This window comes from Gordonia sp. (in: high G+C Gram-positive bacteria), from assembly GCF_047600565.1.
Classification (GTDB): Bacteria; Actinomycetota; Actinomycetes; order Mycobacteriales; family Mycobacteriaceae; genus Gordonia.
In genome coordinates this window covers 1,427,324-1,885,675 of the sequence record NZ_JASGKN010000001.1, presented here as the reverse complement: position 1 = coordinate 1,885,675, position 458,352 = coordinate 1,427,324, and the positions used below count along the sequence as shown (strand labels likewise).

General features: G+C 68.8%; 430 protein-coding genes, 10 tRNA genes, 3 rRNA genes, 9 pseudogenes and 2 riboswitches (2 of these 454 only partly in view). Of the genes and pseudogenes, 261 read left to right on the top strand and 191 right to left on the bottom strand.

Annotated features, from left to right (window positions below):
* On the top strand, positions 1-451 hold the final stretch of the coding sequence (locus QM774_RS09210) for an aldehyde dehydrogenase family protein (RefSeq protein WP_414975591.1). Its footprint begins 1,055 nt before the window's first position; only the last 451 of its 1,506 coding nucleotides appear in the window; the start codon falls outside the window, past its left edge; its stop codon occupies positions 449-451.
* Positions 452-508: 57 nt separating this feature from the next.
* Here QM774_RS09210 and QM774_RS09205 read toward each other — a convergent pair whose 3' ends face one another.
* From QM774_RS09205 to mrf, 4 genes are all read right to left on the bottom strand, one after another.
* On the bottom strand, positions 509-1,645 hold the full coding sequence (locus tag QM774_RS09205; RefSeq protein ID WP_414976630.1) for a class I SAM-dependent methyltransferase: 1,137 nt from the start codon (positions 1,643-1,645) through the stop codon (positions 509-511).
* A 51-nt stretch (positions 1,646-1,696) separates the two neighbouring features.
* A complete protein-coding gene (locus QM774_RS09200; RefSeq protein WP_414975590.1) occupies positions 1,697-2,353 on the bottom strand; it encodes a GNAT family N-acetyltransferase in 657 nt (218 codons plus the stop codon).
* Between the two features lie 160 nt (positions 2,354-2,513).
* On the bottom strand, positions 2,514-2,765 hold the full coding sequence (locus QM774_RS09195; RefSeq protein WP_414975589.1) for a type B 50S ribosomal protein L31: 252 nt from the start codon (positions 2,763-2,765) through the stop codon (positions 2,514-2,516).
* Positions 2,762-4,054 carry a ribosome hibernation factor-recruiting GTPase MRF gene (gene mrf / locus QM774_RS09190; RefSeq protein ID WP_414975588.1) on the bottom strand — a complete coding sequence of 431 codons (1,293 nt, stop codon included), beginning with the start codon at positions 4,052-4,054 and terminating at the stop codon, positions 2,762-2,764. Before mrf ends, QM774_RS09195 begins: the two co-directional genes overlap by 4 nt.
* Before the next feature lie 115 nt (positions 4,055-4,169).
* Here mrf and rpmB (QM774_RS09185) point away from each other — a divergent pair, with 115 nt between their 5' ends.
* From rpmB (QM774_RS09185) to QM774_RS09120, 14 genes are all read left to right on the top strand, one after another.
* A complete protein-coding gene (gene rpmB, locus QM774_RS09185; RefSeq protein WP_414975587.1) occupies positions 4,170-4,406 on the top strand; it encodes a 50S ribosomal protein L28 in 237 nt (78 codons plus the stop codon).
* A complete protein-coding gene (gene rpmG / locus QM774_RS09180; protein ID WP_414976629.1) occupies positions 4,403-4,573 on the top strand; it encodes a 50S ribosomal protein L33 in 171 nt (56 codons plus the stop codon). The genes rpmB (QM774_RS09185) and rpmG overlap by 4 nt, the downstream gene beginning before the upstream one ends.
* 10 nt (positions 4,574-4,583) lie before the next feature.
* Positions 4,584-4,889 (top strand): 30S ribosomal protein S14, encoded by a 306-nt coding sequence (rpsN, locus tag QM774_RS09175; RefSeq protein WP_414975586.1) that lies wholly within the window; start codon positions 4,584-4,586, stop codon positions 4,887-4,889.
* Positions 4,889-5,143 carry a 30S ribosomal protein S18 gene (rpsR, locus tag QM774_RS09170; RefSeq protein ID WP_414975585.1) on the top strand — a complete coding sequence of 85 codons (255 nt, stop codon included), beginning with the start codon at positions 4,889-4,891 and terminating at the stop codon, positions 5,141-5,143. The genes rpsN and rpsR overlap by 1 nt, the downstream gene beginning before the upstream one ends.
* A 159-nt stretch (positions 5,144-5,302) precedes the next feature.
* Positions 5,303-6,067 (top strand): MlaE family ABC transporter permease, encoded by a 765-nt coding sequence (locus QM774_RS09165; RefSeq protein ID WP_414975584.1) that lies wholly within the window; start codon positions 5,303-5,305, stop codon positions 6,065-6,067.
* A 1-nt stretch (position 6,068) separates the two neighbouring features.
* Positions 6,069-6,920, top strand: coding sequence for an ABC transporter permease (locus tag QM774_RS09160; RefSeq protein ID WP_414975583.1), 852 nt, complete (start codon positions 6,069-6,071; stop codon positions 6,918-6,920).
* Between the two features lie 3 nt (positions 6,921-6,923).
* The gene (locus QM774_RS09155; RefSeq protein WP_414975582.1) at positions 6,924-8,096 is read left to right on the top strand and encodes an MCE family protein; all 1,173 of its coding nucleotides are present in this window, start codon (positions 6,924-6,926) and stop codon (positions 8,094-8,096) included.
* Complete coding sequence (locus tag QM774_RS09150; RefSeq protein ID WP_414975581.1) at positions 8,089-9,180, top strand: MCE family protein; 1,092 nt, start codon at positions 8,089-8,091, stop codon at positions 9,178-9,180. The genes QM774_RS09155 and QM774_RS09150 overlap by 8 nt, the downstream gene beginning before the upstream one ends.
* Positions 9,177-10,358 carry an MCE family protein gene (locus tag QM774_RS09145; RefSeq protein ID WP_414975580.1) on the top strand — a complete coding sequence of 394 codons (1,182 nt, stop codon included), beginning with the start codon at positions 9,177-9,179 and terminating at the stop codon, positions 10,356-10,358. Before QM774_RS09150 ends, QM774_RS09145 begins: the two co-directional genes overlap by 4 nt.
* A complete protein-coding gene (locus QM774_RS09140; RefSeq protein WP_414975579.1) occupies positions 10,358-11,647 on the top strand; it encodes an MCE family protein in 1,290 nt (429 codons plus the stop codon). The genes QM774_RS09145 and QM774_RS09140 overlap by 1 nt, the downstream gene beginning before the upstream one ends.
* A complete protein-coding gene (locus QM774_RS09135; protein ID WP_414975578.1) occupies positions 11,647-12,864 on the top strand; it encodes an MlaD family protein in 1,218 nt (405 codons plus the stop codon). Before QM774_RS09140 ends, QM774_RS09135 begins: the two co-directional genes overlap by 1 nt.
* Positions 12,861-14,282: an MCE family protein gene (locus tag QM774_RS09130; RefSeq protein ID WP_414975577.1), complete on the top strand. Its 1,422-nt coding sequence runs from the start codon at positions 12,861-12,863 to the stop codon at positions 14,280-14,282. Before QM774_RS09135 ends, QM774_RS09130 begins: the two co-directional genes overlap by 4 nt.
* Complete coding sequence (locus QM774_RS09125; RefSeq protein WP_414975576.1) at positions 14,279-15,034, top strand: hypothetical protein; 756 nt, start codon at positions 14,279-14,281, stop codon at positions 15,032-15,034. The genes QM774_RS09130 and QM774_RS09125 overlap by 4 nt, the downstream gene beginning before the upstream one ends.
* Positions 15,035-15,111: 77 nt before the next feature.
* Positions 15,112-15,708: a hypothetical protein gene (locus QM774_RS09120; protein WP_414975575.1), complete on the top strand. Its 597-nt coding sequence runs from the start codon at positions 15,112-15,114 to the stop codon at positions 15,706-15,708.
* Between the two features lie 47 nt (positions 15,709-15,755).
* Here QM774_RS09120 and QM774_RS09115 read toward each other — a convergent pair whose 3' ends face one another.
* On the bottom strand, positions 15,756-16,067 hold the full coding sequence (locus QM774_RS09115; RefSeq protein WP_414975574.1) for an antibiotic biosynthesis monooxygenase family protein: 312 nt from the start codon (positions 16,065-16,067) through the stop codon (positions 15,756-15,758).
* A 37-nt stretch (positions 16,068-16,104) separates the two neighbouring features.
* On the opposite strand from QM774_RS09115, the gene QM774_RS09110 reads away from it, so the two are divergent.
* Positions 16,105-16,470, top strand: coding sequence for a thiol-disulfide oxidoreductase DCC family protein (locus QM774_RS09110; protein ID WP_414975573.1), 366 nt, complete (start codon positions 16,105-16,107; stop codon positions 16,468-16,470).
* Between the two features lie 4 nt (positions 16,471-16,474).
* On the opposite strand, the gene QM774_RS09105 is transcribed toward QM774_RS09110, so the two are convergent.
* From QM774_RS09105 to QM774_RS09085, 5 genes are all read right to left on the bottom strand, one after another.
* The gene (locus QM774_RS09105; RefSeq protein ID WP_414975572.1) at positions 16,475-16,930 is read right to left on the bottom strand and encodes a pyridoxamine 5'-phosphate oxidase family protein; all 456 of its coding nucleotides are present in this window, start codon (positions 16,928-16,930) and stop codon (positions 16,475-16,477) included.
* 11 nt (positions 16,931-16,941) lie between these two features.
* Positions 16,942-17,616 carry a class I SAM-dependent methyltransferase gene (locus QM774_RS09100; RefSeq protein ID WP_414975571.1) on the bottom strand — a complete coding sequence of 225 codons (675 nt, stop codon included), beginning with the start codon at positions 17,614-17,616 and terminating at the stop codon, positions 16,942-16,944.
* A 163-nt stretch (positions 17,617-17,779) separates the two neighbouring features.
* Positions 17,780-18,559 (bottom strand): alpha/beta fold hydrolase, encoded by a 780-nt coding sequence (locus QM774_RS09095; RefSeq protein ID WP_414975570.1) that lies wholly within the window; start codon positions 18,557-18,559, stop codon positions 17,780-17,782.
* Between the two features lie 54 nt (positions 18,560-18,613).
* A complete protein-coding gene (locus tag QM774_RS09090; RefSeq protein WP_414975569.1) occupies positions 18,614-20,167 on the bottom strand; it encodes a DHA2 family efflux MFS transporter permease subunit in 1,554 nt (517 codons plus the stop codon).
* Positions 20,168-20,177: 10 nt separating this feature from the next.
* Positions 20,178-20,663 (bottom strand): MarR family winged helix-turn-helix transcriptional regulator, encoded by a 486-nt coding sequence (locus tag QM774_RS09085; RefSeq protein ID WP_414975568.1) that lies wholly within the window; start codon positions 20,661-20,663, stop codon positions 20,178-20,180.
* A gap of 109 nt (positions 20,664-20,772) precedes the next feature.
* On the opposite strand from QM774_RS09085, the gene QM774_RS09080 reads away from it, so the two are divergent.
* Genes QM774_RS09080 through QM774_RS09065 form a run of 4 tightly spaced genes read left to right on the top strand, consistent with a single transcriptional unit; the run spans position 20,773 to position 23,562 of the window.
* Entirely contained in the window at positions 20,773-21,258 is a 486-nt protein-coding gene (locus tag QM774_RS09080; RefSeq protein ID WP_414976628.1) for a glutathione peroxidase, read from the top strand.
* A 35-nt stretch (positions 21,259-21,293) separates the two neighbouring features.
* Positions 21,294-21,545, top strand: a complete 252-nt coding sequence (purS, locus tag QM774_RS09075) for a phosphoribosylformylglycinamidine synthase subunit PurS (protein WP_414975567.1) — start codon at positions 21,294-21,296, stop codon at positions 21,543-21,545.
* A 4-nt stretch (positions 21,546-21,549) separates the two neighbouring features.
* A complete protein-coding gene (gene purQ, locus QM774_RS09070; RefSeq protein ID WP_414975566.1) occupies positions 21,550-22,230 on the top strand; it encodes a phosphoribosylformylglycinamidine synthase subunit PurQ in 681 nt (226 codons plus the stop codon).
* A gap of 57 nt (positions 22,231-22,287) precedes the next feature.
* A complete protein-coding gene (locus QM774_RS09065; RefSeq protein ID WP_414975565.1) occupies positions 22,288-23,562 on the top strand; it encodes a M18 family aminopeptidase in 1,275 nt (424 codons plus the stop codon).
* Between the two features lie 16 nt (positions 23,563-23,578).
* Here the strand turns inward: QM774_RS09065 and QM774_RS09060 are convergent, their stop codons facing one another.
* The gene (locus QM774_RS09060; protein ID WP_414975564.1) at positions 23,579-24,868 is read right to left on the bottom strand and encodes a hypothetical protein; all 1,290 of its coding nucleotides are present in this window, start codon (positions 24,866-24,868) and stop codon (positions 23,579-23,581) included.
* A 198-nt stretch (positions 24,869-25,066) separates the two neighbouring features.
* Here QM774_RS09060 and QM774_RS09055 point away from each other — a divergent pair, with 198 nt between their 5' ends.
* Positions 25,067-27,649: an ATP-dependent Clp protease ATP-binding subunit gene (locus tag QM774_RS09055; protein ID WP_414975563.1), complete on the top strand. Its 2,583-nt coding sequence runs from the start codon at positions 25,067-25,069 to the stop codon at positions 27,647-27,649.
* Positions 27,650-27,728: 79 nt separating this feature from the next.
* Here the strand turns inward: QM774_RS09055 and QM774_RS09050 are convergent, their stop codons facing one another.
* Positions 27,729-28,385 carry a maleylpyruvate isomerase family mycothiol-dependent enzyme gene (locus QM774_RS09050; protein WP_414975562.1) on the bottom strand — a complete coding sequence of 219 codons (657 nt, stop codon included), beginning with the start codon at positions 28,383-28,385 and terminating at the stop codon, positions 27,729-27,731.
* 90 nt (positions 28,386-28,475) lie between these two features.
* On the opposite strand from QM774_RS09050, the gene QM774_RS09045 reads away from it, so the two are divergent.
* The gene (locus QM774_RS09045; RefSeq protein ID WP_414975561.1) at positions 28,476-29,525 is read left to right on the top strand and encodes an alpha/beta hydrolase; all 1,050 of its coding nucleotides are present in this window, start codon (positions 28,476-28,478) and stop codon (positions 29,523-29,525) included.
* A 217-nt stretch (positions 29,526-29,742) separates the two neighbouring features.
* Here the strand turns inward: QM774_RS09045 and QM774_RS09040 are convergent, their stop codons facing one another.
* The 3 genes from QM774_RS09040 to QM774_RS09030 are packed head-to-tail and all read right to left on the bottom strand — an operon-like array spanning position 29,743 to position 32,594.
* Complete coding sequence (locus QM774_RS09040) at positions 29,743-30,366, bottom strand: hypothetical protein (RefSeq protein WP_414975560.1); 624 nt, start codon at positions 30,364-30,366, stop codon at positions 29,743-29,745.
* Between the two features lie 9 nt (positions 30,367-30,375).
* Positions 30,376-31,008: a DUF2461 domain-containing protein gene (locus QM774_RS09035; protein WP_414975559.1), complete on the bottom strand. Its 633-nt coding sequence runs from the start codon at positions 31,006-31,008 to the stop codon at positions 30,376-30,378.
* Positions 31,005-32,594: an MFS transporter gene (locus tag QM774_RS09030; RefSeq protein ID WP_414975558.1), complete on the bottom strand. Its 1,590-nt coding sequence runs from the start codon at positions 32,592-32,594 to the stop codon at positions 31,005-31,007. Before QM774_RS09030 ends, QM774_RS09035 begins: the two co-directional genes overlap by 4 nt.
* 74 nt (positions 32,595-32,668) lie before the next feature.
* On the opposite strand from QM774_RS09030, the gene QM774_RS09025 reads away from it, so the two are divergent.
* Entirely contained in the window at positions 32,669-32,812 is a 144-nt protein-coding gene (locus QM774_RS09025; RefSeq protein ID WP_414975557.1) for a hypothetical protein, read from the top strand.
* Here QM774_RS09025 and QM774_RS09020 read toward each other — a convergent pair.
* A complete protein-coding gene (locus QM774_RS09020; protein ID WP_414975556.1) occupies positions 32,809-33,243 on the bottom strand; it encodes a DUF6918 family protein in 435 nt (144 codons plus the stop codon). The genes QM774_RS09025 and QM774_RS09020 overlap by 4 nt on opposite strands.
* Positions 33,244-33,352: 109 nt before the next feature.
* Between QM774_RS09020 and QM774_RS09015 the strand changes: the two genes are divergently transcribed.
* The 3 genes from QM774_RS09015 to cysC are packed head-to-tail and all read left to right on the top strand — an operon-like array spanning position 33,353 to position 37,359.
* Positions 33,353-34,600, top strand: coding sequence for an Nramp family divalent metal transporter (locus QM774_RS09015; RefSeq protein ID WP_414975555.1), 1,248 nt, complete (start codon positions 33,353-33,355; stop codon positions 34,598-34,600).
* Positions 34,601-34,606: 6 nt separating this feature from the next.
* Positions 34,607-35,521: a sulfate adenylyltransferase subunit CysD gene (gene cysD, locus QM774_RS09010; protein WP_414975554.1), complete on the top strand. Its 915-nt coding sequence runs from the start codon at positions 34,607-34,609 to the stop codon at positions 35,519-35,521.
* Positions 35,521-37,359, top strand: a complete 1,839-nt coding sequence (gene cysC, locus QM774_RS09005; protein WP_414975553.1) for an adenylyl-sulfate kinase — start codon at positions 35,521-35,523, stop codon at positions 37,357-37,359. Before cysD ends, cysC begins: the two co-directional genes overlap by 1 nt.
* A gap of 26 nt (positions 37,360-37,385) precedes the next feature.
* Here the strand turns inward: cysC and QM774_RS09000 are convergent, their stop codons facing one another.
* The 3 genes and pseudogenes from QM774_RS09000 to QM774_RS08990 form a co-directional block, all read right to left on the bottom strand.
* Complete coding sequence (locus QM774_RS09000; RefSeq protein ID WP_414975552.1) at positions 37,386-37,799, bottom strand: hypothetical protein; 414 nt, start codon at positions 37,797-37,799, stop codon at positions 37,386-37,388.
* A gap of 36 nt (positions 37,800-37,835) precedes the next feature.
* A pseudogene (locus tag QM774_RS08995) lies at positions 37,836-39,531 on the bottom strand (AAA family ATPase).
* A gap of 85 nt (positions 39,532-39,616) precedes the next feature.
* Complete coding sequence (locus tag QM774_RS08990; protein WP_414975551.1) at positions 39,617-41,554, bottom strand: PGRS repeat-containing protein; 1,938 nt, start codon at positions 41,552-41,554, stop codon at positions 39,617-39,619.
* 164 nt (positions 41,555-41,718) lie between these two features.
* On the opposite strand from QM774_RS08990, the gene purL reads away from it, so the two are divergent.
* The 4 genes from purL (at position 41,719) to QM774_RS08970 (ending at position 45,907) form a co-directional block, all read left to right on the top strand.
* A complete protein-coding gene (gene purL / locus QM774_RS08985) occupies positions 41,719-44,007 on the top strand; it encodes a phosphoribosylformylglycinamidine synthase subunit PurL (protein WP_414975550.1) in 2,289 nt (762 codons plus the stop codon).
* A gap of 126 nt (positions 44,008-44,133) precedes the next feature.
* Positions 44,134-44,721: a CD225/dispanin family protein gene (locus QM774_RS08980; RefSeq protein WP_414975549.1), complete on the top strand. Its 588-nt coding sequence runs from the start codon at positions 44,134-44,136 to the stop codon at positions 44,719-44,721.
* Positions 44,722-44,727: 6 nt separating this feature from the next.
* Positions 44,728-45,189 (top strand): DUF2752 domain-containing protein, encoded by a 462-nt coding sequence (locus QM774_RS08975; protein WP_414975548.1) that lies wholly within the window; start codon positions 44,728-44,730, stop codon positions 45,187-45,189.
* Between the two features lies 1 nt (position 45,190).
* Complete coding sequence (locus tag QM774_RS08970) at positions 45,191-45,907, top strand: hypothetical protein (RefSeq protein WP_414975547.1); 717 nt, start codon at positions 45,191-45,193, stop codon at positions 45,905-45,907.
* Here QM774_RS08970 and QM774_RS08965 read toward each other — a convergent pair.
* The gene (locus QM774_RS08965) at positions 45,904-47,412 is read right to left on the bottom strand and encodes a glutamate--cysteine ligase (RefSeq protein WP_414975546.1); all 1,509 of its coding nucleotides are present in this window, start codon (positions 47,410-47,412) and stop codon (positions 45,904-45,906) included. The two genes, QM774_RS08970 and QM774_RS08965, sit on opposite strands and share 4 nt — an antisense overlap.
* A 119-nt stretch (positions 47,413-47,531) precedes the next feature.
* On the opposite strand from QM774_RS08965, the gene QM774_RS08960 reads away from it, so the two are divergent.
* A complete protein-coding gene (locus tag QM774_RS08960; protein ID WP_414975545.1) occupies positions 47,532-48,164 on the top strand; it encodes a hypothetical protein in 633 nt (210 codons plus the stop codon).
* Here QM774_RS08960 and QM774_RS08955 read toward each other — a convergent pair.
* Positions 48,161-49,021 carry a PHP domain-containing protein gene (locus tag QM774_RS08955; protein WP_414975544.1) on the bottom strand — a complete coding sequence of 287 codons (861 nt, stop codon included), beginning with the start codon at positions 49,019-49,021 and terminating at the stop codon, positions 48,161-48,163. The two genes, QM774_RS08960 and QM774_RS08955, sit on opposite strands and share 4 nt — an antisense overlap.
* 39 nt (positions 49,022-49,060) lie before the next feature.
* Between QM774_RS08955 and QM774_RS08950 the strand changes: the two genes are divergently transcribed.
* From QM774_RS08950 to purM, 3 genes are all read left to right on the top strand, one after another.
* Positions 49,061-49,447 carry a sterol carrier family protein gene (locus QM774_RS08950; RefSeq protein WP_414975543.1) on the top strand — a complete coding sequence of 129 codons (387 nt, stop codon included), beginning with the start codon at positions 49,061-49,063 and terminating at the stop codon, positions 49,445-49,447.
* Positions 49,448-49,532: 85 nt separating this feature from the next.
* Positions 49,533-51,089 carry an amidophosphoribosyltransferase gene (gene purF, locus QM774_RS08945; RefSeq protein WP_414976627.1) on the top strand — a complete coding sequence of 519 codons (1,557 nt, stop codon included), beginning with the start codon at positions 49,533-49,535 and terminating at the stop codon, positions 51,087-51,089.
* Positions 51,090-51,189: 100 nt separating this feature from the next.
* The gene (gene purM, locus QM774_RS08940; protein WP_414975542.1) at positions 51,190-52,257 is read left to right on the top strand and encodes a phosphoribosylformylglycinamidine cyclo-ligase; all 1,068 of its coding nucleotides are present in this window, start codon (positions 51,190-51,192) and stop codon (positions 52,255-52,257) included.
* Positions 52,258-52,280: 23 nt separating this feature from the next.
* On the opposite strand, the gene QM774_RS08935 is transcribed toward purM, so the two are convergent.
* The 3 genes from QM774_RS08935 to QM774_RS08925 form a co-directional block, all read right to left on the bottom strand.
* Complete coding sequence (locus QM774_RS08935) at positions 52,281-53,204, bottom strand: aldose 1-epimerase family protein (RefSeq protein ID WP_414975541.1); 924 nt, start codon at positions 53,202-53,204, stop codon at positions 52,281-52,283.
* Positions 53,205-53,460: 256 nt separating this feature from the next.
* Positions 53,461-53,643: a DUF3073 domain-containing protein gene (locus tag QM774_RS08930; RefSeq protein WP_414975540.1), complete on the bottom strand. Its 183-nt coding sequence runs from the start codon at positions 53,641-53,643 to the stop codon at positions 53,461-53,463.
* A 171-nt stretch (positions 53,644-53,814) separates the two neighbouring features.
* Positions 53,815-54,987: a YgfZ/GcvT domain-containing protein gene (locus QM774_RS08925; protein WP_414975539.1), complete on the bottom strand. Its 1,173-nt coding sequence runs from the start codon at positions 54,985-54,987 to the stop codon at positions 53,815-53,817.
* 19 nt (positions 54,988-55,006) lie between these two features.
* Between QM774_RS08925 and QM774_RS08920 the strand changes: the two genes are divergently transcribed.
* The 6 genes and pseudogenes from QM774_RS08920 to QM774_RS08895 all read left to right on the top strand — a co-directional run bounded on the left by QM774_RS08920 (position 55,007) and on the right by QM774_RS08895 (position 63,221).
* Entirely contained in the window at positions 55,007-55,861 is an 855-nt protein-coding gene (locus QM774_RS08920) for an aminodeoxychorismate lyase (protein WP_414975538.1), read from the top strand.
* Positions 55,862-56,043: 182 nt separating this feature from the next.
* Positions 56,044-57,606, top strand: coding sequence for a cytochrome ubiquinol oxidase subunit I (locus QM774_RS08915; protein WP_414975537.1), 1,563 nt, complete (start codon positions 56,044-56,046; stop codon positions 57,604-57,606).
* 11 nt (positions 57,607-57,617) lie between these two features.
* On the top strand, positions 57,618-58,712 hold the full coding sequence (gene cydB / locus QM774_RS08910; RefSeq protein WP_414975536.1) for a cytochrome d ubiquinol oxidase subunit II: 1,095 nt from the start codon (positions 57,618-57,620) through the stop codon (positions 58,710-58,712).
* Positions 58,709-60,451 carry a thiol reductant ABC exporter subunit CydD gene (cydD, locus tag QM774_RS08905; RefSeq protein WP_414975535.1) on the top strand — a complete coding sequence of 581 codons (1,743 nt, stop codon included), beginning with the start codon at positions 58,709-58,711 and terminating at the stop codon, positions 60,449-60,451. The genes cydB and cydD overlap by 4 nt, the downstream gene beginning before the upstream one ends.
* Positions 60,448-62,203, top strand: a pseudogene (gene cydC / locus QM774_RS08900) (thiol reductant ABC exporter subunit CydC). The gene cydD and the pseudogene cydC overlap by 4 nt, the downstream one beginning before the upstream one ends.
* Before the next feature lie 172 nt (positions 62,204-62,375).
* Positions 62,376-63,221, top strand: coding sequence for a hypothetical protein (locus QM774_RS08895; RefSeq protein ID WP_414975534.1), 846 nt, complete (start codon positions 62,376-62,378; stop codon positions 63,219-63,221).
* Between the two features lie 134 nt (positions 63,222-63,355).
* Here the strand turns inward: QM774_RS08895 and QM774_RS08890 are convergent, their stop codons facing one another.
* The 4 genes from QM774_RS08890 to QM774_RS08875 form a co-directional block, all read right to left on the bottom strand.
* Positions 63,356-64,072 (bottom strand): FABP family protein, encoded by a 717-nt coding sequence (locus tag QM774_RS08890; protein WP_414975533.1) that lies wholly within the window; start codon positions 64,070-64,072, stop codon positions 63,356-63,358.
* A gap of 234 nt (positions 64,073-64,306) precedes the next feature.
* The gene (locus QM774_RS08885) at positions 64,307-64,612 is read right to left on the bottom strand and encodes a DUF1416 domain-containing protein (protein WP_414975532.1); all 306 of its coding nucleotides are present in this window, start codon (positions 64,610-64,612) and stop codon (positions 64,307-64,309) included.
* 5 nt (positions 64,613-64,617) lie between these two features.
* Positions 64,618-65,457 (bottom strand): sulfurtransferase, encoded by an 840-nt coding sequence (locus tag QM774_RS08880; protein ID WP_414975531.1) that lies wholly within the window; start codon positions 65,455-65,457, stop codon positions 64,618-64,620.
* A 90-nt stretch (positions 65,458-65,547) separates the two neighbouring features.
* Positions 65,548-66,429: a DUF2993 domain-containing protein gene (locus QM774_RS08875; RefSeq protein ID WP_414975530.1), complete on the bottom strand. Its 882-nt coding sequence runs from the start codon at positions 66,427-66,429 to the stop codon at positions 65,548-65,550.
* Between the two features lie 90 nt (positions 66,430-66,519).
* On the opposite strand from QM774_RS08875, the gene QM774_RS08870 reads away from it, so the two are divergent.
* The 6 genes from QM774_RS08870 (at position 66,520) to pstB (ending at position 72,213) form a co-directional block, all read left to right on the top strand.
* Positions 66,520-67,254, top strand: coding sequence for a winged helix-turn-helix domain-containing protein (locus tag QM774_RS08870; RefSeq protein WP_414975529.1), 735 nt, complete (start codon positions 66,520-66,522; stop codon positions 67,252-67,254).
* Positions 67,255-67,312: 58 nt separating this feature from the next.
* Positions 67,313-68,239: a mycothiol synthase gene (gene mshD, locus QM774_RS08865; RefSeq protein WP_414975528.1), complete on the top strand. Its 927-nt coding sequence runs from the start codon at positions 67,313-67,315 to the stop codon at positions 68,237-68,239.
* A gap of 144 nt (positions 68,240-68,383) precedes the next feature.
* Positions 68,384-69,451: a phosphate ABC transporter substrate-binding protein PstS gene (pstS, locus tag QM774_RS08860; RefSeq protein ID WP_414975527.1), complete on the top strand. Its 1,068-nt coding sequence runs from the start codon at positions 68,384-68,386 to the stop codon at positions 69,449-69,451.
* Positions 69,452-69,468: 17 nt separating this feature from the next.
* Positions 69,469-70,524 carry a phosphate ABC transporter permease subunit PstC gene (gene pstC, locus QM774_RS08855; RefSeq protein ID WP_414976626.1) on the top strand — a complete coding sequence of 352 codons (1,056 nt, stop codon included), beginning with the start codon at positions 69,469-69,471 and terminating at the stop codon, positions 70,522-70,524.
* Position 70,525: 1 nt separating this feature from the next.
* The gene (pstA, locus tag QM774_RS08850) at positions 70,526-71,434 is read left to right on the top strand and encodes a phosphate ABC transporter permease PstA (protein ID WP_414975526.1); all 909 of its coding nucleotides are present in this window, start codon (positions 70,526-70,528) and stop codon (positions 71,432-71,434) included.
* A 2-nt stretch (positions 71,435-71,436) separates the two neighbouring features.
* Positions 71,437-72,213: a phosphate ABC transporter ATP-binding protein PstB gene (pstB, locus tag QM774_RS08845; RefSeq protein WP_414975525.1), complete on the top strand. Its 777-nt coding sequence runs from the start codon at positions 71,437-71,439 to the stop codon at positions 72,211-72,213.
* A gap of 253 nt (positions 72,214-72,466) precedes the next feature.
* Here pstB and phoU read toward each other — a convergent pair whose 3' ends face one another.
* The 4 genes from phoU to QM774_RS08825 form a co-directional block, all read right to left on the bottom strand.
* Entirely contained in the window at positions 72,467-73,132 is a 666-nt protein-coding gene (gene phoU / locus QM774_RS08840) for a phosphate signaling complex protein PhoU (RefSeq protein WP_414975524.1), read from the bottom strand.
* A gap of 115 nt (positions 73,133-73,247) precedes the next feature.
* On the bottom strand, positions 73,248-75,659 hold the full coding sequence (locus QM774_RS08835) for an LCP family protein (RefSeq protein ID WP_414975523.1): 2,412 nt from the start codon (positions 75,657-75,659) through the stop codon (positions 73,248-73,250).
* Positions 75,660-75,745: 86 nt separating this feature from the next.
* Positions 75,746-76,831, bottom strand: a complete 1,086-nt coding sequence (dusB, locus tag QM774_RS08830; protein WP_414976625.1) for a tRNA dihydrouridine synthase DusB — start codon at positions 76,829-76,831, stop codon at positions 75,746-75,748.
* 206 nt (positions 76,832-77,037) lie between these two features.
* Entirely contained in the window at positions 77,038-78,036 is a 999-nt protein-coding gene (locus QM774_RS08825) for an acyl-ACP desaturase (RefSeq protein ID WP_414975522.1), read from the bottom strand.
* Between the two features lie 235 nt (positions 78,037-78,271).
* Here QM774_RS08825 and QM774_RS08820 point away from each other — a divergent pair, with 235 nt between their 5' ends.
* Positions 78,272-79,375 carry a putative zinc-binding metallopeptidase gene (locus tag QM774_RS08820; RefSeq protein WP_414975521.1) on the top strand — a complete coding sequence of 368 codons (1,104 nt, stop codon included), beginning with the start codon at positions 78,272-78,274 and terminating at the stop codon, positions 79,373-79,375.
* A gap of 12 nt (positions 79,376-79,387) precedes the next feature.
* The gene (locus QM774_RS08815; protein ID WP_414975520.1) at positions 79,388-80,755 is read left to right on the top strand and encodes a wax ester/triacylglycerol synthase family O-acyltransferase; all 1,368 of its coding nucleotides are present in this window, start codon (positions 79,388-79,390) and stop codon (positions 80,753-80,755) included.
* Here the strand turns inward: QM774_RS08815 and QM774_RS08810 are convergent.
* Positions 80,752-82,770: an NAD(+) synthase gene (locus tag QM774_RS08810; protein ID WP_414975519.1), complete on the bottom strand. Its 2,019-nt coding sequence runs from the start codon at positions 82,768-82,770 to the stop codon at positions 80,752-80,754. The genes QM774_RS08815 and QM774_RS08810 overlap by 4 nt on opposite strands.
* A 64-nt stretch (positions 82,771-82,834) precedes the next feature.
* Between QM774_RS08810 and QM774_RS08805 the strand changes: the two genes are divergently transcribed.
* The 10 genes from QM774_RS08805 to QM774_RS08760 all read left to right on the top strand — a co-directional run bounded on the left by QM774_RS08805 (position 82,835) and on the right by QM774_RS08760 (position 91,231).
* A complete protein-coding gene (locus QM774_RS08805) occupies positions 82,835-83,371 on the top strand; it encodes a copper resistance CopC family protein (RefSeq protein WP_414975518.1) in 537 nt (178 codons plus the stop codon).
* A gap of 66 nt (positions 83,372-83,437) precedes the next feature.
* Positions 83,438-84,337: an alpha/beta fold hydrolase gene (locus QM774_RS08800; RefSeq protein WP_414975517.1), complete on the top strand. Its 900-nt coding sequence runs from the start codon at positions 83,438-83,440 to the stop codon at positions 84,335-84,337.
* A 47-nt stretch (positions 84,338-84,384) separates the two neighbouring features.
* A tRNA-Lys gene (locus tag QM774_RS08795) sits at positions 84,385-84,457 on the top strand.
* A gap of 94 nt (positions 84,458-84,551) precedes the next feature.
* A tRNA-Glu gene (locus QM774_RS08790) sits at positions 84,552-84,624 on the top strand.
* 36 nt (positions 84,625-84,660) lie between these two features.
* A tRNA-Asp gene (locus tag QM774_RS08785) sits at positions 84,661-84,734 on the top strand.
* 47 nt (positions 84,735-84,781) lie between these two features.
* Positions 84,782-84,858: transfer RNA gene (locus QM774_RS08780), tRNA-Phe, on the top strand.
* A gap of 213 nt (positions 84,859-85,071) precedes the next feature.
* The gene (locus tag QM774_RS08775) at positions 85,072-87,345 is read left to right on the top strand and encodes a hypothetical protein (RefSeq protein ID WP_414975516.1); all 2,274 of its coding nucleotides are present in this window, start codon (positions 85,072-85,074) and stop codon (positions 87,343-87,345) included.
* On the top strand, positions 87,345-88,619 hold the full coding sequence (locus QM774_RS08770) for an LGFP repeat-containing protein (protein WP_414975515.1): 1,275 nt from the start codon (positions 87,345-87,347) through the stop codon (positions 88,617-88,619). The genes QM774_RS08775 and QM774_RS08770 overlap by 1 nt, the downstream gene beginning before the upstream one ends.
* A 125-nt stretch (positions 88,620-88,744) precedes the next feature.
* Positions 88,745-89,302 carry a YceI family protein gene (locus QM774_RS08765; RefSeq protein WP_414975514.1) on the top strand — a complete coding sequence of 186 codons (558 nt, stop codon included), beginning with the start codon at positions 88,745-88,747 and terminating at the stop codon, positions 89,300-89,302.
* Positions 89,303-89,377: 75 nt separating this feature from the next.
* Complete coding sequence (locus tag QM774_RS08760) at positions 89,378-91,231, top strand: adenylate/guanylate cyclase domain-containing protein (RefSeq protein WP_414975513.1); 1,854 nt, start codon at positions 89,378-89,380, stop codon at positions 91,229-91,231.
* Position 91,232: 1 nt separating this feature from the next.
* On the opposite strand, the gene QM774_RS08755 is transcribed toward QM774_RS08760, so the two are convergent.
* The 4 genes from QM774_RS08755 to QM774_RS08740 form a co-directional block, all read right to left on the bottom strand.
* Positions 91,233-91,865, bottom strand: a complete 633-nt coding sequence (locus tag QM774_RS08755; RefSeq protein ID WP_414975512.1) for an alpha-ketoglutarate-dependent dioxygenase AlkB — start codon at positions 91,863-91,865, stop codon at positions 91,233-91,235.
* A gap of 54 nt (positions 91,866-91,919) precedes the next feature.
* Positions 91,920-93,104: a pyridoxal phosphate-dependent aminotransferase gene (locus QM774_RS08750; RefSeq protein ID WP_414975511.1), complete on the bottom strand. Its 1,185-nt coding sequence runs from the start codon at positions 93,102-93,104 to the stop codon at positions 91,920-91,922.
* A gap of 2 nt (positions 93,105-93,106) precedes the next feature.
* Positions 93,107-94,750: a DNA repair helicase XPB gene (locus QM774_RS08745; protein WP_414975510.1), complete on the bottom strand. Its 1,644-nt coding sequence runs from the start codon at positions 94,748-94,750 to the stop codon at positions 93,107-93,109.
* 103 nt (positions 94,751-94,853) lie between these two features.
* Positions 94,854-97,169 (bottom strand): helicase-associated domain-containing protein, encoded by a 2,316-nt coding sequence (locus QM774_RS08740; RefSeq protein ID WP_414975509.1) that lies wholly within the window; start codon positions 97,167-97,169, stop codon positions 94,854-94,856.
* Between the two features lie 68 nt (positions 97,170-97,237).
* Here QM774_RS08740 and QM774_RS08735 point away from each other — a divergent pair, with 68 nt between their 5' ends.
* Positions 97,238-97,423: a hypothetical protein gene (locus tag QM774_RS08735; RefSeq protein WP_414975508.1), complete on the top strand. Its 186-nt coding sequence runs from the start codon at positions 97,238-97,240 to the stop codon at positions 97,421-97,423.
* A 122-nt stretch (positions 97,424-97,545) separates the two neighbouring features.
* Here the strand turns inward: QM774_RS08735 and QM774_RS08730 are convergent, their stop codons facing one another.
* From QM774_RS08730 to QM774_RS08720, 3 genes are all read right to left on the bottom strand, one after another.
* A complete protein-coding gene (locus QM774_RS08730; protein WP_414975507.1) occupies positions 97,546-98,178 on the bottom strand; it encodes a transglycosylase family protein in 633 nt (210 codons plus the stop codon).
* Positions 98,179-98,184: 6 nt separating this feature from the next.
* Positions 98,185-98,388, bottom strand: a riboswitch (cyclic di-AMP (ydaO/yuaA leader).
* 243 nt (positions 98,389-98,631) lie between these two features.
* The gene (locus QM774_RS08725) at positions 98,632-99,165 is read right to left on the bottom strand and encodes a flavin reductase family protein (protein WP_414975506.1); all 534 of its coding nucleotides are present in this window, start codon (positions 99,163-99,165) and stop codon (positions 98,632-98,634) included.
* Entirely contained in the window at positions 99,162-99,371 is a 210-nt protein-coding gene (locus tag QM774_RS08720) for a hypothetical protein (RefSeq protein ID WP_414975505.1), read from the bottom strand. Before QM774_RS08720 ends, QM774_RS08725 begins: the two co-directional genes overlap by 4 nt.
* An 85-nt stretch (positions 99,372-99,456) precedes the next feature.
* On the opposite strand from QM774_RS08720, the gene QM774_RS08715 reads away from it, so the two are divergent.
* Complete coding sequence (locus tag QM774_RS08715; protein WP_414975504.1) at positions 99,457-99,870, top strand: cold-shock protein; 414 nt, start codon at positions 99,457-99,459, stop codon at positions 99,868-99,870.
* Here the strand turns inward: QM774_RS08715 and QM774_RS08710 are convergent.
* Together QM774_RS08710 and QM774_RS08705 are read right to left on the bottom strand one after the other, a co-directional pair.
* On the bottom strand, positions 99,867-100,481 hold the full coding sequence (locus QM774_RS08710) for a DUF2771 family protein (RefSeq protein WP_414975503.1): 615 nt from the start codon (positions 100,479-100,481) through the stop codon (positions 99,867-99,869). The genes QM774_RS08715 and QM774_RS08710 overlap by 4 nt on opposite strands.
* Positions 100,482-100,486: 5 nt before the next feature.
* Positions 100,487-102,331: an MFS transporter gene (locus QM774_RS08705; protein ID WP_414975502.1), complete on the bottom strand. Its 1,845-nt coding sequence runs from the start codon at positions 102,329-102,331 to the stop codon at positions 100,487-100,489.
* 94 nt (positions 102,332-102,425) lie between these two features.
* Here QM774_RS08705 and QM774_RS08700 point away from each other — a divergent pair.
* From QM774_RS08700 to QM774_RS08680, 5 genes and pseudogenes are all read left to right on the top strand, one after another.
* Positions 102,426-103,193, top strand: a pseudogene (locus QM774_RS08700) (DUF3027 domain-containing protein); the annotation flags it as partial.
* Between the two features lie 199 nt (positions 103,194-103,392).
* The gene (locus QM774_RS08695) at positions 103,393-106,194 is read left to right on the top strand and encodes a sacsin N-terminal ATP-binding-like domain-containing protein (RefSeq protein ID WP_414975501.1); all 2,802 of its coding nucleotides are present in this window, start codon (positions 103,393-103,395) and stop codon (positions 106,192-106,194) included.
* 34 nt (positions 106,195-106,228) lie between these two features.
* Positions 106,229-107,425, top strand: coding sequence for an acyl-CoA dehydrogenase family protein (locus QM774_RS08690; protein ID WP_414975500.1), 1,197 nt, complete (start codon positions 106,229-106,231; stop codon positions 107,423-107,425).
* Between the two features lie 10 nt (positions 107,426-107,435).
* Positions 107,436-108,020: a phosphatase PAP2 family protein gene (locus QM774_RS08685; RefSeq protein ID WP_414975499.1), complete on the top strand. Its 585-nt coding sequence runs from the start codon at positions 107,436-107,438 to the stop codon at positions 108,018-108,020.
* A 102-nt stretch (positions 108,021-108,122) separates the two neighbouring features.
* Positions 108,123-109,088, top strand: a complete 966-nt coding sequence (locus tag QM774_RS08680; protein ID WP_414974532.1) for an IS481 family transposase — start codon at positions 108,123-108,125, stop codon at positions 109,086-109,088.
* Here QM774_RS08680 and QM774_RS08675 read toward each other — a convergent pair.
* Positions 109,085-109,333, bottom strand: coding sequence for a DUF2530 domain-containing protein (locus QM774_RS08675; RefSeq protein WP_414975498.1), 249 nt, complete (start codon positions 109,331-109,333; stop codon positions 109,085-109,087). The genes QM774_RS08680 and QM774_RS08675 overlap by 4 nt on opposite strands.
* A 24-nt stretch (positions 109,334-109,357) precedes the next feature.
* On the opposite strand from QM774_RS08675, the gene QM774_RS08670 reads away from it, so the two are divergent.
* Positions 109,358-110,818, top strand: a complete 1,461-nt coding sequence (locus QM774_RS08670; RefSeq protein ID WP_414975497.1) for an NCS2 family permease — start codon at positions 109,358-109,360, stop codon at positions 110,816-110,818.
* A gap of 1 nt (position 110,819) precedes the next feature.
* A complete protein-coding gene (locus tag QM774_RS08665) occupies positions 110,820-111,680 on the top strand; it encodes a TrmH family RNA methyltransferase (RefSeq protein WP_414975496.1) in 861 nt (286 codons plus the stop codon).
* 204 nt (positions 111,681-111,884) lie between these two features.
* Here the strand turns inward: QM774_RS08665 and sepH are convergent, their stop codons facing one another.
* The gene (gene sepH, locus QM774_RS08660; protein ID WP_414975495.1) at positions 111,885-113,045 is read right to left on the bottom strand and encodes a septation protein SepH; all 1,161 of its coding nucleotides are present in this window, start codon (positions 113,043-113,045) and stop codon (positions 111,885-111,887) included.
* A 118-nt stretch (positions 113,046-113,163) separates the two neighbouring features.
* Positions 113,164-114,297: a phosphoserine transaminase gene (gene serC, locus QM774_RS08655; protein WP_414975494.1), complete on the bottom strand. Its 1,134-nt coding sequence runs from the start codon at positions 114,295-114,297 to the stop codon at positions 113,164-113,166.
* Between the two features lie 104 nt (positions 114,298-114,401).
* Between serC and QM774_RS08650 the strand changes: the two genes are divergently transcribed.
* The 5 genes from QM774_RS08650 to QM774_RS08630 all read left to right on the top strand — a co-directional run bounded on the left by QM774_RS08650 (position 114,402) and on the right by QM774_RS08630 (position 119,766).
* Positions 114,402-115,064, top strand: a complete 663-nt coding sequence (locus QM774_RS08650) for a TetR family transcriptional regulator (RefSeq protein WP_414975493.1) — start codon at positions 114,402-114,404, stop codon at positions 115,062-115,064.
* The gene (locus QM774_RS08645) at positions 115,061-115,984 is read left to right on the top strand and encodes an ATP-binding cassette domain-containing protein (protein WP_414975492.1); all 924 of its coding nucleotides are present in this window, start codon (positions 115,061-115,063) and stop codon (positions 115,982-115,984) included. The genes QM774_RS08650 and QM774_RS08645 overlap by 4 nt, the downstream gene beginning before the upstream one ends.
* Entirely contained in the window at positions 115,981-117,600 is a 1,620-nt protein-coding gene (locus QM774_RS08640; RefSeq protein WP_414975491.1) for an ABC transporter permease, read from the top strand. The genes QM774_RS08645 and QM774_RS08640 overlap by 4 nt, the downstream gene beginning before the upstream one ends.
* 82 nt (positions 117,601-117,682) lie before the next feature.
* Positions 117,683-118,477: a pyridoxamine 5'-phosphate oxidase gene (gene pdxH, locus QM774_RS08635; RefSeq protein WP_414976624.1), complete on the top strand. Its 795-nt coding sequence runs from the start codon at positions 117,683-117,685 to the stop codon at positions 118,475-118,477.
* Complete coding sequence (locus QM774_RS08630) at positions 118,477-119,766, top strand: MFS transporter (protein WP_414975490.1); 1,290 nt, start codon at positions 118,477-118,479, stop codon at positions 119,764-119,766. Before pdxH ends, QM774_RS08630 begins: the two co-directional genes overlap by 1 nt.
* Here QM774_RS08630 and QM774_RS08625 read toward each other — a convergent pair.
* The 3 genes from QM774_RS08625 to QM774_RS08615 are packed head-to-tail and all read right to left on the bottom strand — an operon-like array spanning position 119,763 to position 122,309.
* Positions 119,763-120,773, bottom strand: coding sequence for an oxygenase MpaB family protein (locus QM774_RS08625; protein ID WP_414975489.1), 1,011 nt, complete (start codon positions 120,771-120,773; stop codon positions 119,763-119,765). The two genes, QM774_RS08630 and QM774_RS08625, sit on opposite strands and share 4 nt — an antisense overlap.
* 22 nt (positions 120,774-120,795) lie before the next feature.
* On the bottom strand, positions 120,796-121,665 hold the full coding sequence (locus QM774_RS08620; RefSeq protein ID WP_414975488.1) for a biotin-dependent carboxyltransferase family protein: 870 nt from the start codon (positions 121,663-121,665) through the stop codon (positions 120,796-120,798).
* Complete coding sequence (locus QM774_RS08615; RefSeq protein WP_414975487.1) at positions 121,653-122,309, bottom strand: 5-oxoprolinase subunit B family protein; 657 nt, start codon at positions 122,307-122,309, stop codon at positions 121,653-121,655. The genes QM774_RS08620 and QM774_RS08615 overlap by 13 nt, the downstream gene beginning before the upstream one ends.
* A gap of 162 nt (positions 122,310-122,471) precedes the next feature.
* On the opposite strand from QM774_RS08615, the gene QM774_RS08610 reads away from it, so the two are divergent.
* From QM774_RS08610 to QM774_RS08600, 3 genes are read left to right on the top strand one after another with little or no spacing between them, the layout of a single operon-like run.
* Positions 122,472-123,785, top strand: coding sequence for a citrate synthase (locus QM774_RS08610; protein WP_414975486.1), 1,314 nt, complete (start codon positions 122,472-122,474; stop codon positions 123,783-123,785).
* Positions 123,785-124,144: an FKBP-type peptidyl-prolyl cis-trans isomerase gene (locus tag QM774_RS08605; RefSeq protein ID WP_414975485.1), complete on the top strand. Its 360-nt coding sequence runs from the start codon at positions 123,785-123,787 to the stop codon at positions 124,142-124,144. Before QM774_RS08610 ends, QM774_RS08605 begins: the two co-directional genes overlap by 1 nt.
* A gap of 44 nt (positions 124,145-124,188) precedes the next feature.
* Positions 124,189-124,920 (top strand): enoyl-CoA hydratase, encoded by a 732-nt coding sequence (locus tag QM774_RS08600; protein WP_414975484.1) that lies wholly within the window; start codon positions 124,189-124,191, stop codon positions 124,918-124,920.
* Between the two features lie 239 nt (positions 124,921-125,159).
* Here the strand turns inward: QM774_RS08600 and QM774_RS08595 are convergent, their stop codons facing one another.
* The gene (locus QM774_RS08595; protein WP_414975483.1) at positions 125,160-126,470 is read right to left on the bottom strand and encodes a D-arabinono-1,4-lactone oxidase; all 1,311 of its coding nucleotides are present in this window, start codon (positions 126,468-126,470) and stop codon (positions 125,160-125,162) included.
* 13 nt (positions 126,471-126,483) lie between these two features.
* A complete protein-coding gene (locus tag QM774_RS08590; protein WP_414975482.1) occupies positions 126,484-127,767 on the bottom strand; it encodes an alanine racemase in 1,284 nt (427 codons plus the stop codon).
* Positions 127,768-127,786: 19 nt separating this feature from the next.
* Here QM774_RS08590 and QM774_RS08585 point away from each other — a divergent pair, with 19 nt between their 5' ends.
* From QM774_RS08585 to QM774_RS08575, 3 genes are read left to right on the top strand one after another with little or no spacing between them, the layout of a single operon-like run.
* Positions 127,787-129,025, top strand: coding sequence for an MBL fold metallo-hydrolase (locus QM774_RS08585; protein WP_414975481.1), 1,239 nt, complete (start codon positions 127,787-127,789; stop codon positions 129,023-129,025).
* Positions 129,022-131,568, top strand: a complete 2,547-nt coding sequence (locus QM774_RS08580) for an HAD-IC family P-type ATPase (protein WP_414975480.1) — start codon at positions 129,022-129,024, stop codon at positions 131,566-131,568. The genes QM774_RS08585 and QM774_RS08580 overlap by 4 nt, the downstream gene beginning before the upstream one ends.
* 9 nt (positions 131,569-131,577) lie before the next feature.
* Complete coding sequence (locus QM774_RS08575; RefSeq protein ID WP_414975479.1) at positions 131,578-131,838, top strand: antitoxin; 261 nt, start codon at positions 131,578-131,580, stop codon at positions 131,836-131,838.
* 4 nt (positions 131,839-131,842) lie between these two features.
* Here the strand turns inward: QM774_RS08575 and QM774_RS08570 are convergent, their stop codons facing one another.
* Positions 131,843-132,412, bottom strand: a complete 570-nt coding sequence (locus QM774_RS08570; protein WP_414975478.1) for a DNA-3-methyladenine glycosylase — start codon at positions 132,410-132,412, stop codon at positions 131,843-131,845.
* A gap of 14 nt (positions 132,413-132,426) precedes the next feature.
* Between QM774_RS08570 and QM774_RS08565 the strand changes: the two genes are divergently transcribed.
* The 4 genes from QM774_RS08565 to QM774_RS08550 all read left to right on the top strand — a co-directional run bounded on the left by QM774_RS08565 (position 132,427) and on the right by QM774_RS08550 (position 135,960).
* A complete protein-coding gene (locus QM774_RS08565; protein ID WP_414975477.1) occupies positions 132,427-132,858 on the top strand; it encodes an SRPBCC family protein in 432 nt (143 codons plus the stop codon).
* A 216-nt stretch (positions 132,859-133,074) separates the two neighbouring features.
* Positions 133,075-133,147 (top strand) — tRNA-Arg (locus QM774_RS08560).
* A 368-nt stretch (positions 133,148-133,515) separates the two neighbouring features.
* The gene (locus tag QM774_RS08555; protein ID WP_414975476.1) at positions 133,516-135,045 is read left to right on the top strand and encodes an LGFP repeat-containing protein; all 1,530 of its coding nucleotides are present in this window, start codon (positions 133,516-133,518) and stop codon (positions 135,043-135,045) included.
* Between the two features lie 96 nt (positions 135,046-135,141).
* A complete protein-coding gene (locus QM774_RS08550; RefSeq protein ID WP_414975475.1) occupies positions 135,142-135,960 on the top strand; it encodes an SDR family oxidoreductase in 819 nt (272 codons plus the stop codon).
* 3 nt (positions 135,961-135,963) lie between these two features.
* On the opposite strand, the gene QM774_RS08545 is transcribed toward QM774_RS08550, so the two are convergent.
* Entirely contained in the window at positions 135,964-136,695 is a 732-nt protein-coding gene (locus tag QM774_RS08545) for a 3'(2'),5'-bisphosphate nucleotidase CysQ (protein ID WP_414975474.1), read from the bottom strand.
* Positions 136,696-136,746: 51 nt separating this feature from the next.
* Between QM774_RS08545 and QM774_RS08540 the strand changes: the two genes are divergently transcribed.
* The 3 genes from QM774_RS08540 (at position 136,747) to pgi (ending at position 140,260) form a co-directional block, all read left to right on the top strand.
* Positions 136,747-137,652 (top strand): DNA-formamidopyrimidine glycosylase family protein, encoded by a 906-nt coding sequence (locus QM774_RS08540; RefSeq protein ID WP_414975473.1) that lies wholly within the window; start codon positions 136,747-136,749, stop codon positions 137,650-137,652.
* Positions 137,653-137,758: 106 nt separating this feature from the next.
* Positions 137,759-138,511: an SDR family oxidoreductase gene (locus tag QM774_RS08535; protein WP_414975472.1), complete on the top strand. Its 753-nt coding sequence runs from the start codon at positions 137,759-137,761 to the stop codon at positions 138,509-138,511.
* Positions 138,512-138,562: 51 nt separating this feature from the next.
* Positions 138,563-140,260, top strand: a complete 1,698-nt coding sequence (gene pgi / locus QM774_RS08530; RefSeq protein WP_414975471.1) for a glucose-6-phosphate isomerase — start codon at positions 138,563-138,565, stop codon at positions 140,258-140,260.
* On the opposite strand, the gene QM774_RS08525 is transcribed toward pgi, so the two are convergent.
* Positions 140,257-140,559, bottom strand: a complete 303-nt coding sequence (locus QM774_RS08525; protein ID WP_414975470.1) for a chorismate mutase — start codon at positions 140,557-140,559, stop codon at positions 140,257-140,259. The two genes, pgi and QM774_RS08525, sit on opposite strands and share 4 nt — an antisense overlap.
* A gap of 38 nt (positions 140,560-140,597) precedes the next feature.
* Here QM774_RS08525 and QM774_RS08520 point away from each other — a divergent pair, with 38 nt between their 5' ends.
* From QM774_RS08520 to QM774_RS08510, 3 genes are all read left to right on the top strand, one after another.
* The gene (locus QM774_RS08520) at positions 140,598-142,397 is read left to right on the top strand and encodes a hypothetical protein (protein WP_414975469.1); all 1,800 of its coding nucleotides are present in this window, start codon (positions 140,598-140,600) and stop codon (positions 142,395-142,397) included.
* Positions 142,398-142,441: 44 nt separating this feature from the next.
* Entirely contained in the window at positions 142,442-144,880 is a 2,439-nt protein-coding gene (locus tag QM774_RS08515) for a UvrD-helicase domain-containing protein (protein ID WP_414975468.1), read from the top strand.
* 77 nt (positions 144,881-144,957) lie between these two features.
* Positions 144,958-146,673 carry a hypothetical protein gene (locus tag QM774_RS08510; RefSeq protein WP_414975467.1) on the top strand — a complete coding sequence of 572 codons (1,716 nt, stop codon included), beginning with the start codon at positions 144,958-144,960 and terminating at the stop codon, positions 146,671-146,673.
* Positions 146,674-146,743: 70 nt separating this feature from the next.
* On the opposite strand, the gene QM774_RS08505 is transcribed toward QM774_RS08510, so the two are convergent.
* Positions 146,744-147,829: a M23 family metallopeptidase gene (locus QM774_RS08505; RefSeq protein ID WP_414975466.1), complete on the bottom strand. Its 1,086-nt coding sequence runs from the start codon at positions 147,827-147,829 to the stop codon at positions 146,744-146,746.
* A 279-nt stretch (positions 147,830-148,108) separates the two neighbouring features.
* Here QM774_RS08505 and sucC point away from each other — a divergent pair, with 279 nt between their 5' ends.
* The 10 genes from sucC (at position 148,109) to purH (ending at position 157,663) form a co-directional block, all read left to right on the top strand.
* Positions 148,109-149,272 carry an ADP-forming succinate--CoA ligase subunit beta gene (gene sucC, locus QM774_RS08500; protein ID WP_414975465.1) on the top strand — a complete coding sequence of 388 codons (1,164 nt, stop codon included), beginning with the start codon at positions 148,109-148,111 and terminating at the stop codon, positions 149,270-149,272.
* Positions 149,273-149,283: 11 nt separating this feature from the next.
* Positions 149,284-150,186 carry a succinate--CoA ligase subunit alpha gene (sucD, locus tag QM774_RS08495; protein ID WP_414975464.1) on the top strand — a complete coding sequence of 301 codons (903 nt, stop codon included), beginning with the start codon at positions 149,284-149,286 and terminating at the stop codon, positions 150,184-150,186.
* Between the two features lie 118 nt (positions 150,187-150,304).
* Positions 150,305-150,967, top strand: coding sequence for a hypothetical protein (locus QM774_RS08490; protein WP_414975463.1), 663 nt, complete (start codon positions 150,305-150,307; stop codon positions 150,965-150,967).
* Complete coding sequence (locus QM774_RS08485; protein WP_414975462.1) at positions 150,964-151,416, top strand: RDD family protein; 453 nt, start codon at positions 150,964-150,966, stop codon at positions 151,414-151,416. Before QM774_RS08490 ends, QM774_RS08485 begins: the two co-directional genes overlap by 4 nt.
* Positions 151,417-151,461: 45 nt before the next feature.
* The gene (locus QM774_RS08480) at positions 151,462-152,079 is read left to right on the top strand and encodes a DUF5336 domain-containing protein (protein ID WP_414975461.1); all 618 of its coding nucleotides are present in this window, start codon (positions 151,462-151,464) and stop codon (positions 152,077-152,079) included.
* The gene (locus QM774_RS08475) at positions 152,076-152,912 is read left to right on the top strand and encodes an HpcH/HpaI aldolase/citrate lyase family protein (RefSeq protein ID WP_414975460.1); all 837 of its coding nucleotides are present in this window, start codon (positions 152,076-152,078) and stop codon (positions 152,910-152,912) included. The genes QM774_RS08480 and QM774_RS08475 overlap by 4 nt, the downstream gene beginning before the upstream one ends.
* 82 nt (positions 152,913-152,994) lie before the next feature.
* Positions 152,995-153,882, top strand: coding sequence for a DUF5336 domain-containing protein (locus tag QM774_RS08470; RefSeq protein ID WP_414975459.1), 888 nt, complete (start codon positions 152,995-152,997; stop codon positions 153,880-153,882).
* A gap of 107 nt (positions 153,883-153,989) precedes the next feature.
* On the top strand, positions 153,990-155,456 hold the full coding sequence (locus QM774_RS08465) for a DUF6350 family protein (RefSeq protein WP_414975458.1): 1,467 nt from the start codon (positions 153,990-153,992) through the stop codon (positions 155,454-155,456).
* A 39-nt stretch (positions 155,457-155,495) separates the two neighbouring features.
* Entirely contained in the window at positions 155,496-156,077 is a 582-nt protein-coding gene (purN, locus tag QM774_RS08460; RefSeq protein ID WP_414976623.1) for a phosphoribosylglycinamide formyltransferase, read from the top strand.
* Positions 156,074-157,663, top strand: coding sequence for a bifunctional phosphoribosylaminoimidazolecarboxamide formyltransferase/IMP cyclohydrolase (gene purH / locus QM774_RS08455; RefSeq protein ID WP_414975457.1), 1,590 nt, complete (start codon positions 156,074-156,076; stop codon positions 157,661-157,663). The genes purN and purH overlap by 4 nt, the downstream gene beginning before the upstream one ends.
* A 105-nt stretch (positions 157,664-157,768) precedes the next feature.
* Here the strand turns inward: purH and QM774_RS08450 are convergent, their stop codons facing one another.
* The 3 genes from QM774_RS08450 to QM774_RS08440 are packed head-to-tail and all read right to left on the bottom strand — an operon-like array spanning position 157,769 to position 159,757.
* On the bottom strand, positions 157,769-158,473 hold the full coding sequence (locus QM774_RS08450; RefSeq protein WP_414975456.1) for a hypothetical protein: 705 nt from the start codon (positions 158,471-158,473) through the stop codon (positions 157,769-157,771).
* Positions 158,470-159,396, bottom strand: a complete 927-nt coding sequence (locus QM774_RS08445) for an ATP-binding cassette domain-containing protein (RefSeq protein WP_414975455.1) — start codon at positions 159,394-159,396, stop codon at positions 158,470-158,472. The genes QM774_RS08450 and QM774_RS08445 overlap by 4 nt, the downstream gene beginning before the upstream one ends.
* 4 nt (positions 159,397-159,400) lie before the next feature.
* A complete protein-coding gene (locus QM774_RS08440; RefSeq protein ID WP_414975454.1) occupies positions 159,401-159,757 on the bottom strand; it encodes a GntR family transcriptional regulator in 357 nt (118 codons plus the stop codon).
* Between the two features lie 82 nt (positions 159,758-159,839).
* Between QM774_RS08440 and QM774_RS08435 the strand changes: the two genes are divergently transcribed.
* Complete coding sequence (locus QM774_RS08435) at positions 159,840-160,247, top strand: YchJ family protein (RefSeq protein ID WP_414975453.1); 408 nt, start codon at positions 159,840-159,842, stop codon at positions 160,245-160,247.
* Positions 160,248-160,291: 44 nt separating this feature from the next.
* Here QM774_RS08435 and QM774_RS08430 read toward each other — a convergent pair whose 3' ends face one another.
* Entirely contained in the window at positions 160,292-161,140 is an 849-nt protein-coding gene (locus tag QM774_RS08430) for a hypothetical protein (protein ID WP_414975452.1), read from the bottom strand.
* A gap of 151 nt (positions 161,141-161,291) precedes the next feature.
* Between QM774_RS08430 and QM774_RS08425 the strand changes: the two genes are divergently transcribed.
* Genes QM774_RS08425 through QM774_RS08415 form a run of 3 tightly spaced genes read left to right on the top strand, consistent with a single transcriptional unit; the run spans position 161,292 to position 165,385 of the window.
* Entirely contained in the window at positions 161,292-162,725 is a 1,434-nt protein-coding gene (locus QM774_RS08425; RefSeq protein ID WP_414975451.1) for a sigma 54-interacting transcriptional regulator, read from the top strand.
* Between the two features lie 3 nt (positions 162,726-162,728).
* Complete coding sequence (locus tag QM774_RS08420; protein ID WP_414975450.1) at positions 162,729-164,732, top strand: vWA domain-containing protein; 2,004 nt, start codon at positions 162,729-162,731, stop codon at positions 164,730-164,732.
* Between the two features lie 5 nt (positions 164,733-164,737).
* Positions 164,738-165,385: a DUF1707 SHOCT-like domain-containing protein gene (locus tag QM774_RS08415; protein ID WP_414975449.1), complete on the top strand. Its 648-nt coding sequence runs from the start codon at positions 164,738-164,740 to the stop codon at positions 165,383-165,385.
* A gap of 10 nt (positions 165,386-165,395) precedes the next feature.
* Here the strand turns inward: QM774_RS08415 and QM774_RS08410 are convergent, their stop codons facing one another.
* Entirely contained in the window at positions 165,396-166,331 is a 936-nt protein-coding gene (locus QM774_RS08410; protein WP_414975448.1) for an AEC family transporter, read from the bottom strand.
* 186 nt (positions 166,332-166,517) lie between these two features.
* Between QM774_RS08410 and rpmF the strand changes: the two genes are divergently transcribed.
* Together rpmF and QM774_RS08400 are read left to right on the top strand one after the other, a co-directional pair.
* Entirely contained in the window at positions 166,518-166,691 is a 174-nt protein-coding gene (gene rpmF, locus QM774_RS08405) for a 50S ribosomal protein L32 (protein WP_414975447.1), read from the top strand.
* A 227-nt stretch (positions 166,692-166,918) separates the two neighbouring features.
* Complete coding sequence (locus QM774_RS08400) at positions 166,919-169,195, top strand: CocE/NonD family hydrolase (protein WP_414975446.1); 2,277 nt, start codon at positions 166,919-166,921, stop codon at positions 169,193-169,195.
* A 135-nt stretch (positions 169,196-169,330) separates the two neighbouring features.
* Here QM774_RS08400 and QM774_RS08395 read toward each other — a convergent pair whose 3' ends face one another.
* Entirely contained in the window at positions 169,331-170,101 is a 771-nt protein-coding gene (locus QM774_RS08395) for an SDR family oxidoreductase (protein WP_414975445.1), read from the bottom strand.
* Positions 170,102-170,266: 165 nt separating this feature from the next.
* Here QM774_RS08395 and QM774_RS08390 point away from each other — a divergent pair, with 165 nt between their 5' ends.
* From QM774_RS08390 to QM774_RS08345, 10 genes and pseudogenes are all read left to right on the top strand, one after another.
* On the top strand, positions 170,267-171,196 hold the full coding sequence (locus QM774_RS08390) for an AurF N-oxygenase family protein (RefSeq protein ID WP_414975444.1): 930 nt from the start codon (positions 170,267-170,269) through the stop codon (positions 171,194-171,196).
* Positions 171,197-171,211: 15 nt separating this feature from the next.
* Positions 171,212-172,786, top strand: a complete 1,575-nt coding sequence (locus QM774_RS08385) for an FAD-dependent oxidoreductase (protein ID WP_414975443.1) — start codon at positions 171,212-171,214, stop codon at positions 172,784-172,786.
* Between the two features lie 1,240 nt (positions 172,787-174,026).
* Entirely contained in the window at positions 174,027-174,710 is a 684-nt protein-coding gene (locus QM774_RS08380; RefSeq protein WP_414975442.1) for a response regulator transcription factor, read from the top strand.
* A gap of 36 nt (positions 174,711-174,746) precedes the next feature.
* A complete protein-coding gene (locus QM774_RS08375; protein WP_414975441.1) occupies positions 174,747-176,165 on the top strand; it encodes an ATP-binding protein in 1,419 nt (472 codons plus the stop codon).
* Positions 176,166-176,243: 78 nt separating this feature from the next.
* Positions 176,244-177,596, top strand: a complete 1,353-nt coding sequence (locus tag QM774_RS08370) for a S1C family serine protease (protein WP_414975440.1) — start codon at positions 176,244-176,246, stop codon at positions 177,594-177,596.
* 19 nt (positions 177,597-177,615) lie between these two features.
* Positions 177,616-178,197: a MogA/MoaB family molybdenum cofactor biosynthesis protein gene (locus QM774_RS08365; protein WP_414975439.1), complete on the top strand. Its 582-nt coding sequence runs from the start codon at positions 177,616-177,618 to the stop codon at positions 178,195-178,197.
* Between the two features lie 364 nt (positions 178,198-178,561).
* Positions 178,562-179,179 carry an MspA family porin gene (locus tag QM774_RS08360; RefSeq protein ID WP_414975438.1) on the top strand — a complete coding sequence of 206 codons (618 nt, stop codon included), beginning with the start codon at positions 178,562-178,564 and terminating at the stop codon, positions 179,177-179,179.
* Between the two features lie 26 nt (positions 179,180-179,205).
* Positions 179,206-179,883, top strand: coding sequence for an MspA family porin (locus QM774_RS08355; RefSeq protein WP_414975437.1), 678 nt, complete (start codon positions 179,206-179,208; stop codon positions 179,881-179,883).
* 5 nt (positions 179,884-179,888) lie between these two features.
* Positions 179,889-180,572: an MspA family porin gene (locus QM774_RS08350; RefSeq protein WP_414975436.1), complete on the top strand. Its 684-nt coding sequence runs from the start codon at positions 179,889-179,891 to the stop codon at positions 180,570-180,572.
* Positions 180,573-180,669: 97 nt separating this feature from the next.
* Positions 180,670-181,783 (top strand): annotated as a pseudogene (locus QM774_RS08345) (PLP-dependent cysteine synthase family protein).
* A 9-nt stretch (positions 181,784-181,792) separates the two neighbouring features.
* Here QM774_RS08345 and QM774_RS08340 read toward each other — a convergent pair.
* The 3 genes from QM774_RS08340 to QM774_RS08330 form a co-directional block, all read right to left on the bottom strand.
* Positions 181,793-182,467 (bottom strand): heme oxygenase (biliverdin-producing), encoded by a 675-nt coding sequence (locus tag QM774_RS08340; RefSeq protein WP_414975435.1) that lies wholly within the window; start codon positions 182,465-182,467, stop codon positions 181,793-181,795.
* A 125-nt stretch (positions 182,468-182,592) separates the two neighbouring features.
* Positions 182,593-183,441 (bottom strand): MscL family protein, encoded by an 849-nt coding sequence (locus QM774_RS08335; protein WP_414975434.1) that lies wholly within the window; start codon positions 183,439-183,441, stop codon positions 182,593-182,595.
* Positions 183,442-183,487: 46 nt separating this feature from the next.
* Positions 183,488-184,123 (bottom strand): SAF domain-containing protein, encoded by a 636-nt coding sequence (locus QM774_RS08330; RefSeq protein ID WP_414975433.1) that lies wholly within the window; start codon positions 184,121-184,123, stop codon positions 183,488-183,490.
* 79 nt (positions 184,124-184,202) lie between these two features.
* Between QM774_RS08330 and nhaA the strand changes: the two genes are divergently transcribed.
* Together nhaA and QM774_RS08320 are read left to right on the top strand one after the other, a co-directional pair.
* Positions 184,203-185,417 (top strand): Na+/H+ antiporter NhaA, encoded by a 1,215-nt coding sequence (gene nhaA, locus QM774_RS08325; RefSeq protein WP_414975432.1) that lies wholly within the window; start codon positions 184,203-184,205, stop codon positions 185,415-185,417.
* 83 nt (positions 185,418-185,500) lie between these two features.
* Positions 185,501-185,758, top strand: coding sequence for an FmdB family zinc ribbon protein (locus QM774_RS08320; protein WP_414975431.1), 258 nt, complete (start codon positions 185,501-185,503; stop codon positions 185,756-185,758).
* A 6-nt stretch (positions 185,759-185,764) separates the two neighbouring features.
* Here the strand turns inward: QM774_RS08320 and QM774_RS08315 are convergent, their stop codons facing one another.
* A complete protein-coding gene (locus QM774_RS08315) occupies positions 185,765-186,355 on the bottom strand; it encodes a 5-formyltetrahydrofolate cyclo-ligase (protein WP_414975430.1) in 591 nt (196 codons plus the stop codon).
* 81 nt (positions 186,356-186,436) lie between these two features.
* On the opposite strand from QM774_RS08315, the gene QM774_RS08310 reads away from it, so the two are divergent.
* The 5 genes from QM774_RS08310 (at position 186,437) to QM774_RS08290 (ending at position 190,977) form a co-directional block, all read left to right on the top strand.
* Entirely contained in the window at positions 186,437-187,354 is a 918-nt protein-coding gene (locus tag QM774_RS08310) for a UTP--glucose-1-phosphate uridylyltransferase (protein ID WP_414975429.1), read from the top strand.
* Between the two features lie 66 nt (positions 187,355-187,420).
* Positions 187,421-188,734 carry a gephyrin-like molybdotransferase Glp gene (gene glp, locus QM774_RS08305; RefSeq protein ID WP_414975428.1) on the top strand — a complete coding sequence of 438 codons (1,314 nt, stop codon included), beginning with the start codon at positions 187,421-187,423 and terminating at the stop codon, positions 188,732-188,734.
* 1 nt (position 188,735) lies between these two features.
* Positions 188,736-189,395 carry a GNAT family N-acetyltransferase gene (locus tag QM774_RS08300; protein ID WP_414975427.1) on the top strand — a complete coding sequence of 220 codons (660 nt, stop codon included), beginning with the start codon at positions 188,736-188,738 and terminating at the stop codon, positions 189,393-189,395.
* 74 nt (positions 189,396-189,469) lie between these two features.
* On the top strand, positions 189,470-190,780 hold the full coding sequence (gene glpR / locus QM774_RS08295) for a gephyrin-like molybdotransferase receptor GlpR (protein ID WP_414975426.1): 1,311 nt from the start codon (positions 189,470-189,472) through the stop codon (positions 190,778-190,780).
* Between the two features lie 23 nt (positions 190,781-190,803).
* A complete protein-coding gene (locus QM774_RS08290) occupies positions 190,804-190,977 on the top strand; it encodes a hypothetical protein (RefSeq protein ID WP_414975425.1) in 174 nt (57 codons plus the stop codon).
* Here QM774_RS08290 and QM774_RS08285 read toward each other — a convergent pair.
* Positions 190,974-191,717 (bottom strand): hypothetical protein, encoded by a 744-nt coding sequence (locus QM774_RS08285; RefSeq protein WP_414975424.1) that lies wholly within the window; start codon positions 191,715-191,717, stop codon positions 190,974-190,976. The two genes, QM774_RS08290 and QM774_RS08285, sit on opposite strands and share 4 nt — an antisense overlap.
* Before the next feature lie 59 nt (positions 191,718-191,776).
* Positions 191,777-191,874: riboswitch (TPP riboswitch) on the top strand.
* A gap of 87 nt (positions 191,875-191,961) precedes the next feature.
* On the opposite strand from QM774_RS08285, the gene thiM reads away from it, so the two are divergent.
* The 4 genes from thiM to QM774_RS08265 all read left to right on the top strand — a co-directional run bounded on the left by thiM (position 191,962) and on the right by QM774_RS08265 (position 195,106).
* Positions 191,962-192,747: a hydroxyethylthiazole kinase gene (gene thiM, locus QM774_RS08280; protein ID WP_414976622.1), complete on the top strand. Its 786-nt coding sequence runs from the start codon at positions 191,962-191,964 to the stop codon at positions 192,745-192,747.
* Positions 192,744-193,394, top strand: coding sequence for a thiamine phosphate synthase (gene thiE / locus QM774_RS08275; protein WP_414975423.1), 651 nt, complete (start codon positions 192,744-192,746; stop codon positions 193,392-193,394). Before thiM ends, thiE begins: the two co-directional genes overlap by 4 nt.
* On the top strand, positions 193,391-194,245 hold the full coding sequence (thiD, locus tag QM774_RS08270; RefSeq protein WP_414975422.1) for a bifunctional hydroxymethylpyrimidine kinase/phosphomethylpyrimidine kinase: 855 nt from the start codon (positions 193,391-193,393) through the stop codon (positions 194,243-194,245). Before thiE ends, thiD begins: the two co-directional genes overlap by 4 nt.
* A 492-nt stretch (positions 194,246-194,737) precedes the next feature.
* Entirely contained in the window at positions 194,738-195,106 is a 369-nt protein-coding gene (locus tag QM774_RS08265; RefSeq protein WP_414975421.1) for a VOC family protein, read from the top strand.
* A 52-nt stretch (positions 195,107-195,158) separates the two neighbouring features.
* Here the strand turns inward: QM774_RS08265 and QM774_RS08260 are convergent, their stop codons facing one another.
* The 5 genes and pseudogenes from QM774_RS08260 to QM774_RS08240 all read right to left on the bottom strand — a co-directional run bounded on the left by QM774_RS08260 (position 195,159) and on the right by QM774_RS08240 (position 198,091).
* Positions 195,159-195,608: a MarR family winged helix-turn-helix transcriptional regulator gene (locus tag QM774_RS08260; protein WP_414975420.1), complete on the bottom strand. Its 450-nt coding sequence runs from the start codon at positions 195,606-195,608 to the stop codon at positions 195,159-195,161.
* The gene (locus tag QM774_RS08255; RefSeq protein WP_414975419.1) at positions 195,605-196,069 is read right to left on the bottom strand and encodes an SRPBCC family protein; all 465 of its coding nucleotides are present in this window, start codon (positions 196,067-196,069) and stop codon (positions 195,605-195,607) included. The genes QM774_RS08260 and QM774_RS08255 overlap by 4 nt, the downstream gene beginning before the upstream one ends.
* A gap of 93 nt (positions 196,070-196,162) precedes the next feature.
* Positions 196,163-196,957, bottom strand: coding sequence for a DUF222 domain-containing protein (locus tag QM774_RS08250; RefSeq protein ID WP_414975418.1), 795 nt, complete (start codon positions 196,955-196,957; stop codon positions 196,163-196,165).
* 97 nt (positions 196,958-197,054) lie between these two features.
* Positions 197,055-197,555: pseudogene (locus QM774_RS08245) on the bottom strand (DUF222 domain-containing protein); the annotation flags it as partial.
* Positions 197,556-197,917: 362 nt separating this feature from the next.
* The gene (locus QM774_RS08240) at positions 197,918-198,091 is read right to left on the bottom strand and encodes a hypothetical protein (protein ID WP_414975417.1); all 174 of its coding nucleotides are present in this window, start codon (positions 198,089-198,091) and stop codon (positions 197,918-197,920) included.
* A 362-nt stretch (positions 198,092-198,453) separates the two neighbouring features.
* Between QM774_RS08240 and QM774_RS08235 the strand changes: the two genes are divergently transcribed.
* On the top strand, positions 198,454-198,717 hold the full coding sequence (locus QM774_RS08235) for an SRPBCC family protein (RefSeq protein WP_414975416.1): 264 nt from the start codon (positions 198,454-198,456) through the stop codon (positions 198,715-198,717).
* 66 nt (positions 198,718-198,783) lie between these two features.
* Here the strand turns inward: QM774_RS08235 and QM774_RS08230 are convergent.
* The 5 genes from QM774_RS08230 to QM774_RS08210 form a co-directional block, all read right to left on the bottom strand.
* Positions 198,784-198,856 (bottom strand) — tRNA-Ala (locus QM774_RS08230).
* A gap of 75 nt (positions 198,857-198,931) precedes the next feature.
* Positions 198,932-199,936: a hypothetical protein gene (locus tag QM774_RS08225; protein WP_414975415.1), complete on the bottom strand. Its 1,005-nt coding sequence runs from the start codon at positions 199,934-199,936 to the stop codon at positions 198,932-198,934.
* Positions 199,937-200,050: 114 nt separating this feature from the next.
* Positions 200,051-201,217 (bottom strand): CobW family GTP-binding protein, encoded by a 1,167-nt coding sequence (locus QM774_RS08220; RefSeq protein WP_414975414.1) that lies wholly within the window; start codon positions 201,215-201,217, stop codon positions 200,051-200,053.
* A 52-nt stretch (positions 201,218-201,269) separates the two neighbouring features.
* Positions 201,270-202,079: an HNH endonuclease family protein gene (locus QM774_RS08215; protein WP_414975413.1), complete on the bottom strand. Its 810-nt coding sequence runs from the start codon at positions 202,077-202,079 to the stop codon at positions 201,270-201,272.
* A complete protein-coding gene (locus QM774_RS08210) occupies positions 202,073-202,909 on the bottom strand; it encodes an HNH endonuclease family protein (protein WP_414975412.1) in 837 nt (278 codons plus the stop codon). The genes QM774_RS08215 and QM774_RS08210 overlap by 7 nt, the downstream gene beginning before the upstream one ends.
* Before the next feature lie 91 nt (positions 202,910-203,000).
* Between QM774_RS08210 and QM774_RS08205 the strand changes: the two are divergent.
* A pseudogene (locus QM774_RS08205) lies at positions 203,001-204,420 on the top strand (carboxylesterase/lipase family protein).
* A gap of 221 nt (positions 204,421-204,641) precedes the next feature.
* On the opposite strand, the gene QM774_RS08200 reads toward QM774_RS08205, so the two are convergent.
* The 5 genes from QM774_RS08200 to QM774_RS08180 all read right to left on the bottom strand — a co-directional run bounded on the left by QM774_RS08200 (position 204,642) and on the right by QM774_RS08180 (position 209,813).
* Positions 204,642-204,959, bottom strand: a complete 318-nt coding sequence (locus tag QM774_RS08200; RefSeq protein ID WP_414975411.1) for a GIY-YIG nuclease family protein — start codon at positions 204,957-204,959, stop codon at positions 204,642-204,644.
* A gap of 274 nt (positions 204,960-205,233) precedes the next feature.
* Positions 205,234-206,817 (bottom strand): alpha/beta hydrolase, encoded by a 1,584-nt coding sequence (locus QM774_RS08195; RefSeq protein ID WP_414975410.1) that lies wholly within the window; start codon positions 206,815-206,817, stop codon positions 205,234-205,236.
* Positions 206,814-207,095 (bottom strand): hypothetical protein, encoded by a 282-nt coding sequence (locus QM774_RS08190; RefSeq protein WP_414975409.1) that lies wholly within the window; start codon positions 207,093-207,095, stop codon positions 206,814-206,816. The genes QM774_RS08195 and QM774_RS08190 overlap by 4 nt, the downstream gene beginning before the upstream one ends.
* 126 nt (positions 207,096-207,221) lie before the next feature.
* The gene (locus tag QM774_RS08185; protein WP_414975408.1) at positions 207,222-208,724 is read right to left on the bottom strand and encodes an FAD-dependent oxidoreductase; all 1,503 of its coding nucleotides are present in this window, start codon (positions 208,722-208,724) and stop codon (positions 207,222-207,224) included.
* 75 nt (positions 208,725-208,799) lie between these two features.
* On the bottom strand, positions 208,800-209,813 hold the full coding sequence (locus QM774_RS08180) for an AurF N-oxygenase family protein (protein WP_414975407.1): 1,014 nt from the start codon (positions 209,811-209,813) through the stop codon (positions 208,800-208,802).
* A gap of 45 nt (positions 209,814-209,858) precedes the next feature.
* Between QM774_RS08180 and QM774_RS08175 the strand changes: the two are divergent.
* Positions 209,859-211,232: pseudogene (locus QM774_RS08175) on the top strand (cation:proton antiporter); the annotation flags it as partial.
* 407 nt (positions 211,233-211,639) lie between these two features.
* On the opposite strand, the gene QM774_RS08170 reads toward QM774_RS08175, so the two are convergent.
* From QM774_RS08170 to QM774_RS08160, 3 genes are all read right to left on the bottom strand, one after another.
* Positions 211,640-212,839 (bottom strand): MFS transporter, encoded by a 1,200-nt coding sequence (locus QM774_RS08170; protein ID WP_414975406.1) that lies wholly within the window; start codon positions 212,837-212,839, stop codon positions 211,640-211,642.
* Between the two features lie 46 nt (positions 212,840-212,885).
* Positions 212,886-213,752 (bottom strand): universal stress protein, encoded by an 867-nt coding sequence (locus QM774_RS08165; RefSeq protein ID WP_414975405.1) that lies wholly within the window; start codon positions 213,750-213,752, stop codon positions 212,886-212,888.
* Positions 213,753-213,868: 116 nt separating this feature from the next.
* A complete protein-coding gene (locus tag QM774_RS08160) occupies positions 213,869-214,666 on the bottom strand; it encodes an ABC transporter ATP-binding protein (protein WP_414975404.1) in 798 nt (265 codons plus the stop codon).
* Positions 214,667-214,689: 23 nt separating this feature from the next.
* Between QM774_RS08160 and QM774_RS08155 the strand changes: the two genes are divergently transcribed.
* Positions 214,690-215,010, top strand: a complete 321-nt coding sequence (locus QM774_RS08155) for a hypothetical protein (RefSeq protein ID WP_414975403.1) — start codon at positions 214,690-214,692, stop codon at positions 215,008-215,010.
* A 19-nt stretch (positions 215,011-215,029) separates the two neighbouring features.
* Here QM774_RS08155 and QM774_RS08150 read toward each other — a convergent pair whose 3' ends face one another.
* On the bottom strand, positions 215,030-216,547 hold the full coding sequence (locus QM774_RS08150; RefSeq protein WP_414976621.1) for a dolichyl-phosphate-mannose--protein mannosyltransferase: 1,518 nt from the start codon (positions 216,545-216,547) through the stop codon (positions 215,030-215,032).
* Positions 216,548-216,644: 97 nt separating this feature from the next.
* Between QM774_RS08150 and rsmI the strand changes: the two genes are divergently transcribed.
* Positions 216,645-217,490, top strand: a complete 846-nt coding sequence (gene rsmI / locus QM774_RS08145; protein ID WP_414975402.1) for a 16S rRNA (cytidine(1402)-2'-O)-methyltransferase — start codon at positions 216,645-216,647, stop codon at positions 217,488-217,490.
* Positions 217,491-217,573: 83 nt separating this feature from the next.
* Here rsmI and QM774_RS08140 read toward each other — a convergent pair whose 3' ends face one another.
* The 6 genes from QM774_RS08140 to QM774_RS08115 form a co-directional block, all read right to left on the bottom strand.
* Complete coding sequence (locus QM774_RS08140) at positions 217,574-218,419, bottom strand: hypothetical protein (RefSeq protein ID WP_414975401.1); 846 nt, start codon at positions 218,417-218,419, stop codon at positions 217,574-217,576.
* Positions 218,420-218,627: 208 nt separating this feature from the next.
* Complete coding sequence (locus QM774_RS08135) at positions 218,628-220,280, bottom strand: amidohydrolase (protein WP_414975400.1); 1,653 nt, start codon at positions 220,278-220,280, stop codon at positions 218,628-218,630.
* A 164-nt stretch (positions 220,281-220,444) separates the two neighbouring features.
* Positions 220,445-221,626, bottom strand: coding sequence for an aminodeoxychorismate synthase component I (locus tag QM774_RS08130; protein ID WP_414975399.1), 1,182 nt, complete (start codon positions 221,624-221,626; stop codon positions 220,445-220,447).
* 12 nt (positions 221,627-221,638) lie between these two features.
* Entirely contained in the window at positions 221,639-223,168 is a 1,530-nt protein-coding gene (metG, locus tag QM774_RS08125; RefSeq protein ID WP_414975398.1) for a methionine--tRNA ligase, read from the bottom strand.
* A 32-nt stretch (positions 223,169-223,200) separates the two neighbouring features.
* Entirely contained in the window at positions 223,201-225,489 is a 2,289-nt protein-coding gene (locus QM774_RS08120; RefSeq protein WP_414976620.1) for a glycoside hydrolase family 65 protein, read from the bottom strand.
* Between the two features lie 143 nt (positions 225,490-225,632).
* Positions 225,633-226,364, bottom strand: coding sequence for an HAD family hydrolase (locus QM774_RS08115; RefSeq protein WP_414975397.1), 732 nt, complete (start codon positions 226,362-226,364; stop codon positions 225,633-225,635).
* Positions 226,365-226,577: 213 nt separating this feature from the next.
* On the opposite strand from QM774_RS08115, the gene QM774_RS08110 reads away from it, so the two are divergent.
* The 5 genes from QM774_RS08110 (at position 226,578) to QM774_RS08090 (ending at position 232,357) form a co-directional block, all read left to right on the top strand.
* Entirely contained in the window at positions 226,578-227,468 is an 891-nt protein-coding gene (locus QM774_RS08110) for a TatD family hydrolase (protein WP_414975396.1), read from the top strand.
* Positions 227,469-227,536: 68 nt separating this feature from the next.
* On the top strand, positions 227,537-228,652 hold the full coding sequence (locus tag QM774_RS08105; RefSeq protein ID WP_414975395.1) for a transglycosylase family protein: 1,116 nt from the start codon (positions 227,537-227,539) through the stop codon (positions 228,650-228,652).
* A 44-nt stretch (positions 228,653-228,696) separates the two neighbouring features.
* A complete protein-coding gene (gene rsmA / locus QM774_RS08100; protein WP_414975394.1) occupies positions 228,697-229,560 on the top strand; it encodes a 16S rRNA (adenine(1518)-N(6)/adenine(1519)-N(6))-dimethyltransferase RsmA in 864 nt (287 codons plus the stop codon).
* Positions 229,557-230,510 (top strand): 4-(cytidine 5'-diphospho)-2-C-methyl-D-erythritol kinase, encoded by a 954-nt coding sequence (locus tag QM774_RS08095; protein WP_414975393.1) that lies wholly within the window; start codon positions 229,557-229,559, stop codon positions 230,508-230,510. The genes rsmA and QM774_RS08095 overlap by 4 nt, the downstream gene beginning before the upstream one ends.
* Positions 230,507-232,357: an ABC-F family ATP-binding cassette domain-containing protein gene (locus tag QM774_RS08090; RefSeq protein ID WP_414975392.1), complete on the top strand. Its 1,851-nt coding sequence runs from the start codon at positions 230,507-230,509 to the stop codon at positions 232,355-232,357. The genes QM774_RS08095 and QM774_RS08090 overlap by 4 nt, the downstream gene beginning before the upstream one ends.
* A 22-nt stretch (positions 232,358-232,379) precedes the next feature.
* Here the strand turns inward: QM774_RS08090 and QM774_RS08085 are convergent, their stop codons facing one another.
* Positions 232,380-233,336 (bottom strand): zinc-binding alcohol dehydrogenase family protein, encoded by a 957-nt coding sequence (locus tag QM774_RS08085; RefSeq protein WP_414975391.1) that lies wholly within the window; start codon positions 233,334-233,336, stop codon positions 232,380-232,382.
* A gap of 76 nt (positions 233,337-233,412) precedes the next feature.
* Here QM774_RS08085 and QM774_RS08080 point away from each other — a divergent pair, with 76 nt between their 5' ends.
* From QM774_RS08080 to QM774_RS08070, 3 genes are all read left to right on the top strand, one after another.
* Positions 233,413-233,820 (top strand): MarR family winged helix-turn-helix transcriptional regulator, encoded by a 408-nt coding sequence (locus QM774_RS08080; protein ID WP_414975390.1) that lies wholly within the window; start codon positions 233,413-233,415, stop codon positions 233,818-233,820.
* 123 nt (positions 233,821-233,943) lie between these two features.
* The gene (locus QM774_RS08075; RefSeq protein ID WP_414975389.1) at positions 233,944-234,525 is read left to right on the top strand and encodes a DUF4282 domain-containing protein; all 582 of its coding nucleotides are present in this window, start codon (positions 233,944-233,946) and stop codon (positions 234,523-234,525) included.
* 123 nt (positions 234,526-234,648) lie between these two features.
* Positions 234,649-235,653 (top strand): enoyl-CoA hydratase/isomerase family protein, encoded by a 1,005-nt coding sequence (locus QM774_RS08070; RefSeq protein WP_414975388.1) that lies wholly within the window; start codon positions 234,649-234,651, stop codon positions 235,651-235,653.
* A 20-nt stretch (positions 235,654-235,673) separates the two neighbouring features.
* On the opposite strand, the gene QM774_RS08065 is transcribed toward QM774_RS08070, so the two are convergent.
* Together QM774_RS08065 and QM774_RS08060 are read right to left on the bottom strand one after the other, a co-directional pair.
* The gene (locus QM774_RS08065) at positions 235,674-236,348 is read right to left on the bottom strand and encodes a hypothetical protein (RefSeq protein ID WP_414975387.1); all 675 of its coding nucleotides are present in this window, start codon (positions 236,346-236,348) and stop codon (positions 235,674-235,676) included.
* A gap of 28 nt (positions 236,349-236,376) precedes the next feature.
* Positions 236,377-238,011: a peptide chain release factor 3 gene (locus tag QM774_RS08060; protein WP_414975386.1), complete on the bottom strand. Its 1,635-nt coding sequence runs from the start codon at positions 238,009-238,011 to the stop codon at positions 236,377-236,379.
* A 103-nt stretch (positions 238,012-238,114) separates the two neighbouring features.
* Between QM774_RS08060 and QM774_RS08055 the strand changes: the two genes are divergently transcribed.
* On the top strand, positions 238,115-238,363 hold the full coding sequence (locus QM774_RS08055; protein WP_414975385.1) for a hypothetical protein: 249 nt from the start codon (positions 238,115-238,117) through the stop codon (positions 238,361-238,363).
* A gap of 22 nt (positions 238,364-238,385) precedes the next feature.
* Here the strand turns inward: QM774_RS08055 and QM774_RS08050 are convergent, their stop codons facing one another.
* Complete coding sequence (locus QM774_RS08050) at positions 238,386-238,787, bottom strand: phosphoribosyltransferase (RefSeq protein ID WP_414976619.1); 402 nt, start codon at positions 238,785-238,787, stop codon at positions 238,386-238,388.
* A 128-nt stretch (positions 238,788-238,915) separates the two neighbouring features.
* On the opposite strand from QM774_RS08050, the gene QM774_RS08045 reads away from it, so the two are divergent.
* Entirely contained in the window at positions 238,916-239,230 is a 315-nt protein-coding gene (locus QM774_RS08045) for a thioredoxin family protein (protein ID WP_414975384.1), read from the top strand.
* A 42-nt stretch (positions 239,231-239,272) separates the two neighbouring features.
* Positions 239,273-239,743, top strand: coding sequence for an SRPBCC family protein (locus tag QM774_RS08040; protein ID WP_414975383.1), 471 nt, complete (start codon positions 239,273-239,275; stop codon positions 239,741-239,743).
* A 61-nt stretch (positions 239,744-239,804) separates the two neighbouring features.
* Here the strand turns inward: QM774_RS08040 and QM774_RS08035 are convergent, their stop codons facing one another.
* Positions 239,805-240,881 (bottom strand): beta-ketoacyl-ACP synthase III, encoded by a 1,077-nt coding sequence (locus QM774_RS08035; protein ID WP_414976618.1) that lies wholly within the window; start codon positions 240,879-240,881, stop codon positions 239,805-239,807.
* Positions 240,882-240,988: 107 nt separating this feature from the next.
* A complete protein-coding gene (locus QM774_RS08030; RefSeq protein WP_414975382.1) occupies positions 240,989-242,248 on the bottom strand; it encodes an MFS transporter in 1,260 nt (419 codons plus the stop codon).
* A gap of 109 nt (positions 242,249-242,357) precedes the next feature.
* Between QM774_RS08030 and QM774_RS08025 the strand changes: the two genes are divergently transcribed.
* Together QM774_RS08025 and QM774_RS08020 are read left to right on the top strand one after the other, a co-directional pair.
* Positions 242,358-243,203 (top strand): SGNH/GDSL hydrolase family protein, encoded by an 846-nt coding sequence (locus QM774_RS08025; RefSeq protein WP_414975381.1) that lies wholly within the window; start codon positions 242,358-242,360, stop codon positions 243,201-243,203.
* The gene (locus QM774_RS08020; RefSeq protein WP_414975380.1) at positions 243,200-244,048 is read left to right on the top strand and encodes an SGNH/GDSL hydrolase family protein; all 849 of its coding nucleotides are present in this window, start codon (positions 243,200-243,202) and stop codon (positions 244,046-244,048) included. The genes QM774_RS08025 and QM774_RS08020 overlap by 4 nt, the downstream gene beginning before the upstream one ends.
* Here QM774_RS08020 and QM774_RS08015 read toward each other — a convergent pair.
* The 4 genes from QM774_RS08015 to QM774_RS08000 all read right to left on the bottom strand — a co-directional run bounded on the left by QM774_RS08015 (position 244,038) and on the right by QM774_RS08000 (position 250,604).
* Positions 244,038-246,590 (bottom strand): helix-turn-helix transcriptional regulator, encoded by a 2,553-nt coding sequence (locus QM774_RS08015; RefSeq protein WP_414975379.1) that lies wholly within the window; start codon positions 246,588-246,590, stop codon positions 244,038-244,040. The genes QM774_RS08020 and QM774_RS08015 overlap by 11 nt on opposite strands.
* Positions 246,591-246,600: 10 nt before the next feature.
* Positions 246,601-249,243, bottom strand: a complete 2,643-nt coding sequence (locus QM774_RS08010; RefSeq protein ID WP_414975378.1) for an AAA family ATPase — start codon at positions 249,241-249,243, stop codon at positions 246,601-246,603.
* A 135-nt stretch (positions 249,244-249,378) separates the two neighbouring features.
* The gene (pth, locus tag QM774_RS08005) at positions 249,379-249,954 is read right to left on the bottom strand and encodes an aminoacyl-tRNA hydrolase (RefSeq protein ID WP_414976617.1); all 576 of its coding nucleotides are present in this window, start codon (positions 249,952-249,954) and stop codon (positions 249,379-249,381) included.
* A gap of 8 nt (positions 249,955-249,962) precedes the next feature.
* Positions 249,963-250,604 (bottom strand): 50S ribosomal protein L25/general stress protein Ctc, encoded by a 642-nt coding sequence (locus tag QM774_RS08000; RefSeq protein WP_414975377.1) that lies wholly within the window; start codon positions 250,602-250,604, stop codon positions 249,963-249,965.
* Between the two features lie 220 nt (positions 250,605-250,824).
* Here QM774_RS08000 and QM774_RS07995 point away from each other — a divergent pair, with 220 nt between their 5' ends.
* Positions 250,825-251,301 carry a limonene-1,2-epoxide hydrolase family protein gene (locus tag QM774_RS07995; protein ID WP_414975376.1) on the top strand — a complete coding sequence of 159 codons (477 nt, stop codon included), beginning with the start codon at positions 250,825-250,827 and terminating at the stop codon, positions 251,299-251,301.
* Positions 251,302-251,358: 57 nt separating this feature from the next.
* On the opposite strand, the gene arsC is transcribed toward QM774_RS07995, so the two are convergent.
* Positions 251,359-251,700 (bottom strand): arsenate reductase (glutaredoxin), encoded by a 342-nt coding sequence (arsC, locus tag QM774_RS07990; protein ID WP_414975375.1) that lies wholly within the window; start codon positions 251,698-251,700, stop codon positions 251,359-251,361.
* Positions 251,701-251,735: 35 nt separating this feature from the next.
* On the opposite strand from arsC, the gene QM774_RS07985 reads away from it, so the two are divergent.
* Entirely contained in the window at positions 251,736-252,287 is a 552-nt protein-coding gene (locus tag QM774_RS07985; protein ID WP_414975374.1) for a pyridoxal 5'-phosphate synthase, read from the top strand.
* Here the strand turns inward: QM774_RS07985 and QM774_RS07980 are convergent, their stop codons facing one another.
* Positions 252,288-253,265, bottom strand: coding sequence for a ribose-phosphate diphosphokinase (locus tag QM774_RS07980; RefSeq protein ID WP_414975373.1), 978 nt, complete (start codon positions 253,263-253,265; stop codon positions 252,288-252,290).
* Positions 253,262-254,731 carry a bifunctional UDP-N-acetylglucosamine diphosphorylase/glucosamine-1-phosphate N-acetyltransferase GlmU gene (gene glmU / locus QM774_RS07975; RefSeq protein WP_414975372.1) on the bottom strand — a complete coding sequence of 490 codons (1,470 nt, stop codon included), beginning with the start codon at positions 254,729-254,731 and terminating at the stop codon, positions 253,262-253,264. Before glmU ends, QM774_RS07980 begins: the two co-directional genes overlap by 4 nt.
* Before the next feature lie 126 nt (positions 254,732-254,857).
* On the opposite strand from glmU, the gene QM774_RS07970 reads away from it, so the two are divergent.
* The 6 genes from QM774_RS07970 (at position 254,858) to QM774_RS07945 (ending at position 259,244) form a co-directional block, all read left to right on the top strand.
* The gene (locus QM774_RS07970) at positions 254,858-255,613 is read left to right on the top strand and encodes an SDR family oxidoreductase (protein WP_414975371.1); all 756 of its coding nucleotides are present in this window, start codon (positions 254,858-254,860) and stop codon (positions 255,611-255,613) included.
* A 64-nt stretch (positions 255,614-255,677) separates the two neighbouring features.
* Positions 255,678-256,346, top strand: coding sequence for a TetR/AcrR family transcriptional regulator (locus QM774_RS07965; RefSeq protein ID WP_414975370.1), 669 nt, complete (start codon positions 255,678-255,680; stop codon positions 256,344-256,346).
* Positions 256,347-256,445: 99 nt separating this feature from the next.
* Positions 256,446-257,402, top strand: coding sequence for an oxygenase MpaB family protein (locus QM774_RS07960; protein ID WP_414975369.1), 957 nt, complete (start codon positions 256,446-256,448; stop codon positions 257,400-257,402).
* Positions 257,403-257,508: 106 nt separating this feature from the next.
* Positions 257,509-258,501, top strand: coding sequence for an IS481 family transposase (locus QM774_RS07955; protein WP_414975368.1), 993 nt, complete (start codon positions 257,509-257,511; stop codon positions 258,499-258,501).
* Positions 258,502-258,534: 33 nt separating this feature from the next.
* Positions 258,535-258,606: transfer RNA gene (locus tag QM774_RS07950), tRNA-Gln, on the top strand.
* A gap of 29 nt (positions 258,607-258,635) precedes the next feature.
* Complete coding sequence (locus tag QM774_RS07945; RefSeq protein WP_414975367.1) at positions 258,636-259,244, top strand: DNA-3-methyladenine glycosylase I; 609 nt, start codon at positions 258,636-258,638, stop codon at positions 259,242-259,244.
* Between the two features lie 106 nt (positions 259,245-259,350).
* On the opposite strand, the gene QM774_RS07940 is transcribed toward QM774_RS07945, so the two are convergent.
* Positions 259,351-259,893: a hypothetical protein gene (locus QM774_RS07940; RefSeq protein WP_414975366.1), complete on the bottom strand. Its 543-nt coding sequence runs from the start codon at positions 259,891-259,893 to the stop codon at positions 259,351-259,353.
* Between the two features lie 409 nt (positions 259,894-260,302).
* Here QM774_RS07940 and QM774_RS07935 point away from each other — a divergent pair.
* The 9 genes from QM774_RS07935 (at position 260,303) to QM774_RS07895 (ending at position 273,890) form a co-directional block, all read left to right on the top strand.
* Positions 260,303-261,823 (top strand): 16S ribosomal RNA (locus tag QM774_RS07935).
* A gap of 458 nt (positions 261,824-262,281) precedes the next feature.
* Positions 262,282-265,419: ribosomal RNA gene (locus tag QM774_RS07930) — 23S ribosomal RNA — on the top strand.
* Positions 265,420-265,510: 91 nt separating this feature from the next.
* Positions 265,511-265,627: ribosomal RNA gene (gene rrf / locus QM774_RS07925) — 5S ribosomal RNA — on the top strand.
* The 16S, 23S and 5S rRNA genes sit together here, the layout of an rRNA operon.
* Positions 265,628-265,718: 91 nt before the next feature.
* Positions 265,719-266,495 (top strand): TetR/AcrR family transcriptional regulator, encoded by a 777-nt coding sequence (locus QM774_RS07920; RefSeq protein ID WP_414975365.1) that lies wholly within the window; start codon positions 265,719-265,721, stop codon positions 266,493-266,495.
* A complete protein-coding gene (locus tag QM774_RS07915; protein ID WP_414975364.1) occupies positions 266,492-266,980 on the top strand; it encodes a GNAT family N-acetyltransferase in 489 nt (162 codons plus the stop codon). Before QM774_RS07920 ends, QM774_RS07915 begins: the two co-directional genes overlap by 4 nt.
* A 30-nt stretch (positions 266,981-267,010) precedes the next feature.
* The gene (locus QM774_RS07910; protein ID WP_414975363.1) at positions 267,011-267,568 is read left to right on the top strand and encodes a copper chaperone PCu(A)C; all 558 of its coding nucleotides are present in this window, start codon (positions 267,011-267,013) and stop codon (positions 267,566-267,568) included.
* Positions 267,561-268,856: a Dyp-type peroxidase gene (locus tag QM774_RS07905; protein ID WP_414976616.1), complete on the top strand. Its 1,296-nt coding sequence runs from the start codon at positions 267,561-267,563 to the stop codon at positions 268,854-268,856. Before QM774_RS07910 ends, QM774_RS07905 begins: the two co-directional genes overlap by 8 nt.
* Positions 268,857-268,866: 10 nt before the next feature.
* Positions 268,867-272,478: a transcription-repair coupling factor gene (gene mfd, locus QM774_RS07900; RefSeq protein ID WP_414975362.1), complete on the top strand. Its 3,612-nt coding sequence runs from the start codon at positions 268,867-268,869 to the stop codon at positions 272,476-272,478.
* Positions 272,479-272,627: 149 nt separating this feature from the next.
* Positions 272,628-273,890 carry a MazG family protein gene (locus QM774_RS07895; protein WP_414975361.1) on the top strand — a complete coding sequence of 421 codons (1,263 nt, stop codon included), beginning with the start codon at positions 272,628-272,630 and terminating at the stop codon, positions 273,888-273,890.
* 10 nt (positions 273,891-273,900) lie between these two features.
* Here the strand turns inward: QM774_RS07895 and QM774_RS07890 are convergent, their stop codons facing one another.
* Entirely contained in the window at positions 273,901-274,383 is a 483-nt protein-coding gene (locus QM774_RS07890; protein WP_414975360.1) for a hypothetical protein, read from the bottom strand.
* 267 nt (positions 274,384-274,650) lie between these two features.
* Here QM774_RS07890 and efeU point away from each other — a divergent pair, with 267 nt between their 5' ends.
* The 3 genes from efeU to efeB all read left to right on the top strand — a co-directional run bounded on the left by efeU (position 274,651) and on the right by efeB (position 278,787).
* Positions 274,651-276,252: an iron uptake transporter permease EfeU gene (efeU, locus tag QM774_RS07885; RefSeq protein ID WP_414975359.1), complete on the top strand. Its 1,602-nt coding sequence runs from the start codon at positions 274,651-274,653 to the stop codon at positions 276,250-276,252.
* Positions 276,233-277,444 (top strand): iron uptake system protein EfeO, encoded by a 1,212-nt coding sequence (gene efeO, locus QM774_RS07880; protein ID WP_414975358.1) that lies wholly within the window; start codon positions 276,233-276,235, stop codon positions 277,442-277,444. The genes efeU and efeO overlap by 20 nt, the downstream gene beginning before the upstream one ends.
* Positions 277,445-277,557: 113 nt before the next feature.
* Positions 277,558-278,787 (top strand): iron uptake transporter deferrochelatase/peroxidase subunit, encoded by a 1,230-nt coding sequence (gene efeB / locus QM774_RS07875; RefSeq protein WP_414976615.1) that lies wholly within the window; start codon positions 277,558-277,560, stop codon positions 278,785-278,787.
* Here efeB and QM774_RS07870 read toward each other — a convergent pair.
* Both QM774_RS07870 and QM774_RS07865 read right to left on the bottom strand, forming a co-directional pair.
* Positions 278,780-280,027, bottom strand: coding sequence for a DUF5995 family protein (locus QM774_RS07870; protein ID WP_414975357.1), 1,248 nt, complete (start codon positions 280,025-280,027; stop codon positions 278,780-278,782). The genes efeB and QM774_RS07870 overlap by 8 nt on opposite strands.
* Positions 280,028-280,030: 3 nt before the next feature.
* On the bottom strand, positions 280,031-281,254 hold the full coding sequence (locus QM774_RS07865; protein ID WP_414975356.1) for an oxygenase MpaB family protein: 1,224 nt from the start codon (positions 281,252-281,254) through the stop codon (positions 280,031-280,033).
* A 217-nt stretch (positions 281,255-281,471) separates the two neighbouring features.
* Between QM774_RS07865 and QM774_RS07860 the strand changes: the two genes are divergently transcribed.
* The 7 genes from QM774_RS07860 (at position 281,472) to QM774_RS07830 (ending at position 287,323) form a co-directional block, all read left to right on the top strand.
* Positions 281,472-282,206, top strand: a complete 735-nt coding sequence (locus QM774_RS07860) for a lytic transglycosylase domain-containing protein (protein ID WP_414975355.1) — start codon at positions 281,472-281,474, stop codon at positions 282,204-282,206.
* Positions 282,207-282,297: 91 nt separating this feature from the next.
* The gene (eno, locus tag QM774_RS07855; protein WP_414975354.1) at positions 282,298-283,575 is read left to right on the top strand and encodes a phosphopyruvate hydratase; all 1,278 of its coding nucleotides are present in this window, start codon (positions 282,298-282,300) and stop codon (positions 283,573-283,575) included.
* Between the two features lie 18 nt (positions 283,576-283,593).
* Positions 283,594-284,202: an FtsB family cell division protein gene (locus QM774_RS07850; RefSeq protein WP_414975353.1), complete on the top strand. Its 609-nt coding sequence runs from the start codon at positions 283,594-283,596 to the stop codon at positions 284,200-284,202.
* The gene (locus QM774_RS07845) at positions 284,199-284,762 is read left to right on the top strand and encodes a DUF501 domain-containing protein (protein WP_414975352.1); all 564 of its coding nucleotides are present in this window, start codon (positions 284,199-284,201) and stop codon (positions 284,760-284,762) included. Before QM774_RS07850 ends, QM774_RS07845 begins: the two co-directional genes overlap by 4 nt.
* Entirely contained in the window at positions 284,759-285,700 is a 942-nt protein-coding gene (locus tag QM774_RS07840) for an exopolyphosphatase (protein ID WP_414975351.1), read from the top strand. The genes QM774_RS07845 and QM774_RS07840 overlap by 4 nt, the downstream gene beginning before the upstream one ends.
* 199 nt (positions 285,701-285,899) lie before the next feature.
* The gene (locus tag QM774_RS07835; RefSeq protein ID WP_414975350.1) at positions 285,900-286,550 is read left to right on the top strand and encodes an ATP-binding cassette domain-containing protein; all 651 of its coding nucleotides are present in this window, start codon (positions 285,900-285,902) and stop codon (positions 286,548-286,550) included.
* Positions 286,547-287,323 carry an ABC transporter permease gene (locus tag QM774_RS07830; protein WP_414975349.1) on the top strand — a complete coding sequence of 259 codons (777 nt, stop codon included), beginning with the start codon at positions 286,547-286,549 and terminating at the stop codon, positions 287,321-287,323. Before QM774_RS07835 ends, QM774_RS07830 begins: the two co-directional genes overlap by 4 nt.
* A 7-nt stretch (positions 287,324-287,330) precedes the next feature.
* Here the strand turns inward: QM774_RS07830 and QM774_RS07825 are convergent, their stop codons facing one another.
* The 6 genes from QM774_RS07825 to QM774_RS07800 all read right to left on the bottom strand — a co-directional run bounded on the left by QM774_RS07825 (position 287,331) and on the right by QM774_RS07800 (position 293,585).
* Positions 287,331-288,005, bottom strand: a complete 675-nt coding sequence (locus tag QM774_RS07825) for a phosphatase PAP2 family protein (protein WP_414975348.1) — start codon at positions 288,003-288,005, stop codon at positions 287,331-287,333.
* A 320-nt stretch (positions 288,006-288,325) separates the two neighbouring features.
* On the bottom strand, positions 288,326-288,865 hold the full coding sequence (locus QM774_RS07820) for a DUF4395 domain-containing protein (protein WP_414975347.1): 540 nt from the start codon (positions 288,863-288,865) through the stop codon (positions 288,326-288,328).
* A gap of 85 nt (positions 288,866-288,950) precedes the next feature.
* On the bottom strand, positions 288,951-290,804 hold the full coding sequence (recQ, locus tag QM774_RS07815; RefSeq protein WP_414975346.1) for a DNA helicase RecQ: 1,854 nt from the start codon (positions 290,802-290,804) through the stop codon (positions 288,951-288,953).
* Between the two features lie 4 nt (positions 290,805-290,808).
* Positions 290,809-291,108, bottom strand: coding sequence for a hypothetical protein (locus tag QM774_RS07810; protein WP_414975345.1), 300 nt, complete (start codon positions 291,106-291,108; stop codon positions 290,809-290,811).
* Positions 291,109-291,276: 168 nt separating this feature from the next.
* Complete coding sequence (locus QM774_RS07805) at positions 291,277-292,467, bottom strand: fatty acid desaturase family protein (RefSeq protein ID WP_414975344.1); 1,191 nt, start codon at positions 292,465-292,467, stop codon at positions 291,277-291,279.
* Positions 292,468-292,499: 32 nt separating this feature from the next.
* On the bottom strand, positions 292,500-293,585 hold the full coding sequence (locus QM774_RS07800) for a ferredoxin reductase (RefSeq protein ID WP_414975343.1): 1,086 nt from the start codon (positions 293,583-293,585) through the stop codon (positions 292,500-292,502).
* A gap of 125 nt (positions 293,586-293,710) precedes the next feature.
* Between QM774_RS07800 and QM774_RS07795 the strand changes: the two genes are divergently transcribed.
* Both QM774_RS07795 and QM774_RS07790 read left to right on the top strand, forming a co-directional pair.
* Positions 293,711-294,406, top strand: coding sequence for a TetR family transcriptional regulator (locus QM774_RS07795; RefSeq protein WP_414975342.1), 696 nt, complete (start codon positions 293,711-293,713; stop codon positions 294,404-294,406).
* Between the two features lie 5 nt (positions 294,407-294,411).
* A complete protein-coding gene (locus QM774_RS07790) occupies positions 294,412-295,893 on the top strand; it encodes a protein kinase domain-containing protein (RefSeq protein ID WP_414975341.1) in 1,482 nt (493 codons plus the stop codon).
* Positions 295,894-295,903: 10 nt separating this feature from the next.
* On the opposite strand, the gene QM774_RS07785 is transcribed toward QM774_RS07790, so the two are convergent.
* Together QM774_RS07785 and QM774_RS07780 are read right to left on the bottom strand one after the other, a co-directional pair.
* Positions 295,904-296,734 carry an N-acetylmuramoyl-L-alanine amidase family protein gene (locus QM774_RS07785; protein ID WP_414975340.1) on the bottom strand — a complete coding sequence of 277 codons (831 nt, stop codon included), beginning with the start codon at positions 296,732-296,734 and terminating at the stop codon, positions 295,904-295,906.
* Positions 296,731-297,240: a hypothetical protein gene (locus QM774_RS07780; RefSeq protein ID WP_414975339.1), complete on the bottom strand. Its 510-nt coding sequence runs from the start codon at positions 297,238-297,240 to the stop codon at positions 296,731-296,733. The genes QM774_RS07785 and QM774_RS07780 overlap by 4 nt, the downstream gene beginning before the upstream one ends.
* A gap of 153 nt (positions 297,241-297,393) precedes the next feature.
* Here QM774_RS07780 and QM774_RS07775 point away from each other — a divergent pair, with 153 nt between their 5' ends.
* Positions 297,394-298,395 (top strand): hypothetical protein, encoded by a 1,002-nt coding sequence (locus tag QM774_RS07775; protein ID WP_414975338.1) that lies wholly within the window; start codon positions 297,394-297,396, stop codon positions 298,393-298,395.
* On the opposite strand, the gene QM774_RS07770 is transcribed toward QM774_RS07775, so the two are convergent.
* Complete coding sequence (locus tag QM774_RS07770; protein ID WP_414975337.1) at positions 298,389-299,723, bottom strand: dipeptidase; 1,335 nt, start codon at positions 299,721-299,723, stop codon at positions 298,389-298,391. The two genes, QM774_RS07775 and QM774_RS07770, sit on opposite strands and share 7 nt — an antisense overlap.
* A gap of 32 nt (positions 299,724-299,755) precedes the next feature.
* Here QM774_RS07770 and QM774_RS07765 point away from each other — a divergent pair, with 32 nt between their 5' ends.
* The 4 genes from QM774_RS07765 (at position 299,756) to QM774_RS07750 (ending at position 303,325) form a co-directional block, all read left to right on the top strand.
* Positions 299,756-301,138, top strand: coding sequence for a glycoside hydrolase family 125 protein (locus QM774_RS07765; protein ID WP_414975336.1), 1,383 nt, complete (start codon positions 299,756-299,758; stop codon positions 301,136-301,138).
* An 8-nt stretch (positions 301,139-301,146) separates the two neighbouring features.
* Complete coding sequence (locus QM774_RS07760; protein WP_414975335.1) at positions 301,147-301,560, top strand: hypothetical protein; 414 nt, start codon at positions 301,147-301,149, stop codon at positions 301,558-301,560.
* A gap of 113 nt (positions 301,561-301,673) precedes the next feature.
* On the top strand, positions 301,674-302,468 hold the full coding sequence (gene aqpZ, locus QM774_RS07755; protein WP_414975334.1) for an aquaporin Z: 795 nt from the start codon (positions 301,674-301,676) through the stop codon (positions 302,466-302,468).
* The gene (locus QM774_RS07750; protein ID WP_414975333.1) at positions 302,468-303,325 is read left to right on the top strand and encodes a lysophospholipase; all 858 of its coding nucleotides are present in this window, start codon (positions 302,468-302,470) and stop codon (positions 303,323-303,325) included. Before aqpZ ends, QM774_RS07750 begins: the two co-directional genes overlap by 1 nt.
* A 105-nt stretch (positions 303,326-303,430) precedes the next feature.
* On the opposite strand, the gene QM774_RS07745 is transcribed toward QM774_RS07750, so the two are convergent.
* The 12 genes from QM774_RS07745 to QM774_RS07690 form a co-directional block, all read right to left on the bottom strand.
* Entirely contained in the window at positions 303,431-305,248 is a 1,818-nt protein-coding gene (locus QM774_RS07745; RefSeq protein WP_414975332.1) for an acyl-CoA dehydrogenase, read from the bottom strand.
* 36 nt (positions 305,249-305,284) lie between these two features.
* Positions 305,285-306,136, bottom strand: coding sequence for an SDR family NAD(P)-dependent oxidoreductase (locus tag QM774_RS07740; protein ID WP_414975331.1), 852 nt, complete (start codon positions 306,134-306,136; stop codon positions 305,285-305,287).
* A complete protein-coding gene (locus tag QM774_RS07735; RefSeq protein WP_414975330.1) occupies positions 306,133-306,294 on the bottom strand; it encodes a hypothetical protein in 162 nt (53 codons plus the stop codon). The genes QM774_RS07740 and QM774_RS07735 overlap by 4 nt, the downstream gene beginning before the upstream one ends.
* A gap of 231 nt (positions 306,295-306,525) precedes the next feature.
* Positions 306,526-307,098, bottom strand: coding sequence for a TetR family transcriptional regulator (locus QM774_RS07730; RefSeq protein WP_414975329.1), 573 nt, complete (start codon positions 307,096-307,098; stop codon positions 306,526-306,528).
* On the bottom strand, positions 307,095-309,341 hold the full coding sequence (locus tag QM774_RS07725) for an MMPL family transporter (protein ID WP_414975328.1): 2,247 nt from the start codon (positions 309,339-309,341) through the stop codon (positions 307,095-307,097). Before QM774_RS07725 ends, QM774_RS07730 begins: the two co-directional genes overlap by 4 nt.
* Before the next feature lie 335 nt (positions 309,342-309,676).
* A complete protein-coding gene (locus QM774_RS07720) occupies positions 309,677-311,833 on the bottom strand; it encodes a glucose PTS transporter subunit IIA (RefSeq protein ID WP_414975327.1) in 2,157 nt (718 codons plus the stop codon).
* Between the two features lie 19 nt (positions 311,834-311,852).
* The gene (locus QM774_RS07715) at positions 311,853-312,506 is read right to left on the bottom strand and encodes a phosphoribosylanthranilate isomerase (RefSeq protein WP_414975326.1); all 654 of its coding nucleotides are present in this window, start codon (positions 312,504-312,506) and stop codon (positions 311,853-311,855) included.
* Positions 312,507-312,606: 100 nt separating this feature from the next.
* Positions 312,607-313,248 (bottom strand): hypothetical protein, encoded by a 642-nt coding sequence (locus tag QM774_RS07710; protein WP_414975325.1) that lies wholly within the window; start codon positions 313,246-313,248, stop codon positions 312,607-312,609.
* Positions 313,249-313,267: 19 nt separating this feature from the next.
* Positions 313,268-314,725: a YibE/F family protein gene (locus QM774_RS07705; protein ID WP_414975324.1), complete on the bottom strand. Its 1,458-nt coding sequence runs from the start codon at positions 314,723-314,725 to the stop codon at positions 313,268-313,270.
* Between the two features lie 63 nt (positions 314,726-314,788).
* A complete protein-coding gene (locus QM774_RS07700) occupies positions 314,789-315,235 on the bottom strand; it encodes a DUF2255 family protein (RefSeq protein WP_414975323.1) in 447 nt (148 codons plus the stop codon).
* A 54-nt stretch (positions 315,236-315,289) separates the two neighbouring features.
* Positions 315,290-315,363 (bottom strand) — tRNA-Leu (locus tag QM774_RS07695).
* Between the two features lie 38 nt (positions 315,364-315,401).
* Positions 315,402-316,262: a tyrosine-protein phosphatase gene (locus QM774_RS07690; protein WP_414975322.1), complete on the bottom strand. Its 861-nt coding sequence runs from the start codon at positions 316,260-316,262 to the stop codon at positions 315,402-315,404.
* 85 nt (positions 316,263-316,347) lie between these two features.
* Between QM774_RS07690 and QM774_RS07685 the strand changes: the two genes are divergently transcribed.
* The 4 genes from QM774_RS07685 to QM774_RS07670 all read left to right on the top strand — a co-directional run bounded on the left by QM774_RS07685 (position 316,348) and on the right by QM774_RS07670 (position 320,869).
* A complete protein-coding gene (locus tag QM774_RS07685; protein ID WP_414975321.1) occupies positions 316,348-316,998 on the top strand; it encodes a DsbA family oxidoreductase in 651 nt (216 codons plus the stop codon).
* 75 nt (positions 316,999-317,073) lie between these two features.
* A complete protein-coding gene (locus QM774_RS07680; RefSeq protein WP_414975320.1) occupies positions 317,074-319,287 on the top strand; it encodes an MMPL family transporter in 2,214 nt (737 codons plus the stop codon).
* A 3-nt stretch (positions 319,288-319,290) separates the two neighbouring features.
* Positions 319,291-319,953, top strand: a complete 663-nt coding sequence (locus tag QM774_RS07675; protein ID WP_414975319.1) for a TetR/AcrR family transcriptional regulator — start codon at positions 319,291-319,293, stop codon at positions 319,951-319,953.
* 46 nt (positions 319,954-319,999) lie between these two features.
* Complete coding sequence (locus QM774_RS07670; RefSeq protein WP_414975318.1) at positions 320,000-320,869, top strand: Bax inhibitor-1/YccA family membrane protein; 870 nt, start codon at positions 320,000-320,002, stop codon at positions 320,867-320,869.
* A gap of 109 nt (positions 320,870-320,978) precedes the next feature.
* Here QM774_RS07670 and QM774_RS07665 read toward each other — a convergent pair whose 3' ends face one another.
* Positions 320,979-322,202 (bottom strand): acetyl-CoA C-acetyltransferase, encoded by a 1,224-nt coding sequence (locus tag QM774_RS07665; protein ID WP_414975317.1) that lies wholly within the window; start codon positions 322,200-322,202, stop codon positions 320,979-320,981.
* A gap of 90 nt (positions 322,203-322,292) precedes the next feature.
* Here QM774_RS07665 and QM774_RS07660 point away from each other — a divergent pair, with 90 nt between their 5' ends.
* The 4 genes from QM774_RS07660 (at position 322,293) to QM774_RS07645 (ending at position 326,488) form a co-directional block, all read left to right on the top strand.
* Positions 322,293-323,705, top strand: a complete 1,413-nt coding sequence (locus tag QM774_RS07660) for a cystathionine beta-synthase (protein ID WP_414975316.1) — start codon at positions 322,293-322,295, stop codon at positions 323,703-323,705.
* Positions 323,702-324,844 carry a cystathionine gamma-synthase gene (locus tag QM774_RS07655; protein ID WP_414975315.1) on the top strand — a complete coding sequence of 381 codons (1,143 nt, stop codon included), beginning with the start codon at positions 323,702-323,704 and terminating at the stop codon, positions 324,842-324,844. The genes QM774_RS07660 and QM774_RS07655 overlap by 4 nt, the downstream gene beginning before the upstream one ends.
* Positions 324,845-325,225: 381 nt before the next feature.
* A complete protein-coding gene (locus QM774_RS07650; protein ID WP_414975314.1) occupies positions 325,226-326,044 on the top strand; it encodes a DUF3558 family protein in 819 nt (272 codons plus the stop codon).
* A gap of 66 nt (positions 326,045-326,110) precedes the next feature.
* On the top strand, positions 326,111-326,488 hold the full coding sequence (locus QM774_RS07645; RefSeq protein WP_414975313.1) for a helix-turn-helix domain-containing protein: 378 nt from the start codon (positions 326,111-326,113) through the stop codon (positions 326,486-326,488).
* A gap of 54 nt (positions 326,489-326,542) precedes the next feature.
* Here QM774_RS07645 and greA read toward each other — a convergent pair whose 3' ends face one another.
* The 3 genes from greA to QM774_RS07630 form a co-directional block, all read right to left on the bottom strand.
* Positions 326,543-327,034, bottom strand: coding sequence for a transcription elongation factor GreA (gene greA, locus QM774_RS07640; RefSeq protein WP_414975312.1), 492 nt, complete (start codon positions 327,032-327,034; stop codon positions 326,543-326,545).
* A gap of 158 nt (positions 327,035-327,192) precedes the next feature.
* The gene (locus QM774_RS07635) at positions 327,193-327,966 is read right to left on the bottom strand and encodes a queuosine precursor transporter (RefSeq protein ID WP_414975311.1); all 774 of its coding nucleotides are present in this window, start codon (positions 327,964-327,966) and stop codon (positions 327,193-327,195) included.
* Positions 327,967-328,002: 36 nt separating this feature from the next.
* Complete coding sequence (locus QM774_RS07630; RefSeq protein ID WP_414975310.1) at positions 328,003-328,461, bottom strand: DUF4307 domain-containing protein; 459 nt, start codon at positions 328,459-328,461, stop codon at positions 328,003-328,005.
* 78 nt (positions 328,462-328,539) lie between these two features.
* Here QM774_RS07630 and mca point away from each other — a divergent pair, with 78 nt between their 5' ends.
* Genes mca through QM774_RS07615 form a run of 3 tightly spaced genes read left to right on the top strand, consistent with a single transcriptional unit; the run spans position 328,540 to position 331,961 of the window.
* A complete protein-coding gene (mca, locus tag QM774_RS07625; protein WP_414976614.1) occupies positions 328,540-329,391 on the top strand; it encodes a mycothiol conjugate amidase Mca in 852 nt (283 codons plus the stop codon).
* Positions 329,388-329,702, top strand: a complete 315-nt coding sequence (locus QM774_RS07620) for a hypothetical protein (RefSeq protein ID WP_414975309.1) — start codon at positions 329,388-329,390, stop codon at positions 329,700-329,702. Before mca ends, QM774_RS07620 begins: the two co-directional genes overlap by 4 nt.
* 30 nt (positions 329,703-329,732) lie before the next feature.
* Positions 329,733-331,961, top strand: a complete 2,229-nt coding sequence (locus tag QM774_RS07615; RefSeq protein ID WP_414975308.1) for a thioredoxin domain-containing protein — start codon at positions 329,733-329,735, stop codon at positions 331,959-331,961.
* On the opposite strand, the gene QM774_RS07610 is transcribed toward QM774_RS07615, so the two are convergent.
* Together QM774_RS07610 and QM774_RS07605 are read right to left on the bottom strand one after the other, a co-directional pair.
* The gene (locus QM774_RS07610; protein WP_414975307.1) at positions 331,949-332,344 is read right to left on the bottom strand and encodes a Rid family hydrolase; all 396 of its coding nucleotides are present in this window, start codon (positions 332,342-332,344) and stop codon (positions 331,949-331,951) included. The two genes, QM774_RS07615 and QM774_RS07610, sit on opposite strands and share 13 nt — an antisense overlap.
* Before the next feature lie 27 nt (positions 332,345-332,371).
* Positions 332,372-332,929, bottom strand: a complete 558-nt coding sequence (locus tag QM774_RS07605) for an NADPH-dependent FMN reductase (RefSeq protein ID WP_414975306.1) — start codon at positions 332,927-332,929, stop codon at positions 332,372-332,374.
* Between the two features lie 283 nt (positions 332,930-333,212).
* Here QM774_RS07605 and QM774_RS07600 point away from each other — a divergent pair, with 283 nt between their 5' ends.
* From QM774_RS07600 to QM774_RS07590, 3 genes are all read left to right on the top strand, one after another.
* Positions 333,213-334,310: a 3-deoxy-7-phosphoheptulonate synthase gene (locus QM774_RS07600; protein WP_414975305.1), complete on the top strand. Its 1,098-nt coding sequence runs from the start codon at positions 333,213-333,215 to the stop codon at positions 334,308-334,310.
* A gap of 72 nt (positions 334,311-334,382) precedes the next feature.
* Positions 334,383-335,075 (top strand): zf-HC2 domain-containing protein, encoded by a 693-nt coding sequence (locus QM774_RS07595; RefSeq protein WP_414975304.1) that lies wholly within the window; start codon positions 334,383-334,385, stop codon positions 335,073-335,075.
* A gap of 23 nt (positions 335,076-335,098) precedes the next feature.
* Positions 335,099-335,662 carry a sigma-70 family RNA polymerase sigma factor gene (locus tag QM774_RS07590; protein WP_414975303.1) on the top strand — a complete coding sequence of 188 codons (564 nt, stop codon included), beginning with the start codon at positions 335,099-335,101 and terminating at the stop codon, positions 335,660-335,662.
* A gap of 4 nt (positions 335,663-335,666) precedes the next feature.
* On the opposite strand, the gene QM774_RS07585 is transcribed toward QM774_RS07590, so the two are convergent.
* Both QM774_RS07585 and trhA read right to left on the bottom strand, forming a co-directional pair.
* Positions 335,667-337,154 (bottom strand): PepSY-associated TM helix domain-containing protein, encoded by a 1,488-nt coding sequence (locus QM774_RS07585; protein ID WP_414975302.1) that lies wholly within the window; start codon positions 337,152-337,154, stop codon positions 335,667-335,669.
* 66 nt (positions 337,155-337,220) lie between these two features.
* Positions 337,221-337,874, bottom strand: coding sequence for a PAQR family membrane homeostasis protein TrhA (gene trhA, locus QM774_RS07580; protein ID WP_414975301.1), 654 nt, complete (start codon positions 337,872-337,874; stop codon positions 337,221-337,223).
* 59 nt (positions 337,875-337,933) lie between these two features.
* Between trhA and QM774_RS07575 the strand changes: the two genes are divergently transcribed.
* From QM774_RS07575 to QM774_RS07565, 3 genes are all read left to right on the top strand, one after another.
* Positions 337,934-338,716 (top strand): isoprenyl transferase, encoded by a 783-nt coding sequence (locus QM774_RS07575; protein WP_414975300.1) that lies wholly within the window; start codon positions 337,934-337,936, stop codon positions 338,714-338,716.
* Positions 338,713-339,240: a Cys-tRNA(Pro) deacylase gene (ybaK, locus tag QM774_RS07570; RefSeq protein WP_414975299.1), complete on the top strand. Its 528-nt coding sequence runs from the start codon at positions 338,713-338,715 to the stop codon at positions 339,238-339,240. The genes QM774_RS07575 and ybaK overlap by 4 nt, the downstream gene beginning before the upstream one ends.
* 122 nt (positions 339,241-339,362) lie before the next feature.
* Positions 339,363-339,491 carry a hypothetical protein gene (locus QM774_RS07565; protein ID WP_414975298.1) on the top strand — a complete coding sequence of 43 codons (129 nt, stop codon included), beginning with the start codon at positions 339,363-339,365 and terminating at the stop codon, positions 339,489-339,491.
* A gap of 124 nt (positions 339,492-339,615) precedes the next feature.
* Here QM774_RS07565 and QM774_RS07560 read toward each other — a convergent pair whose 3' ends face one another.
* On the bottom strand, positions 339,616-339,774 hold the full coding sequence (locus tag QM774_RS07560; RefSeq protein ID WP_414975297.1) for a hypothetical protein: 159 nt from the start codon (positions 339,772-339,774) through the stop codon (positions 339,616-339,618).
* A gap of 237 nt (positions 339,775-340,011) precedes the next feature.
* Entirely contained in the window at positions 340,012-340,953 is a 942-nt protein-coding gene (coaA, locus tag QM774_RS07555; RefSeq protein WP_414975296.1) for a type I pantothenate kinase, read from the bottom strand.
* Between the two features lie 104 nt (positions 340,954-341,057).
* On the opposite strand from coaA, the gene QM774_RS07550 reads away from it, so the two are divergent.
* The 8 genes from QM774_RS07550 (at position 341,058) to QM774_RS07515 (ending at position 349,050) form a co-directional block, all read left to right on the top strand.
* Positions 341,058-341,798 (top strand): SDR family oxidoreductase, encoded by a 741-nt coding sequence (locus QM774_RS07550; protein ID WP_414975295.1) that lies wholly within the window; start codon positions 341,058-341,060, stop codon positions 341,796-341,798.
* Positions 341,795-343,069 (top strand): DUF885 domain-containing protein, encoded by a 1,275-nt coding sequence (locus tag QM774_RS07545; protein ID WP_414975294.1) that lies wholly within the window; start codon positions 341,795-341,797, stop codon positions 343,067-343,069. Before QM774_RS07550 ends, QM774_RS07545 begins: the two co-directional genes overlap by 4 nt.
* Entirely contained in the window at positions 343,066-344,358 is a 1,293-nt protein-coding gene (gene glyA, locus QM774_RS07540; RefSeq protein WP_414975293.1) for a serine hydroxymethyltransferase, read from the top strand. The genes QM774_RS07545 and glyA overlap by 4 nt, the downstream gene beginning before the upstream one ends.
* Positions 344,359-344,418: 60 nt before the next feature.
* Positions 344,419-345,294 (top strand): acyl-ACP desaturase, encoded by an 876-nt coding sequence (locus QM774_RS07535; RefSeq protein ID WP_414975292.1) that lies wholly within the window; start codon positions 344,419-344,421, stop codon positions 345,292-345,294.
* A 41-nt stretch (positions 345,295-345,335) separates the two neighbouring features.
* On the top strand, positions 345,336-346,091 hold the full coding sequence (locus QM774_RS07530) for a DUF6199 family natural product biosynthesis protein (RefSeq protein WP_414975291.1): 756 nt from the start codon (positions 345,336-345,338) through the stop codon (positions 346,089-346,091).
* A 3-nt stretch (positions 346,092-346,094) separates the two neighbouring features.
* The gene (locus tag QM774_RS07525) at positions 346,095-346,736 is read left to right on the top strand and encodes a hypothetical protein (RefSeq protein ID WP_414975290.1); all 642 of its coding nucleotides are present in this window, start codon (positions 346,095-346,097) and stop codon (positions 346,734-346,736) included.
* Positions 346,737-346,785: 49 nt separating this feature from the next.
* Positions 346,786-347,508, top strand: a complete 723-nt coding sequence (locus tag QM774_RS07520; protein WP_414975289.1) for a DUF6199 family natural product biosynthesis protein — start codon at positions 346,786-346,788, stop codon at positions 347,506-347,508.
* Between the two features lie 240 nt (positions 347,509-347,748).
* A complete protein-coding gene (locus QM774_RS07515; protein ID WP_414975288.1) occupies positions 347,749-349,050 on the top strand; it encodes a PhoH family protein in 1,302 nt (433 codons plus the stop codon).
* 16 nt (positions 349,051-349,066) lie between these two features.
* Here QM774_RS07515 and QM774_RS07510 read toward each other — a convergent pair whose 3' ends face one another.
* A complete protein-coding gene (locus QM774_RS07510) occupies positions 349,067-349,678 on the bottom strand; it encodes a class I SAM-dependent methyltransferase (RefSeq protein ID WP_414975287.1) in 612 nt (203 codons plus the stop codon).
* 118 nt (positions 349,679-349,796) lie between these two features.
* Here QM774_RS07510 and QM774_RS07505 point away from each other — a divergent pair, with 118 nt between their 5' ends.
* Positions 349,797-350,717: a L,D-transpeptidase family protein gene (locus QM774_RS07505; RefSeq protein WP_414975286.1), complete on the top strand. Its 921-nt coding sequence runs from the start codon at positions 349,797-349,799 to the stop codon at positions 350,715-350,717.
* A gap of 101 nt (positions 350,718-350,818) precedes the next feature.
* Here the strand turns inward: QM774_RS07505 and QM774_RS07500 are convergent, their stop codons facing one another.
* The 9 genes and pseudogenes from QM774_RS07500 to glpX form a co-directional block, all read right to left on the bottom strand.
* Positions 350,819-351,493 (bottom strand): PIG-L deacetylase family protein, encoded by a 675-nt coding sequence (locus QM774_RS07500; protein ID WP_414975285.1) that lies wholly within the window; start codon positions 351,491-351,493, stop codon positions 350,819-350,821.
* Positions 351,494-351,521: 28 nt separating this feature from the next.
* Positions 351,522-352,918: pseudogene (locus QM774_RS07495) on the bottom strand (class II fumarate hydratase).
* A gap of 119 nt (positions 352,919-353,037) precedes the next feature.
* The gene (locus QM774_RS07490) at positions 353,038-354,738 is read right to left on the bottom strand and encodes a fumarate hydratase (protein WP_414975284.1); all 1,701 of its coding nucleotides are present in this window, start codon (positions 354,736-354,738) and stop codon (positions 353,038-353,040) included.
* A gap of 53 nt (positions 354,739-354,791) precedes the next feature.
* A complete protein-coding gene (locus QM774_RS07485; protein WP_414975283.1) occupies positions 354,792-356,339 on the bottom strand; it encodes a phospholipase C in 1,548 nt (515 codons plus the stop codon).
* 121 nt (positions 356,340-356,460) lie between these two features.
* On the bottom strand, positions 356,461-358,065 hold the full coding sequence (locus tag QM774_RS07480) for an FAD-dependent oxidoreductase (protein WP_414975282.1): 1,605 nt from the start codon (positions 358,063-358,065) through the stop codon (positions 356,461-356,463).
* Complete coding sequence (locus QM774_RS07475; RefSeq protein WP_414975281.1) at positions 358,062-358,937, bottom strand: FAD:protein FMN transferase; 876 nt, start codon at positions 358,935-358,937, stop codon at positions 358,062-358,064. The genes QM774_RS07480 and QM774_RS07475 overlap by 4 nt, the downstream gene beginning before the upstream one ends.
* Positions 358,934-359,395, bottom strand: a complete 462-nt coding sequence (locus tag QM774_RS07470) for an FMN-binding protein (protein WP_414975280.1) — start codon at positions 359,393-359,395, stop codon at positions 358,934-358,936. Before QM774_RS07470 ends, QM774_RS07475 begins: the two co-directional genes overlap by 4 nt.
* A gap of 81 nt (positions 359,396-359,476) precedes the next feature.
* Positions 359,477-360,067: a DUF2127 domain-containing protein gene (locus tag QM774_RS07465; RefSeq protein ID WP_414975279.1), complete on the bottom strand. Its 591-nt coding sequence runs from the start codon at positions 360,065-360,067 to the stop codon at positions 359,477-359,479.
* Between the two features lie 216 nt (positions 360,068-360,283).
* A complete protein-coding gene (glpX, locus tag QM774_RS07460; RefSeq protein WP_414975278.1) occupies positions 360,284-361,294 on the bottom strand; it encodes a class II fructose-bisphosphatase in 1,011 nt (336 codons plus the stop codon).
* Between the two features lie 105 nt (positions 361,295-361,399).
* Here glpX and QM774_RS07455 point away from each other — a divergent pair, with 105 nt between their 5' ends.
* Complete coding sequence (locus tag QM774_RS07455; protein WP_414975277.1) at positions 361,400-362,026, top strand: DUF4245 domain-containing protein; 627 nt, start codon at positions 361,400-361,402, stop codon at positions 362,024-362,026.
* Here the strand turns inward: QM774_RS07455 and QM774_RS07450 are convergent.
* Genes QM774_RS07450 through QM774_RS07440 form a run of 3 tightly spaced genes read right to left on the bottom strand, consistent with a single transcriptional unit; the run spans position 362,023 to position 364,101 of the window.
* Positions 362,023-362,259, bottom strand: a complete 237-nt coding sequence (locus QM774_RS07450) for an exodeoxyribonuclease VII small subunit (RefSeq protein ID WP_414975276.1) — start codon at positions 362,257-362,259, stop codon at positions 362,023-362,025. The genes QM774_RS07455 and QM774_RS07450 overlap by 4 nt on opposite strands.
* Complete coding sequence (gene xseA / locus QM774_RS07445) at positions 362,256-363,509, bottom strand: exodeoxyribonuclease VII large subunit (RefSeq protein WP_414975275.1); 1,254 nt, start codon at positions 363,507-363,509, stop codon at positions 362,256-362,258. The genes QM774_RS07450 and xseA overlap by 4 nt, the downstream gene beginning before the upstream one ends.
* A gap of 10 nt (positions 363,510-363,519) precedes the next feature.
* Positions 363,520-364,101 carry a lipid droplet-associated protein gene (locus QM774_RS07440; RefSeq protein ID WP_414975274.1) on the bottom strand — a complete coding sequence of 194 codons (582 nt, stop codon included), beginning with the start codon at positions 364,099-364,101 and terminating at the stop codon, positions 363,520-363,522.
* Positions 364,102-364,135: 34 nt separating this feature from the next.
* On the opposite strand from QM774_RS07440, the gene QM774_RS07435 reads away from it, so the two are divergent.
* Positions 364,136-365,086 carry a 4-hydroxy-3-methylbut-2-enyl diphosphate reductase gene (locus tag QM774_RS07435; protein ID WP_414975273.1) on the top strand — a complete coding sequence of 317 codons (951 nt, stop codon included), beginning with the start codon at positions 364,136-364,138 and terminating at the stop codon, positions 365,084-365,086.
* A 1-nt stretch (position 365,087) separates the two neighbouring features.
* On the opposite strand, the gene QM774_RS07430 is transcribed toward QM774_RS07435, so the two are convergent.
* The 5 genes and pseudogenes from QM774_RS07430 to QM774_RS07410 all read right to left on the bottom strand — a co-directional run bounded on the left by QM774_RS07430 (position 365,088) and on the right by QM774_RS07410 (position 371,661).
* Positions 365,088-365,783, bottom strand: a complete 696-nt coding sequence (locus QM774_RS07430) for a DUF4873 domain-containing protein (protein ID WP_414975272.1) — start codon at positions 365,781-365,783, stop codon at positions 365,088-365,090.
* Positions 365,780-366,665 (bottom strand): annotated as a pseudogene (locus QM774_RS07425) (AurF N-oxygenase family protein). The gene QM774_RS07430 and the pseudogene QM774_RS07425 overlap by 4 nt, the downstream one beginning before the upstream one ends.
* A gap of 130 nt (positions 366,666-366,795) precedes the next feature.
* Positions 366,796-367,665: a hypothetical protein gene (locus QM774_RS07420; protein ID WP_414975271.1), complete on the bottom strand. Its 870-nt coding sequence runs from the start codon at positions 367,663-367,665 to the stop codon at positions 366,796-366,798.
* Positions 367,662-370,577: a DEAD/DEAH box helicase gene (locus QM774_RS07415; RefSeq protein WP_414975270.1), complete on the bottom strand. Its 2,916-nt coding sequence runs from the start codon at positions 370,575-370,577 to the stop codon at positions 367,662-367,664. Before QM774_RS07415 ends, QM774_RS07420 begins: the two co-directional genes overlap by 4 nt.
* A 46-nt stretch (positions 370,578-370,623) precedes the next feature.
* The gene (locus QM774_RS07410) at positions 370,624-371,661 is read right to left on the bottom strand and encodes an ABC transporter substrate-binding protein (RefSeq protein ID WP_414975269.1); all 1,038 of its coding nucleotides are present in this window, start codon (positions 371,659-371,661) and stop codon (positions 370,624-370,626) included.
* A 246-nt stretch (positions 371,662-371,907) separates the two neighbouring features.
* Between QM774_RS07410 and ctaD the strand changes: the two genes are divergently transcribed.
* Positions 371,908-373,614 (top strand): cytochrome c oxidase subunit I, encoded by a 1,707-nt coding sequence (gene ctaD / locus QM774_RS07405; protein WP_414975268.1) that lies wholly within the window; start codon positions 371,908-371,910, stop codon positions 373,612-373,614.
* Between the two features lie 99 nt (positions 373,615-373,713).
* Complete coding sequence (gene serB, locus QM774_RS07400) at positions 373,714-374,946, top strand: phosphoserine phosphatase SerB (protein ID WP_414975267.1); 1,233 nt, start codon at positions 373,714-373,716, stop codon at positions 374,944-374,946.
* Positions 374,947-374,961: 15 nt separating this feature from the next.
* Here the strand turns inward: serB and QM774_RS07395 are convergent, their stop codons facing one another.
* Complete coding sequence (locus QM774_RS07395; protein WP_414975266.1) at positions 374,962-376,125, bottom strand: polysaccharide deacetylase; 1,164 nt, start codon at positions 376,123-376,125, stop codon at positions 374,962-374,964.
* A gap of 85 nt (positions 376,126-376,210) precedes the next feature.
* Between QM774_RS07395 and QM774_RS07390 the strand changes: the two genes are divergently transcribed.
* Positions 376,211-376,933, top strand: coding sequence for a peptidyl-tRNA hydrolase (locus tag QM774_RS07390; protein WP_414975265.1), 723 nt, complete (start codon positions 376,211-376,213; stop codon positions 376,931-376,933).
* Here QM774_RS07390 and QM774_RS07385 read toward each other — a convergent pair.
* The gene (locus QM774_RS07385) at positions 376,879-377,949 is read right to left on the bottom strand and encodes an LLM class flavin-dependent oxidoreductase (RefSeq protein WP_414975264.1); all 1,071 of its coding nucleotides are present in this window, start codon (positions 377,947-377,949) and stop codon (positions 376,879-376,881) included. The two genes, QM774_RS07390 and QM774_RS07385, sit on opposite strands and share 55 nt — an antisense overlap.
* A gap of 99 nt (positions 377,950-378,048) precedes the next feature.
* Here QM774_RS07385 and QM774_RS07380 point away from each other — a divergent pair, with 99 nt between their 5' ends.
* Genes QM774_RS07380 through QM774_RS07360 form a run of 5 tightly spaced genes read left to right on the top strand, consistent with a single transcriptional unit; the run spans position 378,049 to position 382,905 of the window.
* A complete protein-coding gene (locus QM774_RS07380; protein ID WP_414975263.1) occupies positions 378,049-378,879 on the top strand; it encodes an ABC transporter ATP-binding protein in 831 nt (276 codons plus the stop codon).
* A 23-nt stretch (positions 378,880-378,902) separates the two neighbouring features.
* Positions 378,903-379,706 (top strand): NUDIX hydrolase, encoded by an 804-nt coding sequence (locus tag QM774_RS07375; protein WP_414975262.1) that lies wholly within the window; start codon positions 378,903-378,905, stop codon positions 379,704-379,706.
* A gap of 44 nt (positions 379,707-379,750) precedes the next feature.
* Complete coding sequence (locus tag QM774_RS07370; protein WP_414975261.1) at positions 379,751-380,539, top strand: enoyl-CoA hydratase/isomerase family protein; 789 nt, start codon at positions 379,751-379,753, stop codon at positions 380,537-380,539.
* A gap of 10 nt (positions 380,540-380,549) precedes the next feature.
* Complete coding sequence (locus tag QM774_RS07365; protein ID WP_414975260.1) at positions 380,550-381,668, top strand: class I SAM-dependent methyltransferase; 1,119 nt, start codon at positions 380,550-380,552, stop codon at positions 381,666-381,668.
* 22 nt (positions 381,669-381,690) lie between these two features.
* Positions 381,691-382,905 carry a THUMP-like domain-containing protein gene (locus QM774_RS07360; RefSeq protein WP_414975259.1) on the top strand — a complete coding sequence of 405 codons (1,215 nt, stop codon included), beginning with the start codon at positions 381,691-381,693 and terminating at the stop codon, positions 382,903-382,905.
* On the opposite strand, the gene QM774_RS07355 is transcribed toward QM774_RS07360, so the two are convergent.
* Positions 382,906-384,225: a PQQ-binding-like beta-propeller repeat protein gene (locus tag QM774_RS07355; RefSeq protein ID WP_414975258.1), complete on the bottom strand. Its 1,320-nt coding sequence runs from the start codon at positions 384,223-384,225 to the stop codon at positions 382,906-382,908.
* A 78-nt stretch (positions 384,226-384,303) separates the two neighbouring features.
* Between QM774_RS07355 and QM774_RS07350 the strand changes: the two genes are divergently transcribed.
* A complete protein-coding gene (locus QM774_RS07350) occupies positions 384,304-385,065 on the top strand; it encodes an acyltransferase (protein ID WP_414975257.1) in 762 nt (253 codons plus the stop codon).
* 113 nt (positions 385,066-385,178) lie between these two features.
* Here the strand turns inward: QM774_RS07350 and QM774_RS07345 are convergent, their stop codons facing one another.
* The 5 genes from QM774_RS07345 to QM774_RS07325 all read right to left on the bottom strand — a co-directional run bounded on the left by QM774_RS07345 (position 385,179) and on the right by QM774_RS07325 (position 389,687).
* Positions 385,179-385,592, bottom strand: coding sequence for a VOC family protein (locus QM774_RS07345; protein ID WP_414975256.1), 414 nt, complete (start codon positions 385,590-385,592; stop codon positions 385,179-385,181).
* A gap of 63 nt (positions 385,593-385,655) precedes the next feature.
* Entirely contained in the window at positions 385,656-386,051 is a 396-nt protein-coding gene (locus QM774_RS07340; protein ID WP_414975255.1) for a helix-turn-helix transcriptional regulator, read from the bottom strand.
* A 17-nt stretch (positions 386,052-386,068) separates the two neighbouring features.
* Entirely contained in the window at positions 386,069-387,295 is a 1,227-nt protein-coding gene (locus QM774_RS07335) for a glycosyltransferase family 4 protein (protein ID WP_414975254.1), read from the bottom strand.
* Between the two features lie 56 nt (positions 387,296-387,351).
* Positions 387,352-388,872, bottom strand: a complete 1,521-nt coding sequence (locus tag QM774_RS07330) for a 1,4-alpha-glucan branching protein domain-containing protein (protein WP_414975253.1) — start codon at positions 388,870-388,872, stop codon at positions 387,352-387,354.
* The gene (locus tag QM774_RS07325) at positions 388,869-389,687 is read right to left on the bottom strand and encodes a class I SAM-dependent methyltransferase (RefSeq protein WP_414975252.1); all 819 of its coding nucleotides are present in this window, start codon (positions 389,685-389,687) and stop codon (positions 388,869-388,871) included. The genes QM774_RS07330 and QM774_RS07325 overlap by 4 nt, the downstream gene beginning before the upstream one ends.
* Before the next feature lie 163 nt (positions 389,688-389,850).
* Here QM774_RS07325 and QM774_RS07320 point away from each other — a divergent pair, with 163 nt between their 5' ends.
* The 9 genes from QM774_RS07320 to QM774_RS07280 all read left to right on the top strand — a co-directional run bounded on the left by QM774_RS07320 (position 389,851) and on the right by QM774_RS07280 (position 398,826).
* Positions 389,851-390,636, top strand: a complete 786-nt coding sequence (locus tag QM774_RS07320; protein ID WP_414975251.1) for an electron transfer flavoprotein subunit beta/FixA family protein — start codon at positions 389,851-389,853, stop codon at positions 390,634-390,636.
* 46 nt (positions 390,637-390,682) lie between these two features.
* Positions 390,683-391,639 carry an electron transfer flavoprotein subunit alpha/FixB family protein gene (locus QM774_RS07315; protein WP_414975250.1) on the top strand — a complete coding sequence of 319 codons (957 nt, stop codon included), beginning with the start codon at positions 390,683-390,685 and terminating at the stop codon, positions 391,637-391,639.
* 120 nt (positions 391,640-391,759) lie between these two features.
* Positions 391,760-392,956 carry an AAA family ATPase gene (locus tag QM774_RS07310; protein ID WP_414975249.1) on the top strand — a complete coding sequence of 399 codons (1,197 nt, stop codon included), beginning with the start codon at positions 391,760-391,762 and terminating at the stop codon, positions 392,954-392,956.
* Between the two features lie 23 nt (positions 392,957-392,979).
* Entirely contained in the window at positions 392,980-393,606 is a 627-nt protein-coding gene (locus QM774_RS07305; RefSeq protein WP_414975248.1) for a hypothetical protein, read from the top strand.
* Positions 393,607-393,739: 133 nt separating this feature from the next.
* Positions 393,740-394,645, top strand: a complete 906-nt coding sequence (locus QM774_RS07300; protein WP_414975247.1) for a GNAT family N-acetyltransferase — start codon at positions 393,740-393,742, stop codon at positions 394,643-394,645.
* A 40-nt stretch (positions 394,646-394,685) separates the two neighbouring features.
* Positions 394,686-395,522: a lysophospholipid acyltransferase family protein gene (locus QM774_RS07295; RefSeq protein ID WP_414975246.1), complete on the top strand. Its 837-nt coding sequence runs from the start codon at positions 394,686-394,688 to the stop codon at positions 395,520-395,522.
* Positions 395,523-395,573: 51 nt separating this feature from the next.
* On the top strand, positions 395,574-396,740 hold the full coding sequence (locus tag QM774_RS07290; protein ID WP_414975245.1) for a cysteine desulfurase family protein: 1,167 nt from the start codon (positions 395,574-395,576) through the stop codon (positions 396,738-396,740).
* Positions 396,740-397,843, top strand: coding sequence for a tRNA 2-thiouridine(34) synthase MnmA (gene mnmA, locus QM774_RS07285; protein ID WP_414975244.1), 1,104 nt, complete (start codon positions 396,740-396,742; stop codon positions 397,841-397,843). Before QM774_RS07290 ends, mnmA begins: the two co-directional genes overlap by 1 nt.
* Entirely contained in the window at positions 397,840-398,826 is a 987-nt protein-coding gene (locus tag QM774_RS07280; protein WP_414975243.1) for a vitamin-B12 independent methionine synthase, read from the top strand. Before mnmA ends, QM774_RS07280 begins: the two co-directional genes overlap by 4 nt.
* 16 nt (positions 398,827-398,842) lie before the next feature.
* Here the strand turns inward: QM774_RS07280 and QM774_RS07275 are convergent, their stop codons facing one another.
* Genes QM774_RS07275 through QM774_RS07265 form a run of 3 tightly spaced genes read right to left on the bottom strand, consistent with a single transcriptional unit; the run spans position 398,843 to position 401,768 of the window.
* Positions 398,843-399,637, bottom strand: a complete 795-nt coding sequence (locus QM774_RS07275; RefSeq protein ID WP_414975242.1) for an ABC transporter ATP-binding protein — start codon at positions 399,635-399,637, stop codon at positions 398,843-398,845.
* Positions 399,634-400,701 carry a FecCD family ABC transporter permease gene (locus QM774_RS07270; RefSeq protein WP_414975241.1) on the bottom strand — a complete coding sequence of 356 codons (1,068 nt, stop codon included), beginning with the start codon at positions 400,699-400,701 and terminating at the stop codon, positions 399,634-399,636. The genes QM774_RS07275 and QM774_RS07270 overlap by 4 nt, the downstream gene beginning before the upstream one ends.
* The gene (locus QM774_RS07265) at positions 400,698-401,768 is read right to left on the bottom strand and encodes an iron chelate uptake ABC transporter family permease subunit (RefSeq protein WP_414975240.1); all 1,071 of its coding nucleotides are present in this window, start codon (positions 401,766-401,768) and stop codon (positions 400,698-400,700) included. The genes QM774_RS07270 and QM774_RS07265 overlap by 4 nt, the downstream gene beginning before the upstream one ends.
* 105 nt (positions 401,769-401,873) lie before the next feature.
* Between QM774_RS07265 and QM774_RS07260 the strand changes: the two genes are divergently transcribed.
* Both QM774_RS07260 and QM774_RS07255 read left to right on the top strand, forming a co-directional pair.
* Complete coding sequence (locus QM774_RS07260) at positions 401,874-402,908, top strand: ABC transporter substrate-binding protein (RefSeq protein WP_414975239.1); 1,035 nt, start codon at positions 401,874-401,876, stop codon at positions 402,906-402,908.
* Entirely contained in the window at positions 402,905-403,699 is a 795-nt protein-coding gene (locus QM774_RS07255; RefSeq protein ID WP_414975238.1) for a siderophore-interacting protein, read from the top strand. Before QM774_RS07260 ends, QM774_RS07255 begins: the two co-directional genes overlap by 4 nt.
* A gap of 40 nt (positions 403,700-403,739) precedes the next feature.
* Here QM774_RS07255 and QM774_RS07250 read toward each other — a convergent pair whose 3' ends face one another.
* Together QM774_RS07250 and QM774_RS07245 are read right to left on the bottom strand one after the other, a co-directional pair.
* Positions 403,740-404,621 carry a DUF559 domain-containing protein gene (locus tag QM774_RS07250; protein WP_414975237.1) on the bottom strand — a complete coding sequence of 294 codons (882 nt, stop codon included), beginning with the start codon at positions 404,619-404,621 and terminating at the stop codon, positions 403,740-403,742.
* A gap of 92 nt (positions 404,622-404,713) precedes the next feature.
* Positions 404,714-405,103, bottom strand: a complete 390-nt coding sequence (locus QM774_RS07245; protein WP_414975236.1) for an MmcQ/YjbR family DNA-binding protein — start codon at positions 405,101-405,103, stop codon at positions 404,714-404,716.
* 68 nt (positions 405,104-405,171) lie between these two features.
* Between QM774_RS07245 and ligA the strand changes: the two genes are divergently transcribed.
* A complete protein-coding gene (gene ligA, locus QM774_RS07240) occupies positions 405,172-407,253 on the top strand; it encodes an NAD-dependent DNA ligase LigA (protein WP_414975235.1) in 2,082 nt (693 codons plus the stop codon).
* A gap of 181 nt (positions 407,254-407,434) precedes the next feature.
* Here ligA and QM774_RS07235 read toward each other — a convergent pair whose 3' ends face one another.
* The gene (locus QM774_RS07235) at positions 407,435-408,103 is read right to left on the bottom strand and encodes an amino acid-binding protein (protein WP_414975234.1); all 669 of its coding nucleotides are present in this window, start codon (positions 408,101-408,103) and stop codon (positions 407,435-407,437) included.
* A gap of 44 nt (positions 408,104-408,147) precedes the next feature.
* Positions 408,148-408,528 carry a YbjQ family protein gene (locus tag QM774_RS07230; RefSeq protein WP_414975233.1) on the bottom strand — a complete coding sequence of 127 codons (381 nt, stop codon included), beginning with the start codon at positions 408,526-408,528 and terminating at the stop codon, positions 408,148-408,150.
* A 105-nt stretch (positions 408,529-408,633) separates the two neighbouring features.
* Between QM774_RS07230 and gatC the strand changes: the two genes are divergently transcribed.
* Positions 408,634-408,954: an Asp-tRNA(Asn)/Glu-tRNA(Gln) amidotransferase subunit GatC gene (gatC, locus tag QM774_RS07225; RefSeq protein ID WP_414976613.1), complete on the top strand. Its 321-nt coding sequence runs from the start codon at positions 408,634-408,636 to the stop codon at positions 408,952-408,954.
* Positions 408,951-410,435, top strand: coding sequence for an Asp-tRNA(Asn)/Glu-tRNA(Gln) amidotransferase subunit GatA (gene gatA, locus QM774_RS07220; RefSeq protein ID WP_414975232.1), 1,485 nt, complete (start codon positions 408,951-408,953; stop codon positions 410,433-410,435). The genes gatC and gatA overlap by 4 nt, the downstream gene beginning before the upstream one ends.
* Here gatA and QM774_RS07215 read toward each other — a convergent pair.
* Together QM774_RS07215 and QM774_RS07210 are read right to left on the bottom strand one after the other, a co-directional pair.
* The gene (locus QM774_RS07215; protein WP_414975231.1) at positions 410,405-411,310 is read right to left on the bottom strand and encodes an alpha/beta-hydrolase family protein; all 906 of its coding nucleotides are present in this window, start codon (positions 411,308-411,310) and stop codon (positions 410,405-410,407) included. The genes gatA and QM774_RS07215 overlap by 31 nt on opposite strands.
* Positions 411,307-411,684 (bottom strand): hypothetical protein, encoded by a 378-nt coding sequence (locus tag QM774_RS07210; RefSeq protein ID WP_414976672.1) that lies wholly within the window; start codon positions 411,682-411,684, stop codon positions 411,307-411,309. Before QM774_RS07210 ends, QM774_RS07215 begins: the two co-directional genes overlap by 4 nt.
* On the opposite strand from QM774_RS07210, the gene QM774_RS07205 reads away from it, so the two are divergent.
* Both QM774_RS07205 and QM774_RS07200 read left to right on the top strand, forming a co-directional pair.
* Positions 411,643-412,248 carry a LuxR C-terminal-related transcriptional regulator gene (locus tag QM774_RS07205; RefSeq protein ID WP_414976612.1) on the top strand — a complete coding sequence of 202 codons (606 nt, stop codon included), beginning with the start codon at positions 411,643-411,645 and terminating at the stop codon, positions 412,246-412,248. The two genes, QM774_RS07210 and QM774_RS07205, sit on opposite strands and share 42 nt — an antisense overlap.
* Before the next feature lie 83 nt (positions 412,249-412,331).
* Positions 412,332-413,360: an ATP-dependent 6-phosphofructokinase gene (locus QM774_RS07200; RefSeq protein WP_414975230.1), complete on the top strand. Its 1,029-nt coding sequence runs from the start codon at positions 412,332-412,334 to the stop codon at positions 413,358-413,360.
* Between the two features lie 90 nt (positions 413,361-413,450).
* Here QM774_RS07200 and QM774_RS07195 read toward each other — a convergent pair whose 3' ends face one another.
* Positions 413,451-413,621 carry a PspC domain-containing protein gene (locus QM774_RS07195; RefSeq protein WP_414976611.1) on the bottom strand — a complete coding sequence of 57 codons (171 nt, stop codon included), beginning with the start codon at positions 413,619-413,621 and terminating at the stop codon, positions 413,451-413,453.
* A 221-nt stretch (positions 413,622-413,842) separates the two neighbouring features.
* Between QM774_RS07195 and gatB the strand changes: the two genes are divergently transcribed.
* A complete protein-coding gene (gene gatB, locus QM774_RS07190) occupies positions 413,843-415,348 on the top strand; it encodes an Asp-tRNA(Asn)/Glu-tRNA(Gln) amidotransferase subunit GatB (RefSeq protein WP_414975229.1) in 1,506 nt (501 codons plus the stop codon).
* A gap of 1 nt (position 415,349) precedes the next feature.
* On the opposite strand, the gene QM774_RS07185 is transcribed toward gatB, so the two are convergent.
* Entirely contained in the window at positions 415,350-416,477 is a 1,128-nt protein-coding gene (locus QM774_RS07185) for a glucose dehydrogenase (RefSeq protein ID WP_414975228.1), read from the bottom strand.
* 80 nt (positions 416,478-416,557) lie between these two features.
* Here QM774_RS07185 and QM774_RS07180 point away from each other — a divergent pair, with 80 nt between their 5' ends.
* Both QM774_RS07180 and QM774_RS07175 read left to right on the top strand, forming a co-directional pair.
* Complete coding sequence (locus QM774_RS07180; RefSeq protein ID WP_414975227.1) at positions 416,558-417,664, top strand: DoxX family protein; 1,107 nt, start codon at positions 416,558-416,560, stop codon at positions 417,662-417,664.
* Positions 417,665-417,693: 29 nt separating this feature from the next.
* Positions 417,694-418,491, top strand: coding sequence for an alpha/beta fold hydrolase (locus QM774_RS07175; protein WP_414975226.1), 798 nt, complete (start codon positions 417,694-417,696; stop codon positions 418,489-418,491).
* A gap of 21 nt (positions 418,492-418,512) precedes the next feature.
* On the opposite strand, the gene ilvD is transcribed toward QM774_RS07175, so the two are convergent.
* On the bottom strand, positions 418,513-420,357 hold the full coding sequence (gene ilvD / locus QM774_RS07170) for a dihydroxy-acid dehydratase (RefSeq protein ID WP_414975225.1): 1,845 nt from the start codon (positions 420,355-420,357) through the stop codon (positions 418,513-418,515).
* A 127-nt stretch (positions 420,358-420,484) separates the two neighbouring features.
* Here ilvD and QM774_RS07165 point away from each other — a divergent pair, with 127 nt between their 5' ends.
* Positions 420,485-420,850, top strand: coding sequence for a glyoxalase superfamily protein (locus QM774_RS07165; protein ID WP_414975224.1), 366 nt, complete (start codon positions 420,485-420,487; stop codon positions 420,848-420,850).
* A gap of 12 nt (positions 420,851-420,862) precedes the next feature.
* On the opposite strand, the gene QM774_RS07160 is transcribed toward QM774_RS07165, so the two are convergent.
* Positions 420,863-421,342 carry a PH domain-containing protein gene (locus QM774_RS07160; protein WP_414975223.1) on the bottom strand — a complete coding sequence of 160 codons (480 nt, stop codon included), beginning with the start codon at positions 421,340-421,342 and terminating at the stop codon, positions 420,863-420,865.
* Between the two features lie 232 nt (positions 421,343-421,574).
* Here QM774_RS07160 and QM774_RS07155 point away from each other — a divergent pair, with 232 nt between their 5' ends.
* The 6 genes from QM774_RS07155 (at position 421,575) to QM774_RS07130 (ending at position 427,412) form a co-directional block, all read left to right on the top strand.
* Entirely contained in the window at positions 421,575-423,503 is a 1,929-nt protein-coding gene (locus tag QM774_RS07155; RefSeq protein WP_414975222.1) for an acetolactate synthase large subunit, read from the top strand.
* A complete protein-coding gene (gene ilvN / locus QM774_RS07150) occupies positions 423,504-424,007 on the top strand; it encodes an acetolactate synthase small subunit (protein WP_414975221.1) in 504 nt (167 codons plus the stop codon). It abuts the gene before it with no gap.
* Between the two features lie 75 nt (positions 424,008-424,082).
* Positions 424,083-425,096: a ketol-acid reductoisomerase gene (ilvC, locus tag QM774_RS07145; RefSeq protein ID WP_414975220.1), complete on the top strand. Its 1,014-nt coding sequence runs from the start codon at positions 424,083-424,085 to the stop codon at positions 425,094-425,096.
* Positions 425,097-425,243: 147 nt separating this feature from the next.
* Positions 425,244-425,684, top strand: a complete 441-nt coding sequence (locus QM774_RS07140) for an SRPBCC family protein (RefSeq protein WP_414975219.1) — start codon at positions 425,244-425,246, stop codon at positions 425,682-425,684.
* A 16-nt stretch (positions 425,685-425,700) separates the two neighbouring features.
* Positions 425,701-426,804, top strand: a complete 1,104-nt coding sequence (locus QM774_RS07135) for an S-(hydroxymethyl)mycothiol dehydrogenase (RefSeq protein ID WP_414975218.1) — start codon at positions 425,701-425,703, stop codon at positions 426,802-426,804.
* A complete protein-coding gene (locus QM774_RS07130) occupies positions 426,804-427,412 on the top strand; it encodes an MBL fold metallo-hydrolase (RefSeq protein WP_414975217.1) in 609 nt (202 codons plus the stop codon). Before QM774_RS07135 ends, QM774_RS07130 begins: the two co-directional genes overlap by 1 nt.
* Before the next feature lie 123 nt (positions 427,413-427,535).
* Here QM774_RS07130 and QM774_RS07125 read toward each other — a convergent pair whose 3' ends face one another.
* Positions 427,536-428,198 carry a serine protease gene (locus QM774_RS07125; protein ID WP_414975216.1) on the bottom strand — a complete coding sequence of 221 codons (663 nt, stop codon included), beginning with the start codon at positions 428,196-428,198 and terminating at the stop codon, positions 427,536-427,538.
* Positions 428,199-428,482: 284 nt separating this feature from the next.
* Between QM774_RS07125 and serA the strand changes: the two genes are divergently transcribed.
* Together serA and QM774_RS07115 are read left to right on the top strand one after the other, a co-directional pair.
* Positions 428,483-430,078 carry a phosphoglycerate dehydrogenase gene (gene serA, locus QM774_RS07120; protein ID WP_414975215.1) on the top strand — a complete coding sequence of 532 codons (1,596 nt, stop codon included), beginning with the start codon at positions 428,483-428,485 and terminating at the stop codon, positions 430,076-430,078.
* A complete protein-coding gene (locus tag QM774_RS07115; protein ID WP_414975214.1) occupies positions 430,075-431,085 on the top strand; it encodes a 3-isopropylmalate dehydrogenase in 1,011 nt (336 codons plus the stop codon). The genes serA and QM774_RS07115 overlap by 4 nt, the downstream gene beginning before the upstream one ends.
* Positions 431,086-431,087: 2 nt before the next feature.
* Here QM774_RS07115 and QM774_RS07110 read toward each other — a convergent pair whose 3' ends face one another.
* Both QM774_RS07110 and QM774_RS07105 read right to left on the bottom strand, forming a co-directional pair.
* Positions 431,088-431,720 (bottom strand): hypothetical protein, encoded by a 633-nt coding sequence (locus QM774_RS07110; protein ID WP_414975213.1) that lies wholly within the window; start codon positions 431,718-431,720, stop codon positions 431,088-431,090.
* Between the two features lie 35 nt (positions 431,721-431,755).
* Positions 431,756-432,973, bottom strand: a complete 1,218-nt coding sequence (locus QM774_RS07105) for an MFS transporter (RefSeq protein ID WP_414975212.1) — start codon at positions 432,971-432,973, stop codon at positions 431,756-431,758.
* 95 nt (positions 432,974-433,068) lie between these two features.
* On the opposite strand from QM774_RS07105, the gene QM774_RS07100 reads away from it, so the two are divergent.
* Together QM774_RS07100 and QM774_RS07095 are read left to right on the top strand one after the other, a co-directional pair.
* On the top strand, positions 433,069-433,839 hold the full coding sequence (locus tag QM774_RS07100; RefSeq protein ID WP_414975211.1) for a fumarylacetoacetate hydrolase family protein: 771 nt from the start codon (positions 433,069-433,071) through the stop codon (positions 433,837-433,839).
* Positions 433,836-434,672 (top strand): alpha/beta fold hydrolase, encoded by an 837-nt coding sequence (locus tag QM774_RS07095; RefSeq protein WP_414975210.1) that lies wholly within the window; start codon positions 433,836-433,838, stop codon positions 434,670-434,672. Before QM774_RS07100 ends, QM774_RS07095 begins: the two co-directional genes overlap by 4 nt.
* Here the strand turns inward: QM774_RS07095 and QM774_RS07090 are convergent.
* The gene (locus QM774_RS07090) at positions 434,655-435,716 is read right to left on the bottom strand and encodes a DUF1648 domain-containing protein (RefSeq protein ID WP_414975209.1); all 1,062 of its coding nucleotides are present in this window, start codon (positions 435,714-435,716) and stop codon (positions 434,655-434,657) included. The genes QM774_RS07095 and QM774_RS07090 overlap by 18 nt on opposite strands.
* Positions 435,706-436,062: a GntR family transcriptional regulator gene (locus QM774_RS07085; protein WP_414975208.1), complete on the bottom strand. Its 357-nt coding sequence runs from the start codon at positions 436,060-436,062 to the stop codon at positions 435,706-435,708. The genes QM774_RS07090 and QM774_RS07085 overlap by 11 nt, the downstream gene beginning before the upstream one ends.
* 82 nt (positions 436,063-436,144) lie before the next feature.
* Between QM774_RS07085 and gltX the strand changes: the two genes are divergently transcribed.
* The 3 genes from gltX to QM774_RS07070 all read left to right on the top strand — a co-directional run bounded on the left by gltX (position 436,145) and on the right by QM774_RS07070 (position 437,928).
* A complete protein-coding gene (gltX, locus tag QM774_RS07080; RefSeq protein WP_414975207.1) occupies positions 436,145-437,629 on the top strand; it encodes a glutamate--tRNA ligase in 1,485 nt (494 codons plus the stop codon).
* Positions 437,630-437,729: 100 nt separating this feature from the next.
* Positions 437,730-437,801: transfer RNA gene (locus QM774_RS07075), tRNA-Gln, on the top strand.
* A gap of 54 nt (positions 437,802-437,855) precedes the next feature.
* Positions 437,856-437,928, top strand: a tRNA-Glu gene (locus QM774_RS07070).
* A 122-nt stretch (positions 437,929-438,050) separates the two neighbouring features.
* Here the strand turns inward: QM774_RS07070 and QM774_RS07065 are convergent.
* The gene (locus QM774_RS07065) at positions 438,051-439,169 is read right to left on the bottom strand and encodes an alcohol dehydrogenase catalytic domain-containing protein (RefSeq protein ID WP_414975206.1); all 1,119 of its coding nucleotides are present in this window, start codon (positions 439,167-439,169) and stop codon (positions 438,051-438,053) included.
* Between the two features lie 43 nt (positions 439,170-439,212).
* On the opposite strand from QM774_RS07065, the gene QM774_RS07060 reads away from it, so the two are divergent.
* The 4 genes from QM774_RS07060 (at position 439,213) to QM774_RS07045 (ending at position 441,268) form a co-directional block, all read left to right on the top strand.
* On the top strand, positions 439,213-439,671 hold the full coding sequence (locus QM774_RS07060) for an acyl-CoA thioesterase (protein ID WP_414975205.1): 459 nt from the start codon (positions 439,213-439,215) through the stop codon (positions 439,669-439,671).
* Positions 439,668-440,348, top strand: a complete 681-nt coding sequence (locus tag QM774_RS07055; RefSeq protein WP_414975204.1) for a GNAT family N-acetyltransferase — start codon at positions 439,668-439,670, stop codon at positions 440,346-440,348. Before QM774_RS07060 ends, QM774_RS07055 begins: the two co-directional genes overlap by 4 nt.
* A gap of 37 nt (positions 440,349-440,385) precedes the next feature.
* On the top strand, positions 440,386-440,604 hold the full coding sequence (locus QM774_RS07050) for a hypothetical protein (RefSeq protein WP_414975203.1): 219 nt from the start codon (positions 440,386-440,388) through the stop codon (positions 440,602-440,604).
* Positions 440,605-440,692: 88 nt separating this feature from the next.
* The gene (locus QM774_RS07045; protein ID WP_414975202.1) at positions 440,693-441,268 is read left to right on the top strand and encodes a TetR/AcrR family transcriptional regulator; all 576 of its coding nucleotides are present in this window, start codon (positions 440,693-440,695) and stop codon (positions 441,266-441,268) included.
* Here the strand turns inward: QM774_RS07045 and QM774_RS07040 are convergent.
* From QM774_RS07040 to QM774_RS07030, 3 genes are all read right to left on the bottom strand, one after another.
* The gene (locus tag QM774_RS07040; RefSeq protein ID WP_414975201.1) at positions 441,259-441,789 is read right to left on the bottom strand and encodes a pyridoxamine 5'-phosphate oxidase family protein; all 531 of its coding nucleotides are present in this window, start codon (positions 441,787-441,789) and stop codon (positions 441,259-441,261) included. The genes QM774_RS07045 and QM774_RS07040 overlap by 10 nt on opposite strands.
* Before the next feature lie 29 nt (positions 441,790-441,818).
* Positions 441,819-443,240 (bottom strand): DUF222 domain-containing protein, encoded by a 1,422-nt coding sequence (locus QM774_RS07035; RefSeq protein WP_414975200.1) that lies wholly within the window; start codon positions 443,238-443,240, stop codon positions 441,819-441,821.
* 108 nt (positions 443,241-443,348) lie between these two features.
* A complete protein-coding gene (locus QM774_RS07030) occupies positions 443,349-444,035 on the bottom strand; it encodes an IclR family transcriptional regulator (protein WP_414975199.1) in 687 nt (228 codons plus the stop codon).
* Positions 444,036-444,156: 121 nt separating this feature from the next.
* Between QM774_RS07030 and leuC the strand changes: the two genes are divergently transcribed.
* The 3 genes from leuC to QM774_RS07015 all read left to right on the top strand — a co-directional run bounded on the left by leuC (position 444,157) and on the right by QM774_RS07015 (position 446,660).
* On the top strand, positions 444,157-445,602 hold the full coding sequence (gene leuC, locus QM774_RS07025; protein WP_414975198.1) for a 3-isopropylmalate dehydratase large subunit: 1,446 nt from the start codon (positions 444,157-444,159) through the stop codon (positions 445,600-445,602).
* 25 nt (positions 445,603-445,627) lie between these two features.
* Complete coding sequence (gene leuD / locus QM774_RS07020) at positions 445,628-446,218, top strand: 3-isopropylmalate dehydratase small subunit (protein WP_414975197.1); 591 nt, start codon at positions 445,628-445,630, stop codon at positions 446,216-446,218.
* A gap of 109 nt (positions 446,219-446,327) precedes the next feature.
* A complete protein-coding gene (locus QM774_RS07015) occupies positions 446,328-446,660 on the top strand; it encodes an HU family DNA-binding protein (RefSeq protein WP_414975196.1) in 333 nt (110 codons plus the stop codon).
* On the opposite strand, the gene QM774_RS07010 is transcribed toward QM774_RS07015, so the two are convergent.
* Genes QM774_RS07010 through cofC form a run of 3 tightly spaced genes read right to left on the bottom strand, consistent with a single transcriptional unit; the run spans position 446,657 to position 450,458 of the window.
* Positions 446,657-447,583 carry an NUDIX hydrolase gene (locus QM774_RS07010; RefSeq protein WP_414975195.1) on the bottom strand — a complete coding sequence of 309 codons (927 nt, stop codon included), beginning with the start codon at positions 447,581-447,583 and terminating at the stop codon, positions 446,657-446,659. The two genes, QM774_RS07015 and QM774_RS07010, sit on opposite strands and share 4 nt — an antisense overlap.
* Positions 447,580-449,778 (bottom strand): RNA degradosome polyphosphate kinase, encoded by a 2,199-nt coding sequence (locus tag QM774_RS07005; RefSeq protein WP_414975194.1) that lies wholly within the window; start codon positions 449,776-449,778, stop codon positions 447,580-447,582. The genes QM774_RS07010 and QM774_RS07005 overlap by 4 nt, the downstream gene beginning before the upstream one ends.
* 14 nt (positions 449,779-449,792) lie before the next feature.
* The gene (gene cofC / locus QM774_RS07000; RefSeq protein WP_414975193.1) at positions 449,793-450,458 is read right to left on the bottom strand and encodes a 2-phospho-L-lactate guanylyltransferase; all 666 of its coding nucleotides are present in this window, start codon (positions 450,456-450,458) and stop codon (positions 449,793-449,795) included.
* Between the two features lie 71 nt (positions 450,459-450,529).
* Here cofC and QM774_RS06995 point away from each other — a divergent pair, with 71 nt between their 5' ends.
* The gene (locus QM774_RS06995) at positions 450,530-451,549 is read left to right on the top strand and encodes an NAD(P)H-dependent glycerol-3-phosphate dehydrogenase (protein WP_414975192.1); all 1,020 of its coding nucleotides are present in this window, start codon (positions 450,530-450,532) and stop codon (positions 451,547-451,549) included.
* A 13-nt stretch (positions 451,550-451,562) separates the two neighbouring features.
* Here QM774_RS06995 and QM774_RS06990 read toward each other — a convergent pair whose 3' ends face one another.
* Positions 451,563-452,111 (bottom strand): DUF3515 domain-containing protein, encoded by a 549-nt coding sequence (locus tag QM774_RS06990; protein ID WP_414975191.1) that lies wholly within the window; start codon positions 452,109-452,111, stop codon positions 451,563-451,565.
* A 43-nt stretch (positions 452,112-452,154) separates the two neighbouring features.
* Here QM774_RS06990 and thiL point away from each other — a divergent pair, with 43 nt between their 5' ends.
* The 4 genes from thiL (at position 452,155) to QM774_RS06970 (ending at position 454,870) form a co-directional block, all read left to right on the top strand.
* Positions 452,155-453,132, top strand: a complete 978-nt coding sequence (gene thiL / locus QM774_RS06985; protein ID WP_414975190.1) for a thiamine-phosphate kinase — start codon at positions 452,155-452,157, stop codon at positions 453,130-453,132.
* 13 nt (positions 453,133-453,145) lie between these two features.
* On the top strand, positions 453,146-453,667 hold the full coding sequence (locus QM774_RS06980) for a gamma carbonic anhydrase family protein (protein ID WP_414975189.1): 522 nt from the start codon (positions 453,146-453,148) through the stop codon (positions 453,665-453,667).
* On the top strand, positions 453,667-454,341 hold the full coding sequence (locus tag QM774_RS06975) for a uracil-DNA glycosylase (protein ID WP_414975188.1): 675 nt from the start codon (positions 453,667-453,669) through the stop codon (positions 454,339-454,341). The genes QM774_RS06980 and QM774_RS06975 overlap by 1 nt, the downstream gene beginning before the upstream one ends.
* Positions 454,342-454,405: 64 nt before the next feature.
* Positions 454,406-454,870 carry a LytR C-terminal domain-containing protein gene (locus QM774_RS06970; protein WP_414975187.1) on the top strand — a complete coding sequence of 155 codons (465 nt, stop codon included), beginning with the start codon at positions 454,406-454,408 and terminating at the stop codon, positions 454,868-454,870.
* Between the two features lie 88 nt (positions 454,871-454,958).
* On the opposite strand, the gene rpmB (QM774_RS06965) is transcribed toward QM774_RS06970, so the two are convergent.
* Positions 454,959-455,150 carry a 50S ribosomal protein L28 gene (gene rpmB, locus QM774_RS06965; RefSeq protein ID WP_414975186.1) on the bottom strand — a complete coding sequence of 64 codons (192 nt, stop codon included), beginning with the start codon at positions 455,148-455,150 and terminating at the stop codon, positions 454,959-454,961.
* Between the two features lie 214 nt (positions 455,151-455,364).
* On the opposite strand from rpmB (QM774_RS06965), the gene QM774_RS06960 reads away from it, so the two are divergent.
* Positions 455,365-457,011, top strand: coding sequence for a DAK2 domain-containing protein (locus QM774_RS06960; RefSeq protein WP_414975185.1), 1,647 nt, complete (start codon positions 455,365-455,367; stop codon positions 457,009-457,011).
* Positions 457,012-457,025: 14 nt separating this feature from the next.
* Positions 457,026-458,352: the 5' portion of an ATP-dependent DNA helicase RecG gene (locus tag QM774_RS06955; RefSeq protein ID WP_414976610.1), read on the top strand. 899 nt of this gene lie beyond the right edge of the window; only the first 1,327 of its 2,226 coding nucleotides appear in the window; the start codon lies at positions 457,026-457,028; the stop codon falls past the right edge of the window.

The window sequence follows — 458,352 nt, the reverse complement described above, 5'->3', positions numbered from 1 at the left end:
CAAGGCGGGCATGAAGATCGAAGAGGACGAGGTCTTCGGGCCGGTCCTCACCGTCTACCCGTACCGCGACCAGAAGGAGGCGATCGACAAGATCAACTCCGCAGGTCACCCGCTCACCCTGTACTGGGTCGGCGACGACAACGAGCGGCTCGCCTACGTCGCGGACCACACCCGCAGCGGCTCGATCAGCGGCAACGACTTCGCCCTCCACCTGCTGTCCGCCGGGCTGCCGTTCGGCGGTGTCGGTCGGTCCGGCATGGGCAACTACCACGGCGAGTTCGGTTTCGAGACCTTCAGTCATGCCCGCGCGGTGACCGTCTCGACCATGCCGATCAAGTTCTCCGAACTGATGTCGGCGCCCTTCACCAAGAGCGATACCCGCCTCACCGACGTGCAGATGAAGATGTGGAACGTCATTCAGGGACGCGCGTCCCGGAAGAGCCGCAAGTAGAGCTGCAGCCCTCGCAGAGACGCCCCGGCGACCACGGTCGCCGGGGCGTCGCCGCGTCTAGAGACGGGTCGACGCGGTGATCGTGAACTTGGCGTTCCGGGCCACCTGCCGGGTCGGACCGACGATCCGCTCCAATGCCGGCCGATAGCGCAGGTGCGAGTTCCACACGCACCACAGCTCGCCGCCCGGCGCCAGCGCGCGGGCGGCATCGGCGAACAGGTGGCCGGCGATGCCGGTGCTCACGGCGGCATCGCTGTGGAACGGCGGATTCAGCAGGATGAGCGGCTGTGAGCTTGCCGCGAGGGTCTCGGTGCCGTCGGCGCGCACCACATCGACGCGTCGGTCCACACCGCTGAGACGTGCGGTCGCGGCGGCCGACGCAGCGGCGGCCGCCGAACGGTCGGTGGCGGTCACGGTCAGGCCGGGCCGGGTGAGGGCGAGGACCGCGGCGACGATCCCGGTGCCGCAGGCCAGGTCGAGCGCCGAGGAGACCTCGGGCATCGCGCCGACCTGCTCCAGCAGGAACCGTGTGCCGATGTCGATGCCCGTCCCGGCGAACACCCCGCCGTGCGCGGCCACGACCAGGCCGCCGTCCGGCACGGTCGGCGAGCGGTGCGTCTCGGTCCGTGGCCACCGGGCAGCCGCATCGAGGGCGGCGTCGCGGCGAGGCCCGGTGGCCGTCAGCATTCGTGACTTCTGGCGGGCCCGGCTGACATCGACGCGGTCGAAGACGGTGAGCAGGACGTCGTTCATCGACGTCGACATGTGCTTGATCCGCCCGCCCGCGGCGACCGTCACCGTCGGATCGGCGTGGGCGGCGATCATCGCGGACACCTCGGCGAGCCGATCCAGCGATCGGGGGAGGCGGAGCAGGACCGCGGTGGCTCCGTCGAACGTCTCCGGGGCGAGCGGCAGCGACGTGAAGCCGCCGTCGGACAAGGTGTCCGAGAGTCGGCGGGCGTTGGCGGCGAGTGCGCGCTCACCGGTGATCAGGTCCTGGTGGACCCGGACCTCGCCGGCCCCCTGCGACACCGCGCCGAGCGTGAGAGCCCCGTACGAGTCGTCGACCACGACGAGCCGCCCCGGCGCGGTCGATGCGCGCAGCGGGGCGGTCTCGTCGAGCAGCAGCCGATCGGCCGCGTCGGAGGCCTGAAGGCCGGGCCCCTCGACGTCGGGGAAACGGCGCAGGTCCAGATCGGTGTCGATGGTCTAGAGACTAGGTCATCGCACGACCTGCTCCGGCCGTCAGGCGCTGGGAGCGTGGATGGTGAGCGGCACGCCCGGGAACAGTCGCGCGAACTCGGAACGGCTGCGACGCAGCGCCGCCGTGCCGTAGCCGCGCTTGCGATCCATCGGCCGGATCCAGACCCGGACGTTCACTTCGCCGTCGCGCAGTTCGCCGAACACCAGGCCCACCTTGTCGGAGCCTTCGAGGGCCACCAGCCAGGCGGCGTCCTCGGCATCCACCCGGTCGGCGCCGGCGGCCATCTCGTCATCGAGTGATCCGGCGGGGCTGCCCGAGCCGTCCGCCGACACCTGGAGTTCTGCGGTGCGCTCGGCGAGCAGGTCGGCGTCGTCGTCCGCGGAGAACGGCCGCAGATCCAGGGTGTCGCTGGCCGCGGCCGGGCGCTCGGCGGAGGTGAAGCTGATCGCCTGGTTCAGATCGTCCAGCTCGGCCTGGTTCTTGCGGCGCTCGTCCTTGGTCAGCTGGAAGAACGACATGTTGAGTACGGCGTCGGCGCCGAGCGGTGACTTTCCCAACAGCTGGGAGATGGTCGCGACGGCCGCTTCGCGGTCGTCGGCCTCGACGATCGCGTCGAGGACCTCGTGGCGCTTCTCGAGCGCGGTCAGCAGTGCATCGGTGATTTCTCGGCGTTCGGTGGCCTGGTCAACATCAGTCATGAAGGCGATGTTAGGGCCGAAATCACGGACGCGCCTGTTACCGGTGAGTGGACCCGCGAGTAACTTAGAAATGCCTGGTCAGAGCCCGTTAACACTGGGTAACGCGGGCGGGAAGGCGAGTGCTCGCAACGCGAAAAACGGGCTAACGAGGTCGAGCAGACTACTTCTGCCGTACGCCGTAACGCTTGTTGAACTTCTCGACGCGTCCGGCGGTGTCCATCACGCGCTGGTTGCCGGTCCAGAACGGATGCGACTCGTTGGTCACGTCGACGACGATCAGGGGGTAGCTGTTGCCGTCCTCCCAGTCGACGGTGCGATCGGACGTCGCCGTCGATCGGGTCAGGAACTGCGAACCGGTGTTCGCGTCCTGAAAGACGACGGGGTGGTAGTCGGGGTGGATGCCGGGCTTCATCGGTTGTTCTCCTCGTTGGTACTGATCTCGTAGGTGGTCGGTTCGGCGGGGTTGTCCTCGCAGGGCTCGTGGTGGACGTCGCCGAACGGTGACGGCAGCGTCGCCAGAAAGTGCGGTCCGCGAGCGAGTTCCTCGTCGGTGACGAGTGCGGCGTCGAGCGTGCGCCGGATCTCGTCCGGATCGGCGCGGTGGGTGACGGCCACGATCGACGAGTGCCGATCACCGTTCTGCTCGTTCCACCGCAGGGCGGCCATGGCGCGCACCGCCGGGGCGACGTCGAGCAGATCCTCCTCGGACCGGGCGGCGAGCCAGGTGGCCACACGGCTGATCCCGAGGGCGCCGCCCGCCGACTCGAGCCACAGGATGTCGTCGGAACTCGACGTGAGCCACATCCGGCCGCGCGCGCTGACCACGCCGTCGAGCAGGACGTCCAACGCGTCGTGCAGGCGTTCCGGATGGAACGGGCGGTCGGCCTCGTAGGTGACCAGTTCGACGCCGCAGTCGGCCTCGAGCGGCGGGCAGCCGTCCAGCAGCGGATCGAAGACCGTCGACAGGCGTCCGCGCCGGGACGCCGCCGGAAGGCTCGTCAAGACCTCGCCCATCTCGGCGATGGTCGGCTCGTGTCCATGGCCGATCGAACGGATCGACGCCGTGGGCGCCAGCCGCTCGAGCACCGCGAACAGACGTGCGGCACCGTACGGGTCCTCCGGCACCGGCGGACCCTCCACGATCAGGGCGTCGGCGAAGCGGGCCTGCGCCACCGCCACCTGGGCGACCGTGCGTTCGTCCTCCATGTCGGTGAGTTCGGCTTCGGTCAGGGTGACGTCGCCGGTCGCGTCGTCGAGCCAGCGTTCCTGGCTGACGGCGCACAGGGTGGTGATGACGTGGACGTCGTCTCCGGCCGGTGCGGTCGGCAGACCCTCGCCCTCGACGAGGGTGCCGATGATCTCATCGACCACCTCTTCGGGCTCGAGGATCGGATCGAGCAGGACGACGATCCGGTGCACCCGCTCGTCGCGGTGCAGGCGCCGCAGCAGCGGCAGCAGATCGTGGCGAAGGGTGCAGGTGGCGCAGCCGTGCTCCAGCTGCACGCCCTCGATGAGGAATCGGTCGTCGTCGTCGGTGACGATCCGCAACTGACGCACCACGTAGCCGAGCGAGACGGTCCGGAGGTCGTGCGAGACGAGGGCGGTGCCGGCGATGGCAAGAGCGTTCGCGATGCGTGCGGAGGCGTCGCGGTCCAGTCCGGTCGCCAGGGTGACGGGGGTGCGCGGGGCGGCAGGGTGCACCGGGTCTCCTTCAGGTGGTCGTCTCGCTAACGAGAACGATTTTCGAAATCTGGATTCGTACTGTAGCGTCCCTCAACGTCTTAATGCGAATCAGTACCAATAAGGAGTCAGGAATATGTCGGCACGATGCCAGGTCACCGGGAAGGTGCCGGGCTTCGGGAAGCAGGTCTCGCATTCGCACCGCCGGACCAGCCGCCAGTGGCGCCCGAACATCCAGAAGCGCACCTACTGGGTGCCCAGCCTCGGCCGCAAGGTCACCCTGCGGGTCAGCACCGACGGGATCAAGACCATCGACCGCGACGGCATCGACGCCGTCATGGCGCGCCTGGCCGCACGAGGAGAGAAGTTCTGATGGGTAAGAGCACCGACATCCGTCCGATCGTCAAGATGAGGTCGACCGCCGGCACCGGCTACACGTACGTGACGCGCAAGAACCGCCGCAACGACCCCGACCGCCTGGTCCTCAAGAAGTACGACCCCGTCGTCAAACGGCACGTCGAATTCCGCGAAGACCGCTGAGGAGAACCCCATGGCCAAGAAATCCAAGATCGCCAAGCAGGCGCAGCGCGAGGTGATCGTCGCCCGCTACGCCGAGCGCCGTGCCGAGCTGAAAGAGATCATCCGCAACCCGGCGACCTCGCCGGCCGACCGGCAGGCGGCCCAGTCCGAACTGAACCGTCAGCCGCGCGACGCCAGCCCCACACGGCTGCGCAACCGCGACTCCGTTGACGGCCGCCCCCGCGGCTACCTCCGCAAAGCGGGCCTGTCCCGTGTCCGTTTCCGGGAGATGGCCCACAAGGGCGAACTCCCCGGCATCCAGAAAGCGAGCTGGTGATGGCAACCGGCACCAAGAAGGGCGGCTCGGGCCGCAAGACCAAGCGCGACGGCCCCGCCCGCAAGAAGCCGAACCCGGTCCCCGCGGACTTCGTCTTCGACTACAAGGACACCGCGACGCTGCGCAGGTTCCTGTCCGACCGCGGCCGCATCCGGTCCCGCTCGGTCACCGGCCTGAACCCCCAGCAACAGCGACAGCTGGCCACCGCGGTCCGCAACGCCCGGGAGATGGCGCTGCTGCCGTTCAGCGGCTGACGTCGGCCGATCCGGCGGCCCGGATCCACGCGACTGGGACGAATAGCCGAACCCATCTCAATGGCCGGGCAAACGGGACGTAATCCGCCGCGCCGACCTGCCGGTTCATCCATCAGTGCACGTGGTGGTAGTTTTCCCTGCACAGACTCAGGAGGGGATGTGCTGGACCGGCTCGCCGCGCCGATGGGGGGAGTGGGGGACTTCGTCGCTCTCGCCGCCGAGTCGGCGAGGGAGCTTTTCCGCCGGCCTTTTCAGGGGCGCGAAACCATCGAACAGTCGTGGGCGATCGCCCGCGTCTCGCTGGTTCCTACCCTGCTGGTCGCCATCCCGTTCACCGTTCTGGTGAGCTTCACGCTCAACATCCTCCTGCGTGAGATCGGCGTCCAGAACCTGTCGGGAGCCGGCGCCGCCCTCGGCACCATCACCCAGATCGGCCCCATCGTCACCGTCCTGATCGTGGCCGGAGCCGGCGCCACCGCCATCTGCGCGGACCTGGGCGCCCGCACCATCCGTGAAGAGATCGACGCCATGCGGGTGCTCGGCATCAACCCGATCCACCGCCTCGTCGTGCCGCGTGTCCTCGCCTCGACCGGCGTCGCCCTGCTCCTCAACAGCCTGGTGTGCACTATCGGCATCGCCGGCGGCTTCGTCTTCTCGGTGTACCTGCAGGACGTGAACCCGGGTGCGTTCATCGCGAATCTGACCCTCCTCACCGGCACACCGGAACTCATCATCTCGATGGTCAAAGCCGGCCTGTTCGGACTGTTCGCCGGACTCGTCGCCTGCTACCGCGGACTGCACGTCCGCGGCGGCGCGAAAGGCGTCGGCGACGCCGTCAACGAGACCGTCGTCTACTCGTTCATGGCCCTGTTCGTGGTCAACGTCGTCGTGACGGCGGTCGGTGTGAAACTGACGGCGGGATGACATGAGCCGCCACCACGAAACCGAGCCCAACCCCGGACGCGTCGCCCTGCACGACGCGAGCGAGGACTGGAACCGCGTCGGCGATCAGGCGCTCTTCTACTGGGACTCGATCGCCAACATCCCGCGCGCCCTCGCCGGGTACAAGAAGGAGACGCTGCGGCTGATCGCCGAGATCTCCATGGGCACCGGCGCGCTCGCGATGATCGGCGGCACCGTCATGGTGGTCGGCTTCATGACCCTGTTCACCGGCGGCACCATCGCCGTCCAGGGCTACAGCTCCCTGTCGGACATCGGCGTCGAAGCACTCACCGGCTTCTTCTCCGCCTTCATCAACGTGCGCATCGCCGTTCCGGTGATCGCCGGCATCGCTCTCGCCGCCACCATCGGCGCCGGTGCCACCGCCCAGCTCGGGGCCATGCGCGTCAGCGAAGAGATCGACGCCCTCGAAGTGATGGCCATCAAATCGGTGCCCTATCTGGTGAGCACCCGCATCGTGGCGGGCATGGTCGCCATCATTCCCCTGTACTCGCTGGCCGCACTCGCCTCCTTCCTGGCCAGCCGGTTCGCGACCGTCGTGCTGTACGGCCAGTCCTCCGGCGTGTACGACCACTACTTCTCGACGTTCCTCATCCCGACCGACATCCTGTGGTCGTTCGTGCAGGCCATCGTCATGGCGATCGCCGTCATGCTGATCCACACCTATTACGGCTTCACCACCTCGGGCGGACCGGTCGGCGTCGGTGTGGCCGTCGGCAACGCCGTGCGCGCCTCACTGGTCGTGGTCGTCGTCGTCACCCTGATCACCTCCCTCGCCATCTACGGTGCGGACGGCAACTTCAACCTGGCGGGCTGAGGGATGCGTCAAACTCGACCGGACTGGGTCCGCAAGCTCGCCGCCGTCATCATGGTCGGCGGACTCGTGCTGATCGTCGGCGTCGCCGGCGGACGGTTCCTCGGCTGGTTCGACAACACCCGCACCGTCACCCTCGACGCCCCGCGCGCCGGCCTGGTGATGAACCCCGACGCGAAGGTGAAGCTGCGGGGCGTACAGGTCGGCAAGGTCGCCAGCATCGAGCAGAACGGCGACCACGCGAGACTGACCCTGCACATCGACACCGACGACCTGCCGCTGATTCCCGCCAACGTTCGCGCCGACATCAAATCGAACACCGTGTTCGGCGCCAAGGCCGTCAACCTCGTCGTCCCGTCCGACGGCGCGCAAGGCACGCTGCGCCCCGGCGCCACCATCACCGCCGACCACGTGGTGGTCGAACTCAACACCGTCTACCAGCAGCTCGTGAACGTCCTCGCGCAGACCGAGCCGGACAAGACGTCCACCATCCTCGGTGCGGTCGACGGTGCACTCTCCGGGCGGGGCGAGGCGATCGGACAGGCGCTCGAGCAGCTCACCGGAATCCTCGGAGTCACCAACAAGCATCTGCCCCAGCTCAACGACCTGCTCGAACAGGCGGCCGGCGCCACCGACGTCTACGCCGACGCCATGCCCGACCTCACCCGGATCCTCGACGGCGCCACCACCGTCGGCGACACCCTGGTCGCCCACAGTCCCGGACTGGACGCCCTGCTCATCAACGTCACCGGCATGGGCAACACCGCCGGCGGCGTGCTCGGCCGGTCCAAGGACGATCTGATGTCCACCCTGACCGACCTGCACCCGGTGACGTCGCTGCTCGGACGGCAGGCACCCGGCCTGCGGTGCTTCATCACCGCCGCCTCCGACGCCACCGATGTCGCCCGCCCGCTCCTCGGCGGACGCAACGGCATGCTCCTCCTGGACGCCGGCCTGATCCCCGGCCAGGACCCGTACCGCTACCCGCAGGATCTGCCCGCCGTCCGCGGCGACGGTCCGCCCACCTGCGAGGGCGGTCTCTCCGACATCGACGCCAAGACGCCGGTCAAGTTCCACGTCATCGACAACGCGGAACAGCCGTACCAGCCGCGCACCGAGCCGAAGGTGCAGCCGTTCAAGCTGTTCAATCTGCTGTTCGGAGGGCCGGCCCGTGGCTGACACCCGAGAACAGGCGATCGAGAACGCCGTCGCCAAACGTGAACGCGCCTACCGCGCCACCATCATCAAGCTCGCCACCTTCGTGGTGGTGATGCTGGTGGTGATGACCGGACTGTTCCTGGTCTTCAGCCGCTACCAGCCGGGTGCCACGGACAGGTACTCGGCGATCTTCAGCAGCGCCTCCCAGATGAAGAACGGCAGCCGCGTCCAGATCGCCGGCGTCAACGTCGGCACCGTCCACCACATCGGCCTCACCCGCGACAACAAGGCGAAGGTCGACTTCAGCGTCGACGACACCTTCCGCCTCCCCAAGACCGTCCACGCCCTGATCCGGTACGAGAACCTGACCGGCGACCGCTACCTCGCCCTGGAACCCGGTGACGGACCGATCCACGACTATCTGCCGCCCGGCGCGCAGATCCCCGAGTCCGCGACCGAACCCGCCCTCGACCTGGACCACCTGCTGGGCGGATTCAAACCCCTGTTCCGCACGCTGAAGGCGAACGAGGTCAACGACCTGTCCGCCGCGCTCATCGCGGTGTTCCAGGGGCAGTCGGGCGCACTCAACACGCTGCTGCAGCACACCGCCTCGTTCACCGGTCAGCTCGCCGACCGCGACGCCCTCATCGGATCGGTGATCGACAACCTCAACACCACCCTCGGCACCCTGCAGAACGATCACGCCGGGCTGGACCACAGCGTGGACCTCCTGCAGCAGCTGGTGTCCGGGCTCTCGGACGACCGGTCGATCATCGGCGAGTCGATCGGGCAGACCTCCAGCGCCACCACCCGGCTGGCCGACCTGCTCGGCACCACCCGTCCGGACATCAAACAGTCGCTCACCTCCCTCGGCCAGACCTCCGATCAGGCCCTGCAGTCCGAGGACTTCCTGCGCACGCTGCTCGGCAACCTGCCCGGCGACTTCAAGACCCTGTCCAACCTGGGCAGCTACGGCGCCTGGCTGCAGATCTACTTCTGCCGGATCCGGCTGATCCTGCCCGGCCCCGGCGACTCGCAGTACTACTTCACCGCCATCGACGCGATGGGCGACAAGACGAAAGCCGGCGGGAGGTGCTCGCCATGAACCGCTCCCGCGTCTCCATGGGCATCATCGGCACCGTCCTGACCGTCGCCCTCGTGCTGTCCGCGCTGCAGATCGACCGGCTGCCGATCGTCTCCCAGGTCAGCCGCTACGACGTCTACTTCGACGACGCGGGCGGCCTCGCCGTCGGCAACGACGTCAGCGTGGCCGGCGTCAACGTCGGCAAGGTGGAGAAGATCTCGCTCGACAAGACCCGCGACGGTCTCAAAGCCAAGGTGCGGTTCCGGATCAACGACACCATCGAGATGGGGGACCGGACGCGGGCGGCGATCAAGACGGAGACCGTCCTGGGCCGGCGCAACCTGTCGCTGACCCCGATCGGCGACGGCCGGCTCGCCCTCGGCGGCGTGATCCCGGTCGACCAGACCACTTCGCCGTACTCGCTGACCGACATGCTCGACGATTCGGTCTCGACGCTCGCCAAGACCGACACCGGTCAGCTCGACGACGCGCTCGACACGCTCTCCGACGCGTTCTCGAAGACCCCGCCGAACGTGAAGGCGGCCGTCGACGGCATCGGCGACCTGTCCAAGACCATCGCCGACCGCGACAACGCCCTGAACGACCTCCTCGACCGGGCGCGCGGCGTCACCGACATCATCGGTGGCCGCAGCAAACAGATCCAGCAGATGCTGGTCGACGCCAACGCGCTCATGGGGGAACTCCAGACCCGCCGCGCGGCGATCGCACAGCTGATCACCGGGACCCGTGATGTGAGCGCCGAACTGTCCGGTTTCGTCGACGACAACGACGCCCAGCTGACCCCGGTGCTCGACAAGTTCAACCGCGTCCTCGACATCCTCAACGACAACGAGAAGAACTTCTCCGACGCCATCGACAACCTCGGTCCCTACGCCAACATCCTCGGCGAGGCCGTCAGCAACGGTCCGTACTTCTCGTCGCTCGTCGGCCTGCCCACCTGGGGCGACTACATGGGCACCTTCCTGCGGATCCTGCAGCAGAAGTATCCGGAGGCGGCCCGCTACTTCCTCGACTACGGCGGCTTCCCGCTCGCCCCCAACGCCTGGTCGCAGGCGCCGAACGCCGACGCCCCCGACGTGGCGCGCCCGACGCCCAGCCACAGCCCGCCGACCCCGCAGACGTCCACCCCGAAGACGTCGACCGGGCCGGCCACCCGCGTGCCGGGAGGTGAAGGCTGATGGCCTCGCCGATGCACCGTTTCCGGGCCGCCAGTTTCCCCAAGCGCGCGATCGCCCTGATCGCCGCGCTGCTGGTGGCGGTGTCGGTGGCCGCCGTGGTGAACCTGGCGTTGCAGCGGGCCACGCACCGCACCCTCACCGCCTACTTCCCGCAGACCACCGGCCTCTACAAGGGGTCGCCGGTGAAGGTGATCGGGGTGAACGTCGGCAAGGTCGACGAGATCACTCCGCGGGACGGGGACGTGAAGGTCGTCATGCACGTCGACAAGAGCACCCCGATCCCCGCCGATGCCCGCGCCGTGATCGTCGCGCAGTCCCTGGTGTCCGGGCGCTTCGTGCAGCTGACCCCCGTCTACAGCACCGGCCCCGAGATGGCCGACGGCGCCGACATCCCGATGGAACGCACCGCGGTGCCCGTCGACTGGGACGACGTCAAGAAGCAGCTCACCCAGCTCAGCGATGCCCTCGGTCCGAAGAGCGGCACGCAGGGCGGCGCCGCCGACCTGATCGACACGGCCGCCGACAATCTCGACGGAAACGGCGCCGCGATCGCCCGGTCGATCTCCGAGATGTCCGACGTGATGGGCACCATCTCCGACAACCGGGACGACCTGTTCGCCACCGTCCGCAGCCTGCAGAAGCTCACCGGCCTGCTGTCCCAGAACCACGAGCAACTGGTCGAATTCAACGGCCGCATGGCGTCGGTCAGCGATGTGCTGGCCGGCAGCGACACCGAACTCGGCGATGCGATGACCAACCTCGACGAGGCGGTCGGCGACCTGCAGGGCTTCCTGAACAAGAACGACGCCGCCGTCTCCGGCACCATGTCGCGGCTCGCCCAGTTCACCGGCACCCTGAAGAAGAAGGACGAGGGGCTGCGCGGTCTGCTGCACTCGGCGCCCAATCAGCTCGCCAACTTCTACAACATCTACAACCCGCTGACCGCGTCACTGGACGGCGTCTTCGGTCTCGGCATGGGCAACAATCTGATCACCCTGCTGTGCGGTTCGCTGGCCTCGACCGATCGTCCGATGGACACCGACCACGAGGTGGAGAAGTGCGTCGACCTGATGGCACCGATCATCAAAGATCTGGCCGTCAACTTCCCGCCGTTCATGTCCAATCCGGTGATCGGCCGGACCGCCACGCAGGACATGATCACCTACCAGAACGACGACGTCCGCGACCGCGCCCAGGCGGGCGTGAAGGACCGTGACGTCGCCAGCACCAAGCCGATCGCCGAGGATCCGCTGACCAAGATGCTGCTGCCGTTCGGGGGTGGACACTGATGGCTGGACGCCGCGGCGTGGCCGCACTGCTCGCGATGGTCCTGACTCTGGTGCCGGCCCTGACGGGCTGCGGCGTCGACGTCGCCGCCGACCTGTCCGGCATCGGCGCCCAGGGCACCGGCAAGGGTTCGTTCCGGCTCACCGCCCGCATCCCTTCGGCCGCCGGACTGGTGCGGAACGCCCCGGTGATGATCGCCGACACCACCGTCGGCAGTGTCGCCGACATCAAAGTCGACGACTGGAACGCCCTCGTCACCGTGCAACTCGATCCGGGCACCAAAGTGCCTGAAGGATCGCACGCCATGATCGGCATGACCAGCGTCCTCGGGTCGTCGCACCTGGAGATCGTGCCGCCGGACAAGACGAACGGCCGCTATATCGGCGACGGCGGTGCGCTCGCACTGCCCAACTGCCCCGACCAGCAGAACATCGCCGCCCCGTCGGGGCCCGCCCAGCCGGACCTCAACGAAGCGCAGCACGTCGACCCCTGCCGCTACCCGACCACCGAGCAGGTGCTGAGTTCGCTGTCGGTGGTGCTCAACGGCGGCGGCCTGTCCCAGGTCGGCGACATCGTGCACGAACTGGACGGCGTTGTCGGCGGCCGCGCCGACGTCCTCGACGACCTGATTCCGCGCCTGAACACGCTGATGACCGATCTGGACAAGCAGACCGACGACATCATCGCCGCCACCGACGGACTCGACCGGCTGACCGCGGAGATCAACGACCAGACGCCGGTCGTACAGAAGGCACTCACCTCCGGACCGCAGATCCTGCAGCTGATGGTGAACGAACGCCAGAACCTGGTGTCCGCGCTCGACTCGGTCGGCAAGCTGTCGGACACCGCCAATCAGGTGATGAAGAAGAACGGCGACGACATCAAGGCGATCGTCCCGAACCTCCGGGAACTCCTCGGGCAGCTCGCCAGCACGGGGCCGGCCCTGACCAACTCGCTGCGCATCCTGCTGACCTTCCCGTTCATCGAGGACACCATCCACACCGTGGTCAAGGGCGACTACGTCAACTCCGATCTCGTCCTGAACCTCACCCCCGACCGGTTGAGCCGGTCGATGATGACGTCGCTGGCACTCACCGGCCCCGAAGGCCTGCTCGGCTCGTCCGGCGGCAACGCGCGCAAGTCGGTCGACCCGCTGCTCGCCCCGTTCGACCCCAACGGCGACAAGCCGGCCCCGAGCACGAAGCGAGGCGGCCGATGAAGATCACCTCGTTCGTCCGCGCCCAGCTGATCGTGTTCGCGATCGTCACCGTCATCTCGGTGACCGCGATGGCCGTCTTCTACATCCGCATCCCGCAGATGTTCGGGATCGGCAGCTACAAGGTCACCCTCGACATGCCGGCCTCCGGTGGCCTGTACAAGAACGCCAACGTCAGCCTGCGCGGCGTCGACGTCGGCAAGGTGACCGGTATGAAGCTCACCCCCGGCGGGGTCGCCGCGACGCTCACCATCTCTTCCGGCACCCACATTCCGGCCGGCTCGTCGGCGACGGTGCGCAGCGTGTCCGCGGTCGGCGAGCAGTACGTCGAGTTCACCCCGCCGGCGGGCGGCGGCTCGGGCCGCCTGCGGGGCGGATCGACGGTGAACGTCACCGAGATGCCGGTGGAGATCTCGTCCATGCTCGACCAGGCCGACAGTCTGCTCAGCGCCGTCAACGACACCCGGCTCCGCGAGGTGATGGACGAGTCGTTCCAGGCGTTCGACGGCACCGCGCCGCAACTGCAGCGGCTGCTCGACTCGATGACCCTGCTGGTCGGCGAGGCCGACAAGAACCTCGACCACGTGATCTCGCTGATCGATCAGACCGGTCCGATCCTCGAGACACAGAACCGCACCGCCGACCAGATCCGCTCGTGGACGCACGACGTCTCGGTCTTCACCGACCGGTTGCGTGCCCAGCAGCCCGACATCGTCGGCATCCTCGACAAGGGGCCGGGTACCGCGGCGGCCGCGCAGAAACTGTTCTCCGACATGAACGACTCGTTCCCGCTGGCCGTGTCGAATCTGCGCACCGACGCGCACACGATGGCCGTCTACCTGCCCAACCTGCGGCAGACGATCGTGCTCTATCCGCGCGTCCTGTCCACCCTCATCACGTCCATCAACAACGGCTCCAACCGGTACGGACCGGCCGTGAACTTCACCCTCGGCTTCCAGGATCCACCGACCTGCACCGTCGGCTTCCTGCCCACCGACAAGTGGCGGTTCCCGGATCAGCAGGACCCGCAGAACCTGCCGTCGGGCATGCTGTGCCGCCTGCCGCAGGACGCCCAGGAGGCGGTCCGCGGCGCCCGCAACTTCCCGTGCGTCGAATACCCGGGCCGTCGTGCGCCGACACCGGCCGAATGCAAGACCGGCTACAAGGCGTCGCCGCGCGACAACGTCGCCTTCCCGAACGGGCTGCCCGGCACCGACCTCCCGCGCCAGCCCGCCGGCTACGTGGTGCCCGGGACCCCGGAGGCCTACGACGCCGATCCCGCCCTCTATGCGACCACGTACGATCCGGAGTCAGGAGACTTCATCGGACCGGACGGCAAGACCTACAACGCCGGTCTCGGGAAGCAGAACCGGAAGACCGAATGGACCGACCTGATCACGAGCACGGTGAAGCCGTCGTGAGCGACGCCGACGACACCACCGAGGACGCCGCGGCGCCGGCGGCCGGCGGCCCGGTCGTGAAGAAGACCAGTCCCGTCCGCCGCGCGAAGAAGTCCCCCCGGTCCTCCCGCTCCGCGGCTTCGTCCGCCGGCTCCTCCACGCCGTCCTCCTCCCGCACCTCGACGCCGTCCTCCTCCCGCACCTCGACGCGGTCCTCCCGCTCCTTGAGCCTGTCGAAAGGAGACCGCGAGGAGGAGTCGAGCTCCGTCCCGAAGCGCTCGGGCGTCTCGGTCTCCACGCGCGGCCTCTGGTTCACCGCCGCTGCCGTGGTCGCGGTGCTGGCGATCGCCGCGTCCACGTTCTTCGTGATCGCGACCGCACGCCTGCATCACGAACGGGACCTGCGTGCCGAGTACTCGTCGTTCGCCAAGACGACGATCGTGAAACTGATGACGCTGAATCCGGACAACGCCGACTCGATGTACGACTTCGCGATGAAGGAGACGAGCGGCCGGGCGCAGCAGATGTTCCGCGACAACATGAAGCAGGTCGCCGACCTGGTGCGCAAGGGTGACGCGAAGACGGAGACGAAGGTGCTCGCGGAGGCGGTCAGTGAGGCCGGCGACGACGAGGGCACCGTGCTGATGGTGGTCGGCTGGGTCGACAAGTCGGCCAGCGACACCGATCCGGTGCTGCTCACGTACCGGTGGAAGGTCGACATGACGAGGATCAACGGCGCCTTGAAGCTGACCAACCTGGAGTTCGTGCAGTGAAGCCGTCACGCTCCTCGAACGCGTCGTCACGCTCCGCGAGCTCATCGTCACGCTCCGTGCGCTCGCCCTTACGCTCCTTGAGCCTGTCGAAAGGAGTCCCGGTCCTGCTGGCCGCGATCCTGCTGGCGACGGTCGTGCTCGGCGTGCGGTATTGGTCGGCGCAGTCGGTGGAGAGCGCACGGAACAGTGCGCTGGCGGCGGCTCGCGACTATGCGAAGCGGATGTACGAGTGGACGCCGGACACCATCGAGGGCAACACCAAGTACATGATGGGCGTGCTCACCGGGCAGGCGAAGAAGGACTACGAGGAGCGCGTGGTCGGTGAGCGCATCGTCGAGCAGGCGAAGGCGCAGAAGGTGGTCTCCACGATCACCGATCAAGGCTCCGCGGTCGAGGAGAACACTCGCAACACGGCGCGCGTGCTGCTGTTCGTCAATCAGTCGGCGAGCAGCGCGGCGCAGCAGGATGTGGAGGTTAATCCGAGCCGGATGACGTTCACCATGGAGCGTGACGGCGGTACCTGGAAGATCTCGCAGATCGAGATGCTCACCGATCAGACGCTGCAGGATGCCATCGACCCGAACGGCGACCGCGCCACCGCGACGCCCGTGCCCGGCCCGTCGTCGCCGGTCCCCAGTTCCGCGGCCCCGAGTTCGGCGCCGTCCGGCGGTTAGCCCGTGATTCCGTGTCACCTGGTGACACGGAATCACGACTTAAGCGTTCAGCGGGCCGGGGTGACGTCCAGGACGACGTCGAATTCGAGGAGGTCAGCGCCGGTCGCGACGGGCTTCTTGTCACCGTTACCGGCGTGAGCTGCGCGGGCGGCCCCGCCTGCCCACGCGTCGAAGCTGGCCTGGTCCTCCCATTGCGTCACCACGAAATACCGGTCGTCGCCTTTGACGGGGCGCAACAACTGGAAGCCGAGGAATCCCGGCTGGTTTTCGACGGTGCCCGCGCGGGCGGCGAACCGCTTCTCGAGTTCGGCGCCTTGACCTTCGGGGACCTGGATCGCATTGATCTTCACAACAGCCATACCCGCGACAGTACCCATGCGGCCTACTCTCGACACCATGAGTGATCGACTGCTGCTGGTCTACGACGGGGACTGTGCCTTCTGTTCGTCGTGCGAGCGATGGATCGCCCGGCGCGTCCCCGTGACGACCGTCCCGTATCAGCGTGCCGACCTTGCGGCCCTGGGCTTGTCGACGGCCGACGCCGAGCAGTCGATCTGGGTGTTCGACGGCGACGATGTGACCTCCGGCGCCGACGCGGCGGCCGCCCTGCTGCGGCACGCCGACACCGGAGGCTGGCGCGTGGCAGGCCGGGTGCTGGCGTTGCCGGGTATCCGTTCGGCGGCGCGTCCCGCCTATCGTCTCGTCGCCCGGAACCGGCACCGGATGCCGGGCGGAACCCCCGCCTGCCGCCTGCCGGAGTGAAAGATCAACGGCGGCGTGTGACGGTCACACCACGCTCCGGGGTCCAGACTGTGATCTCCAGTTCCTCGGCGCCGGGGGCCACCCGAGTCAACACCACCTGCATGATGTCCAACTGAAAACGATCCGGCTCCACCTCGACGGCGCGGGCAGCGATCTTGCCGTCACCGAGCCAGCCGGCCGGGTCGTCCGGTGGCGGATCCTGGGTCGGGCAGTGAACTGCGACGCGTGGGTCCCGCCGCAGATCGTCCGCGCGCCGCGCGCCGGGCATCATTCCGAGATACAACCGCCCGTCGTCGGCGAAATCGACTTCCGTTCCGCTGATCCGTGGACCACCGTCCCGCCTGACGGTGGCCATCGTGGCGTGCTTGCCCACTGCGAACGTCCGCCGGACGGTATCGGCCAGCTCGGGAAATCGGGAATGAAAATCCGCCCAGGACGTCATGCCGACATCGTGCACCACGCCTCCGACACTCAGGCGGGTCTGGTCCATTCGGCCGTGTAGCGGAAACCGAGGCGCCACCGGAGCCGTGACCCGGGCAGATACTCATCGAACAGAGCCCTCAGTTCGGCGAACGTCAGATCGGGATCCTTCACCGGGAACGGCGGGGGAGTGGGAGCCGCGGCACGGACCCGTCGCGGATGCCGGATGAACCCGATGATCGGGTTGGTGACCATCGACGCGTAGTCCCACAGATGGTCGGTGAGACTCTCCCGGCGGGCCAGCCCCACCACCAGGAATCGTCCACCGGGCGCGAGGAGGCGCTTCACCTGAACGAGAGTGTCCGGGGTGTCCAGATGATGAAGGACGGCCGTCATGGTGATCAGATCGAACGGGCCGTCGAAGTCGGCGAGGTTCGCCGCGCTGATCGTGACGTTCGGCAGGCCTGCCGTGCACCGAGTCGCGGCCTCGCGCATCGCGGCATCCGCATCCGTGCCGGTGACCGCGCCGAACTCCCGCGCGAGTTCGGTCAGCAGTCCCCCGCGACCGCATCCGACGTCGACCGCGGTGCGCCTCTCCGCCGGCAGATTCCGCAGAATCCACGGGATGAACGCATCGTTGTGACTCCACGGATGGCGTGCATTCAGCCGGGCGAGCGCCGTCGAACCGGCCGACACGACGGGATTCACCGATCTGCGGACATCCATGAGTCCCGACCTTACTGACCGGGGTTTCGAGACGGCCCTCCTTCGTCGGGCCTCCTCAACCACCGGGTCTAGCGGGTCTCCTCAACTACCGGGTTTGGCGGGGTCTCGTCAATCACCGGGTCTGGCGGGCGTCTCCTCAGCCACCGGGTTTAGCGGGGCCTCCTCAACCACCGGGTCTAGCGGCGAGGAACGCCTCGACGGCACCGCGGTAGGTGTCCGGGGCGTCGTCGTGCACCAGGTGACCGGCGCCCGGGACGCGGAGGTACCGCGCGTGCGGGTTGCGGTCGGCCATGTCCGCCATCTGCCCGGCCGGCGTCACCGTGTGCTCCGCCTCGATCAGCAGCGACGGCACCGCCACCGACTCCCACTGCGGCCAGAAGTCGCGGGTGCCCCACTCCTCGGCGATCGCACCCCACACGGCGATCGACCCGTGCAGCCGGCCGTCGTCGAACGCTTCGTAGAAGTAGCGGCCGGCCACCGGGCCGAACATCGCCTCCGCCTCGGCCCGGTCGGCGAACCGGTCCGGCCAAGTCGCGAACCACGGCTGCCACGGCCCGGTGGTCTGGCCCCGGAAGTCGGGGGCCATGTCCTCCACGACCAGTGCCGACACCAGCTCCGGGTATTCGGCGGCCGTGCACCAGGCGTGAAGGCCGCCCATCGAATGGCCGATCAGCACCACCGGCCCGCGATCCAGGGCGGTGATCGTCTCGGCGACATCGGCCACGAACCGTCCGGTCGCCAACTCGTCGGGCGACGGCCGGCCGACCGTGTCGGCGCCGCGATGGAACGCCGCGTCGACGGTCACGACGCGGCCGTAGTCGCGCAGCCAGGGGATCTGCCGGGACCAGGTGCGGCCCCGTCCCATCAGGCCGTGCAGCAGAAGGATGGTGCCGACACCGTTATCGGTGCCGCCGTGGTCGGTGACCGGAACATCGCTGTGCACAGCAGAGAACCCTAGGGCACGAGCCCCAGGGTTCTCTGCGATGTCGGCGAAGCGTCAGTGCATCATCGCCGGCGGCAGATCCACCGACTCCTCGTTCTCGGCTGCGGCGATCTTCGTGCGCGGCAGGAAGAACGCCGGAATGAAGGTGACGGCGATCAGGCCGACGGCCACCCAGAAGGTGTGCCCGTACGACTCGGCCATGTTGACCCTGGCGGTCTCGAACGCCTGCTGCATGGCGGCGGCCTTCTCCGGATCGACCGGTGCGGACGTATCCGGGGCGGCGGACGCGGACTGCAGAAGGTCACGCGTGGTCACGGTCAGCATGCCGGTGAAGATCACCGTGATGACGGCGGTACCGATCGACGACGCGGTCTGCTGGATCACGTTCACCAGCGTCGAGCCGTCCGGCACCTGCTTGGGGCGCAGGGTGGCCAGCGCCGACGACATGATCGGCATCATCGTCATACCCATGCCCAGGCCCTGAACGAACAGCGCCAGACACAGCACCCAGTAGGGGGTGGTGGTGCTCAACTGGGTGAACACGACGAAGCCGATGAGGATCAGCACCAGGCCCGACAGCACGAACTTGCCGGGACCCATCTTGTCGGTCATCCTGCCGGCGATCGGCATGGTCAGCATGGCGCCCAGACCCTGCGGTGCCAGCAACAGGCCGGCCACCAGCGTGGATTCGCCGCGCACCGAGATGAAGTACTGCGGGTACAGCAGCGAGGCGCCGAAGAACGCGATCATGAAGAACACCATCGAGATGACGGCGATCCTCAGGGTCGGATTCTTGAACAGTCGCAGATCCAGCAGCGGGTTCTTCGAACGCAGTGCGTGGTAGATGAAGCCCAGGATCAGTGCGCCGCCGATGATCATCGGGACGTACACCGCCGGAGTGGCGAAGGTGCGATGCTCGGCACTCGACGAGACGCCGTACAGGAACAGCGCCAGGCCCGGCGACAGCAGCAGCAGGCCGAGGAAGTCGATGCGGGCGGGCGACGGCTCCGCATCGTCCTTCAGAGCGAAGAAGGCGTAGATCAGGGCGATGATGCCGATCGGGATGTTGATCAGGAAGACCCAGTGCCAGCTGGCGATTTCGATCAGCCAGCCGCCGAGGATGGGGCCGGCGATGGGGCCGAGCAGCATCGGGATACCGAGGACGGCCATCACTGAACCGACGCGATCCGGGCCGGCGGCCCGGGTCATGATCATCATGCCGACGGGCATGAGCAGACCGCCGCCGAGACCCTGGATCATCCGGTAGATGATCAGCTCGGTCATGCTGCCGGCGGTGGCGCACAGGATGGAGCCCAGCACGAACAGCACCAGCGACGTCATGTAGACGCGTTTGGTGCCGAAGCGCGCGACCGTCCAGCTGGACAACGGGATCACCGCGGCCAGCGCCAGCGTGTAGCCGGTCATCGACCAGGCGGCGCCGGCGGTGGTGGTGTGGAACGTCTGGATGAACGTCGGCTGGGCCACCGAAACGACGGTGACGTCCAGGATCGACATGATGGCGCCGAGGACGACGACGCCGGCGACCACGAAGACGCCGCGGTCCAGAGGCCGGGCGACCGGTGCGGCCGGGGGTGGGGAGGTAGTCATGGGATTCCTTCTACTTGGTGACCCGGCAGCCGTGGCAGTCGGGCAGCGAGGGGAGGTATTCGAGTGCGGCGGTCATCGCTGAGACGAGCCGTTCGCGGACGCTCGGCGGTACGGCGCCCGCCATGGCGACCACGCTCTCAGTCTTCATGCGGAACTGGTCGTTCATCATGTCGATGCCGCCCGGGGTGAGCGAGAGACGCTTGACGCGCCGGTCGGACGCATCCTCCCGGCGTTCGACCAGTCCGGCCGCGACCAGACGGTCGACGGCCCGGACAACGGCGGCGAGCGACAGCCCGACCTCGGCGGCCAGATCGTGGGTGGCCATCCCTTCCTCCCGGAGGAGGGTGAACAGGATCCGGATCTGGGACACGGTGATGTCGGCGGCCGCCATGTGGTCGACGGCCTTCTGTCGTTCGGTGTGCACGATCCGCTCGGCGAACTCCGCCATGACGGCGGCGGTCGCTTCTGCGCTGGGTGCGTTCACGGTCGGGGACACCTGAAATAAGTTACGGACGCGCAACTATTGCTGCAACACAAATATCGGTGACCTTGCTCACCGGTGCCCGGGCGCCCGGATCACTACAGTGGAGAGCATGACTCCCCAGGTGACAGGCATCAAGGATATTCCGGTCAAAGCGCTCGACGGCTCCGACACGTCGCTGAGCGACTACCCCGGTCCGCTGCTGATCGTGAACGTCGCGTCCAAATGTGGACTCACCCCGCAGTACGCGACCCTTGAGGAACTGGCGAAGAACTACGGCGGGAAGGGACTCACCGTGGTCGGCGTCCCGTGCAATCAGTTCATGGGGCAGGAGCCCGGCAGTGCGGAGGAGATCGCCGAGTTCTGCTCCACCACCTACGGCGTCACCTTTCCCCTGCTGGAGAAGACCGACGTGAACGGCGACGACCGTCATCCGCTCTACGCGGCGCTCACCGAGTTCCCCGATGCGGACGGGCAGGCCGGCGACATCCAATGGAACTTCGAGAAGTTCCTGGTGAGCCCGGACGGGGAGGTGCTCGCACGCTTCCGTCCGCGCACCGAACCGGACGCGCCCGAGGTGATCGCCGCGATCGAGGGCGCGCTACAGTAAAGCCGACATCCGGACGTGTGAGGAGCGGTGCGCAGATGGCGCGTGTAGTGGTCGATGTGATGCCCAAGGCCGAGATCCTGGACCCGCAGGGGCAGGCCATCGTCGGTGCTCTCGGGCGCCTCGGTTTCAGCGGCGTCTCCGACGTCCGGCAGGGCAAGCGTTTCGAGCTCGAGGTCGACGACTCGGTGGACGACGCGACGCTCGAGCGGATCGCCGAGGAACTGCTGACCAACACGGTCATCGAGAACTTCGCGGTCACCCGCGTCCCCGGCGACGAGAACGCGTGATCCGATGACCGCGAAGATCGGTGTGATCACCTTCCCGGGCACTCTCGACGACGTCGATGCGGCCCGCGCGGTCCGGCTGGCCGGCGGCGAGCCCGTCTCGCTGTGGCACGGCGACGCCGACCTCAAGGGCGTCGACGCCGTCATCGTTCCCGGCGGGTTCTCGTACGGCGACTACCTGCGCTGCGGAGCCATCGCCAAGTTCGCCCCGGTGATGGGTGAAGTGGTGCAGGCCGCCGGCAAGGGCATGCCGGTGCTGGGCATCTGCAACGGCTTCCAGATCCTGTGCGAGGCCGGCCTGCTGCCGGGTGCGCTCACCCGCAACGAGGGCCTGCACTTCGTCTGCCGCGACCAGTGGCTGAAGGTCGAGTCCAACACCACCGCCTGGACCACGCGCTTCGAGGCCGGCGCCGAGATCCTCATTCCCCTCAAGTCCGGTGAGGGCCGCTACGTCGCCTCGGAGCGCAAGCTCGAGGAGCTGAAGGGCGAGGGCCGCATCGTGTTCACCTATGCCGGTGACAATCCGAACGGCAGTCAGCTCGACATCGCGGGCGTCTCCTCGGAGAACGGCCGGGTGGTCGGACTCATGCCTCATCCCGAGCATGCGGTCGAGGCGCTGACCGGTCCGAGCGACGACGGTCTGGGCCTGTTCTATTCGGTACTCGACTCGGTGCTCGCCACTGCGTGACCTCGCTCCCCGAGCCTGTGACTCCCGCTCCTTGAGCTCGTCGAAAGGACGTCAGCGTTGATCGGAAGCTCTGCCACCGCCGAAGGTCTCTGCACGTTCGTCGACGCCTCGCCGTCGCCGTTCCACGTCTGCGCGACGGTCGCCGCCGAACTCGAGAAGCACGGGTACCGGCGGCTCGAGGAGACCGATGCCTGGAACGGCGCCGCGGCAGGAAAGCACTACGTGATCCGCGGCGGTTCGATCATCGCCTGGAACGGGGAGGCGGCCGACGGCCCGCGCACCCCGATGCGGATCGTCGGCGGTCACACCGACAGCCCCAATCTGCGGGTCAAGCAGAATCCCGATCTGGTGGTCGCCGGACTGCAGGTGGTGTCCCTGGAACCGTACGGCGGCGCGTGGCTGGACTCCTGGCTCGACCGCGACCTCGGTGTCTCCGGGCGCCTGGCCTACGACGACGGCGGTCGCGTCGCCCACACGCTGGTGAACATCGACGAACCGGTGCTCCGGGTGCCGCGGCTGGCGATCCATCTCGCCGAGGACCGCAAGACGGTGACGGTCGATCCTCAGCGCCACCTGAACGGGGTGCGCGGCATCGGGGAGTCCGAGCCGTTCCTGGACTGGGTGGCCGGTCGCGCCGGACTCGATCCGGCCTCGGTGCTCGGCTGGGATCTGATGACTCACAGCCTCGAGCCGTCCCGGCTGATCGGTGCCGGCCGCGACCTCGTCAGCACGACCCGGCTGGACAACCAGGGCACCTGCTACTCGGGTCTGCGCGCACTGCTGGACGCGAAGCCGGATGGTCACGTCGCGGTACTCGCCCTGTTCGACCACGAGGAGGTCGGCTCCGGATCCGAGCGCGGGGCGTCGTCGGACTTCCTGGTGACGGTCTGCGAGCGCCTCGTCACCGCTGCCGGCGGCGACCGTGAAGACTTCCAGCGGGTGATGGCGGCCAGCTTCCACGCCTCCGGCGACATGGCGCACGCCACCCACCCGAACCGTCCGGAACGGCACGAGCCGACCCACCCCATCCTGATGGGCGGAGGACCGGTGCTGAAGGTGAACCAGAACCTGCGCTACGCCTCGGACGCCATCGGCGAAGCCGAGTTCGCGTTGTCGTGCCGGGACGCCGGGGTGCCGTTGCAGCGGTACATCCACCGCGCCGATCTGCCGTGCGGTTCCACCATCGGACCGCTCACCGCCGCCCGCACCGGCCTGCGGACCGTCGACGTCGGCGCGCCGCAGCTCGCCATGCACAGCTGCCGGGAGACGATGGCCGCCGCCGACATCCCGATGTACGCGGCCGCGCTGAGCGCGTTCCTCTCGCGCCGCTGACCCTCCTGCGGCGCGGTCAGTGGGGCCGCAGGACGCTCAGTGACGTGCCCTGCGTGAGCACCAGGTAGCCGTCGATCGCCTGCGCGGTGCCGTTGATCGGCAGCGTCCACGCGACCTTTCCGGCCTTGGTGTCGTAGGCGGTGAGCGCGTCGCGGTTGGCGAACACGGCCGTCTCTCCGGACGCGCCGACGCACTGCAGCAGATCGAGGTTGCTGTCCGGGTCCTCGATGTCCGGCGGCGGCATGCTGCCGAGGCGGGTGCCGTCGGCCAGCGCGAAGAAGACGCGCGACCGGTCCTTGCGCGCGAACGCGACCGTCTCGCCGCACGGCCGGGTGTTGGCCTTCGACAGTTGCGGGTCGCCGATCTGCCACAGCGCGGTGCCGCTGCCCGGATCGACGATCTCGTAGTGGCCGTCGTCGATCATCACCTGGCCTTCACCGGCACCGGTGAGCACGGGCAGGGTCGACGGTCCCGGGACGGGCGCGAGCGACTTCGCGGTCCGGGTGGCCGGGCCGACACGGGCGCCGTCGCGGGAATGGGTGATCACCGCCTCCTGGCCGAGACCCTCATGCACCTCCAGGACGCCGTGCGGATAGACCTGCATCCGGCACTGGGTGCAGGTGCGCTGGTCGGCACCGGTCGCCGGATCGACGATCGACGACGACCCGTCGGCCGTCGCGATCACCAGCATGCCGTCGTTCACGTGCGGCGTCGCCGCCGCGGCGAACGTGCGCGTCCACTTCGCCGAGCCGGCCGCGTCGTACAAGCCCACCTGATAACCGACCTGGTTGACGCGCAGGAAGTCGTGCCCGAAGCCGTAGACGTGAGCGGTGTCGTGCAGATCGCCGACCCGGGTGAGCGCGCCGGTGCCGTCGGCCAGATAGAAGCCGTCCGGCGCCGAGCCCAGCTTCACCGCGCAGCCGGCGCGGCCGTCGTCGTCGAGTCCACAGTCGCCCAGACCCGCCCGCACCGGCTCGGACCACTGCTGTGTGCCGTTCGCGGCGTCGATGAGAAGGAACGAGCGTCCGTACCCGCTCGGGTAGGAGACGAGCCAGTCGTCGCCGTGATGGTCTTCGACGGTGATCTGACCGGTGCCGGCGTAGCCGGGAAGCGTCGAATCCTCCACCGTCCAGGCCGTGGCCGGCTCGGACGAATAGTGCCGCAGCCCGCCGTCGCCGGCCGTGTACTGCTCGCTCGGCGAACCCCAGAGGACCAGCCCGCCGGTCAGGGCGAGCAGGGCGGCGCCGATCAGGGCGACGGTGCCCATGCCGAACGGGATCCGGCTGCGGAGATCGTGCAACGACATGGCGACCAGTCTGTCAGGTCGCGTTCGCTCACGGCGCAACCACCGGGGAACATCCCTCCAGCGTGCACAGTTGTATCCAGCAGAACCCGGTAGCCGCGGCAGCCGCCGCACGGTGCCCCGCAGACCACTACAGTGGTAGGCAATGGCACTCTTCGATCCCAGTGATCGGTTGCCGGGGCCAGCAACACGAGGAGAACAATGTTCGAACGGTTCACCGACCGCGCGCGCCGGGTCGTCGTCCTAGCGCAAGAAGAAGCGCGGATGCTCAACCACAACTACATCGGCACCGAGCACATCCTCCTGGGCCTGATCCACGAGGGCGAAGGTGTCGCGGCCAAGGCGCTGGAGTCCCTGGGCATCTCGCTCGAGGCCGTCCGCAGCCAGGTCGAGGAGATCATCGGCCAGGGCCAGCAGGCCCCGTCCGGCCACATCCCCTTCACCCCGCGCGCCAAGAAGGTGCTGGAGCTGAGCCTGCGCGAGGCGCTGCAGCTCGGCCACAACTACATCGGCACCGAGCACATCCTGCTCGGCCTGATCCGCGAGGGCGAGGGCGTCGCCGCCCAGGTCCTGGTGAAGCTGGGCGCCGACCTCAACAGCGTGCGCCAGCAGGTCATCCAGCTGCTGTCCGGCTACCAGGGCAAGGAGCCCGAGGCCGCCGGCACCGGTGGACGCTCGACCGACTCCGGCACCCCGTCGACATCGCTGGTCCTCGACCAGTTCGGCCGCAACCTCACCGCGGCCGCGTCGGAAGGAAAACTCGACCCCGTCATCGGGCGCGAGAAGGAGATCGAGCGGGTCATGCAGGTGCTGTCCCGCCGCACCAAGAACAACCCGGTCCTCATCGGTGAGCCGGGTGTCGGCAAGACCGCGGTCGTCGAGGGCCTGGCCCAGGCGATCGTCAACGGCGACGTTCCGGAGACCCTGAAGGACAAGCAGCTGTACACCCTGGACCTCGGGTCCCTGGTGGCCGGCAGCCGGTACCGCGGTGACTTCGAGGAGCGCCTGAAGAAGGTCCTCAAGGAGATCAACACCCGCGGCGACATCATCCTGTTCATCGACGAGCTGCACCAGCTGGTCGGTGCCGGTGCCGCCGAGGGCGCGATCGACGCCGCCAGCATCCTGAAGCCGAAGCTGGCCCGCGGCGAGCTGCAGACCATCGGCGCCACCACGCTCGACGAGTACCGCAAGTACATCGAGAAGGACGCCGCCCTGGAGCGCCGCTTCCAGCCGGTGCAGGTGGGCGAGCCGTCCGTCGAGCACACCATCGAGATCCTCAAGGGTCTGCGCGACCGGTACGAGCAGCACCACAAGGTGTCGATCTCGGATTCGGCGCTGGCGTCGGCCGCCACCCTGGCTGACCGGTACATCAACGACCGGTTCCTGCCGGACAAGGCGATCGACCTGATCGACGAGGCGGGCGCGCGCATGCGCATCCGCCGGATGACGGCTCCGCCGGATCTGCGCGAGTTCGACGACCGTATCGCCGAGGCCCGCAAGGACAAGGAGTCGGCGATCGACGAGCAGGACTTCGAGAAGGCCGCGGGTCTCCGCGACAAGGAGAAGCAGCTCATCGCCGAGCGCGCCGACCGTGAGAAGCAGTGGCGTGCCGGTGATCTGGACGTGGTGTCCGAGGTGACCGACGAGGAGATCGCCGAGGTTCTGGGCAACTGGACCGGCATCCCGGTGTTCAAGCTGACCGAGGAGGAGACCACCCGTCTGCTCCGCATGGAAGACGAGCTGCACAAGCGGATCATCGGCCAGGAGGACGCCGTCAAGGCGGTCTCGAAGGCGATCCGTCGTACGCGCGCGGGCCTGAAGGATCCGAAGCGTCCGTCCGGTTCGTTCATCTTCGCCGGCCCGTCCGGTGTCGGTAAGACCGAGCTGTCCAAGGCGCTGGCGAACTTCCTGTTCGGCGACGACGACGCGCTCATCCAGATCGACATGGGCGAGTTCCACGACCGGTTCACCGCGTCGCGGCTCTTCGGTGCCCCTCCCGGCTACGTCGGCTACGACGAGGGCGGCCAGCTCACCGAGAAGGTGCGCCGGAAGCCGTTCTCGGTGGTCCTGTTCGACGAGATCGAGAAGGCTCACCCGGAGATCTACAACACGCTGCTGCAGGTGCTCGAGGACGGTCGTCTCACCGACGGTCAGGGTCGTACGGTCGACTTCAAGAACACCGTGCTGATCTTCACCTCGAACCTCGGTACGTCGGACATCTCCAAGGCCGTGGGTCTCGGGTTCAGCAAGGACGACGGTAAGGGTTCGAACTACGAGCGCATGAAGCTCAAGGTGAACGACGAGCTCAAGAAGCACTTCCGCCCGGAGTTCCTGAACCGTATCGACGACGTCATCGTGTTCCACCAGCTGACGCAGGACGAGATCATTCAGATGGTCGATCTGATGATCGGCCGTGTGGAGAAGCAGCTGGCGAACAAGGACATCGATCTGGAGCTGACCGACAAGGCCAAGCAGCTGCTGGCCAAGCGTGGTTTCGATCCGGTGCTGGGTGCCCGGCCGCTGCGCCGCACCATTCAGCGTGAGATCGAGGATCCGCTCTCGGAGAAGATCCTCTTCGACGAGATCGGCGCCGGCCAGATCGTGCTGGTGGACGTCGACGGCTGGGACGGCGAAGGCGACGGCGAAGACGCCACCTTCACGTTCAAGGGCACGCCGCGTCCGCGGGTGGCCGCCGATTCGGCCGACGAGCTGATCGCTGCCGCCGCCGGCACCGGCAAGGAGAAGAGCGCCAAGGGTAAGAGCAAGGACGAGTCCGCCTCGTAACGGCTCGGCCGAACGCCACGAGACCGCGCCCTCCCGTTCAGGGAGGGCGCGGTCTCGTCGTCTCAGCTGCCGGCGCTGTCTACCGGTTCAGCCGCGACCGGAGGACGTCGACGCCGGGGCCCGAGAGGTCGTCGACGGCCACGCCGCGTCCAGCGACCGCCATGAGCAGTGCCTCGCCCGGGCCGGTCACCTCGGGACCCCGACCGGATGCCCACGTCATGTCCTCGGCGACCAGGCGCAGGCCGGTGATCCGGTGGTGGGCGTGAATCGGCGGCGCGAGGAGGGCGAAATCGATCGCCGGGATCAGGCGTTCGGCGGGGATCGTCCGAGGCAGCCCCAGTGGGCGGCGGATGTCCTGGTGATGCACCATGCAGTCGAGCAGGGCGATGCGGTCGAGCAGGGCGATGCGGCTCCCGAACGCTCGCGGCAGCCCGGACGGCGTCAGATGTCGGCTCAACAAGGCGACGAGGTGGTCGGGGGTGGCGTCCGCGAGGTCCCCGAGTCCCTGTTCGTTGGTCCTGTCGAATCGGAAGAGGTTACGGGTGAAGCGGGCGACCATCGTCGCCGCCGGTAGTTCGTCGTAGCTGAGATGGTGGGCGACGACGTCGCGGACGGTCCAGTTCTCGCAGAGCGAGGGTGCGGCCCACTGCTCGGGGGAGAGACCCTGGACCAGGTCGAGCAAGCTCGAGCGCTCCTGACGCGCCAAGGACTTCACGCTGAGCGGCCCCACCTGCATAGGTCGACTCTTGCAGACTTACAGGGGTACCGCAGGGAATCAATCCTGTTACTATTGAGACTGCTGTTGCCAATGTGACGGGAGTCTGCTGTGTCTACTCGGGCGCGTATCAGTGCGTTGTCGACGTCGGCGTTGATCGCCGCGTCGCTGCTGACCGTGCCCGCCGTAGCCGCCGCCGACCCCGCGACGTCCGTTCCCGCCGCGCCGTCGGCGCCGGCGCCGGCCGCCGTGGGCGTCTCGCAGATCGTCAGTGACCTGGAGGCGGGCCCGCAGGAGCGGCGGATCGTCGTGCATTCGGCGTCGATGAACCGGGACATCCCGCTCACCGTGCTGCGCCCCAAGGACACGAGTAAACCCGCGCCCGTCCTGTATCTGCTGAACGGTGCCGGCGGCGGCGAAGACGACGCGACCTGGCAGCAGAAGACCGATTACGTGAAGTTCTTCGCCGACAAGCAGGTCAACGTGGTGACCCCGATCGGCGGCGCGTTCTCGTATTACACGGACTGGCAGAAGGACGACCCGGTGCTCGGGCGCAACAAGTGGCAGACGTTCCTCACCCAGGAACTGCCTCCGCTGCTGAACGCGCACCTGCAGACCACCGGCAAGAACGCGATCGCCGGTATCTCGATGGCCGGAACCTCGGTACTGAACCTCGGCATCGCCGCCCCCAAGCTCTACAAGGCGGTCGCCGCCTTCAGCGGCTGCGCCCGCACCAGCGACCCGCTCGGACAGGCGTACATCCGCACGGTGGTGGAGGACCGCGGCCGCGGCGACGTCACCAACATGTGGGGGCCGCTCAACGGCCCGGGCTGGAAGGCCAACGACCCGTACCTGAACGCGGCGAAGCTGCGCGGCACCAAGGTGTATCTGACCACCGGCACCGGCATCCCCGGCGCCTACGACACCCCGAATGCGCGCCTCGTACAGGGTGATCCGGCGGTACTGATCGATCAGATCCTGATGGGCGGCGCGATCGAGATGAGCGTCAACAGCTGCACCGAGCAGATGCGTGAAGCGCTGGCCCGCAACCACGTCGACACCACCGTCACGGTGCGGCCGACCGGTACCCATTCATGGGAGTACTGGCAGGACGATCTGCACAAGACGTGGCCGGCCATCGAGCGCGACCTCAACAGCTGACCTCTACGGCGGTTGAGCCCGGGCGATGACCGCGCGAAGCGGGGACGACCGGGGTTTCGACACGGGTCACCGTCGTCGCTGCGCGCCGTCGGTGTCCCGGCTCAACCATCGAGTAAAGCCTGTGTCCCGGCTCAACTGTCGAGTGGAGGCCGGCGTCCCGGTTCAACCATCGAGTGAAGACCGGTGCCCCGGCTCAACCATCGAGTGAAGATCGGTGTCAACCGTTGAGATCGGACAGGAGTGCCTGGACCACTGCGGACCGCCGAGTTTCGGCGGCGCGCTGATGCACGGTGAGCGCATCCCAATGCCCGCCGAGCGTGCGGCTCGGTTCCTCGATCAGGACAGTCGTCATCCGGTCCAGCAGGGCGCGATAGCCGCGGCGATGCCACTGATCGACCACGGCCGCCGCCAGCGCGGGCAGATCGGTGTCCGACGGAACGGGCCACGGGCTGTCGGCATTGGGTGAGGCGATCTCCATCAGCAGGTTCCGGTACCGCGTCGACGTGTCCGGGTCGGCGGCGATCGCCCCGAGGGCGGCCGGCGTCAGCGGATCGTCGGCGTCGACGGAGGCGATCACCCGCCGGAACAGGTCGCTGTGGTCCGGGGAGTAGAACAACGGCGCCGACACGGCGATCACCTCGGGACCGTCGCGCCGGTCCCGGCCACCGACGAGCGCGTGCACCACGCCGACCGTCAGCGGGGCCGGTGCCCACACCAGCGCGGTGAGGAACTCGCGCTCCACGCCCAGGGTCTCGCCGATGTCGTCGATCTCCACCGGGATCCCGAGCAGCGCGACGTCGTCGTGCGAGGCGACCGTCTCCAGCTCCGGATTCTCGCTCATCGACCCGGCTCAGACCCGTCCGTGCGTCGCGACCCAGTCCACGAGGGGAGTGGTCTGGCGCCAGTCGGTGCGGATCCGGTCGGCGAGCGCCGGATTGCCGATCACGTCCTCGAAGTCGTACGACTTCATGACCGTCAGCGACCGATGCCGCAGCAGGTCGATCCTCGGATGGTCGAGCGACCAGCCGCGCGGAGCGGTCTTGACCCGGTCGCCGCCGATCGCCCAGCCCGCCCGGCGCAGCGTCGCCAGAATCTTCTCCAGTTCGGGGCCGAACCGGTCGTCGTCGATGGCCTGCCGGATCGCGGCCAGCCGATCCGGGGCGGCCTCGTAGAAGCCGCTGCCGACACGGAATCCCGGTGCCGCGATCTCCAGGTGGTAGCCGGTGGCCGGGGCGACACCGACGAAGGCGCCCTGATGGGTCTTGTAGGGCGTCTTGTCCTTGGAGAACCGCACGTCACGATAGGGGCGGAACACCTTGGCCTCGCCGAACTCGTCGGCCAGGCGATCGGTCAGCGCGACCATCGGATCCCGGACCGCAGCCCGGTAGACGTCCTTGTGGGCGTCCCAGAAGACCTTCGAGTTGTCGACCTCGAGGTCGTCGTAGAAGTCGAACGCCGACTCCGGAAACCCCTCGAACGTCATGCCGCCGGCTCCGCATCGTCGACGACGGCCGGGTTCTCGGGCGTCAGCACCTGTCGCGGCGCCAGCCACGTCAAGAAGACGGCACCCACCAGCAGGACGACGCCCAGGCCGATGCAGGCGTGCTGCATGGGCGGCACGAACGCGGCCTGCGCCCCCTCGGTGATGAACCGGGCGAGCGCTCCCGCCTGCGGCGGAAGCTTGTCGGCCACGGCGACCGCGCCGGCCATCGACCGACCGATCTCGGTGGCGGCACGATCGGCGGCGGCCGGGTCGACGGCGGCCAGCTGCGTTCGCGCCGACTCGGCGACCGGCCCGATCCGGTGGCCGTACCCCGCCGCCATCAGACTGCCGGCCAGCGCGATGCCCAAGGCGGCCCCCAACTCGCGGGCGGTGTCGTTGACCGCGGAGCCGATGCCCTGGTTGTCCTGGGGAGTGTTGGCCATGATCGCGGTGGTGGCCGGCGCGGTGGTCAGGCCGATGCCGACCGCGCACACGCCGAGCATGACCGCGACCTTCCAGTACGTCTGGACGTCGAAGAAGCCCAGCGCGAGGACTCCGGCGCCGAGGATCAGCATGCCGCCGCCCAAAACGAAGCGCAGCGAGTGGAAGCGCACGGCCACCCAGTTGCCCAGCAGCGCGAAGACGCCGACGCCGACGACGAGCGGGGTCAGTGAGACCGCCGACTTCAGCGGCGAGAACCCGTAGACGAGCTGGAGCAGCAGTAACAACAGGTAGAAGACGCCGAACGTCGCGAAGAACTGGAGCCCCACCGACAGGGCGCCCGAGCCGAACGCTCGATTGGCGAACAGGCGCACATCCAGCAAGGGGGACGGACTCCGCAACTCGATCCAGACGAACAACGCTCCCAACAGCACGCCGCCGATCAGGGTGCCCATAACGACGGGGTCGACCCAACCGCGGGACGGCGCCTCCAGCAGGCCGAAAACGATCCCGGTGATCGCCGCCACCGAGGCCAGCGACCCGGGCACGTCGATCTTCCCGGGATTCGAGTCCTTCGACGATCCGATGGTGAGGGCGAGCAGGAGCATGACGGCGGACGCCGCGGCGAACGTGATGAACACCGAATGCCAGCTGAAGAAGGCCATCAGCAGGCCGGTGACGAAGAACCCGCCGATCGCGCCGACGCCGGCCACCGCCGCCCAGATGCTGATGCCGATGGCGCGCTGATCGCGCGGCACGCCCGCGGTGATCAGCGACAGCGTCGCCGGCATGATCAGTGCCGCGCCGACGCCGGCGACCAGCCGGGTGGTGATCAGCTCCATCGACGTGGACACGAACACGGCGCCGAGGTTCGCGGCGCCGAAGATCAGCAGCCCCGTCATCAGGGCGCCGCGTCGTCCGAAGCGATCACCGATCGCGCCGGCGGGCAGCAGGAGAGCGGCCAGGACCAGGGTGTAGCCGTCGAGGATCCAGGTCATCTGCGCATTGGAGGCGCCGACGTCCTGGGCGATGTCGGGGAGCGCGGTGTTCAGGGCGGCCATGGCGGCGACCACGACGCTCACCCCGAGGCAGGCCATCAGGATCAACCAGACGGTTCGGACACTCCAGACACGCGAGGCGCTCATCACAGCGAACTCCCGCAACATGTGTCACAGTAGTCACACGAGTGAAACCCACTCACGATTGAAGGTGAACCGACATGGCCGCGAATCACGTTGCTCCGTCCCGACCCATCACCGACCTGAATCCCGTCCGGGTGCACGTCTGGCGAGTCATCGCTCTCCTGGCCGTGCTCGGCGGAGTGCTGGCCGCGATCCTGGTGATCATGATGGGTGCGGCCTAAGCGGCTGCGTTCTTCTCGATGGCGTCGCCCACCGGTCCGAGGGCCTCGGTGACGTAGCCCTTCGCCTTGCCGCGCAGCCCGTGGTAGGCCTTCGACAGTCCGGCCGGCGCCGAATCCGCCTGCTTGTCGGTCACCTCCAGCAGTGCCTCGCTCGCCTGATCCGAGTTCTGGGTCAGCCATGCGCCGAACCCGGTACCGGCCGGCTTGCTGTCCCACAGCGGCGACAGCGCGGTCAGGAAGTCCGGCAGCATCGCCGACGTCGCGGTCGCGACCACACCCGGCTTCACCTTGTTGACCGTCGCGTAGGCGGCCTTGACCGCGGCGCCGGACAGGCCCGACTGCGACTTCACCTGGTTGTCGATCACCTGCACCAGATCGTTGGTCAGGGCGGTGTCGTCGGAGACAGCGGCGGGCAGGGAGGCGTCAGCCATGAGGGGTCCTCTCGAAGAGATCGATGTATCGCCGTCATCCTGCCAGGGATCGGCGCCACGCGGAGAAGTTCGGTTGGCCGAAATCTTATCTACCGTCTACCCTGAACCCGTGACCGAGCAGACGACGCAGAACCACAGCGCCACCCCACGCACCGCACTGCTGCTCGGCCCCGCCTTCGTCGCCGCCATCGCCTACGTCGACCCCGGCAATGTCGCCGCCAACATCACCGCCGGCGCCAAGTACGGCTACCTGCTGGTGTGGGTGCTCGTCGCCGCCAACATCGTCGCCGTGATGATCCAGTACCAATCCGCCAAACTCGGCGTCGTCACCGGCCGCACCCTGCCGCAGACCCTCGGCAGCGCGCTGCCCGGACGGCGCACCCGACTGGCCTTCTGGGCACAGGCCGAACTCGTCGCCGCCGCCACCGACCTCGCCGAGATCATCGGCGGCGCCATCGCCCTGAAACTGCTCTTCGGACTGCCGCTCCCGCTCGGCGGACTCATCGTCGGCGTCGTCTCCATGATCCTGCTCGCCACCGCCGACGGCCGGCGCCAGCGACAGTTCGAAACCATCATCGTCGGGCTGCTCGCCGTCATCGTGATCGGCTTCCTCACCGGTCTCGTCGTCAACCCGCCCGACGTCGGCGGCCTGCTCAACGGCATGATTCCGCGCCTGCAAGGCAGCGAAACGGTGCTGCTCGCCGCCTCGATGCTCGGCGCCACCGTTATGCCGCACGCGGTCTACATGCACTCGTCGCTGGTCATCGACCGGCACGGGATCGACAACGACCCCGGCCGCATCCGCACTCTGCTGCGCGCCACCCGCTACGACGTGATCATCGCGCTCGCCATCGCCGGCACCGTCAACGTCGCACTCCTCGTCCTGGCCGCCACCAGCCTGTACGGCCGCGCCGGCACCGACTCGATCGAAGGCGCCCACGCCGCCGTCTCCGACGCGCTCGGCCCCGTCGTCGCCGCACTGTTCGCCATCGGGCTGCTCGCCTCCGGCATCGCCTCGACCTCCGTCGGGTCGTACGCCGGCGGCGCCATCATGTCCGGACTGCTGCGCCGCCGGATCCCGATGCTGGTGCGGCGGGCGATCACCATGATTCCCGCCCTGGTCGTCCTGCTCATCGGCGTCGAACCGACGATGGCGCTCGTCGTGTCGCAGGCCGTGCTGTCGCTGGGCATCCCGTTCGCGCTCATCCCGCTGCGCCGCTTCACCGCCGACCCGAAACGCATGGGCGAGTTCGCCGACTCGTGGCCGCTGCGCTGGGGATCCCTCGCCGCCGCCGTCGTGATCGTGGCACTCAACCTGGTGCTCATCGGCCTGACGATCTCCGGCGCACTATCCTGACAAACCATGGACGAACACGGCTACGAGCTGTCGGACCTGGCGGCGTTGGAAGCCGAGTCCGTGCACATCTTCCGCGAGGTGGCCGCCACCTTCGAACGCCCCGGCATGCTGTTCTCCGCCGGCAAGGACTCGGTGGTGATGTTCCACCTGGCCCGCAAGGCGTTCTGGCCGGCACCCATGCCGTTCCCGCTCATGCACGTCGACACCGGCCACAACTTCGACGAAGTCATCGACTACCGCGACCGCGTCGTCGAACAGACCGGCGTGACCCTGCTCGTCTCCAGCGTCCAAGACGACATCGATGCCGGCCGCGTCGTCGAACAGACCGGGCCCGGCGCCTCCCGTAACCGGCTGCAGACCGCCGCACTGCTGCGCGGCATCACCGAGAACGGCTTCGACGCGGTCTTCGGCGGTGCGCGACGCGACGAGGAGAAGGCCCGCGCCAAAGAGCGCGTCTTCAGCTTCCGGGACTCGTTCGGTGCCTGGGATCCCCGCAACCAGCGGCCCGAACTGTGGAACCTGTACAACGGCCGCCACCACAAGGGTGAACACATCCGGGTCTTCCCGCTGAGCAACTGGACCGAACTCGACATCTGGCGCTACATCGCCGCCGAGAACATCGAACTGCCGTCCATCTACTACGCCCACGATCGGGAAGTGGTCCCGCGCGACGGCATGCTGCTCGCCAAGACCCGCTTCCTGGAGACCTATCCGGGCGAGACGTCGTACACCGAGCGCGTCCGTTTCCGCACCGTCGGCGACGCCACCTGCACCGGCTGCGTCGAAAGCGACGCGGACACCCCGGAGAAGGTGATCGAGGAGGTGTCGGCCACCCGCGTCACCGAACGCGGCGCCACCCGCGCCGACGACCGGATCAGCGAATCCGGCATGGAAGACCGCAAGAAGGAGGGCTACTTCTGATGGCCGGAGAACTTCTGCGGATCGCCACCGCGGGCAGCGTCGACGACGGCAAATCCACGCTGATCGGACGACTGCTCTACGACTCGAAGTCCATCTTCGCCGACCAGATGGAGGCCATCGAGGCCACCAGCGCACGGCGCGGCGACGAGTTCGCCGACCTGTCACTGCTCACCGACGGGCTGCGCTCGGAACGCGAACAGGGCATCACCATCGATGTCGCGTACCGCTACTTCTCCACCCCGGACCGCAAGTTCATCATCGCCGACTCGCCCGGGCACGTGCAGTACACGCGCAACATGGTCACCGGCGCCTCCACCGCAGACCTGGCGATCATCCTCATCGACGCCCGCAAAGGCGTGCTGGAGCAGACCCGCCGGCACGCGTTCCTGTCGTCACTGCTGGGGATCCCGCATCTGACGATCTGCGTCAACAAGATGGACCTGGTCGACTACTCGCAGGAACGCTTCGAGGAGATCCGCGACGAGTTCGTCGCCTTCGCGGCCAAACTCAACGTCACCGATCTGACGTTCATCCCCATCTCCGCGCTCCGCGGCGACAACGTGGTCGACCGGTCCGAGGAGATGCCGTGGTACGACGGCCGGCCCCTGCTCGGACACCTCGAAAACGTCTACATCGCCTCCGACCGCAACCTGATCGACGCCCGCTTCGGTGTGCAGTACGTGATCCGGCCGCAGCGCAGCGACGGCTTCGACCACCGCGCCTACGCGGGCACCGTCGGCGGCGGCGTGTTCGCGGCCGGCGACAAGGTGGTCGTCCTGCCCGGAGGCTTCGGCACCACCATCACCAAGCTGTGGGGGCCGGGCGGCGAAGAACTCGACGAGGCGTTCGCGTCGATGGCCGTCTCGATGGAACTCTCCGACGAGATCGACATCGTCCGCGGCGACATGATCGTGCGGCCCAACAACCGGCCGCACGTCGACCGCGACCTGGACGCGATGGTCTGCTGGTTCTCCGACTCGACCACGTTGCAGCCGGGGTCGGCCTACCTGATCAACTGCGGCACCCGGCAGTCGAAGGTGACCGTCGCCGGCCTCAACTACCGCCTCGACGTCAACACGCTGCACCGTGATCAGGAGGCGTCGTCTCTCGAACTCAACGAGATCGGCCGCGTGCACCTGCACGCCCAGCAGCCGCTGCTGTTCGACCCCTACCGGCGCAACCGGCAGACCGGCAGCTTCATCCTGATCGACGAGAAGACCAACGCGACCGTCGCCGCCGGCATGATCACCGGACCCGTCGCCCACGACACCGATGTCGTCTGGCAGGGCACCAAGGTGAGCCGCGATCAACGATCGCATTCGGGTGCCACCATCTGGATGACGGGCCTCTCCGGGTCGGGCAAGTCGTCGCTGGCCGTGGAGCTGGAGCGTCGCCTGATCGCCGAAGGCCGCCCCGCCTATCTGCTCGACGGCGACAACCTGCGTCACGGACTGAACTCCGACCTCGGCTTCAGCGACGACGACCGCCGCGAGAACATCCGCCGCACCGCCGAGGTGGCCGCCCTGTTCGCCGACTCGGGCGCCGTGGTGCTGGTGTCGCTGATCAGTCCGTTCGCCGAAGAGCGGCGTCGTGCACGGGAGATCCATGAGGCGGCCGGGCTGCCCTTCCACGAGGTCTTCCTCGACACCCCCATCGACGAGTGCGAGGCCCGCGACCCCAAGGGGCTGTACAAGAAGGCGCGGGCCGGCGAGATCAGTCAGTTCACCGGTATCGACTCGCCGTACGAGCGTCCGGAGAACGCGGACATCGTGGTGAAGCCGGAGGACGGATCGCCCGCCGACAACGCCGCGGCGATCCTGCGCAACCTCGGCCTGTAGGTCGGCGGGCCCGTGCGCCGGGCCGGTCACGCCGGGTACACGCCGGTCAGGGCCAGGGTGCTGCACACGGTGATCAAGACGGTCTGCGCCACGCAGGTCCACGTGAGGACCGGCCGGGCGAGCTGCCGGTGACGGCGACGGTCGAGCCCGCCGATGATCGCGACGGCCGCCAGAACCACCACCGACACCGGCAGGACGACGACGGCGACGTGACTCCAGGTGACGTCGCACACCGGATGATCGAGCCGGCACGAGTGCCCGGCACCGGCTGACCCGAACGGCAGAATCGCGGACACCACCGTGCCCAGGACCACCTGGATCGCCAGCTGTACCGCGCACAGGACGGTGTCGAGCTTCCGCAGGTGCGGGACGTCGTACGGCGTCACCGGAGCCAGGGCGAATGCCGGGGCGGGGGCGTAGCCGTAGGGGTATTGGTTCATGCAGGTCTGACGGTCGTCGCCGTCACCGATGTTCCCTCAGCAGTGTTCTCTCCGTGGTTGTTCTCTTCGGGCCAGGGCGGCCTGCACGTCGTCGCCGGTGATGGTCATCAGGTCGGCTTCGGACAGGGCGGTCAGGTCGGCGGACGACGCCAGCCGGTGTTCGCGTTCCTCTTCGGCGGCTTCGATCAGGTTGCGGACGTAGCGGGCGTTGCCGGCGACGTCGACCGGTGCGCGCGATCCCACGGGAAAACGGTCATCCGGTGACCACAATCTCGTGAAATCCGCGTGCAGTGCGGCGGCCGCCGACGCCGACAGGCGCGCATCCCGGCCGGCGGCCATGGATTCGGCGATCAGGGAGAGTTCGGCGGCCGTGTACGAGTCGAACCGGATCCGTCGCCCGAACCGGGACTCGAGACCCTCATTGGCGGCGAGCAGCCGGTCGATCTCGTCGTCGTAGCCGGCCAGGATCACCACGAGCCGGTCGCGGTGGGTCTCCATCCGCTCCAGCAGGGTGTCGAGAGCCTCCCGACCGAACGCGTCGCCACCGGACAGGCCCTCCTGGATCAGGGTGTACGCCTCGTCGATGAACAGCACCCCGTCGAGTGCCCGGTCGATGAGTGCGGAGGTCTTGGGTGCCGTGCTGCCGAGGTGTTCGCCGACCAGGTCGCGGCGGGTGGCCTCGACCATCCGGTCCGTCGCCAGCAGCCCCAGCGCGTGATAGAGCCGCGCGACCAGGCGGGCGACGGTGGTCTTGCCGGTGCCGGGTGGACCGGTGAACACCAGATGCAGAGACCGGTCACCGGTCCGCAGGCCGCGCTGCTCGCGCACCGCCGCCAACTGTGCGGTCGCCCGCAGCCGGGCCACCTGCTGTTTGACCGCGTCCAGGCCGACGTGGCGGGACAGTTCCGCGTCGATCTCCTCGAGCGCGGCGGACCCGGACGGCGGGTCCGCCGCCGGCGCGCCGTCAGACGGCAGCAGAAGCCGGTAGGCCGGATCGGCCAACGCGGTGGCCGCCTCGGTCAGGCCGGGATCGAGTGCGACGGCCTCCTGCAGCAGGGCGCGGGCGGCCGGCTCGTCGCCACACGTCCGGCGGGTCAGTCCCATCGTGAACGCGGCCTGGGCGCGGCAGTTCGTCAACGGGCCGCCGCGCGCTCTCTCCAGCCGGCGCACACCCTCCTCGAACAACCCCGACTGGACGCAGGCCGTACCGGCCATCAGTTCGGCGGCGGTGACGAGGCATTCGTCGTCCCAGGTCTCCATCCGTGCCAACGAGGCCAGCACCGCGCTCCAGTCGTGATCCTTCAGGTGGGCGGCGGCCCGGCAGAACGCGAGGATCGGCGCCGCACCGGAGAGCTCGTCCAGGACGGCGTGCGCCCCGGCGGCATCGTCGCCGGACAGCAGTGACGCCGCGTAGGCGACGGCGGCGCCGGTCGCGTCGTGCACCGGATAGTCGACGAACATCCCGGTCGGCGCCCGGCCGCGCAGCCACCGGTCGGGCAGGCCGAGTCGCCGCTGTTCGGCGCCGATCGACGCCCGCGCCGAATACAGGCCGAACAACGTCTCCCCGGTGGTGTCGCCCGCCGCGAGCCGGCCCAGCCAGGGCATCGCCCATCCTCGGGTCTGCTTCGGCGGCACGGGTGAACGCCGCCCGGGCCTCGCCCGTCTGGCCGTCGCCCAGTGCGATCACACCCGCCTGGACGTTGTCGCGCGCGAAACGTCGACGATCGTTCACGGTCCCCCCGAACCTCCGAATGACTTCGACGGTAGACCGATCGACCGCGTGAACACATCGCGTCGACGCGGGTTGTGGACAACTCTCAACCGAGGGTCGCTGGAGCACCGGCAGTGCCCGGTGCGCCGGATCCGTCCCCACCTGGTCCGCCGTCCCCGCCGGTCGCCGAGCCGGTGGTGTAGGTGCCGGAGTGGCCTTGGACCGTGGCCGCTCCGCCCTTGCCGCCGGCACCGCCCACTGCTCCGGAGGAATCACCCCGTCCACCGTCGCCGCCGCGTCCGCCGGTCGCCGACGTTCCGTCGAGGAACGCGGCGGGCGGCGCTATCGAGATCGCGCCGCCGCCCCGACCACCCGCTCCACCCATTCCGGAGCCGCCGGCGCCGCCTGTCAGCGCGGAGTTCTGGATCTTTCCGTTGCCGGCGACCATGGCGGTCGTATCGCCGCCCTTGCCGCCGTCCGCGTCTGCGGCGTCGCCACCGCGACCGCCGGTCTGGTAGACGTCCGCGCTACCGCCGGGATCGTTCTGAGCGCCGATCTCCACACCCGTCGACAACCAAGCCCCTCCGCCGTCTCCGGCATTGCCGATTCCGGTCGAATCGCCGCCGGCGCCTCCCTGCAGGACTCCGGTCGCACCGCTCGGCGCGTCCGGGCTGATCGTCGAGTCGAGAGTGGCGTCGCCGCCCCGGCCGCCATGGCCTGTCGTCGGGGTCGTGAACGGCGTGCCGTCGGGGTGGCGGTTCACACCGCCGTGCCCGCCATCGCCGCCCAGCGCCCAGAGACGAGCGAAATCGCCGGCGTACGGGGATCCGCCGATGACGGCATCACCGCCGTGTCCGCCGATCCCTCCGGCCCCGGCCGCCGAGCCGTCCCCGCCGCGTCCGCCGGCACCGCCGACCGCCTTACCGTCGATCCGTGCACCGACCGCATAGGCGTTGCCGCCGCCTCCTCCGCCACCACCGCCGTGCCCGGTGGCGTCTCCGCGGCCGCCTGCTCCGCCGATCCCTCCGGTCACCGTGACGGTGCCGGCCGGTCCCACATCCAGTCCGGCGGAGCCGTTGCCACCGTGACCGCCGTTCCCGCCACCGCCGACCGCCCCTGAGCGGCCGGCCGCCCCGTTTGCTCCCAGCAGGCCGAACAGACCGCCTCCTGGCCCGCCGTCGCCGCCGTGTATTCCGCCGGCGCCCCCGTCCCCACCGGTCCCGCCGGCGCCGGACTCGAGTCCGGCGCCCATGCCGATCTGCCCGTCGGCACCATTGCCGCCATCACCGCCGCGGCCGCCGTTCCCGGCGTTCCCGCCGGCGCCTCCGGCGGACAGGAGGAAACCGGTGCCGGCTCCGCCGTCGCCGCCCGGGCCGCCGTCGCCTCCGCGAGCTCCGTTCCCGGCATCGCCCTCTGCGGCACCGAGCCCAGGCCGGACGCCGGCGATGCCGTCGTCGCCGCGCGTTCCGGCACCCCCGGCGCCGCCTGCGCCGCCGGCTCCGCCGACACCGAAGAACCAGCCCGGTGCAGACCCGCCGGTTCCTCCGGCGGCACCTATCCCGCCGGCCGTTCCGGCGCCTCCACGTCCACCGGCACCCCCGTCACCGAGAAGCATCCCGCCACGACCGCCGGTCCCGCCTGCGGTGCCGGCCTGACCGTCGCCGCCGCGCCCGCCGTCGCCGAGGAGGGCTGCGTCGCCGCCCCGGCCCGCGCCGCTGTAGCCGTTTCCGCCATCACCGAACAGGAGTCCGCCGCGACCGCCATCGGGGTGGATCGCCGTCCCGTCGGTCCCGTTGCCGATCAGCACGGTTCCGGCCGCACCGTTGATCGATCCGGCGAGCGTCTGCCCGGCGGGATTCTCCATCCACACCTGCTGACCGAGGTCGTGGAGCGGCTGATAGATCAGCTGATCGACGCCGTCGGTCGGGTTCGAGACGGTGTCGGCGTACGCGTCGGCCTGACCGAATCCGAACACGATGAGGCCCGTGCCGGCAGCGACGGCGATGAGCGTCGCGCGACGGCGATCGATGGGATGTGGCTTCATGATGATTCCTGTCTTTCTGACCGACCCTGACGGTTCGATCGAAGCGTGGCGACCGCGGGCCGGTTCGGGTAGTCGACTACTCGTTCTCCGCGCTCGGGCCCGGCGGACGGAACGGGTCCACGGCGGGCGCGAGGCGCCGTCGGCGCTGACATAGACTGTCCGGTGTGAGCGCCCAGGTAGATACCGTTTCCCACGCCGTCGAGACCCCCGACCAGCCGCAGCCCTTCACCGAGCTCGGACTGAAGGACGACGAGTACGCGCGGATCCGCGAGATCCTGGGCCGCCGTCCCACCGACGCCGAACTGGCCATGTACTCGGTGATGTGGTCCGAACACTGCAGCTACAAGTCGTCCAAGGTGCACCTGCGCTACTTCGGTGAGACCACCACCGACGAGATGAAGGCCGGCATGCTGGCCGGCATCGGCGAGAACGCGGGTGTCGTGGACGTGGGCGACGGCTGGGCCGTCACCTTCAAGGTCGAATCCCACAACCACCCGAGCTATGTGGAGCCGTACCAGGGTGCGGCGACCGGTGTGGGCGGCATCGTCCGCGACATCATGGCGATGGGCGCCCGCCCGATCGCGGTGATGGATCAGCTGCGGTTCGGTGCGGCCGACGCTCCTGACACCCGTCGCGTCGTCGACGGCGTGGTGCGCGGCGTGGGCGGCTACGGCAACTCGCTCGGTCTGCCGAACATCGGCGGCGAGACCGTCTTCGACGCCAGCTACCAGGGCAACCCGCTCGTCAACGCCCTGTGCGCGGGAGTACTGCGCACCGAAGACCTGCACCTGGCGTTCGCGTCCGGCGCCGGCAACAAGATCATCCTGTTCGGCGCCCGCACCGGCCTCGACGGCATCGGCGGCGTCTCCGTCCTCGCATCGGAGACCTTCGACGACGACGGTGAGAACTCCGGACCGAACCGCAAGAAGCTGCCCAGCGTGCAGGTCGGCGATCCGTTCACCGAGAAGGTGCTCATCGAGTGCTGCCTCGACCTGTACCGCGAACACCTCGTCGTCGGCATCCAGGACCTCGGCGGCGCCGGACTGTCGTGCGCGACCTCCGAACTGGCCGCAGCCGGTGACGGCGGCATGCACATCGACCTGGACAAGGTGCCGATGCGCGCCGAGGGCATGACCCCGGCCGAGGTGCTGTCCAGCGAGTCGCAGGAACGCATGTGCGCGGTGGTCAAGCCCGAGGACGTGGACGCGTTCATGGAGGTCTGCCGCAAGTGGGACGTGCTGGCCACCGTCATCGGCGAGGTCACCGACGGCGACCACCTCCAGATCGACTGGCACGGCGATCGCGTGGTCGACGTGCCGCCCCGCACCGTCGCCCACGACGGCCCCGTCTACCACCGTCCCGTCCAGCGGCCCGACACCCAGGACGACGTCATCGCCTCGACCACGGCCGGCCTGGCGCGCCCGTCCGGGGCCGACGAACTGCGGGAGACGTTCCTCGAACTGCTCGCCAGCCCGGCCCTGTGCAGCCGCAAGTTCATCACCGAGCAGTACGACCGGTACGTGCGCGGCAACACCGTGCTGGCCGAGCACGCCGACTCCGGCATGATCCGCATCGACGAGACCACCGGCCGCGGCATCGCGATCTCCACCGACGCCTCCGGCCGGTACACGTTCCTCGACCCGTACCGCGGTGCGCAGCTGGCGCTCGCCGAGGCCTACCGCAACGTGGCCGCCTCGGGTTCGACCCCGAAGGCCGTCACCAACTGTCTCAACTTCGGTTCCCCCGAGGATCCGGCCGTCATGTGGCAGTTCGAGCAGGCCGTGCACGGCCTGGCCGACGGTTGCGCGAAGCTCGGCATCCCGGTCACCGGCGGCAACGTCAGCTTCTACAACCAGACCGGCGCGACGGCGATCCTCCCGACCCCGGTGGTGGGTGTGCTCGGCGTGATCGACGACGTCGACCGCCGCATTCCGACCGGCTTCGGCACCGAGCCGGGGGAGACCCTGATCCTGTTGGGTGAGACCCGCGACGAGTTCGACGGCTCCATCTGGGCGCAGGTCGAGCACGACCATCTCGGCGGCGTTCCGCCCGAAGTCGATCTGGACCACGAGAAGCTGCTCGGCGAGATCCTGGTGGCCGCATCGCGCGACGGTCTCGTGTCGGCCGCGCACGACCTGTCCGAGGGCGGCCTGCTGCAGGCGGTCGCCGAGTCGGCGCTGGCCGGCGAGACCGGCTGCCGGATCCTCCTTCCGGAGGACGCGGACCCGTTCGTGTGGCTGTTCTCCGAGTCGGCCGGCCGCGTGCTGGTCGCGGTGCCGCGCACCGAGGAGTCGCGTTTCTGCGCCATGCTCGACGCCCGCCAGATGCCGTGGACCCGGATCGGCGTCGTCGATCAGGGCAGCGACGCGCTCGCCGTGCAGGACCAGTTCGAGGTCAAGCTCGACGAACTGCGCCAGGTGTACGAGGGCACGCTGCCGGCACTGTTCGGCTGACCCGCGTCCGGGCCCGGTGACGGGCGTCGGTCGTTCGTAGGGTGTGCTCCACCTGTCGGTGGGCGGACGGTGTGGTGTCGGTTACGCTTTGCGTACTTACTCGTCCTTGAGAGGAAATGGCCGTACATGACCACGCCCCCTCCCGGAACTCCGGGAACCCCTGACCCGTCGCAGAACCCGGGTGTGCCCGGCGATCAGCCCCCGGCCTACGGCGCTCCGCAGCCGGGGCAGGTTCCTCCGTACGGTGCGCAGCCTGGTGCTGGTCCCCAGTACGGCCAGGTCCCCCCGTACGGTGCACCGCAGTACGGCGCCGCGCCCCAGTACGGTGCACCGCAGTACGGCGCCGCGCCCCAGTACGGCGCAGCACCTCAGTATCCGGCTACGGGGGCCGGCGCTCCCGATCCGGGCATGGCGTCGGCGATCGTGGTCACCGTTCTCGGTTTTCTCCTCGCCTGCGCGAACTGCTTCAGCGTGATCGCCGGAATCCTGGGTGTGGTCGCGATCGTGAAGGCCAATTCCGTGAGTGGTCTCTGGTCGATGGGCAACGCCCCCGGTGCGCAGGCCGCTGCAGACGACGCCAAGAAGTTCTCGAAGATCGCCTGGATCGTCCTCGGCGTGACCGTCGTGCTGTGGATCATCTTCATCATCGTGGCGGTCGCGGCCAACTGGCACGTGGGCTACTATGACTTCAACAGCACCTCGACCTCGTACTGATCCTCGATGACGATCACGGCGACGACGATCGGAAGCCGCGTGGCCGCCGGTGTGTCGGCGGCGTGGCGGCATCCGGTGATCGCGCCGGCGACCGTGCTGACCGGCGCGGCCGCTGTGGGTGCCGTCGTGTGGTTCGCCGACCCGGTGAGGCCCGGCGGGATTCTCCCGAGCTGCCCGATTCACTCGGTCCTCCATCTCGACTGCCCGGGCTGTGGAGGAACCCGCGCCGTGTATTCACTCCTCGACGGCGATCTCGGTGCGGCGCTCCACTACAACGCCTTCGCAGTCGGCATACTGCTCCTGCTGGCGGTGTCGTTCACGATGTACACGATCGGGCTCTGGCGCGGGCGACCGATCCGGAACGTGTTGGCATATCGCTTCGTACCGATGACGATCCTTGTCGTGACACTCGTCTGGACCGTCATCAGAAATCTGCCGTTTCCACCATTCGAAAGCTTGAAGGTTTGACATGACTGATCCCCAGTCGCCCGATCAGGGCGGTAACGGCCAGGAATGGTCGCCGTACCCGGCCCCGGATGCCGCGGTGCCTGACGCCTCGACGCCGGATGCCGCGACGCCCGATCCCACGGCCGTTCCGCCGACCACGCCGTACACGCCGGATCCGTCGCCGCAGCTGTACAGCCAGCCGACCCCGCCGGTGCAGGCCGACGGTTCGGTGCCGCCGGTTCCGCCGGGTGTGCCGACCTACGGTTCGGCCCCCGCACAGCCGGCCGCTCCGGTCCCGCCGGCCGTGCCGTCGTACCCCGCCGCGATGCCCGGCCAGCCGTACGCGGCCGCCCCGTACGGTGCGCAGCCGTACGGCGTCGCGTACCCGGCTCCGAATCCGATGGGTCCGCCGCCGCAGACCGGCCAGACCTCCGCGATCGTCGCCACCGTCATCTCGGCGATCATGGCGGTCACCTGTTACGGCGCCATCGTCGGCATCGTTCCGCTGATCTTCGGCATCCTCGGCATCTCGAAGGGCAGCTCGGTCACCAACCTGTGGAACACGGGCCAGACCGCCGCCGCCCAGAAGGCGGCCGACGACTCCCGCAAGTGGGCGATGTGGGCGTGGATCTCGATGGGCATCGGACTGGTGCTGTTCATCATCGCGGCCGTCGTCTTCTTCGTCTGGCTCGATTCGGTCGACACCGTCTCGCACACCACCGGCGGCTACGGCACCTAGACCGGCCAGGTGTGGACCGGCTCGCCTTGGTGCATGAGCGTCACATAGTCGGACAGCATGCCGTGCAGCGCACGGCGTCGTGACTCACCGGCCGCTTCCCGCGCCACGACGGCCCGCCGCTGCCACACCGAGCCGGTCTGCCGGGTGACGCAACGCCCCTCCAGGATCTGCAGATACCGGGACCGGGCCTTCTCTCCGACCCCGAACGACCGCAGACCGGCATCGGCCAGGGGCAGCAGCCGCCGCAACGCCAGCTCATCGGGCCGCACCCAGCCGACGTCCGGCCAGTACAGGTTGCCGTCCATGCCGTAGCGGGCTCCGACGGCCAGGTTCTCGCGGGCGGCGTCGAACGACATCTGCGACCACAGCGGACGGTCGGTCTCCACGAGCCCGCGGACCACGCCGTAGTAGAAGGCGGCGTTCGCCATGACCTCGACGACCGTCGGCCCCGCCGGCAGAACCCGGTTCTCGACGCGCAGGTGTGCGCGGCCGTCGACGACGTCGTACACCGGTCGGTTCCACCGGTACACGGTGCCGTTGTGCAACCGCAGTTCGTCGAGCTGCGGAATGCGGCCGGCGTCGAGCTCGGCCAGGGGGTCGACGTCGGTGGACACCGGCAGCAGGGCGGGGAAGTAGCGGATGTTCTCCTCGAACAGATCGAAGATCGTGGTGATCCAGCGTTCCCCGAACCACACGCGCGGCCGGACGCCCTGATTCTTCAGTTCGAGTGGTCGCGTGTCGGTGGCCTGCTCGAACACCGGGATGCGGGTCTCGTGCCAGAGCGCCTTCTCGGCCAGGAACGGCGAGTTGCCGGCGAGTGCCACCTGCACGCCGGCGACGGCCTGCGCCGCATTCCAGTGCGCGGCGAAATCTTCCGGGGCCACCCGCAGATGCAGTTGCAACGACGTACAGGCCGCCTCCGGAAGGATCGAGTCCGACGTCGTGTGCAGCCGTTCGGCGGGTTCGCCGTCGTGAAGAGGGACCCCGGTGATGTCGAGTTCCAGGTCCTCGCCGCGGGCCGCGAAGATCTGTTCGTCGATCAGCGCATAGCGCGGATTCGCCGAGATCCAGTGCTGCGCGAAGTGCTCGGTGCGCAGGGTCGGCAGCATGCCGACCATCACCAGATGGTTGCCGGTGGTGGCGGCTCGCTCCTCTGCACGGTTGAGTGAGGTGCGCAGTGCCTGTTCCAGGCTGACGGTGTCGCCGCCGACGAACGGCTGCGGCGCCACGTTGATCTCGATGTTGAACTGCCCGAGCTCGGTCTGATAGTCCGGATCGGCGATCGCGTCGAGCACCTCGGCGTTGGCCATCGACGGATTCGCCGCACCGTCGATCAGATTGAGCTCCACCTCCATGCCGAGCAGCGGTTCCGGTGGACGGCCGTGATCGGTGAACAGTCCGTCGGCCAGCATCCGGGCGATCGCGTCGTTGCCGCGGGAGACCTGCGAGCGGAACCGGACCCGATCGGCCCCGGTGAACTGCTGACGGCGCACGTCCTCGCCCATGAAGCCATGGTGCCGGAAAGAGCCGGCCCGCCGCGGCGCAACGGATCACGTCACGCCGGGAACATTCCGGTGCCCCGTACCCGTCCTACTCCCGACCCCAGCGAGTACGAGGAGACATCATGACCACCGACTTTCCCCGCAACGACCAGCCGTGGGCGCCCGACGCCCCGACCGTGGCCCATCCGGTCGCCGCGTTCGCGCCGCAGCCGCACCCGATCGCCGCCGGGTACGCGCCGATGGCCGGTGCCGTCCAGTACACCCCGGCTCCCCAGTTCCCGCCGGTCGGCCCGCTCGCCCCGGTGGCGCCGCAGGTCAGCGGCGCCACCGCCAAGGCCGTCGGTGTTCTGGCCCTGCTGGGCGTGGTGCACATGCTGGTGCTGATCGCGACCGCGCTCGGCTCGGAGCCGGCCGGTGTGCCGACCGGCTACCAGCATCTGGACACCCTCCAGGTCGTGGCGGGTCTGGTCACCCTGGTGTTCCTCGGCGCCGGCGGCATCCTCGTGTTCCTGCGCAAGCAGGCCGGCCGCTACCTCGTGATGGCGGGCTGCCTGCTGCACCTCGTCGCCTGGATCGTCCGGTTCGTCTTCATCAAGAAGATGGTCGACGACCTCGTCGGCGACGACCTCAGCCCGGCGTTCGCCGGCGGCATGGGAATCGGGTTCGTCCTGACCCTCGCGTTCCCGATCGTCACCCTCGGTCTGGCGCTCGCCCCGGCCACCACCCGGTGGTTCGCCGCCGCGACGAAGGCCTAGCCTCCGAACGGCTCGGTGCGGCCGAGAGCGATGATCTGCTCCACCACCGCATCCGGCGTGCGTTCCTGGCCGATCCGCAGAGTCTTGTTGGCGCCGTGATAGTCGCTCGAACCGGTCGTCAGAAGATCCAGGTCGGCGGCGATGCCGCGCAGCTCGGCGCGGGCGTCGTCGTCGTGATCGGGATGGTCCACCTCAATGCCGCGAAGACCGTGGGGGACCAGGGAGGCGAACACCTCCGGCGTCAGGACCGCGGCCGCGGCCCGGGCCCGCGGATGGGCGATCACCGGCACGCCGCCGGCTCCGGTGATCAACTCCAGGCCCTCGATCAGCGACGTCGAGCGGAGCGCGGCGTAGTAGGGGCTGCCGTCGTGCAGCAGATCGTCGAAGGCCTCGCCGACCGAGCCGACCGCGCCGGCCTCCATCAACGCCCGGGCGATGTGCGGACGGCCGATCGAGCTCGGTCCCGCGATCTCCTGCACCCGCTCCAGCGAGATCGGATAGCCGCCGTCGACCAGCAGTTCGACGATCCGGCCGCCGCGTCCGGCCCGCTCGTCGCGCATCCGCGTCCACTCGGCGACCACCGCGGGATCGTCACGATCGAACAGGTAGCCGAGTAGATGCACCGAGACGAGCTCGCCGTCCGGGCCGGGATGCTTGGTGGAGAACTCCGTCCCGGGGATCACCCGCATTCCGGCCGGCACCAGCGCACGCGCCTCGTCCCAGCCGCCGTCCGTGTCGTGGTCGGTCAGTGCGATCGTCGTCAGACCCGCCGCCCGGGCAGCCGCGAACCACTCGGCGATCGAATCGGTGCCGTCGGAGTATTCGGTGTGCGTGTGCAGGTCGGCGGTGAGGCTCACACGGTCAGCCTACGACCGGACCTCACTAGGCTGTCGGGTGTGGCGACGAAGAAGGTGGACCCCCACGAGACGCGGGCAGCGGTCCTGGCCGTCGCCGACTGGCTCCGTGACGAATCACTGCCGGCCCCGCCGCGCGCCCAGGTGGCCGCCGCCGTCCGCACCACCGCCCGGACCCTCGCGCAGGACGCACCCGGAGCCACGGTCGAGGTCCGGGTGCCACCGTTCGTCGCCGTCCAATGCCTGGAAGGCGTCCGGCACACCCGCGGCACCCCTCCCAACGTCTTCGAATGCGCACCCCGTGAATGGCTGCTGCTGGCGACCGGCCTCCTCGACCTCGCCGACGCCGTCGACGAGCATCGGGTCAGCGTCTCCGGGCACCGTGCCGCAGACATCGCGGCATTCCTGCCGATCGTCCGCGTCACATAACGGCGCGCAGCGTTAGGAACCAGCGCATCCAGCACGTAAACTCTGGGAGTACGCCCGTCCGGCCCAGAAAGATCGGAGCGTCGTGGTGACCGATCCGTCCATCCACTCGCCGAATCTGCTGAACCTCGATGAACCCGAGAACGAGCCTCGCGAAGAGTGCGGTGTGTTCGGAGTCTGGGCGCCCGGCGAAGACGTCGCCAAACTCGCCTACTACGGCCTCTACGCGCTGCAGCACCGCGGCCAGGAGGCCGCCGGCATCTCCGTCGGCGACGGCGCCCAAGTGCTGGTCTTCAAAGATCTGGGACTGGTCTCCCAGGTGTTCGACGAGCAGACGCTCGCCTCCATGATCGGTCACGTGGCCGTCGGCCACTGCCGCTACTCGACCACCGGCTCCACCACCTGGGAGAACTCCCAGCCGATCTTCCGGCACACCGCCGCCGGCAACGGGGTGGCCCTCGGCCACAACGGCAACCTCGTCAACACCGCCGAGCTGGCCCAGCGGGCCCGGGAACTCGGCATCTACGGCGCCAGCGAAGGAGCCACCAGCGACTCGGACGTCGTCGGCGCCCTGCTCGCCTACGAGGCCGCCGACAAGACCCTCGAACAGGCCGCGCTCGAACTGCTGCCCACGCTGCGCGGCGCGTTCTGCCTCACCTTCCAGGACGAGAACACCCTGTACGCCGCCCGCGATCCGCACGGCATCCGTCCCCTCAGCCTCGGACGCCTCGATCGCGGCTGGGTGGTCGCCTCGGAGACCGCCGCCTTCGACATCGTCGGCGCCTCGTTCGTCCGCGACATCGAGCCCGGCGAACTCCTCGCCATCGACGCCAACGGCGTCCGCAGCCAGCGCTTCGCCGAGGCCACCCCGAAGGGCTGCGTCTTCGAATACGTCTACCTGGCCCGCCCCGACAGCGTCATCAACGGCCGTTCGGTGCATTCGACCCGCGTCGACATCGGCCGTCGCCTCGCCCGCGAATACCCGGCCGAAGGCGACCTGGTGATCCCGGTCCCCGAATCCGGCACCCCGGCCGCCGTCGGCTACGCGCAGGAATCGGGCATCCCGTACGGCCAGGGCCTGATGAAGAACGCCTACGTCGGCCGCACCTTCATCCAGCCCAGCCAGACCATCCGCCAGCTCGGTATCCGGCTCAAGCTCAACCCGCTCAAAGAAGTGATCCGCGGCAAGAAGCTGATCGTCGTCGACGACTCCATCGTCCGCGGCAACACGCAGCGGGCGCTGATCCGGATGCTCCGGGAGGCCGGCGCCGCCGAGGTGCACGTGCGGATCGCGTCGCCGCCCGTCCGCTGGCCCTGCTTCTACGGCATCGACTTCGCCTCCCCGGCCGAACTCATCGCCAACGGCATGGAATCGGAGGAGAGCATGGTCGACGGCGTCCGCAAAGCCATCGACGCCGACTCCCTCGGCTACCTGTCCGTCGACGAGATGGTGGCGGCCACCGAGCAGCCGGCCGACCAGCTGTGCTGCGCGTGCTTCGACGGCAAGTATCCGATCGGTCTGCCCGAGGAGACCTCCATGGGCAAGGCGGTCCTGGAGACGATGATGAAGAACTCGTCCGCCGACGAGATCATCGATCCGCTCACCGCCACCAACGACAACGTCAGCGCGGTGATGCGTCCGTAGCCGGACGCACGCATCCGGGGCCGGAGGCCCCAGCGCGTTCGAGTACCGTGGACGCGTCCCCGTCGGCCCGCCGACGACGAAACTCAGGAGTGCAACGACCATGAACGACGGCCCCGCAGCAGGCGCGTCCTACGCCGCCGCCGGAGTGGACATCGACGCCGGTGAACGCGCCGTCGAACTGTTCGCTCCGCACGCCAAGCGCGCCACCCGTCCCGAGGTGATGGGCGGCCTCGGCGGCTTCGCCGGCCTGTTCGCACTCAAAGGCGACTACAAGGAGCCGGTGCTGGCCGCCTCCAGCGACGGCGTCGGCACCAAGCTGGCCGTCGCGCAGGCCATGGGCGTGCACGACACCGTCGGCCGCGACCTGGTCGCCATGGTCGTCGACGACCTCGTGGTCTGCGGTGCCGAACCGCTGTTCCTGCAGGACTACATCGCCATCGGCAAGGTCGTGCCGGAGATGGTCGCCGACATCGTCAAGGGCATCGCCGACGGCTGCCACGACGCGGGCTGTGCGCTGCTGGGCGGCGAGACCGCCGAGCATCCCGGCCTGATGGAGGACGGCCACTACGACATCTCCGCCACCGGTGTGGGTGTGGTCGAAGCCGACGCCATCCTCGGACCGGACCGCGTCCGGCCGGGTGACGTGGTGATCGCCATGGGCTCGACCGGTCTGCACTCGAACGGCTACTCGCTGGCCCGCCACGTGCTGCTCGAGCAGGCCAAGATGCCGCTCGACGGCCACGTCGAGGAGTTCGATCGCACCCTCGGCGAGGAGCTGCTCGAACCGACCCGCATCTACGCCAAGGATTGTCTGGCGCTGGCCGCTGAGACCGACGTGCGCACCTTCGCCCACGTCACCGGCGGCGGACTGGCCGACAACCTGTCGCGGGTCCTCCCGTCCGGCGTCGAAGCCGAGCTCGAGCGCGGCTCGTGGACGCCGGCCCCGGTGTTCTCGATGATCGCCCAGCGCGGCCGGGTCGACCGCGCCGAGATGGAGCGCACCTTCAACATGGGCGTCGGCATGGTCGCCGTCGTCGCGCCCGAGGACACCGACCGCGCCCAGGCCATCCTGACCGCGCGCCACGTCGACAACTGGGTGCTGGGCACCATCAAGCGCGGCAACGGTCCCGCCTCGGTGGACCTGGTCGGCGAATACGCCCGCTTCTGATCCCGACCGGGGGCCGGGCGCGGCTATCTCGCGAACGTGATGCCCCACCGGGCCGTGAACGTGTCCCCGGGTTCCAGGAAGCGCAGGCCGTCGCCGCTGTTGAAGGCGTCGGCCGCGCAGGTCATCGGTTCGATCGCGATGGTCGCAAGCGGTCCGTCGATCCCCGGGAAGTCCGGTTTCGTGTACACCTGCACATAGCCGAAGGACGCGTCCTGCCAGAGGCCGACGGTGCTGCCGTTCGGTGCCTTCAGTACCGATTCGAACCGTGATCCGGATGCCGCCGCAGTCGCGCGGTACCCGGTGTCCAGTGTCAGCTGCGACAACGGGCGGTAGTCGCGGACATCGGCGTGTGTGCCGGCGACCGGGGCGACACCGGTCGGCAGCATGCGGTCATCGGTGAGGTAGTACTCCGCGGCCGGCACCCGCACGAGGATGTCGTCAGCGGACACCGGACTCTCCGGATCGTCGATCGTCAGATACGGGTGCACCCCGATCCCCACCGGTGCGGAAGCACTGCCCACGTTCTGCACCTCGTGGGTGACCGTCACGCCGGCCGCCTCCACCGCATGCGTCACCCGGGTGCGCAACCAGAACGGATAGCCGAGCTGCGGGTACACGTCGGCGGCGAGCGTCACGCTCGCATCGGACCGCGACGCCACGGCGTACTCGGTGTAGCGCAACAGTCCATGGCTGGCGTTGCCGTACTTGGGTTCGGTGATCGCCAGCTGCTGCCGTCCGTCGTCCCACCGGCCGTCCCGGATGCGGTTGGGCCACGGCACCAGCACGGTCCCGGCACAGCCCGGCGCGGGGACGTCGTGCGGATAGTCGGGCACCACCCGGACCCCGTCGACCGTCAGACCGCGCAGCGCCGCACCGACCGGCGCGATCGTCGCGGTGACCACGCCGTCGTGCAGCGTGATGAGACGTCCGGTCGGGGTGTCGTCCATGACAGTGGACTGTAGCCCCCCCTACGCCCCTTGAGCAGGCCCCACGCTGCCTACGCTCCTTGAGCCTGTCGAAAGGAGCTCGCTTCGACAAGTGCGGGCCTACGCTCCTTGAGCTTGTCGAAAGGAGCTCGCTTCGACGGGCTCAACGAGCGTGCGCGGGCTCAGCGAGCGTGGGGCGCAAAGAACCCCGCGCTCGGTGAGCGCAGGGTTCCAGCAAGAAATCGTTCGCCCCTCGGGCGGGCAGATCACGAAGCGCTCAGGCGCGCTTCCACTCGTCCTCCGCGTACGGATCCTCATCCGTCCACTGGTCGGACTGGCTCGAGGATCCGTTACCGCCGGCGAGCTCCTGCTGGAGCCGCTCGAGATCGGTTTGATGGGTGGAGTACTTCAGCTGACGAGCGACCTTCGTCTGCTTCGCCTTTGCCCGGCCACGGCCCATGGGGGACCCCCTCGCACAATGACGGGGCGGCCATTTCTGGTGGCGGCCCCGTTCTACTCGTCAGTTATGTTCCTGCGAACAGTCTACCGCTTATGCGAAATTAATGCCGCCGCCGGGGCAGTTGGGCGCGTTGTGGGTCTTGACCTGCGGGTTCGGGGCCTGGAGGGCGCGTCAACGTCCTCGCAGACGGTCGACGGCCGCGCGGCCCGGCGGCACGGCGTCGTCATCGGTGTAGCGGTCCGGATCGATGCGTGCCGCGCACGGATCGTCCTGGCCGCCCACCTGCAGGTTCGCGTCCACCGGCACCGAGCGCTTGACCAGCGCCAGAGCGATCGGCCCGAGATCGAAATGGTCGACGACGGTGCCCACCCGTCCGACCGTCCGGCCGTCGAGGCTCACCGGATCGCCGACCACCGGCCGGTACGACGCCGAACCGTCCAGATGCAGCAGCACCAGCCGTCGCGGCGGCCGGCCCAGATTCTGCACCCGGGCCACCGTCTCCTGGCCGCGGTAGCAGCCCTTGTCCAGGTGCACCGCACCCTGCTCGTCCGCGCCGCCGATCCAATCGACCTCCTGCGGGATGGTGCGGTCGTCGGTGTCCAGGCGCAGACGCGGCCGCATGGCCGCCACCCGCATCGCCTCCGACGTCCAGGCGCCCGCCGGCCGTGCGCCGGCCTCGGTCAGTTCCTTCCAGAACTGCAGGACCTGATAGTCGGGAACCACCACGTCGACCACCGGAATGCTGCGGTCCTCACCGGTCGGCGGCATGATCCGCCAGAAGCCGAGCGGCTCCTCCTCGTGATGCATCTCGGGCAGATCGCCCGCCTTCCCGACCGGTGCATCGGCCGGAATGTGCAGAAGCTCGGCGATCGCGCCGGTCCGGACCGCGGGGCCGATCAGAGTCAGCACATGCATGTCCGGTCGGGGGCCGGGCGCGACGTCGGCACGGAACACCATTCGCTGCAGGTACTCCAGGAGGGGAGCGCCACGGTCGTGAGTCGTGTCCAGCCAGGTGGTGCCGTCGACATCGGTGAGGACGAAATGGTCCTCCACGCGCCCGTTGCCGTCCAGGGACAGGCTCTCGGCGGACATCCGGTCGCCCAGGCTCGCGACGTCCTGACTGACGAAGCTGTGCAGCCAGGTGAGGCGGTCGTCGCCGGGGATCTCTATCACCGCACGATCGGAACGGTCGACGATCGCGGCCGAGGTGGCCGCCGCCCGCTGCTCGCCGAGCGGATCGCCGTAGTGCCAGGCGACGCCCGGGCTCAGGTCGTCCTCCGGAGTCGGAACGGCGTCGGGATGAGCGAGGAGGATCGGCGACGGAGTCGCAGCGGTGTCCGGCATGTGCCCCAGTCTACGAGCGATGTGGGAATCTGAACCGGTGACGATGATGGTGGTCTCCGCTCGGGGGCAGGTGCTCGACCCGCAGCAGCCGCTGCTCCACGCCGACGACCTCGGCGTGCTGCACGGCGACGGGCTGTTCGAGACCCTGCTGGTGCGTGACGGTCGCCCGCGACTGCTCGAGCGGCATCTCGAGCGTCTCGCCCTCGGTGCACAGACGGCCGGGCTCCCGGCGCCCGACATCGACGGTCTGCGGGCGGCGGCGCTGACCGCGGCCGGCGAATGGTCGTCGCGGGGCGACGGCGACGGTATGGCGCGGATCGTCTACACGCGCGGCCGGGAGAGCGTCCCCGGCGTCCCCACCGCCTATGTGACGGTCGGCCCGGTCGGTGCCGGGGTGGCCGGCGCACGGCGCGACGGTCTGGACGTGATCACACTCGCCACCGGGCGCCGCGGCGACGCCCCCGCGTGGGAGCTGACCGGAGTGAAGTCGCTGAGCTACGCCCGCAACGCCGCCGCCGCCCGCTACGCCCGGGAACGCGGGGCGGGCGAGGCGCTGTTCCTGTCCACCGACGGCGCCGTCCTCGAGGGCACCCGCTCGAACGTCGTCGTCGTCACCGGCCGCACCCTGGTCACCCCGCCCGCCGACGGGGGGATCCTGCCCGGCATCACCGTCGCCGCCGTCTTCGATCAGGCCGCGGCCGCGGGACTCGCCGTGCGCGCCGACCGTGTCACCGTCGCCGACCTGACCGCCGCCGATGCCGTCTGGTTGCTGTCCTCGGTGACCCTCGCCGCCCCCGTCCGCTCCCTCGACGGGACACCCCTGGACCGCGGGGGGATCGACGTGGCCGCGCTCGCCGATCAGGCGATCGGCTGACGGCGTCTCACCACCGGAAACACCCGGTCCGCCGCTGTGATGCCACCCACCCGGGCCTTTGGTCCCGAACGGGTTCTCTATCCCGTCGCAGCGCCGTAACGTGGTTCTCGGCGTACTACCTACGGTAGTAAGCCGCGGTGCCGCAGCCCCGGCACCGCGGAGACCTGAAACGGGAGACACGAGTGAACCTCGTCGACATCTCACGGTGGCAGTTCGGCATCACCACCGTGTACCACTTCATCCTGGTGCCGTTGACCATCGGTCTGGCACCGATGATCGCCATCATGCAGACGGTGTGGTTCCGCACCGGCAACGAGGCCTGGCTCCGCGCCACCAAGTTCTTCGGGAAGGTCTTCCTGATCAACTTCGCCCTCGGCGTCGCGACCGGCATCGTGCAGGAGTTCCAGTTCGGCATGAACTGGAGCCAGTACAGCCGCTTCGTCGCCGACGTGTTCGGCGCACCCCTCGCCTTCGAGGCGCTCGTCGCCTTCTTCCTGGAATCGACCTTCCTGGGTCTCTGGTTCTTCGGCTGGAAGAAGCTCCCCAAGGCCGCCCACCTGGCATCCATCTGGCTGGTCGCCATCGGCGTCACCGCCTCGGCGTACTTCATCATCGCCGCCAACTCCTTCATGCAGCACCCGGTGGGCATCGAATGGAACGACAAGCTGGCGCGCCCCCAGATGAACGACTTCCTGGCCGTGCTCACCAACAACACGACGATGCTGGCGTTCCCGCACGTCGTGCTCGGTGCCTGGCTGACCGCCGCCACCTTCGTGGCCGTCGTCTGCCTGTGGTGGCTGGCCCGCAACACCTACCGGGCCAAGCAGTTGCAGGCCGGTGACGCACCGGTCACCACCGCGCCGAGCCAGGCCGGCGTCGACGCCGACGGGCTGTTCGCCGACAACAAGGCGCTGTGGCGCCCGGTCGCCAAATTCGCGCTGTGGACCGTGATCGTCGCCGGCGTCGGCCTGATCATCACCGGTGACATGCAGGCCAAGCTGATGTTCAAGCAGCAGCCGATGAAGATGGCCGCCGCCGAATCGCTCTGCGACACCGAAGTCGGTGCCGGCTTCTCGGTGCTGAGCATCGGCCGCCAGAACAACTGCGACCACATCGAGCACGTCATCACCATCCCGAACATGCTGTCCTTCATGGCCGACAGCGACTTCCACAGTGAGGTCAAGGGCGTGCGGCAGCTGCAGGAGGAGTACACCAAGGCGTTCGCCGACGGCGGCGTCCAGATGCAGGGCCAGAACTTCGCCCCGAACCTGTTCGTCACCTACTGGAGCTTCCGCGCCATGATCTTCTGGGCGCTGGGTTCGGTGATCGTCGCGCTCGGCGGTCTCTGGTACCTGCGGAAGGGGCGGATCGAGGTGCCCAAGCGCTTCGGCACCATCTGCCTGTGGCTGCTGCCCACCCCGTTCCTCGCGAACGCCTCGGGCTGGATCTTCACCGAGATGGGCCGTCAGCCGTGGGTCGTCGTCCCCAACTGGGCGAACCCCGACCAGGCCGACCCGCTCAAGGTGCACATGCTGGTCCAGGACGGTGTCTCGCTGTCCAACTCGGCCGGCTCGGTGCTGGCCACCCTGATCGGTTTCACCGTCCTGTACGGCGCACTCGGCGTCGTCTGGTTCATGCTGGAACGCCGCTACGTGCTGGAAGGCCCGGACGCCCCGGGTGATCCGGACGAGGCCGACGGCGTCGACGACTCCGAAGAGAGCGACAAGCTCTCCTTCGCGTACTAAGGAGTACTTCGATGACTCTGGAGACTTTCTGGTTCATCCTGATCGCGGTCCTGTTCACCGGGTACTTCGTGCTCGAGGGCTTCGACTTCGGTGTCGGCATGCTGATGCCGTTCCTCGGACGGTCGCATGAACGCGATACCGACCCGCTGGCCGGTGACAAGCGTCGCCGTCTGATCATCAACACGATCGGCCCGGTGTGGGACGGCAACGAGGTGTGGCTGCTCACCGCCGGCGGCGCCATGTTCGCGGCGTTCGGCGGCTGGTACGCCACCCTGTTCTCGGGGTTCTACCTGCCGCTGTTCCTCATCCTGGTCGCCCTGATCATCCGCATCTGCGCGATCGAGTGGCGCGCCAAGATCAACGACCCGAAGTGGCGCGCCTGGTGTGACGCCGGCATCGGTATCGGCTCGTGGATCCCGGCCATCCTGTGGGGTGTCGCCTTCGCCAACATCGTGCGCGGCGTACCGATCGAGATGCAGGGCCCCAACCACGTGTACACCGGCGGATTCTTCAACCTGCTGAACCCGTACGCACTGCTGGGCGGCCTGACCACCCTGTTCGTGTTCCTGACGCACGGAGCGATCTTCATCGCCCTGAAGACCAAGGGCTCCATGCACGACGACGCCCAGAACCTGGCGGCGCGGCTGGCGATCCCGACGGTCGTCGTCGCCGGCGGATTCCTTCTGTGGACCCAGCTGGCCTACGGCAAGGACTGGACGTGGGGGATCTTCGCGGTGACCGTCCTGGCCGCGGTCGCCATGCTCGCCGGCACCTGGCTGCGGCGCGAGTGGATCGCGTTCATCGCCAACGCCGTCGCGATCGCCGGCACCGTCGCCCTGCTGTTCTGCGTGCTGTTCCCGAACGTCATGCCGTCGAGCATCAGCGACGCCTTCAACCTGACGACCACCAACTCGTCGTCGAGCCACTACACGCTCGTCATCATGAGCTGGGCGGCTGTCGTCATGACGCCGATCGTGATCGGATACCAGGCATGGAGTTACTGGGTGTTCCGGAAGCGCCTCTCGATCGAGGACGTGCCGGACGTCGCGGCGGGCCTGTCGCCGAGCGCCGGCACCGAGGCGGCGGAGACGACCGCGCCGCGGTGACCGACACCGTCTCCGACGACGCGACCGATCCAGCGGGGGCCCGACGGCCCCCGCTGGATCCGCGTCTGCTGAAGTACTCGCCGTCGGCGCGCTGGTACGTCGCCGTCACCGCCGTCTTCACCGCGGCCACCGTCGTGGCACTGCTGGTGGCCGCGTCGAACCTCGCGGGCCTGCTCTCCGAGATCATCACCGACCCGTCGACACGGTCGCTGCACGCCCAGGCCACGCATCTGTGGATCCTGGGTGCGGCGCTCGCCGTCCGGGTCCTCCTCAGCTACCTGTCGGGCCGCTACGCGCACCGTGCCGCGCTCGGCACCATCGCCGAGCTGCGCTCGCAGGCCGTCGACACCCTCACCGACCCGGCCCGCACGTCGCCGCGGGTCCTGCTCGGCGAGCGGGAACGGGCCCTGACCGTCGCCCTGCGTGGTCTCGACAGCCTCATCGACTACTTCGCCGGCTATCTGCCCGCCCTCGTGTCCACGGTGCTGATCACACCGGTCGTCATCGCGGTGATCGCCTGGGTCGATTGGCCTTCCGGACTGATCGTGCTGATCACACTGCCGCTGATCCCGGTGTTCATGATTCTGATCGGCCTGGTGACCCGGGACCGGACCGAACGCAAGCTCGCCTCCATGGCGACCTCCACCAGCCGTCTCATGGACCTGCTGACCGGACTGCCCACGCTACGGGCCCTCGGCCGCGCGCACGGTCCGGCGGCCCAGGTCCAGCGACTGGGCCAGAACCTCCGCACCTCCAGCATGTCGGCGCTGCGGGTCGCCTTCCTGTCCGGCACCGCACTCGAACTCATCGCCACGCTGTCGGTCGCGCTCGTGGCCGTCGACATCGGTGTGCGGCTGGTGCACGGTGACATGACCCTGTACGCGGGTGTCCTCGCCTTGATCCTGGCGCCGGAGGCCTACCTTCCGCTGCGGCAGGTGGGTGCCCAGTTCCACAACTCCGAAGACGGCATGGCCGCCGCCCGCGAGGTCCTCGGCTTCATCGACGACCCGGATACGGCGCCCGTCCGCAGCAGCGGGGACATCGCCGTCGACGTCGCCGGTGCGACCATCACGCTCGACGGCGTCGGCATCGACGGGCGCGACGGCTGGGCCCCCCGCGGACTCACCGCGGCGATCGCACCCGGCGCCGTGACCGTCCTGACCGGCCCCAACGGCAGCGGCAAATCGTCGGTGGTGTCGGTGATCCTCGGACTGCTGCCGCCCGACGAGGGATCGGTGACCGTCGGCGGCACGGCCCTGACCGACGTCGACATGGACGGCTACCGATCACAGATCGCCTGGCTGCCGCAGCACCCGGTGATCGTGCCGGGCACGGTCGCCGACAACCTGTCCCTGTTCGGCGTGCCCGAGCGGACACGACTCGACGACGCCTTCCGGGCCACCGGCTTCGATCTCGTCCTCGCCGAACTTCCCGACGGGGAGGACACCGAACTCGGTGCCGGGGGAGTGGGCCTGTCCGCCGGACAGCGCCAGCGCCTCGCCCTGTCCCGTGTCCTGGCCGACCCCGCCGCACTCCTCGTCCTCGACGAGCCGACCGCGCACCTCGACGAGGCCAGCGAGACCGCCGTCCTGGCCGCGGTGGCCGCCCGCGCCGCCGCGGGAACCACCGTCCTGATGGTGGCCCATCACGACACCGCGGTGTCCGGTGGCGACGTCGTCGTGCAGCTCGGTGCTCCCGAAACCTCTGCCCCCGAAACCGTTGCCGGAGGGGACCGATGACCGCCGCGACCGCGACGCCCGCACCGGCCGCCGGGGGCCGCGACCCGCTGATCCGCGCCCTCCGCTTCGTCGGACTCGGAACCCGGCCGGTGTTCGTGTCGGTGTTCTTCGGCGCCGCCGGCGCCCTCTCCGCGCTCGGTCTGGCCGCCCTGTCCGCGTGGCTGATCACCCGCGCCTGGCAGATGCCGCCGATCCTGTACCTGCAGGTCGCCATCACCTCGGTGCGTGCCCTCGGCATCTCGCGGGCCCTCTTCCGCTACCTCGAACGGCTCGCCACCCACGACACCGCGCTCGACGCGATGGCCGTCGCCCGCGAAAAGATCTACAGCGTCCTCGCCTCCGGGCCGCCCGCCTATTCGGTGGGTCTGAGCCGGAGCCGGTTGCTGGCGCGCACCGCCGACGACGTCGACGCCATCGGCAACGCCCTCATCCGCGGCCTCATCCCGATGGCCGTCTCCGCCGTCACCTCCCTCGCCGCGGTCGCCGTCATGGTCGCGGTGTCGCCGCTGGCCGCCGGGATTCTGGCGATCGCACTCCTGGTGAGCGGTGTCGTGGCGCCCGCCCTGGCGGCGCGGGGATCGTCCCGGACGATCGACGACGGGGCCCGCGCCCGCGAGGACGTGGCCGCCGAGACCACCGCCCTGCTCTGGCACGGACCCGAACTGGCGGTCGCCGGCCGTCGCACCGCCGTCCTCGACCGGCTCTCGGCCGCCGACCGGCGCGTCGCCAAGGCCACCGATCGCGGCGTCGCCTGGCAGGTGGCCGCGCAGGCCGCCACCCCGCTCGCCCTCGGTGTGAGCGTGGTGGCCGCCGCGCTGATCGCCGTGCATCTCGGCGTCGGGCCTGCCCGGATCGCTGCAGGACGTGTCGTCGATGGACACCCGGTGGACGCCGATGCTGTTCGGCGTGCTCGTGCTGTTGCCGCTGTCGTCGTTCGAGACCACCGGACCGCTCACCGAGGCCGGGATCGCGTGGGAGAAGGGCCGTCAGGCGGCGCGCCGCGTGATGGGACTCGTCGACGAGGCGTCCGCCGAGAACGGCGGCGGTGCGCCGTCGGAGATCGATGAGGCCGCCGACCCGGTGATCGACTCGTCCCCGGCGACCCTGGCCGCGACCGGTCTGCAGTGGGGCTGGGACCGTCCGCTGGGACCGTCGGCCGGGCTGGATCTGACTGTGGCGCCGGCGCAGCGCGTCGTGGTCGTGGGCCCGTCGGGCTGCGGTAAGTCGACGCTCCTGTTGACTCTCGCCGGGCTTCTCGACCCGCTCGGCGGCACCGTCGATGCCACCCACGCCGACGGTACGGGCGTCCCGTTGCGCGACAGTGCGTGCTACTTCGCGGAGGAGGCGCACCTGTTCTCCACGTCGGTGAAGGAGAATCTGCTGGTCGCCCGCGGCGATGCCACCGACGAGCAGATCGGCGCCGTCCTGGACCAGGTGGGACTGGCCGACTGGGTGGCCGGACTGCCCGACGGTGTCGACACCGAACTGGCCGGGGGCGGGCAGGCCCTGTCCGGCGGCCAGCGCCGGCGTCTGCTGCTGGCCCGGGCGATCCTGCATCCGGCGCCGATCGTTCTGCTCGACGAGCCGGCCGAACACCTCGACGCCGACGACGCCGCGGGTCTGGTCGGCGGCATCTGCGCCCGGGACGGCCTGTTCGGTCCCGACCGCACCGTGGTGCTGGTGACCCACCAGCACGCCGACGTCGCCGTCGCTGCCGGCGCCACCCTACTGACCCTGGCCGCCCCCGCCTGACCCTGCTGCACCGCTGCACTGCTGCGGGGCTGCCGAACCCCGCCGACCGCCCGCCGAACCCCGCTGACCGTACTGCCCCGTATAGCGCGCATGAGCGTCGTATACGACGTGAGTGCTGCTCGACGACGAAACGGGGATGCCTCCGGAGCGGGCTGATCCTAGAGTGAGCGCCATGGAGTGGACGCCGGATGTGTCGGCCGGCGACTGGATCGCCGAACGAGTCGAGCACTCATTCACGACGATGCACGGTGTGGTGCCGCGCGGCTTCGAGGCGTACGCCCGCATCTTCCATCCCGCGACGGCACAGACACTCCACGGCGAGCCGCGGCGGGCGCCCTATTCGGAGTTGAGTCGCGATGAGGTGATGGACATCGCCTCGCGTACGACCACCGAGCCGGCGACGTGGGCGCAGGCCGCCGACGCGTTCGGCACGGTCATGCATCCAGAAGCCCAGTGGGGCGACCTGGTGAAGTGGTCTGGGCGCGCGGGCGACTTCGTGAGCCCGATGGAGGCGCCGGACGACAGAACCTTCGAAGCCCCGCACGTCGGTCACCCTCCGGCCGCGCCGGTGACGTCCCTCGCCGCAGTCCTCGAGTCGTTCACAACGACTGCCGAGGACGTCTTCGTCGGCGTCTGGGAGGGGCGAGGCGGTGTCCAGGGTGGAGACGATCGCGAGGGTGCGCTCAGCCGGGAGGTGACCGACGGTCCGCGCCTCCAGTTGCCCGGTCGCGGGCACATCGTGTTCCGCGGTGCTCTGAGCGAGTTCCGTGCAGACGACTGGATGGACCACATGCCGTGGAACGATCATCCACTCGGCCTTCTTCAGGAGGCGCCCACTCTGATCTGGCCGGCCGATCACGCGTGGGCGGTGGTGAGCGAGATCGACTTCGACTCCACCATCGTCGGCGGGACGCAGAAACTGGTCGACGCGGTCTGCTCGACGGACGGCCTGGAGGCACTGCCGATCCGGGAGGGTGCGTCGCTGACCTACGACGCCGACACAATCAACCGACCCTGAAATGCACTGTCGTCTGTCCCTACTGCCCCGTATAGCGCGCTTCATCGTCGTGGAAGCGACGAGCGACGCTATACGGGGGAGTAGGGACAGCAGGACAGGAAAGGGGCTCAGGGAGGGGCGCTCGCCGGGACAGCTCAGCCGATGACGCGCTTGAGCTTCGCCGAGAGGCGCGGCGTCAGATCGCCGTCGTTGTCGATGCGTTCCTCGACATAGGCGAGATCGCCGTCCGGGACGAGCCCGTACAGGCGCTTCGCGGCACCGGTGTGGGCGCCCGACTGGGTCTTCAGGGTGACGTCGGTGGTCAGGTTCCACGACGTCTGGTTCAGCGGACGGCCGTAGTAGAGCTCGATGGACCCCTCGGCGTGCGACACGAGCAGCTCGATGGTGTCGTCGTCGGTGATCCGCCAGAAACCGTTCTCCCGCAGATCCGGGCCGGTGCACTCGCCATCGGCGTCCAGCTTCCAGGAACGGGACTGCCAGATCAGGTACGGGCCGCCGTCATGGCTGATGATGATCTGCTGGCCGAACGGGTAGTCGTCGCCGGTGATCGGGTCGTGGCCCTCGCCGTCGCCCTCCCACACGCCGACCAGCGGCAGCAGCCCCAGCAGAGCCGGGTTCAGTTCCGGGCCCAGACGCAGATTGGCGGTGTCGTCCGGCAGCGGCACCTCGCCGATCACCGGGAGATTCTTGCCGCCGGTCTCCTCGGCGCGCGCGGCGGCCTGCTCGATCGCCTCGTTGCCCGACCGCAGCGCGGGGGCGTCGTCGGAGACGGCGGCGGCCTCCGCACCGTCGACCGCGGAGTCGTCGGTGGGGGCGTCGTTCTCAGGAGCGCTCTGCGGGCTGTCGCTCACGGCAGTCGATCAGGACTCGTCGGTGACGAGACGGTACAGAACGTACAGCGCGAACCAGACGATCAGCAGCGAGGCGAGTCCCAGCAGGACCTCGAAGAAGATGACCATGCACTGATCGTACCGCGCGCCCCGCGGCGCTCCGAGCCGACCGGTCCCGATATGGCGAATCCCACCCGATGCACGAACCCCGCCCGCCCTCGAAGGGCAGACGGGGTCCGGCGTGAAGCGACCGTGTTACTTCGCGACGGTCACGTCGTTGTTGTGGACGCCGGGGCCCTCCGGGGTCACGGTCACCTGACCGTTGCCCTGGGAGCTCAGCGCACGAAGGGTCCAGGTGCCCGGTGCGGCGAAGAACCGGAAGTCGCCGGTCGCCGACGCGACGACCTCGGCGGTGAACTCGCCCGAACCGTCGAGCAGACGCACGAAGGCGCCCGGAACCGGATTGCCCGAACCGTCGAGGACCTGACCGGTCAGGACGGTCTCCTTCTCGACGTCGACACCTGCGGGCAGGGCCTGGCCCTGCTTGGGAGCTGCGCACATGATTCTTACTTGCCCTCTCCGAGCTCGACCGGCACGCCGACCAGCGAACCGTACTCGGTCCAGCTGCCGTCGTAGTTCTTCACGTTCTGGTGGCCCAGGAGCTCCTGCAGCACGAACCAGGTGTGGCTCGAACGCTCACCGATACGGCAGTAGGCGATGGTCTCCTTCTGTCCGTCCAGACCGGCGTCGGCGTACAGCTCGGCGAGCTCGTCGTCGGACTTGAAGGTGCCGTCCTCGTTGGCGGCCTTGCTCCACGGCACGTTGATGGCGCCGGGGACGTGACCCGGACGCTGGCTCTGCTCCTGCGGGAGGTGAGCCGGGGCCAGGATCTTGCCGGAGAACTCGTCCGGGCTGCGCACGTCGACGAGGTTCTTGACGCCGATGGCCGGCTCGATCTCGTCGCGGAAGGCGCGGATGTCGTTGTTCGGGGCCTGCGCGGTGTAGGTGGTGGCCTCGCGGGTCACAGCGTCGGTGCTCAGCGGGCGACCGTCGAGCTCCCACTTCTTGCGGCCGCCGTCGAGCAGCTTCACGTCCTGGTGGCCGTACAGCTTGAAGTACCAGTAGGCGTAGGCCGCGAACCAGTTGTTGTTGCCGCCGTACAGGACGACGGTGTCGTCGTTGGCGATGCCCTTCTCGCTGAGCAGCTTCGAGAACTGCTCCTGGTTCACGAAGTCGCGGCGGACCGGATCCTGCAGATCGGTCTTCCAGTCGAGCTTGATCGCACCGGGGATGTGGCCGGTGTCGTAGGCCGAGGTGTCCTCGTCGACCTCGACGAACACCACCTTCGGGGTCTCCAGATTCTGCTCAGCCCAATCGGCGCTGACCAGGACGTCTTCGCGTGCCATGTTCAGATCCTTTCCAAGATCGTCGATCCCGTCCCCAAGGATTCCGGGGAGGATGTGGCCACGACGTTAGACGAACCGCGGGTGCCGAAATCAGTACGTGATCGGCGTCCGGGTGCCCCCGCCGGTGTCGCCGGCCAGCACCATGTCGCTTCCGCGGGAGAAAGCCCTGGTAGGAACGGTGTTCCAGGCGAGTGGAACGACCGGCAGGGTGGTTGAGAAGAGTTTAAGTACCGCTGCGTTAAACTCCGCCGGCACGTCGTCGGAGAAGTGTTCTTCGGGCCCGGTGTACAGCTTCGTGGCCTCGATCCGGAGCCGTCCGTCGGCCACCGAGACGTTCGCCGAGACGCTCACCTTGACCTTCGGGAAGCGATATTCCTTGGCCGACGGCGGATACTGCCCGTCCTTGGCGGGCGAACCCGGCAGCGGCACGGTTCCGCTCAGCATGATTCCATCCGTCCGCTCGAGCAGCCCGTCGCCGGGTCCGCCGCCGCCCACCTTGCCCTCCGGGGCCGGAGTGTTGATGTAGAGGTCGACGATGTTCATCAGGCGGCCCAGGTTCACCGAGTCGATCCGGGTCTCGGCCTTGAGCGCCCCGAACCGGATCGGGGTCTGCGGTTCCAGCGTGAACACGTCGCCCAGGATCGCGTCGTGCAGGTAGGCGTCGACGTCCACATGGCAGGCGCCGCGATCGGCGCAGCCGCCGACGGAGGCGCCGCGGGCGCTGACGTGCACGGTGGGGAAGTCGCCGGTGTGCGCACGGGTCGCGAACGGTGTCCCGCTCATCGTCACCTCGGGTTCGTAGGTGAGCGTCGGCGAGGTCTGCAGCGCCTGCGCCAGCCGATGCTCGGCCCGCGACGCCGCGAACGTGTCGCCCAGAAACGCGACTCCCACGGCCACGACCAGCGCGATCACCAGCCATGCGAGTGGCCGACGCAACCGGCTGACCAGGGAGATGTGGGATGAAGGAGACATTGCCGCTATTCTGTCAAAAGAGTTATAGGTGCTGCGACCAGCGTCGATCGACAGCCCACAACGAAGGCCACCCTAGATTGGAGTGGTGAAGTGGACCTGTTGCTGTTGACCGCTGAGAGTTCCGCGGAGACGGTGTTGCCGTCGTTGTCGCTTCTGGCGCACCGCGTGACCCTTCTCCCTGCGGACACCTCGTCCCTCATCGAAGCCGGCGACGCCGAAGTGGCGCTCGTCGACGCCCGACGCGATCTCGCCGGTGCGCGCGGCCTGTGCCGTCTGCTCCAGGCGGGCGGCAACGTCCGCGTGGGCGCGATCGTCACCGAAGGCGGCCTGGTCGCGGTGAACGCCGACTGGGGGATCGACGACTTCCTTCTCCCGGAGACCGGACCGGCCGAGCTCGACGCCCGGCTGCGGCTGCTCGCCGCCCGCGGTGCCGGCGACGCCGAAGCCAACCCCGACCGGGTGACGCTGGGCGACCTCGTGATCGATGAGGCCACCTACACGGCGCGTCTGCGCGGTCGCCCGATCGACCTCACCTACAAGGAGTTCGAGCTCCTCAAGTATCTGGCGCAGAACGCCGGCCGCGTATTCACGCGCGCCCAGCTGCTGCACGAGGTGTGGGGCTACGACTTCTTCGGCGGCACCCGCACCGTCGACGTCCACGTGCGACGTCTGCGCGCCAAACTGGGATCGGACCACGAGTCGCTGATCGGCACCGTCCGCAACGTCGGCTACAAGGCGGTCCGGCCGGCCCGCTCCCGGGACGAGGCCGACGACGACGGCGCGGAGGTCGCCGACGACGAGGACCTCGCCGAAACGGCCGGCTGACCTCTGTCCGCTCGTCGGTCGGCGGCGGTGTGTCACCGGTCGGCGTTAGCCTGAGGCGGTGAACGCTCAAGCCGCCCCCGCCCGCACCGTCCGCGGGGCCCTGCACGGGCCCGACGCCGACCGCGTCGACGACGTCACTCGTCGTGCGCTCGCCGCCGACGGGGTGGCGCCCCTCTCCGAACAGGCGGTTCTCGCGATCCGGGAACCGGGCACGGTGCATGTGCTCACCGAGCACGGCTATGCGAACCTCGTCGTTCCGCCCGCCGGCGGCGCTCCGGCCATCGAACTCGTCGTCGACCCCGACCATCGCGGCCGCGGTGAGGGCGGGGCTCTCCTGGATGCGGCGCTGGAGGCCGGAGGCCAGGGTCGCGGCGACGACCGCCCCCAGGTGTGGGCGCACGGCGACCTGCCGGCGGCCGCCGCGCTGGCCCACTCGCGCGGTCTGAGCCGCGTCCGGGAACTGCTTCAACTGCGCCGCTCCCTGACCGCCGGCGGGGGAACGCCGCTGCCGCCGGCGCCGCAGCGGGACGACGTGGTGATCCGGACGTACGCGGGTCCGGCCGACGACGCCGAGATCCTGCGGGTCAACAACGCCGCCTTCGACTGGCATCCCGAGCAGGGCGGCTGGGACCGTGCCCAGATCGACGAGCGCACCACCGCCGACTGGTTCGATCCGGCCGGGCTCTTCCTGGCCTTCGCCGCCGACGACCCGTCGACGCTGCTGGGCTTCCATTGGACCAAGGTGCACGACCCCGCCGACGACCACTCCGGCCCGATCGGCGAGGTGTACATCGTGGGCGTCGACCCGGCCGCACAGGGACGCGGGCTCGGCGGCCTCCTCACCTCGGCCGGCCTGGCCTACCTGGACGCCCGCGGCCTGCCGGAGGTGCAGCTGTACGTCGAAGGCGACAACGACGCAGCGCTGGCCACCTACCGGCGTCTCGGATTCGAGCGTTACGCGGTGGACGCGGCGTACCGCCGCTGACAGGCAGGTGAACAGCGGATGGCCGGGTTCGCCGACCCGGTCGCCGATGTTTGATTCCGGGTCACCTCGTGGCCGGTTCGCCCTCACCGGGCGTCGATAGCTTTCGAAGCGACGACAACGCTATCGAAAGGTCATCGACCCCTCATGTCTGCACACATCACCCGTTCCCGCGCCATCGGCGCCGCCGCTCTCGCCGCAGCCGCCGGCCTGGCCCTGACCGCCTGTGGAGGCAGCAGCTCCGACTCGGTGTCCATCACCGGCGAGGGTTCGACCGCTCAGCAGAAGGCCATGAAGCACTTCGGCGACGTCCTCACCGACAACGACGGCCCGGTGCTCGACTACACCGGCTCCGGTTCGGGCGACGGTGTCAAGAAGTTCCTGAGCGGTGACGTCGACTTCGCCGGCTCCGACTCGGCCCTCAAGGACGACGAGGTCGCCCAGGCCAAGACTCGCTGCGGCGGCAACGACGCCTGGAACCTGCCGATGGTCGCCGGACCGGTCGCCATCGCCTACAACCTCCCCGGTGTGGACAAGCTGACGCTCAACGCGTCGGTGCTCGGCCAGATCTTCGACTCGAAGATCGCCAAGTGGAACGACCCGAAGATCGCCGCCCTCAACCCGGGCGTCAACCTTCCGGACGTGGCCGTCGTGCCGGTGCACCGCACCGACAGCTCCGGCACCACCGACAACTTCACCCGCTTCCTGAACGTCGCCGCTCCGGCCGACTGGCCGCACGAGCACTCCAAGGAGTGGGCGGGTGCCGGTGGTTCGGGCGCCTCCAAGTCGACCGGTGTCGGTGACACGGTCCAGAAGACCGCCGGCGCCATCACCTACGTCGAGTGGGGCTTCGCCACCGAGAACAAGCTCGGTGTCGCCAACCTCGACTTCGGTGCCGGCTCCACCGCACTGACCGCCGAGACCGCCGGTGCCGCGCTCAACGCCGCCACCTTCAAGACCCCGGGCAGCAAGGACCTGGCCGTCGACACCGACGCCCTGTACAAGCTGTCGGCGCCGGGCGCCTACCCGCTGGTCCTGACCACCTACGAGATCGTCTGCTCGGCCGGCTACAAGGATGCGGCCACCGCCGACAGCATCAAGAAGGCCTTCACCCTGATCCTCGACAAGGGTCAGGACGGCCTGGCCGATCTCGGCTATGTCCCGCTGCCGCAGGCGTTCCAGACCAACCTGCGCGGTTCGATCGACGCGCTGTGAGTTCGTCCGACCTCACTCTGACCCCGGCGACGGCCTCCGTCGCCGGGGTCGGTGGTGACCTCAACGAGGGAGAGACCGTGACCGTCAGCTCGGTCCTGCCCACCAGTCCGCCGGAGGATCCGTCCGAGCCGCAGGGCGCCTTGACCACCGTGTCGCGCACCGGCGACAAGGTGATGCGGATCCTGACCACCGGTTCGGGTCTGCTGGTGTCCTCGGCCATCGGCCTCATCGCCGTGTTCCTGCTGATCACCGCCATCCCGGCCCTGGTCAAGAACACCGCCAACTTCTTCACCTACACGGGCCCGTGGGTCGTCTCCGGATCGGAGATGAAGTTCGGTATCGCCTCGCAGTTCTACGCCACCGTGCTCGTCTCGGTGATCGCGCTGCTCATCGCCATGCCGGTCGCCCTGGGCATCGCCATCTTCGTCACCGAGTACGCGCCGAAGAAGGTCGCGAAGCCCATCACCTACGTGGTGGATCTGCTCGCCGCCGTGCCGTCGATCGTCTACGGCCTGTGGGGCATCCTGGTGCTCGGTCCGGCACTGGTCGGCATCAACCGCTGGCTGGTCGATCACTTGAGCTTCCTGCCGTTCTTCCGCGAACCGCAGAACGTCGCGAACATGTCGACCGGCGGCACCATGCTGACCGCCGGCATCGTCCTGTCGGTGATGATCCTTCCCGTCATCACCGCGGTCACCCGCGAAGTGTTCGCCAAGACGCCGACCTCGCAGCGCGAGGCCGCCCTGGCTCTCGGCGCCACCAAGTGGGAGGTCGTGAAGACGGCCGTCATGCCGTTCGGCTTCTCCGGCTACATCAGCGGCTCCATGCTCGGCCTGGGCCGTGCGCTCGGCGAGACGATGGCGCTGCTGCTGATCATCTCGACCGTCGGGCCGATCAACTTCAACCTGATGGAGAGCGGCCAGACGTTCGCGACGGTCATCGCCAACAACGCCTCCGAGTTCGATTCCCCGGCCAAGACCGGCGCCTACATCTCGGCCGGCCTGGTCCTGTTCGTCCTCACCTTCATCGTGAACGCCGCGGCGCGCGGTGTGATCGCCCGAAAGGGGGCCTGAGATGACGACGACCGACCTCGGCGTCTCGCCCGACCACGTGCCCAGCGGAGTCGAGCATCTGACGTCCGCGTCGCCGCGACGGCGCTTCACCGACAATCTGGCCCGCGTGCTGGTGACCGGATCGGTGCTGCTGGCCGTGCTGCCGCTCGGCTGGCTGGTGTGGACCCTGGTGTCCCGCGGCATCGGCCCGATCACCGACATCGACTGGTGGACGCGGTCGGAGCGCTACAACGGTGCCGCGAACGCGATCCTCGGCACCCTGCTGCAGACCCTGCTGGCCGCGGTCATCTCGATCCCGCTCGGCATCCTGGTGGCGATCTTCCTGGTCGAGTACGCCGACCAGAACTCGCGTCTGGTGAAGATCACCACCTTCATGGTCGACGTTCTCTCCGGTGTTCCGTCGATCGTGGCCGCGCTGTTCATCTTCGCGGTCTGGCGGACCACCCTCGACCTGCCCCGTTCAGGCTTCGCGGTAGCGCTCGCGCTGGTGCTCCTGATGGTGCCGCTGGTGGTGCGCTCCACCGAGGAGATGCTCAAGATCGTGCCGTTCGAGCTCCGGGAGGCCGCCTACGCGCTGGGCGTCCCGAAGTGGAAGACCATCCTGCGGGTGGTCCTGCCCACCGCCATGGGCGGCATCATCACCGGCGTCATGCTGGCCATCGCCCGCGTGATGGGCGAGTCGGCGCCGGTCCTGATCCTGGTCGGCGCGAGCCGTGCCATGAACTGGAATCCGTTCGAAGGCAACCAGCAGTCCCTGCCTCTCATGATGTTGCAGGAATACAACAGCGGCCCCTCCGGCTACGACACCGTCTGGGGCGCCGCACTCACCCTCGTGATCCTGGTCGCGATCGTCTATGTGGCCGCGCGCATTCTGGCGCGGTTCACCGGGACCAAGTCGGAAAGAAACTGAACATGGCAAAGAGCCTCACCCTCGACGACCTGAACGTCTACTACGGCGACTTCCATGCCGTGAAGGACGTCTCGCTGACGATCGAGCCCCAGTCGGTGACCGCCTTCATCGGCCCGTCCGGCTGCGGCAAGTCGACCGTCCTGCGCACCCTCAACCGCATGCACGAGGTCACTCCGGGCGCGTACACGACCGGCAAGGTCATGCTCGACGACCTGGACCTGTACGGCAAGAACGTCGATCCGGTCGGCGTCCGCACCACCGTCGGCATGGTCTTCCAGCGGCCCAACCCGTTCCCGACCATGACGATCCGCGACAACGTGGTCGCCGGTCTGAAGCTGGCCGGGGTCCGCGACAAGGCGCGCCTGGACGAGGTGGCCGAGACCAGCCTGCGGGGCGCCAACCTGTGGGACGAGGTCAAGGATCGCCTCAACAAGCCGGGTGCCGACCTGTCGGGCGGTCAGCAGCAGCGACTCTGCATCGCGCGGGCCATCGCCGTCTCGCCGCAGGTTCTGCTGATGGACGAGCCGTGTTCGGCACTCGACCCGATCTCGACCCTGGCCATCGAGGACCTGATCAACGAGCTGAAGAGCAAGTACACGATCGTCATCGTCACCCACAACATGCAGCAGGCGGCCCGCGTCAGCGACCAGACCGCCTTCTTCAACCTCGAAGCGACCGGTATGCCCGGGCAGCTGGTGGAGGCCGGCCCCACCAAGGAGCTGTTCCAGAACCCGCAGCGCAAGGAGACCGAAGACTACATCTCGGGCCGCTTCGGCTGATCGCCGGACGCCCGCGATCTGCGGAGAGCGGAGACCCCGACGGAACACCGTCGGGGTCTTCTGCGTTCCGCGTTGGGTGCGCACCCTGATTCGGGCCGCGCGGCCGGACTGAGGGTGCGCGCGGGCAGGCACTGCCAGAAAGTGGCGGCCTGGCCACCTCTGAGGGAAGATTGCCCTCGGCGTGCCCGTGAGCGCCACTTTGTGGCGGCGCCGTCACTTGCCCCTCGCCGCCGGACTCGCGGAGATCGGAGGATCAGGCGTTGGCGGCGGTGAGCTGCTCGGGGGTCTTGCCGGTGGCCTGGAAGACGACGCGGCGCGCGATCGACACGGCGTGATCGGCGAAGCGCTCGTAGTAGCGGCCCAGGAGCGTGACGTCGACGGCGGCGGCGACACCGTGCTGCCAGTCGCGGTCCATCATGACCGTGAACAGGTGACGGTGCAGGTCGTCCATGGCGTCGTCGTCCTCCATGAGGGCGAGGGCGTCGTGGTAGTCCTGGCTCTCCAGCACCCGGTGGGCGCCGGCGGCGAGTTCGACGGCCAGGCGGCCCATCTCGGTGAAGTAGCCGGCCACCTCGTCGGGCAGCACCTTGAACGGATGGCGGCGGCGCGCGATCTTCGCGACGTGCAAGGCCAGAGCACCCATGCGGTCGATCTCGTTGACCAGCTGGAAGCCGGAGACGATGGATCGAAGATCGCCGGCGACCGGAGCCTGCAGCGCCAGCAGCTCGAACGCCTGCTCCTCGGCCTCAGCGGACCGCTTGGTCAGCCGATCGTGCTCGGTGATGACCTGCTCGGCCAGCTCGAGGTCGGCCTCGAGGAGGGCGGTGGTGGCCTGCTCCATCTCGGCCCCGACCGTCTCGCACATCTCGCCGAGCACGGCATTCAGGGCGGCCATCTGCTCCTGGTACGCGTCACGCATGTCGACAATCGTACGTTCGCTCAGACGAGGAGAAACGGACATGCGAGTGACCGCGATGTGAACTCTCACCAACCGATCCGTGACGCCGTCGCCGGACCGCCGGTGCGGGCCGGGATCAGGAGCAGGTGGTGTCGCCGGCGTTGGTGACCGCGAGATCGTTCGGCAGATCCGAGTTGGTGTTCGCCGGCGGCAGCTGGCCCACCGAGAGGGTGCTGCCGGCCGACGCGGGACTGGTCATCTCGTCGACGCCGGTGAAGTCCTTGCCCAGGATCACCTCGACACCCACCTTGACCGTCTTGTCCTCCTGGATGCGCGCACCCGGGATCATCTTCGCGACGGTGGCCGCCGAATCCTGCTCGCCGGGGCCGTACCGGACCACCGTGTCGTCGCGCTTGGTGGAGGCGTCGGCGACACCCGGAACGGTGAAGTCCTCGGAGATCAGCTTGTTCATCACATCGGTGGCCACACCGGTCTGACCGGAGCCGTTCAGCACGCGGACGGTGGTGTTGCTCGGGTACTGGGCGGTGGCGTCGACCTGCGAGGCGGTCTGCTGCTTCGGCGCGCTCGTGGTGCCGCCGTCGGCCTTCTTGTCGCCGTCGTCCTTCTTGTCGCTGCTGGTCGGCTTCTTCTCGCCGGGCAGCGGCTTGTCGTCGATGATCGCGTTGAAGATCGCGTTGATGTCGTCGGTGCGCGGGATCTCGTTGTTCTCGCCGTCGGTGGTGGTGCCGGCCGTCGGGATGGTGATGAACGTGACCGCACCCGCATCCATGCCCTGCATCGAGTCGGCCAGCTGGATCAGCGAGTCGGTGTCGACGTTGTCGACGGTCGAGTACTTGATGAACGTGTTGACGATCCGGTTCATCTTCGCCGGATTCTTCAACACGTCACCGGACAAGGCGCCGCGCAACAGCGAGGACATGAACAACTGCTGGCGCTTGATGCGGCCGTAGTCGCCGTTGCCCTCCGCCGAGATGTTGCGGGCGCGCACATAGTTGAGGGCGCGGCGACCCTTCAGCTTGTAGGTGCCCTTCTTGCGCAGGATGTAGCCGAGCTCGTAGTCGTACAGCGGCACCGTCGAGCACACCTGCACGCCGCCGATCACGTTGACGACCTTCTCGAAGCCCTCGAAGTCCATGGCGATGAAGTGGTTGATCTCCAGGCCGCTGATCTGCGTCAGCGTCTTGACCAGGCATTTCGGTCCACCGACGGCGTACACGCTGTTCAGCTTCACGCCATCCTCGCCGGGCAGCATGGTGCCGTCGTAGCCGCCGGTCTTGGAGTCCCATTCCTCACATTCGGGACGGTCGACGGCCAGGTCGCGCGGCCACGACACGGCGACCACACGGCTGCGGTCGGCCGGCACGTGCACCAGCAGGACGGTGTCCGAACGGATGCCCTCGACCTGCGACGAGTCTCCGGCACCGAGGTCGCCGTTCTTGCCGGCGCGCGAATCGGTACCGACCACGAGATAGTTCTCGTCGCCGTACTGGGCATCCTTGTTGCGGATGTTCTTGTCGTTGGTGTTGAGCGCCTTGGTCAGGTTCCAGCTGTTGTTCCAGCCGCGCTGGATGCTCCACACGTAGCCGGTGCCGACCAGAGTCAGGACGCACGCGAGGCTGAGCAGCACCCGGCCGGTACCGGCGAAGATCCGGCCCCGGGTCATCGGCCGGCGCGTGCGGCGCTTCGGAGTCGCCTGCGACTTTCGCTTGGCGTTCGCGGTCTTGAGGGCCCCCGTCAGGTCGGGGGTCGGCTCCAGCGGGCGGCGCCGGCGCCGGACGGCGCTGTCGTCGTCGGCGGGCAGTTCGTAGCCGCCGGTGTCGGGGGTCGGGGCCGGCGCCGGTTCGGCGGCGACGTCCTGGTCGGTCCAGCCCCGCGTCTCGCGGGTGACCCGCTCGTGGGTGCGCGCCTCGGACAGGTCGACGGCGGGCGGCTGCTCGGTGACCGGCGGAATCAGCTGCGTCGACTCGTGCGTCGGCTGCTCGACGGGGGGACGCGGCGGCTCGGGTGCGGCCGGCTGCTGACCGGTGATCGGGGGCAGGGCCGGCGGCGGCGGGGTCTGCCGGCGAGGACGGCGCGGCGGCTGCGGCACCGGCGTGGCCGGCGGCTGCGGCTGCCCGGCGGGTGGCTGGTAACCCTGCGGCGGGACCGGAGGTTGGTAGCTCGGCGGGGCCTGCGGCGCCGCCGGAGGCTGGTAGGCCTGCGGCTGCTGCACCGGCGGCTGTCCGGCGGGCGGCGGCACCGGCTGTCCGGGCAGACCCGGCTGCGGATACTGCGGCGCCGGAGGCTGCTGGCCGGGTACCTGTTCCACACCCATCTGCGCCATCAGCTCGCGGACGGTCAGCCGGCCGCGACCCGGGATGCGCTGCTCACGGGCGGACGGTTCGCGCAGCCCCTCACGCTGGGAGGGCTGCGGGTCGCCGAAGCGGGCGCGGAAGTCGTACGACTGCGACGTTCGACCGGCGCGCCGAGAACGCCGCGCAGGCCCCGAGGGGCGATCCGGCGGCGTGCCGGGCTCGTCTGAAGTCACTGGTCGTCCTTTGCGTGGGCTGGAGATATCGTAGTGGTTGCACCTGAGAACGTTCTGTGCCGCGGTGCAGGGAAGTGGCGGAGGTCTCAGCCTCCCGAATGCATGATCTCGGCGCCCTCCGGCACGATGTCCTCCTCCGGATCATCCAGCCAGCCCTCCGGCAACACCACCTGCGAGGGTGATCCCTGCCGGCCGCGCGGGCCGTGACCGTCGTCGGGGAACGGCGCGTCGGCGGGCAGGCCGTCGACCAGGTCCCGCAGGTCGGCGAGCGTCGTCACCAGGCTCAGCTTGGATCGGACGTCCGAGCCGGCCGGGAAGCCGCGCAGATACCAGGCGATGTGCTTGCGGATCTCCCGCATGCCCTTGTCCTCGCCGTGGTGGGCGGCGAGCAGTTCGCCGTGCCGGTACATGATGTCGCCGACCTCGCCGAGGTTCGGTGCCGCCGGCGCCGGCAGACCGCGCAGGCGGGCCGACAGTTCGGCGAACAGCCACGGCCGACCGAGGCAGCCGCGGCCGATCACGACGCCGTCGCAGCCGGTGCGTTCCATCATCGCGATCGCGTCGTCGGGTTCGAAGATGTCGCCGTTGCCCAGCACCGGGATCTGCGTGACGTGCTCTTTGAGCCGTGCGATCTCATCCCAGTCGGCGGTGCCGGAGTAGCGCTGCGAGGCGGTCCGGGCGTGCAGGGCGACGGCGGCGGCACCCTCTTCCTGGGCGATCCGGCCGGCGTCGAGGTGGGTGTGGTGGTCGGCGTCGAGCCCGATACGGAACTTGACGGTCACCGGGATGTCGGTGCCTTCGGTGGCTTTGACGGCTGCGGCGACGATGTTGCGGAACAGCCGGCGCTTGTAGGGGATGGCGGAGCCGCCGCCGCGCCGGGTCACCTTCGGGACCGGGCAGCCGAAATTCATGTCGATGTGGTCGGCGAGATCCTCGTCGACGATCATCTTCGCGGCCCGGTAGGTGTACTCGGGATCCACCGTGTACAGCTGCATGGACCGCGGCGTCTCCGACGGATCGAACGCGGTCATGTGCATGGTGACCGGGTGGCGCTCGTAGAGGGCGCGGGCGGTCACCATCTCGCAGACGTACAGGCCGGAGACGGTGCCGGTGCGGGCCAGCTCCAGTTCCCGGCACAGCACGCGGAACGCGACATTGGTGACGCCGGCCATCGGCGCCAGGACCACCGGGCTGGGCAGTTCGATCGACCCGATCCGCAACGGCTGACCAGTCCCTGACCAGGGGGTATTCGGAGACTTCGGGTCGTTTCCGGCGCCGGGCAGCAACGAACCGGCGCCCTCGGTGGTGACCGAGGGCGCCGGCTGTCGCAGAGTTTCGGTGCTCAGCAAGATCTCCGTACGTTCGTGCGCTCCGCGCGTCAGGACGCCTTGGCGGCCTTCTCGGCCTTGGCGGCCTCGCGGGCGAGGGACCGGTCGCGCATCTCCTCGAAGCGGACGACGTCCTTCTCGAGCTGCTCCAGGAAGTCGGCCAGCTCCTCGCGGGTCTTCTCGCCCTCCGGGCCGAAGTCGTCGCGACCGAAGACGTCCCACTTCTTGAGGACCGGCATGACGACCTCGTCCTTGTGCTGACGCAGGTCGTAGATGCCGTGCTTGGCCATCAGGACGCCGTGGCGACGGAAGTTCGGCATGCCGGCGCCGGGCATCTGGAAGTTGGTGACGATGTCGGTGACCGCGCGCAGCGTCTGATCCGGGGCGAGGTCCATCGCCGCGCCGGTGATGTTGCGGTAGAAGGTCATGTGCAGGTTCTCGTCCGCCGCGATGCGCTGCAGCATCTTGTTGGCGATCGGGTCGTTGCAGGCGCGACCGGTGTTGCGGTGGCTCACCTTGGTGGCCAGCTCCTGGAAGGTCACGTAGGCGACCGAGTGCAGCAGGCCGAGTTCCTCGGCGTGCTCCTGCATCTCGGCGATGCGGTCCGGACCGGCGGCCAGCTCGGGCGAGTAGCCGTTGGTCATGTGGATCATGCGCGCCTCTTCGAGGGCGACCGGGTCGACGCCGCGGGTCACGACCAGGTAGTCGCGCATGACGATGCCGTGGCGGTCCTCCTCGGCGGTCCAGCGACCGACCCAGTGGCCCCAGGCGGAGTCCATCGAGAAGTTCTCGGCGATCACGCGGTGGTACGAGGGCAGGTTGTCCTCGGTGAGCAGGTTGGTGATCATGGCGGCCTTCGCGACCTCGCTGAGCTCACCGTGCTCTTCGTTGTAGTCGTCGCCGCCGAGCGGAGCGTAGTTCTTGCCCTCGTCCCACGGGACGTAGTCGTGAGGGTTCCAGTCGCGGGCCACCTTGAGGTGTCGGTTGACTTCCTCCTCGGCGGCAGGCGAGAGCTCCTGCAGCAGCTCCAGTTGCGAGAGCTTCTTCATCGGATCACTCCTCTGATCGGGGGCGTACTGGCCCACGACGAATCGTTTCGCAGGCGCTATGCATCCAAGGCTACGGCAACCGGGCACTCGTCCCAAGTCTGTCGGCCGGGTTTCTCGTCACGGCTTCACGGCCGCTCACATCAGGAACATCGGGTGCACGGCCCGGAGTTGTTACGGTCTCGTAGGTTTCCGGCGGGTCCGGGCGCCGGCGCGGCCTTGTGACACGATCGGTGCCATGCGCGCATTCGCCTGCCCCGTCTGCAACGAGTACGTGCCCTTCGATGCCGATACCTGCGGCAACTGCTCGACCCCGGTCGGTATGTATCTGGCGAGTAAGGCGATGGTCGCGCTGGACGGTGAGGCGGCCCTGGACCGGGGGACGGCCGTCGCCCGCTGCAGCGAGCACGCCGCGACCGGATGCAACTGGGTGGTGGAGGTCGACGCCGAACCGGTCGACATGCCCGACGATCGCCGGGGGCGGTGTCTGGCGGACTCGCTGATCCGCCGGGTTCCCGCGCCGGGACACCCCCACGCGAAGGAGCTGGCCTCGACGGCGCAGGTCCTGCGCCGGCTGGTCTTCCAGCTGTTCGACCTGAACCTCCCGATCGAGCCGTTCTGGATGTACGACGGCGGCCTCGGGTTCGACCTGCTGTCCAGTGAGACCTCCGACGATCCGGTGGTGATCGGGCACGCCGACGGCATCATCACCATCGATCTGGCCGAGTCGATGGACGACTACCGGGTGGCGCAGCGGGTGAAGCTGGGTGAGCCGTACCGGACCATGCTCGGCCACTTCCGGCACGAGTCCGGGCACTACTACGAGCACCGCCTGGTGGAGACCCCGCCGGGGGAGGAGCGGTATCTCGGTGACTGCCGGGCCTTGTTCGGCGACGAGCGCGCCGACTATCAGGCGGCCCTCACCCGGCACTACGAGGAGGGCGCTCCGCCGGGCTGGCAGTCGCAGTACATCTCCGAGTACGCGACCATGCATCCGTGGGAGGACTTCGCGGAGTGTTTCGCGCACTATCTCCACATCACCGACACCATCGACACCTGCCGGGAGGCCGGCATGGTTCTGCACGCGGACCGGGCGCGTTTCAACGAGCCGCACGATGTGACGCCGCTCGAGAACTACGACGACGTGCCGGTCGCCAAGCTGCTGTTCGACTGGAAGTGGATGTCGCTGTTCTTCAACCGGGTGAACGCGTCGATGGGCAAGGGTGCCTTCTACCCGTTCGAGCTGCCGCCGCCGGTGGTCGGGAAACTCGGATTCGTGCACCGCGTGGTGCGCGATACTGCTCGGGAGCATTCGGCGGGCGTCAGCGACGCCCGCGCCTGACGGAGGAGATCGATGGAGCGGCTGAGCGCCCTGGACGCCTCATTTCTGTATCTGGAGTCGCCGACGCAGGCGATGAACGCGGCGGTGATCGTGCGCGTCGATCCGTCGACGGTCCCGGGCGGCTACTCGTTCGACAGTGTGCGCGCGGAGGCGGCACGCCGGATGCGGGCCCTGCCCCGGTTCCGGCGGCGGCTGGCCGACGCGGTCACCAATGTCGACCGGCCGGTGTGGGTGGAGGACCGCGACTTCGACGTCGACCGGCACATCCGGCGACTGGCCGTACCGTCGCCGGGCGGGCCGGTGGAGACCGCCCAGACCTGTGAAGCTCTGCTGGGGCGGACACTGGACCGGTCCCGGCCGCTGTGGGACCTGTGGGTGGCCGAGGGGCTGGCCGACGGCCGGGTCGCACTGATGCTGCGGGTGCACCAGGCGATGCTCGACGGCGACACCGTGACCGACCTGCTCGCCGAACTGCTGACCCCGACACCCCAGCCACCGGTCCTGCAGGCGAAGGATGTGAAGGCCTCGGCCGGCGAGGCGCCGCTCGCCGAGATCACCGTGTCCGGCGCGATCAACGCACTGGTGCAACGGCCGCTCGCCGCCGCGCGACTGGTGGGCAAGACGCTGCCGGTGCCGTGGCAGTGGCTCAAACGGATCGGGGCGAGCGGCTCGCCGTTCCCGGCGCCGCGCACCCCGTTCGACGGAGCGCTCACGGCTCAGCGGTCGATCGCGCTCGGGCGGCTGCCGTTCGGCGACTGCACCGGGGCCGCCGACCGGTACGGTGCGACCGTCGACGACGTGGTGCTGGCCGTGATCGCCGGCGCCCTCCGCGGCCACCTGTCCGAGCGCGGCGCCCTGCCGTCGGCGCCCCTGGTGGCGCTGGCATCGGGGGCGAACGGCGACGGCCGGTCCGAACTGGTCACCCGGCTGCCCACCGACGTCGACGATCCGGTCGAGCGCCTCCGTGCGGCCGCGTCGTACACCGATCGGGCGCGCCGCGGCGGCGGCGACGTCGATCCCGAACTGCTGCGAGCGTTCGCCGAGGTCACCCCGGGATTCACCCTCGGTGCACTGAGCCGGCTGCACGCCGACCGGCGGGTGTCGGGACTGCGGCCGCCGCTGTGCAACCTGCTGATCTCACGGCTGGACGGCCCGGCCGGCGACGCCTACCTGCTGGGCGGACGCGTCGACGCCGTGCATCCGCTGGTGCCGATCTTCCACGGACTCGGTCTGGCGGTGACGCTGTGCGTGACCGGTGACGACCTGAACGTCGGCATCGTGACCTGCCCGGACCTGGACACCGACGTCGGAGACCTGGACGCGCGGCTCACCGAGCAGCTCGCCCTCCTGACCGGCGACGACCAGTCCGGCGCTTCCTAGTCCAGCGCGTCGAGCCAGGCCGTCGCGGGCGCGTCGGACGGCTGACGCCAATCGCCGCGGGGCGACAGCGAACCGCCCGAACCGATCTTCGGCCCGTTGGGCATCGCGGTGCGCTTGAACTGGCTCGACATGAACCGCTTGAGGAACACCTTGAGCCAGCGCCGGATGGTCGCCGCGTCGTACTCGTGGCGTTCGGCGTCGGTCATCAGCGGCGGCCACAGGCCGGTCGACGCGTCAGCCCACGCCTGCTGCGCCAGATACGCGATCTTCGACGGCCGGTAGCCGAAACGGGTCAGGTAGTAGAGGAAGAAGTCGTGCAGTTCGTACGGGCCGACCGCATCCTCGGTGCTCTGGATCGCGCCGTCTTCGCCGGCCGGCACCAGCTCGGGCGAGATGACGTCGCCGAGGATCTCCTGCAGCGCTGCCGTCGTCTCGTCCGCGTACGAGCCGGTACCGATCATCCAGCGGATCTGATGCTGGATCAGCGACTTGGGGACCGAACCGTTGACGTTGTAGTGCGACATCTGATCGCCGACGCCGTAGGTGCACCAGCCGAGTGCCAGCTCCGACAGATCGCCGGTGCCCAGGACGATGCCGCCCACATAGTTGGCGATACGGAACAGATGCGAGGTGCGTTCGCCGGCCTGCACGTTCTCGAAGGTGACGTCGTAGACGGGCTCGCCGGACGCGAACGGATGTCCCAGATCGGCCAGCATCTGCGCGCACGACGGCCGGATGTCGAGTTCGTGACCGTCGACGCCGAGCGTGTCCATCAGGACGTGGCTGCGGGCCAGTGACGCCGAACCGGTCGCATAACCGGGCATCGTGTACGCCTTGATGTTCGTCCGCGGCAATCCGAGGCGGTCCATCGTCTCCACGGCGACGAGCAGCGCGAGCGTCGAGTCCAGGCCGCCGGACACCCCGATCACGATCTTCTCGATGCCGGTGGCGCGCAGACGCTGCGCGAGACCCTGCACCTGGATGTTCATCACCTCGCGGCACCGGCGGTCGAGGTCGGCGCCGCCGGCCGGCACGAACGGGAAACGCGGCACCACGCGGCGCAGCGCGTCGTCGGCGTCGTCGAGGTCGCCGAGGGTGAAGCCGACACGGCGGAACTCGCCGGCCCGCTCGGCGAAGTCGCCGACCTGGTCGCGCAGGCTGATCATCCGGGCCCGTTCCTGGCGGAGACGGTCGAGGTCGACGTCGGCGACCACCGTCTGCTCGGACATGGAGAACGGCTCGGTGCGGGTCAGCAGTGTGCCGTTCTCGGTGATCAGGGCGTCGCCGTCCCAGGCCAGATCGGTGGTCGACTCGCCGTAACCGGAGGCGACGTACACGTGGGCGGCCACGCAGCGCGCCGAATGCGCCGACGACAGCGCCTCCCGGTAGGCCTCCTTGCCGACGGTCACCGGACTGCCCGACAGATTCAGCAGCACCGTCGCCCCGGCCAGCGATGCCCACGTGCTCGGCGGGATCGGCACCCAGCCGTCCTCGCAGATCTCGGCATGGATACGCAGGCCCGGCAGGTCGACGGCCTCGAAGATCAGGTCGGTGCCGAACGGCACCTCCCGTCCGCCGAGGATCACGGTGTCGACCACCGCGTCGCGGGCGGCCGCGAAGAAACGCTGCTCGTAGAACTCGCGGTAGTTCGGCAGATACGACTTGGGGACCACACCCAGGATCGCGCCGTCCTGGATCAGGACCGCACAGTTGAACAGGGCGTCGTCGACCCGCAGCGGGGCACCCACCGCGACCAGCGGTCGCCGGCCCTCGGTGGCGGCGGCGATCTCCTCGATCGCGGCCATGACCGCGTCCAGCAGCGCATCCTGCTGGACGAGGTCGTCGACGCTGTAGCCGCACAACCCCAGCTCGGGGAAGACGGCGACCGCGGCACCCTCCGCGTGCGCCTTCTCGATCAGGGCGATGGTGCGCTCGGCGTTGCGCGCGGGGTCGGCGAGGGCGACCAGCGGAACGGCGGCGGCGATCCGGGCGAAGCCGTGAGAGTAAATCGACACGGCTCTACGGTAGTGGGCGCACGGCCGGTGGGCACCCGTGATGGGTCGTGGCAGCATGAGAAAGATGAAGTCCTTCCGCTACGGCGCCGCCGCCGTCCTCACCCTCCTCGTCGCGATCCTGGGTCTGTCGACCGCGGGACCGGCGTCCGCGCATTCGGCGGTGGTCGGCTCCAGTCCCGAGGACGGGGCGAAGCTGGACCGGTCGCCGGGCACGGTGTCGATCGAGTTCAACGAAGACCTGCAGCCCGAATACGCGATCCTCAAGGTGGTCGGGCCGGACCGGCACTTCTGGCAGCAGGGCGATGCCGTCGTCACCGCCAACACGGTGTCGGTGCCGGTCAACGGCCTCGGGCCGGTCGGCGAATACAAGATCAACTACCGGGTCACCTCCAAGGACGGCCACCCGGTGCAGGGGCAGCGGGTGTTCGAACTGACCGTCGCCGGCACCGGTCAGCCGGGGCCGCTCGCCGACCCGGAGGAGACGAAGGCGCCCGGTTCGGCCGGGGTGAACCCGTGGTGGTTCATCGCGCCGGCCCTGGTCGTCGTCGCGATCGCAGCGGCGGCGCTCGCCCTGCGTCTGCGTCGCCGCGACGACGCCTGAGAACACGCGGCCGATCGTCATCGGTCTCACAGGACGAACCAAGGTTTCGCGAGTAACTTCGTACACGTGGTGAAACGACTCGGATCCGTCACACGGGCGATCGGCCACGTGGTTCGGCCGCACCCGGTGCGGTTCCTGCCCACCGGCCGCTATCTGGAGTTGCCCGGCCGTGGCACCACCTACATCACCGACTCCGGGCCCCGCGAGGCGCCCGCCGTCTTCCTGCTGCACTCGGTGGCGACCACCGGCATGCTCTGCTGGTATCCGGTGATCCCGGAACTGGCCTCCGACCACCGCGTCATCACCATCGACCACCGCTGGCACGGCCGCGGCATCCGCTCCGACGAGGAGTTCACCCTCGACGCCTGCGCCGACGACGTGGCCGCGGTCGCCGACCAGCTCGGCGTCGACGGCTTCGTGGCCGCCGGCTTCTCCATGGGCGGTGGAATCGCGCAGCTCGCGTGGCGCCGGCACGCCGACCGGGTCCGCGGCCTGGTGCTCTGTTCCACGGGACCGTACTTCTCCAGCATCGACCCGGAGGAGCTCGAGAAGGACCGGCGGATCGCGCGGCTCGCCGCCCGCCTGGACCGGTTGACCCCCACCCCGTCCGAGGCGCGCCTCGACGACTGGCGCCGCCACCCGGCGACCTGGGCGATGACCCAGTTCCTGTCCACCCCGATGGCCAAGCTGGGTGAATTCAGTCAGGCCATGGCGCGATTCGACTCCCGGGACTGGCTCGGCGAGATCGACGTCCCCACCTCCGTGGTGGTCTCCACCCGCGACAAGACGGTCCCGCCGCAGCGGCAGGGACTGCTCACCGACGGCATCCGGGACGCCGCCGAGTTCCCCGTCGACGGCGGTCACGCCGTCTGCGTGCTCGGCGCCGACAAGTTCATTCCGGGATTCACCGCGGCCGTCCGGTCGGTGCTGGCGCGATCGGCGCCCTCGGGCCTGATCATCGCCTGATCGCGACACGGTAGACTTCGCACCGCCCTCCTCACCGAGGGCGCCCGGCCCCTTTAGCTCAGTTGGTAGAGCTACGGACTTTTAATCCGCAGGTCCTCGGTTCGAGCCCGAGAGGGGGCACTGCTGATGGTGCGGTTTCGTGTGTTCACCTGCCGATTTGTGAATCTCGAAGTCCGTGCCATAAGCTAGGCAAGCTCCCAACGAGGAACCACCGGCCCCCTTCGTCTAGCGGCCTAGGACGCCGCCCTTTCAAGGCGGTAGCGCGGGTTCGAATCCCGTAGGGGGTACGCACGACGGCGTAGCCGTCACGCACAACAGAATATGGCCCTGTGGCGCAGTTGGTTAGCGCGCCGCCCTGTCACGGCGGAGGTCGCGGGTTCGAGTCCCGTCAGGGTCGCTTCAGGTTTTCGGCAATCAGCTCATCGAGCGAGTCGGCAGCCTTCTGGCCAGGTAGCTCAGTTGGTACGAGCGTCCGCCTGAAAAGCGGAAGGTCGCCGGTTCGATCCCGGCCCTGGCCACCAGCGGATCACCGAGAACGCATAGAGGACCCCTGCATCGCAGGGGTCCTTTTCTCATCCCGATTTTCACCTGTGAGAATTCTGTTCACCGTGGTCGCAGTGATGCCATTTTCTCATCCGACGTCACGTGAGTAACATTCGGCGACTACATTCTTTAGGTGAAGTGCGGTCGATCAGCCGCGCCCGTGTGAAGGTAACCATGTCTTAGGAGGCACGGTGGCGACGAATAACCCTCAGGACGGGGCCCCGAAGAAGGCGGCCCCCCGCACTCCAGCCGCGAAGAAGGCCGCCCCCAAGGCGCCGGCCACCGGCAACACCAATGTCGTCGACAACGTCGTCGACCGTGAGTTCACGGTCGAGCGACTCGTCGAGAACCCCGTCGAGAAGGTCATCGACAAGCCGGTGACCGTCGAACGGAAGGTCGAGCGACTCGTCGTGGACACCGTCGACCTCGTCGTCGACAAGCCGACCACCGTGTCCCGCCTGGTCGAGCGCCCCGTCGTCACCATCACCGACGACGTCACCGATAAGCCCGTCGAGGTCTCCCGCCTGGTCGAGCGCCCCGTCGTCAACATCCGCGACGACATTCAGGACCGTCCCCTCGACATCCCGCGACTGGTGGAGAAGCCGGTCGTCACCGTCGTCGACAACGTGACCGAGAAGCCGGTCGAGGTGCCGCGCCTGGTCGAGAAGCCGATCGTGACCGTCGTCGACAACGTGACCGAGAAGCCGGTCGAGGTGCCGCGCCTGGTCGAGAAGCCGATCGTCACCCTGGTCGATGACGTCGTCGACAAGCCGATCGACATCTCCCGCGTGGTCGAGAAGGTCGTCGTCAACGTGGTCGACGAGATCAGCGAGAAGACCGTCGACGTGCCGCGTCTGGTCGAGAAGCTGGTCGTCACCCTGGTCGACGAGATCACCGAGAAGCCCGTCCAGGTCGACCGCATCGTCGAGAAGCTGGTCGTCGACATCCGCGACAAGGTCGTCGACAAGGAGGTGACGGTCGACCGCATCGTTGAGAAGCCGATCGTCAACGTCGTCGAGAAGGAAGTCGAAGTCCCCGTCGAGATCATCGTCCAGAAGCCGGTCGAGAAGATCGTCGAGAAGGTCGTCGAGGTCCCGGTCGAGAAGATCGTCTACAAGATGGTCGAGAAAGAGGTCGAGAAGACCATCGAACTCGTCCGCGAGAAGCCGGTCGTCAAGCAGGTCGAGAAGGAAGTCGACAAGGTCGTCGAGCGGGTCGTCGAGAAGCCGAACATCGTCGAGAAGGTCATCGAGCAGCCGGTCGACAAGACCGTCGAGCGGATCGTCGAGAAGCCGAACATCGTCGAGAAGGTCATCGAGCAGCCGGTCGACAAGACCGTCGAGCGGATCGTCGAGAAGCCGAACGTCATCGAGAAGCTGATCGAGAAGGACGTCGACAAGACCGTCGAGCGCGTGGTCGAGAAGCCGAACATCGTCGAGAAGGTCATCGAGCAGCCGGTCGACAAGACCGTCGAGCGGATCGTCGAGAAGCCGAACATCGTCGAGAAGCTGATCGAGAAGGACGTCGACCGGACCGTCGAGCGGATCGTCGAGCAGCCCAACATCATCGAGAAGGTCATCGACAAGCCCTTCGACCACGTCGTCGAGCGGGTCGTCGAGAAGCCGAACGTCATCGAGAAGGTCATCGAGAAGCCCGTCGACAAGGTCGTCGAGCGCGTGGTCGAGAAGCCGAACGTGGTCGAGAAGGTCGTCGACAAGCCGGTCCAGCACACGGTCGAGAAGATCGTCGAGCGCCCGGAGATCGTCGAGAAGGTCGTCGAGAAGCCGGTCACCCGCGAGTTCGAGAAGGAGGTCGAGAAGCCCGTCATCGTCGAGAACGTCGTCGAGAAGGAGATCAAGACCGTCGCCGAACGCATCGTGGAGAAGCCGGTCTACATCGAGGTCGAGAAGGTCGTCGAGGTCCCGGTCTACGTCGAGGTCGAGAAGGTCGTCGAGAAGCAGATCGAGCAGGAAGTCGTGATCGAGAAGCCGGTCTTCGTCCGCAAGGTCGTGGAGAAGCCGGTCGAGCACGTGGTCGAGGACTCCGAGACCCGCAGCACGATCACCCATCAGGCCGCACCGGTCACCGCGCCCGAGGCCGAGATCCTCGCGCACGACGACAGTGCATCGCGCTGGGTGGAGCGGGGAACCGGCAAGCATCCGCAGGACAACATCGCCGGTCGTCACTCCGCGGTCGAGCCGATGAACGCCACCTACGAGGTGCCGGCCGGCACCGAGCTGACCTACGAGTTCAAGGGCAAGCAGGTTCCGGTTCCGGCCGGTGCACGGCTCCCGCTCGCCGACGTCAACGAGGCGCCCGCCGGCTTCGTGATCAAGGGCAACGCCGATTCCGGCCTGTACCACACGCCCGAGTCGCCGGCGTACGCCGCGACCGTGGCGGAGATCTGGTTCGACACCGAGGAGTCGGCCCAGGCCGCCGGGTACCGGCATCCGAAGAACTACTGATGCCCGGCCCAGCGCGAAGCCTGGTTCGATCCGCGGCCCTCGCGGCGCTGGCGCTGCTGTTCGGTCTGACCGGACTGCTCGGCGCCGGTTCCGCGCACGCCGACCAGCTGTCGGACACGACGGCGGCCATCGACCAATACGCCGCCGACCCGACGCACCAGCAGGGACTGGGGGCACCGATCGGTGCCGTCGTCCTCGCCGGTGACGGCGGCTATCGCGACTACGCGGGCGGGTCGATCTACACCTCGCCGTCCACCGGGACGCATGCCCTCTTCGGCGCCATCGCCCAGAAGTTCCGGCAGACCGGTGGCGTCGACACCATCGGCTTCCCGACCTCCGACGAGCAGCAGGCCGGGGACCTGGGCCGGTTCTCCGACTTCGATGCGGCCGACGGGGCGGCCATCTACTGGCGTCCCGATTCCGCGGCGGTCCTGCTGACCGGCGGAGTCCTGCGCGCCTGGCGCGCCTCCGGCGGAGTCACCGGTCCGTTCGGGTTCCCGGTGTCGGACACGGTGGACGCCGGCCACGCCGACGTCGCGAACTTCGCCGGCCCGAACGGCACGCAGATCGTGTGGTCGAACACCGGTCTGACGACCGTTCCGGCGGAACTGGCGACCCAGTTCCCGCAGATGGCCCAGGACGCGGGGGAGCGGCATGCGGCGGTACCGACCGTCGAGGTGCCGGCGTCGCAGGAGCCGGTCTGGAAGGACTGGCGGACGATCACCGGCACCCTCGGTGGTCTCGCCGTCGGCGCGGCGGCCGGTGCCGCCGTGGGTCGGCGCAGAAAGAAGACCGTGCAGGAGGGGACCGTGAACGACACAGCGAAGAACACCGCGGCGACCGAGGCCGCCGTGAGTGGTCCAGACGCCGTGGTCGACCACTCGCCGATCATTCGCGAGCCGGAACCGGTGGCGCTCGACCCGGCACCGATCGACGACGACCGCGTGGTGTTCGCGAGCAGCGAGGATTCGGCGCTGGTGGTGCAGTACGCGTCCGTCGACGGTCCGGCACTGAAAGTCGAGTACGAGAACAACGCGGTCGGCGATACGGCGGAGAGCGGCGTGGACAAGACGATCGCCCGGCTGACCGACGACGACGCCGCGTCCGCGACGACCGCCCGGAAGACGGCGGCTGAGAAGGCCCCGGCCAAGAAGGCTGCCGCGAAGAAGACCGCCGCGAAGAAGACGCCGGCGAAGAAGGCCGCGGCACAGAAGGCTCCGGCGAAGAAGGCGGCGTCGACGGAGGCTCCGGCAGAGAATCCGGACACCGAGTAGAGGAATCGACCCGGGCCGGAAATAAATCGGACCGCAGTCCGGTTATGATCGGTGTGGTGTTCGGCGAACTCGATGAGCGACCCGACCCGCACCGACCCGAACCGCACTCTCTCAAGGAGCCCGTCATGACCGACGTCAACGCATCCGCCAGCCTCCTGCCCGCCGGCACCTGGACCATCGACCCCGCCCACTCCACCGTGGGCTTCTCCGTGCGCCACCTGATGGTGTCGAAGGTGCGCGGCACCTTCCAGACCTTCAGCGGCGCGATCACCGTCGCCGAGGACGGCACCCCGTCCGTCGAGGCCACCATCGACGTCACGTCCATCGACACCGGCAACGAGCAGCGCGACGGCCACATCAAGTCCGCCGACTTCTTCGACGCCGAGAAGTACCCTGAGGCCGTCTACAAGTCGACCTCCGTCGAGGCCGACGGCGACGACTTCGTGGTCCATGGCGACTTCACGCTGAAGGGCGTCACCAAGCCGGTCGACCTCACTTTCGAGTTCAAGGGCGTCAACCCCGGCATGGGCCACGGTCCGGTCGCCGGGTTCGAAGCCACCACCGTCATCAACCGCAAGGACTTCGGCATCGACATCGAGATGCCCCTGGAGACCGGCGGCACCGTGGTCGGCGACAAGATCACCATCACCCTCGAGATCGAGGCCGGTCAGGCCCAGGGCTGACCTGGACTTTCGTCACCCATCACCTCCCCCGCTCGGCTACGCTTGCGTCCATGCCGAGCGGTGGGAGGTGACTGTGTGGAGAAGAACGCACCCCGCGAGTTCTTTCACCGGTCACTGAACCGTCTCGACCGACTCAAGCCCCTTCAAGCCGCCCACGGCGAACTCCACGCCGATCAGCCCGAACTCGCGTGGGCGGACCTCGACGACGACGAGCGCCGTCGCCTCGTCCGCCGCGGATCGGTGATCGGCGCCCTGATGGGCGTGTTCGCGAAAGTGCTCATCGCCCTGGAGACCGTCGTCCTGGTGCTGTTGACGTTCACCGGCGGCCGCCTGACCCTGGACCTGCCTCGCGGCCGACTGCACCTGGTCGACCTGCTGATCGGTGTCCTGGTCGGATCGGTGATCAGCATCGTCTTGTCGCAGATCGTGATGCGGTCCTACTTCCGCTGGTTCATCGCGGGAGCGCCGCCCCAGCCCGGCCAGCGGCGCCGCGTGGCGGCCCTGCCCTGGCGGCAGGCGCTCTGCGACACCGCCGGCTGGGTGTGCGGCTTCGGCATCTACGCCCTCATCTCCGGGGTGTGGAACCACTATGTGATCGCCGCCGCCGGCGCGACCGCGCTGGCCGCCGTCACCTCCGGCTGCCTGTCCTACCTGTTCGCCGAGGCGGCGGCCCGGCCGCTCGCGGTGCTGGCGCTGGACGGCGAGCCCGAGCCGGTCGTCCTGCACGGCGTGCGCGAACGGATGCTCGTGGTCTGGACCGTCGGTGCCGCCGTGCCGATGGTGGGCCTGCTCGCGATCAACGCCGGCCGCTGGGCGAACTGGCTGCCGCCGGCCGACGGCCGGGTCGACTGGGCCGTGGTGTTCCTCGCGTTCCTCACCCTCGCCTCCGGACTGCAGGTCGTGTCGCTGGTCGGACGTGCCATCGCCGACCCGCTCACCGAGATGCGTGAGGTCGTCGAGGCCGCCACCGACGGCGACCTCGACCGCCGCGTCGACGTCTACGACACCTCCGAGATCGGTGTTCTGCAGGTCGGTCTCAACGACATGCTCGACGGCCTGACGGAGCGCGAGAGGATCCGCGAAGTGTTCTCCAGGCATGTCGGCGACGAGGTGGCGCAGCTCGCGATGGAGCACGACGGCCAGATGTTCGGCGCCAACGTCGACGTGGCCGTCGTCTTCGTCGACATCACCGGATCGACGGCGTTCGCCGAGCAGCGGGACCCGCAGGAGACGGCGGTGGTCCTCAACGCGTTCTTCTCCATCGTCGACGACGTGGTGTCCCGGTACGGCGGCCTGATCAACAAGTTCGAGGGCGACGCCGCGCTGGTGGTCTTCGGGGCACCGACACCCCTCGACGATCCCGCCGGTCAGGCCCTGGCCGCAGCCCGTGAACTGGGCGAGGACCTGAGTGAGAACATCCCCATCGAGTGGGGCATGGGCGTCGGCTACGGGCAGGTGTTCGCCGGCAACATCGGCTCGGCCACCCGTTACGAGTACACCGTGATCGGCGACCCGGTGAACGAGGCGGCCCGCCTGTCCGAGCAGGCCAAGGACGGCGTGTCCCGGGTGTACGCGAGCAGCGATGCCGTGGACGCGGCGGTCGCCGCCGACAGCGGGGAAGGCGGTGAGGGAGAGTTCTGGCAGCCGGCCGAGACGCGCACCCTCCGCGGGCGCACCGAGCCCACCCGGATCTTCGCACCGACCACCCTGCCCATCCGCTCCGAGCCGCCGACCCTGGGCAGCGTGCTCGCCGAACTGGTCCGTCTGCCCGGGCGACGCGCGCGGGAGATGGCCGAACAGGGCCGTCTGACCCGGCAGCAGGGTCTCAAGAGCCTGTGGACCGACGCGAAGAGCATCCCGGACGTCGACGAGGCGGTCCCGGACGATGCGACACTCGACGACGACGCGCTCGCGGCCCCCGACGACTGATTCAGCGGACGCCGGCCGGACGGAACTGGATGGAGATCCGGGGTCCCGCGGCTCGCATCTTGGGTACCGCGTGGTCCCAGGTGCGCTGACACGATCCGCCCATCACCAGGAGGTCGCCGCTCCCCAGGGTGAAGCGGATCGACTGCCCGCCGCCGCGCGGCCGCAAGGCGAGAACCCGGGGCGCCCCGAGCGACACGATCGCGACGAGGGTGTCGGAGTGCTCGCCACGGCCGATCCGGTCGCCGTGCCAGGCGACGCTGTCGTCGCCGTCGCGGTACAGACACAGGCCCGCCGTGCGGAAACCCTCCGGCAGGGTCTCCCGGTAGCGGACCGACAGCGCATCGCGCAGATCCTCGAGCAGCGGGTCCGGAAGGCGCTCGTCGGCGTCGTAGTAGCGCATCAGTCGCGGGACGTCGACCACCGAGTCGTACATCGTCACCTGTTCGGTCCGCCACGGCACGACCGCGCTGAGCCGGTCGAACAGCGACGACGCCCCCGTCAGCCAGCCCGGACGCACATCCACCCAGGCGCCGTAGGGCAGCACGGTCCGGCTCATTCCGGACGTCAGCGATCGCACCCCGGTCTCGGTGGCGGTGGGGTCGGCGAAGAGCGATTCCTGGATCCCGATCACCATGGATCGAGTGTATCGAACAGATGTGCGAAAAGTCGGGAGTGACCGTCGCCGTTTCTACAGCCGGCGCAGACGCTCGGCGGCGTCGGCGATGACGTCGTCGTTCTTGGCGAAGGCGAACCGGACGAGGTGGTCCCAGGGCGCGGCGTCCCGTCGATCCGCCGGATGCGGGTCGACGAAGGCACTGACCGGTACGGCGGCCACGCCGATCCGGCCCGGGAGCTCCCGGCACAGGGCGGCACCGTCGGTGAAGCCCAGGGGTCGCGGGTCGGCGAGAACGAAATAGGTCGCCTCACTGCGGTGGACTCCGAAACCCGCGTCGGCGAGGGCCTGCGAGAGGGCGTCACGCTTGGACTGCAGGTCGGTGCACGACCGCCGGACCCACTCCATCTCGGTGTTCAGAGCCAGGGCGACGGCCGGCTGGAACGGTGCACCGCCGGCATAGGTGAGGAACTGTTTGGCCGCCCGGGTCGCGGCCACGAGCTCGGCGGGGCCGCTGCACCAGCCGATCTTCCAGCCGGTCACGTTGAACGTCTTCGCCGCACTCGAGATCCGCAGGGTGCGGTCGGCCATGCTGGGCAGCGTCGCGATCGGCGTGTGGCGGCGCCCGTCGAACAACAGATGTTCGTACACCTCGTCGGCGATCACCGGGACGTCGTACTCGATCGCCAGGCGGGCGACCTCGGCCAGGTCGTCGTCGGTCAGCACCGTGCCGGTCGGATTGTGCGGGGAGTTCAGCAGCACCGCCGCGGTGTCCGGGCCGAACGCGGCGGCCAGAGCATCCCGGTCGAGGCGGAAGCCGTCGCCGTCGGGCACCAGCGGCGCGGTGCGGCGGATGCCGCCGGCCAGGGCGACGGTCGCGGCATACGAGTCGTAGTACGGCTCGATCATCACGACCTCGCGGCCCGGCTCCACCAGCCCGAGGATCGCGCCCGCGATCGCCTCGGTGGCGCCGGCCGTCACCAGGATCTGGGTGTCGGGGTCGTAGTCGAGGCCGTATTGGTCCTTCTCGTGGGAGGCGATCGCCGTCCGCAGTTCCGGGATGCCGGGACCGGGCGGGTACTGATTGCGGCCGTCGCCGATCGCCTGCCGGGCGGCCTCCAGCATGGCGGTGGGACCGTCGGCATCCGGAAACCCCTGGCCGAGATTCACCGCGCCGGTGGCCACCGCCAGGGCCGTCATCTCGGCGAAGATCGTCGACGAGAACGGACGCATCCGGTCGACCAGCGGGGGATTCTTCACGGTCAGACCAGTGGCAGGTCGTCGGCGTCGACGATCGTGTAGGCGTAGCCCTGCTCGGCGAGGAACCGTTGGCGGTGCGCGGCGTAGTCGGCGTCCAGACTGTCGCGGGAGACCACCGAATAGAAGTGTGCCTGGCCGCCGTCGGCCTTCGGCCGCAGCAGTCGGCCGAGACGCTGAGCCTCCTCCTGGCGCGACCCGAAGGTACCGGACACCTGTACCGCCACCGACGCCTCCGGCAGGTCGATGGAGAAGTTCGCGACCTTCGACACGACGAGCGTGTCGATCTCACCCTGGCGGAACGCCTCGAACAGCTTCTCCCGTTCGGCGTTGCGGGTCGAACCCTGGATGACCGGGGCGTTCAGCTCCCGGCCGAGTTCCTCGAGCTGGTCGATGTAGGCGCCGATGACGAGAGTCTGCTGCCCCTTGTGCTTGTCCAGGATCGACTTGACCACCCGCAGCTTGGACCGCGCGGTGGAGCACAGCTTGTACTTCGCGTCGTTCTCGGCGACCGCGTACTGCAGACGCTCCTCGTCGGTCATCGTCACCCGGACCTCGACGCATTCGGCGGGCGCGATCCAGCCCTGCGCTTCGATGTCCTTCCACGGGGCGTCGTAGCGCTTCGGTCCGATCAGTGAGAAGACATCGCCCTCACGGCCGTCCTCGCGGACCAGCGTCGCGGTCAACCCCAGACGCCGGCGGGACTGGAGATCGGCGGTCATCCGGAACACCGGCGCCGGCAGCAGGTGCACCTCGTCGTAGATGATCAGGCCCCAGTCGCGCGAATCGAACAGGTCGAGGTTCCGGTACTCGCCCTTCGACTTGCGGGTCATCACCTGATAGGTCGCGATGGTGACCGGACGGATCTCCTTGCGTTCGCCCGAATACTCGCCGATCTCGTCCTCGGTGAGCGACGTCCGGGCGATCAGTTCGCGCTTCCACTGCCGGCCGGCGACCGTGTTGGTCACCAGGATCAGGGTGGTGGCCTGCGCCTTGGCCATCGCGGCCGCACCGACCATCGTCTTGCCGGCGCCGCACGGCAGCACGACCACACCCGAGCCGCCCGCCCAGAACGAGTCGGCCGCCATCTGCTGGTAGTCGCGCAGGTGCCAGTCGTCCTGCTCCAGATCGATCGGATGCGCCTCACCGTCGACGTAGCCGGCGAGGTCCTCGGCCGGCCAGCCGATCTTCAGCAGCACCTGCTTGAGGCGGCCGCGTTCAGACGGATGCACCACCACCGTGTCGTCGTCGATACGGGCACCCAGCATGGGCGCCACCTTCTTGTTGCGCAGCACCTCTTCGAGGACCGCGCGGTCCAGCGACACCAGGGTGAGTCCGTGAACGGGGCTCTTGACCAGTTGCAGGCGCCCGAAGCGGCCCATGGTGTCGACGATGTCGACGAGCAGCGGCTGAGGCACCGGGAAACGGGAGAACTTCACCAGTGCATCGACCACCTGCTCGGCGTCGTGCCCGGCGGCGCGGGCGTTCCAGAGCGCCAGGGGAGTGATCCGGTAGGTGTGGACGTGTTCGGGCGCGCGCTCGAGTTCGGCGAAGGGGGCGATCGCGGCGCGGGCGGCTGCCGCCTGCGGGTGATCGATCTCCATCAGAACGGTCTTGTCCGATTGGACGATGAGGGGTCCGTCAGTCACCCGACCCATTATTCCTGACCCAGACTCCCCCGATGACGTCAGAGGTCGTCGTATGCGCGCTGAGGAACGCTATACGGGGGAGTAGGGACAGGGGGAGGGGCGGCTACAGGAGCTCGAGGCTGGTGATCCGGTGCAGTGAGAAGCGCGCCTCCCGGCCCTCCTCGTCGCCGAGCAGCTGTCCTGCCTCCAGGCCGCGCGGCCGCACGACGTGCTTGCCGGCGGTGCCGGCGGCATCGACATAGCCGAGCCGGACCGAGCGTCCGGTGCGCAACGCCAGCTGGATGAGCGCGGAGGCGCTCTCCCCGCCACCGGTGACGCGGATCTGTCCGGCCGCCGGCTCGTCGGCGCGATCGGCGGCCCGCATGCGGTCCACGACCGCCCGGGCCTGGCCGTCGTTGATCCGGGCGCGGCGGTGCGCGGGACGTCCGGACGGCGCGCGTCCGGCCACCCGGCTGCCGCCGCTGCGCAAGTCCACCAGGGATCCGGCGGAGTCCTCGCCGGCCGGGCTGAATCCGGCCGTGCGGAGCGCATCGATCACGTCGCGCACCTGCGCGGGGGAGACGGCCACCGTCGGGGCCAGCGACCGCAGAGACACCTCGGCGGCGGCGTCGCTGCGCAGCAGCTCGGCCAGCTGGGCCGGGTCCTCGCAGCGGACGAACGACGACGCCATGCCGACGCGCAGCTGCCCGTGCCGTCGGGCCACATCCTCGACCAGGTAGGTGAGCGACTGCGGCACCTGAGTGCGCGAGTGCGTGCCGAGCATCGCGATGATCTCCGCGCCGCTGCGCCCGGAGTCCAGGCCGCGCCGCAGGCTGTCCTCGCTGATCCGGTAGACCGAGGCCGCACCGCCGGACTCCAGATCGGCGATCATCTCGACCTGTTCGGCGAGCTCGGGGGTCATCGGACCGGGCACCATCAACGTCAGATCGGCCTGCACCAGAAAGTGGTCGACGGGGGTGGGCAAGGCGGTGTCCATAGCGGCCAGGACGGCGGCGCCGTCGTCGTCGGACTGCTCCAGCAGTGCACGTCCGACGGAGGTCAGCCCCTCGTGGGCGACCAGGCCCAGCTCGGTGGCCTCCCGCAGGGTCTCCCCGACGAAGCGGGTGGTCCACCGGCGGAGCTGGCGCGGATGGCGCCAGGCCAGGGCGGCGGCCAGACGTTCGACGGTCACCGGTGCGGCCGGCGGGGTCGTGCGCAGCGGCTCCAGCACCTGGCGGCGGCTGAGCGGGGCGCCCGCGTCGAACAGTTCGCTGCTCAAGGCGGCGAGGGTGTTGCCGTCGCGGTCGGTGTCGCCGATCTGCCACGGCCGTCGGGGCAGGTCGAGCCAGGCCGCGGCCGCCGACTGCCATCGACGCTCGGTGGACAGGTGCCGCCAGGCGTCAGCGGCGGGAGTCGGGGCGAAGACCTCGTCGCCGGTCCAGTTCGCCGGCTCCGGCTCGGGGTAGCCGCTGTCGATGAGGCGCTGCGCGGCGAGGATCTCGACCAGCAGTCCGACCCGCCCGACGCTCAGGCCGGTCGCCTTGGCCAGGCGTCGCAGTTCCCGGATGCCGAGTCCGCCGGAACGCAGCACGGCGGCCGGCGACCGCCCCAGCGCGGCGAGCAGTTCGGCGGCGTGCCGCAGCAGCTCCAGGGCTTCGCCGGCGCCGGCGGCGTCGACGTCCGCCGGGCCGAAGCGGCCCGGTTCTCCGCCCGGCTCGGGTTCGGCGAGATCAACGGTGATCAGCGGCGGCTCGTCCCGCAGGAGGCGGGCGGCCATGGGCGGCAGTTCGACGGTCTGTTCGTCGACCCGGGCGAGCAGACCGTCGTCGATGAGCCTTCGGACGGGCGCCGACGGATCGGCGCCGGGTGCCGCATCCCGGCTCCGGCCCAGCGGCGGGCCCGACGAGAGGGCGGTGAGGAGTTCGCGCTGACGGTCGTCGACGGTGTCGAGCCGGCCCCGGATCTCGTCCGGCGACAGCATGGACAGGGGCCCCAGCAGATGGTGAGCCCGCCAGGGGAGGGCGGAGGCCAGATGGATACCCGCGACCCAGGCGGGCTTGCGGGCGCTTCCGGTGCCCGAATCCCAGAGGAGGGCGGCGTCGGCGAGATCGGCCAGCCGGGCGTCGACCTCGGCCCGCTTGAGGCGCCTGCCGAGAAGGGCGACGATCTCGTCGCGGGTCACCGGACCGATCAGGTCGTGGTGCACGTCCCCGGACGCGGCCTCCAGAAACGCTTCGACGACCGCGACCGCCGGAAGGTCCAGGGCTTCGCCGGCCAGTGAGATGGAGGCGGCGCTGCACGCCCGCTGCGCGAGGACGCCGGTTCCGCGGGGCGGCGGTGATGCCAGGTCCGGCCGGCGCTGCAGCAACCGGGCGAGCTCGTCGTCCGTGCGCTCGGCCAGCGCCTGCGCCAGGCCTTTCACTCCACGGTCCGGATCCACCCGCCGGATTCTACCGGCGAGGCCGGGGGAAGCTCTCCGGCGCGGTCGCGTCATGGCACAATGAGCCCATGGCTAAGAAGAATGGATACGTCGACAACGGCTGGCCGGTCCTTCCGGAGGATGTCGATCACGCGGTCACCGAGTTCACCTCGCATCTCGCCGGCGCACTGTCGCCCTTCGGCGACGAGACGGTGCTGCCGGTGCCGGCGGACGATCTGCCGTTCATCCAGTCGAAGACCGTCGTCAACCGCTGAACCGGCTCGGCGCCGGACGTCGCGCGCAGCCCGCGCGGCACCGCAGACAACGAAGAACCCCCGCACCATCGGTGCGGGGGTTCTTCGTCGTCTCGAGCTGATCGAGAACTATCGAGCGGTGATCAGCGGGTGTACTGGTCGACCAGGCCCTTGTTCTCGTTGTAGATCTTCAGCTGATCCTTGTCGAGCTTGAAGCCGTGCTTCTTGGCGGCGGCCCAGGCGTTCTTGACCTCGGGGCTCTGATCCTTCACGACACCGTCGACCTGCTGGACGGCCTCTTCGGTGTTCTTGGCGTCCTTGGTGGCGCCCAGACCCTCGGTCTTGTCCTGCTTCTTGTCGAGCTTCGGCAGCTTCGGCGACGCCGGAGCGGTGCGCGGGGTGGCACCCGACAGGCCGGTGCCGCAGACGGGCCATGCGCCCTTGCCCTGCGAGGCGAGAACGCGCTCGGCGACGACGATCTGCTGCTCGCGGGTGGCCTGATCGGCGGTCGGGGCGTACTGGCCGCCACCGTTGCCGGTCCAGGTGCCGGCGCTGAACTGCAGGCCGCCGTAGTAGCCGTTACCGGTGTTGATGTGCCAGTTGCCGCCCGACTCGCACTGGGCGACCTGGTCCCACTCGGCGTCGGTGGCCGCAGCGGCGTGGCCGGCGCCCATCAGCGCGGCACCGCCACCGAGGACGGCACCGGTGAGCGCGACCTTGGCGATGGTCTTGGTCTTGTTGGTCTTGCTGGAGGTCTGCTTAGCGTGACGTCCCATGAGTTGTTTTCCTCTCTCCACGCGCCTACGAAGTCAGCTGTCGGGTTCGAGCGAGAGGTGCTCGGTCCCGTAGGACTCGCGTCTGTCGGGACTTAACCCCAAGGTCCGTGTCGCTCTCGCGACTCGCACCGGCTTCCCGGGGCGGGAAATTGGGTCCCCCGTCCTCGTTCCTGAACGTACTTGTTCTGGCTGACCCGGCGGCGGAACGAGGTTGGGCGCGGCCGTCGGGACTGTTCGGTTGTTCGACCGGCCGTCGACGGCGCGATCGGGGAGAACATTACGGAATGGTTGCGACCGATTCACCCTCATCGCCGACATGGGTTTTCGTGCCTTGACGGGGACTTTCGGCCTTGTTCGGGCATCTGTGCAGTTCACGGCACCGATAGTCGTCCCGTGGCCGGTTCGTTATCCGTTCGTTATGTGACGAAGGTCACAGTTCGATTGAGGTGATGGTCACTCGTCCTGCGGCCCCGCCGCAGCCCGACGGGCCTCGAGCGCACGGAACGAACTCGCATGGAACACCAGCGGCTCGGCCTCCGGATCCGATCGCAGCGCCTCGATACGCAGCAGCACCACCGAATGATCACCCGCCGGGTACTCGGCGTACCGGGTGCACAACAGATGGGCGGTCGCGTCGGCGAGGAACAGTGCGCCGTCGGCCTCGTCGATCGTCTCGACGCCGTCGAACCGGCCGGCCGGCGGCCCGGCCAGCCGGCGGCACAGCTCCGCCTGGTCGGCCGCGAACACACTCACGCCCAGCGCGGGCGCATCACGCAACTGCGGCCACGTCGCCGACTCCTCGCGCACGCAGACCGACACCAGCGGAGGATCGAGCGACACGGTGGTGAACGCACTGGCCGACATCCCGATCGGCCGGCCGTCGCCGTCGCGACGGCACACGGCGACCACCCCCGACGGGAAGCAGCTGTAGGCCTGCTTCAGCGCACCGGCGTCGCCGGCCGGGGCGAGCGGCCCGGAATCGCTCATCGATTGCGCCACCCGGTGCGCAACGCGAAGAACAACCCGAGCAGAAAGCCGAGGGGAGCGAGCAGGGCCAACAGGTACGTAACGGTGACGACCGTGGTGTTGGTGTCGCGGACGGCGGGGAAGAGCAGTGCCACGCTGGCCACCGCGCCGACGATCACCATGATCACCGCGGTCGCCAGCAGCGGCGACGACTTCTGGGTCTGCATGCCTTTCACGGTAGCCGGGTGCGTAGGATCGCAAGACGACAGACCGCGCCGTTTGCGCGGTTCCGACCAGTTGAAGGTGAGTGCGGTGCCGACCGGCCGAGTGAAGTGGTACGACTCCGAGAAGGGGTACGGATTCCTCTCGCAGGACGAGGGGGAGGACGTCTACGTCCGTTCCTCCGCGCTCCCCGACGACGTCGAGGAGCTCGAGGCCGGCCAGCGCGTCGAGTTCGACATGGCCGCCGGCCGCCGCGGCCCGCAGGCGCTCCGGCTGACCGTCCTCGAGCCCGCCCCCAGCGTCTCCCGCAACGTCCGCGACGCGCAGCGCAGCAGCGGCAAGCGGCACACGCCGGACGAACTGCACAGCATGATCTCCGACCTCATCACCCTGCTCGAAGGCTCCGTGCAGCCGGGACTGCGCAACGGCCGCTACCCGGACCGCAAGACCAGCCAGCGCATCAGCGAGGTCGTCCGCGCCGTCACGCGCGAACTGGACAGCTAGGACTCGCTCGACTCTCCGCGGATGCCGGGGAGTTCGGTCTCGTTCGGCACGGTGTAGCCGCCCGGGGCGGTCTTGATCGAATACATCGCGCGCGGCAGCAGTGAACCCTGGCCGGATTCGAAACCCTCCGGGGTCGTGTCCTCCAGCACCGCGGACAGCGGGGTGATCTCGACCCCCATCAGCACCCGGTCCGGGGTGGACGGCAGCAGCTGAGTGAACGTGGTGCCCGAGTGATGGATCCACTGGACGGCCTGTAGACCCTTCGGCGTCGAATACTGGGCGACCAGGCTCCACGGTCCGGCCGACACCTCCTCGGGCACCGACAGCGTCAGCGTGCTGCCGGTCGCCACCGGGAAGCCCACCGGGGTGATCGGGATCTCCGGCAGCGGCCGCGGATCGAACGGCTTGCATTCGGTGAGCTTCAGATCGCACCAGAACACCGGATCGGCGCGCAGCCCGTGGCCGTCCGCGGCGACCGACACCTGCGGCAGGTCGTCGTGATGCACGGTCTTGACCAGCACCGTGGTCAGGCCGGCGATCAGTGCGACGACGGCCACCGCCGTCGCGGCCAGCACGGCCAACGCCTTGCGGTCCTGGGGCTGCAGGCTCACTCGCCTCACTCCTTGAGATTGCGGGTCGGGGGTGTCGCGGCGAACGGTACCGTCGGCTCGGCGTGGTCCGGACGGCGGCCGCCGATACCGGGGACCAGGGTGGCACCGCGCGAGGTGAACACCGTCTGCGCCAGACCGATCACCATCAACGCCGAGATCACCGTGAAACCGATCCATAGGGTGGGCGGCAGCAGCACGCCCAAGCCGGCGCCGAGCACCCAGCACAACTGCAGCACCGTCTCGGAGCGGCCGAACGCCGACGCCCGCGACGCCTCGGGCAGATCGTCCTGGATGGTCGAGTCGAGGCACACTTTGCCGACCGCACTGGTGGCCGACCCGACGAAGGCGGCGATCACCACGAACAGCAGGTTTCCCAGCACCGCGGCGAGGATCGCGGCGACCGTCGCCCCGGCCGTGCACGCGACGACGATCGTCGGCGGGGTCTTCAGCTCGAGCCGGGTGCCCAGACCGTTGCCGAGGAAATTGCCGACGCCGGCGGCCGCGCCGACCGCGCCCAGCATGGCGATCTGCTGCCAGCCGGTGTGCCCCTCCTGGCCTTTGGCGTAGAACGCGACGTAGATGGTGAGGAAGCCGGTCAGGATGCGGATGGTGCCGTTGCCCCACAGGCCGGTGACCACCGACCGTCCCAGCGGCTGCCGGATCCTCGCCGCCAGATTCGCCGAGATCTGCCGGGCGCCGCGCTTGCGCGGAGACTGCTGGTCCAGACGGTCGTCGATCGCACCCCGGTAGGTGATGGTCGTGGGCACCTCGCCTTCGGTCACCTCCACCCAGCTGGGGATCTTCATGCAGTAGTAGGCGCCGGCCACGCACAGCAGGCACAGCGCCACCATCGCACCGGGGATGTGGAACGGCATCCAGCGGCCGAGCACCATCTCGAACAGTGCGGCGATACCGCCGGCGACGATCGTGCCGCCGACCAGACCGAACACGGTCAGCCGTGAGTTCACGCGCACCAGATCGATACTGGGCGGCAGGACACGCGGGGCGACGGCCGACTTGAGGACGCCGAACGACTTGGACAGCACCATCAACCCGAGCGCGCACGGGTAGAGCACCCACTCCTTGTACTGCAACTGACCGGTCGCCGGATTCCACGTCGAGTTGAGGATGATCAGCAGGCCGAGGACCAGACGCAGACCGAAGGTGGCCGCCATCGCGACACGGCGGCCGTGCTGCAGGCGGTCCAGGAGCGGGCCGATGAGCGGGGCGATCACCGCGAACGGGGCGATGGTCAACGCCAGATAGAGGCCGACACCCACCTTCGACTCGCCGGTCGCGGCGGCGAAGAACAGAGTGTTGGCCAGCGCGACCGCCATGGCCGCGTCGACGGCCGCGTTGGCGATCACCGGCAGGGTCAGCGCCGTCAGGCCGGAGCGATCCGCGCCGTCGGCGGTGGCGGCACGGTGCACCATCTTCACGCCGCGGCCGGCGAAGTACTTGGCCCGCTGACCGGCCACCCGCACGACGGTCACCTTCTCGGGCGGCACATAGCCGCCCGGCCGGGTGTCGGCGTCGGCGAGACCCGGGCCCGACGAGTTCGGCGAGAAGGTGCGGGTGTGCGTGCGAGTGTGCTCGTCGTCGCCGAGGTAGTCGGTGTCCCCGTTCAGCGGCGGCAAATGCGGATTGTGTGTGCGCGGCGGCAGATAGGCGCCGCTCGCCGCGTCGGACCGCCGATTCCGGTTCGGGGGATCCGGTGGGTAGGCGCCCTGCCCGGGATGCGGTGCACGACGCCCGCGCTGACGCCGGGTGCGGGACTCGGACGGCGCACCCGGGGAGGCGGCGGCGTCACCGGTCGCCCGGCGGTCGTCTCGAGGGGTGCGTGCTGCCACGGCATCGATTGTTCCCTATCGGGGCGACGGGTGCGGGGACGGCACCCGGTGACCCGCCCCCGGTTTCGCGGGCGGCTGGATCGGCCGGGTGGCCCTGAGGCACACTGGAGGGGTGAGTGCAGCAGTCGTTACGGACCACCTGATCAGCGCGGTCGACGTCGCGCGGGACGCGTTGGTCGCCGACGGTGAGAACCCCGGCGAGCATCTCGCCGCGCGGCCGGAAGGCGAGGACGCGGTCGCCCACTACTTCGCGGCGCGGCTTCCCGGTTACGTCGGGTGGCAGTGGTGTGTGGTTCTGGCGGGTGCGACGCCGGACGAGGTGACCGTCTCGGAGGTCGTGCTGCTGCCGGGTGACGGCGCGCTGCTGGCCCCCGCCTGGGTGCCGTTCTCCGAGCGCATCGCCGCCGGAGACCTGGGCGCCGGCGATCTGCTGGCGTCGCCGCCAGATGATCCGCGCCTGGTGCCCGGCCAGGTCGACACTCGCGACGTCGATCCGATCGACCGCGATCAGGTGGGCCAGGTGTCCGCCGAGATCGGGCTGGGCCGCGCGCGTCTGCTGTCCGAGGACGGCCGCGCCGATGCCGCCCAGCGTTGGTTCGACGGCGAGTACGGACCCGAGTCGGCGATGGCCCGCTCGGCCCGCCACACCTGCGGCACCTGCGGCTTCTATCTTCCGATCGCCGGCGCCCTGCACGGCGCCTTCGGCGTCTGCGCCAACGAGTACTCGGCCGACGGCCATGTGATCTCCGTCGAGTACGGCTGCGGCGCCCACTCCGACGTGCCGGCTCCGGCCGGCGGTCAGGGCAGCCCGGCCTACGACGCCTACGACGACGGTGCCGTCGAGGTGGTCAAGGTTCGGCGTACACGCCCGGCCACCGACGAGGCGGCACCGTCGACCGATGCCGCACCGTCGACCGAGATCGCGGTGGTGGAGACGACCTCGTCCGAGGTCGCGATCATCGAGACCGTGTCGACCGAGATCGTCGCGATCGAAACCGCGTCCACGGAGATCGCGGTGGCGCCCGAGCGCGAGACGTCTGTGCGCGAGTCCCTGATCCGCGATGACGCCGCCGCACCCGCGAACTCCTAGCGACCCCTTCGGCACCGCATCTCTGCGGGATGCCACCCTCGCCGCCTGGCGGGACTCGCCGACCCGGCTCGCCGAGGACGCGGCCGCCGAGGCCGACCTGTCGGCGATCGGCTATCGCGATCGTCTGATCACCGAGCTCGCCGCGAACGCCGCTGACGCCGCCGCCGGGGAAGGGGGCGTCGGCCGGCTCCGCGTCACCGTCGACGGCCCGCGGCTGCGGGTCGCCAACACCGGCGCCCCGCTCACCGCGGCCGGCGTCCGCGCTCTGACCGCGCTGCGTGTGTCCCCCAAGAACGGGTCGGCGTCCGGGAGCCGGAACGTCGGCCGGTTCGGTGTCGGCTTCCGTGCCACGGCGTACCTGCCGCGCGTGGACGTGCTGTCCCGCTCGGGCGGTATCACCTTCGACGCGGCCCGCACCGCGGACGCGCTGGACCGGGCCGGTATCGCCGCCCCCGACGGCCGGCCGGCCCCGGCACAACGTCTCGCCTGGCCCGCCGCGGAGCCGCCCGCCGACGGCTACGACACCGAGGTCGTGCTGCACACCCCCGGCCCCGAGCATGCGGCGTCGCTCGCCGAGCAGGCCCGCGCCGAAGCCGAAGACCTGCTGCTGGAGCTGCCGGCGCTCATCGAGATCGACGTGGCCGGCGAGGTGTTCACTCGCACCGACGACGACGGCGACGTCGTCACGATCCTCGCCGACGGCCGTCCCCGGCGTCGATGGCTCACCTCGGGCACCTACGACACCCCGTCCGGCCCGGTCCGCTGGCTGGTGCCGATCGACGGCGACGGCCGTCCCACCCCGATCGGGGAGGGCGAGGTCCTGCGGAGCCCCACGCCGACCGGTGTGCCGCTGTCCCTTCCGGCACGGCTGATCGCCGGACTGCCGCTCACCCCGGATCGCCGGGCGCTTCACCCGGACACCGACATCGCCGATGCGGCGGCCGGCTATCCCGAACTGGTGGCGTCGGTCCGCGACGACGCGAAGCACCTTCTGATCCCCGATCCGGTTCTGGCCGCGGGTCCCGAGGACGCACGGCTGCGCACCGCGATCGATCAGGCGCTGCGGCACGCGCAGTGGGTGCCGGCCGCGGGAGGGGAGGCGCTCGCCCCGGACCGTGCCTGGGTGCTGCGCGGGCTCACGCCCGGTCTGTCCGACGTGCTCGGCGACGTCGTCGAACCCCTCGTCCACCCCGATCTGAGCGACGGTCCGCCGGCCCGTGCCCTCCTGCGGCTCGGCGCCAAGGACCTCGGTCTGGCCGAGCTCGCCGACCTGCTCACCGGCGTCGACCGAGCACCGGAGTGGTGGGGTGAGCTCTACGACGCCCTCGCCGCTCTCGTCCCGGACGCCGACGCCGCCGCCGAACTCGGAGCCCTCCCGGTGCCGCGCGCGGACGGACGTCTGCAGCGGGGCGCACGCGGCCTGTTCACCGTCGACGGCGCGGTCCCGACCGCGCGGATCGACTGGATTCCGACCGTCGACTCGCGGGCCGCACGTCCGCTGCTCGACCGCCTCGGGCTGGAACATCTGAGCGTCGCGCAGGTCCTGGAACATCCCGCGCTGCTCGGCGAGATCGAGAACGCCGACGCGGAGGGCGGCGAGGCCTGGGAGGACCTCGCCGACACCGTGCTTCTGCTGCTGGCCGCTGACGAGAAGGTCCGGGCGCCGGCGGCCCTGGGCCGGATCGAACTGCCGGCCCGGGACGGCACGCACTGGCCGGCCGACGAACTCGTGCTGCCCGACGCGCCGCTGCGCACCCTGATCGCCGACCCGGACGCCGACCTCGGTGTGGTCGACGACGCGATGGTGGCCGCCTACGGCGCCGACCCGTTGCGCCGTCTCGGGGTCGGCTGGGGCTTCACCGTGCTCACCGACGAACTGCCGACCGCACCCGACCACGACCTGGACGCCGAAGAGGACTGGTGGGACGGCCTCGACGTGCCGCCGGAGCGCCTGGTCGCGATCCGGGACCTCGACCTGGTGGACCCCGATCGCTGGCCGCAGGCCCTGGACGTGCTGCTCGCCGACGACCGCACCGCGCCGCTGCTCTCCGACCCGGACGGCTATCCGGTGTGGTGGCTGCGCCGGTACGCCGAGATCGGGGGCCGCCGGTTGCGGGAACTCCGCGCCCCCGACGACGACACCCTGCGCGGCGTCACCGACCCCCTCGACCATCCCGCCGCCGACCGCCTCACCGCGCTGCTGGCCGGCCCCGAACCCGACGACGCCGTCGATGCCGCCGCCCGGCTGGCCGCGCTCGCCGACCCCGACCGGGACATCGCGCCCGGAGTCGCGGCACGCGTGCACGCCGGACTGGTCACCGCGATCCGCACCGGCCGACTCGCGGTCGACGACCTCGACCCGCCGGACGGTGTGCGGACCCTCGACGGGACGGTCTCGGCCGGCGCCGTCGTCGCCGAACACCCGTGGTGGGTGCCGGTGCTGCCGCCCAGCCGGACCGTCCTCGCCGGGCCGGTGCCCGACCCTGCATCCGCCGCGGTCCTCGCCGACCTGCTCGACATCCCCACCGCCTCCCGCCGCTATGCGGCGCGCGTCGTCTCCGACGGGGAGGCCGTCGACCGCGACTCGGCGGTCGCCGCCCGGGAGATCGCGGCCACCGGAGAAGTCCCGGACGGCCCGATCGTCGTGCACGACGCCCTCACCGTCGCCGTGTTCGCGACCGGGACCGGCGCCGAGATCGGACGTCACCGGGTGCCCCGCTGGCGAGACGATGCCCGAACCTGGCACCTGTCGGAAATGGTGTCGCGACCGTAGTGGATGGCCCGCATCCGCGCGGTACGGTAGCGGCATGACCGTCGACCGACTGCTGCCGAGCCAGGAGGCCTACGACCTCGTTGAGCTCGCCGCCGAGGTCGGCGACCGGCTGCTCGCCCCCATCGTCGACGAGCACGAGAAGACCGAGACCTACCCGGACGGCGTCTTCGCCGAACTCGGCCGCACCGGTCTGCTCGGGCTGCCGTATCCGGAGGAGTTCGACGGGGGCGGCCAGCCGTACGAGGTCTACCTGCAGGTCCTCGAGGAGCTGGCGGCGCGCTGGGCGTCGGTCGCCGTCGCCGTCAGTGTGCACGGCCTGGCCTGCTTCCCGGTGTTCACCTACGGCACCGATCAGCAGAAACAGGACTGGCTGCCGCGGCTGCTGCGCGGCGATCTGATCGGCGCCTACAGCCTCTCCGAGGCGCAGGCCGGATCCGACGCCGCCGCACTCACCTGCCGGGCCGTTCCACTCGATGAGAGCTCCTTTCGACAGGCTCAAGGAGCGGATCGGCAGGCTCAAGGAGCGGACCGGAGGGGCTACCGGATCACCGGCTCCAAGGCGTGGATCACCCACGGCGGGATCGCCGACGTCTACAACCTGTTCGCGCGCACCGGCGACGGCTCCAAGGGGGTGTCGTGCTTTCTGGTGCCTCGCGACACCGATGGGCTGACGTTCGGGGCGCCGGAGGAGAAGATGGGACTGGCCGCGGTCCCCACCACCTCGGCGAGCTATGACGGCGCGCTCGTCGACGAGAGCCTGCGGCTGGGTGCCGAAGGCCAGGGCCTGCAGATCGCCTTCTCGGCACTCGACTCGGGACGGCTGGGTATCGCCGCCTGTGCGACCGGTCTGGCGCAGGCCGCCCTGGATGCCGCCGTCGGGTACGCCAACGAGCGCACCGCCTTCGGCAAGACCATCATCGATCACCAGGGCCTCGGCTTCCTGCTCGCCGACATGTCGGCGGCCGTCGACTCGGCCCGCGCGACATATCTGGACGCGGCGCGGCGGCGCGACGCCGGCCGCGACTACTCCCGGGCGGCGGCCACCGCCAAACTGGTCGCCACCGACGCCGCGATGAAAGTGACCACCGACGCGGTGCAGGTGTTCGGCGGCAACGGATACACCCGCGACTTCCGGGTCGAACGGTTCATGCGGGAGGCGAAGATCATGCAGATCTTCGAGGGCACCAACCAGATTCAGCGGCTGGTCATCGCGCGGGGCCTGAAGCGATGAGGGGCGAGGAATGAGACCGTTCGGCTGGGACCAGGCCATCACCGAGTGGGTGGTGTCGATCCGCGCGGAACCGTGGACCTCGCTGTGGCAGATGGTCACCGTGCTCGGCGACACCCTCACCCTCACGCTGGTCGTGATCGGCGTCTTCGTGCTCGCCTGGCTGGGCGAGCGGATCGACCTGTCCGTGCTGATCGCTTCCAGCGGCATCAGCGGCTACGTGCTGATGATCGTCCTCAAACACGTCTTCGGCCGGCAGCGGCCACCCGAACCCGACCGGCTGATCGACGTCGACACCCTCTCGTTCCCGTCCGGGCACGCGATGCTGTCGGTGATCGTGCTCGGATTGACCGCCTTCATCGCCTACCAGCTCTATCCCTGGGTGCGGTCGCACCGGGCGATCCTCGCGGTCGCGCCGGTGCTGATGCTGCTGATCGGTCTGTCCCGGGTGTACCTGGGCGTGCACTGGATGTCCGACGTGGTGTTCGGCTGGTTCTTCGGCCTGATCTGGGCGGCGGTGTGCCTGTTCGGCCACCAGCGGGCCGTCGCACGGTTCGGGCACCGCCCGGACACGGTCCCCGCGAAAGAGAAGGTCTAACTAGTTGTTCTTCCCCGGGACGTTGTGAACGTGTGAGGTAGGCGAAGGCCTCCGGGCAGGATTTGGGTTACCACAACTCAGTTCCACACCACGGAGGCCTTCGTGACTCACGCTAATGCACCCTTGACCCCCGAGGGGCGTCGTCGTCTTGCTGTTCTGATCGTCGAGGACGGTTGGCCGTTGCGGCGAGCTGCTGAACGATTCCAGTGCTCACCATCGACTGCTAAGCGATGGGCTGATCGGTATCGGGCCGGCCTGCCACTGACTGATCGATCATCGCGTCCGCGGCGCTGTCCGCAACGAATCTCCCGCAGGCTCGAACGCCGGATCATCGGGTTGCGGTTCACTCGCCGCTGGGGTCCACACCGGATCGCCTATCACCTGCAGATCGCCCGTTCGACCGTCGGGCGGGTCCTGGCCCGCTACCAGATGCCGCTGCTGGCGCACCTGGACCAGGCGACCGGGTTGGCCGTACGCAAGCCTGCACCACACCGGTATGAGGTCGATGAGCCCGGTCAGCTCGTGCACGTCGACATCAAGAAACTCGGCAGGATCCCTGATGGTGGTGGTCATCGCATGCTCGGGCGCACGATCGGCAACCGCAACAACGGTAGGAAGGGCCGCGGGTACGCGTTCTTGCACCACGCGGTCGATGACCATTCCCGGCTGGCTTACAGCGAGATCCTCGACGACGAACGCAAAGAGACCGCCGCCGGATTCTGGCTACGGGCCAAGACGTTCTTCGCCGCCAACGGGATCATCGTGACCGCGGTGATGACCGACAACGGTTCCTGCTACCGCTCGACACTGTTCAACAAAACCCTCGGCGAGAAGACCACGCACCGGTACACGCGCCCGTACCGGCCGCAAACTAACGGCAAAGTCGAACGATTCAACCGCACACTGGCCACCGAATGGGCCTACGCCCACATCTACTCAAGCGAGGAAGCCCGCGCAGCAACCTACGTCGACTGGCTTCATCACTACAATCATCACCGACCCCATACCGGCATCGGAGGCCAAGTCCCCGCCGACCGCGTTCCCAACCTCACGGGGAAGAACAACTAGTCGAGTCCCTGCTGGGCCGTCTTGCTGCCGCGCCGCACCGCGGCCTTCTGCACCAGCACGATCGTCGTGCCCAGCACCCCGATCACCAGGCCCACCCAGCAGACCGTGAGCGCCCGGTCGGGGCCCCAGCCGGTGACCCAGACGACGATGGTCGCGACCAGCCACGCCAGCATGCCGACCACGATCACCGGCTCCGGCGCGCGCAGAACCGGCGGCAGGTCCGGGACTTCCCTCTGCTGATCCATGACCACTACGGTAGCTTTTCCCGCATGAGTGACGAGCCGGGTACGGGTACAGGGACCGCCGTGCGGGAACGGGTGGACCGTTTCTTCAAGATCGGTGAACGCGGATCGACGATGGGCCGTGAGGTGCGCGGCGGCCTCGTCACGTTCTTCACCATGGCCTACATCGTGGTGCTGAACCCGATCATCATCGGCGGTGTCGCCGGCAACCCGACCAACGCCGACGTCGCCGGGCACGTCCTGCCGATGGTCCAGGTGGCGGGCGTGACGGCGCTGGTCGCGGGCGTCATGACCATCCTGATGGGCTTGATCGCCAACTACCCGTTCGCGATCGCCACCGGTCTGGGCATCAACAGTCTCCTCGCGGTGGCCGTCGTCCAGCACATGACGTGGCCGGCCGCGATGGGTCTGGTGGTGATCGACGGTCTGATCATCGTGATCCTCGGTGCCACCGGTTTCCGCACCGCCGTGTTCAACGCGGTGCCGGCCGAGCTCAAGGCGGCCATCGCCGCCGGTATCGGCGCGTTCATCGCATTCATCGGCCTCGTCGACTCCGGTTTCATCACCCGCACGCAGGGCGGCCCGCCGGTGCAGCTCGGCAGTGACGGCTCCATCAGCACCGTCCCCACCCTCATCTTCGCGGTGGGTGTGCTTCTGATGGGTGTCCTCACCGTGCGCAAGGTCCGCGGCGCCCTGCTCATCGGCATCGTCACCATGACGATCGTGTCGCTGATCGTCGAAAGCATCCTGCACCTGGGCAGCAGCACCAAGAAGCCGGGCGGCTGGGCGATGAACGTCCCCGGCATGCCGGACAGCTTCGGTGGCCTGCCCGACCTCAGCCTGGTCGGCAAGGTCGATCTGCTCGGCGGCTTCCAGCAGGCCGGCATCGTGCTCGCCAGCACCCTGGTGTTCACGCTGGTGCTCGCCAACTTCTTCGACGCCATGGGCACCATGACCGGCATCGGCAAGGAGGGCGACCTCGTCGACGCGAAGGGCAACCTGCCCGGGATCGGCAAGGCGCTGATGGTCGAAGGTGTCGGCGCGGTGGCCGGCGGTGCGGCCTCGTCGTCGTCGAACACCGTCTTCGTCGAGTCGGCCTCGGGTGTCGCCGAAGGCGCCCGCACCGGCATGGCGAACATCGTGACCGGGGGCCTGTTCCTGATCGCCATGTTCTTCACCCCGCTGTACGAGATCGTCCCGATGGAGGCCGTCACCCCGGCGCTGGTCGTGGTGGGCGCCCTGATGATGGGGCAGGTCCGGGAGATCGACTGGACGCGCTTCGAGTACGCGCTGCCGGCGTTCCTGACGATCGTCGTCATGCCGTTCACCTATTCGATCGCCAACGGCATCGGTGTCGGCTTCATCTCGTGGGTGGTCCTGGCGACGGCCCGCGGCAAGGCCAAGCAGGTGCACCCGCTGCTGTGGGTGGTGGCCGCGCTGTTCGTGCTCTACTTCGCTCGGGGACCCATCGAGCATCTCTTCAGCTGACGTGACGCCGACGCTGCCGGAGGGGCCGGCGGTCGACGTCGTCGACATCGACGACCCCGCCGATCCTCGTGTCGACGATTTCCGGGACCTGAACTCGGTGGACCGGCGTCCCGATCTGCCCGCGTTGCCCGGTGGCCGGACCGGCAAGGGTCTGGTGATCGCGGAAGGGGTGAACGTCGCCCAGCGGATGATCGCCTCCCGCTTCGCCCCGCACGCGTTCCTGGGTGTCGACAAACGTCTGCGGGAGCTGGCCGGCGCGCTGAGCGGGCCGCGCCTGGCGGGTGTCCCGTTCTATCGGGCGAGTGCCGAGGTGATGGCCGAGGTCGTCGGCTTCCATCTGAACCGCGGCGTCCTGGGTGTGGCCCGGCGCCCCGAGTCGCTGAGCGTCGCGTCTGTGCTCGACGGCGCGCGGACCGTCGCGGTGCTGGAGGGCGTCAACGATCACGAGAACATCGGCAGCATCTTCCGCAACGCGGCGGGCCTCGGCGTGGACGCGGTGATCTTCGGGCAGGGCTGCGCCGATCCGCTCTACCGCCGCAGCGTCCGGGTCTCGATGGGGCATGCCCTTCTGGTGCCGTTCGCCAGATACGACGCCTGGCCGGCCGACCTCGATCTGCTCGCCGAGCAGGGTTTCACCCTGGTCGCGCTGACGCCGGGTGAAGGGTCGGTGCCACTGTCGGAGGCGGTGTCCGCCGGGAAGGTCGCCTTCCTGGTCGGCGCCGAGGGGCCGGGACTGGCCGAACACACCATGCGCCGCTGCGACGTGCGCGCCCGGATCCCGATGAGCCGCGGCACCGATTCGCTCAACGTCGCCACGGCCGCCGCCATCGCCTTCTACGAGCGGAACCGCACCGAAGCCTGACCTTCAAGTCGCTCTGTCTCGCTGGTTGAGCCGGGTCGTCGACGGAGCGCAGCGACGACGACGTCCCGTGTCGAAACCACACCCGCCTGCCGTCACGAATTCCGTGGCCGCGCGGACCCGGGTGACGTTCCACCTGTCGAATTCGGTTCCCACCGTCGATTTACAGCGACAGGTTGAGCGGAAACCGACAGGGGGAACGGGCGGCTACTCGTCCGGGTGGCTGCGGACGCCGAGGAGGACGTCCTCCCATGCCGGGACGGCCGGCTTGGCGCGCTTGGAGTTGCGGCGCGGCGCGCGATCGAGCGGACCGGTGGTCTCCTCGGCCTTGACCGGTTCGGCCGTCGTGCGCTGCGCAGCGGCGGCCTTCTTGGCCGCGGCCTTCCGCGCCGATGCCTTCTTCGCTGCGGCCTTCCGGTCGTCACCGCGCGTCGGGGAGACAGCGGGCGCCGGAGAGACAGGCTGCGCCGGGACCGGCGCAGCCTCCGGCGTCGGGGCGGGGGCGGCCGGTGCGATCTGTGCGGCCGGCTCGACGGTCTGCGGCTGAACCGGGGCGGGAGCCGGAGTCGGTGCAGGAGCAGGAGTGGAGGCTGGGGCCGGGTGCCGCGACTGCTGCTGGGCGGCGGTCACGGTATCGGCGTCGACGGTCACCTGCTCGTGGCCGTCGGGCAGGACCTCACGCCGCGGCGGCTGGGCGGCGGTCGGGGGAGCGGTGGGTGCCGGGGCGGGCACCGCCGACAGCGGGCGGGCGCCGTTGAGATGACGGACCCGCTTGGCGGCCGCGCGGGCCAGCTCCGGGTCGGTCAGTTCCACGGCCATCTCGTCGAGCGGCTCGGTGGTGCCGCCGTGGCTGCCCGGATGGAACCGCCAGTGCGCGAAGTTCTCGGTGCGGCCCTCGTAGAACGCCACCTGGACGATCCACTGACCCTCTTCGGTCTTCCACGAATCCCAGCGGGCGTCGGCGGGCACGCCGCCGCGCAGCACCAGGCATTCGGCGACCAATTCGCCGAGGGAGGCCAGGCTGGGTCCGTCCATGGCGAGCGGATGCGACGAGCGGGCCAGTTCGGCGGCACGTGAACGCTCCAGCAGAACCGGGTGGGCGTAGCGCTCGATCTTGGAGGTGCTGACGCCGGCGATCTGGGCCAGTTCGGCCACCGAGGCTCCGGCCCGGATCCGTGCCTGGATCTCGCGCGGCCGCAGCGCGGATTCGCCGGGGGAGTTCACCTGGCCGAGTTCGGTGCTGTTGCCGCGGGCGGCGGCGCGCAGGTCTTCGTCGGCGCGGAGGCGGAACTGTTCGCCGGACTCGCGGTCGATACAGACGACGTATTGGCCGTCGGACTCCACGCGCAGCACCTCGAGCTCACGCATGCGGTCCTCCCTTGCCTCGCCGGTCACAGCCAGCCTAACGGAATGCCGCGTGTCCGTAGGTCGGACACGCGGCAAACCCGCTGATCACAGTACTGAAACGCGTGAGACGCGTGGGGCGTCAGAGGCGTTCGACGATGTAGTCGATCGCCTTCGTCAGGGTGGTCACGTCGTCCGGCTCGATAGCCGGGAACATGCCGATGCGGAGCTGGTTGCGGCCCAGCTTGCGGTACGGCTCGGTGTCCACGATGCCGTTGGCGCGCAGCGTCTTGGCGACCGCGGCGGCGTCCACGTCGTCGTTGAAGTCGATGGTGCCGACCACCTGACTGCGGTGCGCCTCATCGGCGAACGGGCTCGCGAAGGCACTCTTGTCGGCCCAGTCGTACAGGCGCGAACTGGAGTCCTTGGTCCGCGCCACGCACCAGTCCAGGCCGCCGTTCGCGTTCATCCAGTCGATCTGATTCTTGAACAGCAGGAGCGAACCGACCGCGGGGGTGTTGTAGGTCTGGTTCTTCGGGCTGTTCTCCACCGCGGTGGCCAGCGACAGGAACTCCGGGATGTAGCGGTCGGTGGCGGCGATCTCGGCGACGCGCTCGAGAGCGGCCGGGCTCATGATCGCGACCCAGATGCCGCCGTCCGAGGCGAAGCACTTCTGCGGAGCGAAGTAGTAGACGTCGGTGGCGGCGATGTCGACGGGCAGGCCGCCGGCGCCGGAGGTGGCGTCGATGGCGACGAGGGCGTCACCGGCGTTCTCCGGGCGCAGCACCGGCACGGCCACACCGGTCGAGGTCTCGTTGTGGGCCCAGCCGATCACGTCCACGCCGGCGGCGTCGTCGGCGGAGACGGCGGCCGGATCCGGTGCGGTGCCCGGATCGGTCGAGATCACCTTCGGGTCGTCCAGCCACGGCGCCTTCTTGGTGACGGTGGCGAACTTCGACGAGAACTCGCCGTAGGTCAGGTTCAGGGCCTGCTTGCGCACCAGGCCGAAGGCGGCGGCATCCCAGAAGGCGGTGGTGCCGCCGTTGGAGAGGACCACCTCGTAGCCGTCGGGCAGCGAGAACAGGTCGGTCAGTCCGGCGCGGATGTCGCCGACGACGTTCTTGACCGGCGCCTGGCGGTGGCTGGTGCCGAAGACCGACGCGCCCGTGTCCACGAGGAACTGCAGCTGTTCGGGGCGGACCTTGGACGGGCCGCAGCCGAAACGGCCGTCGGAGGGCAGGAGGTCGGCGGGCAGCGTGATCTGCGAATCGGTCATGGGGACATTCTAAGGAGTGACCTGCATCGCAGTGGTCCGTGGGTGGGCCTCGTACGGCCCCGGGCGTTGACGATGTGGCTGAACAAGTGTTCAATCAGTTGAACATGAGTTCAACGAGTGGCGATTCGCCGGACGACAGGACCACCCGCGCGCGGGTCCGCGACGCGGCGATCGAGCTGTTCGCCCGCACCGGATTCGCCGCCACCGTCCGCGACATCGCCGACGCCGCCGGGGTCAGCCCCGGACTGGTGATCCACCACTTCGGATCCAAAGCGGGGCTGCGCGCCGAATGCGACGACGCCGTGCTGGCCGGTATCGGGAGCAAGAAGGAACTGATCAGTCCCGGCACCGACTACGAGGCCTACCTCGACGACCTGCGCCGGGACCGCCGGAGTCAGACGGAGATCGTCTACCTGCTGCGTGCCGTGGCCGACGGCGGCGACGTCGCCCGCGCCTTCATGGCGCGCGTCATCGCCCAGACCGAGGAAAGCCTGCGGATCGGCGTCGAGGCCGGCGAACTGCGGCCCTCCGTCGACCCGGCGGCCCGCGCCCGCTACCTGGCGTACGTGTCGATCGGAGCGCTGCTCATCGACACCGTCGTCCACCCGCCCGCCGACTGGTCCGATCCGGTCGCGATCCTGCGCGGCTACATCGACCGCACCGCGGTGCCCGGCGTCGAATGCGCCGCCTACGGCCTGATCGCCGACCCGACGGCCGTCGAACCCCTGCTGGCGAACCACACCCCCGAACGAGGAGACACCCCATGACCGATGTGATCGAGGTGGCCGGCCTGATCAAACGATTCGGGAGCGTGACGGCGCTCGACGGGCTCGACCTGACCGTCGCCGACGGCGAGGTCGCCGGATTCCTGGGACCGAACGGTGCCGGCAAGTCCACGACCATCCGGATCCTGCTGGGCCTGTTCCGCCGCGACGGTGGCCGCGCGGCGGTGTTCGGCGCCGATCCGTTCACCGATGCGGTCGCCATCCACTCGCGGCTGGCCTACGTGCCCGGCGACGTGGACCTGTGGCCGCAGCTCACCGGCGGCGAGTGCATCGACGTGCTGCTGCGGCTGCGGGGCATCGATCCGGCGACCAGTGCGAAAGCCGAGCTCGTCGAACGCTTCGAGCTGGACCCCACCAAACGCAGCAGCACCTATTCGAAGGGCAACCGGCAGAAGGTGGCGTTGATCGCGGCCTTCGCCGCGCCCACCGACCTGCTCGTCTTCGACGAGCCGACGTCCGGCCTGGACCCTTTGATGGCGCGGCACTTCGGCGACTGCACCCGCGCTGCCGCCGCCCGGGGCACCTCGGTGCTGCTGTCCAGTCACATCCTCAGCGAAGTCGAGGAACTCTGCGACTCGCTGACCATCATCCGCGCCGGCCGGACCGTGCAGTCCGGCACGCTGGACGATCTGCGTCACCTGCGTCGATCACGCGTCCAGGCGACGGTGACCGGTGCGGGCGCCGACGCCGTGGCCGGAATCGACGGCGTCGATGACTTCACCGCCACCCCGGGCGCCGACGGTTCGGTCGACCTGTCGTTCACCGTCACCCCGGACGGCCTGAACGCGGTGACCGGTGTCCTCGGCGGCCTCACCGTCGACTCTCTGCTCGTCCAGCCGCCGAGCCTCGAAGAACTGTTCCTGCACGCCTACGACGACGCCCCCGCCGGGACGGAGCGATGACCGCCCCGGCCGCGGCACGGGTGAGCGCGCGCACCGGACCGTTCGCGTCGACCCGGCTGCTGACGCGTCTCGACCTGCGTCGGGAACGGATCATCGTCCCGGTCACCGTCCTGGTCCTGGTGGTGACGAGCGCGGCGGCGTTGTCGTCGGTCAACCAGCTGTACGGCACCGACGCCGAGCGGGCCGCGCTCGCCGCCTCGGCGCAGAACGCCGCCTTCGAACTCCTCCTCGGACCGCTCGAGCACCTGCGGCCGCAGGCGGCCATCGCGTGCTGGCGTGTCTCCTTGTTCATGATCACCGCCACCGCCGTGTGCGCCGTTCTGCTGGTCACCCGGCTCACCCGGAAGGAAGAAGACCTCGGCCGGGTGGAGCTGGTCCGCGCGGCGCACACCGGGCGGTTCGCGCCGCTGGCGGCGGCCCTGACCGTCGCCGCCGGATTCTCGGTGATCGTCGGGGCCGCGATGACGGGTCTCGCGACCACGGCCGGAGCGTCGGCGGGGCAGGCCGCGCTGGACGGGACCCGGTACACGGCGGTCGCACTGGCCGCGACCGGCCTCGCGGCGATGACCGCGCAGATCGCCTCGACCGCCCGGGCGGCGAACCTGCTCGCCGTGTCGCTCGTGATCGGCGGCTACGTCCTGCGGGGCACCGGCGATGCCGCCGGCATCGGCTGGTTGCGGTGGACCAATCCGGTCGGATGGGCCGAGCAGACCGACCCGTACGGCGCCCGCCACTGGTGGCCGATCGTGGCGTGCGTCGCGGTGTTCGCCGTCGGTGCCGCACTCGCGGCATGGGTGAGCACGCGGCGTGACCTCGGGTCGGGGCTGCTGCCGCCGCGGCCCGGCCCGGCGTCGTCGCCGGTCGCCGGCATCGGCGGGCTCATGGCGCGCCTCGATCGCGGCGGATTCATCGGCTGGCTGCTCGGCCTGGCCGTGTTCGCCGTCCTGCTGGGCGCGCTCGCTCAGACCGCGGCGTCGCTGACCTCCGACAACCCGGCGATGCTCGACTACCTCCGCCGGGTAGGCGGAACGGGCGCCCTGATCGACGTCTTTCTGGCCACCGAAGCGGTCTACCTCGGATTCGCGGTCGCGACGTGGGCGGTCACCACCGTCACGCGCATGCGGGCCGACGAGGAGGCGGGCCGCACCGAGGCGCTGCTGGCGACACCGGCATCCCGGTCGCGGTACCTCATCGACCGGGCGGCGTTGATCGTCGCGGGAAGCGTGGTGCTGCTTCTGGTGAGCGGCCTGCTGGTCGGTGGGGCGGCCGCGGCCTCGACCGGTGACGCGTCCCTGGTGGGCGGTGCGGTGGCCGCGGCAGCCGTCCAGGTGCCGGCGGCGCTCGTCATCGGCCTGGGCGCGCTCGCGATCTATGCGGTGGCACCCCGGTTCACCGTCGGCGGCGGCTGGGCCATGGCGGTGCTCGCGTTCCTGCTCGGCCCGCTCGGCGAGCTCTTCGGCCTCAGTCACCTGGTGCGCGACATCTCCCCGTTCACGCACGTGCCGCAGGTGCCGTCCGGGCCGATGCAGTGGGCGCCGATCGTCGTCCTGGTGGCCGTCGACGTGGCACTGGCCGCGGTCGCCCGGTGGCGATTCGGGCGCCGCGACATCAGCTGAACAGCCGCGGATATCCGATCGCGGTGCCCTCGGACCGAGGTCTAGCATCGTCGCCGTGAGCGACGAACTGGATCTGCGCGGTATGCGCGTGGGCTACGGGAACCCCGACCCTGCGGGCGCCGGGAGCGCAGCGAGCGGGCCCAGTACGGCGGGCGCCGGGAGCGCAGCGAGCGGGCCCAGTACGGCGGGCGCCGGGAGCGCAGCGAGCGGGCCCAGTACGGCGGGCGGGCCCGGTACCGCCGGCGCCGACGGCGTCGCCGATCATCTGGATCCGTCCTGGCTGACCGGTGATCCGCCGTGGCTGGACCTGTTCAGGCGGTGGCTCGTCGAGGCGGTCGACGCGAAGATCCCCGAACCCAATGCGATGGTGCTCGGCACCGTCGACGAATACGGCCACCCGGCGACCCGCACCGTGCTGTGCAAGGGCGCCGACGCCGACGGCATCGTCTTCTTCACCGGCTACGAGTCCGCCAAGGGGCGCCAGCTGGCCGCCAACCCGGTCGCCTCGGTCACCTTCCCGTGGATCGCCCTCGAACGGCAGGTGCACTTCCGCGGTCGCGTGGTGAAGGTGGATCCGGCGGAGACCGCCGACTACTGGAACGCCCGCCCGCGCGGCTCGCAGTTGTCGGCGCGTGCCAGCAACCAATCGCAGCCGATCGGATCCCGGGCGGCGCTCGAGGCCGTGGCCGCACTGGTCGCCGCGGAGTTCGGCGGCGCCGACGGAGACGTTCCGGTGCCGGTGCCGCCGCACTGGGGCGGCTACCGGCTGCAACCGGTGAGCGTCGAGTTCTGGCAGGGCCGGGCCGATCGTCTGCACAACCGCGCGATCGCCGTCGTCGACGGTGACGGCTGGACCGTGACGCGGTTGCAGCCCTGATGCCGCAGATCTTCGCCGACACCCGGCCGCTGTCTGAACCGAACTTCCGTCGCCTGTGGACGGCGAACATCGTCACCGTCATCGGGGCGACCCTCACCGTCGTCGCGGTTCCCGCCCAGATCTATGCGATCACCGGCAGCTCCGCCTACGTCGGTTTGACCGGTGTGTTCGGGCTGGTGCCGTTGATCGTGTTCGGGTTGTGGGGCGGGTCGCTGGCCGACGTGTTCGACCGCCGGCGAATCCTGATCGTCACCACCCTCGGCCTGATCGCCACGTCCGTCGGTTTCTGGGTGCAGGCGGCCCTGCACGTGAACAACGTGTGGCTGCTCCTCGGCCTGTTCGCGGTGCAGCAGGCGTTCTTCGCCGTCAACCAGCCGACCCGGACGGCGGTTCTTCCCCGCATTCTGCCCAGTGAGCTGCTGCCGGCGGCGAACTCGCTGAACATGACCGTCATGCAGGCCGGATCGATCGCCGGCCCGCTCGTCGGTGCCTCCCTCATTCCGGTCCTCGGGTTTCCGCTCCTGTATCTGATCGACTCGATCACCCTGCTGGCCACACTGTGGGCGGTCCTCAAGCTGCCGTCACTGGTACCCGAACGTGCGGACGGTACGAAGCCCTCGACGCCGGGCCTGCGGTCGGTGATCGACGGGTTCGTCTATCTGCGGGGACATCCGGTGCTTCTGGTCTCGTTCGTGGTCGACCTGATCGCGATGGTGTTCGGTATGCCACGCGCCCTGTTCCCGGAGATCGCGCACGAGAGTTTCGGCGGCCCCACGGACGGTGGTGTGGCCTTCGCGCTGCTGTTCATCGCGGTGCCCATCGGTGCGGTCCTCGGCGGCGTCTTCTCCGGCTGGGTGTCGCGGGTGCAACGGCAGGGCCGGGCGGTGATCATCGCGATTCTGGTGTGGGGCCTGTCCATCGCGGTGGCCGGCGGGGTGCTGTTCTTCGCGCATGGCACGCCGCTGCCGATCCTGCCGATCGTGGTGGGTGCGCTGATCGTCGGCGGTGCCGCGGACATGGTGTCGTCGGCGTTCCGGCAATCGATGTTGCAGGCGGCGGCGACCGACGAGGTGCGGGGCCGGCTGCAGGGCGTGTTCCTGGTGGTGGTGGCGGGCGGGCCCCGCATCGCCGACGTGGCACACGGTGCCTCCGCGGCCATGGTCGGGACGGCCGCCACGTTCGCGGGCGGCGGTGTGCTGACCGTGGTGTTCACGGTGCTGGTGGCGTTGGCGGTGCCGGCGTTCTGGCGGTACCGGCTGTCCCGCCGCGACGAACCGGTGCCGACCTAGTCGTTCACGTCGTTGGACTGCCAGGGCAGTTGCGCGCGACGCTGCGCATGCACGGGGCAGTAGTGGATCGGATTGTCGCGTTCCGGTCCCGACGGCAGGTTGCGGGCCGGGGTCTCCAGGAGCGGGGCATCCGACGGCACGCGGCCGCGGACCCGGTCGTCGGCGTCCCGGGCGCGGGGATGGCGGCGATACCGCGGCGGGACGGCCTCCATGAGGGTGTCGACGGCGGTGCCGAACGCGCGAAACCTCACCTGATCCCAGCGTGACCAGCTCAGGCCCATCATCTCCCGCACCGGCTCGTCGTAGAGGCCGGTGGTGATCCACAGGAACAGCCGATTGACCACGACGATCTGGCGCTTCCACAGCCGGCCCGGCATCCAGCCGGCCATCCACGGAGGCGGCGGCAGCTGGGTGATGTCCAGCACGGTGCGGACGGCGTCGTGGTCGCGCAGCACCTCCCGGCACATGCGGTCCCAGTAGGCGAGGAACTCCTCGTAGGTGTCCGGGACGGGCCGCATGCTGACGCCGTACATCGAATACCAGGTCCGGGACTCGTCGAACAGGCGCCGCTTGTCGGCCTCGGAGATGGGCGGGCCGAAGGCTTCGGCGCAGCGGATGTTGCCGTACCAGAAGGTGGCGTGCGCCCAGTAGAAGACGTCCGGGTCCAGGGCGTGGTACCGCGCGCCGTCGTCCATCGTGCCCTTGATGGTCAGGTGGTAGTCGCGGACCTTCTTGCCGGTCTCCGGTGTGCGGTCGAACACGACACCGCTGATCGGGTACAGCGATCGCATGAGCCGTTCCCAGCGTTCGCCGAAGAAGTCGGAGTGGTCCCAGACGCCGGCCGCCAGCTTCGGGTGCATGTTCTGCATCGAGCCGGACCACAGGCCCATCAGCATGCCGCGCCAGTCGCCGAAGTACCGCCAGGTCACCGAGTCGGGACCGAGCATGCCGGACGCGCCGATCGGGTCGTCGTCGGTGGGGGTGGTGCGGTCGGCCAGCTCCGTCATGACACAGAAGTCTACATCTGTTTCAATTGGGGCGGCGGAAGCGGACGTCGACGCCCGCCGTCAGCTGGGCCGCGGCATCCACCGAGGCGGCGGTCAGGACCGCGATCACCGGATAGCCGCCGGTCACCGGATGATCGGCCAGGAAGAGAACGGGCTGACCGCTCGGTGGGATCTGAACCGCGCCCAGCGGAACCCCCTCCGACGCGGCCTCGGCCGCCCCGCGGACACGGAGCTCCTCGCCGGCGGCCCGATTCAGGCGGACCCCGACCCGGTTGCTCGCCGGATCGACGGTCCAGGAACCGGTGAACAGCGACCCGGCGTTCTCCAGACGGTCCGCCCGCGGCCCCGCCGATGCGGTGAGCACCACCGGCCCGGCACCCATCGGCATGGGCAGTGTGGGGGCGGCGCCGACCGCGGGCAGCGGGGCCGTCGCCTCGCCGACCGCCAGAACGTCGCCCGGCCGCACAGCGTCCGGCCCCAGACCGGACAGGGTGTCCGACGACGCCGAGCCGAGAACCCGCTCGACGTCCAGGCCGCCGCGCACCGCCAGATAGTTCCGGCAGCCGTGTAGCGGGGTCTCGACCGTCAGAATCCCGTCGGCGGGCACCGGCACGACTACGCCGCATCCGACCCCGCGGCCGTCGACGGTCACCCGCGCCGGCGGTCCGGTGACGGCGACGATCAGGTCGTCATCGGCCCGCATCGAGAACCCGCCGAGGGACACTTCGATGCCGGCGGCACCGTCCGGGTTGCCGAGGAGCCGGTTCGCCAGGCGCAACGACCCGCGATCGGCGGCACCGGACGCCGGAACGCCGAGGTGCGCGTAGCCGGGACGCCCGAGATCCTGGACGGTGGCGAGCGGACCGCTACCGCGCACCGTCAGCGCACGCATGTGAACCTCACCCGGGTCCCGGCCGACAGCAGTGCCGGCGGATCGGCGTCCGCATCCCACATCGGAGTCTCGGTGCGGCCCAGCAGATACCAGCCGCCCGGGCTGCGGCGCGGGTACACGGCGCTGTATCCGGCGGCCACCGCCACCGCACCGGCCGGCACCGCCGGCCGGGACTGCTCACGCCGGCCGAGCCCGCGCAAGACCGCCGCACGCGGATCGTCGGACACCGGCACCAGATAGCCGAAGCCGGGGGCGAAGCCGAGGAACTCCACCCGCCACTCGACACCCGTGTGGGCGTCGACGACCTCGTCGGCCGTGACCCCGGCGAGGGCGGCCACCTCGGCGAGATCGGCGCCGTCGTAGACCACCGGGATCGTCACCTCGCCGGCCGGGCCGTCGGTGCCCGGCCCCGGCGTCGGCACGGTGGCCGCCAGCCGTCGCACGGCGGCGACGTCCAGTCCGCGGCCGGGCGGCGCCTGCACCAGCACGGTGCCGCCGGCCGGCACCACGTCGCCGATCGTCAGCACACCCGAATCGGCTGCGGCCCACAACGACCGGGCCAGGGCGGCGGCCACCGCCGGGGCGTCGTCGGCTCCGGTCAGATCCAGCAGCACCGCGTCGTCGCCGGCGGGCAGGAAGCGCATGACACCACGGTACCGAGCAGGCCGTCCGGGGCTGTGGGTAAGCTGAACGCGCGGCCAGGAGCCGCTTAACGCCCGCTGGGGGACCCTCGGTGGGCGCCGTCATCGCCAGACGACTAGCGTTACACCGACGTACTGGTCAGCCCGCGAGGTTAGGGAGTATTTGTGTCCGCGGAGAAAGCACACGCCGACAAGCAGGAAGCCGGCACCTTCAAGCATCCCGGCGGGTCCATCGACCTGGACATCCTGAAGGCGACCGACGGCAGCGACTCCGTTCAGCTCGGACCGTTCCTGTCCAAGACCGGCCTGACGACCTTCGATCCGGGCTTCGTCAACACCGCCGCCTGCAAGTCGGAGATCACCTACATCGACGGTGACGCCGGCATCCTGCGGTACCGCGGCATCCCGATCGACCAGCTCGCCTCGAAGTCCACCTTCATCGAGGTCAGCTACCTCCTCATCTACGGTGAGCTGCCCACCGCCGCCCAGCTGGACGACTTCACCGACAAGATCCGCCGGCACACCCTGCTGCACGAGGATCTCAAGCGCTTCTTCGACGGCTTCCCGCGCAACGCGCACCCGATGCCCGTCGTCTCCAGCGCCACCAATGCGCTGTCGGCCTACTACCCGGACTCGCTCGACCCGAAGGATCCCGAGCAGGTGGAGCTCTCCACCATCCGTCTGCTGGCCAAGCTGCCGACCATCGCGGCGTACGCCTACAAGAAGTCGGTCGGCCAGCCGTTCCTGTACCCGGACAACTCGCTGGGCCTGGTGGAGAACTTCCTCCGCCTCACCTTCGGCTTCCCGGCCGAGCCCTACGAGGTCGATCCCGAGGTCGCCAAGGCCCTCGACATGCTGTTCATCCTGCACGCCGACCACGAGCAGAACTGCTCGACGTCGACCGTCCGCCTCGTCGGCTCGTCGCAGGCCAACCTGTTCACCTCGGTGTCCGCGGGCATCAACGCCCTGTGGGGTCCGCTGCACGGCGGCGCCAACCAGGCGGTCCTGGAGATGCTCGAGGGCATTCAGGCGTCCGGCGGCGACACCGCGGCCTTCATGAACAAGGTCAAGAACAAGGAAGACGGTGTGAAGCTGATGGGCTTCGGTCACCGCGTCTACAAGAACTACGACCCCCGCGCGGCGATCGTGAAGCAGACCGCCGACCAGATCCTCGAATCGCTGGGTGTGCAGGACGAGCTCCTGGACATCGCGAAGGGCCTGGAAGAGGTCGCCCTGCACGACGACTACTTCATCGAGCGCAAGCTGTACCCGAACGTCGACTTCTACACCGGCGTCATCTACCGGGCGATGGGCTTCCCGACCCGCATGTTCACCGTGCTGTTCGCGCTCGGCCGTCTCCCCGGCTGGATCGCGCACTGGCGTGAGATGCATGCCGACCCGGCCACCAAGATCGGCCGCCCGCGCCAGCTGTACGTCGGCGCCACCGAGCGTGACTACGTCGCGATGGAGAAGCGCTGATGTCCGGCAAGCCCGAGGTCGACTTCCCGGAGGGCCCCGCTCCCGACACCCTGCAGATCACCGATCTGATCGTCGGCGACGGTGCCGAAGCGGTGCCGCACGGCATCGTGGACGTCCACTACGTGGGCGTCGAATACGACACCGGTGAAGAGTTCGATTCGTCGTGGGATCGCGGCCAGTCCGCCAACTTCCCGCTCGACGCGTTGATCCCCGGCTGGCAGGAGGGCATCCCCGGCATGAAGGTCGGCGGCCGCCGTCAGCTCATCGTGCCGCCGGAACTGGCGTACGGTCCGGCCGGTGCCGGTCACCGCCTGTCCGGCAAGACCCTCATCTTCGTCATCGATCTGCTCGGAGTCTGACCTCCCTGTCATCGGCCGATGGCACGGTCGGTAGGCTTCCGCCCATGATCGTGAGCAGCACCGCCGGATCGGTGGTCACCATCGAACTGGCCCGTCCGGAGAAGCGGAACGCCCTCAACCACGAGATGGTCGAAGGCCTGGAGAAGGCGTTCGACGAGGCCGTCGAGGCGGGTGCGCGCGCCATCGTCCTGACCGGTCGCGGTGAGGTGTTCAGCGCCGGCGCCGACCTGTCCGGCCCGGTGTACGAGAAGGGCTTCCTGGACAAGCTGATCGCGCTGATCCGCCACATCGAGGAGACTCCGGTCCCGGTGATCGCGGCGATCAACGGCCCCGCTCTCGGCGGTGGTCTGCAGTTGGCGATGGCCTGCGATCTGCGGGTGATGGTTCCCAGTGCGCTGGCCGGTATCCCGGCCGCCAAGATCGCCGTCGCGATCGACGAGTGGACGATCCGCCGCCTGGTGTCGCTGGTCGGCGCCGGAACGGCCGCCGGAATCCTGATGGCCTGTGAGCCGCTCACCGCCGACCGGGCGCTCGCGCTCGGTTTCGCGAACCGGCTCGGCGATCTGGCCGACGCCCAGCACTGGGCGGCGCAGATCGCGGACCTCGCGCCGCTCACCCTCCAGCACTACAAGCTGGTCCTCAACGGCGACGGCGCCCGCGACGAGGCGCCCGCCGACCGGCAGGCCGCCATGATGGCCGCCTGGACCAGCAAGGACATCGAAGAGGGCCGCGCCGCCCGCGCCGAGAAGCGCCCCCCGAAGTTCACCGGCCACTGAGCCACCCGAATCCCGCCGCTGGTTGAGCCGACACCGAGCCCGCTGGGGCGAGGCGTCGTGTCGAAACCTCCGCTCGATTTCCGGGTGGGTTTCGACACGGGGCGTCGTCGTCGCTGCGCTCCGTCGCCGACCCGGCTCAACCGACGTACTGGCGGCCGCGCCCGTACGGGTCACAACCGTCGACCCGGCTCGACCGCCGATCAGGCTCGACCGCCGACCCGCTCAATCGCGGTACTGCTTCACTTGCCGAGGACGTGGCGCAGGTACGGGTTCGCGAAGGTGCGGTCCGGGTCGTAGGCGTCGCGGACCGTCAGGAAGTCGTCGAATCGCGGGTAGACGCCGCGCAGGTAGTCGGCGTCGCGGGTGTGCATCTTTCCCCAGTGCGGCCGGCCCTCGTGCGCGATCATGATGTCCTCCACGTCCCGGAAGTACGTGGTGGACGCCGACGGATCGTCGCGGTGGTACCGGTGCACGGCGATGTAGCCGGCCTCGCGGCCGCTGGCCGTCGACAGCATCAGGTCATCGGCGGCGGCGGCGCGGACCTCCACCGGGAAGCTCACCTTGTGGCGGCGGCGGTCGATCATGGCGCGCAGCTCCCGCAGCGCTTCGGGCACCGCCTCGAGCGGCAGGGCGTACTCCATCTCGCGGAACCGGACCTTGCGGGACGAGATGAACACCTTGTCGGACCGGTCGGTGAAGGTCCGCTCGGACAGGACGCGGCCGGCCACCTGATTGATGCCGGGCACCACGGCCGGAACCTGGGCGCTCACACCGCACAGCACCCCGAAGAGGTCGTTGGAGAGCAGTTCGTCGTCGATGTACCGGCGCAGTCTGCTCGGTCCGGACGCCTCGGTGTGCGCCGGCATGCGGGTGTTGGTCTTGGTGAGCGTGCAGTTGGTGTGCGGGAACCAGTAGAACTCGTAGTGGTCCTCGGTGCGGACCCGGTCCAGAAAGGTGCCGATCGCCTCGTCGGCCGACGCCGGCGCCTCGTGTGCCCGCATGCTGAACGCGTCCACGCACTGCAGGGTGATCGACGTGATCACACCCAAGGCGCCCAGCCCGAGGGCCGCCGCCTTCAGATCCGGGCCGTCCTCACCGAGGGTGCGCACCCGGCCGTGACCGTCGACCAGTTCGAGGCCGCGGATCTGGGTGCTGATGCCGCCGTACTTGAGGCCGGTGCCGTGCGTGCCGGTCGAGGTGGCGCCGGAGATGGTCTGCCGGTCGACGTCGCCGAGGTTCGCCATGGCCAGGCCGTGCGGTTCGAGCAGTCCGGGAATCTCGTACAGGTGCGTGCCGGCGCCGAGGGTGACGCGGCTGCGGGCGGCGTCGACGTCGAGCAGGCCGCTCAGTCCGGTCATCGAGACCTGGATGCCGGGTGCCACGGCGATCTCGGAGAAGCTGTGGCCGGCACCGGCCGGCTTGACGGTCTCCTTGCGTTCGGCGGCGGCCTGCACGGCGGCGGCGAGTTCGTCGACGCTCTGCGGTGCGATCAGCCGGCTGGGGGTGCACTGCGCGGTGCGGCCCCAGTTCCGCCACGTGGTCGTCGTCATGCCAGACGCTCGCTCATAGGAAACATCGCCCTTCGCCGCGGTAGGTGGGTACGACGTCGACGACGGCGGCGACGCCCGAGCTGTCACGCTCGATCACAGCCACGCGTTCGGAGCGCTCGCACCCCTCGCCCGACTTCGTATGGCGGAACCATACCCGGTCTCCGACACGAAGGTGTGTCACTTTCTCGCCGTGGAGCGGAGTCTGCACCTCGCCGGCCGCCTCGGTGTCCACATAGTGCAGACCCTCCGGCCACACCGGCTTCGGGAGCCGGTCCTCGCCGGGCGGACCGGACGCGATCCACCCGCCGCCGGCACACGTCACGAATCCCGGCGCCGGCCGGCGCACCACGTCCAGCCCGAAGGCGATCGCGGGGGCCGGCCGGAAGTGCCGGTAGTTGTCGAACAAATGCCCGCCGAGCAGCCCGCTGCCGGCCGCGATGTCGGTGACCGACGCATCCTTGGCGGTCTCCTCCAGCGAACCGGTGCCGCCGGCGTTCACGAACTCCAGATCGGCGTACTGGCGGACCGCGGCGATCGCCTTGGCGCGACGATGCCGCAGCTCGGTCATCGAGACCGTCTGCACGGCGCGGATCGCGGTGTTCATCAGCGCCTTGCCGGGCACCCCGTTGCCGACGCCGGCGACCTGCGCCTCGTACGACATCACGCCGACCAGAGAGAAGCCGTCGCGTGAGGTGATGGTCCGGGCGAGCCGCTCGATCTGGTCGAGGTCGTGGACCGGGGAGCGCCGCACCCCCAGATGCAGCCGGCCGCCCAGCGCGCGCAGCGACGCATCCAGGTCGATCGCGACCCGGACCGGTGCTGCGGCCCGGCGGCGTTTCGGCAATCCGGCCCGGACGTCGTCGACCACGTCGAGCTGAGCCGGATCGTCGACGAGCAGGGTCACCCGCCGCAGCGCGACGGCGTCGCCGAGCAGGTCGGCGAGCGCGGTGCGCCGCACGGTCGGGTAGCCGAGGAGAACGTCGTCGATCCCGGACTCGGTGGCCAGCCAGCGGGCCTCGGCGACGTCGTAGGCGAGGACACCGGCATAGCCGTCGCGCGCCAGCACCGTTTCGATGATCGAACGGATCCGCACCGACTTGCTCGCCACCCGGATCGGCACCCCGTGCGCGCGCCGGCGCAGGTCGGCGATGTTGTGTTCGAGGGCGGCCAGGTCCAGTGCCAGGACCGGGGAGTCCAGTCCGGCGCGGCGCACCGCGTCGTCGATGCCACCCCAGTATTCGGCGGGGTCGGTGGGGTAGGGGGGCACTGTCGTATCGAGCGGCGAACCGGTGGGCATGACCGATACGCTAGGTCGTGTGACCTCGATCCGCAGTCTTCTGGTCGACGGCGTCGTGGAGCCCCTCGGTACCACGATCGACAAGACCCGCCGCAGTGCCGCGCATCTCGCATCGGCCGCCGCCACCCGCTCCGACGCCGCCCTGGAGGACGCCCTGTCGGGCCTCGCCGGACTGGGCGTCGCACCCGCACGCGCACTCGGCGCCACCCGTGAGGAGATCGCCGCCTCCACCGCGCGGTCGCGCTTCACGGTCGACGGCGTGTTCGCCAACCGGGAGCCGGCGTTCCCCGGCGGACCCGGGATGGGCGACATCTCCCAGATGGTGCGTCGCCCGGGCCGGCCCAGCCGTCCGATCCCGGTCCTGACCCCGGCGTTCGACGAGCAGACCCGCTCGCAGGCGCCCGGCGCCGAGCTGGCCGCCACCTGGCTGGGCCACGCCAGCGTCCTCGTCGAGATCGACGGTGTCCGGGTCCTGACCGACCCGGTGTTCAGCCTGCGCTGCTCGCCCTCGCAGACCATCGGTCCGCGCCGCATGCACGAGAGCCCGGTGACCGTCGGCTCGCTGCCGCCCATCGACGTGGTGCTGATCAGCCACGACCACTACGACCATCTCGACACCGCCACCGTCGACGCCCTCGCCGCACTGCATCCGCAGGCGCGGTTCGTATGCCCGATCGGCGTCGACGCGCACCTGCGCGCCTGGGGTGTGGATGCGAGCCGCATCCACACCGCCGACTGGTACGAGCACGTCACCCTCGACGTCGACGGCACGCAACTGCGATTCCATGCGACCGCGGCCCGGCACTTCTCCGGCCGCACCCTGGCACGCAACCTGACCCAGTGGGTCAGCTGGGGTGTCGTCGGCCCGCGGCACCGGTTCTTCTTCTCCGGCGACACCGGCTTCACCGAGCGGTACGCGGAGGTCGGCGACCTGCTCGGCCCGTTCGACCTCACCCTGATCGCGGTGGGCGCCTACGGGGACTCCTGGCCGGACATCCACATCGATCCGGAAGAGGCCCTGTCGATCCACCACCTGATCAATCCGGGTGCGGCCACCGAGTCGCTGTTGCTGCCCATTCACTGGGGTACCTTCAACCTCGCCGTCCATCCGTGGGCCGAGCCGATCCAGCGTCTGCTGACCGGTGCCGGCACCGCGGGCGTGGACGTCTGTGTGCCCCGCCCCGGCGGCGCCGTGGACGTCGAGAAACGCAACGGCACCGCCTACGACGATCCGACCTGGTGGGAGCGCTGCGCATGAGTACCCCGACGACCACCGGCCGTCCGGCCGGTCTCACGTCCGCGGAGGTGGCGGAGCGGGTCGCCGCCGGCCAGGTGAACACGCAGCCCGACAAGTCGGGGCGCAGCGTCGGCCACATCATCCGGTCCAACATCTTCACGCCGATCAACGCGATCCTGGGCACGCTGTTCCTGATCGTCGCCTACACCGGCTCGTTCATCAACGGCCTCTTCGGTCTGTTGATCATCGCGAACAGCGGTATCGGCATCATTCAGGAGATCCGCGCCAAGAAGACCCTGGACCGGCTGTCGATCGTCGGCCAGGCCAAGCCGACGGTGCGGCGCGACGGCGTCTCGCAGGAGGTCGCCCCCGGCGACGTGGTGCTCGACGACCTCATCGAGCTGGCGCCCGGCGACCAGATCGTCGTCGACGGAGAGACCGTGGAGTCGTCGTCGCTGGACGTCGACGAGTCGCTGCTGACCGGTGAGGCCGACGCCGTCGACAAGGCGACCGGCGACCCGATCATGTCGGGGAGTTTCGTGGTGGCCGGTTCCGGCAGCTACCGCGCCACCAAGGTGGGCGCCGACGCCTACGCCGCACAGCTGGCGGCCGAAGCATCGAAGTTCACGCTGGTGGCCTCCGAACTGCGGAGCGGCATCAACAAGATCCTCGGTGTCATCACCGTCATCCTGATTCCGGCCGGGGTGCTCACCATCTTCAACCAGCTGTGGATCAGCCGGCAGAACGTCAACGACGCCCTCCTCGGCATGGTGGCCGCGCTCGTGCCGATGGTCCCCGAAGGTCTGGTGCTGATGACGTCGATCGCCTTCGCCGTCGGCGTGATCCGGCTCGGCCGGCGCCAGTGCCTGGTCAACGAGCTGCCCGCGATCGAGGGGCTCGCCCGCGTCGACGTCGTCTGCACCGACAAGACCGGCACACTCACCGAGAACGGCATGCGCCTCTCGGAGGTGCGCGTGGTCGACGACGCCTACACGCAGGATCAGGTCACCACCACCCTCGCCGCCATCGCCGCCGCCGATCCGTACCCGAACGCCAGCATGCAGGCGGTGCTGGAGGTCTACCCGGACGCGCCCGGCTGGACCCCGTCCGCCGTGCTGCCGTTCGCCTCGGCCAACAAGTTCAGCGGCGTCTCCCTGGCCGGAGCCGACGGCGCCGCGGAGGGCAACTGGCTGGTCGGCGCCCCCGACGTGCTGCTCGATCCGGCCTCGGACACCGCTCGTCTCGCCTCGGACATCGGTGCGACGGGACTGCGTGTGCTGCTGGTCGCCGCCACCGACGTCCCGGTCGACACCGAACCCGCCGGCGACACGGCGGTCCCGGGCACGCTGACCCCGGTCGCCCTGATCGTCCTGGAACAGCGGGTGCGGCCGGACGCCAAAGACACCATCGACTACTTCGAGTCGCAGGGCGTGACCGTCAAGGTGATCTCCGGCGACAACGCCCGATCGGTCGGTGCGGTCGCCGAATCGCTGGGTCTCGGTTCGGCGGACACCGCCGTCGACGCCCGCGATCTCGCCGCCGACCCGGGTGCGCTGGCCGACGAGGTGGAGCAGGGCGTCACCTTCGGCCGTGTCCGTCCCGACCAGAAGCGTGCGATGGTCGCCGCACTGCAGGACCGCCACCACAACGTGGCGATGACCGGCGACGGCGTCAACGACGTCCTGGCCCTCAAGGACGCCGACATCGGCGTCGCCATGGGCTCGGGTTCGTCGGCGGCCCGCTCGGTGGCGCAGATCGTGCTGCTCGACAACAAGTTCGCGACACTGCCGTACGTCGTCGGTGAGGGCCGCCGCGTGATCGGCAACATCGAGCGCGTCTCGAACCTGTTCCTCACCAAGACCGTGTACGCGGTGCTGCTGGCCCTCGCCGTCGGTATCGCCGGCCTCATCGCGCACTGGACCGGCGCGTCCCCTATCAGCTACCCGTTCCAGCCGATCCACGTCACCATCTCGGCGTGGTTCACCATCGGCGTTCCGGCGTTCATCCTGTCGCTGGCGCCCAACAGCGAGCGGGCACGCCCCGGCTTCGTGCGGCGGGTGCTGACCCAGGCGGTGCCGAACGGCATCATCATCGGCCTCGTCACGTTCGTCTGCTACCTGATCGTGCGTCCGTCGGGCGGTGTCGTCGCCACCGTCGGCGGTTCGGCGGCCGCGTTCAGCGCCGCGCAGACGCAGGCCGCCACCGCCACCCTGGCCGCGATGATCGCGGTCGCCTGGTGGGTGCTGGTGGTCGTGGCGCGACCGCTCAACTGGTGGAAGGTGATCCTGGTGGCCGTCTCGGCGCTCGCCTACGTGCTCATCTTCACCGTGCACTTCCGGGTGCTCGGCTTCTCCTACGATCCGGGCGTCGTCAAACTCGACGCCTCCGACCATCACATGATGCTGGTGGCGCTGGTGTGTGCGGCGGTCGGCATCGCACTCGTGGAACTGGTCGAACTGGTCAAATACCGTTTTGCTCCGGTCTCCGGCAGAAGGCGCGGCCCGGAGGAACGTCTGGCGAACGTCGGGGGAATCGACGAGCGCACCGAGACCGGACAGGGATAGAATCTCAGCATGGATATCAATGACGTGGTCAACAAGGCCAAGGATGCACTGAAGTCGAACTCCGATCTGGTCAAGAAGGCGGGCGACGCCGTCGACAAGGCCACCGGTGGCAAGTTCCACGCTCAGGTCGAGCAGGCCGAGAGCGCCGTGAACAGCGCTGTCGGCGGCAACCAGCAGCAGGCCCCGGCGCAGCCGGCTCAGCCCGCCGCCCCGGCCGCCGATCAGGCTCCGGCCGCCGACGCCGCTCCGGCCGACGACCAGCAGCAGTAATCCCCTAGGACGCACCCGGGTGCCGGCGATACGCCGACACCGTCGGGTCGCCGTCCACCCAGAATCGCCACGGCCGATCAGCGGCCAGCCGGACGCCGACGCGCGGACCGGCGGCGATCACTTGTGAACCCGACGCCGTCGGGGGTCTCACCACGACCCCCGGCGGCGTCGTCACGTCGGTGCCCAGGTCGGCGATCGTGATGCCGAGCGCCTTCGCCAGGTTCCCGGGTCCGCGACCCAACCGGTGATCGGGGACGTCGCCGCGTCGTGCCCGCGCGACGTCGAGTCCGTCGACGATCTCACCGGCCCGCAGCAGGACCGCCGAGCCCTGCCCTTCGGGACTGGTGATCACGTTCGCGCAGTGGTGGCCGTGCATCCGGTACACGTACAGGCGCATCGCCGGGCCGTACATGATCTCGGACCGGGGAGTGCGGGTGAAGGCGTGCGACGCCGGGTCGTTCGGCCCGTCGTAGGCCTCGACCTCCGTGATCCGGGCGGCGACACCGTCGTGCCCGACGATCACCGCGCCGAGCAGTGCCCGGGCGGCCTCGCACACCGCGGGCTCGTCACCCATTAGGCTCGTGCACCATGGCGAAGACCAGTGATTCCATTCATGTCGACCTCAGCCCGGAGGATACCTTCGCGGCGGCGTCCGATCTCCCGCGCTTCGACGACTGGCTCGTGCTGCACGACGGCTGGCGCGGTGACATCCCGGAGAACCTCGGTGTGGGCACCAAGGCCACCTCGGTGGTGACCGTCAAGGGTGCGCGCGTCCGTTTCGACTGGACCATCGACACCTACGACCCGCCCAAGCGTGTCCGGTTCTCCGGCAGCGGCAAGGGCGGCGTGAAGGCGAAGATCGATCTGACCGTCAAGCCGGACGGCGACGGCTCCGAGGTCACCTTCGTGATCGAGCTCGGCGGCCTCCCGATGATCGGCCCGGCCGGCAAGGCCGCCGCCAAGGCGGTGCACGGTGACGTCCACCGTTCGCTGGTGCGGTTCAAGAACACCTTCTGCTGATACCGGCGCGCACGTCGGTCTGATGGTCGCAGATCTGCACGGGTGCGCTCACGAGGGGACTGTTCCCTCGTGAGGGCGTATCTGCAGATCTCGGACCGGACGGCGTGACGCACTGCGGTAGGCGGGGCTGCCGTAAACTCACCACACGCGGCGGGCACACCCTGAACGGCCCGCCGAACGGACTCGGCAGACCCGTCTGCCGCCGGGTCCGACGTCGCTCTCGTAGCTCAGGGGATAGAGCACCGCTCTCCTAAAGCGGGTGTCGCAGGTTCGAATCCTGCCGGGAGCACTCTGCGGCAGTGCGTCCGATTCCCGCCGTTCGGTGAATCGATATCGGCGAAACGACGGGCGAAAACGGCCGCCGACATACCGTGCGCAGGAATTAAGCGCACGGCGAACGAGGTGCACGTACCTCGCGACGTCGGTCCTGTGTCGGGTCTCACTCCCCGTGAAAGCCCAGGTCGTTAACCGAATAACACCAGGTCAGGGCTGTTGGCGGCGGATCGGTTCGAATCGGACAGTCCCGGCGCACATTCCGGCCCCGACTGCCGGATACCTCACTTCCGGGACTTACAACACGTTTCGTCTCGTGATCGGCTACTTTTAACTGGGCTTCGCCGCAGCGGTGAGGCTGATTTTCCCTGAAGCGGAGGAAGTATGAAGACAATGGGACGCTGGCGGGCCCGGGGCGCAGTCCTCGGCCTCGCATCCGTGCTCGGCGCGGCGGCATTCCTGGCACCCGCGGCTCACGCGGATGCCCAGAGTGATGCCACGGACGCCATCAACGACCTGGCAAGCAAGATCGAGTCGGGCGACGCCGACCGCGGCTACAACGACACCGGCCTCGGCGAGAAGACCGGGGACGTCGAGCAGTACGCCGGCGGTTACCGCGAGAACTTCTCCGGTGGCACCATCTACTGGTCGGAGGCCAACGGCGCGAAGGTCGTCTACGGCGACATCAACGCCAAGTACACCGAGCTGGGCGGCGCTGACGCCGACAACAAGCTCGGTCTTCCGGTCACCTCCGAGGAGGACGGCCCCTTCAAGCCGACCAGCCGCGAGCTCAAGCTCGTCGGTGAGGACAACACCCCGGCCGATGTCGCTCCGCGCATCTACTGGACCCCGGAGAAGGGTGCCTACCTGGTCCGCGGCCCGTTCGCCGCTGCCGTCGACAAGGCCGGCGACGCCCTGGGCGCCCCGGTCGGTGACATCCAGGTCAACGGCGACACCATCACTCAGGAGTTCGCCAACGGCCCCCTGAGCTACAACGTCAACACCGGTGAGTGGACCTCGCCGAACGCTGACCTGCAGGGCAAGCTGGCCGGCGGTCTGCTGGCCGGTCTGACCCTGCCGAAGCTGGCCAACCTGGGTCTGCCGGGTCTGCCGGGTCTGGATCTGTCGCGTATCAACCTGAACCTCCCGAGCTTCACCGCTCCGGATCTTCACGCTCCGAACGTGTCGGCTCCCGACGTCAACCTCGGCAAGCACCACATCTCCCCGTGGTGGTGGCTGCTGCTCCTGATCCCGCTGGCTCTGCTGGCTCTCTGGTGGCTGCTGACCCGCGGCCGCAAGGGCGATCTGGACGTTCACGGTGCGAACCTGACCGGTGACGTGAAGGCGGGCGACGCCCACCTGAAGGGTGACCTGAAGAAGGCCGGTGCCGCTACCGCTGGTGCGGCTGCCGCCGGTGTCGCTGCCACCAAGGCCGCCGGCCGTGGTGTCAAGGGCGCTGCCGACGACGCCGTCGACGCCACCAAGCGTGGCATCAAGGACGTCGACGCCAAGGTGACCGGTAAGGGCAAGGCCGCCGGTGCGGCCGCTGCCGGTGCCGCTGGTGCGGCCGGTGCCGCTGCCAAGGGTGCCGCCGGTTCTGCCGGTGCCGCTGCGACCGGCGCTGCCGGTGCCGCTGCGACCGGTGCCGCTGCCGCTGCCGGCAAGGCTGCCGGTGACGGTGTGGGCACCTACACCTTCCAGGGCAAGACCGTTCCGGTTCCGGTCGGCGGCCACCTGCCGCTGGCGGATCCGAACGAGGCTCCGGCTGGTTACAACATCAAGGGCAACGCCGATTCGGGTCTGTACCACACCCCCGAGTCGCGTTCCTACAAGGCGACGATCGCTGAGATCTGGTTCGCCACGGAGGCTGCCGCCAAGGCTGCAGGCTTCAAGCACCCGGATGGCAATGCCTGATCAGTCCTGCGACTGACGGTTCATCCGAATCGCTGAGAGAAACCCCCGGTGCACCGCACCGGGGGTTTTTCCGTCTTGAGGCGCTAGCGTGGGGCCATGACTTCGACGGAATCCCGCACGGTACTGGTCACCGGTGCCACCAGCGGTATCGGCAAGGAGGTGGCGCGCCGGTTCGCGGCCGCCGGCCACCACGTGTACGGCACCACCCGCGACCCGGAGGGCGTGGCCGACCCGGTGCCGGGTGTCACCTACGTCCGCCTCGACAACGCCGACTATGCGACGGCGCAGGAGTGCGCCGAGAAGGTGGGCGCCGTCGACATCCTGATCAACAATGCGGGGGAGAGTCACGCCGGTGCCCTCGAAGACACCCCGATGGACGAGATCGAGCGGATCTTCGCGGTCAACGTGTTCGGCCCGGTCGCCCTCACCCGGGCGGTGCTTCCCGGCATGCGGGACCGCCGCACCGGCACCGTGGTGATGGTCGGCTCCATGCTGTCGAGTTTTCCGATCGCCTTCCGGTCCACCTATGCGGCCACCAAGTCGGCCCTCAAGGCGTACGCGTTCTCGCTGCGCCGTGAGGTGGCGCCCTACGGCATCCGGGTGATCTCGGTGGAGCCCGGAACCATCGCCACCGGCATCGGCGACCGCCGCACCATTCACATCGGCGACGATTCGCCGTACCGCGACGAGTTCACCACCGTCGCCGACACCACCGCCCGCAACGAGCAGAAGGGCATCTCGGCCGACGCGATGGCCGAGCAGATCGTGAGCGCGGCGCTCGCCGCCCACCCGAAACCGTTCTACGCGCGCGGCAACCGAGCGCCGGTCGTGTTCTTCCTCCGGCGCATCGCGCCCCGCCAGCTGGTGCTCGACCTGTCGTCGAAGGTCCACGGGCTGAAGAAGATCCACGCCTGACGGTCACCAGGGACGCGCGATGGCCTCCAGAACGTCGTCGGCGATCTCGGAGCGGCAGATGACGAAGTCCGGCATGTACGGCTCCGGGTTGTTGTAGACGATCTCACTGCCGTTCAGGCGCGAGCAGTGCAGGCCGGCCGCCCGCGCGACACCCACCGGCGCGCAGTTGTCCCACTCGAACTGGCCGCCGGCGTGCACGTAGGCGTCGACGTCACCGCGCACCACCGCCATCGCTTTGGCGCCGGCCGAACCGATGTGGACCGCCCGCAGCCCGAGCCGGTCGGCCACCTTCGCGCTCGGATACGTGTGCCCGTACCGGGACACCGCGATCCGGCCGGTCAGATCCCCGCCGGCCGTGGGCACCTCATCGGACCGGAACACCTCGTCCATCGCCGGCAGCGACACCGCCGACGGGCCCGGTGTGCCGTCGACCGCCAGGGCGACGTGCACGGCCCAGTGGTCGGTGCCCATCGAGAACTCGGTGGTGCCGTCCAGCGGATCGATGATCCACACCCGGTCCGCGTCGAGCCTCGAGACGTCGTCCTCGGCCTCCTCGGACAGCACCGCGTCGCCGGGACGGTGCCGGGCCAGAACGCGCGCGATCCAGGCCTGCGCCATCGCATCGCCGAGGTCGCCCAGCTCGCGCCGGGGGAGCAGATTCCCGGACCGGACGCCGAGCAGCAGCCGTCCCGCACCCTCGGCGAGGGCGGCGGCCAGGGCGGCGTCGGACTCCATTCGTCTACTAGAGCACAGGCGGCGACCGGTGCGTCGCGCGATACTGGTGTCATGCCCGAGTTGCCCGAGGTGGCCGCACTCGCCGCCTTTCTGGACGGGCGTGCGGCCGCCTGGCCGATCCGCCGGATCGACGTGGCCTCCCTGTCGGTGCTCAAGACGGCCGATCCGCCGTACACCGCACTGGTCGGCCGGACGGTGAGTTCGGTCGACCGCATCGGCAAATACCTCGTCGTCCGCGTGGGCGGTCCGGCGGCGGACGGCGCCTCGGGACCGGCCGGGACGCCGGACGAACTGTGTCTGGTGATCCACCTGTCCCGGGCCGGCTGGGTGCGCTGGAGCGACGCGCTCTCGCCGGCCCCGCTCAAACCGGGAGGCAAGAGCCTGATCGGGCTGCGGGTGCACTGCGGTCTGCCCGGGGAGGGATTCGATGTGACCGAGGCCGGAACGCAGAAGCGTCTTGCCGCGTGGGTGGTCGCCGACCCACGCGACATCGACCGGGTGGCGTCCCTCGGACCCGACGCCCTCGCGGTGTCGCGGGCGGAGTTCGGCGCCGTCCTGGCCTCGACGAGCGGGCGGCTCAAGACGGTGCTGGTCGATCAGCGTCTGATCTGCGGGATCGGCAACGCCTATTCCGACGAGATCCTGCACGCGGCGCGGCTCTCCCCGTTCGCGACGGCCTCCTCCCTCGACGATGCGACCGTCGACCGCCTCTACGACGCCCTGCGGGCGACCCTGATCGATGCGACGCAGCGGTCGGAGGGGCTGGGCGTCGGGGAACTCAAAGCCGAGAAGCGCACGGGCATGAAGGTGCACGCCCGAACCGGACTGCCGTGCCCCGACTGCGGTGACGTGGTCCGTGAGGTCTCGTACGCCAATCGGTCGTTCCAGTACTGCGCCACCTGTCAGACCGGCGGCAAGATCCTCGCCGACCGCCGGATGTCGCGACTGCTCAAGTGACCGTGCCCCGCACAGACGGGCCCGATACGGTCCGTCGCCGGGTCAGGCGCGTCGACGGACCGCATACGGCCCGGTAGTGGTCGGCAGGGCGGGTAGGTTCGGAGCCATGGCCAAGCACCCCACCCGGCAGAAGATCATCATCACCGGCGCAAGCTCCGGACTCGGCGAAGGCATGGCGCGCGAATTCGCGGCGCGGGGACGTTCCCTCGGACTCGCGGCCCGCCGCCTCGACCGACTCGACGCTCTCGCCGGTGAGCTCACCGGCCAGGCGGAGAAGGTCGCCGTCGCACAACTCGACGTCACCGACACCGGCGCGGTGCCCGCCGCGTTCGCGTCCCTCGCCGACCGGCTCGGCGGCGTCGACCGCGTGATCGTGAACGCCGGCCTCGGCAAGGGTGCCCCGATCGGTACCGGGAAGGCGGACGCCAACCTGGAGACCGTGCGGACCAACCTCGTCGGGGCCCTCGCCCAGATCGAGGCGGCGATGGAGATCTTCCGCGCCCAGAACTCCGGCCATCTGGTCCTGATCAGCTCGATGAGCGCGGTCCGGGGTCTGCCGAAGGCGCAGGCCGCCTACTCGGCGTCGAAGGCCGGACTGTCGTCGTTGGGACAAAGCCTGCAGACCGAACTGGACGGCAGCCCCATCGCGGTGACAGTGCTGCTGCCCGGCTACATCGAGACCGACATCAACCGCGGCGTGAAGACGGCGATGATGACCGACACCGACGCCGGCGTGAAGGCGATGGTCGCGGCGATCGAAGCCGAGAAGAAGCGCGCCGAAGTGCCGACCTGGCCGTGGGCGCCCATCGGCGTCGCCCTCAAGTATCTGCCCGACGCGATCTCTGCGCGTCTGGTGTGAATCGCCCGCCGGACGCTGCGTTCGAGATCGGCACCGAATAGGGTTGTGGGTATGGAGCAGGCGGACATCACGACCACCGACCAGTGGCAGGCACTCGCTGAGCATCGGGAGGCGATGACCGGCCGGAGCCTGACCGACCTCTTCGGCGACGACGCCGATCGCGGCGCGCACATGGTGGTCGATGCGGGCGACCTGCACATCGACTACTCGAAGAACCTGGCCACACCCGACACCCTGTCGAAGCTGATCGATCTGGCCCGCACAGCCGGGGTCGAGACGAAGCGGGACGCCATGTTCGCCGGCGCGCATCTGAACGTCTCCGAGGACCGTCCCGCCCTGCACACCGCACTGCGACTCCCCGCCGACGCCGAACTGGTCGTCGACGGCCAGAACGTGGTGGCCGACGTCCACGACGTCCTGGACCGGATGGGCGAGTTCTCCGACCGTGTGCGCGACGGGGAGTGGACCGGCTACACCGGCAAGGCGATCACCGACGTGGTCAACATCGGGATCGGCGGCTCGGACCTCGGCCCGGCGATGGCCTACCAGGCGCTCCGTCACTACCGGCATCCGCGGATCACCGGCCACTTCGTGTCCAACGTCGACCCGTGTGATCTGGTCGCCACCCTGGCGGGGCTGGACCCGGAGACCACGCTGTTCATCGTCTCCTCGAAGACCTTCACCACCCTGGAGACGCTCACCAACGCCAAAGCCGCCCGGGCCTGGCTGCTCGAGACGGCGAAAGACGACTCCGCCGTCGCCAAGCACTTCGTCGCGGTCAGCACCAATGCCGACGAGGTGTCGACGTTCGGTATCGACACCGAGCACATGTTCGGATTCTGGAACTGGGTGGGCGGCCGGTACTCGGTGGATTCGGCGATCGGCCTGTCGCTGATGATCGCGATCGGCCGCGACGGCTTCACCGACTTCCTGGCCGGGTTCCGCACGGTCGACGAGCACTTCCTGACCGCCCCCCTGGAAAGCAACGCGCCGGTCCTGCTGGGCCTCATCGGCCTGTGGTACTCGAACTTCTGGGACGCGCAGTCGCACGCGATCCTGCCGTACTCGAACGACATGGCCCGCTTCCCGGCCTACCTGCAGCAGCTGGTGATGGAGTCCAACGGCAAGTCGGTCACCTCCGCCGGGCAGCCGGTCACGACGCCCACCGCCACCGTCGTGTGGGGCGAACCGGGCACCAACGGGCAGCACGCCTTCTTCCAGCTGCTGCACCAGGGCACCTGGCTGATTCCGGCGGACTTCATCGGCTTCGCCAATCCGACCGACGACCTCCCGGCCGAGGCCGCCGACGGCGGCACCGGCCAGACGGGCCCCGCTCGCTCCGCTCCCGGCGGCACCATGCACGACCTGCTGATGAGCAACCTGTTCGCGCAGACCGAGGTCCTGGCCTTCGGCAAGTCCGCCGAGCAGCTGGCCGCCGAAGGCGTCCCGCCCGAGCTGGTGCCGCACAAGGTGATGCCCGGCAACCGGCCCACCACCACGATCCTGGCGCCGCAGCTGACGCCGTCCACCCTCGGTCAGCTGATCGCCCTGTACGAGCACATCGTGTTCGTCAAAGCCATGATCTGGGGCATCGACCCGTTCGATCAGTGGGGTGTGGAACTGGGCAAGAAGGAAGCGATCTCCCTGGTCGGGCCGCTCGACGACGAGAAGTCGCCGGACGACCTGAACGACTCGTCGACCGACGCCCTCGTTCACTGGTACCGCGCTCAGCGCGGTCGTCAGGCCTAGCGCCCGAGAGGGCCGCGCCCCAGACGCAGCAGCAGCATGGCGAGGGTGTGTCCCTCCGAGCCCAGCGCCGAGAAGCGGTCCAGGACCTTCACCTCGCGGCTGTGCACCAGACGCGGCCCGCCGGACGCCATCCGCGCCGCGCCGATCTTCTTCGACACCGCGGACCGTCGCTGGATGGCGGCCAGGATGATCGCGTCCATCCGGTCGATCTCCTTGCGCAGGGTGTCGATGTCGTCGGGCAGCCCGTCGACGTCGCTGTCCAGGCCGTACGCCGACAGATCGATCTCCTCATCACTCACGGGTCCCGATTTTGCCACGAGTGCGTAAGACTGAAGACATGACCGGTCTTCGTACCCAGCCCGGACGGCGCTTCTCCGGCGTCGCCGTCGCGGCCACCGTGCTGATCGTCGCCCAGATCGTGGTGCGCGCCTGGGCCGCCTCGCGCGGCGGCTTCTACTGGGACGACCTCATCCTGATCGGCCGTGCCGGTGACCATCCGATCCTGAGCTGGGACTATCTCGGCGACAGTCACGACGGCCACGTGATGCCGGCCGCCTATCTGTTCGCCGGGCTGTCCACGCTGATCGCCCCCACGCAGTGGTGGCTGCCGGCGGTCACGCTGGTGGTCCTGCAGGCGATCGCGTCGGCGGCCGTGTGGCGGATGATCCGCATCCTCGCCCCGCACGCGCAGATCGGCGCTCTCGCCGCCCTCGCCTTCTATCTGTTCACCCCGATGACCCTGCCCGCCTACGAATGGTGGGCTGCCGGGCTCAACTCCCTGCCCATGCAGGCGGCCACCGCGATCGTCGTCGGCAACACGGTCCTGCTGATCCGCGATCCCGAACGCAGCCCCGCATCCCGCCGGCGTCTGGTCGCCGGAGCGGTGCTCGCCTTCGTCGTCGGCCTGCTCTTCTTCGAGAAGTCGCTGTTCATCCTGCCGATCGCCGCCGTCGCGGCGTTGCTGGCGGCCCGGGGCCTGCCCGACCGCGGCCGCACCCGCGGTCTCTGGTGGTGGCTGGGCGGCATCTTCGTCGCCTGGGCGGCGGTCGTCGGCGTCGTGTCCGATGCGTCGTTGCACGGGTCGCTGGGTCAGACCGCGAAACTCGTGTGGAAGTCGATCGCCGACGCCGTCGTGCCGTCGACGGTGGGCGGCCCGTGGAACTGGGGCCGTTGGCTGCCCGCCCCGCCCACCGGCGATCCGGCGCTCTGGATGCAGCTCCTCGGCTGGGCACTGATCATCGGTGTGGTCGGGGCGACCGTCTATCTGCGCCGCGGCACCGCGCCGATCTGGCTGGCCGCCGCCGTCTACGTCGTCGGCGCGCAGGCTGTCGTCATGTGGATCCGGTCGAGTGGCCAGACGGCACTCGAGCTGGGCCAGACCATGCGCTATCTGCCGGATGCGGCGGTCGTCATCACCATCGCGCTCGCCCTGGTCGCCGCCGCCGGACCACGCGGCGCCCACGAAGCCGGACCGGCGCGCGCCGCCGCGCGCGCCCCGCGGTGGGCGGTGGCCGCCGGCGTCGCCGTCCTGGTGCTGTCGTCGTTGATCGGCGCCTCCCGGTTCCTGGATTCGTGGCGTGAATCGCCCACTCCCGCGTACATCGCCACCGCCCGTGATTCGCTGCGTGAGCATCCCGATGCGGTCATGTTCGACCAGTCGGTTCCGCTGGAGGTGCTGTCGCCGATGGTCTACCCGGACAACCAGGTGAGCCGGATCTTCGGCCGGCTGCACGGCCGGTCGGCGTTCGGTGACCAGACCGAGAAGCTCTCCGTCCTCGACGACAGGGGCGCATTGGTGCCTGGCGGCGTCAGTCCCGCCCGCACCGTCGAGGCGAGCGACGGCGCCTGTGACCGGCCGACCGTCGACGGCCCGGCCGAACTGAAACTGTCGGCACCGGTGATCGACTGGGAGTGGACGGTGGGCCTGAGCTACTGCGCCACGAAGGAGGGTCAGGTGGCCGTCTCGCTCGGCGGACCCGAACGGACGGTCACGGTGCACCGCGGCCTGCACCCCCTGTACTTCCAGCTGTCCGGCACCGGCGGCGTCCTGCGGATCCGTCCGGTCACCGAGGGCCTCGCGCTGCACACCGGCGAGGGCCGGGTCGGCGAGCCGATCGTGGCGGCGTACGCGCCGTAGCCGGACCGTGGCGTGTCGGAGGGGGCCGGTAGCCTGGAACCTTGATGACGAACCCTGCCGACCTGCTCCTCGACGGCCTGAACCCGCAGCAGCGGGAGGCTGTGCTGCACACGGGCTCGCCCCTGCTGATCGTGGCGGGAGCGGGCTCGGGTAAGACCGCGGTCCTGACCCGCCGTATCGCCTACCTGCTGGCCGCGCGCGGCGTCGGACCCGGCGAGATCCTGGCGATCACCTTCACCAACAAGGCCGCCGCCGAGATGCGGGAACGCGTGATCGACCTCGTCGGCCCGCGCGGCGCCTACATGTGGGTGTCGACGTTCCACTCCACGTGCGTCCGGATCCTGCGCGCCCAGTCCGCCCTGCTGGAGGGCCGCAACTCCAACTTCTCCATCTACGACGCCGACGACTCGCGCCGCCTGATCGGCATGATCGTGCGCGACCTCGAACTCGACCCCAAGCGCTACAGTCCGCGCGGACTGGCGACGGTCATCTCCAACTTCAAGAACGAACTGAAGAGTCCGGAAGAGGTCGCGGCGACCATCGCCGAGATCCCCACCCAGCAGGGCCAGACGGGCGACGACATCGCCCGCGTGTACGCCGAGTATCAGCGCCGGCTGGCGGAGGGCAACGCCTTCGACTTCGACGACCTGATCGGCGAGACCGTCGAGCTGTTCCGCCGTCACCCCGACGTCGCCGAGTACTACCGGCGCCGGTTCCGGCACGTCCTGATCGACGAGTACCAGGACACCAACCACGCCCAGTACTCGATGGTCCGCGAACTGGTGGGGGAGTCTCGCGGGGGATCGAGTGCCGTCGCGCCGTCCGAGCTGTGCGTGGTGGGCGACTCCGATCAGTCGATCTACGCGTTCCGCGGCGCCACCATCCGCAACATCGACGAGTTCGAACGCGACTACCCGGACGCGACGACCATCCTGCTGGAACAGAACTACCGCTCCACCCAGACGATTCTGACCGCGGCGAACGCGGTGATCTCGCGGAACCCGAACCGGCGCGAGAAGAAGCTGTGGACCGACTCGGGCGACGGCGACCTCATCGTCGGCTACGTCGCCGACTCCGATCGCGACGAGGCCCAGTTCATCGGCAAGGAGATCGAGGAACTGGTCGATCACTCGATCGGCGGCTCATCCACGGCCAGCTACGGCGACATCGCCGTCTTCTATCGCACCAACACCGGATCCCGCCCCATCGAAGAGGTCTTCGTCCGGCACGGCATCCCGTACAAGGTGGTCGGCGGCACCAAGTTCTACGAGCGCAAGGAGGTGCGCGACATCGTCGCGTACCTGCGGGTGGTCGCCAACCCCGACGATTCGGTCAGCCTGCGCCGGATCCTCAACACCCCGCGCCGCGGCATCGGTGACCGTGCCGAAGCGTGCGTCGCCGTACACGCCGAGAATCTCGGTGTCAGCTTCTACCAGGCGCTGCTCGACGCCGCCGACGGACGGGTGTCGCTGCTCAACACGCGTGCGGTCAACCAGATCGGCGGGTTCGTCGAACTGATCGAGGGACTGCGGAACGAGTTCCTCCTCGCCTTCGGCGACGACGACGCCGAGATGGTGGACGCCACCGCCGAGGGCGCCGACATCGGCGATCTGGTGGAGGCCATCGTCGACCGCACCGGCTACCGCGCCGAACTCGAGGCGTCCAACGATCCGCAGGACGGCGCCCGCCTGGACAACCTCAACGAACTCGTCGCCGTCGCCCGCGACTTCAGTCTCGAAGCCGCGCAGGCTGACGACGAACCCGACGAGCCCGGACCGGACGAACCGTCGGGGGAGCCCGAACCCGGATCCCTGGCGGCCTTCCTGGAGAAGGTGTCCCTCGTCGCCGATGCCGATCAGATCCCGGACACCGACGAGGGCGTCGTCACGCTGATGACACTTCACACCGCGAAGGGGCTGGAGTTCCCGATCGTCTTCGTCACCGGCTGGGAAGACGGCCAGTTCCCGCATCTGCGCGCCCTCGGCGACGATGGTGAACTGAGTGAGGAACGCCGCCTCGCCTACGTCGGCATCACGCGTGCCCGCCGGCGCCTGTACCTGACCCGTGCGCTCATGCGGGCCTCCTGGGGTCAGCCGGTGCAGAACCCGGAATCCCGTTTCCTGCAGGAGATTCCGCAGCACTTGATCGACTGGCGGCGCACCGAACCGCGTCGGCCGGAGCGCCGCGGCTTCGGCAGCGGCTTCGGTGGGGGATCGACGGCGCGCCCGTTCGGCTTCTCGTCGGCCGGCGACACCCTGGGCCTGCGCGGCCGATCGTCGTACTCGTCGGATCCGACCCGGTCGCGCAACAAGTCGGTGAACTACGAGATCGGCGACCGCATCAACCACCCCAAGTACGGGATGGGCAAGGCCGTCGCCAAAGAAGGCGCCGGCCCCACCGAGAAGATCACCTTCGACTTCGGCGGCACCATCGGTCGCGTGACGCTCCTGACGCTCGGCGGGCTTCCCGGCGAGAAGCTCTGACGGTCGTTCGGGGGAATCGTCCCGCCGGTTCGCGCTGTCTGCCGGCCGGCGACCCTGCGGATTGTTAACCTTCGGCCATGAGCACCCCTTACGGCCCCGGACCGTATCCGTCCGGCCCCCACGGTCCGTACCCGCCCGGTCCCCACGGACCTCACCCGTCGGGTCCGCACGCTGCGCCGGCCGCACCGTACGGCCAGCAGCCCTACGGTGCGCCGCCCGTGGGCCGGCCCTACGGTCAGCCGGCGTACGGACAGGTGCAGCCGTACGGCGGCGCTCCCGGACCGGCGCCGTACGGGCAGCCGGGCCCGGCCGGAGCCAAGTTCACCCTCTCCGACTTCGGCCCGATCGTCGCCGTCGCAGTGGCCGGACTCGCCTATCTGGTCCTGCAGGCGGTGTCGTACGTTCTGCTCGCGGTCCGGGTCGCGGACGGCTCCAGCGACGTCCTCACGTACGTGGCAGGCGCCGTCGGGGTCCTCTCGGTGATCCCGCCGATCGTGGTGGTCGTGAAGAACATCGACCGGCCCGACGGACGCGGCATCGTGACGGCGTTGCTGTGGGTGGTCGCGGCCGGTGCCGTGGTGCAGAACCTGGACTTCGTCCTGATGTCGTCGGGCGGCTACGGCTATGCGACCGCCAGCACCTATGGCCCGAGCATTCTGATCGGTGCCGCGATCGTCGCCGCCTGGGCGTCCGGTCGACGGGGCAGCCTGTGGTCGCTGGTCGCCGGAATCCTCGGCGGACTTCTGGCCTGGGCCGCCGCCATCATCGGCGGCCACATCCTGGGCGGCGCCGGCAGTGCCGGTTCCAAGAGTTCCTTCTACACCCAGGTGATCTTCGGGAGCATCGTGCAGTCGCTGCTCACCGTCCTGTTCCTCAGTGCCGCGGCCTGGGCCGCCGTCGGCCTCGACCGGGCCGTGAAATCGGTGTTCCGCACCCTGCCGGAGCCGCCGTCGGGCATGTGGACGTTCGTCGAACCCGCCGGACGTCAGGGCATCGTGTGGCTGGCCGTCACCGTGATCGTCGCCGTCCTGCGCATCGGATTCTTCGCCGCGTCCGGTGATCACCGCATCCACGAGGTCGGGGCCTGGGGCGGCGGAGTGCTGACCGTTCTGCTGGTGGGTGCCGCGGCCATCGCCGCGACCAAGATCGCCGCCAGCATGGAACAGGACAAGACCCGCCGCGGCATCGTGGCGGCCGTCTACGGCGTGGCGGCGTTGCTGGCCGTCGGCGGCGGCTGGGGTGTCGTGGCGAGTGCGAAGAATTACGGAGACATGGCGACCTGGGCGTCGTGGTGCCTGCGCGGCATGTTCGCGATGATGGCCGCCGGCCTGATCCTGGCCATCGTGAAGGTGCCGTGGGGCGCGGTCCTCGGCCTGTTGATGCTGGCCGTCACCCCGTTCGCGCCGTCCCCGGCGTACGCGCCGTCGTTCAGCATCGAGCACGGCAGCCGGAACGTGGCGTTCACGATCCTGGTGATGGCGATCGCCGTCGGCCTGGGCGTGATCGTCAGCCGGGCCACCGAGTCCGGTCTCAAGAGCGGCATCTTCGGTCCCGCGCAGGCGCAGCCTGCCCCCGGTCAGCCGCCGTTCTACGGTGCACCCGGGCAGGCGCCCGGCTATCCGGCCTACGGGCAGGCCCCCGGCTTCCCTCCGCCCGGGCAGCACGCTCCCGGCCGGCCGCCGACGGGATATCCGCAGCCGGGATATCCGCAGCCGGGTCACCCGCCGGCCGGCTACCCGGGCCAGGCTCCGCCCCCGCCGGGCGGACTCGCCGATCCGGAGTGGAACTCCTGAGACGCCGAGACCGACGAGAAAGGACCGGCACCCGTGAAGGGTGCCGGTCTTTTCGTCGGTTCGTCGGTGGTCAGCCGGTGTAGGCGGACATGCGCACGCCGTGCGCGGCGAGCCACGGTGCCGGGTCGATCTTGGTGACGCCGTTCTTCCACACCTCGAAGTGGCAGTGCGGTCCGGTCGAGAAGCCTTCGGAACCGACCAGGGCGATCACGTCGCCGGCGGTCACATGCTGGCCCTTGCTCACCAGAACACCCGAGCTGGCCATGTGGCCGTACATGGTGATGGTGCCGTCGGCGGCTTTGATCTGGATCCAGTTGCCGTAGCCGGACGCCGGGCCCGCCTCGACCACCTCGCCGTCGGTGACCGCGTGAATCGGGGTGCCCAGCGGGGCGGCGAAGTCCAGGCCGCCGTGGAAGGAGCCCCAGCGCTCGCCGAAACCCGAGGTGAACGTGTAGGCGCCGATCGGAATGGGCGACTCGTAGAGGGGCCGGCGTGCAGCGTTCTCGGCGGCGGCCTTGGCCGCGGCGATCCGCTTGCCTTCGGCCAGCTGAGCGGTGAAGCCGTCCATGTCCGAGGTGCTGGCGGCCGGAACCGCGCCTCCCTGGGCGTCGGCGGTCGAGGCCAGCGGCACCGGGGCGGCTTCCGGCTTCGGTGCGGCGTGCTCGGTCGGCTGCGTGCCGGAGCCGGCGACCGCGGCGGCGGCCGCACCCGCAGCGACCGCGACCAGCGCGGTCCGCGCCTTCAGCGCGGCCGGCGGGGTGGCGCGGTGCTTGGTCCGGGTGGTCTTGCGGGGGCCGGTCTTGACGGTGCCGGACTCGGTCGCCGGGGCGGGAGCCGCCGGGGCCGTCGGCTCGATCACCATCGGTTCGGCCTTCGTGACCGGCACGGTGTCGGTCACCGCGGTGGCCGATCCCCGGCGGGCCGACGAGGCGGCGATCTTCACGGCGGTGCTGTCGACGCGCGGCAGCGTGGTCACGGTGTCGGCGGTCGACGTCCGGGTACGGGACGGCTCCAGCGTGGTGGAGGAGAGGCCGAGGCGCAGGTCGCGCGGGGGCAACGGGATGTCGCGAGTCATCAGGCTGTCGATCTTGGCGTCGTCGGTGAGCACGGTGCCGCGAGCGCCGGCGGAATGCGCGCGTGCGGTCAATGCAGTCACCTCGATTCGGGCTCGTTCTGTCGTAACCATCTCGTTACCAACCCTATGAAAGGTAGCGGCTGGCGACCCCATCCGTCTACCTCCCGTCGATGTTCACGGCCCCTTCTCAGGTGCGAAATCGCTCTCACCGGGGGCGACGCCCGTACCGACGGGGGAGTGATCCATCGCACAAGGGGGAGGTCGGTGGGCACCGTCGTGCGTACGGGTCTAGAGTCCGATGCGGCCCGTTTTCACCACGAGACGGGCTTTCACAACCCAACACATCAGATGGTGAGCTGAATGGATCTCTTCGAATATCAGGCGAAGGAACTGTTCGCCAAGCACGGGGTCCCGACCACACCCGGACGGGTGACCGACACCGCTGACGACGCACGCGCTATCGCCGAGGAGATCGGCAAGCCCGTGATGATCAAGGCGCAGGTCAAGGTCGGCGGCCGAGGCAAGGCCGGTGGCGTGAAGTACGCCGCCACCCCCGATGACGCGCAGACGCACGCTGACAACATTCTCGGCCTCGACATCAAGGGCCACGTCGTCAACAAACTCCTCGTCGCCGAAGCCAGCGACATCGCCGAGGAGTACTACATCTCCTTCCTGCTCGATCGCGCCAACCGCACCTACCTGGCCATGTGCTCGGTGGAAGGCGGCATGGAGATCGAGGAGGTGGCGGCCACCAAGCCCGACCGTCTCGCCCGCATCCCCGTCGACGCCGTCAAGGGTGTCGACGTCGCGTTCGCCCGCGAGATCGCCGAGAAGGGCCACCTGCCCGCCGAGGTGCTCGACGCAGCCGCCGTCACCATCGCCAAGCTGTGGGAGGTCTTCGTCGGTGAAGACGCCACACTGGTCGAGGTGAACCCGCTCGTCCGCACCCCCGACGATCAGATCCTCGCCCTCGACGGCAAGGTGACGCTCGACGACAACGCCGACTTCCGCCACCCGGATCACGCCGAGTTCGAGGACAAGGCCGCCACCGATCCGCTCGAGCTGAAGGCCAAGGAGAACGACCTCAACTACGTCAAGCTCGACGGCCAGGTCGGCATCATCGGCAACGGCGCGGGCCTGGTCATGTCCACCCTGGACGTCGTCGCGTACGCCGGTGAGAACCACGGCGGCGTGAAGCCGGCCAACTTCCTGGACATCGGCGGCGGCGCCTCGGCCGAGGTGATGGCCGCCGGTCTCGACGTCATCCTGGGCGACGAGCAGGTCAAGAGCGTCTTCGTGAACGTCTTCGGCGGCATCACCGCCTGCGACGCGGTCGCCAACGGCATCGTCGGCGCCCTGAACCAGCTCGGCGACACGGCCACCAAGCCGCTCGTCGTCCGGCTGGACGGCAACAAGGTCGACGAGGGCCGCACGATCCTCGCCGAGGCGAACCACCCGCTGGTGACGCTCGCCGAGACCATGGACGAAGGCGCCGACAAGGCCGCCGAACTGGCGAGCAAGTAGAGGACGAAGGCATGTCGATCTTTCTGAACAAGAACAACAAGGTCATCGTCCAGGGCATCACCGGCGGCGAGGGCACCAAGCACACCGCCCTGATGCTGAAGGCGGGGACGAACATCGTCGGCGGCGTCAACGCGCGCAAGGCCGGCACCACGGTGACCCATGAGGACGCCGACGGCAACACCGTCGAGCTCCCCGTGTTCGCGAGCGTCGCCGAAGCCATGGAGAAGACCGGCGCGGACACCTCCATCGCGTTCGTGCCGCCGGCCTTCTCCAAGGACGCCATCATCGAGGCCATCGACGCGGAGATCCCGCTGCTGGTGGTCATCACCGAGGGCATCCCGGTGCAGGACACCGCCTACGCCTGGGCGTACAACGTCGACAAGGGCAACAAGACGCGGATCATCGGCCCCAACTGCCCGGGCATCATCACGCCCGGCGAGGCCCTGGTCGGCATCACGCCGAACAACATCACCGGCACCGGCCCGATCGGCCTGGTGTCCAAGTCCGGCACCCTGACCTACCAGATGATGTACGAGCTGCGGGACCTCGGTTTCTCGACGGCCATCGGCATCGGCGGCGACCCGGTCATCGGCACCACCCACATCGACGCCATCGAGGCGTTCGAGAAGGACCCGAACACCGAGCTGATCGTGATGATCGGCGAGATCGGCGGCGACGCCGAGGAGCGGGCCGCCGACTACATCAAGGCCAACGTCACCAAGCCGGTGGTCGGCTACGTCGCCGGCTTCACCGCCCCGGAGGGCAAGACCATGGGCCACGCCGGCGCCATCGTGTCCGGCAGCTCCGGAACCGCGCAGGCCAAGAAGGAAGCCCTCGAGGCGGCCGGGGTCAAGGTCGGCAAGACGCCGAGCGAGACCGCGCGCCTGGCTCGCGAGCTCATGGGAGACAAGTAGCGCCCTCGCTGCCTACGACGCCCCGGTGCCGGTCGCACCGGGGCGTCGTGCATCCCGGTGGCGCGCCGCCGGGGCTGTGACGCCACGGCGGGGCCGTCGTGTCGGGCATACTGGGGTGGTGAAATCGGCTGGTGACGACAGGCGCGGTCTGCTCTCGCACGTGCCCGTCGTGGGCGGTGTGGCCGAGTCGGTGGTCGGCGGCGTCGTCCATTCGGTGACCGGGACCGCCAAGGCGGCCACCGATGTGGCGCTCGCGGTCCCGCGCGCCGGTGTCCGGGCCGTGGTCGAGGAGGTGCTCGACGCCGTCGGCGACACCGACCTGACCGGCGTCCTGCTCAAGTCGATCGACCTGAACCGGATCCTGGCCACGGTGAACCTGGACGCTCTTCTGGCGCGTGTCGACCTGAATCCGGTCCTGCAGAAGATCGACCTGAACGCCCTGCTCGCCCATGTCGATCTGAACGCGGTCCTCGAACGGGTGGACCTGAACCCGGTGATCGCCCGCCTCGACATCAACCCGCCGGTCGACGGCCTCGACCTCAACAAGGTGCTCGACGGGGTGGACCTCGATCCGCTGATCGCCCGCACCGATCTGGTGACCCCGGCAGAACGCGTGGTCGACGGCATCGACCTGCCCGCCATCGTCCGGGAGGCCAGCTCCACCGTCACCACCGAGATGATCGACGACGTCCGCAGCGGCAGCGAACGCGCCGACGACCGCGTCGACCGTTTCGTCGGCCGCCTCCTGGGCCGCAAAGAACCCGCGGAGGACGATCGGTGACCGACGTGCGCACCGCCGGCATCGTGAGCCGCGTGATCGCCGCGCTCATCGACCTGCTGGTCGTCGTGGTGATCCAGGGTTCGATCTTCCTGGCACTAGCTCTCGTGCGACTGGCCGTCCACGTCGGCGGATTCTCGCTGCCCTCGTACGCGTGGCTGTGGGGGTCGACGATGTTCGTCGTGCTGTGCATCGGCTACCTCGCGCCGGCCTGGGCCGCATTCGGGCGCACCGTCGGTCAAGTGGTGATGGGTCTCGGGGTGGTCGGGCTCGGCTCGGGCCGGCGCCCCGGGTTCGTCCGGGCCCTCGGGCGTGCCGCGCTGTGCACGTTCGTGCCGATCGGTCTGCTGTGGGTCGCGGTGTCGCCGCGCCGCGCATCGCTGCAGGACATCGCCCTGCGCACCCGGGTCGTCTACACCCACGAACCCGTCCCGGCACTCGCAACGACCTGATCACGACCGGGCCACCCGCCGCCCGGTCGGTGGTTGAATACGGTCATGACCGATCACCCCGGACAGCAGTTCCCGCCTCCTCCCGGTGCGCGCCCCGGCCCGCCGCACGAGCCCGGACGGTGGGGACCGGTGCCGCCGTCCGTGCAGCAGACCGGCCCAATGCCGCCCACCGCCGGACCGTACGGGCCGCCCCGGCTCACCCCGGCCCGGCCCAACCTGCTGGCGTCGTTGCCGCTGCCGATCAAACTGGCCGTCGGCTCATCGATCCCCGGCCTGGTCGCCTTCGTCATGGGTTTCGTCTCGTGGGTGACCGTCGACTCGTCCATCGAGCAGCGCCTCGACAACTGGGCCAACCAGAACCCCGGCGACCTGGGCGTCCCGGCATTCCTGACCACCGTCTTCACACCCGGCTACTTTCTGCTCGGGCTCGGCGCCGCCGCGATCGCCGCACTCGGCTTCGTCGCCGTCAAGTGGCGCCGCTACCTTCCGCACATCGCGTTCCTGGTCACCGTCTGCTGGCTGGGCCTGATCGCCGCCGCCCTGGCGCTGCCGCCCGTGGTGGATCTCGGTGCAGGCGCGATCGTCGCACTCATCTTCGGCGCCATGCAGTTCGCCCTGATCGCCGTGGCCGTCGTCATGGACGGCCTGGCCGAGCGCCCGTGATCGGCCCGTGGGTGCCGACCGGACCGGCACTGCTGTTCTGTCCGGCCGACCGGCCCGAGCGGTACGCGAAGGCGCTCGATCGCGCCGACATGGTGATCCTCGATCTCGAGGATGCGGTGGCGCCCGACGACAAGCCGGCCGCCCGCCAAGCGCTGATCGACCACCCGCTCGACCCCGAGCGGGTTCTCGTGCGCATCAATCCGGTCGGCACCGTCGACCATCGTGCCGACCTCGAGATCCTCGACGAGGCCGGCTACCAGACCGTGGTGCTCGCCAAGACGGAGACCGCCGACCAGGTGTTCAGCGTCGGACGGCCGGTGATCGCCCAGGTCGAGACGCCGATGGGTGCCGTCCGCTGCGAGGACATCGCCGCCGCCGAGATGTGCGTCGGCATGCTGTGGGGATCGGAGGATCTGATCGACGGACTCGGTGGCCGGTCCAGCAGGTTCGGCGCCGACGAGACCCGCCCCGGCGCCTACCGCGACGTCCCGCGCTTCGTGCGGGCCCGCGTCCGCCTGGCCGCCGCCGCATTCGGCAAGACGGCCATCGACGCCGTCTACCCCGACATCGCCGACGAGGCCGGACTGGCCCGCGAGGTCCGCGACGCCGTCGCGCTCGGCTACGCCGCCACCGCCTGCATCCATCCGTCGCAGGTGCCGGTCGTCCGGGCCGGATACACCCCCACCGATGAGGAGATCGATCGCGCGCAACGACTGCTCGACGAGTCCGAGAAGCGGGACGGGGGAGTGTTCGAATTCGAGGGGTCGATGGTCGACGCTCCGGTGTTCGGGCAGGCCCAGGCCGTGCTCAACCGCGCCGAGGGCGACGACTGAGACCGCGGGGCAGGGGGCAGCGCCCCGACCACGCCTCGCGTAACGTGGGTTCCGTTCACCACCTCGACCAGGGAGATTCTCGATGACCTATCCGCAGTCCGGCCAGGGACAGCAGTACGGCCAGCAGTACGGTCAGGCCGCCGGCCAGGCGCCGCAGTACGGCCAGCAGTACGCCGGCCAGGCCGACCAGTACGGCCAGCAGTACGCGCAGGGCCAGTACGCGCAGGCCGGCTACGGCCAGCAGTACACCGCACCGAAGCCGCCGTCGCAGGGCGTCCCCGCCAACACCGCCACCATCCTCGCGGGCGGCGTCGCATTCCTGGGCATCATCGAGTTCTTCCTCGGCTTCCTCAAGGTGGGCAGCGGAGGCGAGTACGGCTACTCGGCCGAACTGTTCTTCACCCAGCTGGCCACTCCGTGGGCGCTGCTGTCCGTCGCCGGTGTCGCCGCCGCACTGTCGTTCGTCGTCGGCCGCAACAAGCACTACGCCGCCGCGATCACCGCGCTGACCATCGTGTCGGCACTGAACACCATCTTCATGTTCGCCACCGCTGACGGCGGCCTGGGCACCCCGGGCATCCTGCTGCTGGTGTTCTCGATCATCGCGGCCCTGCTGGCGCTGTTCTGGCTGCTGATCGAGAACGGCAACGTCAAGACGGCTCCGGCCGTCGCGACCGCCGGTGCCACCACCGACAGCCAGGCCGCGGTGGGCGCGTACGGCCAGCAGGCCGTCGACGCCTACGGTCAGGCCGCCCCGCAGGTGTCGGCCCCGGCCGCCCCTGCCTACGGTCAGGGCTACGGCCAGACCTCGTACGGCTCGTACGGTCAGGCGCAGGCCCCCGACGTGTCCGCCGAGTCGACCACCACGTTCAACCCGATGCCGGGTGCGCACGGTGCCGACGACGGTGCCACCACCACCTTCTCGACCGGTGCCCACACCGCCGACGAGCAGGCCGACGAGAACAAGTAGTCCTCGCCCGAACCAACGCCGCCGACCCTCGGGTCGGCGGCGTTTTTCGTCGGTCCACGGCGCGGCACCGACCGTGCCCGCGGCCCGCGTGCGAACCTCGAAGGGTCATGACCGTTTCGAAGCCTCCCGTCGCCGGTCCGCGCTCCGCCGGACGTTCCGCCGGCGTGCTCGTCTCACGGTTGCGGGAGAGCAGGCTGAGCCGCCGCACCCCGGGTCAGGCTCCGCGTGCCGCCACCTGGGACCTGTTCAAGGTCGCCCTCGTGGTGCCGGCGATCTGCTTCGCCGTGCTCGCCGTCGTCGTCACCCTCACCAAACTGCTCGCCGGCGGAGCCTTCGGCGGCCTGGGCGCCCAGATGGCGGCCGGCTGGCTGGTGCTCAACCAGGTGCCGCTGACCGTCGGCGGTGTCACGGTCGGCGTTCTGCCGCTGGTGCCGACCCTCGCCGTGATCGCCGGGGTCGCGTGGGTCACCGCGCGCGCCGCCCGCCAGGCCGAAACGCTTCCGGAGGTGGCCACCATCGCCGGTGCCGCCCTGGCCGGCCCGCTCCTGTGCACCGCGATCGCGCTCGCCGTGGTCGCCGAGGGCTCCTCGGTCACCACCATCGGCCAGGCGCCGCCGCTGCCGGCTTTCGGTCACACCCTGCTCGTGCAGGGGATCGGGGTGGCGATCGCGGTCGGTCGCCGCTGCCTGCAACCCCTGTTCGACACCTATGAGTTCCCGGTCGCCGACCGTGTCGGCGGCCGCGGCGGACTGATCGCGGTGGCCGGACTCGTCGCCGGCGGCGCGCTTCTGGTGACGCTGGGCCTCGTCGTCAAGTGGGGTCGCGTCCACGGCCTTATCGCCGAAGGCCACTCGTTCGACGGTTACCTGGGGCTCACCCTGCTGTCGATCCTGTACCTGCCGAACGTCGTGATCGCGGCCCTCGGGGTGTCCGTCGGCGCCGACGCCGATGCCGGCTCGGCGGTCGTGGACGCCATCAGCACGGTGCCGGGCACCGTGCCGCCGCTGCCGATCATGGGCATCATTCCGGAGACCTCACTCGGCTGGCCGGGTGGTTTCGTCTTCCTGCTCCCGATCGCCGTCGGCGTGCTGATCGGCTGGTACTGCCGCAGCGTGGACCCCGTCAAACATCTGCGTGCCGTCGCCGTCGCCGCCGCCGTGTGCGCGGCCCTCGTCGTGCTGGCCGCGACCATGGCCTCCGGTGGCGCGGGCGAACTCGGACGGGTCGGCGTCAGCGCGCCCCTCGCCGGCGTCTACGCGTTCGCCTGGATCGCCGTCGTCGGCGCCGTCACCGCCGGCGTGCACGCCCTGCTGCCGAGCACCCGGGCCCTGCGCGCCGACGAACCGTTCGACCTGGACGCGCTGCTCGAATCGGAGATGTTCGACGGCCTGGAGATCCTCGACGACGACGATCTCGACGCCGCCGAGGCGCCCACCGAGGTCCTCGACGCCGTCGCCGACGAGGACGCACCGGCCACCGGCGACGACTCCGTGGCCGACGCCCTCGCACACGATCCGGAGCCCGGGCGGCCGGTGAGCGGACCCGAGCCGGGCGACGAACCCGCCGGGCACTAATCTTGCGGTGTGAGCAGCGCGCGGACACCCATCGTGGTGATGGCTTCGGGGACCGGATCCCTGCTGGGCGCCCTGCTGCGCCGCGCCGCCGCTGACGACTCCGGATTCACCGTCACCGACGTGGTCCTGGACCGGGAATGCCCGGCCCGCGGGATCGCCGACGAGGCCGGGGTCCCCGTGCATGTGTGCGCCCCCGCCGACCACCCCGACCGGGCGGCCTGGGATACGGCACTGACCGGCACCGTCGCCGCCTGCGACCCCGACTGGGTCGTCACGGCCGGCTTCATGCGGCTGCTGGGCGCCGACTTCCTGGCCCGCTTCGGTGGCCGCGTCGTCAACTCCCATCCGGCGCTCCTGCCGGCGTTCCCGGGCGCGCACGGCGTCGCCGACGCCCTCGACTACGGCGTCAAGGTCACCGGTGCCACCGTGCACCTGGTCGACGGTGGCGTCGACACCGGACCGATCATCGCGCAGGGCACCGTCCCGGTGCAGCCCGACGACACCGTCGAGAGCCTGCACGAGCGCATCAAGAACCTCGAACGCGATCTGCTCCCCGACGTGGTGGAGCGTGTGGTCGCCCGTGGCGTCATCTCCGACGGACGAAAGGCATACATCCCGTGAACGCATCCGCGTCTGACTCCGGCCGCCGGCCCGTGAAGCGCGCCCTGATCAGCGTCTACGACAAGACCGGTCTCACCGATCTGGCGGCCGCACTGCACGCCGCCGGCGTCCAGATCGTGTCCACCGGCTCGACCGCCAAGACCATCGCCGACACGGGTGTCCCGGTCACCGAGGTGAGTGAACTGACCGGCTTCCCCGAATGCCTCGAGGGCCGCGTCAAGACCCTGCACCCGCGCGTGCACGCCGGCGTCCTCGCCGACACCCGCAAGGACGACCACCTCGCGCAACTCGAGGACCTCGACATCGAGCCGTTCGAGCTGGTGTGCGTCAACCTGTACCCGTTCACCCAGACCGTCGCCTCCGGTGCGTCGCCCGACGACTGCGTCGAACAGATCGACATCGGCGGTCCGTCGATGGTGCGCGCCGCCGCCAAGAACCACCCGTCCGTCGCCGTGGTCGTCGACCCGTCCGACTACGCGGCGGTGTCCGAGGCGGTCGCCGCCGGCGGCTTCACCCTGGCGCAGCGTCAGGCACTGGCCGCCAAGGCCTTCCGCCACACCGCCGACTACGACGTCGCCGTCGCCTCCTGGATGAGCGGTGTCGTCGCGCCGGCCGTCGACGAGAACGGTGAACCCGAGGAGTTCCCGGTGTGGACCGGCGCCACCTGGGAGCGGTCGACGGTGCTGCGATACGGCGAGAACCCGCACCAGGCGGCCGCCCTGTACGTGAGCCCCGACGCCGCGCCCGGTCTGGCGCAGGCGCAGCAGCTGCACGGCAAAGAGATGTCGTTCAACAACTACACCGACGGCGACGCCGCCTGGCGTGCCGCCTACGACCACGCCGAGCCGGCCGTCGCGATCATCAAGCACGCCAACCCGTGCGGCATCGCCGTGGGCGCCGACATCGCGGAGGCGCACCGCAAGGCGCACGCCTGCGATCCGGTGAGCGCCTACGGCGGCGTCATCGCCACCAACCGCGAGGTGAGTGTCGAGATGGCCGAGCAGGTCGCCGAGATCTTCACCGAGGTCATCATCGCGCCGTCGTACGCCGACGGCGCCGTCGACGTCCTGTCTCGCAAGAAGAACCTGCGCATCCTGATCGCCGCCGCCCCGAACCAGGGCGGCCTGGAGATGCGGCCGGTGTCCGGCGGCCTGCTGCTGCAGGAACGCGACGTGATCGACGCCCCCGGCGACGACCCGGCCAACTGGACCCTCGCCACCGGCGACGCCGCCGACGAGAAGACTCTCGCCGACCTGGTGTTCGCCTGGCGTGCCTGCCGTGCGGTCAAGTCCAACGCGATCCTGCTCGCCGCCGACGGCGCCTCGGTGGGTGTCGGCATGGGACAGGTGAATCGCGTCGACTCCGCGCACCTGGCCGTGCAGCGCGCCGGCGACCGTGCGAAGGGTTCGGTCGGCGCCTCCGACGCGTTCTTCCCGTTCCCGGACGGCCTCCAGGTGCTGATCGACGCCGGTGTGCGTGCGGTCGTGCAGCCCGGCGGCAGCGTCCGCGACAACGAGGTGATCGATGCGGCCAAGGCCGCCGGCATCACCATGTACCTGACCGGGGCCCGCCACTTCTCGCACTGACGCCGACGGAGCGGCGACGTTGACAGGCCATGGACGCTGAGTTCGACGGCACTTCGTTTCGACAAGCTCAACGAGCGTGACGCTCCTTGAGCTTGTCGAAAGGAGTCAGGGGATGGTGCGGCGCAGGATCCCGTAGCTGATCCCGGCGAACACCGCGCTCGCGCCCAGTCCGATCGCAGCGACGGTGAGCGGCTTGAGCGTCGCGAACCAGTGGCCCACCGACGCCCACGCGTCGGCCCGGCCGATGAAGAACGCGGCCAGCACGATCGCGGCCAGGATCGTCAAGCCGACGACCACCAGCCACAGCAGGCCGAACCTCTTGAAGATGTTCGCGGCCAGGAAGCCGACCACGAAGAAGAAGAACGGCGCGGTGAAGTACAGCAGCGCCGCCACCACCGGACCCTGACTCCAGATCCACGGCAGGTGGAAGAAGTAGCTGTCGAATCCCCAGCCGTGGGTCGCGTCCTCGATGGCGCCGCCGATCAGATAGATCAGGGTCAGCACCGCCGACGCCGCGGCCGCGGTGAGGAGTGTGCCGGAATAGAACTCGCGGCGGGTGACGCTGAGCGCCTGGGAGAACGGGAACGTCAGCGTCATCGCCTGCACGCCGACGACCGCCAGATAGTAGAGCGGCGCCTGGGCGCCGCCGCTGTACTTGGGCTGATGGGCGGCGTCGGTCACCGAACTGTCGATCACGCCGTTGATGGCGAGCGTCAGCGCGAACGAGCCGGCCAGGATCAGCAGCGGGACCCAGATGAAGGTGTTCCGGTTGATCAGTTGCATACGGACCACGTTGGCGGTGCGGTTCATCGCAGTGCTCCCTTCGTGAGCGAATCGGACAGGTCGCGTCCCCCGGCGTGCTGAGTGAGTCGCACGATCAGTTCCTGCAGGGACACCGAGTCGGTGGTCAGGCCGGCGGCGGACAGTGCCTTCCGGTCGTCGTCGGTGAGGGTGCCGAGCACGGTCACCGAGGCGACCGGGCCGAGGGTCTCGCGGTGGAGCTCCTCACGTCCCGCGGTGAACTCGTCGACCGCGGCGGCCGGGCCGACGACGGTGAAGGCGCGGCCCCGCAGATCGTCGACGGACTCGTCGATGATGATGTGTGTGTCGTCCACCACCAGGACCTGCTCGATCAGATCGGCGATCTCGTCGATCAGGTGGCTGGAGATGACGACGGTGCGCGGGTGTTCGGCGTAGTCGGCGAGCAGGCGGTCGTAGAAGATCTGCCGGGCCACCGCGTCCAGGCCGAGGTACGGCTCGTCGAAGAACGTCACCTCGGCGCGCGAGGCCAGGCCGATGATCACGCCCACCGCGGACAGTTGCCCGCGGGAGAGCTTCTTGATGCGTGTCGTCATGGGCAGCCGGAAGTCGTCGATGAGCTGCTGCGCGAGAGCGTCGTCCCAGTTCGGGTAGAACAGTTTCGCGATGGCGAACGCGTGCTTGGGTTTCGCGTCGTCGGGGTACTTCTGGCTCTCCCTCACGAAGCACATGCGGGACAGGATGCCGGCGTTCTCGTACGGGTCCTCGCCGAAGATCCGGGCCTCGCCGGAGGTGGCGAAGTTCTGGGCGGTGAGGATCGACATGATGGTGGTCTTGCCGGCGCCGTTGCGGCCGAACAGGCCGCAGATGGTGTCGCTGGGGATGTCGAAGTCGATGTGGTCGAGCACCGTGGTGTCACCGTAGATCTTGGTGAGGCCTCGGGCGCTGACGGCGGGTGCGGTCGGATGACTCATGGATTCACTCCTCGGGTCGGTCGCGGATGAGGTCGGCGACGTCGTCGGGGCTCAGGCCGATGCGGCGTGCCTCGGTGAGCAGCGGTCCGACGTAGCGGTCGGCGAAGGCGTTGCGGCGCTGGGCGAGCAGGAGCTCGCGGGCGCCGGTGGCGACGAACATGCCGATGCCGCGGCGCTTGTAGAGCACTCCTTCGTCGACGAGGAGGTTGATGCCCTTGGCGGCGGTGGCGGGGTTGATCCGGTAGAAGGCGGCCAGTTCGTTGGTCGACGGTGCGCGGGTCTCTTCGGGGAGGGAGCCGTCGACGATCGAGTCGGCGACGGAATCGGCGATCTGCTGGAACAGTGTCCGTCCCTCGTCCATATCGCCTCCTTCATTGGTTAGTTACTTGACTAACTAACCATGACACCTCGGGCGGCCGGCGTCAAGGGGTAGCGTTCGGCGCATGGACGAGCGCCTCGATCGGACGTGCCCCTGCGGCAGCGGCGACCCGTGCCGCGCCTGCTGCGGGCGCTATCTGACCGGGCTGGGGGAGGGCGGCGCGGCACCGACCGCCGCGGCCCTGATGCGCAGCCGCTACACGGCCTTCGCGCTCGGCGACGTTGAGCATCCGTCCGCCACCTGGCACCCGAGCACCCGCCCCGCCGACCTGCACCTCGACGACGACACCCGCTGGCTGCATTCGTCCGTGGGCCCCACCACCGGCGGCGGCCCCTTCGACCGGGCCGGCACCGTCGAGTTCACCGCCGTCTTCCGGGGCCCCGACGGGCGGGGCGAGCTGCGCGAACACTCCCGCTTCGTGAAGGAGAACGGCCGTTGGCTCTACGTCGACGGCGACGTGGGCGTGGTCTGACATCTGCACCCGCGTGCTCACGAGGGGAATGCTCCCTCGTGTCTTCACCTGGACGGTTTTCGTCCCACGCGCCGACGGTGCCGGTCGGCGTCGGTGATCGACCGGATGTCGGCGAGCACCTCGTCCCAGCCGTACAGGACGTCGGCGTAGGTGAGCCGGAACGTCAGGTATCCGCCGACGGTCGCCTTGCGATCCCGCCGGCGGTCGTTCTGGTAGTCGGCGAGACCGGTGTGATGCTCCTTCGAGTCGCACTCGATGATCAGGCGGCCGATACGGAGATCGGTGTGGCCGACGCCGGGGATCTTCGGTTGCACGACTACCGCGTAGTGCAGTGCGCGGAGGCGGAGGCGTACATAGGTCTCCGTACCGGACTGCGAATCCCGGTCGGTCTTGGCGAACAGGGTCAGCACGCGACCCGGGAGCCGACCCATCTCGGCGCGGACCGCCTCCGCCGACACCGTCATGGTGTTCTGCACCGAATCGCAGACGACGATCCAATCGTCATCGGGCATGCACCGCGCCGCGCATTCGAGGGCCGTGACGATCGAGTCGACCGCGTGCCGGCCCGTCGGCATCCGCGAATACGGGCGGCAACCGCCCGGGCCCCGCCGATGGCAGCGGTGATAGCCCGGCGGCACCCAGAATCCGTAGTACTTCAGCGCCGAGACGCACGACAGAACGCCGCCGTTCGTGATCGCTTCCGCGACCACCGGGTCGTGGCCCGGGGCCGCGTACCAGCCGCGCCGCAGCACGGCGAGGTCGCCGTGGCGCAGCCGCCTGCGGACCTCGGCCCGACTGATGCCGAGCTCCTCGAGTTCCGCCGATCCGTAGACGCCGTGGTGACCGCCGCCCAGTCCGGTGCCGAGGCCGGCGACGAATCCGTGGTTCTTCACGTGTCTTGGACGCAGGGGCGGGGTCGTCGGTTCCGCGCCGCGCCGGGGCGATGGTCCCACACCGGCACAGGGACGGTCACAAGGGGAATGTTCCCTCGTGACCTCGTATCCGCACCTCTCGGACCACGGGAAGCGCGAGTAGCGTGGAGACGTGGCTTCCGACAAGCAGAATCAGTCCGCGCCGGCCCCCGCGACCGTCGGTGAACTCCGGAAGACCGGGCACGTGCAGCGGGACATCCGCGACGAGATCCGGCACAACCTCCTCGAGGCCCTGAAGGCCGGGAACGACCCCTGGGGCGGGATCGTCGGCTTCGAAGACACGGTGGTGCCGCAGTTGGAGCGGGCCCTGCTGGCCGGTCACGACGTGGTGCTTCTCGGTGAGCGCGGTCAGGGCAAGACCCGGCTGCTCCGCACCCTGCCGGTCCTCCTGGACGAGTGGACTCCGGTGATCGCCGGATCCGAACTCGATGAGCACCCGTACGCGCCGATCCTGCCGGAGTCGATCCGCCGGGCCGGGGAACTCGGCGACGACCTGCCGATCGAGTGGCGGCACCGCAGCGAGCGGTACAGCGAGAAACTGGCCACCCCGGACACCTCGGTCGCCGACCTGGTCGGCGACATCGACCCGATGAAGGTGGCCGAAGGCCGCAGCCTGGGCGATCCGGAGACCATTCACTTCGGTCTGATCCCGCGCGCCCATCGGGGGATCATCGTGATCAACGAGCTCCCCGACCTGGCCGAACGCATCCAGGTGTCGATGCTGAACGTGATGGAGGAACGCGACATCCAGGTGCGCGGCTACAACCTGCGTCTGCCTCTGGACGTGCTGGTGATGGCGAGTGCCAACCCGGAGGACTACACCAACCGCGGGCGCATCATCACACCGCTCAAGGACCGCTTCGGCGCCGAGATCCGTACCCATTACCCGCTCGAACTGGACGACGAGGTGGCCGTCATCGAGCAGGAGGCGGACCTGGTCGCCACCGTGCCGAGCTATCTCACCGAGATCCTCGCGCGCTTCACCCGCTACCTGCGCGACCATCCGTCCATCGATCAGCGGTCGGGTGTCTCGGCGCGCTTCTCCATCGCGGGGGCCGAGACGGTCGCCGCGGCGGCCCTGCACCGCGCGACCCTCACCGGCGAGGATCTCGCCGTGGCGCGCCCGGTGGATCTGCAGCCGGTGATCGAGGTGCTGCGCGGCAAGATCGAGTTCGAGTCGGGCGAGGAGGGCCGGGAGATCGAGATCCTCGAATACCTGCTGCGCAAGGCTGAGGCCGACACCGTCCGCGCCCACCTCGGCGGAGTCGACATGCGTCCGCTGGTCGACCGGCTCACCGCCGGCGACTCGGTGCTGACCGGTGATCGGGTTCCGGCCGCCGACGTGCTGAACGCTCTCGGTGACGATCCGGCCGTCACGGCGGTCTCCGACGAGATCGCGGACCGTCTCGACGCCGGCGACGACGCCGAACGCGCCGCAGCCCTCGAACTCGCCCTGGAGGGCCTGTTCCTGGCCCGGCGTATCGGCAAGGAGCCCGACGAGCAGGGCCGCACCGTCTACTCGCTGCCGCCCGACGACGAGGACTGACCCGTGGCCCGTTTCCATCGTTCCCGCTACCAGCGGTACACCGGCGGACCGGATCCGCTGCAACCGCCGGTCGATCTGCGGGAGGCGCTGGACCGGATCGGTGAGGACGTGATGTCCGGCGTCTCACCGGAGCGTGCGCTCCGCGAGTATCTGCGCCGCGGCGACCGGGATCTGACCGGTCTCGACCGGCTGGCCGAACGCGCCAACCGCCGGCGGCGGGAGCTGCTGGAGAGCCGCAATCTCGACGGGACGTTCCAGGATGTTCGCCGTCTGCTCGACGAGGCGGTTCTGGCCGAACGCAACCAGCTGGCCCGCGATCTCGACGACGACGCCCGGCTGGCCGAGATGCAGATCGAGAATCTGCCGGCGTCCACCGCGCAGGCCGTCCGTGAGCTGTCCGACTACGACTGGCGCAGCCCGGACGCCCGCGAGAAGTACCGCGAGATCTCGGATCTGCTCGGCCGGGAGGCGCTCGATCAGCGGTTCGCCGGCATGAAGCAGGCCCTCGAGGGCGCGAGCGACGAGGACCGGCAGGCGATCTCGGAGATGCTCGAGGACCTGAACGGCCTCCTCGACGCCCACAACCGCGGCGAGGACACCACCGAGCAGTTCGACGACTTCATGGCCAAGCACGGTGAGCACGTCCCGGAACAGCCGGAGAACACCGACGAGTTGATCGACGCCCTCGCTCGGCGATCGGCGGCCGCGCAGCGGTTCTTCAACTCGCTCACCCCCGAGCAGCAGGCGGAACTGGCGCAGTTGTCGCAGCAGGCGTTCGGTTCGCCGGCGCTGATGGACCAGCTGTCGCAGATGGATTCGGCGTTGCGCGCGGCCCGGCCCGATCTCGACTGGGACGGAGCGCAGCAGTTCAGCGGCGACCAGTCGATGGGGCTGGGGGAGGGTGCCGCCGCGCTCCGGGACATCGGGGAACTCGAGGAGCTGGCCGAGCAGCTGTCGCAGAGCTACAACGGCGCACAGCTCGAGGACGTCGACATCGACGCTCTCGCCCGGCAGCTCGGCGACGAGGCCGCCGCCGATGCCCGCACGCTCGCCGAACTCGATCGGGCACTGCGCGAGCAGGGCTTCTTCCAGCGCACCCCGGGCGGCCGGCTGCAGTTGAGCCCGAAGGCGATGCGGCAGCTCGGCCAGTCGATCCTGCGGGACGTCGCCCAACAGCTGTCGTCGCGGGGTGGCGACCGCCGCACCGAGAACGCGGGCCGTCTCGGCGAGCCGACCGGCGCCACCCGGGAGTGGGCGTACGGCGACACCGATCCCTGGGATGTCACCAAGACCCTCACCAATGCGGTGCTGCGGACGGTCGCGGAGGCGCCGGACGGCGGCAGCGCGCTGCGGGACATGGCCGACGCCGGGGTGCGGATCGGCCTGGACGACGTCGAGGTGACCGAGACCCAGGCCCGGAACCAGGCTGCGGTGGCGCTGCTCGTGGACACATCGTTCTCGATGGTGATGGAGGGTCGTTGGACGCCGATGAAGCGCACCGCCCTCGCCCTGAACCAGTTGATCTCCACCCGTTTCCGTTCCGACGAGTTGCAGATCATCGAGTTCGGCCGGCTGGCCCGGGAGACGTCGATCGCCGATCTGACCGGCCTGGAGCCACGTATGGAGCAGGGCACCAATCTGCACCACGGACTGTTGCTGGCGCAGCGCTTCTTCCGGCGCCATCCGAATGCGCAACCGGTGCTGCTGATCGTCACCGACGGTGAGCCGACCGCGCACCTGGAGTCGGACGGACTGCCCTTCTTCTACTACCCGCCGCACCCGGACACCATCGGTCTGACCGTCGCGCAGCTCGATCAGCTCGCTCGGATGGGTGCCCAGGTCACGTTCTTCCGGCTCGGCGACGACCCCGGTCTGGCGCGGTTCATCGACCGGATCGCCCGCCGGATCTCCGGGCGGGTGGTCAGTCCGGACCTCGACGGCCTGGGCGCCGCGGTCGTCGGCGGCTATCTGCGGGCCCGCAGGGGCCGCGGATTCTCAGTACGCTGACCGGTGTGGCTACCTATTTCCCGGCAACCCCCGACGATCCTCGCCGCGCGCAGGTGCGTGCCGGCACCGCTGACCGCGAGGAGGCGAACACGCTGCTGTCGGCGGCGATGACGGTGGGTGCTCTCACTCCCGAAGAGTTCACGCAGCGGTCGGCGTCGGCGAACGCGGCCACCACGCTCGGTGAGCTCGATGCGCTGTGCGCCGATCTTCCGCTGGGCAGCATGGGCGGGGCGCTGGCCGAACTGAACGCGGGGGAGACGCGTGTCAGCAGTTCGGGGGCGTCGCCGGTGCGCCGGGCGACGGCGGTCTTGAGCAGCAACGAGGTGGGCGGCGGCTCGGTGGTCGGCGATCGGCTGTCGGCCACGGCGGTACTGGGCGGCGTGGACATCGACCTGCGTGACGTGGAGTTCACCGCCTCGACCGTGACGCTGCGGTGCAAGGCGATCTTCGGTGAGGTCCGCATCGTGGTGCCGACCGATGTGACGGTGGAGGTGCACGGCACCCCGGTGCTGGGCGCCTTCTCCGGCGACGCGGCCGGGCCCGGCGGACCGAACGCCCCGCGGGTGATCGTCAAGGGTGTCGCGGTGTTCGGTGCGGTGTCGGTGGAGCGGGTCGCCCGCGGCGTCGACACCGGGCCCCGCCGCGCCCGCTGATCGCCCCGACTTACGGCCCGATGAGCCACGCGATCGCCGCGATCACCGGAATCGACAGCACTGTGGTGACCAGCGCGGTGTCGCGGGCCAGGATCTCGCCCCGCCGATAGCGGGTCGCGTACACCAGCACGTTCTGGGCGGTCGGCAACGCCGCGATCACCACCTGCGCGAACAGGGCGTGCCCGGTGTGCCCGAATCCCCACCGCGCGATCACGTAGGCGACCGCCGGCATGGCGAACCCCTTCAGTGCCGACGCCAGCACGACGTCGCGGCGGGGGCTCTCCCCGCGTTTGAACACCGCGGTCCCGGTCAACGACAACCCGAATGTCAGCAGCGCCAGCGGTACCGACGCCTGACCGAGCATGTCCAGCGGCGAGAGCAGCGCCTTCGGCATGGTCCACCCGGACAGCGAGACCGCCAGGCCGAGGAGCCCGCCGATGACGATCGGATTCCGCAACGGCACGGCCACCGTCCGCCACACCGAGCCGCGTTCGGTGCGGTTCAGTGCCGTCACGTCCAGGATTGCGAGCGCGATGGGGGAGTAGATCATGATCTGGAAGAGCAGCAGCGGCGCGATGAACGACGCATCGTCGAGCACGAAGATCGCGATCGGCAGACCCAGGTTGACGCTGTTCACGTACGACGACGACAAGGCGCCGATCACCGTCTCCGGGATCGCCCGGCCCAGCACGAACCGCGCGATGAGGGCGTAGACGATGCCGATCGAGAAGGCGGCGGCGGCCGCGATGGCCAGGGTGGAGGAGAAGACGACGGACAGGTCGTTGGTGGCCAGGGCGTGGATCATCAGCGCCGGTGTGCAGATGAAGAACACCAACCGCGCCAGGACCGTGCCGGCCTGCTCGCCGAGCACTCCGGTGCGGCCGAGGACGAAACCGGCACCCACCAGGAGGAAGATCACGGTGAACCCGGAGACGACGCCTGACACGCGTGGAACAGTAGTTGCGGGCTGCCGGGGTGTCGAAACGGGAGTCGGCGTGATCGTCGTTTTGCCAGACGGGGTCCGGGCCGGTTAATCTGTTCGGGTTGTGCTGTGCGCCCACCCGGTCGTGTTTTCACCGCCGAACGCGCCGACGCAGCACCGAAGACCACACGTGAGAGAAGGGCTGGAGCCATGGCAGTACCCAAGCGCCGGATGTCGCGGGCCAACACCCGCAGTCGCCGCTCGCAGTGGAAGGCAGACAACGCCCCGCTGCAGGAAGAGAAGATTAACGGCGTGAGCCAGCGCATCCCGCGCCGGCTGGCCAAGGCCGCCAAGCTGGGCCTGGTCGACCTCGACCGCCGCTGAGCGCAGTTCTCTAGAACGTCTTCGAGAGCCGCGACCGACTGATGTCGGTCGCGGCTTTCGTCGTCGGCGGGTACCGGTGGTGAGCTGAGCCGAGCGGATCGGAGTTCGGCTCGTCCTGCGCGAATCGGTCCCGCGTCGCCTCACCGTTTGTTAGCGTCACCAGAAATCTGGACATCAGTGTTTCCATATGGTGTTCGCAGATGCGGAGAACAAGGGTCGGGGAACTCATGACTTCACGCAACGTCTTTCGGCGACTGATACCGGTGATCGCGATCCTTGCGATCGCCCTGGTGACGCTGGGTGTGTGCAGCGCTCCGGCGGGCGCGGCACCGCGGACCGGCAGCGGGCACGGCAGCGTCTATCAGGCCTACCTCGTCGACGCCCAGCCCGGCGCCGCGGTCCGGCTGATCGGTCCCGGCGGCGACACCGTCGGCAGCGGCACCGTCGACCGGCTCGGTTCCTTCCTGGTCCGCGACCTGACCCCCGGCGCCGGCTATCACTTCGTGGTGGGCGGGGCGGCCGGCAACGCCTTCGCGGTGCGCGACGAGTCCGCCCCCGCGCGCAGCCTGTACACCTCGCAGAAGCTGCACGCCGGCCTCAACTACGTCCGCATGCGCGACGGCGTCGAACTCGCGGTCACCGTCCGGCTTCCGTACGGCAAGACCCTCGCCGACGGCCCGTTCCCGACCGTCATCGAATACTCCGGCTACCAGCACGCCGCCCCCGGCGACTTCCTGGTCGGCGCCGTCGAGGGCCTCGCCAAGATCAACGACCCCCTCGCGCCCGCCACCGGCACCCTGCTCGGCAACCAGGTGGCGCCGACCGCCGGTTTCGCCTCCGTCAACGTCCAGATGCGCGGCTCGGGCTGCTCGGGCGGTGCCTTCGACCTGTTCGACTGGCCGACGATCTACGACGGCTACGACATCGTCGAGACGGTCGGCGCGCAGTCGTGGACCAAGCACCACAAGGTCGGGCTCGTCGGCATCTCGTTCTCCGGCATCTCGCAGATCGCGGTGGCCGGCACGCATCCGCCGAGTCTGGCGGCGATCGCCCCGATGAGCCTGACCGATGACCTGTACTCAACCGGCTTCCCGGGCGGCATCTTCAACAACGGCTTCGCCAACTCCTGGCTCACCGAACGCCAGGACGACGCCGAACCCGCTCCGGGCGGGGGTCAGCCGTACGCGCGGGAACTGGTCCGTCGTGGCGACCGGCACTGCAAGAACAACCAGAAGCTGCGGCTGCAGACCCAGCGCATCAAGCAGCTGATCGAAGACAACCCGACGCGGACGCCGTCACTGATGGCGCATCGCTCACCGTCCTACTGGGCGGACCGGGTGACGGTGCCCGTCTACCTCGTCGGCGCACTGCAAGACGAACAGACCGGCCCGCAGTGGACCGAGATCATCAAGCACTTCGACCACAATCCGAACGTATGGGTGCGCATGATGAACGGCGCGCACCTCGACTCCATCGGGCCGCAGTTCCTCGGCCCCTGGTACGAGTTCCTGCGCCTGTTCGTCGACGGCACCGTGCCGAAACAGAACGACGCCCTGACCGCACTGATGCCGGTGGTGTACGCGGCCGTCACCTCCTCGCCGGGCCGGCCGCTGGTCACCGCGCGGCACCCGGAGGCGACGAACCTCGCGCAGGCCAAGGCCCTCTTCAAACGAGACCCGCGGATCCAGGTGTTCTTCGACAACGGCTCGGGGACGCCGATCTCCGGCAACCTGTCGTCGCCGTGGTCGCGCGGATTCTCGTCGTGGCCGGCCGCGAGTGTCGGCGACGGTCAACGGTGGACTCTCGGTGCCGGAGGCACGCTGACGAGGACGCCGGGGGCGTCGTCGTCGGTCGCGTTCCGGCCCGATCCGAAGGCCCGCCCGCAGGGCACCATGAACGTCGAGGGCGCGTCCACAGAGCCGTGGTCGGCGTCGGCCACCTACGACTGGGCGCCGATCCCCGGCAGGGCCGGCGTCGGCTTCATCACCGCCCCGCAGCCGCACGACGTGCTGGTGGCCGGCCCGGGCAGCCTGGATCTGCAACTGTCGTCGTCGGCACCGGACACCGACCTGCAGGCCACCGTGTCCGAGGTGCGGCCGGACGGCACCGAGATCCTGGTGACCACCGGCTTCCTGCGTGCCTCGCTGCGCGCCACCAACGCGTCGGCCACGGCACTCGACCCGACCCGCGACTGGCTGAATCCGACGCCGCTGTCCGGTACCCAGACCGCGCGCATCCAGCTGGCATCACTCGGGCACGTGTTCCGGAAGGGTTCGCGTATCCGCATCGCCATCACCGCCCCCGGCGGCGACAAGACGTCGTGGCGGTTCCAGACCCCGAACACCGGCGGCCGCGTCGTCGACACGATCGGCCTGGGGGCCGGCGGATCGTCGTTGGTGCTGCCGGTGGTCCCCGGTCAGCGGGCCGGCGGTCCGGCGCCCGACTGCCAGGCGCTCCGCGGCGAACCCTGCCGCCGGTACCGCCCCGCGTTCAACGGCGGCTGAGCCCCCACGCTCCTTGAGCCCCCAACGCTCCTTGAGCCGCCACGCTCCGTGAGCCTCAACGCTCCTTGAGCTTGTCGAAAGGAGGACTCGCTTCGACAGGCTCAACGAGCGTGGTCGGCTCGCGCTTCGACGGGCCTACTGCGCGATGAACTTGTTGATCGTGCGGCTGACGGTGTCCGGCACGAACTTGGAGGCGTTCGACAGGAACTTGGTCTGCGCACCGACCGAGTACCGGACGCGGCGACGCAGCTTGTCGGCCTGGTTCGGGTGCACCGACTCCCACACCTTTTCGGCGACGTCCTCGGGGGTGAGGCGGATGCCGAGCGTCTGGGTGCTCTTGGCGTCCTCGTCGGCGAGCGCGGTCTTGGCCCACAGCGGCCAGATGGAGACCACGCGGATGTCGTCGGCCTGCCACTCCAGCTCGAGTGCCTCGGTGAGGCCGGCGACGAAGAACTTGGCGGCCGAGTAGACGGCGATGCCGGGCTGGCCGTAGATGGCCGAGGCCGAGGCGATGTTCACCAGGTGGGCGCCGGGTGTCGCCTTCAGGTAGGGGTGGGCGGCCCGCGCGCCGAGGGCGACGCCGAGTGCGTCGATGTCGATCTGCGCCTTGATCTGTGCCGGCGTGATGTCGGTCAGGTCGCCCGCCACCAGGATGCCGGCGTTGTTGTCGAGGACGTCGATGGTGCCGCCGGTGTGCGAGGTGAAGTCGGCCAGCGCCGCGTCCCACTGGTCGGCGTCGGTGACGTCGAGGGGGCCGGTGATGAAGTCCGGGTTCTCCTTCTTCACGGCGGCCAGGGCCTTGGCGTCGACGTCGTAGATGCCGACCGTCCAGCCCTCGGAGGCGAATCGCTTGGCCGTGGCCAGGCCGATGCCTGCTGCGCCGCCGGAGATGAAGATCGAACTCATGGAGGTCCTCCCGAAGGTTTGCGAGCACAGTCGTTCACTGTGTGCCCGCCAGCCTGTCAGAGCGTCGCGCATGACCGCAAGTACTGCTATTGTGACATTAACCGTTGTAACAGTTACTGATGTCATGAAGTCGGTCGCTGACGGAACTCACGCCGGAGGAACTCCATGACTGCGTTGGCAGATCACGAGAACGTCGACACCGTCGTCAGCCTGCAGGACCAGGGCGTCGACGAGGTCTCCGAGCGGCTGCTCGCATCGGCCGCCAAACTCTCCCGCAATGCGATGACCGAGATCGACTGGTCGTTGCCGATGGATCCGACGAAGTACGGGTGCAGCCCGGAATGGTCGTCGCTGTACGGGACCGACTACTGGAACGAGATGTCCGAGGAGCAGCGGATCACGCTGACCCGGCACGAGTTCGCATCCATCATGTGCATCGGCATCTGGTTCGAGATGGTGCTGCAGGACATGGTGCTGCACGACCAGTACCTCGGCGACTACCACTCGCCCGAATTCCAGTTCGCGCTTGTCGAGATCGCCGACGAATGCCGGCACTCGCTGATGTTCGCGAAGGCCTCCGAGAAGATGGTCGGCACCACCTACCGGCCGGAGAAGGTGGTCGGCAAGATCGGCAAGTACTTCCGCCACATGGCCAAGCAGGAGGTCGCCTACGCCGGCATCCTGGTCGCCGAAGAGGTGCTCGACGTCTTCCAGCGCGGCTGCATGCGCGACGAACGGGTACTGCCGTTCATCCGCACCGTCAACGAGATCCACGTCCTCGAAGAGGCGCGGCACATGAAGTACGCCCGCGAACAGGTTCGCGAAGTGATGCCCACCGTCTCCGAACGCCGCCGTCAAGCCAGCGCACTGCTGATCGCGATGGGCGCCTACACGATCGTGATGAACCTGATCCGTCCGCAGGCCTACGAGGACGCCGGACTCGACAAGCGCCGCGCCTTCACCGAGGCCGCCCACAACGAGCACTTCCATTCGATGATCCGCAGCAGCTGCACCCATCTGATCGAGTTCCTCGACGAGGTCGGGCTGCTCACCAAGCCGGCCATGCGGTGGTACCGCAAAGCCCACATGCTCTGACCTCGAGGAGCCCAGGTGTCGTTCGTCATCACCCAGTCGTGCTGCAGTGACGCCGGGTGCGTCTCGGTCTGCCCGGTCAACTGCATCCATCCGACACCCGAGGAGCGCGGGTTCGGCACCTCGGAGATCCTGCACATCGATCCGGACGCGTGCATCGACTGCGGCGCCTGCGCCGACGCCTGCCCGGTGAACGCGATCTTCCCGGCCGACCGGCTCGCGCCCCGCGACCGGATCTACGAGAACGTCAACGCCGACTACTACCGGGACCATCCGGAGGTGTCGTCGGGCTGGACCGGGGTGTCGTACCCGGATCTGCCGGCGCTGCCCGACGGGTTGCGGGTCGCGATCGTGGGCACCGGCCCGTCCGGCGCCTACGCTCTGCGCACCCTGCTGCATCGGACCTGCGCCCACGTGACCGTCCTCGACCGGCTGCCGACGCCCGGCGGTCTGGTCCGGGCGGGTGTGGCACCCGATCATCCGTCCACCAAGGACGTGATGAAGACCTTCGACCTGCTGTACCGGGATCCGCATGTCACCATGGCCACCAACGTGGAGGTCGGTGACGGTGCCGGTGCCGTCACCCCGGCCGAGCTGGCCGGCCACTTCGACGCGGTCTTCTACGCGGTCGGTGCGGCGCAGTCGCGGCGACTGGGGATTGCAGGGGAGGACCTGCCCGGTTCGACGTCGGCGAGCGACCTCGTCGCCTGGTACAACGCGGTCCCCGGTGCGCAGGCGCCACGACCCCTCGCCGAGCCCGGCGACGCCGGCACGGGCCGTGCGGTGGTCGTGGGCACCGGCAACGTGGCGCTCGACGTCGCTCGCATCCTGGTGTCGCCGCCCGAGGAGCTGGCCGCCACCGACGTCGCCGACCGTGCGCTCGACCTGCTGCGCCGGCAGAACGTGCACGAGGTGGTGATCCTGGGCCGGCGCGGTCAGGACGCCGCCGCCTACACCGACGCCGAGTACCGGGCCCTGTCCGTGATCCCGGGCGTCACCACCGAGGTGTACTCCGACGGTGAGTACCCCGATCTGTCGGGGCCGGCCGACCCGGAGAACCGGCGCATCGTGTTCGCGTTCCACAGTGTTCCGGTCGCGGCCGACGGCGACGGCCGTCTCGAGTCGGTGACCGTGCGCACCGGTGACCGTGAGCAGACGATCGCCGCCGATCTGCTGGTCCGGTCGATCGGTCACCGGGCTACCCCGATCCCGGGACTGCCGTTCGACGAGGCCGCCGGTGTCTTCCCCAACGTCGACGGCCGCCTGATCGATGCCGACGGCGTGATTCCCGGCGCCTACGTGCTGGGGTGGGCGGGTCGTGGCGCGTCCGGCGGTATCGGCGCCAACAAGCAGCACGCGATCGGGGTGGTGGAGGCGTTCCTCGACGACGTCGTCGCCGGCCGGATCGAGCGCACCGACGCCGCACCGGGAGCGTTCGACGAGCTTCTGCGGCAGCGGCGGACGGTCGTGGGCTACAGCGGTATGCGCCGGATCGACCGGGCCGAACGCGAACGCGGCGCCCGGCAGGGCCGCCCCCGCGTCAAGTTCACCGAGGTCGGCGACATGCTCGCCGCGGCCCGTCGTCGCCGCTGACCCGTCCTGCTGTCCCTACTGACCCGTCTGCTGTCCCTACTGCCCCGTATAGCGTCACTGCTCGGCTATAACGCAATGACGAGCGCTATACGGGGCAGTAGGGACAAAGGAGAGGTCGGCAGGTCGGCAGGTCGGTGGGTTGAGGGGCGGTCAGTGGGGTAGGCGACGGCGATGGTCGCCTCGCTGGATCACCGCCAGGATCGAGGGTTCGACGCTCGCCCACCGGTAGACGACGTCCTGATAGGTCAGGCGAATCACGATGTAGCCGAGTTCCACGGCTTTCCGGTCCCGGGCGCGGTCTTTGGCGAACTGCTCCGGGTTGGCGTGGTACTCCTCTGTCGCATTCGATGATCAGCCGATTGCCGACCAGGAGGTCCACGAATCCCACGCCGCCGATCCACACCTGGGTTCGCGTGTGTACGCGGCGTGCGGCGAGACGAAGCCGCACCATGGTCTCGGTGCCGGCTTGCGACGGCGCGCAGCGATCGAGGAGACGCTGCAGTGAGCGGGGGCCGGCGGCGACGGTGCGTTCGATCGCGGGGGCGCTCATCAACCTCAGGTTCCTGATCGAGTCCAGCACGACGACGATCCCTTCGTCGTCGAGACACCGGACCGCGTGTGCCAGGGCCGTCGGAACGTCGTCTATCGCTGTGGTCTCGGGTATCGGGCGGCCGTGGCGGTGGCAGAAGATCGGGCCCCATCGCTTGTGGGCGCTCTCCCTGGCCCGGACGTGAATACGGTGATCGGTGGGTACCCACACTCCGTGCAGGTCGAGCGCGGACACGCAGCTGCAGACGCCATCGCGAAGAACGGCGGACACGACCGTACGGTCGGCAGACTCGGTGGCGTACCAGCCGCGCCTGAGCCTGCGGAGGTAGCCGTCGCCGAGCGCGTGGCGCAGATCCGTGCGCGTCACCCCGCTGCGCGCCAGCACGTGCCAGCTCGCTACGCCGCGGCCCTGTTCGAGTGGGTTCATCAACACAGCGTGGGCCGAGAAACGTGCCGTTCACAGGTGTGCCGGGCGCGTCTGTGAACTGTCTGCTGTGTCCACAGGCAACCCCTGCGGCGCTCCCGTTGTCCGTACTGCCCCGTATAGCGTCACTGCTCGCCTATGACGCGATGACGAGCGCTATACGGGGCAGTAGGGACAAGAAGGGGCGGCGCGGGTGAACGGGTCCGGTACGTCGGCTTTCGGCGCGTTACTTACTGCGCTCTCAGCCGAGGGGATAAGACTGTAGGCATGCGCATTCTTGTGGTGGACGACGACCGGGCGGTCCGGGAGTCGCTGCGTCGATCACTGACGTTCAACGGCTACACCGTGGAGACGGCGAGCGACGGTCTGGAAGCACTGGAGAAGGTCATCGCCGACCGGCCCGACCTGATGGTGCTCGACGTGATGATGCCGCGCCTCGACGGCCTGGAGGTGTGCCGCCGGCTCCGTTCGGCCGGCGACGACCTGCCGATCCTGGTGCTCACCGCCCGCGACTCGGTGTCCGAACGCGTCAGTGGCCTGGACGCCGGCGCCGACGACTACCTGCCCAAGCCGTTCGCGATGGAGGAACTCCTCGCCCGGCTGCGCGCGTTGTCGCGCCGCACCTCCGGCGACGACGAGGAGTCGGAGGCGATGAGCTTCGAGGACCTCACCCTCGATCCGGTGACCCGCGAGGTGACCCGCGGCGAACGCCAGATCAGTCTCACGCGCACCGAGTTCGCGCTGCTGGAGATGCTGATGGCCAATCCGCGCCGTGTGCTCACCCGCAGCCGGATCCTCGAAGAGGTGTGGGGCTACGACTTCCCGACGTCCGGCAACGCCCTCGAGGTGTACATCGGCTATCTGCGCCGCAAGACCGAGGCCGACGACGAGCCGCGCCTGATCCACACCGTGCGCGGCGTCGGCTACGTGCTGCGCGAGAACGCGCCGTAGCGGGCCGTGGTCTCCGGTCGCCACGAGCCGCGCGCCATGCGGGAACCTAATCCGCTGACGCGGTCGGTGTCCCTGCGCACCCGCGTCGCCCTGCTGTCGGCGGCGGTGGTGCTGCTGTCGGCGATGCTGATGGCCGGGGCGACGTTCGTGTTCGTGTACCGGGCGCTGTACCACGACGTCGACTCGCAGCTGGCGTCGCGCGCGGACGGTATGACGGCGCTCGCCAAGAGCGGTCAGCTGGCCAAGAATCCGGAGGCCCTGATGGCGGGCACCGTGTTCTCCACCAACATCACGATCGCGCTGATCGATCCGGACGGAATCGTCTACCACATCGGTGACGTGCCCTTCGACGAGCCGGAGAAGGAGATCGCGGCGTCGACGAACGCGCACGGCCAGATGAATCAGAGTCTGCGCACCGTCGACAACCATCGGGTGCTGGCCCGGAAGCTGTCGGACGGCAGCACCCTGGTGCTGGCCGAAAGTATGGAGCACACGGACGCGATCCTGAAACGGCTGGCGTCGGTGCTGTTCCTGGCCGGCGGCATCGGGGTGGCGTTCGCCGCGCTGGCCGGCACGCTGGTGGCGCGGGGCGGTCTGCGCCCGGTGACCCGTTTGACGACGGCGACGGAACGGGTGGCCCGTACCCAGGATCTGCGGCCGATCCCGGTGACCGGTAAGGACGAGATCGCCCGGCTCACCGAGGCGTTCAACGAGATGCTGGCGGCCACCGCCGAGTCGAGGGCCAAGCAGGCGCGCCTGGTGGCTGACGCCGGTCACGAACTGAAGACGCCGTTGACGTCGCTGCGCACCAATCTGGAGTTGCTGATCGCGTCGTCGGAGCCGGGTGCCCCGAAGGTGCCGGCTGAAGACATGGTGGAGCTCAAGTCGGATGTGATGGCGCAGATGGAGGAGCTGTCCACGCTGGTCGGCGATCTGGTCGATCTGGCTCGCGACGACGCGCAGGACGCGGTCTTCGAGGAGGTCGACATGGACGAGACTATCGAGGAGGCGCTGGTGCGGGTCCGCCGCCGACGCTCGGACATCGACTTCGCCGTGACGACGCAGCCGTGGTTCGTGTTCGGTGAAGCGTCCGGGCTGGGTCGTGCCGTGCTGAACGTGCTGGACAACGCCGCCAAATGGTCTCCGCCGGGCCGCGAGGTCACGGTGACGCTGCGGCAGACGCGCCCCGAACTGGCGGAACTGACCGTCGCCGACTGCGGTCCCGGAATTCCGCCGGAAGACCGGGAATTGGTCTTCGAACGGTTCTACCGGGCGACGTCGACGCGCTCGATGCCCGGATCCGGTCTGGGGCTGGCGATCGTGCGCCAGGTGGTGGAACGGATCGGCGGCGCCGTGACCGCCGAGCAGGCGCCGGGCGGCGGTGCGCTCATCCGGATGACGCTGCCCGGATCGCCGATCCACACCGAGCCGAAACCGATGGTCGTGCCGCGCTGAACCGCGGTTCCCCGCCGTTCTGTGAGATTCCCAGGACTTGCTGACCAACCTCACAGAAAAGTCCCATAGGCTGAACGCATGACCGACGACCGGCAGAACTCCGGGCCCGACCAGAACGGCCCGTTCGCGAACGATCCCACCCAGCCGCAGCCCGGTGCCGCCGCGCCCGGCGCCCAGCAGCCGGTGACGCCGCCGCCCGCCTACGGCGTCAATCCGACGCTGCAGCAGCCGACGTGGCAGAGCGTGCCGGACGGCCACACCGCGCCGCAGCCCCCGTACGACACCCAGGCCGCCTACGACCCCGCTGCCGCCCAGCCGGTGGCCGCGGCGCCGAAGTCGAGTAGCAAGCTTCCGCTGACCGTGGCCGGTGTGGCCGCGGTCGGTCTGCTGGCCGGCGGTATCGGCGGTGTGGTGGGCCACCAGATGTCGGACAGCGGCAGCTCCACGAGCAACAGCAGTTCGAAGGTGCAGACGGTTCCGGGTGCCACCGCGACCGCGCAGCCGCCCGCCGAGCCGGGTTCGGTGCAAGACGTGGCGGCGCGCGTGCTGCCGTCGGTGGTGTCCATCGAGGTGTCCACCGGCCAGGAGTCCGGATCGGGTTCGGGTGTGGTGCTGTCCGAGGACGGCACCATCCTCACCAACAACCATGTGGTCGCGGCAGGAGGGGACAAGCCGGCCGATCAGGTGCTGGTCAGCTTCTCCGACGGTTCTCGGGCGCGCGCCAAGGTGATCGGCGCCGACCCCACCAACGACATCGCCGTCATCAAGGCGGACAAGACCGGCCTGCAGCCGATCGCGATGGGCACCTCGTCGAATCTGTCGGTCGGCCAGAGCGTGATCGCGATCGGTTCGCCGCTGGGTCTGGAGGGCACCGTCACCACCGGCATCATCAGCGCGCTCAACCGTCCGGTGTCGACGGCCGGCGCCGACGGCAGCGTGGAGTCGGTGATCGACGCGATCCAGACGGACGCCGCCATCAACCCGGGCAACTCGGGTGGCGCGCTGGTCAACTCGTCGGGTGCGTTGATCGGTATCAACAGTGCGATCGCGACGCTCGGCGGCGATCAGAGCAGTCAGAGCGGTTCGATCGGGCTCGGCTTCGCCATCCCGATCGACCAGGCCCGCCGCGTGGCCGATCAGCTGATGAACGGCGGCAAGGTGACCCGCGCCAACCTGGGCGTCAACGTCCGGCCGAACGACGACGTGACCCAGCCGGGTGCCCTGGTGGCCTCGGTGGTCAAGGGCGGCGCCGCCGACCAGGCCGGCATCCCGCAGGGCGCGCTGATCACCAAGGTGGACGACCAGACCATCTCGTCGTCGGAGGCACTGGTCGCGGCGATCCGCTCGCACGCGCCGGGCGATCAGGTGAAGATCGTGTACACGGCGGGCGGCAAGCAGCAGACCGTCGACGTCAAACTCGGCCAGGCCTGACGAACAGGAAGAAGCGATCATGACCGGAATCGGGACCGACCTGGAAGACGCCTTCGTCGACGACATCGACGATGCGGACGTGGAGGCGGCCGACGCGGCCGCCCGTGCGGCGGAGACCGACGACGACGCGGTGTCCCGTGCACTCGTCGTGGTGGTCGACGATCAAGCGGCCCACGGCGAGGACTTGACCCGGATCGGTCCGCTGGTCGGCGAACTCCTCGAGGAGGGCGGCTACCACGTGGACGCCACGGTCGCGGTGTCCGGTGACGAGGTGGAGATCCGCAATGCGCTGAACACCGCGGTGATCGGCGGCGTCGACCTGGTGGTGTCGGTGGGCGGTGTGGGTGTGCGCGCCCGCGACGTCGCCCCGGAGGCCACCGAACCGCTGCTGGATCGTCGTCTGCGCGGCATCGAGGAGGCGCTGCGGTCGTCGGGCCTGTCGGCCGGTGCCACCGACGGCGGCCTGTCGCGCGGCCTGGCCGGGGTGTCCGGTCAGACGCTGGTGGTGAACCTGGCGAACTCGCGGGCCGCGGTCCGCGACGGCATGGCGACTCTGATTCCGCTGTCACACTTCATCATCGACGAGATCGGCGAGTTCTGATCCGCCATGTCCTCCGATCGTGAGTCCGACTCCGGCGCCGACTGGCGCCGGCGCAAGCGTCTGGCCGAGGTGTTCGGCGAGGGCGTGGATTCGGCTCAGGCTGATCCGGGTGAAACACCTCACACTTCCCGTTCACGCGAATGGTACGAGGCGAATAGGCCGCCACACCACGGATAGCCGCTGGCCAGGACCTATTCACGGACGCTTCTGCGTCTGTAATCTGCCCGTCACAAAGCGTTCACGCTTCGGTAGTGGGGTGTAACGAATCGATTGGGCTGAGCGATAGAGACTCAGGCCTTTTTCAGATAACGTTCTGATCGCGAGAGACGCTGACACGCGTCCCCACCACAGCGAGGAGAAGAACATGCGCAAGACCATGCGCAATGCGGTGATCGCCGGAGCGGTCGTCGCTCTGGGCGCCGCGGGCACGATCGGTGCCGGCGTCGCCGACGCCGCCAAGCTTCCGAGCGGTTCCAAGACCGCCACCGGCGTCGACGGCCAGGTCGTCAAGATCACCCGTAAGGGCGAGAGCGCTCGCGTGGCGCATTCGGTCGCCAACAACGGCGCCGGCCGTGCCGCGATCGTCTCGGGCACCTACAAGGCGACCCTGAGCAAGGGCTCGGGCACCCTGACCGTCGGCTACCTGGTCGGTTGCCAGGTCGACATCACCGGCCTCGAGGGCGGTCTGTCGGGCACGATCGGCATCGACAGCTCGCTCAGCGGTTCGCTGACCATCCCGCTGAAGCCGGGTCAGGTCGCGTTCGTCTCCGGCGACAGCATGCCGATCAAGGACGGCAAGAGCGCCACCCTGATGGTCGACTCCTTCGGTCTGGACGTCCAGCAGTGCGGCGGCTACGCCTCCGCCCGCTCGGTGGCCCAGGTGATGGCGGCCGACGGCCTCTCCACCGAGGGCGACGAGCTCTCCGGCACCAGCGGCTTCGTCCAGTCCACCCTGTACGGCAAGCCCTTCAGCCTCGGCTGATCGCGACCTGAGGAGAAGAGACTGATATGAGCAACGTGAAGAAGCGCGTCCTGTCCGGTGCCGCCGTGGCCGGCGCCGCCCTGGTCGGCATCGCCGGCATCACCGCCGGTGCCGCGGAGGCGGGCAAGCTGCCGGGTGCGACCAAGACCCGCTCGTTCGATGCGGGCAGCGTCACCATCCGCCTGTTCGACGAGTCGTACAAGATCACCCGGGCCGTCACCAACGTCCCGACCTCGCGTGAGGTGTTCGTCTCGGGCAAGGTCCGCGTGACCACCTCGGGCGACGTCAAGGGCGGCAACATCGGTGTCGGCTACATCGTCGGCTGCCAGCTGAACTTCGGCGCCAGCGCGAACGGCGGTGCCGGTGTGGATATCGACAACACCGATGCGATCACCGGCGCGATTTCCTCGGGCACGTTCACTCCGGCGACCCCGTCGCCGAGCGGTGGTGTCGGCGGTGGCTTCAGCCTGTCGCCGGGCCAGGCCGCGTACGTGCCGGTGATCAAGGCCAACGTCGGCGGCAACAGCGTCGACAGCTTCAACTTCGGTGACGCCACCGGCGGTGTGGCCTACAGCCAGGAGCGCTTCGGCGTCGACGGCTGCGCCGGTCACGCCGAGGCTGTGGCCAAGGTGACCGTCAAGGTCTCCACCGACGAGTTCAAGGGCAACATCTCCATGTACGGCAAGCCCTTCTCGCTGGGCTGATCGACATGCAGAAGAACCAGCAGCGCGTCGCCCGCCTGGTCACCGCCGTCGCGGTGGCGGGCGTGGCGGCGGCCGCGGTCACCGGTGCCGGCGCCGCGGAGGCCGCGAGCCTCAAGAGCGTCAGTAAGAGTAAGGCGATTCCCGGCGGCAGCGTCGCAATCAAGCTCTTCGACGAGAAGTACTCGGTCCAGCAGGCGGTGACCAATGTGCCCACCAGCAGGGAGGTCTTCGTCTCCGGCAAGGTTCGCGTGACGACCGGTGGCGACGTTGAGGGTGGCGCAGTCACTCCCGGCTACGTCGTCGGTTGCCAGCTCAATTTCGGTGCTTCAGGCAGTGGAACGGCAGGTGTCACCACCAGCTCTGATGATCAGTCGGTCATCACTGTGCCGGTCGGGGGCGGCTCGCTCGATGTTCCATTGGCTTCCGACACCGGAGTAGGTTCCGGATTCACTCTCGCCCCCGGTGATGCGAAGTTCGTGCCGGTCATCAAGGCCAGCATCGGCGGTAACACCGTCAACAGCTTCACCTTCACCGATCATCAGGGCGGTGTCGCGTACAGCCAGGAGCGTTTCGGCGTGGACGGCTGCGCCGGCTTCGCCGAGGCTCGCGCCGTGGTGAACGTCCAGGTGTCGACCGACGACTACAAGGGCAACATCACCCTGTACGGTCGCCCCTTCAGCATCGGCTGATCCCAGCCTGCCAGTCGGGGGAGCCCCCGCTCGGATTCGTTCCGAGCGGGGGCTCTTCTCCTTTCGACATGGGGGGCGGTCGGGCGATACTGGATCGGTGAGTACCCGACCGGCCGACCCCACCGACATCAACCGCTACGACCCCGAGCATCGCGCCTGGCTGGCCGAGGCCGTCGGCAAGATCAAGGCCGAGGGCAACCGTTCCGCCGACACCCATCTCATCTCGGTGCCGCTGCCCGACCGCGGCGTCGACCTCTATCTCAAGGACGAGTCGACCCACCCGACCGGATCGCTCAAGCATCGCCTCGCGCGGTCGTTGTTCCTGCACGCCCTCTGCAACGGCTGGATCCGGCGCGGCAACCCCGTCGTCGAGGCGTCCAGCGGATCGACCGCCGTCTCGGAGGCCTACTTCGCCCGGCTGATCGGCGTCCCGTTCATCGCCGTCATGGCGCGATCCACCAGCCGCAACAAGATCGAACTGATCGAACGCGAAGGCGGCACCTGTCACCTCGTGGACCGGCCGGACGCCGTGTACGACGTCGCCGCGCAACTGGCCGCCGACACCGGCGGCCACTACATGGATCAGTTCACCTACGCCGAACGCGCCACCGACTGGCGCGGCAACAACAACATCGCCGAATCGATCTTCCAGCAGATGTCCCTCGAACGATTCAGTGAACCGGAGTGGATCGTTGCGACCGCCGGCACCGGCGGCACCTCGGCCACCCTGGCCCGGTACATCGCCTACACGGGCCGCACCACCGGGCTCTGCGTCGCCGACCCGGAGAACTCGGCGTTCTTCCCCGGCTGGCGGGACCGCGACGGCGACCTGCACACCGACGCCGCCTCGCGCATCGAAGGCATCGGGCGGCAGCGGGTGGAGCCGAGCTTCCTCGGCGACGGCATCGACCGCATGATCACCGTCCCCGACGCCGCCTCGGTGGCCGCCATCCGGCATTCTCGAGACGCTCACCGGCCGCAAGGTCGGCGCCTCCACCGGCACCGGCCTGTGGGCCGCCTACCGGATCATGTCGCAGATGACCGCCGCGAAACGGCGGGGAAGCGTCGTGGCCCTGCTCGCCGATCCGGGCGAGCGCTACCTGGACAAGTACTACTCGGACGACTGGCTCGCCGACCAGGGGATCGACATCACCCCGTATCTCGCCCGGCTGGAGACGTTCGCCTCGACCGGTGTGCTCGACACCGACTGACCGGTCCGGTCAGCGGCGGTACGCGTCGAGGTTCTCGCTCAGTTCCGCGAACAGGTTCTGGTTCAGGCGGAAAGCGTGGCGGACCTCGTCGACCACCCGGAGACGGTCGTTCGCGGACAGCTCCGCACCGACCGCGTCGAGCTTCTCGCGGTAGACGTCCTTGTACGGCTTCGGCTTGCTGATGTCGGTGAACGTGTAGAAGTTCAGGCCCCGGCCGTCGAGTTCGAACGCGCGATCCAGGATGCGGCCGACGGCCTGGCCGCCGGACAGATCGCCGAGGTAGCGCGTGTAGTGGTGGGCCAGGTAGAGCCCGCCCCACGTCGCCGAGGCGGCGATCGCCGAGGCGTACGCGGACGCCGCTTCGGACACGACGTCGTGCGACTGACCGGGTGCCCACACGTCCAGGTCGGCGTCGATCGCGGCCAGGCGGTCCAGGGAACGGTCCAGGACCGGGCCGGCCACCGGATCGTCGGTCAGCTCGTGCCCGAGGCTCTCCAGCGTGGCGTAGACGACGCGCAGACGGCGGAGGTAGTCGGCGTAGCCGGCTTCGTTGACCTCACCGGAGAACAGCGCCTCCATGAACGGCGAATGTTCGGCCGCCTCGTGTTCGGCCGCCGAGCCGCGCTTCATGGCGGCCGCCAGAGTGAGGCCGGTCAGTTCGTCGGTGGCGGTGGTCGTCGTCATCGTCGGTGCTCCTCGTCGCGGGCCCGCTCGCGCACGACCCTCCTGCTTGGTAAGGGTACCCTGAATAATCGACGACCGCCGCCCCACCCGATCACGGGTGAGACGGCGGTCGCCGTGGTCTGCGGTCAGCGCGAATGGCGCGGATGCTCGCCGCCGGGCGGGTAGTCGCCGGGCGCGGGCGGGTAGTCGCCCGGTGCCGGCGGCAGGTAGTCGCCGGGGTTGGCGGGCGGCATTCGGTAGTCGGCGGGGGCGGCCGGAGCCTGGTAGTCGGCGGGCGCCGCCGGGTACTCGGCCGGTGCCTGCGGCGGAGGAGTCGGGGCCGGCTGGTAGCTGTAGCCCTGCGGCGCGGCGGGAGGCGTCGGCGCAGCCGGTGCCGCGGGTGCCGCCGGGGGAGCCGAATAGGCCTCGGGCGCCGAATACGCCTGCGTCACCGGTGGCGGGGACGCCGCCGCACCCGCTGCCACCTGGCCCGCGGTGGCCGCGGCCAGCACCGGGTTCACGCCGGCGTCGCCGGCCTTGGCGGTCTCGTCCGAGTCGCCCTTCAGCAGGTCGCGGATGTCGTTGAGGATGTCCTTCTCGTCCTCGTCGTCCTCGTCCTTGTTGAGCTTCGCCAGCTCCTCGAACTTGTTGTACGGGACGACGATCAGGAAATAGACGACCGCGGCGATGATGATGAAGTTGATGCCGGCGGCGATCACGTCGCCGAAGTTCAGGATGGTGGAGGGATCACCCTTGCGGATCTGATACTGCAGGCCACACACCTGGACGGTCGCCTGCTGCGTGGCACCGTCCTCGCCGGCCGGCATGGTCTGACCGCAGTCGCTGCCGCCCGTCGGGATGGCCGCGAGCAGCGGACTGATGATGTATTTGGTGAACTCGGTGACGATCGCGGTGAACGCCGTACCGATGATGACCGCAGTGGCCAGCTCGACGATGTTGCCGCGGAGCAGGAACTCCTTGAAACCCTTCAGCATGGGTGAATCGTAAAGTGCTGGGGCTGATGGTGCAGGGTTTTAGCGGTCAGTGCAGGATCACCGTGACCGCGCCGGACAGCCCGGTCGACGCCACCCGCACCGCGTCGCCGGCCGGCATCGCCAGCAGTACCGGGTGCTCACCGGCCCCGCCGCGCGCCGGGGGATCGGCGGTCACCGCGACCACCGCGGAGCGGGCCAGCACCTCACCGCGATCGTCGAGGACGTCGACGGTGTCGCCCACCCGCAGCAGACTCGTCATCGACGCATCGGCGGGCCGCACCGGCACCAGTCGGGCGTCGTCGTGACCGGTCAGTGCCGCCGGCGAGCGGCCGGACAGCAGCCGGGTGCGGGTGATCGGCTCACCCGCCGCGATCGCCCCCGAGAGGCGGGCGCCCACCGCGTCATCGGGCCGCGAGAGCATGCCCTCCAGCTCGGCCCCGGCCGGCAGGCGGCGAAGTACGACGTCGCCGGCCGCCACCGCGCTGCCCGGACGCAGATCGCGGGCCGCCACCAGCACGGGCGTCGTGTGGGCGCCGCTTCGTCCGGCGATCAGCACCAGCACGGCGGCGACGACGAACGCCGCCGCCAGCGCCCGCCGGACCGCCACCGATCGCAGTCGTCCGGGACGCAGCCGCTGCGTCACCCGGTCGACGAGGCGCGCACTCAACGGATCCGAAGTCATGACCCCGATCGAAGCCGATCCCGCGTGGCCGGGCCGGTCGGTGTCCACAGGGCCGTGCCGCGGATGGGAGACTGTGCACATGGCAGCGAGCCGATTCCGCGGGTGGATCGCCCGTGACGTGACCGGCGGCGGCCTGCTTCTGTTCGCGGCCGTCGTCGCGCTGATCTGGGCGAACTCCCCGTGGCGGGGCACCTACCAGTCGTTCCTCGTCACCGAGGTCGGTCCGGATGTGCTCCACCTGCACCTATCCGTCGCCCACTGGGCGTCCGACGGACTCCTCGCGATCTTCTTCTTCGTCGTCGGCATGGAACTCAAACACGAGTTCGTGGCCGGCAGCCTGCGCAATCCGCGGCGGGCCGGCGTGCCGATCGCGGCCGCCGTCGGCGGCATGATCGTTCCCGCGCTCATCTATCTCGCGATCGTCGCCCCCACCGAATCCGGGGCGGTCGGCGGCTGGGCCATCCCGTCCGCGACCGACATCGCCTTCGCACTCGCCGTCCTTGCCGTCTTCGGCCGCGGGCTCCCCCTCGCGCTGCGCGTCTTCCTGATGACCCTGGCCGTGGTCGACGATCTGCTCGGCATCATCGTGATCGCCACCGTCTACACCTCGCACATCGACGTCCGGTGGCTCGTCCTCGGCCTGGCCGCCGTCGCCGTCTTCGGCGTCCTCGCCCGGATGCGCCGGCCGCAGTGGTGGCTGATGGCGCCATTCGCGCTCGCCGCCTGGGTGTTCGTCCACGCCTCCGGAGTCCACGCCACGGTGTCCGGTGTGCTGCTCGGCTTCACCGTCCCGGCACTCGCCCGAGCCGGGGAGACCCTGCCGCGGGCTCTCGCCTGGGGTCACGCCGTCACACCGTGGTCGTCGGGCTTCGCCCTGCCGCTGTTCGCGTTCGCGTCCGCCGGCGTCACGGTCGTCGGTACGTCCGGAATCGTGCACGCCGTGGGCACCGCCGTGTTCGCGGCCCTCGTCGCCGGCAAGGTGATCGGGGTCCTGTCCACCACCTGGCTGGTCACCCGGCTGACGCCGCTGCGGCTGCCCGACGCCATCGGCATCCGCGATCTGCTGCCCATCGGCCTGCTGTGCGGCATCGGATTCACCGTCGCCCTGCTGATCGCCGAGCTGTCGTTCGACGACGACGGCCACATGATCGCCGGCAAGATCGGCATCCTCGCCGGATCGCTCGTCTCCGCCGTCCTGGGCGCGATTCTGTTGCGCTGGGATGCACACAAGGCACGGACCCGGGACATGAACCTCGATGGTGCCGGGGACCGCGACACCCGCGTCATCGAATAGCCGCCGCCTGCCCCTGGCACTCGAAGTGGGAGAGTGCCAGGAACGGATATACAATGACGTCAACGAAGACTTCGGAGGTTTCTGTGCCCACCTACAGCTATGCATGCACCGAATGCGACAACGCATTCGACATCGTGCAGTCGTTCTCCGACGACGCTCTCACCGTGTGCCCCGAATGCGGCGGCAAGCTCCGCAAGCTGTTCAACTCCGTCGGTGTTGTCTTCAAGGGCAGCGGCTTCTACCGCACCGACTCCCGCAGCGGGAACTCCGTCAAGGCGGAGACCAAGTCGGACTCGTCCTCGTCGTCGAGCGACAGCGGTTCCAGCTCCAGCTCGGACTGAAGCGGTTCAGGGGGCCGACGGGTCGGCGGCCGCAGTGAATCCGGTGCCCGGCGTCAGGATCCACTGGACGCGGACGTCGGTCGGATCCTCCGGCACCTCCTCGATCACCTCGGCGTCGTGCACCACGGCCACGATCGGCGCCGACACGCTCGCCAGGGTCCGGTCGTAGTAGCCGGCACCCCGCCCCAGGCGTGCACCGCGACGGTCCACCGCGACGGCCGGCACCAGGATCAGCTTCGCCTCGGACAGCGTGTCCGGATCCAGGCGCCGTCCCTGCGGCTCCAACAGATTCCAGCGGCCCTCGTCCAAGTCGCGTTCCCCCTCGTAGACACCCCACTGCAGGCGCTGCGGATCGCCCTCCGGGACGATCGGCAACAGCACCCGAAGCCCCTGATCGGCCAACGCATCCAGCAGGGGGGTGCCGCCCGGCTCGCGGCGGGTCGCGACGTAGGCGGCCACCGTGTCGCCCTCGGACAGCTCCACCGGCAGCGCGTACATCCACTCGGCCAGATCCCCGATGCTCTGGGACGCCTCGAACGGGCTCACCGCCTCGCGGGCCGTCAGCATGCGTCGGCGCAGATCGGCCTTGTCGGTCAACGGGACTCCTCGAAGCAGGTTCACAGCGTCCGGGCAGGACTCCCGTCCGATCCTGCCAGAACCCCGCACTAGGCTGAGGTCATGTCGCTCGCCAAGATCCCGCACACCGCGGTCGTACCGGCCGCCGGCCTGGGCACCCGGTTCCTGCCGGCCACCAAGACGGTTCCCAAGGAACTGCTGCCCGTGGTCGACACCCCCGGCATCGAGCTCGTCGCCGAAGAAGCCAAGTCGGCCGGTGCCGAACGGCTCCTGATCATCACCTCACCCGGCAAGGACGGGGTGGTCGCCCACTTCGTCGAAGACCTGGTGCTGGAGAACACGCTCAGCCTGCGCGGCAAGGACCGCATGCTGGCCAAGGTGCGCAACGCGCCGTCGCTGCTCGAGGTCGCCTCGGTGATCCAGGACGAGCCGCTCGGCCTCGGCCACGCCGTCGGCTGTGTGGAAGCCGAACTCGGTGCCGACGAGGACGCCATCGCCGTCCTGCTGCCCGACGACCTGGTGCTGCCCGGCGGCGTGCTCACCAAGATGGCCGAGACCCGCGCCCGCTACGGCGGCAGCGTGCTGTGCGCCATCGAGGTCGACGACGACACCATCAGCTCGTACGGCGTCTTCGACGTGGAGGACGCGGCCCCCTCGACGGGTTCGGGGAGCGAAGCGCCGACCGACGTGAAGCGGGTCAAGGGCATGGTGGAGAAGCCGTCGGTCGCCGACGCCCCGTCGAATCTGGCGGCCGCCGGCCGCTACATCCTGGACCGCAAGATCTTCGATGCGCTGCGCGAGATCACCCCGGGCGCCGGCGGCGAACTGCAGCTGACCGACGCGATCGCCCTGCTGATCGAGAAGGGTGAGCCGGTGCACGTCGTCATCCACCAGGGCACCCGCCACGACCTCGGCAACCCGGGCGGCTACCTGAAGGCCGCCGTCGATTTCGCGCTCGACCGCGACGACTACGGTCCCGAGCTGCGCGAGTGGCTCACCGCGCGCCTCGCCGAGGACTGAGCCCGCGCCCACTAGCCTCGAGGGCCAGTAGACGACGCCGGCTGGTCCGGCAGGTGAGGAGTAACCATGCGCTCCGTCGAGGATCATCTGAGCCTCGTGACCGCATCGGTGGTGGCCCCGCGACCGGTACAGGTGGCCATCTCCGAGTCCCAGGGACTGCTGTGCGCCGAAGAGGTGGTGACCGACGCGCCGCTGCCGTCGTTCGATCAGGCCGCCGTCGACGGCTACGCGGTGCGCGCGGTCGACGTGGTGCACGCCGGAGTCGAAGCACCCGCCACCGATGAGGATCTCGACGCCCTCGACACCGGCGACATCGAGGTGTCCCAGCCCGAGGGCAGTGACGACCTGGTGGTGCACCTGCCGGTGGTCGGCGAGGTGCGTGCCGGATCACGGACCCCCATCCGGCTGCAGCCCGGCCAGGCGGTGCGCGTGCACACCGGCGCCCCCATGCCGACCCTCGCCGACGCCGTCGTCCCGCTGCGGTGGACCGACGGCGGCGACCAGCGCGTGATGATCGGTCACGGCGTCGAGTCCGGCGACTACGTACACCGCGTCGGCGACGACGTGCAGCCCGGTGACATCGCGGTCCGCGAGGGCGCGGTGATCGGGCCGGCACAGGTGGGTCTGCTCGCCGCCGTCGGCCGGTCCCGCGTGGCCGTCCACCCGCGTCCCCGGGTCGCCGTCATCGCCATCGGCGACGAACTGGTCGACATCGACCGCGACCCCGGTCCCGGCCAGGTGTACGACGTCAACAGCTACGCGCTGGCCGCGGCGGCCCGCGATGCGGGCGCGGACGTGCACCGCGTCGGTGTGACCGTCCGCGACAAGAACCGGTTGCGGGAAGTGGTGGAGGCGCAACTGCTGCGCTCGGAGATCGTCGTGCTGTGCGGCGCGGTCGGCGGAGAGGCGTCCCGCGACGTCGCCGACGCCCTGAGTGACCTCGGTGATCTGGAGATCACCCGCATCGCCATGCACCCCGGCTCGGTCCAGGGCTTCGGCACACTCGGCAAGGATCAGATCCCCACCTTCTGGCTGCCGTCCAATCCGGTGAGCGCCCTGGTCACCTTCGAGGTGATGGTGCGGCCACTCATCCGGATCGCGCTCGGCAAACGCCAGCCCATGCGCCGCACCGTCACGGCCCGCACCGTCGGCCCGATCCAGTCCGTCGACGGACGCAAAGGTTTCCTGCGCGGCCAGTTGATGCGCGACGAGCGCTCCGGCGACTACCTGGTCCAGGTGATCGGGGAGTCGCCGACCGGCACCTCGCATCTGCTCGCCGAACTGGCCGAAGCGAACTGCCTGATCGTGGTGGACCCCGACGTCGAGGAACTCGAGCCCGGGGACCGCGTCGAGGTCATGTTCCTGGCGCAGCGCGTCTGAGATGTTCACCTGGCTCACGCAGGCACCCGCGACGCATCCCGGCTGGCCGGCGACGCTCGGACCGTTGCGCACCGGCGCCGGGGTCCTGAGCCTGCGGCCCATCCGGATGCGTGACTCCCGCGATTGGAGCCGGCTCCGCATCCGGAACCGCGACCTGCTGGTGCCGTGGGAGCCGACCGGCATCGGCACCTGGGAGGAACGGCACCGCCCCTCGCATTGGGCACCGCTGTGCTCGGTGCTCAAATCGGAGGCCAAACGCGGCAACGTGATCCCCCTCGTCATCGAGGTCGACGGCGTGTACGCCGGCCAGGTGACCGTCGGCAACATCCAGCGCGGCGCCGTCCGCAGCGCATGGATCGGCTACTGGGTGGACCAGGACTACACCGGCAAGGGGGTCGCGACCGCAGCCGTCGCCCTCGGCGTCGACCACTGCTTCGGACCGGTCGGCCTGCACCGGCTGGAGGCCACCGTGCAACCCGACAATCAGGGTTCGCGGTCGGTGCTGGGCAACAACGGATTCCGCGAAGAAGGGCTTCTGCAGCGGTACATGGACGTCGACAACCGGTGGCGCGACCACCTGCTGTACGGACTGACCGTCGAAGAGATCCCGGGCAGCGCCGTCGCCGCCCTCGTCCGGTCCGGCCGGGCGTCGTACGCCTGACCGTCGGCTGAGAATCCGGCGGCCTCGCGGCGCGCCTGCCTCGTCGTATCCGCCTGTCGCACTACGTTGTTGCCATGAACTCGTCTGTGCTGTGGATCTTCCTGATCGTGGCGTGGCTGTTCATTCTGCTGCCGATGGTGCTGCGGGGCCGTCCCGAGCTCCGCAAGACCACCGATGCGGCGTTGAACACCCGCGTACTGCATCGCGGTGGCACCCGTGCCCCCGTGCGTCGCCGCAGTCTGGCCGGTACGGCCGCCGCGGCACGTGAGCGCGTCGCCCTGCAGCGCACCGCACCCGTCGTTGAGTCCGAGGACGTGGACCACGTCGACCTCGTCGACACCGATCACGACGACGCCGATCACGATGACATCGAGGCCTCCGGCACGCCGCCGACCCGATTCGAGGCGGTCAAGGCGTGGCTGCGCAAGCCGGTCATCGACCGTCCCGAGGACGATCACGACGATGCCGACGATGCCGACGAGGACGACGACGAGGCCGACGAGGACGACGACCTCGATGGCGGATCCGGCGATGCCGAGGACGTCGATGTCGAGAAGGGCGACGCAGAGAAGGGCGACGCAGAGAAGGGCGACACCGACGAGGTGTCGGCCCGTGAGCGTGACGACGTGTCGGCGGCCGAGGTGACCGACGTGATGGAGCCGATCGACGGACCCGACGCCGCCGACCGCGATCAGGCCGCCACAGCGCTCGCCGACCGGCCCACCGACGTCATCGCGAAGGTCGACGCCGACGAGGACGACGGCGACGGACTCGACGCCGATCGTGAAGCCGACGACGACCTCGACGATGACCTCGACGACGCGTATGAGGACGAGTTCCTTTCGACAAGCTCAGGGAGCGGGAACAGCTCAGGGAGCGGGAACAGCTCAGGGAGCGGGGACGGCTCACGGAGCGTCGTCGCCCCCACGCCGCGCGAACTGCGCGGCCGCGGCGGCTACACGCCGTCGGCGATCGCCGAGCGCGACCGCGTGCGCTACCGCGAACGGCAGCGCAACCTCGCCGGGCTGCTGCTGTTCGTGCTGCTCACCGCGGTGTCGTGTGTGTTCTGGCGGCCCTACGGCTTCATCGCGCTCGGTGCGGCCGTCGCTCTGCTCGGTCTGTACCTGTTCTTCCTGCGCCGCATCGCGGTGTCCGAACAGCAGCACCGTGCGCAGCGCGCCGCCCGTGCCCGCAGCGACGCCCGGCAGGCGCAGCGCATGGAGTCCGAGTTCACCGTCCCGTCGCGGCGTCAGCCGCTGCGCCGGCCCGGCGGCATGATCGTCGTCGACCTGGACGATGAGGATCCCGCCTTCGAACCGCTGCCGGCCTACGACTTCGCGGCCGCCGTCGCGGCCCGCGACACCGAGTACCGGCGCGCCGTCTGAGGCGCCCGGCTAGGCTGACTTCCATGAGCGCAGACGACGAGTGGTACTACACGATCTCGACCGGCGAAGTCACCAAGGGCAAGGTCGCCGACGCCTTCGACCGGATGGGTCCGTACCCGGACGAGGCCACCGCCAAGCGCGCCCTCGAGATCGCCGCTCAGCGCAACGCCGCCGCCGACGCCCAGGACGAGGACTAGTCCGTCACCGGCCGGATCGCCGCCGGATGGTCGACGATCCATTCCTTGGTCGCGGTCACCGCGTGCCGTAGCGCGATCCGCTCACCGACATAGTCGGCGGGTGCACCGATCACCGGGATCATCGACACCAGCCGCAGCGCCTTCGGGGCCTGCGGCCGGGCACCGATCTCCGAGCGCAGATCCAGCAGTCCCCGGCCGATGTCCCACATGCCGCCCAGCACGGCCTTCGCCAGCTCGCGGCCGCTCTGCGGAAACGGCGTCGACTCGGTGTGCGGGACGTCGGACCCGTCGATCGTCCGGCCGAAGATCACCGAACCGAGCATGGCGATCTGGTCGCTGCGCTCGGTGATCCCGTATTCGCGGCCGACGGCGATCGCGACCAGCGCCTGATTGGCGGCCGACACGAAGTCGCCGATCGAGAAGCGGTTCAGCCACACCCCGAAGAACGACGGGAACGCGGCGGCGATCGCCCCCAGTCCGCCGATCCGGTGCATCCACCAGTCGGCGCGACCGTTCATGCTCAGCGCGTTCCAGCCTTTGGTGCCGGGCCAGTCGGCGACGTTCAGCGCCGTCGAGGCGATGTCGCGGGGACGGGTCGGGACGTGCAGGAAGTGCCGCGGCCCGTGGGTCCACTTCTTCAGCCCGAACGGGTCGACGGTGGCCAGCACGTCCAGGATCGGCTCGGTCAGCGCGACGGTCCGGTCCAGGACCTCGGCGATCTGCGCATTGGTCATCGGCATGGGGCCACGGTAGCCGCCCCGCCGTCGGGCCGTCGCCGGGGCGCGTTATCGTGACTGCACCACGTGACACGGGGTGCTCTGATTCGTCAGGGCTGAGATCACACCCGTCGAACCTGATCTAGTTCGTACTAGCGAAGGGATGTCGCGCATGACGCGCACGCATTTTGCATCTTCTGTTCCCGACGGCACCCCAAGTCCGTCCATCGATCCGGCTCCGTCCATCGATCCGGCCGGATCCGGCCAGATGCTGACCCGCCTGCGGGAGAGCACTCCTCTCGTCCAATGCCTCACCAACGAGGTCACCACCGGCTTCGTCGCCAACGTTCTGCTGGCGATCGGCGGCAGCCCGGCCATGTGTGATGTGCCCGGGGAAGCCGGGCCGTTCGCCGGGGTCGCCGGGGGCGTCCTGATCAACCTCGGCACGCCCGGCGCCGAACAGCGCGACGGCATGCTGGAGGCCGCTGCGGCCGCCCGCGACGCCGGCACCCCGTGGGTGCTCGATCCGGTGGCCGTCGGATCGCTTCCGATCCGCACGGCACTGGCCGCACAGCTGCTGGAACTGCGTCCCGCCGTGATCCGCGGCAACGCATCGGAGATCCGGGCGCTCGGCGGCCTCGGGGAGGGTGCACGAGGCGTCGACGCGGTCGACACCGTCGACGCCGCACAGCAGGCCGCGGTGGCCCTCGCCCGCTCGTCGGGTGCCGTGGTCGCGGTGTCCGGCGCGATCGATCTCATCACCGACGGCGACGCCGTCATCCGCGTCGCCAACGGCGACCCGCTCTTCACGAAGGTGACCGGTGCCGGCTGTGCGTTGGGTGCGGTCGTCGCGGCGTTCGCGTCACTCGGACCCGACCGCCTCGCCACGACGGTCGCGGCCGTGACCTCGTACACCGTGGCCGGGGAGATCGCCGCCGAGCAGGCCCGGGGGCCGGGTTCGTTCGCGGTGGCGTTCCTCGACGCGCTGCACGGACTCGACGCGGAGACCGTCGCCGGACGAGGACGGATCGGCGCCGCCGGGGAGCGATCGTGACCCTCGATCTGTCGCTGTATCTGGTCACCGATTCCGCGCAGATCGCCGCCGCCGGGAACGACCCCGTCGACGCGGTGGCCGCCGCCGCCGTCGACGGCGGCGTCACGGTGGTGCAGGTACGGGAGAAGCATGCCCCGGCACGGCAGGTGCTCGAGTTCGTCGAGGCGCTGTCCGCGTGTCTGCCCGACCGGGTCGGAATCATCGTCAACGATCGGGTCGACGTCTTTCTCGCCGCCCGCGAGCGGGGTGCACGGGTGACCGGTGTCCATGTCGGGCAGCGGGACGTGCCCGTCGAGACGGTGCGCGCCCTCGTCGGTCCGGAGGCGGTGATCGGGGTGTCGGCCGGCACCGTCGACCATCTCGCGGCGGCGGCGCGCGGCTCGGTCGACTATGTCGGCATCGGCCCGGTGCATGCGACCACGTCGAAGGCCGACGCCGCGGACCCGATCGGCGTCGACCGGGCGGCGCAGCTGGCCGGTACCGTGCCGCTGCCCGCGGTCGCGATCGGCGGTCTCGGTCCGAACGACGTGGCGCCGCTGCGTTCCGGTGGCCTGGACGGGGTGGCGGTGGTGTCGTACATCTGCGGCGCCCCGGATCCACGTGCGGCGGCCGCCGAGCTGGCCGCGCAGTGGCCGGAGCGGGGATGAACGCCGTGGCACCGGTCCGGCCGGTTCCCCGTGTGCTCAGCATCGCCGGCACCGATCCGACCGGCGGTGCCGGGATCCAGGCCGATCTGAAGAGCATCGCCGCGAACGGCGGCTACGGGATGGCGGTGGTGACCGCACTCGTCGCCCAGAACACGTGTGGGGTCCGCAGCATCCATCAGCCGCCGGTGGAGTTCCTCACCGAGCAACTCGACGCCGTCAGCGACGACGTCGAGATCGATGCGGTGAAGATCGGCATGCTGTTCTCCCGCGAGGTGATCGACACCGTCGCCGCCTGGCTCGACCGGGTTCGCCCGCCGATCGTCGTGCTCGATCCGGTGATGATCGCGGCCAGCGGTGACCGGCTGCTCACCCCCGACGCGGAGGAGGCGCTCCGCCGGTTCGCGGACTCGGCTGATCTGCTCACGCCCAATCTGCCGGAACTGGCGGTGCTCCTCGGTGCGACGGAGGCGTCGACGTGGGACGAGGCGGTGGCGCAGGGTCGGCGGCTCGCCGCGTCGTGCGGTGCCCGGGTGCTGGTGAAGGGCGGCCACCTCGACGGTGCCGACGTCCCGGACGCTCTGGTCGCTCCCGATGGGGAGGTGGTCGGTTACACGGCGCCGCGGGTGTCCACGACCAATGTGCACGGCACGGGCTGCTCGTTGTCATCGGCGGTCGCCACGATCGTCGCGCGGACCGGCGACTGGGCGGCGTCGGTCGGGGAGGCCAAGGAGTGGCTGACGGCCGCACTGCGGGGTGCGGACCGACTCCAGGTGGGTGAGGGCAGCGGTCCGGTGTCGCATTTCTCGGTGCTCTGGCAGGCGGCCGTCGATCAAACCTCAAGTTCTTCTTGAGACTGTTTTCCCGGCATTTCGGTTAGGTTCACCGAGGAGAAAATGAAAACCGCGTGACGCCGGGATTTCACGCTCGATGACTTGATTGACCGAAGGTTTCCGGAAGTGAACCGACCTGGTCATCTCCCCAGTTCAAGGGCCACGTCTTGTGTCTTGCGCCACATGATGGGCGTCGAGTGACGCCCTTTTCTCGGTGCGAAGGAATTCCGTCTCCATGTAACGCTTATGGCACATCAACCGATGTGATCCGTTTCGAAAGGAATACCCATGGAGTTCCCCGCTCTCACCCAGTTCTTCAACGACCTCACCATCTTCGGCGGCGACCTGCTGCACATCGTGATCACTCTCGGCGTCGGCGCCTGATCACACCTGGAATTCAGTCGGAGGAGACTCGCCCCGCTGCCGTCCGGCAGCCGGGGCGAGTCTGTTTTTCGGGGGGTTCCGCGGGCGGGCCGTCGGGCCTACCGTGGAGGGCGGGGAGAGGAGCCCGGGATGCTCGACACATCGGAGGTCATGGCGTTCGTCGCCACCACCAAGCCCGCCGAGTCGCGTGAGTTCTACAGCCGCCTTGGTCTGCGTCTGATCGAGGAGAGCGACTTCGCGATCGTCTTCGACGCACACGGCACCATGCTGCGGATCCAGAAGGTGGAGAGTCTCGATCCTCCACCGTTCACCGTGCTGGGTTGGCGGGTCGACGACATCGCCGCCGCCATCGCGGAGCTGGCGGATGCCGGCGTCGAGATGACGCGCTATCCCGGTATGGACCAGGACGACCTCGGTGTGTGGCATGCGCCGTCCGGCGGTCTGATCGCCTGGTTCGCCGACCCGGACGGCAACACCCTGTCGCTGGCGCAGCTGTAGCCGAGGTCGGGTGTAGCCGAGGTCGGGTGTAGCCGAGCCGTCGAGCGGTGCTCTAGCCGCGCGAGAGCTTGTGCAGGGCCCGAGTCAGGGCGTCGCGTTCATCTGCCGGCAGTGTTCCGAAGTAGACCTGGTCGGCGGCTTCGACGTCGGTGTTGGCGCGATTGGCGAGCGCGATACCGGCGGGCGTCGGGGCGAGGACGATCGCGCGGCCGTCACTGGGGTGCGGGCTGCGCGTGATCAGGCCCTTGGTCTCCAGGGTGCGCAGGACCTGCGACGTCATCATCACGTCGGTCCCGGCATGGGTGGCGAGTTCCCGCTGGGTGACGGGTTCGGATCGATCCATCCAGGTCAGCGAGGCCAAGAGGACGAACTGCACGTGGGTCAGTCCGTGCGGGGCGAGCGCCGCGCGGATCGACCGTTGCCAGGCGTTGGTCGCGCGCCAGAGCGCGAGTCCCGGGCTGCCGTCCGCATCGCGAAACTCTGTCCGCAGGTCCGTGGTCATGCGGCCATTCCAGCACAGATGGATCGGAGTCGGCCGGCGGTCACACCGCGCTCGGCCGCGGCGAACAGTTCGGCCATCGCCGTGGGGAAGTCGTCGCTGATCTGCGGCCCGAGTTCCGGACCCATCGTGTCGGCGTCGGGCCCGTCGATCTCCAGGACGTGTGTCACGGTGGTGCCGCCGTCCTCGAGCGGGGTCAGGCGATGCCGGAACGTCAGCGTGAGGCCCCCGAACTCGGTGCGGTCCGCATACGTGTGGCCGGGATCCAGTTCAACGATGGTCGAGGTCATCGGCTCCTGGCCTTGCGGGGTCACGGTGAGGGTGGTCCCGGTGGCGAAGGGGCCGTGCAGCACGAAGTCGTCGGACTCCGGGCCGAGTCGTGTTCCGGAGTGCAGTGCTTCGAGGGCTGCCCAGACGGCGTCGGGGGAGGCGTTCGTGCTGGCGCGATAGTCGGTGGTCCACATGGTTCTTCTCCTAAATAGTAAGCACGCTTACTATAACTCGAGCGGCTCGCGAGGGGAAGGGGGAGTTTTTCGGGCAGGCTCGCGCCCGGATGTTCAGGCGGTGTGGCCGAGGCGGGCGTGGAGCTTCTTCTCGATGATCGAGTAGGTGTCGGGGTCGTCGTTCGGCGGTGCGTGTGCGTCGTTGTCGGCGTGGGGCACCAGATGGTGGGTCGGGTTGAGTTTCCAGGGCTTGCCTGGACGGTTGACTCGCCAGAGCATGCGTCCGGCGTCGCGGCCTCGGCGTTCGATCGCGGTCTCCCATTGACCCTTCTGGTCGCCGACGGCCCGATTGTGGCGTGCGCACACTGCGCCGAGTTCGTCGATGTCGGTGCGGCCGCCTTTGGCCCAGTCGGTGTTGTGGTGGGCCTGCGTGCGGGAGAACGGTGCATTGCAGGCCGGGTGCGTGCAGCCCCGGTCGCGGCCGAAGAGCGCCAGTCGCTGCGCCTTGTTCGCCAGCCGCTTCCCGCGTCCGAGGTAGAGGATCTCGTGCGTGTGGTGCCGGAACACTTCCAGGTGCGGGGTGGTGCCGGCGGCCAGCTCGATGAGGTCGCTGATCGGGACCAGGGTGCCGGTCCCGGTGAGTCCGACCCCGGCATGGGTGGCGAGTTCGGCATCGCTGATGGTGATGACCAGGTGCCCGGCCAGGCTTGCGGTGGTGGTGGCGGTGGCCAGTCCTGCGTCCAGGAATGCGGCGAGGGCGTCGTGATTGCGTTGATCGGGACCGCGGAGGTCCCGTTCTCGCGCTGCGGCCAACTTCTCGGGATCGATGGTCAATGCGTGGATCGAACCGCGCGGCGAGTCCGGATCGTCGGGCACGTTCATTCCCGGCGCGGCCCACCGGTCGAGCATCAGCTCGAAGTCTGGCGCGCAGGGCGGGTGTGAGGTCGCCGACGAGCCGGGACATCAGCTGGCGGTCCTGCCCGCCGAGGGTCAGGCTGCGGCGTCGTGCCCGGTCTTTGTCGTCGGACAGTGAACCGTCGGGGTCGAGGTGGGCGAGGATCCGGTTCGCCGCCTGCGCGAGTGTGTTCGGCGGGAGTGTCGCGGCGAACTCGACGAGGTCGGCCTCGACCTGCTGCCGCACGTCGGCGTCGAATCGTCCGGGCAGGCGTTGCATCGTCTCGGTGATCACGGTGAGGTGGCCGTGCCCGATCGTCCCGGCGGCCAGAGCCGTCGCGGTGGCGGGCAGTCTCGGGTCGAGGCGCTCGCCGGTCACCGAGGACATGGTCGACAGGTGATAGGCGTGCGACTCGCGCCGCTTGGCTTCGCCCGGACCCAGCCGCTGACCCATCGCGAAATAGGTTCTGGCGCTCAGGTACCCGGATACGCGATCCACACCCCGGTCGGAGACCTCCGTGAACTGTGCGGCCGAAACATAATCCAGGCGGCGCCGCACCCGCTCGGTGGCTTCGACGATCCGATCCACCTCCTCCACCGTGCACGAGGCCATCCGGCCGGAGGTGGCGGCCATCTTCTCGGCTACCGCATCCATGAGCTCAGCGAGCTCCACCGGCGAGTCGGGCAAGGCCGTGCCGGCGACGTCGACGATGGTCGTCGTCATCCCGATCACCCCCTGTGACCTGCCGTTTCCATTGACCACAATGTATCTCGGGGGTACGACAAAACGGCTTCGCAGGCACCTGTCAGGGATGCCGGGCGAAGCCGTTCTTCCGGCGGGTCAGTGGCAGTGGCAGCGGTCGGCTTCGGGGACGCCCTGGAGGGCCTCCTCGATGTGCTGGCCGCAGCCTTCCCAGGTGGGTTTTCCGCACTTCGGGCAGGTGGTTCGTGCGCACATGATGTGCTCCTCTCCGGTCAGCGACTGAACATGCGGGCGAAGACTCCGCCACGGCGGGCCTTCGCGGCCTCGATCTCAGCCTTCGAGTGCTTGCCGGCGCACCACTGCGATGCGGGAACGCCGGCCTTCACCGTCGCCACGTGCTGGCCGCAGCCGGCCCAGGTGGTCTTCCCGCATGTCTTGCATGTCACGGCTCGGCACATGTCGATCCCTTCGATCATCGCGCATATCCGGAAAACATGCGCACTCGGCCATGAATATACCCCTGGGGGTATCAACCGTGTCAAGCGTGAACGAGGGCCGCAGATCGGCGAGTCCGGCCGGTACTCGGCCGGATGGGCCTACCGTTGAGAGGTGTTCGAAGACTCGGAGCCGGATCCGTCGCTGGTCGAGCTCGCGGTGTTCGCCGAGAAGCCTTCCGAGGTCGCGTGGCGCGCGTTGACGGAGCCGGACCTGATCGCCGAGTGGCTCTCGCCGACGATCGGCTTCCGTCCCGTGGTCGGGACGACCTTCATCGTTCAAGTCGCGGTGCCGGATAAGCCGGAATGCGGAGATGGCGTGCCAGGTGGTCGAGGCCGACGAGCCCGAGCATCTCGCCTACAGCTGGACCGACCTCCGCGGAAACCCGCCGAGGCGATGGATGGTCGACTACCGGCTGGCACCGCACGGTCGCGGCTCTCGGCTGTTCTTGACGATGAGCGGATTCGATATGGACGACCGTTACCAGCGATTCGCACGCAACGGCATCGAGCGTTCCTGGAACCGCACCTTGCTGCCGAAGTTCGCTCACGTCGTGAACGCACTGGACGCGGACTGAGCGTCAAGGCGGGCCCGGAGATAGCGAGAAGCGGCAGGCCGTGAATCCGGCCTACCGCTTCTTCGGTGGAGCTAAGGGGAATCGAACCCCTGACCTTCTCATTGCGAACGAGACGCGCTACCAACTGCGCCATAGCCCCTCAAGGTCACCATCGGTGACCGTCGACCAGTGTAGCAAGCAGACGCGTGCCCCCAGAATCCGTCTCGGCCGGGCTCTACGACGCCGTCAGATCGTCCAGCCACGAGGTGTCGACGGCCGCGTGGACGGCGCCGGGGAAGGCTTCGGCGAGGGTCTCGTCGAGTTCGGCCTCGGCGGCCGGCGGCAGGCCGTCGGGAGTCTCGTCGCGGTGGGATTGCAGCAGGTTCCGCAGGACCTCGGCGACGTCGGTGCCGTCGCCGTTCCACATCTCGGCGAACGCCAGCATCTTCGACGGGCTCAGCCGGTCGACGCGGCCGGCGTCGTAGGAGTTCCCGAAGGTACGCCACGCCTCCAGCACGTCGCGGTGCCGGGACGAAGCGTTCTCGGTCAGCGCGTTCACGAGACGATCGGGAGCGTCGTCGACCGCCACCGGTCGCGGTGACGGCAACACCGTCAAACGCGCGCCCAACAGGGCACGCAGCTGCCGCACCTCGTCGGCCACGTCGACGGCCCGATAGCTTTCGGCCAGGGCCGCGCGCAGGATCGCGGACGCCTGCTCCGGCGGGATCTCCTCGAGCCGCGACAGGCCGCCGCTCTCGGCGGCGTGCTTCTCGAACGAGACGATGGCCTTGTCGATCGCCGTCGTCAGGATGATGTCGGTCAGGAAGCCGCCCGGATGCGTCAGATTGACGAAACCGATCAGCGCGTGGGTGCGGACCGGACCGGAGAACGTGCACAGCACCGCGGTCTGATCGCCGTAGACGTCGCCGAAGGTGCGCGTCTTCACCACGCGGGCATGCCCCAGATCGTCGATCCAGCGCGGATCGGAACACCCGGCCCGGACGAGACGGTTCGCGGCGTATTCGGCGGCGATCCGGGCCGCAGGCATCGGAGCCAGGTCGGCCAGCACCCGGATGAGAGCCAGCATCGGGTCTCCGCCGCGCTCGGTGGCGTATTCGATGAAACGGATCAGGGCGGCCTCGTCCTGCGCCGGGTCGTCGCCGTTCATCAGTTCGGCGATCAACTGCGACGCGTACGTCTCCGAGCCGAGAGGATCGGGTTCGTTCCGGAACCGGCGCATCGCCTGCTCGATCGACCTGAGAATGCGCCGTCAGCAGATCCTTGTCCCGCGACGGTGCCCGTGCGGCGGCGGAGTGGACCGGCTTCTTGCGGCGCGACCGCTGCTTCTTGGCGCTCATGCGTGCACGTGGCCGGCGGCCGAGACGTTCCAGCGGGGGAGCGGATCGGGGTACTCCACCCAGGCCGTCTCGCCCGCCGCGAGTTCGGCGTCGGTCAGCAGGGCCGCACTCAACAGGTCGGCCGGCGAGGTCTTCTTGAGGTTCACGCCGATCAGGACCACCTCCTGGCCCGGCGCCAGATCGGTGGATGACCAGTGCGCTGCCGGCTCGATCATCAGGTTCGGTCCGGCCTGCGACCAGACCGCCGCGATGTCCGGGCGGCTCGCCACCCAGCAGAAGCCCTTGCTGCGCAACAGACCGCGCAGATTGTCGAGCGCATGCTGCAGGCGCTCCGGATGGAACGGCCGATCGGACCGGAACACGGTGCTGCTGATGCCGTACTCCTCGGTCTCCGGTGTGTGCCCGCCCTCCAGCTCCTCCTCCCAGCCGGCCACCCGTCGTGCCGCGTTCAGATCGAACAGTCCGGTCCCGAGCACCTTGTCCAGATCCACTCGGCCATCGGTCACCCGCAGGATCTCGACACTCGGGTTCAGCTTGCGGAGCGTGGCCTCCGTCGAACCGGCGACGTGCTCGTTCACCAGGTCGGTCTTGGTGAGCAGGATGACGTCGGCGAACTCCACCTGATCCACCAGCAGATCCGAGATGTGGCGGGTGTCGCCCTCGCCGGCCTCCAGGTCGCGGTCGCGCAGCGCCTCGCCACACGCCAGTTCGGTGAGGAAGGTGGCCGCGTCGACGACCGTCACCATCGTGTCCAGTCGTGCCACCGACGACAGGGAGAAGCCGTCGCCGAACTCCCAGTCGAAGGTCGCGGCCACCGGCATCGGCTCGGAGATGCCGGTCGATTCGATGACGATGTGGTCGAACCGCCCCTCGCGGGCGAGGCGCGCCACCGACTCGATGAGGTCCTCGCGCAGCGTGCAACGAATGCAGCCGTTGGTCAGCTCGACCAGCTTCTCCTGTGTGCGGTCGAGGTGGGCGTCGCCCGAGAGCGGTCCGTCGACGAGCTGGGCGTCGATGTTCACTTCGCTCATGTCGTTGACGATCACGGCAATGCGCAGACCGCCGCGGTTGGCGAGGATCTGATTGAGGAGGGTGGTCTTGCCCGCTCCGAGGAATCCGGAGAGAACGGTGACCGGGACACGGGTGTCGGGGGCTGTCGTCATGTTTTAATGATAATCACTATCAATAAGGAGTGCCACCCCGGCCTCCTGACGGTCAGCCGAGCCGGGGCGGCACCGACGGTTTCTCGGCGGGACACGACGCGAGAACCCTCGCCATCGCGCCCTTCTCCGCCTGCGTCACCCACAGCCGGTACGCAGCCTTCACCGCGATCTGCCGGGACACGAACGTGCAGCGGTACGCCTTGTTCGGCGGTAGCCAACTGGCCGCGTCGTGGTCGCCCTTCGACTGATTGCCCCGGGCCGCCACCGCCTGCAGATTGCGGGGATCGTTCGCCAGCCGTGCCCGATCCTGCGCGGACAACTGCTGGGCGCCGGTCTGCCACGCATCCGACAGCGACACCAGATGATCGATCTGCACCTGCTCCGACGTGCCCTGACCGCGCACGAAGGCGACCGTCACGCCCGTGTACACGTCGTGCAGCGTGCCGGACGCCACCACACAGTCACGAGTGCCCGGCCGGGTCACCACGTCCACCAGATCACGACGCAGGATGTCGTTGCGGGTATCGCAGCCGTTGTGCCCGGACTCGACGTCGACGTCGTCGTTCCACCTCTTACCGAACGCGTCCCGCCGGTAACCCGTCTTCGGCGCCCGCCCCTTCACCGCGAGAGCATCCAGCACGACGGCCGGCGAACCCGAGACCGGTGGCCCGGGCGTCGACGACTGGGGCGTCGGCGTGACCGTCGCGGTGACGGTGGTCGTGCTCGTTGTCGTGGTCGTCGGTGGACTCGGCGCCGCCTCCTCCTGGGATGACGACCGGCCCGTCGCCAGCACGACCACCAGCACCAGCGCCGCCATTACGGCGCCGATCCCGCCACCCCACGCCGGACGGCGGGTCAGCACGTGGCCAGAATCCGTCCCATCGCGTCCTTCTCGGACTGCGTCAGCCACAGCCGGTACGCCGTCTTCACCTCGATCTGCCGCTCCACGTACGTGCAGTGGTAGGCCTGGTTCGGGGGAAGCCACTCCGAGGCATCCATCGACTGCTTGTCCTGATTGACGCTCTGTGCGACCGCCTGCAGATTCCGGGGATCGTTCGCGAAGTTCAGCCGCTCCTGCGGAGTCAGCTCCTGGGCACCCTTCCGCCACGCGTCGCCGAGCGGCACGATGTGATCGATCTCCACCTCATCCGAGGTGTTCGGCCCGCGAACGAAATTCATCGTGTTGCCGGTGTACTGGTCGTGCAGGATCCCCGAACTGACGAAGCACCCACCCGACCGCATGACCACGTTCACCAGATCGCGGTGCAGGATGTCGTCCCGCGTATTGCAGCCGTTGTGGCCGTACTGGACGTCCACGTCGTCGCTCCACGGATCGCCGAACTGGGTGCGGTCGTAGGTCTCCCACGGATCCTGATTCCGCACCGGCAACGCCGCCAGCTGCGCGAGCGCCTGCGCCCGGTTCGTGGTCGACGGAGCCGCACTCGGCGTCGTCGCGGCCGGAGTGCCGCCCGCACCGTCGTCGTCGCCCAGCACCGCCCACAGAATCAGACCGACACCCATCAGGGCGACCACCAGCAGGATGGTGGCCACCAGGCCGTGCCGCCGCAGAAACGACCAATGCCGCGAGTACCGATGGTGATAGCCGCTCGAATACCCGCTGTGCGAATAGCCGCTCGAATAGCTGGAGGAGCCGCGCCGACGGTAGCCGCCGCGATTGTCGTACGGGCTCATCAGGCTCCTCGGATCCGGGACGATTCAGGCATCCCACCCAGTATGAACACCCGGGCCCGCAGAATCCGCGACACGCGTAGGGTCCGGTCCCATGACCACCGAATCCCTCGCCCAGCCGACAGTCGCGGTCACCGGAGGCCGCGTTCAGGGCAGCGTCACCGACGGCATCGCCGCCTTCCTCGGCATTCCGTACGCCGCGCCCCCACTCGGCCCGGCGGCCTTCGCCGCCCCGTCCGCCGTCACGCCCTGGGACGGGGTGCGTGACGCCACCGCCTACGGCCCCACCGCCCCGCAGGTCAGCTATCCGAAGCCGATCTCCGGGATCCTCGACAACGTCATCGCCCTCGGCGACGACTACCTCAACGTCAACGTGTGGACCCCCGATCCGGGCGGCTCAGGCCTCCCGGTGATGGTGTGGATTCACGGCGGCGCGTTCGCCCGCGGCTCCAACCGGCTCGCCATGTACGCGGGCGACACGTTCGCCCGCGACGGCGTGGTGACCGTCGGCATCAACTACCGCCTCGGCACCCCCGGATTCGGTTCGGTGCCCGGCGCCCCCGAGAACCCGGGGGCTCCTCGACCAGCTCGCCGCCCTGCGCTGGGTGCAGGACAACATCGCCGCCTTCGGTGGCGATCCCGGCCGCGTCACGATCTTCGGAGAATCCGCCGGCGCCATGAGCGTCGCCTCGCTGCTGTCGTCACCGAAGGCGCAGGGCCTGTTCGCGCAGGCGGTCATGGAGTCCGGTGGCGGCGGGACGGCCGCCGACCCGGCCGACGCCCAGAAGGTGACCGCGCAGATCGCGGCGCAGGCCGGAGTCGACCCGACCGTCGACGCGCTCGGCGCACTCTCCATGGAGGAGCTGCTGCGCGCCCAGACCGCCGCGGCCGCCGACCTCGCTCTCAAACCCGACCCGGCCGTGTGGGGCCAGACCGTCGTCGATCAGGGACTGGGCATCATGGGCCAGTTCCCGGTGATCGACGGCGACGTCCTGCCCGACCTGCCCGTCAAATCCATCGCCGCCGGCGCCGGCCGCGGCATCCCGCTCCTCGGCGGCTGGAACGCCGACGAGTTCCGGTTCTTCCTGGTGCCGACCGGTGTCGCCGCACTCGCCACCCCCGACGCCGCCCGCTTCGTGATGTCCCGATCCGGCCAGGACACGTCGGCCTTCGAGGCACGTCTCGACGCCGGCGAGAACGCAGGCGACGTCCTGTGCGCCGCACTCACCGAGTTCGCGTTCGCCGGGCCGACACAGTCCATCGCCCACGCCCGGCCCGACAGCCCGACCTACCTGTACGAGTTCGGCTGGGAGTCGCCGATCGCCGGCATCAAGGCCGGCCACGCCGTCGAGATCCCGTTCGTCTTCGACCACCTCGCCGACGCAGCACCCCTCGTCGGCACCGAACCCCCGCAGACCCTGGCCGACGAGATGCACTCCTCCTGGGTGCGCTTCGCGACCACCGGCGACCCCGGCTGGGCCCCCGGCGACACGAAGACCTTCGGCTCCGACTGACCCCGGGTCTCGATCGGGGTTTCGAGACCGGGGGTCGATGCGGGGGTTTCGACACGGGTCGGCGGGCTTCGCCCGTCGTCCCGGCTCAACCATCAACGGGTCATGGTCGTCCCGGCTCAACGATCGACGGGTCGTTCCGGCTCGACCATCGACGGGGCTACTTGTTCGGCGGTTGAGCCGACACCGAGGCGCTAGCCGAGGAGTCGAGTCGAAACCAACCATCAATCATCCGGAGCCCCCGGCAGCGGCTCCGACGCTTTGCGGCCCCGTCGCGACAACAGCGGCAGCAGATCGGCGCGACCGTCGATCAGCGCCGTGCGCTTCGCCCTCGACCACCCCTGCACCCGCTTCTCCATCGCGAACGCATCCGCCACCGAATCGAACTCGGCGCAATACACCAACTCCACCGGGAGGCGCTTCGCCGTATACACGGCACCCACACCGGTTCTGTGCTGGTACAGCCGCTGCTCGAGGTTCCGGGTGCTCCCGACATAGAAGCTGCCGTCGCAGCACTTCAGGATGTAGAGGTGAGCCGGCATTCGTGGATCCTTCCGATGTGTGGGCTTCTGTGCAGGGGGTTTCGAGACCGGGGTTTCGACACGGGTCGGCGGGCTTCGCCCGTCGGCCCGGCTCAACCATCAACGGGTCATTCCGGTTCAACCATCGACGGGTGGTTCCGGCTCAACTATCGACGGGTCGTCTCGGTTCGGCCGTCGACGTGGCCGTCCCGGCTCGACCAACGGGGGCGCTGCTTGTTCGGCGGTTGAGCCGACACCGAGGCGCTAGCCGAGGAGTCGAGTCGAAACCAACACGTCACGGGAAGTCGGGGGCACGCTCGACGTACGGGGTCGGTGGGCGCCCGGCCAGGACGGCCGCGATGTTCGTGAACGCGGTCGACTCGGGGTCGTCCAGATAACCCCCGTGAGCGTCCAGACCCTCCACCAGGCCGCCGCCGAACGCCGGCGAATAGCTGCCGGTGTCCAGGCGCTGCACACCCGGCGCGGAATCCGGGTCGCCGCCGTGCACCGCACCACCGAACTTCTGCGCCCAATGGATCGGATCACCCGGCGGGGTCAGGGAGTAGCGGTGCACGTCCGGGTTGGGGTCCCGCCACGGGCCGTCCGCCGCCCCGGTGCCCGCCGACGAGGCGAACACGATGTTGTCGGCGCGCAGACCGTACTGCTCGGCCGTGCCCACGATCGAGCCCCCGTACGAGTGGCCGATGAACGTCGTCGACGCCCCCGGTGCGCGGCTCGCGATCTCGACGTCCAGGGCCCGGCCGAAGCCGGCGAGCCGGGCCCCGATCTCCCGCGCCGGACGCGGGTCCATCGCCGTCCCCGACACCGTGCCGTGGCCGCTCGTCAACGGTGACGCCGGCCCGATCTGCTGCGGGAAGTCACCGTCGACGTACAACAGCACCGGTGCCCCCGACGTCGCGGCGAGCGCGGTCGCCCGCCGATGATCGTCGTCGATGGTGGCCAGCCGTGAGCCGGTGCCCGGCACGTAGACGCCCACCGACCGCGTGTCCGGGGCCAGTTCGCCGACCACTTCGATGTAGCGGCCGCCGCCCGCGTCGTCGAACGTCAGGAACCGCCGCGGTGCGAACCGTCCGTCCGGACCTTCGACCGGCGCCGACAGGGCGCGGAGCGCGACGGCACGCTCACCGTCACCCCGCCCGGCGAGAACCTCGGCGTCGAGCGACCGCCGCATCGATACGGCGTTCGCGGCGATCCGGTCATCGAACGACACCCCGTCCAGTCCTCCGACGACGTCCGGCGCCGCGTCGATCAGGGCCTGCACCTCGGCGGCGGTCAACGAATCCCAGTACCGCCGCCGGGCCACCGGATCGAGGGTGCGCAACGCGACGACGGCCTCCGCGGGAACCGTCCACCCTCCGCCTGGATCCGGAACCGTCGACGGCGACCCGACCAGGGTGCCGGCCAGCAGATCCAGCATCGCGGCGGCCGCCTCGTCGGCGACGCCCGCGGTACACAGCAACGGGGTGATCCGCTGCGTCAGATATTCGGCGTCCCGGGCGCGCCGCGGATCCCGATGCGTCACGACGCCGTCGTCGGCGACCACGAACCCGGCGGCCACCGCGGAATCGACCACCGACAGCAGCGCAGACCGCGCCGACTCCATCTCGGCACCCAGGCGGCGCCCCGCCACCCCGATCGCCGACAGCGTCCGCACCGCCCGCCGCCCGGCCGCCGCGAACACCTCCATCCGCCTGATCACTGCCCGCCGGGTGGCGCCGGTCCACTCCGGGTCGCACCCCAGTGCGATCTGCGCGGCGCCGGTCGTGTCGAGGATCGCGTCGCCGCCGTGGTCGACTGCCTGCACCGCCGCCGCGAACTCGTCGAGCGGCCACCCGCGGATCGCCGCGATCGACGTCATCGCCGACGCTCCACCAGACCGGCCGCCGCCGCGGCATCCGAGCCGACGGTGACCGTGTTGAACCGCTCGACGCCGTCGCCGAGACCCGTCAGCTCGGTGCCCAGCCGGGTGGCTGCGGCCGCCGCCTCCTCCACACAGTGCGCCATCGCCCGCGCGGCCGCGCAGTCCGCCGGGCGGGGTGGTGCCGGGAACGACAGTCCGCGCAGCGCGTCCCCGCCCGTTCGCCATGCCGCCGCCATCGATGCGATCCGGTCCGGCGTGATCCCGAAGTCCGTCATGAAAGCCCCCTCGCTCGCGTGCCTCCATTCACGCGCATCGGGCGGCTCGACCGTCGCCGGCGTCCACAGACGACGACGCCCGGCCGTGGCAGTCCACAGGGCCGGGCGTCGACGGGAACCGGGTGTCTACACCCCGATGGGGGAACTGCTCGGGGTGGGCAGCAGGCCCGCCTCGGCGTCGTCCAGCAGATTGTCGACCGTCTCGGCCGAGTCGGTCTTGTTGGTGCCGATGAACCCGGTCGGGCCGCGCTTGATCCAGCCGGTCACGTAGACGCCGGGACGGTCCGTGACCCGGCCGGCGATGTTGGCGACGGTGCCGTTCTTCTCGTCGAACGGCAGACCCGGCACCGGTGTGCCGAAGTAGCCGATCGCCGGCAGCACCAGGCCGGCGTCCAGGTCGACGGTCTCGTCGCCGCCGGTCCGGGTGAAACGCACACCGGTGGCCGCCTGGTCGCCGAGCACCTGCGTGGGAGTCAACCGGAACCGCAACTGCAGGAACGGTTCGTCGGGGACGGGACGCTCGGCCAGTTCACGCAGCAGCACGATCTTCTCGGCCGCCTCCGGATCGTGCACCAGGTCGTCGTCGATGCCGTCGAGGTCGGCCGGATCCACCCAGACGCGAGCGGCGCCGTCGGCCAGACCGATCAACTCGGGCAGCGTGAACGCCGCCACCTCGGGGCCGCGTCGCGCGACGACGGACACCGTCCGGATCGACGACGACCGCAGCGCGGCGAGCGCGTCGGGGGAGATGTCGGTGTTCTCCAGCCGGCTGATGTCCGAGGTGAGGATGCGGGCGACGTCGAGGGCGACGTTGCCGTTGCCGATCACCACGGCGTGCTCGGTGGACAGGTCCGGTGCCGCGTCGACGAAGTCCGGGTGGCCGTTGTACCAGCCGACCAGCGACGTCGCGCTCTGCACGCCGGGCAGGTCGATGCCGGGGATGTCGAGACGACGATCCGAGGGGGCGCCGCCGGCCCACAGCACCGCGTGATGCCGGGCGCGGAGGTCGTCCAGGCTGATCTCGCCCGGGGCGTCGCCGATCGCCGCATTGAGCAGGATCTGCAGGCGCGGATTCGCCGCGATCCGGTTGAACAGGTTGATCACGCGGCGCGTGGTCTGGTGGTCGGGGGCCACACCGAACCGTGCCAGACCGAACGGCTCGGTCAGCCGTTCATACATGGTGACGTGCGCCTGGCGATGCTTGAGCAGTTCGTCGGCGGCATACATCGCGGCCGGCCCGGTGCCGACGATCGCGACCCGCAGCGGGTCGGGGGCGTTGCGCAGGGCCTTCGGCTTGTCGACCGGGGCCAGCGGCTTGCGCCACGACACGTCGACGGGGAAGCGGGCGCCGGCCGGCCCCGTCCGGTCGCTCTGGGTCTCGTCGAAATGGGTCGCGTTCACCGAGGCGAACCGCAGCTGCGTCTCCTCCAGGCGGTGACCCGGCGCGATCGCGCCGACCGGGCACGCCGAGACGCATGCGCCGCAGTCCACGCAGGTCTGTGGATCGATGTACAGCATTTCGGCGGTGCCGAAATCGGGCTCGTCCGGGGTGGGATGGATGCAGTTGACCGGGCAGGCGTAGACGCAGGAGGCGTCGCCGCAGCAGGCTTGAGTCACGACGTGAGGCATGGGGCTGTCCTACCTATCGAAGAAGCAGCGGTACGGCGCTGCGATCGAGCGCCGTACCGCTGTGACGAGGATCGATCAGTGAGCGTCGTAGCGGGGTTCGCTGCGGTAGCGGGAGGCGCGGCCGTCGATCTTCAGCGCCTTCCACATCTGCTTGGAGACCGGATTCATCAGGCCGCACTGCTCGGCGAGCATGCGGACGTCGCCGAAGACGTCGCTCAGGAAGATCCGCGAGTCCTGCGAGTTCCAGAAGATGTCCTTCTTGACCTCGTGGGGAACGTCGAACTTCTTGAAGAAGGCCGGCGGCGGGGAGGCGATCGCGCCGCACAGGATGCGCATCACGAGCGGCATGGCGATGGACAGCGCCCACTTGGTGGGGCGGTTCTTGTGCGGGATGGTCTCGCGCAGGTGGTGGTGGGCGAACGAGATGTGCCGTGCCTCTTCAGCGACGTGCAGCTCCATGACCGCCGACATCACGGGGTGGATGTTCTCGCCGGCCCGCAGGAAGTCTTTCTGCAGGTGGTCGATGGGCTCCTCACCGGCCAGGACGCCGAAGAAGAACACCGACGGCCAGATGGCGGCGAACAGTGGGATGATCGGATCGATCAGGCGCAGCAGGCGGCGCATGCCGGGCACCGACGGGTCTACCCGATTCACCATCTCCTGGAACATCAGGGTGTGGTTGCACTCTTCTTTGGATTCGTGCGTCACGTAGCGGAAGCGCTTGTCGCCGTTCTTCATCTTGCTCGCGTACAGCAGCAGGCCGCGGATCAGGATGGATTCGAACTGCAGGCCGACCTTGGCGACGTTGGCCTGACGCCACATGCCGATCGCGATCTGCTTCTCTTTCGGCTGCGCCTGATACCAGGGATGCTTGCCGATGGGGTCGACGTCGTAGGACAGGATCCATCGCTCGTCGTTGGGGACGACGGCCATCTCGGGCGCATCCCACGGGATGTCGACGTACGGATCGAAGTTCCGGTGCACCGATGCGTCCGACAGGTCTTCGAGGACCTGGTTGTAGGTGGCTTCGGTGCCGATCTTCGAGGCCGGGGGCTCGTAGGCGATCGGACGGGGCTGGGTAGACGTCATCGTTCATCCCTTCTGGTCTGACTCAACTGTGCTCCACGCCACGCAATGTGTCAACCATCATTGGTACATAGATGGATGGCTCATAAGCAGTTGTCCCATGTGACTCGGGTCACTGCGCCGGCCGACACCGCCGCGACCCGGCGAATCGGTCACAATGTGGGGGTGGAAGCACTCGAGCTGGTCGTCGTGATCGTGGTGTGTGTGCTGGCCATCGCGGGCGCGAACACCTTCGCCCCACGGCTGCGCGTGGCTGCGCCGCTGATCCTCGTGGTGGTCGGTGTGGCCGTCAGCTTCGCGCCCGCCATGCCGCCGATCAGCGCGAACCCCGAACTCATCCTGGTCGGCGTGCTGCCCCCGCTCCTCTACGGTGCCGCGGTCGCCGTTCCGGCCATGGACTTCAAACGGGACTTCCAGACCATCGGCACGCTCTCCATCGTGCTGGTGATCGTGTCCGCGCTTCTGCTCGGACTGTTGTTCCAGGCGGTACTGCCCGGCGTGAACTATGCGACCGGAGTCGCGCTCGGCGCCATTCTGAGCCCCACCGACGCCGTCGCCACCGGCGCCATCCGCCGGATCGGGGCACCCAACCGCATCGTCACCGTGCTGTCCGGCGAAAGCCTCTTCAACGACGCCAGCTCGCTGGTGCTGCTGCGCGCGGCGATCGCGGCGACCGCGGCGGCGGTCTCGTTCGCCGGCGTCGCCGTCTCGTTCGTCTGGGCGCTGGTCGCGGCCGCCGTGGTCGGTGCCGCCGTCGGCTGGGTGCACATCTGGGTCCGTTCCCGGATCAGCAATCCGGCGGTCGCCACCGCGGTGTCGTTCACGGCGCCCTACGTCGCGTACGTGCCCGCCGAACTCATCCAGTCCTCCGGTCTGGTCGCCGCGGTCGCCGCCGGCCTGGTCGCCGGCCGCTACTCGGTGCGCCGGCTGACCGCCGCTCACCGCCAGTCCGACATCCAGAACTGGCGGATGGTGGAGGTCCTGCTCGAGGGCGGCGTCTTCCTGCTGATGGGCCTGGAGCTGAAAGCCCTCATCGTCGACGTCGACAACAGTCAGGACTCGTGGGCGCACGCCCTGTGGCCGGCGGTCGTCGCCCTCGCGGTGATCCTGCTGCTGCGGCTCGTCTTCATCATCCCCCTGGTGTGGTGGACCGAGCATCGATCGCGCCGGATGATCTCCTGGGCGCCCACCCTCACCGCGGTGAAGGAGTCCCTCGACGACGCCGCCCCCGACACCGCGGCCCGCCGTTACCGGCGGCGGATCAACCGCCGCCTCGCGGACATCGAGTACTACCGGACCGAGTCGATGGGGGTGCGGGAAGGCCTGGTCGTCGTGTGGGGCGGACTGCGCGGCGTCGTGACGCTCGCTGCCGCACAGACGCTGCCCGCCGACATCGAGCACCGCTCACTGCTGGTGCTCATCGCGTTCTTCGTCGCGGCCTTCTCGCTGGTGGTGCAGGGCGGCACGATGACCGCCTTCGTACGGTCCATGCGATTGCCCGACCAGTCGGCGGACGTCCGCTCCGAGCGTGTCCGTCTGCGTGCCGAGATGATCAAGGTCGCCCAGCAGGCGATGGCCGATCCGACGCTCACGATCGGGGATCAGCCGGCGCCCAAGAAGGTCAAGCAGATCCGCGACCTCGAGGCGAACACCGACGTCGACGACACCGATGCGCTGGACCGCCGGGTGCTGGCCGCCCGCCAGAATGCGGGACGTGCGCCGGGCGGTCATCACCCGGCAGCGTCGTGCCCTGCTCGAACTCCGCGACCACGGCCAGTTCAGTTCGGAGGCGCTCACCCGGGAACTCGCCCGGCTCGACGCCGAGGAGATCAGCCTGTCGGTGTGACCGCGGCGAGCGGCACCCGATGCAGGGTGTCGCGGGCGAACAGCCAGGCGACGAAGGCGACACCGCACACCGCGCCGGTCAGCACGAACGCCGGCCCGAAACCCCACGCCGTCGCCACCGCGCCCGCGGCGAGCGGACCGGTCACCGCACCCAGATCCGACGACATCCCGTAGGCGGCGAGCGCGGATCCGCCGCGCTGACGGGTGCCGAGGACGTCGCCGAGTGCAGCCTGATGCGTGGGCGCGAACAGACCTGACCCGATGCCGGCGACCACGGTCAGCGCTGCCGCCACCGCGAGGTTCGGGGAGAACCCGAGCGTCAGGGTCGACGCGGTCGCGATCGCGAGACCGGGCAGCATCACCGGTCGCCGGCCGAACCGGTCCGACAGACGGCCGGCGACCAGGATCGCCACGATGTTGCCGGCGGCGTAGAACGCCAGGATCAGGCCGGCCCACCGGTCCGACTCGCCCAGCCCCTCCTTGATGAACAGCGGCACCAGAGCCACCCGCACACCCATCGACGCCCAGCCTTGCGCGAAGTTCGAGGCCAGGATCGCGCGATACGAGCCGTCCCGCAGCGCCTGGGTGACCGGGACGGCGATCGGCGCCGCGGCGTGCTCGGTGGGCGGCTCATCGCCGGCCGGTGCGGTCTCGGTCGCCGGCGCCGGCACCGTCGGCAGGGCGAGAGCCACACCGACCGCCGCGATCACCAGGGCGACCGCGTAGACGACGAACGGCAGCTTCAGGCCGAACCCGATCAGCGCCGCACCCACCAGCGGGCCGGTCAGGCTGCCGATCAGGAAGCCCGCCGAGAAGTAGCCGGACGCCCGGCCGCGCAGATCCGGCGGCGCCAGCCGGATGAGCAGCGCCATCGCCGAAATGCTGAACATGGTCGAACCGATGCCGCCGGCGCCGCGGAACACCAGCAACTGCCAGTAGCTGTGCGCGAATGCGCAGGCCAGTGTGCTGACGGCGACGATCGCCAGGCCCGTCAGATAGATCCGGCGCTCGCCGAGAAGCGTCACCAGCCGCCCCGTCGCCGGGGCGAACAGCAGACGCATCACGGCGAACGCCGAGACCACGGCCGACACCGCCGTGAACGTCACCCCGAAGGTGTTGGCGAACAGTGGCAGCGCCGGTGCGATGAGTCCGTAGCCGAGGGCGATGACGGCGTTGGCCGCCAACAGCACCCACAGGCCGCGGGGGAGCCTTCCGTTCAGTGGACGCGCGTCACTGACGGACGATCATGACCGGCACCTTGGCGTTGTGCAGCACCTTCTGGCTGCGCGAACCCAGGAGCAGGCCGGTGAAGCCGCCGCGGCCGCGGCTGCCCATCACGATCATCGCGGCGGAATCGTCGGCGGCGTCCAGGATGGCCTTGCCCGGCTCCTCCGGAATGACGACACGCTTGACCTGAACATCCGGGTAGTCCGCGGCGTAGCCCGCCATCCGCTGCGACACGGCCTCGACGGCCTGATTGCTCATCTCGTCGATCTCGTCGGCGGACAGACCGAAACCGTGCAGGGCGTCGGCGTCCAGCGGAGTCCACGTGTGGACGGCGATCAGCTCGGCCTTGCGTAGATCGGCCTGACGGTAGGCCTCGGCGACGGCCGGATCGGACACCTTCGAATCGTCGACGCCCACCACGATCGGGCCCTCGTTGATGCTGGCGTCCGGCGGCACGATCACCACGCGGCTCTTGGCGTGCGCGGCGGTGCTGGTGGACACCGAACCCAGGAACAGTCCCTTGACCCCGCCGAGACCGCGGCTGCCGAGCACGACGGCGCTCGCGTCCTCACTGAAGTCGATCATCACTCGGGCCGCGTCGCCCTCGGCGATCGAACCCTCGATCTTGATGTCCGGGGCCACCTCGCGGGCCGCGGCGGCGGCATCCTGGACGTTCTTGCTGACCTCGCCGCGGATCGCGTCGATCACGTCCTGCGGGATGACCAGCCCGGGAGCATAGTCGCTGGTCGTGGTGGTGTAGGCCGCGACGATCTTGAGATCGGCGCCTTCGAGCTGGGCGGCACCGGCGGCCCATCGCACGGCGTTCAGAGCTGCGGGCGATCCGTCCACACCGACAAGAATCACGCTCATCGTGAAATGCACATCCTCAATGATCGGCCCGGGCGCGCGGCGGTGCGACGTCCGTATCAAGCCTCACTTCCCATTCAATCGCATCGCGTCGGCATGCGCACGGACGGGAGGACTTTCTACCCTGGCCCCGGGGCGGCCGCCCGCGCCGCCCATCGGCCACCGGTGTGAGTGATCTCGATCGGGTACTCGAAGGCCTCGCTCACCAGGTCTGTGGTGAGCACCTCGTCGGCCGGTCCGGCGGCCGAGATGCGGCCGCGGGAGACCAGCGCCCCATGGGTCGTGGACTCGGGCAGCTCCTCGAGATGGTGGGTCACCAGGACGGTCGCCAGCGACGGATGCGTGGCGTGCAGATCGTCGACGGTGCGCAGGAACTTCTCCCGGGCCGCCACATCCAGACCGGTGGTCGGCTCGTCCAGCAGAAGCAGCGGCGGATCGGGCAGCAGGGCACGCGCGATCAGGGCGCGGCCGCGCTCACCCTGCGACATCGTCGGCCACGCCGCGGCTGGATCGAGGTCGTCGAGCCCGAGCATGGCGATCAGTGCATCGGCGCGGGCCACCAGCGCCGGGTCGGGCTCCCACCGGTCCATCCGGTCGTTGGTGCCGGTGGCTCCGGTCAGCACCACCTGGCGGACGGGCAGCGGGGACCGCAGCGGATGCCGGGGATTGACGTGACCGATGGACTCGCGGAGCCGCCGGATCTCCACCGCGCCCAGGCGTTCGGAGAGCACCGTGACCGTGCCGCGGGTCGGATGCTGCTGGGCGCCGGCCAGCGACAGGATGGTGCTCTTGCCGGCGCCGTTCGGGCCGATCAGCGCCCAGTGCTCGCCGGCGTTCACGGTCAGGTCGACGTCGTCCAGAATGGTCCGTCCGTCACGGACGAAGCAGACACCGGATAGCTCGAGAACGGGTTCCATGCCCCCAGCGTAGGGTCGGTGTCATGTCCTTTTCCCAGCCCCCGGAGACCGAGCCGCCGGTGCCGCGGCCGGAGCTGAGGGCGATGGCGTGGCATGTGGTGATCACCGTCGCGGTCGCCGCCGTGGTGGCCGCCGCGGCACTCCTGTGGACCGGCGCGATGCGCGACGTCCTGCTGGTCATCTCGGAGCTGGTGATCGTCGCCGGAACCGTCGGCGCGGGTCTGCGGGCCTACCGCACGTACCGGGCCGGCGGGCGCTGGCAGGTGTGGCAGGGCGGCCTGTGGGCGATGCTCGTCGTCTTCCTGCTGTGGACGATGGGCGTGCTGCCCGCCGTCCTCGTCTGACGGATCGACGGCGCGGACCTCAGCCCCAACTGGGCAGCCAGATCTCCATGTTCCAGTGGTGGTCGCTGATCGGGGCGCCCACCAGGATCGGCCACAGCCACGCGAAGTTCACCACCACCAGCGCCGCGTAGAACGACACGGCGAGCACCGCGAACATCCGCTTCTCGCTGCGCGCGCCCGCCGGCGTCGACGCGAGCACGTCGCCGCACGCCAGGGCGATCCCCATCATCAGGAACGGCGCCATCGCGGTCGCATAGAAGAAGTACATCTGCCGGTCGATGTCGCCGAACCACGGTGCCAGCGCTGCGCCGTAGCCGACCAGGACGGCCGCATACCGCCAGTCGCGCCGGAACACGGTGCGCCACACCGCCCACACCAGGACGGGGAGCGCCACCCACCACAGGGCGGGCGTACCGATCAGCATCTGCGCGCGCACGCAGTCGCTGCCGCCGCACTGATCGGGGCCGTAGTCGATGGCGTACAGCATCGGCCGCAGCCCCATCGGCCACGTCCACGGCTTCGACTCCCACGGATGATGATTGCCCGCAGCGTTGGTCAGACCGGCATGGAACTCGAGCACCCCGGACTGGTAGTACCAGAACGACCGCAATGCGGCCGGCACCCACGAAAACGGTCCACCGGTGCCGATCTCGGTGCCCACCACATACCGGTACACCGAGGTCTCCGACCGGAACCAGAACGCGAACGACGCCAGATACAGCACCATCGGCAGCACCGAGAGCGACGCGATCGCGGGCACCAGGTCCCGGACGGCGACACCCTTCCACGGCTTCGGCACGTGATAGGCCCGGCGGGCGGCGACGTCGAAGCCGAGAGACATCAGGGTGAAGAAGACGACGAAGTAGATGCCCGACCACTTGGTGCCGCACGCCAGACCGAGCATCACCCCGGCGGTGAACCGGTACCAGCGGAAACCCAGCCTCGGTCCGTACACCGTCTCGGTGATCCGGCCCTCCAGATAGGCGCGGTGCATCCGTGCCCGCACCTGATCGCGGTCGGCGATCAGGCACGAGAACGCCAGCACCACGAACACCACCTGGATGATGTCGAGCATGCCCATCCGGGACTGGACGAACAGTACGCCGTCGCACAGGGCGAACAGTCCGGCGAGGGCGCCGATCAGCGTCGACCGCGACAGGCGGCGGGTGGTCAGATAGATCGAGAGGACGATCACCACGCCGCACAGGGCCGGCACGAATCGCCAGCCCAGCGGCGTGTAGCCGAACATCGCCTCGGAGGCCGCCAGCATCCACTTGCCGACCGGCGGATGCACCACCAGGCCGTACGCCGGATTGTCCTCGATCCAGTTGCCGCCGGTCAGCACCTGCCAGGCCTGCGGCACGTAGTGCTTCTCGTCGAAGACGGGGGTGCCCTTGTCGGTGGGGTGGTTCAGATCCCAGAACCGGGTGATCACCGCGGCGACCGTGATGACGATCCCGACGACGGTGCCGCGGAGGCGATCGGGCGCACCGAACAGGGGAGTGGGGATCTCGGCGGCCGGGGCCGAACCGAGCATCTCCGCGCGCAGCCGATGCGCCGCGGTGGCGCGATGGGCGACTGCGGGACTCACCAGGCCGATAGTAGAGGGAACCGAGCCGAATACAGTGAAGGGGATGAACGACGACCACGGCGCACTGGTGCTCGCCGGAACCCCGATGGGCCAACCCGGCGACGCGTCACCGCGTCTGCGCGACGCCCTGGCCACCGCCGACATCGTCGCCGCCGAGGACACCCGGCGGGCCCGCGCCCTCGCCTCGTCGCTGGACGTGACGATCGGCGGCAAGCTGGTCAGCTACTACGACCACGTCGAGGCCGAGCGCACGCCCGGGCTGCTCGCGGCGATCGGTGACGGGGCGACCGTCCTGCTGATCACCGACGCCGGCATGCCGTCGGTGAGCGACCCCGGCTACCGGCTGGTGGCCGCGTGCGCCGACGCGGGACTGCGGGTGACCTGCCTGCCCGGCCCGTCGGCCGTCACCACCGCGCTCGCCCTGTCCGCGCTGCCGGCCGACCGGTTCTGCTTCGACGGGTTCGCGCCCCGCAAACCCGGCGCCCGCCGCGACTGGCTGGCGTCGCTGCGCACCGAGCCGCGCACCGTCGTCTTCTTCGAATCCCCGCACCGGCTGGCACAGACCCTGGCCGACGCGGCCGAGGTGCTCGGCGACGCGCGTCGTGCCGCGGTGTGCCGCGAGCTCACCAAGACCTACGAGGAAGTACGGCGCGGCGGACTCGGCGAGCTCGCGGCCTGGGCCGCCGACGGAGTGAAGGGCGAGATCACCGTGGTGATCGCGGCGGCCGCCGACACCGACTCCACCGCCGATCTGGACGAGGTGGTGACCCGTGCCCAGCAGCTCGCCGACGGCGGGATGCGCCTCAAGGACGCGTGCGAGGCCGCCGCGCAGGGCACCGGCTTCACCAAGCGCGACGTCTACCAGGCCGTCGTGGCATCCCGTTCCTGACCGCGCCCCACCCCTCCGCAGTCCCGTCCCCGCATTACTGGGCCGTATACGGGTCGTCGCCGGGTGTCACCGAGCAACAGTCCCTATACGGCCCGGTAGTGCGACTCGAGTGCGGGGTACCGGTGCTTCTCCCGACGGATCAGGTCCAGAATCTGTCCTTCGACTCGAGCCCACCCGAATACGACGTCGCGGTAGGTGAGCCGGATCCTCTCGTAGCCGAGGAGTGCGGCCTGCCGGTCTCGCTGGTGGTCCTTCTCCCACTGTTCGGGTGTCAGGTGGAACTCTTCGCTGTCGACTTCGATGATCAGCCGGCTGCCGACCAGCAGGTCGACGCGACCGAGTCCGGGGATGGTGATCTGCGGCCGCACACCGATCCGCCGTGCGCGGAGGCGGAGCCGGACCATCGACTCGGTACCGGACTCGGCCTGGTCGCATCGGTCGAGGAGCCGCCGCACCCTGAGCGGTGTCTCGGCGAGTGCGGTCTCCACCTCGCGCGACGTCATCAGCCCGAGGTTCCGGATCGAGTCGAGAACGACGACGGTCCCCTCCGCGTCGAGACAACGGACCGCATGCGCGAGTGCGATCGGAACGTCGTCGACGGCCGTCGTCTCCGGGAGCGGACGACCGTGCCGGTGGCAGAAACGGGCACCGTGCCGGTTGTGGGCCGAGTTCCTCGCGCGGATGTGCGTCCGGCGATCGGTGGGCACCCAGACCCCGTGAAGCCGGAGTGCCGACAGGCAGCTGCAGACCCCGTCGCCGAGAACCGCCTCGACGACGACGGGATGGGCGCCGTCGATGGCGTACCACCCTCGCCGGAGTCGGCGCACGGATCCGTCGGCGAGCGCGCGCTCGAGTTCGGGGCGGGTGACTCCTCGGTGCCGCAGCCGCGCCCAACTGGTGACGCCACGGTCGAGGTCGAGGTACTCCATGCGGTCAGCGTGGGCCGGCACCGTCCGTGAACGACACCGCCTCGGCGCGGCCGTGTGGACGGTTCCGCCGATCCACAGGCCGCCGCCCCATGCGCGCGCCGATCCCTACTGGGCCGTATACGGGTCGTTGCCGGGTGAGGCGGGTCAACGGGTCGTATACGGCCCAGTAGTGCGGGGAGGGGCAGGGGCGAAGGGGGTGATCCGGGGGTCAGGAGACGGGTGTCAGGACACCGCCGTGCGCGGTGGCGAGCACCTTCGCGGTCGCCAGATCCTCGGCGGCCGCGGTGCGCGGATCCTGATCGATCACCGTCAGGTCGGCGAAGTTGCCCACCTTCAGGGTGCCGATCTCGTCCTCGCTCTTCAGCTGCCACGCCGCATTGCTGGTGTGACCACGCAGCGCGGCGTCCCGGGGCACCTTGGTGCCACCCGACATCGTGCGGCCCAGACGGGTCATGCGGGTCTCGGCGACCGCGATGTTGCGCAGCGGCTCGCACGGAGTCACCGTGCCGTCGTTGTGGAACGAGATGGCGATACCGGCGGCGAGCGCGGCACCGGCGTCCGCCCATGCGCCGCCGTGCTCCTTGCCGAACAGGTCATCCTCGAGCACCTCACCCCAGTAGGTGATGTGGTCGACGAACAGCGACGTGGTGACGCCGAGGCTCTGTGCCCGCTGGAACTGCTCCGGCGTCATCAGACCGCAGTGCTCCACGCGGAAACGGTGATCGGTCAGCTTGTGCTTCTTGATCACCGCCTCGTAGGTGTCCAGCGTCAGATCGATCGCGACGTCGCCGTGCGAATGCGTGGCCATCTGCCAGCCGTCGCCGACGTACTGCTCGCAGATCGCCACCATCTGCTCCTTGGTGAAGTTCGGCTTGCCGATGTGGTTCGGCTCCAGGCCGATCGCCTTCGTCGCGTCGTTCGTCAGATACGGGAACGAGGTGCCGATGTTGCCGACCCACGGCGACCCGTCCGAGATCAGCTTGATGCCGACCTGCCGGAACCAGGCGTCACCGTTCTCGACCGGCAGCGTGGCCTTGGCGCCCGGCGCCGACAGCTCGTAGGCGCGCAGACGCACCGGGAGGGCACCGCCGCTCATCTTCTGCAGGCCCTGGATCAGCGGATTGAACTGGGCGGTCCAGCCCAGATCACCGACCGTGGTGATACCGGCCTTCTGCAGCCCCTGCAGGTGCGCCATGAACAGCTGCGGCATCTGGCTCTGCAGGCTCTGCAGGAACGGTTCGACGACCATCTGGACGGCACCGGACTCGTAGCCGACACCGGTCAGGTCGCCGTTCGCGTCACGGCCGAACTTGGAGCCCGCCGGATCCGGGGTGTCCTTGGTGATCTTGCAGTACTCGGCGGCCTTCGAATTGAAGTACACCGAGTGGCCCGAGTTGTGCAGGATCACCAGCGGCACATCCGGGCTTGCTTGATCGAGATCGGCGATGTGCGGTTCCGTCAGGCCCTTCTGCAGTAGCGGATCCCAGCCGTTGGCGAGAACCCAGCGGTTGTCGGCCTTCGGGTCGCTCTTGGCCGCCACCTGCTTCTTGATGGCGGCCCACACGTCGTCGGCGGTGAACAGGGTGACCGGACGGATGTCGATCACGGCGTAACACAGCTGGAAGGCGGCGACGCTCGGATGGCTGTGCGGCTCGATCAACCCGGGCAGCACGTAGCCGTCGGAGATGTCGACGGTCGTGGCGCCGGACGGTGCCGGAACGTCGGCCTTCGAGCCGATCGCGGTGATCTTGCCGTTCTCGACGATCATCGCCTCGGCCGAGGCGTTCGGATCCGACCCGTCGAGGTCGGTCCGGACGATTCGGCCGGTGATGTACGTGGTGTCTGCTGCGGGAGCGGTCACGAGCGCCTCATTCTTGTCGACATGGATGTACCTCTCGAATCTATGCCCGCAGCGGTATGCGACGACGGCTATTCGCGTTTTGCAGTGCGCTCGTCGGAGAAGGTTTCTCCTTTCGACAGGCTCAAGGAGCGTTCGGGAGGCTCACGGCGCGTAGGGCGCCAGGCTCACGGAGCGTCGTTCGACGACGTGTGCGCGATGATCGCCGACGCCTTGTCCAGGCACTCCTGCCATTCGGCGGCCGGCACCGAGTCGTAGGTGATGCCGCCGCCGACCCCCAGGGTGGCGGTCCCGTCCGGGCCGATCTGCACGGTGCGGATCGCCACGTTCAGGTCCAGCAGACCCGGACCGGCCACCCCAATCGCACCGCAGTAGACGCCGCGCGGGAACTCCTCCCACCGCGCGATCAGCTCGGCGGCCCGGATCTTCGGGGTGCCGGTCACCGACGCGGGCGGAAAGGTGGCATCCAGGAGGGCGTCGTTGCCGACATCGCCCACCTCGGCGGACACCGTGGACACCGAATGCCAGACGCCGGGGGCCCCGACGACCGTCAGCAGTTCCGGCACCCGGACGGTGCCGGTGTCGGCGACCCGGCCCAGATCGTTGCGGACCAGGTCGACGATCATCACGTTCTCCGCGATGTCCTTGCGCGACTCGGCCAGGACCAGCGGATCCACATCCAGGGGAACGGTGCCCTTGATCGGCGACGACGTGATCGTGGTGCCGCGCCGGGACAGGAACGATTCGGGGGAGAAGCTGGCGACCGCGCCCCAGTCGCCGGACAGGAACGCCGACTTGCGGGGTTTGGTGGCGGCGGCCAGATCGGCGAAGTAGGCGAGCGGATCGCCGTCGACCCGGCCGGTGAACCGGGTGCAGATGCAGGCCTGATAGACCTCGCCGTCGGCGATCGCCTCCCGGCAGGATTCGACAGCCGCCAGGTGCGGCGCCTCATCGGGCGGGGTCCACTCCGCGGTCCAGAATCGGGAGGTATCGACACGGGCCGGTTCCTGAGTGGACTCCACCAACGGCGTGACCCACTCCGGGCACGGTGCGCCGATCGGGCTCTCCCACGACCACACGCCGTCCCTCAGGAACAGCAGACCGTCGGTGAGACCGCCGGCGACCTCGGGCAGCGGGGCCGCTCCGGCGCGCACCGGAAAACCGAGATAGCCGAGCCAGAACCGGTCCGGCCGATCCGGCGGACCCTGACCGTCCACGACCTCGAGTGACGGGGCGATCACCGCGTCGGCGTCCGCCCAATCACCGACCAGGGCGGCGGGCCCGGGCAGACCGAGGTCGGCGGCCCGGTCCGCGAGAGCGGCCAGGACATCGAGCGCGGCCGGCGTCACGGTGCGACCCGGTCAGGCCTCGACGCGGGGGAAGACCGGCGTCGGCTTCGGGAGTGCGGTGCCGGCCGACAGCCGGTCGCCGACGGCCGCGAACGTGCGGGCATCGGCGTCGACGGCCAGGGCGTCGAGGATCTTCGCCGTCGACGACGGCATCACCGGCTGGGCCAGCAGCGTCACGATCCGCACCGCCTCCGCGCACACGTACAGCACGGTGCCGGTCCGGTCCAGATCGGTCTTCGCGGTCTTCCACGGCTCCTGCGCGGAGATGTACCGGTTGGTGTCGGCCAGCGCCGACCACAGCGCCTCGAGACCGAGGTGGATGGCCTGGGAGTCGAAGTGCCCGCGCACCGTGTCCAGAAGACCGTCGGCGGTCGCCAGCAGAGCCGAATCCTCGGCGGTGAACTCGCCGGGGGCGGGCACCGACGACTCGAAGTACTTACCGATCATGCTGAGCGTGCGCTGCGCCAGATTGCCGTACTCGTTGGCGAGGTCGGCGTTGATCCGGGCGATGATCGCCTCGGTCGAATACGACCCGTCCTGCCCGTACGACACCTCACGCAGAAAGAAGTAGCGGACCGGGTCGACACCGAAGTCGTCGATCAGCGAATCCGGGTCGATCACGTTGCCGGTCGACTTGCTCATCTTCTCGCCCTTGTTGAACAGGAAGCCGTGAGCGAAGACGCGCTTGGGGACGTCGATTCCGGCGCTCATCAGGAACGCCGGCCAGTACACGCAGTGGAACCGGATGATGTCCTTGCCGATGATGTGCAGATCCGCCGGCCAGAACTTCGCGAACGTGTCCGGATCATCCGGGAAACCGGCACCGGTGAGGTAGTTGGTGAGGGCGTCGACCCACACGTACATGACGTGGCCGTCGGCGCCCGGCACCGGCACACCCCAATCGAAGGTGGTGCGGGAGATCGACAGATCGGTCAGGCCGCCGGCGACGAAACTGCGCACCTCGTTGCGGCGCACATCGGGGCCGATGAACTCCGGATGCTCGTCGTAGAGGGCCAGCAGCCGGTCCTGGTAGGCCGACAGCTTGAAGAAGTAGGTCTGCTCCTCGGTCCAGGTCAGGACGTGGCCGTTGTCCTTCGCGACGCGCCGGCCGGAGTCGTCGACCTCCGTCTCGTCCTCGGTCAGGAACGTCTCGTCCCGGACGTCGTACCACCCGCTGTAGGAGTCCAGGTAGATGTCACCGGCCGCCTCCATCCGGTTCCAGATCTCCTGGGAGGCCCGGTGATGGTCGGCGTCGGTGGTGCGGATGAACCGATCGAAGCTCGAACCCAGCCGGGTCTGCAGCTCCTGGAACCGGTCCGAGTTGCGGCGCGCGAGGTCGGCGGTCGCGATGCCTTCCTTCTCGGCCGTCTGCTGCATCTTCTGGCCGTGCTCGTCGGTACCGGTCAGGAACCGGACGTCGAACCCGTCGAGCCGCTTGAACCGGGCCAGGGTGTCCGCCGAGATGTACTCGTAGGCGTGCCCGATGTGGGGGGCGCCGTTCGGGTACGCGATCGCGGTCGTGATGTAAAAGGGGTCTCCCATAGTGCCCATCAGGGTACCGGCGGGCCTCGGCGTCAGCGTTCGCGGCGGTACGGCTCGCAGCCGACCGGCGCCGCGGGCGGGGTGTGCGTGACGATTCCGGGCACCGAGAACGTCTGCGGATCGTCGCTCAACGTGAACCGTTCACCGTGATGCGCCAGCTCGATCGGCGGTCCGGCCAGCAACGCGTAGTGCGCCTTGTCGGGCTCCACCGTCACGCTGATCCGGGAGTCGCGCACCAGCATGCGGAACGACATCCGGGTGATCGCCTGCGGCAGCCGCGGCGCGAACGTGATCTCCCCGCCGAAGTCGCGCATGCCGCCGAACCCGGCGACGCAGTCCGTCCAGGCTCCGGCCAGTGCGGCGATGTGCAGGCCGGCGCCCACATTGGAGTGCAGGTCGTGCAGGTCGGTGAACACCGACTCGCTCATCAGGTCGTAGGAGAGATCCAGGTAGCCGACCTCGGCGGCGGTCACCGCCTCGCAGCACGCCGACAGCGACGAGTCGCGCACGGTGATCGGGTAGTAGTAGTCGAAGTTCTTGATCTTCTGTTCGGGCGTGAAATGCTCACCGAACAGATACATCGCGAACACCAGGTCGGCCTGCTTGACCACCTGCTTGCGGTACAGGTCGAAGTACGGGTAGTTCAGCAGCAGCGGATACCGGCCGCGGGACGCCTCGAAGTCCCACTTGTCGAGCAGAGTGAACGCCTCACACTGCTGGTGGACGCCGAGCACCTCGTCGAACGGCACGGTCATGTCGTCGGCGCACGCCGCCCAATGCGCGGCCTCGTCGTCGGTGACACCCAGTTCGCGGGCCACCGCCGGCTGCCGATGCACGACGGCCACCGCGTCGCGCAGCGCCTGCTGTGCGGCGAGGTTGGTGAACACGTTGTTGTTGACGATCGCCGTGTACTCGTCGGGACCGGTGATGCCGTCGATACGGAACTTGCCGTTGCCGTCGTGGTGGCCGAAGCCGGCGAAGAACCGGGCGATCTCCACCAGCAGCTCCACACCGCACTCGACCTCGAAGGCCTCGTCGCTGGTGGCCCGCAGATAGCGGGCGGTGGCGTTGGCGATGTCCGCGGACACGTGCACGCCGGCGGTGCCGGCCGGCCAGTAACCGGAGCATTCGTCGCCGTTGATGGTGCGCCACGGGAACATGGCGCCGTGCTGGCCGAGTTCGGCGGCCCGGGCTTTCGCCTTGTCCAGGGTGCTGTGCCGCCAGCGCAGCTCCTCGCCGACGGCGCCGGGCATGGTGTACGTCAGCATGGGCAGGACGAAGCTCTCGGTGTCCCAGAAGGTGTGGCCGTCGTAGCCGGGGCCGGTGAGACCCTTGGCCGGAATGGACCGCGACTGGCCGCGGGCACCGGCCTGCAGCACGTGGAACAGCGAGAAGCGCACCGCCTGCTGCAGTTCCGGATCGCCGTCGATCTCGATGTCGGCGTCGGCCCAGAACTCCTCCAGATAGGCGGCCTGCTCCTTCTGCAACGACTCCCAGCCGGTCTCGCCGGCCATCGCCAGCGCCGCCTCCACCTGCGAGCGCAGCGCCGGCACGGAACGCCGGGCCGACCAGCCGTACGCCAGGTACTTGGTGAGGACCAGCGTGGTGCCCTGCGGGACGTTCGCGGCCACCGTCATGCGGGCCAGGTCGCCGTCGGCGCGGATGGACACGTCGGCGTTGTCGGGGGCGTCCAGTTCGTGCGACATGGCCGCCGCCACCGTCAGCTCCGACCGCTTGGTGTGGTGCACCAGCACCGCCGAGTAGTCCTCGCTGTCGGCGAGCGCCGGGACGAGCGGATTGTCGAGGGCGGCGGCCAGACGGGGGTCGTTGCCGGGGGCGGGCACGGGCTCGTTGGCGAGCAGATCGGACTGCAGCACCAGCTTCATGTCTTCGCCGATCGGCTCCACTTCATAGCGGATGGCGACGACGGTGCGCTTGGTGAACGACACCAGGCGTTCGGACCGGATCCGGACGGTGCGGCCGGTCGGCGACGTCCACAGTGTCTGGCGGCGCAGGGTGCCGGTCCGGAAGTCCAGGACCCGTTCGTGGTCGACGGTGCGGCCGTAGCGCAGGTCCATCGGCTCGTCTTCGACGAGCAGCCGGATGATCTTGCCGTCGGTCACGTTCACGACGGTCTGGCCCGATTCGGGATAGCCGTATCCGCTCTCGGCGTACGGCAGGTCGCGCAGTTCGTAGAAGCCGTTGAGGTAGGTGCCCGGCTGGTCGACCGGTTCCCCCTCCTCGAAGGTGCCCCGCAGGCCGATGTGGCCGTTCGACAGGGCGAACAGCGACTCGGTGCGGCCGATCATGTCGACGTCCATGCCGCGCCAGGTCAGGTCCCACGGGTTGACTTCGAAGCCGTGCGACGGGTGCACCCCGTAGTCGGGGATGTTCGCCGGGTCGGTGTGGCTGGCGGTGTCGCCGTGCGTGGTGTGCTGCAGTTCGCTCTGCGGTTCGGTCACCGTCACTGCCCTTCTGCCAGAAGTTCGTTGAGGTCGGCGACGACGCGGGTGGCTCCGGCCTGCGTCATCGCCTCGGTCTGCCGGCCGCCGGTGCGGTCGATGCCGATCACCGCGCCGAAGTGTCCGGCGGCGCCGGCCTGCACTCCGGAGATGGCGTCTTCGAAGACCGCGGCGTTGGCCGCCGGCACGCCCATCAGTTCGGCGCCTCGCAGAAAGCCGTCCGGGGCGGGCTTGCCGCGCAGTCCTTCGGCGACGATCGTGTTGCCGTCCACCCGCTGTTCGGGGAAGCCGTCGAGGCCGGCGGCGGCCAGCACCGCTGCGCCGTTCTTGCTGGAGGTGACCACGGCGATCCGCAGTCCGGCGTCGCGCGCGGCGGTCAGGTAGTCGACGGCGTCCGGATAGGGCGTCACGCCGTTGCGCTGCAGGGCGGCGGTGAACCGGTCGTTCTTGTCCTGGGCGAGCCGGTCGACGGTGGCGTCGTCGACGGTGATGCCGCGCGAGGCGAGGAATCCGCGAACACCGTCGTCGCGCGGCCGGCCGTCGACGTGGTCGAGGTAGTCCTGTTCGGTGAACGGCCGCAGATCCTCGCCGGCGACCGCGTCCTGCTTCGCGCGTTCGGCGAGGAAGGCGTCGAAGGTCTCGCCCCATGCGGTGGTGTGGAGCGTCGCGGTGGTGGTCAGCACGCCGTCGAGATCGAACAGGGCGACGCTGACTTCTTCTGGCAGTCCGAGCACGGAGAAAACGCTACCCGTCCGCGTTGCGCCATGCGCGCCGAGCGGCAGCGCCACTCGTCCGCTGCCGCACTACTGGGCCGTATACGGTCCGTTACCGGGCCAGGCCCGACACCGCGACGTATACGGCCCAGTAGTGCAGGCGGCAGGGCCGGCGGTGACCGCGGGACGGACAGGAGCCGCTGACCGGCGGGCGGGGCAGTACGGTCGGGAGGTATGAGCGAGTCGTCGGACGCCGAGGCCGAGGAACTGTCGGCCAAGGAGATCAGGAAGCGGAAGCGTCGCGAGTCGCCGCCCGATCCCGAGCCGCTGCCCGGCCTGGTGGATGCGCACACTCATCTAGCGGCCTGCGGGGGCCGCAGCCCGGAGGCGGTCGCTGAGATCCTCGACCACGCCGAGCGCGTGGGGGTGGAGCAGGTGGTGACGGTCGCCGACGACATGGTGGATGCGCGGTGGGCCGTTCAGGCCGCGCACTGGGATCGGCGGGCCTTCGCCGCCGTGGCCCTGCACCCGACGCATGCCGGGGACCTCGATGATGCGGCCAAGGCCGAACTGACCGAGATGGCGGCGGACCCGCGGGTGGTGGCGATCGGGGAGACCGGCCTGGACTACTACTGGACCGTCCACTCCGAGGACTGCGCCGACCCTGCTGTTCAGCGCGACGCGTTCGCGTGGCACATCGACCTCGCCAAACGGACGGGCAAGGCCCTGATGATCCACAACCGTGACGCCGACCGGGACCTGCTGGACGTGCTGAAGGCCGAGGGTGCGCCCGACACGGTGGTCATGCACTGCTTCTCCGGGCCGGTGCCGATCGCCCGTGAATGCGTCGATCGCGGCTACCTGCTGAGCTTCTCCGGCACTGTGACGTTCGCCAACTCGACCGAACTCCGCGAGGGTGCCGCGCTCACCCCGGACGACCAGATCCTGGTGGAGACGGATGCGCCCTTCCTGACCCCGCATCCCTACCGTGGCCAGCCGAATCAGTCGTATTGCGTGCCGTATACGGCACGCGTGCTGGCGCAGGTGCGGGGAGTGTCGCCCGAACGGATGGCTGCGACGCTGGGGGCCAATGCGCGCCGGGCGTATTCGCTTCCTTTGCGCTAATCAACACCTTTTCGTTACCATACTGTGACTCCACCAGGTCGGGCCGGGTGGAGCTGACAGTAAGCAGGATGATCGTTTTGTCTGTTTTTCAGCGCATCAACGCCACCAACTCCACGACCGCACGTGTCGCCACCGGCGCGCTTCTGGTGACCGTCGCCACCGGCGGCGCCACCGGCGCAGCCATGCACAAGAACGTCACCCTCGCGGTCGACGGAGAGCAGCAGAACGTCTCCACCATGGCGATGACCGTCTCCGGTCTACTCGCCCAGAAGGGCGTCACCACCGCCGCCGGCGACGAGATCAGCGCCCCGCTGAACAGCTCCCCCAAGGACGGTCAGACCGTGACGGTCAACCGCCTCAAGGAGGTCGAGCTCAACCTCGACGGCAACCCGAAGCTGGTCAAGACCACCAAGAGCACCGTCGGTGAGATCCTCGACGAGCAGGGGCTGTCGGCCGCCGCCGTCACCACCTCGCTGAACGCACCGGTTCCGGTGTCCGGGGCCGACGTCCAGGTGATCCTGCCGAAGAAGGTCACGCTGACCGACGGCGGCAAGACCCAGACCAAGGAGCTCGCCGGCACCGACGTCGCCGACCTGATCGCGCGCACCGGCGATCCGCTGGCCCCCACCGACAAGGTGACGCCGGCCGCGGACACCCCGATCACCGAGAACATGAAGATCGACGTGACCCGGATCCGCACGGAGAACAAGACGCTCGAGGAGAAGGTTGCTCCGCCGCAGAACAAGATCGAGGACGCCGAGCTGATGACCGGCAAGTCCGTCGTCGAGAAGCCCGGAACCCCGGGCAAGGCGAAGGTGACCTACTCGATCACCACCGTCAACGGCAAGGTCACCGCCAAGAAGAAGCTCGACGAGCAGGTGCTGGTCCAGCCGAAGCCGGCCACCGTCCGCGTCGGCACCAAGCCGGGCGCCCCGGCCGAGCCGGAAGGCGTCTGGGATCAGATCGCGGCCTGCGAGTCGGGCGGCAACTGGGCCATCAACACCGGCAACGGCTACTACGGCGGCATCCAGTTCGATCAGAGCACCTGGGATGCCTACGGCGGCCAGGAGTTCGCCCCCCGCGCCGACCTCGCGACCCGCGAAGAGCAGATCGCGATCGGCAAGCGCGCCCAGGCCGCCCAGGGCTGGGGTGCCTGGCCGGTGTGCGCCGCAGGCGTCGGCTGAGACCTGATCTGACTCCGTCCCACCCTCTGAGCGACAATGCTCGGGTGACCGAATCATCCGGCGTGCGCCTGCTCGGGCCCGCAGAGATCCGCGGCCTGGCCGCCGAACTCGACGTGCGTCCCACCAAGACGCTGGGCCAGAACTTCGTGCACGACGCGAACACGGTGCGGCGCATCGTCGCCACCTCCGGTGTCGGCCCCGACGACGTGGTGCTGGAGGTCGGGCCCGGTCTGGGTTCCCTGACGCTCGCGCTGCTGGAGACGGCCGGCCGGGTGGTGGCCGTGGAGATCGATCCGAAGCTGGCCGCGCGTCTGCCGCAGACCATCGCCGAGTACGCGCCCGCCCGGGCCGCCGACTTCGACGTCGTGCTGGCCGACGCGCTGACCGTGATGCCCGATGATCTGCCGGTGACGCCGACGGCGCTGGTCGCCAATCTCCCGTACAACGTCTCGGTGCCGGTGCTGCTGCACTTGATGTCGCAGTTCCCGACGTTGCGCACCGCGCTGGTGATGGTGCAGGCGGAGGTGGCCGACCGGCTGGCCACCGGACCCGGCAGCCGCACCTACGGTGTGCCCAGCGTCAAGGCGCGCTACTTCGGCGACGTCAGTCGCGCGGGTGCGGTCGGCAAGAACGTGTTCTGGCCCGAACCCAAGATCGAATCCGGTTTGGTGCGGATCGAACGCCGCGACCGCTTCGGCACCGACGCGATCCACCGCGCCGCCACCTTCTCGGCGATCGACGCCGCGTTCGCCCAGCGCCGCAAGACGATGCGTGCCGCGCTCGCATCGTGGGCCGGCAGTGCGGCGCAGGCCGAGGATGCGCTCCGGGCGGCCGGCATCGATCCGGGGATCCGCGGGGAGCGTCTGGACGTCGACGACTTCGTGCGTCTCGGGCAGGTGCCGCGATGAGCGGGCCGGCGCAGCCGTCGCTGGGCGGGGCGACCGCCCGCGTGCCGGCCAAGGTGAACCTCCATCTGGGGGTCGGGCCGCTGCGCGACGACGGCTACCACGAACTGTCCACGCTGTTCTGTGCGCTGTCGCTGTACGACGAGGTGACCGTGCGTGCGGCCGACGAGCTGTCGGTGACCGTCCGCGGTGACAACTACCGCGAGGTGCCCGCCGACGCCAGCAACCTGGCGGCGCAGGCGGTCCTCGCCCTGGCGCGGCACGCCGGGATCGACGATCCGTCGGTGGCCATCGAGATCGACAAGGCCATCCCGGTGGCCGGCGGCATGGCCGGAGGCTCGGCCGATGCGGCCGGTGCCCTGTTGGCGGCGGCCCGGCTGTGGCGCCTCGACCTGGACCGCGAGACACTGCTGGACCTGGCGGCCGGGCTCGGCAGCGACGTACCGTTCGCTCTGGTCGGCGGCACCGCGCTGGGCACCGGCCGCGGCGAGAAGCTGCTGCCGGTGCTGCAGCGCGGCGACTTCTGGTGGGTCATCGGTGCCGCCCGCACCGGACTGTCCACTCCCGAGGTGTACCGCGAGCTCGATCGGCTGCGCGCCGAACGCGGGGAGGAGGCCTCCGCGCCGGGCCGCCCCGACGCGTTGATGCAGGCTCTCGCGAGCGGCGACGTCCATGCGGTCGCTCCGCTGCTCCACAACGATCTGCAGGCCGCGGCGCTCTCGCTGCAGCCGTTGCTGCGCCGGACTCTGCGTGCGGGCACCGAGTCGGGGGCGCTGGCCGGCATCGTGTCCGGTTCCGGACCCAGCTGCGTGTTCCTGTGCGAGGACGAGGACGCCGCGATCAACGTGGCGACCGAACTCTCCGGTTCGGGGGTCGCCAAGGCGGTGCGCACCGCCCACGGTCCGGTCCCCGGAGCGCGCCTCGTCCAGCCGAACCACGGATCCACCCGATGACGCGCACCGTGGTGCCGCTGGTGGTGGCCGAGAAGATCAGCAAGAGCTTCGGCATCAAGCCGCTGCTGGAGGATGTGAGCGTCGGTGTGCATGCCGGCGAGCGCATCGGTGTCGTCGGCCTGAACGGCGGCGGCAAGACCACCCTGCTGGAGATCCTCGCCGGCATCGCCGCACCGGACGACGGCCGGGTGTCCCGGGCGGGCGGCATGACCATGGTGACCGTCACCCAGCGCGGCGAACTGCCGGAAGGGTCGACGGTCGGTGAGGTGGTGCTGGGCACCGACATCGCCGAGCACGAGTGGGCGGGTGATCCGCGGATCCGCGGGATCCTCGCCGGAATCGGCGTGGAGGATCTGCTCGACCGCGACGTGAGTGCCCTGTCCGGTGGGCAGCGACGCCGGGTCGCGCTGGCGGCGGCGCTGGTGACCGACGCCGATCTGCTGATCCTGGACGAGCCGACCAACCATCTGGACATCGAGGGCGTGCACTGGCTGGCCGAGCACCTGGTGAACCGGCGGGTCGCCGGAGGGCCCGGCGCATTGGTGGTGGTGACTCACGACCGCTGGTTCCTGGACACCGTCGCACAGCGCACCTGGGAGGTTCATTCGGGCCGCGTCGACGAGTACGAGGGCGGCTACAACGACTGGGTGTTCGCGCGGGCCGAACGGGCCCGGCTGGCCGACGCCGCCGAGGAACGACGCCGCAATCTGGCGCGCAAGGAACTGGCGTGGCTGCGGCGCGGTCCGCCGGCCCGCACCTCCAAGCCGAAGTATCGCGTGGAGGCGGCCGAGAAGCTGATCGCCGACGTGCCGCCGCCCCGTGACTCCGTCGAACTCTCGGCCTTCGCCAAGCGGCGGCTGGGACGCGTCGCGATCGAACTCGAGGATGCGCAGATCGAGGCGCCGACCGGGCAGGTGCTGCTGACCGACACCACGTGGCGCCTGGCGCCGGGGGAGCGGATCGGTCTGGTGGGGGTCAACGGCTCCGGCAAGACCACGCTGCTGCGCGCGTTGGCCGGCGAGGTCCCGGTGGAGCCGGGCCGCCGCATCGTCGGCAAGACCGTCGAACTCGGCTGGCTGCGCCAGGAGCTCGACGATCTCGATGAGGACCAGCGGGTTCTCGATGCGGTCGAAGAGGTGGCCGGCACGGTCACTCTCGGTGACAAGGAACTGTCCGCGAGCCAGCTGGCCGAACGTCTCGGCTTCTCGCCGGCCCGGCAGCGCACCCGGGTCGGTGATCTGTCCGGTGGTGAGCGGCGCCGGCTGCAGTTCACCCGGGTTCTGATGGCCGAGCCGAACGTTCTGCTGCTCGACGAGCCGACCAACGATCTCGACATCGACACCTTGCAGCAGCTCGAGGACATCCTCGATTCGTGGCCGGGCACCCTGGTGGTGATCAGCCACGACCGCTACCTGATCGAGCGGATCTGCGACAGCACGTGGGCGCTGTTCGGCGACGAGAAGCTCACCAATCTGCCGCGCGGCATCGAGCAGTATCTGGAGCGACGCCAATCCGAGCCGTCGAACTCGGCACCCGCGCCGCGCTCCGCACGTTCCTCGAGTTCGGAACGCTCATCGAGCTCCGAACGCTCGGTGGGCTCGTCGACAGGACCGTCCTCGGGCGGTCTCTCCAACGCCGAACATCAGGCGGCGACCAAGGCACTGGCCCGCGCCGAGCGTCGTCTGGCCAAGCTGACCGAGCGGGAGAGCGAGCTGCACGCGGCCATGGTCGAGGCGGCCGTCGACCCGGACCGGCTGGCCGGCCTCAACACCGAACTTCAGCAGGTGCTGGACGACAAGGAGGCTGCTGAACTGGAGTGGATGGAGGCGGCCGAGGCGCTGGAGTGATCCACCGTCACGGAATAGGGCGTCACGGAATGAAGACGATCCGTTCGGTGGTGCCGTCGTCCGACCAGGCCGCCTCGACGTCCCGGAGGGGGACGCGCCGGACGGCGACGTCGAAGGTTCCGCGATCGATCTCGTCGGCGAGCGCACCGATCTCGGCCCGATAGGCGCGCGGCTCCACCGATCCCTGTCCGGAGCCGATGATCCGCAGATTCACCGCGCGCAGGGCGGCCGACGGGATCGGCGACTCCGGGCCGGCCACCGAGCCGATCTGGATCCAGGTGAGTAGCTGTTCGTCGCGCGTGCGGTGCGGGACGACGGCGTACAGGGCCCGGGCGGTGGGCTCGCCCCACAGGAAGTCGAGGACCACGTCGACCTCGGCACCGGCCTCGGCCAGGTGTGCTGCGACGGTGTCGGGGTCGGCGTCGAGTTCGATCAGGCGGGTGGCGCCGTGCCCGGTGAGGTCGGCCATGCGGTCGGTGCCGCGGCCGACCGCCACGATGTCGCCGGCGCCGAGCCGGTTCGCCACCTGGACCGCGGCCCGGCCGGCGCTGCCGGTGGCGCCGAGGATCAGCACGTTCTGTCCGGCCTGGAAGTCGGTGCGCTGCGTGAGGGCGACCCACGATGCCATCGCCGGATTCATCGCGGCGGCGACGACGGCCGGGTCGGCATCGTCGGGCAGCGGGACCGATCGCCGCCGGTCGATGACGGTCCGTTCGGCCATGGCGCCGTCGGTGGTGTCGGGCAGCAGGAAGTAGACGAGCCCGCCGTCCGGGAGCCGTCCGACGCCGTCGATGCCGGGAATCAGCGGCAGGTCGCCGGTGCTCGTGTAGTGCGATCCGGCCGCCTGCGAGCGGACCCGCGGGGACAGGGCGGCGGCGAGGACGTCGACCACCACCTCGTAGTCGCCGTGGGCGGCGGGGTCGGGGGCGTCGGTGTAGCGCGGGGCGGATCCGAATGCGGTGACGACGGCGGCCTTCATGAGCGGACTCCTCAATAGTTGGTGACACCAACTAAGGTACTTGGTGTCACAAAGTACTGCAAGTAGGATGAGATCCGTGACCGACCGACTCCAGGACGCCCTCGTCCGCGCCTCGTACGAGGTACTCGACTCCGTCGCCGACGTCGCCGCACGTCACGACCTCTCGATGACGCTGCTGCGGGTGATCGGCATCCTGCGTGACCGCACCCCGACGATGTCCGAACTCGCCGACCATCTCGGCCTCGACCGATCGAGCATCACCGGCCTCGTGGACCGGGCCGCGGCCCGCGGTCTGCTGCAGAAGGTCACCGACACGGCGGACCGGCGTGCGGTCCGCGTCCGGCTCACCCCCGCCGGCCGGAACCTCGCCGACACCGGGGTGACCGAGATCCGCGAGGCACTCGCCCCGCTCGTCGACCACCTCGATTCCGATGCCCGCGGTGCTCTGACCGCACTGCTGGAGACACTCACCGACGCCCGCTGACCCGGCAGGCGAACCTGGGAGTGAGCTTCGCTTTCGGTGAACCGCTGCGTTTTACCGGAGGCGCCGCGACGGCACGGTGCTAGTTTGTCTCCGTTCGACAAACCGATGCCCGAGGAGGCACCCATGACCGATCCGACTCCCCCGCAGCCGGAGCAGCCGCAGTACGGCCAGCCGGGCCAGTACGGCCAGCCGCAGTACCCGGCCGCCGGCCAGCCCATCCCCGAGCAGCCCCAGTACGAGCAGCCGCAGTACGCGCAGCCGCAGTACGGCCAGCCGGTCGCGGGAGCACCGATCGACGCCCAGCAGGCCGCCGGTCAGCCGGTCGCCGGCCAGCACCCCGGCTTCTTCACCGAGCACCCGCAGTTCCAGCAGGTGGAGCAGAAGGGTGAGGGTCTCCTCGCCGGCCTGTTCGACTTGAAGTTCGTCAAGCTGATCGGTCTCAAGGTGCTGCCGCTGCTGTACGCGCTGAGCCTGATCCTGATCACCGTCGGCGCGGTCCTCGCCGCCATCGGACTGATCATCAACGGCTTCTACGGCGGCGGCATCGACATCCTGATCGGCCTGGTGCTCGGCCTCGTCGTGGTGCCCTTCCTGTGGCTGCTGCACGTGGTCTTCGTCCGCATCCTGTACGAGCTGTTCATCTCGATCTTCAAGATCGCCGACAACTCGCGCCAGATCGCGGAGAACACCGCCAAGGCCGAGTGACCTGAGGGTCCTCACGCAGATCGGGGTGACGCGCACGGTGCGCGTCACCCCGATTCCGTGTGGGGCACCGGTTTCGCGGCGGGCCCGGACCGCGACGGCCGGCCGACGCGCTAGCGTGAGGCCATGTCGTTCATCAACAGCTCCGTGACCAACGGCGTCGGCGAGATCGTCCTCGATCGGCCGAAGGCACTCAACGCCCTCGACCAGTCGATGATCGACGACCTGTACGAACTCCTGCAGCAGTGGGGCGACGACGACGCCGTCGAGACCGTGCTGGTCACCTCGGCGAACCCGCGCGCCTTCTGCGCGGGCGGCGACATCCGCGCCATCCGCGACCACGTGCTGGCCGGCGAGACCGCCGCGGTGACCCGATACTTCTCCAGCGAGTACCGGCTCAATCAGTTGATCGCCGAGTACCCGAAGCCCTACATCGCGTTGATCGACGGGGCGGCGATGGGTGGCGGCCTGGGCATCAGCGTGCACGGCGAACTGCGGGTGGTCACCGAGAACGCGCTCATCGCCATGCCGGAGACCGCGATCGGATTCTTCCCCGACGTGGGCGCCACCTACTTCCTTCCGCGGCTGCCCGAAGGCGTCGGGCTGTGGCTCGGACTGACCGGGGCACGCCTGCGCGGCGCGGACGCCGTCGCCGTCGGCCTGGCCACACACTTCGTGCCGTCCGATCAGCTGGCGACGGTGGCCGGTGCCATCCGCTCCGGCGCCCCGCTCGGCGAGGCGCTCGCCGACCATCGCGAGCCGGTCACCAGCGACCTGCCGCTGGCCAAGATCGCCGGCTACTTCCAGCCCGGCTGCACCGCCGCCAGCATCGTCGGCGGCCTGCGCGGCGACGTCGGCGACGCCTGGGCGGAAGACACTCTGGCGCTGCTCGACGCGGCGTCGCCCACCAGTCTCGCGGTGACTGCGGCCCTTCTGGAGGCCGGCGGTCAGTCGACGCTCGAACAGTGTCTGGAACGCGAGCTGCATGCCGCCGAACAGATCACCCGGTACCCGGACTTCGCCGAAGGTGTGCGTGCGGTGCTCGTCGACAAGGACCGCAATCCGTCGTTCATCCCGCCCACCCTCGACGGCGTCGACGGGGCGTTAGTCTCCCGGATCGCGTTGTCGTAAGCCCCACCCGAAAGAGAAACTCAGTGTTTCAGCTCGAACCAGCCGGACAGTGACGCCTCGGCCGGGCCGGAGGGTTGCGCCGCAGCGTCGTAGTCGACGTCGTCGGTCGGATCGAAGGGGTTCGCGGTCCACGGCTGAGCGGACGGGCACTCGAAGCGTCCGGCCGTCCGCCGGCGGGTCACCTCGGCGAACGACACCGTGCACTGAGACGACGACAGGTACTTCCCGTCCAGTGAGACTCCCACCGTCGCGTCCAGTGCCTGCGTGAGCGGGCCGGGCGTGACGACCGTGCCGTTCACCGGGGGTATCCCGCCGGTGAAGGCGATCGACGAGAACTCGATCTGCGCGCCCCGGCCGCCGGTCGCGGCGAAGCTCAGCAGCAGGGTGTCACCGGGCACCTGCGGATCGGCCGGCCCCGACTTGCCCATCATCGTGCAGGTGGCGTCGCCCCCGCCGAAGGGTGCGACCTCGACGTACACCGCGCCCACCGTGTAGTCCATGCCGTAGCCGGACCGGTTCACCCGGCCCGGCGCGGGCTGCCGGGCACAGTCCTTGACCGGTTTCACGGTCGCCTTGCCGGGCTTCGCGGGCACCTTCGCCGCCTTCCCGGTCGCCGTCGGCGGAAGGTGCGGGCGCGCATCGTCGTGCGACGCGCAGGCAGCGCCGGCGACGATCATCGCGCCCGCGACGGCCACGACGGCCACCGTCCGAGAGACGTGCATGTCAGTCGGCCGCCGCCACGAGCGGCTCGAGGGTGAGGGAGGCGAACTCCTTCTCGATGAACTGCAGGCGCCACTTATCGCTGAACAGGGCCAGGATGGCACCGTCGCTGCGGGTGAACACCTCCACGCCGCGCTGCCGGCCGAGTTCGTCGGCGCTGGCCTCGTCGGTGCGGCGCGCCAGGGTGTAGCCGAGCGGCTCGATGAGAGTGTCGACGTTGAACTCGGTCTTCATCCGGGCCGTCACCACCTCGAACTGCATCGGTCCGACCGCCGCGAGCACCGGGGAGGCATCGCCGCGCAGATCGTTGCGCAGCACCTGGACCACGCCCTCCGCATCCAGCTGATCGATCGCCTTGCGGAACTGCTTGTACTTGTCGGCGGTGGTGACCCGTAGTGCCGAGAAGTGTTCCGGGGCGAACGACGGGATCGGCGGGAACTGCACCTTGGGATCGATGTACAGGGTGTCGCCGGGCGCCAGCGCCATCGCGTTCACCAGACCCACCACGTCGCCCGGGTAGGCGGTGTCGACGGTGGAACGGTCCCGGCCGAACACCGCCTGCGCGTACTTGGTGGCGAACGGCTTGCCGGTCTGGGCGTGCGTCACCACCATGCCGCGTTCGAACTCGCCGGACACGATTCGCATGTAGGCCAGGCGGTCGCGGTGGCTGGAATCCATACCGGCCTGCACCTTGAAGACGACCGCGCTGAACGGATCGGTCACCTCACGCATGGTTCCGTCGACGCCCTCGCGTCCCTCCGGGCACGGTGCGAACTCGACCAGCGTCTCCAAAAGCTGCCGGACACCGAAGTTGAGCATCGCGGAGGTGAAGATCATCGGCGACGTCTGGCCGGCCAGGAACATCTCCTGGTCGTGGTCCTGGCCCATCTCGCCGAGCAGTTCGCTCTCCTCGACGGCAGCCGTCCACGCATCGCCCTCGAGCTGTGCGGCCCGGTCGGCGTCGTAGATCTCCTCGGGGGCCACCTTCGCGCCACCGGCGGTGCGCTCGAACTTGATGTACTTGCCGGTGCGGCGGTCCAGGAGACCGCGGTAGTCGCCGGCGATGCCGACCGGCACGTACAGCGGGGTGGGGATCAGGCCGATGCGTTCGGTGATCTCGTCGATCAGCTCGAGCGGGGTCTGGCCCGGCCGGTCCCACTTGTTGATGACGGTGATGACCGGGATCCCGCGGTGGCGGCACACCTGGAACAGCTTCAGCGTCTGCGGCTCCAGACCCTTCGCCGCGTCGATCAGCATGACCGCCGCGTCCACGGCCGTCAGCACGCGATAGGTGTCCTCCGAGAAGTCGGAGTGACCGGGAGTGTCGACCAGATTGACGACGTACGGTTCGTCGGCGGGCGGCAGTTCCCCGTCCAGACCGGTCGGCATGTAGTTGAACTGCAGGGCCGTGGAACTCACCGAGATGCCGCGCGCCTTCTCCATCTCCATCCAGTCCGAGACGGTGGAGCGGCGGCCGCCCTTGCCGTGGACGGCGCCGGCCTCGCTGATCATGCGGGCATGCAACGCGAGGGCCTCGGTCATCGTCGATTTACCGGCATCCGGATGGGAGATGATCGCGAAGGTGCGGCGACGCTTCACCTCGCGTGCGATGACGGCCGGCGACGCTTCAGAACTCACCCGTCCACGCTATCGGCCGGGCCGGTTGCCAGGCAAAACGTGCGCTCGGGCATCCTCGGATCATGACCTCGTCCGACGACTCCCGTGCAGTGCGGTCACAGTCGTGATCTCCGTTCTGCTGTCGATCACCTTCGCCTGCGGTCTGTTCATCGCCGCCGCGCATGTGGTGAACCGGCGATTCATCGCGCCCGTCTACGACGTGGTCGCCAATCTCGCCGCCTTCGCGTGTGCCACCGCCGCCTCGGCTCTGCTGGAGCACTGGGTGCCGGCCGCGCTCTCGGCCGTCGCCGTCGTCTGCTGGGTGGTGCTGGCGGTCCGCACCGTCCGGCACCTGCGTCGGCGTCCACGCTGACGGCGCGCCGATCAGCCGGAGGTCAGGCCTCGGGCACCCAGGTGTCGCCGTCGCGGCGGAGGAGCGGTGTCCGCAGGGCGGCGACGACGGGCAGATCGCCGACCTCGTCGTGCCACTGCTGTCCCTGCAGCATGGCGAACGCCAGCGCCACCGGCCGCACCCCGGCGCGCTCCAGGAGTCGCAGCACGGCGCCGACGGTGCGTCCCGAACTCGCGACGTCGTCGACGAGGACCACGCGCCGTCCTTCGAGAAGGGGCAGCATGCGGGGATCGACGTACAGCCGCTTCTCCACGTCCGGGCTGGTGATCGAGGACATCGGTTCGGACAGGTCGTCGGAGTACCAGAACTTTCGGGACGTGCCGAGCGGAACCTTGCGGGTGTGGCCGAGGCGGCGGGCGACGTTCGCGGCCATGCCCAGGCCCAGGGTAGGAACGCCGGTCCTGCCAGTAGTCGTACGGGTGCAGGGCGGGCGCGGTGTTCATCGCATCCCATTGTCGCGTGCGGGCCGGTTCACCGCTCGGCGAGCGATCCGGGCCGCGTAGCGTGGCGGTCATGTCCCCGCGGCCGCTCACCAACTCGTCGATCGGGGAGGTGCTGCGCAGCGAGCGGCCTGTGCTCGTCGAGTTCTGGGCGCCGTGGTGCGGACGCTGCAGCCGGTTCGCGGCGGTGCTCGAACGGTTCGCCGCCGACCATCCGGCGCTGGACGTGCGCACCGTCAACACCGATCACGAGGACGGGCTGGTGACCACCTACGGCATCACCGCACTGCCGACCCTGCTGCTGTTCGACGGCGGGAAGGTCGTGGCGACCGTCGTGAACCCCGAGTCGCGCCGTGCGCTGGACGAGGCCGTGTCCGGCGTGCTGTGACGCCCCTTGTCCCGCTCATCGGCCGACGTTACCGTTCTCCGTATGGATCGGACCTGGTCGTTTCGGCAGTCGAGTGAGATCCCGGCCCCTGCCTCCCGTGTCTGGGGCCGAGTGGTGACACCTGACGGAATCAACGACGAGATGCGGCCGTGGATGACGATGTCCGTGCCGCACGGCGCCGGTGAAGTCACCATCGACAGCCTGGAGGTCGGCCGGCCGATCGGCCGTGCATGGCTGAGACTGTTCGGGATCCTCCCGTACGACTTCGATCACCTGACGATCGCGGAGCTCGAACCAGGCCGTCGATTCCGTGAGGAGTCGACGATGATCAGCATGCGTCGGTGGACGCATGACCGGACCGTCGAACCCGTCGCCGACGGGCGCAGTCGCGTCACTGATGTCATCACCTTCGCCCCGCGCGCCGGCCTCGTGCTGTCGGCCCCGATTCTGCGCCGGGCTCTCGCCGCGTTCTTCCGCCACCGGCATCGACGCCTCGCCGCCCACTTCGCCTGACGAGATGCGAAAAGACGGGATCATGGTCACTCGGTGACCACAATCCCGTCTTTTTCGACTGTCAGTCGTCGATGCCGGCGAGATGCTTGGCCAGCGGTCCGACCGGCTGCTCGTCGAGGCCGTCGAAGCTGGAGACCTTCGGTGCCGGCGGCAGTGTGAACACAGCACCCGCGTAGGAGAGGCCGGCGCCGAACGCCAGCATGAGGGCGGTGTCGCCCCCCTTGGCCTTGCCGGTCGCCAGCATCTCCTCCATGGCGAGCGGGATGGAGGCCGCGGACGTATTGCCCATGGTCTCGATGTCGTTGGCCATCGGAAGATCGTCGGGGAAGCCGAGGTTCTTCTTCATCAGATCGTTGATCCGGGCGTTCGCCTGGTGCGGGATGAAGACGTCGATGTCGTCCGGGCCGGCACCGGACTCGGTGAGCAGAGTGGTCAGGGCGCGGGGGAGGGTGACGGCGGCCCAGCGGAACACGCGCGGACCCTCCATGTAGATGACCATGCGGCCGACCGGATCGGTCTCCGGGTCCTTGTGCTGGTATTCGACGGCCCGCGCCATGTACGAGACGGTGTCGATGTTCTGGGCGATGGCCGAGGAGTTCTCGCCGTCCGAACCGGCGACGATCGGCGAGATGCCGTTCTCCTCGGTGGGGCCGATCACGACGGCGCCGGCGCCGTCGCCGAAGATCATGCCGGTACTGCGGTCCTCCGGATCCATGCCGACGGACATGGTCTCGGCGCCGATCACCACGGCGTAGGTCGCGCTGCCCGCACGGATCGAGTCGACGGCGGCACTGAGCGCGTAGCCGAAGCCGCCGCAGCCGGCCGAGACGTCGTAGGCGGCGATGCCGTTGAGGCCGATGTCGGAGGCGATGATCGGGGCGCCGTGCGGGGTGTTCGACGGCCAGCTGCTGCTGCCGAACACCAGCAGGTCGATCTTCTCCCGGTCGATGCCCGAGTTCTCGATGGCGCGGTCGGCGGCCTTGGTGGCGATGTAGCGCATGTCCTCGTCGCCGGTCACGAAACGACGGCTGCGGATGCCGGTGCGCTCGTAGATCCATTCGTCACTCGAGTCCATCACCTTGCACAGTTCGTCGTTGGTGACGACGCGCGCCGGGCGGTAGGCGCCGATGCCGAGCATCGACACGTTCGGATTGCCCTGGGTGGTCTTCAGCTGCGCCACGAATTCATGTCCTCCATCCGCGACCGCACCATTGCATCGCGCCGGTTGAAATAGTAGTCGGCGACCTACGGCGCCGTAAGCGTGGGCGCGGTGTGTTCCCGCGCGCGCAGGGTCAGGAGTCCGCCGACGACGGACAGAACGGCCGCCATGGCGAACAGCAGCGAGAATCCGCCGACGGCGGCGACGAGGCCGGCGCCCAGGATCGGGCCGATCAGCTGGCCGAGGGCGGCGGCGACGTTGACGACGCCGAGATCGCGGCCGTGGTCCTCCTCGTGCGGCAGCAGATCGGTGGCGAAGGCGAGGCCGACGGTGGAGAACGCGCCGTAGCCGACGCCCATCAGCGCCGCGCCGACGATCGTCATGGTGAAGGTCTGGTGCGCGCAGATCGCGACGCCCGACAGTGCCTGCACCATCGCGGCGGCGACGGTCAGCGCGCGCCGGTGACCGGTGCGGTCGGAGTAGATGCCGGAGACGATCGACGAGATGACGACGAACACGGTGTAGACGACGACCAGGACCAGCAGGTTGTCCTCGGCGGTCGACTTCTCCTGGTGCAGTCCGTACAGCAGGAAGAACAGGAACAGCGACGTGCCGAGCGCGTTGCCGATGTTCGCGACGAGGCGGCCGGTCAGCATCCAGCTGAAGTCGCGGTCCCGCAGGGACCGGAGGGCGTCGCGTTCGCTCGCGGCCTTGTGAGTCTCGCCGGGCCGCTTCGGGTCGGGAAGCAGGCAGGCGGCTCCGGTGCCGACGACGGCGATCAGGATCGCGAGGACCAGGTAGCCGACCAGGACGCTCAGCCCGAGTGTGACGATGAGGCCGACGCCGACCACGATGCCGGCGGCCTGCGAGGAGCCGACGGCCGCCGACGCGGCACCACGCTGATCGGCGGGCAGTTGGTCGGCGATGAGCGCGGTGAAGGCGGCCGAGGCGATCGCCACACCGACGGAGACGCCGATCCAGGCGGCGCCGACGAATACCGGCCGGTGGGCGAAGCCGGTGAGCACCAGGCAGATCGTGGTGAGCCAGACGCCGGCCAGGGACCAGACGCGTCGCCGGCCGCCGAGCCAGGTCGGGAAGCGGCGGCTGTCGGTGCGGTCCGACAGGGCGCCGGCGAGCGGGCCGGCGACGACGCCCACGAGTCCTCCGACTCCCAGGATCAGTCCGGACACGACCACGCCGTGCACCCAGCGGTCCCCGTCGGAGGAGACCTGGTCGTCGAGCTGCAGGGGAAGGAGCAGTTGCAGCGGAGTGAGCTGCACCATCCAGATGATCAGCCAGGCCAGAGTGAACAGGGTCATCCAGCCGCGTCCGACACGTGTTCTCATCGCGCCACCGTATCTGACAACACGTTGTGTCATCGGGTTCCGGTGTGATCCAGGTCTCCGCTAGAGTGTTCCCAGCTGAATGTGATCTGGATCAAACAAGGGAGTGAACATGAAGCGCAACACCATCATGGGGGCGGCCGCCTCCGCCCTGCTTCTCGCCGGTGCGGTGGCGACGACGACCGTCGCGCATGCCACGGGAGATCTCGGCAAGCGCGGGGCCGAATACGTCTCGCTGGGCGATTCGTTCGTCGCGAACGGGTCGTTCTTCGACGGCCGGAACCCGCAGTCCGGTTGTATGCAGGCCGCCGACAACGTGGGCCGGCTCGTCGCGAAGAAGATGCCGGGCGTGAGCTTCGCGGACTGGGCCTGCGGTGGAGCCGACACCGAGGACTTCACCAAGAACACCCCGATGGGTCCGCAGATCCATGGTCTGTCGGCCAAGACGAAGTACGTCTCCATCTCGATCGGCGGCAACGACGAATCGCTGTTCTCCGGTCTCATCCAGGACTGCGTCATCGGCGCGTTCTGCACCCCGCAGGCCGAACAGGCGGCGAACGCCAAACTCGCCCGGCTCGGCCCCAAGCTCGACGGTGCGTACGCCGCCGTCCGCAAGGCCGCACCGAACGCCAAGGTCGTGGTGCTGGAGTATCTGAAGATCATGCCGCGCAGCGCGAACGGCTGCTTCGCCGACGTCCTGATGGGCCAGCACGGCGTCGACGTCGCCAACCGGACGCAGGCCAAGCTGAACGAGACCATCGGTAAGGAGGCCGCCAAGGCGGGCTTCACCGTGGTCAACGCCCAGCAGCCCACCGGTCACGACATGTGCGCCGCCGACGGCAAGCGCTACGTGTCGTTCACCGGTGTCGGCCCGAAGGACGAGGGCATCCCGATCCATCCGACGATCGCCGGCCGCAAGTACACCGCGGCCCTGATCGCGAACGCGTTCAAGGCATGAGCAGGCTCGCCCGCTGGGCGGCTCCGGTCGCCGCACTCGCCGTGGTGGGTGTCGGAGCGGCGACCGCCCCGACCGCCCATGCGGCACCGGATCTGGGGAAACGCGGCGCACGATACGTCTCGATCGGTGACTCGTACGTGGCCGCCGGTTCGAATGTCGACAACGTGAACGTCACCCGCGGTTGCTCGCAGGCGCCGGACGACGTCGGTCACCTGGTGGCCCGGCGGATGCCGGGCACCACCTTCGCGGACTGGGCGTGCAGCGGCGCCGACACCGACGACATCGTGAAGAACACCTCGATGGGCCCGCAGGTCCACGGCCTCGGTCCGGCCACGCGGTACGTGTCGGTGTCCATCGGCGGCAACGACGAGGCGATCTTCGGTGACCTGGTCGACGACTGCCTGATCGGATCGAAGTGCACGCCGCAGGTGAAGGCGAAGACCTTCGCCAAGATCGAGCGGCTCGGCACGCGACTCGACGGCACCTACGCCGCCATCCGGTCGGCGGCGCCGAACGCGAAAGTGGTGGTCGTGGGCTACCTGCGGGTGCTGCCGAAGGATCCGCGCGGCTGCTTCATCGATGCGCTCACCGGTCGCGCGAACGTCGCGTTCGCGAACCGTGCGCAGACCGCATTGAACGACACCATCCGGGATGCGGCCGGACGTGCCGGCTTCACGGCCGTCAACATCGATCAGAAGCCGGGTCACGACATGTGCGCACCGGACGGCCGGCGGTACGTGTCGCTGACCGGATTCGGTCCCGGCGACGAGGGGACGCCGATCCATCCGACGATCACCGGTCGCCGGCACGTGGCGGGCCTGATCGCGTCGGCGTTCAAGTCCTGACCCGGCACGCGGTGCGCGCGGCGCGGTAGCGGTGTCCCTCGACCGTGCGGACCGACAGGCCGGTGATGTCGGCGATCTGCTGATTGCTGAGTCCGGCTTCGACCAGACGCACGATCTCGCGCTGGCGGGGCGTCAAGCCGTCGGCGCTGCTGGCGGCCTGAACCGCCACCGTGCGGATGCCGTGCGTCGTGGTGGTCGCCGAGGCCCGCTGGAGGGCGGACAGGGCGGCGCCCTGGCGTCCTCGTTGACGGAGCAGGAGAGTGGCCTGCGCGTCGGCGTCGGTGGCCGCTCCCACCAGCCGCGCGGCGCGTGACGCCGCGGCGGCCGTGGTCAGGGCTTCCGGGTCGCCGGCGCCGAGCGCCCGGGCGTGGGCGGCCAGGAGCGCGGCCCGGGGACACTGCGGCAGCTCGTCGGCCAGTGCGGCCAGCCGGTCGGCGGGGGCGGGGTCGCCGAGCCGGACGACGGTCTCCAGGCAGTACGCCTCCTGCGCCAGCTGTCCGCGGCTTCGGGCGAGGCCGGCCGCATCACCGGCGAGGGCGACGGCCGATTCGAGGAGTCCGAGGCCGGCCTCCCGCCAGGCGCGGATCACGCCGACTCTCGGACGGAAGAACTCGTAGGTCTCGCCACGGGCCTGGTCCAGCTGCGCGAGCATCGCATCGGCGGTCCCGGTGTCGCCGCCCTGGGCGGCCGCCTCGGCGCACGCCAGCCAGAACGGGTAGCGGACGAACTCGGGTTGCCCTGCTCGGTCCAGGCCGTCGAGAGCGGTGCGGAGGTGGGCGACGGCATCGGCCATCCGGCACTCGGCGAGCGCCGTCAGGCCGGCCAGGCCGGTGAGCCAGTGCGTCCCGGGGCCGGGCAGCCCGGGGATCCGGCGAACCATCTCGTCGAGTGCGCGGGCCGCCCCGCCGATGTCGCCGCACAGGTGACGGGCCTGGATCTCCAGGCACCCGAGCGCGACCCGCTGGTGCGGGGCCATCCGCCAGCGGTCGGCCTGCTGGTCGCCGATGGCCATCGCGTCGTCGACGAGGCCTGTCCGGCCGGTGTCACCGCCGGCGATCACCGCGCCCATCGTGAAGAACATCCGCGCCAGTTCGGTGAGGTCGCCGGCGGTGGACAGGGGCTCGAGGACCCGGCAGGCCTGCGTCGCCTCCCCGTCCGCGGCCAGAACGAAGCCGAGCGCTGCACGGCCGGAACTCGCGGAGAGTGCGCCGGACGCCGCCGACTCGTCGACGATCTCCCGGGCTCGCCGCAGATCGCCCCGGCCGGTCACCTGGTTGTAGACGCGCAGCATCGTGGCGACCTCCACGATCACCGGCTCATCGGCACTGCGGGCCGCGGCGAGCAGGGCGGCCTCCGAGTCGTCACCGTGGCCGATCTGCGCGGAGATGTAGCCCTCGGTGAGCAGCGCCGCGGTCCGGAACGGGCCGGGCCCCACCTCACGGCAGTAGCGGACGGCGAGCGGGAAGTCGAGAGTGCGGACCGCGGCGTCGGCGCCGCGGACCAGCACGTGGTCCCGGTCCGCGAAGCCGGGTTCCTCGACCGCGAGGGAGGCGAGCCCCAGTTCCACACTCAGGGTGCGCCGGCTCAGATCGACGTCGCGGAGCGCGGCGACCAGTGTGTCGCGCAGGCGCCGTCGATGAGCGATCCCGGCCGACGTCCTGCGCGCCGCAGTGATCATCGGGTGAGCCACCGCCGCGACGGGGCCGGAACCGGGGGCCGGATCGTCGACGACGATCAGCGCGGCGTCCAGCGCGGCCGTCACCGCGTCGGCGTCGGTCAGCATTTCGAGGGTCTCGACCGACAGGTCGCCGGCCTCCACCAGAGCGTCGACCACCTCGGTCGCACCCGGACCGGCGGCTCGCAGGCGGGCACCGATCCGGTCACGGAGTTCACCGGGAATCTCCGGCTCGTCGTCGAGCGTCCAGATCCCGAACCGCCGGGCCAGGGCGCCGGTGCTCAGGGCCTGCGAGATCATCGCCCGCAGATAGCCGGGAGTGCCGCGGGTGGCCAGCCACAGTCGCCCCACCGTGCCGGGATCGACGGGGCCGCCGACCGCCGCCGCGATCAGTTCGCCGGTCTCGGTGCGGTCGAGGTCGCCCAGCGTGATGGTCGTGACGTCGGGTGCGTTCAGAAGGTCGTCGAGCGGCGCGGCGGGTCGGGTCGCTCCGACGGTGAGGAGCACCGGGACCCGTGCGGTGGCCATCGCCTCCGCGACGGCCGAGACGGAGGCGTCGTCGAGAAGATCGGCGTCGTCGACGACGAGGATCCCGGCCCCGTCCAGGAGGGCGTCGGCCACGGCGTCCGGTGTCGGCGGTGAGCCGGGCCGAACCCAGCGGGCGAGCGCCCCGAACGGGAGGGGGCGGCCGGCGCCGCACGCGGACACCCAGCGCGGGTCAGGATGGTCGGCGGCCAGCTCTCGCGCGGTCCGGGTGCGGCCGGACGCCTCCGGGCCGGTCACGACCAGGGCACGACCGGGTGCGAGAGCCCGTCGTGCTGAGGCGAGTTCTCGACGCCGTCCGACCCAGGGCCAGGCCTTCGCCATGCCAGGCATCCTATTCCCGCCGATGCTGTGCGGGGAAGGGCTCGCGGCCCCGCCGGATCGGGGCGCCGAGCACCTGGGACGCCCGATAGACGTGGCCTTCGACGGTGCGGACCGACACCGAGAGACGTTCGGCGATACCCCGATTCGACACTCCGCGCCGGACGAGCGCGACGATGGTGCGCTGTCGTTCGCTGAGGCCGCTGGCCCGATCGGCCGCCCGGATCGCCGGGCTGTCCAGACCGATCGCCGCGGCCTGGGTGAGGGCGCGGTCGAGTGCATCGAATCCGGTCTGGCCGTCGCCGGTCCGGAACAGGCCGGTGGCGGCCTGCGCGGACGCGTCGGCGAACGACGCGCTGTCCCCGTTGTCGAGATATTCCTGCGACACCGCCAGCAGCAGGTGCGGGTCACCGGCCTCGAGGGCACGGGCGTGGCGGTCGACGGTGACGATCCGCGGCATCGACGGTGCGGCCGCGAGCAGACGCGCGGCGCGCTCGCCGGCGTTCGCGGCACCGAACCGCAACGCGGTCTGCAGACAGTAGGCGGCGACGCCGTACCGTTGCCGCGCCTGCGCGGCATCGGTGGCCGCCAGCAGACGCGCGACGGCCTCCTCGGGACGGCCGGCCGCGCACCAGGCCCGGCACACCTCCACCCGGGGTTCGAGGTAGCCGAAGCCGTGATTCGGGTGCTTGCTGAGGCGGGACAGCAGGCGGCGGGCAGTCCGTCCGTCGCCGCCGGCCGCGGCCGCCTCGGTGTACGCCAGGCACGCGGGATACCAGATGAACGGTGGCGCGCCGGCGTCGTCGAAGCCGTCCACGGCGTCGCGTGCCAGGTCGAGGGCCCGCCGGACCTCGCCCGTGGCCATCTCCGTGATGCTGCGGAGACCGGACAGACAGAACTGCGAGATGCCGGGGAACGGGGCCAGACGCGGAGCCAGACGCCCCACGGCGTCGCGGGTGGCGGGAACGTCGCCGGACAACGAGAGAGCCAGCACCATCGCGGCACCGAGCTGGGTCTGCTGGGAGGCCGCCATCGCGGACCCCTCCAGTTGCTCGAACGCCGCCTGGATCGAGGTCAGCAGGCCCGGGTGGTCGCCCAGCGCACTGGTCGCGGTCACCCGCCCGAGCGCCGCGATCAGTCCGGCGACCCCGTGCCGGTCGATCGGCGTCCGGTACGGCGGCCGCGGGGGATCGTCGGGCATCGCGGCCACCGACGCCGCGGCGTCACCGCTGATCGCCGTGAGGAAACCCGCCACGCTGCGTCGTGTCTCCTCACTCGTCGCCGGATCCTCGCCCAATGTCCGCAACGGTGCCGGGTCGTTCTCCACCCACAGCGAACCTCCGGTCCGCATGAGGGCGATGGTCTCGAGTGTCTCGGGGTCGCCGGTCTGTGCCGCCAACCCGTCGAGCACCTCCTCGGACGTCTTCTGATCACCGAACGCGGCGAGCGCGTAGCCGTAGATGATCCGGGCATAGGTGTGCTGTTCGCCGGCCTCGTCGACCTTGCCGGCCAGGGATGCGGCCAACGGCATGTCGAGGACGGACAGCGCCGCTTCCGCGCCGTGGACGAGAACGGAGTCCCGGTTCGCCGCGGCGGGCACACCGGTCGCCCGTGCCTCGTTGCCGGTGGAGGTACCGGCCGCCAGGACCGCCATCCGGAGGGTGTGACCGTAGTCGGACCGGATCAACGGGTCGTCGCCGACGGCCTCGACGATCTCGGTCCGGATCCGCAGGCGATCGTCGGGTGACAGTGATTCGCGATGGACCTCGCCGTACAGCGGGTGCGCGAGGCGAGTGGTCCAGCCGCCTCCCGGCACCACGGTGATCAGACCACGCGACTCGGCGGTCTCGATCGCCACTGTGCCGATCAGTCGGGTGAGCGCCGCCAGCGGCAGCGATTCGGCTTCGGCGAGGACGTCGATCAGGCGACAGAGTCCGGCGTCGCGGTTCAGCATCGACTCGACCGTGCTCCGCAGATCGTCGGACACGGTCCGGGGATCACCGCCGGTGGCGACCAGAGTCGTCAGGAACAGCGGGTTGCCGCCGGAGCGGCGCCACAGTTCGGTCGCCGACCGCTCGTCGGGGGAACGACCGCCCGCGGCGAGGAACTGGGCGACCTCGGCGCGCGTGAACCGTGCGAGCTCGATGCGTTCGACGTTGCCGAGCGCGAGGACCTCGCTCACCGCCGGACCGAGCTCCTCGCCGCTGCGGAGCGTCAGCATCAGACGCGTGGCCGATCCGCCGGCCAGCTGGTGGATGAGGAACATCGACAGGTCGTCGGCGAGATGGACGTCGTCGACCACCAGCAGGGTGGGTTGGGTGCGGTCGGTGAAAGTGGTCAGCAGTTCGGAGAACCGCTGCAGCGGATCGCTGCGCGCCGGGTCGGCCCACTTCTCGAAGATTCCGAACGGCACGTCGCGTGTCGACGGGTCGGCCTGCGTCCAGTAGGTGGCGAGCCGTCCGGCGTCGGCTTCGGCGACCTCCCGGGCCAGCCGGGTCTTGCCGATGCCGGCCGGTCCGGTCAGCACCAGCACCGGCCGATCAGGGTGGGTGAGGAGCCGCCGGATCCGCGACCGCTCGTCCTCGCGGCCGACGAAGACGGTGTGCGAGGCCGCCGGTGGTGTGTATCCGGGACCGGATTCGCCGTGGACGCGCACGGATCACCGTGCCGTCGGGCGGAGAGAGATGCGACCCATGATCAGCCCCTTCGATGATGAGCTGTGCTGCTCATTGTTCATCGAAACCCGACACGTGGCCGGCGATTCGAGTAGTCGACTACTCGAAAAACAGGGCTACCAGGTGTGGACGATGTTCTGGGCGTCCACCAGCCCGTCCTTCACGAGGAGTTCGGTGGCGTCGATTCCGTTGCGGATCAACAACTCCACCTCGTCCTTGTCGGCCGACGGGAAGGGCTTCAACACGAAGTCCGCCGGATCCTGACGGCCGGGAGGACGACCGATGCCCAGACGCACGCGCAGATAGTCGCGGGTGCCGACGGCCTGCGAGATCGACCGCAGGCCGTTGTGGCCGCCTTCGCCGCCGCCCTGCTTGAGCCGCACCTGACCGAAGTCGATGTCCAACTCGTCGTGCAGGACGATCAGATCCTGCGGAGCGACGTCGTAGTACTTGACCAGCGGGCCGATCTGCCGCCCGGTGGTGTTCATGTAGGTCCGTGCCTTCGCGACCAGGACCGGTTCGGGAGTTCCCGACGGTCCGGGCAGCCGTACGGTCGCCACCTCGGCGCCCGACTTCTTGTGCACGGTGTACTTCTCGCCGTACGAGAAGACCAGGCCATCGGCGACCATTGCGCCGATGTTGTGCCTGGTCTTCTCGTAAGCGGGACCGGGATTCCCCAGTCCGACGATCAGCGTCGGAATTACTCCGAGGCTTCCTCGGCGGGAGCGGCGTCGCCCTCGGTCTCGCCGCCCTCGGCGTCGCCCTCGGCGGCGTCGTCGGCCGGCTCCTCGGCCTGCTTGGCCTCGTTGATGGCGACCAGCGACAGGCCCTCATCGGAGACCAGGGTGGCACCCTCGGGCAGCGTGATGTCGCCGGCGTGGATGATGGTGCCGGCCTCGGCGCCCTCGATGGAGACGACGATGTTCTCCGGGATGTGCAGGGCCTCGGCCTCGATCTCGATGGCGCTGGCGTCCTGGACCACCAGGGTGCCCGGTGCGGCGTTGCCCTCGATGACCAGCGACACCTCGACGGTCACCTTCTCGCCGCGGCGGACGATGAGGAGGTCGACGTGCTGCAGGAAGTTGCGCAGCGGATGGATGTCGACCTGCTTGGTCAGCGCGAGCTGGCTCTTGCCGTCGATGTCCAGGTCGATGACGGCGTTCATGCCGTTCTTGCGCAGGATGGCGGCCAGCTCACGGTTCGGGAGCAGCAGGTGCTGGGGGTCGGCGCCGTGGCCGTACAGAACGGCCGGAACCTGGCCTTCGCGGCGGGCGCGGCGGGCGGCGCCCTTGCCCTTGTCGTCGCGAACGGCGACGTTCAGCTTCGGGGTATCGGTAGCCATGTGGCTCTCCTCGGATCGTGGGGCCCGGCTGTTCCGGGCCACTCGGGTGGTTTCGCGGCAACTGTGGGAAACACAAACTGTGGAAAACACAGTCGGCGTGCCGAGACGATCACCACGCACTCCGAGTGCGAGAGAGAACCTCCAGGTCGCGCCGATCACGGTGATCCCTGCAGCGGGTTCACCCTCGCCGTGACAACGGCAGTGAGCCTAACATGAGTCGATGACGTCACGGAAACCGGAAGACCTGGTCACAGACTTTTTCGCCGCGCTCGCGCAGCATCGGGTCGACGATGCGCTCGCCGACATCGACGACGGGATCGTCTACACGAACGTCGGCCTGCCGACGGTGCGCGGCAAGAAGCGGTTCGGAAAGCTCATGCACGGGCTCAACGGGTCACTGGTGAGTTTCGACGCCGAGATCGTGGCGATCGCCGCCGACTGTGCATCGTCGGGGTCGGGCACGACGGTGGTGCTGACCGAGCGGTGGGACGAGTTGACCATCGGCCCGATCCGCACCCTGTTCTGGGTGTGCGGCCACAACGAGATCGTCGACGGCCGGATCACGGTGTGGCGCGACTACTTCGACTTCTGGAAGTGTCTGCGCGCCTTCGGCCGGGGACTGGTGGCGATCCCGTTCCCGTCGACGCTGCCGCAGCTGCGGAATCCGGTGAGCGCCCTGCCCCCGAACGTCCCCTGAGTCGCCCAACGCTCCTTGAGCTTGTCGAAAGGAGTCCCGACTGCTCGCCTCGGTTGCTCAGAGGATCTCGTCGACGCTCTCGATCGGCCGCGCGAGACGGGCGCCCTTGTCGGTGACGACGAAGGGACGCTCCACCAGCACCGGGTGCGCGACCATCGCGTCGAGGATCTGGTCGTCCGTGGCGTCGGCGAGGTTCAGCTCCTTGTAGAGCGGCTCCCGGCGGCGTGCCGCCTGGGCCGGCGACAGCCCGGCATCGGCGAACAGCTGCTGCAACTGCTCGCGGGTCCAGCCCTCATCGAGGTACTTCACCACGGTCGGTTCGACACCGGCCTCACGCAGCCGCTCGAGCGTCTTGCGGGACGTCGTGCAGCGGGGGTTGTGATAGATGGTGGCATCCATCCGTCCACCGTAGCGTGCCGGAATACAGTGACCGGGTGAGCGACTTCCGCGACCGGCTGCGTGCACTGCCGGTGTTTCCCGACGACCTGACGGTCTTCGATCTCGCGGCGCTGCCGGTCGATCCGCTGGACCTCGTTAGGGATTGGCTGGCCGACGCGATCGCATCCGGGGAGCGTGCGCCGCACGCCGCAGCGTTCGTCACCGTCGACGACCACGGTCGTCCGGCGACGCGCAGCCTGACCGTCAAAGACGTCGACGATCGCGGCGTGCACGTCGCGAGTCGGCGGAGTTCCAGGAAAGGACGACAGCTCGCCGCGAACCCGTCGTCGTCGGTGTTCTTCTACTGGCGAGAACTCGCTCGCCAGCTGGAACTCGTCGGGACCGCGACTCCACTGTCGGCCGAGGAGTCGCTGGCCGACTGGCGAGCGCGCCCCACGTACGCGGGCACCGACGATCCCGACTGGCAGGTGTGGGCCGTCCGTCCGGACAGAGTCGAATTCCTGCAGGCGACGCACGACCGGAATCACCGTCGCGCGCTGTACGTCCGCACCCCCGACGGGTGGGAGGTCACGACGTCCGGGGACTGATCAGGCGTTGCCGTCGAACAGGCTGGTGACCGAGCCGTTCTCGAAGACCTCGCGGATCGTCTGCGCCAGCAGCGGGGCGATCGACAGCACCGTCAGGTTGTCGAAGCGCTTCTCCTCCGGGATCGGCAGCGTATCGGTCGCGATGACCTCCTTGGCGCCGCAGGTCGACAGCCGCTCGGTGGCCGGGTCGGAGAACACGCCGTGGGTGGTGGCGATGATGACGTCGCCGGCACCGGCCTCCTTGAGGACCTTCACCGCACCGGCGATGGTGCCGCCGGTATCGATCATGTCGTCGATCAACACACAGGTCTTGCCCTTGACCTCGCCGACCACGCGGTTCGACACCACCTGGTTGGCGACATCGGGGTCGCGGGTCTTGTGCACGAAGGCCATCGGCGCGCCGTCGAGGGCGTCTGCCCACTTCTCGCCGACCTTCACGCGTCCGGCATCCGGGGACACCACACAGATGTTGTCGGTGCCGTAGTGCTCGCGGACGTACTCGGCCAGCTGGCCCTGCGCGTGCATGTGGTCGACGGGGCCGTCGAAGAAGCCCTGTATCTGGTCGGTGTGCAGATCGACGGTGACGATGCGGTCAGCGCCGGCGGTCTTGAACAGGTCGGCCATCAGGCGGGCCGAGATCGGCTCACGGCCGCGGTGCTTCTTGTCCTGGCGCGCATACGGGTAGAACGGCAGGATGGCGGTGATGCGCTTGGCCGATCCGCGCTTGAGCGCGTCGATCATGATCAGCGTCTCCATCACCCAGTGGTTGGTGGGGTAGGGGCAGCTCTGCAGGACGAAGGCGTCCGAGCCGCGCACCGACTCCTCGAACCGCACGAAGATCTCGCCGTTGGCGAAGTCACGCGCCGTCTGCGGCGTGATCGGGATGCCCAGCTCGTCGGACACGGCCTGTGCCAGGTCGGGGTGTGCACGCCCCGCGAACAGCATCAGGTTCTTCTGGTTGTCGACGGTCCAGGTCATGAGCCGCTCTCCTCGTTGTTCTTCCGGGCGTTACGCGCGGCGGTGGCCGCGGGGCTGTCGGGGCGCTTGTTCAGAACCCAGTCTTCGATGACGCGCTGTGCGCCCGCCGACACCGCGAGGGCGCCGGGCGGGACGTCGTCGCGCACGACGGTACCGGCACCGGTGTAGGCGCCGTCGCCGACGGTCACCGGCGCGACGAACATGTTGTCCGAACCGGTCCGGCAGTGGGCGCCGATCTGCGTGCGGTGCTTGTTCACGCCGTCGTAGTTGACGAAGACGCTGGAGGCGCCGATGTTGGTCTGTTCGCCGATCTCGGCGTCGCCCACATAGGTGAGGTGCGGAACTTTGCTGCCGGGGCCGATCTGCGCGTTCTTGGTCTCCACGAACGTGCCGATCTTGCCCGCCTCACCCAGGTCGGTGCCGGGACGCAGGTAGGCGTACGGGCCGACGGTGGTGTCGGCGGCGAGGACGGCGTCGCTGCCGTGGGTGCGGATCACCGAGGCCCGATCGCCGACGGTGACGTCGCGCAGGGTGGTGTCCGGTCCGATGAGGGCGTCGTCGCCGACGGTGGTCGTGCCGAGCAACTGGGTGGAAGGCTCGATGCGCACGTCCTGCCCGATCCGCACGTCCACGTCGATCCAGGTGGTGGCCGGGTCGACCACGGTGACGCCGGCCAGCTGATGGCGGCGCACGACGCGTCGGTTCAGTTCGGCGCCGAGTTCGGCGAGCTGGGCACGGTCGTTGCAGCCGGCGACGACGGCGGGGTCGTCGACCACCAGCGAGCGCACCAGTTTCCCGTCGGTCCGGGCGATCTCCACCAGATCGGTCAGGTAGTACTCGCCCTGGGCGTTGTCGGTCGAGAGTCCGGCCAGACCGGACCGCAGGGTGGCCGCGTCGAAGGCATAGATGCCGGCGTTGACCTCGCCGATGGCGCGCTGTTCGTCGGACGCATCCTTGTGCTCGACGATCGCGGTCACCTCACCGTCCCCGGCTCGCACGATCCGGCCGTATCCGGTGGGGTCGTCCACGAGGAAGCTGGTGAGCGTGACGGCGGCGCCGGGGGCGGCGGTGTGCTCGGCGACCAGCGACTGGAGGGTCGCGCCGTCCAGGAGGGGGGCGTCGGCGACCGTCACCAGAACGGTGCCGGAGAAGTCGTCGGGGAGGGCCGTCATGCCGGCGCGGGCGGCGTCTCCGGTGCCCAGCGGCTCGTCCTGGATCGCGATCGCGATGTCGCGGCCGAGTTCGTCGGCGACGCGCCGGATCTCCGCGCTCACCTTCTCGCGTTCGTGGCTGACGACGGCGATCAGATGGTCGGGGGCGATGTCGTTCGCGCCGTGGAGGGCGTGCGAGACGAGGGTGCGTCCGCCGATCGAGTGCAGGATCTTGGGGGTCTTGGACTTCATCCGGGTACCGGCACCGGCCGCCAGAACGATCACAGCGGTATGCGCGCCGGTGTTCTCGGTCATTCGAGTCCTTCGTGTCGATCGGCCTACGACCACCGAATCCTACGCAGCGTCGTCGAGTGGGCGGTAGTCGGGCTCGGTCTCTCAGACGCTAATCGGCGGGACGGAAGAACCGGTACGGTTCGTGCCATGAGCACTCAGAAAGTAGCCATTGTCACCGGTGCGGCCCGCGGAATCGGCGCCGCCACCGCTCAGCGTCTGGCCTCCGACGGCATGGCCGTCGCCGTGCTGGATCTCAACGCGGATTCCTGCCAGGACACCGTCGATGCCATCACCAAGGCCGGCGGCAGCGCGATCGCCGTCGGCGCGGACGTCTCCGACGAGGCGCAGGTGATCGACGCCGTCGACACGGTGACCGACAAGCTGGGCGCTCCGACCGTGCTGGTCAATAACGCCGGTGTCCTGCGCGACAACCTGCTGTTCAAGATGTCCGTCGACGACTGGGACACGGTGATGGGCGTGCACCTGCGGGGCGCCTTCCTGATGAGCAAGACCTGCCAGCGCCACATGGTGGACGCCGGCTGGGGCCGGATCGTGAACCTGTCGAGCACCTCGGCGCTCGGCAACCGCGGCCAGGCGAACTATTCGGCCGCCAAGGCCGGCATGCAGGGCTTCACCAAGACTCTGGCGATCGAGCTGGGCCGCTTCGGCGTCACCGCCAATGCGATCGCGCCGGGATTCATCCAGACCGACATGACCAAGGCGACCGCCGAGCGCATCGGTGTTCCGTTCGACGACTTCATCAAGGCGTGCGCGGACGACACCGCCGTCAAGATCGCCGGCCAGCCGGAGGACATCGCCAATGCGGTGTCGTTCTTCGCCGCCGAAGCCGCCCGCTACGTGACCGGCCAGGTGCTGTATGTGGCCGGCAAGCCGATGAACTGAACGCCCGTCGCGCGCCCGGAGCGATCCGGTCCGCCTCGGCACCCGGGTGACGTACCGTGAGGCGATGGCTTCGGACCCTTCTACGTTCACACCCGGCGACCTGTTGGAGCGCGCGCTTCTGCAGGTCGGCCGGGGTGGCGATGGTTCGCGGTCGGATCGGACCCGGACCAAGCTTCTCGATGCGGCGTACGGCCAGTTCTGTGAGAACGGCATCGCCCGGACCTCGATGGAAGAGGTGGCGCGCCGGGCGGGTACCGCCCGGATCACCATCTATCGCAAGTTCGACAGCAAGGACGCCTTGGTCGACGCGGTGATGCTCCGCGAGTTCAGCCGCTACCTCGAGGCTTTTCGCGAGGAGGCGGCCCGGGCGCGCACCGTCCAGGACCGGGTGGTGTCGACGCTGGTGACGTCATTGCGCACGATCGGCCGCAATCCGCTGATCATGCGTCTGCTGGAGACCGAGCCGGCGATGGTGCCGGGCCTGGTCGGCGGTGGTGATGGCCGGACGATGGGGGAGGTCCGGCGGTTCATCGCGATGCAGCTCGCTCAGGAGCAGCAGGCCGGGAACATTCCGGCGCACGTGCCGATCGACATGGCCGCCGAGATGCTGGTGCGATTGTGTGCGTCGTTGATCACCACACCCAGTGATCTGATCGACCTCGACGACCTGCCGAAGCTGCGGCAGTTGGCACGAGAGTTCGTGCTGCCGATCCTGGGACTGGATTCGCGATGATTCGTCCGGTTCGGCTGCGCGCGTGGTGGTCCTCTGCCACCATCGGAACATGAAACAAATCGGAGGCGTTTGTAACGTCGCGGCCGGGTGGTGGTCCTGATGCCGGAAGAGGTCGACGCACCGGAACCGATCGGGCTCGACTACCCGATGGCGTACCTGCCGGACCTGGCGCAACGTCGTCCGCGACTGACCAACGCGCAGACGCGGATCCGGATCGGCTCCACGAAGAAGCGTGCCACGAGCGCTGACAAGCCTGCGGTGATCACCGAGGCCGTCGAGTTCTGGCAGCTGGCGGGCGCGGCGGCCAATGTCGTCATGCAACTGGGCTGGACGGAAGTCGCATACGGGGTGATGGAGAGCAAAGTCGAATCCGGCTCGCTGATGAAGCATCCGTGGAAACGGGCGCGGACGACCACGCAGTACCTGAGCGTCGCGATCCTCGGCACCGAAGAAGAGCGGATCGCGCTGCGCAAGGCGATCGACTCGGCGCACCGCCACGTGAAGTCCGATGCCGACAGTCCCGTGAAGTACAACGCCTTCAATCGAGAGCTGCAGTTGTGGGTGGCCGCCTGCCTCTATGTGGGTCTCGAGGACACGCACCAGTTGCTTCACGGGCTGATGAGCGAGGACGACGCAGAGCTCTTCTATCAGACCGGCAAGGTCCTGGGCACCACCCTGCAGGTGACCGACGAGATGTGGCCGGCTACGCGCAAGGACTTCGACGTCTACTGGAACACGGCGTGCGAAAGAGTTGTCATCGACGACAGGACGCACGCCTACTTGAACGACCTGGTCGACCTGAAGATGATCAACCCGTTCATTCGGCTGCCGTTCAAGCACATGCTGCGCTTCCTGACCGTCGGCTTCCTTCCGCCGATCTATCAGGAGCAGTTGGGGCTGGTCTGGACCGACCGTCAGAGGCGCTCGTTCGAAGCGCTGTTCCGGTTCGTGTCGACCACCAACCGGTTCCTGCCGGCCTGGCTGCGTCGCGGTGGAGCGAATGCGGCGATGGTCGATTTTCGGTGGCGCCGTAGCCACGACAAGGCGCTCATCTAGCTGTAGTGCTCAGGGACATTGTTTGATCTGGCTGCCCTGATCTGAAGAGAACCTCCCGGCAGAGTGGAGCTTGCTTACCACTCGCTCTGCAAAACAGGAGGTTCTCGTGTCCCACGCTAATGCGGCACTGACGCCACGACAACGGCTGAAGCTCGCGCGCAAGGTCATCGATGACGGATGGTCAGTTGGTGCAGCTGCCGACTACTTCCGAGTGTCCTGGCCGACGGCGCAGAAATGGGCCCGCCGGTACCTCGAGCTCGGACCCGAAGGCATGGCCGATCGGTCCTCGCGGCCGCACTCTCATCCGAACCGGACGCCGCTGCCGGTGGTGAAGAAGATCGTGCACCTACGGATCCGTAAACGCTGGGGTCCAGTCCAGATCGCCGGCCGGTTGAACCTGCCGGCCTCCACGGTGCACGCGGTGCTGGTGCGGTGCCGCCTCAACCGGCTCTCTCATGTCGAGGTGAAGACCGGTGAACCGATCCGACGCTACGAACACGACACACCCGGCTCGTTGATCCACGTCGACGTCAAAAAACTCGGCAACATCCCAGATGGCGGCGGGTGGCGCTCTGTCGGCCGCAGCCAAGGCGGCCGCAACCGAGCAGTCACAGCCACTGAACGCAACAAGCGCCGTCAGCCGTTAATGCGGCACGCCTACGTGCACACCGTCATCGATGACCACTCCCGCGTGGCCTACGCCGAGATCCACGACGACGAGAAGGCGGTCACCGCGATCGGTGTGCTGCAGCGGGCCGTGTCCTGGTTTGCCGATCGAGGGGTTCGCGTGCAGCGAGTCCTCTCCGACAATGGCTCGGCATACCGATCCAAGGACTGGCAACGGGCCTGCAACCAGCTTGGTATAAGACCCCAACGCACCCGCCCATACCGTCCACAGACGAACGGCAAAATCGAACGATTCCACCGCACCCTGGCCGACGGTTGGGCCTACTCGCGGCACTACAACTCAGAGTCAGCACGCCGAGCCGCCCTGCCAGCCTGGCTGCACTTCTACAATCACCACAGGCCCCACACCGCCACCGAGAAGCGCCCTCCGATCAGCCGCCTCTCAAACAACCTGCCTGAGCACTACATCTAGCCGGACGGTTCTGTGGCAGAATCGACCGCGCCATCCGCCGTGGTGTAATCGGCAACACTCCTGATTTTGGTTCAGGCATTTCAGGTTCGAGTCCTGGCGGCGGAGCACATCGAGTCCTGCAGAGGGGGCATGCCGTGGCTGCCGAGGCGTTCGTGTCCAACGGGGTGGCCCGCTGCGGGTGGTGTGCGGCGACACCGGACTACGTGCGCTACCACGACGACGAGTGGGGCGTTCCGGTCGACGACGACACCCGGCTGTTCGAGAAGCTCTGCCTCGAAGGCTTCCAGTCCGGCCTGAGCTGGCTGACCATCCTCAACAAGCGGGAGAACTTCCGGGCGGCGTTCGCCGGGTTCGACATCCCGTCGGTGGCGGCCTTCGGCGACGACGACGTCGCGCGCCTGCTCGCCGATGCCGGGATCGTGCGGCATCGGGGGAAGATCGAGGCCGCCGTCAACAACGCGCGCCGTGCACAGGAGCTGATCGCCGACGAGGGCTCACTGGCCGGCTACCTGTGGAGCTATGAGCCCGCGCAGCAGCCGGAACCGGCCACGCTCACCACGTCGCCCGAGTCGGTGGCCCTCTCGAAAGACTTGAAGAAGCGAGGCTGGAAGTTCGTCGGCCCGACCACCATGTTCGCGATGATGCAGGCGATGGGCATGGTCAACGACCACGTCGCCGACTGCGACTACCGCGCGGTCATCGACCGCAAACGCGCCGACTTCACCCGACCGGGGACGCGATAGCCGACTTCCACTCCACTTCTACGTCCTTACTGCCCCGTATAGCGATGCTCGACGGCGTATGCGCGCCGAGCATGCCTATCGGGGGAGTCTGGGACAGATGTCGGGCTCAGTCGGTGGCTGGAGGCGCGGCGGGGGAGGCGGTCGACGGAGCAGTGGAGGTCGTGCTCGGTACCTCGGAGGTCGAGGCGGTGCTCGCAGTGGGACTGCTGCCGGAGCCGGGGATCTGGGTGGTGCCGGTGATGCACCAGCCCTGACTCGGGTCGTCGGTCAGCGCGACAGTGAACGACGACGTACCACCCGACAGCGTGAGAGTGCCGTGCGCCGTGGTGCCGGCGACGGCGGCCGGCGCACCTTCGGCGAGTGAACCCGCGACGTAGGTGCCGCCACCCAGCGCCTCCTGACCGCGCAGCTGATCCATCGAATCGGTGCAGAAGGTCTGTTCGACGGCCGTCTCCAGGCCGTTCTGGTTGTAGGCCCTCACGAACAGGTCGACGATGTTCTGCGCGGTGTCGGCGTTCACCGACGGATCGGGGTCGGGTGCCGAATCCTGACTGCCGCAACCGGCCAATACGGCCGCTGTCAGCGCACCGCCGGCGATCACCGCAGCCCAGCGGATACCGGTGGGGCGGTTGTGAAGTAGCGAGGTCATGGCACCAGGCTAGCCACCGCACCGCCGACAGGCCTCTGACCAGCCGATTTGTATTTGCGGCAACGTGTGCGTAACTTATTCGAAGTCAGGCCAGCGCGGCCCGGACACCACAGCCCAGTAATGCGGATCACAGATTCGCGGGTTGCGGACCGGAAGCCGGAACTGCTAGCCTGGTGGAGTTGCCCTGAAGAAGGGCGGCGAACCCTGCTCATTGATGAACGCCGGTTTTTGCTGGTGGTGTTGGTGGGTGTGTGTTTTTTGAGAACTCGATAGTGTGTGATGGATTTTCTTGTGCCGATCGATTGGTTGGTATTGAGGGAGTCTGTCTTTTTGACAAGATGAATTTTTTGCCAGTCAATTTCTTTTTTTGGATTGTTTATTTTGGTCAGGTCTTTTCTCTGATTGATTTTTGTTGGAGAGTTTGATCCTGGCTCAGGACGAACGCTGGCGGCGTGCTTAACACATGCAAGTCGAACGGAAAGGCCCAGCTTGCTGGGTACTCGAGTGGCGAACGGGTGAGTAACACGTGGGTGATCTGCCTTGCACTCTGGGATAAGCCTGGGAAACTGGGTCTAATACTGGATATGACCACATTCTGCATGGTTTGTGGTGGAAAGCTTTTGCGGTGTGAGATGGGCCCGCGGCCTATCAGCTTGTTGGTGGGGTAATGGCCTACCAAGGCGACGACGGGTAGCCGACCTGAGAGGGTGATCGGCCACACTGGGACTGAGACACGGCCCAGACTCCTACGGGAGGCAGCAGTGGGGAATATTGCACAATGGGCGCAAGCCTGATGCAGCGACGCCGCGTGAGGGATGACGGCCTTCGGGTTGTAAACCTCTTTCGGCAGGGACGAAGCGCAAGTGACGGTACCTGCAGAAGAAGCACCGGCCAACTACGTGCCAGCAGCCGCGGTAATACGTAGGGTGCGAGCGTTGTCCGGAATTACTGGGCGTAAAGAGCTCGTAGGCGGTTTGTCACGTCGTCTGTGAAATTCTGCAGCTTAACTGCAGGCGTGCAGGCGATACGGGCAGACTTGAGTACTACAGGGGAGACTGGAATTCCTGGTGTAGCGGTGAAATGCGCAGATATCAGGAGGAACACCGGTGGCGAAGGCGGGTCTCTGGGTAGTAACTGACGCTGAGGAGCGAAAGCGTGGGGAGCGAACAGGATTAGATACCCTGGTAGTCCACGCCGTAAACGGTGGGTACTAGGTGTGGGGCTCATTTCACGAGTTCTGTGCCGTAGCTAACGCATTAAGTACCCCGCCTGGGGAGTACGGCCGCAAGGCTAAAACTCAAAGGAATTGACGGGGGCCCGCACAAGCGGCGGAGCATGTGGATTAATTCAATGCAACGCGAAGAACCTTACCTGGGTTTGACATACACCAGACGCAGCTAGAGATAGTTGTTCCCTTGTGGTTGGTGTACAGGTGGTGCATGGCTGTCGTCAGCTCGTGTCGTGAGATGTTGGGTTAAGTCCCGCAACGAGCGCAACCCTTGTCCTGTATTGCCAGCGGGTTATGCCGGGGACTTGCAGGAGACTGCCGGGGTCAACTCGGAGGAAGGTGGGGATGACGTCAAGTCATCATGCCCCTTATGTCCAGGGCTTCACACATGCTACAATGGCGCGTACAGAGGGCTGCAAGACCGCAAGGTTGAGCGAATCCCTTAAAGCGTGTCTCAGTTCGGATTGGGGTCTGCAACTCGACCCCATGAAGTCGGAGTCGCTAGTAATCGCAGATCAGCAACGCTGCGGTGAATACGTTCCCGGGCCTTGTACACACCGCCCGTCACGTCATGAAAGTCGGTAACACCCGAAGCCGGTGGCCTAACCCTTGTGGAGGGAGCCGTCGAAGGTGGGATCGGCGATTGGGACGAAGTCGTAACAAGGTAGCCGTACCGGAAGGTGCGGCTGGATCACCTCCTTTCTAAGGAGCAAACAACACTCCCATTACGTAGGCGATTGTTCTGCGGTGGGTGTTTGTTCATGGGTGAAATGCAAGGAAGCCATCAATGATCTCGGTCGCCTGTGTGCGGCTGGGTGGGTGGATGAGTGATCGGTGACGGTCCTCAACGAAGTCACACACTATCGGGGTTCTGAGAAAACAGGCCTGCAGCCGGCACCGGTGACGGTGTCGGTTGTGGTGGGTTTTCTTAACGCTCACTGCTTTCCGCTCCTGGTTTGGGGGTGCAGGGTGTGGTGGGTGTGTGTTGTTTGAGAAGTGCATAGTGGATGCGAGCATCTTGGTATCAATCCCTTGTGGGGTTGGTGCTGTTTTGATGTTTGTACTGCAATATTAGTGTTTCTGCGAAACATAACGATTTGTTGTATCCACATTCGGATCCCGGTCACCGGTTGGTGGTGGGGGTGTGTTTGTGGGTGTTGTTGTAAGTGTTTAAGGGCGTTCGGTGGATGCCTTGGTACCAGGAGCCGATGAAGGACGTGGTAGGCCGCGATAGTCCTCGGGGAGTTGTCAAACGAGCTGTGATCCGAGGGTGTCCGAATGGGGAAACCCAGCACCAGTGATGTGGTGTTACCGCCCGGTGAATGTATAGCCGGTGCGGGGGGAACGAGGGGAAGTGAAACATCTCAGTACCCTCAGGAAGAGAAAACAATAGTGATTCTGTGAGTAGTGGCGAGCGAAAGCGGATGAGGCTAAACCATGCGCATGTGATACCCGGCAGGGGTTGTGTGTGTGGGGTTGTGGGGTCGTCTTATTACTGTCTGCCGGCGGTAGTGACCAGTAAGAAAACATGATGTTAGGTGAAGTGGCCTGGAATGGTCTGCCGTAGACGGTGAGAGTCCGGTAACCGAAAATGTTGTGTCTGGTTGGACGTGTCCCCGAGTAGCAGCGGGCTCGTGGAATCTGCTGTGAATCTGCCGGGACCACCCGGTAAGCCTAAATACTTCCTGGTGACCGATAGCGGACAAGTACCGTGAGGGAAAGGTGAAAAGTACCCCGGGAGGGGAGTGAAATAGTACCTGAAACCGAGCGCTTACAATCCGTCAGAGCCTGTGCATCCTTGTGGTGGCGGGTGATGGCGTGCCTTTTGAAGAATGAGCCTGCGAGTTAGTGCTCAGTGGCGAGGTTAACCCGTGTGGGGTAGCCGTAGCGAAAGCGAGTCTGAATAGGGCGTTTTTAGTCGCTGGGTCTAGACCCGAAGCGGAGTGATCTACCCATGGCCAGGGTGAAGCCGCAGTAAGATGCGGTGGAGGCCCGAACCCACTTCAGTTGAAAATGGAGGGGATGAGCTGTGGGTAGGGGTGAAAGGCCAATCAAACTCCGTGATAGCTGGTTCTCCCCGAAATGCATTTAGGTGCAGCGTTGTGTGTTTCTTACCGGAGGTAGAGCTACTGGATGGCCGATGGGCCCTACTAGGTTACTGACGTCAGCCAAACTCCGAATGCCGGTAAGTGAGAGCGCAGCAGTGAGACTGCGGGGGATAAGCTTCGTAGTCGAGAGGGAAACAGCCCAGATCGCCGGCTAAGGCCCCTAAGCGTGTACTAAGTGGAAAAGGATGTGGGATTGCTTAGACAACCAGGAGGTTGGCTTAGAAGCAGCCACCCTTGAAAGAGTGCGTAATAGCTCACTGGTCAAGTGGTCCTGCGCCGACAATGTAGCGGGGCTCAAGTACACCGCCGAAGCCGCGGCACTCACACATTGACATCCATGCCTGCCTACGGGCGGGTGTGTAGTGGTGTGGGTGGGTAGGGGAGCGTCCTGCACCCATGGAAGCAGTCGCGTGAGCGGCTGTGGAGGGTGTGGGAGTGAGAATGCAGGCATGAGTAGCGAAAGACAAGTGAGAAACTTGTCCTCCGAATGACCAAGGGTTCCTGGGCCAGGTTAATCCGCCCAGGGTGAGTCGGGACCTAAGGCGAGGCCGACAGGCGTAGTCGATGGACAACGGGTTGATATTCCCGTACCCGTGTATCCGCGCCCAATGGCGAATCAGTTGTACTAACCACCCAAAAGCGACCTTTTACACCTTCGGGTGTGCCTGGTTGTGGCTGCGTGGGACCTCGGCTGTAGTAGTCAAGCGATGGGGTGACGCAGGAAGGTAGCCGTGCCAGGCGATGGTTGTCCTGGTGTAAGCCGGTAGGGCGGAACATAGGTAAATCCGTGTTCCATACAAGCCTGAGAGGTGACGCGTAGCCGTTGTGGCGAAGTCGGTGATCCTATGCTGCCAAGAAAAGCCTCTAGTGAGTTGATGCACGGCCCGTACCCCAAACCGACACAGGTGGTCAGGTAGAGAATACTAAGGAGATCGAGAGAACTGTGGTTAAGGAACTCGGCAAATTGCCCCCGTAACTTCGGGAGAAGGGGGACCACAACCGGTGACCAGATTTACTCTGTGAGCTGGGGGTGGTCGCAGAGACCAGAGAGAAGCGACTGTTTACTAAAAACACAGGTCCGTGCGAAGTCGTAAGACGATGTATACGGACTGACGCCTGCCCGGTGCTGGAAGGTTAAGAGGACCGGTTAACCACTTCGGTGGTGAAGCTGAGAATTTAAGCCCCAGTAAACGGCGGTGGTAACTATAACCATCCTAAGGTAGCGAAATTCCTTGTCGGGTAAGTTCCGACCTGCACGAATGGCGTAACGACTTCTCTGCTGTCTCAACCACAGACTCGGCGAAATTGCAGTACGAGTAAAGATGCTCGTTACGCGCGGCAGGACGAAAAGACCCCGGGACCTTCACTATAGCTTGGTATTGGTGTTCGGTACGGTTTGTGTAGGATAGGTGGGAGACTATGAAGCCGGCACGCCAGTGTCGGTGGAGTCATTGTTGAAATACCACTCTGATCGTATTGGGCTTCTAACCTCGGACCCTGATCGGGTTCAGGGACAGTGCCTGGTGGGTAGTTTAACTGGGGCGGTTGCCTCCCAAAATGTAACGGAGGCGCCCAAAGGTTCCCTCAGCCTGGATGGCAATCAGGTGTTGAGTGTAAGTGCACAAGGGAGCTTGACTGTGAGACGTACATGTCGAGCAGGGACGAAAGTCGGGACTAGTGATCCGGCACCGGCAAGTGGAAGCGGTGTCGCTCAACGGATAAAAGGTACCCCGGGGATAACAGGCTGATCTTCCCCAAGAGTCCATATCGACGGGATGGTTTGGCACCTCGATGTCGGCTCGTCGCATCCTGGGGCTGGAGTAGGTCCCAAGGGTTGGGCTGTTCGCCCATTAAAGCGGCACGCGAGCTGGGTTTAGAACGTCGTGAGACAGTTCGGTCTCTATCCGCCGCGCGCGTCTAGAAACTTGAGGAAACCTGTCCCTAGTACGAGAGGACCGGGACGGACGAACCTCTGGTGTGCCAGTTGTTCCGCCAGGAGCACCGCTGGTTAGCTACGTTCGGAAGGGATAACCGCTGAAAGCATCTAAGCGGGAAGCCTGTTCCAAGATGAGGTTTCTCACCACCAAGAGTGGGTAAGGCCCCCCACAGACCATGGGGTTGATAGGCCAGAACTGTAAGCACAGCAATGTGTTCAGGTGACTGGTACTAATCGGCCGAGGACTTACCAACAACACCCAAACACCAAACAATGCACGCATCCACTATGCACCTCTGAAACAACACACAACACAACCAACGTGTTGTGACAGTTTCATAAAGTTACGGCGGCCATAGCGAAGGGGAAACGCCCGGCCCCATTCCGAACCCGGAAGCTAAGCCCTTCAGCGCCGATGGTACTGCACCCTAATCAGTGTGGGAGAGTAGGACACCGCCGAACACAATTTACAAAAGCGCCCCTGACCGTCCAGGTCAGGGGCGCTTTTGCATCCCCGGGAATGGGTGTCGTCACGCTGCATTAGGCTGGATGCATGGCAGTGAGCCGGCCCCGAGAGGGTGAAGAAGCGGTGCGCGCCCCACGCGCACGGATGACCGGTGCGCAGCGACGGCTGCAACTGATCGAGGTCGCTCGCGGCCTGTTCGCGGAGCGCGGCTTCGAAGGCACCTCGATCGAGGAGATCGCGCAGCGGGCCGGCGTCTCCAAACCGGTGGTCTACGAACACTTCGGCGGAAAGGAAGGTCTCTACGCCGTGGTCGTCGACCGCGAGATGGAGACCCTCCTCGAGATGGTGACGGCCTCGCTGACGCAGAATCGGTCGCTGTACCGGATCCAGCAGGTCGCGCTCGCACTGCTCACCTACATGGAGGAGCGCACCGACGGATTCCGGATCCTGGTGCGCGGAGAGTCGACCGGCGCCACCGACGCCGGAGAACACAACCGCTACGGCAGTCTGCTGAACGACGCGATCAGCCAGGTCGAACACATCCTCGCCGGCGACTTCGAACGTCGCGGCTTCGATCCGTCACTGGCACCGATGTACGCCCAAGCACTCGTCGGGATGGTGTCCGTCACCGCCCAATGGTGGCTGGACGTCCGGGAGCCCCCGAAAGAAGTGGTCGCCGCGCACCTGGTGAACCTGTGCTGGAACGGCCTCACCCGACTCGAACCCGATCCGCAGCTCGTCGAACCGGGCGACGTCGAACCGGGCCACATGGCGTCGAAGTCGGGTACCGCGATGAACTTCGCTGTGACCAATGCGGCTACCGCTGAGAGCGGCGAGGGCGAGACCGGCGAGGACGACGCGTGATCCGGCCGGCGACCCCCGCCGACCTCGCCGCCGTCACCGAGATCTACGACCACTACGTGACCACGTCGACGGTCACCTGGCGCTATGAGCTGGACGACGGCTGGGCGGCGCGGACCCTCGCCGAGGTGACCGAGGCCGGCCGGCCGTTCCTGGTCCTCGACGACGCCGACGGCGTGCAAGGCTTCGCCTACCTCGGCATCTTCCGGGGCCGAGCCGGCTGGTCGCACACCGCCGAGGACACGATCTACCTCCGCGAAACCGCTGCCGGACGCGGATACGGGACCGCGCTTCTGCAGGCTCTCCTCGACGCCGCGGACACCACCGACGTCCATGAAGTGATCGGCATGATCTCGGCCGATGCGGAAAGCTCCCTGGCATTGCACGCCAAGCTCGGATTCGTCGAGAGCGGGCGGCTTCCCGGCGTCGGAAACAAGTTCGGTCAGACGCTCGACTGCGTGCTGATGCAACGTTCCCTGATTCGGTGACCCGCACACCCCGGGAGTAGCCTCGGGGGCATGACCGTCCGCAAGCTCATCACCGCCCTGATCGTGCCGCTGCTCGTCGTTCTCGCAGGTGGCGGCCTTGCCGCCTGCAGTTCCAGTGACGACGCAGACGGTACCCAGAGCAGCCAGGTGAAGATCAGCGATCAGTGGGTCAAGGCCGCCCCCGACGGCATGACCTCCGCCTTCGCCAAGGTGCGCAACAACGGCAAGACGCAGGTGCGGATCGTGTCCGCCAGCAGCGACGTCGCCGGCTCGACCCAGCTGCACGAAGTGGTGACCGAGAACGGTGTCAGCACCATGAAGGAGAAGGCCGACGGCTACGTCGTCGGCGCCGGCAAGACCCTCGACCTGACGCCCGGCGGCGCACACATCATGCTGATGGATCTGCGTCGGCCGATCGCCGCCGGCGACCTCGTCACCATCCAGCTCGTGTTCGCGGACGGTTCCATGCAGACCGTGAGTGCGTCGGCCCGCGACTTCGCCGGCAACCAGGAGGACTACGGCAACGCCCCGGCCGCGTCGTCGACCATGCCGTCGATGTCCATGACCATGGACCACAGCCATCACTGACATCTCCCGCCGCGGCCTCCTTGCGGGAACAGCAGGACTCGCGGGCCTCGGACTCGGCGCCGCCGTCGTGGGGACGGCCGCCGAGCACTCCGCCGACCGTCGCGCCACCGATGGGCGCGACGGCACCCGAACCGAACCCTTCTACGGAACGCACCAGTCCGGCATCGTCACCGCCCCGGCGGCGCACGCGAACTTCATCGGCCTCGACCTGATCGATCCCAACGACCTTCCCGGGCTCGCCGGCGCCCTGAATCTGTGGACGCAGGACGGCGCGAAACTCACCCAGGGGACCGGTGCCCTCTCCGATACCGAGCCGGAGCTGGCCACCGCGCCCTCACGTCTCACCATCACCGTCGGGCTCGGTCCGCGCCTCTTCGACCTGCCCGCCCTCGCCCCTCGGCGTCCGTCCTGGCTTCACCCGCTGCCGGCGTTCCCGCAGATCGACCGTCTCCGCGACGAATGGGCGCAGAGCGACGTCATGCTGCTCGTCGCGTCCGACGATCCGATGACCCTTGCCCACGCCACCCGCATCCTGACCGCGGAAGTGCGGACCAAGCTGCGGGTGGCCTGGGTGCAGCAGGGATTCCGGCCGGCACGCGGCAGTCATCCGTCAGGCCAGACCATGCGCAACCTGTTCGGTCAGGTCGACGGCACCGTCCAACCCGCGAGCACCGACTACGACACCCTGCTCTGGGACGACGGCCGCGAACAGCCGTGGATGGCCGGAGGCACATCCCTGGTGCTCCGCCGGATCGCCATGCACATGGACGAGTGGGAGGCCCTCGACCGGCCGAACCGCGAACTCGTCGTCGGCCGCAACCTGACGAACGGTGCACCCCTGACCGGAACCTGGGAGCACGACGCCCCCGACTTCGCGCGCACCGAGGGCGGTATCCCGGTGATCCCGGCCAGCTCGCACATCGCCCGCGCACACGCCCAGAAGCCGGAGGAGCAGTTTCTGCGACTGGGCTACAACTACGACGAACCGCCGCTCCCTTCGGCAGGCTCAGGGAGCGGGAGCGGCTCTGGGAGCGGTAGCGGCCCAGGCAGCGGAGGGAGCGGCGACGACAGCGGGCAGCCCGACACCTCGAACAGCGGCCTGCTGTTCGCGGCGTTCCAGCGCGATCCGGTACGCCAGTTCGTGCCGGTGCAGCAGCGGCTCGCCGAGCACGACGACCTCAACACCTGGACCGTGCCCATCGGCTCCGGGGTGTGGGCGATCCTGCCGGGCGCCAGCGAGAGCAAGCCGCTGGGAGCGGACCTCCTGGGCTCGGCACCGGCCTCCTAGAATGGTGGAAGTGACCTCCCCATCTCTGTCCGGGCTCAACGCCCTCGCCACCCGCGGCGCCGCCTTCGACGTCCTGCGTGAGCGCGTGGCCGATCCTCGCCTGGACCTCACCGCCCCGGACGCGGCCCGGCCCTTCGTGGTGACCGCGCTTGAACAGGCCGCGTCGTCGCCGATTCTGGTGGTGGCGGCCAACGGCCGGGAGGCCGACGATCTGACCGCAGAACTGTCCGAACTGCTGCCCGACGGGGCGACCGCCGTCGCCCAGTTCCCGTCCTGGGAGACCCTGCCGCACGAGCGGCTGTCGCCGAGCGCCGACACCGTCGGTGCACGTCTCGCGGTGCTACACCGCCTCGCGACCCCGGGGGAGAGCCCGCTGCGGGTGGTCGTGACCACCGTGCGATCGCTGATTCAGCCGATGGCGCCGGGGCTCGGGGAACTGCGCACCGTCACCCTCCGCGAGAACACCGAGGTCGTTTTCGACGACCTGCTCGAGCACCTGGTCGAAATGGCCTACGAGCGGGTCGACATGGTCGGCCGTCGCGGCGAATTCGCGGTGCGCGGCGGCATCCTGGACGTCTTCCCGACCACTGCCGACTATCCGGTGCGCGTCGAGTTCTGGGGTGACGAGATCACCGACATCCGCGCCTTCTCGGTCGCCGACCAACGCACCATCGCCGAACTCGGCGGCGGGACGGACGGTGGCGTGCAGATCCATCCGTGCCGCGAGCTGGTGTTGACCGGACAGGTGCGGGAACGGGCCGCCGAGCTCGCGGCGTCGACGTCCGACGAGGCGTTGCAGGAGATGCTGACCAAGCTCGCCGAGGGCATTCCGGTCGAGGGTATGGAGGCACTCATTCCGGCGCTCGTCGACGGCGAGATGCAGTTGCTCACCGAAGTGATGCCCGCCGGCACTCGCGTGCTGGTGCTCGACCCGGAGAAGGTGCGCACGCGCGCCGCCGACCTCGAGCGCACCGGCGCGGAGTTCCTGGAGGCGTCGTGGAACGCCGCCGCCATCGGCGCCGACGCCCCGGTCAAGGTCGAGTCCGTCGACCTGCAGGCCAGCGCTTACCGTTCGGTCGCCGAGGTGCAGGACGCGACCATCGCCGCCGGCCGTGCCTGGTGGACCATGAGCCCACTGTCGTCGGGGAGTGGCTCCGAGATCGAACTCGACGTGGCACCCGGTCCGGAACCGCACGGCGACGCCGGTGCACTGCAGGAGATGATGGCGAGTCTGCGGGCGCAGCTCGCCACCGGTGGCCGCGCCGCGGTCGTCGCCGCCGGCAAGGGCACCGCGCAGCGCTTCGTCGAACGTCTCGGCGAGGCGGAGGTGCCGGCACGCCTGCTCGCCGACGGCGACGAACCGCCGGCCGACGCCGTCGGCGTCTATCACGGCACCCTGCGGCACGGGCTGGTGCTGCCGAACCGCTCCGGGAGCTCGTCGGAAGGAGACTCGTCTCTGGTCATCGCCACCGAGGCCGACATCACCGGTGCGCGGGTCGTGGGGGTCAAGGACGGCCGTCGACTGCCGGCGAAGCGCCGCAACCAGGTGGATCCCCTCGCCTTGGCGGCCGGCGACCTCGTCGTCCACGACCAGCACGGCATCGGCAGGCTCGTGGAGATGGTGGAGCGCACCGTCTCGGGGGCGCGCCGCGAATACCTGGTGATCGAATACGCCTCCGGCAAGCGGGGTCAGCCCGGCGACCGGCTGTTCGTGCCGATGGATTCACTCGATCAGCTGTCGCGGTACGTGGGCGGCGAACAGCCGGCACTGTCGAAGCTGGGCGGCTCGGACTGGGCGAACACCAAACGCAAGGCGCGCAAGGCGGTGCGGGAGATCGCCGGTGAGCTGGTGCAGCTGTATGCCGCCCGGCATGCGGCGCCCGGTCACGCGTTCGGCCCGGACACCCCGTGGCAGCGCGAGATGGAGGACGCCTTCGACTTCACCGAGACCGTCGACCAGATGACGGTGATCGGTGAGGTGAAGGCGGACATGGAGAAGCCGGTCCCGATGGACCGTGTGATCGTCGGCGACGTCGGCTACGGCAAGACCGAGATCGCGGTGCGTGCGGCGTTCAAGGCCGTGCAGGACGGCAAACAGGTGGCGGTCCTGGTGCCGACGACGATCCTCGCCGGCCAGCATCTGCAGACCTTCACCGAGCGCATGGCCGGATTCCCGGTGAAGATCAAGGGACTGTCGCGGTTCACCTCGCCGGCCGAGGCCAAACAGACCATCGCGGACATGGCGTCCGGTGACGTCGACATCGTCATCGGTACGCACCGCCTCTTGCAGACCGGGGTGATCTGGAAGGACCTGGGTCTCGTCATCGTCGACGAGGAGCAGCGTTTCGGTGTCGAACACAAGGAGCACATCAAGTCGTTGCGTACACACGTCGACGTGCTCACCATGTCGGCGACGCCCATCCCGCGCACCCTCGAGATGTCGATGGCCGGGATCCGCGAGATGTCCACGATCCTGACGCCGCCGGAGGAACGCCACCCGGTGCTCACCTACGTGGGCGCGTATTCGGCCAAGCAGGTGGCCGCCGCCATCCGGCGTGAGCTGCTCCGCGACGGCCAGGTGTTCTACGTGCATAACAGGGTGTCGTCGATCGACAAGACGGCTCGCGAGATCGCGTCCATGGTGCCGGAGGCGAAGGTTGCCGTCGCGCACGGTCAGATGCCCGAGGAGACCCTCGAGCGGACCGTCGAGGGCTTCTGGAACCGGGAGTACGACGTCCTGGTCTGCACCACGATCATCGAGACCGGCCTGGACATCTCGAACGCGAACACGCTGATCGTCGACCGTGCCGAGAACATGGGTCTCTCGCAGTTGCACCAGTTGCGCGGCCGGGTGGGGCGCAGTCGTGAACGCGGCTACGCGTACCTGTTCTACAGCGACGGCAAGCCGCTCACCGAGACCGCGTACGACCGGCTCGCGACCATCGCCCAGAACAACGAGCTGGGCGCGGGCATGGCCGTCGCCCTCAAGGATCTGGAGCTGCGTGGCGCCGGCAACGTGCTGGGCGCGCAGCAGTCCGGTCATGTGGCCGGAGTCGGCTTCGACCTGTATGTGCGGCTGGTCGGCGAGGCCGTCGAGGCCTACCGTGCCGCCGCCGACGGCCAGACCGTCGCGCAGGAGGAGTCGACCGAGGTGCGGATCGATCTGCCCGTCGACGCCCACATCCCGGTGGAGTACGTCGAAGCCGATCGTCTGCGCCTGGAGGCCTACCGCAAGCTGGCGTCGGCGACCTCGGATGCGGACGTCGACGAGGTGCTGACCGAGCTGACCGACCGGTACGGACCGCCGCCGGTGCAGACGCAGCGGCTCGCGGCGATCGCGCGCCTGCGTCTGCGATGTCGGGAACGCGGCGTCACCGAGATCGGCATGGCCGGCACGTCGGTGCGGATCTCGCCGCTGCTGCTGGTCGACAGCGAGCAGGTGCGTCTCGCGCGCCTGTACTCGTCGGCCACGTATCGGGCGACGACGCACACGGTGACCGTCCCGATCCCGCGAACCGGCGGCATGGGCTCGCCCCGCCTGCGCGACGACGAGCTGATCGACTACCTGGTGACCCTCCTGACCACCCTGAAGCCTCTCCCGCCCGCTGCCCACGCTCCTTGAGCGTTCCCCACGCTCCTTGAGCTTGTCGAAAGGAGCTCGCTTCGACCGGTGGTTCCTGAGCTCATGCGTCCCGTGTCGAAACCCGTCCGTGTCGACTTCGTGCGCGCAGGGACTAAGGTTCAACCTGAGGCGAACCTGGAGGTTTTGCAATGACCGTGGTCCTGTTGGATCCGACTCAGCCCGACACGATTCCGGTGGCGGCGGCACCGCTGCTCGGCGGGCATGTGTACGTCACCGAGGGCGTCAACACTCATGTGCTGTGGGGTGCACGGTCGTACGACTTCGTCGGTGACGGGTCGCAGGTGCCGTATGACGCGGTGGTGGTGACCGCCGATCTGGACAACCCGGTGGTGCGCGCACGACTGCAGGGCGGCGATCAGCTGGTCCGCGGCAATCCGGTGCCCGGTACCCAGTTGCTGAAGGCCGTCGATCTGATGGACCGGCTGCGTCGCACCGGCCCGTGGGAGAAGCAGCAGACCCACGATTCGCTGCGCCGCTACCTGCTGGAAGAGGTGTACGAACTGCTCGACGCCTTCGACACCGGCAGTGCCGAGGATGTGCGATCCGAGCTCGGCGACCTGCTGCTGCAGGTGCTCTTCCACGCGCGCATCGCGCAGGACTCGGGGGTGGACCCGTTCGACATCGACGATGTGGCGCAAAGCTTCGTCGACAAGGTGTCGTATCGGACGCCCGGCGTCCTGAACGGTGAGCACGCCGACCTGGAGCGGCAGATCCGCGAATGGGAGCAGGCGAAGGCCCGTGAACGGAACCGCGGCAGTGTGCTCGACGGCATCGTGCGGTCGCAGCCGGCGCTCGCCCTGATCCAGAAGCTGCTCGAACGCCTGGCCGCCGCGCAGTTCCCGGAGTCGGTGATCAGCCCGAACCTCACCCACATCGACGTGCCCTACAAGAAGGGTTCCCGCGACAGCATCGAGGATCTGCAGCGTCGCCGCGCGATCGTTCTGATGGAGCAGGTGGCCGACGCCGAACGCAAAGCCGCCGCGGACGGTGTGCTGCCGCGCGACGAGCAGACCTGGCGGCACTACCTGGGGATTCAGGTCGAGATCCCCAACGAGTTCACGGTCACCGAAGCCGTCATCGACAACGACGACGACGCCCTGACGGTCACCTCTGCCACCGCCGCGCACACCGACGAGGACGACGACGATCTCGCCGACTACGCGGCGATCGACGCCCCCGCGCGGGCCGCGGACTTCGCCGGCAACGCAGAAACGACCGGTGAGCTGGAGGCGGTCACCGAATTCCCCGAGGTCGACGACTTCCCGGCACCCCCGCCGCCCGCGCAGAAGGTCGCGAAAGATCCCATCGCCGCCGGCGAACGGCCCATCGAAGTCAAGTACCAGAAGGCGAAAATGCCGCGGATGGTCGTGCAGATCAAGTCCGAGGACTGATCCTGACGCGTTAGCCGCTGAGCTTGCAGGTGAAGACGGTCGTGAACGGCAGCTGGGAGTCGCCCTGGGTGCCGGTGGCGACAGCGGTGCCATCGACCTTGAACGTCGCCGTCTTGGCGGCGTCGTCGAGCTTCACCAACTGTGTATCCGCGCGACCCATGTCGGCGTCGGTGTTCAACGATGCCGACATCACACCGTCCGTCGGCGGCAGCGACGCCAGCGTGGCCTTCATCGTCTGCGGCGTGTCGCCCCGCAACTGCAGAGAGAACTCGCTGTTCGTCGCATAGCCGACACCGCCGGTGATCGAGCACTCCGTCTTCGCCGGGTCGACGTTCTTCGGCGTCTGACCGTTGATGGTGAACATCGGGGTTTCCGCACCGGTCTGCGGCATCGTCGACGCGGTCGGCGTCGTGTCGGTGTGCGACGAACACGCTGACAGCGAGACGACAGCAGCACCAGCGAGAACAGCGGCGGCAACAAGGCGGGGCGTCATGGAGACCACGGTAACAACGGGCGGACCAGGGGAGCGGGACGCCACAAGGGTGGTTTCGACGCGAGTGGCGTGCTCACTTCGTTCGCGCGTCACTCGGCTCAACCGACGGACAAGCGTCACTCGGCTCAGGCGACGGACCGCGGGTGCCGGGAATGTCGGGAACAGCCGGGACCTTCGACTCTTAAGTGTCGCCGGAACAAAACGGACAGGGTAGCCTTGCCTCCCTATGGGTCTTTTGGGGGTCCGGGAGAGAGGGTCGAACACACCGTGCAAGGCATATTTTTCGCGACCCTCCTGATCGGACTCCGCGAAGGCCTCGAAGCCACCCTGATCGTCAGCATCGTCGGCGCCTACCTCAAACGGAACGGCCAGTCGTTGCGTCCGATGCTCCTCGGTGTCGGGGCGGCGATCCTGATCAGCATCGCCGTCGGCGTCGGCCTGGACCTCGCGTCGGCGGCGCTCCCGCAACGCCAGCAGGAGATGCTCGAGACGGTCATCGGCGTCGTCGCCGTCATCTTCGTCACCAGCATGATCGTCTGGATGAACAACAACTCCTTCAAAATGAAGGGGGAGCTGGAATCCGAAGCCGCAGAAGCCCTCAAGACCGGCGGCTACGCGATGGTCACCATGGCGTTCCTGGCCGTCCTCAAAGAAGGCTTCGAAACGTCCGTCTTCCTGCTCGCCGCCATACAGGCGAGCGGATCCAGCGGCTTCTACGGTCTCGCCGGCGCCGTTCTCGGTATCGCGATCTCGGTCGGTATCGGCTACGCCATCTACGTCGGCGGCGTGAAGATCAACCTCGGCCGGTTCTTCAAGATCACCGGCGTCTTCCTCATCTTCGTCGCCGCCGGCCTCGTGATGAGCGCGCTGCGCACCGGGCACGAAGCCGGATGGGTGAACATCGGGCAGCAGCAGGTCGCCGACTTCTCGTCGTGGATGCCGAAGAACTCCATCCAAGGGGCCTTCCTCTCCGGCATGTTCGGCCTGCAATCCGATCCGCGACTCATCGAAGTCGTCGGCTGGTTCGCCTACGCCGTACCGGTGCTGATCATCTTCCTGTGGCCGCAGAAGTGGACGCCGACGGAAGCGGCCGCCCGCCGGAAACTGTTCGCCTCACTCGCCGCCGGACTGACCGTGGTCGCCGCGTGCATGGCCCTGTTCATTCCGGCCAGCGCCAACCAGCTGCCCGGCAACACCGTGCACGTCACCGACACCGCCGGACACCCCGTCACGGTCACCGTCACCGGCAGCGGGTCGACGCGCACCCTGACCACCACCGGCGACCAGGACGGCACGAACACCGTCACGCTCGACTCCGCCGGAAGCGGCACCGCCTCCGGCGTCGACGTCGACATCTGGCAGAAGCGTGACGCCCTGCCCGCCGACCAGAACGCCGGCACCATCACCCTCGAACAACTGCTGCAACTCAACGGTGGCCGCCTGCCCGTCGGCCTGGCGCCCGATCGCACCCCCGGCCCGTTCGCCGTGCAATGGTCCGGCCGCGTCGAATACGAAGCCCAGACCAGCGGCGACGCCCTCGTGTCCGCACACGCCACTTCCAGCCGGGTCGCGACCCTGACCGGGGGCGGCCTCACCGGCACCAAGACGGTCAGTGCCGGCGGCCGGGACACCGACTGGGCCGTCTCCGACGACGACGTCGCCCGACTCGCCGCCCAGGTGAACTCGGTGGACCAGTCACGCGCCGAACGCGCCCTGTGGCGGATCTGGATCCCGATCCTGCTGCTCCTCGGCGCCCTCTACCTCGCCTACCGGGCGTACCGGAGCCGACCGGCTCCACCCTCCCCGATCGAAAGGAACCCCGACAACAATGAAGAACAAGGAGAACGCGATGCGATCGTCACTTCCTAAGGCGTGGATCGCCGTCCCGGCGCTCGCCGCCGTCTCGGCCGCCGCCCTCGCCGGCTGCTCCAGCTCCGACGACTCGTCGAACGGCAAGGTCAGCACCGTCAACATCACGATGCAGAACAACGGCGGCTCCGATGAGTGCGCCATCGACCAGAAGTCCGTGCCGGCCGGCCCGGTGACCTTCAAGGTCGCCAACAAGAGCGCCCCCGGCATCACCGAGGTCGAGGTGCAGAAGGACCAGCGCATCCTCGGCGAGAAGGAGAACCTCGCACCGGGACTCGACCCCGTCCAGTTCACCGTCACCCTCGACGGCGGCGACTACACCGTGTACTGCCCGGGCGCCAAGGACGAGAAGATCCCGTTCACCGTCACCGGCCAGGCCGCCGCGGCCCCGACCGGCTCGGTGCAGACCATCCTGGCCGACGGCACCAAGGAGTACGGCCAGTACGTCGACACCCAGATCGCCTCCATGGTCGAAGCCGTCGGCACCCTCAACTCGGCCGTCCAGTCCGGTGACGTCCAGGCCGCCAAGGATGCCTACGCCAAGGCCCGCCCGTTCTACGAGCGTGCGGAGGCCCAGGTCGAGGGCTTCGTGCTGCCCGGCTTCAAGGCCGACGACAACGCCGGCAACCTCGACTACCTCATCGACATGCGTGAGTCGACCCCGGTCGACGACAAGGTCGGCTGGAAGGGCTTCCACGCCATCGAGCGCGACCTGTGGCAGAAGAACGCCATCGATCAGGGCACCAAGGACTACTCGACCGAACTGGTGACCAACGTCGGCAAGCTCAACGACGTCGTCAAGGGCCTCGACTACAAGCCGGAGGACCTCGCCAACGGCGCCTCCGACCTTCTCGAAGAGGTGCAGAACGGCAAGATCACCGGTGAAGAGGAGCAGTTCTCGCACCTCGACCTGGTCGACTTCGCCGGCAACCTCGAAGGCGCGCAGCAGGCGTTCGTGTCGCTGCGTCCGGGCCTGGAGAAGATCGACCCCAACCTGGTCACCCAGATCGACCAGCAGTTCCAGGCCGCGCAGGCGACCATCGACTCCTACCGTGACCCGTCGGCGCTCGGCGGCTACAAGGAGTACACGCCGGAACTGAAGGCGTCGGACTCGGCGAAGCTGCAGGCCGCGATCGCGCCGCTGCACGACTCGCTGTCGACCCTCGCGGAGAAGGTCGTTCAGGCCAACTGATGTCGGACAAGCAGCCCCCGTCCGGCTCCGGCGATTCCACGCCGGAGCCGGACGGCTCGTCCCACACCTCGGAAACGGTCACCGCGGAATCGTCGGCATCCGGCGACTCCGGAATGTCGCGCCGCGGTTTTCTCCGCAACGCCCTGCTCACCGGCGCCGGCGGCGTCCTGGTCGGTGCGGCCGCGGGTGCCACGGCCGACCACTTCCTCGAATCGAACTCCAATGCGATCGACCTGAGCGAGGCCGTCCCGTACTATGGGCAGACCCATCAGGGCGGCGTCGATACGCCGCCGCAGCACTACAGCATGTTCACCAGCTTCTCGCTGGCCCCCGGTGCGACGACCCGCGACCTGCAGGTCCTGCTCGCCCGATGGTCGGCGGCCGTCTCCATGCTGCAGGCCGGCAAACCGATCGGCGTGGTCGAACCCGACTCGCCCGTCCAGCCCGGCGTCGACACCGGGGAAGCCTACGGTCTGAGCCCGGCCAGTCTCACGGTGACGATCGGGCTGGGCCCGTCGATCTTCGGTGACCGGTTCGGTCTGGCACGCTTCAAACCGGCCACGTTCGCGGATCTGCCGAAACTCAACGGCGACCTGCTCGATCCGGCGCTCACCGGCGGCGACATCAGCCTGCAGGCCTGCGCGAACGACCCTCAGGTCTGCTATCACGCCGTCCGCAACCTGGCCCGCATGGGCCGTGACACGGTCGCACCCCACTGGACGGTCCTCGGCTTCGGCCGCGCCTCGGCCGGCCGAGGCCAGGAGACCCCGCGCAACCTGTTCGGCTTCAAGGACGGCACGCGCAACATCACCACCCCCGACGATTTCGAGAAGTTCGTCTGGGTCGACGACGACGATCAGCCCTGGATGAAGGGCGGCACCTATCAGGTGGTCCGGAAGATCCGGATGCTGCTGGAGACCTGGGATTCCGACCGGGTCGGCGATCAGCAGGACATCTTCGGCCGCGACAAGGGCGAGGGGGCACCCCTGACCGGCAAGCACGAGAAGGACACCCCGGACTTCACCGCCACCGGTGCCGAGGGCAAGCCCGTCATCGATCCCAAGTCGCACATCGCGCTCGCCGCCCACGAGAACAACGACGGCGTCAAGATCCTCCGGCGCTCGTTCAACTACACCGAAGGGCTGAGCCCGGAGGGCACCCTGGACGCCGGACTGCTGTTCATCTCGTACCAGAACGATCCGCAGCACTTCATCACTCTGCAGAACCGGCTGGGCGCCAGCGACCGGATGAACGAATACGTGCGACACATCGGATCGGCGATCTTCGTGGTGCCGCCGGCGCCCGACGAGGGTCACTACGTGGGCGAGCAGCTGTTCAAGTGACCTGCTGGGCGGCCACCGCCCGCTCGAACGCCTGCACGCGATGCCGGCCGACGTGGAAGCCTTTGCGTCCCAGCAGATCGTCGCGCACCGACGGATGGATACGTGCCGCGACGGGTACCCACCACGGTTTGTGGCTGCGGGGAAGATCGGCGAGCAGCCGGTCCGACGCGGCGGTAAACACCGGTGCCAGACGCAGATAGTCGGGCAGGAACTCGCGCAGATCCTGTTCCGGGTAGCGGGCACGCTGGACGTCCAGCAGCGCATCCGGCAGGTCGGTGTCGATGTGGGCGCTCACCCCGGCCAGCAGGCCACGCATGACCGGCCGCTCCGGATGCCGAGCATCCTCGCTCTCGCAGATCGACCACGCCTTCTGCCATGAGCCTCGGCACGGTTCGCCGGCCTGATACGACCGCAGTGCCCGGGTGAAGTAGTCGTGGAACACCGGAATCAGCGCGAGCACCCAGTCCGGATGGTCCAATGCGTCGTCCTGCGCCCCGCGACTTCGTCGACCGTCGGCGACGGCGATCATCTCCTCGGTGACGTACTGGTACACCCGCGCGAACCACTGTTTGGGGTCGTCGTCGGCGGCCAGCTCATCCCCGATCCGGCGCTGCTCCGCCAGGGATGCTTCGGCCGCGGTGTGGAGGGCGGCGAGGTCTCCTTTCGACAAGCTCAAGGAGCGTGGAGGCGTGCTCAGGTCCGCTCCTTGGTCCCTCACATCCGATCCTTGAGCCCCCATGTCCGCTCCTTGAGCCCCCACGTCCGCTCCTTGAGCCTGTCGAAAGGAGCCCGCTTCGCCGGACCCGCCGAGCGAGGCGGCGATCTCCTCCAGAGCGTCGAGGGATTCGCCGACCTGCCGGCCGACGATCCGGGCGAACGGGGCCGACAGTCCGGCGGCCAGCGTCATGTCGACGGTCCACGTCAGCCGGCACCCCGTCGGGGTCTCGACGAGGGTCTGCACGCCCCGGTGGGCGAGGAGTAGCGGCCCGCCGTCGTAGACGCGGTAGACGAACCGTCGCGGGACGTCGGCCACCTCCACCACTTCGCGGAGGGTGGCACGGTCACCGGGCAGGCGGACGCGGCGCAGCGCACCGACAGCGTCGGGCCGGTCACCGACGCCCGCATTCTGCAGGGTGATCGGGGCGGTGGACCACCGGTTCATCTGGTCCGGCTCGGTGAGCAGCCGCCACGCGGCGGCCGGGCTGCACGACAGATCGCGGACGTGCCGGAATCGGGCCACGGGCTACGACGCCGTCTCGAGGTCGCCGCTGTCGGCTTTGCGATAGCGCTTGCCGAGTTCGGGGTGAGCCAGATCGAGTCCGAGCCGTGAGGTCACCATGCGCAGTTCGCGTCGGGCGACCGTGTGATCGGATCCGAGCAGGCCCATCGACCGCAGTACTTCGCGGGATCGGACGACCGGCCGGGCGAGGACGACGAGATTGTTGAGCCGGCTCGGCCGCAGGCCCAACGCCTCGGCCATCTCCGGTTCCATCCACCGCGACGACAGCGTGGCGAAGAACGGTTTGAGGAACGGCCGCGCGAGCGAATACACGGCCGAGTTGAGCGGTCCGGGCAGACCGAGGTCGGCGGTGTAGCCGTCGTGCAGGAGGGCTTTGACGAGCGCCTTGCCGCTCTCGTCCGGCTCCATCCGGAAGTCGGTGGCGATCCGGTAGATCGTTTCGGCGTCGGCGTAGCTGGTGGGCAGCAGTTTGTCGTCGACGCCCATCACCCAGCCGATCCAGCGCCACAGATGGGTGATCGCTTCACGTTCGGCGGGCGAGTAGCGCAGCCCGAAGTCCTTGCCGACCTTCAGTGGGATGGCGAGGAATCCGGCGGTGATCGTGAACTGGCTGTAGGTCTGATTGATGGGGACGCCCCAGGCTTTGACGTCCCAGTCCTGGCGCTGGATCAGGTGGTGGCGAACCATCGCGTGGACCAGCCGGATCCGGGCGGTCTCCACCCAGCCGGGGGCGCCGATGTCCATCTGGTCGGGCGCTGTCGCCAGTGCCACCCAGCGTGCGGTCGCGTAGACCCGATCCCAGGTGCCGTCGGTCAGCCGTCCCGTCTCGGCGAGGGGGCGGGTGAAGCCGCGTGCCTGGTAGCCGTAGATCAGCGACTGGTAGAGCGTCGACGACTGCAGTGACCCGAAGCGCCACCACGCGTCGGCACCCGCGCGGGCGAGTGCCGGGTCGAACCATGACGGCGGCGTGGTGGCCCGGGTGAGGAACTTGGTGAGCGCCGGCGGCAGGCCGTCGACGTCGTGAGGAGTGTCGAGGGCGCCGATCGTCTCGGCCCAGCCGAGCCCGGCGCCGGAGAAGAATTCGGCGACGACGGCGTCGGCGAGGGCGTCGCCGCGCATGAGCCCGCCCGCCATCGCGTCGACGTGGCCGGGATACTGCTCGCGCATGTCATCCCAGTTGCGGGCACCGGTGATCGAGGCGGCACGGGCGGGTGAGACTGTGACCATGGACACAGTCTGTTCCTGTCCTCTGCAAAGGTCAATGACATCGAATGGAAAATCTGTGTCTTTCTCGGATCGGGGTGTCCGGAACCGTGTCGGGGTTTGCGACGTTGACAGTGTCGACGACTACCCTCGCCGAGGGGATCGCCCGCAGAACACGGGAAAACGGTCACTCAGTGACCACGATCCCGCAGTTTCACCACACCGAGAGGCAGGGATCACGATGACCGTCACACGACGTCGTCTTGCGGTGCCCGCTCTCGTCGGTGCCGGGGTGATCGCGCTGTCCTCCTGCAGCCTGATCGACAAGCCGAACATCCCCGAGGGCATTCCGCCCGGTGCCGGCATCCAGCAGCCCTACCTCGACATCCAGGCGAAGGGACGCACCGCCGACGCCCTCGCCGGCTGGGCGACGCCCATCGCGAACGACACCGGGATTCCGCTGTACTCGCTGGAGGCCTACGGCAACGCCGCCGAGATCCAGCGGCAGCAGCATCCCGAATGCGGGATCACCTGGACCACGCTCGCCGGCGTCGGCGGAGTGGAGAGCAAGCACGGCACCCACCACGGCGCGCAGGTGCAGCCCAACGGCGACGTGACGCCGCCGATCCGCGGCATGTCGCTGGACGGCACCAACGGGAACTGGGAGATCAAGGACACCGACCAGGGCAAGCTCGACGGCGACACGCAGTACGACCGTGCGATGGGGCCGTTCCAGTTCATTCCGGAGACCTGGGCCCGCTACGGCGTCGACGCCAACGGCGACGGTGTCGCCGACCCCGACAACATCGACGATGCCGCCCTCTCCGCCGCCCGCTACCTGTGCGCGTCGGCCGGCGGCGACATGACCACGCCGAAGGGTTGGGAGAAGGCGATCCTGACCTACAACAACTCGATGGACTACGTCATCCGGGTCCGCGATCACGCCAACGCGTACTCGATCAACGTCCGCTACTGACCACCGGCGGCGCCTCCATTACGCTGGAGCCCGTACCCGTCGGCGCTGTGGTCCGAGCGCGCCGACACAACCCGGCGAATGGGGCTGACAAGTGGCAATTATCGAGCAGGTCGGGGCACGCGAGATCCTCGACTCCCGCGGCAATCCGACGGTCGAGGTCGAGGTCGTTCTCGACGACGGCACCTTCTCCCGCGCGGCGGTTCCCTCCGGTGCCTCCACCGGTGAGCACGAGGCCGTCGAGCTGCGTGACGGCGGTGACCGCTACAACGGCAAGGGTGTCACCAAGGCTGTCGAGGCCGTGCTCGGTGAGATCGCTCCCGAGGTGATCGGCATCGACGCCGACGATCAGCGTGTGCTCGACCAGACCCTCGTCGACCTCGACGGCACCCCCGACAAGTCGCGTCTGGGCGCCAACGCGCTGCTGGGCGTCTCGCTGGCCGTCGCCAAGGGCGCCGCCGAGTCGGCCGGCCTGCCGCTGTTCCGTTACGTCGGCGGCCCGAACGCCCACATCCTGCCGGTCCCGATGATGAACATCATCAACGGCGGCGAGCACGCCGACAACGGCATCGACTTCCAGGAGTTCATGATCGCCCCGATCGGCGCTCCCACCTTCAAGGAGTCGCTGCGCTGGGGTGCCGAGGTGTACCACTCGCTCAAGTCCGTGCTCCACAAGAAGGGCATGAGCACCGCCCTCGGTGACGAGGGCGGCTTCGCCCCCGATCTTCCGGGCACCGACGCCGCCATCGAGGTGATCGCCGAGGCCGTCCAGAACGCCGGCTACAAGTTCGGCAGCGACATCGCGATCGCCCTGGACGCCGCCTCGACCGAGTTCTTCGACAACGGCAAGTACACCCTCGAAGGCAAGAAGCTCGGCTCGGACGAGATGGTCAAGGTCTACGAGAAGCTGATCGCCGACTTCCCGATCGTGTCCATCGAGGACGGTCTGGCCGAGGACGACTGGGACGGCTGGGCCGCGCTGACCGAGGCGATCGGCGACAAGGTGCAGCTGGTCGGCGACGACCTGTTCGTCACCAATCCGGAACGCCTCGAGGAGGGCATCTCCAAGGGCATCGCCAATGCGCTGCTGGTGAAGGTGAACCAGATCGGCACCCTGACCGAGACCCTGGACGCCGTCACGCTGGCCCACAACAGCGGCTACAAGACGATGATGAGCCACCGCTCCGGCGAGACCGAGGACACCACCATCGCCGACCTGGCCGTCGCCTGCGGTTGCGGCCAGATCAAGACCGGTGCCCCGGCCCGTTCCGAGCGCGTCGCCAAGTACAACCAGCTCCTCCGCATCGAGGAAGGTCTCGGCGACGCCGCGCGCTACGCCGGAGACCTCGCGTTCCCGCGTTTCTCCGCCTGACCGTGAGAAGCTGAGTTCATGGCAGTCGAGTCCGGGCGCAGCCGCCGGGCACGGTCGACGGGGCGCTCCCATGCGCCCGGGTCGGCCCGCCCGGCGGTTCGTCGCGCCCGGACCCGGGCGCCCGGGTCGTCGTCGACCACGTCGGCGGAGATCCCCGTCGAGGAGAACGTCGACGTCCCCGAGGGCGACGACCTGTTCGAGGAGACGCCCGCCGCCACGCGCACCTCGCACGGTCTGCGGGAACGACTGTCGTCGGTCAATCCGAAGCGGGCTCTCGGCCTGCTCGCGATGATCGTCTTCCTGGCGCTGACCCTCGCCGTCCCGGTGCGCACTTACTTCGGGCAGCGGGCCGAGTTCAACCGGCTCACCGAGTCGAACCGGGAGCTGGCCACCGAGGTGGAGCAGTACCAGCGCCAGATCACCGAACAGAACGATCCGGCGTTCATCGAGAACCAGGCGCGTGAACGCCTGCAGATGTACTTCCCGGGAGAGAAGCCCGTCGTGATGTCGTACCCCGCGAGGGAGAAGCAGCAGGAGGCCGACCGCCAGGCCCGCGAGTACACGGCGAACCCCTGGTACGAGAACCTCTGGGATGCGGTGGCCACCCCGCCGCCGGTGGGCAAGTGAGCGCCACCGACGCCGAGCTGCAGATCGTCGCCAAGCAGCTCGGGCGTGAACCGCGCGGCGTCATCGAGGTCAGCTACACCACCCCGGACGGGCAGCCGGCCGTCGTGAAGACCACACCCCGACTGCCGGACGGCACCCCGTTCCCGACGCTCTATTACCTGACCGATCCGCGGCTGACCAGTGCGTGCAGCCGACTGGAGTCGGCCGGTGTGATGAAGGAGATGAGCGGCCGTCTGCTGTTCGATCAGCGCCTGATCGACGGCTACCAGGCCGCCTACGAGAGCTATCTCGCCGAACGCAACGCCATCGAGGATCTCGGCACCGACTTCACCGGCGGCGGCATGCCCGACCGGGTGAAATGTCTGCACGTCCTGGCCGCGCATTCGCTGGCGAAGGGGCCGGGCGTCAATCCGCTCGGTGACGAGACCGTCGCGCTGCTGGCCGATCTGGAGAAGCTGCGCGGTATCGCGGTACCGGCCGACTGGCCCGAAGCCACCCGTGACTGGACGCGCGTCGGCGACGACTCCCCGAAGGATTCGCCGGGAACGGATGCGCAGTGAGGGTCGCCGCCGTCGACTGTGGCACCAACTCCATTCGCCTTCTCATCGCCGACGCCGACGAAACCACGCTGACCGACGTCGTCCGCGAGATGGTGGTCGTGCGCCTCGGGCAGGGCGTCGATGCGACCGGACAGTTCGCTCCGGAAGCCATCGAACGCACCCGTGACGCCCTCGCCGGCTACGTGCAGCAGATGAGGGCCCACGGTGTGGAGCGTGTCCGCATGGTCGCGACCTCCGCCACCCGTGACGCGAGCAACCGCGACGACTTCTTCTCGATGACCGCCGACCTGCTCGGCCAGGTGGTGCCCGGCGCGGTGGCCGAGGTGATCAGCGGTGAGGAGGAGGCGGCACTGTCGTTCCGGGGCGCCGTCGGCGACCTGGATCCGGCGGACGGCCCGTTCGTGGTGACCGACCTGGGCGGCGGCAGCACCGAGATCGTCACCGATGCGGCCGCCTACTCGGCGAACATCGGCTGCGTGCGCCTCACCGAGCACTGCCTGCACTCCGACCCGCCCACCGCCGACGAAATCGCCGCCGCCGAGTCGTTCATCGACGAACGTCTGGAGCCGGCGTTCGCGGCCGTCGACGTCTCCGCGGTGCGCACGTGGGTCGGCGTCGCCGGCACCCTCACCACCATCGCCGCCCTCGATCTCGGTCTCCCCGAATACGATTCGGTGGCCATCCACCTGTCCCGGCACGGTCTCGACGACGTCGAGCGGGTCTGCGATCGGTTGGTCGCCGCCACCCGCGCCGAGCGTCTCGCGCTGGGGCCCATGCATCCGGGCCGCGCCGATGTCATCGGCGGTGGTTCCCTGGTCACCAATGCGCTGGCCCGCGAGTTCGCGTCCCGCGCACACCTCACCGAGATGGTGGTCAGCGAACACGACATCCTGGACGGCATCGCCCTGGGACTCGTCGCTGCGCCCGATGGTCCGTGACCGTCACGTCGCTGGTTGAGCCGGACCCTGCCACGTCGCTGGTTGAGCCGGACCTGACTCATTCCGCTGGTTGAGCTCGACCTGACCTTCCCGCTGGTTGAGCCGGACCCGAGGCGCTAGCCGAGGGGCCGTGTCGAAACCCCGACCGCGCGCACGTGGCCCCTCGTCGACCCGCCTCGGCGGGCGTTAGGGTTAGGCCATGGGCGTCCTGTTCGCGTTCGAGGCGGTGTCGCTCGCCCGTGATGCGACGACCATTCTGGACGAGTTGACCCTCGACGTCCCCGATGCCGGGGTGACCGCGGTGGTGGGACGGTCCGGTTCGGGCAAGTCGACGATGCTGCGCTGCGGCAATCTGCTGGAGTCCCCGGACTCGGGTCGGGTGATGTTTCGGGGAGAAGATCTCGCCGGACTCGATCCGCGTGCCCATCGCCGACGGGTCGCGATGGTGTTTCAGCGGCCGACGGTCTTCCCGGGCACGGCTTTCGACAATCTGCGGGCCGCCGACCCGGAGCTGGGCGAGGTCGGTGCGGCCGGGCTGCTGGACCGTGTGGGTCTGTCCCACGAGCTGCTGCACCGGGAGGCCGATCACTTCTCCGGCGGCGAAGCCCAGCGTCTGTGTCTGGCCCGCGCCCTCGCCACGTCGCCCGAGGTGGTTCTGGCCGACGAGTGCACGTCCGCGCTGGACGGCGATTCGACGCGGGTCCTGGAAGATCTGGCCCGCACGCTGGCCGACGACGGGATCCCGATCGTGTGGGTGACTCACGACCGGGAACAGATGGCCCGGATCGCCGACCACATGATCGAACTGGACCAGGGACGCCTTCTGGCCGCACAGGAGGTGACCCGGTGAGCGGAAGCACCGTCGGCTGGCTCGGGCTCGGGATCTCCCTGATCTTCCTGGCGGCGGCGACCCTGCTGGCGGCCGCGCAGCGGCTGCAGATGAGCCGCACCATCGTCGTCGCCGTCGGGCGGTCTCTGGTGCAGATGGCGGTGGTCGCCGCCGCCCTGGTGCCGATCGTGAATCCGAAGACGCCGATGATCTGGTCCTGGCTGTGGGTGGCGCTGATCATCGGATTCGCCTCGGTCACGGTGGTTCGGCGAGTGCCGCACGTCCCGGGACTGCTGACGGTCTCTCTGCTCGCGCACCTGGTGGTCGCGGTCATCAGCCTGGCGATCGTGTTCGGATTCCAGATCTTCGCACTCGACGGCCGCTCGCTGGTGCCGGTCAGCGGCATGGTGATCGGCGGTGCGATGAAGGCGGCCGTGGTCGCCGCCACCCGGGTGGCCGAGGTGACCAGCGAGCATCGCGACGAGATCGAAGCCGGCCTCGCGCTCGGCATGAGTGTTCCGGGCGCCTCGCGCCGGCTGGTCCGTCAGTCGCTGCGTACCGCCATCTCGCCGCAGCTGGAGCAGATCGCCGGTCTGGGCATCGTGTTTCTGCCGGGGGCCATGACCGGCATGATCCTGGCCGGCGTCGCGCCGTGGGATGCCGTGCGCACCCAGCTCGCGCTCATGTACGTGATGTTCGCGGGGGTGGTGATCGCCGCGCTGATCACGGGACTCGGCACCCTCCGCGGCCTGACGACCGACCGGCAGACGGTGGTCCAGCTCGCGCGGTCCTAGCCCGGTGCTACGTCACTGTACGGACAGGTGAGCTCAGCGAGCGCCGAAGCCACCTGTCGACAGGAGCCGACTCCACCGCCGACGTGACCACCAGCGCGCTTCCGGTCCCGACCAGAACGGCGCCGACGGTATCGGTCAGCCAGTGCATGCCGAGATAGGTGCGCGACCACATGATCGCGGCGATCACCACCACACCCGACACCCACGCCGCATCGGCCCACAGGCGTGGCAGCCACGGAACCACCACGAGAAGGACGACGACGATCAGTGCCGTCGTCCCGGTGACATGCCCGGACGTGTACGACGCGCTCGAATCGTGGTGCGCCAGCTGGACGGCGGCCGGAGGACGGGGCCGGTCGACCGCGACCTTGAGCACCTCGGCGATCACGAACGCCGCCACCGCCGCACCGGCGATCTGCACGCCGCGCAGCAACGTCCGGTCCAGGAACGCGACCACCGCGCCGACGACGACCGCCGCCAGCAGCATGAGAACAGGGCTGAACACATCGGTGATCAGCTTCGCGAACTCGGTGACGTGAACGTTTCGGTGCCCGGCGACAAAGTGCAGCCACGACGAGTCGATGCCGATCGGTCCCGGGTGCGCGGCGAACACGACCCCGCCGATGCCGGCGAGGACGAGCAGGCTCGCGCCGACCGCGACCCGGATGCGTTGAGTGCTCATCGGACCAGCCTGGTCGACGAGCACTGAGGAAACACTGAGTGGACGCCAGGTGTCGGCCAAGGAACCCGAGTCTCCGCTCCTTGAGCTTGCCGAAAGGAATGCTCGCTTCGACAGGCTCAACGAGCGTTTCGGCCCGGCTTGAGTCTCCGCTCCTTGAGCTCGTCGAAAGGAATGCTCGCTTCGACAGGCTCAACGAGCGTTTCGGCCCGGCTTGAGTCTCCGCTCCTTGAGCTCGTCGAAAGGAACGCTCGCTTCGACAGGCTCAACGAGCGTGTGAAGTCAACCGAGCGTGTGAAGGCTCGACGGGCGGGTGGGGCCGTTCAGGCGCCGAAGCGGTTGCACTCCTCGCAGACGCTCGCCGGGATGACGCCGGCGCGCTGCAGATAGCCGAAGGCGATGCAGCCCAGGCAGACGCCGAAGGCGGCTTCGAGGAACGCCGCCACGATGAGGGCGCCGGTGACGATCTGCGCCGCCAGACCGTGGTGGGTGAGCGACAGGATGAGGGCGGTGCCGGAGAAGACCAGGCCGATGGTCTGCGCGAAACGCTTCGGCGGACCGGGGACCAGCTTCTCCTTCTTCACCACATTCGGCACGATCACATGCACCGCAAGACGGCCGAACGGCGAGTACTTGGGTCCACCGGCGACGCGCAGGGCGAAACCGAGAGTGAGGATCGCGTACAGCCACCACTGGTTCACCACGGTCGCCGCGACAGCGAGCACGATCACCAAGGCTGCGGTGGAGCGGGCGGCGTAATCGTTGACCGGATTCGGGAACTCCAGCGCCTTACGCCAGCCCGTCGCCGGCCGGTCGGTGTCGACCGTGATGGACGAGTCGGTCTGGGTGAACAGGTCGGGCATGCCGGCCAGGCTACCGGCCGTCAACGCAGCAACCCATGGTTGCGCTCACCGTGATCGGAAAGCCGGTGAGGAGGCGGGCGACCGATCAGGCGGTGGCGGTGCAGATCTCGATCACGGCCTCGCCGTACTTGTCGGCCTTCGCCTGGCCGACGCCGGAGACCGTGAGCAGATCGTCGACGCTGCCCGGCCTCACCTGAGCGATCGCCTCGAGCGTCTTGTTGGAGAACACCGTGTAGGCGGGGGCGTCGGCCTCCTTCGCGACCGCCGACCGCCAGCGGCGCAGCGTCTCGAAGAGGGCGGCGTCCTCACCGGTGAGTTCGGTGGCGGTGCGCTTGCGTGCGGGCCGGGAACGAACCGCCTTCGTGTCCTCGCGCAGAGTCACCGGGACCTCGCCGCGCAGCACCGGGCCGGCGGCATCGGTCAACGTGAGCACGCCGTAGTCGCCGTGCGGCGCCAGGATGCCCTGGGCGATCAGCTGCCGCACCACACTGCGCCAGCCGGACGCGTCGAGTTCACCGCCGATCCCGTAGGTGGACAGCTTGTCGTGCCCGAACTGGCTGATCCGCTGATTCTCCTTGCCGGTCAGGATGTCGACGATGTGGCCGGCACCGTACGACTGGCGGTACTCCTTGGCCAGACGCCACACGGTCGACAGGACCTTCTGCGCCGCGACGGTGCCGTCATATGTGGCGGGCGGATTCAGGCAGGTGTCGCAGTTGCCGCAGGGCTCGATCTCCTGACCGAAATACCGCAGCAGCTGGACGCGCCGGCATTCGGGCGTCTCGCACAGCGCCAGCATGGCGTCCAGCAACCGGCCCTGCGCCATCCGGTGCGCCTGATCGCCGTCGGACTGCTCGATCAGCCGCCGCTGCTGCACGACGTCGGCCAGCCCGTACGCCATCCACGCCACCGACGGCAGACCGTCACGTCCGGCGCGCCCGGTCTCCTGGTAGTAGCCTTCGACGCTCTTCGGGAGGTCGACGTGCGCGACGAACCGGACGTCCGGCTTGTCGATACCCATGCCGAAGGCGATGGTCGCGACCACCACCACGCCGTCCTCGCGGAGGAACCGATGCAGGGTGTCCGCGCGGGTCCGGGCGTCCAGCCCGGCGTGGTACGGCATGGCGTCGACGCCGTTCGCGGCCAGGAACGCCGCGATCTTCTCCACGCTGTTGCGGCTCAGGGCGTACACGATGCCGGTCAGGGCTTCGGTGCCGTCGAAGCCCTCGGTGCGGATGAACTCGAGGAGCTGCTGCTGCACCCGATCCTTCGGTTCGATCCGGTAGGTGATGTTGGGTCGGTCGAAGCTGGAGACGAAGTGGCGGGCGTTCTGCAGGTGCAGGCGCTGGGTGATCTCGTCGTGGGTGCGTCGGGTGGCCGTCGCCGTCAGGGCGATCCGCGGGACTTCCGGCCACAGTTCTGCCAGCTCGCCGAGTGCCAGATAGTCGGGCCGGAAGTCGTGACCCCACTGGGACACGCAGTGCGCCTCGTCGATGGCGAGCAGTGAGATGGTCCCGCGTGACAGCAGATCGCGGATCGCCGGCCGGCTCAGGCCTTCGGGTGCGACGTAGATCAGGTCGAGTTCGCCGGCCAGATAGGCGCGCTGCACCTCGGCGCAATCCTCGGGAGCCTGCGTCGAGTTCAGGTAGGCGGCGTTGACGCCCACCTGACGCAGGGCGCCCACCTGATCGGCCATCAATGCGATCAGCGGGGAGACGACCACCGCGCAACCCTCCCGGACGAGGGCCGGCACCTGATAGCAGAGGCTCTTGCCGCCGCCGGTCGGCATCAGGACCACGGCGTCGCCGCCGTCGATCACATGCTGGACCACGGCCTCCTGGTCGCCGCGGAACGAGTCGAAGCCGAAGACGGTCCGCAGTACCTCGTACTGGTCGGGGAGACGATCGTCGTCGGGCCGGGGGCCGGCCGGTGCCGTCATCGCGTCAGTACTGCTCGTCGGAGTCGTCCTCGTCCGCATCGAGATCCCCGTCGGCGTCGTCGTCCTCATGGAGTTTCACGTCTTCGAGTTCGTGGCGCCGGCCCTCCACCTGGCGGCGCTCATCGGCCTCCGCGGCCTTGGTCGCCTCGCGCATCTCGAAGCCGTCGCTGATCAGGCCGCCGATCTCCTTGGACACGTCGACGACGGCGCTGGTGATGATCGACGCGATCGATCCGACCCGGTGCGCCGTGTTCTCCACGATCTCCTGGATCAGGTCCTTGTTGCGCTCAGCCTTGCCGACCACGGTGACTCCCCACGATGACTCCTCAGTGTCGTCTTGCAGCGACTGTACCCAGCAGATCGGACAGTGTGGGCCGCTGACCCGTACTGCCCCGTATGACGCCGATCATCGCGCGGACGGCGACGACAGGCGTCATACAGGGCAGTAGGGGCAGAGCGGGTGCGTCCGAGGTCAGGCGACCTTGGTGGTCCGGGTGGCCTTCGCGGCGTCGTGCGCGCGCTCGATGTGCAGGTGGACGTTGTTGTCGTCCTTGGTCCACGAGTTCGGCAGCGACAGCTTCGCGATCTTCTTCCAGGTGGAACCGAGCTGCTTGGTCAGGCCGCCGGTGTTGTACGGCAGGTCGTACTTCTCGCAGATCTCACGAACTTCCTTCGCCATCTCCGGGTAGCGGTTGGCCGGGACGTCCGGGAACAGGTGATGTTCGATCTGATGGCTCAGGTTGCCGCTCATGATGTGGAACAGCTCGCTGCCCTCGATGTTGGCGCTGCCCAGCATCTGGCGCAGGTACCACTCGCCCTTGGTCTCGTTCTCGGTCTCCTCCTTGGTGAAGGTCTGCGCCCCGGTGGGGAAGTGACCGCAGAAGATGATCGAGTACGTCCAGATGTTGCGGATCAGGTTAGCGCCCGCATTGCCGACCAGGGTGGTCGCGAAGAACGGTCCGGTGAGGGCCGGCCAGATCACGTAGTCCTTGAGGACCTGCTTGCCGGCCTTGCGCACCTGGCCCTTGACCAGGCCCTTGATGTCGTTCCACTTGCGTTCGCCCTGCACGATCTTCTCGACCTCGAGGTCGTGGAGCATGACGCCCCACTCGAACAGGAACATCAGTGCGGTCGCGTACGCCAGGTTGCCCAGGTAGTACGGGTTCCACTTCTGGTCGCGGGCCATGCGCAGGATGCCGTAGCCGATGTCACGGTCCTCGTCGATCACATTGGTGAACGTGTGGTGCATGTAGTTGTGGCTGTGCTTCCACTGCTCGCCCGGGCACACGGTGTCCCAGTCGAAGTCGCGCGAGTTGTAGGTGTCCTCGCGCATCCAGTCGTACTGGCCGTGCATCACGTTGTGGCCGATCTCCATGTTGTCGAGGATCTTGGAGATGCCCAGGGAGGCGACGCCCGCCAGCCACACCGGCGGGATGAACGGGACGTACATGGCGGCGCGGCCGGCGAACTCGAGCTTCCGCTGCGCGCGGATGATCCCGTAGATGTAGTCGCGGTCCTTCTGGCCGACGTCGGCCATGATCCGGGTGCGCAGCTCGTCGAGCTCGGCGCCGATCGCCTCGACCTGTTCGGCGGTCAGATGGACGTCGATCTGGTCGGAGTCCTTGCCGTCGTTGCGGAAGTAGTCGGTGATGTTGATGGCCATGGTTCTGCCTTTCGTGCGGTGGGGTGAGGGAGTCAGAGGTCCATGTCGACGTCGCCGACGGGCGCGTTGACGCAGATCTGGATGGGCTGGTCGGTTTCGGAGTCGAGTTCGCCGGTCAGGATGTTGCGGGTGCAGCCGGACTTGCGCACCGCAGTGCACGAGAAGCAGATACCCATGCGGCAGCCGTATTCGGGATTCAGGCCCGCGGCCTCGGCCTGCTCCAGGATGGTGCGGCCGTCGTTCTCGTTCTCCGTCTCGGACTTCGTGTAGGTGACGGTGCCGGTGATCGGCTGGTTCGGGTCGATGACCGGCGAGGTGTCGATGGTGAACGCCTCGCTGTGCAGGCGGTCGGACAGTCCGCGAGCCTCCATGAACGTGCGGACCTCATCCATCAGTGAGGCCGGGCCGCACAGAAACACCTGTGCTCCGGCCGAGGTGGCGAGCACGTCGAGGTGTTCGGGGCGGAAATGTCCGCCTTCCTCGCCGGCGGAGGGGCGGGTGTAGTGCAGCTGCACGTCGACGTTGTCGTAGGCGTGGGCGACGGTGGTCAGCTCGTTGGCGTAGGCGACGTCGTCGGCGTTGCGGGCGTAGTGCACGAACGTGATCGGGTCGGTGTGTCCTTCGGCGATCAGTGTACGCAGCATTGAGATAACAGGTGTAATCCCACTGCCGCCGCTCACCAGAACGGTGTGGGCGGGGCGCTCGACCGGGAGCGTGAAGTCGCCGGCGGGGGTGCCCAGCCCGAGCACGTCACCGACCTTCACGTTGTCCCGGAGGTGCTTGGAGACGAAGCCGTCGTCGTGTGCGGTGACCGTCAGCTCGATGGTCCCGGTGGCGTTCGCGGCATTCGCGGGGGAGAAGAAACGGCGGTGTCGGACACCGTCGATAACCGTGCTGACCTCGACATATTGTCCGGCCTCGTGTTCCTTCCACTGGCGCGTCGGCTCCAGGCGGAGGGTGACGGTGCGGTCGGTGCGGCGCTGGACGTCGAGGACCTTGCCCTTGGTTTCGCGCCAGGTGAGCATCGGGTCGACGAACTCCAGGTAGCGGTCGACGGGGTACGGCGTCGCGGTCGCTTCGACGAGGCGCTCGATGAGTCCGGAGAGTCGGCTTGCCATGGGTGGCTCCTTCGGGGCTGTCCGCTCAGTTCAGTGAACGGATGTACACAAAGAACGATGACACATCTCTCCGGAAGGCCGCAAGGACTTGTTGTGTGTCCGTCGTCACGCCCTAGACTGAATCCATGGCATCACGGTCGGACTCCGGAGGTGACGCACGCCGTCGTACCCGGAGCGATCGGGGTGAGAGCGGTTCGGGCGTCTCGCGCGCCGAGAAGAAGGAACAGACTCGGCAGGCACTGCTCGACACCACCATCGAGTTGGTGGACGACCGTTCATTCGGCTCCATCTCGCTGCGTGAGGTCGCGCGCGGCGCAGGGATCGTGCCGACCGCCTTCTACCGGCACTTCGCATCCATGGAGGACCTGGGCGTCACCCTCGTCGAGGATTCGATGCGGGTGCTGCGTCGGGGTCTGCGCGAGGCGCGCCGCGACCTGCCCAAAGGCGTCCTCGTGCCGACCGCCCGGGATTCCCTGAGGAGCCTGATCAAACAGGTGCGCGCCGACGAGGCCAAGTTCCGCTTCCTGGTCCGCGAGCAGCACGGCGGCGTGGCCGAGGTGCGTCGCGCGATCGACACCGAGCTCCGCCTGTTCTCGCGCGAGGTCGCCATCGACATGGCCCGCGTACCGGCTCTCGCCGGCTGGGACACCGAGGACCTCGAGGTGGTCGCCGAACTGTTCGTCACGATCATGACGTCGGCGGTCGCCGAACTGGTGGACGGCGACGGCCGGCCGGACGCCGAGTCGGCGATCATCCGAAGAACTGAAAAACAACTTGTTCTCGTAGTCCTCGGCATGGGGCAGTGGCACGGGAGAGAATGACCGGCATGACTGATTCCAACGACAGGGTCGGAACCGAGTTCGGGCCGTACCGGATCGACGCTCTCCTCGGCCGGGGCGGCATGGGCGAGGTCTACCGCGCCTACGACGGTGCCCACGAACGCGAGGTGGCCCTCAAGCTTCTCGGCGGGCGCACCGCCGACGACGGCACCTTCGCCGAACGATTCCGCCGCGAATGCCAGGCGGTGGCGCGGCTCGGTGAACCGCACATCATCCCGATCCACGACTTCGGCGAGATCGACGGCGTCCTCTACCTGGACATGCGGCTGGTGGACGGCCAGAACCTCCGCGAGAGCCTGAACGCGCGCGGCCCGCTGCCGGCGGCCGACGCCACCGACCTCATCGGGCAGGTGGCGGCGGCGCTCGACGCGGCGCACAACGCGGGCCTGGTGCATCGGGACGTGAAGCCGGAGAACATCCTGGTGACGCCGGAGGGCTTCGCCTACCTGGTGGACTTCGGTGTCGCGTTCGCAGCCGGCGACGAGCAGCTGACCAAGACCGGTATGGCGATCGGGTCGACGGCGTACATCGCGCCCGAGCAGTTCGACAACGCCCCGGTGACCGCCGCGACCGACACCTACGCTCTGGCGGCCGTCTACTTCGAGCTTCTCACCGGCCGCCCGCCGCATGCGGGGGAGTCGGTCAGCGCGGTCATCAAGTCGGCGGTGATGGCCGACGCCCCGCCGGTCAGTGCCGTCAACCCGGCGGTGCCCGCGTCCCTCGACCCGGTGGTCGCGGGGGGACTGGCGAAGGATCCCGCCGCCCGGTACGCGACGTCCGGCGAGTTCGCGGCTGCGGCGCGTGCCGCGCTCGAGGGCGCCGGATCGGACGCCCCGACCGCGTTCGTGCAGGCCGGTCCGACCGCCATGATCCCGGCCGCCGGATACGCGGCCTCGGGCCCGTCGACCACCGCCTACCCGGTGACCGGCTCCCAGTACGGTCAGGTCTCCGGTCCGCAGGCCTACTCGGGAGCCCCGCAGTACTCCGGCCCGCAGTACTCGGGTCCTCAGTACTCGGGTCCGCAGCAGTTCTCCGGCCCGCAGTACGCGCCGGCGCCCGTCGCCGCAGCCGACGACAACGGCGGCCGCGGGCTGCAGATGGCGCTGGCCGGGCTCATCGGCCTGCTCGTCGCCGGTCTGATCGGCCTGGGTATCTGGTACTTCCTGTTCAACGGCAAGGGCGGTTCGGACGCGGCGCCGACGACCACCGTCACCAGTACGTTGGCGAGCCCGCCGCCCGGATCGGTCGAGTGCGCACCCGGCGTCGGCCGCGGTACCGGGGTCACGACGTGCCCGTTCGCGGTCAACGTGCAGCAGGCTTACCTGCAGGCCGGTCCGATGGGCGAGGCGCGCACGATCCAGGCCTACAGTCCGGCCACGGGCAACTCGTACTCGATGTCGTGCTCGCCGAATGCGTACGGCGGGGTCACCTGTACCGGCGGCAACAATGCCGTCGTGAACCTCTACTGAGGCGTCGCGGTCAGCGGCACTTGGGCAGAGCCGCGCGGACGCCGGCGACCACCGAGTCGGTGTAGGTGGCGATCCCGGCGTCGCCGATCGGCTCGGAGCCGCCAGCTGTCGCCGTCCCGAACTCGTTGTAGACCCACGGCACCTTCGTCGAGATCAGTTCGATGACCGGGATGTTGCCGCCCCACAGTGGAGCCCGTCCGTCGAAGCTGTTGTCGGTCACGACCACCGGCTGGCCTTCCACCTTGGACCGGGCGGCGGCGAAGGCTTCGCCCATCCGCTGGCTTTTCGCGGCGGTCGCGGCGGCGGTGTAGGTGACTCGCTTCTCCGTGCCGTCCTGGCCGGCGCCTTCGCGGTACAGACCGACGCGCTGAACGAACACCTTGTGGTTGTCGATGTCGGTGTGCAGGCTGATGGCGAGGTCGGCGTGGGCCTGTTCGGCTCGATCGACGCGGTCGCGATAGTTGATGCTCTCGTCCACCGACTTCTTGAGCAGGACCACCGTGTAGCCGGCCTTCTCGAGCCGGTTCTTCACTCCCGTGGCGACGTCCATGACGTCCTGGCCTTCGGCGCCGTTCGGGTAGTCGCGCATCAGGACGCCGGTTTGGGTGTCGTAGTCGTCGATCTCGGTCGGGTTGTGGCCGGGGTCGATCGCCAGCACCGGCGACTTCTCGCACCCCGAGGTTCCCGCGGCGGTGGGGGTGGGCGCAGCCGTCGTCGACGGGGTGCGGGGTGTCTGGAACACGGTGACCGTGACCGGTGTGACGTTCTTCGCCGAGGCGCAGCCCGCGACGCCGGCGAGTGCGACCACCGAGCCGATCATCGCGGTGGTGCGGCGCCTCACCGCAGGACCGCGATGGTCGAGTTGCGTCCGGTGCACTGCCAGAACTGGCCGGCGTCCCAGCAGCTGGTGTAGATCGTGGTGCCCGCACCCTCGCTGTAGATGCCGACGTTGGAGAAGGCTCCGCCACGGCTGGCGATCTCGGCGGCGACATCGTCCGCCCAGGCGCAGGTGGTTGCGGTCTTCTGTCGCATGACGTTCGAGTTCGGGCAGCCGTAGACGAAGCCACCCGCCTGGAGCGCGGACTGCAGGTCGCCGGCCGGCGCCGGAGCCTGCTGAACCTCGGTCTGGGTGACGACGGCGGGCGGCTGGACCACCTGGGTCTGCGTGACTGCGGAGGCCGAGGAGTTCGAATTGCCGCTCCCGCCGCGTGTCAGAAGGAGGGTGATCACGATGGCCGCGATCGCCAGGATGGCCACGATGATCGCGATCCACACCGCGGTCGACGGGCCGGAGCGCTGAGGGGCCGGAGGCTGGGGGTAGGGCTGGGCCCCGTAGGGGTGTGACATGGGACGACTATAACGTCAGAACCTTCGCGAACCGCCGAAGTCATCTGATCACAGGACGGTATCGCGTCGGTCTCGGACCGTCGCCGAGCATTGCCGGCATGACGGGAAGCCGCATAGCCTCACCGTGTTGCAGAAGTGAGGGAAGTGACAAAAGTGATTAAGCGTCGCATGGCGATCGTGACCGGATTACTGGTGGCTGCGCTGGCCGGGGGTGCCGGGACAGCGCACGGTGCGCCGGCAGCCGTCCCACTGCCGCAACTGCCGACCATCCCGCTGCCGGCGATCCCCGGGATCCCCGGCCTCGGTGCACCCGCGCCGGACCTGACCAAGAGCTTCGCCGCATTGACCGCGTCGATGGCCAAGGGCCTGCCCGGCAAGGTCGGTGTCGCACTCACCCCGGTGGCCGGTTCGGCGTCCACCTCGTTCGGCGACCTCACCACCGCTCGCGCGTGGTCCACCCTGAAGGTCCCGGTGGCCATCGCCGTCGAACGGACCGGAGCACCCGGCGCGAAAGCGGCGAGCGCGGCCGAGATCAAAGCCATCGAAGACTCCGACAATGATGCCGCCGAGAAGCTGTGGAGCATGCTCGGCAGCAACCGGTCCGCGGTCGACGCGGTCACCGGAATCCTGCGCGACGGCGGCGACGCCAACACCCGCGTCGCGTCCCAACTCGACGCGCCGCCCAGCTACCCCGGCTACTCGTCGTGGGCGCTGGCCGATCAGGCCACGTTCGCCGCCCATCTCCCGTGCCTCACCGGTAGCCAGAACGTCCTCGGCTACATGGGGCACGTGTCGAAGCAGCAGCAGTGGGGCGTGGCCGAGCCGAAGACGCCCGGCGTCACCTCCGCGGTCAAGGGCGGTTGGGGGCCCGCGACCGGCAACCCGGACAACGGGACCGCCCGCGGCTACGTGATCCGGCAGCTCGCCGTGATCACCACGCCCCGCGGGCAGATCGGCGTCTCCCTGGCAGCGCTGCCGCGCAGCGGGTCGTTCACCGACGGCACCAGGATGGTCACCCGTCTCGGCCAATGGGTGCTGCGCAACCTGAACTCGTTCCCGACCGGTGTCTGTGCCGCGGCGCCGGCCGCCGATCAGACGAACCCGTCCGCAGGTGCGGACGCTCCGGCGATCCAGTCTCCGCCTGCCGCTCAGTAACGGGAGAGCAGCAGCGCTTCGGTGAGCGCGGTGCGGCGCAGCTCGTCCGGGTCGACGCTCTCGTTCGGCGCGTGGATACGGCACTGCGGCTCTTCCACGCCCAACAGCGCGATCTCCGCGTTCGGGACGGTCTGCGCCAGCACCGTGCACAAGGGGATGGACCCGCCCTGGCCGGAGAACACGACGTCGGCACCGTCGTACGCCTCGGACATCGCGTCCGTCAGCATCCGATAGCCGGGCCCGTCGGTATTCGCCGCGAACGGGGCGCCCGCGGCCTCGGAGGTCACCGTCAGCGCGCAGCCCCACGGCACGTGCGCCGTCAGATGTGCCTCGAGGGCCGTGAACGCCTCATGCGGGTCGACGCCCGGCGGGATCCGCAGGTTCAGCATGGCCGCCGCCCGCGGGATGATGGCCGCCGCACACTCGGTGGTGCTCGGCGCGTCCACGCCGATCACCGTCACCGCGGGCCGGGCCCACGTCATGTCGGCGGGGGTACCCGAGCCCAGGATCCGGGCGCCGTCGACCACGCCGGCATCCTCGCGGAACCGGTCCGGCGGATACGGCGCCCCCGTCCACACCTGGTCGGCGGCCAGACCGTCGATGGTGGTGTTGCCGTCCGCGTCGCGCAAGGTGCCGAGCACGGCGATCAGCGCGGCCATCGCGTCGGGCGCCGCGCCACCGAACTGCCCGGAATGCACCGCCGTCTCCAGTGCCTCGACCTGCACCTTCACGTTCACCACGCCGCGCAGACTGGTGGTCAGCGTCGGAACGCCCACCTCGACGTTGCCGGTGTCGGCGATCACGATGAGGTCGGCGTCGAACAGTTCCGGCCGCTGCCGGACCAGATCGTCGAGGCCCTCACCGCCGGCCTCCTCGGAACCCTCGATGATGATCCGGATCGCGCACGACGCCTCGTCGCCGAGCGCACGCAGCGCCGTGAGATGGGCGATCAGATTGCCCTTGCAGTCGGCGGCGCCGCGCCCGTACCAGCGGCCGTCGCGCTCGGTCAGCGTGAACGGCGGCGACTGCCAGAGGCCCTCATCGCCGGCCGGCTGCACGTCGTGGTGGCTGTACAACGCCACGGTCCGGGCGCCGGGCGGACCGGCCCGATGCCCGACGATCGCGGGGGATCCGTCGGAGGTCACGATCACCTCGCACTCGAAGCCGAGATCGGTGAACGCGGTCGCCACCCACTGCGCGCTACCGGTGCTGTCGCCGGATCGCGCCGGGTCCGAATGCACCGACGCGAACGCCACCAGAGCGGCGAGATCGTCGTGGGCACGGTCCATCTGGGCGTCGACGCGGTCGGCGAGCGGGGAAGTGGTCATACGTCTAGTCCTACACGTGCGATGATCGGCGCGTGCCAGTGATCGACCCGGCAGTGCCCGGAGACCGTCCCGATCCCGACGAACTGCTGCCGCCGGACGTGTTGTCGTCGTGGACGGAGCGGGTGACCGCGGCCGCCGGCGAGCCGTGCGGCGCCCTGTTCTCGGCCGCCATGCGGCGCACCCTCGACCGCACCCTGCACCGGCTGCCGGACGGCACCGTGTTCGTCATCACCGGCGACATCCCGGCGATGTGGCTGCGCGACTCGGCCACCCAGATGCGGCCGTACCTGACACTCCTCGGCAAGGAGCCGTCGCTGACGGCGCTCGCCGACATGATCGCCGGTGTGGTGCGTCGGCAGATGGCGTTCTTGACCCACGACGCCTACGCCAACGCCTTCAACGCCGCACCCAACGGCAACTGTCATGAACCGCGCGACTCGTTCGGCGACGGACGGCCCCACGACCCGTGGATCTGGGAACGCAAATACGAGATCGACTCCCTGTGCTTCCCCTTCCAGCTGGCCGATCAGCTGACGTCGGTCACCGGCCGCACCGACCATCTCGACGACGAGACGTTCGGGCTCGCGGCCCGTGCCGCCGTCGGGACGCTGGACCTCGAGATCGAGCATGAGAAGAACTCGATCTATCGGTTCGTGCGGCCTGCCCCCAAAGGGCTGGGACTGGTGCAGAAGGCCGCTCCGCACTGGCATGACATGTTGCCGCGCAAAGGCCTCGGCAGCCCGGTCGCCGTCACCGGCATGACCTGGTCCGGATTCCGGCCGTCCGACGACCCCTGCGAGTACGGCTATCTGGTGCCGTCGAACCTGATGGCCGCACACACACTGGACCGACTGTGCGCTCTGGCGAAGCTGACCCCCACCCTCGGCGATGCCGTGCCGGCGATCGCCGCGAAACTGGCGGGCACATTGCGGGCCGGTATCGCCGAACACGGCGTCATCGATCACGCCGAACACGGAAAGATCTGGGCGTACGAGGTCGACGGTCTGGGCAACGTGCTGGCCGCCGACGACGCCAACATGCCCAGTCTGCTGTCGGCGCCCCTGGTCGCCGGCATCGACACCAGCGATCCGATGTATCGGCGGACCCGCGAGTTCGTGCTGTCGGCCGACAACCCGTACTACGTGTCGGGGCGGCTCGCCTCGGGTGCGGGCAGCCCGCACACCCCGTCCGGCTACGTGTGGCCGATCGCGCTGGCCGTCGCCGGACTGACCGCCGACGACCCCGGCGAGGCACTCCACGCACTGCAGACGATCGCCGCGACCACCGCCGGCACCGGCTCCGTTCACGAGAGCTTCGATGTGAACGACGACCGGCGGTTCACCCGCGACTGGTTCAGCTGGGCCGACTCCATGTTCTGCGAGTTGGCGCTGTCGGTGGCCTCCGGTCAACCATAATCGGATCCATGACCATCGATCCGCCGACACCCGATCGTCCCGGCCGCGCCAAGCTCCGCAAACTGGCGCAGGCGGCGATGAACGCCGACCAGACCGTCGAACAGGTCGAAGGCATCCTCGGCGACATGGGTCCGGTCATGGCGAACCTGACCCAGACCATCGAGGAACTGAACACCTCGATGCGGTCGTTCGACCAGACGGTGGGCCGCGTCAACGCCTCCCTCGACACCGTCGACGCCCTCTCGGGGCGCATGGACGACATCATGACCCGCATCGAGCGGATCGTCAGTCGCGCCGAAGGCATCGTCGGTATCGGCGAGGTCGCTCTCAAACCGCTCGGGGCGCTCGAAGCCGGCGCCCGCAACGTGGCCGGCATCTTCGGATTCGGCGGACACGACGACGGGCACAAGCCCAAGCGCTGATAACGATTGCCTTCCGGCATCGCTCGTTTCCCTTCGGGCCCAGGCGGATCCGCCCTAGCATTCTCGGTGCAATCCATGCACAGGCAGTTCTTCCGAGATAAGGGATCCCCACCGTGGAACACTCGACTCCAGCCAAGTGGCTCGCTGAAGCCTTCGGCACGTTCTGGCTCGTCTTCGGCGGTTGTGGCACCGCCATCTTCGCCGCCAACTTCATGGTCAACGGAAAGGGCAGCCGCGTCGACGGCCCGCTCGGCGCCACCCAGCTGGGTGTCGGCTTCCTGGGTGTGGCGCTGGCGTTCGGTCTGACCGTCGTCACCATGGCCTACGCCGTCGGTCACATCTCCGGCGGACACTTCAACCCGGCGGTCACCCTCGGTGCCGCGGTCGGCGGCCGCATCGCCTGGAAGGAACTCCCCGGCTACTGGGTCTCGCAGGTGGTCGGCGGTCTGCTCGCCGGCACCGCGCTGTACTTCCTGTCCAAGGACCGTACGGACTTCGACGCCACCGGCCACGAGGCGGCCAACGGCTACGGCGCGCACTCGCCCGGCGGCTACGGTCTGGGCGCCGTGCTGGTCGCCGAGATCATCCTGACCGCGTTCTTCATCATCGTGATCCTCGGTGCCACCGACGAGCGCGCACCGAAGGGTATGGGCCCGCTGGCCATCGGTCTGGCGCTGACCCTGATCCACCTGATCTCGATCCCGATCTCCAACACCTCGGTGAACCCGGCCCGCTCGACCGCGGTCGCGTTCTTCAACGGTGACGGTGCCCCCGGGCAGCTGTGGGCGTTCTGGGTGTTCCCGCTGATCGGCGGCGCGCTCGGTGGCCTGATCTACACCTACTTCTGGGGTAAGGACTCGAACATCTTCGCCAAGGCCGTCGAACTGGCCGAGGAGCGGGCGCACTGATGCCGAGCCGCGAGACCCGCACACTCAAGGGTTCCCGCGGCCGTTCCATCGTCTACGACGTCTACCGCCCCGAGGAGGGTGCGGTAGGCGTCGTGGCGTTGGTCCACGGTCTCGGTGAGCACGCCGGCCGCTACGAGTACGTCGCGCGGCGGCTGACCGACGCCGGCTACATCGTGATCGCCCCCGATCACGCCGGTCACGGCCGGTCGGACGGCGCGCCGCGCAACGTCACCGACTTCTCCGACTTCACGGCCGATCTGGATCGCGTCATCAAGTCGGTGGAACTCGCCGACACCGGCAGCGGGTCGACTCTCGAGACTCTTCCGCTGTTCGTGCTCGGGCACAGCATGGGCGGCGCGATCGCCCTGTCGTACGCGCTGGACCATCAGGACGACCTGAGGGGCCTGGTGCTGTCCGGCCCGGCCGTCGTGCCCGGTGACGACCTGCCGCCGATCATGGTGAAGGCCGCCCCGGTGCTCGGCAAGCTGGCGCCGTGGCTGCCGTCGACGGCACTGTCCGCGTCGGCGGTGAGCCGAGACCCGGCGGTCGTGAAGGCGTACGAGGACGATCCGCTGGTGTTCCACGGCAAGATTCCGGCCGGCCTGGGCGGCGCGCTCATCGGTCAGATGCAGTCGCTTCCCGAACGGCTGCCGAGCCTGACCCTCCCGACCCTTGCTCTCCACGGAGGCAAGGACGTCCTGGCCAACCCGGACGGCAGCCGGATGGTCGGGGAGAAGGCCGGCGGCGACGACGTGACCGTCAAGATCTATCCGGAGCTCTACCACGAGATCATGAACGAGCCAGAGCGCGACGAAGTGCTCGACGACATCGTCGCCTGGCTCGACGCGCACCTGTAGGCCTGACGTACCGCCAAAGAATGGCGCTCCGGGGCCGTCCGGGGGCAATTTGCCCCCGGCGACACCCTCGGCGCCATTTCTTGGCGGCATAGGTGCGGCGCCGGGTCAGAACCAGGCGGGGTCGGCGTCGAGAGTGGTGCGGTCGAGACCGGCCAGCAGATCCAGCTGCGGACCCGTCTTGGGCAGCTCGTACCGGTAGAAGTAGCGGGCCGCGGCGCGCTTGCCGTCGAAGAAGTCGCCGTCGCGGTCGCCGACGGCCAGCAGTTGTTCCAGCCACAGCCAGGCGACCACCACATGACCGGCCGCCTCCAGGTACACGGTCGCGTTCGCGAGGGCGAGCGCCGGGTCGCCGGGCGCCCACAACGCCATCGTCACCTCACCGAGGCGACCCAGGCTCGCGCCGAGCGCGGCGGCGAACTCGGCCGTCTCGCCACCTGCGGTCTGCGCCTTCGCGATGGTCGCGCCGATGGCGTCGGCCAGGACGGTGAAGCCCTGACCGCCGTTCATCACCACCTTGCGGCCCAGCAGGTCGAGGCCGTGAATGGCCTTGGCGCCCTCGTGGATCGGGTTGAGCCGATTGTCGCGGTAGTACTGCTCGACGTCGAACTCCTTGGTGTACCCGTAGCCGCCGTGCACCTGGATGGCCATGTTGTCGCCCTCCAGGCACCACTGGCTGGGCCAGCTCTTGACGATCGGCGTCAAGACCTCGAGGAGGGTGTGCACGCGGGTCGCCTCGGCCTCGTCGGTGGCCGTCTTCTCCCGGTCCACCAGATTCGAGGCGTACAGGCACAGCGCCAGTGCGCCCTCCGCGTACGACTTCTGAGCCAGCAGCAGGCGTCGCACGTCCGGGTGTTCGATGAGGGCGATCGGCTTCGACGACGGATCCTTGGAGTCGACGGGACGACCCTGGGTGCGGACCTTTGCGTACTCCACTGAATCCAGGTAGCCGCGGACACCCTGACCGGTCGCCATGAAGCCGACACCGATGCGTGCCTCGTTCATCATGTTGAACATGTACTTCAGGCCCTGGTGTTCGTCGCCGACCAGATAGCCGACCGCGCCGGAACCGTCGCCCACCCCGAAGGTGCCGTCACCGAGGTTGAGCAGACAGTTGGTGGTGGCCCGATTGCCCATCTTGTGGTTCAGGCCCACCAGGGCGACATCGTTGCGGGTGCCGTCCGGCAGCACCTTCGGGACGATGAACAGCGAGATGCCCTTGACGCCCGGAGCACCGCCCGGGGTCTTCGCCAGCACCAGGTGCACGATGTTGTCGGCGATCTCGTGGTCGCCGCCGGAGATCCACATCTTGGTGCCGGTGATCCGGTACGTGCGGTCGCCGACCAGATTCGCGCCGGTCACCTCGTTGCCGGCGTCGGCCGGGACGGCGCGGGTGGTGATGTCGGCGAGGGAGGAGCCGGCCTGCGGCTCGGACAGGCACATGGTGCCGGTGTAGCGGCCTTCGAGCATCGGCTTCACCCAGGTCTCGATCTGTTCCGGGCTGCCGTATTCGACCAGCAGGTTCGCATTGCCGACGGTCAGCATCGGGTAGCAGGCGAAGCCGTTGTTGGCGGCCATGAACTCGAACATGGTGGCGCGAGAGATCGTCTGCGGCAGCGCCATGCCGCCGAGTTCCTCGTCGAACGAAGCGGCGACCAGCCCGGCCTCGCCGAAGGCGTTCACCGCGGCGGCCGTCTCCGGAATCAGTTCGACCTTGCCGTCGGCCCCGATCTTCGGCTCGATCTGGTCGCCCTTCTTGTTGAACGGGGCGTACAGCTTGGCGGCCATGTCGTAGGACAGATCCAGGACGCCGTCGAAGGTCTCTTTGGAGTGCTCGGCGAACCTCGGGCGCTCCAGCAGTTCGGTGGCGTTCAGCCAGTCGTAGAGCAGGAAATCGAGGTCTTCGCGCGAGATGAAGTCGGCCATGGGTCGAACGTACCCGGTCCGCTCCCGGCCGTACGGTCAGATACCGATCGCGCGGATCAGCCGGCCCGTGACTCGAGGGGAGACGGCCGACACGGCGCGCAGCAGTTCGGCGTAGCGCGGATAGATCTCCGGCTGCCGGGTGTGCGCGGCGCGGATGATCCACGCCGCCGCATCGTCGGGGTCCAGCGCCGGGGCGTCGTCGTAGTCGGTGGTCGGGGCGATCATCGGGGTGCGCACCAGCGGGAATCCGATGTTGCTGACCGTGACACCAGTGCCCGACAGTTCATCGTCCAGGCTGCGGCCAAACGCGGCGAGCGCCGCCTTCGAGGCGTGATAGGCAGCGAACTTCGGCATGGAGCCCGCCACCACGCCCCACGTGACGACGTTGATGATCTGGCCGCTGCCGCGCTCGATCATCGCCGGAAGAAGAGCCGTGGTGAGGCGGACGGCGCCGAAGTAGTTGATCGCCATCGTGCGCTCGTAGTCGTGGAAGCGGTCGACGGTGTCGACGACCGAGCGGCGGATCGACCGGCCGGCATTGTTGACCAGGATGTCGGGTGTCCCGAACCGTTCGGTGACGGTGGCGACCAGGGCGTCGACCCCGGCGTCGTCGGTGAGGTCCGCGACGACGGCGTCCGCCCGTCCTCCCGCCGCGGTGATGGCGTCGCGGACGGCGTCGAGCCGGTCGGCGTCGCGGGCCACGAGGATCACGGTCGCTCCGTGCTCGGCGAAGGCGTGCGCGGTGGTCTCGCCGATGCCCTGGGAGGCGCCGGTGATCAGAACGGTGGTGCCGTGGATCGGATGCTGGTGGTGGAAGGGGGAGAAGCGGGAGAGGGAACGGGGCGGACTGAGGACGGCCTTGACCAACCCGTCGACCCGGGGGATCACTTGTACTTCTTGATGATCTTCAACGCCTCGTCGGCGTCGACGTTCTTGGCGACGAGCTTGCCGTTCTTCACCTTGCGGATGGAGTACTTCTTAGGCTTCTTCGCATCCGCAACGTGGAGACCGACCTTGGCCGCCTTCTTGTTCAACTCTTCCAGCACGCGAGGATCGTAACCCCTCAAAGTGAACAACGCCGACCGGTTCCCATTCCGGCCACTTGGCACCCTGTATGCGCAGGTCAGGGCATTGAGAGGGTCAGCAGTCCTCGGTACCGACGGGCGTCGAGTCGTACACGCGGAGCCTGCGCGCCGCTCCTTGAGCTTGTCGAAAGGAGACTCGCTTCGACAGGCTCAACGAGCGTGAGGGACTCGCTTCGACAGGCTCGACGAGCGTTACAGAGGCAGCCCCTGCTCGAGGAGGTCGATCGCAGTGAGGACGTCGTTGTGCGTCGCCTCGTCCGGGGCGACCGTCTTGTCGACGATGTGGGCGACTGCACCGGCCATCGCACCGACGAACACCCGCAGGCGCAGATCGTCGGCGGAGGTCCCGGTGTAGTCGGCGATGAACTCGGTGGTGCGAGTGATGACGCGGTCCATTTCGGCGTGCTGCGCCATCAGCAGCGTCGGTTCGCTCCGGATCAGTGTCGCGCGGTCCGGATTCGACACCCACGGATCGGACGATCCGAGCTCGAAGAGGCGCGAGAACATCTGCCGCAGCAGGTCGAAGCGATTCAGGCCGGGCGGGATCTCGCCGAGGGTCCGTTCGAACTCGCCGTCGAGGTCGTCGGCGAGAATCACCTGTTCCTTGGTTTCGAAGTACCGGAAGAACGTGGTGTGCGAGACCTGCGCCGCGTCGGCGATCTGCGCGACGGTCGTCGCCTGATAGCCCTGCCGGGAGATCAGGTCGAGTGCCGCCGCGCGGATCGCCGCCCGCGTGCGCGCCTTGTTGCGCTCGCGCAGACTCACGTCGCCGGGACCGCCCGGGGGACGTCGTGCTCCTCGCCGGCGGTGCCTTCCAGCCCCAGATTGCGGACCGCGGAACCCTCGACGTCGACGTTCGGCACGATCTTGTCCAGCCACGTCGGCAGGCGCCAGGCGCGGTCACCGAGCAGCGAGATGACGGCCGGCACCACGATCATGCGGATGATGAAGGCGTCGAACAGGACGGCCGCGGCCAGGGCGAAGCCCATCATCCGGTTCAGGGTCTCCGACGACAGCATGAACGACGCGAAGACGCTGATCATGATGAGTGCGGCCGAAGTGACCACGCGTGCACCGTGCCGGTAGCCGGCCACGATCGCGTCCTTCGGGCTCATGCCGTGCAGGTACTCCTCACGCATACGGGTCACCAGGAACACCTGGTAGTCCATCGCGAGTCCGAAGACGAGGCCGACCAGGAAGATCGGCAGGAACGACAGGATCGGCTTGGTGTGCTCGATCAGGCCGAGGGTGCCGTCGGTGAAGATCAGCGTCGTGATGCCGAAGGTGGCGGCCACCGAGAAGACGAATCCGAGTGTGCCGATCAGCGGCACCCAGATGGACCGGAACACCACGATCATGATGAGGAATGCCAGGCCCACGACCACCGCGATGTACGGGATGAGCGCCTTGTCGAGCTTGGCCGACAGATCGGACATGATGGCCGTCTGGCCGCCGACGTGGATCTCGGCGTGCTGGGCGGCGACGTCCGGCGAGAGGGCGCGGATCGACTCCATCAGCTTGTGGGTCTGCTCCGAGGACGGGGAACTCTGCGGCGTCACCATGATGAGCGCGGTGTCGGCGCCGGCGTTCGGGTTCGCCTTGTCCTTGCCGTTGCCCATCCAGACGACGGTCTCCGGCTTGTAGACGTCGGGGAGGGCCTTGATCTTGTCGACCGCGGCCTGCGCGGCGGGGGCGACGTCGCCGCCCCCGTCCTGCTTGACGACGGCGAACAGCGGACCGTTGATGCCTTCACCGAAGCCCTGCGCGATGAGCTGCTGGGCGGGCGCCTCCGCATCGGCGGTGGTGTCCATGCCGAGCTCCATGCCCTTCACCGGGATGGCGGCGGCGATCAGGATCGCGAGACCGGCGACGATGAACGGGAGCGGCTTCTTGACGATCGCGCGGCCGAACTTCACGCCGAGCGTGTCGGCGGTGTCGGACTCCTCGGCGTGCTTGATCCACGGGATCTTCGGTGTGAACGCGAAGCGACCGGTCGCGCCGAGCAGCGCGGGGATCAATGTGAGCGCCGCGAAGACGGCGACGAGAACGGCGAGCGCAGCACCCATACCCATCTGGGTGATCAGCGGGATGCCGATGACCATCAGGGCCGCGACGGCGATGATCACCGTCAGTCCGGCGAAGACGACGGCGGTGCCGGCGGTGCCGACCGCTCGTCCGGCGGCGTCGGCGGGGTCGCCGCCGCGCCGGGTCTCGGTGCGGTACCGGGACACGATGAACAGTGCGTAGTCGATGGACACGGCGATACCGAGCATCAGAACGATGCCGGTCGCGGTCTGGTTGACGGTCATGAACTTGGCGCTGACGGTCAGCAACAGCATGGTGAGGCCGACGCCGACCATGCCGGTGACCAGCGGGATGAAGGCGGCCACCAGGGCGCCGAAGGCGACGATCATCACGATGAAGGCCACCGCGAAGCCGAGCATCTCGGCCTTGCCACCCGCCTCCTGGGCCTGCATGACGCCGCTGGTCAGCTGAATGTTCAGTCCGTCACCGCGATGCTTGGCGACCGTCTCGACGAAGGTGTCCTTGTCGGCGGGTTTGAGGTCCATGAGGTCGATGTTCTGGCCGACCTGGATCAGGCCGATCTGACCGTTCGCGGACAGTACCTGCGAGCCGAGGGCGGGGTTCGCGGCGGCCAGGGCGACCGGGTTCGCGATGCCTTCGGGATTCTCGACCTTCGGGAGCTTCGTCAGATCGGTGACCAGGGAGTCGATCTGCGGGCCGTGGTTGGCCAGGCCGTCCTTGGCCTCGATCACCACGGTGGTGCTCGACTTGAGCTGCTGCTCGGTGAGGGCGGGGAAGTTCTCCTGCATCTGGGTCATGGCGATACCGCCGTCGGTGCCGGGCAGCTCGAAGTCCTTGGCGAACTTCGGCTGGAACGCCACGGCCATGGACATCAGGATCGCGAGGGCGGCCACCCACGCACCGAGGACCCACCACTTGTGGCGGAACGAGAACTTGCCGACACGGAACAGAAAGGCTGACATGCTCACAAGTGTTACTGACTAACACTTTTTTCGGCAACCAGGCAGCGCGTGACGCTCCCCATACGCACCCCGCCGCGCTGCCCCCGCTCCTTGAACTTGTCGAAAGGAGCCTCACCACGCTCCTTGAGCCTGTCGAAAGGAGGTCGCCACGCTCCTTGAGCTTGTCGAAAGGAGGTCGCCACGCTCCTTGAGCTTGTCGAAAGGAGGCTCGCTTCGACAAGCTCAACGAGCGTGAGGGGCTCGCTTCGACAAGCTCAACGAGCGTGAGGGGCTCGCTTCGACAGGCTCAACGAGCGCGAGGGGCTCGCTTCGACAAGCTCAACGAGCGGGAGGGATCAGTCCTTCGGTGTGAAGGGCTTGGACTCGACGGCGATGATCGGGGTGCCGGCCGGCGCCGGACCTTGGAAGACCGGGGTCACCGACAGGAACTTCTTGGTGTTCATCACGACCACCGGGGTCACCACCGAATAGCCGGCCTTCTCGATCTTGGCGCGGTCGAAGGTGACGAGCGGGGTGCCCGCCTTCACCTTCTGGCCCGCCTCGACGTGCACGTCGAACCCGTCTCCGCCCATCTGGACGGTGTCGATGCCGATGTGGATGAGCAGTTCGATCCCGCCGTCGAGCACCAGTCCGAAGGCGTGGCCGGTCGGCTGTGCCGCCACGACCGTCGCGTTCGCCGGGGCGTACACGGTGTTCCCGGTCGGGTCGATGGCGACACCGCCGCCCATCTTGCCGCCGGCGAAGGCCGGGTCGGGCGTGGATTCGAGCGGCATGACGACGCCGTCGAGCGGTGAACCGATCTCGGTGGCCGGACCGCGCACCGGGGTCTGGTGATCGGCGGGCGCGGCGGCGCCGGCACTGTCGCGTTCGGCGAGGGCGGTCGCGGCGCCCGCGGTCGCCACAGCGGTCGCGGCACCGCCGGCCGCCCCGCCGCCGTGGGACACGTAGTCGGGGTCGACCGAGTCCTCGAGGGCGACGGTCGCCCCCGTCGCCGCGGCCTGATCGGCGGCCTCGGCCGCCTCGGTGGCGTCCCGCTCGGCCTCGAAGGCGGCCTGCTCCTCGGGAGTACGGAAACCGGACAGGACCACCAGGATCATCGCGGTGAAGAAGGCGGCGAGCACCGCGAACATGTACAGGAACATGTTGTCGAACGCCGGAATGGTCAGCAGCGAGGTGAACACGAAGGCGTGGGTCTTGACGCCGCCGCCGATACCGATGATCAGGCCGCCGACGAAGCAGCCGATCAGCATGCGCGGATAGATCCGCCGGAACCGCAGATGGATTCCGTAGAGCGACGGCTCGGAGATACCGCCGAGCAGACCGGCCGCGAGCGCGCCGGTCGCCGTCTGCCGCATCTGCCGGTCCCGCTGCCGCCACGACAGCAGCAGCACACCGGCGGTGGCACCGAAGCAGGCGAAGTTCCAGGCGCCCATCGGGCCCTGGATGAAGTCGTAGCCGAGGGTCTGGATGTTGAGCAGCATGATCGCGTTGATCGGCCAGTGCAGTCCGAGCGGCACCATGAACGGGTAGGCCAGCGGGATCACGATGGCGAAGATGAACGGACTGAAGTCGTTGATGGTCTTGAGCAGGTCACCGAGGCCGGCGCCCGCGTAGACGCCGATCGGTCCGATCAGGAACGCGGTCAGCGGAATCATGATCAGCATGGCCAGGAACGGCACGAACACCAGGTGGACGTTCTCCGGGATGATCTTCTTCAAGTACTTGTAGAGCACACCCAGTACGGCGGCCATCAGCAGCGGCGGGAAGACCTGCGAGCTGTAGTCGTTGATGGTCAGCGGCAGGCCGAACGCGGTGATGGTGTGGACGTCGAAGCCGAAGACCTTGTGGTCGGTGGCCTTGTCCATCATTCCGGTGAAGCCGGGCAGCATGAGGACCGCCATGATCGCGAAGCCCACCCACGGGTCGGCGCCGACCTTCTTGGACGCGTTGTAGGCGATCATCAACGGCAGGAACACCAGCACGCACTGCCAGCACAGGTTGACGAACGTCCAGGTCGGTGACAGCGGCGGCGCGGTCGGGTCGTTCCAGGCCGGGATCACCTTGAGGGTCGCCATCAGCGACATGAAGGTGATGAACAGGGAGGCGCCGAGCAGGGCGCCGAGGATCGGCCGGAACGAGTCGGACAGATACTCGAACAGCGAGTCCAGCCAGGCGTTATTGCCGCGCGGGCCTTGGGCCCGCGCGGCTGCCTTGATGTCGTCGGCGGTGCGGGTGTCCCCGGCACCCATGCCGGGCAGCGCCATGATGTCGTTGTAGACGTCCTGGACGCCGCCGCCGATCACCACCTGATAGCGGTTGCCGCCCTGCGGCACGCCGCCGAGGACTACCGGGATCGACTCGACGGTGTCCTTGTCCACACCGGAGGCGTCGGCGAGCTCGAATCTCAGCCGCGTCGCACAGTGGGTCAGGTTGGTGATGTTCCCGGGGCCGCCCAGGGCATCGACGATCGCTTGGGCATCCTGCTTCGACATACGCGAAGCCTAAGCCGGTTCAGCCTTCCGTGGCGCGGACTACGGAAAGGAATTCACGGATCGCACCGTGATCCTTCACTCCGGGGGCCGATTCGACGCCGCTGGAGACGTCCACACCCCACGGATGCGCCTGCGCGATGGCGTCGGCGACGTTGTCGGGGCGCAGTCCGCCGGCCAGGATCCAGTCGCCGTCCAGCCCCTTGCCGGCGAGCGCGCGATAGTCCCACTGCTCACCGGAACCGGGTCGGGGAGCATCCAGGAGGAGGGCCTGTTCGCCGTAGGCGCCGACCTGCAGCGGCGGGTCGTGCCGGAGGCTCGTGGCCCGCCACAGTCGCGGGAAGACGGCGAGCGCGTCGGCGAAGTCGTCGGCGGTGTAGGTGCCGTGGAGTTGAAGGACGTCGACGCCGAGGCGGGCCGCCAGGCGGGCGGCGTCGGCGGCGGGCATGTCGTTGACCACCAGCACGGTGTCGACCTGGCCGCGGGCGGCGTCGACGATCCGGGCGGCGAGAGGCTCGTCGATCGCGCGCGGGCTGGTCCGGTTCATCACCACGCCGACGGCGTCGGCGCCGGCGGACACGGCGACGTCGACCGTCTCTACCGCGGTCAGACCGCACACCTTCGCGAACACGACGTCGATCTTACGGGCCCGCGGGTCTCCTTTCGACAGGCTCAAGGAGCGTGGGTCGGCGTCAGGGAGCGTGGGCCTCCCGCTCCTTGAGCTTGTCGAAAGGAGTTGGCCTCGACAGCCTGCAATGAGCGTTCGCTTCGACGGCTCAAGGAGCGTCCGCGGCGCTCCCCGGGTCGGCGATCACTTCGCGGGGCCGCAGCCCGGTGTCGCGGAGTTCGAGGGCGGCGAGCGCCTGCACGGATTGCCGGTGCCCGCGGCGCCAGTCGCCGGCCGGATCGTCGGAGATGGCGGTGAGGCTCTTGAGCGGTTGGCTGGACAGGGCACGGAGGGCGAGCAGGTCGACCCCGGCGTGGGTGTCGCGCAGGGCGACGTGCGTGCTGGCGCGTTTGATGAACCGCCAGCGCGGCGGAATGTAGATGGCCAGGGCCAGCAGGATCGGCACCACCGCGACGGCCACGCCGATCCACCACGAGAACGTGTGCACCGCGTCGACCTGAGCGCGTCCGGCGTCGGCGATGGCGTCGGCGGCGCCACCGGCGCCACCGAACGGTTTGGCGAACTGGTCGCCGACCACCGGCACGCGGTCAGCGGTGCCGCCGGCATCGCGGAGTTTGTCGCCCAGCGAGGTGGCGGCCTCGTCGATCTTCTGGCCGGGGACGGCGAGTTTCATCGCGACGTCGTAGACCTTGGTGCCCAGCCAGATGACGAAGGCGATCCAGGCGACGACGGCCAGGTCGCCGACGATCTGACGGGACCGTCGAACGGGGGTGTCCGCATACAGCTTCATGCGGCCAATGATGGCGCGCCTATGCGGTGGTCGCGGGCTCTTTCGCGATCGGCGTGACCAGCGCCGCAGCGATCGCGGTGGTGAGCGGAACCGACAGTGCCAGCGCGATGCCGCCGACGAAGGTGCGTGCCAGCTCGATGGCGACGGCTTCACCGGTGATCAGGCCGGTCACCGGCTGGCCGGCGACGTAGAAGAGCAGCAGCAACGGCAGTGCGGCGCCCGCGTAGGCGAAGACCAGGGTGTAGACGGTGCTGGCGATGTGATCGCGGCCCACCCGCATGCCGCCGCGGAAGGCGTCCATCCGGGATTCACCGGGCACCGACGCCAGTTCGAAGGTGGCCGACGCCTGGGTGATGGTGACGTCGTTGAGGACGCCGAGGGTGCCGATGACGAAGCCGGCCAGCAGGAGACCGGACAGGGAGATGGAGCCCTGATAGAGCTGCAGGCTCATGGTGGATTCGCCGGACAGTCCGGTGAGGGACAGGGTCGAGACCGCGACCTTGCTGAGGCCGACCGCCAGCCCGAGCGATGCGAGTGTTCCCAGGAGCGCCGAACTGGTTCTCATCGACAGGCCGTGCGCCAGGTAGAGGACTGGGAACAGGATGGCCGACGCCGACACGACGGCGACAGCGACCGGAGAGTGGCCGTCGAGGATGGACGGCAGGGCGAAGAAGGCGAGGATCGCGAACGCGAACGCCAGACCGATCACGGCGCGCAGGCCGCGCCAGGTGGCGACGGCGACGACGGCGACCACGAAGGCGATCGCCCAGAAGAGGAGCGGGATGCCGCGCTGATAGTCGAAGAACGAGTACCGGGTGCCGCCGTCGGGCACTGAGCTCATCGACAGGCGGAGTTTGTCGCCGACCTTGAACGTCGGCTGGCCGGCGATCGGATCGTCGGGGGAGCCGTGTGTCTCGTAGTGGTCGGGGCCGGTGCCGCTCTGTGCGCGGTTGGTGGCGGTCGACAGGACCGTGTAGTTGCCCTTGTCGGGGCCGGAGGTGAGTTCGGCGACCGACGCGATGCAGGCGCCCGTGGTGTCGGAGTCGTCGTCGAACATCGGCTGCTGCTCGGACACCGAGCCGGCACCCATGGTGCCGCAGTCGGCGCGGGACTGGGCGATGACCGAGGCCTGGACGGTCTTGATGGGTCCGCCGTCGGCCGACCGGAACTGCACCGGGATCGGGTGGTCGCTGTGGGTGGGCCACAGGAAGATCGCGCCGACCGCCGTCGCCACCGCGATGACGGTGAGGAGCCCGACCACCAGCGGTTTGGCGAAGTGCGCGAGGTTCTCGACCGGTCCGCCGTGGTGCGAGTGCGTGTGGGTGTGCGCGTGCGTCTTCCGGGGCTTGCGTGCCGCCGGCTCGGTCGCGGGTGCCGGCGCCGCGACCGGGGCGGCCGGGGGCGGTGGCGGCGTCGCCTGCGCCGGTGTCGCGGGCGCGACGTCGTCGGGGTCGGGCAGCGCATGCCGGGGACTCATGGATTCATCGTGCCACGACGATGCGGCGCCCCCGGTCGGGGTTGAACAGACACCGGGCGGATTTTAAGTCCGCTGCCTCTGCCGATGAGTGGGAGACCGGTGTTCATCGCTGTCACCAGAGCGGGGCCGGAGGGAACATTGCCCCCGGACCGCCCTGTCATGCCGCTGGCGAACCTGAGAAGACAGGTCCCACTCAGCGCGACGGTGTGAGCCGCAGGGTGGTGGCGATTCCGTCGTCGGTGAGGATCGGGTCCAGGGCGGAGGTGCTGTACCGGCGGTACCTACTGCGGTAGGCGCCGTCGACGGCGTCGCTGTGCCGTAGCGGACGGCGCGGCCGTACCAGCCGGTGCTTCGCACCTTCCAGGTCCGCACATACAGGTGCCCGTCGACGACGACCATCCAGATGGGGACCGCCGGCACCATCGAGCCGTCCTCGCGTCGAGTCTCGATGAAGAGCTCGTCTTCGGAAGTGAAGTCGGCGAGTTCCGCTGCCGACCATTCCTCTGCCATGCCGGCGACTGTACGCCGCTGCGGAGGTGAACCCGGCTGCCCGCGGCTATGCAGTGCCCCCGGTCGGGGTCGAACCGACACTGGGCGGATTTTAAGTCCGCTGCCTCTGCCAATTGGGCTACGGGGGCGCCGCTTCAGAATGCCACGAGCTCCGGTGCGCTCGGCGTCAGGTGAGCAGGCGTGCGCGCAGGGCGGACACCGTCGCGGGGTCCAGGTTCAGTCCGCGGCGGACGTAGGTGTCCATGTCCCCGTACAGTCGATGGACCTCGTCGAACGCCGCGTCCAGCCAGGACGACTCGACGGCGTTCTCGCGGTCCAGGTAGGCGTTCGACTTGAGGAAGTCGGCCTCGATCGTCGACCGCGGAACCCCGAGGATCGACAGCAGGATGGCCGTGCCCCAGCCGGTGCGGTCCTTGCCGGCCGTGCAGTGAAAGACCAGCGCCCCGTGGCCCCGAGCAATGGCGGCGAGCAGGTCGTGAAAGGCCACGTCGGCGCCGTGGAAGTCGACCATGAACGGATAGCCGACGCTCTGCCCGATGTTCGACGAGTTGTTGCGCTGGGCGTCCATCAGCGATCGCACGAGGGTGTCGGGGACCGACGTGTGGAACCAGACGCCGTGCTCGAGGCTCTCGACATCGGCCACCTGGTACCGGACCCCGGCGGGGAGGCGGTCGGGATCCTCCTCGCGTTCCTGAGCGTTGCGCAGGTCGACGTCACGCGTGATCCCGGCCGCGCTGATCTTCCGCAGATCCTCGTCGGTCAGATCGCTCAGCTTGTTGGAGCGGTAGACCAGGCCCGTCCGCACGGTGCGTCCGTCGGCGGTCCGGTAGCCGCCGACGTCGCGGAAGTTCGACGCACCCTCCAAGCGGAGGCCGTCGCCGGCGACCGGTGCCTCGGTGACCTGGGACAGCCCGCCGGTGGCGGTCGGCGCTGCGAAGGCGGGCGTTGCCGACAGCGTAGAGACCGCGACGGCGATCAACGTGGCGGCGGCGACGCGACGGGCGAGCAGGCGAGGGGAGGCCATCATGACCGTTCACTCTCCGGGTGTCGGATGAACACGAGGTCATGCGACGATGACACGGCGTCGGCGCGCTGCTTACGAATGGAGTGACATGAAGGTCGAGATCTTCTCCGACATCAACTGCCCGTTCTGCTATCTCGGGCTGAACCGGTTCAACACCGGGCTGGCGGCGTTCGACCACGCCGACGACATCGAGGTGATCCACCGCTCGTTCGAGCTGGATCCGACGCAGCCGCGCGGCACGTCCGGGAACGTCGTCGAGCACCTGGCCCAGCAGTACGGCTTCAGTCTGGAACAGGCCGCGCAAGGCGAGCTGCAACTGGCCGACGTCGCCCATGCCGAAGGACTGCCATACATCACGCAGGGCCGCGACTTCGGCGACTCCTTCGACATGCATCGGCTGGTCCACTTCGCGCAGGAGCAGGGTCGCGGCGAGGAGATGCTGATCGCACTGTTCCACGCCAACTTCGGTGAGGAGCAGTCGCTGTTCGGCGACCACGAACGACTGGTCCAGGTGGCGGTCGACGAGGGTTTCGACGAGGCGCAGGTGCGCGAAGTACTGGCCGACGAGACCCGGTATGTGCAGGCGGTCCGCGACGATGAGGCGCTGGCCAAAGAGCTGAAGTGCTCGGCGGTGCCGTACTTCGTGCTCGACCGGCACTTCGTCGTGGCCGGCGCCGAACCGGCAGAGGTCTTCACCGACGCGCTGCGTCAGGCCTGGGAGCGGCACACCGCATCGTGACCGGGCAGGGGGTTCCCATCGTGAGTTATCGGTGATAACTTAACGCTGATAACTCACGGCGAACCTGGAGTCCCCATGCTCGAACGTCTCACCCGGCGCGTGATCGCGGCGCCGAAGATCGTCCTCGGCCTGGCCGTCGTCCTGCTCGTGGCCGCCGGCCTCTACGGCATGGGCGTCGGCGACCGCATGCTGCCCGGCGGCTTCGAAGACCCGAACTCGGAATCGACGCACGCCAACACCGTCATCGACCAGCAGTTCAAGCAGGGCGGACTGCCCATCATCATCAAGCTCGACGGCAAACCCGGCACCGACATGTCGACCGACCCGACCGCCGCCGCCGTCGGCAAAGAGATCGTCGGGCAACTACAGGGCCTCGGCTACGTGCAGCAGCCGATCTCCACCATCTGGAGCGCCCCGCAACAGTCGGCCGAACTGCTGAGCAAGGACAAGACCTCCACGCTCATCGTCGCCGGCATCGACGGCGGTGAAGACCTCGCGCCCGGTCGTGCGGACACCATCGCCGACATGATGGTCGGCGAACGCCAAGGCATCCGGATCGAGGCCGGCGGCCAGGCACTGGTGTTCTCCGAAGTGAACACGCAGACCAGCAAAGACCTGCTCGTCGCCGAATCCATCGCCATCCCCATCAGCTTCCTGCTGCTGGTCGTCGTGTTCGGCGGACTCATCGCCGCCGGCCTGCCTGTGCTCGTCGGCATCGTCACCATCATCGGCACCCTGGCACTTCTGCGCTTCATCACCATGTTCGCCGACGTGTCGATGTACGCGCTCAACCTCACCACCGCGATGGGTCTGGCCCTGGCCATCGACTACACGCTGTTGATCGTCACCCGCTACCGCGAAGAAGTGGAGAAGAGCGGCGACCGGGCCGAATCGATCGTCCGCACCATCAACACGGCCGGCCGGACCGTCATGTTCTCCGCCGTCACCGTCGGCCTCTCCCTGGCCGCGCTCGCCGTGTTCCCGATGTACTTCCTGCGGTCGTTCGCCTACGCCGGTATCGGCGTGGTCGTGGTCGCCGTCGTCGCCGCGATCGTGCTGACGCCTGCCCTGCTCATGCTGCTCGGCGACCGGATCGACTCGCTCGACCTGCGCCGCGCCATCCGCAAGCTGCGCGGACGGCCCGAACCCGAACCCCAGCCGCTCGAACAGGGCTGGTGGTACCGCAGCGCCTCGTGGGTGCTGCGGCATGCGATCCCGGTCGCCGTCGCCGTCACCGCCGTCCTCATCCTCCTCGGCATCCCGTTCGCCGGCGTCAAACTCGGCTTCCCCGACGACCGGGTCCTTCCTGCCTCCGCCAACGCACGCGTGGTGCAGGACCAGATCCGCGACGAGTTCGCCGAGACCTCGTCGTCCACCATCACCGCCGTCGTCGAAGGCGCCACCCTCCCGCAGCCGATGGGCGAGTACGCCAGCGGACTGTCGAAGGTCGACCGCGTCGCCGGCGTCATCACGCCGGTCGGCGTCTACGCCCACGGCAAGCAGGTCGCGCCGCCACCGGCCGGCCTCACCCGAGGCACCACGTCGCTGCTCACCATCACCACCGACGTCGAACCCATGGAGGACTCCGGTCGCGATCAGGTCGCCGCCCTGCGCGCCGTCCCGCGCCCCGCCGGCGTCGCGGTCAGCTTCACCGGGGCCGCCGCCTCCAACGTCGACACCGTCCACGCGATCTACAAGTACCTGCCCTGGGTGCTGCTGATCATCGCCGTCTCCACCTACATCCTGCTGTTCCTGTTCACCGGCAGCGTCGTCCTGCCGCTGAAGGCGCTGGTGATGAACCTGCTGTCGCTGTCGGCGACGTTCGGCGCGATGGTGTGGATCTTCCAGGAAGGCCACCTCGACGGATTCGGCACCACCGCCATGGGCAGCCTCGTCGCCACCATGCCGGTCCTCATGTTCTGCATCGCGTTCGGCCTGTCCATGGACTACGAGGTGTTCCTCCTCGGCCGGATCCGGGAGGAATGGATCAAATCCGGACGGACCCGCGCCGACAACGACCACGCCGTCGCCGTCGGCCTGGCCCGCACCGGCAAGGTCGTGACCGCCGCCGCGCTCCTGATGGCGATCGTGTTCGCCGGCATCGCCGCCTCGGAGGTGTCGTTCATGAGAATGTTCGGTGTGGGTCTCGCGCTCGCCGTGCTCATGGACGCGTCGCTGATCCGCATGATGCTGGTACCGGCGTTCATGCGGCTCGCCGGCCGCTGGAACTGGTGGGCACCCGGCCCGCTGCGACGCCTGCACGACAAGATCGGCCTGGTCGAGGAGTGAATGATGTGTGCCCGCTCAGCCCAGGGCGCTAAGCGCAAACGATCCCCCCGCGGATCCGGCGAACAGCTGGCCGACGAGATCCTGGCCGCCGCCACCGACCTGCTCCTCGAGCACGGCGGTCCGGACGGTGTCTCCATCCGGGCGGTCGCCACCCGAGTCGGTGTCACCCCGCCGTCGATCTATCTGCACTTCACCGACAAGGACGAGTTGCTCGACGCCGTCTGCGCACACTTCTTCGAGCAGTTCGACGAAGTGATGATGGACGTCTCGGTGCACCACGACGACATCGTCGAACGCGGGATCGCGCAGGGGCTGGCATATGTGAGGTTCGCCCTCGCCAACCCGGTGATGTATCAGTCGGCGTTCGTCCGCACCGCGGACCAGCCCACCCGTACCGACCTGGTGTTGATGTCGTCGGCGTTTCAGCACTTCGGGGAGACCGTCGCCGCCGCCATGGATTCCGGACTGCTCCCGCGCGGCGACGTCGCCGCCATGACACTTCGGCTGTGGTCGTCGGCGCACGGTGTCGCCTCCCTGATCACGTCCAAGCCCGGACTACCGTGGGGTGACCCGATGCAGGTGGCCGAAGACGTGCTCAGAGCGACGCTGCGCGGCTTTAGTCAAGAATCGGTAAAGTCGGAACAAGCGGAGTCCGACGGTCGTTGAACCGGTAGAACTCCACGCACACCATCTGAGCTTTGAAGGAGCACTAGTGCGCGACAACAGCAACCCGGTTATGCGCGGCGTCGTCCGCGACAACCAGCCCGCCGGCTACGCCGGTTTCGGTGCCGGCCTGCAGGGCATGCAGCAGGGCGCCATGATGGCCGGCCAGCAGCAGCTCGATCCGCAGCAGTACGCGCCGACCACCACCGACCGGCCGATCACCGTCGACGACGTCGTCACCAAGACCGCCATGACCCTCGGCGTGCTCCTGGTCGCCGCGATCGCCTCGTTCTTCGCGATCGCCTCGCGCAGCGACGCCGACGCACAGTTCGGTCTCGCCATGCCGATCCTGCTGGTGGGCTCCATCGGCGGCCTCATCACCGTCCTGATCGCCACCTTCGGCCGCAAGCAGGACAACCCGGCCGTGGTCCTCACCTACGCGGTGTTCGAGGGCCTGTTCGTCGGCGCCATCTCGTTCGTGCTGCCGAACGCCTACATCAGCGGTGACGTTCCGATCGCCGGCATCATCGGCCAGGCCGTCCTCGGTACCGTCGGCGTGTTCGTCGGCATGCTGGTCGTCTACAAGGTGGGCGCCATCCGCGTCACCCCGCGCTTCACCCGCATGCTGACCGCCGGCATGGTCGGTGTCCTGGTCCTCATGCTCGGCAACCTGGTCCTGAGCCTGTTCGGCGTCCACACCGGACTGCGTGAGGCCGGCTGGATCGGCATCGTGTTCTCGCTGGTCTGCATCGGCCTGGCCGCCATGAGCTTCCTGGTCGACTTCGACTCGGCCGACCAGCTCGTCAAGGCCGGCGCCCCGTCGCGCGCCGCCTGGGGCGTGGCCCTCGGCCTGACCGTCACCCTCGTGTGGCTGTACACCGAGATCCTGCGACTGGTCAGCATCCTCAACAACGACTAGTTCGTCCAGACACGCGAATGGCCCCGACTCCGGTCGGGGCCATTCCGCATCTCCTGACGGTCAGAACTGTTGGTTTCGTGTCCGTGGCGGACACGAAACCAACAGTCGATCAGCTGAGGCGTTCGATGATCATCGCCATGCCCTGACCGCCGCCCACACACATGGTCTCCAGACCGAACGTCTTGTCGTAGGTCTGCAGATTGTTGAGCAGGGTGGTGGTGATGCGGGCACCGGTCATGCCGAACGGATGACCCAGCGCGATCGCACCGCCCGACACGTTGAGGCGGTCGTGATCCATGTTCAGGGCGTCGGCGCTGCCGAGAACCTGGACGGCGAAGGCCTCGTTGATCTCGTACAGATCCATGTCGTCGATGGTCATCTTCGCGGTCTTGAGGACCTTCTTGACGGCCTCGATCGGGCCCAGGCCCATGATCTCGGGCGACAGGCCGGTGGCCGCGGTGGCCACGATGCGGGCCAGCGGGGTCAAACCCAGTTCCTTGGCCTTGGTGTCACTCATGATCACCAGGGCGGCGGCGCCGTCGTTCAGCGGGCAGGCGTTGCCGGCGGTGATGGTGCCGTCCGGGCGGAACACCGGCTGCAGCTGGCTCACCTTCTCGTAGGTGGTGCCGGCGCGCGGGCCGTCATCGGTGGAGACCACGGTGCCGTCGGGCAGGGTCACCGGATCGATCTCGCGGGCGAAGAAGCCCTCGTTGATCGCCTTCTCGGCCAGATTCTGGGAACGCACGCCCCAACGGTCCTGGTCCTCACGCGAGATACCGGTGAAGCTGACCACGTTCTCCGCGGTCTGGCCCATCGCGATGTAGACGTCGGGCAGCTTGTCGTCGTCGCGCGGGTCGTGCCACGGGCCGGCACCGCCCTGCGCGGCCTTCGCGGTGCGCTCCTGCGCCTCGTCGAACATCGGGTTGGTCGAGTTCGGCAGGCCGTCGGCGGCACCGGAGGTGGAGAAGCTCGACACCGACTCCACGCCGCCCGAGATGAAGACGTCGCCTTCACCGGCGCGGATGGCGTGCATCGCCATCCGGGTGGTCTGCAGCGACGACGAGCAGTAGCGGTTCACGGTGACGCCGGGGACGGTGTCCAGGCCGAGTTCGACGGCCACGACGCGCGCGATGTTGTAGCCGCCGGCACCACCGGGCTGGCCGATACCCAGGTGGATGTCGTCGATGTCCTCGACGTTCAGCTGCGGCACCTTGCCGAGCGCCGCCGCCACCATCTGGCGGGCGAGCTCGTCCGGGCGGACGTCTTTCAGGGATCCCTTACCGGCGCGGCCGATCGGGGAGCGGGCATGGGCGACGATCACAGCTTCAGGCATGAGGCCGACGTTACTACCCTCCGACCTGCTTTTTGCGCACAGTCCGGACCGAACTCGAATCCGGCCGGGCCGGATGGGACGATAGAGGACATGCGCATCGCCAATCACGTCGTCGACCTGGTCGGAAACACCCCGTTGGTCAAGCTGAACAAGGTGACCCGGCCCGGCTCCGGGGTGGTCGCCGCCAAGCTCGAATACCTGAATCCGGGCGGCAGCTCCAAGGACCGCATCGCCACCCGGATGATCGACGCCGCTGAACAGTCGGGCGAACTGCAGCCCGGCGGCACCATCGTCGAGCCCACCTCCGGCAACACCGGCGTCGGTCTGGCGCTCGTCGCGCAGCAGCGCGGCTACAAGTGCGTGTTCGTGTGCCCGGACAAGGTCTCCGAGGACAAGCGGAACGTGCTGCGCGCGTATGGCGCGCAGGTGGTCGTGTGCCCGACCGCGGTGCCGCCCGAGCATCCGGACAGCTACTACAACGTCTCCGACCGCCTCGCCAAGGAGATTCCGGGCGCCTGGAAGCCCAACCAGTACGTGAACCCGAATGGCCCGCTCAGCCACTACGAGACCACCGGTCCGGAGATCTGGCAGGACACCGACGGCAAGGTCACGCACTTCGTCGCCGGCGTCGGCACCGGAGGCACCATCACCGGCACCGGGCGCTACCTCAAGGAGGCGTCCGACGGTCGGGTGAAGGTGATCGGTGTGGACCCGGAAGGCTCGGTGTATTCGGGTGGTTCCGGGCGGCCGTACCTGGTCGAGGGCGTCGGCGAAGACTTCTGGCCGGACGCCTACGACCCGACCGTGCCGGACGAGATCATCGCGGTCTCCGACGCCGACTCGTTCGAGATGACCCGTCGCCTGTCCCGCGAGGAAGGCCTGCTGGTGGGCGGCTCGTGCGGCATGGCGGTGGTCGCGGCCCTGCAGGTCGCCGAGCGGGAAGGCCCGGACTCGCTGGTGGTGGTGCTGTTGCCGGACGGCGGCCGCGGCTACCTGGGCAAGATCTTCAACGACGACTGGATGAGCAGCTACGGCTTCCTGCGCACCCCGCTCGACGGCGAGCAGCCCGAATCGACGGTCGGGGAGGTGCTGCGTGGCAAGGGCGGCGAGCTGCCCAACCTGGTGCACACCCATCCGCAGGAGACGCTGCGCGACGCGATCGAGATCCTGCGCGAGTACGGCGTCTCCCAGATGCCGGTGGTCGACGCCGAGCCGCCCATCATGGCCGGTGAGATCGCCGGTGCGGTGACCGAACGCGAACTGCTGAGCGCGGTCTTCGAGGGTCGTGCCACGCTGGCCGACCCGGTGTCGTCGCACATGGGTACGGCGTTCCCGCTGATCGGCTCCGGGGAACCGGTGTCGCAGGCGATGGAGGCGCTCAGCGAATCCGATGCGGTGATGGTGGTCGAGGACGGCAAACCGATCGGCGTCCTGACCCGCCACGACCTGCTCGCCTTTGCCAGCACCCATCCGATCGCGACCCGCAAGGAGGACGACAAGTGACCGACCAGGGATTCTCGACCAAGGCCATCCACGCGGGCTGGGACCCGGACGGCCGGACCGGCGCGGTGAACGTGCCGATCTACGCGAGCTCGACGTTCGCGCAGGACGGCGTCGGCGGCATGCGCGACGGCTTCGAATACTCGCGCACCGGCAATCCGACGCGACGGGTTCTGGAGGCGAACCTCGCGTCGATCGAGGGCGGCGCCTACGGGCGGGGCTTCTCCTCGGGTATGGCCGCGACCGACGCCATGCTGCGGGCGGCGCTGCGCCCCGGTGATCATCTGGTGATCCCGAACGACGCCTACGGCGGCACGTTCCGGTTGATCGACAAGGTGTTCAGCCAGTGGGGCATCACGTATTCGGTGGCGCCGGTCGTCGACGTCGACGCGGTGCGTGCCGCGATGACCGACAAGACGAAGCTGGTGTGGATCGAGAGTCCCACCAATCCGCTGCTCAACGTCGGCGACATCGCCGCCCTCGCCGAGGTGGCCCACGCCGGCGGCGCGAAGCTGGTCGTCGACAACACCTTCGCCACCCCGTACCTGCAGCAGCCGTTGTCGCTGGGTGCGGACGTCGTGCTGCATTCGACCACCAAGTATCTGGGCGGGCATTCGGATGTGGTGGGCGGTGGCCTGGTCACGAACGACGAGCAGCTCGACGCCGACATCGCCTTCCTCCAGAACGGCGCCGGCGCTGTGCCGGGCCCGTTCGACGCCTTCCTGACCTTGCGCGGTATCAAGACGCTCGCGGTCCGCATGGAACGGCACTGCGACAACGCCGAGAAACTGGTCGACGTCCTGTCGAAGCATCCCAAGATCGATTCGGTGCTGTATCCGGGGCTGGCGTCGCATCCGGGCCATGCGGCGGCCGAGAAGCAGATGCGTCGCTTCGGCGGCATGATCTCGGTGCGCCTGGCCGGCGGCAAGCAGGCGGCACTCGACTTCTGCGCCAAGACCGAGATCTTCACGCTCGCCGAGTCGTTGGGCGGCATCGAGTCGCTGATCGAGCACCCGGGCGCCATGACCCACGCCTCCACTGCGGGTTCGCTTCTGGAGGTCCCGGACGACCTGGTCCGCCTCTCGGTGGGTATCGAAGACGCCGACGACCTGATCGCCGACGTCGAGCAGGCACTCGGCTGACCGACCCCTCTTCACGCTCCTACTCGCTCCTTGAGCCTGTCGAAAGGAGCCGCCTGCCTGCTCCCGCTCCGTGAGCCCGTTCCGTGAGTTCTCCGCTCGCTTCGTGAGCTGTCCGACCGCTCCTTGAGCTTGTCGAAAGGAGTCCCCGGGACACGCCGTCGATTCCGATGGAACCAAACGGGCCCCGCATGCGTCTAAACAGGCATACGGACGGAATCTGCCACTCGGGGGATGGCGGAAACGCCGTATGGGGGGAGACGTGGTGAGGATCGGTTCGGGGGTGCCGGTCCTCGCCACGCCCCGTAGCCGACGAGGGAGGACGCATGGCACCACGAGTGGTCTCGGTCGCCGAAGAATGGGAACACCGCGCACAGATCGCGGATGACGCGGCGCGTGAGCTCGAAGGGCTCGTCAGGGCGGCAACGCGGGTTCTCCGTGGAAACTACTTCGGAGTCGACTGCGTTGAGGGTGTTGAGCTGTTCGAGTGTCTGTGCCGTGGCTTGGAGAGCTGGCGCGGCTCGACCAAGTTGGCGGCTGAGTCCGCATATGGAATGGCTGAAGGCTGTTCGGCGGCCGCGGTCGCGTATCGGCAAGCGGATGAGGGCAACAGTGGTTGAGCTGCGGGTGTCCAGCATTCTCGTCGTAATAGGCCTAACGGCGGCGTTGTTGAATTCATGTGCTGGGCGTGAGGAAACAGATAGGCGTGCCTGGAGCTCGCGCGAAGCGGAACTACCATTCAGTGCGCCGTCGAACCGGGTCAACGATAGAAGCGACGGCACGACGTATGAGCCGTGTGTGGCTCTGAGTAGCCGCGAACTCCTTCAACTCGGCATCGCGCCCGCTTCCGTCAAAGATGCTGCCGGCACCCCTGGTCAGTCGATGCGCGGGTGTGAATGGCTGTCAGCGAATCCACAAGACAGTTGGGCGGTATCGCAGATCGTTATCAATTCAAGCGGATTGGCCGACTACAAGCGAAAGTACCGGGGCGATCGCTGGTCATCAGATGAGGAGCTAGATGGCCGACCAGTCGGGCTGACCTCCAACGCTGAAATGGAAGAGTGCACAACATATGTGCAGTCTTCTAACGCCGGCGTCGTGACAGTGTCTTCTGCGCAGGGGCGGTCGCATCCTCCGGTCGATGAGATCTGTCAGAGGGCCATCGAGTTCACTCGGGCGACGATCGGTCGGATGCCTCGCTGAGCCGTCGCCGACAAATGCACACCCTGGTGTGCGGACATTATGGTGTGCGCGCGACAGATTGGATGAGTGCCGACCAGAGAACGGGGTCCCCTCGAGTGGGAGACCTATGCGCGTTCTTTCGGGCATCGGCTGGCCGCCATTCGGAGGGCCCGTCAGCTCACGCAGGAGCAGGTGTCCGAGCTCAGCGGATTGCACCGCAACGAGATATCGAACCTCGAACGCGCGGCCGGCAACCACGGAACCGTCACCGATCCCACGCTGTCGACGCTGTACCAGCTGGCGTTCGCGTTGAATGTGTCGCCGTTCCATCTGCTGCCGGACGCGGACGCGCCGGTGTCGCCGCACTGCAGCGAGCAGAAGACACGGTTCGCGATCTCCATGGTCGAGAAGGAGATCCAAGACCTGTTCGGCTCAGAGCAGGACGACCCGCACGACCCGAAATGACGAAGACCGGGCCGCGTCGAACGCGGCCCGGTCTCGGTCAGAACGTCTCCGACGTCAGTGCTTGTACGGCTCCGCCGACACCAGGGTCACGGTGATCTCGCTGCCGTTCGGCGCCTTGTAGGCGCGAGTCTCGCCGACCTTCGCGTCGATGATCGCCGAACCGATCGGCGAACTGGGGGAGTAGACCTCGATATCGGTGGCGACGCTCTCCTCGCGGGTCGCGATCAAGAAGGTCTCGGTGTCCTTCTTGTCGTCGCCGAAGTACACGGTCACGACCGAACCCGGCAGCGCCACACCCGACTGGGTGGGGGCCTCGCCGATGTGCGCGTTGTTCAGCAGATCCTGCAGCTGGCGGATACGCGCCTCCTGCTGGCCCTGCTCCTCGCGTGCAGCGTGGTAGCCGCCGTTCTCCTTGAGGTCGCCCTCTTCGCGGCGCTCATTGATCTCCGCGGCAATGACCTCGCGGTTCGCGATGAGCGAATCCAGCTCCGACTTGAGACGCTGCGCCGACTCGGGAGTCAACCAGGTCACGTTCGTATCGGTCATTGTGGATCTCCTTTGCTGTCCGCCGTTGGACTGCGTATTTCATCAAGTGCTGCAAATGCAGCAGCACGACCCCTCGCGGGGTCGTGCGCCACCAGGTTACCAGTCGTTGTGTTCCGGCGCACACGACAATCGTCGCGTCCCCGGCACCGCGCGGCCCGCTACTGCCGGGCCAACGCCTCCACATACGACGGTTCGGCCTTCTTCAACCGTGCCACCACGGCATAGGTCACCGGCATGACGACGATCTCGATCAGCGTCTTCCAGACGAATCCGACCACCACATACGAGACGAAGCCGCCCCACGTGTTCACGCCGATCACCGTGGCGGCGATCGAACAGAACACCAGGGTGTCGACGAACTCGCCGGCGACCGTCGAACCGATCAGACGCGCCCACAGCTTCTTCTCGCCGGTGCGCGCCTTCATCTTCACCAGCACATACGAGTTCAGGAACTCGCCCGCCAGATAGCCGGCCAGGCTCGCCGCCACCAGCTGCGGCACGGCGCCGATCACCGACTTGAGCGCCTCCTGGTTGTCGTAGCCGTCGAGCGGGGGCAACGCGATCGCGACGGTGAACGCCAGCGACGCCAGGATCAGGATGCCGAAGCCGGTCAGAATGGTGCGGCGCATCGCCTTGAAGCCGTACACCTCGCTGATCACGTCGCCGATCACATAGCTCAGCGGAAACAGGAAGAAGGCGCCGTCGGTCACCAGCCAGCCGCCGAACAAGCCGACGCCCTTGGTGGCGGTGATGTTGCTGATCAGCATGATCCCGACGAAGACTGCGGTCAGGATCGAATAGTAGGGCGCGGAGACGGTCGCGAAGACGGCCTTCGACGCGCGCGGGTCCACAGGGGACGCAATGGTCGTTTCGGGGTGGGGCGCCGGGCTGTCATCGCCCGGCTGTCCAGAGTGCGTGGGCTCCTCGCTCATCGCGTGGACCTCCTCAGTCGGTCAGTCGACTGAGATTCAGTCGATCGGTTTCAGGTAGGCAGGCACGTTACCCGTGCAGCCGAACACTTCGCCGATCACGGCCTCCCGCGACGTGCGCACCTCGGTTCGCGCACCCACCTGGACGTCCCGGCTCGCCGGGATCAGCACCTCACGCCGGCCCACCTCCGAACCGTCCTGCGCCCGGCCCCGCACCACGCATGCCACGGCATGCGAGGGATCCTTGCGGTTGACCGTGTACTGCACGGCGATCGTGTCCGGAGAAATGACGTCGTAGCCGGTCGCGGACCCGGAGATGTCCGGATCGCCGAACGACCGGAACCCCAGGAACGCGACGATGAGGCCGGCGATCACCACACCGATCGATGCGGCGATGAACCAACGCCGGCGGCTCTGCGGCGACTGCTCCGTGGGATACGTCGCACGAGGTCCGCTCTGCGGGGGCGTCGGGTTCGTGGCCCGGTCCGAACTGCTCACGCGTCAATACCTACCATGGAGGGGAAACCGAGCGAAGGTGAGGAACCGTTGACCACTGGTACGGGGCGCCTACGACTCATGGCGGTGCACGCGCACCCCGACGACGAGTCGAGCAAAGCCGCCGCGACGTTGGCCAAATACGCCGCCGAAGGGCACGACGTCATGGTCGTCACCCTGACCGGCGGCGAACGCGGTGACATCCTCAACCCGGCGATGGACCGTCCGGGCGTCAAAGAGAACATGGCCGAGATCCGCAAGGATGAGATGGCGGCCGCCGCGAAAGCGCTGGGCGTGCAGCAGACGTGGCTCGGCTTCGTCGACTCCGGTCTGCCCGAAGGCGACCCGCTGCCGCCGCTGCCGGACGGCTGCTTCGCGCTGGTGCCGCTCGACGAGGCCACCGAGAAGCTCGTCGAAGTGGTTCGCGACTTCAAACCGCACGTGATCATCACCTACGACGAGAACGGCGGCTATCCGCACCCGGACCACATCAAATGCCATGAGGTGTCGGTGGCGGCGTTCGAGACCGCCGGCGACCCCGACAGGTTCCCCGACGCCGGGGAACCGTGGACGCCGCTGAAGCTGTACTACACGCACGGCTTCATCCGTGACCGGATCCTGCGCTTCTCGGAAGAGTTCGAGAAGAACGGTCAGGAGAATCCGTTCGCCGAATGGCTGTCCAAGTGGCGTCGCGAACAGGGCGACATCATGGGGCGCGTCACCACGCAGGTGACCTGCGGGGACTACTTCCCGCAGCGCGACGAGGCCCTGCGGGCCCACGCCACCCAGATCGACCCGAATGGATTCTTCTTCGCCGTTCCGATGGAATGGCAGCAGCGCCTGTGGCCGACCGAGGAGTTCGAGTTGGCGCAGACGCGTGTCCAGACGAAGATCCCGGAGACGGATCTGTTCGCCGGAATCGAGGAATCATGAATGCAGTGAACCTGGCCGGCGCCGTGGCCTTCCTCGCCGACGACACCCAGGGTCCCGAGTTCGGCAAGGCCTCGCCGATCGGGCTGCTCGTCATCATCGTGCTGCTGGTGGCCGTCTTCCTTCTCATCCGGTCGATGAACAAGCAGCTCCGCAAGCTGCCGGAGAGCTTCGACACCGACAATCCGGAGCCGGATCAGGCGTTCGACGAAGGCACCATCCTGACCGGCGACGACGACTCCGACGGCGACGTCGCTGAGGACGAGCCGGATCTGGCCGAGCAGTCCGAGGATCGCGGCTCCGCCGGAAAGTAACCGCGCGCCCTCCTCGTGCCCGACCAGACCATGACGCGAAACCGTCTCGACGCCGCCACGAGCCCCTACCTGCGCCAGCATGCGGACAACCCGGTCCACTGGTTCGAATGGTGTGACGAGGCGTTCGCGGAGGCCGGGGAGCGGGACGTTCCGATCCTCCTGTCGGTCGGCTACGCCGCCTGCCACTGGTGTCATGTCATGGCGCACGAGACGTTCGAGAATCCGGTCCTCGCCGCCCGGATGAACGACGGCTTCGTGTGCATCAAGGTCGATCGGGAAGAACGCCCCGACATCGACGCCGTGTACATGGCGGCGACCACGGCGATGACCGGGCAGGGCGGCTGGCCGATGACCTGCTTCCTCGACGCCGACGCCCGGCCCTTCTACTGCGGCACCTACTACCCGCCGGTCGCGCGCGGCGGGTCACCCGGCTTCGGCGACCTTCTGGACGCGATCGGCGACGCCTGGCGGAACCGGCGCGACGAGGTCACCGCCACCGGCGACCAGGTGGCCGAACATCTGCGGGCGGTCGCCGGACCGGTGCCGGCGGGTCCGCCCGTCGATCCCGCACTCGTGGCGGCCGCCGTCGCCGATGTCCTGGCCGACGAGGATCCGCGTGCCTCCGGTTTCGGCGGGGCCCCCAAGTTTCCGCCCAGCGCACTGCTGGAGGCGTTGATCCGTGCGGCGGAACTCGCTTCGTCAAGCTCAACGAGCGTGAAGACAAGCTCAACGAGCGTGGTGACGGGCTCAACGAGCGTGGCGACAGGCTTCACGAGCGAGGACGCGCTCGGGGCCGCTGCGCGCACGTGTGAGGCGATGGCGCGTGGCGGCATCTACGACCAGCTCGACGGCGGCTTCGCCCGCTACACCGTGGACGCCGGCTGGGTGATCCCGCACTTCGAGAAGATGCTCTACGACAACGCCCTGCTTCTGCGGGCCTACGCGCACCTGTGGAGGCTCCTTTCGACAAGCTCAAGGAGCGGACAGACCGGCTCAAGGAGCGGACAGACCGGCTCAAGGAGTGAAGAGACGCTCCTTGAGCTTGTCGAAAGGACCACCGTCGAGACCGTCGACTTTCTGGACCGGCGGCTGTGGACCGGACGGGGTTATGCGTCGTCGTTGGACGCGGACACGGACGGCGTGGAGGGCCTCACCTACGTGTGGACGCCGGAGCAACTGGCCGAGGTGCTGGGGCCCGAGGACGGCGCCTGGGCGGCGGAACTGTTCGGGGTGACGGCCGACGGCACGTTCGAGCACGGCACGTCGACGCTGCAATTGTGTCGCGACCCCGACGATCCGACGCGATTCTCCTCGGTGCGCGAGCGGCTCCGTGACGCCCGCGCTCGACGTCCTCAGCCCGACCGTGACGACAAGGTGGTGCTCGTCTGGAACGCCCTGACCGTCACCGCGCTCGCCGAGGCCGGCGCCGGGCTGGGGTGTCCGCAATGGGTGGCCCGCGCCGTCGAGACCGCCGAGGAATTGTGGTCGGTGCACCTGGTCGGGGACGAGTTGCGGCGCGTGTCCCTCGACGGCCGGGCGGGTGAACCGCTCGCCGCGCTCGACGACCACGCCGCCTTCGTGACCGCCCTGCTCACCGTGCACCAGGTGACCGGCGAACCGGTGTGGCGCGACCGCGCACTCACCCTGCTCGACCGGGCGATCGGCCTGTTCGCCGACCCGGAGGCGCCCGGCTCCTGGTTCGACGCGCCGCCATCGGCCGGGCTCCTGACCCGTCCGCGCGACCCGGTCGACGGTGCGACGCCCGGCGGCGCATCCCTGATGGCCGAAGCCCTGCTGTTCGCGTCGACGCTGGCCCCCGAGGACCGTTGGGCGGAGTACGCGGAGCTCGCCGACGTCACGCTGGCGCGGGGAAGTCTGATCGTGCAGAAGGCGCCGCGCAGCGCCGGGCACTGGTTGTCGGTCGCGCAGGCGCGGCTGGCGGGTCCGATCGCGGTGGCGGTCGCCCGAGTGGAGGGTTTCGACAGGCTCAACCAGCGGGAGGGGCTCAACCACGGGGAGGGGCTCAACCACGGGGAGGGGCTCAACCCGCAGAACGAGGACTCCCTCGAGGCGGTCGCGCGCAGGGCCGTGCCCGGCGGCGCCGTCGTCGTGGCGGGGGAGCGGGACGCGCTGCCGCTGCTGGAGGGTCGCGGCCCGGTGAGCGGGGCCGACTCCGCCTACATCTGCCGCGGCCGCACCTGCGATCTGCCGATCACCGACCCTGATGAGTTGGCAGAGGTTCTGCGTCAGCCGCGGTAGGCGCGCAGTTCGATCTCGACGGTCATCTTCGGGTGGATGAGCCCGGACACTTCGACCATCGTGAACAGTGGGCGCACCTCGCCGAACGCTTCACCGTGTGCGCGGCCGACCTCGTCGGACCGGGACATGTCGGTCACGTAGCAGTGCGTGTGTGTCACCGATTCCGGTCCGAGTCCTGTGCGAGCAAGCTCGGCGAGAACCTTCCGGAAGATCTCCTTCGCCTGCGCGTACGGGGTGTCGCCGATGACGTTGCCGTCCGCGTCTGTCGACGTGGTGCCCCCGATTTCCACGAAGGGTCCGGCCTGCACGACGCGACTGAACGAGTAGGCGACCTCCCACGGGGAGGGCGGGTTGCCGGGTAGTCGTTCGATGTCGGGAGACATGCCAGTCAGGCTACGTCAGGCCGGCGTTCAGCGCAGCGGGTGGAGGGCCTCGTCGAGGGTGATCAGCTCGTCGAGCTGAAGCTGCACCACGGATGCCTGCTGCTCGTTGGGCGTGAAGACACCGTCGGCGATCTGCTGCTGCGGGAAGTTGATCTCGATACTGCCCTTGGTGGCGACCAGCCCGAGGGCGGCGAGTACCGGACGGATCGCGGTCTGGGCGCGGGTGCCGCCCGAGTTGCCGCCCCAGTTGACCAGCGCGACCGGCTTCCGGTTCCATTCGCTCACCAGGTAGTCCAGCGCGTTCTTGAAGGCGCCGGAGTAGCTGTAGTTGTATTCGGGGAACGCGAAAACGAACGCGTCCGCAGCCTCCACGCGCTCACTCCACGCGATGGTGTGCGGCTTCGTGTACTGCTTCATCCGCGGGTGGTTCGGCTCGTCCATCATCGGCAGATCGATCTCGGCCAGGTCGGCGACGTCGATGTCGAAGCGGCCGTCGGCTTCGGCGGTCTTGCGGACCCATTCGGCGATGACGGGGCCGATCCGGCCCTCCCGGACACTGCCGACGACGATCATGAGCTTGGGCATGCGGAGTTCCTCTTTCGAAAACGGATCGCGGTCCGTTTCATTGTGTCACGTCCTCTGATACTCTCGACGACGTGATCAACACCGTGCGCGCCACCTATTGGCGCTTTATCGAGGCTCCGGGTGGGGCCGCGATGAAGCGCTGACCGCTGCGCACAGCACACACCCGGAGCCGAAGCAGTGACCTCATGGTCGCTGCTTTCGTCGTTTCCGGGCATCACCGCACCTGCGTCTCCGGGATCGACGGCCTCGAACCACGAACCGCCAGACACCCGAAAGGCCTCCCATGACCGCCGTGGCAGACACCACGAACACGCCCGCGCGCGACGACGCCACCTCCGACCGCCGGGTCGTGTCGTTCGCGCCGATCCCGTCGCCGGAGAGCCTGCGCAGCGAACTGCCGCTCACCGCCCGTCGGGCCGTTCGCGTCCAGAAGGACCGCGACGAGATCGCCGACATCCTCGCCGGCCGTGACGACCGGTTGATCGTCGTGGTCGGGCCCTGCTCGGTGCACGACCCGGTCGCCGCCCTCGACTACGCACGACGGCTCGCACCGCTGGCCGCCGAATACTCCGACACCCTCAAGATCGTCATGCGCGTCTACTTCGAGAAGCCGCGCACGACGGTCGGCTGGAAGGGCCTGATCAACGATCCGGGCATGGACGGGTCGTTCGACGTCGAACGCGGACTGCGTACGGCGCGGGCCTTGCTGCTCGACATCATCGATCTGGGGCTGCCGGTCGGCACCGAGTTCCTGGAGCCGACCAGCCCGCAGTACATCGCCGACGCGGTGGCCTGGGGTGCGATCGGTGCCCGCACCACCGAGTCGCAGGTGCACCGTCAGCTGGCGTCGGGCCTGTCCATGCCGATCGGTTTCAAGAACGGCACCGACGGCAATGTGCAGGTGGCCGTCGACGGGGTCCGCGCCGCGGCCGGCAGGCACGTGTTCTTCGGCGTCGACGACTTCGGTCGCGGCGCTCTGGTGGAGACGACCGGCAACGGCGACTGCCATGTGATCCTGCGGGGCGGCACCGCCGGGCCGAACTACGACGACGACTCCGTCGCCGCCGCACTGGCGCGCATCGAGAAGGCCGGGCTGTCGCCGAAGGTGATGATCGACTGCTCGCACGCCAACTCCGGTAAGGATCACGAGCAGCAGGTTCGCGTCGCTCACGAGCTGGCGCAGCGTCGTGACCCGCGGATCAGCGGCATCATGCTGGAGAGCTTCCTGGTCCCGGGCGCACAGTCGATCGAGTACGGCGCCGGGAGCGAAGCGAACGGGCTGAATCGACACCGGGAGCTCGTCTACGGCCAGTCGGTGACCGACAAGTGCATGGGTTGGGACGCGACCGAAGAGGTGCTCGCGGCCCTCGCCGCATCCTGACGGGAACTTCTCCGTCCCGTCGTCCGACCACTGTGGTGATGACGGGTCGCGGACCCGAGGGAGGAGCCCGGCATGCGATGTGATGTCGCCCGGCAGGCGTTGTCGGCGCGGATCGACGGTGAGGCGGAGGGCGTGGTACCCGCCGAGGTCGACGACCACCTCGAGCAGTGTCCGGCGTGCTGTGCGTGGCACATCCACGCGGACCGGCAGGCGTCCGCGCTGCGGGCCATCGGCGCCGAGCCCACCCCCGATCTGTCTCGTTCGGTCACCCGTGCACTCCGGCAGGGGTCGACGCCGTCGGGGCGGGTCCGGGATCGGGTGGTCGCCGGTGGACTGGCGGCCTGCGGTGTCGCACAGATCGGGGTCGCGCTCGCACAGATGGCCGGATTCGACTTCGGGATGGCGGGGCACGGTCACGATCACGGAGCGATGATGTCCGAGCACGTGATGAACGAGACGACGGCCTGGGGTCTGGCACTCGGCGTCTGCATGCTGGCCGGCGCGTTCTGGCGCCGGGCGCGCGCCGGGCTGCTGGTGGTCCTGTCCGTGTTCGCCGTCGTCCTCGGTGCCTACGTCATCCACGACGCCATCGAATCCGGTGTCACCGTTGAACGCGTCGTCTCGCATCTGCCGGTGTTCCTGGGACTGCTGTTCGCGATCGCGTCGGTCCGGAGCCCGGTGCGGCGCACCCCGGACCGGAGTCGCGCGACGGCGACGGATTCGGGTGCCCGGCCCACGCTGGTGCATCATGATTCCGCGGCCTGAGCCGCGGTGAACGAGGACGGGTGATGAAGCGTTTCAGGCGTGACGGTGACACGGTCACCGAACTCGCGCTGGCGGCCGCCGCCGGCGACGAGCGGGCGCTGACCGCCTTCATCAAGGCCACGCAGGCCGACGTATGGCGCTTCATCCGGTTCCTGTCCGACGAACGGCACGCCGACGATCTGACGCAGGAGACCTATCTGCGCGCCCACCAGTCGCTCGCGCGATTCGAGGGTCGTTCGTCGGCCACGACGTGGCTGCTGACGATCGCCCGCCGCACCGTCGCCGACCATGTCCGCTACGAGATGTCACGTCCGCGGCGCGAGGTGTGGGCCACCGACGAGACCCTCGTCGCCCTGCCCGCTGCGGGTGCGCGTCACGAAGGCGGCGTCGAACTGCGGATGCTCCTCGATGAGCTCCCCGACGATCGCCGGGAAGCGCTGGTGCTGACCCAGATCCTCGGGCTCAGCTACGCCGAAGCGGCCGCGGTCGCCGACTGTCCGGTCGGCACCATCCGGTCCCGGGTCGCTCGGGCCCGCGACGACCTGCAGTCGGCGTACCGACCGGATGGGCGCACGCGCGCGGTCTGACCCCTCAGACGGCGACCGGCTCCCGCTCGGCCGCCGGATCCGGGTCCTCGGGGCTGTCCGGGTCCACCGCCGAGGCGGCGGCGGGTTCGCCACCCGGACGGAAGCGCTGCCACCCGGCGACCAGGACGTCGAACACCAGGAACGCCAGCAGCGGCCACCCGAGGAGCGGGATGAACCATCCGACACCGACGGCCACCACCGCGATTCCCGCGACGGCCGGCCACGGCAGCTCACGGAGTGCTCCGCGGGCCGGTGCCCGGCCGGGCCGGCGGGAGCCTCGCGGCCGCCGCTGCCACCACATCCGGTAGCCGAACACGATCATGGCGGCCAGTGCCAGCGCCACCACCAGCAGAACCAGCTGGTTCGCGATCCCGAACAGCACACCCATGTGCACGGCGATGCCCCAGTTCGCGAGCTTCGCGGCGAGGGGCCACGACCGGAAATGATCGACGGACACGACCCGGCCGGCGGCGGGGTCGACCACCGCGGTGTCGGGGGAGAACTGCCAGGGAGCGCGGACCTCGCTGACCGTGTAGCCGGTGTGGTCGTCGGCCGGAACGGTGATCTGTACCGCGGAGCCGGTCCCGACGCCGACGGAGCGGGCGAGCCCGAGCGCACCGTCGACGTGCTCAGCACGGGCGACGCGTGCGGCGACCGTGTCCTGCGGTGCCGGGTCGTCACTCATCCCCGGCATGCCGGCCATGTCGTGGCCCGCGTGCTCACCGCCGGTCGGGGCGGGCTGATCGGTGAGCGAGGCGTCGACGGTCGGTTGTGTCCAGTCCAGGGCGGAGCGCAGATCGGTGACGTGCGCGCCGGCGAATCGCGACCAGGTCAGGCCGGTCGCGGACAGGAACAGCAGGGCCACGACGATCCACATGCCGGTGACCGCATGCCAGTTCATCGACCGGGACCGTCCGTCGGTGGATCGGTCCACCGACAGCAGCCGGGCCTCGCCGCGGGCGCGGCGCTTCTTCCGGTAGGCCGAGATCCAGAGGGCGACACCGGCCAGGGCGATCACCCACAGCCACGACGCGGCGAACTCGCTGTAGAAGCGGCCGGGCACCCCCAGGTTCAGGTTGCGGTGGAGGCCGTCGAGCCAGGTACGCATCGGCAGCGACCAACTGCTGCCGAACACCGGCAGATCACCGGTGATCCGCAGTGTGGCCGGATCGACGAAGACCGCCCGCATCGTCGATTCGGGCAGCGACGGATCGGTGAACAGCACCCGGGTGGTGTCGCCGGGCTTCGGCGCCGGCAGAACCGAGTCGACCGGCAGATCCGGGTGGACGGCGTGGGCCGCGTCCACCTGGTCGGCCAGAGACCGTGGCGTCCCGGTCGAGTCGGTGTGCAGCTCCGAGCGGTAGATCATCTTCTCGGCGGTCGGCGCGATCGCATACAGGCCGCCGGTGATCGCTGCCACCAGCAGGAACGGGCCGACGACGATGCCGGCGTAGAAGTGCAGGCGGCGCAGCAGACGCATGGTCGGGCTCACGGGTCGTCGTCTCCTCTGGGCTGGGGTCACAGAAGGAGTCGGGCGTGCGGGCCGGAAAGTTCCCGGCTACTCCAGGACCAGAATCCAGACGGCGATGTAGTGCAGGAGGGCGGCGACGGCAGTACAGGCGTGGAACACCTCGTGGTGGCCGAAGGTGCCGGGCCACGGGTTGGGCTTCTTCATCGCGTAGATGACGCCGCCGACGCTGTAGAGGACGCCGCCGAGAGCGAGCAGCACCAGCACCGCGACACCGGTGTTGCGGACCAGGGTGGGTGCCACCCAGATGATGACCCAACCCAGCAGGATGTACAGCGTGGTCCCGAGCCAGCGCGGCGAACCGGGCCACAACAGTTTGAGGACGACCCCGGCCAGCGCGCCGGTCCACACGATGCCCAGGATCCACCAGCGGGTCGGGGAGGGCAGGCCCATCACGCAGAACGGCGTGTACGTGCCGGCGATGAAGATGAAGATCATCGAATGGTCGAGCCGCTTCATCCGGACGCGCTGACGCACGGTGGTCCAGTGGATGCGGTGGTAGAGGCTGCTCGACGTGAACAGTGCGGTGATCGCCACGACGTAGATGCATACGGCGGCGACGGACAGGGCGTCTTTGTTGCGGGCCGTGCCGACGATCAGCACGATCCCCAGGGCTGCGGCGATGAACGCGGAGTACTTGTGGATCACGCCGCGCAGCCGGGGCTTGGTCTCCGTCTCGGTCATGAACCTACGGTAGCGTAGGTTTCGACGGATGTTGCCTACTGCGGCGTAAGATCACAGCTGTGAAACTGATCCCGGACAGCGTGCGTGCGCCGGTCTACCGCGTGTACGAGCGTCGCCTCGTTCAGCTCACGGATCCCGACCGCGTCCCGCAGCACGTCGCGATCATCTGCGACGGCAACCGCCGATGGGCGCGTGAGGCCGGTTTCGAAGACGTCGCACACGGTCACCGGGTCGGCGCCAAACGCATCGCCGACATGGTCGGTTGGTGCTCGGAACTGGGCATCGGCACCATGACCGTCTACCTGCTCTCCACCGAGAACCTCGCGCGCGCCTCCGATGAACTCGACGCGTTGATGGAGATCGTCCCGGACATCGTCGACGAGATCGCCGACGCCCCCGGCGACTGGAGAGTCCGCATCGTCGGCAACCTCGACGTTCTGCCCGCGGCGGTCGCCCAGCGTCTGGCCGATGCGGCCGCCCGCACCGAGAACCGCACCGGCATGACGGTGAACGTCGCCGTCGGCTACGGCGGTCGCCAGGAGATCGTCGACGCGGTCCAGGCGCTGTTGAAGGAGAAGGCCGCCGACGGTGCGACCCCGCAGGACCTGATCGATGCGGTGACCGTCGACGGCATCGACGCGAACCTCTACACCAAGGGGCAGCCCGATCCCGACCTGGTGATCCGCACCTCCGGTGAACAGCGGCTGTCCGGGTTCCTGCTGTGGCAGAGCGCCTACTCGGAGATGTGGTTCACCGACGCCTACTGGCCCGAGTTCCGGCGCGTCGACTTCCTGCGTGCGCTCCGCGACTTCGGTGCCCGCCGCCGCAACTACGGCAAGTGAGCACGAAGCGGACCTCGTCCGGTCCGGCCGGCGGCAAGGGCGGGACTCCGGCCGTCGTCGCGCTCGAGGCCGCCGGCATCGCGCACACCGTCCACCGCTACGAGCATGACAAGACGTCCACCGATTTCGGGGCCGAGGCGGTCGGGAAGATGGCCGAGCTGGCGGCGGCGCAACCGGGGCAGATCTTCAAGACCCTGGTGGTGCGGCTCGACAGCGGCCGCCTCGCCGTCGCCGTGGTGCCGGTGCCGGTGCAACTGTCGCTGAAGGCCGCCGCGAAGGCGCTCGGGGCGTCCAAGGCCGTGATGGCCGATGCCGCCGCGGTCACCCGCAGCTCCGGCTACGTGCTCGGCGGCGTCTCACCGGTGGGGCAGAAGACCGCGCTGCCGACCGTCGTCGACGCCTCCGCCCTGGAATGGGACACGATCTGCGTCAGTGCCGGGAAGCGCGGCCTGGAGATCGAAGTGGCACCCGGCGACCTGGTGGCGGTCACCGGAGCGATCGTCGCGGACATCGCTGCCGATTAGCGCGGACTCTATCGCCGCCCTGATCTCCACTCCGGCGGCGAGAAATGTTGTAGCACAACGGATTTGGCGATACCTTCGCGGAGCGCGACCACTCGGGCGGCGCTGGTGAAGGGGGAGTCAAGATGAAGGTGCTGGATCCGCAGACGACGAAAAGGCTCGACAAGGACTTGGGGTACGCCCAGCGTGAGGTGCTGGCGGTCATGGACCGGATGGAGCAGGATCCCAGCCCGTTCTGGGGGCCGAACGGGTAATGCTACGACTGTCTCAAGGCTGCGTTGGAACTCATCACGAGTGCCAAGCAGGACCTCGGCCGGCCCTGACGAACCAGGTCCGGCCCGGCAATCCAGGGGCGGTCCGGGCCGGGCGTCACCGCGATCAGACCTCGTCGGGCGCGTCGTCGATGCGCCGGTTCTTGCGGCGTGCATTCCACCAGAGGAAGGTGCCGACGGCGAGTCCTCCGACGACGCCGCCGACCACACCGCCCCACACGGCACCCCTGTCACCGTCGGGTTCCCAGGATCGGATCGCGGCCATCGTCATCGACAAGGTGCAGCCGGAGATGTAGACGGTGCTGACCGCGGTGCGCCAGACCGAACCGGTGCCGTAGGCCAGGCGGTTGGCGTCGACGCCGCGGGCCTTGCAGTCGGGTCACCCTGACTTCGGTCAGGATTCGGAGCCGTACCGGAAGCTCGACAAGGCTACGGTGTTGATCGAGACCGTCGAAGAGGGCGACTGACCCGAGCGATTCAGTCACCTGCGCCCCTGCTCGGATCAGAGCTTGCGCAAGCGGACCTTGTTGATCGAATGATCGTGGTCCTTGCGCAGCACCAGATTCGCGCGGGGGCGCGTCGGCAGGATGTTCTCCACCAGGTTCGGCAGGTTGATCGACATCCAGATGTCCTTGGCCGCCGCCTGCGCCTGACCGTCGGTCAGTCCCGCGTAGTGGTGGAAATGTGATCGGGGGTCGGAGAACGACGTCGACCGCATTCGAAGAAACCTGGAGATGTACCAGTTCTCGATATCGCTGGTCTTGGCGTCCACGTAGATCGAGAAGTCGAACAGGTCCGAGACCGTCAAACGGGGGCCGGTCTGCAGCACGTTCAACCCCTCGAGGATGAGGATGTCGGGCTGGCGCACGGTGATGAACTCGTTCGGCACGATGTCGTAGGTGATGTGGTCGTAGACCGGGGCCTTCACCTCGGGAGCGCCCGACTTCACCTCGGTGACGAACCGCAGCAGGGCGCGCCGGTCGTACGACTCCGGAAACCCCTTGCGATGCATGAGGCCGCGGCGCTCGAGCTCGGCGGTCGGATACAGGAAACCGTCGGTGGTCACCAGATCGACCTTCGGATGCGACTCCCACCGCGAGAGCAGCTTCGCCAGCACGCGCGCCGTGGTCGACTTGCCGACCGCCACACTGCCCGCGATACCGATCACGAACGGCACCTGCTCGTTGCGCTGCCGCTCGCCCAGGAACGTCGACGTCGCGGCGAACAGTCGCTGGCGCGCCTCCACCTGCAGGTGGATCAGACGGGAGAGGGGCAGATAGACGTCGGCGACCTCACTGAGGTCGATCTGCTCACCGAGGCCGGCCAGCTGCGACAACTCGTCCTGATCGAGCACCATCGGCATGGACTGACGGAGGTCACGCCACTGGCTCCGGTCCAGTTCGAGATACAGACCGGGGTCGCGATCGCTGGAGTGGCGAGCCATGGCAGGCAGCGTACGGGACTCTCCTGGAAGAACCCTGTCGTACCCCTCCCGAACTCGGCGCGCACAGACGGCGGGCCGCGACCGTTCTGACTACCGTGGGACGCATGAAGATCGCGGTGATGGGTGCCAGCGGCACCATGGGGTCGTTGGTCAGCGGACTGCTCGAACACCAGGGCGCTGATGTGGTGCGGGCGCAGCGCAGCACCGGCGTGGACGCCGTCACCGGAGACGGCCTCGCCGCCGCCCTCTCCGGTGCCGACGTGGTGGTCGACTGCCTCAACTCCAACACCCAGTCGGGACGCAAAGCGAAAGCCTTCTTCGGCACCGCCGCCGGCAACATCGGCCGGATCGTCGCCGGCACCGACGCCCGGCTGGTGTGCCTGTCCATCTGCCAGGCCACCGATCCGGCCGTCAACCGCACGATGGGGTACTACCAGGGAAAGGCGGCCCAGGAGGCGACGTACCGCACCCTGCTCGGCGACCGCGCGACCATGGTGCGCACCACGCAATGGTTCGAGCTCGCCGAAACCCTCGTCGGCCGCATGTCGGTCGGTCCGCTCGCCGTCATGCCGCACATGGTGACAGCGCCCCTCGCCGCCGCCGACGGCGCCGCCGTCATCGCCGACACCGCACTCGGGCGCCTCCACCGGGGTGCGAGCGCGGTCGAGGTGCGAGGCCCCGAGCGGATGGACCTCGTCGACGTCGGCCGGGCCCTGCGCCGCCAAGCCGGCCGGCCCGGGCCGATCGCCGTCGACTTCGGTGGACTGGCACTCCGCGACGGGCGACTCATCCCGGAACACGCCGACGTCGTCACCGCCACGACCCTGCAGGAGTGGCTCGCATGAGCAGCGACATCGTCGACGACTACCTGCGGCTCGGTCTGGCGTTCGACCGCCTCGAACCCGGCTTCGTCGACGCCTACACCGGCGATCCGGGACTGCGGGCGGAGGTGGAGAACGCCCCGGCGCCGGACCCGAAAGACCTCGCCCGACGGTGCAGAGAGTTGATCGGCCGGATTTCGACAAGCTCAATCAGCGGGCAGGGCGGCTCAATCAGCGGGGCCGACCGCGCTGAATTCCTCCGCTCCCACCTGGTCGCCCTCGAATGCTCGGCGCGCACCTTCGCCGGGGAGCAGATCGGCTTCGTCGACGAGGTGGCCGCCTACTTCGATGTGCATATCCGTCGCGGCGACGAGGACGTCTACGCCGACGCGCACGCCCGCCTCGCCGACGCGCTCGGCGTCCCCGGCCTCCGCGGTGCCGCCCTGCGCGACGCCTATCAGGCCTATCGCCGCAGCGACGAGATCCCCACCGACCTCATCCGGCCGCTGGTCGACGAGATCTCCGGTGCGCTCCGCGACGTCGTGCGGGCCCGGTTCCCGCTGCCGGCCGTCGAGACCGTCGAGTTCGAGATCGTCGGCGACAAACCGTGGTCCGGGTTCAACTACTACCTGGGCGACTACCGCTCCAAGGTCGCCATCAACACCGATCTGCCGCAGTACATGTCGGTGCTGCCCGGACTGGTCGCCCACGAGGCCTATCCGGGCCACCACACCGAGCACTGCCGTAAAGAGCAGCGATTGGTGGGGGCCGGCTACGACGAACACTCCATCTTTCTGGTCAACACCCCGCAGTGCCTGATGGCCGAAGGCCTGGCCGACCACGCCCTCGCCGCCGCGATGGGGGACGGCTGGACGTGGTGGGCGGCGGAGATCTACGCCGATTTCGGGCTCCGGTTCGACGCGGAGCGGGCCGCCGCGATCTCGGCGGCCACCGCCGGACTCCTGCACGTGCGTCAAGACGCGGCGCTCATGCTCCACGACGAAGGCCGCAGCACCGACGACGTCGCGGGATTCCTGGAACGCTGGCTGCTCGCCCCGCCCGATCGTGCACGGCAGATGCTGCGATTCCTCACCTCGCCGCTGTGGCGCGCCTACACCTCCACCTACGTCGAAGGCTACGAGCTGCTCGGCGCCTGGCTCGACATGTGGGAGGCCCGCGGGGAGAGCCGCCTGGACACGTTCGGCCGTCTGCTGGACGAACCGCTCACGCCTGCGGCGCTGCGCAGTGCCCTTCGGCAGGCCCCGGAATCGGGACCTCTAGACTCTCTGCCATGAGCCTGTTCACCCAGTCCCTGGCCGATCTCGATCCCGATCTGGCCGCCGCCATGAACGGTGAGCTGTCGCGTCAGCGCGACACGCTCGAGATGATCGCCTCGGAGAACTTCGTGCCGCGCGCCGTGCTCCAGGCGCAGGGCAGCGTCCTGACCAACAAGTACGCCGAGGGCTACCCGGGCCGCCGCTACTACGGCGGCTGCGAATACGTCGACGTGGTCGAGGACATCGCCCGCGACCGCGCCAAGGAGCTGTTCGGCGCCGAGTTCGCGAACGTGCAGCCGCATTCGGGTGCGCAGGCCAACGCCGCCGTCCTGATGACTCTGATGGAGCCGGGCGAGACGCTGATGGGTCTCGACCTGGCGCACGGCGGCCACCTGACCCACGGCATGCGCCTCAACTTCTCGGGCAAGCTGTACGAGAACGTCTTCTACGGCGTCAGCAAGGAAGATCACCTGATCGACATGGACGAGGTGCGCAAGATCGCCCTCGACTCCAAGCCGAAGGTGATCGTCGCCGGTTGGTCCGCTTACCCGCGCACCCTCGACTTCAAGGCCTTCCGCGAGATCGCCGACGAGGTCGGCGCCAAGCTGTGGGTCGACATGGCGCACTTCGCCGGCCTCGTGGCCGCGGGTCTGCACCCGAACCCCGTCGAGTACGCCGACGTCGTCTCGACCACCGTGCACAAGACGCTCGGCGGTCCCCGCTCCGGTCTGATCCTGGCCAAGCAGGAGTACGCCAAGAAGCTGAACTCGTCGGTCTTCCCGGGTCAGCAGGGCGGACCGCTCATGCACGTCATCGCCGCCAAGGCCGCCGCCCTGAAGATCGCGGGCACCGAAGAGTTCGCCGAGCGTCAGCGCCGCACCATCGCCGGTGCGCAGGCCCTGGCCGAGCGGCTCACCGCCAAGGACGTCGCCGACGCCGGCATCACCCCGCTGACCGGTGGCACCGACGTGCACCTGGTGCTGGTCGACATGCGTAACTCCGAGCTCGACGGCCAGCAGGGTGAGGACCTCCTGCACGACGTGGGCATCACCGTGAACCGCAATGCGGTGCCGTTCGATCCGCGACCGCCGATGACCCCGTCGGGTCTGCGCATCGGCGCTCCGGCCCTGGCCACCCGCGGCTTCGGTGACGCCGAGTTCGCCGAGGTCGCCGACATCATCGCGACCGCGCTGGTGCAGGGCAAGGGGGCCGATGTGGCCGGTCTGCGTGCCCGCGTCGCCAAGCTCGCACTCGACTTCCCGCTGTACGAGGGCCTCGAGCAGTGGGGTCTGATGAGCGGCAAGTGAGGGACGAAAGTCCCCGCGGCGATTCCTGGTTCACCCCTCGACTCGGTTAGGCTGTACTACGTGGCTGCTGTACTGGATAACGAAGAACTCGTCCTCGCGCTCGAGAAGTCGCTCCCGGAGATCTCCGACGAGCACGCTCAGGCTGCCGAGTCCTGGTTCCCGCACGAGTGGGTGCCGTGGGACAAGGGCCGCAACTTCCGTTTCCTCGGTGGCGAGGACTGGAAGCCGGAGGACGCGAACCTCAACGAGACCGCCGCGGCCGCGACGCTCGCACTGCTCCTCACCAAGGGCAACCTGCCGTCGTACCACCGTGTGCTGGCCATGTACTTCCCGGCGTTCTCCGACTGGCGTCAGCTGGTCGGCGTCTGGACCGCCGAAGACAACCGTCACAGCGTGGTTCTGCGCGACTATCTGGTGACCACCCGCGCGATCGATCCGGTGGACGCCGAGAATCGTCGCCGCATCCACGTCGTCGCCGGCTGGCGTCAGCACACCGAGGACGTCGAGCACATCGGCCCGATGGATGCGCTCGCGCTGCTGGCCGTCCACGAGAACCAGAGCGTCATCTTCATCAACCGGTTGAAGGAATACGCCGACGACCCGGTTCTCGTCTCGATCCTCGACAAGATCGCCGTCGACGACGCCGTGCAGGCCTCGACCTTCCAGGCGTTCCTGATGGCCGGCATGGTCGCCGATCAGGAGGCCACCGTGCTCGCCGTCGACCGTGCGCTCGAGGAGATCGAGCACATCGGCGCCGACATCGCCGACTACGACGCCCAGCGTGAACTGTTCTCCGACTTCGAGGACGCGTCCACCGACGCCTCCATCGCCGCCAAGCTGGCCGACGAGCTCAAGCTGGAGAGCGTGCAGGAGCTGAGCCCCGAGGCCGAGGCCGCCCGCCAGCGGATCCTCGCCCGCGCCAAGGGCCAGGCCTGATCTGACGGAACATTCCACCCAGCCCATACCGTCTGATCGGTATGGGCTGGTTTTTTCTTGTACTCGTCGTGGTCGTTCCCCTCGTGCTGTGGGGGATCGTCGACCCGAAGGGGTCGTGGCGTGCCCTCGAATCCTGGAAGTACAAGAATCCGGACGCCAACGAGCCGAGCGAGGCGTCGTACGCGCTGTCGCGCGTCGGGGGAGTGATCGGCCTGGTCCTGCTGATCGGCATGGGCGTCATGGCCTACAACGACTCCCGCGACGACGAAGCGCCGCGCGACAAGCCGTCAGCGTCCTACACGCAAGCGGAGATGAAGTCGAAGGATCTCGACCTGGGTGCCGGCACTCTGGTCGGCTACCGGTATCCGAGCGCACTGACCCTCGACGTCGTCTACCTCGACGACGACGGTCTCGCCTACCCGGAGCCGTCGTGCGACGTCGACGTCACCGTGTACGAACACACGAACGCGATCGTCGTGCAGGTGACGCAGTCGGCGCACGCCCTGTACTGGACCGGTGATCCGGAACCGGATCTGGCCCGCGCCTGTGACGGTCAGAGAAAGACCCCGCACACGGTGAACTGGACACTGCAGGAACCGCTCGGCGATCGCCCGATCCTTACCGCGGCACCCCTCGCCGACCCCCGGGCAGCCGGTACGGCCCTCGCGACCGGACCCGCCCGGCCGCTCGACGAGGTTCCCGAACCCGGCGTCAAAGAGCAGCTCAAGCCTGTCAGAATCGATCCGGCGTGGAAGCTGGTGCCGCTCCTCGCGGCCACCCAGGATGAGGAGAAGTAGGGCGTGAACGAGTCTTCGATCGATGATCGGCGGGCGCTGCGGGTCGGCGCCGTCGCCGCGGTGGTCGTCGTCGCGCTTGTCGGATTCCTGGTGTGGGCTCGCGTGCACGACCGCGACCGCGGCGACGATCATCCGGCGGCGCCGGCACACGAGGTGCGGGCCGAACTCGGCCCGGGAAGCGTGGTCGGCTACACGTCTCCGTCGGCACTCGAGATCCAGCCGGTCGCACTCGACTACAGCAGGACGGCCCCGCAGATCAGCGACTACCCCGGACCCGTGTGCAGCACCTCGGTCGCCCTGCACGAGTACAGCAATGCGGTGGTGATCGAGGTCGAGCGGTTCGCGTCGAGCACCAGCGACCGCGTCGATTCGGACCACGATCCGAACCTGACCTGGCCGTGCGAGCACGCCGATCCGCTGCCCGTCGGCTACCCGCGGTTCCTGCGGAAGCCGCTCGGCGACCGCCCGGTCCTCACCGCGAACTTGCTGACCGCCCCGTCGACCGTGGGACTCGCCCCGGCCTCCGGGCCGGCGGAGACATTCGAGGACGTTCCCGAACCCGACGATGGGGAGCCTCTCGCACCGGTCACCATCGATCCGGCGTGGAAGCCGGTACCACTCCTCGCGGCCCCACCCGCACTGTGACGGTGATCGGAAGGGAACAACCGGCCCGGGCGGTACCGTCTAACCCGACATGAACGTCTTCCTCGCCATTCTCCTGGCTGCCGGTTTCGCGGTGGCGCTGTGCTGGCTGATCGCCCCACGCTGGGCGTGGCGGCGTCGGTTCGCCTGGATGTTCAAGAACCCGGACGCCGTCGAACCCAGCGACGCCGCGTACCGAGTGATGCGGGTCGGCGCGGCCGTGTCGATGATCGTGCTGACCGGACTGGGAATCGTGTTCTACTGCCACGCCCGGGACGCCCACCGCTCGGAGGCCGAGGCGGCCGAACGGGCGAAGCAGGGGGAGAAGGTCGTCGAATCCGCGTCCCGCCCCGCCGATCTGGGGCCCGGGAGGATCGTCGGCTACCGGTCCGCAGCGGGCAACGACCTCGAACTCGTCGTCATGGACGGCGACCGGCCGATCGACGCGAACACCGCGATGCCGCCGGACTGCACGTCCTCGGTGAGCATCACCGAGGACGACCGCTCGGTGACCGTTTCGGTGACGCGTCGTCCGTGGAGTCCCTCGGCGAACGCCGTCACCGACACCCCGGAGAAATGCGACGCCTCGGAGAGAGCGGTGACCGTTGTGAAGAGACTCGATGCGCCGCTGGGGGACCGCCGAGTCGTCACCGATTCCACCCTCGTGGACCCGGCCACGCTCTCCCTGCACGTCGGCGGAACACCGCCGGACTCCTCGGGCGCCGACCCGGCGCGCACACCGGTGCCGGCGTTGATCGATGTGCCGACCGCCTGACACACAGAGTTAACCGACACGCCGCGCAGTGGTACCGGTCACACGGCGAACCGGGCGTAGCTTGAGCATCGATGGGCCGTGGGGAAGCGGTTCATCCCGGGAGGTTCGATTCGTGAACGTAGTCACGAGAGGGCCGGCCCCGGTCCTCGCCCCGTTCGGCAACCGCTGAACGAGACGCGAACCAGCCGGCCAGACTCGACGAGGTCCGTGCGGGAGCCGCACGGCACCTGGGAGCCAGCCGTGACCGCACGCACCTACGTCCTCGACACCTCCGTTCTGCTCTCCGACCCCCGGGCCGTCACCCGGTTCGAGGAGCACCACGTGGTTCTTCCGCTGGTCGTGATCAGCGAACTCGAGGGCAAACGCCATCACAGCGAGTTGGGCTGGTTCGCACGAACCGCCCTCCGCCTGCTCGACGATCTCCGCATCAAGCACGGCCGCCTCGACGAGCCGCTGCCGATCGGCGATCAGGGCGGCACGCTGCAGGTGGAGCTCAACCACATCGACCCCTCGGTGCTGCCGGCCGGTTTCCGGGACGCCTCCAACGACTCCCGGATCCTCGCCTGCGCGCTCAACCTGCGGTCCGAAGGCAAAGACGTCACCCTGGTCACCAAGGACGTGCCGCTGCGCGTCAAGGCCGGTGCCGTCGGTCTGGCCGCCGACGAATACCACGCGCAGGACGTGGTGGTGTCCGGCTGGACCGGCATGGACGAGCTGGACGTCTCCGACGAGACGATCGACTCGTTGTTCGCCGACGGCCTGATCGACGTCGACGAGGCGCGCGACCTGCCCTGCCACACCGGTGTGCGGCTCATCGGCTCCACGTCCAGCGCACTGGGCCGGGTGACCGAGACCAAGCAGGTGCAGCTGGTGCGCGGCGACCGCGAAGCCTTCGGTGTGCGCGGACGGTCCGCCGAACAGCGCGTCGCCCTCGATCTGCTGCTCAACGACTCGGTCGGGATCGTGTCCCTCGGCGGCAAGGCCGGCACCGGCAAGTCGGCGATGGCACTGTGCGCCGGCCTGGAAGCCGTCCTCGAACGCCGCACCCAGCGCAAGGTCGTCGTGTTCCGTCCGCTGTACGCGGTGGGCGGCCAGAACCTCGGCTACCTTCCCGGCAACGAGAACGACAAGATGGGTCCCTGGGCTCAGGCCGTCTTCGACACCCTGGAGGGGCTGGTCTCCAAGGAGGTCATCGACGAGGTGCTCGACCGCGGCATGCTGGAGGTGCTCCCGCTCACGCACATCCGCGGCCGGTCCCTGCACGACTCGTTCGTCATCGTCGACGAGGCGCAGTCGCTCGAGCGCAACGTGCTGTTGACGGTGTTGTCCCGCCTCGGCTCGGGTTCGCGGGTGGTTCTCACCCACGACGTCGCCCAGCGCGACAACCTGCGCGTCGGCCGGCACGACGGTGTGGCCGCGGTGATCGAGAAGCTGAAGGGTCACCCGCTGTTCGCGCACATCACCCTGACCCGCAGCGAGCGCTCCCAGATCGCGGCACTGGTCACCGACATGCTCGAGGAGTTCGCGCCCGGCGAGATCTGACGCGGACCGTCCGCCGTCAGTTCCTGCGCAGGACCGAGACCGCCCAGTTCGATTCGGGGGTCCACGGCCGGATGTCCCAGCCGGCCAGCCGGAGGTCGAGGTGCAGCCCGGCGTCGGCGGCGCCTGCATCGAAGTCGTCGAGGGACAGTTCGCGATCGGTGTGGAAACCGACGACCAGGGGAGCGTCGTCCTTGAGGAGGGCGGCGAGGTTCGTCAGGACCCGGGTCTCGGTGCCGGGTGCGACGAACACCATCACGTTGCCGGCGCACACGATCGCGTCGAAGGGCGCGTCCTCGCCGGCGGCGGCGAGATCGAGCACGGCGAGGTCGTCGACCAGCCAGGTCGGTCCCGGATGGTCCTGCCGGGCCGCGGCGATCAGCTTCGGGTCGACGTCCACGCCGACCACCTGATGACCGACCCCGTACAGGTAGGCGCCGACGCGGCCGGGACCGCAGCCGGCGTCGAGGATGCGGGCGCGGCGCGGCACCATCGCGTCGATGAAGCGGGCCTCGCCGTCCAGGTCGTCGCCGTTTCGGGCCATCGTCCGGAATCGCTCGATGTACCACTCGCTGTGGCCGGGTTTCGTGTCGGTGAGCCAGCGGGGAGCGGGGACGGGCGCATTGGTCATGGATCCAGGGTATCGGGGAGACGCTAGGTCTCAGTCCGGTGACGATGGTCTCCCGGGGTTGTGCCGCGGCTGCCCGATTTGCCATCATGGCGTGGTGCTGAAGTTACTAATGTTGCGAATGTGGCAGGTGGGACTTGTCCTGCTGGCTGCCGTCGTCGCGCTCACCGTCGGTGTGGGCTCGGCGGGCGCCAACCCGACCGCACCCGCCCCGGCGCCCACCACACCGGGCACCGGCACCCTCGACGTGCAGGGCATGCTCGACAAGCTCCTCCAGAACTTCTCGGTGCCCGGCGCCCCCAACCTGGGCAATCCCGTTGCCGACACCAAGCAGATGGTCGTGGTCAGCGTTCCCACGAAGGAATCGACCACCGGCACCCTGAGCGCGTTCGACAAGGACGCCAACGGCAACTGGCAGGCCGTGCCCGGACTCGTCGGACTGCCGGCGTTCGTCGGTGACAAGGGCATCGGTGAGCCCGCCGACAACGTCCACCGCACCCCCGAAGGCACCTTCGGCTTCGACCAGGCGTTCGGTCGCCTCGACAACCCGGGCACCAAGATGCCCTACAAGAAGGTCGACAACCAGGACTGGTGGGTGTCGAACCAGAACTCGCCGAACTACAACAAGATGGTCCACCAGCCCAACGATCCGGGCGGCGGCAGCGAGAACCTCTACAACTCGGGCACCGCCTACGACTACGCCGTCAACATCGCACACAATCCGCAGAACATCCGGGGCAAGGCCACCGCGATCTTCCTGCACGTGTCGACCGGCGAGCCGACCTGGGGCTGCGTGTCGATTCCCGAGCCGCAGATGAAGCAGATCCTCCAGTGGATGGATCCGGCCAAGAACCCGAAGGTCACCATCGGGGTCAACGTGAACAGCCCGGCCGACGCCAAGGACGTTCCGCAGACCACCAACCCCGACGGGTCGCCGATGTCGGCCGACCAGCTGTCGGGCATGCTGCAGCAGTTCACGGATCTGATTCCGCAGCTGCTCGACGGCGGCGCGGGGTCCGCCTCGCCGTCACCGGCACGGTGACGGACGGCGCCCGCTAGCGGGCACACGAGATGTACGACGCCGGGCGATCGGTGGGCGGGGAAGCCGTCGAACGCCCGGCGTCGTCTGTCTCTGCAGTCCGCTCAGCCGCGCAGCAGCCGGAAGCCGGTCGCGTGCGCGGCCGGGAAACCGTCGATCGGGCCGGTGGTGCGTTCGACCTGGGCGCGCGCCTGCTCGACCACCGGGGTGCCGGGGTCCAACACCTCCAGATACACCCGGTGCTCGGCCAGTGAATCGATCGCCGGCTGCACGAAGCCGTCGACGTCCACCGCGTGCGTGGTTCCCGGACCGTTGCAGAACAGCCATCGCGGCGGTGACGGCAGATCGTCCCACGCCTGTTCGACGGCCGCCGCGAACTCGATGTGGTCCCGCTGATTCGGCATGCCGGGCGCCCACTCGTCGCCGCCGTACAACGACAGCACGACATCGGGATCCTTGCGGGCGATCACATTGCTGATGGCGGCACGCAACTCCTCGGTGTCGTGCAGCCGAGAATCCGGAAAATCCCAGAACTCGACGTCATCGACACCGACGACCGCCGCCGACGCCCGCTGCTCCCGCTCCCGCAGGGGGCCGGCCTCGGCCGGCGGCATGCCTTCGATCCCCGCCTCGCCGCGGCAGGCGAGCGCATAGCTGACGTGTCTGCCTTCGGCGGTCCATTTCGCGACCGCCGCGGCCATGCCGTATTCGGGGTCGTCGGGATGCGCCACGAGCACCAGCGCCCGCGACCAGTCGGTGGGGAACTCGGAAACGGCCATGAACCCGACCGTACGCCCGGGCCGGGCGTCAGCGCTTGTGGTCGAGGTTCGCCATCTTGAGGACGTCCAGACGCTTGTCGAGTTCGGCCTCGGTGAGCTTGTCGCCGATCAGGCCGCGATCGATCACCGTCTGCCGGATCGTCTTGCCCTCCTTGAGGGCCTCCTTGGCGACGGCGGCGGCCTCTTCGTACCCGATCGCACTGTTGAGCGGGGTCACGATCGACGGGCTCGACTCGGCGAGAGTCCGCAGCCGGTCCTCGTGCGCCACCAGGCCGCTGATGCAGCGATCGGCGAACAGGTTCGACACGTTGGCGAGCAGGTTGACCGACTCGAGGACGTTGCGCGCCATCACCGGGATGTAGACGTTCAGTTCGAATGCGCCGTTGCCGCCGCCCCAGGTGACGGCGGCGTCGTTCCCGATCACCTGCGCCGCCACCTGCGTGACCGCCTCCGGCAGCACCGGGTTGACCTTGCCCGGCATGATCGAACTGCCCGGCTGCAGGTCGGGGAGGGCGATCTCGGCCAGACCGGTCAGCGGCCCCGACCCCATCCAGCGGACATCGTTGGCGATCTTCGTCAGCGAGACCGCGATCGTCTTGAGCTGACCCGACAGTTCGACGAGGCCGTCACGCGCGGCCTGCGCCTCGAAGTTGTTCTGCGCCAGACTCAGGGCGTCGACCTGCGTCAGTTTCACCAGTTCGGCGGTCACCTTGGTGCCGAAGTAGTCGGGGGCGTTGAGACCGGTGCCGACCGCGGTGCCGCCGATCGGCAGCTCACCGAGACGGGGCAGCGTCGACTCCAGGCGCTCGATGCCGGCCTGCACCTGGCGTGCGTAGCCGCTGAACTCCTGCCCGAGGGTCACCGGTACGGCATCCATCAGAATGCGTGCGGCCGCTCTTGACCACCTCACGCCACTGCTGAGCCTTCTCGTTCAGCGCGTCCTCGAGATGCTTCAACGCCGGAATCAGAATGCGTCACCACCGCTTCGGTGGCGGCCACGTGCGTCGCCGTCGGGAAGGTGTCGTTGGACGACTGCGACATGTTGACGTCATCGTTCGGATGCACGTCGACGCCGTTGGCGGCGCAGATCGACGCGATCACCTCGTTGGCGTTCATGTTCGAGCTGGTACCCGAACCGGTCTGGAAGACGTCGATCGGGAACTGGTCGTCGTGCTTGCCGTCGGCGATCTCGGTGGCCGCCGCGATGATCGCGTCGGCCTTGGCCGGATCGAGCAGCCCGAGATCCTTGTTGACCTGCGCGCACGCCGCCTTGAGCAGTCCCATCGCGCGGATCTGGGTGCGCTCGAGCGGACGGAACGAGATCGGGAAGTTCTCCACCGCGCGCTGGGTCTGCGCGCGCCACAACGCGTCGACGGGCACCTTCACCTCGCCCATGGTGTCGTGCTCGATGCGGTACTCGGTCATCCCGGACTCCTTAATGCGCTGAGATTTAGGTATACCTAACTCTAGCGCGTGCCCGATGGACTGTTGATTTCGTGTTCGCTGCGAACACGAAATCAACAGTCGGCGAGAACCGTCCGGGGTCAGCGCTCCTTGGAGCGGATGCGGACGCCGGTGATCGGGATACTGACCTCACCGGACGGATCGGTGAAGAAGTCGTTGCCCTTGTCGTCGACGACGATGAACGCCGGGAAGTTCTCGACCTCGATCTTCCACACCGCCTCCATGCCGAGCTCCGGGTACTCGATCACTTCCTGGCTCTTGATGCAGTCCAGCGCCAGGCGAGCGGCCGGGCCGCCGATGGAGCCCAGGTAGAAGCCGCCGTAGGTATCGCACGCCTGCGTGACCTGCTTGGACCGGTTGCCCTTGGCGAGCATCACCATCGAACCGCCGGCGGCCTGGAACTGGTCGACGTAGGAGTCCATGCGGCCGGCGGTGGTCGGACCGAACGACCCCGACGCCATGCCCTCGGGGGTCTTGGCCGGACCGGCGTAATAGACCGGGTGATCGATCAGGTACTGCGGCATCGGCTCGCCGGCGTCCAGCCGCTCCTTGATCTTGGCGTGCGCGATGTCGCGGGCCACCACCAGCGGCCCGGTCAGCGACAGACGCGTCTTGACTGGATACTTCGAGAGCTCCTCCAGGATCTCCGGCATCGGACGGTTGAGATCGATCTCCACCACTTGGCCGCCCTCGATGTCGTGGGCGATACCGGCATCCGGCATGTACTGGGCCGGATCGGTCTCCAGCTGCTCCAGGAAGACGCCGTCGGCGGTGATCTTGCCGAGCGCCTGACGGTCCGCCGAACACGACACCGCGATCGCCACCGGGCACGACGCCCCGTGACGCGGCAAGCGGACGACGCGGACGTCGTGGCAGAAGTACTTGCCGCCGAACTGCGCACCGATCCCGAACGACTGGGTCAGCTTGAACACCTCGTCCTCGAGTTCGACGTCACGGAAACCGTGCGCCGACATCGAACCCTCGGTCGGCAGATTGTCCAGGTAGTGCGCCGAGGCGTACTTGGCGGTCTTGAGCGCGAACTCGGCGGACGTGCCGCCGATGACGATCGCCAGGTGGTACGGCGGGCAGGCCGCGGTGCCCAGCGAACGGATCTTCTCGTCCAGGAACGAGAGGATCTTCTTCGGGTTCAGGATCGCCTTGGTCTCCTGGAACAGGAACGACTTGTTGGCGCTGCCGCCGCCCTTGGCCATGAACAGGAACTTGTACTCCGGCCCCTTCGGGCCTTCTTCGGTCGCATAGATCTCGACCTGGGCCGGCAGGTTGGTGCCGGTGTTCTTCTCGTCGTACATGGTGAGCGGCGCCAGCTGCGAATACCGCAGGTTCAGCTTCGTGTAGGCGTCGTAGACGCCGCGCGAAATCCATTCGGCGTCGTCGGCGCCGGTCAGCACGCCCTCGGACTTCTTGCCCATGACGATCGCGGTGCCGGTGTCCTGGCACATCGGCAGCACTCCGCCCGCCGAGATGTTGACGTTCTTCAGCAGGTCGAGTGCGACGAAGCGGTCGTTGCCCGACGCCTCCGGGTCGTCGATGATCTTGCGCAACTGCTGCAGATGCGCCGGACGCAGGTAGTGGCTGATGTCGTGGATCGCCTCGGCGGTCAGCTTCTCCAGAGCCTGCGGCTCCACCTTCAAGAAGGTGCGGCCGTCGACCTCGATCGTCGAGACGCCGTCCTTCGTGATCAGGCGATACGGGGTGTCGTCGTGATCCGCGGGCAGCAGGTCGGAGTAGAGGAATTCGGGGGCTGAAGCTGGCTCACTCACAGCATGCCATGCTACTGCGCACCCACCCTGACCTGCGTCTTAGTGCATCCTAACTAGACGATGCCGGACGGTGCGCGGCGTGTTCCCGGCTGCTGCTTGGGCATCCGGTTCGGCGGAACCGGGTAGGGGATGCCCTTGCCGGCGGTGCCGAGACCGATGTTGGGGCCGCACTCGATCAGAGCGTTCTGGGCCGCCGGATTCGGATCGCCGAGACGCGGACGGGCCGCGTTCGGCGGGCTTGCGAAATCGAACGCCGACGTCATGTCGCCGGTCACCGAACGGCGCCACGCCGTCAGGTTGGGGACCTCGACGCCGAAGCGCTTCTCGATCAGCCGCAGCTGGGAGGTGTGGTCGAAGGTCTCCGACGCCACCAGGCCGCCCCGCGAATACGGCGAGATGACCAGACCCGGCACGCGGTAGCCCAGCCCGATCGGTCCCCGGATGCCCTCCGAGTCGGGGGCGCCCTTCTTCAGGTTCTTGACCGTCACGTATTCGCCGGGGGTGCCGGGCGGCGCGGTCGGCGGAACCACATGGTCGTAGAAGCCGCCGTTCTCGTCGTAGCTGATGATGAGCGCGGTCTTCGCCCACACGTCGGGATTGGAGGTGAGGGTGTCGATCAGCTGCACGATGCCGACCGCGCCGAGCGCGGCGGGCAACGCCGGATGTTCGCACTCCATCGCCGGCGGGATCACCCACGACACCTTCGGCAGGGTGCCGTTGCGGACGTCGGCGGCGAAGTCGTTCGGGTACGACGGGGCGATGCCGCGCCGGTACAGTTCCGACTTCGGGTCCTGGGCCTGTTTGAAGCAGCCCATCATGCCGTCCAGGATCACCGACGAGACCGGACCCATGTCCTTGTTGTTGTAGATCTTCCAGCTGACTCCCGCATCCCGCAGGTTCTCCGGCATGGTGCGCCAGCTGTACTTGTTCTTCGGGATCAGCGTCGGGGTGCTCAGCAGCGGGCCGCCGTGGTGGCCGTCCGGGTCGATGCTGGCGCTCATCCAGTAGAGCCGGTTCGGGTCGGTGGGGCCGATCACCGAGCAGTGGTAGTTGTCGCACAGGGTGAACATCTCGGCGAGCATGCGATGGACCGGGATGTCCTCGCGCTCGTAGTAACCCATCAGTGCCGGCGCGTTGTCGGGGCCGACGGACTTGACCGACATCGGCAGCCAGCCGTCGTTGCGGCCACCGTTCCACGCCTCGTGCAGACCCTTCCACGAATGGTCTGGATCGTTGATGCAGGAGCCGTCCAGCGACGCGTCGCGGGTGGTGTCGAGGCGGAAGGGCAGGGTGTAGCCGCTGCGGGTGGGCCCCTTGCCGGGCGCCCAGCCGTACTGCTTGAGACTGTCGCCGGCGTCGGCGAAGCCGCGCACCCCCGAATAGGTGCCGTAGTAGTGATCGAACGACCGGTTCTCCTGCATGAACAGGACGATGTGCTCGATGTCGTTCAGGCTGCCGCTGATGCCGTCGGCGGAGGCGTACGCCTTCTCCAGGATGGGCGACGCCCACGAGGTGAGGACGGTGGCGCCGCCGACGGCGGCGACGCGGCGCAGGAAGTCGCGGCGGTTCATGCCCGCGATCTGATCTGAGGGGCTGCTCATGACGCCAGACGCTATCGGTCCGGGCGCGGTTTCGCTGGCGGTCGGACCGAGACGTCCGATTCGCCCGACTGTCGCGGCCGGCAACCCGAATCGGGGGTGAACGCCGACGGAAATCCCGGCGTCAGTAGCCGCTGAAGTAGTCGCTGCGGGTGCCGGTCACGTGCGGGCGCAACGCGGCGCGGACCGTGTGCACCATGGCGGGCGGACCGGAGATGTAGGCGCGTCGGGTGTCGAGGTCGGGCACGGCGGCGGCGAGCGCGTCGGCATCGATCTGTGTTCCCGCTACATGCGACCAGTGGGCCGGCAGGTCTGCCGGGGCGGTGGGCGACACGACCACCACGGGCAGGCCGGCGGCGACGAGCCGGTCGCGGTAGGCGATGTCGTCGCCGTCCGGGACGCCGTAGGCGAGGACCGCGTCCGCCGGTCGCCGTCCGTCGGCCGGGGCGCTCAGGGCGCTGACGAACGGCGTGATGCCGATACCGCCGGCCACCAGGAGGAGCGGGGCGTCGTCGGGCAGCACGAAGTCGCCGGAGACGGTGGTGGCGCGCACCTGGTCGCCGGGATGCAGCTCCATCAACGCCTGCTTGAACGAGGACGGTTGTTGCGGGACGCGCAGCGCGATGGTCAGCTCGGGGTCGTCGGGGTGCGAGGAGATGCTGAACACGCGCCGGGTGCCGCGCCGGTCGGCGCCCGCGTGCGGGACATGCAGTTCCAGGTACTGGCCGGGCGCGAACCGCACGGGGCGCACCGGCTCGAACGTGAACTCCCACGTCGATGCGGCGATCTCCTGCTTGTCCCGCAGCTGCAGCCGGATCCCGCGGCGCTGCCCGCAGGCGAAACCGACCAGGTTGGCGGCCAGCAGCGCGAGCTCGGTGGTCGAGGTGAAGGCCCAGAAGCCGAACGGGTGACCGGTCAGCGCCGGCCACAGCACCGGGAGTGCGACGACGATGCCGGCCAGCGCCGCGGCGGACAGTTGCTGCCATCGGCGCGGCGGCAGGGTCAGCGGCTCGGACAGCATGAATCCGGCCAGGAACACGAGCGGGTAGGAGTACGCGGTCTGCCGGATCGCCTCGCCGGCGCCGGTGCCCTGGGCGATCAGACTCCCGATCAGCGCGGCGGCGGCGACCACCACGAACACCACTCCCAGCGCGATCCGGTGGGTCCGGCGCAGCACCAGCAGTGCGGCCACGAGCACGAACGGCAGCAGCGGCTCGCTGGCCACCCACCAGGTGGTGTACAGGCGATCGGCGGGATCGATCCGCGCCAGCTCCTGAATGATCACCACCAGCACCGGACCGACCGCCGCCGGGTTGAACACGTGCCGTCCGCGCCAGGCCAGCAGGTACTTCGAGGCGTTGGCGGCGACGGCGGCACCGGCCAGCCAGACGAGCATCGATGCACTCGTGGTCGGCCAGTACAGGAACCACATCAGCAGGGCGGTGATCACCGCCGACTCGGTGTGCGGGCGCACCCGGAACAGCAGACCGAACAGGCGGCTCGCGGCGACCGACGCCGACAGCAGGACGATCAGGGCGAGCGCCATCCCGCCGAGCGGGAAGACCGAACGGTCCAGCACGCCGAGCGCGCTGAAGAGGAAGGCGATCGCGGCCAGCACGCACAGCAGCAGGGTCACCAGGCGGTACATGCTGACCCGGTCGAGCACCTGGTCGCATTTCGACAGGCTTGATGAGCGTCCGGAGCGCGTGGGCGGGCGGTTCGACGTCATGCGAACACCTCTCCGGGGAATCCTGGTGACGAGCGCAGTTCGCGGGCCGACGGCATGATCACGTAGTCGAACGTGAAGGCGTCGGCGAGGCGCTCGGGCGGGGTGAAGAACAGGGCGGTCGCCAGGGCGTCGGCGGTGAGGGCGTCGCCGGCGACCACCCAGGTGGCGAGTGGGCCGTCGACGGGCAGGCCGGTGCGGGCGTCGAGGACGTGGTGCAGACCGTCACCCCACGCCCGCCGGTTGACGGCGGAGCCGCAGAGCGCCGCATCGCCGATCTCGGCGACGCCGACCGCGGAGCCCGGATTCAGCGGGTGTTCCAGGGCGACCCGGATCGCCGGTCCGCGCCGGACCAGATCGCCGCTCGCATCCACGGTGAACTCGGCGTCGGGCCCGAGTTCACCGGCGACGACACCGGCCACCTGATCGGCGAGATACCCCTTGCCGGCGGCCCCGACGTCGAGCACGAAGGGCTCGGTCGTGTGCAGATACGGCGGTGTCCAGACGGCGTCCGCGAACGACGGTGCGGGCACCGGGTCGCCGGGCCGCAGCGAGTACGCGGCGTCGTAGCCGAGTGCCTCCAGGCCTCCGCCGACCGCCGGGCTCATCGCGCCGTCGCTGATCTCGTACAGGGTGCGGTACAGCTCCATGAGCGGGCCGGCGTCGGCCGGCAGCTCGTGGCGTCCCGCCGCGGCCCGGATGCCGGCGACCACCGAGTCCGCCCGGAATCGCGACCAGTCCCGGTCGAACCGGTCGACGAGCGCGGTGACCCGATCACGTTCGGTGCCGGTGAGCGGTCGCTGCGTGTCGATCTGCCATCGCGTGCCGATGCCGTCGAACGCCCACGCGTCCGCTGCGGCATCGGTGGAGGTCATGCCTTGGCCTCGCCCTTGATGGTCTCGACCGCCTTGTTGAAGCCGTTGCTGGTCAGCGACGACCCGGACACCTTCGTCACGTTCAGTTCGTCGATCGACTTGCCGACGATCTCGTCGGCGATGCCGCCGGCGAACTTCGTCTGAAAGATGATGGAATTGCTGTTGGTGGCCTCCGGCGTCACGGTGACGGCGCTGATGGTGCCCTTGTCGTCGATGGTGAGTTCGACCTTCACCTCGGACCGGCCGCCGGGCGTGATGTAGCCGTCCTCGGCGGTGTAGGTGCCCGCCTTGTAGGCGCCGGCGGCCGCGGTATCGGTGGTCGAGGTCTGGGCGGCCGGCGACTCGGCGGCGGTGGTCGTGGTGCCGTTGCCGCCGTCGTCGCTGGAGCAGGCGGTGAACAGGAACAGGCTGGTCGCGGCGGCGGCGACCGCGAAGGTCTTGCGGAGATGAACGGTCATGGGAGGCCTTCTTCGGGTATCGGCTCGTCGGGATCGACGTCGATGTCCATTTTCACCGAATCAGACTTCGGAAAGCCATACCTAAGGCTGTGATGTTGCTGTGGGCTCGCCGGATGCCCGCTCCGCGGTCAGCAGGCTGTCGGACTCGTGCTCGGCCCGGTAGGCGGCCGCGCCGCCGTTGATCCCGAACAAATGCTTGCGCCACAGCAGCCACAGCACCGCGCCGACGTTGATGACGAGGGCACCCACCCGGAGCAGCGACACCTTCTCGGTGAGCTCGTAGATCTCGAACGGCAGGAAGATGCCGGTCGCGAGCACCGCGAAGTACTCACCCCAGCGATGGCCCGACCACAGGCCGTAGGCCTCGATGAACTCGATCAGGGCGTAGCCCAGCAGGGCCAGACCCATCAGCAGGATGGAGGCCGCCGACAGTCCCAGAGCGCGATCGACGTCCTGGACCAGCCGGGAGTCGGACAGGTTCATTCCCACCTGATCGGCGAACGGCGCCAGCAGCGGCAGTTCGGCGTCGAACCGTTCCTTGAGTGAGCCGGTGCTGTGGCGGACGGCGATCAGACCGGAGCCGAGGGCCACGAACAGCAGGGCGCGCAGGATGCGCTCGACGGCCAGCAGCCGCATGATGATCTCGTCGCGCAGCGCCCGGCCGCGCGGCACCTCCGGTGCCTGATCGGCGGGTCCGCTCGCCGCCGCGTCACCCAGGACGAACGTGCCGCAGCGCAGACACCGTCACGAATCCCCTTCCGGGGTCCGGGCGTGCAGCCGCCGCCGCAGCGCGGTCTCGTCGGGGGAGTACGTGACGTGGTCGCGTACCCCGCAGACGAACAGCTCCCAGTTCAGTGCCATCGCGCAGCCGAGATCACCGGAGGGGACCTAGATGTCCAGGCGAGCGTATTCGCGCAGCTTGGTGGTCTGGTGAATGGCTTCGACGTTGCGGATGGTGCCCGACTTCGAACGCATCACCAGCGAACGGGTGGTGGCGCCGTTCGGACGGTAGGTGACCCCGCGCAGCATGTCGCCGTTGGTGACGCCGGTGGCGCAGAAGAACGAGTTCTCGCCGCTCACCAGATCGTCGGTGCCCAGCTTGCGGTCCAGGTCGTGGCCGGCGTCGATCGCCTTCTGGCGTTCGGCCTCGTCCTTGGGCCACAGCTTGCCCTGGATCTCGCCGCCCATGCACTTCATAGCGACCGCGGAGATGATGCCCTCCGGGGTGCCGCCGATACCCATCAGCATGTCGACGGAGCTGTGCTCGCCGGCGGCGGCGACCGCGCCGGCGACGTCGCCGTCGGAGATCAGGCGGATCTTGGCGCCGGCGGCGCGGATGTCCTTGATCAGCTCCTCGTGGCGGGGACGGTCGAGGACGACGACGGTGAGGTCGGCGACGTCGATGCCCTTGGCGGCGGCCACCGAGTTGATGTTCCACTCGACGGACTTGTCGATGTCGATGGCGCCCTTGGCGGCCGGGCCGACGGCGATCTTGTTCATGTAGAACACGGCCGACGGATCGAACATGGTGCCGCGTTCGGAGACCGCGATCACCGCGATCGAGTTGGGGCGGCCCTCGGCCATCAGGGTGGTGCCGTCGATCGGGTCGACGGCGACGTCCACCTCAGGGCCCTCGCCGTTGCCGACCTCTTCGCCGTTGTACAGCATCGGGGCCTCGTCCTTCTCGCCCTCACCGATCACGACGACGCCGCGCATCGAGACGGTGGAGAGGAGTTCACGCATGGCGTCGACGGCGGCACCGTCGCCGCCGTTCTTGTCGCCGCGTCCGACCCACCGGCCGGCGGCGAGGGCCGCGGCCTCGGTGACACGCACCAGTTCCATCGCGAGATTGCGGTCGGGGGCTTGCTTGGACGTCATGTGCGTCTGCTCCTTTGCCATCATGTCTGGCGCTCCAGCGGCCGGTTGTCGCGCTGAGCTCTTCGTCGATTCTGTCATGAGGGCGCGATTCGCACGGCCGCGGCCCGGACTGCGATACTGGCGGGCATGGCCGACGCGAAACCCCGGATCCTGCAGGACAGCAAGGACATGGTGTGGTCGCTGATCCCGCTGCTGGTGATCGCGCTCATCATCGCCGGCATCGCGGGCAGTTGCAGCTTCGGTTTCGGGCACAAGGCCACTGAGGAGAAGATCCCGGACTTCGACGTGAAGACCGCGCTGGTCGCCGACGCCGACACCATGCCGTTCCCCATCCGGCTGCCGGCCGTCCCCGCGGACTGGAAGGCCAACTCGGGTTCCACCAAGGAGATCGGCGCGGCGGTGGCGAGCAACGTCGGCTGGATCACCGGCGGCGGCGCCTACGTGCAGCTCACACAGACGGGGGCGAGCGAGGACGAGCTGGCACCGTCGCTGGGCGGCGACGGCACGCTCGGTGACGGCACCAAGGACATCGACGGCCGTCGCTGGGTGGCCTACCAGAACGGGGAGTCGCACAAGCGGGTGTGGATCACCGACCTCGGTGACGTTCGTCTGGCCGTCGTGAGCCGGGGCAACGACCAGGACATGACGACCCTCGCGAAGGCCGCGCAGTCGGCGCAGCCGCTGCCGGTGCACCGTCCGGATCCGATGGGACCGACGCCGCAGCCGACCCCGGTTCCCGCACCGACCGGCTAGTCGGCCGGGTTCTCCGACACGTCCGCCGAGTCGTCGAGAGCCTTCTCGATCCGTTCCCGCGCGCCCTGCAAATGCGTCATGGCCCGCTGCGCGAGCTGCTCGCCGCGTTCCCACAGCTCCAGGGATTCGTCCAGACCGAGACCGCCCTGCTCGAGGCGGGCGACCACCTGCGCGAGTTCGTCGCGGGCCTGCTCGTAGCCGAGTTCGTCGACCGGGGTGGGCTTGTCGCTCACGAGGGTTCTCCTTGTTCGTCGGCGGCCGGATCGACGTGGGCGTTCGCCGAACCGTCGGCCACCCGGATCCGGACGCGGGCGCCGGGCGGAAGGTCGTCCACCGAACTCACCGCATGCGGGTGGTCGGTGTCGACGCGCTGGACGACAGCGTAGCCGCGGGCCAGGGTCTGGGCGGGGCCGAGCGTCGCCAGACGGGCCGCGTACTGCTCGTGCCGGTGCGTCTCGACGTCCAGGCGGTGGGTCACCGACCGCCGGATGTCCGCGCGCAGCCGCTCCACGGTGCGTTCGTGGTCGTCGATCATGGTGGTGGGCCGCGCCAGTACCGGCCGCGCCCGCAGACCGTCGACGAGCCGTTCCTCCCGGTGCACCCAGTTCCGCAGGGCGCGTGCGCTGCGTTGCCGCAGTGCCTCGAGTCCGGCCATCTCGGCGGTCACGTCGGGCACCACGTGTTTGGCGGCGTCGGTGGGGGTGGCCGCCCGCACGTCGGCGACCAGGTCGAGGAGAGGACTGTCGGGCTCGTGGCCGATGGCGCTGACGACGGGGGTCCGGCAGGCGGCGACGGCGCGCAGCAGTGTCTCGTCGGAGAACGGCAGCAGGTCTTCGACGCTGCCGCCGCCGCGCGCGATGATGATGACCTCCACCTGCGGGTCGGCATCGAGCACGTCGAGCCGTTCGATGATCGACGGCACCGCGGCCGGGCCCTGCACCACCGAGTCCTCCACCCGGAACCGCACCGACTCCCAGCGCTGCCCGGCGACGGCGACGATGTCGCGCTGGGCGGCGCTGCCGCGCCCCGAGATGAGGCCGACGGTGTGCGGAAGGAACGGCAGGGCCTGCTTACGACGGGTGTCGAACAGGCCTTCGGCCGCCAGCAGCTCCCGGACCCGCTGGATCCGGGCCAGCAACTGGCCCAGACCCACCGGGCGGATGTCGGTGACGCGCAGGCTCAGCGTGCCCCGGCCGGTGTAGAAGTCGGGCCGGCCGCACACCACGACGCGGCTGCCCTCGGTGAGCGGCACCTCGCTGCGACGCAGCAGATCGGGATCACAGGTGACCGACAGCGACATCTCGGCGGCGGTGTCCCGCAGGGTCAGGAAGGCGGTGCGGGTGCCCGGGCGTGCATTGATCTGGGTCAGCTGACCCTCCACCCACACCTGGCCGAGCCGGTGGATCCAGTCGGCGAGCTTGAAGCTCAGCGTCCGCACCGGCCACGGATTCTCCGCCGTGCTGGGCGGAGTAGGGGAGGTCACGCCGGGCCCATCACTTCTTGTCGAGGCTGGCGATCCGGTTGTCGATCATGGTGACGAACGGCGTCCGGTTGCGGTGCGCCCGCTCGTAGTTCACCAACTGCACCAACTGTTCGGTGTGCAGGCCGCGCAGCTTGGCGCGGAGCTGGGCCAGCGTCAGGTCGTCGTAGCCCAGATCGACGACGGCCTTCGGCCGGTCATCGGTGGCGTCGTCCTCGGCGTCGTCGCCACCGGCGGCCAGGTCGGCCGGCGGCTGGCTGTACAGCGCGAACCGGCCGGCACCGGCCGGCGGCGTCTCGACGGGTTCGGCCGGGGCCTCGACGGCCGAACCGGTCGCGACGGCTGGGACGTCGTCCTCGTCGAACGTCGCCCACTCGGGCTGCTCGTGCGTCTCATCGAAGAATCCGGAGAGCGCTTCGTCGCCCTTGATGGCCATCTCGGCGATGTTCTGCTGCAGTCGCATGCCGCTCTGCAAGACCTTGCTGACGGCGGTCATCGGGAGGGTGATCACCTTCGTCGGCAGAGTCCGGGTCTCTTCGAGGGCGGTCACCACGATTCCGGCCGCTACACGGGCGGGGTAGGGAGGACGCTTCATGCTTTCACTCTGCCACACACGTACCCTGGGTGTTATGGCCGATCAGAAGCGCGTACTCCTCGCCTCGCCCCGCGGTTACTGCGCGGGCGTCGACCGTGCCGTGGAGACCGTCGAACGTGCCCTCGACAAGCATGGTGCCCCCGTCTACGTGCGGAAGGAGATCGTGCACAACCGGCATGTGGTCGATACCCTCGCCGAGCGCGGCGCGATCTTCGTCGACGAGACCGACGAGGTGCCGGAGGGCTCGATCGTGGTGTTCTCCGCGCACGGCGTCTCCCCGGAGGTCCACAAGACCGCCGAAGAACGGAACCTCAAGACCATCGATGCGACCTGCCCGCTGGTGACCAAAGTGCACCAGGAGGCCAAGCGCTTCGCCCGCGACGACTACGACATCGTCCTCATCGGGCACGAGGGGCACGAGGAGGTGGAGGGGACCGCCGGTGAGGCGCCCAGCCACATCCAGCTGGTCGACGGTCCGGACGCCGTCGAGAACGTGAGGGTGCGCGACGAGTCGAAGGTGGTGTGGCTGAGCCAGACCACCCTGTCGGTGGACGAGACGATGGAGACGGTCACCCGGCTGCGCGAGAAGCTGCCGCTGCTGAACGATCCGCCGTCGGACGACATCTGCTACGCCACCCAGAACCGGCAGGGCGCGGTGAAGGCGATGGCGCCGGACTGCGATCTGGTGATCGTGGTCGGCTCCACCAACTCGTCGAACTCGGTGCGGCTCGTGGAGGTCGCGCTCCAGAACGGCGCGAAGGACGGCCACCTGGTCGACTACGCCAAGGAGATCGATCCGGCCTGGCTCGACGGAGTGAACACCGTCGGCGTCACCTCGGGTGCCTCGGTTCCCGAGATCCTGGTCCAGGGCGTCCTCGACTTCCTGGCCGGGTACGGCTACACCGACGTCGACACGGTCACCACGGCCGAGGAGACGCTGACCTTCGCTCTTCCGCGCGAGCTGCGCCCGGCCCGCAACTCCTGAGCTACCGGGCGGCGAGGGCGGCGTCCTCGGCGGCCACCCACGGCGGCGAGCCGACGCCGGTCATCCGGACCACACCCCACTGAGTGATCTCCGACAGCTTCGCCGGGGTGGGCGCTGTGCCCTGGTAGGAGACGGTGCACTTGCTCTTGCCGTCCTCTTTCAGAAGGCGCGCCTGGTCGCCGTGCAGCAGGCCGGCCCAATGGAATCGTCCGTCGTTGGTGTCCATGTAGCCGCGGGCCCGCAGCCGGGCCGTGAACGTCTGGTCGCCGACGGTCACCTCCACGTCGTCGTCGAAGACCTCGGTGTCGACGGTCTCCTCGGTGGCCCACTCGTAGTCCACGGGATCGAAGCGGTGGATCGGGTCACGGCGTCGGCGCCACGGCCGCCGCGCCGTGCGATCTCTCGGCGGCTCGTTCTGGATCGGCGGGCGCACCACCACTCCGTACGCTCCGACCAGGTGTGCTTCGGTCAGGGCATCGACGACGTAGCCGACCGACGGCGCCGTGACGAAGAACCGGTTCGGTGCCGTCGTGGACACCACCCCCAGGTAGTTGGGGATGGGTGCCGGTGCGTCCGTCACGACGAGGTCGGCCGTCTCCGGGGTATCGACCACCTCGAACGGCAGCGGTGATGCCTCCAGCCTGTGCCGGACCTCGTGAAGTGGGGTGGAGTCTCCGATGAGCGCGATGGTGGTCATGCGGGCAGGAACCCCCAGCGTCGCCACATGGTTTCGCTGACCGTGCCCATCACGCCGGCCTTGCGCAGGAATTCGGCGAGCGGCGCGAACGACAGAATGAGCGAATCGTGGAAATTCGGGTTGGACCGGGCGATCGCGGCGACGTCCTTCGGGTTGTCGAAGCCGGCGCGGCGGTACATCTCAGGGTTGGTGAACAGGCGCTTGAACACCGGGGCGCCGAGACCGCTTGCGGCGCATCACGCCGTCCCGGGCGAAACCGATATGGCGGGACTCCTCGGTGACGTGGATCTGGAAGATCCGCGCGACCATCGGCTGGAGTTCGGGATCGTCTTTGATCTCGCGTTGCAGCGCGTCGAAGAGCTCCTCGCCGATCAGGGTGACCACCCAGAGCAGCGTGCCGCGCATGATCAACGGCAGCGCCTGCATCGCGACGCGCTCCCAGCGCCGCAGCGGGTATGCGCGGGCGCCGACGTGCTCGATGGCCTTGCCGAACATGGTCATGTGCCGGCACTCGTCACCCATTTCGGTGAGCGAGTAGTGGGTGGTCGGCGCGGCTGGATCTTCATGAAGCAGCTTCAGCAGGAGCGCACGGTTCAGCAGGTTCTCGAACCAGACGCCGACCGACATGATGTTGGCCATCTCCTGCCGGGACATCTCGATGCGCTGTTCCTCGGTCATCGAGTTCCACAGCTCGGTGCCGTAGAGGGACATCACCCGCGGCGGGAGGAAGTACTTACCCGCCTCGAACGGCGCATCCCAGTCGATGTCGACGACCGGGTCGTAGGAGCGCGCCGACGACCCCTTCAGGAGGCGTTTCGCGACGCCGACGCGTGCCGATTGGATCTCGTCCTGCGTGGGCTTGGTATCGAGGGGAGTGGCCATGATCGGAAGGCTCCTGAGTGTGATGCGGGAGTGCGATGCGTTGAGTGCGATGCGAGCGACAATGGTGGACGTATCATTACCTAATGTAACTATTGTCGATGACACGGTTTCGGATTGCAAGCAATCCGGTTCAGCGGGGATCGCGCAGCACCGCGTACAGCTCGGCCAGATCGTCGAGGGCCTCCGCCACCTGCGTCGCGCCCACCCCCGACGCCCGCAGGGCCGCCCGCAGACCGGTCAGCTCGAGTTCGCCGATCGGATCCATCGCCGGAAACGACGGCGGCGCGAGCACCGGCGAACGGTCGCCGTAGAAGTCCCTTTCGACAGGCTCAAGGAGCGGAGTACCGGGCTCATGGAGCGGAGTACCGGGCTCATGGAGCGGAGTACCGGGTGCCGGATCCCCGCTCGTCGAGCCTGCCGGCCCGCTCCTTGAGCCACTCGGCTCGCTCCTTGAGCCTGTCGAAAGGAGTCCACGCTCCGCCGAATCCTGGGCGAGGGCGAGCAGGTCGGGGAGGTCGGTGCCCATCACGCGCAGCAGCGTGACCGGATGCCGATCGATCCGGTCGGCCACCTCGAACGCGGTCGCCAGCACATGGATGCAGCGCGGCGCCTCATCCGGGCAGGTGCACGACGACGTGACGTCGGCCGACTCGGTCGGCGCGATGAGCTCGCCCAGCGCCGGCGGCTGTTCGCCGCGCGCCAGCGCCAGCAGGGCCGCCGTCTCACCGGATGCCTGAAGCAGGTGCACGACTGTGGCCGGGTCGACGGACCGGGTGGTCAGCACCACCTCGAACGGGTCGAGCTGGCTGCCGCGCACCGACGAGGTGATCCGGTCCGGTCCGATGTCCAGGGCGTCGACGTGGTGCTCGCGGAAATAGCGTCGCGCACCGGTGATGTGGCGGTGGTCGGCGCCGGACTCCACCACATCGCAGAACGCGCGACCCCACGGCGTGATGCCGTAGGCGCGAACCGCGGCCTTGCGCTCGGAGCGAGGACTCATTCGCCCACCGCCTCGTCGCGCAAGCGCAGCAGGTCGAAGAGGGCACCGTCGTCGAGGTCGGACAGCCAGCTCTCGCCGGTGCCGACCGTCATCGCCGACAGTTCCTTCTTCGCCGCGATCAGCTCGTCGATCCGTTCTTCCAGGGTGCCGACGCAGACGAACTTGCGGACCTGCACCTCCCGGGTCTGCCCGATTCGGTAGGCCCGGTCGGTGGCCTGCTCCTCGACCGCCGGATTCCACCAGCGGTCCGCGTGGATGACGTGGTTGGCGGCCACCAGGTTCAGGCCGGTGCCGCCCGCCTTGAGGGTCGCGATCATCACCGGCGGGCCGTCGTCTGCGGAGAAGCGGGCCACGAGGTCGTCGCGGGCCGACCGGGTCAGACCGCCGTGCAGCACCGGTACGTCGGCGCCGAGGACCGGGCCGAGCCACTCGCTGAGGAGCTGTGCGAACGCCGCGAACTGCGTGAAGATCAGTGCGCGATCGCCTTCGGCGACCAGGGTGGTGACGATGTCGGTGAGGAGCTCGACCTTGCCGGAGCGATGCCGGCCGCGCCGCGTCATCGGGGAGTCGTCGCCCAGATAGTGCGCAGGGTGGTTGCAGACCTGTTTGAGGCGGGTGAGCGCCGCGAGCACGGTCTGCTTGCGCTGGCGAGGATTGTGCTTGTCCTCCAGTGCCTGATGCAGCTCGTTCAGGATCGCCTGATAGAGCCCGGCCTGCTCGGTGGTGAGGTTGGCGCGCACGGTCAGCTCGGTCTTGTCCGGCAGGTCGGCGACGATCGCCGGATCGGTCTTGACCCGTCGCAGGATGAACGGGCGCGTGAGGGCGGTCAGCCGGCGCAGCGCGTCGGGGTCGCGGTCCCGTTCGATCGGCTCGGCGAAGCGGGCCCGGAACGACGACGCCGACCCGAGCAGCCCCGGATTCACCAGGTCGATCACCGCGCGCAGATCTTCGAGCCGGTTCTCCACCGGGGTGCCGGTGAGCGCGATCCGGCGTCGCACGTCCAGGGTGCGCAGCGCCTTCGCCGCGGCGGTGCGCACGTTCTTGACGTGCTGGGCCTCGTCGACCACCAGCAGATCCCAGGGCCGCTCGGCCATCACTTCGCGATCCCGGGTGAGAGTGGCGAACGTGGTGAGCACGACGTCGGCGTCGGCGATGCGGCCGGTGTCGCGATCCGCGCCGTGATGCACCACCACCCGCAGTGCGGGCGCGAACCGTTCGAGTTCGCGTTGCCAGTTGCCGATCACCGACATCGGGCAGACGACGAGGGCGGGTGCGGCCCCGTCGGCGGGCTCGCGGAGCGGTAATGAGCGGCGGTGGACGATCAGGGCGATCACCTGCACGGTCTTGCCCAGACCCATGTCGTCGGCGAGGACGCCGCCGGCGCCGATGCGGGTCAGGGCGTGCAGCCACTCCAGGCCGCGCTGCTGGTACGGGCGCAACTCGGCGTGCAGGCCGTCCGGCACCTCGACGGGGCCGGGCCGCAGGACGCCGTGTTCGGCGATGTCGTCGAGCCAGCCCAGTCCGGAGACACGGGCCACCGGCACGGGCAGCCGATCGTCCGGGTCGGTGAGCAGCGACAGCAGCTCGGCCATCTCCGCTTGCTCGCCGCCGTCGGCGAGCGCCCGGCGGGCGACGAGGAACGATGCGGCCCGGCTGAGCGCCGAGCCCTCGGCGCGTACCCATCGGCCGCGCAGCCGGACGAGGTCGCCGTGCTGGCGGGCGAGTTCGTCGAGATCGTCCTGGCCGAGCGGCTCGTCGGTCTCGCCGAGGGCCAGCCGCCATTCGAAGTCGGAGATCTCGTCGAGTCCGACCAGTCCGGGCCGGGCGCCGCCGCCGGGCACCTGGTCGCCGCGCAACGCCAGCGCGGGCGTCACCTCGGCGATGGTGCGGGGCAGCAGGACGGTCACCCCGGCGTCGGTGACCGATCGGGCGCCGGTGGCGAGGAAGTCGGCGGCCTGGGCCGTGGTCAGAAGGAAGTCGAGGGAATGCGGGTCGGTCTCGGCGCGGCCGAGCTCGGGGAAGGCCTGCACCACCGTCGCCAGCTCGGTGGTCAGCGCGTCCAGGTCGTGGGGGTTCAGTCGATGCGGCACCACCTCGTCGATGTGGCCGTCGTCGAGGCGCCGGCAGGCCTGCAGCCGCCAGCGGACCTCGTCGACCGGAACCGCCGGGCCCTCGGGGTCGTCGGCGGGCTCGTGAAGCCGAAGAACCAGTGGCGGCCCCTCGGGGCGGGCGCTGTCGAGCCACTGATTCCAGGCCGGTCGTGCCCGCGCCACGACGTCGGCGGGCAGTGCCGTCGGTGCCGGTGAGGTCAGTCCGTCGATCAGGGCGACTCGTGAACGTCCGCGTTCGGGGGCCAGCACCCGACGGCACTCGGCGTCGATCATCTCGTTGACGAAGTCGGTCGCCGCCGTCAGCCCGCCGTTCTCGGCCAGCGACGGCGGGGCCGACGCGGCGACCACGGTCAGCCAGCCCTGCCACGCCGGAGTCGGGAGGGCCGTCCACTGGAGGACCGTCTCGTCGTCGGCTCCGGCGGGGGAGTGCGCGGTGGGGGCCACCGCACCCGCATCGCGCAGCGCCCGGGCGCCGGCGAGCAGCCGGCGGTAGAACGCGAGGTCACCGCCGACCGTCAGATGTTCGCAACGGTCGAGCAGTTCCACGGCGGTCGGGACACCCAGCGTCACCACACGGCGCAGTTCCCGGACGCCACCGGGCCCCGCGAGGTCCACGGTGTGCCGGGCGCGCCGGTGAGCGAGCAGATCGGCGACCGACGCGGGGAGATCGGTGAGCTCGGCGAGCCGTCGCGTGTCACCGGCCTCGACAGGCGGCCCGTCCGGCCACAGCGCCAGGCCCAATCCCGGCCGCCAGCAGGCGCGCAGGCGCAACGCCGGGGCGGTGGTCTCGGGCACGGTCACCTCGTCTGTCTATCAGCGGGTGCCGACGGACTGATCGCGCAAGGGCCTACTCGCTGGAGGAGCTGCTGTTGAGCGAGGTCTTGACGTCGTTGAGGACCAGCCACGCCGCGGCCAGGCCGGACGAGTGGTACCAGACGTCGTCGTCCACCCAGAGGATGCGCTGCCAGCTGACCGCACCCAAGTCCTTCCACCGAGTGCTGTCGAACGTGCTCTCGGCCCGCTTCAGGCCGGCATCGCCCTCATGGCTCGCATAGATGAGGTCGGCGTCGGCGTCATCGAAGTTCTGGTCGGTCAGCGGGGTGTCGTTCTCGGAGCGCTGCGCGGCGGGGCGCTGCACACCGATCCGGCTGAGGATGCCGGCGGCGAACCCGCCGGTGCCCGCCATCAGGGTCTGGTCCGCTGTGAACCGGATCAGCGAGACCTGGCTGTGGGCCGCATCCATCACGGTGCCGACGCGCTTGGCCTCGGTGTCGAACTCGCCGAGCCGGGTCTGGGCCGACTCGGTGCGGTGCAGTCCCGCCGCCACGTCGGTGAACGTCTTACGCCAGTCCGGGCCGGTGTCGACGGTGACGACCTTCGCATCGCCGAGTGCGCCGCTGCCGCGCAACGCACTCACCGCGTCGGCGGTGGCGGGCGTGGCGAGCACCACCTGGGGGCGCGCCTTGCGGACGTCGTCGGTGCTGGGCTGCTTGCCGATCGTGGGCACCGCCGTCAGCTGCGGACCGAGATAGGCGGGGATCGTGCCCGCATCGGCGGCGACCGCCTTGACCGCGGTGCCGGCGCCCAGCGCGCACATCGGGTCGAGGAGCGCCGGATCGGTGACGACCACCGAGGTGACCGCGGTCTGGCCGGCGTCGGTGTCGGTGGGGGCGAGACAGGTGTCCGCGTAGTCGCGGTCGGCGTTCACCACGTTCACCGAGGCGACGCGCGAGGTGACGGTCGAGATCACCGAGCCGTCCGGTGTCCGGAGCTGCTCGTCGTCGTCGGTGCAGGCGCTCGTCGCGGCCACCAGGACACCGAAAACGCCGACGACGGCGGCACCACGGGTGAACCGGGCCGATCGGGCCGGGGAGTAATCGCGCACGGGCCTACGCTAGCAGACCCCGAAGGCCGATTCGGGCGGCGGCGAGTCCCGGTTTCCAGGCGTTCGACCTGCGGCGATCTCATACCCCGGGGTGTGTCGATCGGTGATTTACGACAGAACGTAGGACCCACTCGTGCAGCGCGGCTTCTCTGGTTTACGATCAGAGGACAACGCATGCGGTGTCCGCCGTGTCGTGTTGCTTCGGATGAGAGTCCAGGTGCCGTCCGGCGCCCATGAGGAGGATCTGTGACCGCGGTAGACCAGCCGACGACACAAGTGGTTGCCGAGCGCCCGTACCCCGAGCGCTACCAGCCCAAGGGGTCGTTCTTCTACAAGATGATCACCACGACCGATCACAAGCTGATCGGCCAGATGTACATGGTGGCGTCGTTCGCGTTCTTCCTGGTGGGCGGCCTGATGGCCCTCCTGATGCGCGCCGAGCTCGCCCACCCGGGTCTGCAGTTTCTCTCGAACGAGCAGTTCAACCAGCTGTTCACCATGCACGGCACGGTCATGCTGCTCATGTACGCGACCCCGATCGTCATCGGCTTCGCGAACTTCGTTCTGCCGCTGCAGATCGGCAGCCCGGACGTCGCCTTCCCGCGCCTCAACGCGATGGGCTTCTGGCTCTTCCTCTTCGGCAACCTGGTGGCCCTCGGTGGATTCCTCACCCCCGGTGGCGCCGCCGACTTCGGCTGGACCGCCTACACCCCGCTGACCGACGCGGTGCACTCGCCGGGCGTCGGCGCCGACCTGTGGATCATGGGTCTGGGCGTCGCCGGTCTGGGCACCATCCTCGGCGCCGTCAACATGATCACCACCGTGGTCTGCCTGCGCGCCCCCGGCATGACGATGTTCCGCATGCCGATCTTCACCTGGAACATCCTGGTGACCTCGGTCCTCATCCTGCTGATCTTCCCGCTGCTGACCGCCGCCCTGCTGGGCCTGGAGGTCGACCGCCAGTTCGGCGCCCACCTGTACGATCCCGCCAACGGCGGCGTCATCCTCTGGCAGCACCTGTTCTGGTTCTTCGGTCACCCTGAGGTGTACGTCATCGCACTGCCGTTCTTCGGCATCGTCTCCGAGGTCTTCCCGGTCTTCTCGCGTAAGCCGCTGTTCGGCTACTCGGGCCTGGTCTACGCGACCCTGGCGATCGCCGCCCTGTCGGTGGCCGTCTGGGCGCACCACATGTACGTGACCGGTGCGATCCTGCTGCCGTTCTTCTCCTTCATGACGTTCCTCATCGCGGTTCCGACCGGTGTGAAGTTCTTCAACTGGATCGGCACCATGTGGAAGGGCAGAATCACGTTCGAGACGCCGATGCTGTTCTCGGTCGGCTTCATCGTGACCTTCCTGTTCGGTGGCCTCACCGGCGTCCTGCTGGCCAGCCCGCCGCTCGACTTCCACGTGTCGGACACCTACTTCGTGGTCGCGCACTTCCACTACGTGCTCTTCGGCACCATCGTGTTCGCCACCTACGCGGGCATCTACTTCTGGTTCCCGAAGATGACCGGCCGCATGCTCGACGAGCGTCTCGGCAAGATCCACTTCTGGCTCACCTTCATCGGCTTCCACCTGACCTTCCTGGTGCAGCACTGGCTGGGCAACGAGGGCATGCCGCGCCGGTACGCCGACTACCTCCCGCAGGACGGCTTCACCGCGCTGAACATGGTGTCCACGCTGGGCGCGTTCGTGCTGGGTCTGTCGATGTTCCCGTTCCTCTGGAACGTCTTCAAGAGCTACCGCTACGGCGAGGTCGTCACGGTCGACGATCCGTGGGGCTTCTGCAACTCGCTCGAGTGGGCCACCAGCTGTCCGCCGCCGCGGCACAACTTCACCGAACTGCCGCGGATCCGTTCGGAGCGTCCGGCGTTCGAGCTGCACTACCCGCACATGGTGGAGCGCATGCGCGCCGAGGCCCACGTGGGCTGGGGCAGCGCCGGCAAGCACTGACCGCCGCCGCGAAAGCGAACACGCACACCAGGTTCGTCCGAGATCATCGGGCGGACCTGGTCTGCGTCCGGGGATGAACACGTCTGAAGGGACACGAGGGTGACTGACACAGCGGCGCGCGGGGAGCGGGTCCTCATCACGGTGAGCGGTCCGGACAAGCCCGGCGTCACCTCGTCGCTGATGGGGGTGCTGGCCGGGGCCGGCGTCGACCTGCTCGATGTGGAACAGGTGGTGATCCACGACCACCTGACCCTGGGCGTCCTGGTGGAGCGCACCGGGGATGCCGATGCTCTCGAGTCGTCGGTGACGGCAGCCATGTGCGACCTGGACATGAACGTGGCGATCACGTCGGAGGACGGCCGCGGAGCGCATGCCCCGTCGACGCACGCGGTGGTGGTTCTCGGCAGTCCCGTGTCGGCGGAGGCCTTCGCCGCGGTGTCGGCCGCCGTGGCGGGTCAGCGAGGCAACATCGACTCCATCCGTGGCGTCGCCGACTACCCGCTGACCGGCCTGGAGCTGATGGTGACCGCCGGCGCCGGCGACGACGCGGACACCCGGTTGCGGGAGGCGCTGGGCGCCGTCGCCGCCGGATACCCGATCGATCTGGCCGTCGAGCGCGGCGGCCTGGCGCGGCGCGCCAAGCGTGTCATCGTGTTCGACGTCGACTCGACCCTCATTCAGGGCGAGGTGATCGAGATGCTCGCCGCCGAGGCCGGCCGGGAGGCCGAGGTCGCCGCGGTGACCGAGGCCGCCATGCGCGGTGAACTGGACTTCGCCGAGTCGCTGCACCAGCGGGTGGCCGCGCTGGCCGGTCTGGACGCCGCGGTGATCGATCAGGTCGCCTCGTCCATTCAGCTGACCCCGGGCGCTCGCACCACCATCCGGACGCTCAACCGCCTCGGCTATCACTGCGGGGTGGTCTCCGGCGGCTTCACGCAGGTGATCGAACCCCTCGCCGCCGAGCTGGAGCTCGACTACGTCAAGGCGAACACTCTGGAGATCGTCGACGGCAAGCTCACCGGCAAAGTGATCGGCGACGTGGTCGACCGGGCCGGCAAGGCTCGCTGCCTCGCCGAGTTCGCCGCCTCGATGGGGGTGCCGATGGAGCAGACCGTGGCGGTCGGTGACGGCGCCAACGACATCGACATGCTGTCGGCTGCCGGCCTGGGCATCGCGTTCAACGCCAAACCGGCCCTGCGCGAGGTGGCCGACGCGACGCTCGACCACCCGTACCTGGATGCGGTGCTGTACATGCTCGGCGTGACCCGCGACGAGGTGGAGGCCGCCGACGCGGTGGACGGAACGTTGCGACGGGTTCCGCTCGAGGGCTGAGTTCAGTGCCGGCGCTCAGTGATTGGCGTCGACCGCGACCGGCGGCAGCGCCTGCAGATCCTTGATGACCTGCGGATCCTGCAGCTCCATCCAGGCGATCACGTCCTGATAGGTGGCGCAGATGGTGTCCGGTTTGACGCACGTCTCCCGCATGAAGTCAGCGGTCGCCGGGTTGAAGGCGTTGCCGCTCCAGTCGTTGAAGTGGTTGGCGATCACCAGCGGCGCCCGGTTCCCGTTGAACGCGCGGTCGTACATGTACTCGTAGCTCTCCCGGACGATCCGGCGCATCTTGGGCGCATCCTTCGGGCGGTCCTTCGCGCCGTTGTACGTGTACCAGAAGTTGAAGTCTAGGGCCGTCTGCCGGGCCTTCAGCGGCGGCGACCACACGAACGGCACCGGGAACTCCCAGATGCCGCGCACCTTGGACGGCCAGAAGATGCCGGGGGTGGCGGCCGGGAACGACGAATCCCAGGTCATGTCGTGTTTGCGGAGCGCCGGGAACAGCTTCTGCGGCGAACCCTCCATGCAGGGCGTGCGGCCGCCCTTGACCACCTCGGGCCCGAACGCCAGATCCGGGCCGTTCCTGATCCCGGTGTTCTGCCGCCAGTTCGCCATCAAGGAGAAGAACTGGTCCAGCTCCCAGTTCCAGTCCGCCGTGGACCAGTCCTTGCCGGGATGGCTCATGCCGGCGCAGAAGTGGCCGACGTAGTGGGTGCCCATCTCGTGGCCGTCGTACCAGGTGCGGTTCAGGTATTCGATCTCCTGAATCACCTCGCGCTTGCTGCCGCCGAACGCGAGCGACGACTCACCGGGCTTGTAGCCGGGGCCCTGATACTTCTTCTTCGCCTTGTCGGTGAGGAAGTACAGGCCCGTCATCAGGGCACTGAAGCGGGCGTTCGACTCGTTGGCCGTGTTGAGGAACAGGTCGTAGTTCGGGGAGACGCCGACGCCGTCGAACGAGAACAGGATGAACTGGGGCGGCTTCTGGCCGGGCGCCAGCTTGACCATCGGGACGTTCGACTTCTTGCGGACCGGCTTGTCGTCGGCGGCGGTGCCGACCCGCACGGGCGTGCCCTCGACCTCGGTGCTGCAGGCGCTGAGGATCAGGGAGAGCAGAACGACGAGGACGACGACGGCTGTCGGCCCGCGCCTGCTGGTACGTCGGCCTCCGCGACTCATGATCTCCTCGGGTCGGCCGATCGACTCGGCCGATCGCTGCGGTCACAGTTTATCCACAGTGAGCGTGCAGGTTACGGTAGGCGCGATGGCCCTGTCGAAGAATCTGTCCCGGCTCTCCGGGTACCGTCCGGCGGCGTCGGATCCGGACGATCCGGCGCTCGTCCTCGCCATGCCCTTGGTGCTCCGGATCGAGAAGACGCAGGTCCCGGACCGGCAGTCGTTGCTGACCGCCGCGGCCCGGGCGACGGTGCTCGCGTGCCTGGATCCGCGGGCCGACACCGGCGGTGAATGGGCGTCCGCGTTCGACGTCTGGTGCGACGGCCGGATCAGGAAGATCGCGCGACGGGCCCGCGGCGCGGCCTGGCAGACTGCGCAGGAGGTGCCCGGGGTGACCGTGGACGTCGGCGGGGCGCAGGCGCGCGCCTTCGTGCCGGCACCGGTGGGCGCGGTCGACCGGCGTATCGCGAAACTGCAGATCGAAGGCACCGATGTGCCGGGCGATCTGGAGAGGCAACCGCCGGAGGGCGGCATGTGTCTGTGGGTGGCGCCGGATCTGCCGATGACCGTCGGAAAGCTCGCCGCTCAGGTCTCGCACGCCTCGATGCTCGGTGCCGGTCTGCTGACCGTGCAGGAGGTCGCCGGCTGGTACGACGCCGGCTGCCCGCTGGTGATCCGCCAGGCCGATCCGGCGCGCTGGCACGACCTGCTGGCCGCGGAGGCGGCGGGGACGGCCGTCGCGGTCCGCGACGCGGGCTACACCGAGGTGGCCCCGGGATCGTGCACGGTGATCGCCGCCGTCTGCCGGTGATCGGAGGTCTCCGCCATGGCCTGGTCGGCGGCGGGGGCGAGTGCGCGGACCGTGCCGAGCCACACCTCGCGGTCGGTGGCCATCGGCGCGATCATCACCTCGTCCGCGTCGGCGTGCGCCGCGAACGCGGTGAGCCTGTCGGCCACCTGCCCGGGTGTGCCGACCGCTGCGTACCGCAGCATCTCGTCCACCTGACGGCCCCCGGGCCCCTCCAGCAGAACGTCACATTCGGCTTCGGTCAGATTGCGGCCGCGCCCGAACAGATGACGGATGCGCTGGCGGCGGGTGATCTGCAGTTGCTGTTCGGCGCGTTCGGCGTCGTCGTCGGCGATGGCGCCGGCCGCGGCGATCACGTACGGCTCGTCGGCGCCGCCGGGACGCGGAGTGAACTGCTCGCGGTAGGCGGCGACGGCACGCTCGAGAGCGGCCGGCGCGAAGTGAGACGCGAACGCGTACGGCAGTCCGAGGGCCGCCGCCAGCTGCGCCCCGAACAGTGACGAACCGAGGATGTACAGCGGCACGTTCGTGCCGGCGCCGGGAGTGGCCGTCACCCCGTTCTCGGTGCTGCGGCCCTGCAGGTACGCCTGCAGCTCCATCACATCGGTGGGGAAGGCGTCCGCGGTCGCCGGGGTGCGGCGCAGGGCGGCGAAGGTGGCCGGGTCGCCGCCCGGCGCGCGACCCAGACCGAGGTCGATCCGGCCCGGATGCAGTTCGGCGAGGGTGCCGAACTGTTCGGCGATCGCCAGCGGGGAGTGGTTCGGCAGCATGACGCCGCCGGCACCGAGACGGATCTTCTCGGTGCGTGCCGCCATGTGCGCGATCAGGACGGCCGGTGCCGCCGACGCGATCACCGGCATGTTGTGGTGTTCGGCGTACCAGAGCCGCCGGTAGCCGGTGGTGTCGGCGAATCTCGCGAGATCTTCGGAATGCCGCAGCGCCGCACCGACCGATTCTCCCGGACCCACCTGCGCCAGGTCGAGAAGCGAGAACGGGACGGCGTCGGTACGGGATTCCATATGAGGATTCAAGGCGTGATCGGCGCGCGATATTCCCTGCCGCCGGACACCCGGCGGGGCCTGTCGGTGAACCCGCAGATCATGCGGCACCATGGGGGAGTGACTGTTGCGCAGACCGATCCCGACCTCCTCGTCGACTTCCACGATGTGAGCCTCGAGCGCGGCGGCAACCTGCTCGTCGGCCCGGTCAGCTGGCAGGTGGAACTCGACGAACGCTGGGTGATCATCGGCCCGAACGGGGCCGGTAAGACGTCGCTGCTCCGGATGGCCGCCGCCATGGAACATCCGACGTCGGGCACCGCATTCGTGGTGTCCGAACAGCTCGGCCGCACCGACGTGCGCGAACTGACCACCCGGATCGGCATGGTCAGTTCGGCGCTCGCCGCCCGGATCCCGGCGGACGAACTGGTCAGCGACCTCGTCATCTCGGCCGGCTACTCCGTTCTCGGCCGCTGGCGCGAGGCCTACGACGACCAGGACCGCCGCCGGGCCGCGGACGTCCTGGAATCGATGGGCGCCGAGCACCTGGCCGATCGCGCGTTCGGCACCCTGTCCGAAGGCGAGCGCAAGCGGGTGCTGATCGCGCGTGGACTGATGACCGATCCAGAGCTGCTGCTGCTGGATGAGCCGGCCGCCGGTCTCGATCTGGGCGGGCGCGAGGAACTCGTCGAACGTCTCGGTGCCCTCGCCGCCGACCCCGACTCCCCGGCACTGGTCCTCATCACCCACCACGTCGAGGAGATCCCGCCGGGCTTCACGAACCTGATGCTGCTTTCCGAAGGAAAAGTCGTCGCCGCCGGACCCCTGGAGGAGACACTGACGTCAGAGAATCTGACGGCCACCTTCCGCCAGAACATCACGTTGACCCAGGACGGCGACCGCTACTTCGCGCGACGTGCGCGCCGCGCCGGCGGTCACCGCCGGGCCTAGCCCACGACCGCCAGGAGGAACCCATGCCCGAGACGACGGCACCGCTCAAGGATGCGTCGACGGTGGTTCTCCTGCGGGACGGCGAAGACGGTTTGGAGGTCTTCCTGCAGCACCGGGTCAAACAGATGGCGTTCGCCGGTGGCATGACCGTGTTTCCGGGCGGCGGCGTCGACGTCCGCGACAGCGACGTCGACGTCAGCTGGGTGGGCCCCGAACCAGGCTGGTGGGCCGAGCGCCTGTCCACCGACGAGAACCTCGCCCGGGCCCTGGTGGCCGCCGCGGTGCGCGAAACCTTCGAGGAATGCGGAGTCCTGCTCGCCGGCACCGCCGACGCCGTCGTACCGGATCCGTCCGAGTACGCCGACGACCGTCGCCGTCTGGAATCCCACGAGCTGTCGTTCGCGGAGTTCCTCGACGCGAACGGACTGGCCCTGCGGGCCGACCTGCTGGCGCCGATGGCGAACTGGATCACCCCCAAGCCCGAGCCGCGCCGCTACGACACCCGCTTCTTCCTCGCCGCGGTGCCCGACGGCCAGACCGCCGACGGTGCGACGAGCGAAGCGGAGGCGACCGAATGGCGTCGCCCCGCCGACGCGCTCGCCGACTGGGATTCCGGCCGACGTTTCCTGCTGCCGCCGACCTGGACGCAGCTGCGTGACCTGGCCGGACACTCCAGCGTCGACGAGGCGCTCGCCGCACCCCGCACGGTGACCCAGATCGAACCGGACCTGGCCGCGGGCTCGGGAATCCTCGGGATCGGTTTCGACCACGCCGACGAGTACCTGGCCGCGCTGCGTGACGGTCGCCTGGAAGCTCACCGCGACTGAGGGGGACGAGCGCGGACGGTAACCCGACCCGGTAGCCTGCCCGTATGGCTGAGTTCGTGACTCTCGAAACGTCCAAGGACCACCCCGGAGTGGGGACGATCCTGATCAACCGTCCACCGATGAACGCCCTGAATCGCCAGATTCAGGAAGAGCTGACCGCGGCCGCCGACGAGGCGTCGACCCGGGACGACATCAAGGCCGTCGTCGTCTACGGCGGCCCGAAGGTGTTCGCCGCCGGCGCCGACATCAAGGAGATGGAGGCGATGAGCTTCGCCGACATGTCCAAGGTGGCCCGGCGTCTGCAGGGCGGTCTCGGTGCGATCGCCTCCATCCCGAAGCCGACCGTGGCCGCGATCACCGGCTACGCCCTCGGCGGCGGCCTCGAGGTCGCGCTCGGCGCCGACCGCCGCATCGCCGGCGACAACGCCAAGCTCGGCACCCCCGAGGTGCTGCTGGGCGTCATCCCCGGCGGTGGCGGTACGCAGCGGCTCGCCCGCCTGGTGGGTCCGGCCCGCGCCAAGGACATCGTGTTCACCGGCCGGTTCGTGGGCGCCGACGAGGCGCTGCAGATCGGGCTGGTGGACGAGGTCGTCGCGCCCGACGAGGTCTACAACGCCGCACTGGCCTGGGCGGGCAAGTTCGCCGGCGCCGCCTCGGTCGCGCTGGCCGCCGCCAAGGCCGCCATCGACGAGGGTCTCGACACCGACCTGGAGACCGGCCTGAAGATCGAGGCGCACCTGTTCGCCTCACTGTTCGCCACCGACGACCGTGCCATCGGCATGAAGTCGTTCATCGAGAACGGGCCCGGCAAAGCCGAGTTCACCGGAAAGTAGGACGACGACGATGAGTGCGATCGACAAGGACCGCAAGCCCGAGCCCTCCAAGCCGCTGCCCAAGAAGGCGCCGGTGAAGAAGGCCGCCGCCAAGAAGGCTCCCGCGAAGAAGGCTCCGGCCAAGAAGGCTCCCACCAAGAAGACCGCTCCCGCGACGACGCCGGCGTCCGCGGTGGTCGATCCGGCGCCGAATCCGCACGCCACCGCCGAACAGGTGGAGGCGGCCTACAACGACACCAAGCTCGCCCAGGTGCTCTACCACGACTGGGAGGCCGAGACCTACGACGAGAAGTGGTCGATCTCCTTCGATCAGCGCATCGTCGACTTCGCCAAGGAGCGGTTCGACAAGATCGTGCCCGACGCGCAGCTGCCCTACGAGCGGGCGATGGAGCTGGGCTGCGGCACCGGCTTCTTCCTGCTCAATCTGATGCAGGCCGGTGTCGCGAAGAAGGGGTCGGTCACCGACCTGTCGCCGGGAATGGTGAAGGTCGCGCTCCGCAACGCCGAGAACCTGGGCCTGGACGTGGACGGCCGTGTCGCCGACGCCGAGAAGATCCCGTACGACGACGACACCTTCGATCTGGTGGTCGGCCACGCCGTCCTGCACCACATCCCGGATGTCGAGAAGTCGCTCCGCGAGGTGCTGCGCGTACTCAAGCCGGGCGGCCGCTTCGTGTTCGCCGGCGAGCCGTCGACGATCGGCGACTACTACGCGCGCCGGGTCAGCCGCGCCACCTGGTGGGCCACCACCAACCTCACCAAGTTCGGTCCGCTCAAGCAGTGGCGCCGCCCGCAGGAGGAGCTGGACGAGTCGTCGCGCGCCGCCGCGCTGGAGGCCGTGGTCGACATTCATACGTTCTCGCCCGCCGACCTGGAGAAGCTGGCCACCGCGGCCGGCGCCGTCGACGTCGAGACCGCCAGTGAAGAGCTGGCCGCCGCCCTGCTGGGCTGGCCGGTCCGCACGTTCGAGGCGGCCGTGCCGAAGGAGAAGCTGGGCTGGGGCTGGGCCGGATTCGCCTACGGCGGCTACAAGCGCATGACGTGGCTGGACGAGAACGTCCTGAAGCGGTTCGTGCCGTCGCAGTTCTTCTACAACGTCCTCATCACCGGAACCAAGCCGGAGAAGTGATCCGGCCGGTGCGCTCGCCGCTGTGATCACCGTCGACGACGTCGCGTTCCTCCGTTCCCGCTACGGCGAGAAGGCGCTCGTCGCCGCGGAGGCGATGGCGTTGACGCCGGACAGTCTGGTCGCCGACCTCACGGAGCTGAAGTCGCGGTACGCGCCGCACGACGCCCTGCTGGTCGAGGTGACCAAGGCCCGTCGTCGTGCGGCCGGCAAACTGCCGCATGCCGGGCTTCTGCTCGCCGACGACGCGTCGGTGCAGCAGGCCACCGCCGGCCCGGTTGCGGCTTTGCGGGCCGCCGACATCGCCGGCCGATGGCGCGGCGCCCTCGTGCACGACGTCACGTGCTCGATCGGATCGGAGCTGACGGCGCTGGCCGCCGACCCGGGGATCGGCGGGGTGATCGGATCGGATCTCGATCCGGTGCGGCTGGCGATGGCCCAGCACAATCTCGACGTCACCGCGGCCTCCGGAAGCGTCCGCCCCACGCTGCTGCGCGCCGATGCGCACACTCCGACGTCGACCGCCGACGTGGTGATCGCCGATCCCGGCCGCCGCAACGCGTCGGGACGTGTCTTCGGCATCGACGACCTCGATCCGCCGTTGCTGGAACTCCTGTCCGTCTACGCCGGACGGCCGCTAGTGGTGAAGTGCTCACCGGGGCTGGACTACCGGAACCTGCGCACCCGATTCGGTTTCAACGGCCAGGTCCAGGTGGTCTCGCTGGACGGGGGAGTGCGGGAGCTGTGTCTGTGGACGGAGACGTCCGGCGGCCCGGAGAACCGCGCCAGCGTGCTGCGGACCGGACCCGACGGCAGGATCGGTCTGTTCGAGGTGACCTCCGACGACCCCGATGATCTGGCGTCTCCCGGGATCGGCGAGTGGATCGTCGACCCGGACGGCGCCGTGGTGCGGGCCGGTCTGGTGCGCCAGTACGCGCACCGGCACGGACTGCGCCAGCTCGACCCGAAGATCGCCTATCTGACCGGCGACGCCGTGCCGGCCGGGGAACGCGGCTTCCGGGTGCTGGAGGAACTGCCGGTGCACGAGAAGGCCCTGCGGTCGGCGCTGAACAAGCGTGACTGCGGTCGTCTCGAGATCCTGGTGCGCGGCCTCGACGTCGACCCCGATCGTCTCCGCAAGCGGCTCAAGCTCAAGGGCGACACGGCCTACACGCTGGTGATGACCCGTGTGGGCCGTGCCGGGGTCGCGTACCTGTGCGAGCCCGGCGTGCGTGCGTGATCAGTTGAAGTAGAACACTTCACCGAGATTGGTGGCCACCGCGACCGCGCCGGCGGCGGAGACGGCCACTCCGGTCGCGAATCCCGTGGCACCCGGAAGTTCCAGGGTGCGTTTGGTCTCCCCGTCCTTGGTGCCCACCTCGATCAGCTCCAGATGCTGGTCGTTGCCGGTGCGCATCACGGTCCAGGCGCTGTCGGCGCCGGTGATGGCGGCCAGGCTGACCGTCTGCACGTCGTCGCGCTTGACGACCTGCTCGGCCTTGGTGCCGGCGTCTTTCAGGATCGTCAGCGGCGCACCGATCGAGCCGGTCGGAATGAGCGTGCCGTCCGGTGAGACCGCCAGGGTCGCGAAGCCGAAACCGCCCAGATCGTAGGACCAGCGCTGCGTGCCGTCGCCGGCGTTCAACGCGTACAGCTTGCCGTCCCGGCCGAACGTGTACACGGTCTTGCCGTCGGCCGAGAGGGTCGGCGGACCCACCACGCCTCCGCCGACCGACGCCGTCCAGGCATTGGTGATCTGCGGCTGGCCGTCGTGGTCGCCGATGCTCATCGCGCGCACCTGCGACTGCTTGGCTCCCTCGGGAGTGAAGTTCAGGTAGATCCGCTGGGCCGCCTCGTCGACGGCCGGCGGTGCGGGCACCGCGCACTGCGGACCGCCGGTGATGCAGTCACCCAGGCCGAACAGCGGCTGGGCCGGGTCGGCGTTCGGCCGCAGACGCACCTCGGGGGCGACGAAGTCACTGGTCTGCGCGTTCAGCAGCAGCAGCTGGCCCTGCGTGGTGGTCACCAGCACACGGCCCGGTCCGGTGAAGCGGGCCGACAGCGGCACGCCGATCACCGGCATGCGCCAGCGGATGGAGCCGCCACCGTTGTACGACAGGAACATCGTCTGCTCGCCGATGAACGGCTGGTTGTATTCGTCCATCAGTGCGGCGTTGAACTGCACGCCCTGCGCCATCCGCTTGCAGATCTGCTTGCGGCCGTCGCGGTTGTCGAAGACGAAGACGTTGCAGCCGTTCTGCGTCTGCGCGGTGATCGACACGTCGCCGTTGTTGTTGAGGGCGATCGGTGCGGTGATCGGTCCGCCGGTGGGGCGGCTCCACTGCAGCTTCACGCCATCCCGCACGGTGGTCGGCGTGTAGTTGCTGGCGGCCGCGTTTCCGCCGTACATGGGCCAGCCGGCCGCCGCATACGAGCGCACCTCGCTGTGCCCGTCCGAGCACGCCGACAGCACCAGGGCCGCCACGGTCGCCAGCAGTACCGAGAGCTGCAGCCCACGACGACGCCGCTGCGGCGTGTGGCCGGTGACTGCACGGTGCATGCTGATTCGCCCTTCGGTGGGTGGAGGTGGTCCGGCCAAGACTCTATCGTGCCGCCGGTTCGATTAGGGTTCATGCTCATGACGACCATGTGGAACGCGTCGTACCGCTCGCGTTGGCGGGCGGGTCTGCGCCGCCGCGACCCCGAGCAGGCACGGTTCCTCACCCTGGACTCGGTGCGCTGGATCAAGCGCAACAAGGCGTGGACGCCCTGGTATCTGGTGCGCTACTACCGGCTGGCCCGGTTCCGGCTGGCCAACCCGCACATCGTGCTGCGCGGCATGGTGTTCCTCGGCAAGCACGTCGAGATCCATGCGACGCCGGAGCTGGCGCGCATGGAGATCGGCCGTTGGGTGCACATCGGTGACGGCAACTCGATCCGCTGCCACGAAGGCAGTCTGCGGATCGGCGACAAGACCGTGTTCGGCTGCAACAACGTGGTCAACGCCTACCTCGACATCGAGATCGGCGGGTCCACGCTGATCGCCGACTGGTGCTACATCTGCGACTTCGACCACGTGACCGACCACATCGAGATCCCGATCAAGGATCAGGGCATCGTGAAGGGCCCGGTGCGCATCGGTCCGGACACCTGGGTGGCCACCAAGGTGACGATTCTTCGCAACACGATCATCGGCCGCGGCTGTGTGCTGGGTGCGCACGCGGTCGCCCGCGGCACCATCGAGGACTACGGCATCGCCGTCGGGTCGCCGGCCCGCGTGGTCAAGAACCGTAAGGATGCGTGGGAGGGCGGCGCCGAGCAGCGCGCCGAACTCGAACGCGCGCTCGCCGACATCGAACGCAAGAAGAAGGCTGCCGAGGGGAAGTCGCGACCGTCGTAGCGTTCGTCTGAAGTCTTCGTATAGGGAGCCACGAGGGCATATCCACCTCGTGGCTCCCTATACGCAGGTTTCGGACGAGGCTTCGACAGGCTCAACGAGCGGGGTGGTCCGGCTTACCGCCGGGCCTGGTTGACCCGGATCATGGTGCCCGCCGGGTCGCGGAAGGCGCAGTCGCGGGTTCCCCACGGCTGATCCATGGGTTCCTGCAGGACCTCGGCACCGGCGGCTGAGGCCTGCTCGAACAGGGCGTCCAGGTCGTCGGTGAAGAAGACGTACGGTCCGGGACCGGATCCTTTGGCCACGAGTGCGTGCAGTGCGGCGGCGTCGTCCGGGGAGCGGCCGGCACCCGGGTCGGAGACGACCAGGGCCGGGGCGTTCGGGTCGCTGGAGCCGAGCGTGACCCAGCGGTGCCCGTCCGAGGAGACGTCATTGCTGACGGTGAGGCCGAGTGCGTCCCGATAGAACGTGATCGCGGCGTCCACGTCGTCGACGGTGATGGGGCAGAAGGTGAGGGAGATCGAAGTCATGGAGGTAATGCTAGGAACCGCGCGCCGCCGAGGCTTCTCGAATCCTGCTCGATCAGCCCCGGGTCAGTCGAAGGGTGTCGGCCGGGTGAGGATCTTCGCCACGCAGGGCGGCATCGCCTCGACCGCGTCGTGTGGCCGGCTGCGGTAGGCGCTGGGAGTCTCACCGGTGATCCGGGGGAAACTGCTGCTGAAGGAGCCGAGCGAGGTGGCGCCGACTGCGGTGCACGCATCCGTCACGCTCCATCCCTCGCGCAGGAGCGCCATCGACCGCTCCACGCGACGGGTCATGAGGTAGGCGTACGGGGTCTCACCGTAGGCGGCACGGAACTCCCGAGAGAAGTGCGACGGCGACATGTACGCCTTCGCCGCGAGCGTCGGCACGTCGAGCGGCTCGGCATAGGCGCGGTCCATCAGGTCCCGGGCCCGGCGCAGATGCGCGAGTGTCTGCGGGTCCTGCATACGGTTCTCCGGCGGGGTCACTTGGTCGGGTCGCGGTCCGGAAGCGGACGCAGAGGGATCTCGGGTCGCGCGAGCGGCCCGCGAGGACGGCGCCGGGCCGTCGCGTACACGTCGGCGGTGCGTTTCGCGATCACCGGCCAGGTGAACTCCTCGGTGAGCACGGCACGGGCGCGGCGCGCGCGCTGTGCCGCCGCCTCCGGGTCGTCCAGGGTGGCGCGTACCGCGGCTGCCAGACCGTCGACGTCGGCCGGGGCGAAGGTCAGACCGGTCTCGCCGTCGATCACCGCCTCACCCAGCCCGCCGGCCGTCGACGTGACGAGCGGGATACCGGTGGCCGCGGCCTCCAGGGCGACGATCCCGAACGGCTCGTACCGGCTGGGCAACACGATCGCCGCGCACCGATGCATCAGATCCACCAGTCCGGCGTGGTCCTGGCGGCCCGCGAACGTGACGGCCCCGGTCACCCGATGCTTGCGCGCCAGTTCGCGCAGCCACTCCTCCTGGGTGCCCTCACCGGCCACCGTCAGCGTGGTGCCCGGATGGCTGCGCCGGATCCGGGGGAGCGCGGCCAGGAGATCCTGCACGCCCTTCTCGTACTCCAGGCGGCCCGCGAACAACAGCTCGGCCGGGCCGTTCGACGGCGGTCGCGGCGCGAAACTCCACGCCGTCAGATCGATGCCGTTGTGGATCACCGCGACCGGTGCGGCCGGGGCGAAGAGCTCGGTCACCTCGTCGCGCATCGACGACGAACAGGTGATCAGAGCGTCGGCGGTATTGGCCAGCCACCACTCCACCGAATGCACCTGCCGGTTCACATGCCCGGCCACCCAGCCGCTGTGACGTCCGGCCTCGGTGGCGTGCAGGGTCGCGACCAGCGGCACCGAGAAGAAGTCGGCGAGCGCGACCGACGGATGCGCGACCAGCCAATCGTGCGCGTGCACCACATCCGGTTCCCAGTCACGCAGATGCGCCAGTCCGGCGCGGATGAAACCGTGCCCCATGGCGAGCGTCCAGGCCATCATGTCGACACCGAAGTCGAACTCGGGCGGATCCTCGGCGACGGCCACCACCCGCACCCCGTTCACCACGGTGTCGGTGGTCGGATGCGTCGACGCGTCGGTGCCGGACGGGCGCCGGGTCAGGACCGTGACGTCGGTGCCCTGCGCGGCCAGTGCCTCGGCGAGATAGTGCACGTGCCGGCCCAGACCGCCCACGACGACCGGCGGGTACTCCCACGACACCATCAAAACGCGGGTGGGACTCGCTTCGACAGGCTCAACGAGCGGGCCCGGCCGGCCGGTCATGACCGTTCCTCCAGCCGTCGGGCATCCAACTGGCCGAAGACGTCGTCGGCGCGGCGCCAGCCGGCTGCCAGGCGGGCGGCCTGCTCGTCGCGACCGGCGTCGGAGGCGGCACAGATCTCGCGGGTCGCGTGCGCATGCTTGTACGCGCGGTCCTGCGCGTACCCGGCCGCAGTGTCTTTGGAGACCATGAACGGCCAGTCGGACTGCACGGTCATCAGGGTCTCCCGCAGAATCTGATCGGCGGTCAGATCCCTGGCCGCGGCACCGTCGAGCCGCTTGTCGAGCGAATGCAGCGCGGTCTCGGTGACCTCGCTGTTCAACTGCACCAGGTGCTGCACCTGCGGACCCTCCCACACGCGCCAGTCCTTACCCGAACCCCACGACGAATCCGGCAGATCCACCGGCTCGCCGACGAAGCCGTCGCGTCGCGCGGTCGCCAGCGTGCCCACCTCGATTCCCGCCTCGGGCAGCCGCCGCAGCAGCCGCTCCAGCCAGATCGGGCCCTCATGCCACCAGTGGCCGTACAGCTCGGTGTCGAAGGCCGCCACCACCAGTGCCGGCCGGCCGATCCTGTCGGACTCGGCGATCAGCCGCTCCCGCACGCACGCGACGAAGTCGTCGACGTGCCGGTCGATCACCGGATCCACGCGATCGGGGTCGTACGGCTTCTTCTCTTCGCTCGGCACCGTCTTGCCGGTCACCCGGTACGGCTTGAAGCCGGTCTGATGGTCGTAGGTGTGGAAGTCGCGGTAGGAGGCGTGACCGGGATAGCCGGACTTCGGCGACCACACCCGGTAGCTGACCGTCAGGTCCCGGCCGAAGGCCACCACATCGGTGCCGCCGACCGGCCGGCCCAGCGCGGTGTCCCCGTGCAGTGTCGGCCCGTCGACCATGAAGTGCCGGACACCGGCGTCGGCGTACTCGGCCTCCATACCCGGCGTGTAGGCGCACTCCGGCGCCCAGATCCCGGTCGGCTGCGCGCCCCAGCGCAGTGTCGCGTCGTTCAGGCCCTCGCTCAGCGACAGCCGGCGCAGCCGCGGCTCCAGCAGTGGCTGAAACGGGTGGGCGAGCGGCCCGCCCAGCAACTCGATGACCCCGGTGCCGAGCAGCGAGCGGATCTGCGGACTGCCGCCGTGGCGCCAGTGGGTCTCGAAGTCGGCGAGCGCCGCCGCCGAATTCCGGTATTCGCGATGCCCGCTCTCCCGGCGATCCGGATCGTCGTCCAGGGCGGCCTCCACGGCGCGCAGCTGCCGGTCGGCCAGCCACTCGTACATGCCGGCGGTCGCCGTCGGGTCGTCGAGCTGAGCGGCCAGAACCGGGGTGATGCCCAGACTGAGCTGATCCGTGAAGCCGTCGTCGGCGAGACGGCGCAGCACACCGAACACGGGCTGATAGCAGTCCGCCCACGACTGGTACAGCCATTCCTCGCCCACCGGCCAGCGTCCGTGGTTGATCAGCCACGGCAGATGCGAATGCAGGACCAGCGTGAACCGGCCCGGAACCTTCTCGGCGCTCACGCGCCGCCTGTCGACGGACCCTCGGGGCGGCAGGTGGCCAGCGCCAGCAGATCCAGGCTCTCGTCGATGTCCCGGTCGCGGGCGTCGATGATCTCGAAGTCGGCGGCGGTGATGCCGGCGACGTCGTCGACCAGTTCGGTCGGCCACTCCTCGCCGGCCAGCGCCCGCTGGATCTGGGCGTCGATCAGCGACCCGCCCCACTTGGCGTCCAGCGCGGCCAGGCGCGGACCGTGGAACACCCCGAGCATGGCCGTCACCTGGAAACCGCCGTCGGTCAGCAGCTCGGTCAGTTCGGCGGCACTCAGCTCACGGGTGTGAAACGGGTTGAGCGGCACGTCCAGGCCGGGGGAGAAGGTGATCCGGTTAGGGGTGCTCATCGCGAGCTCGCCACCCGGCACCAGCACGCGCCGGCACTCGGCGACGAACGCCGGCTGATCCCACAGGTGCTCGATCACCTGGAAGTTGACCACCTCGTCGATGCTGTCGTCGGGCAGCGGCAGGTCGATCAGATTGCCCTGGTGGATCGTCACCTGCGGATAGCGGGCGCGGGTGTGTTCGACGGCCTGCTCGTCGTAGTCGACGCAGACCACGCTCGCCGCCTGATCGGCGATCATCGCGGCGCCGTAGCCTTCGCCCGATCCGGCCTCCAGGACGCGGAGGTCGTCGCAGCGCTGTGCGATGAACTGGTAGGCGACCTCGTGGCGACGGAACCAGTAGTTCTCGGCGGGGATGCCCGGCACCGTCCGCTCACCCGTCAGGGCGAGCTGAACGTCGAGTTCGGAGGGCTTCTCACCCTCGCTCGCGGTGTGGCTCATGAGGTCGAGCGTAGTGCGGTCCGGGCGGTCCGGAAGCCTCCGGGGTGATCTCTGTCTCGGGTGCTGTTCTCGCACCGGGGTGGAACGGCTAGAGTAAGCGGTGACCCATGGCCTTACCGGCCGGTAAGTTGCCGAACCCGATGCAGGAGGTCGACAAAGACCCATGACGAACGTTGTTGTTCTGATCAAGCACGTGCCGGATTACACGTCCGACTGGAAGCTCTCCGACAGCGATTACACGCTGGACCGGGCTGCCGTCGACGGCATCATCGACGAGATCAACGAGCGCGCCGTCGAGGAGGCGCTCCAGATCACCGAGAAGAACGGCGGCGAGGTGACCATCCTGTCGGCCGGTCCGGCCCCGGCCACCGACGCCATCCGCAAGGCCCTGTCGATGGGCGCCGACAAGGCGATCCACATCCAGGACGATGCGATCCACGGCAGTGACGCCATCCAGACCGCCTACCTGCTGGCCACCGCGCTGGGCACCATCGAGGGCGTCGAGCTGGTCATCGCCGGCAACGAGGCCTCGGACGGCCGCGTCGGCGCCGTGCCGGCCATGATCGCCGAGTACCTGGAGCTTCCGCACCTGACCTCGCTGCGCAGCCTCGAGGTCGACGGCGACACCCTCAAGGGTGAGCGTGAGGGCGACGAGGGCATCTACTCGCTGGAGGCCTCGCTGCCCGCGATCGTCTCGGTCAACGAGAAGATCAACGAGCCGCGCTTCCCGTCCTTCAAGGGCATCATGGCCGCCAAGAAGAAGACCCCCGAGGTCCTCACCATCGCCGATCTGGGCATCGAGGACGGCGTCGTGGGCGTCGCGAACTCGGCCTCGAAGGTCACCGCTGTGACCCCGAAGCCGCCGCGTGCAGCCGGTGAGAAGATCGTCGACGAGGGCGACGGCGGCGTGAAGGTCGCCGAGTACCTGGCCGGCCAGAAGATCATCTGACCCACCCCATCACTCGCGACAAGCAAAGACATTCAGGAGAAACAACATGGCTGAAGTACTCGTGCTCGTTGAGCAGGACGCCGAGGGTGGGCTGAAGAAGGTCACCAACGAACTGATCACCGCCGCCCGCACCCTGGGCACCCCCTCCGCCGTCGTCGTCACCGGCGCCGGCAAGGCCGACGGCGTGCTGGACGACCTCAAGGCCGCCGGCGCCGAGAAGATCTACGTCGCCGCGTCCGACGACGCCGCGAACTACCTCGTGACCCCGAAGGTCGACGTCCTGTCGGCTCTGGCCGAGCAGACCGGCGCCGCCGCCGTGCTGGTCCCCGCCAACATCGAGGGCAAGGAAGTCGCCGGCCGTCTGGCCGTGCGTCTGGGCTCGGGCCTGCTGAACGACGTCATCGAGGTCGGCGAGGGCGGCGCGGCCGTGCAGTCGATCCGTGGTGGCGCTTTCACCGTCAACTCGCAGGCCGGCGGCGACACCCCGGTCATCTCGGTCCGTCCGGGTGCCGTCGAGGCCGCCCCGCAGGCCGGTGCCGGTGAGCGCGTGGACGTCGAGGTCCCGGCTGCCGCCGAGAACGCCGTCAAGATCACCAAGGTCGAGCCGAACGTCGGCGGCGACCGTCCGGAGCTGACCGAGGCGTCGATCGTCGTCTCGGGTGGCCGCGGTGTGGGTTCGGCCGAGAAGTTCTCGGTCGTCGAGGATCTCGCCGACTCGCTCGGTGCCGCTGTCGGCGCCTCGCGTGCCGCCGTCGACTCGGGCTACTACCCGGGCCAGTTCCAGGTCGGTCAGACCGGTAAGACCGTGTCGCCGCAGCTGTACATCGCGCTGGGCATCTCCGGCGCCATCCAGCACCGCGCCGGCATGCAGACCTCGAAGACCATCGTGGCCGTCAACAAGGACGAAGAGGCCCCGATCTTCGAGATCACCGACTTCGGTGTGGTCGGCGACCTGTTCGACGTCGCCCCGCAGCTGACCGAGGAGATCAAGAAGCGCAAGTGACGCGCTGACCGATCGACTTCCAGTCGAGAACGACGCCCCGCCCCGGGTTTCCGTGGCGGGGCGTCGTCGGGTTAGTGCCGGCTGACCCTGCGTCATTCCGATTGGCGATAGTCTGTAGCTATGCCGCACAGAATCAGTCGGATTGCTGCCCGCAATTACAAGTCACTTGAGAAAGTTGACGTTGAAATCAGCCCGTTGACCGTGCTGGTTGGACCGAATGGATCCGGCAAGACCAATCTCCTGTCGGTGCTGCGCTTCGCGCGGGATGTGGCGCGGTTCGGTATTGAGGACGCTGTCCATACCCGGGGTGGTTTCGATCGAATTCGTCGCCAAGACGGCAAGCCAGGACGAGTGTCTTTGACACTCCAGGGACTGGTGACGTCCCATGCCTCCGAGGGTGCCCCAGACGTTTATGAGATCGCGCTGGGCACGTCAGCGGCGAATGTGACCCGCAAGGAGACCTTCACTTACAAGCGGGTTCCCGGCAAGGGTCGCCGGATGAAGCTCGAAGCGAATTCGGCGATTGCGCGCATCACTGAAGAAGAAGTGAATGCGGAGCCCGTCGAGCGCCGTCTCGCCTCGAAGACGACCACCATGCTTGGGACCTTCGCGCAGCTCGATGACAGTGCCGTAGGTAAAGGTCCGCGTGAGTTTCTGGACTTCCTTTCCGATATTCGGTACCTGGATCCCAGTGTTAGTGAGGCCCGTCGGCCAGTCCGTATCCAAAGAGGCTCGATTGACGACAGCGCTTCAAATCTCTCGTCGGCCTTGTACGAGCTCTCGAGAACGGACTCAGACTCCTTTGCGGCCCTGACGCGGGACTTGCGCGATTGTCTTCCCGGGCTAGAGAAGATCGAGTTCCGGCACGGCGGCGGGCCTGCGGAGACAATCGTCGTATCGCTTGTTGAGAGGGGGCTGGTTCAGTCAATCGATCTCGCCGACGCTTCATTCGGCACGGTTCGGCTTCTTGCACTGTTGACAGCGCTTCATGACCCAAAACCTCCGGCTCTTACAGTGGTCGAGGAGGTCGACCATGGACTTCATCCGTATGCGCTCGACGTTCTGGTCTCTCGTATGCGAGAGGCGAGTCAGCGCACTCAGCTTCTCGTAGCGTCTCACTCGCCGACGCTCGTCAACCGGCTCGTTCCGACGGAAATCGTCATCTGCGATCGAGACGCCGGCACCGGTGAGTCGATGATCCCCGCGAGGTCAGCAGACGAGATTGCCGCAGCTGTTGACAGCTCGGGCTACGAGCCGGGTGAACTTTGGTTTTCGGGAGTGTTGGGTGGGGTCCCCTTGGGTGGAGGTGTCGGTTGAGTAGCCGTTCCAAGCAGAAGAAGGTGGCGAAGCGCGTCGAGGTACTGGTGTTCGGGGAGAGTCCAAATGATTCACGAGCTATCCGTGCGCTTGTCCAGCTCCACCTCCCCAATGCCGTAGGTGGTGTCACGGTACGTCCGGTCAAAGATCCTCCCTCGCTCACCAGAACCGCATTGCCTAAGGCGCGCGAAAAGTGGGTGGACAGGGTTAAGAGAGCAGTAGCTGCTGCCAGTGGATCAGGCACATCAGTGCGGGCGGTGCTGATCCACCAAGACTCGGATGGGATGGACGCCGGTCCGCAGAACGAGGACAGGATTGCTGCAGACTTTGCGGGTTTGCTCGGGTCGATCGACGGGATTCCGGTCGTACCGGTGGTCGCGACGGAGTCTTGGTGGTTCCTGTTCCCAGACGCCGTCGAGCATCTCAAATCTGTATGGAAGGGATCTGTCCCTAGGCAACCAAGGGATGTCGAGAAGATCACCGATCCTAAGAAGGAACTCAAGCGGATCACCCGCCAGGCGAACGGCCAACATGAGTACAAGGAGTCGGACTCGGTGGCGATCGCGGAGAATGTGAGAGATCTGAAGCTGGCTCCGATAGGTTCATCTGGCTCCTATGAGAGATTCGTTCGTCGGGTGCGGCAGATCTAGTTTTCGATCGTTGCTGGCGAGGAGACCATTGATGGCTTGTCGGTGAACGCTGCTCCGACACGTTCACCGACCCGGACTCGGACATTCACCGCGAAGTGGCCGACGGGTCGCCGCCGCGCGATTGACTGCGGGCATGACACTTCGTCCGCGCGTCGTCGCAGGCTCCGCCACGCATGCTCAGTGCACCGCAGCAGAACCGATCCTCAGCCCGCTCTCCGCCAACGCCGCACGCAAGGTTCTTCTTGCCGGCGGCGACTACGAGGTGGTGCTCACCGAGCACCCCGACGACATCCACGCCGCCCAACGCCTCCGCTTCGAGGTCTTCCGCAGCGAACCCGGCTACTCGGACGCGATCGGCGACGACGTGACCGGCCTGGACGCCGATGATTTCGACAGCTTCTGTGAACACCTGCTGGTCCTGCACCGTCCGACCGGCCGCGTCGTCGGCTGCGCCCGGGTGCTTCCGCCGGCCCGTGCCATCGCCGCCGGCGGCTGGTACTGCGACACCGAGTTCGACCTCACCGAACTCGACCCGATCAGCGCCGAGACCGTCGAGATGGGCCGCGCCGTGGTGGACCCGGAACACCGCAGCGGCGCAGTCACCGGCATGCTGTGGACGTCGGTCCTCGGCTACCTGGAGGACAGCGGCTACCGCTACCTGATGGGCTGCGTGTCGGTGCCGCTGGAAGGCGCCCACGGCCGCGGCGCCGATCTTCGCGGAATCCGCGACATCCTGCGCGACCGCCACCAGGCGCCGTGGCAGGTGTATCCGCACCACAAGGTGATCGTCGACGGCGCCGACGGCGAGCCGCTGCGCCTGGACGACATCGATCCGCCCGCCAAGCCGCTCCTGCCGCCGCTCATGCGCGGCTATCTGCGACTGGGTGCGCAGGTGTGCGGTGAGCCGGCCTTCGACCCGGTCTTCGACGTCGGCGACTTCCTGACCGTCATCGACCGGCAGCGCGGCGACGAGCGCTACCTGGCCCGCATGAAGCGGGCCCTGGAGGCGGCGGCCGCTTCGAACGGCGAGAACCGCTGACGTGACGCCGCCCGGAGCACCCGCGCCGAACAATCCGTGGATGCCCGTCAGTTCCTGCGGCGCCCACTGCATTCCGGCCGAGTCCGACAGTGTCGGCGCGCTCCGCGTCGCACTCCGGTACGCCGGCCTGGTGACCATGCTGCTGACGGTGGTGCCCCTCGGCGCCCTGACGGTGCTGGGCGGCCGCCGGATCCGGATCGGTTACTGGCGCGGAGCGGCCCGCTGGGGCTTGAAGATGATGGGCGTCCGGTTCGAGGTCGTCGACCATCGGCCCGACCATGCACGACGCGTCCGGGGCGCCCTGATCGTCGCCAACCACATCTCGTTCCTCGACATCCTGGCGATCGCGGCGGTCAGTCCCGCACGATTCGTCGCGAAGCGCGAGATCGTCGCGGGCGCCGGGCGTGTTCTCAAGGCGTTCGGTGTGCTGCCGCACCATCGCGGTGCGCTGCGTGAACTGCGCCCCCTGCTGGATCAGGTCACCGGGATCGTCGACCGGGGCCGTCCGGTCGCGGTGTTCCCGGAGGGCACCACCTGGTGCGGCTACGGGTACGGCCGGTTCCGGCCGGCCTTCTTCCAGACCGCCCTGGACGCCGGCGTCCCCGTGCTGCCCATGCGGGTCAGCTACCACCGCGGGGGACGCACCCTCACCTCCCCGGGCTTCATCGGCGGTGACGAGATCGGCGACACCCTCCACCGGGTGGTGCGGGCCCGCGGCGTCTGCCTCACGCTGACCGTTCACGCCCCGGAACTGCCGGTCGGCAGCCGCGGCGAGCTTGCGGCCCGCTGCCAGCGTCTGGTGTTCGCCAAGCCGGTTGCGGTCCCGGCCCCGGCCCCGCGTGCCCGCGTCGAGGTCCAGGGTCTTCGTAGCGCCTGAATCCGCGCATTGGGGGTGGGGAGGTCTGCGCGGCTATCCTGGACGGCGACCATGGTCTACCTCGACAACGCCGCCTCCACCGCGATCTCCCCGGAAGCCGTCGCGGCGATGACGCGCGCCTGGGAGCAGCCCGGAAACCCGATGTCGCTGCACGGCGCCGGCCGTCACGCGCGACGGATCCTCGAGGAGTCGCGCGAGGCGATCGCCCGGGCCCTGGGGGCACGTCCGTCCGAAGTGGTGTTCACCTCCGGCGGCACCGAGTCCGACAATCTCGCGCTCAAGGGCATCTACCGGGCGCGCCGCGCGCAGGACGATCGGCGCCGCCGCATCGTGATCTCGGCCGTCGAACATCACGCCGTCCTCGATCCCGCCCAGTATCTCGTCGACAACGAGGCCGCCGAACTCGTCGTCCTGCCGGTCGACGAGCGGGGCCGAGTCGATCCCGCTGACGTCCGAGCCGAACTCGCCGGGCACGCCGGACAGGTGGCGCTGATCTCGGTGATGTGGGCCAACAACGAGGTCGGCACGCTGCAGCCGATCAGTGAGATCGCGGCCCTCGGACGGGAGTTCGACGTCCCGGTGCACTCCAATGCGATCGCCGCCGTCGGGCACGTGCCGGTCGACTTCACCGCCAGCGGTCTGTCGGCGATGAGCGTGGCCGCGCACAAGTTCGGTGGCCCGCAGGGCGCCGGTGTTCTGGTGATCGGCCGCGACGTCGCCTGCCGTCCGCTGCTGAACGGCGGCGGCCACGAGCGTGACCTGCGGTCGGGTACCCAGGACGTGGTCGGGGCGGCCGGGATGGCCGCCGCCCTGGAGACCGCCGTCGACAGGTTCGACGAGAACACCGCCGCCGTGGCCGCGCTCCGCGACCGGCTGGTCGGAGCACTGCAGTCCCGTGACGGCGTGACCGTGAACTCGCGGGACGACGGACTGCCCGGCATCGTGCACGTCAGTTTCGACGGCTGCGAAGGCGATTCCCTGCTCATGCTGCTCGACGCCAAAGGCATCGAGGCCTCCACCGGCTCGGCGTGCACGTCCGGGGTCGCCTCGGCCAGCCACGTGCTGCTCGCCATGGGTATGGACCGCGCGTCCGCCCGCGGCTCCCTGCGCTTCTCCCTCTCGCACCACAACACCGCCGAGGAGATCGACTATGTCGTCTCCGTCCTCGACGAGGTCTGCGAGCGGGCTCGTGCCGCCGGCTTGACGGGGGTCTTCTGATGCCATCGCTCCGTGAGCCCCGTCGACGGGTGCTGGTCGCCATGAGCGGCGGCGTCGACTCGTCGGTGGCGGCGGCCCGTGCCGTCGAGGCCGGCCACGACGTGGTGGGCGTTCACCTGGCGTTGTCGACGGCGCCCGGCGCTCTGCGCACCGGGTCGCGAGGCTGCTGTTCGCGGGAGGACGCCGACGACGCCCGCCGCGTCGCCGACATGCTCGGCATCCCGTTCTACGTCTGGGATTTCGCCGACCGGTTCAAGGACGACGTGATCGACGAGTTCGTCGCGTCGTACGCCGCCGGCGAGACGCCGAATCCGTGTCTGTCGTGCAACGAGAAGATCAAGTTCGCTGCGCTCGCCGAACGCGCTCTGGCACTCGGCTTCGATGCGCTCGCGACCGGCCACTACGCACGGTTGCAGGACGGTGAACTGCGGCGCGCCGTCGACGAGGACAAGGACCAGTCGTATGTGCTGGCCGTCCTCGACCACGAGCAGCTGTCCCGCGCCATGTTCCCGATCGGCGACACCCCGAAGCCGCAGATCCGCGAGGAGGCCGAGCGCCGCGGGCTGCTGGTCGCGAACAAGCCGGATTCGCACGACATCTGCTTCATCCCCAGCGGCGACACCCGCGCCTTCCTCGGTGCCCGCATCGGTGTGCGCCCGGGCGCCGTGGTCGATGCCGGTACCGGTGAGCGGCTCGGCCAGCACGACGGCGTGCACGGTTTCACCATCGGCCAGCGCAAGGGTCTGGGCCTGGAGGCGCCGGCCGCCGACGGCAATCCCCGCTACGTGACCGCGATCGATCCCGAGTCGGGCACCGTGACGGTCGGCACCGCCGCCGACCTGGAAGTGCACACCATCGAGACCTCCACGGCGATCTGGACGTCCGGGGTCACCCCGGACGGGCCGATCGAATGCGTCGTACAGGTGCGCGCCCACGGCGGTCTCGCCCCGTGCGTCGCGACGCCGGCCGGCGACGGGATCCGCATCGAGCTGCGTGAGCCGTTGCGTGGGGTGGCCCGGGGCCAGGCCGCGGTGCTCTACCGTCCGGATGCACAGAACGGCGATCTGGTCCTCGGTTCGGGCCGGATCGCCTCCGCCTCGTGACCCTTCCGGCCGGCGTGGGCACCGGCGTCGGGTCGCTGCCGGGCACCGATCCGGCCGAGGCCGCCGCGATCGTCGCCGGGGAACTGGGGCTTCCGCACCTGCCCGAGCTGCCGGACCGCGGCCTCGGCGCCGACCCGATCGGCCGTACGGCGGCACTGCTGGTGGACGTCCCGGTCGACCACGTCCACCGCGCCTACCGGCTGGCGACGTCCCCGACGACGGTCGGCCGCCGGGCCCGGGACTTTCTGCGCTGGGACCTCGACGCCCTCGAAGAGCATTGGGAGCGGCACGATCTGCGCGGCCGGGTTCCGGCGATCAAGGTGCAGGCATGCGGGCCGTTCACGTTCGCGGCGAACGCCGAGCTCCGCGGCGGCCACAAGATCATCCGGGATCGCGGCGCGGTCCGCGACATCGCCGACTCGCTGGCCGCCGGCCTCATCGAGCATGTGGCCGACATCGAGCGGCGTCTCGGCGCACCGGCCGTGGTGCAACTGGACGAGACGGCGATCGGTGCTGTCCTCGACGGCACCGTCACGCCGCTGACACGACTGGATCCGATCGCCCCGATCGCCGCCCCCGACCTGGCGCAGACCCTCGAGTCGATCGCCGGGCAGATCGGCCGCCCGATGATCCTGCGTGCCGAGCGGCGCTGGGACCTGCTGAGCCGTCTCGACTCGTACGCCGTCGCCGTCGATCTCACGACCGTGACCACCGCCGACTACGACCCGCTCGGGCAGCACCTGGACGCCGGTCGCGCACTCATCGCGGGCGTCGTACCGACAGCCGACCCCGGCGTCGACCCCGATCGGCTGGCCGACGACCTGTCCGGGCGCCTCGCCGGGCTCATCGACCGCATCGGGCTGCCCCGATCGGTGCAGGCCGGTCTGCTCCTCGTCGCGCCGGTCGACGGTCTCGCTGGTGCGGCACCCCGATGGGCGCGCACCGCCCTGGCGGTCGCGTCGAGGGTCGCCGGCGCGTTCTGACCGGCCCCGAAAACGGTCAGTCGTGGCGCCGCAGCAGCGGGATCACCAGCGGCGTATGCGACTCCGGGTCGTCGATGATCCGGCACGGCAGATCGAAGACCGTCTCGATCAGGTCGGCGTCGACCACCTCGGTCGGCCGGCCGGCGGTGACGATCTCGCCGTCCTTCATCACCACCAGATGGTCGGCGTACCGGAACGCCTGATTCAGATCGTGCAGGACGGCCACCAGGGTGCGGCCGTCCTTCCGGTTGAGTTCGGTGCACAGTTCCAGAACGTCGATCTGGTGGGCCACGTCCAGGTAGGTGGTCGGTTCGTCGAGCAGGATCAGCGGTGTCTGCTGCGCCAGCACCATCGCGATCCAGACGCGCTGACGCTGACCGCCGGACAGTTCGTCGACCAACCGGTCCGACAGGTGACTGATGTTGGTGCGGGCCATCGCCTCGGTGACCGCGGCCTCGTCGTCCGACGACCACTGCTGCAGCAGCTTCTGATGCGGAAAGCGGCCGCGCGCCACGAGATCGGCCACCCGGATGCCGTCCGGCGCCGTCGACGACTGGGGGAGCAGGCCCAGACGGCGCGCCACCTGCTTCGCCGGCTGACGGTGGATGTCCTCGCCGTCGAGCAGGACGGCGCCCTCACTCACCGGCAGCAGACGGCTGAGCGCCCGCAGCAACGTCGACTTGCCGCACGCGTTCGGGCCGATGATCACCGTGAACTCGCCGTCGGGCACCTCCAGGTTCAGGTGCTCACTGATGGTGCGGCCGTCGTAGCCGACGGTGATGTCGTGGGCGACGAGATTCGAGTCGGTCACTGCTTCCTGCTCTCTCTCGCGATCAGGTACATGAGGTAGACGCCGCCGATGGACACCGTGACGACGCCCACCGGAAGTTTGGTGGGGGCGAACAGGCGCTCGGCGAGCACATCGGAGAACACCAGCATGAGGGCACCCATCGCGGCCGCCGGGATCAGGGCCACACCCGGGGAACCGGTGAGGCGTCGAGCCAGCTGCGGTGCGGCGAGAGCCACGAACGAGATCGGGCCGGCGGCCGCGGTCGCCACCGCGGTGAGCGCCACACCCAGCACCAGCAACGCGAGACGGGTCGGCTCGGTCCGGATGCCGAGCGCCCTGGCTGCGTCGTCGCCCATCTCCAGCATGCCCATCCGCCGCGACAGGGGCAGGAGCAGCACCAGGATGACGGCGATCGCGACGGCCGCGGCCCGGGTCTGCCCCCACTGCGTCCCGTTCAGGGTGCCGGCACCCCACGCCGCCGCGTACATGGCGTCGTCGAGATCGGCGACCAACACGAGATAAGTGTTCAGAGAGCTCAGCATGGCGCTCACCGCGATACCGACGATGATCAGCCGGAAGCCCTGCACCCCGCGCTTGTAGGCGAGAAGGTAGACGGCCAGCGCGGTCAGGATTCCTCCGGCCAGTGCGGCATACGACTTCTGGGTGTCGCTGCTGTGCATCACCAGGGTCAGAAGCAGGACGCCGGTGTAGGCGCCGGTGTTGAAGCCGATCACGTCCGGGCTGCCCAGCGGGTTCTTCGTCAGGGACTGGATGATCGCGCCGCTGATGCCCAACGCGATGCCGAGCAGTACCGCAAGGGTGATGCGCGGCATGCGCATGTTCATGACGACGGTGCGGTCCAGGGGATCGCCGCCTCCGACGATCGCCTTCCAGATCTGCTCCAGCGTCATGTGGTAGTCGCCGAGCATCAGGGACACGACGGCGACCACCACGGTCAGCACGGCCAGGATCGTGACGACGGAGACCACCCGGAGATCGATGCGCCCGGACACGCCGCCGATCGAGAACGTCGTGATGGGGCGGCCGAAGTCGATGCGGGCGGGCCGGGAATCGGTGGTCGTCACAGTCCACTCGCCTTACGCTGGCGGACCAGGAGGATCAGGATCGGCGCACCGATGAACGCGGTCACGATGCCGACCTGCAACTCGCCGGACGGCAGCACCACCCGGCCGATCACATCGGCCACCAGCACCAGGATCGGGGCGCCGACGAACGTGTAGGCGAGGATCCAGCGCTGATCGGGACCGACGATCCAGCGCGCCACATGCGGCACCATCAGGCCGACGAAACCGATCGGGCCGGCCGCCGCGGTCGCCGCACCGCACAGCAGGGTGATCGCGACGATGCCCACGATCCGGGTGCGCGTCAGCTCGGCGCCCAGCGAGCGCGCCAGGTCGTCGCCGAGAGCGAGCGCGTTGAGGGGGCGGGCGACGATCGCGGTCAGCACGACACCGGCCGCGATGAACGGGGCCACCGCCCCGGAGATCTGCAGACCGCGCCCGGCGATGGAGCCGGCATTCCAGTTGCGCATCTGGTCGAACGTGGCCGGGTGAAGCAGCAGCAGTCCGATCGTCACACCGGTCAGGACGGCGGCGACCGCCACACCGGCCAGAGTGATCCTGATCGGGTCGACGCCGCCGCGGCCGCCCGAACCGATCAGATACACGATGACCGTGGTGAGGACGGCTCCGAAGAACGCGAACCAGATGTAGCCCCACACCTGGGTCACGCCGAGCGTCCCGACCGCGAGGGCGACGAAGAACGCGGCACCGGCGTTGACGCCGAGGATTCCGGGATCGGCGAGCGGATTACGGGTCAGCGCCTGAATGAGAGCACCCGCCAGTCCGAGAGCGATCCCGACCAGGACACCGAGCAGGGTGCGCGCGATACGGCCGTCGCGGACCGCGATGTCCGACATCGAACCGTCGTAGTGGAACACCGCGTGCATCACGTCCGACCAGGGGATGTCGGTCGGTCCGATCGCCAGACTCAGCAGCACGGCCGCCAGCAGGACGGCCACCATCGCCAGCCACCCGACGGTGCGCACCAGATTCGAGTGCGCGAGACCGCTCGGCAGGTCGGAGGGCGCGTCCGAGTCGGTGGCGTCGCTGCGCGACGCGTGCGTCGTCATCGTTCCGCTCGTCACTTCCCACTTGACCGTTATCGGCCTGATTAGGTTAGCCTAATCGGCGATGGCCGCTCGAGTGCGGTCCACCGAACCACTCTAGGAGAACAGATGGGTGTCAAGAACGGACTGCGTCGGGGCGCAGCTCTCGCAATCGCACTGATCACGACCGGTGCTCTCGTCACCGCCTGCGGCAGCAGCGACGATTCCGCGAACAGCACCACCAAGGCGACCGCCGAGAATCCGGTCGGCTGCCAGACCGACGGCCAGACCGGGAACCGTGTCATCAAGGACACGTTCTACGGCGATGTGACCATTCCGGCGCAGCCGAAGCGGATCGTCTCCGGCTGGCTGCTCGGCACCCAGTTCATCGACCTGAACGTCCGCCCGGTCGGCATGCTCGACGACTACAAGAAGAACGCCACCACCGAGGAACTCTCCGAGGTTCAGGGCATTCCGGACGTGGGCTCCATCCAGACCGGCTTCAACGCCGAGGAGGTCATCTCCCTGAAGCCGGACGTGATCATCACGGCCGTCCGTCCCGACATGGTCGAGGACCTGCACATGGATCAGCTGAAGGAGATCGCTCCGGTCGTCGCCTTCCCGATCCAGGAGCCGACCGACGTCTGGTCGGTGTACCCGAAGCTGGCTGCGGCACTGGGCTGCGGCGACTCCGCCCAGAAGCAGCTCGACCAGCTGAACACCGATCTGGGCCAGATCGCCACCGACAACAAGGACGCCGAAGCCAAGCTCGGCTCCGTCGCCTACGTGGAGGGCTCCGAGCAGCCGGCCACCTACCAGATCGCCACCAACAAGTCGCTGTCGTACGACCGCATCACCAAGGCCGGTCTGAAGTACTTCGACGGTGTTCCGGCTGATCCGAAGCGCTACGTCGAGCTGGTCTCGACCGAAGACATCGCTCGCCTGAGCTCGGCGAACGTCCTGTTCTTCGAGGCCGACGAGAACGGTAAGCCCACCAAGCGCACCCAGGCGCTGCTCGACCAGGAGGCGTTCAAGAACCTTCCGGCCGTCAAGGCGGGCAACCTGTTCCCGTACCGCCTGCCGTACGCGTACACCGTGGGCGCGGCCAAGGACCAGATCGACGACATCAAGGCCGCTGTCGAGAAGGCGAAGCCTGCTCAGTGACCTGGTTGTTCACCGCCACGTCGGTCACCGACGTGACACCCGGCATGCGCCGGGTGGTGTTCACCGGCGAGGCCGTCGGCGAGTATCTCGCCGACGGTCTTCTGCCGAACATCAAGATCCTGCTGCCGAAGCCGGACGGGACCTACGGGGTGCCGGAGCTCGACGATCCGTCGTCCCACGAGGTCACCGACCTGCCGCGCCGCGCCGACCTGCGTCCCCGCGTCCGCACCTACACGGTGCGGTCCTTCGACGAGCAGGCCCGATCGCTGACCATCGACTTCGTCAATCACGGCGACGAGGGCCTGGCGTCGGGGTGGGCGGCTCGCGCCGAGCCCGGCTCCACCCTGTGCGCGGCCGGCGGCGGCGGTCGCGCGATCAGCATCGCGGACACGTATCTGCTCGCCGGTGACGAGACCGCGCTGCCGGCCATCGGTTCGATCCTCGAGACGATGGATCCGGCCGCGACGGGCACCGCGTACATCGAGATCGCCGACGACGGCGAGCGTCAGGATCTGCAGAAACCGTCCGGCGTGGACGTGGTCTGGCTGTCCCGGGACGGTGCACCGGCCGGAACGACGACGCTGCTGCAGGACGCCGTCGCCGCGCACGAGCTCCCCGACGGGGTGTTCGCCTGGGCGTCCGCGGAGTCCGCGCAGACCCTGGCGATCCGCAAGGACCTGCGTGCTCGCGGACTCGACCGGAAGTCGATGCTCGTCATCGGCTACTGGCGGCGAGGGTTCACCGAGATCGACTACGCCACCACCTCGAACCACGACCGCGACGACTCCTGAGCGGCGAACCGTTGATTTCGTGTCCGCTGCGGACACGAAATCAACAGTCCTCGGACAGGAGCGCGGCGACCTTGCGGATACAGCCGATCGGGTCCTCGATGAGGTCGTGCCAGGTGAAGGACAGGCGCCGCCACCCCGACGTCTGGAGCGCGTTGCCTTTGCGGCGGTCGGCGCGGAAGCGATCGTGACTGCTGTGGAACGCCCAGCCGTCGATCTCGACGGCCACCCGCTGCTCCGGCCACGCGAAGTCGAGGGACCACGGCCCGAACGGTAACTGGCACACCCATCCGGTGATCCCGGCCTCTCGCAGAAGCCGGGCGAAGAGCCGCTCGGCCTCCGATTCGGTGTCGCCGGCGGCGATCTGCAGCCATTCGCGGGCCTTCGCGATTCCTCGGCGACCGGTGTTCCTGTCCAGGGCATCGCGAAGGTCACGGACGGTCACCGCGCGCGTCTGAAGGCTCCGGTCGATGAGGCGCGCGCCATCTTCCACCTGCGCCGATGCGAGGAGAACGGTGAGCGGTTTCCGCGTCATCGTGAGTCCGTCGACCGAGGCGACGTCGGCGGCGAGGAACGATCGCCGGACCACCGAGACCCGGCAGCGGTCCCATCGCTCGGTTGAGGGGCTCTGCGTGGTGGAGAGCGTGATCGGTGCGGCCAAACGGGGGATCAGACCGTGCCACCAGGCGGCGGTGGTCCTGTCGGCGACTCCGCGGTGCGCGAGGACTGCGCCTCGCACCAGCGCGGCTTCACCGAACGGGTGCGACGCCGCGAGGTACACACCGGAGGCGAGCGGCTTCCATTCGGCGCGCCGGAGGCGACCCCGGATGTCGCCGAGACTCAAACCGAGCGTCTGCGCCTCTCTCTTCGCGATCACACCGTCGTGATCGGCCAGCCACTGCGCCACATCTCCCGAATCGCCCACAGTGTTTGGACGCAGCCGGGCTCGTATCGGTTCCCTGCGCGTGGAGTGTCGGTTTCGTGTTCGTGGCGGACACGAAACCAACGGTCTGCGGGTCAGCTGTCCGACGGCAGCTGTGCGATGGCGCGTTTGGGGGCGATCTGGCGGAAACTGGCGTCCAGCAGCTCGGCCACCTCGTCCCAGTCGCAGTCCGGCGACAGATCGACCGCCAGCCATCCGTACGGTCCGTAGTAGGCGGGCACGAAGAAGCGGTCGTCCTGCTCCAGGGCCTGCTTCTCACCCGGATCGGGGATGAACAGCAGAGCGTGGTCGCGGCGCTCCTTGGCGCCCTTCTCTCCGCCTCCGTAGACGGCGAAGACCTTGCCGCATCGGAAGTTGGGCCGGCCGTGGGAGATCTGTTCGGTCGCCTCCGGCAGTGCCAGTGCGAGCGAACGCAATCGGGCCAGGATCGGGTCGGCGTCGTTGAACATGATCGGATGCGGCATACGAGCAGCGTACGACGCCGGAGGGTCCCTTCGGCCCGTCGTCCGCGCGTCGGGGATAGGCTGATTTCGTGAGTGAGGCAGTCGAGGATCCGGCGACCGAATGGGCCCGGCTCGCGGAGGAGATCCGCGACCATCAGTTCCGCTACTACGTCAACGACGCCCCCATCATCAGCGACGCCGAGTTCGATACTCTGCTGCGCCGGCTGCAGGCCCTCGAAGACGCCCACCCCGAGCTCGCGACCCCCGACTCGCCGACCAAACTGGTCGGCGGAGGCTTCTCCACCGCGTTCACTCCGGTCGACCATCTCGAACGGATGATGTCGCTGGACAACGTGTTCGACGCCGACGAGATGCGGGCCTGGATCGCCAAGACCGAAGCCGATGCCAGTCCGGCGACGGCACCCGGGGAGCAGGTCGAGTTCCTGTGCGAACTCAAGATCGACGGTGTCGCGCTGGCGTTGGTGTACGAGGACGGCAAGCTGGTCCGCGGCGTGACCCGTGGCGACGGGCGGACCGGCGAGGACGTGACCCTCAACGCCCGCACCATCACCGACGTGCCGCACACCTTGACCGCCGGCGGCGACTATCCGGTGCCGTCGTTGCTGGAGGTGCGGGGCGAGGTGTTCTTCCGGCTCGAGGACTTCGAGGCGCTCAACGCGTCACTGGTCGAGGACGGCAAGCCGCCGTTCGCCAACCCGCGCAACTCGGCGGCCGGTTCGCTGCGGCAGAAGAATCCGCAGGTCACTGCGCGGCGACGTCTGCGCATGATCTGTCACGGCGTGGGCCGGATCGACGGCTGGCGGCCGGATTCGCTGCACGAGGTGTACCTGGCGCTCGGCGCCTGGGGCCTGCCGGTCTCGACCCACACCACGAAGGTGTCCGGTGCGCAGAACGTCCTGGACACGATCGACTACTGGGGTGAGCACCGGCATTCGGTGGAGCACGAGATCGACGGTCTGGTGGTGAAGGTCGACGACACCGCGTTGCAGCGCCGGCTCGGGTCCACGTCGCGGGCACCGCGGTGGGCGATCGCCTACAAGTACCCGCCCGAGGAGGTCACCACCGAACTGCTCGACATCATGGTCGGGGTGGGCCGCACCGGGCGTGTGACGCCGTGGGCGCTGATGAAGCCGGTGCAGGTCGCCGGTTCGACGGTGTCGCGGGCGACCCTGCACAACGCCTCCGAGGTGAAGCGCAAGGGTGTGCTGATCGGCGACACCATCACCATCCGCAAGGCGGGCGACGTGATCCCCGAGGTGCTCGGACCGGTGGTCGATCTGCGTGACGGCACCGAGCGGGCGTTCGTGATGCCGACGCACTGCCCGGAGTGCGGTGCGTTGCTGCGGCCGGAGAAGGAGAGCGACGTCGACATCCGCTGCCCCAATCAGCAGAGGTGTCCCGCCCAGCTGCGCGAGCGGCTGTTCCACCTGGCCGGCCGCGGCGCCTTCGACATCGAGGCGCTGGGCTACGAGGGCGCCAACGCGCTGCTGACCGGCGGGGTCATCACGGACGAGGGCGACCTGTTCGACGTGACCGCCGACGATCTGGCGACGGCCGGCTTCTACACCAACAACAAGGGTGAGTTGTCGGCCAACGGGAAGCGGTTCCTGGACAACCTCGACAAGGCTAAGGATGCCGCCCTGTGGCGGGTGCTGGTGGCACTGTCGATCCGGCATGTGGGGCCGACTGCAGCGCGGTCGCTGGCCACCCATTTCGGTTCCATCGACGCCATCGAGGATGCGTCGGTCGACGATCTCGCCCAGGTCGACGGCCTCGGCGACACCCTGGCCGCCAGCATCAAGGACTGGTTCGCCGTGGACTGGCATCGGGAGATCGTCGCCAAGTGGCGGGCCGCCGGTGTGCGTATGGCCGACGAGCGGGACGAGTCGATCGCCCGCACGCTGGAGGGCAAGACGGTGGTGGTGACCGGCTCGCTGGTCGATTTCACCCGGGACGGCGCCAAGGAGGCCATCATCGAGCGCGGCGGCAAGGCGTCCGGTTCGGTGTCGAAGAAGACCGACTACGTGGTGGTCGGCGACGCCCCCGGCAGCAAGGCCGCCAAGGCCGAACAGCTCGGGGTGCCGGTGCTCGACGAGGACGGCTTCAAACGCCTCCTGGAGACCGGTGAGGCCCCCACCTCGGCTCCTTGAGTCTGAGCCTGTCGGACGCTCCTCGAGCCTGTCGGACGCTCCTTGAGCTTGTCGGACGCTCCTTGAGCTTGTCGGACGCTCCTTGAGCTTGTCGGACGCTCCTTGAGCCTGCCGAACGCTCCTTGAGCTTGTCGGACGCTCCTTGAGCCTGCCGAACGCTCCTTGAGCTTGTCGAAAGGAGTCAGCGCGCCGAACCGAGCAGGGTGGACACGATTCCGGTGAGGTAGCCGACGCGGGCCACTTCGCTGGGCCGGAACTCGGGACCGCCGACACGGCCGAGGAGCAGGGCCTTCGATCCGTCGCCGATGGGGGCGGCGGCCAGCCGTTGATCCCATTCCCGCCAGGCCTCGGGCACCCAGCGGGCGTCCGGCGTGAACCCGCAGGCGTGGGGGAGCGGCAGCCAGTCGACCTGTTCGAGCGGTGTCTCCGGCGCTCCGGAACTGGCCGCCAGGAGCACGGTGCGCGGTCCCGGCTGGGACACCACCATCGCCCAGGACGTGTTGAGGCCGCGCGGGGCCAGGTCGGCCAGCACCTGCAGCCGGTCTCCGCGGGCGGCCGCGACGGCGTCGATCAGCTCGAGTTCCTGGTGGATGTCGAGTTTGTCGTTGAACGGGCGCAGCGAGTCGACGTGCACACCGTCGACCTTCTCGGCCGCGGTGATCAGGGTGTCGGGCAGCGCGTGCGGAGGCAGCTCGACGACGATGTCGTCGACCGCATAGCCGTCGCCGCGTTCGACGACCTCCAGGGAACGGATGTCTGCTCCGACCGTGCCGAGACCGACGGCCAGTTGGCCGAGGCTGCCGGGTCGATCGGACAGGCTCACGCGCAGGAGATAGGACACGTCATCCATTATTCGAAGAGGTGTTTCGGAGTGGTTACGGCGCGATCACCGCGTCAGGACTGTTGCGGTGCGGCCGGTGCCGGTGCCGGTGCCGGTGCCGGGGCCGCCTGGCCGACCGGCACGACACCCACCGCGGTCCCGTAGGCGCACACTTCGACGCCGCCGCCGTTCGAGTATTCGGTGGTCTCGAATCGGAAGGCCACCACCGCGTTCGCCCCCTTCGTCTGGGCCTCCGCCGCGAGCCGGCCGAGCGCCTCCTGACGGCATTCGTGCAGCAGCTGGGTGATGCCTTTGAGTTCACCGCCGGCGATCGACTTCAGGCCGGCACCGATGTTGGAACCGATGTGGCGTGAGCGCACCGTGAGACCGAAGACCTCTCCGAAGACGTGGTCGATCCGGTAGCCCGGCAGTTCGTTGGTGGTGACGATCATCATGGCCTCCACCGTACTCGTCGGCCCAGGGTCGGCCCGGTGCTCGCCGACCCGGCCGAAACGCCTAGGCTGGTCGTAAGCCTCAGCACCTGCATGAAGGGAATGCCCATGCCGGACGCCTCCGGATCCACGCCGGCGATCAGCCGCGACGAGGTCGCTCACCTGGCCCGTCTGTCGCGCCTGGCGCTGACCGACGCCGAGCTCGACCAGTACGCCCAGCAGCTGGACTCGATCCTGGGCCATGTCGCCCAGGTGTCGGAGGTGGCCGCCGACGATGTGCCGCCGACCGCGCATCCGGCCGACCTGCGCAACGTGCTCCGGGACGACGTGGTGACGCCCGGCCTGACGGTCGAGCAGGCGCTGTCCGGTGCTCCGGCCGTCGAGCAGGATCGTTTCGCCGTTCCGCAGATCCTCGGGGAGGAAGAGTGAGCGACACGCGTGCCGCCGGTGCCATCACCGGTCTGACCGCCGCCGAGCTCGCCGGCAAGATCGCCGACCGCGAGCTGTCGTCGGTGGAGGTCACCCGGGCCCATCTGGACCGGATCGCCGAGATCGACGGCGAGCTGGGTGCCTTTCTGCATGTCGGTGCCGACGCTGCGCTGGCGGCGGCCGAAGCGGCCGACGCCGCCATCGCCGCGGGGGAGGCGCCGTCGTCGCTGGCGGGTGTGCCGATCGCGTTGAAGGACGTCTTCACCACGACCGACGCCCCGACCACCTGTGGCTCCAAGATCCTCGAGGGCTGGACGTCGCCGTACGACGCGACCGTCACCCGCAAGCTGCGCGAGGCGGGGATCCCGATCCTCGGCAAGACCAACATGGACGAGTTCGCGATGGGGTCGTCCACCGAGAACTCGGCCTACCAGGTGACCCGCAACCCGTGGGACACCGAACGTATTCCGGGCGGCTCGGGCGGCGGCAGCGCCGCCGCGCTGGCGTCGTTCCAGGCACCGCTCGCGATCGGCACCGACACCGGCGGTTCCATCCGCCAGCCGGCTGCGGTGACCGCGACGGTCGGTGTGAAGCCCACCTACGGCACCGTGTCCCGGTTCGGTCTGGTCGCCTGCGCATCGTCGCTGGACCAGGGTGGTCCGTGCGGCCGCACCGTGCTGGACACCGCGCTGCTGCACGAGGTGATCGCCGGGCACGACCCGCGCGACTCGACGTCCATCGATGTCCCGATCCCGGATGTGGTGGCGGCCGCCAAGGCGGGTGCCGAGCAGGATCTGGCCGGGGTGAAGATCGGTGTGGTCAAGCAGCTGCAGGGCGAGGGCTATCAGGCGGACGTCACGACGTCGTTCGAGGAGGCGTGCGCGACGCTCACCGAGCGCGGCGCGCAGATCGTCGAGGTCGATTGCCCGCACTTCAGTTACGCCCTGGGTGCCTACTACCTGATCCTGCCGTCGGAGGTGTCGAGCAACCTGGCCCGCTTCGACGCCATGCGGTACGGCCTGCGGGTCGGCGACGACGGCTCGCACAGTGCCGAGGAGGTGATGGCGCTGACGCGTGACGCCGGTTTCGGTCCCGAGGTGAAGCGCCGCATCATGATCGGCACCTATGCGTTGAGCTCGGGCTACTACGACGCCTACTACGGTCAGGCGCAGAAGGTCCGCACCCTGATCGCCCAGGACTATGCGAAGGCGTTCGAGCAGGTGGATGTGCTGGTCTCGCCGACCACCCCGACCACCGCGTTCAAGCTGGGCGAGAAGGTGGACGATCCGCTGTCGATGTACCTGTTCGACCTGTGCACGCTGCCGGTGAACCTGGCAGGTAATGCCGCCATGTCGGTGCCGTCGGGTCTGGATTCGCAGGGCCTGCCGATCGGTCTGCAGATCATGGCCCCATCGATGGCCGACGACCGTCTGTACCGGGTCGGCGCCGCCTATGAGGCGGCCCGCGGACCGCTCGACTGACCCGAGGCTGTTCTCGGCCCGGCCTGTTCGATTCCGTAGCGGTGCCCGTATCCGTGGGGTGCCGACTGCGAACCGGGCAGGTCCAGCAGGGTGCCGATCGCGGACAGCACCGGAGTCCACGGCGGTTTGCCGCGGGCGTCGCCGGCCAGCACCGGATGGTGGGGTGGACGCCACAGCAGTGACGGCGTCAGGTCGGCGACCGGATCGGTCGGATTGTTCAGCACCGTGACGTCAGGGCTGTGCACCGATCCGCCGAAGCGCCGGGTGAAGCCGTCGACGGCGGACCCGTCCAGCCATCCCGAACCGGTCGGCACCGCGATCACGACGGCACGATCGTTCAGGCCGCCGGCCGCGACCCAGCGGTCCGCGAGGCGGCCTGCCCGCACCGCGTCGGTGTCGGAGTCCAGATACGAGTAGAGGACGTTTCCTGCCGGCGGCACGTCCGGGATGGTGGCCCCGGCCGGCGACACGACGGCCACGAGCCCGCCGACCGCGGCACCGCACACCAGCAGTGCCGCCCACACCCGGCCGGGTACCCGCAGGAACACACCGATCACCAGGGCGGGTGCGGCGGCCGCCGCCAACGGCCACCACGGCTCCAGCGCGCCGGCGCCCGTCACGGCACGCGCGTGCGCCTGCCAGCCGGTGGCCGCGGCGAGTGCGGCGACGGCGATCGCGACGACGGGGCGCAGACCGGGCACGAGCGACGGCCTGATGCGGTGCACCAGGGAGGCGACGGCGGCCCCGGCGAGAGCGAACAGCAGCGCTGCCGGCGCCACCGTCGTCGCGGCGTGGGGAAGCGATCCGGGGGTGAGTGCCACCGCCGCACCGGCGACGGCACCGGTGGCCGCGGCACGTGACCGCGCGTCGTTCACCGCAGACCCGCAACCGTGCGGGCCGCTTCACCGGCGAGGGACACGACGATGTGGGCGGGCGTCTCGCGGTCCGGGGCGCCGTCGCGCTGCCGCCACGTGTTGACCGCGAGGGCCACCCGCGCGAGGTCGGCGGCCGCGTAACAGTCGGCCGACCGGCAGGTGGCGCGCATGTCGGAGACCAGCCGGCGATCGAGGGCGGCGCGGGCACCGGGCGGCACCGTGCCGGTGGTGGCCGCCGAGTACCGCAGCAGGTCGTAGCCGAAGTCGTGGCTGCGGCAGGCCGGCTCGAACCGCGCCGGCAGCGGGACGGGTGACGAGCAGGAGCCGTGGGGATTCTGCGGCCGGCCGTCGACGGTCACCGGCCGGTAGCCCATCCGCGAAGTGAATCCGGCGGGCAGATCGCGGGGGTGGCGGCGGTGCAGGTGTGCAAGCGGCTGCGGCCGGACGTCGTCCTGATGGATGTGCGCATGCCCGAACGCGACGGTCTGTGGGCGGCACGCGAGATCATCGACGCCGGCCTGCCGACGAAGGTCCTCATGCTCACCACTTTCGATATCGATGACTACGTGTATACGGCGCTGCGTATCGGCGCCTCGGGCTTTCTCCTCAAGGATGCGCCCACTGATGAGCTCGTCCGCGCCGTCCGGGTGGTGGCGGCAGGCGATTCACTGCTGGCGCCGTCGGTCACCAAACGACTGATCGCCGAGGTCACGTCCCGCGCACCGCGTCCGTCGAGCGACGCCGCGGCGGTTCTGACACCTCGTGAACGCGAGGTGCTGACGGTGGTGGCGGACGGGAAGTCGAATGCGGAGATCGCGGCGCAGCTCTTCGTCTCTGAGGAGACGGTCAAGACTCATGTGAGCAACGTGCTGAGCAAACTGGGTCTGCGGGATCGCGCGCAGGCGGTCGTGTTCGCCTACGAGAACGGCGTGAAGTGAACTCTCCCCGCAGCGCTGGCCGGTTCGCTCGATCTCTGATCTGATGGAACCGACAGCGATCGCCCACAGGAGTTGATGCTCAGATGGCCCGTTACGGAATCCTCACCGCGGGCGGCGACTGCCCGGGATTGAACGCGGTGATCCGCGGCATCGTCCTGGACGGCCAGACCGAGCACGGCGACGAGTACGTCGGCTATCTGGACGGCTACAAGGGTCTGGTCTACGGCAACGTCATGGAGCTGGACCGGTCCACGGTGCGCGGCATCTCCAAAGAGGGCGGCACTGTGCTCGGCACCAGCCGGCACGGCCCGTACAAGGAGCCGAACGGGCCGGACACCATCAAGAAGAGCATGCGTCATCTCGGTGTGGACGGGGTGATCGCGATCGGCGGTGACGGCACGATGGCCGCGGCGAACCGCCTGTACGAGGACGGCATCCCGATCATCGGGGTTCCCAAGACGATCGACAACGATCTCGAGGCCACCGACTACACGTTCGGATTCAATACGGCGGTGGAGATCGCGACGGAGGCGGCCGACCGGTTGCGCACCACCGGCAACTCGCACAAGCGATGCATGGTGCTGGAGGTGATGGGCCGGCATGCCGGCTGGATCGCCTTGTATGCCGGGATGGCCGCCGGTGCGCACGCGATTCTGATCCCGGAGCAACCGGAGTCGCTCGAGCAGATCTGCGCGTGGGTGCAGAGCGTCACCGATCGCGGTCGCGCGCCGATGGTGGTCGTCGCCGAGGGCTTCACCTTCCCGGACATGGACGAGGCCTACTCGGACAAGGGGCTCGACGAGTTCGGCCGCCCGCGTCTGGGCGGCATCGGCGAGATCTTGGCACCGCTGATTCAGGAGAAGACCGGGATCGAGACCCGGGCGACGGTTCTCGGGTACATCCAGCGGGGCGGGGTGCCGTCGGCGTTCGACCGGGTGCTCGGTACGCGTCTGGGTTTCGCGGTCCCGGATCTCATCAACGACGGCGGCTGGGGGCAGATGCTGGCGTTGCGCGGCAACGACATCGTCCGGGTTCCGTTCTCGGAGGCCGCCGGCAAGACGAAGAACGTCCCGCTCGACATGTACGAAGAGGCCCGTCGAGTCTTCGGCTAGCCTCGCCCGCTCCTTGGTCACCTGCCCGCTCCTTGGGTCACCTGCCCGCTCCTTGAGCCTGTCGAAAGGAGCCACCGAGGCGCCCCTTTCTCAGTCTTTCGGGATCACTGCCCAGAGCAGCAGGTACAGCAGAACCTGGGGGCCGGGCAGCAGTACCGACACGACGAAGGCGATGCGCACCCAGGTGGGGTCGACGCCGAAGTAGTCGGCGAGGCCGCCGCAGACGCCGCCGATCATCTTGTCGGTCGATGAGCGGGTCAGTTTCTTGGGTGCGTGTGCGGGTGCCGGCGTCGGCGCGGCGGCGGTGTCGGGGGCCGGTACTTCGGCCGGTGCGATCTGGGGGTCGGGCGCGTCGGTCATCGCGTTCACCTTTCCGTGTGGGATGACTCCAACGTAGGAGCGTTGCGATGTGTTGCCATCGGGGTTGACCCGGAGTTCTACCCCCGAATGCGGGGGAGGGGTTGCCGGATACGATGGTGGGCATGAGTACGGCTACCGATGCGCTGATGGATTTCGACGAGGTTCTCGAGAAGTTCGACCCCGTCATGGGCATGGAGGTCCACGTCGAGCTCGGCACCGAGACGAAGATGTTCTGCGGCTGCCCGACGACGTTCGGTGGCGCCCCGAATTCGCAGACCTGCCCGGCGTGTCTCGGTCTTCCGGGTTCGTTGCCGGTGGCCAATGCGGCCGCCGTCGAGTCGGCGGTGCGGATCGGTCTGGCGTTGAACTGTTCGATCCGTGAGTCGAGTGTGTTCGCGCGGAAGAACTACTTCTACCCGGATCAGCCGAAGAACTACCAGATCAGCCAGTACGACGAGCCGACCTCGTATGAGGGCTACCTGGATGTGGTGCTCGATGACGGGACTCCGTGGCGGGTGGAGATCGAGCGTGCCCACATGGAGGAGGACACCGGTAAGTCGCTGCATGTCGGCGGCAGCACCGGCCGGATTCATGGTGCCGATCATTCGCTGCTCGACTACAACCGGGCCGGGGTGCCGCTGGTCGAGATCGTGTCGAAGCCGATCACCGGTGCCGGGGAACGCGCCCCGGAGGTGGCACGTGCCTATGTGACGGCGCTGCGCGATCTGCTGCGCGCGTTGGGCGTCTCCGATGTCCGCATGGATCAGGGTTCCATGCGCTGCGATGTGAACCTGTCGTTGATGCGCTCCGGCGCCACCGAGTTCGGGACCCGTACCGAAACCAAGAACGTCAACTCGCTCAAGAGTGTCGCTCAGGCCGTCACCTACGAGATGCGGCGTCAGGGTGCTGTCCTGGAGTCGGGCGGCGAGGTGGTTCAGGAGACGCGGCATTTCCACGAGTCGGACGGCACCACGTCGGCCGGGCGCCGTAAGGAGACGGCCGAGGATTACCGCTACTTCCCGGAGCCCGATCTGCCGCCGGTGATCTGCAAGCCGGAGTGGGTCGAGGAGCTGCGCGGCACGCTGCCCGAGCTGCCGTGGGTGCGTCGTGCACGCATCCAGGCCGAGTGGGGTGTGTCGGATGAGGTCATGCGTGACCTGGTGAATGTGGGCGCGGTCGACCTGATCGCCGAGACCGCTGACGCCGGTGCTTCACCGGAGGCGGCCCGCAGCTGGTGGGTCAGTTTCCTCGCCCAGCAGGCGAACAGCCGCGAGGTCGAGTTGGCCGATCTGCCGATCACTCCGAAGCAGGTGGCGGAGGTGATCGGGCTGGTCGATGACGGCAAGCTGACCAACAAGCTGGCACAGCAGGTGGTCGTGGCGGTTCTCGACGGTGAGGGCGAGCCCGCACAGATCGTCGCCGAACGCGGCCTGGAGGTGGTCCGTGACGATTCGGCGCTGCAGAAGGCCGTCGATGACGCCCTCGCCGCCAATCCGGACATCGCCGAGAAGATCCGCGGCGGCAAGGTGCAGGCGGCCGGCAAGATCGTCGGTGACGTGATGAAGGCGACGCGTGGCCAGGCCGATCCGGCCCGTGTGAAGGAACTCGTTCTCGCCGCCTGCTCGTAGCTCAGCTGAGGTCGTCGGAGCCGCCCTGCGGGAGGTAGATCGCGACACGGTCGTTGAAGGTCTCCGACGGTGCGCCGGGCACGGACTTGTTGACCGTCGCGATCTGAAGGCCGTCGCCTGTGCTCGTCATTCGCGCCACCGCACCGAAATCCTTCTTCACGTCGGCCGTCGACGGCTGGCCCACCGACGGACTCGCATTCGTCGGTGCCGCGAGTGTGTCGATGCGGAAGGCCTTCGCGAACGACACCGAGATCAAACCGCCGGCCACCGCGCAGCCGGTGACGCCCGGAGTATCGCTCCACGACCACAGTTTGCGCAGGCCGCCCGACTCCACCTGCTGCAGGCGGTCACCGGACGAACTGTGGTCGGCGACGTACAACCGACCGTTCTCCGCGTCAGGACACAACGCCACATTCGATCCCAGACCCGACGCGATGATCTTCGGCGTCGGATCGTCGACGTTGGGATCGATGGTGAACAGTTTGCCGGCCAGACCCTGCCCGCTGCCCGCGTCACCGGTCGCGACACGCAACTCGGTGGGGGAGGCGAAACTGATCGAACCCATGTTGCCGGTCGCGCCCTTCGGGATCCCCGTCAGAATCGGCTTCACCGAGTCGCCCGGCGCGATCCGCACCACCCGATTGTCTGAATCGGTGCTGATCAGGGCATAGATCAGCTGATCCTCCTGATAGGTGGGCGACATCTCGAAGTCGATCAGACCGCCGTCCCCGGCACCGTCCACCGGAACCGTCGCGATCAGCCGCTGCGGCCCGTACCGCTTCGACACGAAGATCTTGCCGGTGGTGCGCTCGGCGACATACGTCGACAGACCGTCGGCCGCCGCCGGGCGCACCCCGCTCGTCGTCTCCAGACAGGTTGCGATCACCCCCGGATTCGGATCGACACACGGCCCCGTCGGCGGCGGACCCGCCTCGCTGTCGTCGTCGCGCGGCTGCTGCGTCGGCGGATCACCCGGACCCTGCTGCGGCGGCACCGTCGTGAACGTGCCCGCCCGCTCCGACCGCGACTGCTCCGAGAAGTTCGCGCAGGCAGCGGTCGCCAAGGCCGACACCGACACCATCGCGACGGCGGCGACCACACGGCGAAGCGCGCCGGCACTCGAAGACATGCCCTTCAGGGTAGCGATCGTTATCAAATCGACGAGTCCCGATGCCCCTGCGGCGACGTCGTCCCCCTACAGTCGATCAAGTGAGCGATGCATCAGACAAGGATTCGGGCGGCACCCGCAAGCGCCGGCCGAAGCGCGACCGCGACAGCTTCTTCGAGAAGCACGGTCGCGGCCAGACCCCCGCGGAGGCCGCACCCGCCGAACCGTCCGCCGCCGACGCCCCGGCCGACGCCGCCGTCGACGCGACCCCCGCGCCGACCGCCAACATCGACGCCGGCGACCTGCCCCCGCTGCCCGAGACGGTGATCCGCAACGGGTCCGACGACCTGCCCACCACCGTCATCAACCCCGTCGACGACGACGCCCCGGCCGGTGGCGCCACCCGCCGCGACGTCCGCACCGCCGACGACACCGTCGTCACCGAGCCGTTCACCGACACCGACCCCGACGACCCCGACGCCACCGCCTCCCTGGGCGCCGGCCGACGTGTGTCCGAACACCTCACCCAGGACCCGCTGCCGTACATCGAGCCGCAGCACACCAAAGAGATCACCCACGAGGAGACTCCGCTCGCCTACGCCGAGGCACCCGAGCCCGAGCCGGTGCACCTCGTCGCCGACACCCCCAAGGTCCGGCGCGGCACCCTCGATCTCGGCCTGCTGATCCTCCGTCTGATGATCGGCGCCGTCTTCGTCCTGCACGGACTGCAGCATTTGTTCGGCTGGTGGAACGGCCCCGGCATCAACGGGTTCACCGCGTTCCTGCAGAACGACGCCAACACCTCACTCGGCTTCCACACCGACTGGGCCAAACCGCTCGCCTACCTGACCGGCATCACCGAGACCGCCGGCGGCGCCCTGATGATCCTCGGCATCCTGACGCCCATCGCCGGCGCCGGTCTGCTGGGCGTGATGATCAGCGCCATCCTCTACAAGAGCACGCTGGCCGGCGGACTGTCGTTCTTCATCGGCTCCACCGGCGGCGGCGAAGAATACGAGTACGTCCTCGCCGCGGCCGCCGCTGCCCTGATCCTCACCGGTCCCGGCCTGTACTCGGCCGACCGCCGCTGGGGCTGGTCGCGACGCCCGGCATGGGGTTCGTTCGCGTGGCTCCTGATCGGTATCGGCGCAGCCGTCGCGATCTGGGTGACCCTCAACGGATCCAACCCGTTCCCGAACCTCGGCTAACCGCACGCGCCGGGTCTAACCTGGCGATCATGCGGATGAGCAGAGGAGTCGCCGCCGGGGTCCCGTACGCCGCCGTCGGCACCGGACCGCCCGTCCTCGTCAGCAGCGGACTATGGCCGACCACCGGCGTCGACAGCGACGCCATGGTGACCGGCGCGATCGCCCCGCTCAAGAAGGTGGCCGCACAGCGCACACTGGTGGTCGTCAACCGGCGCCCCGGCATGCCCAGCGGACTCGGTATGCGGGGAATCGCCGCCGAATACGCCGACGCGGTCCGCGCCGAGTTCGGGGGACGCGTCGACGTGCTCGGCTGCTCCACCGGCGGCAGCATCGCCCAGCAACTGGCCGTCGACCATCCCGACGTGATCGGCCGGCTGATCCTCGTCAGCACCGCCTGCCGGCTCGGCGCCGAAACCAAACACAACCAGGCCCTCACCGGCCGGCTCCTGCGGGAGAATCGCAAACGGGACGCGATGGCGATCGCCGCGATGGAGTTCATGCCGCCCGGACTCGGACCGCTCGGCCGCGCCGCCGGATGGGTGTCCGCCAACCACGTGGTGCCCGACGACGCCGAGGCCGCCGACCTCGCCACCACCCTCGAAGCCGAGGACGCGTTCGACCTGGCCGCCCTGAGTCCACCGATCTCGGCGCCGACACTGATCGTCGGCGGCGACCGCGACAAGTTCTATCCGCGCACCCTGTTCGAGGAGACGGCGGCGCTCATCCCCGACAGCACCCTGCTGATGGTGCCGGGGAAGGGGCACATCGGCGTGACCTCGTCCGCCCGCGCGCAGACCGCCGTCGCCGACTTCCTGCTCGCCGGCTGACGCAACGGCCCGCCGCGACGGTCAGTCGACGATGCGGACCGCACCCTTGTCGGCCGACGACGCCATCTTCGCGTAGGCGCGCAGCGCCTTCGAGACGGCGCGCTGGCGATCCTTCGGCTGCCACGGATGCTCGGAGGCCTCCATCTTCTCGCGGCGCTCGGCGAGGGTCTCGTCGTCGACCAGCACCTTCAAGGTGCGGCTGTGAACGTCGATCAAGACCTCGTCGCCGTCCTCCACCAGACCGATCACACCGCCGGCGGCCGCCTCCGGGGAGGCGTGACCGATCACCAGACCGGACGAACCTCCGGAGAACCGTCCGTCGGTGACCAGACCGCAGAACTTGCCCATGCCGGTGCCCTTCATGAAGGCCGTCGGATGCAGCATCTCCTGCATGCCCGGGCCACCCGACGGACCCTCGTAGCGGATCACCAGGACCTCGCCCTTCTGCAGCTGCTTCGACAGGATCGCGTGGACGGCGTCCTCCTGGCTCTCGACCACCCGGGCCGGACCCTGGAAATGCCACAGCGACTCGTCGACGCCGGCGGTCTTGAGGATCGCGCCGTCCTCGGCGAGATTGCCGTGCAGCACGCACAGGCCGCCCTCGACGGTGTAGGCGTGCTCCTTGTCGCGGATGCAGCCGTTCGCGGCATCGGTGTCGAGCGACTCCCACCGGTTGGTGGTGGAGAACGGCTCGGTGGTGCGGACGCCGCCCGGCGCCGCATGGAACAGGGTGATCGCCTCATCGGTGGCGGTGCCGCTGCGGATGTCCCAATCGGCCAGGTACTCGTTCAGCGACGGAGCATGCACGGGATGGACGTTCGTGTTCAGCAGGCCGGCCCGGTTCAGCTCACCCAGGATCGCGGGGATACCGCCGGCCCGATGCACGTGCTCCATGTAGTAGTCCGGCGAGTTCGGGGCGACCTTCGCCAGGCAGGGGACACGACGCGAGATGGCGTCGATGTCGTGCAGGTCGAAGTCGACCTCGCCCTCCTGCGCGGCGGCCAGGATGTGCAGCACCGTGTTGGTGGAACCGCCCATCGCGACGTCGAGCGCCATCGCGTTCTCGAACGCCTCTTTGGTGGCGACGCTGCGCGGCAGCACCGACTCGTCGTCGTCCTGGTAGTACTTCTTGGCGATCTCGACCACCAGCTGTCCGGCCTTCAGGAACAGCTGACGGCGCGCCTCCTGGGTGGCCAGTGTCGAACCGTTGCCCGGCAGTGACAGTCCGAGCGCCTCGGTCAGGCAGTTCATCGAATTCGCGGTGAACATGCCTGAACACGAACCGCACGTCGGGCAGGCCGACCGCTCGACTTCGAGAAGCTCCTTGTCGTCGACGTTGCTGTCGGCCGAGGCGGAGATCGCGTCGATCAGATCGGAGCCCGGATGCACGATGCCGTTGATGACGACCGACGTGCCGGCCTCCATCGGACCGCCCGAGACGAACACGGTCGGGATGTTCAGGCGCATCGCCGCGTTCAGCATGCCCGGCGTGATCTTGTCGCAGTTCGAGATGCAGACGAGGGCGTCGGCGGTGTGCGCATTCACCATGTACTCGACCGAGTCGGCGATGATCTCGCGCGACGGCAGTGAATAGAGCATGCCGCCGTGGCCCATCGCGATACCGTCGTCGACGGCGATCGTGTTGAACTCGCGTGCCACGCCACCGGCCGCGGCCACGGCCTCGGCGACGATGTCACCGACATTCTTGAGGTGCACGTGACCGGGCACGAACTGGGTGTACGAGTTGGCGATGGCGACGATCGGCTTACCGAAATCGTCGTCGGTCATACCGGTCGCTCGCCAGAGCGAGCGGGCACCGGCGGCCTCGCGGCCGACGGTGGTGGTGCGAGACCGCAGGGCTGGCATGGTTTCCTCGCTGGTTGATCCTGGCCCGCTCGCCGAGGGCGTCGAAGCGGGATTACCCGACCAGTTTACGCGCCCCGGCCACCCGCATTTTTCCGAGCGCCCCGAGCGGGAGAGGTACCGTCGAAGAATGACCGCCACCCGCGTCGTGCCGATCCTGCGCATGTTCGACGAGGAACTCACCCGCGGCTTCTACTGCGACTTCCTCGGATTCGACGTGCTGTTCGAGCATCGCTTCGAACCCGGCACCCGGCTGTATCTGGCGGTACGGCTGGGGGACTGTGAGCTGCACCTGTCGCAACACTTCGGCGACGGCACCCCGGGGAGTCATGTCCGAATCGAGATGACCGATGTGGACGGCTACATCGCCGGGCTGCCCACCGACTACGAGTACGCCAGGCCCGGGCGGCCGAAGAAACAGGATTGGGGCGACCTCGAGGTCACCGTCACCGACCCGGCAGGCAACACGCTCACCTTCTCCGGGAAAACCGGCTAGGAGGCCGCGCCGTCAGTCGCCGGCGGCGAGCTCGGCGTCACGGGCCGCCGCATACGGATCCGGGATCCGGCCGCCGCTGGCCACATGCAGTGCCGGGGTGTCACGGAATCCGACCGCCGGCAGACGCACCGTCGTGCCGTCGGCGCGGACCGCGCGCACCGACTTCATCTTCGGAAACGCCAGACCCTTCACGTCGTCCCACGGAAGGTCGGTGGTCCGGAACGTACTGACCGCACGGATCCCGTCCGGGCCCACCACCGTCCGCAGCCGGTGGATCCACCAGGCCTGCAGGAACAGCAGCACGATCGTCCAGCTGAACCACACGAACGATGCACCCATCAGGATGACGATGACGATCGCCGTCGCACCGAGCGTCAGATACGCCAGGCCGGAGATCCTGAAGGTGACCGTCTCGCCGTCGGGCTCGGTGACGGTGGAACTCTCGGTCATCGCGCTGGTCTTCTTCTCGGCGGGGTCAGGCACGCGGACCATTCTCGCATGGCCTGGCGATTTGACTCGGATCGCACCACTGACCTACCTTGTCAGGGTGATGAACCAGAAGGCTCTCCTCGTAGTAATCGGTCGGCGCGTCAACGCCTGATCGGTCACTTCGCAGACCCTTCGAACTCCCTCGACGCGCCACCCTCGAACAGCACCGGCTGTCGGGGGTTTTTTAGTGCCGATGACCAGATAGCCGCAGAACTAACAGGATGAGGAACGTGCAGTGAGCACCACAACTTCCGCGCCGACTCGATCGCAGTCGCCGTCCACCGAATCCGTCCGCTCGGGCCGCACCGTGGCCCCCGAGCGCGTCACCGGGGCCCAGTCCGTGGTGCGCACGCTCGAAGAGCTCGGCGTCGAGTACGTCTTCGGCATTCCGGGCGGCGCCGTCCTCCCGGTCTACGACCCGCTGCTGGACTCCACCAAGGTCCGCCACGTCCTGGTCCGCCACGAGCAGGGTGCCGGTCACGCCGCCACCGGTTACGCGCAGGTCGCAGGCAAGGCCGGCGTCATGATGGCCACCTCCGGCCCGGGTGCCACCAACCTGGTGACCCCGCTGGCCGACGCCCAGATGGACTCGGTGCCGGTCGTCGCCATCACCGGCCAGGTCGGTCGCGCCCTCATCGGCACCGACGGCTTCCAGGAGGCCGACATCTCCGGCATCACCATGCCCATCACCAAGCACAACTTCCTGGTGAGCTCGGCCGCCGACATCCCGCGCACCATCGCCGAGGCCTTCTACATCGCCGAGAGCGGCCGCCCCGGCGCCGTCCTCGTCGACATCCCCAAAGACATCCTGCAGGCACAGACCACGTTCTCGTGGCCGCCGCAGTTCGACCTGCCCGGCTACCGCCCGGTCACCAAGCCGCACGGCAAGCAGGTCCGCGAGGCGGCCCGCCTCATCGCGCAGGCCAAGCGTCCGGTCCTGTACGTCGGCGGCGGCGTCATCAAGGCCGAGGCCTCCGACGACCTGCTGGAACTGGCGGAACTGACCGGAATCCCGGTCGTCACCACCCTGATGGCGCGCGGTGCCTTCCCGGACAGCCACCACCAGCACATGGGCATGCCCGGCATGCACGGTGCGGTCGGTGCGGTCGCCGCCATGCAGAAGAGCGACCTGCTGATCACCCTGGGTGCGCGCTTCGACGACCGCGTCACCGGTCAGCTGGACTCGTTCGCCCCGGACGCCAAGGTCATCCACGCCGACATCGACCCCGCCGAGATCGGCAAGAACCGCGAGGTCGACGTGCCGATCGTCGGTGACGTCGGCATCGTGATCGCCGAACTCATCGAGGAACTCCGCAACGATCAGGCCGCCGGCGGCACCACCGCCGACCTGGGTCCCTGGTGGGAGTACCTGAACGACATCCGCAAGACCTACCCGCTGGCCTACGGCAAGCAGTCCGACGGTTCGCTGTCGCCCGAGTTCGTCATCTCCGAACTCGGCAAGGCGGCCGGACCGGACGCCGTCTACGTCGCCGGCGTCGGCCAGCACCAGATGTGGGCCTGCCAGTTCATCCAGTACGAGAAGCCGCGCACCTGGCTGAACTCCGGTGGCCTGGGCACCATGGGCTACTCGGTTCCGGCCGCGATGGGCGCCAAGGCCGCCGCACCGGACAAGGAGGTCTGGGCGATCGACGGTGACGGCTGCTTCCAGATGACCAATCAGGAACTCGCCACCTGTGCGATCGAAGGCATCCCGATCAAGGTCGCCCTCATCAACAACGGCAACCTCGGCATGGTCCGCCAGTGGCAGACCCTGTTCTACGACGAGCGCTACTCGAACACCGATCTCTCGACCCATTCGCGGATGATCCCGGACTTCGTGAAGCTCGGCGAAGCCCTCGGCTGCGTGGCGATCCGCGTCGAGAAGGAAGAGGACGTCGCCCCGGCCATCGCCAAGGCGCGCGAGATCAACGACCGCCCGGTCCTCATCGACTTCATCGTCGGCAAGGACGCCCAGGTGTGGCCGATGGTCGCCGCCGGCACCGGCAACGACGAGATCATGGCGGCCCGCGACCTGCGGCCGCTGTTCGACGACGAGGAGTCGGCGGGTGATCCGGTCTCGGAGATCCACGACACCATGAAGAAGACGGACGCCGCGATCGACGCAGTGATCGAGGACGTCGCCGACACCGAAGGAGATGCGTAAATGAGCACCACCCATACGCTGAGCGTCCTGGTCCAGGACCGCCCGGGCGTGCTGGCGCGCGTCTCCGGCCTGTTCTCGCGCCGCGGCTTCAACATCGAGTCCCTGGCCGTCGGCCCGACCGAGCTGAAGGGCATCTCGCGGATGACCATCATGGTCTCGGTGGAGGACTTCCCGCTCGAGCAGGTCACCAAACAGCTGAACAAGCTGGTCAACGTGCTCAAGATCGTCGAGCAGGACCCCGACGCCTCGGTGTCCCGTGAGCTGATGCTGATCAAGGTGCGCTCGGATGCGTCCAACCGTTCGGAGATCCTCGACGTGGTCGGCCTGTTCCGCGCCAAGATCATCGACGTCGCCCCCGAATCGGTGACGATCGAGGCCACCGGCACCTCGGACAAGCTCGAGGCGCTGCTCAAGATGCTCGACCCGTACGGCATCCGGGAGATCGCCCAGTCGGGCGGTGTCACCCTCGGACGGGGACCCAAGAGCATGTCCGCTCACCGCTGACGCGACAATCGAACAAGACAACCGGTAATCACACTCACAACGCCGCTGCGGAGCGGCACATCGAAGGGAAACACTGTGGCAGTCGAGAAGTTCTACGACGACGACGCCGATCTGTCGATCATCCAGGGCAAGAAGGTCGCCGTGATCGGCTACGGCAGCCAGGGCCACGCGCATGCGCTGTCGCTGCGCGACTCGGGCGTCGACGTCGTGATCGGTCTGCGTGAAGACTCCAAGTCGCGGCCGAAGGCCGAGGAGCAGGGCCTCAAGGTCATGACCCCGGCCGAGGCCGCCAAGTGGGCCGACGTGATCATGCTGCTCGCCCCGGACACCAGCCAGGCCGAGATCTTCACCAACGACATCGAGCCCAACCTGAAGCCGGGCGACGCCCTGTTCTTCGGCCACGGCCTCAACATCCACTTCGGCCTCATCAAGCCGTCCGAGGACGTCACCGTCGCGATGGTCGCCCCGAAGGGCCCGGGCCACCTGGTCCGCCGTCAGTTCGTCGACGGCAAGGGTGTTCCGGCGCTCATCGCCGTCGAGCAGGATCCGACCGGCGAGGGCCAGGCGCTGGCGCTCAGCTACGCCAAGGGCATCGGCGGCACCCGCGCCGGCGTCCTGAAGACCACCTTCAAGGAAGAGACCGAGACCGACCTCTTCGGTGAGCAGGCCGTGCTGTGCGGCGGCACCGAGGAACTGGTCAAGAAGGGCTTCGAGGTTCTGGTGGAGGCCGGCTACGAGCCGGAGATGGCCTACTTCGAGTGCCTGCACGAGCTGAAGCTGATCGTCGACCTCATGTACGAGGGCGGCATCGCCCGCATGAACTACTCGGTGTCCGACACCGCCGAGTACGGCGGCTACCTGTCGGGTCCGCGTGTCATCGACGCCGACACCAAGGAGCGCATGAAGCAGATCCTGGCCGAGATCCAGGACGGCACCTTCGTGAAGAAGCTCGTCGCCAACGTCGAGGACGACAACAAGGATCTCGAGCGTCTGCGCAAGGAGAACGCCGAGCACCCGATCGAGGTCACCGGTCAGCAGCTGCGCGACCTGATGAGCTGGGTGGATCGCCCGATCACCGAAACCGCGTAAAACCGGCGTCACACCGCCCCGTCTCCCGCTGGGAGGCGGGGCGGTGTGCATCTGTGACGCCCGTTACGATCGGTTCACAGAGTTCTCGCCGTTCGGCGAGGGTCCGGCGCACCGGGTGCCGGGTGAGAGAACGTCAAGGAGATCCCCGTGGGTGAAGTCCGTCATTCCGCCGTCGTCAAGGCCCCGCGCGACCGCGTGTTCGCATACGTGAACGACTACCGGAACGTGCCCGACTACATGTTCGGGGTGAGCACGTTCCGGCCGCAGACCGATCAGACCGAAGGCGTCGGCGCGGTGTTCGACACCGCCATCAAGATCGGCCCCAAGGAGCTCACGTCGTCCACCAAGTGCGTCGAGTGGGTCAAGGACGAGAAGATCCGCCTCGAGTCGGTGAAGGGCCTCAGCTCGGCCACCGAGTGGCGTTTCAGCGACGGCGACGAGCCGGGCACCACCAAGCTCGACGCCGAGTTCGACTACTCGCTGCCCGGCGGCCTGGCCGGCAAGATCCTCGGCGGCCTGATGGGCCCGTTCATCGACCAGGCGGTCAAGCACACCGACAGTGTGGTCCGCAAGAACACCGAGAACTGACGAAGGAGCCGCCCCGATGAGCCAGACGGTCAAGGGAGTCATCGCTCGCAGCAAGGGCGCACCGGTCGAACTGGTCGACGTCGTGGTGCCGGACCCGGGCCCCGGCGAAGCGGTGGTGAAGGTGCTGACCTGCGGTGTCTGCCACACCGACCTGCACTATCGGGAAGGCGGTATCAACGACGAGTTCCCGTTCCTGCTCGGCCATGAGGCGGCCGGCATCGTGGAGTCGGTGGGCGCCGGCGTCACCGACGTGGCGCCCGGCGACTTCGTGGTGCTCAACTGGCGGGCCGTGTGCGGCGAGTGCCGCGCGTGCAAGCGCGGCGAGCCGAAGTACTGCTTCGACTCGAAGAACGCCACGCAGAAGATGACCTTGACCGACGGCACCGAACTGACCCCGGCCCTGGGCATCGGTGCATTCATCGAGAAGACGCTCGTCGCGGCGGGCCAGTGCACCAAGGTCGACCCACAGGCGCGGCCCGCGGCCGCCGGCCTGCTCGGCTGCGGCGTGATGGCCGGCCTGGGTGCCGCCATCAACACCGGCGGCGCCACCCGCGGCACCTCCGTCGCCGTCATCGGCTGCGGCGGCGTCGGGGTGGCCGCGGTCGCCGGTGCCGCACTCGCCGGCGCCTCGCCGATCATCGCGGTCGACATCGACGCCAAGAAACTCGATGCGGCCACCACGCTGGGAGCCACCCACGTGATCGACGCCTCGACCACCGATCCGGTGGAACAGATCGCGGCCATCTGCGACCAGTACTACCCGGGTGCCGAAGGCGCGGACGTGGTGGTGGAGGCGGTGGGCCGCCCGGAGACCTGGAAGCAGGCGTTCTACGCCCGCGACCTGGCCGGCACCCTCGTCCTGGTGGGTGTTCCCACCCCGGACATGACGGTGCCCGACCTGCCCCTCGCCGACTTCTTCGGCCGTGGCGGCGCACTCAAGTCCAGCTGGTACGGCGACTGCCTGCCCAGCAGGGACTTCCCGATGCTGGTCGACCTCTACCGGCAGGGCCGCCTCGATCTGGACGCCTTCGTCACCGAGGAGATCGGGATCGGCGACATCGAGTCCGCCTTCGCCAAGATGCACGACGGTGACGTCCTGCGTTCGGTCGTGGTGCTCTGATGACGGCCCGGGTCGACCACGCGGTCACCTCCGGCACCTTCACGCTGGACGGGGAGACCTTCGACGTCGACAACAACGTGTGGGTGGTCGGTGACGACGACGAGTGCATCGTGATCGACGCGCCGCATTCGGTCGACGGCATCCTGGACGTGGTGGGGGACCGGACGGTCACCGCGATCGTGTGCACGCACGCACACGACGATCACGTCCGGGTGGCCCCCGAACTGGCGGACCGGACGGGTGCGCCGATCCTGCTGCACCCGGACGACCGGCCGCTGTGGACTCTGACCCATCCGGACCGGGCCTGGGACGCCGACCTGTCCGACGGCCAGAAGATCACCGTCGGCGGCACCGCGCTCGCCGTGCTGCACACGCCGGGTCATGCCCCGGGCGGCGTCTGCCTGTACGCGCCGGATCTGGGCTGTGTCTTCACCGGTGACACGCTGTTCCATGGCGGTCCCGGCGCCACCGGCCGGTCCTACTCGGACCGCGGCACGCTGGAGGAGTCGATCCGGTCGCGGCTGTTCGGTCTGCCCGACGACACCGTCGTCCATACCGGCCACGGCGACGACACCACCATCGGCGCCGAGAAGACCCACCTCCCGTAACGCTCGGCGAGCGGGTGTCTCGCTTCGACAGGCTCAACGAGCGCAAGAGGGATGCGGAAAGGCGGTCAGGATCACCGGACCGCCTTTCGCGTCGACTGGCTCAGAGAGCGTTGAGGGCTCCGATCAGGCGACCTTGAAACCGGGGTAGCCGCCGCGGTTCAGGCGCTTGAGGATCGGGCCGATGTTGGTGCCGGTCTCCGGTCCCACGCAGGAGACGAAGAAGTACGCGTTCACCATGCCGACCAGCGAGTCGCCGACGACCACCGGGCTACCGGAGTCGCCCTCGATCACGCAGATCTGCGAGAAGTGCGAGGTGTCGTCGTCGAACCACGCCACACCGCAGGTGTGACCGGTGGTGCGGCCCTGCTTGCACATGACGGTGGGGAAGCCCTGCGGATGGGTGTTGATACGGCGGATGGTGACGCCGCCGACGGTACGGACCGGCGTGACCTTCGATGCGTCGAGTTCGATCACGGCGACGTCGATGTCCGACCAGCTGCGGGTGATCCGGCCGATCGCGCCGCGGTTCTGGTTGGCCTCGGACAGGACGACCTGGCCGGGCTTGCCGCAGTGACCGGCGGTGATGGCGATCAGCTTGCCCCCGGAGCGACCGACGGTGGTGACGGTGCACGCGGCGGCGTTGTTGCCGCCCTTGAGGATCAGGATGCCCGAGCCGCCGCCCAGACGGGTCTTCGGCGCTGCCGCGTCGGACTGGCCGGCGCCGATCCCGACCAGGGACAGGACCGTGGCGATGATCGCCGCGAAGACAACAATCGTCTTCTTCATGTGCTACTCACTCCGCTCGTTGTGATCGCCCCCCGGCCGCGGTGTGCGGCCTGCGACGGATTCACGTTGTACACATCGTCTCGTTTCCCCGTTCCCGAGTCCACAGCGGTAAGGATGCCGTGACTCAACCGAGACGCCTTAGATGAATCTACCGTGCCGAGCGTGTCGAGCACCACAATTGCTGGTGGGCGGGTGTGCCCCGGGACACGCGCCCCCATTACAGTGGGCGGGTCAGACGCGTGCGCTCATCGCGCGCCGCCACCGATGAACCCGTGGAGAATACTGTGACCGCATCCGGCCGTCCCGTCGTGCTGATCGCCGACAAGCTCGCCCCCTCGACCGTCGAGGCCCTCGGCCCGGACGTCGAAGTCAAGTGGGTCGACGGCCCGGACCGTCCCAAGCTGCTCGAAGCCGTCGTGGACGCCGACGCCCTGCTGGTGCGCTCGGCCACCACCGTCGACGCCGAGGTCCTGGACGCCGGCAAGAAGCTGAAGATCATCGCCCGCGCCGGTGTGGGCCTGGACAACGTGGACGTCCCCGCCGCCACCGAGCGCGGCGTCATGGTCGTCAACGCCCCGACCTCCAACATCCATTCGGCCGCCGAGCACGCCATCGCGCTGCTGATGTCCACCGCCCGCCAGGTGCCGGCCGCCGACGCCACCCTCAAGGACCACACCTGGAAGCGTTCGTCGTTCTCCGGCGTCGAGCTGTTCGACAAGACCGTCGGTGTGGTGGGCCTGGGCCGTATCGGCCAGCTGGTCGCCGCCCGTCTGGCCGCGTTCGAGACGCACATCATCGCCTACGACCCCTACGTGTCGGCCGCCCGTGCCGCGCAGCTGGGCATCGAGCTGGTGGACCTGGACGAACTGCTGGAGCGCGCGGACTTCATCACCGTGCACCTGCCGAAGACCAAGGAGACCGCCGGCCTGATCGGCAAGGACCAGCTCGCCAAGACCAAGAAGGGCGTCGTGATCGTCAACGCCGCCCGCGGCGGCCTGATCGACGAGCAGGCGCTCGCCGACTCCATCAACGACGGTCACGTGTGGGGCGCCGGCCTGGACGTCTTCGACTCCGAGCCGTGCACCGACTCGCCGCTGTTCGAACTGGACCAGGTCGTGGTGACCCCGCACCTGGGTGCGTCGACCGCCGAGGCCCAGGACCGGGCCGGCACCGACGTCGCCAAGAGCGTGCAGCTGGCGCTGGCCGGCCACTTCGTCCCGGACGCGGTGAACATCACCGGCGGCCCGGTGGACGACGAGGTCGCCCCGTGGCTCGAGCTCACCCGGAAGCTCGGCGTCCTGGTGGGCGTCGTCGCCGACGGCATGCCGACCGCCCTCACCACCGAGGTGCGTGGCGAGCTCGCGTCCCTGCCGGTCGACGTGCTCGGCCTGTCCGCGGTCCGCGGCCTGTTCTCGGCCGTGGTCGACGAGCCGGTCACCTTCGTGAACGCCCCGGCGGTCGCCGAGGAGCGGGGCGTGACGCACGAGGTCACCACTGTGTCGGAGAGCCCGAACCATCGCAGCATGGTCGACGTCAAGGCGGTCTTCGCCGACGGCACCCATGTGAACGTCGCCGGCACCCTGACCGAGCCGCGCGAGGTCGAGAAGATCGTGAACATCAACGGCCGCAACTTCGATCTGCGCGCCGAGGGCAAGAACCTGATCGTCAGCTACGGCGACCAGCCCGGCTCGCTCGGCAAGATCGGCACCCTCCTCGGCAACGCCGGCATCGACATCCTGGCCGCCGGCCTGTCCCAGGACCTGGAGGGTTCGGGTGCCACGGTCATGCTGCGCGTCGACAAGACCATCGACGACGACGTGCTGTCGGCCATCGGTGACGCCGTGCAGGCCACCCTGATCAAGCAGGTGGACTTCTCGTGAAGCTCGCCGTCATCCCCGGTGACGGCATCGGTCCCGAGGTCACCGACCAGGCCCTGCGCGTCCTGACCAAGCTGCATCCGGAACTGACGACCACCGAATACGACTTCGGCGCCCGTCGCTACCATCGCACCGGTGACCTGCTCACCGACGACGACGTCGCCTCGCTGCGCGAGCACGACGCGATCCTGCTGGGCGCCATCGGCGACCCGAGCGTGCCCCCGGGCGTGCTCGAGCGCGGCTTCCTGCTGAAGATGCGGTTCATCCTGGATCACCACGTGAACCTGCGTCCGTCGAAGCTGTACGACGGCGTCGAGTCGCCGCTGGCCGGCGACCCGGCGATCGACTTCGTGGTCGTCCGTGAGGGCACCGAGGGGCCGTACACCGGCAACGGCGGTGCCATCCGCGTCGACACCCCGAACGAGGTCGCCACCGAGGTCAGCCTGAACACCCGCTTCGGCATCGAGCGCGTGGTCCGCGATGCGTTCGCCCGCGCCCAGCAGCGCAGCAAGAAGCTGACGCTGGTGCACAAGACCAACGTGCTGACCTTCGCCGGCTCGCTGTGGCAGCGCACCGTCGACGAGGTGGGTGCCGAGTTCCCGGACGTGGCCACCGACTACTGCCACGTCGACGCCGCCACCATCTACATGGTGACCGATCCGCAGCGTTTCGATGTGATCGTCACCGACAACCTGTTCGGCGACATCATCACCGACCTGGCGGCCGCGGTCACCGGCGGTATCGGTCTGGCGGCGTCGGGCAACATCGACGCCACCCGCACCAATCCGTCGATGTTCGAGCCGGTCCACGGCAGTGCCCCGGACATCGCCGGGCAGAACCTGGCCGACCCGACCGCCGCGATCCTGTCGGCGGCCCTGCTGTTGCGTCACCTGGGTGACGAGGACGGTGCCGTGCGCATCGAGAAGGCTGTGGAGTCCGACGTCGCATCGCGCGGCGACCAGCGGGGTTCGACCACCGAGGTCGGCGACCGCATCCTCGCCCTCGTCTGAGGTCAGTACGGGTCGAGCTCCCGTACCGGAAGCACGGCTTCGGTGAGCGCGGCGACCGCGGCGGCGAGCAGGATCGCACCGAGCACATCGGACGGCCGATGCCATTGCAGTGCGATCACCATGACGCCGACCACGATCACCACCAGGGCGCCGATCCGGAACACGAACCGGCGGTAGCGCGGCGCGGCCACGGCGGCCAGCGCCAGCGCGGTCGCGGTGAAGGCGGCGACGGTGTTGGACGGGAACGAGTTGAGGGGCGCCCCGACCCCGAAGGCGGGGCGGGGGAGACCGTTCTTGAGTCCGATCGCCAGCACGGTGGTGCCGAACACCAGGACGCAGGCGTGCAGGAACAGCAGCCAGGAGCGCCGCGCGGTGCACACGATCGCCAGGATCACGCCGGCGGCGAGCAGCAGCGGCAACTGGATGCGGCTGAGCAGTCCGGGCGTCGGATGCTCGTGACCGGTGAGCGCACTGAACCGCACCATCGTCTCGTCGTCGACGATCTGCCCCGGCGAGGTGTGCACCAGCAGCATGTAGACGGCGACGAAGGCGGCCAGTGCGACGATCGCCCAGGCCACGTCGGCGACGCGTCGCCACGGGCTGGGGCGCCAGGGGCTGCGCTGCGGTGCGGTCATGGGTTCCATGGTGGCATCGGCGCCTGAGGGGATCGTCAGACCACCCGTTGCTCGGCCGGTTCGGGCCGGGGATCACCGGGGACGATCGGCAACGCGAGGAGCGGTGCCACGGCGCTGATCGCGAACACCAGCGGGTAGCCGGCGTGGTCGATGAGACGGCCGAAGACCGGGGTGGTGGCGGACATCGTCAGATATTGGGCGGTGTTCTGCAGCCCGAGGGCACGGCCGCTCCAGGCGGCGCCGGCCGCCTCGGCGATGGCGGTGAACGCCAGCCCGTTGTCGGCGACGGTGAAGACGGTGGCGGCGACCATGATGGCGACGGCGGCGGCGCTGTGCAGTTCGTCGGTCAGTGCCAGCAGGCCGAGGGCGGTCGCGGCGAGGACGGCGATCACCCGGATCGGCTTCATCCGCGATCCCCACACGTCGGACACGCGGCCGGCGACGATCCGGCCGAACGCGGCGACCACTTGCGAGGCCGTCACGATGAGGCCGGCGCTGACCGGGGACCAGCCGTGACCGATGATCAGCCACGCCGGAGCGAACGTCCACAGCATGGACTGCCCGATCACCAGCAGCAGGCTGGCGGCGTGGATACGCCACAGGTAGGAGCTCGCGCGGTACGGGTTGGTGCCGGGTGCGGCGTCGAGGGTGGACGGCGGCAGCACCGGGTCGTGGATTCCGGCCAGGGTGGCGATCAGGCCGATCACGGTCACGACCACCGGCACGGCCATGGCCCATCCGGCGCCGGCGTGCGCGGCGATCGGCGGCATGGTCATGGCGAGGACGGCGATGCCCAGCGGCTGCGCCATCTGCCGGATACCCATCGCGGTGCCGCGCTGGTTCGCGGGAAAGAAGCCGACGACGATCCGGCCGCTCGCCCCGTTGGCCGCACCCGACCCCAGTCCGCCGATCAGCAGGGCCGCGCCGAGGGCGAGGTGCCCGGCCCCGGTGGCCACCGCGACGGCGGCGCCGGCGGTGCCGAGCAGGGTGACGAGCAGGGACAGGATCAGGACCCGGCGCTCACCGAACCGGTCGAGGGCGGCGCCCCACGCCACCAGTGAGACCGTGATGCCCACGGTGGGGATCGCGGCGAGGGTGCCGGCCGTGGACAGCGACATGCCGCCGGTGTGCAGTTCGGGGATCGCGTAGGCGAAGCCGCTGGTGGCGGCGGTAGCGGTCATCGCGGCGACGAGTGCGCACACGAGGATCGCCCAGCGCCGGGCCGGGGAGGGCAGGGTGTCGTCGTGGGTCATGTCGCCTGTGAATCTCAAATAGTGAAACTTGTATTCCATATTCTAGAACACGGTCCGGGGCCGTGCACACCGGGGTCCTGCGTTAACCTGGCGTCATGAAACTCGGTCGAGTCGCTAGCCAGGACGGGGTGGCCTTCGTGGCCATCGAGGGTGACGAAGGCGCCCAGGTCGCCAAGGAGATCGCCGAACATCCCTTCGGTGACCCCACCTTCACCGGCCGCAGCTGGCCGTTGAAGGAGACCCGCCTGCTGGCGCCGATCCTGGCGACCAAGATCATCGCGATCGGCAAGAACTACGCCGCCCACGCCGCCGAGATGGGATCGGAGGCGCCCGAGGATCCGGTGATCTTCCTGAAGCCGAACACCTCCATCATCGGCCCCGGCGTCCCGATCGTGCGCCCGCCGTCGTCCGAGCGCGTCGACTACGAAGGCGAGCTGGCCATCGTGATCGGCCGGCCCTGCAAGGACGTCAAGGCCGCGCAGGCGTCGAGCGTCATCCTCGGCTATACCGTGGCCAACGACGTCACCGCGCGCGACCAGCAGAAAGTCGACGGCCAGTGGACGCGAGCCAAGGGCTACGACACGTTCTGCCCACTCGGTCCGTGGATCGAGACCGAGCTGGATCCGTCCGATCTGGCCATCAACACCGACCTCGACGGTGAGAACCGGCAATCCAGCCGGACGTCGCTCATGCTGCACAAGGTCGGCGACATCGTTGAATGGGTGTCCCGCGTGATGACCCTCCTGCCCGGTGACGTCATCCTCACCGGCACACCGGAGGGCATCGGCCCGATGGAGGCCGGTTCCACCGTCTCGGTGACCGTCGAAGGGATCGGCACGCTGACCAATCCCGTCGTCGACAAGTGAGTTCGCCGAGCCCCCTCGCACCCGTCAGCGCCGAGCTGAACGGGATCAGCCTCTCCTACACCGACGTCGGATCCGGACCGCTCGTGGTGATGGTGATGGGCACCGGCAGTCCCGGCCGCGTGTGGCACGCCCACCAGCGTCCGGCCCTGGTGAACGCCGGCTTTCGGGTCGTCACCTTCGACAACCGGGGGATCGCGCCCACCAGTGAGTGCGCCGAGGGCTTCACGATCGACGACATGGTCGCCGACAAGTTCGATCTCATCGACCATCTGGGCGCCGGGCCGGCCGTCGTCGTCGGCACGTCGCTCGGTGCCAGGATCGCCCAGGAACTGACCCTGGCCCGGCCCGACCTGGTGCGCGGCGCCGTCCTGCTCGCCACCTACGGCCGGTCGACGCCCATGGTGACCGCGTTCTCGAACGGGGAGCGCGAACTGTACGACCAGGGCATCGCGTTGCCGAAGGACTTCTACGCGGCGGTCACCGCGCACCTGAACCTCTCACCGCACACCCTCGCCGACGATCGCGGCGCCCGCGACTGGCTCGACATCATCGGTTTCGGCGGCGCGTCCCGCAGTCCCGGGGTGCGGGCCCAGCTCCACCTGCACGAGCGGGAGGCGAACCGGCTGCCCGAGTACCGGGCCATCGACAGACCGGTGCTCGTGGTGGGCTTCGCCGACGACCGCACCCTGCCGTGCTTCCTGGCCCGCGAAGTGGCCGACGCCATCCCCGGCGCCCGCTACGAACAGGTGGAACAGGCCGGGCATTGGGGCTACCTGGAACAGCCCGATCAGGTCAACGACCTGATCATCGGCTTCCTACGCGCGGTCGGCTGACGCGTCGGCGACGGCCTGCTGCCGGTAGGCCTCCAGCAGACCGGCACCGGTCGGGGCATCGTCGACGATCACCGCGAACCGTTTCCCGTTGGTGCGTTCGACGATGATCGCCGGGCCGCGGCGCAGCGCGACGGCGGTGGTCTTGCCTGTCCAACGCACACCGCAGCCGCCGAAGTCGCCCAGCGGCCTCGCGTCGCCGTCCACCCGGACACCGGCGATCTGACCGAGGGCGATCGAGAAGCGAGGCAGACCGAGGATCGACCGGACGGACAGGCCGTCGGGGGAGACGCGCACCCGGAACGCCAGCGACGTCATCAGGACGACGACCCCGGCCAGCGCGACGATCACGCAGGTGACGATCAGACCCGACGACGTGCCGTCGGTCCAGCCGAAGAGGGCGATCAGCGAGGCCAGAGTCACCGCGCCGACGGTCACGATCAGCATGCCGCGGCTGGCGGTGACGGTCCGCAGCCACACGGCCTGCTCCCCGTCGGCCACCGCGATCGGCGCCGCCTGTGCCCCGATCTCCGATTCCGTGGGGTGCGGCTGGGCGAACCACGCCGCCGTCCCCAGCACGAGGCCGACCGCGAGGCTGAGCAGGATCGTGGTGAGCAGCGGTTCGTCGTCGCGTCCGCCCTTCTGGAACCACAGCGTCGACGTCATGAGGACGGCGACCATCGCGGTGGTGCCGAGGGTGGCGGCGACCAGACTCGGATAGGCGCGGCCGCGGTCGCCGGCGTTCAGACCGACCACGGCGGGCACGGCCATGATCCCGATCAGGAACAGGCACAGGATCGCGGTCACCAGCGGCACCGTCCAGGCCGGCGACCAGCCGTCGGGGGTGCCGGTGGCGTTCCAGTGCACGATCACCCGGTCCGGTACGTCGCCGAGCAGGAAGATCTGCACGACGAAGGCGATCACGGTGATGGCGGCCGGTGCGAGGACGCCCAGCAGCACCGCGAGCATCAACGGGCGGCGGGCGGCCACCTGCTCGGCGGTCAGCGGGGCCGCCGGCGTGCGGCGGCGATCGGGGTCAGTGGGCATCGACGGCCTCCTTGATGAGGGCGGACAGGGTGTCGGAGTTCAGGTTGAGGGCGGCGGCTTTGGCGGCGAGCGCCCGGACATCGTCCTCGAGGGCGCGAACGTCGTCGGCGAGGGGAGTCACGACTGCTCCCCGGCCGCGACGCAGTTCGACCAGGCCCTCGTCGCGGAGTTCCTGGTAGGCGCGCAGAACCGTGTGCACGTTGACATCCAGTGACTCGGCCACCTCGCGTGCCGAGGGAAGCCGGTCGCCGGCACCGATCCGGCCCGCGGCGATGTCCGCTCGCACCGAGTCGGCGAGCTGCCGGAAGATCGGGGTCGCAGCGGAAGGCTGGATACGTAACAACACACCATTAGTTCTAGTTAAACTAGAACTAAATGGCAACCCTCCTGGCTGCGGACGGTCACCGTCAACCGACTACCCTGGGCCTATGACCGTTCGCGTTCGATTCTGCCCGTCGCCCACCGGAACCCCGCACGTCGGCCTGGCCCGCACCGCGCTGTTCAACTTCGCGCAGGCCCGCCACGACGGCGGCACCTTCGTCTTCCGGATCGAAGACACCGACGCCGCCCGCGACAGCCAGGAGTCGTACGACGCCATCCTGGACGCTCTGCGCTGGCTCGGACTCGACTGGGACGAGGGCCCCGAGGTCGGCGGCCCGTACGGACCGTACCGTCAGTCCGAACGCCGGCAGATCCACCTGGACGTCGTCGACAAGCTGGTCGAAGCCGGCTACGCCTACGAGGCCTACTCGACGCCGGACGAGGTGGAGGCGCGCCACAAGGCGGCCGGCCGCGACCCGAAGCTCGGCTACGACAACTTCGACCGCGATCTCACCGACGCCCAGCGCGCCGCCTACCGCGACGAAGGCCGCGCGCCGGTGATCCGCCTGCGCATGCCCGACGAGGACATCACCTGGGACGACCTGGTCCGCGGCACCACCACCATCAAGGCCGGCACCGTCCCGGACTTCGCCCTCACCCGCGGCACCGGCGACCCGCTGTACACGCTGGTGAACCCGGTCGACGACGCGATGATGAAGATCACCCACGTGCTGCGCGGTGAGGACCTGCTGTCGTCGACGCCTCGGCAGATCGCGCTCTACCGGGCACTCATCGAACTCGGCATCGCCGATCAGGTGCCCGAGTTCGGTCACCTGCCGTTCGTGATGGGGGAGGGCAACAAGAAGCTGTCCAAGCGTGACCCCGAGTCCAGCCTGTTCCATCACCGCGACCGCGGCTTCCTGCCGGAAGGGCTGCTCAACTACCTGGCCCTGCTCGGCTGGGGTATCGGCGGCGACAACGACGTGTTCAGCCTCGACGAGATGATCGACGCCTTCGACGTGCGCAACGTGAACTCGAATCCGGCCCGCTTCGACCAGAAGAAGGCCGACGCCATCAACGCCGAGCACATCCGCCGTCTCGAACTGAATGATTTCGTCGGGCGTCTGCGCCACTACCTGGTGGAGCACGGCAAGCTGTCCGAGCCCATCGACGACGCCGTGTTCGTCCCGCTCGCCGATCTGGTGCAGACGCGCATCCAGGTCCTCGGCGACGCCTGGGATCTGATCAAGTTCGCCTACGTCTCCGACGACGACTTCGAGTTCGACGAGAAGTCGGCGTCCAAGAACCTCAAGGCCGACGCCGTGCCGGTCCTCGAGGCCACGATCGCGGCCTGTGAAGCGAACGACGACTGGACGACCGGCGCGATCGAGGAATCCCTCAAGACCGCGCTGATCGACGGCCTGGACCTGAAGCCGCGGAAGGCCTACGGTCCGGTGCGCGTCGGCGTGACCGGCGCCGCCATCAGTCCGCCGCTGTTCGAGTCGATGGAGATCCTCGGCAAGGACACCACGCTGCGCCGCCTGAACCAGGCGCTCGAGGTCGCGAAGGCCGCTCCGCCCGTCGCTCCCTGACTGGTCCTGACCTGCCGATTTGTTATTGGTGGGGTAGGTCTTGGTAATCTCTTCAGGTCCGCTTCGCGGGGCGCTCGCCGCCCGGTCCGGGCGAAACCCTTGGGGTATGGTGTAATTGGCAACACAGCGGTTTCTGGTACCGCCATTCTAGGTTCGAGTCCTGGTACCCCAGCGAGATTCATTCGGGTGGATACCCGTGTGTCTCACAACTGAAGAGTTGTTCTAGGGCCCCGTCGTCTAGCGGCCTAGGACGCCGCCCTCTCAAGGCGGTAGCGCGGGTTCGAATCCCGTCGGGGCTACAACGAAGACCCCCTCCAGTCGGAGGGGGTCTTCTCGTATCCCGCCAAAAGATGGCAACCACAGACTCTCCGAGGGCGATCTGCCCCCGGGCCGCCACCGGCCGCCACTTTGTGGCAGTAGGTCAGGGGAACTCGATGATCTGCCGGAGGGTGGTGGCGCCGTCGGTGAGGCTGTCCATGGCCTCGTTGATCTGGTCGAGCCGGATCCGTGACGAGATCAGCGGGGTCACGTCGAGCCGGCCGTCCCGCCACATGTCTTCGTAGATCTTGATGTCGACCGACGGGACCGCCGAGCCGAGATAGCAGCCGACGATGGCGCGGGCCTGGGCGGTCAGAGCCAGCGGATCGACGGCGATCGTCTGCCCCGGCGCCGGCAGACCGACGGTCACGGTGGTGCCGCCCATTCCGGTGAGGGCGATCGCCGTCTCCAACGCACGGGGATTGCCGACCGCCTCCACGACGCCGTCCGCGGTGACCCCGGCCTCGACGGCCTGCGCCGGCGTATAGACCTCGGTGGCGCCGAGTGCGGTGGCGGCGTCGAGCTTGGCCGGCGGGGCGTCGACACCGATGATCCGCTGCACACCGAGTGCTTTGGCGACGATGAGGGCGGCCATGCCGACGCCGCCGAGACCGACCACGGCCACGGCGCTGTCCGCGGTCGGCTTCAGGACATTCATCACCGCACCGCCGCCGGTCAGCAGGGCGCACCCGAACAGGGCGGCCACGTCGGGCGGTACGTCGTCGCCGACCTTCACCACCGACCGCTCCGAGACCACGGCGTGGGTGGCGAACGCCGACGCCCCGAGGTGGTGGTTCACCGCGCCGGACGCGTCGTGCAGGCGCCGGTGACCGCCCAGCAGGGTGCCCTCGTTGTTGGCCGCGCTGCCCACCGCGCAGGGGAATCGGCCGTTCGATCGGCAGCCGGCGCAGTCGCCGCAGCGCGGCAGAAACGTCATCACCACGCGGTCGCCGACGGACAGCCCGGTATCCGGGCCGACCTGCTCGACGATTCCGGCGGCCTCGTGGCCCAAGAGCATCGGGACCGGTCGCGGCCGGTCGCCGTTGACCACCGACAGGTCGGAATGACAGATCCCGGCGGCCTCGACCCGCACGAGGATCTCACCGTCACCGGGTGCGTCGAGTTCGAGGTCCTCGACGACGATGGGCCGGGACTCGGTGTAGGGGGCGGGTTCGCCGATCGCGGTCAGCACCGCGCCGCGGATCCTCTTCGCATCGCTCACGGATCGAAGGCTACTCAGCACGCGGTGGGTATGGTCGGTGTTCATGGCAGCCGCTGAACGCCCGACCCGCTCCGACTACGCCGCCTGGGACGAGGCCACTCTTCGCTGGGCCGACGTCGACGTCTACGGGCATGTGAACAATGCGCGCTACTTCGAGTTGATCGACACCGCCGTCAACGTCTTCCTCGCGCGCGAGAGCGGCGTCGACATCCGGCGACTGCCGGCGATCGGCGTCGTCGCCGAGGTGGGGTGCCGGTATTTCCGGGAGGTCGAGTATCCGGGTTCGGTGAAGCTCGGCATCCGCGTCGAACGTCTCGGGAACTCGTCGATCATCTACCGCGTCGGCATCTTCCCGGCCGCCGACGACGAACGACCGGCCGACGAGGCCGCGGCCGAAGGCCGGTTCGTGCACGTCTACGTCGACAACACCGACCCGGCGCGCCCGTCGGTCCCGATCCCCGCGCAGATCCGCGGGGCGGTGCAGCAGCTGGTGACACGATGACGCGACTCGATCCGCGCACCCTGCCCGTCGACGGGGCCGCCGCGACGACGCTCGCCGAACGAGGCCTCGACTTCCGGTTGATCGACGCGGCCGACACCGAGGCGCTGGCGGGCGCCTACCGGGCCATCAACCGGGGGTTTCTGGCCGAGGAACCCGGTGAGGAGGAGGTCGCTGTCGGGGTGCGCGATCAGCTCGCCGCCTGGCGTGTTCTGGGCGTCTACGACCGCCGGCCGCAGCTGCCGCTGCCGGTGGCGACGATCGCCGGCTGGGTGACCGAGTTGACGGTGCCCGGCGGCGTGATGCCGATGTGGGCGATCAGTGAGGTGACGGTGGCACCCACGCATCGTCGTCGTGGGATCGCCACGGCGATGCTCGAGGGAGAGTTGCGGACCGCTGCTCGGGCCGGGCTGGCGCTGGCGGGTCTCACCGTCTCCGAAGCCACCATCTATCGCCGATTCGGGTTCGGTCCCGCCACCTTCTCCACCCACTGGAAGGTGGACGTGCAGCGTGCCGGCTGGGCCGGCCCCGCAGCGACGGGCGCGCTGCAGTTCGTCGATCGCGATGAGCTCGCGCGCACCCTTGATGACCTGCATGAACGGACCAGGCGCGACCGGATCGGCGAGATCGCCGGATGGCCGCGCCGGCGACGGGTGTGGCGACCGCCGACGCCAGCATGAACGCGGTCAGCAGCCACGTCGCTCCGACGGTGTCGGTGTGCAGCGCCGACGCGAATCCGCCGAGCACCGACACCACGATCGTCTGGGCGAGGGCGACGGCCAGCGAGGCGATCAACAGCACGGGAGTCGTGATGGTGACGGCCCGGGCCGTCGGCGTGCCGTCGTCGTCGCGGAGATTCAGCCGGCGACCGAGGAACGCCGCGACCGCACCGAGGACGAGCATGATCCACATCAAAACCTCCTGGAGTGCGCGTGATGTAGGACAGCCTAACTCATTAGTTACCACTGGTCACTAATGCCCGGTCGGGCATGGAATCCACCGGGTACGACGTAGGATCGAGACCGTGCGAGAACCGACTCCCGCGCCGGGACGTCCGGCACGACTCAGCCGTGACGCGATCGTCGCCGCGGCACTCGAGTCGGATCTGAGCACGCTGACCATGCGTGATCTCGCTGCCCGGCTCGGCGTCTCGCACGCGGCGCTGTATCGGTGGGTGCCCGACCGCGACGGCCTGTTCGACCTGATCAGCGTCGAGATGGCGCAGCGGATCCTGCCGCAGACCGAACCCACCGCCGGCACGTGGCGTGAATGGCTGCGCGATCTGGCCTGGAAGATGCACGACGAGTTCCTCGTCGTCCCGGGCTTCGCCGCCCATGTCGCGGCCCCGCACCGCCACAACCCGGAGTCCTTCGGCCGGCTCCGCGACCAGGTGAGACTGGCCTTCCGGTTGGCCGGCGCCTCGCCGGAGATGGCCGAACAGAGCTGGTACGTCTTCGGACTGTCGGTGGTGCGCTGGATCGGCGCCGATCACGCCGACTACGACCTCGGCGACGACCTGCCGCGGTTCGACCTGTTCCTCGACGTCCTACTCCGCGGACTACCCGCGCGGGAGGCCGCAGACCAGGGAGCTCAGGAGTAGTACTGCGCCGTCGAGCCGGTGAGCGGGGTGTCCGGAAGGTTCAGCTTCCGGTGATCCCATGACCGCACCCGTTCCGGCACCAGCCGGACGGCGATCCGGTTGTGCATCATCGCCTCGACCGCCGGCCGCATCTCGTCGCTGTAGGGGCCCATGTAGCGTTCCCACACCGCGATACCGGCCGTCAGGCAGGTCTCCGCGTCGTCGTACAGCACGCACGTGCCCTCGATGGAGACGCCGCGCAGCTTGTCATAGGTGAGTCCGTCCTCGATGAGGGCGGTCGCCCGCGGATCCCGGCGCAGATTCACCGCCTTCTGCGACTTCGACTTCGTCTCGAACCAGAGTTCAGGCAGGTCCCCGTCCCCGCCGATGACGCCGAACCACATCGCCGTCAGATGCGGAAACCCGTCCTTGCCGACAGTGGCGAGGGTGGCGGTGCGGTGCTGCTGAAGGAACTCGCTGATCTCGTCGTCGGACATGACGATCTGTCCGCGCTGGTTCTTGCTGGGCTGGTTGGCTGCCATGAGCACGACCGTAACCCAGAACGAGTGCCTCAGAACGGTGGTGGGCCGTCAGAGTTCTCCCACATCTCCCGGCGTCGCCGAAGACGGGCACGTTCGGACCGGCGCCACGCATGTCGGCGGCGCGTGTACTCGGCGATTCCGGTGCCGGATCCGCCGGCGCGGGTGGACAGGGCGAGGCCCGGCGGGTCGTGGGCGTGGACGGTATGGGTGCACCGCAGATCGTCGAGCCCGGTGATCAACCACTGGTTGGGTGCTGCCGATTCGACGGTGATGCCTTCGGGAGTGGTGATCGACGTCCGGTAGCGGCCGTCGTCGGTGACCCACTGATCATCGATCCAGGACGGCGAATGCGTCTTGATCAGATGATGCTTCCGGCACTTCGGATTGAGATTGCACAGGCAGGTCGGTCCGCCACGAGACGGCACGTCGTGGTCGTACTCGTCGACGTGGTCGAGGTCGCACCGGTAGGCGGGCATGTCGCAACCGGGCACCGAGCAGGTGCCGAACAAGGCCCGCACCACCGCGTCGACCGCGGCGGTGGGCCGGTACGGATCGCCCGGCTGCGCCATCTCCTTGATCGCGTCGGGTGCGACGGTCCGCACGGTGCTGTCGTCGCGGGCGGCCAGGTCGCGGACCTGCTCGGCGGTGATCGGCCCGTGTCCGTCGAGGTAGGCCGGGTCGTCGTCGACGGTGGCGGTGCAGGTCTCGGGATGTCCGCAGCCGCAGGTGAAAGGCATGCGGCGCAGCCGGGCGATGGCGGCGGCGGAACGGCGGACGCCCGGCGGACGGGGGTCGTCGGGGAAGGTGGCGCGGGCGAGGGCGTCGACTGCCTGCTCGGCCAGGCGCGCCTCCGCTGCGGTCGCCGTGATGCTGTATCCGCCCAGGCCGTCACCGAGATCGCGATACCGGGCGTTCGTGCGGCGCCGGGCGTCGTCGAGGCGGCGTCGGCAGGCTTCCGGATCGTGCTTGGCGACCAGGCGATCGGCGATGCGGCGGGCCCGCTGACGGGACACGGTTCCGGCATCGGTGAGCGCTTCGACCAGGAGAGTGTCGAGGGTGGACAGGATCGCCGGGTCCTCGACGATGTTGGTGCGGTCGTCGAGGACCGCGAACACGTCCACGCCGATCACCGCATTGCGGAGCAGCGACGCCGTCCGGGGCAGCCGTTCGGCGACGGTGACCGCCCGCTCGACCAGGGTGCGGGCCGCACGCGCAGGAATCGCGAACACGACGGCCACCGACTCGATGGCCTGGATATAGGGGTCGAACAGCGACTCCCGGTCGGCACCCGAGCACACCAGGTCGTGGACGTCGGCCAGTGCGCAGTCGAGGTAACCGGCGATCGCCTCGAGCTGGTCGTAGTGGGCACGCGCCTGGCGCCGGTGAGCGTCGAGTGCACGGTTCAGGAGAGTGGCGCGGTCGGGGGAGTGCGAGTCGTCGGCAGTGGTCACCGCACACCTCCCTAGGAAGCAGATATATCGAACAAATGTTCGATATAATCCACTCTACCGACACACCGCGGTGTGTGCAAGGGCTGTTCCGGCGACTGTTCGACCAGTTCAGGAGGGGTGGAGCCGCCGGTGGATGTCGCCGGCGGCGGCGACGACGTCGTCGGCCCAGCGGTGGCCCGGGTGGCGCGTCATGCGGTCGATGGGACCCGAGACCGACACGGCGGCCACAGCCGTGCCGGAGGCGTCCAGAACGGGTGCCGAGACGCTGGCGACGCCTTCGGCACGTTCGCCGACGGACTGGGCCCAACCCTGGCTCCGGGTCTCGGTGAGTGTGGCCGCGTCGAATCCGCCCGAGTCGGCGCCGAATGCCGACAGCACCTTGGCCGCCGAGCCGGCGGTCATCGGGAGGCGACTGCCGACGGGGACGGTGTTGCGCAGGCCGGTGGGCGGTTCGACGGCGGCGAAACAGACGCGTTCGTCGCCCTCGCATTGGTAGATCTGCACCGATTCGCCGGTGGTGGACTGCAGGCGTTGCAGGACGGGGAGGGCGGCCTCGCGGAGGACGTCGTGCGCGGATGCGGCCAGCCGGTTCAGGGTCGGTCCGGGAATCCAGCGGCCGTCCGGATCGCGGGTCAGCAGCTGGTGCGTCTCCAGGCCCACGGCCAGCCGATGCGCGGTCGCGCGGGGCAGTCCGGTGGCCTCGGTCAGCTCGGCCAGATTGCAGGGGCGGTCGGCGACGGTGGTCAGGACCAGCACGGATTTGTCCAGCACGCCGATTCCGCTACTATTTCCCATAGGACGATACTAACTGTCCAAATACTGAGATGTCCATATCTCGGGATCCGGATGGACGTATCGGAGATCCGCACCCACAGCCCGGGCGCCGGAGCGAAGCGAGACAGAGACGAGTGTGCTCATGACGGAACAGAAGCAGGGCGCCGCGGCGCCGGCCCGCACCCTGGCCGAGAAGGTGTGGGACGACCACGTCGTCGTCCCCGGCAAGGTCGACGCCAACGGCGAGACCGGCCCCGACCTGATCTACATCGACCTGCACCTGGTGCACGAGGTGACCAGCCCGCAGGCCTTCGACGGCCTCCGCATGGCCGGGCGCCAGCTCCGTCGCCGCGACCTCACCATCGCCACCGAGGACCACAACGTCCCGACCGTCGACATCACCAGCCCGATCGCCGACCAGGTGTCCGCCCTGCAGGTCGAGACGCTGCGCCGCAACTGCGAAGAGTTCGGCGTCCGGCTGTACCCGATGGGAGACGACGGCCAGGGCATCGTGCACGTCGTCGGTCCCCAGCTGGGCCTCACCCAGCCGGGCATGACCGTCGTCTGCGGCGACAGCCACACCTCCACCCACGGCGCGTTCGGCGCCCTCGCCATGGGCATCGGCACCTCCGAGGTGGAGCACGTGATGGCCACCCAGACGCTGTCGCTGCGCCCCTTCAAGACGATGGCCATCAACGTCGACGGCGAACTGCCCGAAGGTGTCACCGGCAAGGACCTGATCCTGGCGATCATCGCCGAGATCGGCACCGGCGGCGGACAGGGACACGTGCTGGAATACCGCGGGCCGGCCATCGAGAAACTGTCGATGGAAGCCCGCATGACCATCTGCAACATGTCGATCGAGGCCGGTGCCCGCGCCGGCATGATCGCGCCCGACCAGATCACCTACGATTACCTGAAGGGCCGTCCCCGCGCGCCGCAGGGCGACGACTGGGATAAGGCCGTCGAGTACTGGGACAGCCTCAAGACCGACGAGGGCGCCGTCTACGACCGCGAGGTGCACATCGACGCGTCGACGCTGACCCCGTTCGTCACCTGGGGCACCAACCCCGGCCAGGGCCTGCCGCTGGGTGCCTCGGTGCCCGACCCGGCCCAGATCCACGACGAGACCGAGTCGCAGGCCGCCGCCCGCGCGCTGGAGTACATGGACCTGAAGCCGGGCACCCCGCTGCGCGACGTCGAGGTCAACACCGTGTTCGTCGGATCGTGCACCAACGGCCGCATCGAGGACCTGCGTGCGGTCGCCGACGTCCTGAAGGGCCGCAAGGTCGCCGACGGCGTCCGCATGCTGGTGGTGCCCGGATCGATGAAGGTGCGGGCCCAGGCCGAGGAGGAGGGTCTCGGGGAGATCTTCGAGCAGGCCGGCGCCGAATGGCGCATGGCCGGCTGCTCCATGTGCCTCGGCATGAACCCCGACCAGCTGTCGCCGGGCGACCGCTGCGCCTCCACCTCCAACCGCAACTTCGAGGGACGCCAGGGCAAGGGCGGCCGCACCCACCTGGTGTCGCCGGCCGTCGCCGCCGCCACCGCCGTGCGCGGCACACTGTCCGCCCCCGCCGACCTGTAGCCCCCACTCCCGTAAGGACCTCACGATGGAACCCTTCGTCAAACACACCGGCATCGGCGTCCCGCTGCAGCGCAGCAACGTCGACACCGACCAGATCATCCCGGCCGTCTACCTCAAGCGCGTCACCCGCACCGGCTTCGAGGACGGACTGTTCTCCAGCTGGCGCAGCGATCCGGACTTCATCCTCAACAAGTCCCCGTGGGACAAGGGATCGATCCTGGTGGCCGGCCCCGACTTCGGTACCGGATCGTCACGCGAGCACGCCGTGTGGGCGCTCATGGACTTCGGCTTCCGCGTCGTGCTGTCGTCGCGCTTCGCCGACATCTTCCGCGGCAACTCCGGCAAGGCCGGCCTGGTCGCCGCGCAGGTCGACCAGAGCGACATCGAACTGCTGTGGAAGCGCCTCGAAGCCGAACCCGGTCTGGAACTGACCGTCGACTTGGAGACCAAGACGGTCACCGCCGGCGATCTGGTGGTTCCGCTGCAGATCGACGACTACACGCGCTGGCGTCTGATGGAGGGTCTGGACGACATCGGCCTCACCCTGCGCGAAACCGACGCGATCACCGCCTACGAGGAGAAACGACCGTCGTTCAAGCCGGTCACACTGCCCTGATTGCGACGTTTCCGTCGCTTCGTCTCTTCCGTGGCTAAACGGCCACGCCGCCTCCACACTCGCGATTACGGTGTGGGACAACTCATCTGAGACGACGGCGGAGGCGAGCATGAACAAGGCCGAACTCATCGAGGAGATCACCGAGCGACTCGACGCCGACCGCAAGACGGTCCAGGCCGTCGTCGAGCAGCTCATCGACATCGTCGTGCGCAGCGTCAACAAGGGCGAGAGCGTCACCATCACCGGATTCGGCGTGTTCGAGAAGCGCCGACGCGCACCGCGGGTGGCCCGCAACCCGCGCACCGGCGACACGGTGGAGGTGGAGGCCACCAGCGTCCCGTCCTTCCGGCCGGGAGCCCAGTTCAAAGACATCGTCGCCGGGCGGCGCGAACTCAAGGACGACGAACCCGCGGTGAAGCGGGAGTCGCCCAAGAAGTCTTAGCGGGACGGCGTCGGCCGCTTCTGCGGCAGCGGCGTGGTCAGATGATCGATCTGAACCAACTCGTCGCCGAGCAGCGTCAGCACCGACACGCTGCCCTTCCGGAAACGGGAGACCGGACAGTCCACCCCGTCCTGCGACGACCACCGCTCCAGCAGCGGGGCGATCGATCCGCCCTGCCCGCACAGGGCACGCACCCCGTCGAACGGCGCCGCCAGCTGCCGCAGCCGCGTGAGCGCCGCGTCCGGGTCGGCGGAGGTGGCCTCCTCGGTCTGCGTGGGCTCGACCACCACGTCCACACCCAGCCGCTGCGCCGTCGGCTCGAGTGTCTGCACGCAGCGCAGACGGTCCGCGGCGTGCAACTCGCTCACCCCGAACAGCTCCAGCACACCCGACAACGCCTGCGCCTGGGCTTGCCCGGTCTCGTCGAGCGGCCGGCGGGTGTCGTCGACGCCGAACATGCCGCGCCGGCCCGCCTTACCGTGCCGGACCAGAACGAACGAATGCAGTTGATGGTCGGGCAGGACGGCGAAGTCGGCGAGCACCGCGCGGTCCGCGTCGTACGACACCGTCTGCCGGGCGCCGTCCACCGACAGCCACTGGACGTCGTCGGTCTCCTTGTTGGGCACGAACTTGCCGCCGGTGGCGTGCATCGACCAGTAGGCGACCCGCTTCGGGGTGCCGCTGCGCAGCGGATAACCGATGGTGTGCAGCTGCCGGCCGAGGCGCACGGTGAACCCCGTCTCCTCGAACACCTCGCGTGCCGCGGTCGCCGCCAGAATCTCTTTGCGCTCGGCCTTGCCCTTCGGCAGCGACCAGTCGTCGTACTTGCGGCGATGGACGATGCAGACCTCCACCTTGCCCTTGCCGGTCACCCGCCAGACGACGCCGCCGGCCGCCCAGACGGTCTTGGAGTTCTCACTCATGCGCCGCTGCCGGCGTCCGCGTGCCGTCGCCGCGACCGCGCCATCATCTGACGCTGATGGTCGCGGACCTCTTCACCGGCGGCGGGCATCGCCGTCCACGAACCGTCGGCCTGCAGCTCCCAGCAGCGGGTGCGCGGGTCCATCGCCGAGTCGAAGATCCCCTGCAGGTCGCCGGCCAGACGCGGATCGCGGACCTGGACCAGCACCTCCACGCGGCGATCCAGGTTGCGGTGCATCATGTCGGCGCTGCCGATCCAATGCTCCTGCTGGGCCCCGAACGCGAAGATCCGCGAATGCTCCAGGAACTCGCCGAGGATCGACCGGACCTTGATGTTCTCGCTCAGACCCGGAATCCCCGGCCGCAGCGCGCAGATGCCGCGCACGACGATGTCGACCGGCACCCCCGCCTGCGAGGCGCGATACAGGGCATCGATCACCTGCTCGTCGACGATGGCGTTCGCCTTCAACTGGATACGGGCGTTGTCGTCACCGGCCCGCTTCGCCTCGATCTCCCGATCGATCCGCTCGATGATGCCGGTGCGGATGCCGTGCGGCGCCACCAGCAGGTTCCGGTACGCCTCCTTGCGGGAATACCCGGTCAGCGTGTTGAACAGGTCGGTGAGGTCCGCGCCGATCTCCGGGGCCGCGGTGAACAGGCCCACGTCCTCGTACAGGCGGGCGGTCTTGGGGTTGTAGTTACCGGTGCCGATATGGCAGTAGCGGCGGATCGTCGAACCCTCCCGCCGGACCACCAGACACGTCTTGCAGTGTGTCTTGAGTCCGATCAGGCCGTACACGACGTGCACACCCGACCGCTCCAGCTTGCGTGCCCACTTGATGTTGGCCTGCTCATCGAAGCGGGCCTTCAACTCGACCAGCGCCACCACCTGCTTGCCGGCGGCGGCCGCATCGATCAGGGCGTTGACGATCGGGGAATCGCCGGACGTGCGGTACAGCGTCTGCTTGATGGCCAGCACCTGCGGGTCGGCGGCGGCCTGTTCGATGAACCGCTGAACGCTGGTGGAGAACGAGTCGTACGGGTGATGCACCAGCACGTCGCCCTCCTGGAGGGTCGCGAAGATGCTCTTGGGCGTCTCCCGCTCGGCGAACGCCGGATGCGTCTTGGGGACGAACGGCGTCTCCTTGAGCGCCGGCCGATCCACGCCGTACACCTCGAACAGGGAGGTCAGGTCGATCAGTCCGGGCACCTGGATCACGTCGTCCGGGTCGACGTCCAGCTCACGCAGCAGGAGCTCGAGCATGTGCTCGCTCATGTCGTCGCCGACTTCGAGCCGCACCGGCGATCCGAAGCGGCGGCGCGTCAACTCGCGTTCGAGCGCCTGCAGAAGGTCCTCGTCGCGGTCCTCATCGACCTCCAGGTCGGCGTTGCGGGTGACACGGAAGACGTGATGGTCCACCACGTCCATACCGGGGAACAGGATCTCCAGATGGGCGGCGATCAGCTTCTCCAACGGCAGGAAGATCGCCGGCTGGTGACCGTCCGGTCCCGCCGGGGCCTCCTCGGGCAGCAGCTTGTCCACCCGGATGAACCGGTTGATGTTGTTGGGGACCTTGACGCGGGCGAAATGCTCCCCGCCCTCGGTCGTGTCCCGCACCGTCACCGCCAGGTTCAGCGACAGGCCGGAGATGTACGGGAACGGATGCGCGGGATCGACGGCCAGCGGCGTCAGGATCGGGAACAGCTCGTTGTGGAAGTACTCCGACAGGCGCGCCTGCTGACGGTCGTTCAGATCGGCCCACGACACGATCGCGATGTTCGCCTCGTCCAGGGCCGGCTGCACCGAGTCACGGAACACGCGGGCGTGCCGGTCCGTCAGCTTCTGGGTGCGCGCCGAGATCAGCGCGAGCTGCTCGGCGGGGGAGCGGCCGTCCGCCGACCGCACCGACAGACCGGTCTCGTCGCGGCGCTTGAGACCGGCGACGCGGACCATGAAGAACTCGTCGAGATTGGACGCGAAGATCGCCAGGAACTTGGCCCGCTCCAGCAGCGGCAGCGACGCATCCTCGGCGAGTGCGAGCACCCGGGCGTTGAAGTCCAGCCAGCTGAGCTCACGATTCAGGTAGCGCTCGGACGGCGGCAGGTTCGAGACCTCGTCCGCCGGAACGGTCTCGGCGGGCAGTGCGGACGGCAGCTTCGCGGCATCGTCGGTGGTGGATTCATCCGTGGCGGTCACGGATTCATTCTTCCCTATCGCGCGGATCGCCGCCCGGGGTCCACGTCAGCCAGTGCCGCCGCGGTGGCGGGCCCGACACCGAGCTCCTGTGCGGCAGCCAGATCGGCGGGGGTGTCGACGTCGCAGCGGAGGTCGGCCAGGCCGGTCCGGGCCGGATCCAGTTCGACGGCGCCGGCGCTCCGATGCGCGTGCGCGGAGTGCGCGCCGAACGCCGGCGCAACAGCGAACGAGCCGGTGACCGGGCGTTCGGTCACCAGCAGCGCGGTACCTTCTCCGGCACGGTCGGCGACGAACGCCGCCGGGTGGTCGGCCGCCGCGGCGAGGGCCGCGGACAGGGACGCCGGGGTCAGCGCGGGCAGATCGGCCTGCAGGAACGCGACACGGGTCGCCGCCCAGCGTTGCGCTGCCGCACCGGCGCCGGCGGTCAACGCCGGATTCAGGCCGTCGCCTGGGTCGGGAACCACGAGGACGCCGAAGCCTGTGGCCAGTTCGGTCACCCGCGGATCCGGCGTGACCAGCACGATCCGGTCGATCCCGGCGGCGCGGACCGCGCCCAGCGTGTCGGCGACCATCGCCGCCACCAGCGCCTCGCGGGCGGCCGGGGCGACGGACGCGGCCCCGAGCCGCGACTTGGCGCGCTGCAGGTCCTTGACCGCGAGGACCACCACATCGTCGGGCATGCGACCCATCGTGCCCCATGCCCGCACCGCGGCCACTACTGTGGACCTTCAATCGGCGAAGGAGGGTCGCGGTGCGTGCGACGGTGATGGGCTCGGGTTCCTGGGGGACCGCGGTGGCGAAGATCCTGGCGGATGCCGGCAACGACGTCGTCATCTGGGCGCGCAACCCGGACGTCGTCGAGCACATCAACACCGAGCACGAGAACGCCAAGTACCTGCCCGGCATCGCGCTGCCCGCATCCATTCGCGCCGTCGGATCGGAGGCGGAAGCCCTCGACGGCGCCGAACTGGTGGTGTGCGCCATCCCGTCCCAGGTGCTGCGCGAGAACCTCGAAGGCTGGCGCGACCTCCTGCCGCGCGACGCGGTGCTGCTGTCCCTGGCCAAGGGGGTGGAGATCACCACCGGAGAGCGGATGAGCCAGGTGATCAAGTCGGTCACCGGATTCCCGGACGAACAGATCGCCGTCCTGTCCGGCCCGAACCTCGCCCGCGAGATCGCTGAAGAGCAGCCGGCCGCCACCGTCATCGCCTGCGTCGACGAAGACGTCGCCAAACGGGTACAGCAGGCGCTGGCCGCACCCTACTTCCGTCCGTACACCAACACCGACGTCGTCGGCTGCGAGATCGGCGGCGCCGCCAAGAACGTCATCGCCCTGGCCTGTGGCATGGCGGCAGGCATGGGCTTCGGCGAGAACACGCTCGCCACCCTCATCACGCGCGGACTGGCCGAGACCATCCGCCTCGGCATGGCGATGGGCGCCGACATCACCACCCTCGCCGGGCTGGCCGGCATCGGCGACCTCGTCGCCACCTGCTCGTCACCGCTGTCGCGCAACCGCACCTTCGGTGCCCGGATGGGGGAAGGCGCCACCCTCGAAGAGGCGCAGGAGGCCACCAACGGTCAAGTCGCCGAGGGTGTGAAGTCGTGCCGGTCGGTGCGCGCCCTCGCCCATAAGTACGGCGTCGAGATGCCGCTCACCGAGGCCGTCTACCAGGTCTGTCACGAAGGACTGTCGCCGCAGGACATGGTCGGTCTGCTCCTCGGCCGGACCGTCAAGCCCGAGGTGTACGGCGCGGCCGACCCGGCCTGAGTCCGGACGCGGCTCAGTTGCCGAAGTCGAGGGGCGCCGACGGCAGCTTCTGCGCGATCACACCGGAGATGTCGGTGAGCGGGCCGTTGCCGGCGTTCGCCGGCACCCACACCGCCACATACGGTCGCCGGTCGACCACCACATACGCCTGACCGCGGCCGTCGATGGTGTCGGTGATGAACCACTGCACCGGATCGATCACCTGCAGGGCGCTCGTCGGCGCCAGATCGTCGGGGCGGCTCACCCCGCAGTTCAGGACCAGCGGGTCCGCGTTCGCGTCGCTGCCCGACGTCCACTTCACCATGTCCCCGGTGACCGTCTTGTGGGCGTAGTCGCCGAATGACTCGGGGAGCGCCGCGATGAACGGCGCACAGTTCTCCGCGCCCTGGGCGGTCGACCGGTACGACTCGACCGGCGTCGCCGACGGGGCCGCGTCATGTTTGAGTGCCGCGAACACGATGAAGCCGACGATCACCATCACCGGAATCGTGATGAGCGTGGCGATCAGTGCCGGGGACAGCGCCGACTCGTCGCCGCCACGGTCCTTCTGGTCATCGGTCATGGTCACGACTGTATCGAGGCGCCGGCCGGGTAGTGTCGGCGCCGTGCAGACGGTAGGCGAGGTCGGGGAGCGGGCGCTGATCGCGCTGCTCACCGAAGCGGCACGGTCCGACGGTGAGACCGGCGACGTGGTGATCGGTTCCGGCGACGACGCCGCCGTCCTCACCCCGACCGGCCCGGTCGTCGTCAGCACCGACACCGCCGTCGACGGCCGGCACTTCCGCTTCTCCTGGTCCACCGGCCGGCAGATCGGCGCCCGCACGGTGGTGCAGAGTGCCGCCGACATCTCCGCGATGGGCGGCGTGCTCAGCGGGGTGGTCGTGTCGATCGGCTGCCCGCCGCAGACCCCGGTCGACCGGCTGCTGGAACTCAACGGCGGGATCGTCGAACAGACACACCGCTACGGAGCGCGCGTGCTCGGCGGCGACCTGGTGGCCGCCGAGTCAGTGGTCCTGACCGTCACCTCCATCGGCTCACTGAAGGATCTGTCCCCGGTCACGCTGGCCGGCGCCCGCCCCGGTGACGTGCTGGCCGTCAGCGGACCCCTGGGTGCGGCGGCCGGCGGACTCGCCGTCCTGTCCGCCGTCGAAGACGGTGCCGACCCGGCGCTGCTGACCCGCTACGCCGGTCTGGTCGACGACTTCCGCCTCCCGCAGCCGGACCCCGCGCAGGGCCCGATCGCCGCCGCCGCCGGTGCCCACGCGATGACCGATGTGTCCGACGGCCTCGTCGAAGAACTGGTCACCATGTCCGCGTCGTCGGGCGTGCACCTCGACGTCACCACCGCGCTGGTGCCGCGCGCCGACGGCCTCGACGCGCTGGCCGCCGACCTCGACGTCACCCCGTACCGCTGGGTGCTGACCGGCGGCGAAGACCATGAACTGCTCGCCGCGTTCGCCCCGGACACGGTGCCCGACGGCTGGACCATCGTCGGCACCGTCGACGACGGGCCGGCCGGCGCCTCCATCGACGGCGGCGCGGTCGGCGACCTCCGCGGCTGGCAGTCGTTCACGGACACCTGATTGAATCGGGCCCATGGCCGTCTATGCACTCGGTGACCGGGAACCGGTCCTCGGCGAGAACGTCTTCATTCATCCCGACGCGACCGTGATCGGCGCCGTCACCCTCGGCGACGGGGTGTCCGTGTGGCCGGGCGCGGTGCTGCGCGGCGACTACGGCACCATCACGATCGGCGCCAAGACCAACATCCAGGACGGCACCGTCATCCACTGCACCTTCACCGAGGCGACCGTGATCGGGGCCGGCTGCGTCGTCGGACACAACGCCCACATCGAAGGCGCCGAGATCGGCGACGACTGCCTGATCGCCTCCGGCTCGGTGGTCCTCAACGGTTCGGTGATCGGCGCCGGCAGCGTCGTCGGCGCCGGCGCGGTGGTGCCGTACAAGACGCAGATCCCGCCCCGGTCGATGGCGGTCGGCGTGCCGGCGAAGGTGCGCGACGGTGTCGAAGTCCCGGAAGGCCACGTCACCGCCAACACCGAGCTGTACTTCCAGAACGCGCAGTACTACCGGCAGAACCTGCGGCGGGTCGACTGATGCCGGCACCGCTCTCGGAGATCCTCGACCCCGGCTGGGCGCGCGCCCTGGCCCCCGTCGAAGACCGCATCCACGCGATGGGCGACTTCCTGCGCGCCGAGAACGCCGCCGGCCGCGGCTACCTTCCGGCGGGCAAGAATGTGCTCCGCGCGTTCACCCAGCCCTTCGACGACGTCCGAGTCCTCATCGTCGGACAGGATCCGTACCCGACGCCCGGGCACGCCGTCGGCCTCAGCTTCTCGGTGGCCCCCGACGTCCGTCCCATCCCGCGATCGCTCGCCAACATCTACACCGAGTACTCCGACGACCTCGGCTACGACAAGCCGGCCGACGGCGACCTCACACCGTGGGCGCGGCAGGGAGTGCTGCTGCTCAACAGGGTGCTCACCGTCGCGCCCGGCCGGCCCGCATCGCATCGCGGCAAAGGGTGGGAAGAAGTCACCGAGTGTGCGATCAAGGCGCTCGCGGCGCGCGACGAACCGCTGGTGGCGATCCTGTGGGGCAACGACGCCCGCCAGCTCACCGCCTGGCTGCCGGACGTGCCGACCGTCGAGTCGCCGCACCCCTCGCCGCTGTCGGCGTCACGGGGCTTCTTCGGCTCCCGCCCGTTCAGCCGGGCCAACGCCGAACTCGCCGATCTGGGGGCCGAGCCCATCGACTGGCGAATCCCGTGAGTTCACTCGGGTAGGGTTCTGCTCGACGTCACCAGGCCTGCGCCGACTCACGAGGGGAAGACCATTGAGCCACCTGCCGAACACTTCGCGGACCGCGCGTGCGCGCCGTCGCAGTCCGTTCCTGATCGCCGGCATCGCGGCCGTCGTGGTCGCCACCGCCGCCGGCTGCGGCAGCTCGGACGACTCGGACCAGAGCGCTGCGCAGGACACCACCGCCGCAGCGGCCACCACCAAACCCGCCGACGACGTGACCGGCGAGAACGCCGAAGCGGTGTGCGTGCGCAACGGCGGTGACCGCGAAGGCATCAGCCAGAAGGCCGCCGACAAGCTCGAGAAGGCCGGCTTCAAGATCACCGACGTCGCCAACCTGCACACCTCGGCGATCGTCGACGACACCGTCATGTACGCCCCGAACCAGGAGGCGAAGGCCAAGGACGTCGCGAAGGCCCTCGGCGGCAAGACCGATGTGGTGCCGCGGCCCCGCTCGTTCAACCCGTGCGACGGCGCCATCGTCGTCGTCCTCTTCTGACCCGGCCCGCTCGGTTACGGCAACCGGTGCCGAGACAAAAAGAACGCCGACCCTGACGGGTCGGCGTTCTTTGTAGCTGTGGTGCGGGTCAGACCAGGTTGGTCCTGCCGGCCTTCAGGCACGAGGTGCAGACGTTCTTGCGCTTGCGGTTGCCCGGGGCGACCTCGACGCGCACCGACTGGATGTTCGGGTTCCAGCGGCGGTTGGTGCGCCGGTGCGAGTGCGAGACCGACTTGCCGAAGCCGGGGCCCTTGCCGCAGATGTCACAGACGGCAGCCATGTCGAACTCCCTTGGTTGAAAATGATCTCGGGTCAAGCCTGTCCTACGCACGTATGCGCACGTGATCAGGCAACCCGACCAGGGTAACCGGCTCGGTGGGCCGGAGACAAATCGCTGTGCGACGGTCCACACCGGCCTGGCGGGGTACGCCCGGACTGTCGGGTCCACAGCGTAATCTCGGACACGATCCACAGTCGGGAAGGGGGCGGCAGGCGTGCGAGGGACCGACGAGACCGGCCCGGTGAATCCGGGGCTGATCCGTGACTGGGCCCACGCCTGCGCGGAAGGCCTGCAAGCGCAGCGCTCCGAGATCAACGACCTCAACGTCTTCCCGATCCCCGACGCCGACACCGGCAGCAACATGGCGTTCACCATGGCCCGCGCTGTCGAGGCGATCGACGCGCTGCCCGACGACGCCGGCGTCCAGGAGGTGACCCGCGCTCTCGCCGACGCCGCGGTCACCAACGCGCGCGGCAACTCCGGGATCATCCTGGCCCAGACGCTGGTCGGGCTGGCCGACGCTGCCGACCTGGTCGTGGCGCAGGGCGATCCCAGCTTCAACCGCCTCTGCCAGACCGGACTGCGACTGTCCACCCTCGCCGCCCGCCGCGCCGTCGACCAGCCGCGCGAAGGCACTGTTCTCACCCTCGTGCAGGTCGCCGCCGACACCGCCGACCGCGAGGTGAACTCGTCGCCGGCCGACCTCGTGCGCGCCATCGCCGACGACTGCGCCGACGCCCTCGACCACACGCAGGAACAGATGGTCGAACTGACCGACGCCGGTGTCGTGGATGCCGGTGCGCGCGGCTTCCTGGTGATGATGGACTCCCTCGTCCTGGTCGTCACCGGCGTGGCCAACCGCCGCAAGACGTATCGCGGTTCTCTGCGCGACGCCGCACACGGCGACCAGGAGTGCAGCGGCGCCGGCGACACCGACTTCGAAGTGATGTACCGCCTGGTGGGTGCCGACGGCACCCGGATCGGCGGTCTCCGTGAAGAGCTCGGCGCGCTCGGCGACTCCCTCGTGATCGTCGGCGACAGCTCCTCCGACGGCGAGCGCTTCTCCGTGCACGTCCACACCGACGAGCCCGGCAAGGCGGTGGAGGCCGGACTGAAACTCGGCGACGTCGAAGACATCCGCATCAGCTGCTTCCTGCTCGACGAACAGCGCAAAGACCCCGGGGCGACCGAACCGCCGCCCCGTCACAAGCGCGCGGTCCTGGCGCTCGCCGAAGGCGACGGCGCCGATGAACTGTTCACCGAGGCGGGTGCACTGGTCGTCCGCGTCGACGACGGGGCCGATCCGGATGCGGTCGCCGCCGCCGTCCGCGACGCCGACAGTGCGCACACCGTCGTGATGGGCAACGGCCTCATGCCGTCCCAAGACCTGGTGTCGGTGGGTGCGGAGGCCCGGTCGTCGCGGCGGTCGTTGGTCTTTCTGCCGACCCTGTCGATGGTGCAGTGCCTGTCCGCGCTGGCCGTGCACGACCCCGGTGCCTCCCCGGACGTCGACGCGTTCGCGATGGCCGAGGCGGCCGCCGCCACCCGGTGGGGGTCGTTGCGCTGCTCCACCGAGAACCTGGTGACGCTGGCCGGTACCTGCGAGGTCGGCGACGTTCTCGGGCTCATCGGATCAGATGTCCTGGTGATCGCCCGCGAACAGGGGCAGGCGGCGGTCGCGCTGATCGACCTCATGTTGGCCACCGGTGGAGAGATGGTGACGGTCCTGGCCGGACGCGACCTCGACGAGGCGGTGCGTGCCGAGATCGAAGAGCACGTCCGCTCCCAGCATCCCGGTGTCGAACTCGCCGTCTACGACGGCGGCCAGACGCGGCAGCTCCTGCAGATCGGCGTCGAGTAGTCGTGGGTGTCGTGATGGCCTCCGACCTGGCCGCCACCTCGGTGCCGCCGGCCGTCGTCGCGAAGCTGGCCGACGAACTGGAGTTGACGACGGTCGGCGCCCTCCTGCACTACGTGCCGCGGCGCTACCTGAGTCGTCATGTCGCGTCGATGGAAGAGGATCTGCCCGAGGCCGGCGACTGGATCAACGTGGTCGGCGAAGTCCGCAAAGCCGAGATGATCCCAATGCGGCAGCGGAAGGCCAGCTTCCTCAAAGTGGTGGTGGCCGACGACCATCGCACCTATGAGGTCAGCTTCTTCAACGCGCGCTGGATGAAGAGCCGGCTGCTGCCCGGCACCCGTATGGCGCTGGCCGGCACGGTCAAGTACTTCCGCGGCCAGATCCAGCTGTCCCACCCGGAATGGCTGATCCTGCCGGACGTCAGCGACGACAAGGTCATCGGCTCGGCCATGCTGTCCGAACTGTACGAGGAGGCCGAGGCGCAGACCCCCGGCGCCGACGGCGACCACATCGCCTCGGCCGAGGATCTGGATCACTTCTCCCGCGAGATCGTGCCGATGTATCCGGCCACCAAGAAGATCCAGACCTGGGAGATCTGGCGGGCCGTCCGCACCGTTCTCGGTGAACTCGATGACGCCGGCGATGCGCTGTCGCCGCAGCAGCGCAGCGACCGCGGCCTGATCACGACCGCCGACGCGCTCCGCATGATTCATCTGCCGGAGAGCCAGACCCAGATCACGGAGGCCCGTCGCCGACTCAAGTTCGACGAGGCGATGGCCGTGCAGACCGCGCTCGCGCAGGCGCGGGTCGCCGCGGGCACCGAGTCGGCGCCCGCCTGCCCCCACGTTCCCGGTGGCCTGGAAGACAAGCTGCGGGCCTCACTGCCGTTCGAACTGACTGCCGGTCAGGAAGCCGTCCTCAGCGAGATCGGCGACGATCTCGCGGCGACCCATCCGATGAACCGGCTGCTGCAGGGTGAGGTCGGCTCCGGCAAGACGCTGGTGTCGCTGCTGGCCATGCTGCGCGCCGTCGACAACGGCTACCAGTGCGCCATCCTGGCCCCCACGGAAGTGCTCGCCGCGCAGCACCACCGGACCGTCACCGCCATGCTCGGCGACCTCGCCAGGGCAGGCGAGCTGGGCGCGGCCGACGACGCCACCAAGGTGGTGCTGCTGACGGGGTCGATGAAGACCGGTCCGCGCAAGCAGACCATGCTCGACATCGTCACCGGCCAGGCCGGAATCGTCGTCGGCACCCACGCGCTGCTCGAAGACAACGTCGAGTTCTTCGACCTCGGGATGGTGGTGGTCGACGAGCAGCACCGTTTCGGTGTCGAACAGC

Excerpts from the sequence above, each read along its gene's own strand:
- thiD (WP_414975422.1), top strand. The coding sequence starts at position 193,391 with ATGAACGCCGTGGCACCGGTCCGGCCGGTTCCCCGTGTGCTCAGCATC.
- QM774_RS07860 (WP_414975355.1), top strand. The coding sequence starts at position 281,472 with ATGACCGTCACACGACGTCGTCTTGCGGTGCCCGCTCTCGTCGGTGCC.
- QM774_RS09060 (WP_414975564.1), bottom strand. The coding sequence starts at position 24,868 with ATGTCGTTGCACGATCTCCGCAGCCGGATCCCGTTCGGCATGGGCACC.
- QM774_RS07520 (WP_414975289.1), top strand. The coding sequence starts at position 346,786 with ATGAACGTCTTCCTCGCCATTCTCCTGGCTGCCGGTTTCGCGGTGGCG.
- rpsN (WP_414975586.1), top strand. The coding sequence starts at position 4,584 with ATGGCCAAGAAATCCAAGATCGCCAAGCAGGCGCAGCGCGAGGTGATC.
- QM774_RS08605 (WP_414975485.1), top strand. The coding sequence starts at position 123,785 with ATGTCCGGCAAGCCCGAGGTCGACTTCCCGGAGGGCCCCGCTCCCGAC.
- QM774_RS08450 (WP_414975456.1), bottom strand. The coding sequence starts at position 158,473 with ATGAACCGCACCGCCAACGTGGTCCGTATGCAACTGATCAACCGGAAC.
- QM774_RS08595 (WP_414975483.1), bottom strand. The coding sequence starts at position 126,470 with ATGACGACGACCACGTGGCGGAACTGGGGCCGCACCGCGCAGTGCACC.
- QM774_RS07510 (WP_414975287.1), bottom strand. The coding sequence starts at position 349,678 with ATGACCAATGCGCCCGTCCCCGCTCCCCGCTGGCTCACCGACACGAAA.
- QM774_RS08140 (WP_414975401.1), bottom strand. The coding sequence starts at position 218,419 with ATGGAGTACCTCGACCTCGACCGTGGCGTCACCAGTTGGGCGCGGCTG.
- QM774_RS08545 (WP_414975474.1), bottom strand. The coding sequence starts at position 136,695 with ATGGAGTCCGACGCCGCCCTGGCCGCCGCCCTCGCCGAGGGTGCGGGA.
- QM774_RS08920 (WP_414975538.1), top strand. The coding sequence starts at position 55,007 with ATGTGGGAATCTGAACCGGTGACGATGATGGTGGTCTCCGCTCGGGGG.
- mca (WP_414976614.1), top strand. The coding sequence starts at position 328,540 with ATGGCGGTGCACGCGCACCCCGACGACGAGTCGAGCAAAGCCGCCGCG.
- QM774_RS08965 (WP_414975546.1), bottom strand. The coding sequence starts at position 47,412 with ATGGGCGAGGACGTGCGCCGTCAGCAGTTCACCGGGGCCGATCGGGTC.
- QM774_RS06990 (WP_414975191.1), bottom strand. The coding sequence starts at position 452,111 with ATGACCGATGACCAGAAGGACCGTGGCGGCGACGAGTCGGCGCTGTCC.
- QM774_RS08725 (WP_414975506.1), bottom strand. The coding sequence starts at position 99,165 with ATGAGCGATTCCGGGCCGCTCGCCCCGGCCGGCGACGCCGGTGCGCTG.
- QM774_RS08395 (WP_414975445.1), bottom strand. The coding sequence starts at position 170,101 with ATGAGTTCGATCTTCATCTCCGGCGGCGCAGCAGGCATCGGCCTGGCC.
- QM774_RS07160 (WP_414975223.1), bottom strand. The coding sequence starts at position 421,342 with ATGGTCCGCGTGCCTGACCCCGCCGAGAAGAAGACCAGCGCGATGACC.
- QM774_RS08675 (WP_414975498.1), bottom strand. The coding sequence starts at position 109,333 with ATGGATCAGCAGAGGGAAGTCCCGGACCTGCCGCCGGTTCTGCGCGCG.
- QM774_RS07090 (WP_414975209.1), bottom strand. The coding sequence starts at position 435,716 with ATGCCCACTGACCCCGATCGCCGCCGCACGCCGGCGGCCCCGCTGACC.
- QM774_RS08935 (WP_414975541.1), bottom strand. The coding sequence starts at position 53,204 with ATGGACGACACCCCGACCGGACGTCTCATCACGCTGCACGACGGCGTG.
- QM774_RS08880 (WP_414975531.1), bottom strand. The coding sequence starts at position 65,457 with ATGGCACGCGAAGACGTCCTGGTCAGCGCCGATTGGGCTGAGCAGAAT.
- rsmI (WP_414975402.1), top strand. The coding sequence starts at position 216,645 with ATGAACGACGACCACGGCGCACTGGTGCTCGCCGGAACCCCGATGGGC.
- ilvD (WP_414975225.1), bottom strand. The coding sequence starts at position 420,357 with ATGCCAGCCCTGCGGTCTCGCACCACCACCGTCGGCCGCGAGGCCGCC.
- QM774_RS07345 (WP_414975256.1), bottom strand. The coding sequence starts at position 385,592 with ATGACTTCGATCTCCCTCACCTTCTGCCCCATCACCGTCGACGACGTG.
- coaA (WP_414975296.1), bottom strand. The coding sequence starts at position 340,953 with ATGGCTCGCCACTCCAGCGATCGCGACCCCGGTCTGTATCTCGAACTG.
- QM774_RS07770 (WP_414975337.1), bottom strand. The coding sequence starts at position 299,723 with ATGACCACTTCCCCGCTCGCCGACCGCGTCGACGCCCAGATGGACCGT.
- QM774_RS08620 (WP_414975488.1), bottom strand. The coding sequence starts at position 121,665 with ATGCGTGCGCTGACGGTGCGCGGTAGCGGTCCGCTCGCCACCGTCCAG.
- QM774_RS08360 (WP_414975438.1), top strand. The coding sequence starts at position 178,562 with ATGCGCAAGACCATGCGCAATGCGGTGATCGCCGGAGCGGTCGTCGCT.
- QM774_RS07440 (WP_414975274.1), bottom strand. The coding sequence starts at position 364,101 with ATGAAGCGTCCTCCCTACCCCGCCCGTGTAGCGGCCGGAATCGTGGTG.
- QM774_RS07015 (WP_414975196.1), top strand. The coding sequence starts at position 446,328 with ATGAACAAGGCCGAACTCATCGAGGAGATCACCGAGCGACTCGACGCC.
- QM774_RS07805 (WP_414975344.1), bottom strand. The coding sequence starts at position 292,467 with ATGGCCATCAACATCACCGACTACTTCCGCAACGACGGCAAGGACTCC.
- QM774_RS07820 (WP_414975347.1), bottom strand. The coding sequence starts at position 288,865 with ATGCCCGACCTGTTCACCCAGACCGACTCGTCCATCACGGTCGACACC.
- QM774_RS08575 (WP_414975479.1), top strand. The coding sequence starts at position 131,578 with ATGGATATCAATGACGTGGTCAACAAGGCCAAGGATGCACTGAAGTCG.
- QM774_RS08160 (WP_414975404.1), bottom strand. The coding sequence starts at position 214,666 with ATGGAACCCGTTCTCGAGCTATCCGGTGTCTGCTTCGTCCGTGACGGA.
- QM774_RS08580 (WP_414975480.1), top strand. The coding sequence starts at position 129,022 with ATGAGTACCCCGACGACCACCGGCCGTCCGGCCGGTCTCACGTCCGCG.
- QM774_RS08025 (WP_414975381.1), top strand. The coding sequence starts at position 242,358 with ATGAAGCGCAACACCATCATGGGGGCGGCCGCCTCCGCCCTGCTTCTC.
- QM774_RS08390 (WP_414975444.1), top strand. The coding sequence starts at position 170,267 with ATGACTGCGTTGGCAGATCACGAGAACGTCGACACCGTCGTCAGCCTG.
- purQ (WP_414975566.1), top strand. The coding sequence starts at position 21,550 with ATGACCGCGAAGATCGGTGTGATCACCTTCCCGGGCACTCTCGACGAC.
- trhA (WP_414975301.1), bottom strand. The coding sequence starts at position 337,874 with ATGACCGAGACGGAGACCAAGCCCCGGCTGCGCGGCGTGATCCACAAG.
- cysD (WP_414975554.1), top strand. The coding sequence starts at position 34,607 with ATGGACGAACACGGCTACGAGCTGTCGGACCTGGCGGCGTTGGAAGCC.
- QM774_RS07480 (WP_414975282.1), bottom strand. The coding sequence starts at position 358,065 with ATGACGTCGAACCGCCCGCCCACGCGCTCCGGACGCTCATCAAGCCTG.
- pstB (WP_414975525.1), top strand. The coding sequence starts at position 71,437 with ATGGCAAAGAGCCTCACCCTCGACGACCTGAACGTCTACTACGGCGAC.
- QM774_RS07470 (WP_414975280.1), bottom strand. The coding sequence starts at position 359,395 with ATGACCGTTCATCTCCGCAAGACCTTCGCGGTCGCCGCCGCCGCGACC.
- QM774_RS07895 (WP_414975361.1), top strand. The coding sequence starts at position 272,628 with ATGACCGTGGTCCTGTTGGATCCGACTCAGCCCGACACGATTCCGGTG.
- QM774_RS08310 (WP_414975429.1), top strand. The coding sequence starts at position 186,437 with ATGTCGCTCGCCAAGATCCCGCACACCGCGGTCGTACCGGCCGCCGGC.
- QM774_RS08040 (WP_414975383.1), top strand. The coding sequence starts at position 239,273 with ATGGATCGGACCTGGTCGTTTCGGCAGTCGAGTGAGATCCCGGCCCCT.
- QM774_RS08350 (WP_414975436.1), top strand. The coding sequence starts at position 179,889 with ATGCAGAAGAACCAGCAGCGCGTCGCCCGCCTGGTCACCGCCGTCGCG.
- QM774_RS08085 (WP_414975391.1), bottom strand. The coding sequence starts at position 233,336 with ATGAAGGCCGCCGTCGTCACCGCATTCGGATCCGCCCCGCGCTACACC.
- QM774_RS07385 (WP_414975264.1), bottom strand. The coding sequence starts at position 377,949 with ATGGAATCCCGTACCGACGCCGTCCCGTTCTCGCTTCTCGACCTGGCG.
- QM774_RS07210 (WP_414976672.1), bottom strand. The coding sequence starts at position 411,684 with ATGGGCTACCGGCCGGTGACCGTCGACGGCCGGCCGCAGAATCCCCAC.
- QM774_RS07995 (WP_414975376.1), top strand. The coding sequence starts at position 250,825 with ATGACGTCACGGAAACCGGAAGACCTGGTCACAGACTTTTTCGCCGCG.
- rpmB (WP_414975186.1), bottom strand. The coding sequence starts at position 455,150 with ATGGCTGCCGTCTGTGACATCTGCGGCAAGGGCCCCGGCTTCGGCAAG.
- QM774_RS08045 (WP_414975384.1), top strand. The coding sequence starts at position 238,916 with ATGTCCCCGCGGCCGCTCACCAACTCGTCGATCGGGGAGGTGCTGCGC.
- QM774_RS06975 (WP_414975188.1), top strand. The coding sequence starts at position 453,667 with ATGCCGGCACCGCTCTCGGAGATCCTCGACCCCGGCTGGGCGCGCGCC.
- QM774_RS09195 (WP_414975589.1), bottom strand. The coding sequence starts at position 2,765 with ATGAAGCCCGGCATCCACCCCGACTACCACCCCGTCGTCTTTCAGGAC.
- QM774_RS07750 (WP_414975333.1), top strand. The coding sequence starts at position 302,468 with ATGCCGAGCCGCGAGACCCGCACACTCAAGGGTTCCCGCGGCCGTTCC.
- QM774_RS08110 (WP_414975396.1), top strand. The coding sequence starts at position 226,578 with ATGAGCGAGTCGTCGGACGCCGAGGCCGAGGAACTGTCGGCCAAGGAG.
- QM774_RS08615 (WP_414975487.1), bottom strand. The coding sequence starts at position 122,309 with ATGCGCTTCCTGCCCGCCGGCGACGACGCGGTGCTGCTGGATCTGACC.
- QM774_RS08035 (WP_414976618.1), bottom strand. The coding sequence starts at position 240,881 with ATGCTCGGCATCGGCGCCTACCGCCCGGCGCGCGTCGTCACCAACGAC.
- QM774_RS07610 (WP_414975307.1), bottom strand. The coding sequence starts at position 332,344 with ATGTCTCCCGACATCGAACGACTACCCGGCAACCCGCCCTCCCCGTGG.
- glmU (WP_414975372.1), bottom strand. The coding sequence starts at position 254,731 with ATGACCGAGAACACCGGCGCGCATACCGCTGTGATCGTTCTGGCGGCC.
- QM774_RS07635 (WP_414975311.1), bottom strand. The coding sequence starts at position 327,966 with ATGAGCGAGGAGCCCACGCACTCTGGACAGCCGGGCGATGACAGCCCG.
- QM774_RS08355 (WP_414975437.1), top strand. The coding sequence starts at position 179,206 with ATGAGCAACGTGAAGAAGCGCGTCCTGTCCGGTGCCGCCGTGGCCGGC.
- QM774_RS08030 (WP_414975382.1), bottom strand. The coding sequence starts at position 242,248 with ATGAGAACACGTGTCGGACGCGGCTGGATGACCCTGTTCACTCTGGCC.
- QM774_RS08190 (WP_414975409.1), bottom strand. The coding sequence starts at position 207,095 with ATGACGGACTTCGGGATCACGCCGGACCGGATCGCATCGATGGCGGCG.
- QM774_RS08235 (WP_414975416.1), top strand. The coding sequence starts at position 198,454 with ATGGCGTGCCAGGTGGTCGAGGCCGACGAGCCCGAGCATCTCGCCTAC.
- gatC (WP_414976613.1), top strand. The coding sequence starts at position 408,634 with ATGCCGGACGCCTCCGGATCCACGCCGGCGATCAGCCGCGACGAGGTC.
- QM774_RS07675 (WP_414975319.1), top strand. The coding sequence starts at position 319,291 with ATGTGTGCCCGCTCAGCCCAGGGCGCTAAGCGCAAACGATCCCCCCGC.
- QM774_RS07475 (WP_414975281.1), bottom strand. The coding sequence starts at position 358,937 with ATGACCTCCACCGATGCCGCAGCGGACGCGTGGGCGTTCGACGGCATC.
- QM774_RS07620 (WP_414975309.1), top strand. The coding sequence starts at position 329,388 with ATGAATGCAGTGAACCTGGCCGGCGCCGTGGCCTTCCTCGCCGACGAC.
- QM774_RS09135 (WP_414975578.1), top strand. The coding sequence starts at position 11,647 with ATGGCTGGACGCCGCGGCGTGGCCGCACTGCTCGCGATGGTCCTGACT.
- QM774_RS09155 (WP_414975582.1), top strand. The coding sequence starts at position 6,924 with ATGCGTCAAACTCGACCGGACTGGGTCCGCAAGCTCGCCGCCGTCATC.
- QM774_RS07230 (WP_414975233.1), bottom strand. The coding sequence starts at position 408,528 with ATGATGATCGTCACCACCAACGAACTGCCGGGCTACCGGATCGACCAC.
- glp (WP_414975428.1), top strand. The coding sequence starts at position 187,421 with ATGCGCTCCGTCGAGGATCATCTGAGCCTCGTGACCGCATCGGTGGTG.
- QM774_RS09110 (WP_414975573.1), top strand. The coding sequence starts at position 16,105 with ATGAGTGATCGACTGCTGCTGGTCTACGACGGGGACTGTGCCTTCTGT.
- QM774_RS09025 (WP_414975557.1), top strand. The coding sequence starts at position 32,669 with ATGGCCGCGAATCACGTTGCTCCGTCCCGACCCATCACCGACCTGAAT.
- rpmF (WP_414975447.1), top strand. The coding sequence starts at position 166,518 with ATGGCAGTACCCAAGCGCCGGATGTCGCGGGCCAACACCCGCAGTCGC.
- efeB (WP_414976615.1), top strand. The coding sequence starts at position 277,558 with ATGTCGCGCCGCGGTTTTCTCCGCAACGCCCTGCTCACCGGCGCCGGC.
- QM774_RS08970 (WP_414975547.1), top strand. The coding sequence starts at position 45,191 with ATGACTGATCCCCAGTCGCCCGATCAGGGCGGTAACGGCCAGGAATGG.
- QM774_RS09035 (WP_414975559.1), bottom strand. The coding sequence starts at position 31,008 with ATGACGTTCGAGGGGTTTCCGGAGTCGGCGTTCGACTTCTACGACGAC.
- QM774_RS07560 (WP_414975297.1), bottom strand. The coding sequence starts at position 339,774 with ATGGCCGCGATCCGATCCTGGGAACCCGACGGTGACAGGGGTGCCGTG.
- sucD (WP_414975464.1), top strand. The coding sequence starts at position 149,284 with ATGTCGATCTTTCTGAACAAGAACAACAAGGTCATCGTCCAGGGCATC.
- QM774_RS08220 (WP_414975414.1), bottom strand. The coding sequence starts at position 201,217 with ATGACGACAGCCCCCGACACCCGTGTCCCGGTCACCGTTCTCTCCGGA.
- QM774_RS07375 (WP_414975262.1), top strand. The coding sequence starts at position 378,903 with ATGCCCGAGACGACGGCACCGCTCAAGGATGCGTCGACGGTGGTTCTC.
- QM774_RS08510 (WP_414975467.1), top strand. The coding sequence starts at position 144,958 with ATGAGCACCCCTTACGGCCCCGGACCGTATCCGTCCGGCCCCCACGGT.
- QM774_RS07245 (WP_414975236.1), bottom strand. The coding sequence starts at position 405,103 with ATGCCGCATCCGATCATGTTCAACGACGCCGACCCGATCCTGGCCCGA.
- QM774_RS08825 (WP_414975522.1), bottom strand. The coding sequence starts at position 78,036 with ATGAAGAAGCTCTCGCAACTGGAGCTGCTGCAGGAGCTCTCGCCTGCC.
- QM774_RS08625 (WP_414975489.1), bottom strand. The coding sequence starts at position 120,773 with ATGACGGAGCTGGCCGACCGCACCACCCCCACCGACGACGACCCGATC.
- QM774_RS07320 (WP_414975251.1), top strand. The coding sequence starts at position 389,851 with ATGACGAACGTTGTTGTTCTGATCAAGCACGTGCCGGATTACACGTCC.
- QM774_RS07795 (WP_414975342.1), top strand. The coding sequence starts at position 293,711 with ATGGCATCACGGTCGGACTCCGGAGGTGACGCACGCCGTCGTACCCGG.
- QM774_RS07260 (WP_414975239.1), top strand. The coding sequence starts at position 401,874 with ATGGGTGTCAAGAACGGACTGCGTCGGGGCGCAGCTCTCGCAATCGCA.
- QM774_RS08290 (WP_414975425.1), top strand. The coding sequence starts at position 190,804 with ATGAGCGCAGACGACGAGTGGTACTACACGATCTCGACCGGCGAAGTC.
- QM774_RS07030 (WP_414975199.1), bottom strand. The coding sequence starts at position 444,035 with ATGGGAAATAGTAGCGGAATCGGCGTGCTGGACAAATCCGTGCTGGTC.
- QM774_RS08550 (WP_414975475.1), top strand. The coding sequence starts at position 135,142 with ATGACTTCGACGGAATCCCGCACGGTACTGGTCACCGGTGCCACCAGC.
- QM774_RS08265 (WP_414975421.1), top strand. The coding sequence starts at position 194,738 with ATGCTCGACACATCGGAGGTCATGGCGTTCGTCGCCACCACCAAGCCC.
- QM774_RS07780 (WP_414975339.1), bottom strand. The coding sequence starts at position 297,240 with ATGTCACACCCCTACGGGGCCCAGCCCTACCCCCAGCCTCCGGCCCCT.
- QM774_RS07105 (WP_414975212.1), bottom strand. The coding sequence starts at position 432,973 with ATGACCCACGACGACACCCTGCCCTCCCCGGCCCGGCGCTGGGCGATC.
- QM774_RS07295 (WP_414975246.1), top strand. The coding sequence starts at position 394,686 with ATGCCCGTCAGTTCCTGCGGCGCCCACTGCATTCCGGCCGAGTCCGAC.
- QM774_RS08435 (WP_414975453.1), top strand. The coding sequence starts at position 159,840 with ATGGACGAGCGCCTCGATCGGACGTGCCCCTGCGGCAGCGGCGACCCG.
- QM774_RS07370 (WP_414975261.1), top strand. The coding sequence starts at position 379,751 with ATGGCTGAGTTCGTGACTCTCGAAACGTCCAAGGACCACCCCGGAGTG.
- QM774_RS09200 (WP_414975590.1), bottom strand. The coding sequence starts at position 2,353 with ATGACTGATGTTGACCAGGCCACCGAACGCCGAGAAATCACCGATGCA.
- QM774_RS08690 (WP_414975500.1), top strand. The coding sequence starts at position 106,229 with ATGACCGTCGACCGACTGCTGCCGAGCCAGGAGGCCTACGACCTCGTT.
- QM774_RS07720 (WP_414975327.1), bottom strand. The coding sequence starts at position 311,833 with ATGTCGAAGCAGGATGCCCAAGCGATCGTCGATGCCCTGGGCGGCCCC.
- arsC (WP_414975375.1), bottom strand. The coding sequence starts at position 251,700 with ATGGATGCCACCATCTATCACAACCCCCGCTGCACGACGTCCCGCAAG.
- QM774_RS07825 (WP_414975348.1), bottom strand. The coding sequence starts at position 288,005 with ATGAGCACTCAACGCATCCGGGTCGCGGTCGGCGCGAGCCTGCTCGTC.
- QM774_RS07600 (WP_414975305.1), top strand. The coding sequence starts at position 333,213 with ATGACCGCCGTGGCAGACACCACGAACACGCCCGCGCGCGACGACGCC.
- QM774_RS07060 (WP_414975205.1), top strand. The coding sequence starts at position 439,213 with ATGGCAGCCGCTGAACGCCCGACCCGCTCCGACTACGCCGCCTGGGAC.
- QM774_RS08260 (WP_414975420.1), bottom strand. The coding sequence starts at position 195,608 with ATGACCACGGACCTGCGGACAGAGTTTCGCGATGCGGACGGCAGCCCG.
- QM774_RS07545 (WP_414975294.1), top strand. The coding sequence starts at position 341,795 with ATGAGCAGCGACATCGTCGACGACTACCTGCGGCTCGGTCTGGCGTTC.
- recQ (WP_414975346.1), bottom strand. The coding sequence starts at position 290,804 with ATGACGGCACCGGCCGGCCCCCGGCCCGACGACGATCGTCTCCCCGAC.
- QM774_RS08980 (WP_414975549.1), top strand. The coding sequence starts at position 44,134 with ATGACCACGCCCCCTCCCGGAACTCCGGGAACCCCTGACCCGTCGCAG.
- QM774_RS08520 (WP_414975469.1), top strand. The coding sequence starts at position 140,598 with ATGACCGGTCTTCGTACCCAGCCCGGACGGCGCTTCTCCGGCGTCGCC.
- QM774_RS07175 (WP_414975226.1), top strand. The coding sequence starts at position 417,694 with ATGCGGATGAGCAGAGGAGTCGCCGCCGGGGTCCCGTACGCCGCCGTC.
- QM774_RS08210 (WP_414975412.1), bottom strand. The coding sequence starts at position 202,909 with ATGAGCCCGTACGACAATCGCGGCGGCTACCGTCGGCGCGGCTCCTCC.
- QM774_RS07865 (WP_414975356.1), bottom strand. The coding sequence starts at position 281,254 with ATGGTCACAGTCTCACCCGCCCGTGCCGCCTCGATCACCGGTGCCCGC.
- QM774_RS08340 (WP_414975435.1), bottom strand. The coding sequence starts at position 182,467 with ATGACGACGACCACCGCCACCGACGAACTGACCGGCCTCACTCTGGCG.
- QM774_RS08895 (WP_414975534.1), top strand. The coding sequence starts at position 62,376 with ATGGAGTGGACGCCGGATGTGTCGGCCGGCGACTGGATCGCCGAACGA.
- QM774_RS08370 (WP_414975440.1), top strand. The coding sequence starts at position 176,244 with ATGACCGACGACCGGCAGAACTCCGGGCCCGACCAGAACGGCCCGTTC.
- QM774_RS08470 (WP_414975459.1), top strand. The coding sequence starts at position 152,995 with ATGACCTATCCGCAGTCCGGCCAGGGACAGCAGTACGGCCAGCAGTAC.
- QM774_RS07200 (WP_414975230.1), top strand. The coding sequence starts at position 412,332 with ATGGCCCGTTACGGAATCCTCACCGCGGGCGGCGACTGCCCGGGATTG.
- QM774_RS08685 (WP_414975499.1), top strand. The coding sequence starts at position 107,436 with ATGAGACCGTTCGGCTGGGACCAGGCCATCACCGAGTGGGTGGTGTCG.
- QM774_RS08400 (WP_414975446.1), top strand. The coding sequence starts at position 166,919 with ATGACTTCACGCAACGTCTTTCGGCGACTGATACCGGTGATCGCGATC.
- QM774_RS08735 (WP_414975508.1), top strand. The coding sequence starts at position 97,238 with ATGGCTAAGAAGAATGGATACGTCGACAACGGCTGGCCGGTCCTTCCG.
- QM774_RS09145 (WP_414975580.1), top strand. The coding sequence starts at position 9,177 with ATGAACCGCTCCCGCGTCTCCATGGGCATCATCGGCACCGTCCTGACC.
- QM774_RS07315 (WP_414975250.1), top strand. The coding sequence starts at position 390,683 with ATGGCTGAAGTACTCGTGCTCGTTGAGCAGGACGCCGAGGGTGGGCTG.
- QM774_RS07705 (WP_414975324.1), bottom strand. The coding sequence starts at position 314,725 with ATGAGTCCCCGGCATGCGCTGCCCGACCCCGACGACGTCGCGCCCGCG.
- QM774_RS08105 (WP_414975395.1), top strand. The coding sequence starts at position 227,537 with ATGATCGTTTTGTCTGTTTTTCAGCGCATCAACGCCACCAACTCCACG.
- leuD (WP_414975197.1), top strand. The coding sequence starts at position 445,628 with ATGGAACCCTTCGTCAAACACACCGGCATCGGCGTCCCGCTGCAGCGC.
- pstS (WP_414975527.1), top strand. The coding sequence starts at position 68,384 with ATGTCTGCACACATCACCCGTTCCCGCGCCATCGGCGCCGCCGCTCTC.
- QM774_RS07745 (WP_414975332.1), bottom strand. The coding sequence starts at position 305,248 with ATGGCCGACTTCATCTCGCGCGAAGACCTCGATTTCCTGCTCTACGAC.
- efeO (WP_414975358.1), top strand. The coding sequence starts at position 276,233 with ATGCGATCGTCACTTCCTAAGGCGTGGATCGCCGTCCCGGCGCTCGCC.
- QM774_RS08195 (WP_414975410.1), bottom strand. The coding sequence starts at position 206,817 with ATGACGTCGATCGCGGCGATCCGCGGGTGGCCGCTCGACGAGTTCGCG.
- QM774_RS07615 (WP_414975308.1), top strand. The coding sequence starts at position 329,733 with ATGACGCGAAACCGTCTCGACGCCGCCACGAGCCCCTACCTGCGCCAG.
- QM774_RS07565 (WP_414975298.1), top strand. The coding sequence starts at position 339,363 with ATGAAGGTGCTGGATCCGCAGACGACGAAAAGGCTCGACAAGGACTTG.
- QM774_RS06980 (WP_414975189.1), top strand. The coding sequence starts at position 453,146 with ATGGCCGTCTATGCACTCGGTGACCGGGAACCGGTCCTCGGCGAGAAC.
- QM774_RS08150 (WP_414976621.1), bottom strand. The coding sequence starts at position 216,547 with ATGCTCGGTTCGGCCCCGGCCGCCGAGATCCCCACTCCCCTGTTCGGT.
- QM774_RS07455 (WP_414975277.1), top strand. The coding sequence starts at position 361,400 with ATGGCCGACGCGAAACCCCGGATCCTGCAGGACAGCAAGGACATGGTG.
- QM774_RS08640 (WP_414975491.1), top strand. The coding sequence starts at position 115,981 with ATGACCGCCCCGGCCGCGGCACGGGTGAGCGCGCGCACCGGACCGTTC.
- QM774_RS09160 (WP_414975583.1), top strand. The coding sequence starts at position 6,069 with ATGAGCCGCCACCACGAAACCGAGCCCAACCCCGGACGCGTCGCCCTG.
- QM774_RS08095 (WP_414975393.1), top strand. The coding sequence starts at position 229,557 with ATGAGCGGGCCGGCGCAGCCGTCGCTGGGCGGGGCGACCGCCCGCGTG.
- QM774_RS09055 (WP_414975563.1), top strand. The coding sequence starts at position 25,067 with ATGTTCGAACGGTTCACCGACCGCGCGCGCCGGGTCGTCGTCCTAGCG.
- QM774_RS07340 (WP_414975255.1), bottom strand. The coding sequence starts at position 386,051 with ATGCAGGACCCGCAGACACTCGCGCATCTGCGCCGGGCCCGGGACCTG.
- QM774_RS08600 (WP_414975484.1), top strand. The coding sequence starts at position 124,189 with ATGATCGTGAGCAGCACCGCCGGATCGGTGGTCACCATCGAACTGGCC.
- QM774_RS07125 (WP_414975216.1), bottom strand. The coding sequence starts at position 428,198 with ATGAAGAAGACGATTGTTGTCTTCGCGGCGATCATCGCCACGGTCCTG.
- QM774_RS07725 (WP_414975328.1), bottom strand. The coding sequence starts at position 309,341 with ATGTCAGCCTTTCTGTTCCGTGTCGGCAAGTTCTCGTTCCGCCACAAG.
- QM774_RS08375 (WP_414975441.1), top strand. The coding sequence starts at position 174,747 with ATGCGGGAACCTAATCCGCTGACGCGGTCGGTGTCCCTGCGCACCCGC.
- QM774_RS07300 (WP_414975247.1), top strand. The coding sequence starts at position 393,740 with ATGACACTTCGTCCGCGCGTCGTCGCAGGCTCCGCCACGCATGCTCAG.
- QM774_RS09030 (WP_414975558.1), bottom strand. The coding sequence starts at position 32,594 with ATGAGCGCCTCGCGTGTCTGGAGTGTCCGAACCGTCTGGTTGATCCTG.
- QM774_RS07940 (WP_414975366.1), bottom strand. The coding sequence starts at position 259,893 with ATGACCTCGCTACTTCACAACCGCCCCACCGGTATCCGCTGGGCTGCG.
- QM774_RS07890 (WP_414975360.1), bottom strand. The coding sequence starts at position 274,383 with ATGACGCCCCGCCTTGTTGCCGCCGCTGTTCTCGCTGGTGCTGCTGTC.
- sepH (WP_414975495.1), bottom strand. The coding sequence starts at position 113,045 with ATGCGTGAGCTCGAGGTGCTGCGCGTGGAGTCCGACGGCCAATACGTC.
- QM774_RS08250 (WP_414975418.1), bottom strand. The coding sequence starts at position 196,957 with ATGCTCGACCGGTGGGCCGCGCCGGGAATGAACGTGCCCGACGATCCG.
- QM774_RS07505 (WP_414975286.1), top strand. The coding sequence starts at position 349,797 with ATGTGGCAGGTGGGACTTGTCCTGCTGGCTGCCGTCGTCGCGCTCACC.
- QM774_RS09130 (WP_414975577.1), top strand. The coding sequence starts at position 12,861 with ATGAAGATCACCTCGTTCGTCCGCGCCCAGCTGATCGTGTTCGCGATC.
- purN (WP_414976623.1), top strand. The coding sequence starts at position 155,496 with ATGGCTTCGGGGACCGGATCCCTGCTGGGCGCCCTGCTGCGCCGCGCC.
- QM774_RS07335 (WP_414975254.1), bottom strand. The coding sequence starts at position 387,295 with ATGGTGTCGTGGGAGTACCCGCCGGTCGTCGTGGGCGGTCTGGGCCGG.
- QM774_RS08090 (WP_414975392.1), top strand. The coding sequence starts at position 230,507 with ATGACGCGCACCGTGGTGCCGCTGGTGGTGGCCGAGAAGATCAGCAAG.
- QM774_RS07920 (WP_414975365.1), top strand. The coding sequence starts at position 265,719 with ATGGCAGTGAGCCGGCCCCGAGAGGGTGAAGAAGCGGTGCGCGCCCCA.
- QM774_RS07605 (WP_414975306.1), bottom strand. The coding sequence starts at position 332,929 with ATGCCCAAGCTCATGATCGTCGTCGGCAGTGTCCGGGAGGGCCGGATC.
- QM774_RS08570 (WP_414975478.1), bottom strand. The coding sequence starts at position 132,412 with ATGGGTGACGAGCCCGCGGTGTGCGAGGCCGCCCGGGCACTGCTCGGC.
- QM774_RS07960 (WP_414975369.1), top strand. The coding sequence starts at position 256,446 with ATGCCGGAAGAGGTCGACGCACCGGAACCGATCGGGCTCGACTACCCG.
- ilvN (WP_414975221.1), top strand. The coding sequence starts at position 423,504 with ATGAGCACCACCCATACGCTGAGCGTCCTGGTCCAGGACCGCCCGGGC.
- QM774_RS07165 (WP_414975224.1), top strand. The coding sequence starts at position 420,485 with ATGACCGCCACCCGCGTCGTGCCGATCCTGCGCATGTTCGACGAGGAA.
- QM774_RS07355 (WP_414975258.1), bottom strand. The coding sequence starts at position 384,225 with ATGCACCGTGCAGTCACCGGCCACACGCCGCAGCGGCGTCGTCGTGGG.
- QM774_RS07590 (WP_414975303.1), top strand. The coding sequence starts at position 335,099 with ATGAAGCGTTTCAGGCGTGACGGTGACACGGTCACCGAACTCGCGCTG.
- QM774_RS07650 (WP_414975314.1), top strand. The coding sequence starts at position 325,226 with ATGACGCGGCGCGTGAGCTCGAAGGGCTCGTCAGGGCGGCAACGCGGG.
- QM774_RS08300 (WP_414975427.1), top strand. The coding sequence starts at position 188,736 with ATGTTCACCTGGCTCACGCAGGCACCCGCGACGCATCCCGGCTGGCCG.
- QM774_RS07835 (WP_414975350.1), top strand. The coding sequence starts at position 285,900 with ATGGGCGTCCTGTTCGCGTTCGAGGCGGTGTCGCTCGCCCGTGATGCG.
- QM774_RS08225 (WP_414975415.1), bottom strand. The coding sequence starts at position 199,936 with ATGCGCCGGTTCCGGAACGAACCCGATCCTCTCGGCTCGGAGACGTAC.
- QM774_RS08650 (WP_414975493.1), top strand. The coding sequence starts at position 114,402 with ATGAGTTCAACGAGTGGCGATTCGCCGGACGACAGGACCACCCGCGCG.
- QM774_RS09140 (WP_414975579.1), top strand. The coding sequence starts at position 10,358 with ATGGCCTCGCCGATGCACCGTTTCCGGGCCGCCAGTTTCCCCAAGCGC.
- QM774_RS07325 (WP_414975252.1), bottom strand. The coding sequence starts at position 389,687 with ATGAGCCACACCGCGAGCGAGGGTGAGAAGCCCTCCGAACTCGACGTT.
- QM774_RS07910 (WP_414975363.1), top strand. The coding sequence starts at position 267,011 with ATGACCGTCCGCAAGCTCATCACCGCCCTGATCGTGCCGCTGCTCGTC.
- QM774_RS07965 (WP_414975370.1), top strand. The coding sequence starts at position 255,678 with ATGGCTTCGGACCCTTCTACGTTCACACCCGGCGACCTGTTGGAGCGC.
- QM774_RS07710 (WP_414975325.1), bottom strand. The coding sequence starts at position 313,248 with ATGAAGCTGTATGCGGACACCCCCGTTCGACGGTCCCGTCAGATCGTC.
- dusB (WP_414976625.1), bottom strand. The coding sequence starts at position 76,831 with ATGGCCGGCGTCACCAATGTCGCGTTCCGCGTGCTGTGCCGGGAACTG.
- QM774_RS08200 (WP_414975411.1), bottom strand. The coding sequence starts at position 204,959 with ATGCCGGCTCACCTCTACATCCTGAAGTGCTGCGACGGCAGCTTCTAT.
- QM774_RS08645 (WP_414975492.1), top strand. The coding sequence starts at position 115,061 with ATGACCGATGTGATCGAGGTGGCCGGCCTGATCAAACGATTCGGGAGC.
- QM774_RS07970 (WP_414975371.1), top strand. The coding sequence starts at position 254,858 with ATGAGCACTCAGAAAGTAGCCATTGTCACCGGTGCGGCCCGCGGAATC.
- QM774_RS08445 (WP_414975455.1), bottom strand. The coding sequence starts at position 159,396 with ATGAGTCATCCGACCGCACCCGCCGTCAGCGCCCGAGGCCTCACCAAG.
- QM774_RS08930 (WP_414975540.1), bottom strand. The coding sequence starts at position 53,643 with ATGGGCCGTGGCCGGGCAAAGGCGAAGCAGACGAAGGTCGCTCGTCAG.
- QM774_RS08185 (WP_414975408.1), bottom strand. The coding sequence starts at position 208,724 with ATGCCTCACGTCGTGACTCAAGCCTGCTGCGGCGACGCCTCCTGCGTC.
- QM774_RS08155 (WP_414975403.1), top strand. The coding sequence starts at position 214,690 with ATGTCCTTTTCCCAGCCCCCGGAGACCGAGCCGCCGGTGCCGCGGCCG.
- QM774_RS07135 (WP_414975218.1), top strand. The coding sequence starts at position 425,701 with ATGAGCCAGACGGTCAAGGGAGTCATCGCTCGCAGCAAGGGCGCACCG.
- QM774_RS09115 (WP_414975574.1), bottom strand. The coding sequence starts at position 16,067 with ATGGCTGTTGTGAAGATCAATGCGATCCAGGTCCCCGAAGGTCAAGGC.
- leuC (WP_414975198.1), top strand. The coding sequence starts at position 444,157 with ATGACGGAACAGAAGCAGGGCGCCGCGGCGCCGGCCCGCACCCTGGCC.
- QM774_RS08960 (WP_414975545.1), top strand. The coding sequence starts at position 47,532 with ATGACCACCGACTTTCCCCGCAACGACCAGCCGTGGGCGCCCGACGCC.
- QM774_RS08805 (WP_414975518.1), top strand. The coding sequence starts at position 82,835 with ATGAAGTCCTTCCGCTACGGCGCCGCCGCCGTCCTCACCCTCCTCGTC.
- QM774_RS08380 (WP_414975442.1), top strand. The coding sequence starts at position 174,027 with ATGCGCATTCTTGTGGTGGACGACGACCGGGCGGTCCGGGAGTCGCTG.
- QM774_RS09100 (WP_414975571.1), bottom strand. The coding sequence starts at position 17,616 with ATGGATGTCCGCAGATCGGTGAATCCCGTCGTGTCGGCCGGTTCGACG.
- QM774_RS07010 (WP_414975195.1), bottom strand. The coding sequence starts at position 447,583 with ATGAGTGAGAACTCCAAGACCGTCTGGGCGGCCGGCGGCGTCGTCTGG.
- pgi (WP_414975471.1), top strand. The coding sequence starts at position 138,563 with ATGGAGCAGGCGGACATCACGACCACCGACCAGTGGCAGGCACTCGCT.
- QM774_RS08330 (WP_414975433.1), bottom strand. The coding sequence starts at position 184,123 with ATGACTTCGGATCCGTTGAGTGCGCGCCTCGTCGACCGGGTGACGCAG.
- QM774_RS08120 (WP_414976620.1), bottom strand. The coding sequence starts at position 225,489 with ATGGACGTCGACATGATCGGCCGCACCGAGTCGCTGTTCGCCCTGTCG.
- QM774_RS07390 (WP_414975265.1), top strand. The coding sequence starts at position 376,211 with ATGGCCCTGTCGAAGAATCTGTCCCGGCTCTCCGGGTACCGTCCGGCG.
- QM774_RS09000 (WP_414975552.1), bottom strand. The coding sequence starts at position 37,799 with ATGAACCAATACCCCTACGGCTACGCCCCCGCCCCGGCATTCGCCCTG.
- QM774_RS07665 (WP_414975317.1), bottom strand. The coding sequence starts at position 322,202 with ATGCCTGAAGCTGTGATCGTCGCCCATGCCCGCTCCCCGATCGGCCGC.
- QM774_RS09090 (WP_414975569.1), bottom strand. The coding sequence starts at position 20,167 with ATGACTACCTCCCCACCCCCGGCCGCACCGGTCGCCCGGCCTCTGGAC.
- QM774_RS07055 (WP_414975204.1), top strand. The coding sequence starts at position 439,668 with ATGACGCGACTCGATCCGCGCACCCTGCCCGTCGACGGGGCCGCCGCG.
- QM774_RS08670 (WP_414975497.1), top strand. The coding sequence starts at position 109,358 with ATGAGTGACGAGCCGGGTACGGGTACAGGGACCGCCGTGCGGGAACGG.
- QM774_RS08540 (WP_414975473.1), top strand. The coding sequence starts at position 136,747 with ATGCCCGAGTTGCCCGAGGTGGCCGCACTCGCCGCCTTTCTGGACGGG.
- sucC (WP_414975465.1), top strand. The coding sequence starts at position 148,109 with ATGGATCTCTTCGAATATCAGGCGAAGGAACTGTTCGCCAAGCACGGG.
- QM774_RS09040 (WP_414975560.1), bottom strand. The coding sequence starts at position 30,366 with ATGAGCGAGAATCCGGAGCTGGAGACGGTCGCCTCGCACGACGACGTC.
- QM774_RS07430 (WP_414975272.1), bottom strand. The coding sequence starts at position 365,783 with ATGACCACCATCGCGCTCATCGGAGACTCCACCCCACTTCACGAGGTC.
- QM774_RS07530 (WP_414975291.1), top strand. The coding sequence starts at position 345,336 with ATGGGCTGGTTTTTTCTTGTACTCGTCGTGGTCGTTCCCCTCGTGCTG.
- QM774_RS08770 (WP_414975515.1), top strand. The coding sequence starts at position 87,345 with ATGCCCGGCCCAGCGCGAAGCCTGGTTCGATCCGCGGCCCTCGCGGCG.
- mnmA (WP_414975244.1), top strand. The coding sequence starts at position 396,740 with ATGCCATCGCTCCGTGAGCCCCGTCGACGGGTGCTGGTCGCCATGAGC.
- QM774_RS08515 (WP_414975468.1), top strand. The coding sequence starts at position 142,442 with ATGACGAACCCTGCCGACCTGCTCCTCGACGGCCTGAACCCGCAGCAG.
- greA (WP_414975312.1), bottom strand. The coding sequence starts at position 327,034 with ATGACCGATACGAACGTGACCTGGTTGACTCCCGAGTCGGCGCAGCGT.
- glyA (WP_414975293.1), top strand. The coding sequence starts at position 343,066 with ATGAGCCTGTTCACCCAGTCCCTGGCCGATCTCGATCCCGATCTGGCC.
- QM774_RS08755 (WP_414975512.1), bottom strand. The coding sequence starts at position 91,865 with ATGGTGATCGGGATCCAGGAATCGCTCTTCGCCGACCCCACCGCCACC.
- QM774_RS07850 (WP_414975353.1), top strand. The coding sequence starts at position 283,594 with ATGGCAGTCGAGTCCGGGCGCAGCCGCCGGGCACGGTCGACGGGGCGC.
- QM774_RS08075 (WP_414975389.1), top strand. The coding sequence starts at position 233,944 with ATGACCGATCCGACTCCCCCGCAGCCGGAGCAGCCGCAGTACGGCCAG.
- QM774_RS08335 (WP_414975434.1), bottom strand. The coding sequence starts at position 183,441 with ATGCTGAAGGGTTTCAAGGAGTTCCTGCTCCGCGGCAACATCGTCGAG.
- QM774_RS07790 (WP_414975341.1), top strand. The coding sequence starts at position 294,412 with ATGACTGATTCCAACGACAGGGTCGGAACCGAGTTCGGGCCGTACCGG.
- QM774_RS07500 (WP_414975285.1), bottom strand. The coding sequence starts at position 351,493 with ATGGCCGTTTCCGAGTTCCCCACCGACTGGTCGCGGGCGCTGGTGCTC.
- QM774_RS07100 (WP_414975211.1), top strand. The coding sequence starts at position 433,069 with ATGAAACTCGGTCGAGTCGCTAGCCAGGACGGGGTGGCCTTCGTGGCC.
- QM774_RS08465 (WP_414975458.1), top strand. The coding sequence starts at position 153,990 with ATGACCGTTTCGAAGCCTCCCGTCGCCGGTCCGCGCTCCGCCGGACGT.
- QM774_RS08875 (WP_414975530.1), bottom strand. The coding sequence starts at position 66,429 with ATGTCTCCTTCATCCCACATCTCCCTGGTCAGCCGGTTGCGTCGGCCA.
- QM774_RS07365 (WP_414975260.1), top strand. The coding sequence starts at position 380,550 with ATGAGTGCGATCGACAAGGACCGCAAGCCCGAGCCCTCCAAGCCGCTG.
- QM774_RS08990 (WP_414975551.1), bottom strand. The coding sequence starts at position 41,554 with ATGAAGCCACATCCCATCGATCGCCGTCGCGCGACGCTCATCGCCGTC.
- QM774_RS08885 (WP_414975532.1), bottom strand. The coding sequence starts at position 64,612 with ATGTGCGCAGCTCCCAAGCAGGGCCAGGCCCTGCCCGCAGGTGTCGAC.
- QM774_RS08720 (WP_414975505.1), bottom strand. The coding sequence starts at position 99,371 with ATGCAGACCCAGAAGTCGTCGCCGCTGCTGGCGACCGCGGTGATCATG.
- cysC (WP_414975553.1), top strand. The coding sequence starts at position 35,521 with ATGGCCGGAGAACTTCTGCGGATCGCCACCGCGGGCAGCGTCGACGAC.
- QM774_RS08000 (WP_414975377.1), bottom strand. The coding sequence starts at position 250,604 with ATGGCTACCGATACCCCGAAGCTGAACGTCGCCGTTCGCGACGACAAG.
- QM774_RS08815 (WP_414975520.1), top strand. The coding sequence starts at position 79,388 with ATGGAGCGGCTGAGCGCCCTGGACGCCTCATTTCTGTATCTGGAGTCG.
- QM774_RS07395 (WP_414975266.1), bottom strand. The coding sequence starts at position 376,125 with ATGAGTCGCGGAGGCCGACGTACCAGCAGGCGCGGGCCGACAGCCGTC.
- QM774_RS08555 (WP_414975476.1), top strand. The coding sequence starts at position 133,516 with ATGAAGACAATGGGACGCTGGCGGGCCCGGGGCGCAGTCCTCGGCCTC.
- QM774_RS08765 (WP_414975514.1), top strand. The coding sequence starts at position 88,745 with ATGACCGACGTCAACGCATCCGCCAGCCTCCTGCCCGCCGGCACCTGG.
- QM774_RS07680 (WP_414975320.1), top strand. The coding sequence starts at position 317,074 with ATGCTCGAACGTCTCACCCGGCGCGTGATCGCGGCGCCGAAGATCGTC.
- QM774_RS07485 (WP_414975283.1), bottom strand. The coding sequence starts at position 356,339 with ATGAGCAGCCCCTCAGATCAGATCGCGGGCATGAACCGCCGCGACTTC.
- QM774_RS08365 (WP_414975439.1), top strand. The coding sequence starts at position 177,616 with ATGACCGGAATCGGGACCGACCTGGAAGACGCCTTCGTCGACGACATC.
- QM774_RS08165 (WP_414975405.1), bottom strand. The coding sequence starts at position 213,752 with ATGAGCGTGATTCTTGTCGGTGTGGACGGATCGCCCGCAGCTCTGAAC.
- QM774_RS07700 (WP_414975323.1), bottom strand. The coding sequence starts at position 315,235 with ATGGCAGAGGAATGGTCGGCAGCGGAACTCGCCGACTTCACTTCCGAA.
- pdxH (WP_414976624.1), top strand. The coding sequence starts at position 117,683 with ATGCGCGTGGGCTACGGGAACCCCGACCCTGCGGGCGCCGGGAGCGCA.
- metG (WP_414975398.1), bottom strand. The coding sequence starts at position 223,168 with ATGGGAGACCCCTTTTACATCACGACCGCGATCGCGTACCCGAACGGC.
- gltX (WP_414975207.1), top strand. The coding sequence starts at position 436,145 with ATGACCGTTCGCGTTCGATTCTGCCCGTCGCCCACCGGAACCCCGCAC.
- QM774_RS09050 (WP_414975562.1), bottom strand. The coding sequence starts at position 28,385 with ATGCAGGTGGGGCCGCTCAGCGTGAAGTCCTTGGCGCGTCAGGAGCGC.
- QM774_RS07980 (WP_414975373.1), bottom strand. The coding sequence starts at position 253,265 with ATGACCTGGACCGTCGACAACCAGAAGAACCTGATGCTGTTCGCGGGG.
- QM774_RS07040 (WP_414975201.1), bottom strand. The coding sequence starts at position 441,789 with ATGGCAGCCAACCAGCCCAGCAAGAACCAGCGCGGACAGATCGTCATG.
- pstA (WP_414975526.1), top strand. The coding sequence starts at position 70,526 with ATGACGACGACCGACCTCGGCGTCTCGCCCGACCACGTGCCCAGCGGA.
- serC (WP_414975494.1), bottom strand. The coding sequence starts at position 114,297 with ATGACCGATTCGCAGATCACGCTGCCCGCCGACCTCCTGCCCTCCGAC.
- QM774_RS08440 (WP_414975454.1), bottom strand. The coding sequence starts at position 159,757 with ATGGACGAGGGACGGACACTGTTCCAGCAGATCGCCGATTCCGTCGCC.
- QM774_RS08535 (WP_414975472.1), top strand. The coding sequence starts at position 137,759 with ATGGCCAAGCACCCCACCCGGCAGAAGATCATCATCACCGGCGCAAGC.
- purM (WP_414975542.1), top strand. The coding sequence starts at position 51,190 with ATGAACGACGGCCCCGCAGCAGGCGCGTCCTACGCCGCCGCCGGAGTG.
- QM774_RS08255 (WP_414975419.1), bottom strand. The coding sequence starts at position 196,069 with ATGTGGACCACCGACTATCGCGCCAGCACGAACGCCTCCCCCGACGCC.
- QM774_RS07290 (WP_414975245.1), top strand. The coding sequence starts at position 395,574 with ATGGTCTACCTCGACAACGCCGCCTCCACCGCGATCTCCCCGGAAGCC.
- QM774_RS07800 (WP_414975343.1), bottom strand. The coding sequence starts at position 293,585 with ATGGCAAGCCGACTCTCCGGACTCATCGAGCGCCTCGTCGAAGCGACC.
- QM774_RS08975 (WP_414975548.1), top strand. The coding sequence starts at position 44,728 with ATGACGATCACGGCGACGACGATCGGAAGCCGCGTGGCCGCCGGTGTG.
- QM774_RS09020 (WP_414975556.1), bottom strand. The coding sequence starts at position 33,243 with ATGGCTGACGCCTCCCTGCCCGCCGCTGTCTCCGACGACACCGCCCTG.
- QM774_RS08020 (WP_414975380.1), top strand. The coding sequence starts at position 243,200 with ATGAGCAGGCTCGCCCGCTGGGCGGCTCCGGTCGCCGCACTCGCCGTG.
- QM774_RS08630 (WP_414975490.1), top strand. The coding sequence starts at position 118,477 with ATGCCGCAGATCTTCGCCGACACCCGGCCGCTGTCTGAACCGAACTTC.
- QM774_RS07595 (WP_414975304.1), top strand. The coding sequence starts at position 334,383 with ATGCGATGTGATGTCGCCCGGCAGGCGTTGTCGGCGCGGATCGACGGT.
- QM774_RS08070 (WP_414975388.1), top strand. The coding sequence starts at position 234,649 with ATGTCGTTCATCAACAGCTCCGTGACCAACGGCGTCGGCGAGATCGTC.
- QM774_RS08565 (WP_414975477.1), top strand. The coding sequence starts at position 132,427 with ATGGCGAAGACCAGTGATTCCATTCATGTCGACCTCAGCCCGGAGGAT.
- QM774_RS07350 (WP_414975257.1), top strand. The coding sequence starts at position 384,304 with ATGACGACCATGTGGAACGCGTCGTACCGCTCGCGTTGGCGGGCGGGT.
- QM774_RS07685 (WP_414975321.1), top strand. The coding sequence starts at position 316,348 with ATGAAGGTCGAGATCTTCTCCGACATCAACTGCCCGTTCTGCTATCTC.
- QM774_RS07130 (WP_414975217.1), top strand. The coding sequence starts at position 426,804 with ATGACGGCCCGGGTCGACCACGCGGTCACCTCCGGCACCTTCACGCTG.
- glpR (WP_414975426.1), top strand. The coding sequence starts at position 189,470 with ATGAACTCGTCTGTGCTGTGGATCTTCCTGATCGTGGCGTGGCTGTTC.
- rpmB (WP_414975587.1), top strand. The coding sequence starts at position 4,170 with ATGTCGGCACGATGCCAGGTCACCGGGAAGGTGCCGGGCTTCGGGAAG.
- QM774_RS08015 (WP_414975379.1), bottom strand. The coding sequence starts at position 246,590 with ATGGCGAAGGCCTGGCCCTGGGTCGGACGGCGTCGAGAACTCGCCTCA.
- QM774_RS07265 (WP_414975240.1), bottom strand. The coding sequence starts at position 401,768 with ATGACGACGCACGCGTCGCGCAGCGACGCCACCGACTCGGACGCGCCC.
- QM774_RS08925 (WP_414975539.1), bottom strand. The coding sequence starts at position 54,987 with ATGCCGGACACCGCTGCGACTCCGTCGCCGATCCTCCTCGCTCATCCC.
- glpX (WP_414975278.1), bottom strand. The coding sequence starts at position 361,294 with ATGGCAAAGGAGCAGACGCACATGACGTCCAAGCAAGCCCCCGACCGC.
- gatB (WP_414975229.1), top strand. The coding sequence starts at position 413,843 with ATGAGTACGGCTACCGATGCGCTGATGGATTTCGACGAGGTTCTCGAG.
- QM774_RS08285 (WP_414975424.1), bottom strand. The coding sequence starts at position 191,717 with ATGCCGATGACCAATGCGCAGATCGCCGAGGTCCTGGACCGGACCGTC.
- cofC (WP_414975193.1), bottom strand. The coding sequence starts at position 450,458 with ATGCCCGACGATGTGGTGGTCCTCGCGGTCAAGGACCTGCAGCGCGCC.
- QM774_RS07660 (WP_414975316.1), top strand. The coding sequence starts at position 322,293 with ATGCGCATCGCCAATCACGTCGTCGACCTGGTCGGAAACACCCCGTTG.
- QM774_RS07185 (WP_414975228.1), bottom strand. The coding sequence starts at position 416,477 with ATGTCTTCGAGTGCCGGCGCGCTTCGCCGTGTGGTCGCCGCCGTCGCG.
- QM774_RS07110 (WP_414975213.1), bottom strand. The coding sequence starts at position 431,720 with ATGACCGCACCGCAGCGCAGCCCCTGGCGCCCCAGCCCGTGGCGACGC.
- thiM (WP_414976622.1), top strand. The coding sequence starts at position 191,962 with ATGCTGACCCGCCTGCGGGAGAGCACTCCTCTCGTCCAATGCCTCACC.
- purS (WP_414975567.1), top strand. The coding sequence starts at position 21,294 with ATGGCGCGTGTAGTGGTCGATGTGATGCCCAAGGCCGAGATCCTGGAC.
- QM774_RS08590 (WP_414975482.1), bottom strand. The coding sequence starts at position 127,767 with ATGCCCACCGGTTCGCCGCTCGATACGACAGTGCCCCCCTACCCCACC.
- QM774_RS08730 (WP_414975507.1), bottom strand. The coding sequence starts at position 98,178 with ATGGGACGTCACGCTAAGCAGACCTCCAGCAAGACCAACAAGACCAAG.
- QM774_RS08480 (WP_414975461.1), top strand. The coding sequence starts at position 151,462 with ATGACCGATCACCCCGGACAGCAGTTCCCGCCTCCTCCCGGTGCGCGC.
- rpsR (WP_414975585.1), top strand. The coding sequence starts at position 4,889 with ATGGCAACCGGCACCAAGAAGGGCGGCTCGGGCCGCAAGACCAAGCGC.
- QM774_RS07235 (WP_414975234.1), bottom strand. The coding sequence starts at position 408,103 with ATGGATGACGTGTCCTATCTCCTGCGCGTGAGCCTGTCCGATCGACCC.
- phoU (WP_414975524.1), bottom strand. The coding sequence starts at position 73,132 with ATGCGTGACGCGTACCAGGAGCAGATGGCCGCCCTGAATGCCGTGCTC.
- QM774_RS07435 (WP_414975273.1), top strand. The coding sequence starts at position 364,136 with ATGGCCGATCAGAAGCGCGTACTCCTCGCCTCGCCCCGCGGTTACTGC.
- QM774_RS08695 (WP_414975501.1), top strand. The coding sequence starts at position 103,393 with ATGACGCCGCCGCACCCGCGAACTCCTAGCGACCCCTTCGGCACCGCA.
- QM774_RS07310 (WP_414975249.1), top strand. The coding sequence starts at position 391,760 with ATGCCGCACAGAATCAGTCGGATTGCTGCCCGCAATTACAAGTCACTT.
- nhaA (WP_414975432.1), top strand. The coding sequence starts at position 184,203 with ATGGCAGCGAGCCGATTCCGCGGGTGGATCGCCCGTGACGTGACCGGC.
- QM774_RS07760 (WP_414975335.1), top strand. The coding sequence starts at position 301,147 with ATGACCATCGATCCGCCGACACCCGATCGTCCCGGCCGCGCCAAGCTC.
- QM774_RS07420 (WP_414975271.1), bottom strand. The coding sequence starts at position 367,665 with ATGAGTCCTCGCTCCGAGCGCAAGGCCGCGGTTCGCGCCTACGGCATC.
- QM774_RS08820 (WP_414975521.1), top strand. The coding sequence starts at position 78,272 with ATGCGCGCATTCGCCTGCCCCGTCTGCAACGAGTACGTGCCCTTCGAT.
- cydB (WP_414975536.1), top strand. The coding sequence starts at position 57,618 with ATGACTCTGGAGACTTTCTGGTTCATCCTGATCGCGGTCCTGTTCACC.
- QM774_RS08180 (WP_414975407.1), bottom strand. The coding sequence starts at position 209,813 with ATGACGTCTACCCAGCCCCGTCCGATCGCCTACGAGCCCCCGGCCTCG.
- QM774_RS07550 (WP_414975295.1), top strand. The coding sequence starts at position 341,058 with ATGAAGATCGCGGTGATGGGTGCCAGCGGCACCATGGGGTCGTTGGTC.
- QM774_RS07690 (WP_414975322.1), bottom strand. The coding sequence starts at position 316,262 with ATGATGGCCTCCCCTCGCCTGCTCGCCCGTCGCGTCGCCGCCGCCACG.